This window comes from Pseudomonas sp. FP215, assembly GCF_030687795.1.
Classification (GTDB): Bacteria; Pseudomonadota; Gammaproteobacteria; order Pseudomonadales; family Pseudomonadaceae; genus Aquipseudomonas; species Aquipseudomonas salmasensis.
This window is the reverse complement of sequence record NZ_CP117447.1, coordinates 173,015-634,387: the sequence shown is the minus strand read 5'-3', so window position 1 is coordinate 634,387 and position 461,373 is coordinate 173,015. Positions and strand designations below refer to the sequence as shown.

The window sequence follows — 461,373 nt, the reverse complement described above, 5'->3', positions numbered from 1 at the left end:
AGCTTTGAGTCTTGCTGGCCAGCGCCCGCACTTCATCGGCCACCACCGCAAAGCCGCGCCCAGTCTCACCAGCCCGTGCCGCCTCGATAGCCGCGTTGAGGGCGAGCAGGTTGGTTTGCTCGGCGATACCGTGGATCACGGTCAACACCACTTCAATCTGTTCGCTTTGCTGCGCCAGCCGTTCGATCACCTGGGAGCCGGCCTGCACCTGCCCCGCCAACGCCTCGATCAAGCTGCCGACTTCGGCCGAGGTCCGTGAGTTTTCATCCGTGGCCTGGCGAATATCCACCACCTGCTGCAAGGCCGCCTGCATGGCGTGGCTTTCGGCCTGGGCCTCGTCGGCCATTTGCGACAAGGCGCGCAAACTCTCGGCCACTTCATCACGCTGCAAGCCCGCCGCCGCATCGGCGCCGGCATTGCGCAACGTCATGGCGCCGATTTCCACGCCGGTACGCTGGGCCACGTCGCCAGCCTCGCGCACGATGGGCTGCAACTTATCCACAAAGCGATTGACCGCCGAGGCCATGTCGCCGATTTCGTCCTTGCTGTTGATCTGCACGCGCTTGGTGAGGTCGCCCTCGCCGGCCGCCAGGTCATCCATCGCGGCAATCAGCAGCTTCAGGCGATTGACCACGCGCCGGCCCAGCACAATAGCGATCAGCAGCAATACGCCAAGCCCCACCAGTGCCAGGCCCATGCCGATGCGCCAGCGCAGAGTGCCCGCCGCGTCTTGCACGGCGCTGGCGGTGTTGGCCGTCATTTGCGTGGCAGTGGCTTGCGCCGATTGCAGCCGGGCGCCCATGGCGCTGGCGCTGTCAGCTGCGGCGCCCTTGAGGCTGTCGCCCACCAGTTGGTCACCGCTGGCGATCAGCGCGGCAAAGCGCTTATCCAAGGCTTGCAGGTCGGCCTCAACCGCTGCGGTCGACACACCCATGCGCACTTTGCCGATTTCCACACCGTTGGGGCTGATAGAGGCTTCGACGTAATACACGGACGGGTCTGTCTTGGCCGCGTCCAGCACCTTATCCAAGGCACGCTCCCCCGCGCCCTTTGCCAGCAGGGCCTGGTTGATCGGGTTTTCGCGGTTCAGGTATCGGGTCAGGTGCTCGCCTGCGGCGTCGTCGTACACCACGAACAGCACATTGGGGTTGCGCTGGGCCCGGCGGGCAAACTCTGAAAGGGTCGGCACGTCACTGTCCCACATGGCACGGGGCGCGACCGAGGCCAGCAGTTGCGCCATGTCATTGGCGGAGTCCTGCAGGTCTTTTTCCAGGGTCGCACGCAATTGCTTTTGCTCTTCCTGCAAGCGCGTGGAAAGCCCTGCTGTCAGTCGCTGGCGCGTGCTGGCGGACAGGCTGTCCAGGCTGGACGTAACTTCCTTGCCAGCCTGGGCCAGTTCGCCAGACAACTTCTGGCTATCAATGCCCAAGCGATTGCCCAAATCGGCCTCCAGCGCCGTCACCGTGCTCCGCGTCAGCGCGACGGCCACCAGCACTTGCACCAAAAGAGCGATACCAAGGGTAACGAACACCGGCCGCAACAGACGGCTTTGTAACAACGAGAGAACGGCAGACACTGGAAATCCCTCCACCACGGGTGCCACTAATTTGATAGCACCTCGAAAGAGGGAAACACAGCAAGGGTCGTGCCGCTTGCCGGGCAGAAACGACAAAGGGCTCCCGAAGGAGCCCTTTGCCTGTTACATCAACAGCTTATTACGCGAACGGGTGACGCAGAACGATGGTCTCGTTGCGGTCCGGGCCCGTCGAAATAATGTCGATCGGTGCGCCAATCAGCGCTTCGACGCGTTTGATGTAAGCACGAGCGTTGGCTGGCAGCTCTTCCAGGGTCTTGGCGCCCACGGTCGATTCAGTCCAGCCCGGCACTTCTTCGTACACAGGCTGCAGGCCCACGTAGCTGTCAGCGTCGGTCGGGGCAACGTCGTTACCTTCAGCATCTTTGTAGCCGGTGCAGATGTTGATGGTTTCCAGGCCGTCGAGTACGTCCAGCTTGGTCAGGCAGATGCCCGAGATGCTGTTCACATCGATAGCGCGACGCAGGATAACAGCATCGAACCAGCCGCAACGACGAGCACGGCCAGTGGTGGCGCCGAATTCGTGACCTTGCTTGGCCAGGTGCGCGCCGACGTCGTCGAACAGTTCAGTCGGGAACGGGCCCGAACCTACGCGAGTGGTATAGGCCTTGGTGATACCCAGGATGTAGTCCAGGAACATCGGGCCAACGCCAGAACCGGTCGCAACGCCGCCAGCGGTGGTGTTGGAGCTGGTCACGTACGGGTAGGTACCGTGGTCGATGTCCAGCAACGAACCCTGGGCGCCTTCGAACATGATGTCTTTGCCAGCGCGACGCAGGTCGTGCAGCTCGGCCGTCACGTCCAGCATCAGCGGCTTGAGCAGTTCAGCGTATTCCTTGCACTCGGCCAGGGTCTTTTCAAACTCGATGGCCGGCTCTTTGTAGTAACCCACCAGCATGAAGTTGTGGTAATCCACCAGTTCACGCAGCTTGTCTTCAAAGCGCGGCATGTTGAGCAGGTCGCCCACACGCAGGCCACGACGTGCAACCTTGTCTTCGTAGGCCGGGCCGATGCCGCGACCGGTGGTGCCGATCTTCAGCTCGCCACGCGCCTTTTCACGGGCCTGGTCCAGCGCAACGTGGAAGGACAGGATCAGCGGGCAGGACGGGCTGATACGCAGGCGCTCGCGCACCGGTACGCCTTTCTCTTCCAGCTTGGTGATCTCGCGCAGCAGGGCGTCAGGTGCGACCACCACGCCGTTGCCGATCAGGCACTGCACGCCTTCGCGCAGGACACCCGACGGGATCAGGTGCAAGACGGTTTTTTCGCCATCGATGACCAGGGTGTGGCCAGCGTTGTGGCCACCTTGGTAGCGCACTACGGCGGCAGCATGTTCGGTCAGCAGATCAACGATCTTGCCTTTGCCCTCATCACCCCATTGGGTGCCCAGGACTACGACATTCTTACCCATAACACTTGTCCTCATTCGCGCAAACTTGGTGCCGGCGATGGCCGGCAGGAAAACTCAAGAAGCCAGTGGCGATACTTGCCAAAGCCCGTTCTGCTGAATCAATTGCCGGTCGCAGTCCGCTTCACGGGCGGCGGCCAATGGCTGCCCAGGCAAGGCCTGGACTACACGCTGACCCTCACGGCGTAACTGGCAAACCTGCTGCCAGAGCGCTGCGTCCGTACTGTCGGGCATCCAGATGCCACCAGACGGCAGCTCGACCTCAGCACGCCCCAGGGTCACCAGGGTTTTCAAATCGGTGGAAAAACCAGTGGCCGGACGCGCACGACCGAAGTCGGCGCCGATATCGTCATAGCGACCACCTTGGGCGATGGCCTGGCCAACACCCGGAACGAACACCGCGAACACCACACCGGTGTGGTAGTGGTAGCCACGCAATTCACCCAGATCAAAATACAGCGGCAGCTCCGGGAACCGCGCCGACAAGCGCTCGGCAATCGCCAGCACGTCATCCAGTGCCGCCAATACCGGTGCCGGCGCATTGGCCAGGCGCTCACGCGCAGCCACCAGCACTTCACGACCGCCGCACAGGTCTACCAGCGCCCGCAGCATGCCAGCCAGCTCAGCAGGCACACCCTCGGTGAGGGCGATCACTTCATCGATCGCCTTGCGCTGCAGGGCATCGAACAACTGTTGCTCCACTTCACCGGACAACCCGGCGGCGCGCGCCAGGCCACGGTAGATACCGACGTGGCCCAGGTCCATGTGCACATCCGGCACATCTGCCAGTTGCAGCATGGCCAGCATCAGGCTGATCACTTCAACATCGCTGCTCGGGCTGGCATCGCCGTACAACTCGGCGCCCAACTGGATCGGGCTACGGGAAGACGACAAAGCGCGTGGCTGGGCATGCAGTACGCTGCCGGCATAGCACAGGCGGCTCGGGCCTTCGCGACGCAGGGTGTGCGCATCGATGCGCGCCACTTGCGGCGTGATGTCGGCACGGAACCCCATTTGCCGGCCCGATTGCGGGTCGATGACCTTGAAGGTGCGCAGATCCAGGTCCTGGCCCGCGCCGGTCAGCAGGGATTCCAGGTACTCGATATGGGGAGTCACGACAAACTCGTAACCCCAGCTCTGGAACAGATCCAACACCTGGCGACGCGCTACTTCAATGCGCGCAGCTTCTGGTGGCAGTACTTCTTCGATGCCATCTGGCAGCAGCCAGCGGTCTACCGTTGCCATTACGCCATTCCCCTTTGATCCGGGCGGCCAGCCCTCGGCCGAGCCTTGAGTGAAGCAGAAAATACCCGCCCCTTGCATAAACCACGCGCAAGAGCGACGTGACGAACGGCCTGCAAACGGCCTCGTCGGGCACTTTCCTCGAAAAACCTGTCACGCCTGCCGAATCAAACATGCAGACGCAAAAAAGCCGGGAATTTCCCGGCTGCCGCATCATACACCCGTTTTCTGAAAGGATCACCCCGCCAGGCATTTTAGCCGCCCGACGGAGTGCGCCTTACAGAATCACGGGCTGGTTACTTGGACTTTTCCAGGTAGCGGAAGAAGTCGCTGCTTGGGTCCAGCACCAGTACGTCGGTTTTGTTCGCGAAGCTTTCACGGTAGGCGCGCAGGCTACGGTAGAACGCGTAGAACTCCTGGTCCTGGCCGTAGGCCTTGGCGTAGATCGCCGCGGCTTGAGCATCGCCATCACCACGCGCCTCTTCAGACTCACGGTAGGCTTCTGCCAGCAGTACACGACGCTGACGGTCGGCATCGGCACGGATACCTTCAGCCAACTCGTTACCCTTGGCGCGGTGCTCACGCGCTTCACGCTCACGCTCGGTGCTCATACGCTCGAACACGCTGCGGTTCACTTCTTTGGGCAGGTCAATGGCCTTGACGCGAACGTCGACCACTTCAATACCCAGCTCTTTTTCCGCCATGGTGTTCAGCGAGCGAGTGATGTCCGCCATCAGCGCATCACGTTCACCGGATACCACCTCGTGCAGGGTGCGCTTACCAAACTGGTCACGCAGGCCCGATTCCAGACGACGGGACAAACGCTCGTCGGCAATCTGCTTGAGGCCGGAAGTCGCGGTGTAGAAGCGCTCGGCATCCTTGACGCGCCACTTGGCGTAGGCGTCAACCATCACGGCTTTCTTTTCCAGGGTCAGGAAGCGCTGTGTCGGTGCATCCAGGGTCATCAGGCGGGCGTCGAACTTGCGCACCTGGTTGACGTAGGGGACTTTCACATGCAGGCCCGGCTGGACATCCGCCTGGACCACGCGACCGAATTGCAGCAGCACCGCACGCTCGGTCTGAGCGACGATGTAGAAGCAGTTCCAGGCAGCGATGACCACGACGACGCCCACAATCAGGGCGGTCAGCGATTTATTGCTCATCAACGGCTCTCCCTGGTACGTGTTTGCTGTTGCAGCAAGTCAGCGGCCGCACGGGCGCTCGCTTCGTTGGCAGCGGCATTCGAACCGGTGGACGGTGCGCCAGTGCCGCTACGACCACCTTCGATCATCTTGTCCAGCGGCAGGTACAGCAGGTTGTTCTGCCCACCTTTGCTGCCGGTCACGAGAACCTTGCTGGTGTTGCTGAAGACTTCCTGCATGGTGTCCAGGTACAGACGCTCGCGGGTCACTTCAGGTGCCTTGCGGTACTCGGCGACCAGCTTGGTGAAACGATCTGCCTCACCCTTGGCGCGGGAGACCACTTCATCGCGGTAACCGTTGGCATCTTCAAGGATGCGCTGGGCCTGACCACGGGCTTCCGGCACAACGCCGTTGGCATAGGTTTCAGCCTGGTTGCGCGAACGCTGCTCGTCTTCACGTGCACGGATCACGTCGTCAAAGGCTTCCTGCACTTCACGCGGTGCCGCTGCGCTCTGTACGTTCACCTGGGTAACGGTGATACCGGTACGGTAAGTGTCGAGGAAGCGTTGCAGACGCTCCTTGATTTCGCTGGCCATCAACTCACGACCTTCGGTGAGCACCTGGTCCATGGCGGTGGAACCCACCACGTGGCGCAGGGCACTTTCGGTTGCGTGTTGCAGGCTGATTTCCGGCTGATCAACGTTCAGCACGAAGTCTTGCAGGTTGCTGATCTTGTACTGCACGGTCAGCGGCACTTCGACGATGTTCTCGTCTTCGGTCAGCATCTGGCCCTGCTTGGTGTACGCACGCTCACGCGTCACGTTCTCCATGTACTTCTTGTCGATCGGCGGGAAATAGATATTCAGGCCCGGGCCGACAGTCTCGTAGTACTTGCCGAAGCGCAGCACCACGGCTTGCTCCTGCTCGTCCACCACGTACACGGCGCTGTAGAGCCATACGGCCGCCAGCACGACAAGACCCAGGCCCAGCAAGCCATAGCCACCGCCCTTGCTTGTGCGACCGCCGTCGTCACCACCACGTTTTTTCCCACCACCGAACAACCCATTCAGGCTTTCCTGCAGCTTTCGGAAGGCCTCGTCGAGATCCGGTGGCCCCTTGCGGTCGCCATTATTGCGGCGCTTACCACCCCAAGGATCCTGATTATTCGAGTTGCCACCCGGCTCATTCCAAGCCATAGCGCTCTCCATCTGATAAAGCAAAGACGCACCCACGGCGCGCCGACCAATGCTACAGAATGCCTGCTACTGCGGCACAACCGCTTTCTCAGGCTTTTATTGCAAAGTGTGTTGTTCGATGAACTCTGCCGGTACAACACCCTCTCGGCTAACCAGCCGATTGAGTTCCGAGCGTGGCAATCGAACAGCCAGCAAGCTGACACCTTCTTCGTCGTGTTCTTCTTTCTGTACCGCGCCCAGCTCGAAAAACTGTGCACGCAGTCGAGCAAAACGCTGCGGCAAGCGCAAGGTGCCGACGAACAAATCGCTGCCGAGCAATTCGGCAATGGCTTGTTCCAGCAGCTCCAGGCCGCTGCCATCTCGCGCCGACAGCCAGACCCGCTGGGGCTTGCCGTTCTCGTCGCGCTGGATCTGTGGCTCAACGCCCTCAAGCAAATCGAGTTTGTTATAGACCTCGAGGATCGGCAAGTCCTGGGCACCAATCTCGCCCAGCACCACCATCACCTGTTCAATCTGCAGCATGCGATCCGGTTCGGCCGCATCGATCACGTGCAAGAGCAGGTCGGAATTGCTCGACTCTTCGAGCGTAGACCGAAATGCCTCGACCAGCTTGTGGGGCAGGTGACGAATGAAACCCACGGTATCGGCCAGCACAATCGGCCCCAGGTCGTCGATGTCCAGACGGCGCAGGGTCGGGTCGAGGGTGGCGAACAGTTGGTCGGCCGCGTACACGTCCGACTTGGTCACGTTATTGAACAATGTGGATTTGCCGGCGTTGGTGTAGCCCACCAACGACACCGTCGGGATATCCGCACGGGAACGGCCACGTCGCGACTGTTCACGCTGGCTGCGTACTTTTTCCAGGCGGCCCTTGATCTGGCGCAGGCGAACCCGCAGCAGACGCCGGTCGGTTTCCAACTGGGTTTCACCCGGGCCACGCATGCCGATACCGCCACCCTGGCGCTCAAGGTGAGTCCAGCCGCGAACCAGGCGCGTGCTCATGTGGTCAAGCTGGGCCAGTTCAACCTGGAGCTTGCCTTCATGGGTGCGGGCGCGTTGGGCGAAAATATCGAGAATCAGACCGGTACGGTCGATCACGCGACACTCGAAAACACGTTCGAGGTTACGTTCCTGACTGGGCGTGAGGGTGTGATTGAAGATCACCAGATCGGCTTCTTCGGCATGAACCAGGTCGCGCAGTTCCTCGACCTTGCCGCTGCCAATCAGGTATTTGGCGGTTGGCCGATGACGCGGTACGTTAAAAAACGCAACGGTCTCGGCGCCGGCCGAATTTGCCAACTCCTGAAACTCCTGCGGATCTTCGCGCGCCTCAGGGTCCTGTCCATCCAAGTGAACGAGGATTACTCGCTCACCACCACCGTGGCGCTCAAAGAACAAAGGAGACTCCTATCAGGCGTTACCTGGCTCAGCGTCACCCTGTTCATCACCTGCTGCGCTAGGCAGACGGATTGGACGAACTGGAACGACTGTCGAGATAGCGTGCTTGTAAACCATCTGGCTGACGGTGTTTTTCAGCAGGATAACGAATTGGTCGAACGACTCGATCGTACCTTGCAGTTTGATGCCGTTGACCAGATAGATGGAAACCCCAACTTTCTCTTTACGTAAAGTATTCAAGTAAGGGTCTTGTAGCGAATGCCCTTTTGACATGTGCCGCACTCCTTTAAGGATCAATAATAAAAATCGGAAAATAGATAGCTTATGGCCGTCACACCCCCAAGGATAGACGGCAATTGCAAGGACTCAGCTCAATATGGAGACCGTTCCCAAGTATTTCAAGGCGCGTGACAGATTGTCGCTGTCCAGGCTGTCCAACCAGTGCAACTCGCTCCAGCTGCGCAGCCAGGTGAACTGGCGCTTCGCCAATTGGCGCGTGGCAATGATGCCGCGCTCCTGCATTTCGGCTGACGTCAGCTTGCCATCCAGATGATCCCAGACTTGGCGGTAGCCTACAGCACGTATCGAAGGCAGCCCTGCATGCAGATCACCTCTTGAACGCAATGCTACGACCTCGTCCACAAACCCCTGTTCCAACATTAGTGTGAATCTTTGTGCAATTCGTTCATGCAACACCTGGCGGTTTGCCGGAGCGATGGCCAGATTCGCCACAGTATAGGGCAATTGTGACTGTCCAGATGCGCCTGCGTCAGCACTTTGCGCACTTTGTTTCAGCCGATGTTCAGTCATGGTCTGGCCGCTGACACGCCAGACTTCCAGCGCGCGGGTGAGCCGCTGGGGGTCATTGGGGTGAATACGTGCCGCAGACACCGGGTCTACCGCCGCCAACTGGTCGTGCAGGGCTTGCCAGCCAAGGCGCGCAGCCTCTTCCTCCAGCGCTGCACGCACCTGGGCATCGGCAGGCGGCATATCGGCCAGGCCTTCCTGTAGCGCCTTGTAATAAAGCATGGTGCCGCCCACCAGCAGCGGGATATTGCCCCGTGCGGTGATCTCGGCCATGGCCGCCAGGGCGTCGGTGCGAAAATCCGCCGCCGAATAGCTCTGCGCCGGGTCGATAATGTCGATCAACTGGTGCGGATATTGGGCCAATAGCGCTTTCGACGGTTTGGCGGTGCCGATATCCATGTCCCGGTAAACCAGGGCAGAGTCGACGCTGATCAGCTCGCAGGGCAGCACCTTGGTCAGCTCGATGGCCAGGTCGGTCTTGCCGGCGGCCGTAGGGCCCATCAGGAAGATGGCGGGGGGCAAGGCGCTCATCAGCGGCCGCGCAAGAACAGTTTGTCCAGATCGTCCAGGCCCATCTGGGTCCAGGTCGGTCGGCCATGGTTGCATTGACCGCTGCGCTCGGTGTTTTCCATGTCGCGCAGCAGGCCGTTCATTTCCGGCAGGGCCAGGCGGCGGTTGGCGCGGATGGCGCCGTGGCAGGCCATGGTGCCAAGCAATTCGTTGATATGCGCCTGGATACGGTCACTGGTGCCGTACTCCATCAGGTCTGCCAGCACGTCGGCCACCAGGCGGTTGGCCTCGGCCTGCTTGAGCAGCGCGGGAATCTGGCGGATCGCCAGGGTTTCCGGGCCCAGGCGTTGCAGTTCGAAGCCCAGCTTCTGGAACACACTGTGATGTTCTTCTGCGCAGTCGGCTTCACGCTGGCTCACCGCCAGGGATTCAGGCACCAGCAGCGGCTGGCCGCTGAGGCCTTCGCTGGCCATGGCGATCTTCAGGCGCTCGTACATGATCCGCTCATGGGCGGCGTGCATGTCCACCAGCACCAGGCCATGGGCGTTTTCGGCGAGGATATAAATGCCTTTGAGCTGCGCCAGGGCATAGCCCAGCGGCGGAATATCACCGCCGCCTTCGGGCAACGCCACAGCAGCACCCGGCTCGGCACCCGGCAGCGGCGCGAAAAACTCACGGTACGCCGCCTGGGCCTCGGCCACCGGCACCGTCGATTGCGGACGCGGGGTGTATTGATACTGATAACCCGCACCGGCACCCGAGTTTGGCGCGGTGTAGGCTGGCTGCGCCTGTGGCGATTGCAGCAGGTTGGCCGCCAGGCTCATCTCACCCTGGGGGCCGAACTCGCCGGCTTCCGGACCGCTCGGGCGTACCACCGCTGTGACAATCGGCGCGGACAGTTGATCATCCGGACGCACGTCGCCCAGGGCGCGGTGCAGTGTGCCATAGAGGAAGTCATGCACCATGCGCCCGTCACGGAAGCGCACTTCGTGCTTGGTCGGGTGCACATTGACGTCGACCACCGAAGGGTCAACCTCAAAGAACAGCACAAAGGTGGGGTGGCGCCCATTGAACAGCACATCGCGATAAGCCTGGCGTACCGCATGGGCCACCAGTTTGTCGCGTACCGCCCGGCCGTTCACAAAGAAATACTGCAAGTCGGCCTGGCTGCGGGAGAACGTCGGCAACCCGACCCAGCCCCACAACCTCAAGCCATTGCGCTCGATCTCAATCGGCAGCGCCTGTTCCAGGAACCCGCTGCCACACACCGCCGCCACCCGCCGAGCACGCGCGGCGTCGTCGTTGGCTTCGTGCAGGCTGAGGATGGTCTTGCCATTGTGGCGCAGGTGAAAGGCCACATCGAAACGCGCCAAGGCCAGGCGCTTGATGACTTCTTGCAGGTGATCGAATTCGGTTTTCTCGGCCTTGAGGAACTTGCGCCGCGCCGGGGTATTGAAGAACAGGTCGCGCACTTCCACCGAGGTGCCCACCGGATGCGCCGCCGGCTGGACCCGAGGCGCCATGTCGCGGCCTTCGGTTTCCACTTGCCAGGCTTGCTCGGCGCTGCGGGTGCGGGAGGTCAGGGTCAGGCGAGCCACGGAGCTGATGGAGGCCAGGGCCTCACCACGAAAGCCCAGGCTCATGACCCGCTCCAGGTCTTCCAGGTCGCGGATCTTGCTGGTGGCGTGACGCGCCAGGGCCAAGGGCAGGTCATCCGAAGAGATGCCGCTGCCATCATCACGTACCCGCAGCAGTTTGACGCCGCCCTGCTCCACGTCGACATCGATGCGTTTGGCACCCGAGTCGATGCTGTTTTCCAGCAACTCCTTGATCACCGACGCCGGGCGCTCAACCACCTCACCCGCAGCGATCTGGTTGGCAAGGCGCGGGCTGAGCAATTCAATGCGCGAGCCGCTGTTCAAGGTGGATTCGCTCATCACTGCGCCGCCAATGAAGTGCCAGGGATGGTCAACACCTGGCCGATCTTCAACTCATCGGTCTTCAGGTTATTGGCGCTGCGCAACGCTGCAGGCGTGACCTGGAAACGTACCGCCAGCATGGCAACGGTATCACCGGGTTGCACACGATGGTCACGCGGGCCCTGGGCGATTTTGCCGGAGTCGCGCAGCCAGGCGATATAGGTGCCCGGCGGCGGGTTCTGCTGGAAGAACTGGCGCACACCGGCGCTGATGGAGCGCGCCAGCGCTTGCTGGTGGCTGGCGCTGGCCAGTTTCGACGCTTCGTTGGCGTTGGAGATAAACCCGGTTTCCACCAGGATCGACGGGATATCCGGCGACTTCAACACCATGAACCCGGCTTGTTCCACGCGCTGTTTGTGCAGCGAGGTCACACGGCCGATATTGCTCAGGACTTTCTGGCCCACGTTGAGGCTGGAGGTCAGCGAGGCGGTCATCGACAGGTCGAGCAGTACGCCTGCGAGCATCTTGTCCTTGTCATCAAGGGACACGTTGCCGGCGCCACCGATCAAGTCGGAACGGTTTTCACTGTCGGCCAGCCAGCGCGCGGTCTCGGAGGTAGCGCCGCGATCCGACAAGGCAAATACCGAGGCGCCAAACGCAGCGGTTGAAGGCGCGGCGTCGGCGTGAATGGACACGAACAGGTCCGCGCCCTTCTTACGGGCAATTTCGGTACGGCCACGCAACGGAATGAAGTAGTCACCGGTGCGAGTCAGTTCGGCGCGGTAGCCTTTCATACCGTTGACCTGGCGCTGCAGTTCACGGGCAATGGCGAGCACCACGTCTTTCTCATGCTGGCCGCGGGAGCCGGAAGCCCCTGGGTCTTCGCCACCGTGGCCGGCGTCGATCACCACGATGATGTCGCGCTTGCCTGCCGGGGCGGGCGGTGGCGGTGGCAGCTTGACCTGGGGCTGCGAAGGGTTGACCGGCACCGCAGGCACCGTCGCCACGCTCGGCGTTGGCGCAGGCGGCGGTGCGGCGTCGGCGGGGTTGTCGAACAGGTCGACCACCAGGCGGTTGCCGTACTGGGCGTTGGGGGCCAGGGAGAAGCTTTTGGGGGTCACGGCCTTTTTCAGGTCGATGACCACACGCAGGTCGGTCGGCGTACGTTGGGCCGAGCGCATGGCGGTAATGGGCGTGTTGGCGGTGGAGACTTTCAGCGGCGCGGCCAGGCTGGCACCGTTGATGTCGATCACCAGGCGATCAGGCGCCGTCAAGGTAAAGACGCTGTGCTGGACCGGGCCAGACAGGTCGAACACCAGTCGCGTGTTATCCGGCGCTCGCCACAGGCGAACACTTTTCACCTGTGAAGCAGCCAGAGCATTGACAGTCATTGCCGCAAGCAACACCCCCACGACAGCAACCAACGCGCGAAAGCGCATACCTAACCCCACCAATTATTTGAATTCCAATGCCAGAGCAGCACACCACGACTCAGCGCGTGGGCTCTGGGGCAACAACTTCAGCTGACGTCCGTGCTCATGCGGCGTAATGGTAATGGTCAGGTCCGGCTTTGGCAAAAAGCCTGTGCCTTTATTTGGCCACTCGATCAGACATAACGCATCCTCGTCGAAGTAATCACGGATGCCCATGAACTCCAGCTCTTCCGGATCGACCAGGCGATAGAGGTCGAAGTGGAAGGCGCGCACATCCCCGATCTCGTAGGGCTCGACCAACGTGAAGGTCGGGCTTTTTACCGCGCCGGTATGGCCCAGGCCGCGAATAATCCCCCGGGACAGTGTGGTTTTGCCTGCGCCCAGGTCGCCTTCTAGAAAGATCAACCCGGCCCCTTGCGTGACCTGCGAAATACGCTGACCCAGCGCGACCATGGCCTCTTCATCTGCCAGGAAAAGAATTACTTCAGGCACGGCGACTGCTCCTCCAGCAATTGACGAATGGCGGGGATCAGGTCGCTGGCAGCCAAGCCGCGACCAAAACTACCCTGGCGGTCTCCGGCGGTCGCGTGCAACCACACGGCCAGGCAGCTCGCTTCGTACGCGGGCATACCCTGAGCCAATAGTGCCCCGACCAGGCCGGCCAAGACATCACCGAGCCCCGCCGCCGCCATTGCCGGGTGGCCTTGATCACAACGGGCAAGCCGTCCATCCGGGCTGGCAATCAAACTGCCAGCACCCTTGAGGATAGCCACTGCATTGAATTTCTGACTCAACGCGCGCGCCACCTTAAGGCGATCTGCCTGAACCTCGGCTGTCGATAGCCCCAACAAACGCGCAGCTTCGCCCGGATGAGGGGTAATCACACAGTTGGCCGGCAGCTCGACGCTGCCAGTGGCCAGTTGATTGAGCGCGTCGGCATCCCACACCTGCGGCACGCTGGCATTGGCCGCGACCGACAGCAGACTCTTGCCCCAGGCGTCATCGCCCAGGCCTGGGCCAATGACGATCACCGAGATTTTTTCCAGCAGGCCCATCAACTGGTTAGCCGAGCTCACGCCGACGGCCATGACCTCCGGCAGCCGAGCCAGAGCGGCCGGCACGTGTTCCGGCCGCGTCGCCAGCGAGACCATGCCGGCGCCGCTGCGCAAGGCACTTTCGCTGCTCAGCAACGCTGCGCCGCCAAAGCCACGGTCACCACCGATGACCAACAGGTGGCCGAACTGGCCCTTATGGGCGTCCGGGGAACGCGCAGCCAGTTGCGGCAAATGGCCGGGCAACAACAGCTGAACGTCGGTAATTGGGTGTTTTGTCTGAGGCATGCGTCTTCAAGCTCCGATGTCTGGCAGAATTATACGCATCTAACCTGTGGTTTCCCGTGTCTCATGCCTGCTATTACCTCCGATCTGCCCGCCCTCGCCCAATCGATCAAAGACTGGGGTCGCGAGCTGGGCTTTCAACAAGTGGGCATCAGCGGCCTCGACCTGGCTGAGCATGAACAGCACCTGCAACGCTGGCTCGACGCGGGTTACCACGGCGAGATGGAGTACATGGGCGCCCACGGCAGCAAACGCTCCCACCCCGAAGAGCTGGTGCCCGGCACCCTGCGCGTGGTTTCACTGCGCATGGACTACCTGCCCGGCGACACCCAGATGGCGCAATTGCTGGCCCAACCAGAAAAAGCCTACATCTCGCGCTACGCCCTGGGCCGCGATTACCACAAGCTGATCCGCAAGCGCGTGCAGCAACTGGCCGACCGCATCCAGGCGCAGATCGGGCCGTTCGGCTTTCGCGCCTTCGTCGACAGCGCGCCCGTCCTGGAAAAAGCCATTGCCGAGCAAGCGGGCCTGGGCTGGATCGGTAAAAACACCCTGGTTCTCAACCGCAAGGCCGGCAGTTATTTCTTCCTGAGCGAACTGTTTGTCGATTTACCGTTGCCGGTGGACCCACCCCACACCACCGAACACTGCGGCCGCTGCACGGCGTGCCTGGACATCTGCCCCACCAACGCCTTCGTCGGCCCTTACGTGCTGGACGCGCGACGCTGCATTTCGTACCTGACCATCGAACTCAAGAGTGCCATCCCCGAAGATCTGCGCCCACTGATTGGTAACCGGGTATTTGGCTGCGATGACTGTCAGATCGTTTGCCCGTGGAATCGTTTCGCTCGACCTACCGCCGAAAGCGATTTCAAGCCACGGCACAATCTGGATAACGCAGAACTGGCCGAATTGTTTATGTGGGACGAGGATAAATTCCTCAGCAGCACCGAGGGCTCGCCCCTGCGCCGCGCCGGTTACGAGCGCTGGTTACGCAACCTGGCGGTGGGCCTGGGCAATGCGCCGTCCAGCATTCCGGTGCTGGAAGCCTTGAAGGCGCGACGGGACTACCCGTCGGAGTTGGTGCGCGAACACGTGGAATGGGCGCTGGAGCAACACGCCGTGCGCTAGTGCACGTCGTCGTTGTAGACGAACTTGGGCATTTCCCAGTGAAACCGGATCGCCAGCAGGCGTAACAGGAAGCCACTGAACAGCGTCAGCAGAATCGCTTGCTCGCTGGGCAGCTCCAGGTACAGGCACAGCAGGTAGAACCACGCTGCCAGGAAAGACACGCTGGCATACAACTCGCGGCGGAAGATCAGCGGGATGTCGTTACAGAAGATATCCCGCAGGATGCCGCCGAATACCCCGGTGATGACCCCGCTGACCGACGCCACCAACATGCCGTGGCCCATTTCCAGGGCGGTCATGCAGCCGATCAGGGTGAAGGCCACCAGCCCCACCGCATCCAGCGCCAGGAACAGCGAGCGCAGGTGGCGCATCAAGGGTGCGATAAAGATCGTCACCAACGCCGCAACGGAGGTCAGCACCAGGTATTCGGGGTGTTTGACCCAGGTCAGCGGGTAGTGGCCGAGCAACACATCACGCACCGAACCGCCACCCAAGGCCGTCACGCAAGCGATCAGCACCACGCCAAACCAGTCCATGCCACGCCGACCTGCAGACAGGGCGCCAGTCATGGCTTCGGCGGTGATGGCGACGAGGTAGAGCATCAGCAACATGATGGCGATCCTGACAGAGAGGCCGGCAGTCTAATCATTTGCCGAGGGCACCAAAAGGGGGCACTTAGCGATAAACCGCGTCGCCTGCATCGCAGGCAAGCCAGCTCCCACACTTTGGATTTGCGAATGCAGTCAAATGTGGGAGCTGGCTTGCCTGCGATGGCGCCTCCAATGCCGCCGCAGAATCAAGCCTTGATGAAATGCTTGCGGTAATGCTGCAACTCGGCAATCGACTCGCGAATATCATCCAGCGCCAGGTGCGTGCTGCCTTTATGGAAGCTGTCTTTGACTTCCGGCGCCCAGCGCGCAGCCAGTTCTTTCAAGGTCGACACGTCGAGGTTGCGGTAGTGGAAGTAGCTTTCCAGCCCCTTCATGTGCGTAAAAAGGAAGCGACGGTCCTGGCAGATGCTGTTGCCGCAGATCGGCGACTTGCCCTTGGGCACCCATTTTTCCAGGAAGGCGATGGTTTCGGCCTCGGCTTCGGCCATGCTGATGCGGCTGTCGCGCACGCGCTGGGTCAGCCCGGAGTTACCGTGGGTGCGGGTGTTCCACTCGTCCATGGTGGCGAGTACGGCGTCGCTGTGGTGGATGGCGATCACCGGGCCTTCGGCCAAGGTGTTGAGGTTGCTGTCGGTGACAATGGTCGCCATCTCGATGATGACGTCGGTGTCGGGGTTCAGACCGGTCATTTCCAGATCGATCCAAATCAGGTTCTGTGGGTTTTGCATGGCTTGATTCTCTTGGCACCTTGGCGTAGCCGGGCAGTTTAGCAGGCGGGGGCGTGCTAGACTCGCGACCGTTTTACCCAACTTTTGCATTATCGACACGGAACACCAATGGCCAAACGCCAGCTCAACCGTCGCCAAAACTGGCGCATCGAAAAGATTCAAGGTGAACGCGCCGCCCGCGCCGCCAAACGTGAATCCTCCGCCGTGGAAGCGCTCGAGGGCGGCGACCTGGGCCCCGAACAAACGGGCCTGGTGATCGCGCACTTTGGTGTGCAGGTCGAAGTCGAGGCGCTCGAAGGCGAACTCGCAGGCCAGGTGTTCCGTTGCCACTTGCGCGCCAACCTGCCTGCGCTGGTCACGGGCGACAAGGTGGTGTGGCGTGCCGGCAACCAGGGCATCGGCGTCATCGTCGCCCAGTTGCCGCGCAGCACCGAACTGCGCCGCCCCGACAGCCGTGGGCAGCTCAAGCCGGTGGCGGCCAACGTCGACATGATCGTGATCGTGTTCGCGCCGCTGCCCGAGCCCCATGCCAACCTGATCGACCGTTACCTGGTCGCGGCTGAGCATGCTGGTATCCGCCCGTTGCTGCTGCTGAACAAATTCGACCTGATCGACGAGCAGAACGCCCCGGCGCTCAATGCGTTGCTGGCGGTCTACCGCACCCTGGGCTACCCGGTGCTGGAAGTGTCGGCTCACCACGGCAACGGCATGGAACAGCTGCAACAGCAGTTGGACGGGCGGATCAGCGTGTTCGTCGGCCAGTCTGGCGTGGGCAAGTCGTCGCTGGTCAACAGCCTGTTGCCGGAAGTCGAAACCCGCGTGGGCCCGCTGTCGGAGCTGTCCGGCCAGGGCACCCACACCACCACCACCGCGCGGTTGTTCCACTTCCCGGGCGGCGGCGAGTTGATCGACTCGCCGGGTATTCGTGAATTCGGCTTGGGCCACGTCAGCCGCAGCGATGTGGAAGCGGGCTTCATCGAGTTCAACGACCTGATCGGCACCTGCCGCTTCCGTGACTGCAAACACGACCGCGAGCCGGGTTGTGCGTTGCTCAAGGCACTGGAAGATGGCCGCGTGCAGCAGCAGCGGATGAACAGCTATCGGTCGATTATTGCGAGCTTGCCTGAGAGCAGCTACTAAGCGGCCCCCACCTCTGTAGGAGCGAGCTTGCTCGCGAAGGCCTCAAGCGCAACGCGGGCATCCTTGATACACGCGTTATCGTTGACGTTTTTCGCGAGCAAGCTCGCTCCTACAATGCAGCATCGGTATCTATATAACTTTCTAGCTGCCTACTGTAACCACGATGCGGAGCGAGCCGCTCTTGATCTGCTTTTGATCTGCTTGTGATCTTGATCTCAGGCGCCCCGTTAAACCACGCTGGCCGAACGCAGGCTTGAATTCGTGGGTAACCCGGCAGGACGCCGGGTTAGCCGCCCCGCGCCATGGATGGCGCGTGGCGGCGGCCCACGGATTCAAGACTGTGTTCGGGCACACCGAGCCTAAGCGAGGTGCCGAGTGGTGGGGCAAGAGCGTTTTGCTTACTTTTGCGCTTTTCAAAAGTGAGCCGCTGTCAGAGCGGAACCCTAGGTGGCCGTTACCGCAGGAATGGATATGTACATCGGCAAATCGCAATCGCAGGCACGCCAGCTCCCACATTTGGATTGAGGGCGTCAGGTAGATAGGCGCCGGCTGTCAGGCCGTCACGGGAGCAAGCTCTCTCGCCACAGGCCCAGCGTCGCCCCAAAATTGTGTAGATATCTATGACAGCGCAGATACAACAAGGCCGCGATCATCGCGGCCTTGTTGTATCTGGAGCTTACGGCTTCGGTGCAGGCGCCGTAGGATCCTTGACGCCCCCATCATCAAACAGGTTCAGCTTCTGGCGCAGCTCATGGGCTGGCAGCGGTTCCTGCTCCGGCGGCAGCGCGTTCGGGTCGGCCGGCACTTCGCCTGGCGCACCCTCGCCCTGGGTCGGTGCCGGTGGCGGTGGTTGATCGCCCTCAATCGCACGCTGGGCTTTTTTGGTCAGCACCACGATGTCGATACGGCGGTTGACCGGGTTGAACGGGTCTTTGGGATCAAACAGCTGCGAGGAGGCAAAGCCCACCACGCGCGCCACTTGCGGGTCCGGGTAGCTGCCGGCTACCAGCGCACGCCGGGCGGCGTTGGCGCGGTTGGCCGAGAGTTCCCAGTTGCCGAAATCTCCCTGGCCCGCGTAGGGCTTGGCGTCGGTATGCCCGCTGATACTGATCTTGTTCGGCACCGCCTTGATGGTGTCAGCCATGGCCAGCAGAATGTCTTCAAAGTACGGCTTCAAGCGCGCACTGCCAGAGTCGAACATCGGCCGGTTGGCCGCATCGGTAATCTGGATGCGCAGCCCCTCGGGGGTGATCTCGAAGGAAATCTGGTCCTTGAACTTCAGCAACTGTGGGTTTTCTTCCACCTTGTTCTGCAATTCCTGCAGCAACAGTTCCAGGCGCTCCTGTTCGACCTGTTCGGCCATGGACTCGACAGTGTCGCGCTCAATCGGGATTTTTTCCTGGGGCGACTCCGTTTGCACTTCGGGGTTGATGGTGCGCTCGGGCGCCAGTTCCGGCGAGCCGCCCAGGTCAATCACAAACGGCGTGCCGCTTTCCGAAAAGCCAATCGGGTCTTTGAAGTAGCCGGCGATGGCTATCTTCTGTTCTGGCGTAGCGGTGGACATCAGCCACAGCACCAGGAAGAACGCCATCATCGCCGTGGCAAAGTCGGCGAAGGCGATTTTCCAGGCACCGCCATGGTGCCCCGCAGCGAAGCGCTTGACGCGCTTGATGATGATCGGCTGGTTGTTTTCCATGGCTTAGCGACCGCGAACCGCTTGTTCCAGCTCGGAGAAACTCGGGCGATGTTTGGGGTACAGCACCTTGCGCCCGAACTCCACGGCCAGCGACGGCGGCATGCCCGAGGCCGATGCCACCAGGCACGCCTTGATCGCTTCGTAGAGGTTGATCTCTTCCTTGGCATCATGGGCCAGGGAAGTGGCGAGCGGGCCGAAGAAACCGTAGGCGGCAAGAATACCGAAGAAGGTGCCCACCAGCGCCGCACCTACGTGCATGCCGATGGCCGCCTGATCGCCCTCGCCCAGGGACGCCATGGTCACCACGATGCCCAGTACCGCCGCGACAATACCGAAACCGGGCATGCCGTCGGCGATGCCGGTCACGGCGTGGGACGGATGCTCCAGCTCTTCCTTGAGGCTGAACAATTCCATGTCGAACAGGCCTTCCAGTTCGTGGGGTGCCATGTTGCCGGAGGACATGATGCGCAGGTAATCGCAGATATACGCCGTCATGCGCTCGTCTTTGAGCACGGCCGGGTACTTGGCAAAAATCGGGCTGGCTGCGGCGTCTTCGATATCACCTTCGATCGCCATCATGCCTTCACGGCGGCTCTTGTTGAGGATCTCGTAGATCAGCCCCAGCACTTCCAGATAAAACGTGTGGGAGAAGCGCGAGCTGAACATGCCCAGGGACTTCTTGACCACGTGCATGGTCATATAGCCTGGGTTGGCCTGCAAAAATGCGCCGAACGCTGCACCGCCGATAATCAGCACTTCGAAAGGCTGGATCAGTGCGGCGATTTTACCGTGGGAGAGGACGTACCCTCCGAGCACACTTGCGATGACGACAATGATGCCGATAATTTTAGCCATAGGAGAGGGGTACTTGCGCCGTCGGGTTCATGGACATAGGGGGTGTTGCACAAAACTCTTGTTCTACTTATCGGCAAAACTGCGCCAGACTATAGCCCGTTAAGGCGAAAAGCCAATTAGGCCCGTTCCGGGCGTGTTGAACGCAAGTGATGATCGCGCCCCAATCATGGCAATTGAACCGACAGTCCCAACGAACCGCCCCACTACCCTCGCCGCTTGGATCAAGTGCCTGGACGATGTGCTGCTGCCCGTGCCCCAGGCCAGTCATGAGCGCGTGTGCAAAGCCATTCGCGATAGCCGCAGTTCATTGCGAGATATTGCTGAGCTGATGCACAACAGCCCGGCCCTGGTGTTGAGCGTGATGCGCGAAGCCAACAGCCAAGCCCACGGCAGCCTGGCCGAACCTGCGGAAAACCTTGAAGTCGCGCTTAACCGCCTGGGCCTCAAACGTGCCGAGGAGTTGTTGGCGCGCCTGCCTTCGGTACCCGCCCGCGAAATCCCCGTGGCCTTGCGTCAGCTGCTGCTGATCAGCCAGCACGCATCCCAGCAAGCCAACGGTTTGTTCGGCAGTCGCCTGGCGCGGTTATGGCAGGACATCCACTGGGGCAGCCTGCTGTTTTTGTCGCCACTGTGGCCGATGGCCGTCGCCTACCCCAAGCTTTTGGAAGAATGGGAATTGCGGGTAATCCATAAAGGCCAATCGGCGCGCCAGGTCGAGCAACAGCTGTTCGGCGTGCGCCTGCTCGACCTGTGCCTGGGCCTGACCGAAGCCTGGCACCTGCCTATCTGGGTTTCACAGGGCTACAAGTTGCTGTTGGCCGAGCAACGCCTGCTGGTCAAGGCGCTGCACATTGCCCGTCAAGACGATGCCCTGCGTCACCAGCAATTGCTCGATGCCGAGCCCAACCTGCGACGCTGGCTGAACCAGCCGGCCAACACCGTGCTGCTGGCCAATGGCCTGGCGATGTCGGCCCAGGAATCCTGGACCTGCCCGCACACCGAGCGCTGGCAATACCTGACGGCGCTGTACCTGCAAACGCCATTGAGCGATGTGCAACAGCAAGCCCACCAGCAAGCGGTGACCAGCTCTCGCACCACCTTGATGCCCGACCTCTGGCACCCGGCGCTGTCACTGATCTGGCCGTGGCATGTGCAGAAAGTCCATCGCGGTTTGCTGCCTGCACCGCCTCCGACTGCCGAAGCCTTGGCGGTGTGGCGCACGCGTTGCACCGAATTGCTGGTAGAACCGAGCCGCTTTGCCAACGCCATGCACCTGACCACTTGCGCCAAGGAAGCCCTGGTGGCCAGTGGCATGCAGCGGGTACTGATATTCATGGCCGATCGCGCCTTGAGCACCTTGCGTGTGCACCAGGCCGACGGCCTGCCCAAGGACGCGGCTCACCTGAGCCTGGATGTGGTCAACAGCACGTTGCTGCAACGCCTGCTGGAAAAGTCCGCCCAGGTACGCCTGAACCCCGACAACCATGCGCAGTTTTCCGCCTTGCTGCCACCGATCCTGCGTCGTCTGTTTATTGGCGAGCACCTGCTGCTGCGCTCACTGAGCTGCAACGGCCGCGTGGTCATGCTGATCGTGGCGGACCAGGGCGGCGGGCCGTTCTCGGAAACCACCGTGCAAGCGTTCGGCAAAACCGCCCAATGCATCGAGAAAGCCCTGCACAGCTTTACCAACCGCAGCGCCTGATGCTTGCGCTACAATCACCGGCCTTTATCGCCAACATTTGTGCCCAGGAGACCTCACATGCCTGACTTCTCTGGCTTGCCGCTGGTGATCGAATCCGCCGACCTGTCGAGTCGCCTCGATTCCAAGCACTTGATCCTGGTGGACCTCACCAGTGCTGCCCGCTACGCCGAAGGGCATATCCCCGGCGCGCATTTCGTTGACCCCAAGCGCACTCAACTGGGCCAGCCTCCGGCACCCGGCCTGCTGCCGAGCAAGGCCGACCTGGAAAAACTGTTCGGCGAACTGGGCCACACCCCGGACGCTACCTATGTGGTCTATGACGACGAAGGCGGCGGTTGGGCCGGGCGCTTTATCTGGATGCTCGACGTGATCGGCCACCAGAAATACCACTACCTCGACGGCGGCCTGCTGGCATGGCTGGAGGAAGGGCACACGACTTCCACCGATGCACCCCCAGCAGCCGGCGGCCCGGTCAGCCTCACGCTGCACGATGGCCCTACCGCCACCCGCGAATACCTGCAAAGCCGTCTCGGCGCGGCCGACCTGGGGATCTGGGACGCCCGTGGCCCGCTGGAGTATTCCGGCGAGAAAGTGCTCGCAGCCAAGGGCGGCCACATTCCCGGCGCGGTGAACTTCGAATGGACCGCCGGCATGGACAAGGCGCGCAACCTGCGTATCCGCCGTGACATGCCGCAGATCCTCGAAGACCTCGGGCTGACCAAAGACAAAGAAATCATCACCCACTGCCAGACTCACCACCGCTCTGGCTTCACCTACCTGGTGGCCAAGGCGCTCGGTTATCCGCGAGTCAAAGGTTATGCCGGTTCCTGGGGCGAATGGGGCAACCACCCCGACACCCCCGTTGAGATTTAAGGTTTAAGGACAGTTATGAAAAAGCAGTTGTTTATCCTCAGCCAGTACTTGCTGCCGCACCACTTGCTGTCGCGCCTGGCCGGCTGTATCGCCGAGTGCCGCGTGCGCTGGTTCAAGAACGCCTTCACTGCCTGGTTCGCCAAGCGCTACCAGGTGGACATGTCCCAGGCCCTGGTGGAAGACCTGAGCGCCTACGAGCACTTCAACGCCTTCTTCACCCGCGCGCTGAAAGACGGCGCCCGCCCGTTGGATCCAACCCCAGGCGCAGTACTGAGCCCCGCCGATGGCGCGGTCAGCCAACTGGGCCCGATCGAACATGGTCGTATCTTCCAGGCCAAGGGCCACAGTTTCAGCGTACTGGAACTGCTCGGTGGCGATGCGGCAATGGCTGCGCCGTTCATGGGCGGCGAGTTCGCGACTATTTACCTGTCGCCCAAGGACTACCACCGGGTGCACATGCCATTGGCCGGTACCCTGCGCGAGATGGTGTATGTGCCGGGTCGGATTTTCTCGGTCAACCAGACCACCGCCGAAAACGTGCCGGAGTTGTTCGCCCGTAACGAGCGCGCTGTCTGCCTGTTCGACACCGAACGCGGCCCGATGGCCGTGGTGTTGGTGGGTGCGATGATCGTTGCGTCGATTGAAACCGTGTGGGCCGGTTTGGTAACGCCGCCCAAGCGCGAGCTGAAAACCTTCCGCTACGACGAAGCGGCCCGCGCGCCGATTCATCTGGAAAAAGGTGCGGAACTGGGTCGTTTCAAACTGGGCTCCACCGCCATCGTGCTGTTCGGGCCAGACCAGGTGAAGTGGGCTGAAGAATTGGCAGCGGGTACACCGGTGCAGATGGGCCAGGGTATCGCCTTGCCTAAAGCCTGATATTGCAGTTGATCGTTCCCACGCTCCGCGTGGGAATGCAGCCCGAGGCGCTCTGCGCCCAAAGCGTGACGCAGAGCATCACTGGAGGCGTTCCCACGCGGAGCGTGGGAACGATCAGCTGTGGGGTTATAGCTGACCGTCGCGGTCACGTAAGCCCAGCAGATACAGCACGCCATCCAACCCCAAGGTCGAAATCGCCTGCTTGGCCGATTGCTTGACCAACGGCTTGGCACGGAACGCCACGCCCAACCCGGCAATCGCCAGCATCGGTAGGTCATTGGCGCCGTCGCCGACCGCGATGGTCTGCTCCAGGCGCAAGCCTTCCTTGTGGGCCAACTCCTTGAGCAGGTCGGCCTTGCGTTGCGCGTCGACAATCGGCTCCACCGCCACGCCGGTCACTTTGCCATCCACCACTTCCAGCTCGTTGGCGAACACATAGTCAATGCCCAGCTTGGCCTGCAACTGCTTGGCGAAGTAAGTGAAGCCACCGGACAGGATGGCGGTCTTGTAGCCCAGGCGCTTGAGTTCGGCGAACAGGGTTTCGGCGCCTTCAGTCAGGCGCAGCGACGCGCCGATCGAATCCAGCACGCCCACGTCCAGGCCCTTGAGCAACGCCAGACGTTCCTTGAAGCTGGCACGAAAATCCAGCTCGCCGGCCATCGCCCGCTCGGTAATCTCAGACACTTGCTCGCCCACACCGGCCGCCTTGGCCAGCTCGTCGATGACTTCGGCTTCGATCAAGGTGGAGTCCATGTCGAACACCGCCAAGCGGCGGTTGCGACGGAACAGGGAGTCTTCCTGGAAGGCGATATCGACATTCAGTTCCTGGGCCACGCTCAGGAAGTCGGCGCGCAGCGCTTGCGCGTCAGCCGGTTCGCCGCGCACGGAGAACTCGATGCAGCCCTTGCCCTTGTCGGCCGGAGTATCCAATGGCATGCGACCCGACAGACGGTCGATATGGTCGATATTCAATCCGTACTGCGCGGTAATGGAGCTGACGCGCTGTAACTGTTCAGCCGTTACCTTGCGGGTCAACAGGGTGACGATATGGCGCTTTTTGCCCTGGCCTTCGACCCAATGTTGGTAATCGGCTTCGGACACCGGGGTGAAACGTACCTGTTGATCGAGCTTATACGCCGTAAACAGGATGTCCTTGAGTACCGAGGAGGCCTGTTCGGTGCTGGGGATTTCCACCAGGATGCCGAACGACAAGGTGTCGTGGATCACCGCCTGGCCGATGTCGAGAATGTTCACACCACCCTGGGCCAGGACGCCGGTAATGGCTGCGGTGAGACCCGGTCGGTCTTCACCCGTGATGTTGATCAGGACAATTTCGCGCAAAGCGCACCCCCAGGCTGGAAAAAAACCGCATTCTACCCACTTTCAGTGACCATCGGGCACAGCCAGCGCTTTGCCGGCCATGGGCCTGTCGCTATACTGCGCGTCAACTTCACGGACCAAGAGCCGAGCGCAAGTGAACCGGCCCACGCCAGTAAAAACCGATAACTTCTTCCTGCTGATCTTCCGGGCACTGCGCCATCGCCGTGTACCGATTGCATTGCGCATCGCCAGCCATAACGTGATCCTGGTCGCTCTGGCCCTGGTGATCTACGCCTGCGTGATGGGTTTGCAGTTCAAGCAGGCCATGCACGAGCAAGCTGATGCCCTGGGCGCGAGCCTGACAACCCAGACTGCCACTTCGGCGACTGAGTTGCTGGTGTCCAACGACATCCTCAGCCTCAACGTGCTGCTCAACAACCTGACCAAGAACCCGCTGGTGGCCCACGCCGCTATCTATAGCGTGGACAACCGGATCATGGCCGAAGCCGGGCAACGCCCGAAAAACGGCCTGCTCGGTGAGGCCGAAGGCCTGTACCAGAGCAATATTACGTTCCAGGACGTGAAGGCCGGCCAACTGCGTATCAGCCTTGATATGCAACAGTTCCAGCAGCCGATGACCATCAGCCTGCAAAGCATGGGCATCCTGAGCGCGATCCTGCTGGCTTTGGCCCTGGCCTTGAGCCTGCGCCTGGGTCGGCATATCTCCACGCCATTAATGCAACTGCGCATTTGGCTGCGGGATATCGACGAACACACCCCGGCTACCGATCGCCAGGACGAAATCGGCGACCTCGCGCGCCAGCTCCACGCCAGCTTTGCCCCGGAGCCCAAAGCGCCTGAAGTCGAGCCCGAGCCTGAGTACGACGACACCGAGGACTACACCGACGAGCCTGAGTTTGAAGTGCGCGACCTGCGCGACCCAGGCTTCGACGACAGCGCCCCGGTGGCCGGCCTCAAGCCTGCACCGCGCCATGTGATCAAGGCCGAGGAAGACGAGCTGGACGACGAAGACCCGTTCGCCGACCTGCGCGACACCTCTGCAGCCGCCCCGGTCGCCGCACCAAAACCGGTTGCGGTCAAGAACGCCGAGCCGCAGCACAGCGCCGTACTCGCCGTGCAACTGGGCGCACAAGAGCAACTGCGCCGCCTGCCCCGTGCCCGCCTGACTGAACTGCTCGAACGCTACCGCGACTGCCTCGACCAGGCCGCCTCGCTCTACCAGAGCGAACTGCATACCCTGAACGATGGCAGCACGTTGATGCTGTTCCACAGCGAAGACAGCGGCGAAGACTACCTGACCAATGCCATCTGCTGCGGCGAGCTGTTGCGCGCCCTGGGCCACGCCCTGCAGATCGAAGTGGCCGACAGCGGCATTACCCTGCAACTGCAGCTGGGCCTAACCGTGGGTGACGACCTGTTTGGCATGAGCCAGATCGACCTGCTGCTCACTGAAACCGCCCAGGATGCCCTGGCCCTGTCCCAGCACAGCCGCAACCTGCTGCTGGTGGAGCGCAAGATCAGTGAAGACACGCTGATCCGCCAACGCGCACGTATCCGCCCGATTGCCAGCCCTGAAGGGGCCAGCTGTGTGGAGCGGTTGATGGAGCCGTATCCGTCGATGCTGGAACGGCAGTTGGCGCGGATGCATGAGACCCGCAAGCCCTAAGGCTAAGGCCTTTTGTAGGAGCGAGCTTGCTCGCGAAAAACTCACAGACGCCGCGTTCATTCAGAAAGCACGCGTTATCGTTGACGCTTTTCGCGAGCAAGCTCGCTCCTACAGAACAGCCCAATAAAAAGGCCCGCTTATTCAGCGGGCCTTTTGTTTGTGCGCTATTCAGATCAGAACCTGAACACTTCCAAGTCCGTGCGAATCGGCGTGGCCATCGGCATCTTCGGTTTTTCCGGGGCCGCAGGCTTGGCCTGGGCCGGGGCTTGCTTACGCGGCTGCGCTTCGGCAATCGGCGGCTGGTTGGCCAATGGCTTGAGCGCCACCGACAACTGCTGTGCCAAGTGCTGCAACAGCACACCCTGGGCCTGGACCTGGGATGCGGTGGTGCCGGCATGTTCTTCCTGCAGGTGCACAATGCGGTTGTCCCGCACTTGCCCGCGACGGTCGATCAGGCGCCACTGTGCGTCCAGGATCGCCGGTTGCGACTTGCCGGAGTCCAGCCGCGTAATGGTCAGCAACACCTGTACATCCGGGGTGAACCCGGAAGGTCCCGGTGCCAGGACCACACGCTGGCTGTCCAGTTGGCCGGCGACCTGACGCAACATCAACTGGTTGATATCCGACGACAGGCTACCGGCCCAACGACCATCAGTGGAACCTTGCAGGCTGCCGTCGTTCTGACGTTGAAGCAGGGTTTCGCGTTGCAGGTAATCGGCAACGACTACCGGCCCCAGCAATACTGCCATGCCAGCGGTTTGAGCTGGCTGAGCCGGACTTCCGCTGTCCAGCTGGTACAGCGACACCGGTTGGTGTGTGCTGCAACCCGCCAACCCCAAAAGGCCAGCGAGCATCAAAAATAGAGGAAGGCGTGGAGCAGTCATCATCCCATCCAAGTGGCTGCCACAAGGCGAACCACAATGTAATACTAAAAATAACCTGAACACGCTCGGCCAAGCCGGCGCTGGAAAGGCCATATCATCCGTGAATATGCGCCATGACTCCAGCGCGAAAGCATCGATCTACGCGTTAAATCGTAGATCGAGGCCTCTAGTACCGCTTAAACCGGCGTTTCGACCAGCAAGGCATCCACTCGCTGGAAGCCTCGCGGCAGTTTGTTACCCCGCCGGCCACGCTCACCCTTGTAGTGTTCAAGGTCGTCAGGGCGCAATGACAACGTGCGCTTGCCGGCCTGGAGCACCAGGGTAGAGCCTTCCGGGACCACGGCGATGTCAGTCACGTACTCCTCGCGACTGGCCACCCGGTCACCGGGAATCCCGATAATCTTGTTGCCTTTGCCCTTGCCCAACTGCGGCAAGTCGCTGATCTTGAACACCAGCAAGCGCCCTTCGGTGGTCACCGACGCCAGCCAGTTGCTTTCACGATCCTCCACCGGCCTTGGCAAAATCACCTTGGCGTTGTTCGGCAGGCTCAACAGCGCCTTGCCCGCCTTGTTCTTGGCCTGCAGGTCTTCGCCCTTGACCACGAAGCCGTAACCGGCGTCGGAGGCGATGACATACAGCGAATCATCGTCCGGCAACAGCACGCACTCGAAATTCGCCCCCGGTGGCGGCGTAAGGCGCCCGGTCAACGGCTCGCCCTGCCCCCGTGCAGACGGCAGGGTATGGGCCGGCACCGAATAACTGCGCCCGGTCGAGTCGATAAACACCGCGAACTGATTGGAACGCCCGGCGGCAGCGGTCTTGAAGCCATCACCGGCTTTGTACGAAAGGCCGGTGGCGTCAATATCATGCCCTTTGGCGGAGCGAACCCAACCCTTTTCCGACAGAACGACGGTAATTTTCTCGTTGGGCAACAGCTCGGTTTCGGTCAAAGCCTTGGCTTCAGCGCGCTCGACGATAGGCGAGCGACGGTCATCGCCATAGGTTTCGGCGTCTTTGATCAGTTCGCTGCGCACCAGCTTCTTGAGCTTGGCTTCGCTGCCCAGCAGGGCTTGCAGCTTGGCTTGTTCCTTGAGCAGCGCATCCTGCTCGTCGCGCAGCTTCATTTCTTCCAGGCGTGCCAACTGGCGCAAGCGGGTGTCGAGGATGTAGTCCGCCTGGATCTCGCTCAGCTCGAAACGCGCGATCAGTTCGGCCTTCGGATGCTCGGCGGTACGGATGATATGGATCACTTCATCCAGGTTGAGGTAGGCGATCAGCAAGCCGTCCAACAGGTGCAGGCGGCGCTCGACCTTGTCGAGGCGGAATTGCAGGCGGCGGCGCACGGTTTGTACGCGGAACTCCAGCCATTCCACCAGCAGATTGCGCAGGTTCTTCAACTGCGGCTTGCCGTCCAGGCCGATGATATTGACGTTGACCCGATAGCTGGACTCCAGGTCTGTGCTGGCAAACAAATGCTGCATCAACACTTCATGATCCACCCGGCTGTTGGTCGGGATGATCACGATACGGCACGGGTTCTCATGGTCGGACTCGTCACGCAGGTCGGCCACTTGCGGCAATTTCGACGGCTTGGCCTGCATCAACGCGGCGATCTGCTCCAGCACCTTGGCACCCGATACCTGGTGCGGCAGCGCGGTCACAATAATGTCGCCGTCCTCAATGTGGTACACGGCACGCATACGCACCGAGCCCTTGCCCGTTTCGTACATCTTCAGCAGGTCGGCGCGCGGCGTGATGATCTCTGCTTCGGTCGGGTAATCCGGGCCCTGGATATGCTCGCAGAGCTGCTCGACCGTAGCCTTGGGCTCATCGAGCAAGCGCACGCAGGCGGTGGCGACTTCGCGCAGGTTATGCGGCGGCACGTCAGTGGCCATGCCGACCGCAATACCGGTGGTGCCATTGAGCAGGATATTCGGCAAACGTGCCGGCAACACCAGGGGTTCGTCGAGGGTGCCGTCAAAGTTCGGCCCCCAGTCGGCCGTGCCCTGGCCCAGCTCGCTGAGCAGCACTTCGGAATAACGCGACAGCCGCGCCTCGGTGTAACGCATGGCGGCGAAGGATTTGGGGTCATCCGGGGCACCCCAGTTACCCTGGCCGTCCACCAGGGTGTAGCGGTAGCTGAACGGCTGGGCCATCAGCACCATGGCTTCATAGCACGCAGAATCGCCGTGGGGGTGGAATTTACCCAGCACGTCACCGACGGTACGCGCCGATTTCTTGTGCTTGGAATCGGCGTCCAGGCCCAACTCACTCATGGCGTAGATGATGCGCCGTTGCACGGGTTTCAGGCCGTCGCCGATATGCGGCAAGGCACGGTCCATGATCACGTACATGGAGTAGTTGAGGTAGGCATTTTCGGTGAATTCAGCCAGCGACCGGCGTTCTACGCCATCTAAACTGTCTGCGAGGATGTCACTCATGCGGGCCTCATCATGGGGTAAGGCGCAGCGGAACTGCCGCTGCGCTGATTCAATTCAAAAAAATCTCGATTCATGGCTGGGCACTCCAGCCGCCGTCCGGGGCGGCAAAACGATAGACCATCGGACGCTTTTCACCATCGGCACGCGGGCCGAAATTGTTGTCGATGCCGACCCAGGCACCGTCAGTATCCACCAACAGGGCTTCAGCCAGGCCATACGACTGTGGGTAACGTCGCTGCGGCGTCAGGGCTTCGTCGGCAAACGACCAGCACAGCTCAACCTTGGCCGTGAGCGGGTCGCGCCGGCAGATCTGGAACGCATTGCGCTCCAGGGTAAACAGCTTGCCGTTGAACAGCGACAAGTCGGCAAAGTCCTTGGACACGGCCTTGGCATTGGGGAACTGCGCCGGTTGCACTTCCTGGCCGGCCTCGCTCAACAATACACAACGGCCATCGCAATCCCATACGCTCTGCCCACGCTTGATCGAGACCAGGCCACGGCGTTCGCGCTCGGCAGCCAGCCAGATCTGATTGCCTTCAGGGTTTACCGCCAGGCCTTCGAACAAGGCATTAAAGTGCAGCAACATGCCACTGGCCCTGGCTTCACGCACCATGCCCGGCGCGATTTTCAACCATTCAGGCGCGCCCGCCGCCGGCACCTGCAGCACCGCGGCATGGGCTTCGCTGACAATGTAGCGGTTGCCTGCGGCATCACAGCTGATGCCTTCAAAGTCCAGGTCACCGCCGCGTATGAACGAAGCGGCCTTGGTACGCGAACGCAAGCCCCAAGGCAGGCCGGACTCGGGCACGGGCGGCACGTCGATCTTTATTGCCTCGGCGCTCCAGGTCGGCGCACGGGTATCCAGGCGGTAGATCTGGTCGTCATCGCGGTCCGAAACCGTCCACAGCTCGTTGCCACACAACGCCAGGCCCGACAGGTTCCCACCGCGCATGCCGTCCACCGGGTGTTCCGAGACCAGCTTGAGCTCTGCCACGCTGGCGGCAGCCACCTGGGTGACCGCCAGCCCGCTCAACATCAGGATCGCCAGGGCGAAGCCTGTGCGCATCAGCCCAGCACCTCGGCCAGGTTGCCTTTGGATTCAAGCCAGGTCTTGCGGTCGCCAGCGCGTTTCTTCGCCAGCAACATGTCCATCATTTCCGAGGTGGCGGCGAAGTCTTCCAGGGTCAACTGCACCAGGCGCCGGGTGTTCGGGTCCATGGTGGTTTCGCGCAGTTGCGGCGGGTTCATCTCACCCAGGCCCTTGAATCGCGTGACCTGTGGCTTGCCGCGTTTCTTCTCGGCCACCAGGCGGTCGAGGATGCCATCGCGCTCGGCTTCGTCCAGGGCATAGAAAATTTCCTTGCCCAAGTCGATGCGGTACAGCGGCGGCATGGCCACATAGACGTGGCCGGCGTCCACCAACGGGCGGAAATGCTGGACGAACAACGCGCACAGCAAGGTGGCGATGTGCAGGCCGTCGGAGTCGGCGTCGGCGAGGATGCAGATCTTGCCGTAGCGCAACTGGCTCATGTCCGCCGCGCCTGGGTCTACGCCAATGGCCACGGCGATGTTGTGCACTTCCTGGCTGGCGAGCACTTCGCTGCCATCGACTTCCCAGGTGTTGAGGATCTTGCCGCGCAACGGCAGGATCGCCTGGAATTCCTTGTCCCGCGCTTGTTTGGCGGAACCGCCGGCGGAGTCACCCTCCACCAGGAACAGCTCGGAACGCATCGGGTCTTGCCCGGCGCAATCGGCCAGTTTGCCGGGCAATGCCGGGCCCTGGGTGATGCGCTTGCGCTCGACCTTCTTGCTGGCTTTCAAGCGACGGCCGGCGTTGTTGATCGCCAGCTCCGCCAGGGCCAGGCCCAGCTCGGGGTGCTCGTTGAGCCACAGGCTGAAAGCGTCCTTGACCACGCCAGAGACAAACGCCGCCGCCTCGCGGGACGACAGGCGCTCTTTGGTCTGGCCGGAGAATTGCGGTTCCTGCATCTTCATCGACAGCACGAACGCGATGCGCTCCCACACGTCTTCCGGCGCCAGCTTCACGCCGCGCGGCAACAGGCTGCGGTATTCGCAGAATTCACGCATGGCATCCAGCAAGCCTTGGCGCAAACCGTTGACGTGGGTACCGCCCTGGGCCGTAGGAATCAGGTTGACGTAGCTTTCCTGCACACTGTCGCCACCTTCGGGCAACCACAGCAGCGCCCAGTCCACCGCTTCTTTATTACCCGACAGGCTGCCGCAGAACGGCTCGTTGGGCAGGCGTTCGAAGTCGCTGACCGAATCCTCCAAGTAAGAGCGAAGGCCGTCTTCGTAGTGCCACTCGACCTTCTCGCCGGTGCCTTTGTCTTCAAAGCTGACCAGCAGCCCCGGGCACAGCACAGCCTTGGCCTTGAGCACGTGCTTGAGGCGGCTGATGGAGAATTTGGGCGAATCGAAATACTTGGGGTCCGGCGCAAAGTACACGCTGGTGCCGGTGTTGCGCTTGCCCACGGTGCCGATCACTTCCAGGTCGGTGGCTTTGTAGCCATCGGCGAAGGTCATCTGATACTCGTTGCCGTCGCGCTTGACCTTAACCCGCACCAGGGTCGACAGCGCGTTGACCACGGAAATACCCACGCCGTGCAAACCGCCGGAGAACTGGTAGTTCTTGTTGGAGAACTTGCCGCCGGCGTGCAGCTTGGTGAGGATCAGCTCGACGCCCGGCACCCCCTCTTCGGGGTGAATGTCCACCGGCATGCCACGACCGTCGTCGGACACTTCCAGGGAATGGTCGGCGTGAAGGATGACTTGCACCGACTTGGCGTGCCCGGCCAAGGCTTCGTCGACGCTGTTGTCGATGACTTCCTGGGCAAGGTGGTTCGGCCGACTGGTGTCGGTGTACATGCCGGGGCGTTTGCGCACCGGGTCGAGGCCCGAGAGGACTTCGATGGCGTCGGCGTTATAAGAGCTAGCGCTGGGAGTGGCCATGGGGTCTCGTCGTGAGTCGTTCGATTAAAAAGTGACCTGCGATTTTCTACAGTGACGAAAAATCGAAGGATTGAAACTGATCTGCGCCAATACCGGCAAAGCACAACAGTGCCGGCAATTGCTGGGCGAACCCCTGGTAACCATGGTCGCCACCGGCCTGGATGCGCAAGGCACAGGCCCGGTAATACTGTTGGGCCAGGCGATAATCCAGGGTTTCGTCCCCGGTCTGCAACCACACCTGATAACGCCCGGCATCCTGGGGCGCCGGTACTTCCAGCTCGGCCAGCGCCGTGACGTGGTCCTGTGTCAATTCCCAGGTCTCATCGGTGTAGAGGTTCTTCTGGGTGCCCAGATAACCGTCAAACATCCGATGGGGGCTGACCGCCGGGTTGACCAGCAGCGCCTTGAGGCCATGGCGTTCGGCAAGATGGGTTGCATAGTAGCCGCCGAGTGAGCTGCCGACCAGCAGTGGCCGGCCCAGTTGCGCAATCGCTTGCTCCAATTGAAGAATCGCCTGACGAGGGTGGTGATGCAGCGCCGGCACACGCAACTGGTCGGACAGGCCAAGGGCATCCATCACAGTGCTCAACTGGCTGGCCTTGTTGGAAGCCGGCGCACTGTTGAAACCGTGGATATACAGGATCGAAGCGGACATGCCGGGCTCTCCGTGCTGGGGCCAAAGACGCGCAGTTTACAGGGAATGCAGGCAGAAGCGGACCCATTGTGGGAGCTGGCTTGCCTGCGATCACCATAGGTATCTACATAACTTTGTGGGCTGTAGCCGCAGACGGTAACCACGATGCGAAGCGAGCCGCTCTTGATCTTGCTCTTGATCTGCTTGTGATCTTGATCTCAGGCGCCCCGTTAAACCACGCTGGCCGGAATTCGACAGGGATTTGGGGGGTAAACCGGCAGGGATGCCGGTTTAGCCGCCCCGCGCCATGGATGGCGCGTGGCGGCGCCCCCCCAAATCACTGGCGGATTACGGGCACACCGAGCCTAGGCGAGGTGCCGAGTGGTGGGGCAAGAGCGCTTTGCTTACTTTCGCGCTTTTCGAAAGTGAGCCGCCGTCAGGGCGGAACCCTAAGCGGCCGTTACCGCAGCAATGGATATGTACACCATCCAACTGTGTTGCCTGCCAGGCCGCCTTCGCGAGCAAGCCCGCTCCCACATTTGAAGTGCGGGGTGTCAGGTAGATAGGCGTCGGCTGTCAGGCTGCCATCGCAGGCAAGCCAGCTCCCACATTTTGATCAGTGTTAACAGGTCCTAATAGCCGTTGCTGCCGTAATCGATGGTGAATGCAAAGCCAACCAAACGCTCCACCCCCGTCTCCAACCGTCCGTCACCATGCAAACGCAACCAGCGATACCCCGGTGCCTGCTCGCTGACCTGAAAGTCCTCACTCCCCGGCGCAAACTGGATACAGGTAGACGGCGAAGCCAGCAGCCGCACACCGTCGCGCTCGCTGTCGATCTCCTGATGCACATGCCCCCACAGCAATGCCTTGGTCTGCGGAAAGCGCTCAAGCACGGCAAACAGCGCTTCGGGGTTGCGCAGACCAATTGGCTCCATCCACGCACAGCCGATGGGCACCGGATGATGATGGAAACACACCAGGTGATGGCGGCCCGGCGCTTCGCTCAAGGCCTGCGCCAGCAGTTGCAGTTGCGCGTCTTGCAGGTAGCCCGGCACAGACCCAGGTACCGCCGAATCCAGCAGAGTAATACGCCAGTTGCCGATATCCACCACCGGTTCGAGCAAATCACTGTGCATGGCAGCCTGGGCCATGACCTGCGGCTCGTCGTGGTTGCCAGGAATCCAACGCGCCGGAGCGCCAAGGGAGGCGGTCAAATCGCGAAACTGCTGATAGGACTCAAGCGTGCCGTCCTGGGACAGGTCGCCGGTCGCCAGTATCAGGTCGATGGCCGGCTGTTGCGCACGCACCAGCTCGACTACCCGTTGCAGGCTTTCACGGGTGTTCATGCCTAGCAATGTGGCGTCAGGGTCGGCAAACAGATGGCTGTCGGACAACTGCACCAGCAACACGGCATCAGGATTCACGGCGGATACGCTCGGCAAGGCGCTCTCCCTGGCAATCACAGGAATGGATAGTTGGCGCGATTATGCTGGGGCAGGACACAAAGAGGAAACCCAAGGAAGCAGACGCAGTTCACATCTACCGCACCACTTCAAACTCATGGCCCAAGGCCAGGCAGTGGCTGAGCCATTCGCCGAGGAACACATTGAGCTGTGCTTTCTCATCGGGCTGGTGCATGAACACATTCGGGTAAGGATAGATGCTGCGAAAGCGTCGCGCATGTTCGGCGCTGATCACTTCGGCCATACGCGCGTCGTGGTACACCTGCACTTCCAATTGCGGCACCGGCAACCACGGCAGGCTGTGCTCCTGGCGTACCCGCAGGGTGGTGGTGTATGGGCAAGTGAGAATGACTTCCAGGGTCAGCACGCCGAGCATCTGGTCGCCATGGGTGACAGCAATGCGCCGCGCCTGGGGAGCGTGGCGCATGTCCGGGAGCAGGCGCATCAGCCGCGCATAGTTGGCCTCGCAGGCCGCTTGCAGCCCGATCAGGTCAACTCGGTAACGTTCCCGTGCCTTTACTGCCATAACCCCCTCACTTCCGCGCGATTAAGCGCAAGCCATTGCAGGGCGATAATGCTGGCTGCGTTGGAAATCTTGCCGTCGCGCACCGCCTGCAAGGCATCTTCGAAGGCCCAAGCGGTGACGCGGATATCTTCTGCTTCTTCTTCCAATCCATGGACCCCACCCGCCCCCGAGCTGTCGCACCGGCCCAGGTACAGGTGGACAAATTCGGTACTGCCGCCAGGTGACGGGAAATACTTGGTGATCGGCCACAGCGCGGAGAACGTCAGCCCAGCTTCCTCCTCGGCCTCGCGGTGTGCAACCTCCTCGGGTTGCTCATCCTTGTCAATCAGGCCGGCGACCATCTCCACCAGCCAGGGGTTATCGGCACGGCCCATGGCGCCGACGCGGAACTGTTCGATCAGCACCACCTCATCGCGCAGCGGGTCGTAGGGCAGCACGCACACGGCGTCATGACGCACGAACACTTCGCGGTTGATCACCCGGCTCATGCCGCCGTCGAATTTTTCGTGGCGCAGTTGCACGCGATCGAGCTTGTAGAAGCCTTTATAGGCATTGTCACGCTGAACAATCTCGATTTTGTTCGGCGTCGACTTCGCGATGTCCGTCATGGTGTCCCTCGTTAAGCTCGTGCAATGGGCGCCATCCTAACGCGCCGACGCCCGTTGATGCAGCCCCTTTGCGGTTGCCGGAAGAGACGGCGAGCGTCAAACTCACTGCAATCAGTTTAGTGGCGAACTGGCGGCCACGTTGGCAGTCCAAGCGCTACTCTTTTCGCTTTCCATCGATTTACGAAGGACACACATGTCGCTTTTAAGAATCGCCTCCGTGGCCTGTATTGCCTTGACCCTGGGTGCTTGCCAGAGCCTGTTCCAACCGGCCTATCTCAAGCCGCTGGACGTTACCACCGACAAATCGGAGCAGATCAAGCCCGGCTGTGACAGCCCGGCCTGCCCGCTGGTGAACATCGACACCGTGCATTTCCCCGCCGAGCCACAACTGGACAGCCTGGTGGAACAGCGCCTGCTGCAAATGACCCGCACCACGCCTGGCGCCAGTGTACCGGCGAGCCTGAACGCCTACCGCAACACCTTCCTGCGTGAGTCGCCGGACCGCCACGGCATGTACTTGCAAGCCAAGGTACGTGACCAGCATGACGGACTGGTGATCGTTGAAGTGTCCAGCTACCTGGACACCGGTGTCGCCCACGGCGAGCCAGGCCGCGGGTTTATCAACTATTCACGGATTCTGCATAAGGAACTGACCCTGGCCGACATGCTGCTGCCCGGCCAGGAGCAGGCCTTCTGGAATACTGCGAAAGTCGCCCACAACAGTTGGTTGATCAGCACCAAGATGGACCGCGATCCGGAGTTCGTGAAGAGCTGGCCGTTCCAGAAAACCCCGAACGTGGCCCTGACCAGCGGCGGCGTGGTGCTCAAGTACAACGTCAGCACCATCGCCCCTTACGCACAGGGGCTGATCGAAATCACCCTGCCCTATACGCGCCTCACCGGTGTGATCAAGCCTGAGCTGGTGCCCGCACGGCGCTGATCGGTTGTTATTGCAGGGGGAGATTGGGTGTTTGTCGGATCGCTATCGCGGGCAAGCCCGACTCCCACAAGGGACCGGCTGTGAACACAAAATCTGTGTCCACTTAGGCCAACTGTGGGAGCCGGGCTTGCCCGCGATGACGGCGGCGCAGACACCGCCGCCTATGGATCAGACCTTCTTGTAGAGCTGGCTACCTTCCTGCTTGAACCGCTCAGCCTGCTCGGCCAAGCCCTTTGCCACATCCACATCCACCGCATCAATGCGCTGGTTGGCTGCGTACTCACGCACCTCGTGGGTAACTTTCATCGAGCAGAATTTCGGCCCGCACATGGAGCAGAAGTGCGCGACCTTGGCCGACTCCTTGGGCAGCGTCTCATCGTGGAAGGCCCGCGCGGTATCCGGGTCCAGGCCGAGGTTGAACTGGTCTTCCCAGCGGAATTCGAAGCGTGCCTTGCTCAAGGCGTTATCGCGAATCTGCGCGCCAGGGTGGCCTTTGGCAAGGTCGGCCGCGTGGGCCGCGATCTTGTAGGTGATGATCCCGGTCTTCACGTCATCCTTGTTCGGCAGCCCCAAGTGCTCCTTGGGCGTGACGTAGCAGAGCATGGCGCAACCGAACCAGCCGATCATCGCCGCACCGATACCCGACGTGATGTGGTCGTAGCCTGGTGCAATGTCGGTGGTCAGCGGGCCGAGGGTGTAGAACGGCGCTTCGTCGCAGCACTCCAGTTGCTTGTCCATGTTCTCCTTGATCAGTTGCATCGGCACATGGCCAGGGCCTTCGATCATGGTTTGCACGTCGTGCTTCCAGGCAATCTTGGTCAGCTCACCCAGGGTTTCCAGTTCACCGAATTGCGCAGCGTCGTTGGCATCGGCCACCGACCCCGGACGCAGGCCATCTCCCAGTGAGAAGCTGACGTCATAGGCCTTCATGATTTCGCAGATTTCTTCAAAGTGCGTGTAGGCGAAGTTTTCCTTGTGGTGGGCCAGGCACCACTTGGCCATGATCGCGCCGCCACGGCTGACAATGCCGGTGACGCGATTGGCGGTCAGCGGCACGTAGCGCAGCAGTACGCCGGCGTGAATGGTGAAGTAGTCCACGCCTTGCTCGGCCTGTTCGATCAGGGTGTCGCGGAACAGCTCCCAGGTCAGGTCTTCGGCAACGCCGTCGACTTTTTCCAGGGCCTGGTAGATAGGCACGGTGCCGATCGGCACGGGCGAGTTACGGATGATCCACTCGCGGGTTTCATGGATATGCTTGCCAGTGGACAGGTCCATGATGTTGTCCGAGCCCCAGCGAATACCCCAGGTCATCTTCGCCACTTCTTCTTCAATGGACGAACCCAGGGCGCTGTTGCCGATATTGCCGTTGATCTTCACCAGGAAGTTACGGCCGATAATCATCGGTTCCAGCTCGGTGTGGTTGATGTTGGCCGGGATGATTGCGCGGCCGCGAGCGATTTCTTCGCGCACGAACTCGGGGGTGATGATTTTCGGAATACTGGCGCCGAAGCTATGCCCGGCATGTTGTTGCTTGAGCAGGCCGCTGGCGCGTGCTTCTTCAAGCTTCATGTTTTCGCGGATGGCCACGTATTCCATTTCTGGCGTGATGATGCCTTTGCGCGCGTAGTGCATCTGGCTGACGTTGGCACCGGCCTTGGCACGACGCGGGTTTTGCAGGTGGGCAAAGCGCAGGTAGGCCAGGTCGGGGTTATCCAGGCGTTCCTGGCCGTAGCGTGAACTCAAGCAGGCCAGCCGCTCGGTATCACCACGTTCTTCGATCCACGGCGAGCGCACATCGGCCAAGCCTTTGCGCACGTCGATGATGACATTGGGGTCGGTATAGGGGCCGGAGGTGTCATAGACCACTACAGGGGCGTTGATTTCGCCACCAAACTCCGTGGGGGTCACGTCCAGGCTGATCTCGCGCATCGGCACGCGAATGTCCGGGCGGGAGCCCTGCACGTAGATTTTTTGCGAGCGGGTAAACGGCTGCACGGAGCCGGAGTCGACCTTGGCCGATTCACTCAGGTGCACGGTATTTTTTAGTTTTGTAGTCATCACAGGCTCTCCAACTTATCCAGGCGGTGGATTTTTGTCGGAGCGAACCTGTGACGGACGGACGCACTGGAACCAGTGCTGTGCTTGGCGCACGAGGGCTGTTCGATTGTCGAACAACATCCCGGACGAAGCACAAGAGGACTCGCCGGGTGACGAGAAATCTTGTTCCCTACGCAGGCGCTAACCTGATCAGGTTCAACGGGATCCGGTATTTACCGATCTCAGCCTTCCAACAAGGCACCCCGACAAGAACGCGGCCAGTCTAGACCATGGCGTGGGCAAATTGCCAATAGCGGTTTATTCAGCGTGATGAATGGCGTGATCGTGGGATTGTTGTGCGCAGGCCCGGCCACTACACTCGGGCACGGCCTCAAGGCTTGACGCCAGGCATGGCCAGCCTTAGCCTTGGGCGCTGAATTATTACCGTAATATTCATACTAGGGATCGCCTCATGCTGCGCAAACTCTCACTGGCTGTTGCCGTGTCTTGTGCGACCAACGGACTGGTCTGGGCAGCTGAAGCGCCCTTGTCCGCCAACACCGACCTGGTCAGCGTGTATCAGGAAGCGGCGAACAACAACGCCGACCTGGCCGCTGCCCGTGCCCAATACGGCGCGCAAAAAGAAGTGGTACCCCAGGCTCGCGCAGGGTTGCTGCCGAACCTGTCCGCCGGCGCCGACAGCAACAACGTGCGCACCCAGATCGACCAGCCGGCCGCCACGGCCAACCGTGACGCCCACTCCTGGCGGGCCACCTTGAGCCAGCCACTGTTCCGCGCCGACCGCTGGTTCCAGCTGCAAGCCGCCCAAGCGGTCAACGAGCAAGCCTCGCTGCAACTGTCGGCCTCCGAGCAGAACCTGATTTTGCAAAGTGCCGAAAGCTACTTCGCCGTGCTGCGCGCCCAGGACAACCTGGCGTCGACCAAGGCCGAAGAAAACGCCTTCAAGCGCCAGCTCGACCAGTCCAACGAACGCTTCGATGTGGGCCTGTCAGACAAGACCGATGTGCTGCAATCCCAGGCCAGCTACGACACCGCCCGGGCCAATCGCATCCTGGCCCAGCGCCAGGTGGACGACGCATTCGAAGCACTGATCACCCTGACCAACCGCCAATACAATTCGATCCAGGGCATCGTCCACACGCTGCCGGTGCTGCCGCCGGCGCCGAACGACGCCAAGGCCTGGGTCGAAACCGCCGGGCGCCAGAACCTCAACCTGCTCGCCAGCAATTACGCGGTCACCGCCGCCGAAGAAACCCTGCGGCAGCGCAAGGCCGGTCACTTGCCAACGCTCGATGCGGTCGCGCAATACGAAAAAGGCGACAACGACGCCCTGGGTTTCAGCAACCCGAATCAGTTGCCTATCCCGTACGGCGGCGATGTGTCGCAACGCACCGTGGGCCTGCGGTTGAACATCCCGATCTACAGCGGCGGCCTCACCAGCTCGCAAGTGCGCGAATCCTATTCACGCCTCGACCAGACCGAGCAGCAGCGCGAAGGCCTGCGCCGGCAGGTGGTGGAAAACACCCGCAACCTGCACCGTGCAGTCAACACCGATGTGGAGCAGGTGCAAGCACGCCGCCAGTCGATCATCTCCAACCAGAGCGCGGTGGAAGCCACGGAAATCGGCTATCAGGTGGGCACCCGCAACATCGTCGACGTGCTGGACTCACAGCGCCAGCTGTACGCGTCGGTGCGCAACTACAACAACAGCCGCTACGATTACATCCTCGACAACCTGCGCTTGAAGCAGGCGGCGGGCACGCTCAACCCAGGGGATTTGCAGGATCTGGCGCGCTATCTCAAGGCCGACTACAACCCGGACAAAGACTTCCTGCCGCCAGACTTGGCCAAAGCCGCTGCCGAACAGCTCAAGGCCCGCCCCGGCTATTAAAATGTGGGAGCTGGCTTGCCTCTGTAGGAGCGAGCTTGCTCGCGAAAAACTTACAGGCGCCGCGTTCATTCGGCAAACACGCGTTATCGTTGACGTTTTTCGCGAGCAAGCTCGCTCCTACATTATTGGGTGGGTGTTGTCAGTGTTTGATCAGTCTGTCCAAACCATCCAACAACCGCTTTAACGCGCCCTGGTTGGCCTGCATCACCTTGAGCCCCGCCTGCGCCATCCTGCGTGCGTCCTGGGGCAACTCAAACAACTGTCGCACCGCTTCGGCCAGCCCATCGGCATCGTCCACCTCGCGTAACGCCCCGGCGTCGCGCATCATCGCGGTGATGTCGAGGAAGTTGAAGACATGCGGGCCCATGATCACCGGCTTACCCAACGCCGCCGGCTCCAGCGGGTTGTGCCCGCCGGTCGGCACCAGGCTGCCGCCGACGAATGCGCTGTCAGCCAGGGCGTAGAGAAATAGCAACTCGCCCATGGTGTCGCCAAGCAACACCGAGGTTTGCTCGGTGACCGGCTCACCACTGGAGCGACGCACCGTGGCAAAGCCTTGCTGCACGCAGCGCTCAAACGTCGGGCTAAAGCGTTCCTGATGACGGGGCACCAGAATCAACAGGGCGTTGGGGTAGTTCGCCAGCAACTGGCGATGGGCTGCCAGCACCACCTCGTCTTCACCTTCGTGGGTACTCGCGGCGATCCAGACCGGACGCTCGCTGGCGCCCCATTGTTCACGCAGGGCGGCGGCGCGAGCCGTTAGCTGGGGGTCGATGCTCAGGTCGAACTTGATCGAGCCGGTCACTTCCACGGTTTCAGGGCGTGCGCCCAGGCTGCGGAAGCGTTCGGCCTCGGTCTCGGTCTGTACGGCGAACAAGCTCATGTCTGCCAGCATCGGCGCCGTCAGCTTGGCAAATCGCGCGTACCCTTTGGCCGAGCGCGCCGACAACCTTGCATTGGCCAGCGCCACCGGAATACCGCGCTGGGCGCAGGCATGGATATGGTTGGGCCACAGCTCGGTTTCCATGATCACCGCCAGCGTGGGCTGCACGCGGTCGAGAAAACGCTTGGCGGCGCAGGGCAAGTCGTACGGCAAATAGCAGTGCTGGATGCGCGGTTCGTTGGCGAACAACGCCTGGATACGCTCGGAACCGGTGGGCGTCATGCAGGTGACGGTGATCGGCAACTGTGGATAACGCGCCATCAACCCGCGAATCATCGGGGCGGCGGCAATGCTTTCGCCCACCGACACCGCGTGCACCCAGATCCCGCCGGGGCGCATCACCGGCAAGCCATAGGAGAACCGCTCGCCCACACGCTTGGCGTAGGCTGGTGCCTTGCGCGCGCGCAACCACAAGCGTAAGGCCACCAACGGCAGCGCCAGGTAAAACAGACAGCTGTAGAGAGTTCTATTCATGGCGGCGGAGTTTATCGGCTTTTTCAGTCGATCGCCTGCAAGCACTCGGCAAAACGTTTAGCCAAAAAGCGCGCGGCGGGCCCCAGGTGCTCGTCGCGGCGCCACACCAGTTCCACCACCAGGGCGGGCGGGGTCCATTCGCTGGCCAATTCGACCATCTGTTGCTGGTAGGTCGGATATTGCACGATGTGCCGCGGTAGCCAGGCCCAGCCCAGGCCACTCATCAGCCATTCGGCCAATACGTAGAAGCTGTCGGCGCGCCACACGAGAGGGCTGGCCGCCTCGCTGCCGGGGTAGACGCTGGTCTGGGTCGACATCAGCAACTGCCGAAACTGGGCCAGGTGCTGGCACGTCACGTACTGCTCCTTGGCCAACGGGTGATTCACTCCGCACACCGTGACCATTTCCACACTGCCCACCACTCGACGCTCCAAGGCTTCGGGAATCTGGTCGTGATAGAACAACAGCCCCAGGTCCGCCTTGCGCTCCACCAACTTGCGCGCCACATCGCCCTGGGCCGCGCTGGACAACTGCACCTCCAGCAACGGGTAGTGCACAGCCAGCGCCTCCAGGCTGTCGAGTACTGGCTGGAACAGCATCGCCTCATCCTGGGCCAGGCGCAGGCAGGCTTCCTCGCCGCGGGTCAACGACAAGGCCCGCCCCGTCAGGCGTTCGCACTGGCGCAGTACCTCACGCGCTTCCTCCAGCAACACACTGCCGGCTTCGGTCAGGCGCGGTTGCCGGCCGCTGCTACGCTCGAACAGGACAACGCCCAAGTCCGCCTCCAGCAAGGCAATGCCATTGCTGACCGCCGATTGCGCCTTGCGCTGCCCACGGGCCACGGCAGAAAACGAACGCTGCTCGGCGACGCTGACAAACAGGCGCATCTGCTCCAGATCCCATTGCACGCTCATGGCTCAACCTATCTCTATTTCCGATAGGTAATGACTTTACCCCATCTGGCAGACGTCTAAAATGCCGACCACTGTAGGAGCGAGCTTGCTCGCGAAAAACTCACAGGCGCCGCGTGCATTCAGAAAGCGCGGGTTATCGTTGACGTTTTTCGCGAGCAAGCTCGCTCCTACAGTTCATGAAATCACACCGAGGATTGCCCTATGAATGCCGCCTACTACTACTTGGCCATCGCCATCTGCTCGGAAGTGATCGCCACCGTTTCCATGAAAGCCATCAAAGGCTGGAGCACCCCTATTCCGTTGTTGCTGGTGATCGTCGGTTACGGCGTGGCGTTCTGGATGCTGACCCTGGTGGTGCGTACCGTGCCGGTCGGCGTGGCGTACGCGGTATGGGCCGGGATGGGTATCGTGATGGTCAGCATCGCGGCACTGTTCATCTATGGGCAGAAGCTGGATGTGCCGGCGATGCTGGGGATGGGCCTGATTGTGCTGGGCGTGGTGGTGATTCAGTTGTTCTCGAAAACCGCCGGGCACTGACCGCCACTCAACAGCCTGTATACTGCGCCTCTTGTCTTGAACACTGAGGTCGCCGATGCCATCCGTTATTTCCACCGACGTTCTGATTGTCGGCGCCGGGGTTGCCGGCCTCTGGCTCAATGCGCGCCTGCGCGGCCAGGGGTTTTCCACGGTACTGGTGGAAAACGCCACCCTGGGCGGCGGGCAAAGCCTGAAGTCCCAGGGGATCATTCACGGCGGTGCGAAATACGCCCTGCACGGCGCCCTCACCGGCGCCTCCGAAGCCATTGCCGATATGCCGCGCCGCTGGCGTGAAGCCCTGGCCGGCAACGGCGAGCTGGACCTGTCCGGCGTGCGCGTGCTGTCCCAGGCGCACTACTTGTGGTCGCCCGGCACGATTGCCGGCAACCTCACCAGTTTTTTCGCCAGCAAGGCCGTGCGTGGCCGCGTCGATCAGGTCAAGGGCGACGAACTGCCCCTGGCGCTGCAGAACCCTCGCTTCAAAGGCAAGGTCTACCGCCTGGCCGAGCTGGTGGTAGACGTGCCCAGCCTGATCAACCGCCTGGCGCAATTGGCCGGTGACGGTCTGCTCGCAGGTGTGCACATCGAACCGCTGCTGGAAGGTCACACCCTGGTGGGCTTGAAGGTCGATGGCCGTGAGATCCGCGCCCAGCGCATCGTCCTGAGCGCTGGCGGCGGCACGGCGGACTTGCTCGCGGCCCTGGGCCTGAGCCAACCGGCCATGCAAAAACGCCCGCTGCACATGATCATCGCCAAGGGCCCCGGCCTCAAGCCGCTGTACGCCCATTGCCTGGGGGGTGGCACCAAGCCACGGATCACCGTCACCACCCACCCGGCCGCCGATGGCAACTGGGTGTGGTACATGGGCGGCGATATCGCCGAGGCTGACGGCGTGGCGCGCACGCCTGAAGAACAGATCGCCACCGCGCAGAAAGAGCTGGCGCAACTGCTGCCCTGGATCGACATGAGCCAGACCCAGTGGGCCACCCTGCGGGTGGATCGCGCCGAGCCGCTGCAATCGGGGCTGAGCCGTCCCGATAACGCGTTCCTTGCCGAAGACGGCCGCCTGCTGGTGGGCTGGCCGACCAAACTGGCCCTGGCGCCGGACTTCGCCGACCGCGTACTCCACGCCCTGGAGCGCGACGGCATCCGCCCAAGCGCCAGCGCCCCTCTGCCCGAGCTGCCAAAACCGGCAATCGGCCAACCCGCCTGGGAGCAACTGTTGCCATGAGCCTGCCAACCCTGCACGACCTGCATCGCCCGCTGGGCAGCACCGGCCTGCTGGTGTCGCCCCTGGGCCTGGGCACCGTCAAGTTGGGCCGCGACCAAGGAGTTAAATACCCCAGCGGCTTTCAGATCCCTGGCGACGACGAGGCGCGCATGCTGTTGCGCCAGGCCCGCGAGCTGGGCATCAACCTGATCGACACCGCGCCGGCCTATGGCATGAGCGAAGAGCGCCTGGGGCCACTGCTGCGTGATCAGCGCAAGGACTGGGTGATCGTCAGCAAGGTGGGCGAAGAGTTTGCCAACGGCGTGTCCCATCACGATTTCAGCGCGGCCCACACGCGGATGTCGATTGAACGCAGCCTGAAACGACTTGAAACGGATTTTATCGACCTGGTGCTGGTGCATTCCGATGGCAACGACTTGCATATCCTCAATGATTGCGAGGTTTACCAGACCCTGGAGCAGTTGAAGAAAGACGGCAAGATCCGTGGTTTCGGCTTCTCCGGCAAAACCGTCGAGGGCGGTGTGAAAGCACTGGAACAGGGCGATTGCGCGATGGTCACCTACAACCTCAACGAACAGGCCGAGAAGGCCGTGATCGACTATGCCGCCGCCCACGGCAAGGGCATCCTGGTGAAAAAGGCCCTGGCCAGCGGCCATGTGTGCCTGGAACCGGGAATGGATCCAATTCAGGCCAGTTTCACCTTGTTGTTTGCGCAAACGGGCGTCGCCAGTGCTATTGTCGGGACCATTAATCCGCTGCACCTGGCCCATAACGTAGCAACTGCTGCCCGGGTCATTCGTCAACTCTGATGCCGCCCACGCGGCCGACCCCGTCGCAAGAAGGAGCCGACATGCCGCGAACGCTCATAAGAAAGAACCCCAGCAACTTCAAGACACTGCCGCTGCACGTCGAAGCCACCCCCGAAGGCCTGAGCTACCAGAGCGTCGGCATGCCGCTCAACTTCGCCCAGACCCTGCAACGGCGCAAGCCGGTCGAGGTACCAGATGCCGAACGCTTCGCCCTGGAACTGGCGAACCTCGGCGTCTCGGTACGCTTGACCCTGCACTGGCAAAACAAGGACTACTGGGTGCTGGTGCGCCAACGCCGCCAGGACCGTGGCGACGTTGTGCTCAAGCTGATCTCCGGCTACGTCCCGGCCCATGAACTGAACCTGCCGTTGCACACCGCCATCCAGGAAATCGCCGAGGAGTGCCTGCTCGAAACCCCCGAAGGCTGGCTGGGCGGGCGCTTCAACGACACCTGGCTGCCGGCGCCCTACTCCGCTGCCCTGCATTACCGCGAGGCCCTGCCGTTTCGCCTCAGCCCTTTGTCCGGCGCCGCGCGCCCGGTGCGCTGCGCCACCATGCAACTGATCGAGCGCCCACGGGCCTACGTGCACCTGCCGACCGCCTCGCTGCAATTGATTTATGACCTGCGCCTGGAAGTGCCGAAGGAAGCCAAGTCCCTCAGCTTGTTTCATGTGGATGAGCGCTTGGAGGGTGACCAACTGGTGGCGCGCCTGGATCGTCAGCGCCCGGACCTGTACTTGATGCCGCTCAAAGACGGCGAGCCACTGGCAGAGTTGTATACCGTCAAGAAGGATCAGCTGTACCCGGCCAGCACACGCGGCTTGTACCTGGCGGAAAGCTTTGCCCAGCAAGAGGGCTGGCTGGTGCGCGATGAGCGGATTCGCTGGAAGGATTGGCTCAGGCAGCAGGGCCTGGCAGAGCCGGAAAAAGACTCCAAGCTCAAGCGCTTGACCGGCAAGGCACGGCAGATGCTGCGCAAGATCGTGCCGAAGAAGAGCTAGGGGCGAGCAGGCTCGCCCCACGGGGTATCACTCGTTGTTGCGGATCTTCTCGACAATCGCCGTGGTCGAGCTGTTTTCAACCAGCCCCAGCACTTTGACCGTGCCGCCGTAGGCGCTGACGATGTCCGCACCCACCACCTGGTCGACGCTGTAGTCACCGCCCTTGACCAGCACGTCGGGCTTGACCTGGGCCAGCAGGTTTTCCGGGGTGCCTTCAGAGAAGCTGATCACCCAGTCCACCGCGCCCAGACCTGCGAGTACCGCCATGCGCCGGTCAACACTGTTGATCGGGCGGCCCGGGCCTTTCAAGCGGCTGACCGACGCGTCATCGTTGACCGCAACGATCAGGCGGTCACCTTGGGCGCTGGCCTGTTCCAGGTACGTCACATGCCCGGCGTGCAGGATGTCAAAGCAGCCGTTGGTGAACACAATGCTTTCGTTGTGAGCCCGGGCATCGTCAATCGCCAGCAGCAATTGCTCCAGGCCCAGCACACCGCGCTCCGAGCCTTCGGAACGCTGGATGGCGCGGCGCAACTCAGGAGCGCTGATGGCAGCGGTACCCAGCTTGCCGACCACAATGCCGGCCGCCAGGTTGGCCAGGGCCACGGCGTGGGGCAGTTCTTCACCGGCGGCAATGGAGGCTGCCAGGGTGGAGATCACCGTGTCACCGGCACCGGTCACGTCGAACACTTCACGGGCACGCGCCGGCAGGTGCATGGCCGGGTGGCCCGGACGCAACAGGGTCATGCCGTGCTCGCCACGGGTCACCAGCAAGGCGCCCAGGTCGAGATCGGCCATCAATGCTGCGCCCTTGCTCACCAGCTCGTGCTCATCGGCACACCCGCCGACGATGGTCTCGAACTCACTGAGGTTTGGCGTGAGCAGGCTGGCGCCTCGGTAAACCGAGAAGTCCTTGCCCTTGGGATCGGCCAGCACCGGAATGTTGCGAGCCTTGGCGGCCTGGATCAACACCTGGTGATTCTGCAAGGCGCCTTTGCCGTAGTCGGACAACACCAGCACCTTGATACCTTCGAGCAGTGCCTCGACCTGGTCGCCGAGGGCCAGGGCGTCGGTGGCGAAGGGTTCTTCAAAATCGATACGCAGCAACTGCTGGTGACGGCTCATGACCCGCAGCTTGACGATGGTCGGCTGATGGGCAATGCGCTGGAACAACGCACGCACGCCAGCGCCCTGCAGGCTGTTGGCCAGACTTTCGGCCGCTTCGTCGTCACCGGTCACCCCCACCAGGGAAGCCGGGGCGCCGAGCGCGGCAATATTGAGCGCGACGTTGGCAGCGCCACCTGGGCGGTCTTCGATTTGCTCGACCTTAACGACCGGCACCGGAGCCTCAGGGGAAATCCGTGAGGTACCACCATGCCAGTAACGGTCGAGCATGACATCGCCGACCACCAAGACAGCGGCTTGATTGAATCGCGGCATGGACAACTTCATGGAGCAACCCACATACAAAATGAACAGGGGCGCGATATTAGCACAGGGTTTGCGATGGCTTGCGACTGGCGCGACGCGGAATCCACACAGGCCAAATATGGAAGGGGCTTGCGAAACTGATCTGTGGCGAGGGCGCTTGCTCCCGTGACGGCCTTCCAGCCGAAGCCTATCTACCTGAAGCACCGAGCTCAAAATGTGGGAGCCGGCTTGCCTGCGATAGCGGCCGATCAGCTTGCACTTCTACTGCTGATCCATCGCTATCGCAGGCAAGCCAGCTCCCACAGTTGTCCGCGCCCGGCCACACACTCCACGATGCGAAGCGAGCCGCTCTTGATCTTGATCTGCTTTTGATCTTAGGCGCCCCGTTAAACCACGCTGGCCGGAATTCGACAGGGATTTGGGGGGTAAACCGGCAGGGATGCCGGTTTAGCCGCCCCGCGCCATGGATGGCGCGTGGCGGCGGCCCCCCAAATCACTGGCGGATTACGGGCACACCGAGCCTAGGCGAGGTGCCGAGTGGTGGGGCAAGAGCCCTTTTGGTTACTTTTGGGGCTCTTTTCCAAAAGTGACCCGCTGTCAGAGCGGAACCCTAAGCGGCCGTTACCGCAGGAATGGATATGTACACCATCCAACTGTGTTGCCTGCCAGGCCGCCTTCGCGAGCAAGCCCGCTCCCACAGTTGGATCGCGGGGTGGCAGGTAGAGAAGTGTCGGCTGTCAGGCCGCTATCGCAGGCAAGCCAGCTCCCACAGTTGGATCGCGGGGTATCAGGTAGAGAAGTGTCGTCTGGGAGGCCGCCATCGCAGGCAAGCCAGCTCCCACAGTTGGATTGTGGGGTGTCAGGTAGATATGGGGCGGCTGGCAGGCCGTCATCGCAGGCAAGCCAGCTCCCACATTTGGATCGTGGGGTGTCAGGTAGAAAGCCCCCTCCCCCACAGCAGCATTGTGTACACCTGTTGGATCAGGTGATATCGGCCTGCACCGGCGCATCCAGGCCCATGGCATGCAGGCGAGCGTAGTAACCGTTCTGCGCCAACAACTCGCCATGGGTGCCACGCTCAACAATCCGCCCGTCGTCCATCACCAAGATCAGGTCCGCCTTCTCGATGGTGGACAAACGGTGCGCGATCACTAGGGTCGTGCGACCTTGCATGACCTTATCGAGTGCCGCCTGGATATGCCGCTCGGACTCGGTATCGAGAGCCGAGGTGGCCTCATCGAGGATCAGCAACGGCGCATTCTTGAGCAATGCACGGGCAATCGCCAAGCGCTGACGCTGGCCGCCGGACAACAACACACCGTTCTCGCCCACCTGAGTATCAAAGCCCTTGGGCAACTGATCGATGAAGTCCTTGGCATTGGCATCCGCCGCCGCCGCCTCAACGTCGGCACGCGGCGCACCGGCCAGGTCGCCGTAGGCGATGTTGTTGGTCACGGTATCGCTGAACAGAGTGACATGCTGGGTAACCTGAGCAATGTGCTTGCGCAGGTTGAGCAGCTTGTAGTCTTCGATCTCGATGCCATCGAGCAGGATTTCACCGCTTTCATGGTGGTAAAAGCGCGGGATCAGGCTGGCCAGGGTCGACTTGCCACTGCCCGAACGCCCCACCAGCGCAATCATCTGCCCAGGCTCGGCGGTAAAGCTGATGTCCTTGAGCACATGGCGTTCGGTGCCAGGGTAGGTGAAGTTCAGGTGACGCACTTCCAGGCGACCGCTGACCTTTTCGCGTTCGAGAGTGCCATGGTCGACCTCAACGTCTTCGTCCAGCTGTTCGAAGATGCTTTCGGCGCCCGCCACACCTTTCTGGATGGTCGAGCTGACCTCCGAGAGCTGGCGGATCGGCTTGGGCAACAAGCCCGCCAGGGTGATGTAGGCCACCATGTCACCCGCCGAGGCGTCGCCACGCAGGTACAGCACCAGGAACATCAGTACGGCCATGGCGGAGTAGATCACCAATTGCAGCGCCGGGGTGTAGATCGCCCCGGTGCGGGTCATGCGCAGTTGCTTGTTGGTGTTGCTCTGGCTGGCCTTGAAGAAGCGCTTCTGTTCATAGACTTCGCCGCCGAAGCTGCGCACCACGCGGTAGCCCTGGATGGTCTCCGAGGCCACGTGGGTCACGTCGCCCATGGCCACCTGGATCTTCTTGCTCTGCTTGCGAAATTTCTTGCTGGCGGTACTGACCATCACGGCAATCAACGGCAGGATCGCGATCATCACCAACGTGAGGCGCCAGTTCATGAACAGCAAGGAGGCGAACAGGAAAATCACCGTCATGCCTTCGCGAATCACCACCTTGATGGCATCGGTCGCGGCACCCGTGACCATGGTCACGTTGAAGGTGATGCGGGAAATCAGATGCCCGGAGTTGTGGTTATCGAAGTAGCGGTTGGGCAGCGTCAGCAGGTTGTTGAACAGCTGCACCCGCAAATCGTGGACCAGCCCCAGGGAGACCTTGGCCAACAGGTAGTTGCCCAGGAACGAGCCCAGGCCTTGCCAGGCCGCGATCAGGATGATCAGCAACGGCACCGCCTGCAGCAATTGCAGGTCGCGCAAAAAGGGCACGGTCGGGAACAGCACAGCTTCCGGATTGGAGAGACCATCGACAAAGTACTTGAGGATGTAACCCAGCATCGGTTGGGTCGACGCGAAAATCAGAAATCCAAGGATACTCAACGCGAACAAGCCCATATAGGGCTTAACGTAACTGAGCAGGCGGAAGTATATTTTCAAGCTCGAAGGGCTTGCGCTCGGACTGGAGTCGGTCATATCACGCGGCGTTTTGAAAAAGGAGGCTGACTTTAGCACAGCTTCTCTGTTGTACTTGCACCCGGCGTAAGCCGCGGCCCGGTTGGATCCTACCGGCGACATTACTTAGCCACTAGCTTAAGATGGTCGGCTTTCTCTTTCTGGAATGGCTTTACTGTATGCACTCCAAGCGCCTTACCTATGGCTCAAATCGCGTTTTCGACTTCCTGGTCCTATGGATTTTGCCTGTTGGCTTGTTGCTGCTCCTGAGTGCACTGTTCTTTGTCGGCAATCGCAATGTACTGCACCGCATTGTCTACATCCTGTTCAGCGTACCGACCTTGTTTCTGTTGTGCATGCGCCCCCGGGAGTTCAAGGACCTGCTGCGCGAGCCCCTGGCGATCGCATTTCTGGCGTTCTCCGCCTGGGCGTTGACCAGCCTGCTCTGGAGCCCTGAACCCAGTTCCGATACCGACCTGTTCAAGCGACCGCTGAATACCTTCATGCTGTTTGGTGGCTGCGGTCTGCTGCTGCATTACCGTAACGAATTGTTCAAGCCAATCTTCTTCAGCGCTGCGGTGATTGCGCTGGTGGTGAGCCTGGGTAATCTGGTGGCGTTCGCCAAGGGCTATTCGCCCGGTTTGCGCATGATCGGCGGCCTGGGCGCGCTTGATAACCCGCTGTTGAGCTCGCATCTTTTTGGGTTCTTCACCGTGTACTGGCTGTACGTCTGCATGACCACCCAACGCATGAAGGTGTTGTGGTTCAGCGTACCGGCCCTGACGATCATGACCATGGCCGTACTGGCGACCGGCTCACGCACGCCACTGGTGGCGCTGACGCTGGCCATACTTTGGATGAGCTTTGTAAGCCGAAATCGTCGTTCGGCATTGCTGATCAGTGGAATGATCCTAGGCGCAGTCGCACTACTCCTGTTTTACCCTGAGTTAATCACCGAGCGAGGCACCTCATTCCGTCTCGAGCTGTGGAGTATTTCACTGCAGCTTATCGCCGAGCATCCCTGGATCGGACATAGCTACGATTCCGAGCTTTACCTGACCCTAGCGGAAGGTTATCAACTGCGCGAGCCCCACAGCTTTGCCCTCGGCGTGCTCTATTACGTCGGCATCATTGGTTTTATCCCCTGGGCCTTCATGCTCGGCTGGGGCCTATACAAAGGTTTGAAGGAGCGCGCCCAGCCGCTGTTCATCCTGGCATCGTCCCTGCTGGCCTATGGCATCGGTGCGGGCCTGACCGAAGGCGGCGGCATCCTGTCACGGCCCAAGGAGCATTGGTTCCTGCTGTGGATCCCCCTGGCAATTATCACCGGCCTGAGCCTCGCCCAGCGCCATCGCAGCCTGCTGCGCATGCCGGTGCAGAACCTCAAGCCCGCGGCGCTTGAACAGCTGTGCAGCAACGCCCATGTGATTGAAGCCGATGGCCTGGGGCCCAAAGTCCTGCGCCTGGAGGACGGCAGCTTCCTCAAGCTGTTCCGCCCACGCCGCTGGTACACCTCCGGCAGCTTCAACCCGTACTCCGAGCGCTTTGCCAGCAACAGCGAGCAATTGCGCACCCTGGGCATTCCTACGCCGCACATCCTCGGGCTCTACCGCCTGAGCGACGCCAGCAGCGCAGTGCGCTATACGCCGTTGCCCGGCCTGACGTTGCGCCAAGCGCTGCAAAGCCTGGACAGCAGCCTGCGTGAATCACTGGTTGAGCGCTTTGGCCGGTTCATGGCGCAACTGCACGAGCGCGGCGTGTACTTCCGTTCGCTGCACCTGGGTAACGTGTTGTTGATGGACGATGGTGAATTCGCCCTGATCGACGTGGCTGACCTGCGCATCTACCCGTCTTCGCTGCGTCACGCCCTGCGCCAACGTAACCTGCGCCACATGCAGCGTTATCCCCAGGACCGCAACTGGCTGTTCGAAACGCATTTCGAACAACTGGTCAAAGGCTACGCCTCGGTGGCAAGCCCAGCCGCCACTGCGAAAATCCGCGAGCAGGTCCAGAGCCTGTAAACACCCTCTGTAGGAGCGAGCTTGCTCGCGAAAAACTCACCGGCACCGCGTTTATTCAGGAAGCACGCGTTATCGTTGAGGTTCTTCGCGAGCAAGCTCGCTCCTACAGAGGGGCGGCGTCAGTTCAGTTTTTGAGCGGTGCCAGATACAACCGCACCAGCCCACGCAAGGTCTTGCGCCCCCAGAACTTCAACGGGATCTGCTTGAGAATCTCCCGCGCCAACGGGCGGTCGCGGTCAGCGGTCTTGAGGAACATCGAGTTCAGGAAGTTGTAGCGAACCGCGTCATAGGCCGGGTGCTCGCTGAACTTGGCATAGGTCTTGAGGATGTTCTGGATCATGTAGCGGTGGTTCTTGTACGTGTTGCTGGCGTGCTGGCGATACTTGGCCATCACCACGTCAAGGGCGTCGATAGTGTAGCCCGCCGCGGTAATCTTCAGTTGGATCAGCAGGTCTTCCAGAGGAATCTGCGGATCGAAACCACCGACCTCCTCCAGCACTTCCCGACGAATCAGCATGGTCGGCGCCGGCGGGAACGGCTTGCGGTCCAGGAACAGGTCGTCGAAGTCCAGACGGCGAAACGGCACGTCGCGACGCTGTTTCTTCTCCGGGTGCAGGTTGCCGTCCCCGTCGATCAGCTCGATATTGCCGGCACACATGCCCACCTTCGGCTTGCCGTCCATATACGCTACCTGAGTGGCGAGACGGTCCGGCAACATGATGTCATCCGAGCCGAACGGTGCGATCAGGCTGCCCTTGGCGCGAGCAATCGCACCGTTCAAGGTGGCGCTGAGCCCTTGGTTCTGCTGCACCTGGAAATCAAAGCCGTGCTCGGCCTGCAAGCGCCGGATGCGTTCGACGCTGTCATCCTTGGAGCCGTCGTCGACCACCAACAGCTCGATATTGGGGTAGGTCTGCCCCAGCACGCTAAGAATGCTTTGCTCGATGTACTGGCCATGGTTGTAGGAGGCGATGATCACCGAGACCAGGGGTTGTGGCTGATTCATGCTCTACCTACTTCACGCAAACCGGTTTCAATCAGGGTCAGGTACTTGTGCTTGAACTCGTCGAGGGTGTGGTTGGCCTCCAGATAGCGGAACACCTCTTCACCCTTGGCACGTAATTGTTCATCGCTCAGCGCCAGGTAAGTGTCCAGGGCTGCAGCCAGTTGTTCGACGTTGCCCGGGTCGTGGGACAAGCCGCCCGCGCCCTGCACCAGCGGCAGCATCGCCGGGCCGTTGGAGGCAATCACCGGCAGATGGCCGCTCATGCCTTCCAGCAGGGCCAGGCCCAGGCCTTCGAACAGCGATGGCATGGTCCAGATATCGAAGCCGCGCACGTACTTCATGCCGTCTTCGCGAAAACCCAGCAAGTGCGCACGGCCGGTCAGGCCCAGGCGCTCGATGTCGGCACGCAGGTCGGCTTCGGCACGGCCGGAACCAATGATGCCCACCTGCGCCTCAGGGTATTTGTCCTTGAGCGTGGCGAAGGCTTGCAGCAGATGGGTATGGCCTTTGATCGGCACAAGGCGCCCCAGTGCGCCGATCATCCGTGCATCCATGGGCAGGCCCAGGGCCTTGCGCGCATCCTCGCGGGACAGTTGCAAAGCCTCTGCCTGGGGAATATCGATCGCGTTGGTGACGTAGGTAGTGTTCTCACGGGTGAAGCCGCAATTGAGATCTACCAGGTAGTCCTTGACCGCTTCGGACACACCGACAAAGCGCCACGCCGGGCTGACCCAGCGCTGGGTCTGACGCCGACGGTAACCACGGGCGTACTCGCCAAAGCCGTGGGAGATGCCGATGCACAGCGAGATCTTCAACCAGCGGTTGAGCGACAGCATCATGTTCACCGACTTGAAGCGGTTACAGATGACCACGTCGAACTTCTGCTCGCGGCAGTACTTGTAGATCTGCCACATGGCGCCAAAGCGAATCCCCTTGAGGGACTTCTCCGGCAGCTCGAAATAATGCGAGTGTTCGGCCACGCTCAGGGGCTGACCGGGCAGCGGGCGCCCGCTGAGAAATCCGGAGGTCACCTCAAAGCGCTCAGCCGGCAGGGATTTGACGATTTGCTCACCCAAGTCCGCGAAGTCATGGGTCTTGACGTTGTAGTCCGGCTGTAACTGCAAAACCTTGAAACGAGGCTTCATAACTCTCCATGCAGCGATCTGGCTACGGGCACGCAGCCCGGTAAAAAGGGCGACAGGCGCATACCGGCCTGCCTTCAATCGGCTCTCAGTCCTGCTTCAGGACCCACAACAGCTCGTGACGGCGCACGGCCTTGCGAAAGAATTCGTTCTCGCCATAGGGCGACGGCCTACGGCCCGCCAGCAGTTGCTGCAACCACCTACGCACTCGACGCTTGAACGGCGCTGGCGGCTGCAGGTCGTGCATCATGCCCAGGGCCATGGCCTTGTCCTGCTGCTGGCTCAAGGCGAGGGCGAAACTGCACGGCACCAGCGCCACAGCGCTATCGAAACGCGGCGGCAACGCCACGCCAGCGCCGGAATCGCCCATGGGCCAACGGTCGTTATCATGCAGGTGATTGGCGTAGCCGAGCAATGTGTCGGGCTGCCACTCCAGCCCCTGCAAGGCTTCCAGCACTGCCGCGTGGGCGCAGATATGGTCGGCGTGGGGATCCAGCAACGGCGTGGGCAACACGATCACCTGGGGCCGCGCCTTGAGCAGCAGCGCCCGCAGGTCGGCGATCAGGTTGTGCCAGGTCGGCGCGCCATCAGCATCGCCAGGCAGGGCAAAACCATTGAACTGGCGAAACAGCCGCGTATCGGCCAAATCCGCTTCGCGGGAGGCTTGCGGCTGATCCGGCGCGGCTTGCATGGCTTGCAACTGCATGCAGAAGTAGCCCAACTGCACGCATTGCGCCTCGGGTACGCCCGCCCAGCGCGGCACGGCGACGCTGTCCCAGGCGCGCAAACGGCCCTTGAGGCGTGCAGCTTCAGCCTTGGGCAGGCCCATATGCTGATAATGCTCGGCCTCGATTTCACCGGCCGTCAGCGTGACGATCCAACTTTCAGTCGCCTGGCTGTAAAGGCTGAACGCAGCCAGTTCGGCATCGTCGGCATGGGGCGCGATCACCATCACACGTTGCTGGCGATAGTCCGGCTGGCGAAAGCGCCACAGCGTCGGCTGGCCCTTGATCCGGCAAAAACGCCCGCGCAAGTTGAGGTTGCCCGCCACCAAGGCTTCGGCGGTGCCGGTCAGGTTCAGATAACGCCGCCCGGCGACGCCGCGCTCGAAGGCTTGCCGGTCCGGAGTTTCCAGGCCCAACAGATCTACTGCGGGGTCGAAGAAACGCCCCAGCCAGGTACTTTTCAACTCAACGCCGACGATCAGGGTTTCATCCGCCGCCAACGGCGCATCCAGCAGCAGCCGGCCCGCCTCCAGGCGCAAGCCGGGCTGTTCGCTGCCGGCCGGGAACGCGTACTCATAGCTGTCTTTGGGCGAGTAAAACAGGTGATCGGCAAACCAGGCCTCATGGGCGGCCCACAGCAGCACCGCAAGGATCAGCGGCAACCACCAGGTTGCCAGTACGCCGGTCGCGACCAGCACCAGCACGCCGATCAACAGCGCAATACGCTTGTTACGCCGATGACGCTTGAGCAGTTGCTGTTTACGGCTCATACACTGAACACCGGCACCGGGTTGCACCAGCGCTCTTTGTATTCGCGGTCGGAACGCCCGAAGGAGAAGCGCAGCGACTTGTTCGCCGCCCGCGCCTGTTCCCAGGCACTTTGGGTATTGAGAAAACTCAGCACGCTGCCAGGGCTGAACGCACGGGTTTCAGGGTCTACGCCGCCGTTGACATACTCGGCGCTGAACCACTCATTGGACTGCACCTGATACACCAATTGCACTGCAATCGGCGCGTCGTTCAGAAACAGCACCGAGCCGAACAAAAACTCCTTGAGCAGCTCCAGCACCTCGGCCAGGCGCGCCGCGCCCGCCGCCGGGAAGCCCCAACGGCGCTGGAACAGATCGCAATAAATCGCCGCCAGTTCTACGCTCGAGAACTCACTGACCGCCCGTACCACGCCGCCCGCCTCTTCCAACAGGCGCAGTTCACGCCGCTGGTTGTAGCGAAACTTCTTCGACAGGTCTTCGGGCGTGCGCGCCATGGCCAACTGCTCGGCCTGGGGCTTGAGGGTGCTGATGCGCCCTTCATTGAGTGCCGAGAGGTAGCGCGCACGATGCCGCAACGGCACCTGCGCATCGGCAGCAATCGGCAGGATGATCTCGGCGTTGCCCAAGTCAAACAGGCCTTTCTTGCCGCTGCGCTTGAGTACGTCCTTGGACAGCGCCAGGTCGCGCCCCCAGGTGGCTATCGCCCCCTTGAGTTCACCACCTTGCTCCCAGCCCAGGTAACGCACGGGTATCTGCGCCAGGCCGGCCAGGCGTTCGATCACCTGGGGATGGGTCGCCACGCTGCCGCCGTAACGCTGCCAGGCCTGGGCGTAAACCTCGGCCTCGACAGGCGCCCAGCCACGTTCACGCCAGCCCTGGAAGCGGTTCAGCATTTAAACCACGGCGTCATAAGGGTCTACGCCGTCCTTGACCACGAGGATGTCTTCCATGATCAGGTACTGCAGGTCCGAACCGAAGAACATGTTCAGCGCGTCGGTCGGCGAGCAGATCATCGCTTCGCCACGACGGTTGAGCGAGGTGTTCAGGGACACGCCGTTGCCGGTCAGCACTTCCAGCTCTTTCATCATGTCGTAGTAGCGCGGGTTGTATTCGCGCTTGAGCACCTGGGCCCGGGAAGTACCGTCTTCGTGCACCACTTCCGGTACGCGAGTCTTCCATTCTTCGGCGACTTCAAAGGTGAAGGTCATGAACGGCGCCGGGTGATCGACCTTGATCATCTGCGGGGCCACGGTGTCGAGCATCGACGGGCAGAAAGGCCTCCAGCGCTCGCGGAACTTGATCTGGTGGTTGATGCGATCTGCAACGCCGGTCGCACTTGGGCAACCAATGATCGAACGACCGCCCAACGCACGCGGGCCAAACTCCATGCGGCCCTGGAACCAGGCCACCGGGTTGCCGTCAACCATGATCTTGGCAATGCGCTTAGGCATGTTCTCGATCTTGCGCCAGTTCGGCTTGCTCTCGTGCTTGGCGCACGCGGCAATCACGTCTTCGTTGCTGTAGGACGGGCCGAGGTAAACGTGCTCCATCTTCTCGACCGGTACGCCACGGGCGTGGGACACATAGGCAGCCGCGCCAACAGCGGTACCGGCATCGCCGGAGGCCGGTTGCACGAACAGCTCTTTGACGTCGTCACGGGCAATGATTTTCTGGTTCAGCTTGACGTTCAACGCACAGCCGCCGGCGAAGGCCAGCTTGCCGGTGTCCTTGAGGATGTCGCCCAGGTAATGGTCGATCATCTGCAAGGCCAGTTTTTCGAACAGCGCCTGCATGCTGGCCGCGTAGTGGATGTACGGCTCGTCGGCGATGTCGCCTTCGCGTTTCGGCCCCAGCCACTCGATCAGTTTTGGCGAGAAGTAGAAACCTTTGCCCTTCTCTTTGTAGCGGCGCAGGCCGATGACGTTGGCGTAGTCGGTGTTGATCACCAACTCGCCGTTCTCAAAGGAGGCCAGGCGCGAGAAGTCATATTTGCTGGCATCGCCGTACGGCGCCATGCCCATGACCTTGAACTCACCGTCGAGCATCTCGAAACCGAGGAACTCGGTGATAGCACCGTACAGGCCGCCGAGGGAGTCCGGATCGTAGAATTCTTTGATCTTGTGGATCTTGCCGTTTTCGCCGTAGCCGAAGAAGGTGGTGGCGTACTCGCCCTTGCCGTCAATGCCCAGAATCGCGGTTTTTTCCTGGAAGCCCGAGCAGTGGTAGGCGCTGGAGGCGTGAGCCAGGTGGTGTTCAACCGGTTCGATCTTGATTTTCTTCGGATCGAAGCCCAGTTGCTCCAGGCACCAGACGATCTTGTTGCGATAGCGCTTGTAGCGACGGTTGCCCATCAGGATCGCGTCGAGGGCGCGGTCCGGGGCGTACCAGTAACGCTTGGCGTAGTGCCAGCGCGCCTCGCCGAACAGGCTGATCGGGGCAAACGGGATCGCCACCACGTCAACGTCCGAAGGCTTGATGCCGGCCTGCTCCAGGCAGAACTTCGCCGACTCGTAGGGCATGCGGTTCTTTGCATGTTTGTCGCGTACGAAGCGCTCTTCTTCGGCGGCCGCAATCAGCTTGCCGTCGATATACAGGGCTGCGGAAGGATCATGGCTAAGGGCGCCGGACAGGCCAAGAATCGTCAATGCCACTGGGGTCTAGCCTCTTTTAGTCTGCATGCAGGCGCATCGCGCCTGAAAAAAGTGTGCTTCCCGCGCGGGCGGGAAACAGCTAAAGGGCGGGATTATAGCTTAAAAGCAGTGGGAAGCTGTTAGCGGCAAGCGCCGAGAGGGGCTAGCGGAAGATCTCGATGCTGCCGTCCTTGTTCTGGCGGTAGATCGTATAAGGCAGCATCAGGGTGTCCATGACACCAGAGGCGACAAATTCAATTGCGATGATCGGGAAGGCATTGCCTTGGCGATCCAGCAGGCTTTGGTCCTTCAGGCTTTTGTCCGGTGCAGGCTCGCCATTGAGGGTACAAAAGCCGTAAATCACCCCACTGTAGATACGCGGCACGTTTTCGCAGTGGCTGCGTGACTCCTTGAGGTTCTGGCTGGCCACGGCATCCGGACGAAAGACGGTATTGATCGTTCCGCAGCCGGAGGCCAATAACAAGGTTGAAACCAGCAGGATTTTGAAACCACGACTCACGGACAACTCCTTTCGCCCAGTAGATGAGCTGGGCAGGTGCTTTTATACCCATAGGCTTATGAACGGCCCGGACGCCAATAGATGCTGATATTACCGTCGGCCGATTGTCGATAAATCGTATAGGGCAAAACCACCGTATCGGCAACCGCGGACACCGCAATATCTACGAGCACGAAGGGTATGAGGAACCCGGTGGGGTCCGGGGCCGCGTGCAGCATGCAGAAATCAAAGGCCACGCCGCTGTAAGCGCGGGGAATGGATTGGCAATAGGTTTTTGCGAGCCTGAGCTCACGCGCCGTGTCGCCCTCTTTGCGCATGACGCTATTAACAGTTCCACAGCCGCTTAATAACAGCACAGCGACACTTACACCCAGTGCAGCCATTATTTTTCTTGTCATATCCTAGCCTCGCAAACGATCAGCCACGCTAGCACCGAGAGATTGGCTCATTCACCCGAGAGACGCCGCTGCATTGCGTAGGAAAAATCCGAAATGGTAAAACCTGCCTGACTGTTTAAACTTGCGCACTTTTTGCGCGCCTTCGCTATGCGTGCCCAAGACTCTGGCTGCCTCATGAAAAAAATGCACGCTCGTTTTTCCCTCTTGCTGCCTGGCCTGCTGGCCTTGAGCAGCACCGTGCAGGGCGATGATTCGCCACTGACCCTCGCCCCCACCGTCGTCAGCGGTTCGCGCAGCGCTAGCCCAACGTTCGATTTGCCCTATTCCGTGGACGGCATCAGCCGCGAGCAGATCAGTGACGGCCAGCTGGGCATTAACGCCTCCGAAGCCCTGTCCCGCGTACCCGGCCTGGTGGTGCAGAACCGCCAGAACTATGCGCAGGACCTGCAGATTTCTTCCCGCGGCTTCGGCGCCCGCTCGGCATTTGGCGTGCGCGGCATCAAGCTGATCGCCGACGGCATCCCCGCCAGTACCCCGGATGGCCAGGGCCAGGCCGCCACCTTCAACCTCGACACCGCCGAGCGCATCGAAGTGCTACGCGGTCCGGCGGCGACGCTGTATGGCAGCAACGCCGGCGGCGTGATCCAGATGTTCTCCCGCGACGGCGAAGGCCCGCCGCGTATCGGCGCCGAAACCCTGGTGGGCAGCGACGGGCTGAACAAAAACCACCTGAGCGCCGAGGGCGCGGCGAATGGCGCCGGGTTTGTGCTCGACGCCTCGCGCATGGACACCAACGGCTACCGCGACCACAGCAGCGCGCGCCGCGACCAGACTTTCGCCAAGCTCAATTTCCAGCCGGATGACGACAGTAAGCTGGCCTTGATCTACAGCAGCCTGGAGCAGAACGGCACGCAAGATCCACTGGGGCAGACCTGGGCGGCGTACAAGGCCGACCCGCGTTCGGTAAGCGCCAATGCGCTGAACTACAACACGCGCAAAAGTATCGATCATCAGCAATTGGGGATGAATTACGAGCGGTACTTCGGTGGCGCGACCTTGCAGGTCAATGCCTATACCGGGCGCCGTAGTGTGATTCAGTACCTGTCGATCCCCAAGGGCACGCCCGCCAACGAACGCGGCGGTGGCGTGGTGCAATTTGACCGTAAGTTCTACGGCGGCAGCGTACGCTGGATGCAGCCCATCGAAAGCGCGCCTGGCGAGCTGATGATCATTACCGGCCTGGACTTCGATCAAAGCGAAGACAGCCGCCATGGTTATCAGAACTACAGCGGCAACACCCTCGGCGTGAAAGGCCAACTACGCCGCGACGAAATCGACACGGCTCGCAGCCTCGACCCGTATATCCAAGCCAACTGGGCCCTCGACCGCTGGACCCTGCAAGCCGGCGTGCGCCACAGCACGATGCAGATGGACGTTGACGATCAGTTCCTCAGCAATGGCGACGCCAGCGGCAACAAGACCTACCAGAAGAACACGCCATCGATGAGCGTGATGTATGCGTTCACCCCCGACCTGCATGGCTACATCAGCGCAGGCAAAGGCTTTGAAACCCCGACCCAGGCCGAGCTGGCCTATGCACCGGGCAACGCCGAGGGCTTCAACTTCGGCTTGAAGCCGTCTGAAAGTACGCAATATGAAATGGGTGTGAAAGCGCAACTGAACAATACACGGATCAACGCCGCCGTTTTCCAGATCACCACCGAGGACGAACTGGTGGTGCAGCAATCCATCGGTGGCCGTACCAGCTACCAGAACGCCGGTCGCACATTGCGCCGCGGCTTCGAACTAGGTGTTGAAAGCCAACTGAGCGACCACTGGAGCACCAGCCTCGCCTACACCCGCCTGCACGCCACCTACGACAGCGATTTTGCCAGCGGCGCCAACACCATCGACAAAGGCAACTACCTCCCCGGCGTGCCACAAACCACCCTGTTCGCCGAACTGAACTGGAAACCACGGGACTGGGTCAGCACGGCCATCGAAGGCCTGTACCGCAGCAAGGTCTACGTGGAAGACACCAACCAGCAACACGCCGCACCGGCCTACAGCGTCTTCAACTGGCGCGCACGGTTTGAGCAGAAGGTCGAGCACTGGACCTTTCACCAGACCTTGCGCCTGGATAACCTGCTGGACCGTCAGTACGTAGGGTCGGTAATTGTGGGCGACGGCAATGGCCGCTATTACGAAGCCGCGCCGGGGCGCTCGTGGTATGCGGGGGCTGGGGCGCAGTACCAGTTCTGAATGCAGCGCCTGGACGGGCGCCATCGCGGGCAAGCCCGCTCCCACATTTTGACTGCGTTCACAGATCAAGTGTGGGAGCGGGCTTGCCCGCGATAGGTTTAACTGCCGACATCCGCCTCTTTGGGCAAGCGCTGGTCAATCACCTGGTACAGCGCACTGCCCTGCGGCCAGTTACGCATAAATCGCGCACGGTCTTTGGCATACGCAGGGGCGAAGCTGGACAGCGAGGCGTGCTGGCACATGGCATCCAGGTCAATCATCGCCCAGCGCCCGTCGTTCCAGAACAGGTTATGGCCTTTGAAATCCCCATGGCTGATGCGCTCGCGGATCAAGTCGGCAAACAACTGGTCCAGCGCCTGCAATTCGCTCTCGGGCGCATCGCCGCTTTCCACATACGGCGCAAAGCGCTCGATGATGTCCGGCCCCGGCAGGTACTCGGTGACCAAGTAGGCACGGCTGCGCAACCACAGGAACCGTTTCTCCAGCACCGCCAACGGCTTGGGTGTGGCAAAACCCAGGAAAGCTAGGCGGTTGCCTTCGCGCCAGGAGTGCCAGGCGCGGCTTGGGCGCCAGAAGCGTTTGAGCCAGTGGGTAAAGCCCTTGATGTTGTAGCGCTTGATCACCAGCGGTCGGCCGGCCACGTCGACCTTGGCCACGCTCGCCGCGCCACCGGTCTTATACAGGTGACCCTGGTCGAGCAACGCATCGGCTTGCTCCAGCACCGGCACCATGGCGGCTTCTTCTTCGCGGCGGATCGCACGCAGGCCAAAAGCGCCGCGCACCACACTGAACAGCGTGCATTCGCGGCCGGTCTTGTCCAGGTAGTCTCTCAAGCGCCAGGCGCTGACTTTATGCACCTGCTTTTCCAGGGCTTGCATTGGCAAGGCGTGTTCGCCGTTGGCCAGCAGGTAATACACCAGCAACTCTTCGGTAAACGGCTCAAGGTTCTTCGGCAGTTGGGCGAAGAACACCCCGAGGTTCTCCAGCACGCGATTGCGCGACAGCGGCTTGCCCGCCTCTTCGACACGAATGCCGGCGCCATCGATCAAGTACAGCTTGCCGTCTTTGCGCAGCAGGTTGTCCAGGTGCAGGTCTTCTTGCCACAGGCCCTTGGCATGCATCTGGGCAATCGCGCCCAGCGCTTCGGCGAGCACGGCGGTTTGTTCGTCCGCCAATGGCGGCAGGTTTTCGACGGCGAGCCAAGCGCCGGACAGGCTTTGGGCCCCCTCGATAAATTCAAACAGCAGCCAACCGCCCTCGCCGTCCTGCAAGCCATCGGCCAACAGCAACGGCGTGGTCAGGCCTTGCTCAGCCAACAGGCGTACACCTGTGAGCTCACGCTGAAAATGCCGCGCCGCCTTGCTGCCCACCAACAACTTGGCCAACACCGGGCGACCACGCCACACGGCGGCGCCCACATAGCGCTGCCCCGGCAACACCCGCAAAAGGCTCAGCAATTGCAATTGCCCAGGGCCGGCGGCATCCGCCAGGTCGAGGGTCAGCGGCAGGCTGGGGGTACGCCCAGCCGTTTTCAGCTCGGATAAGCGCATCAGCGGTTCTCCTTGTGGCTGCGGCGTGCGGTCAGGCGCTGGTGCCAAGTGGCGACCAAGGCGCTGTCCTCGGGCTGCTCAAGGTACGCCGCCAGCAGTTGGCGCACCTGCGCGTCCGACCATTGCGGCGCGCGGCGCAGCAGCGGTTCCAGGTCCTTGACCCGGTCACGCCAGCCAAACAGCAGCGGGCGGGTTTTCTCCAGGTCGATCAACTGCGCGGCATACCCCTCACCGGCAGGCTGCAGGAAAATATGCTTGGGGTAAAAACAGCCATGCACCTGCCCGACGCTGTGCAGATGACGCGCCAGCTTGCCGCACGCCAACAGGATCGCACTGTGCTGGGCTGCGCTCAATTGCGACCACTGCTCCAGCAACGAGTCCAGGTCATTCCAGCCATCCAGCGCACGGGTGAGCAGCATCGCCCGGCGCTCGCCCTTGACCTTGCGCTCACCGAAGAACGCCGCTTGCAGGGCCGGGATGCCGAGCTTTCGATACAGGCTGATGTTGCGAAACTCGCGGGCAAAACTCGGCTCGCCAAACGGGCGGTGCAAGGTGCGCGTGAGGTAGTTGCTCTGACGCTTGAGGTAGTAACCCTGCCCCTCAAGCTCCAGGCGATACACGCTGCTCCAACCGTCGCCGCTGGTGTTCGGCTCGTCCACCGCATCCAGTTGCTTGGCCCACAGGGCGTCGAAGGTCGCCAGGCCGTTGCGCTCAAGCAGAGCGCGGTCTTCGGCCGCCAGGAAGTCACTCATTCGCGTCCCTCGAAAAACTTCACCACATGGCGAATTCGCTGTTTGTCCGACGCGGTCAGGTGCGCGCGCTGGCGATATTGCAGGTAGAAGCGCAGGCGCTGGGTGGCCGACAAGTGATACTTGGCGACTTTGTCCAGGCAGGCCAGGTCTTTGGTGATGCGGTACTTGAGCCAGAAGCCGCGCCAGAAATCACCGTTGGGGCAGTCGATCAGGTACAGGGTACGTTGGTCGTCCACCAGCAGGTTGCGCCACTTCAAGTCGTTATGGGTGAAGCGGTGATCGTGCATGGTGCGCGTGTATTCGGCGAGCTGGCGGCTGATGCCATCGACCCACCGGGGGTCTTTGAGGCGCTCATCGTGACGCTCGGCCAGCACCGACAGATCTTCGGTCTTGGGCAATTCGCGGGTGATCATCGCGCCACGGTTATAGGCCAGGCCCTTGCGGTCCAGGCCCCAGGCCACCACGTCGGCGGTGGGGATGCCCCACTTGGCGAAGCGCTTGAGGTTCTGCCATTCGGATTTCACCCGTGGCCGGCCCAGGTAACGACGCAGGCCCTTGCCGGCGCCTACGTAGCGCTTGACGTAATAATTGACCCCGCCACGTTCCACCCGGATCACTTCCGACAACGGGTCGCGGGTCAGCCGCTCGCCTTGCAGGGCGAACACCGCGTCCAGGCTTCCAAAGTCATCCGCCAGGGCGGCGTAGGCAGGTTCCAGGTTCCAACCCGCCATCAGATCGCATCCCCGTATCGTTGTTTACGCGCATACAGCTTTGCTGCCATGCGTTCCAGCGCAGACAGCAGCGCGGTTTGCTCCGCCAGGATCTGGCGCAGCGGCTGCTGGAAATACGCCTTGAGAAAACGCAGCTTGTCACGCTGGGTCAAGCCGATCTCCAACGCGGAGTAATACAGGCCGGCCAAGTCTTTGTTGCGCCAGCGCACGGGGATCGTCGCACGCACCTGGGCGCGGTGCAGGTCGATCACCGACAGCTTGAGATTGTCGACGCTGATGGGCCGGTCGGTGTGCAGCAGAAAATGGCACAGGTAGCAGTCACGGTGGTTGACGCCGCCGCGGTGCATCGCGCCCACGGTACGCGCCAGCTCAAGGGTCAAGGCATGCTTGATGGCCGGCACGGGCGGTTGCTTGACCCAGTCCAGGGTCAGGTCTTCCAGGCTGATGATGGGGGTCAGTTCCTGGGTGATGATGAACGAGTGCTGGTCGGCCGGGTTGCTGCCTTTTTCACCGAACGCCACGGCGGTCATGGTCGGTACGCCAAGCGCCTGCAAGCGCTGGATCGCCACCCACTCCTGGCCCGCGCCCAATACCGGCAATTTGGCAGTGACCAGGTTCTTGAGGATTTCGCCCCAGCCAATCCCACGGTGGATCTTCACAAAATAAGGCTGGCCCTCGACCACCGTACGCAACGTACGGCGAGCGGCCAGCTCGCGGAACACCTGGCCTTCCAGCTTCTCGACCTCGGCGAACGCATCGCGCCCGGCCCAGAGGGTCTTGAAGGGTTCGGCTAGAATCAACTTCATCGGTTTGGCTCCGCCAGAATCAGGTCCGCAGCGTACTGCGGCATGCTAAAGAGGTCGGCCGTTTCTGCGAAGGCCAGACCATTGCGACTCCAGGTCGCACGCGCTTGTGGGTCGTCGAGCATATCGACCAGATACTGGTTGAGCTGGGTTTGCTCGAACGGCTCGTCCAACACCCGGCCGCTCTGGGCCTTGTCGATGTAGAACGCATAGCCGCACACCTGGCTCACCAGTACCGGGAGGCCGGCGACCACCGCTTCGACCAGCACCATGCCGGCCGCCTCGTTGTACGCGGGGTGAATCAACAGGTCGGCCCCCAGCAGGAAGCGCGGAATATCATTGCGGCCCTTGAAGAACTGCACCTGGTCGCCCAGGCCCAGCGCCGCGCTCTGCAATTGGAATACTTTGGGGTCGTCCTGGCCGATTACAAATAGCCGGGTGCGTTTCTTCAGGCGCGAAGGCAGTGCGGCCAGCGCCTTGAGGCTGCGGTCGACGCCCTTGGTCTTGAACCCCGAACCGATCTGCACCAACAGCAGATCATCTTCGGCCAAGCGAAATTCAGCGCGGAACTCGGCGCGGATCTCGGCGGCGTTCGGCGGGGCGCGGCGGTCTCGGGCGATCCCCGGTGGCAACAGGTGAAACCGCTCGGCCTGGGTGCCGTAATACTGGGTGAACAACTGCTGCTGATGCTCGGACAACACCATGATCTGCGTCTTGGCGTTCTTATCGAACACGGCGCGCTCGTATTCGGCAAAGTGCTTGTAGCGCCCGAACCAGCGGTACATCGGGTTGCGCAGGGTCTGGGCCTTGTCCTCGAACACGCCGTCGGCGGCAAAGTACAGGTCCAGCCCCGGCATCTTGTTGAACCCCACCACACGGTCCACCGGGCGCTTGGCCAGGTCGGCCTGAATCCAGGCGTAGAGCTTTTCGTTGCGGCGGTGGTTGACCAAGGCCTTGACCGGCGCTACCAGCACCTCAAAGCCTGGCGGGATGTCGCCTTCCCAGATCAGGGTGTACACCCGAATGCTGTGGCCGCGCTGCTGGCACTCCAGGGCGATGCGCATGAAGTCGCGCTGCAGGCCACCGAAAGGGAAGTACTTGTACAGAACAAAAGCCAGTTGCATCAGTGCTGCTCCTCGGCCAGTAACAACGTGCTCAGCCGGCTTGCGACACGCTCAGGGTTCAAGCGCGTGAAGCACAGGGGCGACTCGCGCGCGATGTCGAACCGCCGCAGGTCGTCGGCAGTGGGTTGATAAGTGCACTGTTTTTGCAGGCAGGGCGCACACGGCCAGTCGCTGGCCAAATGGATCTGGCCTTTGCCGTAGGCGCCGGTGAGGCCTGGGTTGGTGGGGCCGAACAGGGAAATGGTCGGCACGTCCAATGCCGCCGCCAAGTGGCCGAGGCCAGTGTCGACGGCCACGCAGGCACGGGCGCTTGCCAATATGCGGGCCACGCCCGCCAGGTTGAGCTTGGGCAACACTTCGGCGTTGGGCAGGCCCAGGGCCAGGCGTTCGGCCCGCGCCTTTTCGGCGGCGTTGCCCCACGGCAGCTTTACATCCACGCCCAGACGGCCCATGCGTTCGGCCAGCTCGCGCCAATAGGCTTCGGGCCAGTGCTTGGTGTCCCAGGTGGTGCCGTGCAGCAGCAATACAAACGGCTTTTTTGGCGGCAGGCCGAGCAGTTTTTCAACGCTCAGGCCGTAGTCACCCAGGCGTTGGGGCAGGTCGTAGCCCAGCGCCACGGCGAACAGCTGGCGCAAGCGCTCCACCGCATGCTGCCCACGGGCCACAGCCAGGCGCCGGGAGTAAAAGCGCGCAGCCAGAGGTTCTCGCGCAGAATCTTTATCGAAGCCGGCGATGGGCGCCCGCACATAACGGGTCAGCCAGGCACTTTTAAGCAAGCCCTGGGCGTCGATCACCAGGTCATATTTGGTCGACTGCACCGCCTGCTTGAAGCGCCGCCATTCACCGCTCTTGACGGTTTGCCAGAGGTTCTTGCGCCAGCGGCGAATCGCCACCGGGATGACCTTGTCCACCGCCGGGTGCCAGGTGGGGATTTCGGCAAAGCCTTCTTCCACCACCCAATCGAACCGAATGCCGGGAATCGCCCGCGCTGCGTCGGTGAGGGCCGGCAAGGCATGGATCACGTCGCCCAGGGATGAGGTCTTGATTACCAGAACCCGCAACTCAATGAACCTCGACCACGTCGCCCTGCAAACGCTGCAAGGCATCGGTGACCGGCTGGGGCAGCAACTGGCGCAGGCAGTTGTAGTGGCCGAAACGGCAGGTACGCTCAAAGCACGGGCTGCAATCCAGACCCAGGCGCACAACTTCGACCTTGTCGGCCAACGGCGGAGTGAAGCCTGGGGAGGTCGAACCGTACACCGCCACCAGCGGACGGTTCAGCGCCGCCGCCACATGCATCAGGCCGGAGTCGTTGGACACCACCGAGTCGGCGCACGACAACAGGTCGATGGCCTCGGCCAGGGACGTGTCGCCACTGAGGTTCACCGCCTCTTCACGCAGGCCGGGAATCAGGCGCTGGCGGATGTCTTCACCCACCGAATGATCGTTCTTGGAACCGAACAACCACACCTGCCAGCCTTCGCGGATCTTCGTCTCGGCAACTTTGGCGTAATGCTCCGACGGCCAGCGCTTGGACTCGCCAAACTCGGCGCCCGGGCACAGAGCCAATACGGGCCGATCCAGGGTGAGGCCGAACTTGGCCAGCGCCGCGTCGCGGGTCACCGGGTCGATCTGCAAGCTGGGGCGCGGGTACGGCTTGGGCAGTTCAGCGCCCGGCTCGTAGGCCAACGCCATAAAGCGTTCGATCATCAACGGGTAGCGGGCTTTATCCAGGGTGCGTACGTCATTGAGCAGCACATAGCGGAACTCGCCGCGCCAGCCGGTGCGCTTGGGGATACCGGCAAAGTACGGCACCAGCGCCGACTTCAGCGAGTTAGGCAGCAGGATCGCCTGGTCGTACTGGCCGGCCATGGATTTGCCGATGCGTCGGCGGGTCGCCAGCTCCAGGGCGCCGTGGCCGAGCGGGAAGCTCAAGGCCTTGCGCACCTCTGGCATACGCTCAAGGATCGGCCGGCTCCACTCAGGGGCGAGCACGTCGATCTGGCAGTCTGGATAGCGCAGGCGCAGGCACTGAAACAGTGTCTGTGCCATCACCATGTCACCGACCCAACTGGGCCCAACGATCAGAATATTCATGTAGTTTCCACAAACGATGCGGGGAGGCTTATGCCTCCCCGCCCTAATAGTGTTTCAGCTCAAGCCCAGCGCTTGCCAGATTCGCATCACCTGTCGCCGCTCGTCGGCGAACTGGTCCCCGGCGACCGTGCCGGCCTCGTTCTGCAAAGCCTGGCGATGCGCGGCTGAGCGGTAGGCCTTGTACACCTCACGCAGCAAATGGGCATCGGCGGCGGGCATCAGCCCGACCTGCTCCAGGCCCTCCAGAATGCGGATATTGTCGGTGTAGCGCAGCAACGATGGATGTTGCGCAGACCACGCCAAAGCCGCGTATTGCACCATAAATTCAATATCGACGATACCTCCGGCGTCCTGCTTGAGGTCGAACAGCGCCGTGGCCTCGAAGGCATTGGCGCCCCTGCCGGCCGTCGTGGCCTTGGTGCCCAGGTTGTCACGCATCTTGGCACGCATCTCGCTGACCTCCTGGCGCAGCTTCTCCAAGTCCCGTTCACGCCCCAACACGTTAGCCCGTACCTGCTCGAACGCCTGGCCCACATCCTGGCTGCCCACCAGCACCCGTGCGCGGATCAGGGCCTGATGTTCCCAGGTCCAGGCTTCATTTTGTTGATAGCGGTCAAACGCCCCCAGGGAACTCACCAGCAAGCCGGAGGCGCCGGAAGGTCGCAGGCGCATGTCCACTTCATACAGCTGGCCAGAGTTGGTCTGGGTGGTCAGCAGGTGAATGATGCGCTGGCCCAGGCGTGTAAAGAATTGCGCGCCGTCGATCGGCTTGGCACCGTCCGTCTCGGCCTGGGGGTCGCCGTCATGGATAAACACCAGGTCCAGGTCCGAACCATGCCCCAGTTCGATGCCGCCGACTTTCCCATAACCGACAATGATGAAGCCAGGATCGCACAGGGTGCCGTCCAGTCGCTGCGGCGAGCCGTGACGGGCGACCGTCTGGCGCCAGGCCAGGGCCAGCACTTGTTCAAGAATGGCTTCGGCCAGCCAGGTGAGGTAGTCGCTGACCTTCATCAACGGCAGGCTGCCGGCGATTTCCGAAGCGGCCACCCGCAAGCGGTGCGCCAGTTTGAAATGACGCAAGGCTTCCATCTGTTGCTCAAGGTCATCTTCGGGAATGCGCGTGAGGCGCTCGCGCAACTCCGCGGCCAGTTCCGGCGCCAGCGGCGGCTTGAACAAGCGGCCTTCGTTGAGCAATTCATCCAGCAACAGCGGGAAACGGGTGATCTGCTCGGCGATCCACGGGCTGGCTGCGCACAGGGTCAGCAGGCGACGCAGGGCGTCGGGGTTCTCGGTCAGCAGCACCAGGTAGGCCGAACGTCGGGCCACGGCTTCCACCAGCGGCAATACGCGCTCCAGCACCAGGTCCGGGTTGGCATGTTCAACGGCCTGGGCCAAAAGGCGCGGAATAAACGCATCCAGGCGCTCGCGCCCCAGGCGCTGCATGGCGCGCAACTGCGGGCTGGCGCGCAGGCTGGCCAAGGCCTTGAGGGCCTTGGGGGCATCCGTGAAACCGCCTTCACTCAATTGGCGACACGCGGCGTCGTCATCCTGGGATTCCTCCCACAGCGGCAACCATTCACCACCGACCACCAATTCGCTTTCTTCGCCCTCTTCTTCATCAGGGTCGGCAATCACTTGGCGAAAGTGCCAGTCCACGCGGCCACGCCAGTACATCAGGCGCTCGTGGAACGCGGCCCAGTCACTGAAGCCCAGCATAAAGGCAATGCGCGCCTGGTCTTCAGGGCTGTCCGGCAGCATTTGCGTCTGGCGGTCGGCAATCGCCTGGATCGCATGTTCGGTGTAACGCAAAAACTCGTAACCGCTGCGCAGCTCGCTGATCACCGCCGCGGGCAAATAACCCTGACCTTCCAAGGTGCCCAGAACGTTCAACAGCGGGCGTTGCTGCAGACTGAGGTCGCGGCCGCCATGGATCAATTGGAAGGCCTGGGCGATAAACTCCACCTCACGAATGCCGCCCGCGCCCAGCTTGATATTGTCGGCCATGCCCTTGCGCCGCACTTCCTGCTGGATCAGTTGCTTCATGGTGCGCAGCGCTTCGATGGCCGAAAAGTCCAGATAACGGCGATAGACAAACGGGCGCAGCATGTCGAGCAGTTGCGCGCCAGCCACCTGGTCGCCGGCCACCACCCGCGCCTTGATCATGGCGTAGCGTTCCCAGTCCCGGCCCTGGTCCTGATAGTACTGCTCCAGCGCGTTGAAGCTGAGCACCAGCGCGCCGGCCGAACCGTAGGGACGCAGGCGCATGTCGACGCGGAAGACAAAACCGTCGACGGTCATCGGGTCCAGGGCCTTGATCAGTTTTTGACCCAGGCGAATAAAGAACTCCTGATTATCCAGGGCGCGCTTCACGCCTACCGTTTCGCCGCCTTCGGGATAGGCGAAGATCAGGTCGATATCCGACGACAGGTTCAGCTCCACCGCCCCGAGCTTGCCCATGCCGAGGATGACCATGTGCTGTGCCTCGCCGCTGCGTGCGCCAGTCGGCGTGCCGAACTGGGCGCAGTGGCGCTGGTACAGCCATTGATAGGCCTGGTCGATGCAGGCGTCGGCCATGTCGGACAGGTCGCGACAGGTTTGCACCAGGTCGGCCTGGCGTGTGAGGTCGCGCCAGATGATGCGCACCTGCTGGCGCGTGCGCTGGCGGCGCAGCACGCGGCCCAGCTCGTCTTCTGTTTCGGCCTGTTGCACGGCACCGGCTATCTGGCTGCACAGCTCGCCGGGCGCAAACCCGCGGTCCAGCTCGCCCCAGGCCGCCAGCTCAAGCAACATCAAAGGGTCACGAACACTCTGTTCAATGACGAAATCACTGGCGGCGCACACGCGGGCGAAGTCGGCCCACCGTTGCGGCGTCCACGCAGAAAGGCCATGATCGTCATCCAGCGCGGCCACGGCGTCACGAAATGACTGCTCGGCCCGGTTGGCGTAAGGCAACAGAATGGCCGGCAGTTCGGCCAGCGTTGGAAGGCTCATGGTCTATCCTTGATCGGCGTGTAAATGGCGTGTAGTTGTGAAGGCAAGAGCCATGCTCGGTGAAGGACTGTCGAACAAAGGTTAGAAATAGCTGAAATTAAATTAATCGTGGCAGGCAACATCAAAGTTTCACCTTTTCTTGTTCGCAATAGACCAACAATAACGATTATGCTCACCAGCAAGACCGAGCCATACGCTCAGTCTTGTGTAGTTTTACTACTCGTATATACATTCGAAAGGCTGAAATGGCCGACGATTTGTAGTAAAACTACAGGACGCCGAAGCAACCTTCGGCCATCCAAGAATTTATGTCGTCTGCCCACAAGGCCAGTCGCAAACTTCAGGCAACCGATTCTGGTAGCCTTTCCGCCCTGGAGCAAGCCATGCAAGACCTCGATCCCGTCGAAACCCAGGAATGGCTGGACGCCCTGGAATCGGTTCTCGACAAAGAAGGCGAAGACCGTGCTCACTACCTGATGACCCGTATGGGCGAACTCGCGACCCGCAGCGGCTCGCAACTGCCTTACGCCATCACTACGCCATACCGCAACACCATCCCCGTTACCCACGAAGCACGCATGCCTGGCGACCTGTTCATGGAACGCCGCATTCGCTCGCTGGTACGTTGGAACGCCATGGCGATGGTAATGCGCACGAACTTGAAAGATTCGGACCTGGGCGGTCACATCTCCAGCTTCGCTTCCAGCGCAACCCTGTATGACATCGGCTTCAACTACTTCTTCCAGGCCCCGACCGACGAACACGGCGGCGACCTGATCTACTTCCAGGGCCACACCTCGCCAGGCGTCTACGCCCGTGCGTTCATGGAAGGTCGCATCAGCGAAGAACAAATGAACAACTTCCGCCAGGAAGTCGACGGTCAGGGCCTGTCGTCCTACCCGCACCCTTGGCTGATGCCTGATTTCTGGCAGTTCCCGACCGTTTCCATGGGTCTGGGCCCGATCCAGGCGATCTACCAGGCACGCTTCATGAAGTACCTGGAAGCCCGCGGGTTCATCCCGGAAGGCAAGCAGAAAGTCTGGTGCTTCCTGGGCGACGGCGAGTGCGACGAGCCGGAATCCCTGGGCGCCATCTCCCTGGCCGGCCGCGAAAAGCTCGACAACCTGATCTTCGTCATCAACTGCAACCTGCAGCGCCTCGACGGCCCGGTTCGCGGCAACGGCAAGATCATCCAGGAACTCGAAGGCGTGTTCCGCGGTGCTCAGTGGAACGTGACCAAAGTCATCTGGGGCCGTTTCTGGGACCCACTGCTGGCCAAGGACGTCGACGGTATCCTGCAACGTCGCATGGACGAAGTCATCGACGGCGAGTACCAGAACTACAAAGCCAAAGACGGCGCGTTCGTTCGTGAACACTTCTTCAACACGCCTGAACTCAAGGCGATGGTTGCCGACCTGTCCGACGACGAAATCTGGAAGCTCAACCGTGGCGGCCACGACCCGTACAAGGTCTACGCGGCGTACCACGAAGCGGTCAACCACAAAGAACAACCGACCGTCATCCTGGCCAAGACCATCAAGGGTTATGGTACCGGTGCCGGCGAAGCGAAGAACACCGCGCACAACACCAAGAAAGTCGATGTCGACAGCCTGAAGTTGTTCCGCGACCGCTTCGACATCCCGGTCAAGGACGAAGAGCTGGAGAACCTGCCGTTCTTCAAGCCGGAGCCAAACAGCGCCGAAGCCCGCTACCTGAGCGAGCGTCGCAGCGCACTGGGCGGTTTCGTGCCACAGCGCCGTGCCAACAGCTTCAGCGTACCGACGCCAGACCTGAGCACCCTCAAGGCTATCCTTGACGGCTCGGGCGACCGTGAAATCTCCACCACCATGGCCTTCGTGCGTATTCTGGCGCAGTTGGTCAAGGACAAGGACATCGGCCCACGCATCGTTCCGATCATCCCGGACGAAGCCCGTACCTTCGGTATGGAAGGCATGTTCCGTCAGTTGGGCATCTACTCCTCCGTCGGCCAGCTCTACGAGCCAGTCGATAAAGACCAGGTGATGTTCTACAAGGAAGACAAGAAGGGCCAGATCCTCGAAGAAGGCATCAACGAAGCGGGCGCCATGAGCTCCTTCATCGCTGCCGGTACGTCGTACTCCAGCCACAACCAGCCAATGCTGCCGTTCTACATCTTCTACTCGATGTTCGGCTTCCAGCGTATCGGCGACCTGGCCTGGGCCGCTGGCGACAGCCGCACCCGTGGTTTCCTGATCGGCGGTACCGCCGGCCGTACCACGCTGAACGGCGAAGGCCTGCAACACGAAGACGGTCACAGCCACATCCTGGCTGCCACCATCCCGAACTGCCGCACCTTTGATCCAACCTACGGCTATGAGCTGGCGGTGATCATCCAGGACGGCATGAAGAAGATGACCGAAGAGCAGCAGGACGTTTTCTACTACATCACCGTGATGAACGAGTCCTACCAGCAGCCAGCCATGCCGGCCGGTGTGGAAGAAGGCATCATCAAGGGCATGTACCTGCTCGAAGAAGACACCAAGGAAGCGGCGCACCACGTACAGCTGATGGGCTCCGGCACCATCCTGCGCGAAGTGCGTGAAGCGGCGAAGATCCTGCGTGACGAGTTCAACGTCGGTGCCGACGTGTGGAGCGTGACCAGCTTCAACGAACTGCGCCGTGACGGCCTGGCCGTGGAGCGCAGCAACCGCCTGCACCCTGGCCAGAAGCCAGCCAAGAGCTACGTCGAAGAGTGCCTGGCCGGCCGTAAGGGTCCAGTCATTGCCTCTACCGACTACATGAAACTGTTTGCTGAACAAATTCGCCAGTGGGTCCCGTCCAAGGAATTCAAAGTCCTGGGCACCGATGGTTTCGGCCGCAGTGACAGCCGCAAGAAGCTGCGTCACTTCTTCGAAGTCGACCGTCACTTCGTGGTGTTGGCAGCCCTGGAAGCCTTGGCTGACCGTGGTGAGATCGAACCTAAGGTGGTGGCTGACGCTATCGTCAAGTTCGGGATCAACCCGGAAAAACGCAACCCACTGGACTGCTGAGGAGATTTTTTGTGAGCGAACTCATTCGCGTACCTGACATCGGCAGCGGTGAAGGTGAAGTAATCGAGCTGTTTGTGAAGGTCGGCGACACCGTCGAAGCCGACCAGAGCATCCTGACCCTGGAGTCGGACAAGGCGAGCATGGAAATCCCTGCTCCCAAGGCCGGCGTGGTCAAGAGCCTGAAGGTGAAGCTGGGCGACCGCCTGAAAGAAGGCGACGAGCTGCTGGAACTGGAAATCGAAGGTGCTGCCGATGCAGCCCCTGCAGCCGCGGCTCCGGCCGCCGCTGCACCTGCACCTGCTGCTGAAAAACCTGCCGCTGCCGAGGCTGCTCCAGCCCCGGCCGCTGCACCTGCCGCCGCGACCGTCCAGGACATTCACGTTCCGGACATCGGCTCGTCGGGCAAGGCCAAGATCATCGAGCTGCTGGTCAAGGTCGGCGATACCGTCGAAGCCGACCAGTCGCTGATCACCCTGGAGTCCGACAAGGCCTCCATGGAGATCCCATCGCCGGCTGCCGGCGTGGTGGAAAGCATTGCGGTCAAGCTGGAAGACGAAGTCGGCACCGGTGACTTCATCCTCAAGCTCAAAGTACAAGGTGCTGCGCCAGCCGCCGCACCCGCACCGGCTGCTGCTCCGGCTGCCAAGGCTGAAGCGGCACCTGCCGCTGCTGCCCCTGCGCCGGCCGCAAAAGCCGAAGCTGCGCCAGCCCCTGCGGCTGCTGCACCTGCGCCAAGCGGTGCCAAGGTTCACGCCGGCCCAGCCGTGCGTCAGTTGGCCCGTGAATTCGGCGTCGAGCTGAGCGCTGTTGCAGCCAGCGGCCCTCACGGCCGTGTGCTGAAGGAAGACGTGCAGGTTTACGTCAAAGCCATGATGCAAAAAGCCAAGGAAGCTCCGGCTGCCGGCGGCGCTACCGGTGGTTCGGGCATTCCGCCGATCCGTACCGTGGATTTCAGCCGTTTCGGCGAAATCGAAGAAGTGCCGATGACCCGCCTGATGCAAATCGGCGCGGCAGGCCTGCACGCCAGCTGGTTGAACATCCCGCACGTGACCCAATTCGACCAGGCCGATATCACCGACCTGGAAGCGTTCCGCGTTGCGCAGAAAGCCGTGGCCGAGAAGGCCGGCGTGAAGCTGACCGTGCTGCCACTGCTGCTCAAGGCCTGTGCACACCTGCTCAAGGAACTGCCGGACTTCAACAGCTCGCTGGCGCCAAGCGGCAAGGCGATCATTCGCAAAAAGTACGTGCACATCGGCTTTGCGGTCGACACCCCGGATGGCCTGCTGGTACCGGTCATCAAGAATGTCGATCAGAAGAGCCTGCTGCAACTGGCTGGCGAAGCGGCCGCACTGGCTGCCAAGGCCCGCGACAAGAAGCTCACCCCGGACGACATGCAGGGCGCCTGCTTCACCATCTCCAGCCTCGGCCACATTGGCGGCACTGGCTTCACGCCAATCGTCAACGCGCCGGAAGTGGCGATCCTGGGTGTGTCCAAGGCCACCATCCAGCCTGTGTGGGACGGTAAAGCGTTCCAACCCAAGCTGATGCTGCCACTGTCGCTGTCCTACGATCACCGCGTGATCAACGGCGCCGCGGCTGCGCGCTTCACCCAGCGCCTGAGCCAGTTGCTGAACGACATCCGCACCATCCTGCTGTAAGGCGCAAGGCCTTCCTGTTACCGGGAAGGCCCTTGCCACACCGATTTCCGAGCGCCACGCTCGTACCTCAACCCCGCCACTTGGCGGGGCTTTTTTTGCCTGTGTTTTCTGTAGGAGCGAGCTTGCTCGCGAAGATCGTCAACGATAACGCAGGTACTCTGGTTAAACGCGGTGTTCTGGCGTTTTTCGCGAGCAAGCTCGCTCCTACAGAGAACAGGTGTGAACCACCGATCACCCCAATTACAGAAATCACCCATGCGGCCGATAACAGGCTTATAGCACTTAGCCTTCATCCTCTCTTGTCACTGCGTGCTGCATGATGCAACCTTGCCGCAGTCGACAGTCAAGAGGGCGTGAGCCCAGCGCAGTGCGCATTTTCCCAAGCGAGTTTCCCCATGAAAAGCCAACCCGATGTCGCCCGTATGGCGGCCGAGGTAGTGACGCAATTACCGGTGCCTTCGCGCCTCGGTATGCTGCGTTTCGAGCGGCTTAATGAGGCAAGCTGGGCCCTGCTCTACCTCGACCCCAATTGCGAGCGCCAGTTCGGCCTGCCAGCGGTTGAACTCTGCGCCTTGATCGGCACGCCCTACGCCAGCCTGATGGAACCCCAGGCGCGCTACCAGTTGCACGATGCGATCCAGCAGCAACTGGCCCAGAGCCCCCATTATCTGGTGCGCTACACCCTGCACACCCATGACGGCCCGCTAAGCGTTTTGGAGATGGGCGAAGCCTACAAACAACACAACCGCCACCTGGTGCGCGGCTACCTGATGGTGGTTGAGGGGCTGTTCAGCGAGACCAGCACGCCCGCCCCGACCGTCGACCTGGAAAACCAGAACAGCCGCCTGCAAATCGCCCTGGAGCTCAACCAGCGAGCGCAGCAGGAACAGTTGCAGCACCTGGAGCGAGTACGTGCCCAGCAGGAATTGATCCTGCTGCTGGCGCGCCAACGCTACACCACGCCCAACTCCCTGCAAGAAGCCGCTGAGCTGATCACCCGCAGCGCCTGTGACATTTACCAGATCGACTGCGCCAGCATCTGGAACCTCGAAGGCCATCACCTGGTACCGATCTCCGCCTATCACCGCGCCGATCAACAACACCACCTGCCCGAAGCCATCGACGCCAGTGGCTTCCCGGATTACCTGGAAGCCCTGCATTCGAGCCGCGCCATCGATGCCACCCACGCCCTGCGCGACCCACGCACCCGGGAAATGGCCGAAAGCCTGCGCGCCAAGGACATCCACGCGATGCTCGACGCCAGCATCCGTGTCGACGGCCAGGTCGTCGGCGTGCTGTGCCTGGAACAAGGCGGCAGCCCGCGCGCCTGGCAGTCCGATGAGATCGCGTTTGCTGGCGAGCTGGCAGACCAGTTCGCCCAGGTCATCAATAACCACAACCGCCGCACCGCCACCAGCGCCCTGCACCTGTTCCAGCGCGCCGTGGAGCAAAGCGCCAACGCGTTTTTGCTGGTCAATTGCGACGGCGTGGTGGAGTACGTCAACCCCAGCTTCACCGCGATCACCCAGTACAGCGCCGAAGAAGTCCACGGCCATCGCCTGGCCCAACTGCCGGCCCTGGAAAACCTCAGCGAGTTGCTGTTCGACGCACCCTCGGCCCTGGCCAAAAGCAACAGCTGGCAAGGTGAGTTCAAGAGCCGCCGCAAGAACCTGGAACCCTACTGGGGCCAGCTGTCGATTTCCAAGGTGTATGGCGACAACCGCGAGCTGACCCACTACATCGGCATCTACGAAGACATCACCCAGACCAAGCTCGCGCAACAGCGCATCGAACGCCTGGCCTACACCGACAACCTAACCAACCTGGGCAATCGCCCGGCGTTCATTCGCAACCTCGACGAGCGCTTTGCCCGCGACAGCGACAGCCCGATCAGCCTGCTGTTGGTGGACATCGACAACTTCAAGCGCATCAACGACAGCCTCGGCCATCAGACTGGCGACAAGTTGCTGATCAGCCTCGCGCGCCGCCTGCGCAACAGCTTGAGCAGCGGCGGCAGCCTGGCGCGTTTCGCCAGTAATGAATTCGCGGTGCTGTTGGACGACGCCGACCTGGAGACCGGCCAGCAGGTGGCCAGCCAGTTGCTAACCACCCTCGACAAGCCGATGTTCGTCGACAACCAGTTGATCAGCGTCACCGGCTCCGTGGGCCTGGCCTGCGCGCCGCTGCATGGCCGCGACCCGCAAACCCTGATGCGCAACGCCGGCCTGGCCCTGCATAAGGCCAAGGCCAACGGTAAACACCAGGTGCAGGTGTTTACCGAAGCCCTGAACGCCGAGGCCAGCTACAAGCTGTTCGTGGAAAACAACCTGCGCCGTGCCCTGACCCAGAACGAGCTGGACGTGTTCTACCAGCCCAAGCTGTGCCTGCGCAGCGGTCGCCTGCTGGGCATGGAAGCGCTGTTGCGCTGGAACCATCCGGAAAAAGGCATGATCCGCCCCGACCAGTTCATCAGCGTGGCTGAAGAGACCGGGCTGATCATCCCTATCGGCAAATGGATCGCGCGCCAGGCCTGCCGTATGAGCCGGCAATTGACCGCCGCAGGCCTGGGCAACTTGCAGGTGGCCATCAACCTGTCGCCCAAGCAATTCTCCGACCCGGATCTGGTGGCGTCGATTGCCACCATCCTCAAGGAGGAAGAGCTGCCGGCCAACCTGCTGGAGCTGGAGCTGACCGAAGGCCTGCTGCTGGAAGCCACCGAAGATACGCGCTTGCAACTGGACCAGCTCAAGAGCTTCGGCCTGACCCTGGCGATGGACGACTTCGGCACCGGTTACTCGTCGCTGAGCTACTTGAAAAAATTCCCCATCGACATCATTAAGATTGATCGCAGCTTTATCCATGAAATCCCGGACAACCAGGACGACATGGAAATCACCTCGGCGGTGATCGCCATGGCCCACAACCTCAAGCTCAAGGTGGTGGCCGAAGGCATCGAGACCGCTGAGCAGCTGGCGTTCCTGCGCCGGCACCGTTGCGACGTGGGCCAGGGCTATCTGTTCGACCGCCCGATCCCGGGTGCCGAGCTGCTGCACAGGCTTAAACGCTACCCGCGCGGGCCAATCGCCTGACAGCGCTGTAACACTCGGGCACACTGGCTGTCTGACAATTTACTGTTACTCAACCTGACGAGAGGACTGATCATGGTCTTGCGCTCGGAAATTCTGGTGAACAAAAACGTGCTGCCTACTCAAGAACAAGCTCTGCCTGGCCGTGAAACCCCGATGAAGTTGCCCGAAACGCACTTCGTCAACGGCAACCCACTGCTGGGCCCGTTCCTGGATGACGTCGGCTTTGCGATCTTCGGCCTGGGCTGCTTCTGGGGCGCAGAACGCAAGTTCTGGCAGCGCGACGGCGTGGTCAGCACCGTGGTCGGCTACGCAGGCGGCTTTACGCCCAACCCGACGTATGAAGAAGTCTGCTCGGGCCTGACCGGCCATAGCGAAGTGGTGCTGGTGGTGTATGACCAGGCCAAGGTCAAGTACGAAGACCTGCTGAAGATGTTCTGGGAACTGCACAACCCGACCCAGGGCATGCGCCAGGGCAACGACATCGGCAGCCAGTACCGTTCGGTGATCTACGCCACTACGCCTGAGCAACTGGCGGCAGCCAAGGCCAGTGCCGCGGCGTATCAGCAAGAGCTGAGCAAGGCCGGCCTGGGTGAGATCACCACAGAAATCGAAGAAGCCCCGACGGTGTACTTCGCCGAGGCGTATCACCAGCAGTACCTGGCGAAGAATCCCCAGGGTTACTGCGGAATCGGCGGCACTGGCGTGACCTGCCCGATCTAAGGTCAACATAAAACCAAATGTGGGAGGGGGCTTGCCCCCGATAGCGGAGTGTCAGTTACGGATGTAATAGCTGATACTCAGCAATCGGGGGCAAGCCCCCTCCCACATTGGTTTGTGTTTGGCCGCAAAGGCGGTTATTCGGCGATAAGCCAATCCATCTGCCAGCCACCCTGGGTCTGGCCCAGTTGCTTGGACAACCACGGCAACAACTCCCGCAGCTCTTCTTCCAAGCCCCACGGCGGATTGGCAATCGCCAGGCCCGAGCCAGTGAGGGTATTGGGCGTGTCCAGCGGATGCACCAGCAACTCCACACGCAGCAGCTTCGGCGCACCGGTACCGGCCAGGTCCTGGTAGAAACGGCGCAACATGCGCTGGTCTTTCACCGGGTACCAGATCGCCGCCACCGTCTGGCGCATACGGCTGACGGCTTCCTTGAGGGATGCCGCGCAACGCTGCATTTCGTCGAGTTTTTCAAACGGCGGGTCGATCAGCATCAGCGCGCGCTTTTCCGGCACCGGCAGCAAGGCCCGTGGCACATGCCAGCCTTCGCCCAGGTGCACTTTGACGCGGCGATCACCCTTCATGTTGTCCTTGAGCAGCACGCCATCTTCCGGGTGCTTCTCATTGAGCAGCACGCGGTCCTGGGGCCGCGTGAGGCGGCGCGCCAGTTCCGGCGAGCCGGGGTAGTAGCGCAACTGGCCATCCGGGTTCATCTCGTGCAGCACGCGCATGTAGTCGGCGGTGAGCGGCGGCAGGTCGCTTGCGCCCCACAGGCGGGCGATGCCTTCCAGATACTCACCAGTGCGGTTGGCCTGGTCGCCCTGCAGGTCGTACAAGCCAATGCCTGCGTGAGTGTCGAGGTAGGCGAACGGCTGTTCCTTGCGCGACATCAGGGCGATGAGGCGGGTCAAGGTCAGGTGTTTGAAGACATCGGCATGGTTGCCGGCGTGAAAGGCGTGACGATAATTCATGGTTGCTCCTGCGCAGGGGGCGAAGTTTACCTTCTACCGACGCAAAGGTGCAGGGCCGCACGGCAGGCGGCACGGATGTCACGCTATCACCAGGGGCTCAACCGAGTTGCGAGGCAAGGTAATCAGCCAATGCGCCATGGCTGATTTGCGGACTGCGTGCGAAGTAAGCGACCTTGTGCTGCAAGGTGGCTGGCGTAAACGCGGTGTAGAGGTCAGGGCGCTGTTCCTGGAGCCATTGCAGCAGATTGTCGACCAGCACCTGCGGTGACTGCTGGGCCATGTGCGTCAGCAAGCACGCCGGTACCTGCCACCAGGGGCTGGCTGGGGCCGCAGCGACTGACCTGGGCGCCACGGACAGCGGCTGGCCGTTGACCAGGTAGCGCTGGAACACCGGCAACGCGCGCGCCGCCTCGCCGCCTAATGACTGCAACATCGGCAAAAGGTGCGCGCCGTCCCAGAAACGCAAAAACACCGTCTGGTTTTCCGGCAGGTACACATGGGTCAAGCCCTGCAAATGCGCGACCACCACGTCCAGCGGGCTGGATGAGACCGCCAGCCAGCCCCAATCCGTCGCTTGGGTGGTGGCTATCCACTCGAGAAAGGCACTGCCCGGCTCAACGATGCCCACGTAGGGCATGACCTCATCCCAGTTGGCGTAGGCCGTGCCCGCCCAGATCGGTCGCGGCATCTTTGCCGCGGCCGTGGCTTGCCAGACGGCGAGCGGCCTGGAGTCGCTGGCATTGCCCAGCACGGCGTACAGCTGTTCATCTGGCTGCAACGGGTATTGCGCCAGCCAGGCACTGGGCGTCAAGGGTGCAGGCATCAGGACGCACTCCGCACATGGGCGCCGATGTCACACTGGCCGTTCTTGCAGCGCTCGCATTCTTCACAGAACGGCGCGCTGCGTTTCAGGCTGACCACTTGTGCGCGGCTTAACGGCGCGGGCACCACCGTCAATAAAGTCTCGTTCAATCCAGGCATCAACGGCGCCGGTGTCGGGGCAGGCGCGCTGCCGAGCTGAATCGGCACGCTGCTGAATATCCCGCCCGCCGATAACGTGATCGACTGCCCGCCCGCCTGGATCGTCACGCTGGCACCCGCATCAATGATGATGCTTTGCCCGGCGCCCAGCGTAAGGGTCTGCCCGGCCCGCATATGTTGCGAACCGCCGACCACCAGATGGTCATCCTGCTTGAGTTGCGTCAAACGGTTGCCATGGGTGATGCGCAGCTCCTGGCCCTGCAACTCATGGCGCGACTCGCCGCCCACCTGCACGCGACGCTGGTTATCGACCTGTACCTGTTGGTCATGCAGCACATGCTGGGTCCAGTCCCGCTGGGCGCGCAGGTAGATCTCTTCGGCGCCCTTGCGGTCCTCGATACGCAGTTCGTTGTAGCCGCCACCGCCCGGGCTGCTCTGGCTACGCCAGAGACTGCGGGTCTTGTCCGCTGGCAGGTCGAGGGGCACTGGCGTGGCGGCGTTGGGCAGGCACCCCACCACCAGCGGCATGTCCATGTCGCCATTGACGAACCCCACCAGCACTTCCATGCCCACCCGGGGGATCAGCACCACACCATAACGGTCATGGGCCCAGCCACTGGCTACCCGCAACCAGCAACTGGAATGGTCGTTGTGCTCGCCAATGCGATCCCAGGCCAGTTGCACCTTGACCCGGCCGTATTCGTCACAGTGAACCTCACTGTCAACCGGGCCAGTGACCACCGCGCTTTGATACCCCGACACCGTCGGGCGCGGCTGCTCTGGCAAGGGCGGACGAAACACCGCATCCCATGGCGCGGCCACAAATGCGTTGCGATAGCCCTGGCGCAGTTCCCCTCCATCCTCCTCGGTGACCGCCTCCTCCAGCACCTGGGGCTGCTTGCCTTCATGGCGCACCTGCGTCACCAGCCACAAGTCATTCCAGTCCTCGCGAGGGTGCTCACGCAACTGCAAAAACCGGCCACTGGCCAACGCCGGCTCATCGCCCTGGCCATGGGCACTGCGATAGTCGCTGCGGTGCCGCTCCAGGCCACGCTGGGCTAGGCATCTGCCTTGGGCTCGGTCGGAAAAGTTGCCGGGGTAGTGCTGCGCTTCAAGCTTGGGCAATGACTCGTCGACGGCTGCGCCTTCTAGCTCGACATGGGGTTTGCGAAAGTCGTAATCGCGCAGGTTCAGCGCCGTGGTACGGGTTGCCAATTGCAAGGTGAAGCGCTTGATCGCGGGAGTATCGGCCACCATTCCCGAACCTGGCCGGTAAGGCGTAGGCTGATCCATCTGGGCAAACACCGTCTGGTCATCGCCAAACACCAGCAGGTGCCCGTCGGGGGAATGCTGGAAGTGATAGTGAATCCCCAGCTCGGCACACAGGCGCTGAATGAACGCCAGGTCGCTCTCGCCGAACTGCACGCAGTATTCACGCTCCGGGTAATCACCGCTCAACCGGAACTCGAAACGGTCACTGTGAATCCCCTGCCCGGCCAACACCTGGGCAACAATCTGCGGCACCGTCTTATGCTGAAAAATGCGCTGGTGGCTGCTGTGTGCCAGGTACGCCAGATGTGGCGCAAGACTGAGCTGGTAACGCGTCAAGCGCCGGCCCGAGTCGCCCTGGGCAACCCGATACACCAGGCCATGAACGCCATGCCCCTGCTCATCGAAGCCCAAGTACACCTGGCGATGCAGCAAGCCCTCCAGGTCGATATCCGGCTGCTCGCAGACCAGCTCAAGTTCAAACCGGTAAGGCTGGCTGATGGCCTCGGTGCCGTTGAACGCGAACACCTTGAAGTCACTGGGCGACCCGTCCAGGGCCAGGGTAAATGCAGGTTGGTTGGCAGGAGCGAACATCCGGTGTTTCTCTGCGAAGGGTGGGCGGTCGATTCTGCACCAGCTTACGGCCGGCCTGAGCTCATACCGGGTAAATCAGTAAGGTCCTACCGCCGTCTTCATTTGATGGGGGGTAGCCGCGTGCTGAAGCCCCATTGCGGTAAAAATCCACACGTCTGACAGAATATTACGGCAGCCCAGTAGCCTGTTTCCCAAACGTAAAAACACCACCCCGAAACGCCCCTCCATAACCACGACACCCTCTCATCACCTGTTTAAATTGCGCAGCCATGTTCATTCAAAAGGAATGTTTTCATGGCAGGCAATCGCCACTCTTCGAGCCGATCACTATTGCTGGGGAATCTGTAATGTCCCAGCCCTATGCGTTTATCAATGACCAGCAACAAACCTCTGTGGAACTCAAGGCCAAATTACGCTTAGGAAAGCACGCCGAAGCCAAGTTCGACGCGCTCAACGCGCACATTCGCAATGTGGTGGTGCTACCGGGGCAACTCGTCATTATCGGCGACGACACTACCGCAGCCTGTACCCTGGAAGAGTCACGCTTGATGCGAGCCGCCTGGGATATTCGCCACAGCGTGATGGCCGAAGGCGGGGATGCCTCTGCAGTGCACAACTATGATTTGCTGCAAAAGCTGCTGGGGTATACCTCACTGGGTATAGGCACGGCAGGTGATGCCTGGAGCAAGCATTTGCAAGACATTGCAAAAACCCTGGAAGAAATTGATGCCCTGCATAAACAGTCACTACGCCGGGGCGGTGGTGCCGCCAGAGAGGAGTTTCTCGCACGACGCCGAACACTGTTTGCAAGGCTGGACGCTCAACTGCGGGGTTTTGCGCGTTATGGCACGGGGCTGCGCAATGAAGGCTCGATCAAGAAAATGCTAGGTGTCTCGACCAGAAGCTATTTGCATACGGGGGAGATAAGCCGGTATCAAGAGACCATCGCACGGATTTCGAAGACGGCGAAGCTGCTTAAAAACGGGACGCCGTTGGGGATAGCATTGAGTACGACGGTGACGGCGCTGGAGATAAAAGAGGCGTGTTCGACCGGGAGAGAGGAGCAGTGCAGGAAAGCCAGATATGTAGAGCTGGGAAAACTGAGCGCAGGAGTTAGTGGAGGCTTAGCGGGCGGTTTTGGCGGGACAGCACTGTGTATTTTTTTATTAGCTCCTAGTACTGGCCCAGGGGCTCTAGCCTGTATGTTAGTTGCCGGGGGCCTCGGCGGGGCAGCAGGAGGGCATTTTGGCGGCACGGCTGGCGAAAAGGTAGGTGAGTTTTTGTATGAGTATTGAGGCGTTCATGAATTGGCCCCCAATCATATTGGTCGCCATTAGCTCAATATCTGCAGCAATCATCTCAAACATACTTATGTTCTTTTTGTGCTACCGAAAACTCGAGACCATGGAAGCGCTCCTGGACAAATGTCGCCTGGTCGCCGTCCACAGCAGTTATTTGAGAAATTCACCAAGGGAAAGGATAGCGAGGCTTTGCGCAGTATATTGCGTCATTGCGCTACCCCGATTTAATGCTTGGCGAGGCGTCGCTGACCTAGAGCAGGCGCGGGCCTTTCCACGTCAAACAAAGCTTCTGCTCCATCTAACGTTCTTTCTCTGCACGCTCGGCTTGTCAGGGATGGTCGCCATCTCCTTTATTGATCCAGTAAAGTAAAAAAGGCCCGCGATCATAATACGCGGGCCTTTTGTTCATCCTCTAAGCGCTGAGCGCCCAGCGAATTACTTGTTCAAGTTGTAATCTTTTTCCGCAGCATCAAAACGCTCGACCATACCCACCGTCGGTGCGCCCATCTTGCTCACGAAGTAGATCGCCAGGCTGGCGAAGATGAAGCCTGGGATGATTTCGTACAGGCCCAGCAATTCGAAGTGTTTCCACACGATCACTGTGATTGCGCCGACCAGGATGCCAGCCAGTGCGCCGTTGCGGGTCATGTGTTTCCAGATTACCGAGATCAGTACCACAGGGCCGAAGGCTGCACCGAAACCGGCCCAGGCGTAGCTGACCAGGCCCAGTACGCGGTTTTCCGGGTTGGCGGCCATGGCGATGGCGATCAAGGCCACGAGCAGCACCATCAGGCGACCGACCCATACCAGTTCACGCTGGGACGCGCCCTTGCGCAGGAAAGCCTTGTAGAAGTCTTCGGTCAGGGCGCTGGAGCACACCAGCAATTGGCAGCTCAGGGTGCTCATCACCGCCGCCAGAATGGCCGACAGCAACACACCGGCAACCCATGGGTTGAACAGGATCTTGGCCAGCTCGATAAACACGCGCTCTGGGTTTTCAGTCACCGGGCCTGCCACTTCCGGATGCGCCGAGAAGTAAGCGATACCGAAGAAGCCCACTGCCACGGTGCCGCCCAGGCACAGGATCATCCAGGTCATGGAAATACGACGCGCCTTGGCGATCGACTTCACCGAGTCCGCCGCCATGAAACGCGCGAGGATGTGCGGTTGGCCGAAGTAGCCCAGGCCCCAGCCCATCAGCGAAATAACGCCGATGAAGGTGGTGTTTTTCAGCATGTCGAAGCTGGTCGGGTCCTTGGCTTCAATGGCCAGGAAGGTGGTGTCTACGCCGCCGGTGGCCAGCAGCACAATGATCGGCGTGAGGATCAGCGCGAAGATCATCAACGTGGCTTGTACGGTATCGGTCCAGCTGACTGCCAGGAAACCACCGATGAAGGTGTAGGCAATGGTCGCTGCAGCACCGGCCCATAGCGCGGTCTCGTAGGACATGCCGAAGGTGCTTTCGAACAGGCGGGCGCCGGCAACGATGCCGGAGGCGCAGTAGATGGTGAAGAACACCAGAATCACCACGGCGGAGATGATCCGCAGCAGGCCGCTTTTATCTTCGAAGCGGCTGGAGAAGTAATCCGGCAGGGTCAGGGCGTCGCCGTTGTGTTCGGTCTGCACCCGCAGGCGGCCGGCCACGAACAACCAGTTGAGGTAAGCACCGACGATCAGGCCGATGGCAATCCAGCTTTCCGACAGACCGGACATGTAGATCGCGCCCGGCAAGCCCATCAACAGCCAGCCGCTCATGTCGGAAGCACCGGCGGACAGAGCTGTCACCACGCTACCGAGGCTGCGGCCGCCCAGGATGTAATCGGAAAGGTTGTTGGTGGAGCGATAGGCCATCAGGCCGATCAGCACCATTGCTGCGATGTAGATCACGAACGTGATCAGGGTTGGATTACTAACGCTCATAGGAGTGACGCCCTGGCTTTGTTTTTATGTAGCGACGGTCATAGGGACGGCCACCCGTGGATAACCGGATAGACGAACCTGCATGCCGCGCATTTATGACTGGCGTTTCCCCAGGAAAGCCGCCAGCCGATGAACCCACCCACAGGGTTGGTTGCACCTTGGTGCGCGAATGCTATTCAACAAAGCAAATAAGGTGCAACCAGTTTCTGCCGATTAAGTTGCACCCAAGTATGTTTTAGGACAAACGCGCTTTTTTTGCTCCTTTTCGGAGCAAGAACAGCCGATCTCAGAAGCAAATGCACCAGCGCGGAGCGGATTCGGTCGTGTGTTTATTTTTTTCCGATCAAGCGTCGAACATTTAACCAACAAAAGGGTTGCACCCGGTTGCACCTCGAGATGGGCAAAGCTAATCTTGCCGCCAGCAGATGCCACTCGGTAGTGGCACCCATGAGGATAAAAAAATGGCAACGACCACCCTTGGGGTCAAACTCGACGACCCGACCCGCGAACGCCTGAAGGCCGCCGCGACCTCCATTGATCGCACGCCGCACTGGCTGATCAAGCAGGCGATTTTCAATTACCTGGAGAAACTCGAGGGTGGTGCAACCCTGTCCGAGCTCAATGGCTTGAGCAGCAAGGAGGCCGATGATGCCGGCGAGGTCCAGGCCGACCACGCCCACCAGTGCTTCCTTGAGTTCGCCGAGAGCATCCTGCCGCAATCGGTATTGCGTGCCGCGATCACCGCTGCTTACCGCCGCCCCGAGCCGGAAGTGGTGCCGATGCTGATCGAACAGGCGCGCCTGCCGGCACCGATGGCCGAAGCCACCAACAAGCTGGCCGCGAGCATTGCCGAAAAACTGCGTAATCAGAAGAGTGCTGGCGGCCGTGCCGGTATTGTTCAGGGCCTGCTGCAAGAATTCTCCCTGTCGTCCCAGGAAGGCGTGGCGCTGATGTGCCTGGCCGAAGCGCTGCTGCGCATCCCGGACAAAGGCACCCGCGATGCACTGATCCGCGACAAGATCAGCACCGGCAACTGGCAGCCGCACCTGGGCAACAGCCCTTCGCTGTTCGTCAACGCCGCCACCTGGGGCCTGCTGCTGACCGGCAAGCTGGTGTCGACCCACAACGAAGCGGGCCTGACCTCGTCCCTGAGCCGCATCATCGGCAAGAGCGGCGAGCCGATGATCCGCAAGGGCGTCGACATGGCCATGCGCCTGATGGGCGAGCAGTTCGTCACCGGCGAAACCATCGCCGAAGCCCTGGCCAATGCGAGCAAATTCGAAGCCAAGGGCTTCCGCTATTCCTACGACATGCTCGGTGAAGCCGCACTCACCGAACACGACGCCCAGAAGTACCTGGCCTCGTACGAACAAGCCATTCACTCCATCGGCAAAGCTTCCCATGGCCGTGGGATCTATGAAGGCCCGGGCATCTCCATCAAGCTCTCCGCCCTGCACCCGCGCTACAGCCGTGCGCAGTACGAGCGCGTGATGGACGAGCTGTACCCGCGCCTGCTGTCGCTGACCTTGCTGGCCAAGCAGTACGACATCGGCCTGAACATCGACGCCGAAGAAGCCGACCGCCTGGAGCTGTCCCTGGACCTGCTCGAGCGCCTGTGCTTCGAGCCGCAACTGACCGGCTGGAACGGCATCGGCTTTGTGATCCAGGCGTACCAGAAGCGTTGCCCGTATGTGATCGACTACGTCATCGACCTGGCCCGCCGCAGCCGCCATCGCCTGATGATCCGCCTGGTAAAAGGCGCGTACTGGGACAGCGAAATCAAGCGCGCCCAGGTCGAAGGCCTGGAAGGCTACCCGGTCTACACCCGCAAGGTGTACACCGACGTTTCCTACATTGCCTGCGCACGCAAACTGCTGTCGGTGCCGGAAGTCATCTACCCGCAGTTCGCCACGCACAACGCCCACACCCTGTCGGCTATCTACCACATCGCAGGCCAGAACTATTACCCCGGCCAGTACGAGTTCCAGTGCCTGCACGGCATGGGTGAACCGCTGTACGAACAGGTTGTAGGCAAGGTTTCCGAAGGCAAGCTGAACCGTCCGTGCCGTGTGTACGCACCGGTCGGTACTCACGAAACACTGTTGGCTTACCTGGTTCGTCGCCTGCTGGAAAACGGCGCCAACACCTCGTTCGTCAACCGCATCGCTGACCAGTCCATCTCGATCCAGGAATTGGTAGCCGACCCGGTGGCCAGCATCGAGCAAATGGCAACCCAGGAAGGCGGTTTCGGCCTGCCGCACCCGCGCATTCCGTTGCCACGTGACCTGTACGGCAGCGACCGCGCCAACTCGGCCGGTATCGACTTGGCCAACGAACATCGTCTGGCCTCGCTGTCCTGCGCCCTGCTGGCCACCGCTCACAACAACTGGAAGGCCGCACCGATGCTCGGTTGCGCCACCAGCAATGAAGCGGCCCAACCGGTGCTGAACCCGTCCGATCTGCGTGACGTGGTCGGCCAGGTACAGGAAGCCACCGTCGAAGACGTCGACAACGCCATCCAGTGCGCCATCAGCGCCGCGCCGATCTGGCAGGCCACCCCGCCCGCCGAACGCGCTGCCATCCTGGAGCGCGCCGCCGACTTGATGGAAGGCGAGATCCAGCCGCTGATGGGCCTGCTGGCCCGTGAAGCCGGCAAGACCTTCGCCAACGCCATCGCCGAAGTGCGTGAAGCCGTGGACTTCCTGCGTTACTACGCGGTGCAGGCGCGCAACGACTTTACCAATGACGCCCACCGCCCATTGGGCCCGGTGGTGTGCATCAGCCCGTGGAACTTCCCGCTCGCCATCTTCAGCGGCCAAGTGGCTGCTGCGCTGGCTGCCGGTAACCCGGTGCTGGCCAAGCCTGCCGAGCAGACGCCGCTGGTGGCTGCCCAAGCCGTACGCATCCTGCTTGAAGCTGGCATTCCGGAAGGTGTGCTGCAGTTGCTGCCAGGCCAGGGCGAAAGCGTCGGTGCCCGCCTGGTGGGTGATGATCGCGTCAAAGGCGTGATGTTCACCGGTTCCACCGAAGTGGCGCGCCTGCTGCAACGCAATGTCGCCGGTCGCCTGGATGCCCAGGGTCGCCCGATTCCGCTGATCGCCGAAACCGGTGGCCAGAACGCGATGATCGTGGACTCCTCGGCGCTGACCGAACAAGTGGTGATCGATGTCGTGTCGTCGGCCTTCGACAGCGCCGGTCAACGTTGCTCGGCCCTGCGCGTACTGTGCCTGCAGGAAGATTCGGCAGACCGTGTGGTCGAAATGCTCAAGGGCGCCATGGCTGAATGCCGCCTGGGCAACCCGGAACGCCTGTCGGTGGACATCGGCCCGGTGATCGATGCCGAAGCCAAGGCGGGTATCGAGAAACACATCCAGGCCATGCGCGACAAAGGCCGCAACGTTTACCAGGTGGCGATTGCCGACGGTGAAGAGATCAAGCGCGGCACCTTCGTGATGCCAACCCTGATCGAGCTGGAAAGCTTCGACGAACTGCAACGCGAGATCTTCGGCCCGGTACTGCACGTGGTGCGCTACAAGCGCAAAGAGATCGACCAGCTCATCGGCCAGATCAACGCTTCCGGCTACGGCCTGACCCTGGGCGTACACACCCGCATCGACGAGACCATCGCCAAGGTGATCGACAACGTCAATGCCGGTAACGTCTACGTCAACCGCAACATTGTGGGTGCCGTGGTCGGCGTGCAACCGTTCGGCGGCGAAGGCCTGTCGGGTACTGGCCCGAAAGCCGGTGGCCCGCTGTACCTGTACCGTTTGCTGTCGACTCGTCCTACCGATGCGATCGAGCAATCCTTCGTACGCGGCGACAAGTTGGCCGCGCCGGACGTACGCCTGCGTGATGCCATGAGCCAATCGCTGACCGCCCTGAAAACCTGGGCCGACGGCAATAAGTTCAGCGAACTGAGCGCTTTGTGCACGCAGTTCGCCGCCCAATCGCAAAGCGGTATCACCCGCCAACTGGCCGGCCCGACCGGCGAGCGCAACAGCTACGCCATCCTGCCGCGCGAGCACGTACTGTGCCTGGCCGAGGTGGAAGGCGACCTGCTGACCCAACTGGCGGCGGTATTGGCCGTCGGCGGTTCGGCGGTATGGCCGGAAACCGAACTGACCAAGGCCTTGTTCCCACGCCTGCCGAAGGAGATTCAGGCGAAGATCAAGCGCGTGGCCGACTGGACCAAGGATGACGTCGTGTTTGACGCCGTGCTGCATCATGGTGATTCCGACCAACTGCGTGCGGTGTGCCAGCAAGTGGCGCAGCGCGGTGGGGCGATTGTCGGGGTGCATGGTATGTCGCAAGGCGAAACGGCGATTGCGCTGGAGCGTCTGGTGATCGAGCGTGCGTTGAGCGTAAACACCGCTGCAGCGGGTGGTAACGCCAGCCTGATGACCATCGGCTAACTGACACAACGCGGTAAAAGTGTGGGAGCTGGCTTGCCTGCGATAGCGGCCTGCCAGCCGAAGCCTATCTACCTGACACCCCAACGATCCAACTGTGGGAGCGGGCTTGCTCGCGAAGGCGGTCTGGCAATCAACGCAGTTGGATTGTGTACATATCCATTCCTGGGGTAACGGCCACTTAGGGTTCCGCCCTGACGGCGGCTCACTTTTGAACAGCGCAAAAGTAAGCAAAACGCTCTTGCCCCACCACTCGGCACCTCGCTTAGGCTCGGTGTGCCCGTAATCCGCCAGTGATTTGGGGGGCCGCCGCCACGCGCCATCCATGGCGCGGGGCGGCTAAACCGGCATCCCTGCCGGTTTACCCCCCAAATCACTGTCGAATTCCGGCCAGCGTGGTTTAACGGGGCGCCTGAGATCAAAAGCAGATCAAGATCAAGAGCGGCTCGCTTCGCATCGTGGTTACCGTCTGCTGTTACAACCCACAAAGTTGTGTAGAGACCTATACCCATCGCAGGCAAGCCAGCTCCCACACTGATCGTGCTCCACCTTGCGCCAGCGTTCTGCCCTTCTATCACTTAAATCAATCTTGCTATCCACCCTCCATTCGCGCACTTAGACTCAGGCCAATTCCTTCAAAGGTACGCCGCCATGTCCGAGACGCTGCTCAGTTCCCGCAATCTGGCTTTCGAGCTGTATGAAGTCCTCGATGCCGAGGGCCTGAGCCAGCGCGAGCGGTTTGCCGAGCACAACCGCGAAACCTTCGATGCCGCCATCAGCACGGCGCGCAATATCGCAGAAAAATACTTCGCCCCTCACAACCGCAAGAACGACGAAAACGAACCTCGCTATGAGAACGGCCAGGCGATCCTGATTCCGGAGGTCAAGCCGGCGGTGGACGCCTTCCTTGAAGCCGGCTTCCTCAACGCAGCCCGCAGCTTTGAAGCAGGTGGCATGCAACTGCCGACGCTATTGTCCCAGGCCTGCTTCGCGCATTTCCAATCGGCCAACGCCGCGTCGACGTCCTACCCGTTCCTGACCATGGGCGCCGCCAACCTCATTGAGAGCTTCGGCACCGAGGAGCAGAAACAACGCTTCCTGCAGCCAATGATCGACGGGCGCTTCTTCGGCACCATGGCCCTGACCGAGCCCCATGCCGGTTCGTCCCTGTCGGACATTCGGACCCGTGCAGAACCAGCGGCTGACGGCAGTTATCGGCTCAAGGGCAACAAAATCTTTATCTCCGGTGGCGACCATTCGCTGTCGGAAAACATCGTGCACATGGTGCTGGCCAAGTTGCCGGACGCTCCCGCAGGCGTGAAGGGCATTTCGCTGTTTATCGTGCCCAAGTTCCTGGTCAACGATGACGGCAGCCTGGGCGCTCGCAACGATGTGCTGCTGGCGGGGCTGTTCCACAAGATGGGCTGGCGCGGCACCACGTCCACGGCGCTTAACTTCGGCGATAACGGCAACTGCGTCGGCTATCTGGTGGGCAAACCGCACCAGGGCCTGAGCTGCATGTTCCAGATGATGAACGAGGCGCGCATCGGCGTGGGCATGGGCGCGGTGATGCTCGGGTACGCCGGCTACCTTCATTCCCTGGACTACGCCCGCGAACGGCCCCAGGGGCGCCTGCCCGATAGCAAAGACCCAAGCACCGCACCGGTGGCGATCATCCAGCACGCCGACATCAAGCGCATGCTGCTGACCCAGAAAGCCTATGTGGAAGGCGCCTTTGACCTCGGCCTGTACGCGGCGCGGCTGTTCGACGACACCACCACCCTGGCAACCGACACCGAGCGCAAGCACGCCCACGAACTGCTCGACCTGCTCACGCCCATCGTCAAATCCTGGCCGTCAGAGTTCTGCCTCAAGGCCAACGAGTTGGCGATCCAGATCCTTGGCGGCCACGGCTACACCCGCGAATACCCGGTGGAGCAGTACTACCGCGACAACCGCCTGAACCCCATCCATGAAGGCACCCACGGCATCCAGTCCCTGGACCTGCTCGGGCGCAAACTGGCGCAGAACGGTGGTGCCGGCTTGAAGCAGCTGATTCGCCTGATCGCCGAGACCGGCGCCCGGGCGCAAAAGCACCCTTCACTCACGGCACTGCGAGAGCCCCTGGAGCAACTGGTAAACCGGCTGCAAAGCGTGACGATTGGCCTGCTGACCGATCTCGCCCAAGGCAAGGTCAACAGCAGCCTGGCGAACTCGGCGCTGTACTTGAAAGTGTTCGGGCACACGGTGATTGGCTGGCGCTGGCTGGAACAGGCGATCCGCGCCGAAGAAGGGCTGGCCAAGGGCAACGCGGCCGATGCGGCCTTTTATAAGGGCAAGCTCCAGGCCGCCCGGTACTTCCTGACCTGGGAAGTACCGAGCTGCCATCATGAACTGGCGATTCTGGAGGCACGCGACGATACGTGCCTGGGCATGCAAGACGAGTGGTTCTAGCCCTCAGGGCTGACCGATCACCTTGGAAATCACATCGACCGTGGCGCTGACTTGCTCTTGGTAACGGTCGAGTTCCTGCTGGTGCGCCTGTTGCATTTCAATCTGCTCAGCGCACAGGTTCAGCGCAGCCAGTACCAATAGCTTGTCACCGATCAGGGTCGGGTACTTTTTCTTGGTAACGGCCAGGGAGGCCTTGAGCATGGTCACGGCATGCATCAGGGTCTGATCTTCGCCGGCCGGTGCCTTGATCGAGTAATCCTCTCCGAGAATCGAAACGACCTTTATGCCCTCACTCATGCGCTGACAGGCCCTGCACTCACACGCTCAACCAGCGCCTGGATGCGGGCGGCGGTGGCGCCGTGCTTTTCTTCCTGTTCCATCAGGTTCAGTTGCAGGCTTTCGTTTTCGTCCTTGGCGCGGGCCAGCTCGGCCGTGAGGGATTCGTTGCTGCCCAGCAGTTCTTGATTCTGCTGTACGAGGTCGCTGACCAGTTGTTCCAATTGGCTGAGGGATGCTTCTAACATTTTGATTTCTCGGGCGTTTAAAAAGGGCGGTGACGATAAAGAAAATTCACCTCGGATGCCAGGGTTATCCCTGGCCGCGCAGCCCGATGTTGCAAGGCCGGGCCGCACTTTCGAGCCTTAGTGACTGCATTTACCCGATCTGGTTCCTGAACTCACCCAACCCCTGGTCCGATGCGACAAAAGCGCGCGCCCCCTTAAGACTTTAGTCGCAGGGCCGATAAGGCGGGCACACCTCGTCTCATGGCCGCATGGATAGCGCCTCCCCCAGGACTCCAGCATGTCTCTTCGTAATATGAATATCGCCCCGAGGGCCTTCCTCGGCTTCGCGTTTATTGGCGCCTTGATGTTGTTGCTCGGTGTGTTCGCCCTGAACCAGATGAGCAAAATTCGTGCAGCCACCGAAGACATCACCTCGGCCAGCGTGCCCAGCATTCGCGCCTTGGATGAATTCACCCAACTCACCTTGCGCCTGCGCGTGCTGTCGTACCGCTTGCTGACCAACCGCGAGCCGGACGTACAGCAAAAGACCCTAGAAGCCTTTGAACTGCGCAATCAGCAGATTCGTACAGCCCAGGGCATCTATGAAAAACTGATTTCCAGCACCGAAGAGCGCAACGCCTACAACGAGTACGTGCGCTTGCTGGGCCAGTACCGCCAGATTGAAGAGCGCATGAAGAGCCTGTCTCGCGCCAATCAGGTCAACGAGCTGCGCACCCTGCTCAACACCGAGTTGCTGGACAACTCCGAGCAGGTCAACGCCGTGTTGACCCGCTTGCTGGATATCAATAACGACGACGCCAACGCCACCAACCAGCGCGCCAAAGACCAATACGACATGGCCTTTGACCTGGTGGTAGGCCTGCTGGTGGTTGCCACGGCGCTGACCTTGCTGTTCGCCTGGTTGCTGACCCGCAGCATCACCCTGCCCATCGCCCAGGCGCTGGAAGCCGCCGAAGAAGTCGCCGAAGGCAACCTGACGCGCCCGATCACCGTGGACGGCAGCGACGAAGCGGGGCGCCTGCTCGCGGCCATGGCCAAGATGCAGCACAAACTGCGCGACACCCTGCAACGTATCGCCGGCTCCGCCACCCAGCTGGCGTCTGCCGCTGAAGAGCTCAATGCGGTCACCGATGAAAGCGCCCGTGGCCTGACCCAGCAGAACAACGAAATCGAACAGGCCGCCACTGCCGTCAACGAGATGACCAGCGCGGTGGAAGAAGTCGCACGCAATGCGGTGAGCACGTCCGAAGCCTCGCGCAACGCCACTACGTCTGCCGGTGACGGCCGCGACCTGGTGCAGGAAACTGTCAGCGCCATCGAACGCATGAGTACCGACGTGCAGGCCACCGCTTCCCTGATTGGCGACCTGGCCAATGAGTCGCGGGATATTGGCAAAGTGCTGGACGTGATCCGCGGCCTGGCCGACCAGACCAACCTGCTGGCCCTGAACGCCGCAATTGAAGCAGCCCGAGCTGGGGAAGCCGGGCGTGGTTTCGCCGTGGTGGCCGATGAAGTGCGGGCGCTGGCCCATCGCACCCAGCAGTCCACCAGCGAAATCGAGCGCATGATCGGCAGCATCCAGACAGGCACCGAACACGCGGTAGATTCGATGCGCAACAGCACCGAGCGCGCCGAATCGACACTTAACATCGCCCGCGGCGCGGGCCTGTCGCTGGACACCATCAACACGGCGATTGTGGAGATCAACGAGCGCAACCTGGTGATCGCCAGCGCGGCGGAAGAACAGGCCCAAGTGGCGCGGGAAGTGGACCGCAACCTGGTAAATATCCGTGACCTGTCGGTGCAATCGGCCACCGGTGCCAGCCAGACCAGCGCGGCGAGCGGGGAGTTGTCGCGCTTGGCGGTGGACTTGAATGGGATGGTCGGCCGCTTCCGCCTCTAACCCTAAAACCCGCCCCACCCTTGTAGGAGCGAGCTTGCTCGCGAAAAACGCCAACGATAACGCGCGCTTGCTGAATGAACGTGGCGCCTGGGAGTTTTTCGCGAGCAAGCTCGCTCCTACAGAGGCAAGCCCTCTGCCACATTTGCCTGTGCGCGAATCAGAAAAAGCTTTTTGACAGCGCAGCAATTCAACAGGTTAGAATCCCTGGCACGCAGACTGCATGGTCAGTTTGCGTCCTGTCTTCCCCTGCCCTGGAGTACTGCCTTTGAATGCGACGACCATCAACAGCCTGTTCTTGATCGGCGCGTTGCTGGTGACTGCGAGCATTCTGGTGAGTTCGCTTTCGTCACGCCTGGGCATCCCCATCCTGGTGATTATCCTGGCCGTGGGCATGACCGCCGGGGTCGATGGCGGCGGCATCATTTTCGATAACTACCCCACCGCCTACCTGGTGGGCAACCTTGCCCTCGCCGTGATCCTGCTCGACGGCGGTTTGCGCACCCGGGTGGCGAGTTTCCGCGTGGCGCTGTGGCCGGCCTTGTCCCTGGCCACGGTGGGGGTGTTGATTACCACCGGCCTCACGGGCATGGCCGCGGCCTGGCTGTTTAACCTCAACATCATTCAAGGCTTGCTGATTGGCGCCATCGTCGGCTCCACGGACGCCGCGGCGGTGTTCTCGCTGCTGGGCGGCAAGGGCCTCAACGAGCGGGTCAGCGCCAGCCTGGAAATCGAATCCGGCAGCAACGACCCGATGGCGGTGTTCCTCACCGTCACCTTGATCGACATGCTCGCCAGCGGCCAGACCGGCCTGCACTGGAGCCTGCTCACCCACCTGATCCGCGAATTCGGCATCGGCGGCCTGGTAGGCCTGGGCGGCGGCTGGCTGATGCTGCAACTGGTCAACCGTATCAACCTGGCCAACGGCCTGTACCCGATCCTGGTGATCGCCGGTGGCCTGTTCGTATTCGCCCTGACCAACGCCTTGCACGGCAGCGGCTTCCTCGCCGTGTACCTGTGCGGGCTGGTGATCGGCAACCGCCCGGTGCGCAGCCGCCACGGCATTTTGCATATGCTCGACGGCATGGCCTGGCTGGCGCAGATCGGGATGTTCTTGGTGCTGGGCCTGTTGGTCACGCCTCACGATTTACTGCCCATCGCCGTGCCCGCCCTGGGCCTGGCGCTGTGGATGATCCTGTTTGCCCGGCCGCTGTCTGTGATGGTTGGCCTGCTGCCATTCAAGGCGTTCCACGGCCGCGAAAAGGCATTTATCGCCTGGGTCGGCCTGCGCGGCGCGGTACCGATCATCCTCGCGGTGTTCCCGCTGATGGCCGGCCTGCCCCATGCACAGCTGTACTTCAATCTGGCGTTCTTTATCGTGCTGGTCTCGCTGTTGGTGCAGGGCACCAGCCTGCCGTGGGTAGCCAAGTTGCTCAAAGTCACCGTACCGCCAGACCCGGCGCCGATCTCCCGCGCTGCCCTGGAAGTGCACGTCACCAGCGAGTGGGAGTTGTTCGTCTACCGCCTGGGCGCAGAAAAATGGTGCATCGGCGCGGCGCTGCGCGAGCTGAAAATGCCCGAAGGCACGCGCATCGCCGCGCTGTTTCGTGGCCAGCAACTGCTCCATCCGTCGGGTAGTACAGTGCTGGAAGTCGGCGATTTGCTCTGTGTGATCGGCCACGAACACAACCTGCCGGCCCTGGGCAAACTGTTCAGTCAGGCGCCGCAACGGGGCCTCGATTTGCGCTTCTTCGGTGACTTCGTACTCGAAGGCGACGCCCAGCTGGGCGCGGTTTCGGCCTTGTACGGGCTCAAGCTTGAAGGTATCGACCCGGACATGCCATTGAGCCGCTTCATTACCCAGAAGGTGGGCGGTGCACCGGTAGTCGGCGACCAGGTGGAATGGAACAACACCATCTGGACCGTCGCCGTCATGGACGGGAACAAGATTGGCAAAGTCGGCGTCAGATTCCCCGAAGGAAGTCGCCCGGGCCCCGGACTCTTCCTCTAAACTGCGGGACAACGACGCCCCGATTCTTCACTCTGCAAGACCGGTCTCTATGCCAACCCTGCGTACTTTTCTCGCCACTGCCCTGCTGGGCCTGACCCTTTGTGTTGGCAGCGTATACGCCGCCGACCCGCCCAGCGCCGAAGCCGTCCAGCAAAGCCTGGATAAACTGCCCGACCGCAAGCTGCCTGACGCCGACATGAAGGCGCTGCAGGCGACCCTGCAACAGACCCTGACCTACCTGGGCAATCAGCAGGACTACGAGCAGCGCCTGGCCGACCTCAAGCGCCAGCTGGAAGAGGCCCCGCGCCAGACCAACGAGAACCAGCGTGAGCTGGCGCGCCTCAAGGCCACCAAAATCATCCCGGTGGCCCAACGCTACGCCAGCCTGCCGGTGCCGCAGCTTGAGCAATTATTGGTGCAACGCAGCACCCAGCAAGGCGATCTGCAAAAAGAACTGGCCGACGCCAACAGCCTGACCATCGCCGCCCAGACCCGCCCCGAGCGCGCCCAGACCGAAATCAGCAGCAGCCAGACGCGCATCCAGCAAATCAACGCGACGCTCAAGCTCGGCAAAGACAACGGCAAGCCCCTCAGCAGCGACCAGCGCAACCAGCTCAACGCTGAACTGGCGGCCCTGAATGCCTTGATTCCCCTGCGCCGCCAGGAATTGGCCGGCAACAGCCAGCTGCAAGATTTGGGCAACAGCCAGCACGACCTGATCCAGGAAAAAACCGCACGCCTGGAGCAAGAAATCCAAGACTTGCAAACCCTGATCAACCAGAAACGCCTGGCCCAGTCCCAGCAGACGGTGACCCAACAGTCCATCGAAGCGCAGAAAGCCGGTGGCAGTAGCATCCTGGCCAAGGAAAGCGCAGACAACCTCAAGCTGTCCGACTACCTGCTCAAAAGCACCGACCGCCTCAACGACCTGACCCAGAAAAACCTGCAAACCAAGCAGCAACTGGACACCGTGACCCAAAGCGATTCGGCCCTGGACGAGCAGATCAACGTGCTCAAGGGCAGCCTGCTGCTGTCCAAGATTCTCTATAAACAAAAGCAGGCCCTGCCGCGTCTGACCGTGGACAAAGACCTGGCCGACGACATCGCCAACATTCGCCTGTACCAGTTCGAGGTCAACCAACAGCGTGAGCTGATCACCTCCCCCAGCGCCTATGTGGACAACCTGCTGGCCAACCAGCCGCCAGATGAAGTCACCCCGCAACTGCGCCGCACCCTGCTGGAAGTGGCGATCACCCGCAGCGACCTGCTGGAACGCCTGAGCCGCGAACTGAGCGCACTGCTCAACGAATCCATCACCCTGCAACTGAACCAGAAACAACTGCTCAGCACCGCCAGCACCCTGCGCGCCACGCTCGACGAGCAAATGTTCTGGATCCCCAGCAACAAGCCGCTGGACACCGAATGGCTGGAAACCGTGCCGGCGCACCTGAGCAAACAGGTCACCACCCTGCCCTGGGCGTCCAGCGTCAGCGAGTTGTATGACGGCCTGACCCAACGCCCGCTGCTGTTCCTGCCGTTGCTGTTGCTGATCGGCGCGCTGCTGTGGCGGCGCAATGCGCTGTATGTGCGCCTGAAAAAGGTTCACCAGGACATCGGCCACTTCAAGCGCGACAGCCAGTGGCACACGCCGCAGGCCATCCTGATCAACATCCTTTTGGCAATGCCCGTGGCCCTGGGCCTGGCGCTGTGCGGCTATGCCTTGCAGATCGACGCCCGCGGGCAAAACGCCAACCTGGGCGCGGCCTTGTTGCAGATCGCCCAGGCCTGGCTGGTGTTCTACACCGCCTACCGCATCCTCGCGCCGGGCGGCGTGGCGGAGCTGCACTTTCGCTGGGAAAGGCCCCAGGTCGAATTCCTCCAAGGCTGGATACGCAAACTTGGCCTAGTGGTACTGGCGTTGGTGGCCGTGGTCGCGATTGCCGAACACCAGCCGGCGGCACTGGCTGACGACGTGCTGGGCATCGCCGTGGTACTGACCTGCTACGGGCTGATGGCCTGGCTGCTGGGCCGCCTGCTGCTGAACAGCCCAACCCACGAAAAGGCCTCGCTGTTTCGCAAAGCGATCGGGGTGGTGTTCACCGCCCTGCCCATCGCGCTGTTTATTGCCGTGTGCTTTGGCTATTACTACACCGCGCTGAAGCTCAGCGACCGGCTGATCAACACCCTGTACCTGCTGATGTTCTGGCTGGTGATCGAAGCCACCTTTGTGCGCGGCCTGGGTGTTGCCGCACGGCGCCTGGCCTACGCCCGCGCCCTGGCCAAACGCCAGGCTGCCAAGGAGGCCGGTGACGGCGAAGCGGTGATCGAAGAGCCGACTCTGGACATCGAGCAGGTCAACGAACAGTCCATGCGCCTGATCCGCCTGGCCTTGCTCGGCGGCTTTATCGCGGCGCTGTACTGGGTGTGGTCGGACCTGATCTCGGTATTTTCCTACCTGGACAACGTCACCCTGTACGAATACACCAGCGGCACGGGTACGAATATCAGCATGGTGCCCATCAGCATCGGCGACCTGCTGGGCGCGTCGATCATCATCGGCATCACCTTCGCCCTGGCGCGCAACCTGCCCGGCCTGCTGGAAGTGCTGGTGCTGTCCAAGCTCGACCTGGCCCAAGGCAGCGCCTACGCCACCACCACCTTGCTGTCCTACATCATTGCCGGCGTGGGCTTTGTCACCACGCTCTCCACCCTCGGCGTGAGCTGGGACAAACTGCAATGGCTGGTCGCCGCGCTGTCGGTGGGCTTGGGTTTCGGCATGCAGGAGATCTTCGCCAACTTCATCTCCGGCATCATGATTTTGTTCGAACGCCCGGTGCGCATTGGCGACACCATCACCATCGGCAACCTGTCGGGTACGGTGAGCAAGATCCGCATTCGCGCCACCACCATCACCGACTTCGACAACAAGGACATCATCGTCCCCAACAAAACCTTCATCACCGGGCAACTGATCAACTGGTCGCTGACCGACACCATCACCCGCGTCACCCTGAAACTGGGCGTGGACTACGGCTCCGACCTGGACCTGGTGAAGGAATTGCTCCTCAAGGCGGCGCGCGAAAACCCACGGGTACTCAAAGAGCCGGAACCCCACGTGTACTTCCTCAACTTCGGCGAAAGCACCCTCGACCACGAACTGCGCATGCATGTTCGCGACCTGGGCGACCGTAACCCGGTGTTGGACGAGGTCAACCGCTACATCAACCGTGAGTTCAAGAAACAGCACATCAACATCTCGTTCCGGCAGATGGAGATCTACCTGAAGAACCTTCACGGCCAGGAATACAAATTGGTGCCGGCCGAAGACGAGCGCAAGACCATTGCCACGCCCCTCGACAAGCCCGACGCCCCCGAGCCTCCTGCAGGCAAAGTAGTGGATGCGCCGGAGCCGCCACCCAGCAAACTCGACTAAACGCCCTATCCCCAGCAGAATGCTCGGACATTCTGCTGGAGATGGCCGGTGAAAGCCCTCGACGAACTGACCTTCGACAACCGCTTCGCACGCCTGGGCGATGCATTCTCGACCCACGTACTACCAGAGCCCCTCGACGAGCCAAGCTTGGTCGTCGCGAGCAAGGCCGCCATGGCCCTGCTCGATCTCGACCCGGCCGTGGCCCAAACGCCGGTATTTGCCGAACTGTTCGGCGGCCACAAGCTGTGGGCCGAGGCAGAACCACGGGCGATGGTGTATTCCGGGCATCAATTCGGCGGCTATACCCCGCAGTTGGGCGATGGCCGCGGATTATTGCTGGGCGAGGTCTATAACGAAGCCGGCGAGCATTGGGATTTGCACCTCAAGGGCGCCGGGATGACGCCTTACTCACGCATGGGCGACGGGCGGGCGGTGTTGCGCTCTTCGATTCGTGAATTCCTCGCCTCCGAGGCTCTGCATGCGCTGGGCATCCCCACCAGCCGCGCCCTGTGCGTGATCGGCTCCAGCACGCCGGTATGGCGGGAGAAACAGGAACGCGGCGCCATGGTTTTGCGCCTGGCCCACAGCCACATCCGCTTCGGGCACTTCGAATACTTCTACTACACCAAGAAACCCGAGCAGCAGGCCGAACTGGCCGAACATGTGCTGAACCTGCACTACCCCGAGTGCCGCGAGCAGCCCGAGCCTTACCTGGCAATGTTCCGCGAAATCGTCGAGCGCAACGCCGAAATGATCGCCAAGTGGCAGGCTTATGGTTTTTGCCACGGCGTGATGAACACCGACAACATGTCGATCCTGGGCATTACCTTCGACTTCGGGCCCTTCGCGTTTCTCGATGATTTTGACGCGCACTTCATCTGCAACCACTCCGACCATGAAGGGCGCTACTCCTTCAGCAACCAGGTGCCTATCGGGCAGTGGAACCTCAGCGCGCTGGCCCAAGCGCTCACGCCGTTCATCAGTGTTGACGCACTCAAAGAAGCCCTCGGCCTGTACCTGCCGCTGTACCAGGCGCACTACTTGGACCTGATGCGCCGCCGCCTGGGCCTGACCACCGCCGAAGACGCCGACCCGCAGTTGGTGGAGCGCTTGCTCAAGCTGATGCAGAACAGCGGCGTGGACTACACACTGTTCTTCCGACGCCTGGGCGATGAATCCGCGGCACTGGCCGTGGCGCGACTGCGTGATGACTTTGTCGACATGGCCGGGTTCGACGCCTGGGCCGAGCAGTACAAAGCCCGCGTTGCGCGGGATGGGGATTACACCCAGGAACAGCGCCGCGAGCGCATGCACGCGGTCAACCCGCTCTACATCCTGCGCAACTACCTGGCCCAAAACGCCATCGCCGCCGCCGAATCCGGCGACTACAGCGAAGTGCGGCGGCTGCATGAAGTGCTGACCAGGCCGTTTGAGGAACAAGCGGGGATGGAGCAGTACGCGCAACGGCCGCCGGATTGGGGCAAGCATTTGGAGATTAGTTGTTCGTCGTAAGTCCTAAAGACGGTCGGATTATTCTGCGGTGAGTAGGCTCATCAGATCTGAGGCATACGCTGACGCTCCAGATCATAGGCCTCCACCCAGTCAGAAATGATGTCCAGTAGCCCACTCATTGGATGATCTTCATCTTCTCCTGTGATATCGAGCAGCTCATCAATCGCCTCGACCAAGGCGCCATAATCATCTTCGGTTTGGGGTTTGCGCAGCAGCGTTGCAACGTAAGGCCAATGCTCAATGGCCAGTTTCAGAGCGTCGTTCATGTTTTGTCCTTTTATCGAGTGTTGATAAACCGCGTTGCCGACACCAGATTGAAGCCAATAGCCGCCCCCAAGGAGCCCCCGATGTCCGAACCTCTTGTAATCCCCTGCCCACATTGCAACGGCCTCAACCGCATCCCCGGCGAACGCCTGGGTGACGCGCCCAAGTGCGGGCGTTGCAAGCAGCCGGTGTTGCTGAACAAACCCTTTGATTTGAAACAGGGCGACTATGCCAGCCAGATCAAGGGCGACCTGCCGCTTTTGGTCGATGTGTGGGCCGACTGGTGCGGGCCGTGCAAGTCGTTTGCGCCGGTATTCGAACAAGCCGCCGGGCAGTTGGAAGGCAAGTGCCGGCTGGCGAAGCTGGACAGTGAAGCTAACCAGCAACTATCGGCGCAGCTGGGGATTCGTTCGATTCCCAGTTTGATCCTGTTCAAGAACGGCCGCGAAGTAGCGCGCCAGAGCGGGGCATTCCCGTTGCCGCAGTTGATGAGCTGGTTGCGTAGCCAGGGGGTGTAAACAGCCCCCCTCAAACAACTCGGTCAATGTGGGAGCTGGCTTGCCTGCGATGCAGGCGACTCGGTCTGCCTGGTACACCGAGGTGATGCCATCGCAGGCAAGCCAGCTCCCACATTGAATGCATTTCAGCTTCAGGTCAGCGGGGCTTCGCGGTCCATCATCTGGCTGACCAGCATGACGCCCAATTCGCTTAACTGGTGGATGGCCAGCGCTACGTCGCGGTGTTCGCCGGTGAGGTCGTTGGACAGGTTGAGCAGCAAGGTGCGCACCGAAGAGAAGGTTTCGTAGCTGTTGAGCACGAGGGTTTCGGTGGGGAGGTTGGGTGAAACGGTATAGAGGTTAGCCATGGATCGTCTCCGGGTTGAGGAGCCGCAACCAGCCCGCTACTAAACGGAGGGTGGCAGCTGTACGCAGGTTAGTAGACCGGGGAGACGCAACCGGCGCGCTCGAAAGCGCCCTCCGTACAGCCACCATCGAATCCAGGAAGATCCTGATCGACGATTTGCCGTACGTCTCACCACGGGCTACTAAACCCGATCACTGAACATTCAGCGACCGGCAAACCTTAGAGACGCCCATCCAGACGCACAAGCCGGCGGATTCTGGCGTAGCTGTAGGCAAGGTTACAAGGCACAAGCCCAATTGCCAGACCCGTCCTACAGACCCTGTGGGACAAATCCAACTCACCCGCCGAAATGCCCCCCCACAATTAACCGCGCCCTACCACCCACTCCACGATGCGAAGCGAGCCGCTCTTGATCTTGATCTGCTTTTGATCTCAGGCGCCCCGTTAAACCACGCTGGCCGGAATTCGACAGGGATTTGGGGGGTAAACCGGCAGGGATGCCGGTTTAGCCGCCCCGCGCCATGGATGGCGCGTGGCGGCGGCCCCCCAAATCACTGGCGGATTACGGGCACACCGAGCCTAAGCGAGGTGCCGAGTGGTGGGGCAAGAGCGTTTTGCTTACTTTTGCGCTTTTCAAAAGTGAGCCGCCGTCAGGGCGGAACCCTAAGTGGCCGTTACCGCAGCAATGGATATGCACACAATCCAACCGTGTTGACCGCCAGGCCGCCTTCGCGAGCAAGCCCGCTCCCACAGTTTGACCGCGGGGTGTCAGGGAGATAGGTGTCGGCTGTTGGGCCGTCTTCGCAGGCAAGCCAGCTCCCACATTTGGATCGCGGTGCCTCAGCTAGATCAGCGTCGGCTATCACGGGCAAGCCCGGCCCCCACAGTGTTCGAGGTCAGGCGTTTTCCAGCAAGTTATGCAGCTCCACAAACTGCTGCGTCAGCTTATGCCGCGGATCCAGATGAATCAGCGGCTTACTCTCCTGGTGCGACTCACGCATACGCACCGAGCTGGCCAGGTACACCGGCAATACCGGCAACCCTTCGGCAATCAACTCATCGAGAATCTGCTGCGGCAAACTTGCACGAGCCTGGAACTGGTTGACCACAATACCTTCCACTTCCAAGCCTTCGTTATGGTCATCCTTCAACTCTTCGATCTCAGCCAGCAGGCCATACAAAGCCTGGCGCGAGAAACTGTCGCAATCGAAGGGAATCAACACCCGATCAGCCGCAATCAGCGCCGAAACCGCATAAAAATTCAGCGCTGGCGGCGTATCCAGGTAAATCCGGTCGTAATCCTCGCTCAATTCATCCAGCAGCTTTCGCAGCTTGTTGATCTTGTGCTTGGCCTCAAGCTTGGGCTGCAGGTCAGCCAGTTCCGGGGTGGCGGTGATCACATGCAGGTTGTCGAAGGGCGTTTCGTAGATATCCACCCTGTTCTTCTTCGAAAACGGCCCCGTAGACAAAGTTTGCTTGAAAAAATCCGCGATCCCCATAGGGATGTCGTCACCCGTCAGCCCGGTGAGGTACTGGGTGGAGTTGGCCTGTGCATCGAGGTCCACCAACAGGGTTCGATAACCTTCGCTGGCGCTGACCGCCGCCAGGTTGCAGGCGATGCTGGACTTGCCCACACCGCCTTTTTGATTGAACACCACGCGCCGCATGGAAAAACCTCCGTGTATCAATGAATGCCCGAGTGTAGAGCGCAAAAGCGCCCATTAGCTACCTCGTTCATCCGGGCGCCGCATCTGGCTAACAAACAAATAGGAGTGCGCCTATTCCACGGTCGATCAGCCATGACCAACAATCTGTAAGTTCTTCCAACTTATTTGTGATCAATAGTGAACAAATTTTCACCACTATTTGCTAGAACCCCACGGCACCGGGATAATGCGCGCCATTCGGCCATTGCTCCCTGTCCCGGCATCCGGGGCCACTGGCCGCACATGGAAGCCCGCAGGGGCGGGATAACTTCTCAGTGATCAACTTCAACATCGCCCAATGGCGCGCCTGGGCTCCTGGCCTTGAGAGTGCGGACGACTGGCACGCCTGGTGCCGGGACCCGGTGTTGCCGCCTGCCAGCGAAGCGTCCCCCGATGTGTCATTTTTGCCAGCGATGCAGCGCCGCCGCTTGAGCCGGCTGGCGCGCATGGCATTCAGCGTCGGCTGGCCGCTGGCCGAGGGCCTAGAAGACCTGCCGCTGGTGTTCATTTCCCGCCACGGCGAAACCCCGCGCACCCTGGACATCCTCAGCGACCTGGCCAACGAGCAGCCGCTGTCGCCCACTCAGTTCAGCCTGTCGGTGCATAACGCGGTGATCGGCCTGTGGTCGATCCTGCGCAATGAAACCAGCGAGATGACCGCCCTCGCCGCCGCCGGCGATGGCCTCGAACACGGCCTGCTCGAAGCCGCCGCGTTGCTCAACGAAGGCGCCCCCGCCGTGTTGCTGGTGATCACCGAAGAACAGCCGCCCCAAGCCTATGCCAGCTGGATCACGGATGTGCCCTTCCCCTACGCCCTCGGCCTGTTGCTCACGCCGGGCGACGAGTGGCAACTGGAACTCACCACTGGCACTGTCCAACTCACTCAAACCCAGTGGCCCCACGCCCTGAACCTGCTGCGCACCCTGCTGACCGATCAGGGCGCCTGCCAACATGCCTGGAAGAACCGAGTATGGAACTGGCAACGCAAGCCCTGACCCACAAGCCACGGCAGGCCTATTACTGGCGCCTGTTCGCCACGGCCCTCAGCTTTTGCCTGTTTGGCATCGGCGGGCTGTGCCTACGTTTGCTGGTGTTTCCGCTGCTCAGTTGCCTGCCGGGCGATGCCAGCCAGCATCAACGGCGCGCACGCCACACCATTAGTTGCCTGTTCTGGTTTTTTATTCGCTTGATGAAGGGCCTGGGCATTCTCACCTACAGCGTCGAGGGTGCCGAAAAGCTTGGCCGCCCTGGCCAGATGATCGTCGCCAACCACCCGTCGCTGATCGACGTGGTGTTCCTGATCGGCCTGATGCGCCAGACCAACTGCGTGGTCAAGCAGAGCCTGTTCCGGAACCCGTTCACCCGCAGCCCGGTGCGCGATGCCGGCTACATCAGCAACGACGGCAGCGCCGACATGCTCGATGCCGCAGCCGACGCCCTGCGCGCCGGCCAAACGCTGATCATCTTTCCCGAAGGCACCCGCACCACGCCCGGCGCGGCGCCGGCCTTTCATCGCGGCGGTGCAGCCATTGCGCTGCGCGGTGCGACAATCATCACGCCAGTGGTGATCAAGGTCAGCCCCACCACCTTGACCAAGGCCGAACCCTGGTATCGCATCCCCCACCGTCGATTTCACTTCAGTTTGCGCGTGGGCGCCGATATAGAACCACAGGCGTTCGCCGCGCTCGGCGCCGCGCCCCAGGCTTCACGCAAGCTCAACGATCACCTGCATCACTATTTCATTAAGGAGCTCGCCGAAGATGAGCGACCAACACCGCCTTGAGCACGACATAAAGCTGCTGATCATCGAGGCCCTGGGCCTGGAAGACATCAGCGCCGAGGATATTGGCAGCGACCAGACCCTGTTTGGCGAAGGCCTGGGCCTGGACTCGGTCGATGCCCTGGAATTGGGCCTGGCGATCCAGAAAACCTACGGCATCAAAATTGATGCCGACGCCAAGGACACCCGCAATCACTTCACCAACGTGGCCAGCCTTGCGGCGTTCGTCACGGCCCGACAGGCAGCTTGAGACCGTACCATGCAAACTCGTGACGATATTTTCAACACCCTGCGCGACGCCTTGGTGGAACTGTTTGAACTGCCCCCGGAACGCGTCACCTTGGACGCCAACCTGTACCAGGACCTGGAAATCGACAGCATCGACGCCGTGGACCTGATCGACCACATCAAGCGCCAGACCGGCAAGAAGATCGCCGCAGAGGAATTCAAGGCAGTGCGCACGGTGAACGACGTGGTAGAGGCGGTGTACCGTCTGGTCCAGCCCGCCGCATGAGCCGGCTGATCGGCCTTGGCCTGTTATTGGCGGGGCTGCTGTACCCCTTCGCGGTGTATTACGGCACCGAGCACTTTGCACCGTGGCAGTTTGGCTTATTGCTGGGCAGCCTGTGGCTGTTGCGCGCGCTCACCGCTGCGCAGCGCCCGGGCAGCCGTTGGATGGCGGTGGTGGTGATCGTGTTTTGCCTGGCGCTGGCCTGGTTCGATAACCCGCAGTGGCTGCGCTGGTACCCGAGCCTGGTCAGCGGGTTCATGCTGGCGTTGTTTGGCCTGAGCCTGAAATACGGCCCGCCGATGGTCGAGCGCCTGGCGCGCATGACCGACCCGCACCTGCCGCCCCACGCGGTGGTGTATACCCGCCAGGTCACCCTGGTGTGGAGTGTGTTTTTTCTCTGTAATGGCCTGCTCGCCGCCGCGCTCACTTTGTGGGCGCCGCTGAGCTGGTGGACGTTGTACAACGGCCTGATCGCCTACGGCTTGATGGGCCTGTTGTTTGCCGTGGAATGGCTGGTACGACAAAGGGTTCGAGGCCGCGTATGAAAGGGTTGAAACTTGAGCACTTGCTGCTTGAGCCACTGCAAGATCGCGGGGTGACCACCGAGCCCGCCATGAATCACGCGCAACTGTGCGAGCGCTCCTTGAGCCTCGCCGCAGGCTTGCAGGCCCGGGGCATCCGGCGCCTGGCCGTGCACCTGGAAGACGCCGGGCTGCTGGCGATTGCGCTGCTGGGCGCCTGGCGGGCCGGTGCGAGCGTGCTGCTGCCCGCCGACCTGCAACCCCAGACTCGCCAACGCTGGGCCGCTGCCGTGGATGCTTGGCTGGTGGACGCCAGCGATCTGGACGCGCTGTATCAAGCACCCTTGAGCGCCGCCGCCCTCGACCTGGACAGCTGCCAACTGAGCCTGTGCACCTCCGGTTCCAGCGGCGAGCCCAAGCGCATCGACAAAACACTGCGCCAACTGGCCAACGAAGTGCAGGCCCTGGAAGCGCTGTGGGGCGCAGACCTCAAAAGCGCCTGCATCATCGGCAGCGTCGCTACCCAGCATATCTACGGCTTGCTGTTTCGCGTGTTGTGGCCGCTGTGCGCCGGCCGCACCTTTGTGCGCAAGCAACTGGCGTTCCCTGAAGACATGCAGCGCGCCAGCCGTGAGCACCCACAGTTTGCCTGGGTGGCCAGCCCCGCACTGCTCAAGCGCATGGGCGACAACCTCGACTGGCCGGCACTGAGCCAGGTGGCACGGGTGTTTTCCTCCGGTGGCGCGTTGCCGGTTGATGCGGCCGGCAGCCTCTACGACCGCTTGCAGCAATGGCCCACAGAAATCCTCGGCAGCTCGGAAACCGGCGGTATCGCCTGGCGTCAGGGCGCGCAACCCTGGCAGCCGTTTGCCGATGTGCAACTGAGCCAGGATGCTGAAGGAGCACTGCGCATCGCCTCGCCATACCTGCCCGCAGGGCACATCGAACAAACCGCCGACGCCGCACGCATCCATGCCGATGGCCGGTTTGAACTGCTGGGCCGCCTGGACCGTATCGTCAAGCTGGAAGAAAAACGCATCTCCCTGCCGATGCTGGAACAGGCGCTGATCGCCCATGACTGGGTGGCCGACACCCGCCTGGGCGTGGTGCAGGAAAACCGCGCGTCCCTGGGCGCCGTGGTGGTGCTCAGCGACGCGGGGCTGCATGCCCTGCGCAACCAGGGGCGCCGCACCCTCACCCAAACCCTGCGCCAGCACTTGAGCCAACATTGCGAAGCCCTGGCCTTGCCGCGCCGCTGGCGTGTGCTTCGCCAATTGCCGCTGAACAGCCAGGGCAAGCTGCCCCAGGCCGATATCGAAGCCTTGTTGCTGGCACCTCGCCCCAAAAGCCCGGAGGTGTTGGCGCAAGTCGAAACCGAAGGTGAATGGACCTTGCAACTGAGCATCCCACCGGACCTGGCCTATTTCAGCGGGCACTTCCCGGTCACCCCGGTATTGCCAGGGGTGGTGCAGGTGGAATGGGCGTTCAACCTGGGCCAGCAATTGCTCGGCCTGCCAACCCGGTTCGCCGGCATGGAAGTGCTCAAGTTCCAGCAACTGGTGCGCCCTGGCGATCAGATCGAACTGCACCTGCGCTTCGATCGGGAGCGTAGCAAGCTGTACTTCGCCTATCGCAATGGGGTTGCTGCCTGCTCAAGTGGGCGGATAGTGCTGGAGGCCGCGCATGCATAAGCCGGGTGAGCACTTCGTGCTCAATCGCGGGCAAGCCCGCTCCCACACTGGTTCGGTGTCGGCCAACAATCTTGTGTGCACAGCAAGTCCAATGTGGGAGCTGGCTTGCCTGCGATGCAGGCGGCCCGGTGTATCAGGTGCCCCCCATCATGCATAACCCCTGCGCTTTAATCCCGGTGTACAACCACGAAGCCGCCGTGCCGGCCGTGGTCCACAGTGTGCTGAAAAGCGGCCTGCCCTGCCTCTTGGTCGACGATGGCAGCAGCCCCGCCTGCGCAGCAGTGCTGGCACACCTGGCGACGTTGGACAACGTCACCCTGCTGACCCTGCCCAGCAACCAGGGCAAGGGCGGTGCCGTGATGGCCGGTTTCCGCGAAGCGGCGCGCCTGGGCTATACCCACGCCCTGCAAGTGGACGCCGACGGCCAGCACGACCTGCGCGAAGTCGAGACCTTTATCCACACCTCGCGCCAGCACCCCGACGCCGTCATCTGCGGCTACCCCGAATACGACGACAGCGTGCCCAAGGGCCGCCTGTACGCACGTTACCTGACCCACGTGTGGGTGTGGATCAACACCCTGTCGCTTGAGATTCGCGACTCGATGTGCGGCTTTCGCGTATACCCGCTGGCGCCGACCCTAGCGCTGATGGACTCGGCCTACATCGGCACGCGCATGGATTTCGACTCGGACATCCTGGTGCGCCTGGCCTGGCGCAACCAGCCTATGCGCTGGCTGCCCACCCAGGTGCATTACCCCGCCGATGGCCTGTCGCACTTTCGCTTGTTGCGCGACAACCTGCGCATCAGCGCCATGCACACGCGGTTGTTCTTCGGCATGCTGGTGCGCGCGCCGATGATCCTGTGGCGACGGTGGCAAGCATGAACGACAGCACCAAGCATTGGGCCGACCGCGAGGAACGCGGCAGCTTCTGGCTGATGAAATTCACTGCGGTCGCGGTCAAAGTCCTCGGCCGTCGACTGTTGAGCCCGTTGCTCTACAGCATCGTGTTTTACTTCTTTCTGTTCGGCCGCACCGCGCGCCACAGCGCCTGGCAATACCAGCAGCTCCTGGCGCAGTGGAGCGGGCGCGATGACTTGCTGCCGAGCCACCGCACCGTCTTTGCCCAGTTCATGGCCTTCGCCGACTCGCTGCTGGACAAGCTCGACGTGTGGAACGGCAAGCTGCGCCTGGAGCAAATCGAGATCAACGACCCGGCGCAGTTGCGCAGCCAACTGCGTGGCGAGCGCGGGCAGATGCTGGTGGGCGCGCACCTGGGCAACCTGGAAGTCTGCCGCGCCCTGGCGGAGATTGGTGAACAGGTCACCATGAATGTACTGGTGCACACCAAGCACGCCGAGCGTTTCAACCGCCTGCTGGGCGAGGCCGGCGCGACCCATTTACGCTTGATCCAGGTCAGTGAACTGGACCCTGCGACCATGCTGCTGCTCAGCCAGCGCCTGGACGATGGCGAGTGGCTGGCGATTGCCGGCGACCGCATCCCGCTGCACGGCGGGCGCACGGTGCGGGTGGATTTCCTCGGACACACGGCGGCGTTCCCCCAAGGCCCATGGCTGCTGGCGGGCTTGCTCAAATGCCCGGTCAATCTGCTGATGTGCCTCAAGCACCAGGGTCGCTATCGCCTGACTATCGAGCCCTTTGCCGATTTGATCGAATGGAAACGCAGCACCCGCGAGCAGGTCATCGCTGTGTGGGCCGCCCGCTACGCCGCACGCCTGGGCCAGTTCTGCCTGCAAGCGCCCCAACAATGGTTCAACTTTTACCCTTTCTGGAAGACCGATGACGACGCCTCTTGAGCCCATCACCTTTGGTGAACGCCCCCTGCGCATCGAAGACGTGCTGGCCCTGGCCAACCGCCAGGTGCCCACTCGCCTGCAGGACGATGCCGCGTACCGCCAGCGCATCGCCAAGGGCGCGCAGTTCCTCGACTCGCTGCTGGACAAGGAAGGCGTGATCTACGGCGTGACCACCGGCTACGGCGACTCCTGCGTGGTGGCGGTGCCACTGGAACACGTCGAAGCGTTGCCGCGTCACCTGTACACCTTTCACGGTTGCGGCCTGGGCAAGTTGCTTGACGCTCAAGCCACCCGCGCCGTGTTGGCGGCTCGCTTGCAGTCGCTGTGCCATGGCGTGTCGGGCGTTCGCGTGGAGCTGCTGGAACGCCTGCACGCCTTCCTCGAAAACGATGTGCTGCCACTGATCCCGGAAGAAGGCTCGGTGGGCGCCAGCGGTGATCTGACGCCGCTGTCCTACGTGGCCGCGACCTTGTCCGGCGAACGCGAGGTGCTGTTCCGTGGCGAACGCCGCCCGGCGGCCGATGTACACCGCGAACTGGGCTGGGAGCCGCTGGTACTGCGGCCCAAGGAAGCCCTGGCACTGATGAACGGCACCGCCGTGATGACCGGCCTGGCCTGCCTGGCCTTCGCCCGCGCCGACTACCTGTTGCAACTGGCCACGCGCATCACCGCCCTCAACGTGGTGGCGCTGCAAGGCAACCCGGAACACTTCGACGAGCGCCTGTTCGCTGCCAAGCCGCACCCTGGGCAGATGCAAGTCGCCGCGTGGCTGCGCAAGGACCTGGCCATCGACGCGCCCACCGCACCGCTGCACCGCCTGCAAGACCGCTATTCGCTGCGCTGCGCGCCCCATGTGCTCGGCGTATTGGCGGACAGCCTGAACTGGCTGCGCTCGTTCATCGAGATCGAACTGAACAGCGCCAACGACAACCCGATCATCGATGCCGAAGAAGAACGTGTGCTGCACGGCGGGCATTTCTACGGCGGGCATATCGCCTTCGCCATGGACAGCCTCAAGACCCTGGTCGCCAACGTGGCCGACCTGCTCGACCGCCAGCTCGCACTGTTGGTGGACGTGCGCTACAACCATGGCCTGCCGAGCAACCTGTCGGGCGCCCCGGCTGAACGCGCGATGATCAACCACGGCTTTAAGGCCGTGCAGATCGGCACCAGCGCCTGGACCGCCGAAGCACTGAAAAACACCATGCCGGCCAGCGTGTTCTCGCGCTCCACCGAGTGCCACAACCAGGACAAAGTGAGCATGGGCACCATCGCTGCCCGCGATGCGATCCGCGTGCTGGAGCTGACCGAACAGGTCGCCGCCGCGACCCTGCTCGCCGCCAACCAGGGCGTGTGGCTGCGCGCCCAGGCCGAGGATGCCCGCCCACTGCCACCGGCGCTGGCCGCGATGCATGCAGAGCTGGCCCAGGACTTTGCGCCGGTCATCGAAGACCGCGCCCTGGAAGGCGAACTGCGCCTGTGCCTGCAACGCATCGCCGCGCAACACTGGAGGCTGCATGCGTAGCCCCGGCGTGTTGCACAGCGACACTGAAATCCTCGTGCCGTTTTTCGACATCGACACCATGAACGTGGTGTGGCACGGGCATTACGTGAAGTACCTGGAAGTGGCGCGCTGTGCGTTACTGGACAAGATCGGCCATAACTACACGGCGATGCTCGAAGCCGGCTACGCGTGGCCGGTGATCGACATGCAGCTTCGTTATGTGCGCGGCGCGACCTTCGGCCAGACGATCAACGTGCGCGCCAGCCTGGTGGAATGGGAGAACCGTTTGAAGGTGAACTACCTGATTACCGACCTGGCCAGCGGCGAGCGCTTGACCCGCGCCAGCACCGTGCAAGTGGCGGTGCAAATCGCCAGCCGCGAGATGCAACTGGCCTCGCCCAAAGTCTTCACCGACGCCGTAGAGAGAGCCCTGAAATGAGCCCCCCTGTAGGAGCGAGCTTGCTCGCGAAGATCGCCAACGATAACGCTGGGTACCTGACAGCCCGTGGGGCCCTCAGGTTTTTCGCGAGCAAGCTCGCTCCTACAGTGGCGGCGTTGTTGCTGAGCTTCAGTGCCCACGCCTTCGACCTGCAGCAGTTGAGCGATCAGCTTGGCAAACCCTCCGTCATCCACGGCCACTTCACCCAGGAAAAACACCTGCGCGCCCTGCCCCAGCCGCTAGTGAGCAAAGGCACCTTCGTGCTCGCCAAGGATCACGGCCTGCTGTGGCTGTTGAAAACTCCGCTGCAACAGGACTATCGCATCACCTCCCAAGGCATTGCCCGTCGCGATGCCAATGGCTGGCAGTTGCTGCCAAACAAGAGTGCCGGCGCCGAACAGAATCGTTTGTTCCTGGCGGTACTGCAGGGTGACAGCAGTGGCCTGCAACGCGACTTCGAGCTGCAACTGCAAGGTGAGGCCCAACAGTGGAAGCTGACGCTGACCCCACGCTCGCTGCTGCTCAAGCAAGTGTTCAGCCAGATCAATATCGACGGCGGCGCGCTGGTGCACAGCATTGAACTGCTGGAAACCCAAGGCGACAGCACGTTGTTGCGCATGCAGGACAGCACGGCCGACCAGCCCCTGAGCGATGCGGAGCAACACGACTTTGCCCAGTGAGCGCCTGCTGCCGCGCCTGTTCCTGACCCTGCTGGTGGCCGTGCTGGCCCTGGCCGGCTGGCAGTGGCGCGATGGCGCGCCATTGTCGGCCAACCTGATGGAGCTGGTGCCCGGCAGCACGCCAGACGCCCTGGAGCTGCAAGCCGAACAGCGCATGCAAGAGCCGCTCAACCGCGAAATGCTGGTGCTGGTGGGGCATGCCGACCGCCAGCAAGCGGTAGCCGTGTCGCAGCAACTGGGTGAGCGCTGGCAGGCCAGTGGCCTGTTTGAAAAGGTGCAGTGGAACCTGCAAGCCGACTTGCCAGCGTTGCGCGAACAGCTGTTGCGCGGGCGCTTGTCGATGCTCTCAGCCAAAGACCGCGAGCAACTGATCCAACAGCCGGACGCGTTCATCCATCAACGCGTGCAATCGCTGTTCGACCCCTTCACCGGCTTCAGCCTGGTGCCCAGCCAGGACGATTGGCTCGGCCTCACCGGGCGCATTCAGAACAGCCAGCCGCAACACGGTGCGGTGCAAATGGACATCGGCAGCGGTGCCTTGATCGCCGATGCCGACGGCAAGAGCTGGGTGCTGCTGCGGGCGCGCACCACCGGCAACGCCTTCGACATGAAGCTGCCGCTGCAAGTGGCGGACTTGCTAAAAGCCAGCCGCGAGCAAGCCGGCGCACACGGCGCGCAACTGCTCGCCGCCAGCGGTTTGCTGTATGCGGCCAACGGGCAACAGCAGGCCACGCGGGAAATGACCTGGGTCGGCGGCGGCGCCACCCTGGGCATCCTGTTGTTGCTGCTGCTGGCGTTCCGGCGCTGGCGGGTGTTGCTGGCGTTCGTGCCGGTGCTGGTGGGCATGCTGTTTGGCGCGGTGGCGTGTGTGGCGCTGTTTGGGCATATGCATGTGATGACCCTGGTACTGGGTTCCAGCCTGATCGGCGTGGCGGTGGATTACCCACTGCATTACCTGTCCAAAAGCTGGAGCCTGCAACCGTGGCGCAGTTGGCCGGCATTGCGCCTGACCCTGCCGGGGCTGAGCCTGAGCCTGGCCACCAGCGCTATCGGTTATCTGGCGCTGGCCTGGACGCCGTTCCCGGCGCTGACCCAAATTGCGGTGTTCTCCGCCGCCGGCCTTGTAGGTGCCTATTTGTGTGGCGTGTGCCTGTTGCCCGCGCTGCTCAAGGGCGTGGAACTGCGCCCGGCGCAATGGCCGCTGCGTGTAGCCCAAAGCTTATGGCAGCTACGCACAGCCCTGCTCAAACGCGTGCCCAGTTCGGTGCTGCTGGTGTGGGTGCTGCTGTTCTGCGCGGCGGGCCTGTGGCAACTGAACACAAAAAACGATATCCGCCAATGGATCGGTGCGCCGCCGCAGTTGCTGCACGAAGCCCAGGCCGTGGCGCGCATCACCGGGTTCCAGCCCACCAGCCAGTTTTTCCTGGTGCGGGCGAGCAATCAGCAACAGTTGCTGGAACGCCAGGCCGCCCTGGGCAAACGCTTGGATCAATTGGTGCAGATGGACAAGCTCCAGGGCTACCTGGCGCTCAATCAACTGGTCAGCCTCCCCGACGAACAACAACAGCTGCGCGAAGCGCTGAACAACCTGGCGCCACACTGGCAACCGCTACTGGACCTCGGTGTGCCCCTCACTGCCCTGCAAGCCGAAGTGGCGCAGTTGCAGGCTCTGCCCACCGCAGACATCGACGCCGCACTGCAAGGCCCACTGGCCGAGCCCTGGCGCACGCTGTGGCTAGGCCCGGTGGACGGCGGCGTGGCGGCCATGGTCAGCCTGCAAGGCTTGAACAACCCGGCGCTGCTGCGGGTGCAGGCGCTGGACTTGCCCGGTGTGCAACTGGTGGATCGCCTGGGTGACTTGAACCGGGTGTTTGCCGACACGCAGATCAGCGCTGCCGAATTGAAGTTGCTGTCGTGCGTGCTGATCGTGCTGTTGCTGATTGCGCCCTTCGGCTTTGGCGGAGCCCTGCGTATCGTCGCCCTGCCGCTGCTGGCCGCGTTGTGCAGCCTGGCCAGCCTCGGTTGGCTGGGCCAGCCGCTGACGTTGTTCAGCCTGTTTGGCCTATTGCTGGTCACGGCCATCAGCGTTGACTATGCGATTTTGATGCGCGAGCAGATCGGCGGCCCTGCCGTGAGCCTGTTGGGAACACTGCTGGCGGCGCTGACAACCTGGTTGTCGTTCGGCCTGCTGGCGGTCTCCAGTACACCGGCCGTGAGTAATTTCGGCTTGTCGGTCAGCCTGGGCCTGGCGTTCAGCTTTATGCTGGCGCCCTGGGCCGGCAGGCAGAAACACGCCTTATGAATGTGATTAGCGCCCATGCGGCAAGGAGCCCTCGTGCCCACAGTTGAAATGGAACGTCGCCAGGTGGTGGTGATCGGTGCCGGGCCTTCCGGTGCCATCGCGGCCGCGCTGTTAAAGCGCAAAGGGCATGATGTATTGATCATCGAGCGCGAGCATTTCCCGCGCTTCTCGATTGGCGAAAGCCTGCTGTCACACTGCATCGATTTTATCGAAGAAGCCGGCATGCTCGACGCGGTGCAAGCGGCAGGCTTCCAGGTAAAAACCGGCGCGGCCTTCGCCTGGGGCGAGCGCTACAGTGCTTTTGATTTCAGCGACACCTTCAGCAACGGCAAGCCCACCACCTTCCAGGTGCAGCGCGGCGAGTTCGACAAGTTGCTGGCCGACCAGGCCGCGTTGCAAGGCGTGGAAATCCGCTATGGCCAAACCATCGTCGGCGTGGATTTTTCTGCCGAGAGCCGGTACCTGCATGTGCGCCGCGAGAATGGCAGCGAGTACCACCTCAAGGCCAGGTTCGTGCTCGATGCCAGCGGCTATGGCCGTGTGTTGCCACGCCTGCTGGACCTGGAAGCACCGTCGAATTTCCCGCTGCGCCAGGCCGTGTTCACCCACGTCGAAGACCGTATCGAACACCCAGGCTTTGACCGCAGCAAAATCCTGGTGACCACTCACCCGACCAAGCGCGACATCTGGTTCTGGACCATCCCGTTCAGTAACGGCCGCTGCTCGGTGGGCGTGGTCGCGGCCAAGGAGCATTTTGAGGCCACGGGCAGCGACCTCGACGCCTGCCTGCGCGGCTTTATCGAGCAAACCCCAAGCCTGTCCGGCGTGCTGCAAAATGCCGTGTGGGACACCCCGGCGCGCACCATCGGCGGCTACTCGGCCAACGTCAAAACCCTGCACGGCCCAGGCTTTGCGCTGCTGGGCAATGCGGCAGAATTCCTCGACCCGGTGTTCTCCTCCGGCGTGACCATTGCCATGCGCTCAGCGAGCATGGCCGCAGGGGTGCTGCACCGCCAATTGAGCGGCGAAACGGTGGACTGGCAAACCGAATTTGCCGAACCGCTCAAACGCGGTGTCGATACCTTCCGTTGCTACGTCGAAGGCTGGTATGCGGGCACGTTCCAGGACGTGATTTTCCATCCTGGCAGTTCACCGGAGATTCGCCGCATGATCAGCTCGATCCTGGCCGGTTACGCCTGGGATGAACGCAACCCGTTTGTCAGCGAGCCCAAGCGGCGCTTGCGGATGCTGTCTGAAATTTGTGCGAGTGAGCCGGTATGAGCAGCCCAGGCGTTGAAAAAAACTACCTGAGTCCAAACTACGTCGAAGAAACCAAGTTCGGTTTCTGGTTCCTGCGCAGCCACACCTGGCAGCATCACGTGTTGCGCGTGGCGATCAATGACCTGCGCAGCCTGTTCAGCGAGCCGCTACCGGTGGCGCCGGTGTTGTTGGATGCCGGTTGCGGCCAGGGCAAATCCTTCCAGTTGCTGCATCAGGTGTTTGCGCCTTCGCGCCTGATCGGCCTGGATGCCGACCCCCACAGCCTGGCACTGAGCCGCGAAGAAGCTGCGCGCCTGGGGCTGGACGTCGAGCTGATCGGCAGCGACTGCGCGACCCTCAACGTGCCGGATGCCAGTGTCGATATCCTGTTCTGCCACCAGACCTTCCACCATCTGGTGGAGCAACATCGCGCACTCAAGGAGTTCTATCGGGTGCTCAAGCCGGGCGGCTATTTGCTGTTTGCCGAATCCACCGAAGCCTACATCGACACCTGGGTGATTCGCTGGTTGTTCCGCCACCCGATGCATGTGCAGAAAAGCGCCGAAGAGTACCTGGAGATGCTGCGCGAGCAGGGCTTTGAGTTCGCTGCGCAGAACGTTTCGTACCCCTACTTGTGGTGGAGCCGTTCCAGTGACTTCGGCCTGCTGGAACGCTGGGGCCTGCGCAAGGCGCCGCCAGTGGGCCAGCGCGAGGAAACCCTGGTCAACTGCGTAGCGCGTAAACCTGTGGAGAATGCGGCCCCATGATGCGCCTGCTGTTGATAAGTTGCCTGTTGCTGCTCGGCGCCTGCGCCAGCCAGGCGCCGCTACCGGAGAAAATGCCGGCGCTGACCTTGCCGATGCAATTGCATGTGCAGCGCCTGGCAGACGGCCAGAGCCAGGACTGGCTGCTGGTGATCCAGCGCGAAGGCCAAGCGCTTCGCTGGTCGATGATGGACCCGCTGGGCATTCCCCTGGCCCGGCAAAAACTGCTCGATGGGCAGTGGCAGGCAGACGGCTTGCTGCCGCCCAATCCACAAGCGCGCACGCTATTTGCCGCGCTGCTGTTTGCCCTCACCGCGCCCGGTGACGTACCGGCGTTGTATCCGACTGCCCAGGCCATGGACCTGACGCGCACGCTGCCGGGCCACTGGCAGATTGTTTATCAGTCTTCCGAGGTGTTCCGCGTGAACATGGCCGACCCGCCGTTGAGTTACCGCATCACCCCGCTGGGTGTGAGCCGATGACCGCCCACCTCAATGCCCTTGGCATAATCTGCGCCCTGGGCCGTGGCCAGGCGCAAGTCAGCCGCAACCTGTTTGCCGGCGACTGCTCAGGCATGCGCGCCGAAGGCGGCTGGGTGCCGGAGCGCGCAGTGCCGGTGGCCGCCGTACAGGGTGAACTGGCGAGCCTGCCCCCGGAACTGGCCGAGCAAAGCAGCCGCAATAACCAGTTGCTGCTGGAAGCGGCGCTGCAGATCGAGGATGAGATTCGTCAGGCCATCCAGACCTACGGCCCTGGCCGGGTCGGGGTTGTGCTCGGCACCAGCACCTCGGGCATTGACGAAGCCAGCCGTGGCATTGCCCATTACCTGCAGAACACGCAGTTCCCCGCCGACTACGACTACCAGCAACAGGAACTCAGCGCCCCGGCCAACTTCCTCGCCGACTGGTTGAAGGTGAGCGGCCCGGCTTATGTCATTTCCACCGCCTGCACCTCCAGCGCCCGTGCATTGATGAGCGCCCAGCGCCTGTTGGACCTGGGGGTGTGCGATGCAGTGATCTGCGGCGGCGTGGACAGCCTGTGCAAGCTGACGCTGAACGGGTTTACCGCGCTGGAAGCGGTGTCTGCCGAGCGCTGTAATCCGTTTTCGGTGAACCGCAACGGCATCAACATCGGTGAAGCGGCGGTGCTGTTCCTGATGAGCCGCGAGCCGGCGCCCATCGCCTTGCTGGGCAGCGGCGCCAGTTGCGACGCACACCATATCTCCGCGCCCGAACCCAGTGGCAAGGGCGCGGTGCTGGCCATGCGCAAGGCCCTGGCCAGTGCAAAACTTTCGCCCGAGCAGATCGGCTACCTGAACCTGCACGGCACCGCGACCCAACACAACGACGCCATGGAAAGCCTGGCCGTCGCCAGTCTGTTTCCCGGCGGCGTCGCTTGCTCATCGACCAAGCCCATGACCGGCCACACCCTCGGCGCGGCCGGGGCCCTGGAAGCCGCGTTCTGCTGGCTGAGCCTGACCCATCGCCTGCTGCCACCCCACGTATGGGACGGGCACCCCGACCCGGCGCTGCCCGCGCTGCAATGGGTGCGCAGCGGCGATACCCTGAAAAGGCCCTGCCTGATGAGCAACTCGTTTGCCTTCGGCGGTAACAATGTCAGCCTGATAATCGCAGAGGCCCCATGATCGATTGGCCACTTGCCGAACTGCTGCCCCATGCGGGCGACATGATCCTGATCGACCAGGTGCTGTCGTTCGATGAAGAGCAGATCCACACCCGCGTCACCGTCAAGCCCGGTGGCCTGTTCAACCGCGCTGACGGCAGCCTGCCGGCCTGGGTCGGCATCGAGCTGATGGCGCAAAGCGTCGCCGCGTATGCCGGTTGCCATGCACGCCAGCAAGGCAAGGCGGTGGAGCTGGGTTTCCTGTTGGGCACGCGTAAGTTCGAGTGCAACGTGGAGCACTTTGCGGCCGGCGCCGAACTGAACATCCACGGCCTGCGCTCCCTGGAAGACGACAACGGCATGGGTGTGTTCGAATGCCACCTCACCGGCGACGGTATCCAGGCCAGCGCGCGCTTGAACGTATTTCGACCGCCCCAGGCGGCCAACTATTTAGCTGAATCGAAGGACGAAACGCCATGACTGAATCCGTACTGGTCACCGGCTCCAGCCGTGGCATCGGCCGCGCCATTGCCCTGCGCCTGGCCCAGGCCGGCCATGACATCGTGCTGCATTGCCGCAGCGGCCGTGCCGAAGCCGACGCGGTACAGCTCGAGGTCCAAGCCCTGGGGCGCAAGGCGCGGGTGCTGCAGTTCGACGTGGCGGATCGCGCTGCGTGCAAAGAGATCCTTGAGGCCGATGTGGAGCAGCATGGCGCCTATTACGGTGTGGTGCTCAATGCCGGCCTGACCCGCGACGGCGCCTTTCCTGCCCTGTCGGAAGACGATTGGGATGTGGTGATGCGCACCAACCTGGATGGGTTCTACAACGTGCTGCACCCGGTGATGATGCCGATGATTCGGCGCCGCGCCGCCGGGCGTATCGTGTGCATCACCTCGGTGTCCGGGCTGATCGGCAACCGCGGCCAGGTCAACTACAGCGCGTCCAAAGCCGGCTTGATCGGCGCGGCCAAGGCACTGGCCATTGAATTGGGCAAGCGCAAGATCACCGTCAACTGCGTGGCGCCGGGCCTGATCGACACCGCGATGCTGGATGAAAACGTGCCGGTAGAAGAACTGATGAAAATGATCCCGGCCCAACGCATGGGCACGCCGGAAGAAGTCGCTGGCGCAGTGAATTTCCTGATGTCCGCCGAAGCCGGCTATATCACGCGCCAGGTGCTGGCCGTGAACGGGGGCCTGTGCTGATGAAGCGCGTTGTCGTTACCGGCATGGCCGGCGTGACCTCCCTGGGCAGCGACTGGGACACCATCGCCGCCAACTTTCGCGCCAACCGCAGCGGCATCCGGCGCATGGACGAGTGGGACCGTTTCACCGAATTGAATACGCGCCTGGCCGGCCCTATCGACGATTTCGTCGTGCCCGCGCACTGGACGCGCAAGCAGCTGCGCAGCATGGGCCGCGTCTCGCGCCTGGCCGTGTGGGCGGCGGAGCAGGCCTTGCAGGACGCCGGCCTGCTGGGTGACGAGTCGATCAAGGACGGGCGGATGGGCGTGGCCTGTGGCTCGTCCACCGGCAGCACCGATGAGATCAAGGCGTTCGGCAATATGCTGCTCAACTCGGTGGCCGAGGGGCTCAATGCCAACTCCTATGTGCGCATGATGCCCCACACCACGGCAGCGAATATCAGCATCTTCTTTGGCCTCACGGGCCGGCTGATTCCCACCTCCAGCGCCTGCACCAGCGGCAGCCAGGGCATTGGCTACGCCTATGAGGCGATCAAGTTCGGGCGCCTGCCGTTGATGCTCGCAGGCGGCGCGGAAGAACTGTGCCCCACCGAAGCCATGGTGTTCGATGCGTTGTACGCCACCAGCCTGAAAAACGATGCGCCGCAAACCAGCCCGCGCCCCTACGACAGCGGCCGCGATGGCCTGGTGATCGGTGAAGGTGGCGGCATGTTGGTGCTCGAAGAGTTGGAGCACGCACTCGCGCGAGGCGCGCATATTCACGCGGAGCTGGTTGGCTTCGGCAGCAACGCCGACGGCCAGCACACCACCCGCCCGGAACAGAAAACCATGCGCCGCGCCATGGAGCTGGCCCTGGAAGACGCAGGTCTTGAACCGTCCGCCATCGGCTACGTGAACGGCCACGGCACGGCTACCGATCAGGGCGACATTGCCGAAACCCTGGCCACCAGCAGCCTGTTTGGCAGCCGCATGCCGATCAGTTCGCAGAAGAGTTTCCTGGGGCACACCCTGGGTGCGTGCGGGGCGCTGGAATCGTGGTTCAGCATCGAGATGATGAACCGCGACCAGTACGTGCACACCTTCAACCTGGACGCGGTCGACCCGCAATGCGGCGAGCTGGACTACCTGCAAGGTGGCTTTCGCCAGATGCATAACGACTACGTGATGAACAACAACTTTGCCTTCGGCGGCGTCAACACCTCGTTGATCTTCCGCCGCTGGAGCTGACTTTTTAATCGACTGGAGAAAACGGAATGTCTTCCCTGCTACGCGCTACCCTGATCACCCTGGCCCTGCTGACCACGGCTGGCTGCACCAGCAAACCCGTGCTCAACACCCAGCACGAGTTGCCGGCCACAAGCCAGGTCAGCGAAGAAAAGATGAAACAGGTGATCGTCGCCGCCCTGCAAAAACGCGAGTGGACGGTGCAACGCCTGAGCCCGCAACTGGTGCAGGCCGAGATCACCGTACGCGGCCAGTTCTACGCCGCCATCGACATCCGCTACACCCGCAACAGCTACGCCATCACCTACCGCGACAGCCGCGACCTGGGCTACAAGGACGGCAAGATCCATCGCAACTACAACCGTTGGGTGAGCATGCTGGATCGGGATATTCTGGCGGGGTTGCGCTCGGCCGGAATGCAGTAAGGCCAGAAACGACAAAGGGCGCCTTTCGGCGCCCTCTTCACAAACAGGTTGGCTTGTCATCGCCGCTTCCTGCCTGGCTCTGCGATGGCTGGTTACCCAGGATCCTCAGAGTCTCACAAGCCCCTTTCGGGAACTCGGGCAGTATGCCTGAAAACGGGTTACCTGCAATCAGTGGCAAAACGCCGCCCACTCGTATCCCGCTTTATCGCAACCCAAGCGCACTGCGCACCGCCGCTTTTATCGCCGAAAACTGGTCATGGGTAAGTTCGGCGATTTTGTAAGTTCGTTTGCCATGACGATCTTTACTTTTGATTCGGTCTAATCGGCCCAAGCTGACTGTCGCGACAATATCGCATTTAGCCCAGCAGATCGGGTTCGCTCCGTGAAGGTGGCTATCAAGCTGCAAATGATGCTCCAACACCTGCTGTGGAGCAGTAGTACTCAGGGGTACCACCGTTACGAGCAGCTTATTAGTTCGGTGTTTGCGTATCACAATAACGGGTCGAATCTTGATGATTTCCGGAACCTCATAGCCACGAAAATCACAAATCAACACGCTGCCCTCCTTGGGCTGATAGAGAAGTGCCATCCATATCCACTCGCCTGAAAAAAGCGATTTTGCGCAAAATCCCGGCAAATAACTAAGCTGGTTGCGTTACCTGATATGTGACCCGGCCTACACCGATGCCCTACGCGTCAACAACTCCACAAACCCCTTCGCCATCGGTGTTTGCGCGCCCTTGCGTTGCACCAGCCACACTGCCGTCACTGCCTGCGGGTCGAGCAGGGTGCGATAGACCACACCATCGATGCGGATGCGCTGGTAGGACGCCGGCAGCACCGATACGCCCAACCCCGCCGCCACCAGCCCAATGATGGTCATTGCTTCCCCTGCCTCTTGGGCAAAGTGCGGGCTGAACCCGGCATCGCGGGCCAGGTTGAGCAATTGCGCGTACAGGCCGCTGCCGTAACTGCGCGGGAAGAACACAAAAGGCTCCTCGGCCAATTGCTCCAGGTGCAAGCCGCGCTCGCTGCCTTGGGCCAAAGGATGGCCGGCGCTCAGTACCGCGACTAATGGCTCGCGCATCAACTCGATCACGTTCAGTGAGTCGGGCAGGGGCAAGGGCCGCATCAGCCCCACCTGAATCGACTCATCCACCAGCGACTCGGCCACTTGGGTGCTGCTCATTTCTTGCAAGTTCAGATGCACCGCCGGGAATGCCTGGCGGAAGGCAAAGATCGCCTGGGGAATGCTGGCGTTGAACGGCGCAGACGAGGTGAAGCCGATCTTCAACTCACCCAGCTCGCCCAACTGCGCACGCCGCGCCACATCTGCCGCCTTGTCGACTTGGGCCAGCACCAGCCGTGCCTCTTGCAAGAACAAGCGCCCTGCCTCGCTCAGCTCGACCCGACGATTGGTGCGCTCGAACAAGCGTGCGCCCAGCTCGTGTTCCAGCGCCTGGATCTGCTGGCTCAGGGGTGGCTGCGAGATGCCCAGTACCTGCGCGGCGCGGCCGAAGTGCAGTTCTTCAGCGACGGCGATGAAGTACCGCAGGTGACGTAATTCCATGCATACCTCATTAGGTCGTAAAACCTATCAAACAGGTCGAACAATATATTGGAAAGAATCATTAGCCAGCTATATTCTTTTTTGCATTGTCAGTCCTGGCAGACTTTCCTCCCCGAGGTCCCCCGTGAATCCTGCTGTTGCTCCACTTGCCCAACACACCCCGCCCTCAGCCCTCGATGAGGTGGTGGCGCAGCTCAACGACGCGTACATCGAAAAAGGCACGCCGATGTTCATGCGCACGGTGCTGGCGCTGTTCTCCGGTGGCTTTGCTACTTTTGCCTTGTTGTATTGCGTGCAGCCGATGATGCCGGCGCTGTCCCACGAGTTCTCCATCAATGCCGCGCAAAGCAGCCTGATTCTTTCCGTTGCGACGGCAATGCTCGCCTGCGGCCTGCTGATCACCGGGCCGATCTCCGACAGGCTGGGGCGCAAGCCGGTGATGGTTGCCGCGTTGTTCTGTGCGGCGCTGGCCACCATCGCCAGCGGCTTGATGCCGAGCTGGGAAGGCATTCTGTTGATGCGCGCACTGGTGGGCCTGTCCTTGAGCGGCCTGGCCGCCGTGGCCATGACCTACCTCAGCGAAGAGATCCACCCGCAGCACATCGGCCTGGCCATGGGCCTGTACATCGGCGGCAACGCGATTGGCGGCATGAGCGGGCGCCTGATCATCGGCGTGTTGATCGATTTTGTCAGCTGGCACACCGCAATGCTGATCATCGGCGCTCTGGCGTTGATCGCAGCCACGGTGTTCTGGAAGATCCTCCCGCCATCGCGCAACTTCCGCGCCAGCAGCCTCAAGCCGCGCAGCCTGGTGGACGGCTTCGTCATGCACTTCAAGGACGCCGGCCTGCCGTGGCTGTTTCTCGAAGCCTTCCTGCTGATGGGCGCCTTCGTGACGATGTTCAACTACATCGGCTATCGCCTGCTGGCCTCACCCTATGAGCTGAGCCAGGCGGTGGTGGGCCTGCTGTCGCTGGTGTACCTCTCGGGTATCTACAGTTCGGCCAAGATCGGCTCCCTGGCAGACCGCCTCGGCCGCCGCCGCGTGCTGTGGGGCACCATCGTGCTGATGCTCGCCGGCATGGCCCTGACGCTGTTCACGCCTTTGTGGCTGGTGGTGCCGGGCATGCTGGTGTTCACCTTCGGGTTCTTCGGCGCCCACTCGGTCGCCAGCAGCTGGATCGGCCGCCGTGCGGTGAAAGCCAAGGGGCAGGCGTCGTCGCTGTACCTGTTCTGCTACTACGTTGGATCGAGCATTGCCGGGACGGCGGGTGGGTTCTTCTGGCACTTTGCCGGTTGGAACGGGATTGGCGGGTTCATCGTCGCGCTGCTGATTGGCGCGTTGCTGGTGGCATTGAAGCTGGCGAAGTTGCCGCCACTGGGAAATATGCGGACCTGACGCAATTTGCTTTATGTGGGAGCTGGCTTGCCTGCGATGGCGGTGTTGAACTCACCGCCGCCATCGCAGCGATGCGGCGACCCGACAAGCCAGCTCCCACATTTTGTTTTGCGTTTTACTCGTGGTATTGCGCCGACAGTTCGTGCACTGCGCGCAGGAACGCACCGGCATGCTCCGGGTTCACTTCCGGGGTGATGCCGTGGCCGAGGTTGAACACGTGCCCGGTGCCCTTGCCATAGCTGGCGAGGATGCGACCTACCTCGGTACGGATCGCTTCTGGCTTGGCGTACAGAACGGTCGGGTCCATGTTGCCTTGCAGCGCAACCTGGTTGCCAACGCGGCGGCGGGCTTCGCCGAGGTCGCAGGTCCAGTCCAGACCCAATGCATCGGCACCAGCATCGGCGATGCTTTCCAGCCACAGGCCGCCGCCTTTGGTGAACATGATCACCGGCACCTTGCGGCCTTCGTGTTCACGGATCAGGCCGCTGACGATCTTGCGCATGTAGGCCAGGGAGAATTCCTGGTACGCCGCCGCCGACAGGTTGCCACCCCAGGTGTCGAAAATCTGTACCGCTTGGGCGCCCGCCATGATCTGGCCGTTGAGGTAGGACGTGACCGACTGCGCCAGCTTGTCCAGCAACAGGTGCATGGCTTGCGGGTTGTCGTAGAGCATGGCCTTGGTCTTGCGGAAGTCTTTCGACGAGCCGCCTTCGACCATGTAGGTGGCCAGGGTCCATGGGCTGCCGGAGAAGCCGATCAGCGGCACGCGGCCGTTGAGCTCGCGGCGGATGGTGCTGACAGCGTCCATCACGTAGCCCAGGTCTTTGTGTGGATCAGGGATCGGCAGGGCTTCGATATCGGCCAGGGTGCTGACGACTTTCTTGAAGCGCGGGCCTTCGCCGGTTTCGAAGTACAGGCCTTGGCCCATGGCGTCGGGGATGGTGAGGATATCGGAGAAGAGAATGGCCGCGTCCAGTTGTGGGTAGCGGTCCAGCGGCTGCATCGTGACTTCGCAGGCGAACTCCGGGTTCATGCACAGGCTCATGAAATCGCCCGCATTGGCGCGACTGGCGCGGTATTCCGGCAGGTAGCGACCAGCTTGACGCATCATCCACACCGGGGTGACGTCTACGGGTTGCTTGAGCAGGGCACGAAGGAAACGGTCGTTCTTGAGGGCAGTCATGTCGGCATCCGCAAAAAAAGTGCGGGCATTTTCTCAGAGCGCGACGCAAAAGGCACGGAATGCACCGTGCCTTTTGTCTATCGGGTCAATTTGTCGCGGACATGAACACAACGCAAAACCAATGTGGGAGCGGGCTTGCTCGCGAAAGCGGTGGCCCAGTCGAAACATCTGGTGACTGATATACCGCATTCGCGAGCAAGCCCGCTCCCACATTGTTGATCCCCATTTCAACTGGGGATCGGGATCAGACTTGCAGGTAGTCCAGGATACCTTCGGCGGCGTTACGGCCTTCGAAGATCGCGGTTACTACCAGGTCAGACCCGCGCACCATGTCGCCACCGGCGAAGATTTTCGGGTTGCTGGTCTGGTGCTTGTACTGGCCTTGTTCCGGGGCTACAACGCGGCCCTGGCTGTCGGTCTGGATTTCGAACTGCTCGAACCACGGCGCCGGGCTTGGGCGGAAGCCGAAGGCGATGACCACGGCGTCGGCCGGGATGATCTCTTCGGAACCCGGAATCGGCTCGGGGCTGCGACGCCCACGGGCATCCGGTTCGCCAAGACGAGTCTCGACCACCTTCACGCCTTCCACACGGTCTTCACCGACAATGGCGATCGGCTGGCGGTTGTAGAGGAACTTCACGCCTTCTTCCTTGGCGTTCTTCACCTCTTTGCGCGAGCCGGGCATATTGGCTTCGTCACGGCGATAAGCGCAGGTCACCGACTTGGCGCCCTGGCGGATCGAGGTGCGGTTGCAGTCCATCGCAGTGTCGCCACCGCCCAGTACCACGACCTTCTTGCCCTTCATGTCGACGAAATCTTCCGGCGACTTTTCAAAGCCCAGGTTGCGGTTGACGTTGGCGATCAGGAAGTCGAGCGCGTCATACACCCCCGGCAAGTCCTCACCGGCAAAGCCGCCCTTCATGTAGGTGTAGGTGCCCATGCCCATGAACACGGCATCGTATTCAGCGAGCAGTTGCTCCATGGTGATGTCTTTGCCGATTTCGGTATTGAGGCGGAACTCGATACCCATGCCGGTGAACACTTCACGACGGTGGCTCAGTACGGTTTTTTCCAACTTGAACTCAGGAATACCGAAGGTCAGCAGGCCACCGATTTCCGGGTTCTTGTCGAACACCACCGGGGTCACGCCGCCACGCACCAACACGTCGGCACACCCCAGGCCCGCCGGGCCTGCGCCGATGATCGCGACGCGCTTGCCAGTCGGCTTGACCTTGGACATGTCCGGGCGCCAGCCCATGGCGAACGCGGTGTCGGTGATGTACTTCTCCACCGAACCGATGGTTACCGCGCCAAAACCGTCGTTGAGGGTGCACGCCCCTTCACACAAGCGGTCTTGCGGGCACACCCGGCCGCAGACTTCCGGCAGGGTGTTGGTCTGGTGCGACAGCTCGGCGGCGGCGAGGATGTTGCCCTCGGCCACCAGTTTGAGCCAGTTGGGAATGAAGTTGTGCACCGGGCACTTCCATTCGCAATACGGGTTACCGCACCCCAGGCAACGGTGGGCCTGGTCGGCCGAGTGCTGGGGTTTGAAGGGTTCGTAGATCTCCACGAACTCTTTCTTGCGTTGACGCAACAGTTTCTTCTTCGGATCTTTGCGCCCGACATCGATGAACTGGAAGTCGTTATTCAGACGTTCAGCCATGTTAAAACCTCATCAAACTGTTCAGGCGCATATCACTGCGGGTTGGCACGGATGCTGGAAAGCAACGATTTCAGGTTGGCAGCCTTGGGCTTGACCAGCCAGAAACGACGCAGGTAATCATCGAGGTTTTCGGCGAGGTTACGACCCCATTCGCTGCCGGTTTCCTCGACGTACTCGTCCAGCACGTGCTGCAAGTGGTTCCGGTAGGATTCCATGGCTTCGCCGCTGATGCGCTGGATCTCGACCAACTCGTGGTTGACCTTGTCGACGAAGGTGTTGTCCTGATCGAGCACGTAGGCGAAACCGCCGGTCATGCCCGAACCGAAGTTGTAACCGGTCTTGCCCAGTACCGCGACAAAGCCTCCGGTCATGTACTCGCAGCAGTGATCGCCAGTGCCTTCCACCACGGTGTGGGCACCGGAGTTACGCACGGCGAAACGCTCACCGGCGGTACCTGCGGCAAACAGCTTGCCACCGGTGGCGCCGTACAGGCAGGTGTTGCCGATGATGGCACTGTCCTGGGTCTTGTACACGCTACCAGCCGGCGGAACGATGACCAGCTTGCCGCCGGTCATGCCCTTGCCCACGTAGTCGTTGGCGTCGCCTTCCAGGTACATGTGCAGGCCACCGGCGTTCCACACGCCGAAGCTCTGGCCCGCAGTGCCCTTGAAGCGGAAGGTGATCGGCGCTTTCGCCATGCCCTGGTTGCCGTGCTTGCGCGCGATTTCGCCGGAGATGCGTGCGCCGATGGAGCGGTCGCAGTTGCAGATATCCAGGGCGAACTCGCCACCGCTGGCGTCGTTGATCGAGGCGCCGGCCATTTCGACCATTTTCTCGGCCAACAGGCCTTTGTCGAACGGTGGGTTGCGGTCCACCTGGCAGAATTGTGGCTTGTCTGCCGGGATGTGATCGCTGCCCAACAACGGCGTGAGGTCCAGATGTTGTTGCTTGGCAGTCTGGCCTTCGAGGATGTCCAACAGGTCGGTGCGACCAATCAGCTCTTCCAGCGAGCGCACGCCCAGCTTGGCCAGCCACTCACGGGTTTCCTCGGCGACGTAGGTGAAGAAATTCACCACCATGTCGACGGTGCCGATGTAGTGATCCTTGCGCAGTTTTTCGTTCTGAGTCGCCACGCCGGTGGCGCAGTTGTTCAGGTGGCAGATGCGCAGGTATTTGCAGCCTAGGGCGATCATGGGCGCGGTGCCGAAGCCGAAGCTTTCGGCGCCGAGGATTGCGGCCTTGATCACATCGAGGCCGGTTTTCAGGCCGCCGTCGGTCTGTACCCGCACCTTGCCGCGCAGGTCGTTGCCGCGCAGGGTCTGGTGGGTTTCGGCCAGGCCGAGCTCCCAGGGTGCGCCAGCGTACTTGATCGAGGTCAGCGGCGAAGCGCCGGTGCCGCCGTCGTAGCCGGAGATGGTGATCAGGTCGGCATAGGCCTTGGCCACACCGGCGGCGATGGTGCCGACGCCGGCTTCTGCCACTAGTTTCACCGAGACCAGAGCCTGCGGGTTGACTTGTTTGAGGTCGAAGATCAGCTGCGACAAGTCTTCAATCGAGTAGATGTCGTGGTGCGGCGGTGGCGAAATCAGGGTCACGCCCGGTACGGCGTAACGCAGCTTGGCGATCAGGCCGTTGACTTTGCCGCCTGGCAGTTGCCCACCCTCACCCGGCTTGGCGCCCTGGGCAACCTTGATCTGCAGCACTTCGGCGTTGACCAGGTACTCCGGAGTCACACCGAAACGGCCGGTGGCCACCTGCTTGATCTTCGAGCTTTTGAGCGTGCCGTAGCGCGCCGGGTCTTCGCCGCCTTCGCCGGAGTTGGAACGCGCACCCAGGCGATTCATGGCTTCGGCCAGGGCTTCGTGAGCTTCCGGCGACAAGGCGCCCAGGGAAATACCGGCGGAGTCGAAGCGCTTGAGGATCGACTCCAGCGGCTCGACCTGGCTGATGTCCATCGGCGTGTCCAGGGTTTTCACCTTGAACAGGTCACGGATCATCGACACCGGGCGGTTATCCACCAGGCTCGTGTATTCCTTGAACTTGGCGTAGTCGCCCTGCTGCACAGCGGCTTGCAGGGTGTTGACCACGTCCGGGTTGTAGGCGTGGTATTCGCCACCGTGCACGAACTTGAGCAGGCCACCTTGCTGGATCGGCTTGCGCGCGCTCCAGGCCTCCAAGGCCAGGGCTTTCTGTTCGGCTTCGATGTCGACGAAACGCGCACCCTTGATGCGGCTTGGCACGCCACGGAAACTCAGCTCGCAGACTTCTTCGGACAAGCCGATGGCTTCGAACAACTGCGCGCCACGGTACGAGGTAACCGTGGAGATACCCATCTTCGACAGGATCTTCAGCAGGCCCTTGGTGATGCCCTTGCGGTAGTTCTTGAACACCTCGTAGAGGTCGCCCAGCACTTCACCGGTACGGATCAGGTCACCCAGCACTTCGTACGCGAGGAACGGGTACACCGCCGAGGCGCCGAAACCGATCAGCACCGCAAAGTGATGCGGGTCGCGGGCGGTGGCGGTTTCCACGAGGATGTTGGAGTCGCAGCGCAGGCCTTTTTCGGTCAAGCGGTGGTGCACCGCGCCGGTCGCCAGGGATGCGTGGATCGGCAACTTGCCAGGCGCGATGTGGCGGTCGGTCAGTACGATCTGGGTACGACCGGCACGCACGGCCTCTTCAGCCTGGTCAGCAACGTTACGCACCGCGGCTTCAAGGCCCAGGCTCTCGTCGTAGTTCAGGTCGATGATCTGGCGATCGAAGCCTGGACGCTCCAGGGTCATCAGCGAACGCCATTTGGCCGGGGAAATGACCGGCGAGCTGAGGATCACGCGGGAGGCATGCTCAGGCGATTCCTGGAAGATGTTGCGCTCGGCACCGAGGCACACTTCCAGGGACATCACGATGGCTTCACGCAGCGGGTCGATCGGCGGGTTGGTCACCTGCGCGAACTGCTGGCGGAAATAGTCGTACGGCGTGCGCACGCGCTGGGACAGCACGGCCATTGGCGTGTCATCGCCCATGGAGCCGACGGCCTCGTAGCCTTGCTCACCAAGCGGGCGCAGCACCTGGTCGCGCTCTTCGAACGTGACCTGGTACATCTTCATGTATTGCTTGAGCTGGTCGACGTCGTAGAAAGCCGAACCGTGGTCGTTGTCTTCCATGGTCGCCTGGATGCGCAGGGCGTTCTTGCGCAGCCATTGCTTGTATGGGTGACGCGACTTCAAACGGTTGTCGATGGCGTCGGTGTCGAGGATCTGCCCGGTTTCGGTGTCCACAGCCAGGATCTGGCCAGGGCCGACACGGCCTTTGGCGATCACGTCTTCTGGCTTGTAGTCCCACACGCCGATTTCCGAAGCGAGGGTGATGAAACCGTTGGTGGTGGTCACCCAACGCGCCGGGCGCAGGCCGTTACGGTCGAGCAGGCACACCGCGTAGCGACCGTCGGTCATCACCACACCGGCCGGGCCGTCCCACGGCTCCATGTGCATCGAGTTGTACTCGTAGAACGCACGCAGGTCCGGGTCCATGGTCTCGACGTTCTGCCACGCTGGCGGAATGATCATGCGCACGCCACGGAACAGGTCGATGCCGCCGGTGACCATCAGTTCGAGCATGTTGTCCATGCTGGAGGAGTCGGAACCCACGCGGTTGACCAGCGGGCCGAGCTCTTCGAGGTCCATCAAATCGTTGGCGAACTTGGTGCGACGGGCCTGGGCCCAGTTGCGGTTGCCGGTGATGGTGTTGATCTCGCCGTTGTGGGCGAGGAAGCGGAATGGCTGGGCCAGCGGCCATTTCGGCAGGGTATTGGTGGAGAAGCGCTGGTGGAACACGCAGATCGCGGTTTGCAGGCGCTCATCGCTCAGGTCTGGATAGAAGGCGGTGAGGTCCGCCGGCATCATCAGGCCTTTATAAATGATGGTCTTGTGGGAAAAGCTGCAGATGTAGTGGTCGGTGTCGGCGGCGTTGAGCACCGACGAACGACGACGGGACGTGAACAGCTTGATCGCCATGTCCTGGTCGCTCAGGCCATCGCCTGCGATGAACACTTGTTCGATCTGCGGCAGGCGCTCCAGGGCCAGGCGGCCGAGCACGCTGGTGTCGATGGGCACTTTGCGCCAGCCGACGATGTGCAGGCCGGCGGCGGCGATCTCGCGGTTCATGTTCTCGCGAGCGGCTTCGGCCTTTACCGGGTCCTGGTTGAAAAACACCATGCCCACGGCGTACTGCTTGGGCAGTTCGACCGCAAATTGCTCTTGGGCGACAGCGCGCAGGAACTGGTCGGGCTTTTGAATCAGCAAGCCACAGCCGTCACCGGTCTTGCCGTCGGCGTTGATCCCACCGCGGTGGGTCATGCAGGTCAGGGCCTCGATGGCCGTTTGCAAAAGGGTATGACTGGGTTCGCCCTGCATGTGGGCTATCAGGCCGAAACCGCAGTTATCCTTGAATTCATCGGGTTGGTACAGACCTGCTTTCATAGACACTTTCTCACCAGGCTGCCTCTTTTACCGAGGCAAATTTCTTTTCAATTCAACCGGTTACCTTCCACGCCGAACGTACGCCGGCTTAGCGGGGGCAAAAGGGAGGTCATTGTACACACCGACACAGACGCTCACAAATTTAGCGACGAAATGTCGCAAATCTATGTCGCATTTATGAAAGGTTTAAAGCGATATGCTGTGCTAGTCAAAACTTTTTTAATTTTGACCGCTACGACTCAAAAGCCACTGTGACGCAGACACCACAAAGCGCGCGGTCTCGGGAGACTGCACGCACTTGCGGATTTTTTTGAGGTGCCGGGAGGGCGGCCTGGGTAAGGCCGCCGGATCTTCAGCGAGTTGCTGCCAGTTCTTGTTGAACGCTGGCAACAGTGCGAGGCCAAGGTTTACCAGCCTGAACCTTCGCTGGCAAGGCTTTGATGGCAGAATCGGCTGCGGCGCGGCTTGGGAAGCTGCCGTAGGTGATCACGTAGAGAGGCTTGCCGTTGAGCACTTTCTTGAAATAACGGTACTGGCCGCCCTGCTCTTTGACGAACGCCTGGGCGTTGGCTTCGGAGCTGGTGCCGAGAATCTGCACCACAAAGTTGCCGGTAGGCTGGCTGCTGTACCAGCTGCTGCCAGCAGCGCCGGCCTTGGCGACGGTGGCGGCTGGTTTTTCCGCAGGCTTGGCGGCCGGGGCTGGTTTGGCGGCTGGAGCCGGTGCGACAGGCTTGGCCACCGGAGCAGGCTTAGCGGTAGCAACAGTCGGCGCCGGCGTCGGAGCAGGCTTGGCGACCGGAGCAACCGGCGTCGCTGGCACACCGGCCGGTACGCCTGCAGGTGGCGCGGTGGTGGTCACGGTCGGCGGCGTAGCGCTGGAGCCTTCCACCGGCACACCGTCGTCGCCTTCGGAGATGCCACCGGCTTCTTCGGCCAGAGGGCCACGCATCACAGGTTGGCCGACCATCGGCAGGTTGGTCGGTTGGCCGGAGTTGGCAAATTCGACGTTTGGCGTGGGTTTGCCCAGTGGCAACTGCGCCTGTTCGGTTGGCGCGCCGGTGGTTGTCGGTGCTTTGTTGCGGCCCGGGATCAACCAGGCGGCGGCAACAGCGACCACGACAACGGCGGAAATAGCCAATACGTGCTTCTTAGGCATAGTGAACCCCATCTTTGGACGCTTGACCGCAGAGCGGCTGGCAATCATGGCTTCGATCATGGCATCGCGGGCAACCTGGTTGATGTTTCCAGGCCAGCCATCGGAGCTTTCGTGAATATCAGAGATCTGCGCAGCGGTGAAAAGTTCGATACCCGCCCCGGCGCCTTCAAGGCGTTGTGCCAGGTATTCGCGGGTTTCTTCCTCTTCGTACGGCTGCAACTCGATGACGTGAAACAGCTCCTGCTCACCGCTGATCTGCTCCAGATCGGCGATCAGCGAAGACTCACCGAACAGGAACACATGCGGGCGACCTTCCGGCGTACCCGCCGCCAGCGCCAGCAGCGCTTCCAGGGCGGACTCGTCGAGCTGCTCGGCGTCGTCTACCAGCAGGTAGACTTCCTGGCCGGTCAGGCCCAGTTGCACCACCTGCTTGAGAATCGCGTTCGGCTCGGCATTGGAGACGTCCAACGCCTGCGCTACCTGGCGCAGTACGCCAGCCGCATCACCGGCACCGCGGGCCGATACCACCACGCTCTGCACCGATTGTTTGTTGGTGCTGGCCACCAGCGCCTGGCGCAGCAAGGTCTTGCCGCTGCCCAGAGGACCGGTGACCACCAGCAGCAACTGGCTGTAGCGCGCGAGGTGATGCAACTGCCCAAGCACCGGTTTGCGCTGGGCGGGGAAGAATTTGAAACCCGGCACCCGTGGAGCAAAGGGGTCGTGGCTCAAGTGGTAATGGCCGAGGAACGCCTCGTCGGCATGCAAACTAGTCATCGGGTCTTATTAACCTTTGAGCTGGGCCAGGGCGCGGTAATCCGCTCCCAGCGTGGCCTGTAGAATCTCTTTTGGATAATCGTCGGTCACCACGGCTTCGCCCATGTGGCGCAGCAGTACCAGTCGAAGTCGACCGTCGATCACTTTCTTGTCTATCGCCATATGTTCAAGGAAATCCGCCTCGGTCATCTCCGCAGGCGGAACAACCGGCAAACCGGCACGTTGGAATAGGCGGATACCGCGATCACGCTCTTGGGCGCTGATCCAGCCCAGGCGCTGCGACATCTCCAATGCCATCACGGTGCCAGCCGCTACGGCTTCCCCATGCAACCACACACCATAGCCCATGTGCGTTTCGATCGCATGGCCGAAGGTGTGGCCCAGGTTCAGCGTGGCCCGCACACCGGACTCGCGCTCGTCGGCGTTGACCACCAGCGCCTTGGCCGCGCAGGAGCGGGAAATCGCTTCGGTGAGCGCTACCTGATCGAGGCCGCGCAAGGCGTCCATGTGCTCTTCCAGCCAGGTCAGGAACGGCTCATCGCAGATCAGCCCGTACTTGATGACTTCCGCCAGGCCCGCCGACAACTCGCGCGGCGGCAAGGTGTTGAGGGTGGCCGTGTCGATCAACACAGCTTGGGGCTGGTAGAACGCGCCGACCATATTCTTGCCCAGCGGGTGGTTGATACCGGTCTTGCCGCCCACCGACGAGTCGACCTGGGACAGCAAGGTGGTCGGCACCTGGATAAAATCCACGCCGCGCTGGTAGCAGGCCGCGGCAAAACCGGCCATGTCGCCAATCACACCGCCGCCCAAGGCGACCACGGTGGTTCGACGGTCATGGCGCGCAGTCAGCAGGCCATCAAAGATCAGTTGCAGGGTTTCCCAGTTTTTGTGGGCTTCGCCGTCAGGCAACACCACGGAGATCACCGAGTATGCCGCCAGGCTGCGGCTCAAACGCTCAAGATACAGCGGCGCGACCGTTTCGTTGGAGATGATCGCCACCTGCCGGCCGGCAATATGCGGCGCAAGCAGTTCGGGCTGGTCCAACAGACCTGCGCCAATATGGATCGGGTAGCTGCGCTCGCCTAGATCGACCTTAAGTGTCTGCATGTGTCCCCGCGTTGAAGATGGAGTGACGACCGGCACTGTCGATATCTCGACACCGCCTGGTGGCTCTACGCCATACCTTACAAGGTGATGGCGCGCCGCCGAGAATAGCGCATTTCGGGCCAGGCTTTAACGGGGTGGCAACCGTTGCAGGCGCTCAAGGATGTCGAGTACGACCATCCGAGGTGGCCGCTCATCGGTTTCTACCACCAGATCGGCGATTTCCCGATACAGCGGGTCGCGCAGCGCCAGCAGGTCACGAAGAGTTTTGGCCGGGTCGGCAGTGCGCAGCAACGGGCGATTGCGATCACGGGCGGTACGGCCCACCTGCTGTTCGACCGATGCGTGCAAATACACCACGCGACCACCCGCATGCAGCGCCCGACGGTTTTCATCGCGCATGACGGCGCCACCGCCGGTCGCCAATACCACGCCATCGCAGCCGCACAGCTCGGCAATCATCGCCTGCTCGCGGTCACGAAAGCCCAGTTCGCCTTCTTTATCGAAGATCCATGGGATATTGGCACCCGTGCGCAATTCAATTTCCTTGTCGGAATCTTTGAACGGCAGGCGCAGCTCTTTGGCCAGCAAACGGCCGATGGTGCTTTTTCCAGCCCCCATCGGCCCTACAAGAATCAAATTTCGCACAGAATCAACGACTCACAGCAATCGCCTGGTTATTCATGATACGCGGAGTCAGGAATACCAGCAGCTCGGATTTTTTCTCCGCCAGCACATCGCGCCGGAAAAGGCGGCCAAGATACGGCACATCGCCCAAAAATGGCACTTTATCTACCACTTTGCTTTGGGTATTGGAGAAAACCCCGCCAATGACGATGGTCTCGCCATCCCTGACCAGAACCTTGGCGTTGACCTCGTTTTTCTTGATCGGCGGCACATCCTTGAGCCGCAAGGTGATCGAGCCCTGCACCTCATCGCTGGTCACCAGGTTGAGCCCGGCGACATCGGCGATTTGCTGCAATACCGCGCGCAGGGCGATGTCCTGGAAGTTCAGAGTCAGTTTGGCGCCTGTATAGCTGACCGACGAGGCACTGTCGGGCGGCGGCAGCTGGATCAGCTCCAGGCGATTGGGCACAGCAGTAGCCATCGGTGCCGTGAACGCTATCCATAGCGCCACACCGAAGGACGAGAAGGTCCTTTTCATTGTTTGATTCCGTTATGAGTTGACGTTCAGCACAAGGGTTCGCGGGCGTTGCAACCAAGCGCCCTGTCCATCGGGAAACAGCTCCACCAGCTCGACAGCCGCGTCTTGAATGGCCGTGACCTGGCCATGATCCGGCCCCAGATAATCACCCACCGCCAGTCGATACACCCTGGCTCCAGCGCGCAGCAAGGCGAAAGCCTGCACACCCCTGGACAGCGTGCCGACCATTTCGAACTGCTCCAGCCGCATACCCTCCAACAGCCCACGTGGCCGGGTGAAATCCGGTGCAAGAGCGGGCCGGCCGGGCACATGGACTGCTTGCAAGGCAGGCGCCTTGAACGGGTCGCGCAGGGACGACGGGGCGTAGACAAATGGCGGCCCGAGATCGAGTACCTGACGGGCCTTGCCGTTTTGCAGGGTGCTGCGATAGGTCTTGGCGAGCATGTCCAGACGCAGCAAGGCGCCCTGATGCCCAAGCGTAACGTCCTGCACGGTGACTACCCGAGGCAACCCACCCAAGGCACTGACAAACGTCGCCAGGTCGTGGTAAGCCCCGGAGGCGCTTATCTGCATGGGTTGTTCGACATAGAGCTGGCGAGGCACTTCATCCAGCACATTGATGCCTTCAACCCACACCCCATGGGCAGCCGCCAGCCGGGCCAGGTCTTCCAACACGGCAGGCACCTCGGACTCGCCGGGCAATTGCCCGAGAAGGCTGGCAACGTTGTCTTCCATACTCCGCACCTGCTGGGTGCGCAGCTCAAGGCTGGCGGCCAAGCCGGTCTTTTCTGTGAGTTGCTGCTGCAGCGCCTGCTCCCGCGCCTCAAGCCCGTGCAATCGCTCCCGCTGCGGCCCGCCATGCGAAACCTCGCCTATCGCCAGCACCAGGCCGGCCAGCGCACAGCCAAGCAGCACCTTGCCCGGCAGGGACCATTTAGCAGCGTTGTCAGAGAGCGTGGAAAAATCGAGCCTGGGCAGGCTCATGGTTGCGCCTCGCTGGTTTCCCCCTGGCGAACCATCAGCTGAAATTCACTTTCACCGCGCGCACCTTCGGCCTGCACGCGCTGCAGACGGGTCGAACTGGAGCCCTGGGCTGGCTTGAGCTGCTGCATCAAACGGGCGATATCCTGGTTGCTTTCAGCTGTGCCCCGGATGCTGATGGTGTCGCCGTTCGCAACCACTTCATGCAGATGGACACCTTCAGGCACCGAGCGAGCCAATTGCTCGAACAATCGGGCCCCGGAAGAGCGGGCATCGTGCAGGTCCTGAACCACCTTCATGCGTTCGGCCAGTTGCTGGCTTCGCTCCTGAAGATCGTCGATGGTCTTGATGCGCGAGTCCTGGGTGGCGATGTGCTCTTCCAGGCGGCTGTTGCGGCTGACCTGCCGGTCTATCGCCTGGTCGATCACTTGATCAGCCAACCACAATGCCGCGAGCGCCACGCAGGCAAACGCCAGCAATAGCACCAACAGGTATTTGCGCCTGCGCTGCGCCAGGGCCTGGCGCCAAGGCAAAAGATTGATTCGTGTCATCCAGCGAAACTCCTCAGGGCCAGCCCGCAAGCTACTCCCATCCCTTGGGCATCCAAGGCCCATTGTGCACCATCGACTCTATGACCCGGCGTGAAGCTGGCAAAATCCTGAAGGCAAGCGCGCTGCAATGCAAACCCTTCTACATCGACCACTCGCGGCACCAGCCCCGCCATGGCCAAAACCGCCTCGCGCGCTTCGACCTGCTCGCGCAGGCACGCCGCCAGCATCACCTCTACCCACTGCGGGCCTTGAACCGATGGCCCTTGAACCTGAAAGTCGATGGCCACTTCATCCAATGGATAAGGGATGAACTGGTCGGCTTCCATCTGGATCTTCCAGGCCATTTCCTCGTCGCTCAGGCCGGCGTCCATGTCAATCAGCCGGGTAATCACCGACGGGCCTGCAACCGCCACGGCGGCGTATCGGGCCGAGGAACCCAGGCGCGACAGTGCCTGTTGCAGCACGAGACCCACACACTCCAGGTCCAGCAGGGTGCCATCGACCACCGCGTGGGGCGGCAGCACTTGGGTGACGTAGCCCTGGACGCTGAAACCGCCGGATGAACGGCCCAGTTCGATCAGCTTGATACCGCTGTCATTGATATCGACCCCCAACACCGTGTCGACTTTTCGCCTGAAAAATCCCTTTCCCATAAAACTCCCCAAAACTTTCCCTGTCATACCGGCTGTCATCTCGCCTGACTGCTGCCAGGCACCTTGCATTCGGTCGGCTTGTTCAAGGCTCGCGAATGACGCCCCAAGCCGAAAAATGCTTTAATGCCCAGCGTTTTTTCCCGCTTTTTATCTGCTGCCCGGGTCGATCCATCGTTTGCCATGCATGCCCCGACGCGTAACTCTTTCTTTTCTCTGGAAATCCAAAAGCCTTGATTCGTCTGCTGAAGTTTTTCGGGTACTCCATTGTCGCCATCGTCTGCGGGCTGCTGCTCGTATTCAGCGGGGCCTACCTCTACCTTAGTCCGGGTTTGCCCTCCGTAGAGGCCCTCAGAAGTATCCAGTTGCAGATTCCTTTGCGGGTCTACAGCAGCGATGAAAAACTGATCGCGGAGTTCGGCGAAATGCGCCGCACACCGATCCGTTTTGCCGACATTCCGCCCAATTTCATCAGCGCTTTGCTGTCTGCCGAAGACGATAATTTTGCCAACCACTACGGCGTAGACCCCAGCAGCCTGGTGCGTGCAGCCACGCAATTGGTAAAAAGCGGACACATTCAATCCGGCGGCAGCACCATCACCATGCAGGTGGCGAAGAACTTCTTCCTTACCAGCGAGCGCAGCTTTTCCCGCAAGGCCACCGAAATCCTGCTGGCGCTGCAGATCGAACGCCAGCTGACCAAGGATGAAATCCTCGAGCTGTACGTCAACAAGATCTACTTGGGCAACCGCGCCTACGGCATTGAGGCCGCGTCCCAGGTCTACTACGGCAAGTCGATTCGTGACGCCAGCCTGGCGCAGATGGCCATGATTGCTGGCCTGCCCAAGGCGCCGTCGCGCTTCAACCCGCTGGCCAACCCGGCGCGCAGTAAAGAACGCCGCGACTGGATCCTGGGCCGCATGTACAAGCTGGGCAAGATCGACCAGGCCGCTTATGAAAGCGCCGTGGCCGAGCCGCTGAACGCCAGCTATCACGTGCCGACGCCGGAAGTGAATGCACCCTATATCGCCGAAATGGCCCGCGCCGAGATGGTGGGCCGTTATGGCAGCGAGGCCTACACCGAAGGTTTCCGCGTTACCACGACGGTGCCGAGCAACTTGCAGGAAATCGCCAACCATTCGGTACATGAAGGCCTGATCACTTACGACCAGCGCCACGGCTACCGCGGCCCCGAGTCGCGCCTGCCAGGCAAGACCCTGAGTGCCTGGACCACCGAGTTGGGCAAACAGCGTTCGATCAGCGGCCTGGACCCGGCCATCGTTACCCAGGTATCCAAAGACGGTATCCAAGTGCTGACCCGCTCTGGCGAAGCCCATGTAGCCTGGGACAGCATGAAGTGGGCGCGTCCGTTCCTGAACACCAACAGCATGGGCCCGATGCCCAAGCAGCCCTCCGACGTGGCCCAGGTGGGTGACTTGATCCGCGTGCAACGCCAGAAGGATGACAACCTCAAATTCAGCCAGGTGCCGCTCGCCCAGGGCGCCCTGGTGTCCCTGGACCCGCAGAACGGTGCAATTCGCGCGCTGGTCGGCGGTTTTGCCTTCGAGCAGAGCAACTACAACCGCGCCACCCAAGCCAAGCGCCAGCCGGGCTCCAGCTTCAAGCCATTCGTCTACAGTGCCGCGCTGGACAACGGCTACACCGCTGCCAGCCTGGTGAACGACGCGCCCATCGTGTTTGTCGATGAATACCTGGACAAGGTCTGGCGCCCGAAGAACGACACCAACACTTTCCTTGGCCCGATCCGTATCCGCGAGGCGCTGTACAAGTCGCGTAACCTGGTGTCGATTCGCCTGTTGCAGGCGATGGGCGTAGGCAAGACCATCGACTACATGACGCGCTTTGGCTTTGCCAAGTCTGACCTGCCACCGAACCTGTCCCTGGCCCTGGGTACCGCTACCCTCACGCCGATGGAAATCGCCACCGGCTGGAGCACCTTTGCCAACGGCGGCTACAAGATCGCGCCGTACCTGATCGACAAGATCGAAAGCCGCAATGGCGACACCCTGTTCACCGCCAACCCGCCACGGGTACCTGGCGATATGGTCAATGGCGTGGCCGCCACCGACGGGCTCGCAGCACCGAGCAACGGCGGTATCACCATCGAGCCGACGCCAGGCACGCCAGCGGCCGCAAACGCCGACGCACCCGCTGAGCCGCAAGCGCCAGCAGTTGCCGAACGCATCGTGGATGGCCGTACCACCTATATCCTCAACAGCATCCTGCAAGACGTGATCAAGAAGGGCACCGGCCGCCGCGCACTGGCCCTGGGCCGTGCGGATATCGCCGGCAAGACCGGTACCACCAACGAATCCAAGGACGCCTGGTTCTCCGGCTACAACGGCGACTACGTGACCACCGTGTGGACCGGCTATGACCAGCCTGAAAGCCTGGGCCGCCGCGAGTTTGGTGGCACCGTCGCCCTACCGATCTGGATGAGCTACATGGGCGCAGCGCTCAAGGACAAGCCGCTGCACACCCAGCCGGAACCGGAAGGCATCCTTAGCCTGCGCATCGACCCCATCAGTGGCCGTGCGGCTTCGCCGAGCACGCCGAATGCGTACTTCGAGCTGTTCAAGAGCGAAGACACGCCGCCGTCGGTCAACGAACTGGGCAACGGCGTAGTGCCGGGCAGCCCGCTGCCGGCGGATGAAGGCGCACCGATCGATTTGTTCTAACGGGTTTGTCAGCCACAAAAAAGCCCCGACTCATTCGAGCCGGGGCTTTTTTGTGGGTGCGCTACAACAGCTTAGCCGTTGAACACATCATCCACGCTTTGCAGCGGGTAGTTCTTCGGATACGGCAGGGTGGCCACACCGGTCTCGATAGCGGCCTTGGCCACGGCATCGGAGATCAGGGTGATCAGGCGCTTGTCCATTGGTTTGGGAATGATGTACTCACGACCGAATTCCAGCTTGGCGCCACCGTAGGCGTCGCACACGTCCTGAGGTACCGGCAGCTTGGCCAGTTCACGCAGGGCGTTGGCAGCAGCCACTTTCATTTCTTCGTTGATGCGCTTGGCGCGAACGTCCAGGGCACCACGGAAGATGAATGGGAAGCCCAATACGTTGTTGACCTGGTTCGGGTAGTCCGAACGGCCGGTGGCCATGATCACGTCGCTGCGGGTGGCGTGGGCCAGCTCAGGCGCGATTTCCGGGTCCGGGTTGGAGCAGGCGAACACGATAGGGTTCGGCGCCATGGATTTGAGGCCTTCAGCGCTCAGCAGGTTCGGGCCGGACAGGCCAACGAACACGTCGGCACCGTCGAGGGCGTCAGCCAGGGTGCGCTTGGAGGACGGGTGGGCAAACATCGCCTTGTACTGGTTCAGGTCGGTACGCTCGGACTGGATCACGCCCTTGCTGTCGACCATGTAGATGTTTTCCAGCTTGGCGCCCATGCTGATGATCAGCTTCATGCAGGAAATGGCCGCGGCACCGGCGCCCAGGCAGACGATTTTCGCCTCGCTCAGGGTTTTGCCAGCGATTTCCAGGGCGTTGATCATGCCGGCTGCGGTAACGATCGCGGTGCCGTGCTGGTCATCGTGGAATACCGGAATGTCGCACTGCTCGATCAGGGCCTTTTCGATCTCGAAGCACTCAGGTGCCTTGATGTCTTCCAGGTTGATGCCACCGAACGTGATGGAAATGCGCTTGACGGTGTCGATGAACGCCTGCGGGCTTTCGGAGTCGACTTCGATGTCGAACACGTCGATGCCGGCAAAGCGCTTGAACAGCACGCCCTTGCCTTCCATGACTGGCTTGGAAGCCAACGGGCCGAGGTTACCCAGGCCCAGAATCGCGGTGCCATCGGAAATCACTGCAACCAGGTTGCCTTTGCCGGTGTACTTGTACGCCAGCTCTGGGTCACGGGCGATTTCACGTACGGGTTCGGCAACACCAGGGCTGTAGGCCAGCGACAGGTCGCGGGCAGTGGCAGTGGCTTTGGTGAGCTCTACACTCAGCTTTCCTGGACGAGGATTGGCATGGTATTCGAGAGCGGCAGTTTTCAAATCAGACATATCGGCATTCCGCTTTTACTGTTGGTCGACGGACCGCCGAGGATACGCGTGTCGTAAAGTCCCTACAAGACTGGGCAGTCACAGGTGTCAAGGGCCCTGGGCTACGACTTTTGGCCAAGAGCCACGGGATACAAGGGCTCAACTGTTCACAATCGAAATAAAAAATGTCTACAATTTTTTATTCAAAGCGTCGATTTCAGCATGCCGGGGTCGGTTATTGGCAACAGCCAGCGTGCCTGGCCTTTTTTCAGGCCGCCACGGCGGGAACGATCCTGCACCCAGCCACGCGCCTCCAGGGTACGGCCTTGCAGACCATTGAGCGTGGCCGTATCGAATTGGCTGATCAGCTCGGGCGCAATGCGTAATACCAGTGAACCCTGCAGTTCAATCCAGATTCCGCCACGATTTCGCTCGATCTTGCTGACCCGACCAGCCACCAGCGCAAACCCGGAGCGCTTGAGATTCGCCACGCTTTGCACTGGCGATTGGCGCCACAGGCCGAGCCGTGCCTGGCGGGCGCTGTTTTCGGCGGCCTGCTGGCAGGCAACCAGGTCCACATTCGGCGCCACACCCACTTGGTACCCCAGGCCCTCGGCCAGCAGTTGCGCCTCCAGGTTCTCGCCATTGGCGCCGTAGAGGTGAGCCAGGGTGCGCCCGTAATGGTCTTTACCTTCGCGCCCCGGCACCAGGCCGACGCGCCCATCACTGGCCTTGACCAACGCCTGCAGGCGCTGGCGCGCGGCGACGGCGAATGGCTCGTCAGGGCGGCCCTTCTTGCCGGTTTCCGGTGCATTGAGGCCGATCATGCGTACGCTGCGACCATCCTTGAGCCGCACCGTGTCGCCATCCACCACACGCTGCACCTCGACCCTGGCGATGGCCGCCGGGGCGGGGCAGAAGGCGTCGGCCTGAGCGGTCGCCAGCCAAATCCCAGGCACAAAAAAGGCGCCCACAAGGGACGCCTTTTTCAACAGCAGGTAAAAGCCCATAAGGCTCTTGAACCTTACTCTGCTGGAGTAGCAGCAGGCTTCTTGCCGAAAGCACCAAAGCGATCTGCGAAGCGCTGTACGCGGCCGCCGGTGTCCAGAGTTTTCTGCTTACCGGTGTAGAACGGGTGGCACTCGTTGCATACGTCAGTACCCAGTGGCTTGCACAGGTTCGAACGCGTTTCGAACTTGTTGCCGCAGCTGCAGGTAACTACGATGGTTTCGTACGCTGGATGGATATCGGCTTTCATGGCACTTCCTCAGGCTAGCGTGCCGCCACTCGACACTATTGTCGAATACCGCACGTAATTAGGCCGCGGATTCTACCAGACCTTTTTAATCGCGCAAGCGACGGCAATGGCCAAAAAACACCTTTCATCAGAAACTCCTGGCACTGCGCCATCAATGTGGGAGCCGGGTTTGCCCCAATGCCAGTCAGTCAAGGGCTTTTTGTAGGAGCGAGCTTGCTCGCGAGAAACTCACAGGCGCCGCGTTGATTCAGGAAGCTCGCGTTATCGTTGACGTTTTTCGCGAGCACGCGCGCTCCTACGGTAGGCGATTGGGGCAAGCCCCCTCACAAGATCCGGTTCCAGTACTGGAGACGTGACACCCCCGGTCTGCTAGGCTCGCGCCCCTGCGCCACCGCTTGCCTATATAAATGAGACTCCTCGCGTGCCCGACGCCATTTTGCGCCTAGCCCTGCCCTCGCCCCTGCGCCGCCTATTCGATTACCGGGCCCCGCCCGGCGTGTCGCGTGCACAGTTGCAGCCGGGCATGCGTGTGCGCGTGCCGTTCGGGCGCCGGGAAATGATCGGTATTCTGGTGGAAGTCGCCGACCACAGCGAAGTGCCTGCCGAAAAGCTCAAGCCGGCAATTGCCCTGCTCGACGCCACGCCGCCGCTGCCGCCCGCACTGTTCAAGCTGTGCCTGTGGACCGCGCAGTATTACCAACACAGCCTGGGCGATACCTTGAGCTGGGCGCTGCCTGTGCTGCTGCGCCAGGGCGAACTGGCCGAGGCGCGCCAGGAGCGTTTCTGGTCGATGGTGCCCGGCGCACGCCTTGACGACCCGCGCATCGCCCGCGCCCCGCGCCAACGTGAGGCTCTGGCCACCTTGGCGCAGCACCCCCACGGCGTGGCCCATCAGCTATTAAGCAAGCTGATGCTGAGCAAAGACAGCCTCGACCTGCTGCTGGCCAAGGGCCTGGTGCAGGTGGAAATCCGCAAGCACGCCCCGGACCCGCGCCACGAACACTGGCTGGCCCAACCGGAGTTGCCGCTGAACGCCGAGCAACGCGCCGCGTATGAGGCGATTCGCGCCGGTTTCGACAGTTTTCACGCGTTCCTGTTGGCCGGCGTCACTGGCAGTGGCAAGACCGAAGTGTATTTGCAACTGATCCGCGAGACCCTGCAGGCCGGCAAGCAGGCACTGGTATTGATCCCGGAGATCAACCTGGGCCCGCAGACCGTGGCGCGGTTCGAGCAACGCTTCAATGCCCGCATCGCCCTGGTGCACTCGGCGGTCAATGACCGTGAACGCCTGGAGTCGTGGCTGGCAGCGCGAGACGGCGAGGCCGACATTATTATCGGCACGCGCTCGGCGCTGTTCACGCCGATGAAAAACCCCGGGCTGATCATCGTCGACGAGGAGCACGACGGCTCCTATAAACAGCAGGAAGGTTTGCGCTACCACGCCCGCGACCTGGCGCTGGTGCGCGCCCGCCAGGAAGACATCCCGATTGTGCTGGGCTCGGCCACACCTTCCTTGGAAAGCCTGCACAACGCCTACACCGGCCGTTACGGGCTGCTGCGCTTGAACGAGCGCGCCGGTGGCGCCAAACAACCGCGCTTCCTGCGCCTGGACGTGAAAAGCCGTCCGCTGGACAGCGGCATTTCCGGCCCGATGCAACAAGCCATCGGCCAGACCCTCGCCGCCGGTCAGCAGGTATTGGTGTTTCTCAACCGCCGCGGCTTTGCCCCCACGCTGCTGTGCCATGACTGCGGCTGGATGTCCGGGTGCGAGCGCTGCGATGCGCGCATGACCGTGCACCAGCGCCACGGCGAGTTGCGCTGCCATCACTGCGGCCATGTGGAACGGGTACCGCGCCATTGCCCGCAGTGCGGCAAGGTGGACCTGCGGCCCGTGGGCGCCGGCACCGAGCGCGCCGAAGAACGCCTGGGCATTCTGTTCCCGGACTACCCGGTACTGCGGGTCGACCGCGACAGCACGTCGCGCAAAGACGCTATGAACCAACTGTTCACCACCATCCACAAAGGCCAACCGTGCATCCTGGTGGGTACGCAAATGCTTGCCAAAGGGCATCACTTCCCACGGGTGACCCTGGTGTCGATCTTGGATGCCGACGGTGGACTGTTCTCCGGCGATTTTCGCGCCAGCGAACGCATGGCGCAGTTGATCGTGCAGGTGGCGGGACGCGCCGGGCGGGCCGAAGAGCCAGGCCGGGTGATTATCCAGACGCACCTGGCCGACCACCCGCTGCTGATTCAACTGACGGAACAAGGCTACTTTGCCTTCGCCGAACAGGCCTTGAGCGAACGCCGCGCCGCCGGCCTACCGCCCTTTGCGCACTTGGCGCTGCTGCGTGCCGAAGCCCACAAGCCCGGTCAGGCCGAAGGCTTTCTTGATGAGGCGTGCAGCGCCGCCGAACGTTTACTGGGCGAACTCGCCCTCAGTGGCATCGAATTACTCGGCCCGGTGCCAGCGCCCATGGAGCGACGCGCCGGGCGTTATCGGGCTCAGCTACTCTTGCAGGCAACCTCCCGCGCACCGCTGCATCGGCTATTAAGTCGCTGGATGCTTGAGCTGGAGCAACTGCCCAGCGGCCGGCAGGTGCGATGGTCGTTGGATGTAGACCCGGTAGATTTGTATTGATCCACCCACCACTGTAGGAGCGAGCTTGCTCGCGAAAAACTCAAGAACACCGCGTTAAATCAGGAAGCCCGCGTTATCGTTGACGATTTTCGCGAGCACGCTCGCTCCTACAAAATGCTCCACAGGTCCGGAACGGTTGGCAAGCCCGCCCTCGCCACGGATAATGCCCAGTTTTTCCACCTGCGCATCGCGCGCCGCCGCTTGCGGTCGAAAGAGAACACCATGAAAGACACCATTCGCCAGCTGATCCAACAAGCCCTCACCCAACTCGTCAACGAAGGTGTGTTGCCTGAAGGCCTGTCGCCGGCGATCCAGGTGGAGAACACCCGCGACAAGACCCACGGCGACTTCGCCAGCAACATCGCGATGATGCTGTCCAAGCCGGCCGGCATGAAACCACGCGACCTGGCCGAAAAAATCATCGCAGCCCTGCCGGCGGACGCCAGTGTCACCAAGGCCGAAATTGCCGGCCCAGGCTTTATCAACTTCTTCCAGAACACCCAGGCCCTGGCGTCACGCCTGGATGCCGCCCTGGCCGATGCCCGCATCGGTGCACGCAAGGCCGGCGACAGCCAGCGCGTGGTCATTGACCTGTCGGCGCCGAACCTGGCCAAGGAAATGCACGTGGGCCATCTGCGCTCCACCATCATTGGCGACGGCGTGGCACGGGTGTTGGAATTCCTCGGCGACACCGTGATCCGCCAGAACCACGTGGGCGACTGGGGCACCCAGTTCGGCATGCTGATGGCCTACCTGCAGGAAAACCCGATCACCAGCAACGAGCTGGCCGACCTGGAAAACTTCTACCGCGCCGCCAAAAAGCGTTTCGACGAGTCTGAAGAGTTCGCCGACCGCGCCCGTGGCCTGGTGGTCAAACTGCAGGCCGGCGACGAAGAGTGCCTGGCGCTGTGGAACCGCTTCCGTGAGATTTCCCTGTCCCATTGCCAGGAAATCTACGAGCTGCTCAACGTGAAACTGACCATGGCCGACGTGATGGGCGAAAGCGCCTATAACGACGACCTGATCAACGTGGTCAACGACCTCAAGGCCAAGGGCCTGCTGGTCGAGAGCAACGGCGCCCAGTGCGTGTTCCTCGAAGAATTCAAGACCGCCGACGGCGAGCCGCTGCCGGTGATCATCGTCAAGGCCGATGGCGGCTACCTCTACGCCACCACCGACCTGGCCGCCGTGCGTTACCGCAGTGGCGTGCTCAAGGCTGACCGTGCGCTGTACTTCGTCGACCAGCGCCAGGCCCTGCACTTCCAGCAGGTGTTCGAAGTAGCGCGCCGCGCTGGTTTCGTCACCCACCCGATGCACATGGAGCACATGGGCTTTGGCACCATGAACGGCGCCGATGGCCGCCCGTTCAAGACCCGTGACGGCGGCACCGTGAAGCTGATCGACCTGCTGACCGAAGCCCAGGAACGGGCTTACAACCTGGTGAAGGAAAAGAACCCGGAGCTGGCCGAGGCCGACCTGCGCAACATCGCCCGCGTGGTGGGCATTGGCGCGGTGAAATACGCCGACCTGTCCAAGCACCGCACCAGCGACTACAGCTTCAACTTCGACCTGATGCTCAACTTCGAAGGCAACACCGCACCGTACCTGCTGTACGCCTACACCCGCGTGGCCGGGGTATTCCGCAAACTGGGCAAGGACTTCAGCGAAGTCCAAGGCCAGATCGCGCTGGACGCCGCCCATGAGCAGGAACTGGCGGCCAAGCTCGCGCAATTTGGCGAAGTGCTCAACAGCGTTGGCGAAAAAGGCACGCCGCACATCCTGTGCACCTATTTGTACGAAGTGGCCGGCCTGTTCTCCAGCTTCTACGAGAACTGCCCGATCCTGACCGCCGACGACGAAGCCCAGAAACAAAGTCGCCTGCGCCTTGCCGCATTGGCTGGACGCACCCTCAAGCAAGGCCTGGAACTCTTGGGCCTGGAAACTCTGGAGCGTATGTAAGTTGGCTGCCAAGAAAAAACCTGCACCCAAGCGCGGCGCCAGCCGCTACCAGGCCCCGGCGAAGCAACCGATTCCGGGTTGGCTGTGGATGGCCATCGGCCTTACGGTCGGCGCATTTATCGTGTTTCTGATGAAGCTGGAGCCCGGCCAGGGCGATGACGTCAAGCGCGTCAAACAGGAGCAGCAAAAAGCCACGAAAATCGCCGAAGCCAACAAGACCGCGCCGAGCCCGACTGCACCGGTAAAGCCCAAGTACGACTTCTACACGCTGCTGCCGGAATCGGAAGTGATCGTGCCGCCTGACGCCGTGCCGGAAAAAACCCTGCCGACGCCACAAGTGCCAACCACGCCGGTAACCCCAGCAGAAGCGGCGAAAATCGATACCGCCCGCGCCCAGGCCGCGCTGGCCGGCATCACGCCGCCGCCAGCACCGCCCGTGGCAGCCACCAAGGCTGCGCCGGTGACCAAGTTCTTCCTGCAAGCGGGTTCGTTCCCGAAACAGGCGGATGCGGACCGTGTACGCGCACAGATCATTCTGTTGGGCCAGTCGGTATCGGTGGAGTCTGGCACGGTGAAGGACGCGACCTGGTATCGCGTGTTGGTGGGGCCGTTCAGCAACCGTGAACAGCTGACCGTGGCGCAAAAGCAATTGGCCGGCGCAGGGTTTAGCAACCTGTTGTTACAACAACGCCAGAGCCGCTGACTTATACCCACTGATCGTTCCCACGCTCCGCGTGGGAACGTGTCCCTTGACGCTCTGCGTCACAGAGCAGGCGCAGAGCGCCCAAGGCGGCATTCCCACGCGGAGCGTGGGAACGATCTGTCAGCGCGGAGCGTGGGAACGATCACCACTCGTCCGCCCTGCCTTCCTACGGTTGAAATCCCCCTCGCCACCCCCATATGAGTTTCCATCAGGGCATTTTCGCCCCGCTGCGTGGAGACTCTCCCCTTGACCACCATCGTTTCAGTACGTCGCCACGGCAAAGTTGTCATGGGCGGCGACGGCCAGGTTTCCCTGGGCAACACCGTGATGAAAGGCAACGCCAAGAAAGTGCGCCGCCTGTACCACGGCCAGGTGCTTGCCGGCTTCGCAGGCGCTACCGCCGACGCCTTTACCCTGTTCGAGCGTTTCGAAGGCCAGCTTGAGAAACACCAGGGCCACTTGGTGCGCGCCGCTGTGGAACTCGCCAAAGAATGGCGCACCGACCGCTCCCTCAGCCGCCTGGAGGCCATGCTCGCGGTTGCGAACAAAGACGCTTCCCTGATCATCACCGGCAACGGCGACGTGGTTGAACCCGAGCATGGCCTGATCGCCATGGGTTCCGGCGGCGGCTACGCCCAGGCTGCGGCCAGCGCGCTGCTGAAGAAAACCGACCTGTCGGCCCGTGAAATCGTCGAGACCGCCTTGGGTATCGCTGGCGATATCTGCGTGTTCACCAACCACAACCAGACCATTGAGGAGCAGGACCTCGCCGAGTAAGCCCTGGGCTTATTCAGGCTTGAGGCCGCCAAACACTATGTCCATGACTCCCCGCGAAATCGTCCATGAACTCAACCGCCATATCATCGGCCAGGACGATGCCAAGCGCGCCGTTGCCATTGCGCTGCGTAACCGCTGGCGCCGGATGCAACTGCCGGAAGAACTGCGCGTTGAAGTAACGCCCAAGAACATCCTGATGATCGGCCCCACCGGCGTCGGTAAAACCGAGATCGCCCGGCGCCTGGCCAAACTGGCCAATGCCCCGTTCATCAAGGTCGAAGCGACCAAGTTCACCGAAGTCGGCTATGTGGGCCGCGATGTCGAGTCGATCATTCGTGACCTGGCTGACGCCGCCCTGAAGATGCTGCGCGAACAGGAAGTGACCAAGGTCAGCCACCGCGCCGAAGACGCCGCTGAAGAGCGCATCCTCGACGCCCTGTTGCCACCGGCACGCATGGGTTTCAACGAAGACGCCGCACCTTCGTCGGATTCCAACACCCGTCAGCTATTCCGCAAGCGCCTGCGCGAAGGCCAGCTGGATGACAAGGAAATCGAGATCGAAGTGGCTGAAGTGTCCGGCGTGGATATCTCTGCCCCGCCTGGCATGGAAGAAATGACCAGCCAGTTGCAGAACCTGTTCGCCAACATGGGCAAGGGCAAGAAGAAAAGCCGCAAGCTCAAGGTCAAAGAAGCGCTCAAGCTGGTGCGCGACGAAGAAGCCGGGCGCCTGGTCAATGAGGAAGAACTCAAGGCCAAGGCCCTGGAAGCGGTCGAGCAACATGGCATCGTGTTTATCGACGAGATCGACAAAGTGGCCAAGCGCGGCAACTCCGGCGGCGTGGATGTGTCCCGTGAAGGCGTGCAGCGCGATTTGCTACCGCTGATCGAGGGCTGCACGGTCAACACCAAGCTGGGCATGGTCAAGACTGACCACATCCTGTTTATCGCCTCCGGTGCCTTCCACCTGAGCAAGCCCAGCGACCTGGTGCCCGAGCTGCAAGGCCGTTTGCCGATTCGGGTGGAGCTCAAGGCGCTGACGCCGGGCGACTTCGAGCGCATCCTCAGCGAGCCGCATGCCTCGCTCACCGAGCAGTACCGCGAGCTGCTGAAAACCGAAGGGCTGGGTATCGAATTCCAGGCAGACGGCATCAAGCGCCTGGCGGAGATCGCCTGGCAGGTCAACGAGAAGACCGAGAACATCGGTGCCCGTCGCCTGCATACCTTGCTTGAGCGTCTTCTGGAGGAAGTGTCCTTCAGTGCCGGCGACATGGCCGGTGCGCAGAATGGCGAAGCGATCAAGATCGATGCTGATTACGTCAACAGCCACCTGGGCGAATTGGCGCAGAACGAAGATCTGTCTCGTTATATCCTGTAAGCCTCACTCAATGTGAGAGTGGCTTGTGTGGGAGCTGGCTTGCCTGCGATAGCATCACCTCAGTGTTCCTGAAACACCGAGGTGCCTGCATCGCGGGCAAGCCCGGCTCCCACATTGGTCCCTCCCACATTTTGGGCCGGTTCCTTCAGGATTATCTCCAATGGCCAAGTTTCCGACTGCTGTAAACCTGCATAAAACCTCCAACACCCTCGGTCTGACCTACGGGCCGGATGAAACCTATCAGTTGCCCGCTGAATTCCTGCGGGTGCACTCGCCTTCCGCCGAGGTCCAGGGCCACGGCAAACCCATCCTGCAATTCGGCAAGCTCAACGTCCGGTTGATCAAGCTGGAACCCGCCGGCCAGTACGCACTGAAATTGACCTTCGACGACGGTCATGACAGCGGACTGTTCACCTGGGACTACCTCTATCAGTTGGCCGTACGTCAGGACGCTTTGTGGGCCGACTACCTGGCCGAGCTCAAAGCCGCTGGAAAAACCCGCGATCCGAGTGAGTCGGTCGTGCGGCTGATGCTCTAGCCCAAGGGTCTTGCTGTTTAGAGCGCATTTTCTAATTTCATCTGCTTGAATGCCCTGTCGCGTGGCCAACGATTGGCCCGCTTGCGAAAAAAAATAAACTCGGGTAACCAATGGAGCTGGCAAGTTCCCTGCATTTGACGATGCGGTATCAACGGTCACCCGAGTCGCAGTACCAGGCTGGTGTCGTGTATCGAAATTGGGTGCGCAGCAATCGCCGGTACTCGTCTTTCGGACAATGGAGCGTCGTAGATGAGTAACAAGAATAACGATGACTTGAAACGCCAGGCCTCGGAAAACACCCTGGGGTTGAACCCGATCATCGCGTTACGCAAAAAGGATTTATTGGCCTCGGCCAAGATGGTGCTGACCCAAGCCATCAAGCAACCGTTGCACAGCGTCAAGCACGTCGCCCACTTTGGCGTTGAATTGAAGAACGTGATGTTCGGCAAATCCGCACTGGTGCCCGAGGGCGACGACCGTCGCTTCAACGACCCGGCCTGGAGCCAGAACCCGCTCTACAAACGTTATTTGCAGACTTACCTGGCGTGGCGCAAGGAACTTCACGACTGGATCGACGACAGCAACCTGTCGGCACAAGACATCAGCCGCGGCCACTTCGTGATCAACCTGATGACCGAAGCCATGGCCCCCACCAACAGCGCGGCCAACCCGGCGGCGGTCAAACGCTTCTTTGAGACCGGCGGTAAAAGCCTGCTCGACGGCCTGTCCCACCTGGCCAAGGACATGGTGCATAACGGCGGCATGCCCAGCCAGGTCAACATGGGCGCCTTCGAAGTCGGCAAAACCCTGGGCACCAGCGAAGGCGCGGTGGTGTTTCGCAACGATGTACTGGAGCTGATCCAGTACAAGCCCATCACCGAACAGGTACACGAACGCCCGCTGCTGGTGGTGCCGCCGCAGATCAACAAATTCTACGTCTTCGACCTGTGCCCGGATAAAAGCCTGGCGCGCTTCTGCCTGCGCAATGGCCAGCAGACCTTTATCGTCAGTTGGCGCAACCCCACCAAGGCCCAGCGCGAATGGGGGCTGTCCACCTATATCGAGGCGCTGAAGGAAGCCGTCGAGGTGGTCACGGCGATTACCGGCAGCAAAGACGTGAATATGCTCGGCGCCTGCTCCGGCGGCATCACCTGCACTGCGCTGTTAGGCCACTACGCGGCGCTGGGGCAGAAGAAGGTCAACGCCCTGACCCTGCTGGTGAGCGTGCTGGATACCACTCTGGACACCCAGGTGGCGCTGTTTGTGGATGAGCAGACCCTGGAAGCGGCCAAGCGCCACTCTTACCAGGCCGGCGTACTGGAAGGCCGCGACATGGCCAAGGTCTTTGCCTGGATGCGCCCCAACGACCTGATCTGGAACTATTGGGTCAACAACTACCTGCTGGGCAACGAGCCGCCGGTGTTCGACATCCTGTTCTGGAACAACGACACCACCCGCTTGCCGGCGGCGTTCCATGGCGACCTGATCGAACTGTTCAAGAACAACCCACTGGTGCGCCCCAACGCCCTGGAAGTGTGCGGCACGCCTATCGACCTCAAGCAGGTCACCGCCGATATCTACTCCTTGGCCGGCACCAACGACCACATCACGCCGTGGCAGTCCTGCTACAAGTCAGCGCAGTTGTTCGGCGGCAAAGTCGAGTTTGTGCTGTCCAGCAGTGGGCATATCCAGAGCATCCTCAACCCGCCGGGCAACCCCAAGGCGCGCTACCAGACCAGCGAGGGCCTGGCCGGCAGTGCGCTGGAGTGGCAGGAGAATGCGACCAAGCACACTGACTCGTGGTGGCTGCATTGGCAGGTGTGGCAGGCGGAACGGGCAGGGAAACTGAAAAAAGCCCCGACGACATTAGGCAATAAAACCTATGCCGCCGCCGAAGCGGCGCCGGGTACCTATGTACATGAACGCTAGGCATTTTTTGTAATTGAAATGAGATCAATGTGGGAGCTGGCTTGCCTGCGATAGCGATGGGCCTGCTAACTAATCGCTGACTGACAGAATGCAATCGCAGGCAAGCCAGCTCCCACACTGACCGAGTTCCTACAGTCCAATAGCACCATTTCACAGGGCTTGAGCATGCCGCAACCGTTCATCTTCCGTACCATCGACCTGGATGGCCAGACCATCCGCACGGCGGTGCGTCCGGGCAAGCCGCACTTGACGCCGCTGCTGATCTTCAACGGCATCGGCGCCAACCTTGAGCTGGTGTTTCCGTTCGTCCAGGCCCTGGACCCGGACCTGGAAGTGATCGCTTTCGACGTGCCCGGCGTGGGCGGTTCCTCGACGCCGAACCGGCCCTACCGCTTTCCCGGCCTGGCCAAGCTCACCGCGCGCATGCTCGATTACCTGGACTACGGCCAAGTGAACGCCGTGGGCGTGTCCTGGGGCGGAGCGCTGGCCCAGCAATTTGCCTATGACTATCCCGAGCGCTGCAAGAAATTGATCCTGGCGGCCACGGCGGCCGGGGCCTTCATGGTGCCGGGCAAACCGAAAGTCTTGTGGCTGATGGCAAGCCCCAGGCGTTATATCCAACCGTCCCACGTGGTGCGCATTGCACCGATGATTTATGGCGGCTCGTTCCGCCGTGATTCCAAACTGGCCGCCGAGCATGCGAGCAAAGTGCGCTCGGCCGGCAAGCTGGGTTACTACTGGCAGTTGTTTGCCGGGTTGGGCTGGACCAGCATTCACTGGCTGCACAAGATCCGTCAGCCCACCCTGGTGCTGGCCGGGGACGATGACCCGCTGATCCCGCTGGTCAACATGCGCATGCTCGCCTGGCGCATCCCCAATGCACAGTTGCATATCATCGATGATGGCCACCTTTTCCTGATCACCCGGGCCGAAGCCGTGGCGCCGATCATCATGAAGTTTCTGGAGGAGGAGCGCCTGCGCGCCGTGATACATCCGCGACCGGCGGTGTGAAGGAACACACCACCGCGCAACTTGCCAGGAACCGACTATGGTTCTGGATTGGCGTGCCTGCTTGATGTCTTGACGAAGGAGTGTTGACTCATGCGAGAAAGACCCGTGACGAACCCGGCGCCCACCCCCGCTACGTTCATCAACGCACAAAATGCGATCACCGGCCTGCGTGGCCGGGACTTGCTGTCGACCCTGCGTACCGTGGCCGCACATGGCCTGCGCAACCCGGTGCACACCGCCCGCCACGCCCTGGCGCTGGGCGGCCAGCTGGGCCGCGTGCTGCTGGGTGAGACCGTGCACGAACCCAACCCCAGGGACCATCGCTTCAGCGACCCCACCTGGAAGCTCAACCCGCTGTACCGGCGCAGCTTGCAAGCCTATCTGAGCTGGCAAAAACAGACACGGCAGTGGATCGATGACAGCGCCCTCAGTGACGATGATCGCGCCCGTGCGCAGTTCGCCTTCGCCCTGCTCAACGATGCCGTGTCCCCTTCCAACACCCTGCTCAACCCGCTGGCGATCAAGGAGTTGCTCAACTCCGGCGGCAACAGCGTGGTGCGTGGCGTGAGTAATTTGCTCGAAGACCTGCTGCACAACAACGGTTTGCCGCGCCAGGTCAGCAAGCACGCCTTTGAAGTGGGCAAAACCGTGGCGACCACGCCCGGTTCGGTGGTGTTTCGCAATGAGCTGCTGGAGCTGATCCAATACAAGCCCATGAGCGAAAAACAGTACGCCAAGCCACTGCTGGTGGTGCCGCCGCAAATCAACAAGTACTACATTTTCGACCTGAGCCCGGCCAACAGCTTTGTGCAATACGCGCTCAAAAACGGCCTGCAGACCTTTATGGTCAGCTGGCGTAACCCGGACGTGCGGCATCGCGAATGGGGCCTGTCCACCTACGTGGCGGCGCTGGAAGAAGCGCTCAACGTATGCCGGGCCATCACCGGCGCCCGCGAGGTCAACCTGATGGGCGCCTGCGCCGGTGGCCTGACCATCGCCGCGCTGCAAGGCCACCTGCAAGCCAAGCGCCAGCTGCGGCGCATCTCCAGTGCCAGTTACCTGGTGAGCCTGCTCGACAGCCAGATCGACAGCCCCGCAACCTTGTTCGCCGATGAACAAACCCTGGAAGCCGCCAAGCGCCGCTCCTACCAGCAAGGCGTGCTGGACGGTCGCGACATGGCCAAGGTGTTTGCCTGGATGCGCCCCAACGACCTGATCTGGAACTACTGGATCAACAACTACCTGCTGGGCAAGGAACCGCCGGCGTTCGACATCCTGTACTGGAACAACGACAACACGCGCCTGCCCGCCGCCTTGCACGGCGACCTGCTGGACTTCTTCAAGCACAACCCCCTGAGCCATCCCGGCGGGCTGGAGGTGTGCGGTACGCCCATCGACTTGCGCAAGGTTACGGTGGACAGCTTCAGCGTGGCCGGCATCAACGACCACATCACCCCGTGGGATGCGGTGTACCGCTCCACGCAACTGCTGGGTGGCGAGCGGCGCTTTGTGCTGTCCAACAGCGGGCATATCCAGAGCATCCTCAACCCACCGGGCAACCCCAAGGCCAACTACGTCGAGAACCCCAAGCTGAGCAGCGATCCACGCGCCTGGTATTACGACGCCCAGCACGTCGAAGGCAGTTGGTGGCCGCAGTGGCTGGAGTGGGTGCAAAAGCGCTCCGGTGTACAACGCGAAACCCTCACCGCCCTGGGCAACCAGAATTACCCACCGATGGAAGCGGCGCCGGGCACTTACGTGCGAGTGCGCTGAGCTCAGCGATTAATATTAAGAAGACTGGATGAAGACCCGCGACCGTATCCTTGAATGTGCCCTGCAGTTGTTCAACCACAAGGGCGAACCGAACGTGTCGACCATGGAGGTGGCCAATGAGATGGGGATCAGCCCCGGCAACCTCTACTACCACTTCCACGGCAAGGAGCCCCTGGTGCTCGGGCTGTTCGAGCGTTTCCAATCTGAGCTGGCGCCGCTGCTGGACCCTCCCGCCGATGCGCAACTGGAGGCCGAGGATTACTGGCTGTTCCTACACCTGATTGTCGAGCGCATGGCCCACTACCGGTTCCTGTTCCAGGACCTGTCGAACCTGGCCGGGCGCTTGCCAAAGCTGGCCAAGGGGATCCGTCACCTGCTCACGGCGCTCAAGCGCACCTTGGCGTCACTGCTGGCGCGGTTGAAGGCGGCAGGGCAACTGGTCAGCGATACCCAGGCGTTGGGGCAACTGGTGGAGCAGATCACCCTGACTTTGCTGTTTTCGTTGGATTACCAGCGGATTCTGGACCGTGAAGGCGAGGTGCGGGTGGTGGTGTACCAGATCATGATGCTGGTGGCGCCGCATCTGCTGCCGACGGCGCGGCAGGCGACCGAGAAGTTCGCCTTGAAGTACCTGGATGACGTTGATTAAACATGTAGGAGCGAGCTTGCTCGCGAAAAACGTCAACGATAACGGGGGCTTCCTGAATAAACACGGCGTCTTTGAGTTTTTCGCGAGCAAGCTCGCTCCTACAAAAATGGGGCATGCGGCGTTTTTCAGGCTTGCATAAAAAACGCCCGATCTTCGCAGACCGGGCGTTTTTTGTGTCCCGTAGAAATCAGGACTGACTGGATGGCGTCGGGGTGGCCGGCGCTGTAGTCGGGGTAGCTGCCGCGTGCGTCGGTGCGGACACCGAATTGGCGGTAGAAGCAGCCGGTGCTGGCGCCGTGGCTGGCTTGGCCGCCGCGGCGGGCTTGGCGGCTGCCGGTTTTTTCGCTACCGCAGGCTTTTTGGCCGCGGCAGGTTTGGCCGCTGGTTTCGCAGCGGCGGGTTTGGCAGCAGGTTTAGCAGCAGCGGTTTTAGCCGCAGGTTTGGCAGCCGGTTTAGCCGCAGGTTTCGCGGCGGCTTTAGCGGCCACTGGCTTAGCGGCAGGCTTGGTAGCCGGTTTGGCCGCAGCGGTTTTAGCCGCTGGCTTGGCCGCAGGTTTTGCAGCAGCTTTGGCTGGCGCTTTTGCAGCAGGTTTTGCAGCCGGCTTGGCGGCGGCTTTAACCAGAGGCTTGGCGGCAGTTTTGGCGGCGGGTTTTGCGGCGGCGGTTTTAGCTGCTGGTTTGGCCGCCGGTTTTGCTGCAGGCTTGGCTGCGGCGGTCTTGGCGGGAGCCGCTTTGGCGCCGGTGAGTTTTTCGATTTGCTTGGTCAAGGTATCGACCTTGCTGTGCAGCGCTTTCAACTCAGCCTTGCTCGGTACACCCAGTCGCGAAATAGCACTGTTGAGGCGTTTGTCGAAAGTCTCTTCCAACTTGCCCCAGGTATCCGAAATGCTCGACTTGGCGGAACCCGCGCTCGCCTTGGCAGCGTCGACTTTTTTACCAACCGTGCTCTTGGTCAACTTCTCGGCCTTCTCGCCGTCTTTAACCAGGGTCTCGAAGAGTTTGCTGCCGTCACTGTCGATCTTCGAGTACACGCCTAAACCAGCGAGCCAGATTTTGCGGGAGTATTCTTCAACTTTCCCGACCCACGAGCTGCCTTCTTTCTGAGTAGTCTTTTTAACAGCCATCCCGATGTCTCCTTAGTGTTTACGCGCGACACGTTCGAGCAATGCCGTCAGCTCTTCGAGCTTAGCAGAGAGTGTCTCCACGTCATGTTTAGACGCAATGCCGATCCGATTCAAGGCACTGGCGACACGAGTATCAAAAGCTTTTTCAACTTTATCCAGTTGAACTTCAACCAGGCCTTTGACGCCGGAGACGTTACTCTTTACTTGGTCAATCTGACTGTTGGCGGCATCAAGTTGTTCAACTACAACTTTTTTACCTTTACTTTCAACACGTTGACCGCTTCTAACGAGTTCCTTGAAGTACTCGCCGCCCTCGCTGCCGACCTTGGCGTAGGCACCAAGACCCGCCAACCAGATCTTGCGGGCATAGCTTTTAACCTCACTCAGAGGGGTGGTCTGAACGTCGATTTTTTTCTTCAAAATAACTTTGGCCATGGTGCACCTCACACAGAATTGGGTGGCGGACAGCCCGCATGAGTTGAGGGCTTGGGCACAAAGTAGGGTTTAAAATTAGAATCGGCACCCTAAGCACAGCCGTATCAGGCCAGGGCCTTATCCAGGGCTTTTTCGATTTCGGACTTGATCGTGCCACTCATGGCCGACATCAACAGGCCAAGTTCCACATCAATGCGCAGCGAATCATCGGCCACCCACACCGTGCCTTTAACCCCGGAGCGCTTGAGCTTCAGGGTGTCGCCAGCCCATGAAGACTCCACGCCATATTTATCCTCGAGTTTGCGCGCCAATTGCTCAGCCTTGGCCCGCGCCTGTTCTTTTCCCAGGGTATGTTCACGCTCAACGGTAATACGGGCCATTGCAATGACTCCTCTTTATAACGACTCAGAACACCCGCCATGCGGCAAAAGGTCTCGATGAGCGCCTATCTTACCTGCAGCCTTGCCAAGACAAAGCAGGCCTTGGGGATTATCATGTCCCGCATTCTCTTTTGGTGACAGCGATATGACTGATCAGCGCAAAGGCAGCGATGCCGAACCCACCACTCACTTCGGCTTCAAGAACGTCCCGGAAAGCCAAAAGGCGGAAAAAGTCGCTGAGGTGTTCCACTCCGTGGCAGCCAAGTACGACCTGATGAACGATGTGCTCTCCGGCGGCATGCACCGCCTGTGGAAGCGCTTCACCATCGAGTTGTCGGGCGTACGCACCGGCAACCGGGTGCTGGACATCGCCGGTGGCACCGGCGATCTGGCGGCCAAGTTCTCCAAGCTGGTTGGCCCGACCGGCCAGGTGGTATTGGCCGATATCAACGGCTCGATGCTCAAGGTTGGCCGCGACCGCCTGCTCGACAAAGGCGTGGCCGGCAATATCGAATTCGTCCAGGCCGACGCTGAAAAGCTGCCGTTCCCCGACAACCATTTCGACTGCGTGACCATCGCCTTCGGCCTGCGTAACGTGACCCACAAGGAAGACGCGATCCGCTCGATGCTGCGCGTGCTCAAGCCGGGTGGCCGCCTGTTGGTGCTGGAGTTCTCCAAGCCGACCAACGCGCTGATGTCCAAGGTCTACGACACGTACTCCTTCGCCTTCATGCCGTTGATGGGCAAGTTGATCACCAACGATGCCGAGAGCTACCGCTACCTGGCCGAGTCGATCCGCATGCACCCGGATCAGGAAACCCTGAAGTCGATGATGGTGGAGGCCGGTTTCGACCGCGTGACCTACCACAACATGACGTCCGGCATCGTCGCCCTGCACCGCGGCATCAAGCCCTGATGCTGCTGCAAGGTCTTCTCGCCAGCGTCGAGCACGGCCTCAACCGTGTACTGCGCCTGGACAGCACCGCCCTGGCGCGGCTCGCGCACCTGACCGGCAAAGTCATCGCCGTCGACTGCCGCAGCCCCGCCTTGCAGCTGTTTATCCTGCCCAGCGATGAAGGCCTGCTGCTCGCCACCCAATGGGCCGCTGAGGCTGATTGCACCCTGCGTGCGCCGGCCTCCAGCCTGTTGCACCTGGCGCTGAGCCGCAACAAGACTGCCATCCTCCACAGCCCCGAGGTGGAACTGGAAGGCGACAGCGCGGTGCTGATGGACCTGGCCGCCGTGCTGCAAGACCTGGAGCTGGACTGGGAGTACGAACTGTCGCGCTGGATCGGCCCCGTCGCCACCCAGTTGATCAGCGGGCACCTGCGCAGCCGCTCGCGCTGGTACCAGCAAGGGTTCGCCAGCCTCAACCAGAACCTTGCCGAATACCTGAGCGAAGAATCGCGCACCCTGGTCGGGCAACGGGAAGCGCAAGCGCGCTTTCGCGAGCTCGACAAGGCCAAAATCGACCTGGAACGCCTCGAGGCCCGCTTCGAGCGCTTGAGCCGTTCCCTTGATCCAAGCGATAACGCATGAAGCTGCTCGCCGTCCGCCGTTTGTTTCGTATCCAGCGCGTCGTAATCCGCTACCGTCTCGATGACCTGCTGTTTGCCCTGCCCTTGCCGTGGTTTTTGCTGGCGGTGCGTTATGTGCTGCCGTGGCGCTGGTTGCCGCGCAAGCCGTCGCCGTTGAGCCGTGGCGCCAGCCTGCGCCTGGCGTTGCAGGACTTGGGGCCTATCTTCATCAAGTTCGGGCAGATCCTCTCCACCCGCCGCGACCTGTTGCCCGAAGACATCGCCGACGAGCTGATGCTGCTGCAAGACCGCGTGCCGCCGTTCGATTCGCAGCAGTCGATGGCGCTGATCGAAGAACAGCTGGGCCAGAAGATCAGCGAGGTGTTCAGCCGCTTCGACGTCGAGCCCCTGGCCTCGGCGTCGGTGGCGCAAGTGCACGCCGCGCAACTCAAGACCGGCGAAGAAGTGGTGGTGAAAGTCATTCGCCCGGGCCTCAAGCCGATCATCGGCCAGGACCTGGCGTGGCTGTTTGTCCTCGCCCGCGCGGCCGAACGCTTCTCCGCCGATGCGCGCCTGCTGCACCCGGTGGACGTGGTCGCCGACTACGAAAAAACCATCTACGACGAACTCGACCTGTTGCGCGAAGCGGCCAACGCCAGCCAATTGCGACGCAACTTCGAAGGTTCGCAACTGCTGTACGTGCCGCAAGTGTATTGGGACTGGTGCCGGCCAAAAGTGCTGGTGATGGAGCGCATCTACGGCGTGCAGGTCACCGACCTTGCGACCCTGGCCGACCAGCGCACCGACATGAAGATGCTGGCCGAGCGCGGTGTGGAGATTTTCTTCACCCAGGTGTTCCGCGACAGTTTCTTCCACGCCGACATGCACCCGGGCAATATCTTCGTCAGCACCGTTAACCCGTGGAGCCCGCAATACATCGCCATCGACTGCGGCATCGTCGGCAGCCTCACCCCCGAAGACCAGGATTACCTGGCGCGCAACCTGTTTGCCTTCTTCAAGCGCGACTACCGTCGCGTGGCGCAGTTGCACATTGATTCGGGCTGGGTGCCGGCGGAAACCAAGCTCAATGAATTCGAAGCGGCGATCCGCACGGTGTGTGAGCCGATCTTTGAAAAACCGTTAAAAGATATTTCCTTCGGCCAGGTGCTGATGCGCCTGTTCCAGACCGCGCGGCGCTTCAATATGGAAGTGCAGCCGCAACTGGTGCTGTTGCAAAAAACCCTGCTGAACATCGAAGGCCTGGGCCGCCAGCTGTACCCGGACCTCGATTTGTGGAACACCGCGCAACCCTTCCTGGAACGCTGGATGCGCGAGCGCATGAGCCCCAAAACCATGCTGGGCAACCTGCACAGCCAGTTCGAACAGCTGCCGCACCTGGCCAACATGACCCGCGACCTGCTGGAGCGCATGTCCCAGCCCCACGCCAAGGACCCTGAGCCACCGTGGCGCAAGCGCAAGGACGATTGGTTCCTGCGCCTGCTCGGCGCCGCGCACCTGGTGGGCGGCGTGATGCTGGCGATTGGTGGGCCATTGAACCAACTGGGCCACTGGCCAGCCGGCATTATGGTCGCCGTGGGTGTTTATCTGATCGTGCGTCGATAGCCAATCCGGTTATACACTGTCGCAAATTGCCGGAGCCGAACATGAAAGACTGGCTGGATGAGATCAAATGGGACAGTGACGGCCTGGTGCCGGCCATTGCCCAGGACTACAAGACCGGGCGCGTGCTGATGATGGCCTGGATGAACCGCGAGGCCCTGAGCCTTACCGCCGCCGAGCAGCGCGCCATCTACTGGTCACGTTCGCGTGGCAAACTGTGGCGCAAGGGCGAAGAGTCCGGGCACGTGCAAACCCTGCATGAGCTGCGCCTGGACTGCGATGCCGACGTGGTGATCCTCAAGGTCGAACAGATCGGCGGCATCGCCTGCCACACTGGCCGCCACAGTTGCTTCTATCGCGTGTTCGAGAATGGCGAATGGAAGATTGTGGAGCCGGTGCTCAAAGACCCGCACGCTATCTACCCAGCAGGACACTGAACATGAGCGATACCCTGAACCGTGTGGCCCAGGTGCTGGAAGACCGCAAAGGCGCGGATGCCGACAGCTCCTACGTCGCCAGCCTGTACCACAAGGGTCTGAACAAGATTCTGGAAAAACTCGGCGAAGAATCCGTCGAGACCATCATTGCGGCCAAGGACGCGCAAATCAGCGGTGATTACAGCGATGTAATCTATGAGACCGCAGACTTGTGGTTCCATAGCCTGGTGATGCTCGCCCAACTGGGGCAGCACCCACAGGCCGTGCTGGATGAACTGGACCGTCGCTTCGGCTTGTCCGGGCACGCCGAGAAGGCTTCGCGCCCGTCCGCCTGAATAACTAAGACTTGAGGATTTGAAGCATGGGCATTTTTGACTGGAAACACTGGATCGTCATTCTGGTGGTGGTGGTATTGGTGTTCGGTACCAAGAAACTCAAGAACCTGGGCACCGATGTGGGCGAGTCGATCAAGGGCTTTCGCAAAGCCATGAACGATGATGAAAAGCCAGCCGAGCCAAGCGCCAACCCGGTGCCACCGGCCCAGCCTGTTCACCCGCAGGCCACCCAGCCGATCACCGAGCGCCGTACCTTCGACGTGCAGGCTGAAAAGGTCCAAGAGCCGACCCGCAAAGACTCGTGAGCACTGACTAATGTTTGGTATCAGCTTCTCTGAACTGCTGCTCGTCGGCCTGGTGGCCTTGCTGGTACTGGGGCCGGAACGCCTGCCCGGTGCCGCACGCACCGCCGGCTTGTGGATCGGGCGCCTCAAGCGCAGTTTCAACGCGATCAAACAGGAAGTTGAACGGGAAATCGGTGCCGACGAAATCCGTCGGCAATTGCACAACGAACATATCCTTTCGTTGGAGCAGGAAGCCCGCAAGATTCTTTCCCCGGTGCAAGAGCCGGCCAAGCCGGTAACGCCGGTGGCCGAGCACAGCATCGCGCCAGCCCCTGTGGCCGACGCCGCACCGGCTGCGCCCGCCCCTACAACGCCTGCGCCGACGCCCGTTGCGTCGCCCGCGCCCCATGACCCTACATTGCCGCCGCGAGCCCCATGAGCGCTGATAAACCGGAAAACGACCAGCACATGCCGCTGGTCTCGCACCTCACCGAGCTGCGTACCCGCCTGCTGCGTTGCGTGGCGGCGATCTTCATCATCTTTGCCGGGCTGTTCGCCTTTACCCAGCAGATCTACACCTTCGTCTCGACGCCCCTGCGCCAGTACCTGCCGGCCGGCGCGACGATGATTGCCACCGATGTGTCGTCGCCGTTCCTGACGCCGCTGAAGCTGACCATGATGGTCTCGCTGTTCCTGGCGATCCCGGTGATCCTGCATCAGATCTGGGGCTTTATCGCGCCGGGCCTGTACAAGCACGAGAAGCGCATCGCCGTGCCATTGCTGGTGTCGAGCATCCTGCTGTTCTACACCGGCATGGCCTTCGCCTACTTCCTGGTGTTCCCGCTGATCTTCAAGTTCTTCGCCGCTGCCACCCCGGCTGGCGTGGAAATGATGACCGATATCACCAGCTACCTCGATTTCGTCATGACGCTGTTCTTCGCCTTTGGCGTGGCATTCGAAATCCCTGTGGCGGTGGTGTTGCTGGTGTGGATCGGCGTGGTCGACGTCAAGTACCTGAAGAAGATCCGCCCGTACGTGATCATCGGCTGCTTCGTGGTCGGCATGATCCTCACACCGCCGGACATCTTCTCCCAGACCTTGTTGGCGGTGCCGATGTGGATGCTGTTCGAAGTGGGCATCCTGTTCAGCGGCTTGATCAGCAAGCGTGGCGAACACCCGGATGACGCGCCTGTCGACGACGACCAGCCACCAGCGACCCAGCCGTGAACCTGCTGCTGCTCGAAGAGGCCGACTTTATCGCGGCCGACCGCGTGGTGCTGCGTGACCGGCGCCTGGTGCATATGCAGGAGGTTCACCGCGCCGCCGTCGGTGACACCCTGCGCGTGGGCCGCATTGGCGGGCTGATGGGCAATGCCCAACTGCTGCGCCTGGAAGCCGCCGAAGCCGAACTGCAAGTGAGCTTCGACCAACCGCCGCCGAGCAAACTGCCCGTGACCTTGCTGCTGGCCCTGCCCCGCCCGAAGATGCTGCGCCGGGTGCTGCAAACAGTGGCGGCCATGGGCGTGCCCAAGGTGGTGCTGGTCAACAGCTACCGGGTGGAAAAAAGCTTCTGGCAAACCCCGTTCCTGGAGCCTGAAGCGGTGCGCGAGCAACTGATCCTCGGCCTGGAACAAGCGCGGGACACGGTGCTGCCCGAGATCATTATCGAGAAACGCTTCAAGCCGTTTGTCGAAGATCGGCTGCCGGCCATGGCGGCTGGCACCCTGGGCCTGATCGGCCATCCGGGCGATTACCCGGCTTGCCCCCGAGCCCTGAAAGAACCGGTGACCCTGGCGATCGGCCCGGAAGGCGGCTGGATTCCCTATGAAGTGGACCTGCTGGCCAAGGCCGGTTTGCAGCCGGTGCAGTTGGGTGCACGTATTTTGCGCGTCGAAACCGCCGTAACCGCCCTGCTCGCCCGCCTGTTCTAACCCCCCGACTGATCGTTCCCACGCTCTGCGTGGGAATGAATGGCGTGACGCTCTGCGTCACAAGGGCGGACGCAGAGCGTCCTGAGCGGCATTCCCACGCAGAGCGTGGGAACGATCAAGTATCCCCGTGCGTTGCCGATAGCCTGTGAATAAGTCCAAGCCTTGTTCCAGGGGAGTTCGCAGCATGTATCGTTGGTTAGCCGAGAAACTGGGGAATGTAAGCGTCAACCGCAAGCTGAGCGTGGGCTTTGGCCTGGTGTTGCTCCTGACGCTGTTGATCACCTTTACCGGCTGGACCGGCCTGGGGGATGTGATCAGTCGCGGTGACAAGCTGGGCTTTATTTCCAGCCTCAATGGCCTGACCAAAGACCTGCGCCTGGCACGCCTGGACTTCGACATGCGCCGTGGCGAGCAAGGCACGGACAAGGTCGACGGCCTGCTCGCCCACCTCGACAGTGGCCTGAAGACCGCTGCCGAGCTGATCGAACAACCTGACGATAAAGCCCTGGTCGAGCAACAGCAGGAAGCCCTGAACCAATACAAAAAGGCCTTCGCCGCCATGGTCCAGGCGGGCCTCAAGCGTGAGGGCGCGCGCAGCAAACTCGGCGACACTGCCGACAATGCCGTCGCCAAGATCAACGAAATCGAAAAAGCCCTGCTGCAAGGTGACAGCGTTGCCCAGTTCAACAGCGTGGTCGAGCAGAGCAAGCTGATCCAGCAGTCGCGCTTCCAGGTACGCGGCTACACCTACAGCGGCAAGGTCGAAGCCGAGCAACCGGCCCTGGATGCCATCGACAACGCCCTGAAGAAAATCACTGAGCTGCAAGGCCAGTTGCCTGCGCAATACCAGGCCAACCTGCAAGAAGCCGGGGCATCACTGCAAGCCTACCGTGCCGCCGTCAGCCAGTATCGCGATTCCCAGGTCGCCAGCGCCGCAGCGCTGAAAACCATGATCGCCCAAGGCGACATCCTGCTGGGCCACAGTGAAAAACTCACCGTCTCCCAGACCGCCGTGCGTGACGCAGATGCCGCGCAGGCCAAATACCTGTTGCTGCTTGCCACCGTGCTGGCGCTGATCGTCGGCGTCTTCGCGGCCTGGGCCATTACCCGCCAGATCGTCATCCCGCTGAACCAGACCCTCAAAGTCGCCGAGCGCGTGGCCTCCGGCGACCTGAGCCACAACCTGGAATCGGGCCGCCAGGACGAACTGGGCCAATTGCAGCGCGCCATGCAAAGCATGACCGTGGGCCTGCGCGAGTTGATCGGCGGGATCAGCGACGGTGTCACCCAGATCGCCAGTGCCGCCGAACAGTTGTCGGCCGTGACCGAACAAACCAGCGCCGGGGTCAACAGCCAGAAGGTCGAGACCGACCAGGTGGCCACCGCCATGAACGAGATGGCCGCCACCGTGCAGGAAGTGGCGCGCAACGCCGAAGAGGCCTCGGAAGCCGCCGTGGCCGCCGACCAGCAAGCCCGTGAAGGCGACCAGGTGGTGGGTGAAGCCATCGCTCAGATCGAGCGCCTGGCCACCGAAGTGGGTAATTCCACAGTGGCCATGGGTGAGCTCAAGCGTGAAAGCGACAAGATCGGCAGCGTGCTCGACGTGATCAAATCCGTGGCCCAGCAAACCAACCTGCTGGCCCTTAACGCCGCCATCGAGGCCGCGCGTGCCGGTGAAGCCGGGCGAGGCTTCGCCGTGGTGGCCGACGAGGTGCGCAGCCTGGCCCAGCGCACGCAGAAGTCTACTGAAGAGATCGAAGAGCTGATCGTCGGCCTGCAAAGTGGTACCCAGCAGGTGGCAACCATCATGGACAACAGCCGCGGGCTGACCGAGAGCAGTGTTGAGCTGACGCGCCGCGCCGGTCACGCGCTGGGCAATATCACCCGCACAGTCTCGACCATCCAGGCGATGAACTCGCAGATCGCCACCGCCGCCGAGCAGCAAAGCGCCGTGGCTGAAGAGATCAACCGCAGCGTGTTGAATGTGCGCGATATCTCCGAGCAAACTTCGTCGGCCAGTGAAGAAACCGCGTCCTCCAGTGCCGAACTGGCGCGCCTGGGGATCTACCTGCAGACCTTGGTCGGGCGCTTCCGAGTCTGAATTACCCTACGCGGCGGCTTACCAAAGCCGCCGCATCTTGTGAAATTTCCTACGCAGTTATCAGCCCTCCACGGGCCCGAATCGAATTAGCGTTTCAGGTGTCGCCAAACGCTTTTTCTGATTCGGAGGTTCACCATGTTTCCTCGGCTGACCCGCGTGCTGGTCAATGCCAGCGTCCGCCTCAAGCTCGCCCTGGGTTTTGGCCAAGTGCTGATCCTCAGTTTCCTGATCGCCGCCACCGGCTGGCAAGCCTTGAACGCCGTGCTTTACCGATCCAACAGCCTGACGACCCTGGGGCAACTGGCGGTCGACGCCGAGGCCATGCGCGCCGACCGCATCGTGTACCGCACGCTGACAGACAGCGATAGCCTGGGCAAAATGGCCGCGAAAATCGAGCGGATCGACCAGCACCTGGCCGACCTTTCAAACCGCCTGAAAGAGCCAGCTGACCTGCAGCGACTTGAAGAAGCCAAGCGCCTTGCAAGCAACTTCAAGGCGGCACTGGCGCAACTGCCGCCCTTGATCGAACAGCGCGAGCGCATCCGCCCGGCGCTGAAAAAAATCGCTCTGCAAGCCAGCGATACCCTCGCCCAATTTGCCAGTGACCTGCCTGACCAGAACGACGAAAAGGCCCTCGATGCCATCGAGCAACTGCGCCAGGCCATGGAGCTGGCCGAAGATCGCGCCCAGAGCCCCGCCTGGGCCGCGCAATCGCTGGCTATGTATGCAGAGGCCATCGGCAAGGCGCTGGACGCTCTGGAGATCGCGCAGCTGGCCGTCACAGCACTGCCGGTGGACTCAGCACTGCTCAAGACCGACCTGGCTAACTATCGCGAGCAGTTGGTCAAGCTCAAGGAGGCCCAGATCAATGTGGAGACCGTGCAAAACCGCTTCGAACAGCAACTCAATGACCTGCGCGAAAACAGCAACCAGTTGAGCCAAAGCCAAAACACCAAGCGAAACGACGAGGCAGACCACACCCGTACATTGCTGATCAGCGTGACAGTGGCCGCCCTGGCACTCGGCGCGCTGGCCGCCTGGTGGATCGCCCGGCAGATTGCGGCGCCATTGCGGGAGATCCTTAGCGCCGCGCACCGCGTTGCCGAGGGCGACCTCAGCCATGACATGGCGGTCGACCGTCGTGACGAACTTGGCCAGTTGCAGCAAAGCATCGGGCAAATGACCCGCAGCCTGCGTAGCCTGATCAGCAGTATCGGCGACAGCGCCCGGCAGATCGCCGGGGCGGCCACGCAGTTATCCACCGTCACCGAGCAGACCCGCAGCGGTCTCAACGAGCAGAAAGACGAAACCGACCAGGTGGCGACGGCAATGAATGAAATGCTCGCCACTGCCCAGGAAGTGGCGCGCCATGCCGAACGCGCCTCGGTGGCAGCCAATGAAGCCGACCAGCAGGCCGGCGCCGGAGAACAAGTGGTCACCCAGGCCGTGGAGCAGATTGGCAACCTGGCCAGTGAAATGGCGCTGTCGGGACGCGCGATGCTCGCGTTGCAACAGGAGAGCCAGAAGATCGCCAGTGTGCTGGACGTGATCAAGTCCGTGTCTCAGCAGACCAACTTGCTGGCCCTGAACGCCGCCATTGAAGCGGCGCGTGCGGGCACTGCCGGCCAAGGCTTTGCGGTGGTCGCCGACGAAGTGCGCAGCCTCGCCCAACGCACTCAGGAATCGGCCGAGGAGATCGAAGGGCTGATCCTCGGCCTGCATAACGGCACCCAACAGGTGGCGGACATCATGGACAGCAGCCGCAGCCTGACCGACAACAGCGTCGCCCTGACCCGCGACGCCGGTGATGCCCTGATTGCCATTGCCCGCACGGTGACGATTATCCAGGAAATGAACCCGCAGATCGCCGCCGCAGCCGAACAGCAAAGCGCCGTGGCCGAGGAGATCAACCGCAGTGTGTTGAAGGTACGGGACGTGTCGGAACAGACCGCCGCCGCCAGCGAGGAAACCGCGGCGGCGAGTGTTCAGTTGACCAGGTTGAGCCTGGATTTGCAGACGCTGGTCGACAAATTCAAGCTCTGAAACACCACCCCTGTAGGAGCGAGCTTGCTCGCGAAAAACCCAAGGCCGCTGCGTTCATTCAGGGTGCGTGGCGTTATCGTTGACGTTTTTCGCGAGCAAGCTCGCTCCTACAGTCATAGGACCTGGCGCAGGAAGGCTTGGGCGCGGGGGTCTTTTGGCGCATTGAAGAACTCGGCCGGGGCGGCGTCTTCCAGCAATTTGCCGTGGTCGAAAAACAACACCCGGTCTGCCACTTCCCGGGCAAAGCCCATCTCGTGGGTGACACACACCATGGTCATGCCTTCCAGGGCCAGGGTCTTCATCACGTCCAGCACTTCACCGACCATTTCCGGGTCGAGGGCCGAGGTGGGCTCGTCAAACAGCATCACCTTGGGCTCCATCGCCAGGGCCCGGGCAATGGCGACACGCTGCTGCTGGCCGCCAGACAGGCGCGATGGAAACTCGTGGGCTTTTTGCGCGATACCGACCTTTTCCAGCAGCGCCAGGGCCTTGGCCTCGCGCTCTGGCTTGCCGCGCTTGCGCACGACCTTTTGCGCCAGGCACAGGTTTTCCAGCACGGTCATGTGGGGGAAGAGGTTGAAGTGCTGGAACACCATGCCGACTTCACGGCGGTAGGCATTCACATCGGTCTTGGGGTCGGCCAGTTGCAGGCCGTCGATGCTCACCGAACCCGAGTCGAACTCCTCCAAGCCGTTCAGGCAGCGCAGGAAAGTGGACTTGCCGGAGCCCGAAGGGCCGATAACCACCAGCACCTCGCCCTTGGCCACTTGAGTGGTGACGTGATCCACCGCGCGCACCACCTGCCCACGGGTATCGAAGACTTTTACCAGATCGCGCACTTCAATCACTTTGGGCGAGCCTCCGCTCAAGCCGGCTGGCCATCTTCGACAGCGGCAGGTTGATCAGCAGGTACAAGCCCGCCACACAGAACAGGATCTCAAACGGCGAGAACGAGGTGGTGATCACCTCGCGGCCGCTCTTGAGCAACTCGGTAATCGCGATCACCGACACCAGGGAGGTGTCCTTGACCAGGCTGATAAATTGCCCGGCCAGGGGCGGCAGCACGCGCTTGAACGCCTGCGGCAGTACCACGTGGCGCATCGACTGGCTGGCGCTCAAGCCCAGGGAGCGCGCCGCTTCGTCCTGGCCACGGGTGATGGACTGCACGCCAGCGCGCACGATTTCTGCCACGTAGGCACCGGTGAACAACGACAGCGCGGCGATCCCGGCGAACTCCCGGGACAGGTTGAGCACCGTGCCGATAAAGAAATAGAAAATGAAGATCTGCACCAGCAGCGGCGTACCGCGCACCAGCTCGACGTAGATCGTCGACAGGTCGCGCAATGTAGGGTTCTTCGACAGCCGGCACAGCCCGGTCGCCAAGCCAATCGCCAAGCCCAGGATGCCGGACACTACCGACAGCCACAATGTGGTCCACAAGCCCCACATCAACGGCCCCAGTGCCCATTGCCGGGTCACGCCGACCACGTCGCCTTCAGCCACATCGTCGCCGCGCGCCACTTGCAGGCTGTTATCGGCGACTGTGAGCTTTTGCTCGACTCCGGCGTCGTTGCGCAGGGTGACTTCGGCCGTATCGCCTTTGCGCACCAACTCGACCACGGTGGAAATATCCGCGGCGCGCTGGGAGGTCTCGGCTTGATAGGCGAAGTATTGGGGGACGCGGTTCCAGCGCCATTCGTAAGACATCAACGACGTGGCGTAGTACAAGGCACCCGCCAGGCCGACCAGCACGACCACCGTCAGCAGGTGCCAGGGCCATTGGGCTTTTTTCTGTTTCATTTCACTTTCCAGTTTTTTGTCGCCTGTCATGCCGCCTTCGCGAGCAAGCCCGCTCCCACATTTTGACCGCATTCTCATGTTGCAACTCGGTCAAACGTGGGAGCGGGCTTGCTCGCGAAGGGCGCGACGCGGTGTTCAGTCAGGCCTTATTCCATGTCCTTGAGCCACTCGGAGCTCTTGAACCACTTGTCATGGATGCGATCGTAGGTGCCGTCGTTACGGATCTGGTGCAGGAAGTTGTTGATGAAGTTGATGCTGTCGTAATCGCCTTTCTTCAAACCGAACGCCAGGGGTTCAAAGGTGAAGGGTTCGTCCAGGAACACCAGCTTGCCGTTACCGACTTTCTTCTCGGCCACCACGTTGTACGGTGCGTCGTAGACGAACGCGTCAGCCTTGCCGTTGACCACGTCGAGCACGCCTTCCTGCTCGTTGTCGTAGCCGTGGTACTTGGCTTTGGAGATCAACTTCTTGGCCACCATCTCACCAGTGGTGCCGAGCTTGGAGGTCAGGCGGTATTTCTCGTCGTTCAGGTCTTTGTAGGACTTGATGGTGCCTTCCAGTTCCTTGCGGATCAGCAGCGTCTGGCCGACCACGATGAAGGGTTCGCTGAAGTTCAGACGCAGGTTGCGTTCCTGGGTCAGGGTCATGCCGCTGCCAATCATGTCGAACTTGCCGGTCAGGAAGGCCGGGATGATGCCGTCGTAGCCGGTGGACACCAGCTCCAGCTTGACGCCCATGGACTTGGCCATGGCCTTGAGGATGTCGACTTCAAAACCGATGATTTCACCGCGTTTGTCGGTCATTTCGAACGGCATGTAAGTGGGGTCCATGCCGACTTTCAACGTGCCACGCTTGACCGCCTCATCAATGGCGCCGGCCTGTGCCACGGTGGCAGCGACCAGCGCGGTGACGCCAAGCATCAGCATCGAAAGATACTTTTTCATCATCAAGACCCCTGAACGATTCTTATAAGGTGGGCGCACGAGAGGGCTGCGCCATTTCGGGGAGCGATCCTAACCCACTCGTTGTCCGCCACAAAGGTTTCACCGGTAAATGTTATCGGTGTGTGTCGGAAAACACTGACAGCGGCGCGCAGAAGCGCAGGCGCAGACGCTTCAGCGCGGCCTCTCGATCAGGGGTTGATGTGTAAGCAGTTATGACGATCAGTCGATCTCGGCGATCCAGGCCGTGTCCCTTAACCACTTGTCATGCAGGCGATCGTAGGTGCCGTCCTGGGCGATCTGATTGAGAAAGTGGTTGATCCAATTGAGGCTGTCGTAATCACCTTTTTTCAGGCCAAACGCCAAGGGCTCAAAGGTGAAGGGTTGCTCCAGTGCCAACAAGGCACTGTTCTGTGGCCGACTCATCGCGATCAGGTTGTAGGGCGCATCATGGATAAAAGCGTCGGCCTTGCCTTCCACCACCTGCCGCACGCCCTCTTCCGGGTCAGCCACACTGCTGAGCCGAGCGGATACGAGAAAGCGCTGCGCAGCGGCTTCACCGGTGGTGCCTTGGGTGGTAACGACGCGGTAACTGGCGTCGTCCAGCTCTTCAATACTGGACACCTTCGCGCCCAGGCGCGGATGCAGCAGCACCGTCTGGCCCACCACGATAAACGAGTCACTGAAGTTGAGCTTGAGGTTGCGCTCTTGGGTGACCGTCATGCCGCTGCCAATCAGATCAAATTTGTTTGCCGTCAGCCCTGGCAGCAACTCCGTGTAGGGCACCGCCACCAACTCCAGCTCTACACCCAGCGCGCGACTCATGGCGTGGAGCAAGTCAATTTCAAAGCCGACGATGCGTCCCTGCCTATCGAGCATTTCGAACGGCACGTTGTTGGGGGTGGTGCCGACTTTAAGTACGCCACGGCGCACAGCGTTGTCCAGCGCGCCCGCGTAAAGCAGGCCTGCGTGTCCCCCCAGCAAAAAGCCCATCAGCAATGCCAAACAATACCTTTTGATCATGAATGCCCCCGTGGCGAGTCCAATGTGGGGGGCGATCCTAACCCAGCCGCAGGCACGGCAATACGCTTCGAACAAAGGTCTTTTGTTTCGAAATAACAAGGAGTTAGGAATAAAAAGGAAGGGGCTAAAAACGCTGTAGGACCAACGTTTGAAACACCCCCGAAGTGAGCCTTCGGGGGTGCCTGAATCAGGCCGGTTGGGCCTGGGGCGACTGTGGTTGCAGGGGCAGCAATGGCGCGTGCGGATCGGCCTTGATCGAGGCACGCCAAGCGCCGAGCCACTCGGCATGACCTTCGCTCCACACCTGCTCATGCAGGCGAGCCAAAGCCACCGGGTCGCTGAGCAGCGCCAAACGTTCGCTGTTGTTGAGGCCGGCCGGGCCGACTTTCAACGCGTGGCGAACACGCTCCATGCGCAGGTACTCGATGGGCTCTGCCTCACGGTGCCGCGAGGTCGCCAAGGCGCAGGCCAGGGCGTTCTGCTGCGGGTCGACCACCGAACGCACAAAGCCGTCATTGAGGGCGTGCCAACGGTTTTCGTGGGTGTACTGCTCGGTCGACAGCAGGGCTTGCGGCGGATTGTATTCCTCAGGGATCAGGAACAGGCTCTCGTCGCGGGACTTGAGGCCCAGCTTGACCCGGCTGGAAATCACCGACACCGGGATCGACAGCATCAGCGAACCGACGATCGGCACCAGCCACCACAGGAAGCTTGGGTTCAACCACACCACCAGCAGCGCCCATAAAAAGCCCAGCACGGTTTGCGGACCGTGGCGCTTGACCGCCTCGCTCCATGGCGTGGAGTCGTCGTCACGTTGTGGCGAGTTCCAAGTAGCGGCCCAGCCGAGGAACGCAGCGAGGACGAAACGGGTGTGGAAAATCATCCGCACCGGCGCCAGCAGCATGGAGAACAGCATCTCCAGCAGCATCGACAGGGTCACCTTGAACTTGCCACCGAACTCTTTGGCGCCTTTGGCCCAGATCAGGATGATGCTCAGCAGTTTAGGCAGGAACAACAGCACGATGGTGGTGGAGAACAGCGCCACCGCCTTGTCCGGGTGCCATTGTGGCCACAGCGGGTACAACTGGCGCGGAGCCATGAAGTACTGCGGCTCCATCAGCGTGTTCACCGCCAGCAACGCCGTGGACAGCACCAAAAAGAAGAACCACAACGGCGCCGACAGGTAGGACATCACGCCGGTGAGGAACACCGCACGGTGTACCGGGTGCATGCCTTTGACCAGGAACAGGCGGAAGTTCATCAGGTTACCGTGGCACCAGCGGCGGTCACGCTTGAGTTCATCCAGCAGGTTCGGCGGCAGTTCTTCGTAGCTGCCCGGCAGGTCGTAGGCAATCCACACGCCCCAGCCGGCACGGCGCATCAGCGCGGCTTCAACGAAGTCGTGGGAAAGGATCGCACCGGCAAACGCGCCCTTACCTGGCAACGGCGCCAGGGCGCAGTGCTCGATAAACGGCTTCATACGGATAATGGCGTTGTGGCCCCAGTAGTGGGACTCACCCAACTGCCAGAAGTGCAGGCCGGCAGTAAACAGCGGGCCGTACACGCGAGTGGCGAACTGCTGCATGCGCGCATACAGGGTGTCCATGCCCGACGCACGCGGCGCGGTCTGGATAATCCCGGCATCCGGCGTGGCTTCCATCAGGCGCACCAGGCTGGTCAGGCACTCGCCGCTCATCACGCTGTCGGCGTCGAGAACGACCATGTACTTGTAGTCACCGCCCCAACGACGGCAGAAGTCGTCGAGGTTGCCGCTCTTGCGCTTAACGCGGCGGCGACGACGACGATAGAAGATCTTGCCGAAACCACCCGCTTCGCGGCAGACGTCGAGCCAGGCTTGCTGTTCGGCGATGCAGATGTCGGCGTCGTTACTGTCGCTGAGCACGAAGAAGTCGAAGCGATCCAGGTCACCGGTCGCGGCCACCGATTCGAACGTTGCACGCAAGCCGGCGAATACACGCGGCACGTCTTCGTTGCAGATCGGCATCACCAGGGCGGTGCGCGCATCCTTGGGAATCGGCTCGTCGCCGGCACTTTTACCGGAGATACGGTACTTATCGTGACCAGTCAGCAGTTCCAAGAAGCCCATGAGCGCGGTCCAGAAACCGGCCGACACCCAGCAGAACAGAATCCCGAACATGATCAGGATGCTGGTTTGCAGCGCGTAAGGCAGTACCTGGGTAGCGGTTTGCAGCAGGGTCTGGTTGCGAATTTCGTCGAAGTCCACCAGCGACCAGCCCTGGTACGGCATGATGCCTTTCATGTACCAGCCGGCCACGATGGTCTGGCCTAGCATCAGCACCAACAGGATGTAACGACGGATCGAGCCCACGGTACGCCAGCGCGCAGCCGGCAGTACCCGCTCGTCTTTCGGTGGCTTGGGCGGGTTGGTGCGACCGGTCATCCGGCGCCAACCGCGCACCAGGATGTTGGTGCGCCAAGGCTCGGGCACCACTTTGGTCCGACGGATCGGCGGCGTGGCCTTCAGACACACGCGACCGCTGGCATCGAGCGCCAGCATTTCGGCGTCTTCCAGTTCTTCGGCGCTGTTGAGGGTCAAGCGGCGGCCAACCGACGCTTGGGCAGCGTCGGTGGGGGCGTCGAAGGTCTTGGACGACAAGCGCTCGTGCAACTCGCTGAAGGACGTGCAGCCCGCCAGCTCGGCGCGCTGCTCAGCCGTCATGGGTAGATGCGCCAGGTACTCGGACAGAGTCTCTGGCTTGACTTGAGAATTACTCATCGGCAGGCAACTGATAGCTCCAGGTTTCGGTCAGGACTTGCTCGGTCTTGATCGGCTCCGGTGTGGCTGGGGCAGCCTCAGGCTGTTTGGCTTCCTTGTCCTTGGCGTCTTTCTTGGCCTGTTTCTCATGCTGCTTGGCCACGACTTTGTCGGCCTTGAGCACATGGTTGGAAACCGACTCAGGCTCAGGCTGCACGATATCCTGCACTAGCGCCGCACGCATTTCGGTCGGCTTGCTTGCGTCCTTGATCTTCATACGCAGGGTCAGGCGCCAGCCTTTGGTGTGTTCGTTGTAACGCACGCTGTTTTCAACCAGTTCGGCGTTATCGCCCACGCTCACCTGGCTACGTACCGGCGCGTCCGGCAGCAGTTTCTTCAGGGACGGGCCCTCGAAGTCCACCAGGTAGGCCACGCTGCCGTCGGGCTGACGGATCAGGTTCGATTGCTTCACGTCACCGGTAGAACGCAGGGTCTGCTTGACCCAGGCACTGTCCGGCGAATGGAAAGCTGCGTCGTCCAATGTCCAGTGCAGGCGGTAGGCTACGTCCAGCGGCTTGCCGACTTCCGGCAGTTCGGCCGGGCTCCAGAAGGCCACGATGTTGTCGTTGGTTTCATCGGCGGTCGGGATCTCGACCAGGTCGACAGAGCCTTTGCCCCAGTCGCCTTCAGGTTCGATCCAGGCGCTTGGGCGCTTGTCGTAGTTGTCGTCCAGGTCTTCGTAGTGGCTGAAGTTGCGACCACGCTGCAACAGGCCGAACCCACGCGGGTTCTCGACGCTGAAGTTGCTGACAGACAGGTGTTTAGGGTTGTTCAGCGGGCGCCAGATCCACTCGCCATTGCCGGCGTGGATCGACAGGCCGCTGGAATCGTGGAGCTCGCGACGATAGTTGAGGACCTTGGACGGCTGGTTGGCGCCGAACAGGAACATCGAGGTCAACGGCGCAACGCCCAGCTTGCTGACCTTGTCACGCAGGAACATCTGGGATTTGACGTCCACCACGGTGTCGGTGCCAGGGCGCAGGATCAGGCGGTAGGCGCCAGTGGCGCGTGGCGAATCCAGCAGCGCAAAGATCACCAGGTGCTTGTCACCCGGCTTTGGACGCTCGATCCAGAACTCGGTGAAACGCGGGAATTCTTCGCCAGACGGCAATGCGGTGTCGATCGCCATGCCACGGGCAGACAGGCCATACACCTGGTCCTTGCCCACGACGCGGAAATAGCTGGCGCCGAGCATGGTCATGATTTCGTCTTGCTTGTCGGCCTTGTTGATCGGGAAAAGCACACGGAAACCGGCGTAACCCAGCTGTTCGGTGGCTTTAGGATCAAATTTCACATCGCCGAAATCGAAACGCGTCGGGTCGTACTTGATTTCATGCACGCTGTCGGCGGTGACTTCGTTGATTTTCACCGGGGTGTCGAAATGCATCCCCTGGTGATAGAAGGACAGCTTGAAGGGGGTGTTCTGATCGGCCCACTCGGCTTTTTCATTGCGGAAACGAATTTTCTGGTAGTCAGCGAATTTCATTTCGCGGAATTCGTTCGGCAAATTGCTGCGCGGAGCTTCGTATTTCTGCCCAGCCAGCTCTTTTGCCTTGGCCGACACATCATCCAGACTGAACGCCCACAGTTGACCCGCGCCGAACAGGCAAAACAGGGCGGAGCCCGTCACCAGTGCGTTTCGTAACCGTTTGGCAGACAATTTTGGTGCATTACAGGGACTAACAATCACGAGCAACCCTCGCCGAAAACAGATCAAAAAACCAACTGCCAGCTATCTATATGCCAGGTTGGCGAGCAATGTTCCGACTCCTCTGGGGCAAAATGATTCCCCACGCGGTTGTCGGACAAGGCTCTACCTAAGTCAAAAATGGACCAAACAACGCTGATCCCCGTAGCGCGCGATTATCTAGTAGCCCGCGAGACAACGCATCAGGGGCAGCGAAGTATTTGTAGCGAAACCCTGCGTTTTTAGGCATTAACGTCGTTTTTCATACATTCATGTCTGTAAGAGGAAGGTCACAGGGCCATCATTGACCAAGTGCACCTGCATATCCGCGCCAAAACGCCCTGACGCCACCTTGCCATGCAATTGTTGCGCTTGTAACAACAAGTGATCAAAAAGCGCCGCTCCCAGGGCCGGTGGAGCCGCTGTGGAGAAGCTGGGCCGCAGCCCGCTTTTGGTATCCGCCGCCAAGGTGAACTGCGACACCAGCAACAAACCGCCGCCGATGTCCTTGAGGGACAGGTTCATCTTGCCCTCCTCGTCACTGAACACCCGATAGTTAAGCAGCTTGTGCAGCAGTTTGTCGGCGCTTTCGGGCGTATCTGAAGGCTCGACGGCCACCAGCACCAGCAAACCCTGGTCGATCGCGCCTACCACCTCACCCGCGACCTCGACCCGGGCGCCACGCACCCGCTGCAACAGGCCCTTCATGCTTCTTCAGGCGGCAGGTCGAGCAGGCGTCGGGCCATTTCGCCGGTCGCGCGTACCAGCGCGTCAGTGATACCCGGTTCGGATGCCGCATGCCCGGCCTCGCGGATCACCTGCAACTCACTGTTGGGCCAGGCCTGATGCAGTTCCCAGGCGTTATCCAGCGTGCAGATCATATCGTAGCGGCCATGGATGATGACGCCAGGCAGATGGGCGATCTTGTGCATATCGCGAATCAGCTGGTTGGGTTCCAGGAAGGAGTTGTTGGTGAAGTAATGGCATTCGATACGTGCGATGGACAAGGCGCGCTGCGGCTCGGAAAAACGCTCCACATGCTGTGGGCTCGGGCACAGGCCCAACATGCGGCCTTCCCAGCCCGACCAGGCTTTGGCCGCGTGCATCTGGGCGATCTGGTCATTGCCGGTCAGGCGCTTGTGGTAAGCGGCGATCATATCGTGGCGCTCCTCCACCGGGATCGGGGCCACGTAGTCCTGCCAGTAATCCGGGAACAGGCGGCTCGCGCCCTCCTGGTAGAACCAGCGAATATCCTGGGGGCGGGCGAGGAAGATGCCGCGCACGATCAGGCCGAGCACACGCTCGGGATGGGTTTGCGCGTAGGCCAGGGCCAGGGTCGAGCCCCAGGAGCCGCCGAACAGCACCCACTTGTCGATGCCCAGATGCTCGCGGATGCGTTCAAGGTCGGCGACCAGATCCCAAGTGGTGTTGTTCTCCAGGCTCGCCCTTGGCGTGGAGCGGCCGCAGCCACGCTGGTCGAAGGTGACAATATGGTAGAGGTTCGGGTCGAAATAGCAGCGGCTCTGGGCGTCGCAACCGGAGCCGGGGCCGCCATGGATGAACACGACAGGCAAGCCTTCGGGGGAGCCACTTTCATCGACATACAGGGTGTGGGTGTCATCGACAGCCAGATCGTGCCGGGCGTAGGGTTTGATCTGCGGGTACCAAGTCTGCATTGCGTGCTCCGTAGGGTGTCGGGTTCATCCCTGGGGGGACGTCTATTATTTTGCCGTTTGGCATCATAAACCCGAATTGTGCAATGAGCATGTCCTTGAGCACTTAGACCTGTGTCAGCAGTTGGCGCCTCAGGTAACCAAGCAGATAGTCATACAGCCGATCCACCTCCGGCACCTAGCCGCGTGCCCGCAAACAACCGTGGGCCAGCCCTTTGCCGCCATGGCGGTGTGTCAGTTGATAAAAGTGTTGCTGAACCACCGTTATCGCAGGCAAGCCAGCTCCCACATTTGGAGCGCATTCTCATGATAGAGCGCGGTCAAGCGTGGGAGCGGGCTTGCTCGCGAAAGCTATTGCAGCAGCACCAACAATTACCCGTAGTGCTTCTGCCCCCAAGCCAACAGCCCTTCCAGCAACTGCCTCAACACCACCTGCGTCGGCTCGGCCAAATCATGGCGATAACGGAACGGCTCGAACTCCTCCATATAGGTGCTCTGGCACAACTCCAGCTGCACGGCGTGGATATCCTGCGCCGGGTTGCCGTAGTGACGGGTGATATGGCCGCCCTTGAAGCGCCCGTTCAGCACATGGGTGTATTGCGGATGCTGGGCGCAGATGGCTTCCAGCTGGCTGGCCAGCTGCGGGTCGCACGCAGCGCCGTTGAAGGTACCCAAATTGAAGTCCGGCAATTTGCCGTCAAACAGGTGCGGGATCACCGAGCGGATCGAGTGCGCGTCGAACAGCAGCGCGTAGCCGAACTCGGCCTTGAGGCGTGCCAGTTCTTCTTGCAGTTGACGGTGGTACGGCCCCCAGATTTTTTGCAGGTAGCTGGCCCGCTCTTCGTCGGAGGGCGTTTGCCCTTCACGGAACAACGGCACGCCGTCGAACAGCGTCTCGGGGTACAGGCCGGTCGTAGCGCCGGCATACAGCGGCGTGTTGTCGGAAGGCCGGTTGAGGTCGATGACAAACCGCGAGTACTGCGCAGCCAGGGTGCTGGCGCCCAGTTCTTCGGCAAACTCATACAACAGGGGAATATGCCAGTCGGTGTCCGGCAGGCTTTGCGCCTCGGGGATCAACCCGGCCTCGACCGCAGGGGTGAGGCGCAGGCCGGCGTGGGGCATGCTGATCAGCAGCGGTACGCGGCCTTGTTTGAATGTCAGAACCTTATCCACAACAGCATCCTCTCAAACAGTGACGTCGACGCCGTGGCGCACGACGCGTTTATCCAGTTCGCCACCCAGCCAGTAGGCCAGGTCGGCGGGGCGGTCGATCTGCCAGGCGACAAAGTCAGCGACCTTGCCCACTTCCAGGGAACCATGGGTATCACCCAGGCCCAACGCGGTGGCCGCGTGTTGCGTGGCGCCGGCCAGGGCTTCTTCCGGGGTCATGCGGAACAGGGTGCAGGCCATGTTCAGCATCAGCCGCACCGACAGCGCCGGCGAGGTGCCGGGGTTGAGGTCGCTGGCGATGGCGATCTTCACGCCGTGTTTGCGCAGGGCCTCCATGGGCGGCAGTTGGGTTTCACGCAGGAAGTAAAAAGCCCCCGGCAGCAACACGGCGACGGTGCCGGCAGCGGCCATGGCGATGGCGTCTTCTTCGGTCATGAATTCCAGGTGGTCGGCCGACAGCGCCTGGTAGCGCGCCGCCAGGCTTGAGCCGTGCAACGACGAGAGTTGCTCGGCGTGCAGCTTCACCGGCAGGCCAAGTTGCTGAGCAACCTTGAACACCCGCTCGACCTGTTCAGTGGAAAACGCCAGGTACTCACAGAAGGCATCGACCGCATCCACCAACCCCTCGGCGGCCAGGGCCGGCAGCATCTGGCTGCAGATGTGCTCGATGTAGTCGTCGGCGCGGTCCTTGTACTCCGGCGGCAACGCATGGGCGGCCAGGCAGGTGGCGCGCACGCTGACCGGCAGTGCTTCACCCAGGCGCCGGGCCACGCGCAGCATCTTGCGTTCGTTGGCCAGGTCCAGGCCGTAGCCGGACTTGATTTCCACGGTGGTCACGCCGTCACGCAAAAGGCTGCGCAGACGCTTTTCAGCGCTCAGGAACAATTCATCTTCCGTCGCTGCACGCGTGGCACGCACAGTGCTGGCAATGCCGCCGCCCTTGGCCGCGATCTCGGCGTAGCTGACACCTTCGAGGCGCTGCTCGAATTCGCCGCTGCGATTACCACCAAACACCGCATGGGTGTGGCAGTCGATCAGCCCGGGGGTGACCCACGCGCCTTGCAAGTCGTGCACCTGGGCGTAATCCGCCGTCGGCGCCTGGCTGCGGGGGCCGACCCACTCGATGAGCGAGCCAGCAGTCACCATGGCGGCATCCTCGATGATCGAGTATTTGCCATTGGCCATGGTTGCGACGTGGCAGTGTTGCCAAAGCGTTTTCATCAACGCCTCCCTAAGTTATCGATGAGACAAAACCGGGTCGTAATCGACCTTGGCCGTTTGCCCGGCGGCAGGCTTTACCCACAGCCAGTAGGCGATGATCAGCAGCACGATCCACACGGCGCCCACCATCAACGCCGCCTGGGTGTCCGGGAAGTAACCGAGTACACCAAACACAAACAGCATGAACACAATGGCCGCTGCCGGCGCATAGGGCCAGAACGGCACCGGGAATTTCAGTTCGGCGACCTGCGCCTTGGTCATGGAGCGGCGCATGGCGACCTGGGTAAACAGGATCATCAGCCAGACCCACACGGTGGCGAAGGTGGCAATCGAGGCGATCAGCAGGAACACGTTTTCCGGGATCAGGTAGTTGAGCACCACACCGCCGAGCAAGGCGGCGCCCATGACCACCACGGTCATCCATGGCACGCCTTGTTTGGACAATTGCGCGAAGCCCTTGGGCGCCTGCCCTTGTTGAGCCAGGCCGTACATCATGCGGCCGGCGCCAAAGATGTCGCTGTTGATCGCCGACACTGCCGCCGAGATCACCACGATATTAAGGATAGTCGCCGCCGAGCCAATCCCCAGGTTGCTGAAGATCTGCACGAACGGGCTGCCCTGGCTGCCGATCTGCGGCCACGGGTAGATCGCCATCAACACGAACAGGGTCAGCACGTAGAACAGCAGGATACGCAGCGGCACCGCGTTGATTGCCTTGGGGATCACGCGCTGCGGGTCCTTGGCTTCACCGGCGGTGATGCCAATGATTTCGATGCCGCCAAAGGCGAACATCACCACCGCAAACGAGGCAATCAACCCGCCGATGCCGTTAGGCATGAAGCCACCGTGGGCCCACAGGTTGCTCAGGCCGCTGGCCTGGGTTTCGCCTGCCGAGTGAATGCCGAACAACATGATGCCGAAGCCGCCGAGGATCATCGCCACAATGGCGCCGACCTTGAGCAGTGACAGCCAGAACTCCATCTCGCCAAAGACTTTGACGTTGCACAGGTTCAGGCCGCCGATCAAAAACACGATGCCCAGCACCCAGACCCAACGGGCCACTTCGGGAAACCAGAAGCCCATGTAGATGCCGAACGCGGTAACGTCGGCAAGGCAGACGATGATCATTTCAAAGGCGTAGGTCCAGCCGAGGATAAACCCGGCCATCGGCCCCAGGTAGGTGCTGGCGTAGTGGCCGAAGGAGCCGGACACCGGGTTGTGCACGGCCATCTCACCGAGGGCGCGCATCACCATGAAGACGGCGGCGCCGCCGATCAGGTAGGCCAGCAGCACGGCCGGGCCGGCCATCTGGATGGCGGAGGCCGAGCCATAGAACAGCCCGGTGCCGATCGCGGAACCCAGGGCCATGAAGCGAATATGTCGGGCGTTGAGCCCGCGTTTCAAACCTTTTTCTGGCTGGTGCATTTCTCTTCCCTAATTATTCTTATCCGAGAAAAACGCGCCCTCACCTGTAGGAGCGAGCTTGCTCGCGAAAAACCTGAGAGCGCTGATGTGTGTCAGGTTTAACGCGTAATCGTTGGCGATTTTCGCGAGCAAGCTCGCTCCTACAGTGGGGGCGGCGGCGTGTTAGAGGCTTGGCAGCAACTTGGCCGGCACCAGCTCATTCAGGCAGCGGCTGGCGAGCAGTTCGCTGGCGGCGTTGATGTCGGGGGCGAAGAAACGGTCCTTGTCATAGAACGCCACTTTGCCGCGCAGGATGCCACGGGCTTTTTCCAGCTTGGGCGAGGTCTTCAGGCCGTCGCGCAGGTCCAGGCCCTGGCACGCCGCGAGCCATTCCACCGCGAGGATGCCCCGGGTGTTCTCGGCCATTTCCCACAAACGCTTGCCCGCAGCCGGGGCCATGGACACGTGGTCTTCCTGGTTGGCCGAGGTCGGCAAGCTGTCGACGCTATGGGGATGGGCCAGCGCCTTGTTCTCGCTGGCGAGCGCGGCGGCAGTCACCTGGGCGATCATGAAACCGGAGTTCACCCCGCCATTGCCCACCAGAAACGGCGGCAGTTGCGACATGTGCTTGTCCATCATCAACGAAATCCGGCGCTCGCTCAGGGAGCCGATTTCGGCAATGGCCAGCGCCATATTGTCGGCAGCCATGGCCACCGGTTCGGCGTGGAAGTTGCCACCGGAAATCACGTCGCCCTCGGCGGCAAAGACCAGCGGGTTATCCGACACTGCGTTGGCTTCTACCGCCAGCACCTCGGCGGCCTGGCGCAATTGAGTCAGGCAGGCGCCCATGACCTGCGGCTGGCAACGCAGGGAATACGGGTCTTGCACCTTGTCGCAGTTCTGGTGCGATTGGGACACCTGGCTGCTTTCACCGAGCAGGTCGCGATAAGCCGCTGCCGAGTCGATTTGGCCGCGCTGGCCACGCGCCGCATGAATACGCACATCGAACGGCGAGCGCGAACCCAGTACCGCTTCCACGGTGAGGCCGCCGCACGCGAGGGCACCGGCGAACAAGTCTTCGCCTTCGAACAGGCCACGCAGGGCATAGGCCGTGGACACCTGGGTGCCGTTGAGCAGGGCCAGGCCTTCTTTGGCGGCCAGGGTCAGCGGCGTGAGGCCGGCGATTTTCAGCGCTTCGGTAGCCTCCAGCCATTCGCCCTTGTGGCGCGCTTTGCCTTCGCCAAGCAGTACCAAGGACATGTGTGCCAACGGCGCCAGGTCACCGGAGGCGCCGACCGAACCCTTGAGCGGAATGTGCGGGTACACCTCGGCGTTGATCAGCGCGATCAGCGCGTCGATCACCTGGCGACGAATCCCGGAGAAGCCACGGCTCAGGCTGTTGACCTTGAGCACCATGACCAGTCGCACCAGCGCATCGCTGATCGGCTCACCGACGCCGGCAGCATGGGACAGCACCAGGGAGCGCTGGAGATTTTCCAGGTCTTCGCTGGCGATGCGGGTCGAGGCCAACAAGCCAAAACCGGTGTTGATGCCATAGGCGGTGCGGTTCTCGGCGAGAATCTGCTCCACACAGGCAACGCTGGCTTCGATCTGGGCCGAGGCGCTGTCATCCAGGCTGAGGGTTACTGGCTGCTGGTAGATGGCACGCAGTTGGGCGAGGCTCAGTTGGCCTGGAATCAGGTTTAGCGCAGTCACATTCATACTCCTTGTGAATTGTTCTTAGGTGTTCAGTGCAAATTCGGTAATGCAGTGTCTTTAAGCAGCTGGGCAGCGGCGGCAATATCCGGCGCCAGCCAGCGGTCCTGCTCATAGGCGGGGACCACTTCGCGCAGCAGACGCCAGGCGCGGTCGGTACCGGCGCCGAAGCGTTGCTCCTTGAGAAACTCGAAAGCCTGGGCCGCCAGCAGGTACTCGATGGCAAGAATCTGGGTGACGTTGGCCAGCACCTGGTGCAGCTTGAGCGCGGCGTTGGTGCCCATGCTCAAGTGGTCTTCCTGCAGGCCCGAGGTGACGAAATTGTCCAGCACCGCCGGTTGCGCCAACTGGCGGTTCTGCCCGCACAAGGACGCGGCGACGTACTGCACGATCATCATCCCGGAGTTGACGCCCGGGTTGCTCACCAGAAAGGCTGGCAGGCCGCTGACATGCGGGTTGACCAGGCGGTCCAGGCGGCGCTCGGCCACCGAGCCGATCTCGGCCATGGCGATGGCGAGCATATCGGCCGCCATCGCGACGGACTGCCCGTGGGGGTTGGCCTGGGACACCACGCGGTAATTGTCCGGCGTGCCCAGCACCAGCGGGTTGTCGGTGGCGCTGTTGAGTTCGGTCTCGATCTGGCGCGTGGCGTGTTCCACCTGGTCGCGGGCCGCGCCGTGAATCTGCGGGATCGAGCGAATGCTCAAGGCGTCCTGGGTGCGAATACCTTTACTGATGGCAATCACCTCACTGCCGTCGAGCAGGGCACGCAGGTTGATACCTACATGCTGCATGCCCGGGTGCGGCTTGAGGGCGATGATGGCCTCGTCGAAGGCGTCGATCTGGCCGCGCTGGGCTTCGAAACTCATGGCACCGATCACGTCGGCCCATTGCAGCAAGTGATGCGCATCGGCCAGGGCCAGGCAGCTCAGGCCGGTCATGCACGGCGTGCCGTTGACCAGGCATAGGCCGTCCTTGGCACCGAGTACCACCGGCTGCAAACCTTCAGCGTGCAACGCGTGTTGCGCCGTGACGATCTGGCCGCGGTAGCTCACATTGCCAACCCCCAACAGGGCCACGCCGATATGGGCCATGTGGGTCAGGTACCCCACCGAGCCTTGGGACGGCACTTGCGGGGTGATGCCGTGGTTGAGCAGCGCCAGCAGCGCGTGCACCACCTGCGGATGCAGGCCGGACTTGCCGTGGCTGTAGTTGATGATCGCCGCGCAGATGATCGCGCGGGTTTGCTCATCGCTGAGCACCGGGCCGACGCCACAGGCATGGCTCAGCAGCGTATTGCGCGACAGTTGGCTCAGTTGCTCGGTCTTGAGCGAGACGTTGCACAGCGCGCCCAGGCCGGTGTTGACGCCATAGGCGCGCTCGCCGCTGGTGACGATGCGTTGCACGATGGCTTGGGCATTGTCGATGCGCGCCCAGGCGTGGCCGGAGAGTTCGAGCACGGCGCCGTGACGGGCAACGGCGGTGACGTCCTGCCAGCGCATTGGGGTGTCGGCGATGATGATTGTTGTTGCCTGGGACATCTTTATACCTTCTTCAACTCTTAGGCAGCATTGCCGGCCTCTTCGCGAGCAAGCCCGCCTCCCACAGGGGGAATGCATTCCAAATGTGGGAGCGGGCTTGCTCGCGAAAGCGCCAGCAGGCTCACCACACAGCCCGGATCAGACCACCGCCGCCCGCCGCTGAACAAAGCGGTCCACATACTCATCCGCCGGCGAATGCAGAATCTCTCGCGGGGTGCCGACCTGGATCAGCTTGCCGTCCTTGAGGATCGCAATGCGGTTGCCGATGCGCACGGCCTCGTCGAGGTCGTGGGTGATGAACACGATGGTCTTGTGCAGGGTCTTTTGCAGTTCGAGCAACTGGTCTTGCATCTCGGCGCGGATCAACGGGTCGAGGGCGCTGAAGGCTTCGTCCATCAGGATGATGTCGGTGTCAGCCGCCAAGGCGCGAGCCAGGCCCACGCGCTGGCGCATGCCGCCGGACAGCTGGTGCGGATATTTGTTTTCGTAGCCCTTGAGGCCCACGGTTTCGATCCAGTGCAACGCACGTTCGGCGCAGACCTGCTTGGTCTCGCCACGCACTTTGAGGCCGTAGGCAACGTTGTCGAGCACGCTCTTGTGCGGCAGCAGGCCGAAGCTCTGGAACACCATGCTGATCTTGTGCCGACGGAATTGGCGCAGGGCTTCCATGTCCAGTTGCAGGATGTCTTCGCCGTCCACGAGGATCGCGCCGCTGGTGGGGTCGATCAGGCGGTTGAAATGGCGCACCAGGGTGGATTTGCCCGAACCCGACAAGCCCATGATCACAAAGATCTCACCGGTGCCGATGCTCAGGGACAGGTCATTCACACCGACCACGCAACCGGTCTCGGCCAGTACCTGGTCTTTGGTCTTGCCCTGGCCGACCATGGCCAGCGCATCCTGGGCGCGCGCGCCGAAAATCTTGAAGACGTTTTTAACTTCGATTTTGCTGACAGTCGTCATTTGCTCGCCTCATGCCGTGGGCGGCCATAAGCCTGGGTAATGCGGTCGATGACCACTGCAAGAATCACGATCGCCAGCCCGGCTTCAAGGCCACGGCCAACGTTGAGGGTCTGGATGCCGACGAGCACGTCTTCACCCAAGCCACGGGCACCGATCATCGAGGCGATCACCACCATCGACAGCGCCATCATGGTGGTCTGGTTGATACCGGCCATGATGCTTGGCAGCGCCAGCGGCAATTGCACGCCGAACAGTTGCTGCCAGCGGTTGGCACCGAAGGCGTTGATAGCTTCCATGACTTCGCCATCGACCTGGCGTATGCCCAGGTCTGTGAGGCGAATCAGCGGCGGCGCGGCGTAGATCACCGTGGCGAAAATCGCCGGGACCTTGCCCAGGCCGAACAGCATCAGCACCGGGATCAGGTACACGAAGCTGGGCATGGTTTGCATGATGTCCAGCAGCGGCATCAGCACCGAGCGCAGGCGATTACTGCGCGCCGACAGGATGCCCAGGGGTATGCCGATCAACACCGAGATCACCGTGGCCACCATCATCAATGCCAGGGTTTGCATCAGCTTGTCCCACAGGCCAACCGCGCCCACCAGGAACAGCAAGCCGACAATCACCGCCGTGGTCACCACTTTACGAGTGGCGTGCCAGGCAATACCGCCGACGATGGCCAGCATCAGCCACCAGGGCGCCGCGCGCAGCAGGCCTTCCAGGTTGACGATGGCCCACAGCAGCGTGTCGGAGATGTGCCGGAACACATCGCCGTAGTTGGTGACCAGTGCGTCCACCCAACCGTTGACCCAGTCGGCGATGGAAAAGGTAAAACTCTCAGGAAACATATCGTGCTCTCGATCCAGTGGGTTGTGGCCAGCCGCCCGGCCACCCTTGAGGGTAGCCGTGCACCCTTGACCTACAAGGCCGCGTCGATTTTCTTGGCTGCGTCTTCGCTCACCCAGGCGTGCCAGACTTCAGGATGTTCCTTGAGAAATATTTTCGCCAGTTTCGGCGACTCGATCCGCTCCTTGGCCATGCGGCCCAGGTTCTGGTTCAGCAGGTCGATGGGCAGGTTGACCTTTTCCAGCACGGCCACCAGTTCCGGGGCTTGCTCGTGGAAAGTCTTGGATAGGCCGACCTTGATGCTCACGGTTTTATCCACGCCGGGCTTTTCTTCCAGCTTGACCAGGTCGACCTGGCCCATCAGCGGCGTCGGTGACCAGTAGTAGAACAGGATCGGCTCGCCGCGTTTGTAGCTCGACAGCACCGCCGCATCCAGCGCCGGGCCGGTGCCCGGGCGGAAGTTGGTGTAGGTGCTTTCCAGGCCGTAGCTCTTGAGCATTTCGCTGTTATCCAGCTCGCAGGTCCAGCCGGCCGGGCAGTTGTAGAAGCGGCCTTTGGACGGCTCTTCCTGATCCTTGAACACCGAGGCGTATTTGGCCAGGTCGGCAATGCTTTTTAGGTCCGGCGCCTTGGCTTCCAGCTTGCGCTTGGCGTCGCCTTCGATCACATAGCGCGGCACGTACCAGCCTTCGACCGCACCGACCACCGGAGCCCCGACGCCGACGACTTTGCCGGCCTTCTCGGCTTTGTTCCAGACCTCGCTGCGGCCTACCCACTCCTCGGCGAACACTTGGATGTCGTTACTGCCCAGGGCGTTTTCCATGGTGATGGAGTTACCCGGCAAGCTGTCGGTTTTGCAGTCGTAGCCTTTTTCCAGCACGGTTTGCAGGATGTCGGTGAGCAACATGCCGCTTTCCCAATTCAGGCCGGCGAATTTCACCGGCTTGCCGGATTCACACCAGCCGGCCGCCTGGGCGCCGGCACTTGCCAGCACGCCAGCGGCGAACAACGTAGCCAGCAAGGTCTTATTCATAGTCATTGTTGTGACGCTCCCAATCATGAAATGGATTACGGCAGTCAGTAGGCGTCCTGCCCTGTCCACGTCCCATCAGGCTTGTGCAGCCAGCTCGTTTGTTATGGGTGAAGCGCCCTGCTCTTTTGGCAGGATCAGGTGATCGGGTACCGTGCCGTGCCATTTTTTCGCACACACGTAATACAGGGCCGCCGGCAGTACCAGGCCGATGATCCAGGAGATATCCACATCCCCCAGCGCGGCCACCAAGGGGCCGGTGTAGAACTTGGTGGAGATGAACGGCAACTGCACCAGCACGCCGAATACGTAGACGCTGATGCCCAGCAGGTTCCAGCGGCCGTAGCGACCGTTCGGGTCGGCCAGCGCCGGCACGTCATAACGCTCGCGGGTGATGCAGTAGTAATCCACCAGGTTGATCGCACTCCAGGGCGTAAAGAACGCCAGCAGGAACAAAATGAACGACTTGAATGCACCGAGGAATGAATGCTGGCCGAGCAACGCGATCAGCGTGGCCGTGCCGACAATCAACAGCACGAACACCAGACGCTGCAGACGCGTGACTTCCAGGCGCCCACGAAAGCCGCTGATGATAGTGGCGATGCACATGAAGCTGCCGTAGGAATTGAGCGTCGAGATGGTGACCTTGCCGAACGCGATGCTGAAGTACAGCAACGCAGCGGTGGCCCCCGTGCCGCTCAAGCCCACGATGTACGCCACCTCGTGGCCGGCAAACTGACCATTGGACATCGCCGCAGCAAACACGCCGAGGACCATCGCCACTTGGGCACCGATGACCGAACCTGCGCCAGCAGCCAGAAAGGTTTTCACCGATGACGTGCGGCTCGGCAGATAACGCGAGTAGTCCGCCACGTAAGGGCCGAAGGCGATCTGCCAGGAGGCCGCAAGTGACACGGCCAAAAGGAAGCTGCTCCAGCTGAAGTGGCGGATTTGCAGGAGCGCGCCAACGTCGGTCTGGCTCATCAGGCGGCTGAACAGGTACACAAAAGCAACCACGCCAATCAGGCTGGCGACCCGGCCGATGAAGTGAATCACGCGGTAACCCAGCACCGTAACCAGCACGATGACACTGGCGAAGATCAGGATGCCGACGCTGTCGCTGACCCCGAACAACTGGCCCAGCGCCTGGCCCGACAGCACGGTACCAGTGGCGGTGAAGCCCAGGTACATCAAGCACACCAGCACGATCGGAATGGCCGCGCCGTACACGCCGAACTGCACCCGACTGGAAATCATCTGCGGCAGGCCAAGCTTGGGCCCTTGCGCCGCATGCAGCGCCATGACGCCACCGCCGATCAGTTGACCGATGAGCAAGCCGATCAACGACCAGAACACATCACCACCCAGCACCACGGCCAACGCCCCGGTGACAATCGCAGTGATCTGCAGGTTGGCACCCATCCACAGGGTGAATTGACTGAATAGACGACCATGTCTTTCCGCTTCCGGGATGTAGTCGATCGAACGTCTCTCGATCAACGGGGTGGTGTCGTTTGCAGCCATGTTGTTCAACCTCTGATGGATTGTTTTGTATGCATCTTGCTCTTCTGTGGGAGCTGGCTTGCCTGCGATAGCATCGCCTCGGTCTTACTGTCAGACCGCGTCGTCTGCATCGCAGGCAAGCCAGCTCCCACAGGTTCTACGCCAGCCGTTACTTGATCATCGGCAGGTTCAGGCCCTGCTCTTTAGCGCAGTCGATAGCAATCTGATAACCCGCATCGGCATGGCGCATCACCCCGGTGGCCGGGTCGTTGTGCAAGACGCGGGCAATCCGCTCGGCCGCTTCGTCAGTACCGTCGCAGACGATCACCATCCCCGAGTGCTGGGAGAAGCCCATGCCCACACCACCACCGTGGTGCAGCGAGACCCAGGTGGCGCCGCTCGCGGTGTTGAGCAAGGCGTTGAGCAATGGCCAGTCGGACACAGCGTCGGAGCCGTCCTGCATGGCTTCGGTTTCGCGGTTCGGGCTGGCGACCGAGCCGGAGTCCAGGTGGTCACGGCCGATCACGACCGGCGCGGACAGCTCGCCGCTGCGCACCATTTCGTTGAACGCCAGGCCCAACTTGGCACGCTGGCCCAGGCCGACCCAGCAGATACGTGCCGGCAGGCCCTGGAAGCTGATGCGCTCGCGAGCCATGTCCAGCCAGTTGTGCAGGTGGGCGTCGTCGGGGATCAGTTCTTTGACTTTGGCGTCGGTCTTGTAGATGTCCTGCGGGTCACCAGACAGCGCCGCCCAACGGAACGGGCCGATGCCACGGCAGAACAGTGGGCGGATGTAGGCCGGTACGAAACCTGGGAAGTCGAACGCGTTTTCCACGCCCTCTTCCTGGGCCATCTGGCGGATGTTGTTGCCGTAGTCGAAGGTCGGGATGCCTTGCTTCTGGAATTCGAGCATGGCTTTGACGTGTACGGCCATCGACTGCTTGGCGGCCTTGATCACGGCGGCTGGCTCGGTCTTGGCGCGAGCGCGGTATTCGTCCCAGGTCCAGCCGGCCGGCAGGTAACCGTTGAGTGGATCGTGGGCGCTGGTCTGGTCGGTGACCATGTCCGGACGCACGCCACGCTTGACCAGTTCTGGCAGGATCTCTGCGGCGTTGCCCAGCAGCGCAATGGAGATGGCCTTGCCTTCCTTGGTGTACTTGGCGATGCGCGCCAGGGCGTCGTCGAGGTCGGTGGCCTGCTCGTCGACGTAACGGCTGTTGAGGCGGAAGTCGATGCTGACTTGTTGGCACTCGATGTTCAGCGAGCAGGCGCCGGCCAGGGTCGCGGCCAATGGCTGCGCGCCGCCCATGCCGCCGAGGCCGGCGGTGAGCACCCAACGGCCGGTCAGGTCGCTGTTGTAATGCTGGCGGCCGGCTTCCACGAAGGTTTCGTAGGTGCCTTGGACAATGCCCTGGCTACCGATGTAGATCCAGCTGCCGGCGGTCATCTGGCCGTACATGGCCAGGCCCTTGGCATCCAGTTCGTTGAAATGCTCCCAGCTGGCCCAGTGCGGCACCAGGTTGGAGTTGGCGATCAGCACGCGGGGGGCGTTGCTGTGGGTCTTGAACACGCCGACCGGCTTACCGGATTGCACCAGCAAGGTTTCGTCATCGTTCAGATTGGTGAGGCTCTCGACGATCTGGTCGTAGCACTCCCAGTTGCGCGCCGCGCGGCCGATACCGCCGTACACCACCAGCTCCTTGGGGTTCTCGGCCACTTGCGGGTCGAGGTTGTTCATCAGCATGCGCAGCGGCGCTTCGGTCAGCCAGCTTTTGGCGGTGAGCTTGTTACCGCGGGCGGCGCGGATTTCGACGTCACGGTATTTTGTAGGCTTGGTCACAGCTAGGACTCCTCGGCGATCGATGCGCGGACATGGATGGTGCGAGGTCTTACGCACACATCTTTACTTGTATGTACAAGCATATGCAATCAAGCGGCCAACTTTTGAAATGGGCTCTGCCGAATTTTTCCGAAGGTGCGCGCAAGCCTTGATAATCAAGGCCTGGAGAGTTGATGAAATTTCTTACGGAAATATTTTATGGCAAAGAGAATTTGTCACGACAGCGCGGCGTTGCGTCACGCTGGGGCATTCGGTAACAAATTGGTGCGCGGAGTGGAAACAGATTGTGTGAGTAATACAAAAACAATGTGGGAGCTGGCTTGCCTGCGATAGCGGTGTGTCAGCCAGCACATCCTAGGCTGATACACCGCTATCGCAGCATAGGTATCTACACAACTTTGTGGGCTGTAGCAGCAGACGGTAACCACGATGCGAAGCGAGTCGCTCTTGATCTTGCTCTTGATCTGCTTTTGATCTCTGGCGCCCCGTTAAACCACGCTGGCCGGAATTCGACAGGGATTTGGGGGGTAAACCGGCAGGGATGCCGGTTTAGCCGCCCCGCGCCATGGATGGCGCGTGGCGGCGGCCCCCCCAAATCACTGGCGGATTACGGGCACACCGAGCCTAAGCGAGGTGCCGAGTGGTGGGGCAAGAGCGTTTTGCTTACTTTTGCGCTGTTCAAAAGTGAGCCGCCGTCAGGGCGGAACCCTAAGTAGCCGTTACCGCAGCAATGGATATGTACACAATCCAACTGTGTTGACTGCCAGGCCGCCTTCGCGAGCAAGCCCGCTCCCACATTTGGATCGCCGGGCGTCAGGTAAATATGCGCTGGCCGCCGGGGCCGTCACGGGAGCAAGCTTCCTCTCCACAGGTCATGCGTCGCATTAAAGTTGTGTAGATACCTATGGCTATCGCAGGCAAGCCAGCTCCCACAGTTTTTAACCGCGCGCGGTCAGTTCGATGATGCAGCAGCGGCCAGTGACGCAGATATCCAGCAGGCCCGTGTTACCGTCCACTTGCAGGCAATCATGGTGGCCGAGCTTCTCGCCCAGCACCTTCACTTCATCCGCCACGCTGAACACCAGCACCGTCTGCGCGGTGCTGAAAAACTGCTGCACACCATCCACCCACTGCAAGCGTGCATGGTAACGCTGTGGCGAGTAGATCAGGTTGAAGTCGCGAATCGGCCCGGTGATCAAACGGCATGACACCTGGCTTTCGCCCTCGAACGCAAACGGCTGCAACGGTAACAAGCCGCGTTGCTCCTCACCGTCTACGGTCAGCACCATGCCAGCGCCTTTGATCACCGTGATCACGCGCTGATAGCCGGCGAAAGTGGAAAAGCCACCCGACTCGGCGATGTCGGCGATCGACAGGCGCCAGCCAAATCCATCCAGGCCGGTGCCCGCATCACGGGCGATTTCTTCAGTGCTGCCGCCACCGTTTTTCCACGGCATGCGCACGTAGTCGGCGGCGCGCCAGACTTTCACAGTACTCATTTGCTGAAACGTCCTTCCAGGCTATGACGGGAACCGGGGTGGATCAACCGCGCCGCCGTCACCGGCTGGCGACCCGACCAGGTACGCCGGCGAATCAACAGGCACGGCTCGCTCGGCTCGATCTGCAACAACTTGCACTCGGCGGCATCGGCGAGGATCGCCTCAACCACATGCTCACCCTCAGTCAACGGCGCGACCTGGTTCAAATAGGCGTAGGGGGTTTGCTGGGTGAAGTCTTGCTGCAGGTATTCCGGCGCAACCAGGGCGTTGACGAAACGGTCTTCGATTTGCACGGGAATGTCGTTCTCGTAATGCACGATCAACGAGTGGAACACGCGCCCGCCTTCGCGCATTTCCAAGGCGACGGCGCGCTCGGAACCGGCGGCCTCTTCGCCCAGGGTGATCACTTGGCAGGTGTGCCGATGCCCGCGGGAGGCGATTTCATCGGCGATGTTGTGCACTTCAAACAGGGCCGATTGGCTTTTAGGCTCAGCCACGAACGTACCAACGCCTTGCATGCGCACCAGCAAGCCTTCGGCGGTCAGCTCGCGCAGGGCGCGGTTGATGGTCATGCGGCTGAAGCCCAACTGGCTGACCAACTCGCTTTCCGACGGCACGCGGTAATGGGGCGGCCAGTTGCCGTTGAGGATCTGCTGGCTGATCATCTGTTTGACGCGGGCATACAAGGGCGCCGGACTTTCGTCCATGTGGGCAGCCAGCGAAGAGTTGGCGGGCGGAGTCGGCACAGGGAATCCTTGCGGGGGAAAAAGATGCATAGATTGCCGGAGTTTACCGAGCAGGCAAACGTCTGTATATGTATATACAAATAAACACACGACCGGGGTGCCTTGATCATGTCCGCTTTCTTTGCCGAACGCGCACTGCTGCCTAATGGATGGGCCAACGATGTACGTCTTGAAGTCAGCGCCGATGGCCTGCTGACAAAGGTTGAGCCCAATGCCAGTGCAGAAGGCGCCGAACGGCTCAAGGGCCCGGTGTTGGCGGGCATGCCGAACCTGCATTCCCATGCCTTCCAACGTGCCATGGCAGGCTTGGCCGAAGTGGCCGGCAACCCCAATGACAGTTTCTGGACCTGGCGCGATTTGATGTACCGCATGGTCGGCAAGATCAACCCCGAGCAGTTACAGGTCATCGCGCGCCAGCTGTATATCGAAATGCTCAAGGCCGGCTACACCTCGGTGGCCGAGTTTCATTATGTGCATCACGATCTCAGCGGCCAGCCCTACGCCGACCGTACGGAACTGTCCCGCCAGATAAGCCAGGCGGCCGCCAGCAGCGGGATCGGCCTGACCTTGCTGCCGGTGCTCTACACCCACGCAGGCTTTGGTGGCCAGGCGCCAAATGAAGGCCAGCGACGGTTTATCAACAGCACTGAACACTACCTGGACCTGCAAGCCCGCTTGCAGCCCATTCTGGCGGCACAACCAGCGCAGCAACTGGGCCTGTGCTTCCATTCCCTGCGCGCCGTAACCCCCGAACAAATCCACACCGTGCTGGCCGCCAGTGACAAGGCCTGCCCGGTGCATATCCACATCGCTGAACAGCAAAAAGAAGTCGACGACTGCATGGCCTGGAGCGGCAAGCGCCCGTTGCAATGGCTGTATGACAATGTCGAGGTGGATGAGCGCTGGTGCCTGGTGCACGCCACCCATGCTGATGCCGATGAAGTCACCCGCATGGCCAACAGCCGAGCGATTGCCGGTTTGTGCCTGACCACCGAAGCCAATCTGGGCGATGGGATATTCCCGGCGGTGGACTTCCTCGCCCAAGGTGGGCGCATGGGTATCGGCTCCGACAGCCATGTATCACTGAGTGTGGTGGAAGAATTGCGTTGGCTGGAATACGGCCAGCGCCTGCGTGATCAGCGGCGTAATCGGCTGTACCGCAGTGACCAACCGATGGTGGGTCGCACGCTGTTCGATGCTGCGCTGGACGGTGGCGCACAAGCGCTGGGCCAGCCGATTGGTCGGCTGCAAGTGGGCAAGCGTGCGGATTGGATTGTGCTGGACGGTAGCGACCCGTACCTGGCGACGGCCAGTGAGGATGGGATTCTCAACCGCTGGCTATTTGCCGGTGGTGATCGGCAAGTGCGCGATGTACTGGTCAATGGCAAGTGGGTGGTGCGAGACGGGCATCATGCTGGCGAAGAAGACAGCCGCCAGGCATTCACCCAGGTCCTTAAGGACTTGCTGCACTAACGGCCAATCCATAACAACTGTGGGAGCTGGCTTACCTGCGATACAGACAACCCGGTGCATCAGTTACACCGGGTTGATGCTATCGCAGGCAAGCCAGCTCCCACATTGGATTGAGGGTACTCAGGATTACTGAGAGGACTTTGCCATCTGCTTGTCCGACGTACGCCAGATCAGCCGCGTGGTGTCATACCCTTGCTGTCGCGCCCTGCTCAGCAGGTCTTCGCGGGTATCGGCACTCACCGTCGGCGTGCGCGACAGGATCCACATATAGCGCCGGCTCGGGCTGCCGACGATGGCGGTCTTGTAGTCATCGCTGACGTACAACACCCAGTAGTCGCCCTTGGCAACGCCCGGCAACAGTGACGTAAACCAGTTATTGAATTCCACCCACAGCTTGTCGGTCTTGCCTGGCACCTGCGGCGTTGCCGTGCCTTTGGCCTCTTGCCATTTCCACTCAGGCGTCAGGCAGCGGTTGAACACCGACATGTCACCATCAGGCAGCAAGGTATAGCGGGCTTCGGATTGCGCACAGTTGCGCTGGAAGTACATCGGCAACCGGGCCAACTCATACCAGGTGCCCTGGTAACGCTTGAGGTTGACGTTGCTCGCCGTCTTGGGTTGCAGATCATCGCCAGAATGGCTGGCACAGCCCGCCAAAAACAGGCTGGCGCAAAGGAACAAAACAAAACGCATCATTCTTCTTCTCCCGCAGGCTCGCGCCCCGGTTTACTTCAGGCCTTGCCCGGAAAACATCAGAACTTTGTCACCGGCGTACTGCACGCTGATAAAGCTGTTTTTATCGCCCCAGGTGCAGCTGGACATGCCCAGTGCGCCGGAACAATCGGTTGGCTTGCCCAGCAACGACTCCACCTCGGCCTTGGCCATTCCGGCTGAGAGCTTTTGGTAGTTTTCTTGGGTGACCTTGCTGCAAGCGGCTAAGAGCACGCAAAAAGCCAGCAGGGCGAGACGGCGTATAGACATGGAAAAGCTCCTGGAGAGACAAAGCAGCTGGGGTATCTGCCAGAAGCTTAGAAGGGAAAAGAGGTGTCTGGTTCCCGATGGGGGGTGCTATTTATTTTTTATGTGAACTGGCCCCTTGAACAGTGTTTTCGAGTGAAAAATCACCGCCTTTCATCAGTTGCTGCCTGGCAAAGTCCAAATTAAGACTAAAATCAGTCCCATCTCGAGCCAGGGCCAAACCATGAAATTCTCTTCCCAAATAAAGCCAATCAGCTACCTGAAAAGTCATACCGCCGAGATCGTCAAAACACTCACTGAAAGCCGCGAACCCCTGGTCATCACCCAAAATGGCGAAGCGAAGCTGGTGGTGATGGATGTGAAGAGTTTTGAGGAGCAGGCAGAAACCATGGCCTTGTTAAAGCTATTGGCCCTGGGCAACCGGCAGATTGAATTGGGGCAGTTTCAGAACATGGAGGACGTGTTCGCCGAGCTGGACAAGGACGACGCTCAACGACATTCAAGGTTGTGATTCTTCACTCGGCAAAACGCGACCTTAAAGACATCAAGTCATACCTCATCCGGCAGTTCTCGACATCGACCTGGCAGCAGTCCTACGACGCGATGAAACAGGCCATACGGCTGCTTGAGTCTCAACCCTATGCTGGCTCGATACCGCAAGAGATCGAGAAGTTGAATCTCAGCCAATATCGCCAGGTTGTCTGTGGCATGAATCGGATCATCTACGAAATTCGAGACCCGATCATTTACGTCCACATCATCGCCGACACTCGGAAAAACCTGCAGGCGTTGCTGCTGAAAAACCTTATTCAATAAAAACAAAAGCCCCGAAGCGCTGAGCGCATTTCGGGGCTTTTTTGTTACCGCAAGATTTTACTTCTTGTGATAAGCCGTCACGCGCTCAACTTCTTCTTTCGAACCCAGGAACACCGCCACACGCTGGTGCAGGCCTTCCGGCTGGATGTCGAGGATACGCTGGTGGCCGTCGGTGGAAGCACCGCCTGCCTGTTCAACCAGGAACGACATCGGGTTGGCTTCGTACATCAGGCGCAGCTTGCCTGGCTTGGAGGGCTCGCGGCTGTCGCGTGGGTACATGAACAGGCCACCACGGGTCAGGATGCGGTGCACGTCGGCAACCATCGCGGCCACCCAGCGCATGTTGAAGTTCTTCTTCAACGGGCCTTCTTCGCCTTCCATCAGCTCGTTGACGTAGCGCTTCACCGGTTCTTCCCAGTGGCGCTGGTTGGACATGTTGATGGCAAATTCCTGGGTAGAAGCAGGAATCGAAATGTCTTCGTGGGTGAGTACGAAGCTGCCCATTTCACGGTCCAGGGTAAAGCCTTTGACGCCATCGCCCAGGGTCAGCACCAGCATGGTCTGTGGGCCGTAGATTGCGTAGCCGGCAGCGACTTGCTCAGTGCCTGGCTGCAGGAAGGCCTTTTCGTTCAGGGCTTCGTTCTGGCTCAGGTATTCGTTGGGGCACCGCAGTACCGAGAAGATGGTGCCAACCGGTGCGTTGATGTCGATGTTGGACGAACCGTCCAGGGGGTCGAATACCAAGAGGTATGCGCCCTTCGGGTATTTGCCTGGGATCTGGTAGGCATTGTCCATTTCTTCGGACGCCATGCCGGCCAGGTGGCCGCCCCATTCGTTGGCTTCGAGCAGGATTTCGTTGGACAGCACGTCCAGCTTCTTCTGCACTTCGCCCTGCACGTTTTCAGTGCCCATGCTGCCCAGGACACCGCCCAGTGCGCCTTTGGAAACGGCGTGGCTGATTTCCTTGCAAGCACGCGCCACCACTTCGATAAGGAAGCGCAGATCGGCAGGCGTGTTGTTGCTGCGGGTCTGCTCGATCAAATAGCGACTCAAGGTAACGCGGGACATGGACGGCTCCGGAGAATGGGGGGGCTAAAAACCCGCGCAGTTTAGCGCGAGTCGGGGCTGATTTCCTCTAATCAGAGGATTTAACGCCAATAGAGTTCACGACCCGGCGCCACAACCCTCTGTAGGAGCGAGCTTGCTCGCGAAAAACTCACACGCGCCGCGTTCATTCAGCAAGCAAGCGTTATCGTTGAGGTTCTTCGCGAGCAAGCTCGCTCCTACAGGGGTATCAGTTAGTCGAGGGCTTTCCAGATCTCGGTGGCGTACTCGCGGATGGTGCGGTCCGAGCTGAACCAGCCCATGCGCGCCGTGTTGAGCACCGCCGAGCGCCACCAGGCCTTGGAGTCGTGCCAATGCGCTTCGACCCGCGCCTGGGCGTCCCAGTAGGCGTCAAAGTCGGCACACACCAGGAAGCGGTCGTAGTCGATCAGCCCATCGATCAGGCCCACATAGCGCCCCGGGTCATCCGGCGAAAACACCCCGCCACGGATGGCTTGCAGCACGTCATTCAAACGGTGGGACGCGGCGATGTCCGGCCCGGCGCTGAACTCGCCGGCATGCTTGCGAGCTTCCACCTGCTGGGCACTGAGGCCAAAGATAAACATGTGCTCGGCGCCGACACGCTCGTGCATTTCCACGTTCGCGCCGTCCATGGTGCCGATGGTCAGTGCACCGTTGAGGCCGAACTTCATATTGCTGGTGCCCGACGCTTCGAAGCCGGCGGTGGAAATCTGCTCCGACAAATCCGCTGCCGGAATGATGCTTTCCGCCAGGCTGACGTTGTAGTTGGGCAGGAACACCACCTTGAGCAGACCGCGCACGGTCGGGTCGTTGTTGACGGTGCGGGCGATGTCGTTGGTCAGCTTGATGATCAGCTTGGCCTGGTGGTAGCTGGCCGCCGCCTTACCGGCAAAGATCTTCACCCGAGGCACCCAGTCGATGCCCGGCTCGGCACGGATCGCCTGGTACAGCGCCACGGTGTGCAGCAGGTTAAGCAGTTGGCGCTTGTACTCGTGAATACGCTTGACCTGCACGTCGAACATCGCCGCCGGGTTGATCGCAATGCCCAGGCGCTCATGGATGATCTGCGCCAGGGCGCGTTTGCTGTGCAGGCGCTGCTCAGCAAATGCTTTGCGAAAGGCCGGCTTCTCGGCAAAGGGTTCCAACTCGATCAGGCGCTGTTCGGGCTGGTCGAGAATGTCCGGGCCCAGCGCCTCCACCAGCATATCGGTCAGCTTGGGGTTGGCCTGGTACAGCCAGCGGCGGAAGGTAATGCCGTTTGTTTTGTTGTTGATGCGTTCGGGGTAGAGCTTGTGCAGTTCGGAGAACACCGTGCTGCGCATCAACTGGGTATGCAAACCGGACACGCCGTTGACGCTATGGGAGCCCAGGAACGCCAGGTTGCCCATGCGCACGCGGCGGCCGTTGTCCTCTTCGATCAGCGACACAGCGCGCAAAACATCAAAGTCGTGGATGCCTTTGGCACGCAGCGAGTCGATGTGCTGGGCGTTGATCAGGTAGATGATCTGCATGTGCCGCGGCAGCATGCGTTCCATCAAACCGACAGGCCAGGTTTCCAGCGCTTCGGGCAACAAGGTGTGGTTGGTGTACGAAAGGGTCTCGACAGTGACATCCCACGCGGCTTCCCAGGGAATGTCATGCAAGTCGACCAACTGGCGCATCAACTCGGCCACGGCGATGGACGGGTGGGTGTCGTTGAGCTGGATGGCGGCGTGTTCGCCCAGGCTCAATACCGACCCGTGCATGTTCTTGTGGCGGCGCAGCAAATCTTGCAGGGACGCAGAGACGAAGAAATATTCCTGGCGCAGGCGCAGTTCCTGCCCTGCTTCGGTGCTGTCGGCCGGGTAAAGCACGCGGGAGATGCTTTCGGCGCGGGCCACTTCGGCGACGGCGCCCAAATGGTCACCGGCGTTGAAGCGCTCCAGGTGCAGGTCTTCTACGGCGCGCGCACGCCAAAGGCGCAGGGTGTTGACGCTGGCGCCGCGCCAGCCGACGACCGGCGTGTCATAGGCAACGGCACGTACGGTTTCGTTGGGCGACCACACCTGGATCATCTTGCCGGACGCGTCCGCCACGGTTTCGACACTGCCGCCAAAGCCAATCGGGTAAATCACTTCGGCGCGTTCGAATTCCCAAGGGTTACCAAAATCCAGCCAGCGCTCGGTCTGTTCCTGCTGCCAACCGTCGACAATCGCCTGGCGGAACAGGCCGTGTTCATAACGGATGCCATAGCCGTGGCCAGCAATGCCGAGGGTCGACATGCTTTCCATAAAGCACGCCGCCAGACGGCCCAGGCCACCATTGCCGAGCGCCGCGTCGGGCTCCAGCAGGCGGATGCGTTCCAGATCCACGCCCAGCTCCGACAGCGCTTCGCGAGCGATCTCCAGCACCCCCAGGTTGCTCAGGCTGTCGTAGAGCAGACGGCCGATGAGAAATTCCAGGGACAGGTAATAAACACGCTTCTGGCCTTTGCGATAAATACGCCGCGTGTGGTCCATCCAGTGATCGACCATCTGGTCGCGGGCGGCCAGGGCAATGGCTTCGAACCAGTCATGGTCGAAGGCGTGATCCGGGTCCTTGCCCACCGCGTAGGTGAGTTTGGTCAAGACAGCATCGCGGAATGCGGCTACCTCTGCTTCTCGTGCAAGCGGTTCCTGAGACATCGGTGCGACCTCGGGCGAGATTGAAGGAGTTGCTAGAGCCTAGTCGGTCTGACAGACGGTAGACGCGCTGGTTCGGCAGTTTTTTAACTCATTGGCCTGTGGCTGAATTTGATGCAGGGGTCGTGCCCGATCAGGCCCTGGCCAAACCTTTGAGCTGAAACCTGCAAAATATTGTTCAAAAAACCACCAATCCCGGTATGATCGCGCGCCCGGATAACGCCCCACCTTGGAACCTTGATGAAGCCTCAACTGATCGCCGCCGCGGAACTCGACCGTCTAGAGACCTGGCAGAAATACTCCGCCCACATGTGCGGTGGTTGCGTGTCCAGCTGCTGCACGCTGCCGGTGGAGGTGAAGATCAAGGACCTGATCCGCATTGGCATCGTCGATGAGTTCGAGCGCGGCGATCCGCCCAAGAACATCGCCAAGCGTTTGCAGAAAGAAGGCATCGTCGAGCGGTACAACAACAAGTCCGAAATTTTCACCCTGCAGCGCATGAGCAACAACGACTGCCTGTACCTGGATCGTAAGACGCGCTTTTGCACTATTTATGACAAGCGCCCGGATACCTGCCGCAACCACCCGAAAATCGGGCCGCGGCCAGGGTATTGCGCGTACAAGCCCAAAGAAGTGGTGCGCGAGACCAACTTCAAGACCCTCGACAAGTTCTAAGTTTTTGATCGTTCCCACGCTCTGCGTGGGAATGCAGCTGTGGACGCTCTGCGTCCGCTCTTGAAAGCAGGACGCGGAGCGTCCCAAGCGGCGTTCCCACGCAGAGCGTGGGAACGATCAGGCATAAAAAAACGCCCCCGGCCTTTCGACCGGGGGCGTTTTTCATTCAGCCTGAGTTAACTCAGTTCTTGGCTTTCTTGGCAGCGCGGGTACGCTCGCCTTCGTCCAGGATCTTCTTACGCAGGCGGATCGACTTAGGCGTGACTTCGCACAGCTCGTCGTCCTGGATGAATTCCAGGGCCTGTTCCAGGGTGAAGCGAACAGGTGGAACCAGAGCGATGGTTTCGTCTTTGCCCGAAGCACGCATGTTGTCGAGCTTCTTGCCTTTGGTTGGGTTGACGCCCATGTCGTTGTCACGGCTGTTCAGACCAACGATCTGGCCGTTGTAGATCTCTTGACCGTGTTCAACGAACAGCTTGCCACGCGCCTGGAGAGTTTCCAGGGAGTAGGTCAGCGCCTTGCCGGTTTCTACCGATACCAGAACACCGTTCTGACGGCCGGACATGTCGCCGGACTTCATGGTGTCGTAGCGATCGAAGATCGAGGTCAGGATGCCAGCACCGTTGGTCAGGGTCAGGAACTGGTTACGGAAACCGATCAGACCACGAGCAGGGATGTTGTATTCCAGACGCACACGGCCTTTGCCATCCGGCACCATGTTGGTCAGGTCGCCCTTACGCAGGCCCATCTCTTCCATGACCTTGCCCTGGGATTCTTCAGGGGTGTCGATGGTGACGTTTTCGAACGGTTCCTGCTTCACGCCGTCAACCTGACGGATGATCACTTCCGGACGACCAACACCCATTTCGAAGCCTTCGCGACGCATGGTTTCGATCAGTACCGAGAGGTGCAGCTCACCACGGCCGGAGACCTTGAACTTGTCAGCCGAGTCGCCTTCTTCAACGCGCAGAGCAACGTTGTACAGCAGCTCTTTGTCCAGACGCTCCTTGATGTTACGGGAGGTCACGAACTTGCCTTCTTTACCGCAGAAAGGCGAGTCGTTTACTTGGAAGGTCATGGAAACGGTTGGCTCGTCAACGGTCAGAGGCTTCATCGCCTCGACGTTGTCCGGCTGGCACAGGGTGTCGGAGATGAACAGCGAGTCCATACCGCTCACGCAGACGATGTCGCCAGCGAAAGCTTCTTCAACGTCTACACGGTGCAGACCGTGGTGACCCATCAGCTTCAGGATACGACCGTTACGCTTCTTGCCGTCAGCGCCGATAGCGACAACCGGGGTGTTCGGCTTGACGCTACCACGAGCGATACGGCCAACGCCGATAACACCCAGGAAGCTGTTGTAGTCCAGTGCCGAGATTTGCATCTGGAACGGGCCTTCACGGTCAACTTTCGGTGCTGGTACGTTGTCGACGATCGACTGGTACAGCGGAGTCATGTCTTCAGCCATGTCGGTGTGGTCAAGACCAGCAATACCGTTCAGGGCCGAGGCGTAGATGACTTGGAAGTCCAGCTGTTCTTCGGTAGCACCCAGGTTGTCGAACAGGTCGAAGATCTGGTCCAGAACCCAGTCCGGACGCGCGCCTGGACGGTCAACCTTGTTGATGCACACGATCGGACGCAGGCCGGCTTCGAAAGCCTTCTTGGTCACGAAACGGGTTTGCGGCATAGGGCCGTCTTGAGCGTCAACCAGCAGCAGAACGGAGTCAACCATCGACATTACGCGTTCTACTTCGCCGCCGAAGTCGGCGTGGCCCGGGGTATCCACGATGTTGATGTGGTAGCCGTTCCAGTTGATAGCGGTGTTTTTTGCCAGGATGGTAATACCGCGCTCTTTTTCCTGGTCGTTGGAGTCCATCACGCGCTCGTCGTTGAGCTCGTTGCGCTCCAGGGTGCCGGATTGACGCAGGAGTTTGTCTACCAGGGTGGTTTTACCATGGTCAACGTGAGCAATGATGGCGATGTTACGTAGATTTTCGATCACTTGTGTATCTCGATCAGAGGATTCGGTGTGCTGACAGGTCGTGGCAGCGATTAACAGTAGAGTCAGGCCTTGCCGTTACAGCTTGACGGCAGAGTCGGGGGGCCGGTGACGCAGGCCACAGGCAAACAGCCCCGGGCTCTTAGCTCGGTCGATAAACGCGCACATTGGCATGCCCCTCACTGAGCAAATGGTGGGCATGCAGGCGACTCATCACGCCTTTGTCGCAATACAACAGGTACTGACGGCTGTTATCCAGTTCCTTGAAACGCGCGTTCAGTGCGTAGAACGGCAGCGTTTGCACGTCGATGCCAGCGATTTCCAGCGGCTCATCCTCAGCGGCATCCGGGTGACGGATGTCGATGACGATCTGGCCGGCCAGGGCTTCGCTGACTTCTTCGATTTTTACATCCTGGCCCAACTCGTCGATCACCCGATCGATTGGGACCAGCTTGGCGTTCTCGAGCGCACGCTCCAGAATCGCCATGTCGAATTCTTTCTCTTCATGCTCCACGCGGTGACGCTTGGCGTGAGTCTTGGGGTTCACCGAAATGACCCCGCAGTATTCAGGCATATGCTTGGCAAAGTCGGCGGTGCCGATTTGCTCTGCCAGGTCGATGATGTCCTGCTTGTGGCTGGCGATCAGCGGGCGTAGCACCAGCTTCTCGGTCACGCAGTCAATGATCGACAAGTTAGGCAGCGTCTGGCTGGAAACCTGGGAAATCGCTTCGCCGGTCACCAGGGCGTCGATCTGCAATTGATCGGCGATTCTGGACGCAGCGCGCAACATCATACGCTTCAATACTACGCCCATATGACTGTTATCGACTTTGCCGAGAATTTCGCCCAGCACTTCCTCGAACGGTACGCTTACAAATAGCACGCGTTGGGAGCTGCCGTATTTCTTCCAGATAAAGTGAGCGACTTCCATCACGCCCAATTCATGTGCACGCCCGCCCAGGTTGAAGAAGCAGAAGTGGCTCATCAGGCCGCGACGCATGATCTGGTAGGCCGCCACCGTGGAATCGAAACCGCCGGACATCAATACCAGGGTCTGTTCCAGGGCGCCCAGCGGGTAGCCGCCGATGCTGTTGTGCTGGCTGTGGATCACAAACAACCGTTGGTCGCGAATTTCCATGCGCACTTCAATTTGTGGCGCTTTCAGGGAAATTCCAGCGGCACCGCACTCGCGACGCAGCTTGCTGCCGACGTATTTCTCGACGTCCATGGAGCTGAACGGATGCTTGCCGGCACGCTTGCAACGCACCGAAAAAATCTTGCCTTCAAGCGCACTGCCGTAGTGCTGCTTGCACTTTTCGGTGATGTCGTCGAAGTCGCCCAGCGGGTACTCATCCACCTGCAGGAAATGCGCGATGCCCGGCATGCAGCTCAGGCGCTCGGTCATGTCCTTCAAGGCTTTGGCGTCGGTAATGCGGGTTTCCAGCTCGAGGTTGTCCCACACGCCGTTCACCACCACAGCCGGGTCCAGGTCACGGAGCACGGCACGGATGTTCTTGGCCAACTGACGGATGAAACGCGTCCGTACCGGTCGGCTCTTGATGGTGATCTCGGGGAAGACTTTAACGATTAATTTCATGGAAACAGCGCGCGCCGGGCCTGCTGAAAAAGGGGGGCGCGGATTATAGCGGAAATCGCTCAAGGTTTAACCAGTTAATATGCATTGCACATGCAACGCACCAAAACGGGTCATTTACCCAAATAAACGCTACATTGCAGTGCGCGACTTATGCCGTTTTTGCCGATTGCACCGTTATAGGGGCCATTTTGAGGCAAAACGGCCATGTTGGCGCACTGGCATGCAATTTGCTCTCTTGTGAGGCAGGTTGCCTTGGCGGAGTATCCGCGCCGGCATCACCCAAATTCTAAGGGCTAACTCCACTACCCAAGCCCGAAGCCACCCGGAGGACACCATGTCGAAGTCGGTTCAACTCATCAAAGATCATGACGTTAAATGGATTGATCTGCGCTTCACGGACACAAAAGGCACTCAGCACCACGTGACCATGCCGGCTCGCGATGCGCTGGAAGATGACTTCTTCGAAGTCGGCAAGATGTTCGACGGTTCCTCCATCGCCGGCTGGAAAGGCATCGAAGCCTCCGACATGATCCTGCTGCCAGACGACAGCACCGCCGTACTCGACCCGTTCACCGAAGAGCCAACCCTGATCCTGGTGTGCGACATCATCGAGCCTTCGACCATGCAAGGCTATGACCGCGACCCACGCGCCATCGCCCACCGTGCCGAGGAATACCTGAAGTCCACCGGTATCGGCGACACCGCATTCTTCGGCCCTGAGCCAGAGTTCTTCATCTTCGACTCGGTGAAGTTCAAATCCGACATCTCCGGCTCCATGTTCAAGATTTTCTCCGAGCAAGGCTCGTGGATGTCCGACCAGGACGTGGAAGGCGGCAACAAAGGCCACCGTCCAGGCGTGAAAGGCGGCTACTTCCCAGTACCACCGTTCGACTTCGACCACGAAATCCGTACCTCCATGTGCAACGCACTGGAAGAAATGGGCCAGACCGTTGAAGTTCACCACCACGAAGTGGCGACTGCCGGCCAGAACGAAATCGGTGTGAAATTCAACACGCTGGTGAAGAAGGCTGACGAAGTTCAAACCCTGAAATACTGCGTGCACAACGTTGCCGATGCCTATGGCCGCACCGCTACCTTCATGCCTAAGCCGCTGTACGGCGATAACGGCTCGGGCATGCACGTTCACGTATCGATTTCCAAAGACGGCAAGAACACCTTCGCTGGCGAAGGCTATGCCGGCCTGTCCGATACCGCCCTGTACTTCATCGGCGGCATCATCAAGCACGGTAAGGCCCTGAACGGCTTCACCAACCCGTCGACCAACTCCTACAAGCGTCTGGTCCCAGGTTTTGAAGCGCCGGTGATGCTGGCCTACTCGGCACGCAACCGCTCTGCCTCGATCCGTATTCCTTACGTCAACAGCCCTAAAGGCCGTCGTATCGAAGCACGCTTCCCGGACCCGGCTGCCAACCCTTACCTGGCCTTCGCCGCCCTGATGATGGCCGGCCTGGACGGTATCCAGAACAAGATCCACCCTGGCGACGCCGCCGACAAAAACTTGTACGACCTGCCGCCTGAAGAGGCCAAAGAGATCCCACAAGTGTGCGGCAGCCTGAAAGAAGCCCTGGAAGAGCTGGACAAGGGCCGTGCGTTCCTGACCAAAGGCGGCGTTTTCAGCGACGACTTCATCGACGCTTACATCGCCCTGAAAAGCGAAGAAGAAATCAAAGTACGCACCTTCGTACACCCACTGGAATACGAGCTGTACTACAGCTGCTGATCCGGTAGCGCTGCTTAAGGTAGCGTGATGAAAAAGGCCTCCTTCGGGAGGTCTTTTTTTTGCCTGAGATTATTCACCGCACTTCCTGTAGGAGCGAGCTTGCTCGCGAAAAACGCCAAGACACCGCATTTTTTTCAACATTGACGCGTTATCGTTAGCGACCTTCGCGAGCAAGCTCGCTCCTACAGAGGATCGCCCTTGAAACATCGACTCGTCTTTGCCCTGCTATTGGCCAGTGCCACAGCAAACGCCGCGCCGCCTACGCTCGACCCCTTGCTCAACAGCATCGCCGAACGCCTGGAAATTGCCGACCAGGTAGCGCTGAGCAAATGGGACAGCCACAAGCCCGTGGAGGACAAGAAGCGCGAACAAGAGGTGATCGCCAGCGTTACTGCCCAGGCTGCCAGCTACAAGCTGGACCCGACCGCTGCCGAGCAGTTCTTCGCCGCCCAGATCGAAGCCAACAAACTGGTGCAATACACCCACCTGTCGGATTGGCAGTTCCAGGGCAAGGCGCCCGACGACCCGCGCCCGGACTTGGTCCAGCAGATCCGCCCGCGATTGGACGAGCTACAAAAAAGGCTGCTGCAGCAGTTGGCCGACTTCACTCCACAGCGCACCGACCCGCAGTGCCCGCAATGGCTGGCCGAGGCCGTGCACGAACCGCTGAATGATCCGCTGCGCCAACTGGCGATGATCCGCGCCACCGCCGAGCTGTGCATTTACAAAAACTAGTGCCTGCAAACCCAATTAAAAATGTGGGAGCTGGCTTGCCTGCGATAGCGGTGTTGAATCCGCCACCGCTATCGCAGGCAAGCCAGCTCCCACACTGACTGCGATTTGCCTTAAATCTTCAGTTGCTGAACAACCTTCATAAAACCGCACTATATTGGTGCGATAGCCTGCACCCTTCTCAATTGCCCAGCCCATTTTGGTTCGAAACTTCCCGTTCAAGCTGGCAGAACGCCACAGTTTCGCGCCTGAACCCCTTATTTCAGGGCATTAGCGCTTCTTTTCGGAGCCTTGGTTTGGTTTTTGCATTTTCCTTGTATCAGCGTGTGCCTCAAGCCCGCGCCTTGCTCCAAAAGAGGTCCCGATGACCATCAGCGATGCACTGCACCGTTTGTTACTCGACAACCTGACCACCGCGACCATCCTGCTCAATGCCGACCTGCGCCTTGAGTACATGAACCCGGCGGCGGAGATGCTCCTGGCCATCAGCGGCCAGCGCAGCCATGGGCAGTTCATCAGCGAATTGTTCACCGAGTCGGCCGAAGCCTTGAGTTCTTTGCGCCAGGCCGTGGAGCAGGCACACCCGTTCACCAAGCGCGAAGCGATGCTCACCGCGCTGACCGGGCAGACGCTGACCGTCGATTACGCCGTGACGCCGATCCTGAGCAATGGCGCGACCCTGCTGCTGCTCGAAGTCCACCCCCGCGACCGCCTGCTGCGCATCACCAAGGAGGAAGCGCAGCTGTCCAAGCAGGAAACCAGCAAAATGCTGGTGCGCGGCCTCGCCCATGAGATCAAGAACCCGCTGGGCGGTATTCGCGGCGCGGCACAGTTGTTGTCCCGCGAGCTGCCGGACGAGCACCTCAAGGACTACACCAACGTCATCATCGAGGAAGCCGACCGCCTGCGTAACCTGGTCGACCGCATGCTGGGCTCCAACAAGCTGCCGTCCCTGGCGATGACCAACGTGCATGAGGTGCTCGAGCGCGTGTGCCAACTGGTCGAGGCCGAAAGCCAGGGCTGCATCACCCTGGTGCGCGACTACGACCCAAGCATTCCCGACGTGTTGATCGACCGCGAGCAGATGATCCAGGCGGTACTCAATATCGTGCGCAACGCCATGCAGGCCATCAGCAGCCAGAACGAGCTGCGCCTGGGCCGCATCAGCCTGCGTACCCGCGCTCTGCGCCAGTTCACCATCGGCCATGTGCGCCATCGCCTGGTGACCAAGGTCGAGATCATCGACAACGGCCCCGGCATTCCTGCGGAGCTGCAGGAAACCATCTTCTTTCCCATGGTCAGCGGCCGCCCGGACGGTACCGGGCTGGGCCTGGCCATTACCCAGAACATCATCAGCCAGCACCAGGGCCTGATCGAATGTGAGAGCCACCCTGGCCACACCACGTTCTCGATCTTCCTGCCATTGGAACAAGGAGCCCCCACGACATGAGCCGTAGTGAAACTGTCTGGATCGTCGACGACGACCGTTCTATCCGCTGGGTCCTCGAAAAAGCCTTGCAACAAGAAGGCATGACCACCCAGAGCTTCGACAGCGCCGATGGGGTGATGAGCCGCCTGGCACGCCAGCAGCCGGACGTGATCATTTCCGACATCCGCATGCCTGGGGCCAGTGGCCTGGACTTGCTGGCGCGCATTCGCGAGCAGCACCCGCGCTTGCCGGTGATCATCATGACCGCCCACTCGGACCTGGACAGCGCTGTCGCGTCCTACCAGGGCGGCGCCTTTGAATACCTGCCCAAGCCATTCGACGTGGATGAGGCGGTGGCGCTGGTCAAGCGCGCCAACCAGCACGCCCAGGAACAACAGAACCAGGAAGCCCCGCCGACCCTGACCCGCACCCCAGAAATCATCGGCGAAGCGCCGGCGATGCAGGAAGTGTTTCGCGCCATCGGGCGCTTGAGCCACTCCAACATCACCGTGCTGATCAACGGCGAATCCGGGACCGGTAAAGAGCTGGTGGCCCATGCCCTGCACCGCCACAGCCCACGGGCGGCCTCGCCGTTCATTGCGCTGAACATGGCGGCGATCCCCAAGGATTTGATGGAGTCCGAGCTGTTCGGCCATGAAAAAGGCGCGTTCACCGGCGCGGCCAACCTGCGTCGCGGACGCTTTGAACAAGCGGACGGCGGCACGCTGTTCCTCGACGAAATCGGCGACATGCCGGCCGATACCCAGACTCGCTTGCTGCGCGTGCTGGCTGACGGCGAGTTCTACCGTGTGGGCGGGCATACACCGGTCAAGGTCGATGTGCGCATCATCGCGGCCACCCACCAGAATCTGGAAACCCTGGTGCATGCGGGTAAATTCCGTGAGGACTTGTTTCACCGCCTCAACGTGATCCGCATCCATATCCCGCGCATGTCGGACCGTCGTGAAGACATCCCCACCCTCGCCCGCCACTTCCTCAGCCGCGCCGCCCTGGAGCTGGCCGTCGAGCCCAAGCTGCTCAAAAGCGAGACCGAGGAATACCTCAAGAACCTGCCGTGGCCCGGCAACGTGCGCCAGTTGGAGAACACCTGCCGCTGGATCACCGTGATGGCGTCCGGGCGCGAAGTGCACATCAGCGACCTGCCGCCGGAGCTGCTGAGCCTGCCGCAGGACTCGGCCCCCGTGACCAACTGGGAACAGGCGCTGCGCCAATGGGCTGACCAGGCCCTGGCACGCGGCCAGTCGAACCTGCTGGACAGCGCCGTGCCGGCGTTCGAGCGGATCATGATCGAGACAGCGTTGAAGCACACTGCCGGCCGTCGTCGCGATGCCGCCGTGCTGCTGGGTTGGGGGCGTAATACCCTGACGCGCAAGATCAAGGAATTGGGGATGAAGGTGGATGGTGGGGATGATGATGAGGGTGATGAGGCCTGATCACATTTTCCCAAACCCACTGAAGATCCAATGTGGGAGCGGGCTTGCTCGCGAATGCAGTGTGTCAGTCGCCGGATGTATTGGCTGGCCCACCGCCTTCGCGAGCAAGCCCGCTCCCACATTTGGATTTTCATAAAGCTCGGGCTTGTGCACCGCTTCAATGCACGATGAACCGGCATTGAGCACAGACCAGAAAACTCGCATATCGCTTTCGCTACAAAGTTCTTAACCGTAGAAACAACCAAAGCCCCGTATTCCGGGGCTTTGCGCTTTTTGGCATTTTTTTCCAACGGTAAATGCAAGTTTTGGCACGCCCCCTGCAATAGCCCCAGTACTACCCAGTTTCGGGGACCTTGGTACAGGCAGGCCGAGAATCCCCTCTTTAACACCGAAGCCTCAGGCTTCACCCCGTTTTGGGAGCCCTGGTACAGGCAGGCCGGGAACTCCCTCTTTTATTGCTCGTGGAGATGGATCTCCAGCCGCCAGCGGCCATCGACCTCTGCACCGCTCCACTCCCCACGCAACGGCCGGGCCGCTACCAGGTTCAGCAGTAAGCCAGCATCGGTCTTGCGTATGCGCCAATTCACGTCCTTGTCATTGACCTTGAGCTGCCCGCTGGCTGCCTTGCCCTGGGCGTCAAACAGCAACGCCACGGTGCCGTCGATATGCTCGCCGTGCAGCTTGGGTTCCTTGTTGAACCACACCACCAAACCATCCGCCGCAGGTTCTACCTGTTGCAGCTCAAGCGGCTCGGGGGTGGTCAAGCGGCCGATCATCAAGCCAATCATCAAGCCGACAATCGCCAATGAGCCCAACACCCTCGGCAATAGCTTCGGTCTCGGGTCGTCTTCGGGGGTAGAATGCAGCGCATCTTTGCCTTCGGAGCCGTGCATGTTTCACGTCATCCTTTTTCAACCAGAAATTCCGCCGAATACCGGCAACGTTATCAGGCTGTGCGCCAACAGTGGCTGCCACCTGCATTTGATCGAGCCTCTAGGCTTTGACATGGACGACAAGCGCCTGCGGCGAGCCGGGCTGGACTACCACGAGTACGCCACCCTCAAGCGCCATGCCGACCTCGCCAGCTGCCTGGAGAGCCTGGGCCACCCACGGCTGTTCGCGTTCACCACCAAGGGCTCGCGGCCGTTTCATGATGCCAGCTTTGCCGAGGGCGACGCGTTCCTGTTCGGCCCCGAGAGCCGAGGCCTGCCGGCCGAGGTGCTTGACGCATTGCCCGAGGGCCATCGCCTGCGCTTGCCGATGCGTGAAGGCTGCCGCAGCCTGAACCTGTCCAACACCGTGGCCGTCGCCGTCTATGAAGGCTGGCGCCAACTGGGCTTCAAGTAACCCCCATTCTCCCTGTAGGAGCGAGCTTGCTCGCGAAAAACCAACAGGCAATGTGGGCTACCTGATAGCGCTGCGTCATCGTTGACGCTCTTCGCGAGCAAGCTCGCTCCTACAGGCGTGAGCAGTACATAAAAAAAGCGCCTGTGATGGCGCTTTTTTTATACATCGAAGGCTTACTGAACCGTTGGCGCGCCTTCTTGTTGCATGCGCTGCAGCTCTTGGGCGTACAGGGCATCGAAGTTCACCGGCGCCAGCATCAGTGCCGGGAACGAGCCACGGGTGACCAGGCTGTCCAGGGTCTCACGGGCATACGGGAACAGGATGTTCGGGCAGAACGCGCCCAGGGTGTGGCTCATGGACGCTTCGTCCAGGCCCTGGATCAGGAAGATACCGGCCTGTTGCACTTCAGCGATGAAAGCAACTTCTTCACCATTCTTGACGGTGACCGACAGGGTCAGCACCACTTCGTGGAAGTCACCTTCCAGGGATTTCTGACGAGTGTTCAGGTCCAGCGCAACGCTTGGGGTCCATTCCTGACGGAAGATGGCCGGGCTTTTTGGCGCTTCGAACGACAGGTCACGCACATAGATCCGCTGCAGCGAGAACTGTGGGCCTTGAGCTTCTGCTGCTTCGGTGTTCTGTTGATCAGTCATCGCAGATCCTTCTTTATCTTGGGTTCTTAAGGGTTTAGGAGTCAGACGGACAGCAGCGCATCAAGTTTACCGGCGCGCTCCAGGGCAAACAGGTCGTCGCAACCACCGATGTGCCGGGTGCCGATCCAGATCTGCGGGACCGACGTGCGGCCAGCCTTCTGGGCCATTTCGGCGCGCACCTGGGGCTTGCCATCGACCTTGATCTCTTCGAAGGCAACGCCCTTTTTCTCAAGCAAGGCCTTGGCCCGCATGCAGTAAGGGCACCAATCGCTGGAATACACGACAACCTGGCTCATATCACTTCACCAACGGCAGGTTATCGCCACGCCAGCTGCTGATACCACCGGACAGCTTGGCGGCGGTGAAGCCGGTCTTGAGCATCTCACGGGCGTGGGTGCCGGAGTGCTGGCCCTGGGCATCGACCAGGATGATGGTCTTGGCCTTGTGCTTTTCCAGTTCGCCCAGGCGCGCCATCAGCTTGTCCTGGGGAATGTTCAGGGCGCCCACGATATGGCCGGCGGCATAATCCTTGGCCGGGCGAATATCGACGACGACGGCCTCATCCTTGTTGACCAGCGCGGTCAGCTCCGACGTGCTCATGCTGCGACCACCGCGGCTCAGTTCATGAGCGATCAGCAGCGCCAGCAGGATGACGAAGGCGCCCACAAGCAGGTAGTGGGCAGTGGCAAATGCAATCAGGTGATCAACCATCAAGGAGGTTCCAGGGCGTTAAAATGGCGGTAAGTATACACAGCCGCCAGGGGGGGCCAACCCCCGTAAAGCGGTGACGTGGTTGGAACTTCGCTTTAAACTGCCACTCCCTTTTCAATTGTCTTCCTTTATTAACGCCGCGAGAGGATCTATGACTACCACGCCTAAACCTTTGGTCCTGATAATTCTCGATGGCTTCGGACACAGTGAAAGCCACCACGACAACGCGGTTTACTCGGCCAATAAGCCGGTACTGGACCGTCTAACCGCCACCGTGCCCAACGGCTTGATCTCAGGTTCCGGCATGGACGTGGGCCTGCCGGACGGCCAGATGGGCAACTCGGAAGTCGGCCACATGAACCTCGGCGCCGGACGAGTGGTGTACCAGGACTTCACCCGTGTCACCAAAGCGATCCGCGATGGCGAGTTCTTCGAGAACCCGACCATCTGCGCGGCGGTCGATAAAGCCGTTGCCGCCGGCAAGGCCGTGCACTTCATGGGCCTGTTGTCGGACGGCGGCGTACACAGCCATCAGGATCACCTGGTCGCTATGGCTGAACTGGCATTCAAGCGCGGCGCTGACAAAATCTACCTGCACGCCTTCCTCGACGGCCGCGACACGCCGCCCAAAAGCGCGCAATCCTCCATCGAACTGCTGGACACCACCTTCGCTGCCCTGGGCAAAGGCCGCATCGCCAGCCTGGTGGGCCGCTACTTCGCCATGGACCGTGACAACCGTTGGGACCGGGTCTCCCAGGCCTACAACCTGATCGTCGACGGCCAGGCCGAATTCAACGCAGCCACCGCCCAGGAAGGCCTGGAAGCGGCCTATGCCCGTGGCGAGAGCGATGAATTCGTCAAGGCCACCACCATCGGCGAGCCGGTGAAGGTCGAAGATGGCGACGCCGTGGTGTTCATGAACTTCCGCGCCGACCGTGCCCGCGAGCTGAGCCATGTGTTCGTCGATGAAGGCTTCAAGGACTTCGAACGCGCTCGCCAGCCAAAGGTCGAGTTCGTCATGCTCACCCAATACGCCGCCAACATCCCGGCCCCGTCGGCTTTCGCCCCGGGCAGCCTGGAGAACGTGCTGGGAGACTACCTGGCCAAGAACGGCAAGACCCAGCTGCGCATCGCCGAAACCGAGAAATACGCCCACGTGACGTTCTTCTTCTCCGGTGGCCGCGAAGAGCCGTTCCCTGGCGAAGAGCGCATCCTGATCCCGTCGCCAAAAGTCGCGACCTACGACCTGCAGCCGGAAATGAGCGCACCGGAAGTCACCGACAAGATCGTCGACGCCATTGAAAACCAGCGTTATGACGTAATCGTGGTCAACTACGCCAACGGCGACATGGTTGGCCACAGCGGCAACCTGGAAGCGGCGGTCAAGGCGGTTGAATGCCTGGACCTGTGCGTTGGCCGCATTGTTGACGCCCTGGAAAAAGTCGGCGGCGAAGCGCTGATCACCGCCGACCACGGCAACTGCGAGCAGATGTCCGACGAATCCACCGGCCAGGCGCACACCGCGCACACCACCGAGCCGGTGCCGTTCATCTATGTCGGCAAACGTGACCTGAAAGTGCGTGAAGGTGGCGTGCTGGCGGATGTGGCGCCGACCATGCTGAAACTGATGGGGCTGGAGCAGCCGAAGGAGATGACCGGGACCTCGATCCTGATCTGATCCAAAGTACGCCACAAAACAGTGTGGGAGCGGGCTTGCCCGCGATAGCGGCTAATCAGTCGACATCTATGTCGCTGACCCACCGCAATCGCGGGCAAGCCCGCTCCCACATTGGTTTTGTGGTGTTTGGTAGATGTCTTTTCGCCATACCATCGCCACTCGGCGCCTATCTTGCCCGCCAGCCCCAATTGGGCGTTTTTTTTGCAGCGCTTGGCGGGCATACTAGGCCGTCCTTTTCCCCTGGTGTCGCCCGCCTCTATGCTTCGCGCCTTGATAACCCTTGCTCTTGTCTGCCTGCTCCAACCGGCGTTTGCCGATGAGCGTGCACAAACCCAACAACAGTTGGACGCTACGCGTCAGGACATTACCGAGCTGAAAAAGCTGCTCGGCAAGCTCCAGGAAGAAAAATCCGGGGTGCAGAAAGACCTGCGCGGCACGGAAACCGAGATGGGCAAGCTGGAGAAGCAGGTCCAGGAGCTGCAAAAAGAACTAAAGAAGAGCGAGTCGGAACTGGAGCGACTCGACGCTGAGAAAAAAAAACTCCAGAGCGCACGCGTTGAACAGCAACGCCTGATCGCGATCCAGGCCCGTGCCGCGTACCAGAGCGGCCGCCAGGAGTACCTCAAGCTGCTGCTCAACCAGCAGAACCCGGAAAAATTCGCCCGCACCCTCACCTATTACGATTACCTGAGCCAGGCCCGCCTGGCGCAATTGAAGGGGTTTAACGAAACCCTGCGCCAATTGGCCAATGTCGAACAGGAAATCGCCGACCAGCAATCCCAGCTGCTCGATCAGAAAACCGCCCTGGACACCCAGCGCGACCAGCTCGATAAAGTACGCAAGGAGCGCCAGCAGGCCCTGGCCAAGCTCAACAGCGACGTAAAAGCCCGCGACGCCAAGTTGCAGGCCCGCGAGCAAGACCAGGCCGACCTGGCCAAAGTGCTCAAGACCATCGAAGAAACCCTGGCCCGCCAGGCACGCGAGGCCGAAGAAGCGCGGCAAAAAGCGCTGATCGCCCAGGAGGAAGCCGAAAAAAAGCGTCAGCGTGAGGCCGAACTGGCTGCCACCACCGACGCTCCAGCCCCGCGCAAACCGGCGCGTGCAGCGCCTGGCCCGCTGGTTTCCAGCAGTGGCGAGTCGTTCGGCGGCCCTTTTGCCTCAGCGCGCGGCAAACTTCCATGGCCGGTTGATGGTCGATTACTGGCACGCTTTGGGGAAACCCGTGGCGATGACACCCGTGCCAAGTGGGATGGCGTGATGATCAGCGCCTCTGCCGGCAGCCAGGTCCACGCCGTGCATGGTGGGCGCGTGGTGTTTGCCGATTGGTTGCGGGGCGCCGGCTTGCTGGTGATTCTTGACCACGGTAATGGCTATTTGAGCCTTTACGGCCACAATCAGACATTACTCAAGTCGGCAGGTGATGTTGTAAAAGCCGGTGAATCCATTTCCACTGTCGGTAACAGTGGTGGCCAGGACACCCCGGCGCTGTACTTCGCTATTCGTCAGCAGGGCCGCCCGAGCGACCCTGCACAATGGTGCCGGTCCCAAGGATAGGGTCGCATCTACATTAGGAGTTCGTTCGACATGCTGCATTTGTCCCGCCTCACTTCGCTGGCCCTGACGATCGCCCTGGTGATCGGCGCGCCTCTGGCTTTTGCCGACCAGGCCGCACCGGCTGCACCCGCCATGGCTGCGACGACCAAGGCGCCGTTGCCGCTGGACGAGCTGCGCACCTTTGCCGAGGTCATGGACCGGATCAAGGCAGCGTATGTCGAACCCGTAGACGACAAGGCCCTGCTGGAAAATGCCATCAAGGGCATGCTCAGCAACCTCGACCCGCACTCTGCCTACCTGGGCCCGGAAGATTTCGCCGAGCTGCAGGAAAGCACCAGCGGTGAGTTCGGCGGCCTGGGCATCGAAGTGGGCTCCGAAGACGGCCAGATCAAAGTGGTCTCGCCTATCGACGACACCCCGGCGTCCAAGGCCGGTATCCAGGCCGGCGACCTGATCGTGAAGATCAACGGCCAGCCGACCCGCGGCCAGACCATGACCGAAGCCGTCGACAAGATGCGCGGCAAGCTCGGCCAGAAAATCACCCTGACCCTTGTGCGCGACGGCGGTAACCCGTTTGACGTGACCCTGGCCCGCGCGACCATCACGGTCAAGAGCGTGAAGAGCCAACTGCTGGAGTCGGGCTACGGTTATATCCGTATCACCCAGTTCCAGGTCAAGACCGGCGACGAAGTGGCCAAGGCCCTGGCCAAGCTGCGCAAAGACAACGGCAAGAAGCTCAACGGCATCGTGCTTGACCTGCGCAACAACCCAGGCGGCGTATTGCAGTCGGCGGTCGAGGTGGTCGACCACTTCGTCACCAAGGGCCTGATCGTTTACACCAAGGGCCGTATCGCCAACTCCGAGCTACGCTTCTCGGCCACCGGCAACGACCTCAGCGAGAACGTGCCACTGGCGGTCTTGATCAACGGCGGCAGCGCCTCGGCCTCGGAAATCGTCGCCGGCGCCCTGCAAGACCTCAAGCGCGGTGTGCTGATGGGCACCACCAGCTTCGGTAAAGGCTCGGTGCAGACCGTATTGCCGCTGAACAACGAGCGTGCGCTGAAGATCACCACCGCGCTGTATTACACGCCCAACGGCCGCTCGATCCAGGCCCAGGGCATCGTGCCGGACATCGAAGTACGCCGCGCCAAGATCACCAACGAGATCGATGGCGAATACTACAAAGAGGCCGACCTGCAAGGTCACTTGGGCAATGGCAACGGCGGCGCCGACCAGCCAACCGGCAGCCGCGCCAAGGCCAAGCCGATGCCGCAGGACGATGACTACCAACTGGCCCAGGCACTCAGCCTGCTCAAGGGCTTGAGCATCACCCGCAGCCGTTGATCATGCGCCTTGCCCTGATCTTCGCTGTGCTGTGCAGCCTGGCAGGGGTCGCTCAAGCGGCCCCTGCCAGCGAACCGCACAAAGCCTACCTGACACTGATCATCGATGACCTGGGGCAAAACCTGCTTCGGGATCGCCGCGTGCTCGCGCTACCCGGACCGGTGACCGCCGCCATCATGCCGGACACGCCCCACGCCGCCGAATTCGCCCGTGAGGCCCACAAGGCTGGCAAGATCGTGATCCTGCACATGCCCATGGACCCGGCCACCGGCCCCTTCGCCTGGCACCCGGAGCTGTCCATCGAAGAACTGGGCAAGCGCCTGGATGCCGCGTTCGATGCCGTGCCCTACACGGCAGGCATCAACAACCACATGGGCAGCCGCATGACCGCGCAGCCGGCGGCGATGGCCTGGCTGATGGGTGAGTTGCAAAGGCGCCACAAGTTCTTCGTCGACAGCCGCACCAGCGCGCAGACCGTCGCCGCCGCCGAAGCGCAGAAGATCGGTTTGGCCCATGTGTCGCGGGATGTTTTTCTCGATGACGAACGCACCGAAGCGGCGATTACCACGCAGCTGCAAACCGCAATCAAGCTGGCGCACAAGCAGGGCTCGGCGGTGATGATCGGGCATCCTTACCCACAGACGCTGGCGGTGCTGGAGCGCGAATTGCCCAAGCTCAAGGCACAGGGCGTGGAGTGGATCGATATCAAGTTGATGATCAGCGTGCGCAGCAACCGGGCGATGGCCGGGCATGGCAAAAACGGCATCTATCGCTGACGCCCCCCTGTAGGAGCGAGCTCGCTCGCGAAAAACTTGAGACCGCCGCGTACCCCCTGGATACCCGCGTCATCGTTGACGTCCTTCGCGAGCAAGCTCGCTCCTACAGGTAGTTGGCCATGATCTGGTCGATACGGCCTTCTTCACGCAACTGGTCCAGCGCGGACTGAAGCTTGGCCACCAGCTCATCCGGCACGTCCTTGTTCAACGCCAGGTAAAGCTGCGCACTGTTGAAGCGCAATACCGTCTTGAGCCCGTTCACCCCCACCTGCCGCGCCAGGTAACGCCCGGCAGGGTCGCCTGTGGCCCACAGGTCGATCTGGCCTTCCATGAGCTTTTGCGCATTGTCCTGGTCACGCAGGGCGACAATCGGCTTTAGCCCCTGCTTGTCCAGGCTTTCGGCAATGGCGTCGCCTTTGTAGGCGCCGATCTTGTATCGGCGCGCCTGCTCAAGGTTTTCCAGCTGGATCTTGCTGTCGGCCTTGGCCAATAGCACCCAATCGTCCGGGCCGATGGGGCCGACCCATTTGAACAAGGCTTCACGGTCTGGCAACCGCGCCATCACAAACACGCCGTAACCGGGTTTTTCCAGGGCGAGCTTGTAGATTCGCTCCCAAGGGAAACGCAGGGTCAGGTTGTAGGAAATGCCGGCGCGCTTGAAGGTTTCGCGCATGATGTCTACGGCGATGCCTTCGATGTTCTCGTCCTTGGCGAAGTTCTTGCCGTTTTTCGCCATGTTGTAGGGCGGGAAATTTTCCGTCAGCAGCACCAGGGAGGCGTCAGACGGTTGTTCGGCGTGTGCCGTAGCCACCATGAGCATGGAGGAACTGGCGAGGGCGAGCAGCAGGTGTTTGAACATGAAGGCTACCGGAATCCATGGCAAGCGCAGAGAGTGCCGCGCGCCTGCCATGGTGTCCAGCAGCGTTTAGCGCACGACGATACCGCGTGCGGCCATGTAGGCCTTGGCCTCGGGTACTGTGTATTCGCCAAAGTGGAAAATACTCGCCGCCAGCACCGCGCTGGCGTGGCCTTCAAGCACGCCATCGGCCAAGTGCTGCAGGTTGCCCACCCCACCCGATGCGATCACCGGAATGCCGAGGGCATCGCTGATGGCGCGGGTGACGCCCAGGTCGAAGCCGTTTTTCATGCCGTCCTGGTCCATGCTGGTCAGCAGGATCTCACCGGCGCCAAGGCCTTCCATCTTCATCGCCCACTCCACCGCGTCCAGCCCGGTAGGCTTGCGCCCGCCGTGGGTGAAGATCTCCCAGCGCGGGGTTTCGCCCGGGCCGGACACCTTCTTGGCGTCGATAGCCACCACGATGCATTGCGAGCCGAAGTGCTGCGCGGCTTCGCCGACAAACTCGGGGTTGAACACCGCGGCGGTGTTGATCGAGACCTTGTCGGCACCGGCGTTGAGCAGGTTGCGGATGTCTTGCACGGTGCGCACGCCGCCGCCCACGGTCAGCGGGATAAACACCTGGCTGGCCATGCGCTCGACGGTATGCAGCGTGGTGTCGCGGCCATCGACGCTGGCGGTGATGTCGAGAAAGGTAATCTCGTCGGCACCTTGCTCATCGTAGCGACGGGCAATTTCCACCGGGTCGCCGGCGTCACGGATGTTCTCGAACTTGACGCCCTTGACCACGCGACCGTTGTCGACGTCCAGGCAAGGGATGATGCGTTTGGCCAGCGCCATGGTCAGTCCTCAGCCGTTGTAGGCATCGCAGTAAGCCTGGGCTTCGGCGACGTCCAAGGTACCTTCGTAAATCGCACGGCCAGTGATGGCACCAATAATGCCGGGGGCCTTGGCGTCCAGCAGCGACTTGATGTCACCCAGGTTGTGAATGCCGCCGGAAGCGATCACCGGAATCTTCGTGGCCGCTGCCAGGGCTGCGGTGAAGGGTACGTTGCAGCCCTGCATCATGCCGTCTTTGGCGATGTCGGTATAAACGATGGCAGACACGCCGTCGGCTTCGAACTGCTTGGCCAGGTCGATCACCTGCACGGTGCTGATTTCAGCCCAGCCGTCGGTAGCGACGAAACCATCTTTGGCATCCAGGCCTACGATCACTTTGCCCGGGAAAGCGCGGCAGGCTTCGGCGACGAAGGCTGGGTCTTTCACGGCCTTGGTGCCGATGATCACGTAGCTCACGCCCGCCTTGACGTAGTGCTCGATGGTTTCCAGGGAACGGATACCGCCGCCGATCTGGATCGGCAGGGTGGGGTAGCGCTTGGCGATGGCGGTGACCACCTCGCCATTGACCGGCTGGCCTTCGAAGGCGCCGTTCAAGTCCACCAGATGCAAACGACGGCAGCCCCCTTCTACCCATTTGGCAGCCATGCTCACCGGGTCATCGGAGAACACGGTGGAATCTTCCATGCGGCCTTGGCGCAGGCGGACACAAGCGCCGTCCTTGAGATCGATAGCGGGGATAATCAGCATCTGGCAAACCTTATTCGATATTCAGCAATGCTTGGGAAATCAAGGTTTCTCAAGCGACCACAAGTCGCTTTCGATGCTTTCGAACCTTTCCTTAAGGAGCGTCTGCGTGTCGAAAACCGCCCTGTTGTAATAATGCGGCGCCACTTCGGTGGTGAACAGCTCAAGAATCTCGGCGACCTCGAACGAGCCCAACTTGAGCTCGAAGCGGTCCTCCATGAAACGTTTGATCTTGTCGGTGGCCGCACGCTCCTGCTCGGGCGTGAGGTTCAAGATCGGCGGCTTTGGTTTCTTGGCCATTTACCAGCGACCATCCCACGCGGCGAAGTTCTGCAGCAATTGCAGGCCATGGGTATGGCTCTTCTCCGGGTGAAACTGCACGGCAAAACGCGAACCATCGGCCAGCGCGGCGGCAAAATCGACGCCGTAATGCCCGCCACCCACCACCTGGCGCGGGTTACCGGCGGCGATGTAGTAGCTGTGCACGAAGTAGAAACGCGCCATGTCCGGGATGTCGTGCCACAGCGGGTGGTCGACGGTGCGGCGCACTTCGTTCCAGCCCATGTGCGGAACTTTGAGGTGCTCGCCTTCTTCATGCAGGTCTTTGCCGAAGAACTTCACCTGGCCCGGAAACAGGCCGATGCAGTCGACACCGCCGTTCTCTTCACTGCTGTCGAGCAAGGCTTGCATGCCCACGCAGATGCCGAGGAACGGGCGGTCCTGGCTGACCTCGCGCACCAGGCTGTCAAAGCCCAGGCGGCGGATCTCGGCCATGCAATCGCGAATCGCGCCAACCCCGGGGAACACCACGCGGTCGGCTTCGCGAATCACGTTGGCATCGCTGGTGATCAGCACCTTGCCGGCGCCTACATGCTCAAGGGCCTTGGCCACCGAGTGCAGGTTACCCATGCCGTAATCGATAACCGCGACCGTCTGCATTACAGGACGCCCTTGGTCGACGGCATTTGCCCGCCCATGCGCTCATCGACTTCCACAGCCATGCGCAGTGCGCGGCCGAAAGCCTTGAACACGGTTTCGATCTGGTGGTGGGTGTTGGTGCCGCGCAGGTTGTCGATGTGCAGGCTGACCAGTGCGTGGTTGACAAAGCCCTGGAAGAATTCCTGGAACAGGTCGACGTCAAAGCCACGGCCCACGTTAGCGCGGGTGTACGGCACGTGCATCTGCAAACCCGGGCGACCGGAGAAGTCGATGACCACACGGGACAGCGCTTCGTCCAGCGGGACATAGGCATGGCCGTAGCGACGGATGCCTTTTTTGTCGCCGATGGCCTTGGCAAACGCCTGGCCGAGGGTGATGCCCACGTCTTCCACCATGTGGTGGTCGTCGATGTGCAGGTCGCCTTTGCCGACGATATCCAGGTCGATCAGCCCGTGACGGGCGATCTGGTCCAGCATGTGCTCAAGAAAAGGTACACCGATATCGAATCGGGCCTTTCCGGTGCCATCCAGGTTGATCGAGGCTTTGATCTGGGTTTCCAGAGTGTCGCGCTCGACAGATGCCTTACGTTCGGCCATCACCAGCTCCGCAAAATCATTGGGCGAAAAAGGCAGCCATTATAGGGGCGCGGGCGCTAAACAGAAACAACGAAGGGGATAAGACTGATGGAGTGTCGGGGATAGACATGTGCATACATGTGAAGCACAGCCCCTGAAAACCTGGGAAACCAATATGGGAGGGGGCTTGCCCCAATGCCAGTCACCTAAGACTCTGTAGGAGCGAGCTTGCTCGCGAAAAACTCACAGGCGCCGCGTTCATTCAGAAACCGCGCTTTGTCGTTGACGTTTTTCGCGAGCAAGCTCGCTCCTACAGAGGGTAATGCATTGGGGCAAGCCCCCTCCCACAAGGGTTTGCAGTGTTAGTGGAACAGTACTGCGGTCTTCTGCAGGGTCACCCACACACCCCAAGCCAACGGAATACCCACTACCAGCCACGCGGCAATCGCCAGCGGCTTGCTGGCGGCGGAGGCCTTCCACTCCAGCACGGTGCTCGCATCGGCACCTTTGTCATGGCCCAGCGCCTGTTCGGCGGCAAGTTCGGCATCGGTCATGAAGTACTTGTCGGCCACCGGGCGCACCAGCAGGTTGCAGATGAAGCCCAGCACCAGCAAGCCGGCGAGGATGTACAAGGTGATGTCGTAGGCCGCGGCGCGTTCAACGCCTATGCTCAACTGGTATTCACGCAGGTAGTTCACCAGCACCGGGCCCAACACGCCCGCAGCGGCCCAGGCGGTCAACAGGCGACCGTGGATCGCGCCAACCATCTGGGTACCGAACAGGTCGGCCAGGTAGGCCGGAACTGTGGCAAAACCACCGCCGTACATCGACAGGATGATGCAGAACGCCGCCACGAACAGCGCCACGTTACCCAGGTGCCCCAGGTTCGGGATCAGCGCATACAGGGCAAAGCCCAGGGCAAAGAACACGAAGTAGGTGTTTTTACGCCCCAGGTAGTCAGAGAACGACGCCCAGAAGAACCGGCCACCGATGTTGAACAAGCTCAACAGTCCGGTAAAGCCAGCGGCGATGGCCGCAATGGATGCCAACTGGCCCGCATCCAATTGACCAAATGGCACATCGACACCCAGCAGCTTGCCGCCGAACACTTCCTGCAGCAGTGGCGAAGCCATGCCGAGGATGCCGATACCGGCCGACACGTTCAGGCACAGCACCAGCCATACCAGGCGGAACTGCGGGGTTTTCCACGCAACATTCACATGCACATGGCGGTGAGTGATCATCGCATTGCTGGCTTTCTTCGCTGGCGCGGTCCAGCCCTCAGGCTTCCAGCCGGTTGGCGGAACGCGATACAGCAGTGCACCACCGATCATGAACACGAAGTAAATCGCCGCCATCACCACAAAGCTCTGCCATACACCGACGCTGGTCGGCGAAGAGAAATGGCCCATCAGTGCTGCGGCCAAAGGTGCACCCACCATCGCGCCGCCGCCAAAGCCCATGATCGCCATGCCGGTGGCCATGCCACGCTTGTCCGGGAACCACTTGATCAAGGTCGAAACGGGCGAGATATAGCCCAGGCCCAGGCCAATACCGCCAATGACCCCGGAGCCGATCCACATCAGCCAGATCTGGTGGGTATAGATACCCAAAGCCGAGATCAGCAGGCCACCACACCAGCACAGCGCGGAGACTACACCGGCCTTACGCGGCCCGGCGTGTTCCAGCCAGCCACCCCAGATCGCTGCGGAGCAGCCCAGGAAGATGAAGAACAGGGTGTAGATCCAGCCCAGCATGGAGATGGGCCAGTCGCATTGGGACGAGAAGACTTGAGCGATAAAGCCCATGTCCGGTGCGCAAGCCACTGGCGCGGTGATGCCCAGCGCCTTGGACAACGGCAGCCAGAACACCGAGAAACCATAGGCCATGCCGATGCACAGGTGGATGGCCAGGGCGGCCGGTGGAACCAGCCAGCGGTTGAAGCCCGGCTTGGCGATGATGCGCTCCTTGGACAGGAACGCAGGCTGTGCGGCGTCAGTGCCGGCCACAGTGCTAGTGCTCATTTGGTGTTTCCCCCAGTTATTGGTATGCGTCCGTCAGGCGCTCTCTCCCTCGGCCTTGCACGCAAAGCGTGGCCGTTTTGTTGAGTGGAACTTCCCTTTAGGCGCGACCTTAAGTCGCAGAAGGCGGACGAACGTGCAGAGATTAGCACCAGTGGATGTGAGAAAAATCAGATTGCCACTACCTTTTTGGATTATCTGTATTTTTCTGACGTCAAAATCCTATTTCCGCGCCCATGGATACAATGTAACGATCCGTGAACTGACGCGGGCCGTCGAGCGTTATACTCTGCGGCTAAATTTTGAAATCGACATACAAGGACTCGCCCATGAAAGCGTTCGGCAAAATCCTGGGTCTGGTACTTCTCGGGCTGTTGCTGATCATTGTGGCGCTCGGCTTTGCCCTGACCCACCTTTTCGATCCCAACGACTACAAAGAAGAAATTCGCCAGATAGCCCGCGACAAGGCCCACATCGAGCTGACGCTCAATGGCGATATCGGCTGGAGCCTGTTCCCCTGGCTGGGCCTGGAACTGCACGAGGCCAGCGTCGCGACCCTGACCGCACCCACCCAACCTTTCGCCGACTTGCAGATGCTCGGCCTGTCGGTACGCGTACTGCCACTGCTGCGCCGCGAAGTGCAGATGAGCGATGTGCGTGTCGAAGGCCTGAACCTGCGCCTGAACCGCGACAAGCAAGGCCACGGTAACTGGGAAGACATCGGCAAGAACCTGCCCGACGAAACCACAGGTACCCCCGCTCCCGCGCCGGTCGAGGCCGTGGCGGAAACCAAGCCGGAAAAGCCACCGCAGCCGATCCGCCTGGACATCGACAGCCTGACCATCAACAACGCCCGCGTCGAATACACCGATGAACAGACCGGCAAGCAGCTAAGTGCCGAAAGCATCCAGTTGAGTGCCGGTGCCATCCACGAAGGCGCCAGCATCCCGCTGAAACTCACGGCGTTCCTGGGCAGCAACCAGCCGCTGATGCGGGTCAAGACTGAGCTGAACGGCAACTTGCGCATCCAGCGCGCGCTCAAGCGTTACCAGTTCGAAGACATGCGCTTTAGCGGCGAGGCCACTGGTGAGCCGTTGCAAGGCAAGACGGTGAGCTTCTCCACCCAGGGCCAACTGCTGGTGGACCTGGCGGCCAACGTCGCCGAATGGACCAACCTGAAACTGGCGGCCAACCAACTGCGCGCCTTGGGCGAACTGAAGGCCAATGACCTGGACAAGACCCCGCAGATCAGCGGCGCCCTGTCGGTCGCCCAGTTTGACCTGGCCAAGTTTCTGGAGAGCGTCGGTCATCCGCTGCCGGCCATGGCCCCCGGTAGCCTGAGCAAGGTCGAGCTGGTGAGCCGCCTCAAGGGCACGCCCACCAGCGTCGCCCTGGAAGACCTGAACCTGAAGCTCGATGGCAGCACCTTCACCGGCCGCATCGCCGTGGACGATTTCGCCAAGCAGTCCCTGCGTGTGCAGCTCAAGGGCGATACCTTCAATGCCGACAATTACCTGCCGGCCAAATCCGAAGCTGCCAAAGGTGCAACCGCCGCACGCCAGGCCGAAGTACAGAGCAGCGAAGCCGGCGCCATGGCCGCAGGCGGCAACACGCCATTGCCGGAGGCGCCGACCAAAGGCGCCTGGAGCAACGACAAACTGCTGCCGCTGACGCGCCTGCGCAGCCTGGACGTGAATGCAGACCTGGCCTTTGGCGAGCTGACCCTGAGCCAACTGCCCATTCAGAACGCGGTGCTCAAAGCTTCCGGCATCGACGGGCAACTCAAGCTCGACACGCTCAGCGGCGGTCTCTACAACGGCACGTTCCAGGCCAACGGCACACTTGACGTACGCCAGGACACACCCGTGCTGGCCCTGCAAAGCCACATCAAGCAGGTGCCTGTTGAGCGCATCCTGCAGGCCCAAGGGAAAACCCCGCCGGTCAAAGGCCAGCTCACCCTCGACAGCAACCTCAGCGGCCGCGGCAACAGCCAGAAAGCCCTGATCGAGAGCCTCAACGGTACCGCCAGCCTCGTGATCAACAACGGCGTGTTGCTCAATGCCAACATCGAGCAACAACTGTGTACCGGCATCGCCCTGCTCAACCGCAAAACCCTGAGCACCACGCCAGGCGGCAAGGACACGCCCTTCCAGGAGCTGCGCGGCAACCTCACGTTCCGTAACGGCGTGGCCAGCAACCCCGACCTGAAAGTGCGTATCCCGGGCCTCACGCTCAACGGCAACGGTGATGTGGATTTGCGCGTGCTGGGCATGGACTACCGCGTGGGCATCATCGTCGAAGGCGACAAGCGCGACGTGCCGGACCCGGCCTGCCAGGTCGGCGCCAACTTCCAGGGCATTGAGGTGCCGCTGCGCTGCCGTGGCCCGCTTGAGCTGGGCGCCAAGGCCTGCCGCCTGGACAAGGACGGCCTGGGCCAGGTCGCTCTCAAGGCGGCCGGCAATCGCCTCAACGAGAAGCTGGAAGAAAAACTCGACAAGGTTAACCCCAAGCTCAAAGACGCATTGAAAGGCCTGTTCAACCGATGAGAAACGAGCAGTTTTCACAAGCGGTACTGGACTGGTACGACCGCCATGGCCGCCACGACCTGCCTTGGCAACAGGGCATCACCCCTTACCGGGTGTGGGTGTCGGAGATCATGCTGCAACAGACCCAGGTCAGCACCGTGCTCAACTACTTCGACCGCTTCATGGCGTCCTTGCCGACGGTCGAAGCCCTGGCCGCCGCACCGGAAGATGAAGTGCTGCACCTGTGGACGGGCCTGGGCTACTACACCCGGGCGCGCAACCTGCAAAAGACCGCGAAGATCGTGGTGGCCGAATACGGCGGCGAATTCCCCCGCGACGTGGAAAAGCTCACCGAGCTGCCGGGCATCGGCCTGTCCACCGCTGGCGCGATTGCCAGCCTGAGCATGGGCCTGCGCGCACCGATCCTCGACGGCAACGTCAAACGCGTGCTGGCGCGCTTTACCGCACAAGAGGGCTACCCGGGCGAGCCCAAGGTGGCCAAGCAGCTGTGGGCCACCGCAGAGCGCTTTACGCCCCATACCCGCGTCAACGCCTACACCCAGGCCATGATGGACATGGGCGCCACGCTCTGCACCCGCAGCAAACCCAGTTGCCTGCTTTGCCCGCTGGAAAAAGCCTGCGAAGCCCACATGCTCGGCCTGGAAACCCGCTACCCGATCCCCAAGCCGCGCAAGACCATCCCACAAAAGCGCACGCTGATGCCGATGCTGGCCAACGCCGAGGGCGCCATCCTGCTTTACCGTCGCCCGTCCACGGGCCTGTGGGGCGGCTTGTGGAGCTTGCCGGAGCTGGACGACCTGCAAGACCTGGATCACCTCGCCAACCAGCACGCGCTGGCGCTGGGCAAGCATCAGGAACTGCCCGGGCTGGTCCACACCTTCAGCCATTTTCAGTTGGCCATCGAACCCTGGCTGGTCCAGGTCGAGGAAACCGCCCATCACGTGGCCGAGGCCGACTGGCTCTGGTATAACCTCGCCACCCCGCCGCGCCTGGGCCTTGCCGCCCCGGTGAAAAAACTGCTGAAGCGCGCGGCCGACGTATTGAACGCAGGAGTTTCGTCATGACCCGCACCGTTATGTGCCGCAAGTACAAAGAAGAACTGCCAGCCCTGGAACGCCCTCCTTACCCAGGTGCCAAGGGCCAGGACATCTACGACCACGTCTCAGCCAAAGCCTGGGGCGACTGGCAAAAACACCAGACCCTGCTCATCAACGAAAAACGCCTGAACATGATGAACGCCGAAGACCGCAAATACCTGCAGGGCGAAATGGACAAGTTCTTTTCCGGCGAGGAATACGCCCAGGCCGAAGGCTACGTCCCACCTGCTCAATAATTGATCAAAAACCGGGGTCTGCACGTAAGCGACGGTAATAATTAAATATTTATTGAAAACTTGCTTGACGACCCCCTGAAAAACCCGTTTAATGCGCCCCGTTGCCCAGATAGCTCAGTCGGTAGAGCAGGGGATTGAAAATCCCCGTGTCGGCGGTTCGATTCCGTCTCTGGGCACCAAAATACCGAGAAACCCCAAGGAACAATGTTCCTTGGGGTTTTTTATTCCCTGCGATTTAACCGGCTTCAGGCCCCGCAGCCCAAATGATCTGCGCGGGCTTGATTTAAATGGCCAGGCTCAAAGCGCCCTCAGACCAACTGCGTCGTCGGCGACGCCAGTTCCCCTCGCACGGGTGCCCCAAGCACGTTTGCGTTCCCCTGAGCAGCCTTCAGGCCGTAGCGTCTATTCTGCCGGGTGCTCGCCGAAGCAGAAGCCGTACGACCTCTTCGAGTGACAGAGCGACGACGAGGCGCTCGCGCCGAAGGCAACGCCGCGTGAGAGATGCTGCCTGACAATACGCTGAGCGCATCTTCAACCTGACGCCGCGCCAACCTGACGTTGACGTCCATCGCATTCGTCCAGAAATACGTGCCAGCGGCCAGGCTGCCAAGTACCGAGACATGAGGCCAGGCCTCACCAGCTGCACCCACCAACCTTCCTGTCTCGAAGTCCAACTCAAAGCCGCCGAACTCATTGGGCCTGGCCAACTTGCGCCGGAGCAGATTCACCACGAGCGGCACGTCAGACTGTTCCACCTGAACGGAGTAACCGGTGGCGTTGATAACATACTCACTCTCGACGACGGTACGAAATGCACTGCGACGGTCGTCAATGCGCGTCTCAAAGACCTTTGAAGCCTGGTTGTAAGTGACTTGCCTGACGCCGCCGAGCACCAGTATTCGGTCAGCCTTCAGCAACGCCTGCAACTTATGGGCATTTTTGACCGGCACCGAGACGCGGTAAGAAGACCAGAGACTGCCGAATGTCGTCTGGAATACCTGCTTGTCGTCGCGAGACAGGCGATGCCAGACATAATCGATAATGGAGTTGGTCGAGTAAATGACCGACTGCCACAGACGCTCGGCATTGTCTGCCTGCATGATCTCGGACGTTATGTAGTCCAGCACACCAGCGCCCGAATTCATGATGTGCTTCAAGTCCAGGGCGTCACCGGTAACCTCCTCGATCTCACGTAGCAACATCGTAAAGACGTCATGCAGCTTGAGCTGGCCCCCATTTGCATCACAGAAGTTATCGATGTGGGCCCGGGTCAGATGAGTCAGTGTATGAGGCCGATTAAAGGTACCGCGCACACTGGGCAGACGGCCGGTGCGCGATGCCATGACAATTTTCCCCTGGTGCCCGGCTTCTGTCAGTGAGAGCACAGTGTCAATGGCCGACAGCCCGGTCCCTAGCACACACACCGAAGCGTTGGCCGGTATGTTGCGCACCATGTCCCGGGTTGGGTATGGCGTGCGCACGAAGCCAGCCACGTCATTGAGCTGAGTAAACCGCGTCGATGGCAGGTTTCCCATGCTGAGGACAACCCGATCCGCCACGTAGGCCACGCCGCTCTCGGTATCAATGCAAGGGCGCTGGTCAGACAGTGAGATCAAGTCTGTGACGGTTGAGGTCACTGCAGTGACCTTAATGCCATGGGCGCGGGCCACGGCCATCGTCTGCTCATACAGATGTGCCAGGTATCTGCCGAACAGGCTGCGCGGCAGGAAGGCGTGATCGTCGATGACTGTTTGTGGAAAATCTACCGCCTGATCTGCGCCATGCTGTTCCAGCCAGCGAATGAAATGTCGCTTGTCGCCTGCTACCGCAGACATGGCGTCGGCTCGCGTGTTGAGCAAGTTGCACTCGAAGTCGGCCTGGTACGCATAACCCGGCCCAGGTGTTTTCTGTGACTCAAAGATCAGCACATCCAAATGATGACTCAGCCCCTGACGAACAGCTTCATCAATGAGTTGCGTAAAATATGCAACGCCGACAGAACCACCGCCCACTATGGCAATTGTTATTTTTTTCATGGTGTTTTCCAAAACGCGTAGTGCGAAGAATGAAGAGCCATCAATGAAATGATGAGTTAGTCACGCGAACGCCAGTACTTGTCCGTGACAGAGAGCGGCTGATGGAGAAAAATCGACGCGGGCATCAACTCCACGTGGTCAGCCACGATGATATCGGCCGTACTGCGAGCGAGAATATCGCGCTCGATGTCGATACCCGGCGCAACTTCCTTGAGTATCAAGCGGCCGTCTTTCAATACGAGCACAGCCCGTTCAGTGATGAACAGAATCGGGCAGTTGCGTGATTGCGCATGGGCGGCATTGAAGCTCATGTGCTCAACGGCTTGAATAAACTTGGTGATATCCCCTTCACGCTCAATGATTAATTGTCCGGCTTCAAACCCCAGTTCCAAACCACCGGCCGTGAAGGTTCCGCAAAACACCACGCGCTTGGCGCTCTGCGAAATGTTGATAAAGCCACCGACACCGTTGAGCCGCCCGCCGAATCGACTGATGTTGACGTTGCCACCGCTGTCGGCCTGACCAAACCCGAGGAAGGCCAGATCGATTCCGCCGCCATCATAGAAGTCGAACTGGCTGGCTTGATCGAGAATCGCTTGAGGGTTGCTCGAAGCGCCGAATGACAGCCCCCGCGCAGGCGTCCCGCCGATAACCCCTGACTCGACAGTAAGCACATGGGCGGAGCAGCGCTCCTCGCTCGCGACCCTTGCAATGTACTCCGGGGTGCCAATACCCAGGTTAACGATCGGCGCGTTGTACCGGGCTATTTCATACAAGGCTCGGCGCGCGACGATTTTTTTGGCGCACAGCGGTAACGGCGTGACGGCGGTATCAGAGCGTGAACGCCCGGTATAGGTGTTGTTTCTGACCTCACCGTAGGTTTGCCAATGCGTGTCTGGCGTGGATAAAACCAGATAATCCACAAAGATCCCCGGAATACGGATGGTCTGAGGATCAAGCGAGTTACGGTCGACCAATTCCATCACTTGCACGATGACGATACCGCCGCAATTGTGAACGGCCTGCGCCTGGGCGAGGCTGTCCTGAAAGTTGGCTTCGTCCTCCATGCTGATATTGCCGTCGACATCTGCTCGGCTTCCGCGCAAAAAGGCGACATTGATGGGCATCGACGGATAGAAAAGTTCTTCACGCCCCCCAACGTTTACTACTGAGATCAGCTCTTCAGTCGTAGCCGGGCCGACTTTGCCCCCCTCCTGCCTGGGGTCGATGAAGGTGTGCAAACCGATCCCTGAGAGCACCCCACTTTTGCCCCCGGCGATTGAGCGGAACAAGTGGCTTATGACGCCCTGAGGCCAGTTGTGCGCTTGGATTTCACCACGCAGTGCCATCTGGCCTATCGACGGGGCAAGGGCCCAGTAGCCTCCGATCACCTTTTTCAGCAGGCCTTTGACAGCCAGTTGATTAAGCCCACGGCTGGCCTTGTCACCCTGACCGGCCGCAAAAACCAGGGTCAGGTCTGATGGCTGTGCGGTAGCGGCAAAGCGCGCCGCCAGCGCTTCGGTGAGCAAGTCAGGGTGCCCGCAACTGCCGAACCCCCCAGTGGTAATCGTGCAGTTATCGGGTACCAGGGCGGCCGCCTGGCTGGCGGTGATGACGCGCTTTGGCTCCATTACGTAATCACTGCCGAACGAGGCCGCTGCGAGCGCAGCTCCCGGGGCCGCCTGGACGTTGAAGCCGCTATTGAGGGCGCCCATCATGCCTGCGCCTGCGCCAGGGAAACGGTCTGCACGGGCTTTTCCCACACCACCAGGAAGGTGCAGCCCTCATCGCTCCACAGCGCATGCTCACTGTCAGGCGGGCAGACTTCAAGCGTGCCTGCTGGGTGTGCACCGGCATCGTTATGCAGCACGCCATCGAGCACGAAAATCAGTTCGTAGCCAGGATGAAGGTGGCGTTGGGTACGGGCACCCGGCTGATAACGTACTAGGGCCGCTGATGGGCCATCCACTTCCGGGCCTTGGTACAAATGCACGATGTCGGTCTTGGTTCGGCCATTGGCGGTATAAGGCACCCACGGCAAGGCTTCTTTGCTGCGTACTGCGTTGAGTACATCTTTAAGGATTTGTCCGGTATGCATGATACTTCCTTGTTCGCTGGATAAAGAGGCGTTAGATAGGGGTGGTTAAACGTTGAGCTCACTTCTTGACATGGGTGCACGCATAAACAGCCAGTGCGGTAATCGCAAAACCCACTGCGTTAATTGCACTGAATGATTCACCGAGGAATACAAAGCCCATTAAGGCTGTGACTGCGGGAATAAGATGGAACAGGCCTGCTACTTTGCTCGCCTCACCTTTGCGCATGAGAATGTAGAGGATGCTGATAGCGCCAATAGAGTTGACCAGTGACAACCAGCCGGACGCGAAGATCATCGTTGGGGTCCACTGAACCGCGAGGTTTTCAAAGTGGTCGGCGAGAAAGAACATCACGAAAGAGGCCGTGGCCAACTGAATAAAACCGCCGGTGCGCAAGTCCATGCCGGTGCAGTATTTCTTCTGATACAGGCTGCCGGCCGTGATGCCAACCAGTGCCAGCACTACGCACAAGTAACCTGTCAGGCTCGCTGTTGCACTTACACCCAGCTGTTCATAGACCACCAGGGCCACACCGAACAATCCGCCCACCAAGCCGAGCCACTCAACACGACTGACTTTTTCGTTAAGAAACCGGGTGGCGCCCAACGCGGTAAACACCGGCATCGTGCCGACAATCAGCGCGGCCACAGCGGCCGACACGCCCAGATCCAGCCCCATGTACAGGCCAGCAAACTGAAGCGCCTGGATCAAGATGCCCACCACCACCAGATGGCCGAACTGAGCGCGGGTTTTCGGCCACGGTGCTTTCGTCGCAAGCGCCACGCCCAGCAGGATCAGCGCCGCACTGGCAAAGCGAATGAAGATCAGGGTGTAGGGCCCCACAAAGGGGAGTGCCACTTTGCCCACGACATAACCGGAACTCCACATGACGATGAAGAGCAAAGGCAGTAGAGTGGCGGGCAGGGCAATATTGAAACTTCTGGTCAGGGCTTTCATGAATCCTCCAAGGTTTAACCGCTAGAGAATTCAAAGTATTTAACCCACCCGCTGCGCACAATACGGCCAAAAAGAACAAGCCTGTGTCCTCTGGAGAAACAATGGAATCTTTCTCAGATAATATTTCGGATGTCTTTGTTTTCGTTAAAGTTGTCGAACTGAAAAGTTTCTCCAAAGCGGCCCGTTTCTTCGGTTCGACCACCTCAACCGTCAGCAAACAAATGCGCAGGCTTGAGGAAACGCTCGGGGCCAAGTTGTTAAACCGCACCACGCGAAGCCTGGCGCTCACAGAAGCGGGAGAACTTGCCTATCAGCACGGTGTTCGGATTACCGAGGAAACCGGCGCATTACTCAACTCAGTCGAAAGCTTGCAATCGGCGCCCCGGGGCCACTTGCGGGTCACCACATCGGTTGCCTTTGGCAATCTCCACTTGAGCAACCTGGTTGGGCAATTCCTCAACGCCTACCCCGACATCAGCGTCACGCTCTCTTTGAGCGACCGCTATGTGGATATTGTCGAAGAAGGGTTCGATATTGCGATACGTCTGACCAGTACGCCCGTTGACAGTTTTATAGCGCGACGCTTAGCCAAACTCGATTACGTACTATGCGCAACACCCGGTTATTTAAGCAGCCACTCCCCCATCGCCACGCTCGGTGATTTGGCCGCACATAACTGCTTGATCAATGGCCTGGCGCGGGAAGCATCCTGGCGTTTTATTCGCGATGGCGAAGTGACCGAAGTGCGCGTATCAGGGCGTTTCAGCGTCAACAGCAGTGAGTCGGTGAGGCAGGCCGTGATGGAAGGTGTGGGCATAGGCTTGCTGCCCACGTTCTCCATCGCCGAGGATCTGCGCAAGGGCAGCCTCAGCGTGATTTTGCCCAAGTACATTGCAGAGGGCACTTTCGGCGACAGCATTCATGCGATTTTCTTGCCGAGCAAGTTTGCCGTGCCCAAGTTGCGGGTCTTTGTGGACTTCCTGATTGAGAAATTCGAAGACGGTGGTGGATGGTTGCCAGCCCCGCAGAAGGCTGAATAACCACGGGTGCCATGACGACCAAGACCGCGGCCCTGTATCCTTAGTGGCTTAGTGCCTGCGATTGGCAGAGGAAAGCCATGAGGTTTTTATCCTCCGTGCTGGTTATTTTTCTCTGGGTTCAATCGTTCAGCCTTTACCCAATTCTCAGTTGTAAGGTTTTTTCATGACCCGCTTCTTGCTTTGCACCCTATTAATACTGACCGCCCTGCTCAGTGGGTGTGCCACGCAGTTGGACGTAGCAATCAACGCGACGCCTGATCCCGATTATCAATTTGACCGACAGGCAACCGTGCTGGTGACCTCCACGGGCGGCAGCGATGAAAACTCGCTCAATGCCCGCTACTACCTGCGCGATATGGTCCGCGCCATGCAGGACCAGGGCTTTCGCAATGTCTTTACCGATACCACGCTGCCCAAGAACCACGCGCCGATCAAAATGACCGTCACCCTGGATGTCGACAGCAAGCAGGTGACGTATCGCTACACCGCTACCGAATACGGGCAAGTGGCAAAAAGCACCACCACCCAATGCAAGAAGAACAAGAAAAAGACCGACCAGCTGACCTGCACCAGCACCCCAAACACCTCCTACGGCCCGGTAGGGACCTCGGAGCGCACCGGCTACACCACGCTCACTACCTTCCGGGTCACGGCTCGCGATGAAGCGAGCAGGCGTGCGGTCTACCTGCTACGGGCGTCGTCCTATAACGACGATTGCCAAGCCGCCAAAGTCGAAGCCTTTCTGGTACAGCAGGGTTTGCAGAACCTGAATTTCCAGGACCGTGTGCAGCGCAACTATACGGTCACGATGCCTGAAAGCTTCCGCTGCAAATAATCATCTGCTCGACAGGCCCTTCGCTAAAGGGCCTCCTTACTTGAGCAAAAACACCATCAACGGGTTGTCATTCAAGCGCCCCTGATAGCTCGGCGCCAAGTGCTCCACCGGCGAGCCCTTCAACAGCGCAGTCTCCTTGCGCGACACAATCACCCAGGAGGGCCGGGGCAGCGCCGCCAGTTTCTCAAGCTCGTGACGCCCGACAAACAGCGGCTGTTCATCGTGATCCAGGTTCATCATGTAGCGCACCGCCCAGGTATCTCGCGCCAGGTCGACAAACACCAAAGGGCCCGGTTGCGCCTGGCGCAACGCCTCCACCTGGCTGACAAACCGCCGGGTATCGAATTGCAGGTCCTTGGCCGGCTCTATCACCGTCACCAGCAACAGCCATTGTGCTGCCAGGGCGATCAGGCTGAGCCACACCAACCGCCATGCTCGCCGCCAGGCCAGCAACGCCGCAACTTGCAGCACCACCAACGCGCCGATCATCAACGGCAAGGAAATCTGCGGCCAGTAGCCCTGCTTGTGCCAGGCGTGTCGACACACAAACACCACCACCACGCACAACGTCGGCAGCGCCGCGACCAGCCATTCGTAGCCACGGCGCACGCCTACCAGCCAGCCTTGCGCATGCAGTAGCCCATAGGCGGCGACCGCCGCGAACATCGGCACCATGGGCAGAATGTAATAAGCACGCTTGAAATGCGGTACCGACAGGCCGAACAGAATGATCAAGCCGCAGCCCCCAAGGCGCACCAGCAATTGCAGGTGCTCATTGGCCCAGCGCTCGGGCCAGCGATGGCGCAACGCAAACAGGGTCGCAAACGCCAGCGGTACCACCGGAAAGTAACGGTACAAGCTCAGTTGAAAATAGAAGTAGAACGGCTCACCCGACTCATCCAGACGCCCACCGACTTGCATCTTGAACACTTCACCGGCAAACGCATCGCCACCACTGAACCGCGCAAGCTTCATCAGTAGCCACCAGCACGCAGCAAGCAACACCAAGCCGACAACGCCGTGGATCAGCACCTGCCGAACACGCTCCCCCGGCTTGCCCAACGCCCAATACACACATACCACCGCGCAGACCTCAATCAACCCCAGCGGCCCACGTATCGCAAACCCCAGGACGAACAACGGGAACACCGCCAGTGGCCTCAGCCGTGACCCGAGGCGCTCGCCGGTGTGCAGCAGGTAGAAACTGCCCACGCATAACAACGCGACCATTTGGTCCAGGCACACCGAGCGCGACTTTTCGAGCAACTGAGCGGTGAGCAGTGTGAGCAGCACCGTCAGCAGCGCCCAGGCACGGCTGTAGGGTGCCAGCAGGCGGTACATCAGCGCGATCACCCCCGCCGAGGCGAGCGCCGTGGGCAGCACATTCGCCAAGTGGTTCGGCGCGTCAAACAAACGGGCGAATAGATAACTGAAGAAGGTCGCGGTGCCGGGGTAATCCGCATAGGGCTGGCCGTAGGTGGTGGGGAAAAGGCTCGCACCATGGCGATACATTTCCTGCATGAACAGCGCCCAACGCCCGTCAAAACCCTGGGGCTGCTGATCCCAGATGCCCACTGTGAATAACAAGAGAGCGACCAGGAAAATACCCAGTGACTCCAGGCGAAAACGGTTGCGGTGATCCATCGGGTGACCTGTCAGGTGGGAAGCGCTGGCGTATGGTGCCGAACGCGCCCCTGAATGGCGCCTGAACAGATCTGAACATTCACGCGGTTACCGACTGGTGGGCCACACCACTGCCGGAATCAGGCGAACGTAGAGCAATTCGGCAACCAACTCGATCAGGGTTTGCAGGATCACCACCGTTGCGGCCAAGCCGCGCACATCCTCCGGCAGGGCCAGCGCCAATGGCAAAACCACCAGCGAGTTACGGGTCGACGCACTGAAGGTCACCGCCCGCGCCGTCAACGCTGGCAGTGCGAACAGCCGCGCAGCCACAATGCCCATCAGCGGCGCCAGCAACACAAAGGCCACGTAGACCGGAATGACAGGTAGCAACACATTGATATCCCGTACCACCGCCGTGATGTGCGAAGCCAGCACTACAAACAACACCAACGCCATTGCCGGCACCGGCATCCACGCCCAGGCACTGTTCCAACGTCCAATAGCGCTCGAACGCCGCGCGAGAGCGCTGGTCAGGACCGCCAGAAGCATCGGCACCACAATCAACCCCACGAACGCCTCGACAAAAGGCCCTGCAGCCACCACCACGGAGGATTGCTCGCCCAACATCAGCCCCAGGTAGACCGGCAACAACAGCAGTTGCAGCAACAGCAGCAGCGGTGTTGCCGCCAGCATCGACCGCGAATCGCCCTTGCCGATATGGGTAAACACCACCACATAGTCGATACAGGGCGTCAGCAACACCAGCAGAGCGCCCACCAGCAACGCCGGGCGTTCCACCAGGCCGCGGGTCACCCCCCACACCAGCAAGGGCACCAGGATGAAATTGGCTAACAGCAAGGCCGCCAGGAAACGCTTGTTGCCCACGCCTTGGCGCAGTTCCAGGAAGGGGATTTGCAGAAACATCGCGTACATCAGCACGGCGATGGCAGGTGTCACCCAAAGGCTGAGGCCATGCGCTGATAAGGGCCAGAGCAGGCCGAACGTGACGGCCACAAAGACGGCAACGAAGTAGATAGGGACCTGATGGTGTTCCAGGGTGTCACGGGTCATGGGCGAGCTCGGGTGGGTCAATAGACTGTCAGCCTAAGTACCCGCGCAGAGAAGGTCGAGCATTACAGCAATCACTGCCGCCCCAGAAACCCTTGGGATTTCCCCCAACCTGCGCTTCAATACACCCTCTAGACCCAGACCCCAAGGACGTCGAGCCCATGGCCTCGCCAAACAAGCAGCAAAAACGCGCCCACCGGGCAAAAGCCAAGGCCAAGCAAAACCGCACCCAGCGCGCCGTGGCACACAAGCCGGATGCCTTTGCGGGCGACGACAGCCGCATCGACCTTGAGTCGGTGGATTTGACTGAACTGTTCGTCGCGATGCGTGCCGCCGGCGAGATCAGCCAGCAGGCGCTGTGTGCGGTGTTCCTGGCGCACCCGTTGCTGGCGTTGGTGCTGGAGCAGGAAGGCGAAGAGGAAGCGACCGACTTTATCCTGGCGGCGCTGATCGAGTATCGGCAGTGGGCGACAGACAGCGATGACGAAGCCGCGGCGTTAGCGTGGATCGAATCGCCGCAGTTCCAGGCAGACTATGTGGCTGCCTCCCAGGCGCTGACAAACTCAGCTGACTGACACACAACAACATCTGGCGCCATTGCCCCCTGTAGGAGCGAGCTTGCTCGCGAAAAACGCCAACGATAACGCGTGGTTCCTGAGTAAACGCGGCGCCTATTGGTTTTTCGCGAGCAAGCTCGCTCCTACAGGCATTAGGGTAAGCCCCCCTTCCACATTTACTCAGTATTGCGTCAGTTAAGGGCCGCAGCGCCCAATCGTTGAGCCTTGCGCCGGCTGGCCACAACCAACCCCGCCAATACCACCAGCAAGCTCAACACCCCCGTCGCGATGATCTCGACCCGATGCGCTTCCTGGAACAGCATGATGGTCAAGGTACCGACGATAAACACCATCACCGCGTACGTCAGGCCAGGAAACAACCACATCTTGAAGACGATCTTCTCGCCCGCCGCCGCACGCTTCTGGCGCATGCGCAGTTGCGACACGGCAATCACCAGGTACACCAGCAACGCGATGGCGCCGGAACTGGCCAGCAGGAATTCGAACACCGCCGCCGGGGCGACGTAGTTGGCAAATACCGCCAGGAACGCAGCGCCGGTAGAAAGCAACACCGCCCAGTAAGGCGTGCCGCTCTTGTTGGTACGCTTGGCCACGGCCGGTGCGTCACCGCGACGGCCCAGGGAGAACAGCATGCGCGACGCGGTGTACAGCGCCGAGTTGAGGCAGCTGGTTACGGCAACCAGCACCACCAGGTCGACAATCAGCTTGGCGTTCGGAATGCCCATGCGTTCCAGCACAGTCTGGTAGGAACCTACGGCAGCCAGGGTCGGATCATTCCAAGGCACCAGGGAGACCACGATGAAGATCGACAACAGGTAGAACAAACCAATCCGCCAGATCACCGAATTGGTGGCCTTGGTGATTTGCTGGCCAGGGTTCTTCGATTCGGCGGCGGCGATGGTGACAATCTCGGTGCCCATGAACGAGAACATGGTGGTCAGGATCGCTGCCAATACCGCGCCCATACCGTTGGGCATGAACCCTTGGGTATCGAACAGGTGCGAAACACCGCTGACCTGGCTGGTGGGCAAGAAGCCGAAGATCGCGGCCAGGCCGAGGATCACAAAGCCCACGATCGCCACGACCTTGATCAGCGCAAACCAGAACTCGAATTCACCGTAGTTTTTCACGCTGAACAGGTTGGTTGCGGTGAGCAGCAAGGTAATCACCAGGGTGAACACCCAGATCGCCACGTCGGGGAACCAGGCGTGCAGGATGGTCGCCGCCGCGTTGGCTTCCAGCGGAATCACCAGAACCCAGAACCACCAGTACAGCCAGCCGATGGTGAAACCGGCCCAGTGGCCGATTGCCCGGTCGGCATAGGTAGAGAACGAACCGGTATCCGGTGACGCAACGGCCATCTCGGCCAGCATGCGCATCACCAAGACCACCAGCGTACCGGCGGCTGCATAGGCCAACAACACAGCCGGGCCGGCAGCAGCGATCGCATGGCCGGAGCCGACAAACAAACCGGCGCCGATGACACCGGCAATCGACAGCATGGTGACGTGACGCGGTTTGAGCCCCTGTTCGAGGTCATTGGAGCTTTGCGTACTACTCATTGACACACCTTTGCGAGGAATTGCGAAAACGGTTCGCCCGGCTTGCAGCCTTTCTCGTGAAAAGAATCCAACAGGGCGTTCTTTATTTTTTACGCAAGATTTGCGCCAAAATATTTCAGAGCCACAGTTGACGGGGGCTGTAGGACAATTCGCCACCCATCGCAAGTCATTGAGAACAATGGCATTCCGCTATAGCGTTACCGTGCGACTCACATTCACGGCGCACCGACGCACCAAAAACACACACAAAAAGTACGTGACGCCCCATAAGCGGGCTGATATGGACCGTTTGCCCGGTTAACCCTTCCAACACCCGGCCAAAGCTGGCACCATCGCGCCCTTTTTTACGCGAAGCCTGTGGATTTTTCCGGGTCAAACGTCTGTAGGTTGTTGATGGCGCGACACGCTGCTGCGCCGATGCGACACCCTGCCGCAGACCATCGGTTAACCGTCCGCAGCGCTGTTGGCTGTCGTCCAAACGCTATGCTAGCTTGGCGCCTCGCCAGGAAGGCGGCCCAACAGCGAAGATCGCAACGAACACAATGAGGACCGCACATGGCCCAGGCCACGCCCGCGCTTGAAATCCGCAACTTGCATAAACGCTATGGTGAGCTTGAGGTACTTAAAGGTATCTCGCTGACCGCTCGCGACGGCGATGTGATCTCGATCCTGGGCTCCTCCGGTTCCGGCAAGTCCACTTTCCTGCGCTGCATCAACCTGCTGGAAAACCCGCACCAGGGCCAGATCCTGGTGGCCGGCGAAGAACTCAAGCTCAAGGCCGCGAAAAACGGCGAACTGATGGCCGCCGACGGCAAGCAGATCAACCGCCTGCGCAGCGAAATCGGGTTTGTGTTTCAAAACTTTAACCTGTGGCCGCACATGAGCATCCTCGACAACATCATCGAGGCTCCTCGGCGCGTGCTCGGCCAGAGCAAGGCCGAAGCCATAGAAGTGGCCGAGGCCCTGCTGGCCAAGGTCGGTATCGCCGACAAGCGCCACGCCTACCCTGCCCAGCTCTCTGGCGGCCAACAACAACGTGCGGCGATTGCGCGTACCTTGGCGATGCAGCCTAAAGTCATTCTGTTCGACGAGCCGACATCGGCGCTTGACCCGGAAATGGTCCAGGAAGTACTTAATGTGATCCGCGCACTGGCCGAAGAAGGCCGCACCATGCTGCTGGTCACCCACGAAATGGGCTTCGCCCGTCAGGTATCCAGCGAAGTGGTGTTTTTGCACCAGGGCCTGGTCGAGGAGCAAGGATCGCCACAGCAGGTGTTTGAAAACCCGCTTTCGGCGCGCTGCAAACAATTCATGTCCAGCAACCGCTAACGGAGCAACATGCATGCAGAACTATAAAAAATTCCTTCTGGCCGCGGCCGTCTCGATGGCGTTCAGCGCCACGGCCATGGCAGAAACCCTGAAGATGGGGATCGAAGCGGCCTACCCGCCATTCAACAATAAAGACGCCAGCGGCAACGTTGTCGGCTTCGACAAAGACATCGGCGACGCCCTGTGCGCCAAGATGAAAGTCGAGAAGTGCGAAGTGTATGTGTCCGACTGGGACGGCATTATCCCGGCCCTGAACGCCAAGAAGTTCGACTTCCTGGTGTCTTCGCTCTCGATCACCGACGAGCGCAAGCAGGCGGTGGATTTCACCGACCCGTACTACTCCAACAAGCTGCAGTTCATTGCGCCCAAAGCCACTGCGGATTTCAAGACCGACGCCACTTACCTCAAAGGCAAGGTGATCGGTGCACAGCGCGCAACGCTGGCCGGTACCTACCTGGAAGACAAGCTGCCGGACACCGAAGCCAAGCTCTACGACACTCAGGAAAACGCCTACCTCGACCTGACCTCCGGTCGCCTCGACGGCATCCTGGCTGACAAGTACGTGCAGTACGAATGGCTCAAGAGCAAAGACGGTTCGGCCTATGAATTCAAAGGCGAGCCGGTGGTAGATAGCGACAAGATCGGTATCGCCGTACGCAAAGGCGACCCACTGCGCGAGCGCCTGAACAAAGCCCTGGCAGAGATCAAGGAAGACGGCACCTACAAGAAGATCAACGACAAGTACTTCCCGTTCAGCATCGAATGATCTGAACGGCCTGCCCGGCGCGCTCCTGGTGAGCGCGCTGGCTTTTAGCAATGCCTGCCGCGATATGAAAACACCATGAATTTCGATCTCTACGGATTCGGCCCGGCCCTCGCCGCCGGCGCGCTGATGACCGTCAAACTGGCGCTCACGGCCCTGTGCCTGGGGCTGGTGCTGGGCCTTGCCGGCGCCTTGGCCAAAACTTCGCCGTACAAGCCGCTGCAATGGCTGGGCGGCGCTTATTCGACCATCGTGCGCGGTATTCCCGAGCTGCTGTGGGTGCTGCTGATTTACTTCGGCACCGTCAACCTGATGCGCGCCCTCGGTGAGGTCTTCGGCAACCCCGACCTGTCGCTGAGTGCCTTTGCCGCTGGCGTCATCGCCCTGGGCCTGTGCTTCGGCGCCTACGCCACCGAAGTGTTCCGCGGCGCGATCCTCGCCATCCCCAAGGGCCACCGCGAAGCGGGTGTGGCGTTGGGGCTGTCGAAGTTTCGGATTTTCACCCGGCTGATCATGCCGCAGATGTGGCGCATCGCCCTGCCGGGCCTGGGTAACCTGTTCATGATCCTGATGAAGGACACCGCGCTGGTGTCGGTGATCGGCCTGGAAGAAATCATGCGCCACGCGCAGATAGGCGTGACCGTGACCAAGCAACCGTTCACCTTCTTCATGGTCGCCGCATTCATGTACCTGGGCCTGACCGTACTGGCGATGACCAGCATGCACTTCCTGGAAAAACGCGCCGCCCGCGGCTTTGCAAGGAGCACCCAATGAGCGGCGACTACAGCTGGCTATCGCACTTTGACCTGGGCCTGAACTGGGCCGTGATCATCAAGTGGCTGCCGAAGTTGGCCCAGGGCGCCACACTGACCCTGGAGCTGGTGGCAATCGCCGTGATCGCCGGCCTGCTGCTGGCGATCCCGCTGGGCATCGCCCGCTCTTCGCGCCGCTGGTACGTGAGCGCCCTGCCCTATGCCTACATTTTTTTCTTCCGTGGCACACCGCTGCTGGTGCAGTTGTTCTTGGTGTATTACGGCCTCGCGCAGTTCGATGCCGTGCGCAACAGCTTCATGTGGCCATACCTGCGCGACCCGTTCTGGTGCGCCACCGCCACCATGACCCTGCACACCGCCGCCTATATTGCCGAGATCCTGCGCGGTGCGATCCAGGCCATTCCGCCGGGCGAGATCGAAGCGGCGCGGGCATTGGGCATGTCCAAGCCGAAAACGCTGTTCTACATCATCCTGCCACGCGCCTCGCGCATTGGCCTGCCGGCCTACAGCAACGAAGTGATCCTGATGCTCAAGGCCAGCGCCCTGGCCAGCACCGTAACCCTGCTTGAACTGACCGGCATGGCGCGCACCATCATTGCCCGCACCTACCTGCCGGTCGAGATCTTCTTCGCCGCCGGGCTGTTCTACCTGCTGATGGCCTACGTACTGGTACGCGGCTTCAAATTGCTGGAAAAATGGCTGCGCGTCGATGCGTGCCAAGGACGTTGAGGCACGCTTCCAGGAGCTGGATGCATTCCTGACTGAACACCAAGGGCTGTGGCGACCACGGCCCTTTACCCAGTTACAGTTGCCCTGGGAAACCGAGCACCCTGCGTTATCCCAATGGCTGCGCCAGCGTTCACTGGCCGAGGCCGAAGCCAGTCACAACCAACCCCACCACCTGCCCGCGCCCGCACCTTTTCCACAACTGGCCGCTCATGCGCTGCGCCTCGGCACTGTGGATAAATTACCCACACACACCCTTGAACCCGCTCGCCATCGCCTGAATGTCGACGTGCCCGGGCGCAAATGGCAACAGATCGAAGCCTTCGGCGCCGCGCTGAGCTTTACCCAAACGCCCGCCCACTGGCTGGACTGGTGCGCCGGCAAAGGCCACCTCGGCCGCCGCCTGCTGCAACTCGGCCAACATCTGACCTGCTTGGAATACGACCCCGCCCTGATCGCCTCCGGCAAAGCCTTGAGTGATCGCCACGGCCTGCCCGCAACCCATCACCTCCAAGATGTCATGGCGGATGTGGCGATCCAGCCCGAACATACACCCGTCGCCCTGCACGCCTGCGGCGACCTGCATGTGCGCCTGCTGCAACTGGCCAGCGCCGCCGGCTGCAAACAACTGGCATTGGCGCCCTGCTGCTACAACCGCATCACCGCCGACCGCTATCAAGCCCTCTCCGCCGCCGGACGCGCCTCCCTGCTGCAACTGTCGATTGACGACCTCGGCCTGCCCCTGAGCGAAACCGTCACCGCCGGCAACCGCGTACGCCAACAACGAGACACCTCCATGGCCCGCCGCCTGGGCTTTGACCAACTGCAACGGCAACTGCGTGGCTGCGACGACTACCTGCCAACACCCTCCCTGCGCGCCAGTTGGCTGGATAAACCCTTTGCCGACTATTGCCAGGAATTGGCAAGCCTCAAAGGCTTATCCACAAGCGAACAGGATTGGCCGGCCCTGGAAGCCCATGGCTGGCAACGCCTGGCAGAGGTGCGCAACCTTGAGTTAGTGAGAGGCTTGTTTCGACGCCCATTGGAACTGTGGCTGGTATTGGACCGGGCACTGTTCATGGTGGAACAGGGCTACAACGTCGAGGTCGGCAGCTTCTGCGAACCATCGTTGACCCCGCGCAACCTGATGGTGCTGGCCGAGCGCGAATAAAGGGCAAAAAATCCTACACGCGCCCTGTGGATAACTCTGTTGATGAATAGTTTACAGAGGCCGTAGATATAGGCACTTCACGCCAAAAGCCAACCTGGTCATTTTTTGTTCACAAAATAAAGTGCACACAAAACAGGCAGTTGCAGCGTGTTGAGAACTGCTGCACAAAATGGCTGTTTCGTGACAGCTGTCACCAACCGATTGTGCATAAGCATCTGGCGCTAGGCGCATAACGGGCGCCTTATGCGGGTTGTTTTGGCGTGTTCGGCAGCGGGTATCAGGTTACGGGGGAGGTCTGCCCAAGCGATGCTTGAACCTATCGGCGTTCGTCTGCTGCCTGGAGCTGGGCCCGAACTATGCAAGTCCTTTTCAACCTGTGAAGACACGGGGAAAACGCCCTAATCGCGAGAAACTTCCGATTTTGCAAAAATAGTCAGAATTCAGGGGTTTACAGAACCTTTCCAATCGCTATAATCGTCGCCCTAACACGCCGGTATAGCTCAGTTGGTAGAGCAACTGACTTGTAATCAGTAGGTCCCGGGTTCGACTCCTGGTGCCGGCACCATACAAGGTTCCAGAGAAGGCTTTCAAAATCTCTAGAACCCCCGAAAAACCCGCCTTCTGGCGGGTTTTTTCGTTTTGGCGTTCCATCGGTTTCCGTCAGAAACTGGTGGATTCCAACCGTTTTAAGGGTAGAGTTTGGGATACAGGTCACTTCGATAAAAGGGAGTACCCTTATGTCGCGCACCACTGCTCCACTCTCTGATTCGGCTTGCCGCTCAGCCAAGCCCACCGACCGCGCCTACAAGCTTTTCGACGGCGACGGCCTCTACCTCCTAGTCCAACCCAATGGCCGCAAAGGCTGGCGGCTCCGTTACGTCAAACCTGACGGACGGGAAGGACTGACCTCGTTCGGCAACTACCCCGTCATTGGCCTCGCCGATGCGCGCCGCAAGCGCTTGGAGATCAAGCGAATGCTGGCGGATGGCATTGATCCCATAGAGACCAAGCACCAAGCCAAGGCGGAAGCCGTGATCAAAGGCAGAACCTTTGAAAGCGTTGCGCTGGACTGGCACACAGAAATGTCGGCCAAGTGGGCACCAGGCCATTCCAAGACAGTGATGAGCCGCCTAAAAACCCACGTATTCCCGCTGATCGGCGCACGCGCCATTGTTGATCTCGACACCCATGACCTTATGCAGCCCTTGGAAGCGATCAAGAAGCGCGGAACGATAGACGTTGCTTTAAGGGTACAAAACTACCTGCAGAGCATCATGCGCGAGGCAAAGCGACTCCGGCTTATCACCGCAAACCCTGCTTACGACCTCGAAGGCTTGATCAAAGCCCCGCGGGTGATCCATCGCCCCGCTCTACCCTTATCGCGACTGCCGGAACTGCAAGAGCGGATCGACACCTATAAAGGCCGGGCACTTACCCGTCTGACGGTGATGCTGTCGCTCCATGTGTTTGTACGGTCCAGCGAGCTGCGCTTCGCCCGATGGAGCGAGTTCGACCTTAAGCGCGGCGTCTGGGAAATCCCGGACACTCGACCCGCGTTGGAGGGAGTAGCCTTTTCCACAAGGGGTACGAAGATGGCAGGGGATATCCATTTAGTACCCTTATCGCCGCAAGCAGTGGCCTTGCTTGAACAGATCCACGCACTCACCGGTAAATTCGACCTGGTGTTTGCAGGCGATGCCAAGCCCTGGAAACCCATGTCTGAAAACACCGTGAACAACGCGCTACGGACGATGGGATACGACACCAAAACCGATATCTGCGGACATGGGTTTCGTTCGATGGCCTGCAGCGCACTGATCGAGTCAGGATTGTGGTCCGAGACAGCCATTGAACGGCAGATGAGCCACAAGGAACGCAACAATGTCCGCGCCGCTTACATCCACAAGGCCGAATTCATTGAGGAACGCAGGCTGATCATGAACTGGTGGAGTCGGTACCTGGAGGCCAACCGACAGGAGCATGTCACTCCACACGAATTCGCCAACCAGATTGGAGATAACGTTACTCGCATAAAGGCGAAGCCTGGCATTGGCGCAGAGAGGAGGAGTTGATATGGATATCTCAACCGCACAAAGCATCAAGCTCGCCATTGTGTCGGCAACCGGACTGTCAAAAGACGCGCTGCATATCTATTTGGGCATGGCGGTCTATTTGACGTTGATCGTTGGCACCCGACGATTCAGGCCATACCTTGGCTGGCTGGTTGTTTTCATCATTGCGTGTGCAGGCGAGTGGGTAGATCGGCGAGACGATATTGGAAGCTTCGGGTACTGGCGCTGGCAGGCAAGCGCTCACGACGTTCTCAACACGTTATTTTGGCCGACGGTGCTAACACTACTTTGGCTTTTAAAGTGCCGCAGTAAAGTAAGCGTACATCCGTAAGGCTCTCGCAATCTGCTCTGCCACGCGGGTCCATCCAAACAGGGCTGCAAAGCCGCCCTGTTTGGATGGACCTCACTTAAAAAATCTAAAGCCCACGCAACTGTCTGTGGAAAACCACGGATTTCCACCGGTGGATAATTTCATCCACAGCCGCAGAACTCCCGAAAATTGGGGCCTTGACCCAAATTATCCACAGGCGTAGAAAAGATCGAGCAAAGCGCTGTCGTCGACAGCAACCCAGGTAGCCAGAACCTTCAAGGCTACGCCACACGGTGGTGGTTCTCCCAAAGTGCGATTAGCGTCCGGTGGCTCGCACAGTCACAGCGATGTGATGGATGCCTACTTCTATCAGAGTGCCCACTGCGGCAACTCACCCCTTTCATAGCTGCCCTGCAGCAACCTATCCGCTTGGCCATTTCCTTGCGCCAACCTGCGCCCGTCTCTTTCTCCCGGAAAGAGACGGGCGCTCCTACCGCTGCTGCAGCCCAACTCGTACAAGGCTTTGCGGCATTCCCCCTCGTGACAATCGGCGTGACAAACACCGAAGTCACCAGCAACAGCGATGCAGATGATGGTGTCGCAGCCCAGGGAATGGACTGAACCTGACTGACAGTCAGGCATGCCCCGGTCATCACATCACTGCCTTCACTCGACTCAGGATCTCGCGGCGTTGGTTTCGTCAGCCAGCACAGCCTCCACCCGCCCACTTCTTCGGAAGTGTTCAGGAGGCCAGATCATGAGATGCCCACGCTCCCGGTCGTAAGGAGCCGCCAGTCCCGCGTTAATGGACAACCCTCACAGGTCGCAGGGGCCTTGATCCCTGATAACACTCAACATTCTTGGCGGGATGACGTGGGGAAAGTTTTAAAAGTTTTGGCTTCGAGAGGAGTTTGATCATGGCGCTGGTGGGCAGACGAGATGGGCGCAATTTTGGCTATGGCCGGCAACTGAGCTATGCCGGGCCGCAAGCGCTGAGAGACATGTTCGGTGGCGGGCACTACGGGACCGTTAAAGCGCACTGTGATCGTTGGCAGGCATTCGTGCGCTGGTGCCGCTCAGACGATGGACCAGGACTCAACGATGCACGACAGGTAGATCGTCAGATCTTGGCGGATTACGTGGCGCATCTGCGTCACTTGGTCGATCGCGGCGACCTCTCCATCGCCACCGCACAAAATCGATTGTCCAGCGTCAACCGAACCATGGCGGCGCTTCGCGGTGATCAGTACGTGAAAGTGCCGAGTCCGAGCAAAGCGCTGGGAATGCAGCGCACCACCATCCGCACGACAGCTCCACAAGGCCAGGATCGCGAACACCTGATGCGAATCGTCGAGACGCTCAGCGAACAGCACTCTCGTGCCGCGGCCATCGCTCAGTTAGCGCGGGCCACCGGAATGCGCCTGCGCGAGGCCATTTTGGCCGACTTACCGCGCTTAAAACGTGAGGCCGAACACTACGGCAAGATCAACATCCAGGATGGCACCAAAGGGGGGCGCTCAGGTGCCTCGGCACCTCGCTGGATCAGAGTGGATGATCATATTCACGAAGCTTTGAGATTCGCCGAACAGGTCTCACCCCGCGGCAGCCACAACCTGCTTGCGCCGAATGAAAGATACCTCGATTTCCAACGGGAAATCGTCCGTCCCGCGCGGGACCTTCTCCATAAGCACAACCTCAAAGGCTTTCACGAGCTACGGGCGGCGTTTGCTTGTGAGCGCTATGAGCAAATTACCCAGCACCAAGCGCCGGTTAATGGTGGTCAGTGCTATGCCGTGGATCGGCGTCTTGACTGTGAGGCTCGCATGCAGATCAGCAAAGAACTGGGGCACAGTCGGATCGACGTTGCCGCTGCCTATATTGGAGGACGGACATGAGTAAGGCGTTTGATATGGAGATGTTCCTAGGTGGCGTGCTGACTGGATCGCATGCAACGCAGCAGCGGCATTTGCGGCAAGCCAGGATTATTAGCGCCGAGATCGCAGCGCGATGGCGGCGAGAGACGCCATGGAGCTGGCAGAGAAAACACCTAATTTGGTTTATGGACCATCGGCTAGCTGGGCGTAGTGAAGCGACTCGTTACTATTACCTGCTTACCGTCCGACTGCTCGCTCAGCGCCTACAGACGTCATGGACTTTCAATCTCTAAGTGGCACCTGATACCGATAGCAATCAACCCAAAAGCAACTGACCTTGACTAGTGGCTTTTTGCGTAGGCATCAGTCAGCTCCCCTTGATGAGCGCTGATGTCGAGCTCTAGACACAGCGGACACTCATCCGCTTGCTAGAGTGTAAACCTAGCTGTAAACTGTCAATCAAAGTGTCAAGCTGAGTAATCGAAATGGGAAAGAAATACGCAAACGCCCCAGTCTACTTCACCATCGGCCAGGTGCGTCACAACACACTGCTGTCACTGAAGGCTTACCTTCCGGCTATTCAGGAGCGGATGCGCAAGGCTGGTTACCCTGATTTCAAAAGCGCTCAGCAGATGCAATTCTCTTTTGGTGCTATTACAGGCGGGGATGACACGCAGCCTTTCCAGCCGGGCGTACAGCAGATCGAAAGCTATACGTTCTCCAACCTCGAAGGTACTCAAGGCTTTCTGATGGAGCCGAGTGCGCTTTCGTTTCGCTGCACTGAATACGAGACCTTTCCGAAGTTCTATGCTGAATTGGAACGGGGTTTGAGCATTCTGGAGGAAGCGGTCGACGGTCTCGCTTATTTTGAGCGCTTAGGCCTGAGGTACCTCGATGCTGTAGTACCTGCTGAAGGGGAAACCTTACAGCAGTACCTTGCTCGAGAGGTGTGGGGAACACCAGCCTCGCTCGATCTCAACCAGATGTACCAGTTCGAAGGGCAACCACTGACTTACAATCATTCTTTTGCCGAGTCGTCGGCCACCATCCCAAGCATAGGGCAGGTGGTCTCGCGGGTGGTTGCCCAGAACAGCGAACTGCGCTTTCCACCAGACCTGCTGCCAGATCCGCTCAAAGTTGGCGAGCGCTTCAGAGGACTCAATGGTCAGCACGCAACCGTTGACGTCGACGCCAGTTTTTCCGAGCGCCGAAAGTACGACTCGACCGAAATCAAAGATAGGTTTCAACACCTTCACGACCTCGTTGAGCTGTTCTTCAACGCGACTGTGACGGACTACGCACGGAAAGCATGGAGTTAACCTATGAGCACAATGTACGCGCCATCTCCAAACCCGGGAATGGCAAACCGATCATTTAATGCAGCAAGCCGGCATCTCGAATCCGAACGAGAGAAGGTCAAGCGCACGGCAGGCAGCGCAGCACTGGCTTGGGGCTACGGCCTGACTGTTGCCTTTGCACTATGCCTTGGAACCTTGTCACCACAACCCCAACCTCGCGAGAACCGGGCTAGCAAGGAATACAAAGAATCGGCTCAAGGCATCGCCAAGCATGAGCAAACAACTGCCCCACGGACAACCGCAGAAGCTATGTCTTACGTACGCAACACCTTGAAACCAGCGGTGACCGAATTGGCATTGATCTTCGGAGTTTCGAGGCAGGCGATTTATAACTGGCAAGCCGGTGAGCACATCTCAGAGGGCAACCAAGCCCTGCTCTACGAACTGGCCGCAGCGGCCGATCGTATCGTGGCCCATCCGCTAGCAGGACAAGTGAACGCCAAGCGGAAGCTCCCAGGCGGCAAATCTCTATTTGAAGCTGTTGCCGGAGGCATGTCGGGTGTAGAGGCAGCTGGGAAACTCATCGCTATGGCTCAAAAGGAAGGCGCACAACGTGCAGCAATGGACTCGAGACTGAAAACTCGAAATCGGGCCGCCGTAGATCTCGCGTCGATCGGCTCACCCCATTTGCAAGACAGAGCATGAGGTAGCAGTTGATGGTGAGCTGGAGTCGATCAACACCGTGGCGACAAGGTTATATTGTCGATAGCGAAACACTCGCCCAGCTCGGCATCACCATCGACGGCGATGACCAGGAAAAAATCATCGCAGCCGTCGCCACGCATGATTGCGACCTTGCGCAGCTAGCATACGGCGAACCGGAGGTGGAGCTCATTTTAGGGAAGGTCCTGACGGACAAACTTGATGGGAACTATACGCACTGCAAAACCGCGAGGCGCCTACATATCGAACTGACTGGCACGGACGAGCACTTACTTTGCGAATTCGATGCAAGCAAGCGGGTTAGGGTTCAGAAGGAGCATAAGGATCCGTCCAAGGCATTTGTGTCCTACGAGCCGACTCGGGCCGCCTTGATGAACGGCCAGGAACGAAGCATCTTCCAGCGCTGGCTAGCAGCAAGATATCGCCGATCATCGTTCCCGGACGAGTTTGACCGCAGGCTGCGAGATACAAAGGTTGCCGATCGACTTGCCAGGCTTTTTAAAGAGTCCGGGAACCACATTCCAGCAGTGTTCTTTGACGTTGATCAGGGGACGGAGAGAACCCGAGAAGGATCGGACGATCTTTACGAGCTCGCGATCTTGGTTCTCTACAAAACCGACGAAGATCCTGAGACTGCGGAAGAAGCAGCCTTGGCTGCAGCAAAGGCCATCGACGAACTTTTTCTGAGCCGCTGCAGAACAGGCGCGAATCAGGCTTGGGAATGGATCGAGCTGACAGAAATCAACGTGATATCCGATGAGGCGCTGACCTATGGTCAGTCGCTAAACCTGATCAGATGGCAGGCTGACTATGTGAGCTTGCGAAGCGACCCAGCGCAGCCAATTTTTGACGTCTGAGTGAAAAAATCTCAACTTCTGAGCCAACGGCCTGAAAACGAAGGGAAAATTAGAGGAGAAGGGTTGACGGCAAGATGATATGACAGGATAATTATAATTGCCGATAGCTTTTTTATCGACAAAAAAGCCCACCAATGTTTGCAGCATTGGCAGGCGATTTGAACCGTGCAATGGATGTTTTTGCAGAACTCCAAAGCACAATTAGAAAACAAACCCGGAGGTCAGGTTTCCATACTCGGGAAGAGATTCTACGTACATATCGATCTCTTTACAACACCTGCTTGACTAGCGGCATTTGCAGTGTCGCAAGTACTTCCGGGTTCTCTTGGAGAATCCGTATGACTTTGATTTGCAGACCCTTCATTACCCTCCGCAACGGCAAACGCCTTTTCGCACACGAGGTTGGTAAAACCGCGTTCTGCTTTGAGGTAGATGAAGTTCGGAAGGCGAAGCAACCAGAAGGAGCCGGTGAGCAAGGTACGCTCGACCTGACGGACGACAGCGCACCATCCAAGCCTCACTGATGTAGATAGAAAGCCCGGTAAGCTCAATCGCTTGCCGGGCTTTTTTGCTAAAATTTCTTTAGCACTGTTTTCAGCTTCCGGCCATTTTCCGCCATGGCCGCTTCCCACGCATTTATAGCAGTCAGCTCAAATTGAAAGAGTATCGAGCTTTGCCTTTTACACGAGGTCATGTGCTGTCGCTTACCCTAAGCGGTAGGGTCGTGCCCTCCATCATCCGACTATGAGGGTCTGCGATATCGAAACCTCGAGGCAGTGTAATTCCCTAAGTTCTTGTTTTAGCTTTCCTTGACTCGTTAATCATCAGAGGGGGCGCCTGAGGATAGTTTTAGAGATAGAAGTACGCGCCTATAGAAGTAAAATACTTAAAAATCAATTAGTTGTGAGAATTTTCGACTCCTGGTGCCGGCACCATATCTCGAAGCCCCGCAATGCGGGGCTTTGTGGTTTCTGCGGTTTGGAAATTAAGCACTACACTTCAGCGCACCCCGATGACGCGGTAACCTCCTATCACCGCTCCACAGCTGCCAATTGCATCGCCCCTCCCTACCAAAAAAACACAACGCGAGTCACCAAAATATCGGACAGTTTTGTCCTTTGTGATCTGACATTTGCGACGCACATAGACCCTGCGCAAACACATAACATCGACGCGATTCAGTTTCCACATTGGATCCAAATAGGACTTATCCAGCATTGAACCTGACTGGATAATTACTACGCCGTCGGTTGTGCCCGACATTTTTTTACCGTTGCTATTGATATAAGGAAATATTAAATGAATATAGCATCCAGGAATAGAATCGCGTCGAATACAGAGCCAGCTATATCCTGTCAAACAGCACATTTAAACTGGGAAGACCTTCGTTACTTTGTGGCGTTCTCCCAAGTGAACTCCTTGAGTGGAGCGGCGCGTGTCTTGGGCGTCGAGCATGCTACCGTGTCTCGACGTATCGCGGCGCTAGAAAAATCACTCAGCGTAAAATTAGTTGATCGTAGAAAGCGCCTGTACGAACTTACAACAGTCGGGCGCAAACTCGCAGACCTGGGAAAACAGATCGAGACTCAAACGGAGGCGATTGAACGCCTGGCTGTCGCGGCCGCGCAAACCCAGCAAGTTGTCGAGGTGACGGTCAGCGCCCCGCCTTCCGTTACCTCCGAGAAACTGATACCCAGCCTGGGACGTTTCCGGTCAACGCATCCGAACATAGTTTTGCGTCTTCTAGGCGATAGCCAATATTCGTCTCTGTCCAAGTGCCAGACACATCTGTGCATTCGCTTCGCCAAGCCTCGCCAAATTGGAATTGTCGCGCGCCGGATAGGTTCGGCCTCCTTTTCATTCTATGGCGCCAAGACCTATCTCCAAGACCGTTCTCCCGAGCAATATGAGTTCATCGGCTACGAAGCCGAAGCCATGACACTTCCTCAAAATGACTGGCTAAAAAAAATTGTCGGGGATCGTCCATGCGTCCTCAAAGCGAAAACGGTCGAGCTGCAGGTCCGAGCAGCCGAGGCCGGCGTGGGCATTGCGCTGCTGCCCAGCTTCGCAGTGCAACATAGCTCACAACTTTGCCGGCTTGAGCTTGCAGACCCGTTGATGGTGGACGTCTGGCTAGGGGTGCACGAAGACTTCCGTGCGATCCCCTCAATCCAGGCCGCCATGAATTACGTTGAGGCCTGCTTCTACGACAATGATTAAAGGCAACAAGCTGATCAAGCGCCCGGTGTCAGTCGGCATTGATCCAGTATGGGAAAAAATTCACAGGCACCGGTGATTAACGCACGTTTACAAAACTACACGTATTGACGAGGATCAATACCGAACACCTCAACAGGTGTTTTCAAGACCGAACTGCAATGAGTTTCGGCTGGCTCTATATACCCAACGAAGGTCACCCCTACAAAAAAAATAAAGGGGGATTAACTACCTTCGGTCAAATGTGTGCCCACCTCTTAACTGCCATCAACCGCAGGAGAAATTATCATGGGGAAAGTAAAAGTTGTGGACGTCACCCTGCGTGACGGAGGATATCGCAATAATTTCAACTTCACGGACGAACAGGCCCTGGTAATAACATCAAGCTTGGCAGAGGCCGGGATTAATGTATGTGAAGTTGGTTATTGCAGGGGGTCGTTCGCGCCCAAAGTTGAGCATGGACTGACAAGCAATATAAATGCTGAATTTATCGAGCGCGTTCGCCGGGCTGGCGGTGGCCGAATCGAGCTTGCGGTGATGGTCCACCCTAAAAACGTGGGTAACGAGGATTTCGCCATGCTCAAGGAGCAGGGCGTCTCGATGATCCGAGTCTGCTTACGCCGAGAGCAGTTGACCGAAGGGCTTGCCACGCTTTCACTCGCTCGCGATTACGGTTTCAGCGTTAGTGCAAATGTCACCCATGTGACGGCACAAACGCTCAGTGCCGTCATTGACACCTCGGTGCGCGCTGAGGGCGCTGGTGCAGACATCATCTGTTTCGCAGACTCTAATGGGCACATGCTCCCAAGCGATGTCGATCGACTGATCAGTCGCCTCTCCAACCGACTGGCAGTGCCATTGGGTTTCCACGCCCATAACAATCTTTCAATGGCTCTGGCTAACGCAGCCGCTGCCATCGAATCGGGCGCCGAGTACATCGACACGTCCATCTGTGGGATGGGGAAAGGGGCCGGCAACTTGCACTTGAGCATGCTCGTCGCCTATCTCGAGCGCATTGGCACTAATCATGGATTTGACCTCGTCAAGGTTCTTGAACTTTCGAACCTGACTGCGGCGTCTATCCCATTCAACAACATCCCAAGCCCTCTGCTGGACATCATTATGGGGGCGTACAACTTCCCGTTCGACAGTACAAAACGCATGCGAGAAACCGTCGAGCGATTTCAACTGACGTCCGAGTATCGTGCTCTTGAAATCATGCATCAACAGGATCAGGTCGCACGCCTTGCACCCAGAGCCATCGCGAATGTTTACGGTCGCGACACCATGACCGCACAGGAGATAGCTGGATGAGCGACTACCTCACACGCAAGCGTATTTGTGTGCTTCCCGGTGACGGTATTGGCATCGAAGTCATGGAGGCCGCACTGCCAGTCCTTAAGGCCTTGAACCTGCCGTTCGATCTCGAGTTCGGGGACATCGGTTGGGAATGCTGGAAGCGGGAGGGCAATACCGTTCCGGATGAAACCTGGGAAAAGATCAATCAGTGCGACGCCACCTTGTTAGGCGCCATCACTAGCAAACCCCTTGCCGAAACAGAAGCAGAGCTGCCCCCTCATCTTCAGGGGCAGAACCGCCGCTATGTAAGCCCGGTGATCCAGCTAAGGCAAAACCTGGATCTTTACGCAAACGTGCGGCCGGTCACTGACATCACGGGCGAAAATCGATTCCGTTTTGTCGTCATCCGGGAAAACACTGAAGGGCTGTACGCCGGTCTGGATTATGGACGGATACCTGATCAATTCCTGCCCTTGCTGCAAGAGCGGGAAGCATTGGGCGCGCCATGGCGTCGTGAAGGGCAGGAGGACGCGACCATTTCCGTGCGCCTACAAACGCGCAGCGGGCTTGAGCGCATCTTCGAATACGCATTTGACTATGCGTCCCGGCATGGATTCGACCGGGTCACCTTCGTAGACAAACCCATGGTACTTCGTCACAGCAGCGCTTTCACTCGAGGTGTATTTGAAAGTGTCGCCCAGGGATACCCCGGCATTGAGGGCGTAATCGAGAACGTGGACGCCGTAGCGCTTTGGATGGTGCAACGCCCGGAGCGTTTCTCCGTTGTAGTGGCTGAGAATATGTTCGGCGATATCCTTTCTGATCTCGGCGCAGGCGTCATGGGTGGCCTGGGTTTCGCCCCGAGTGGGAACTTCGGAAAGCTGGGCGCATATTTCGAGCCGGTTCACGGCAGCGCTCCGGCCCATGCAGGACTCAACAAAGCCAATCCCAGCGCGATGTTCATGACCATCGCTCTGATGCTCGAGCATCTGGGTTATCCGCAGGAAGCACACTACGTGACGACGGCGGTCAGCCGGGTGGCGCGTTCAAGCGTGCGCACCTATGACATGGGCGGTTCGCACTCCACCGCGCAGGTTGGCGAAGCCATTATTAGAGAATGCGTTTCCATGGCCGCGCTGAACTGGGCGCAACCTTGCGTTTCAACCTCACCCCAGGGAGCAACACATGCCCAAGCTCTTTGAATCGGTCCAACTCTCTCAAGCATTGCTGGACGAATGCGAACAATTGGATACCGCGTCACTGTCCGATGCCCTGGACAGCCTTGGCGTTTCTGGCGGCCTTCTGGGCATCACCACCCAAGTTCCTGGTAGTCGCTGCGTGGGCATTGCTTTTACCGTGCAGTATGAGCCGGTCGGAGATTCTCATGGGTTCAAAAATGCGGCCAATTATATTGATCAGGTCCCGCCTGGAGCCGTGATCGTCAGCTCCAATGCGGGGCGCCAAGACTGCACGGTCTGGGGCGATATCATGACGCACTTCGCCGTGGCCAGAGGCATAAAAGGCACTGTAATTGATGGAGTGGCCAGGGATATCGATACCGTCGTTAAGCTAGGGTATCCCCTGTTCAGCCGCGGACGGTTCATGCAGTCCGCAAAAAACCGAACTCAGCTCAAAGCGGTGCAGGTCTCGCTTGAGATCGGTGGCGTCACCGTCAATCCTGGAGACCTGCTGGTCTGCGATGGCAGCGGCTGCCTTGTCATTGCGCAGCATATAGCGGCCGAAGTTATTCGCCGTGCGCGTGCCGTAGAACACACCGAACGCCAGATTATCGGAGCGATAACCGCGGGGGCCTCATTAGAGGAGGCTCGCAAGACCTACCGCTACGACCAGCCTTGGCTGGGTGCTGCTCAGAAGGTAGAAGCGGAGTTCCCCCAATGAGCCTTTCGCATGAGCTATCCGCCAGCGCCAGGGTCTTGAGCGCGCCGTTGAAACCGCACTGCTTCACAGACAAGGGTTCAGTCACTCAAGAGTTCAAGAAAGCGATGCGTCGCCTGACCTCCACGGTCACTCTTATTGCGACTGAACATGAGGGCGCACCTTTTGGGATGGCTGCAACCGCCGTAACGTCGGTGTGTACAGACCCTTCCTCCATCCTTGTCTGCATTAATCACGGGGCAAGCATGTACAGGCCTCTGATTGGTCATGGAAGGTTTTCGGTGAACTTGCTTCGGGTTGGCCAAGAGGACTTGGTGAAGGTTTTTGGTGGCGCAGTCACCGGCCCTGCCCGGTTCGAGACAGCCGACTGGCAACACGCCAACGGCCTACCGTATCTGCCCAGTGCCCAGGCTTCTCTTTTCTGCACCGTTGCCCAACGCATGAGCCATGGAACCCACGAAATAATCATCGGTCACGTCGACGACCTTGTCGTGGCGCAAGACATCACTCCACTGCTCTGGCAGGACGGGAAACCCACAGGGTCCATACCCGTAATGCCTTGAACACTCGTTTTTCACTACTGGAAGATAATCATGAAAATGGAATTGTTTGATCCTCAATCTGTTTCGGATGACACCGCGATTTATCTCGTGAATGTGGTGCATGTTGAAGAAGGCGCGCAGGACCTCGCAGTGGAAATACTGGAGGACACGGTCAACTATGTTGCGCGAACGTACAGCGCCTTTCAGTGGAGCCGTTTGATGAAGAGCACAGACGGCAAGACGGTCATCAACCAGGCTCAGTGGAGCGATCGTGGGCAGTTCGAATCGCTTTTCATCGACGAAGAGTTTTTATCACGGTATTCGCGCTTGAAAGAAACCGGTACCTGGGAATATCACTTGTACACCGTCGCCACCTACATCACCCCTGCCACCGCCCGCGAAACTGTCGGCTAACTGCAATCGCATGCGCAGCGCTTGGCGCTGCGCAATACCCAAGCCTATTCAATATTCGATCAAGGAAGAAGTTATGGCCGCAATCCGTTCAGCATTGACAACCTTCTTGGGCATCCAGCACCCACTGGTCCTCGCACCGATGGGAGGTGCATCAGGAGGACACCTGGCAGCCGCCGTTTCAAACGCAGGGGGGCTAGGCCTGGTGGGAGCAAGCTACGGAGATCCTGACTGGATGGTTCAACAGTTGTCGCTCATGCAGGATTTGAACAAGCCCTGGGGCGTCGGGCTGGTCATGTTCACGGTGGCGAAACGTTTCGAGCTACTGCATTTGGCACTGGAGTTCGGCCCGCAGGTTGTAGCGCTGTCCTTTGGTGACGCTCGTCCATTTATCGAGCCCATTCATCAAGCGAACGCCAAAGTCATCGTGCAAGTACATGACGTTGACCAGGCGTTATACGCTCTCGACGCCGGCGCCGATGCATTGATCGTGCAGGGTGCAGAAGCTGGGGGGCACAGCTTGCGCAGATCCTCCATGCCTTTGTTCCCGGCAGTTCGCGATGCCGTGGGCGAGAGCGTAATCCTGATCGGAACAGGTGGGATAGCTGATGGCCGAGGAATGGCCGCCGCCATGGCACTCGGAATGGACGGGGTAATGATGGGAACGCGATTCCTGGCCTGCGACGAAGCGCTTCCCTCTGAGCGTGTGAAAAACAGGCTGCTCCACGCCGTCGCAAGCGACACCGTCAGAACTCGCATCTTTGATGATGTGCGCGGAATATCTTGGCCCGCAGAGTACAGCGGTCGGGCGATCGCGAACCAGTTTTCCGAGTCGTGGGTTGGTAACGAGCAGGCGTTCTCGCTGGCCCTTGATGAGTTGCGGCCCCAGTACGAACGGGCACTGGCAACAGACGACGTAGGGACTAAAGCGATCTGGGCAGGCGAGGTGGCCGATCTGATCAAGGACGTACAGCCGGCACGCTCGATAGTCGAGGCCACCCTCAAAGGCTATGCCGATACTGTCGCCAAGCTTGGACGCACCCTCTAAACGGACTCACGGGGCACAACCGGCCTGCTTGTAAAAGTAGGCTTTGTTATTTCTGCAGGAGCGAAACAATGAACCAGGACGTGCAATTCAAAGTGTATGGGCAAGGAAAACAGTGCGTTTTTGTACTTTCACCCGTCATGCCCACATGGGACGAGGGCGCCTTTATCGCGCCGCTGACAGGCCATTTTCTCAGCGCAGGCTATCGGGTAGTGGTGTTTGATTCGCTCTCGATACCCGTTGCCTGCGGTGAGACGCTGAACACTTTCAGTGAGCGCTGGGCTGAGTTGCTGCGACCCTGGGGCATACCCGACGTGCTTGTCGGTGTCGCCTTGGGCGGCGCGCTGGCGCTGGAACTGGTCCGTACCTCCTCGCTTGCGTCAACGGCGGCTCTGTTGCTGCTCTCTTCCCCAGCCAAAGCCGACGCTATATTGGATGCCAGGCTTGGAAGAATGGCGGAACTTGCCCGGCTTGGCCAGGTTGAAGAGGCCAAGCGTCTGCTGGATGCACTCGTCCTACCCGAAGGCAAACACCCCCAGCAAAATCCAGAAACCCAAAACAGTGTTCATCTTGAAATACAGGGGCAGCGCCTCTCAGGTGGTTTTGGGTTGTTAGCCGGTATCGATCTCAGTCACAGTCTGCTGGCATACCAAGGAAGGGTTCTGAGCGTTTTTGGCGAGCGCTCCCAACTTGTCAACCAACCGCACGTGGTACGCACCTCTGGAACCCACCAACACACACTGTGCATAAGAGCGGGAGGCATGCGGCCGTTGGCTGACGATCTCGATTCGGTTGTGAACGCTATCGACACTTTTCTTATACCTCGCTCGGAACACGCGGCATGAACGCGCTCACAGACACCAGCCATTCCCCGAACTTTATCGACCTGCACTACCACGCGAACCCGGACGCGTTCGTTCGCCGCCACGGCGCAATAGATGCCGGAAAACTGTACGCAGCGGCCAACGGCCGGGTGGTATTGAAAAACCACTTGGGCTGCACTGCCGCACAGGCCTGGGAAGCGCGCTCACAGGGTTTCCCTGTCAGTGGTTCCTTGGTTTTGAATGAGATTGCAGGCGGTGTGGACTTCAGGGTAGTGGAGCGAAGCCTGTGTATGCGCGGCGACGAACCGGGACGCTTCATTGTGCACTTCCCGACGGTGACAGGACGAAAGCACACCAGTACCCTCGCGCGAAATGTCAGCCATCCATTGTTGGTAAGTAAACCCATCAAGCCTCTGCGCGTCACAACAGACGCCGGGCGCTTGACGCCCCAGGCCCTGGACATACTCAAGATGGCGTGTGATTACCCCCTGGTCATTTCTACCGGCCACGCTGACGCTCGCGAGGTACGTGCTCTGGTAGATGAATCGGTTCGATTGGGCGTGCCGCGCCTGATGCTCAACCAGCCGGCCAATCCATTGACTGATTTGAAGGCTGCCGAGCTTTTGGAGATCGCCACGGCTCCTAACGTATTCATTGAGCAGACCGCACTCACCTATCTTTTAGGCTATCAACAAGAAGACGACTTTCGCGAGGTGCTATCGACCGTCCCCAATGTTGTCTACAGCTCGGATTTGGGCCAAACGAGCCAGATGGACGTCAACGACTGGCTCGAACAAAGCCAGCGGTGGTTTGATACGTTTGAGCTGGATAACGCTCGCCGCGTGCAAGTGACTCTTGCCAATCCGCAGAAAATGTTGGAGCTCTGAATGGGAGTTGGGCCCCCAGGTGCATTCGCCTGGGGGCCAGCGATCACACCATTTCCACAGCTTCGCGCGCCTCGTTGAGCGCGGGCGATGCATCACTGAGGAACGGCTCGCGCAAACCTGCCGCTTCCATGAGCGGTTGAACGCCCGCTACGAAGTCCTTGATGCCTTGGTGGTAGTCCAGCCAGGTGAGCGCAATGCCATCAATGCCCCAGTCTGAATATTTCTTGAAGAGCTCTACAATCTGTTCAGGCGTGCCCACTAACGGTACGCCGGCAAAACCGGCCTTGAAGTGGAAACGGAACCGAACTGCATCCTCGGGAGTGAAAATCCCGGTCTGAATGCCCAACTCGGTCGTGATGATGTCGCACCCTTCATCGTCGCCCATTTGGTTGGCGTAATAATCCAGGTACGCCTCGGCTTCTTCCTGAGTGTCTTTTTGAACAACGTAGCCATAGCACCAGATCTTGAGGTCTCTGCCGAACTCATTTTTGGCCAGATCCTTGTAGGACGCGATCTGTTCACGCACCGCCGCTTCGCCATCCAAGTGCTTGATGATCAAGAACGCCGCATCACAATGTTCTGCACAAAACCTTTTTCCACGTGGGGAGCCGCCAGCGTTGATAAGGTAGGGCTTGTTGAGTGGCTGTGGCTGGGAGATCGCGTCGCAGATCGTGAAGTACTCACCTTTGAAATCAAAAGGCGTCTGCTGCTGCCAGGCGTTCTGCGCGATGTGCAACCACTCCTCAGCGTAGTCATATCGCTTGTCGTGTTCCATCATGTGACCGCTGAACATCCTCATCTCAGCGCCGTACCAGCCACACAAAATATTCAGGCCAAATCGTCCGCCGCTGATGTGGTCAATCGTAACCGCCTGTTTGGCGGCAAACAGAGGGTGCACAGTGGGTAAGTGCGAGGTGGTGAACACTGCGATCTGATCGGTCAATGCGGCGATGCCCGCCGCCCAAGTGTAAGTCTCGTAACACACGCCACCGGTGTTGTTGGCACCACCAAAGCCTTTCCAACGGCCTACCGGAATGAACGCTTCAAACCCTGCCCGGTCCGCGTCTTTTGCAATTTCCAGATTGCCCGCCCAGTCATCCCCGCGAATCCGCTCGGGCGCATTAGTCACCGTACAGCCGCCCTCGGTGTTCGTAGAAAATACCCCTAGTTGCATCTTGTTACGACTGACACGCATTGGATTAGGTTTTACAGGGGTGGACTTTGTCGTGCGCATGATGACCTCCCAGGTCGTCAGTAGTGGTGAACTTCTTGCTTATTTCTCGCAACAAACCAGGCGGCGAGCAGGGCACAGCTAGCGAGCAGACCCGCCAGCGTATAAGCGCCGAAGGCCAAGTCAGTTCGATCGATCAGGAAACCTGTTGCTACAGGCAGCAGACCTGCAGGGACATAGCCCCCCATATTGAGCAATGCGTTAGCCTGCGCTCGCTTGTTGTCCGATATCCTTAACGCGATTAACGTCAATCCTCCCAACTGCCCCAGCCCCTGACCCGCACCCGCTAGCAAGGCGGCGATAATCAGGACGACGGGAGAGGAAATCGCTATCGCAGTGCAGATACCCAGCATCGAGAAGAAGGTCGCAGTGGCGCTGAAATAGAAGATATGTTCCACAGTGCGTCGGCGCAGCGCCATCTGGACGACGAAAGCCGAGATGAACATTAGAAACGCAGTGGCTCCTGCCATCAGCGGCGTCTTGATGTTAAGCAGACTTGCCAATAGCGATGGCCCTAACGACAAGACAAATGAGGTCGCTGTAATACCAGGACCGAACAGCGCGATCCCTAACAGTATGTGAAGGCGATGATGTCGCTCGACCGAAGGGAACCTCCATTTTGCATGGCCTCTTGGCCGGGCCTTATTGGCTTCGTCTGGCATCGTCCAGGCGATCAGGAAAGCGAGTGCAAGTATCCCAAGCTCCAAGGTAAACACCTTTTCGATCGGCTGACTTGCAAACGTGGCAAAGCTGCCAGCCAGCAAGGGCCCGAGACCTGCTCCCAGCACCATTGACATCGAGGCCACTAACGAAGCTAACCTTCGCCGCGGTAGACCTCCTTGATCCACCACACTTGCCATCCCCGCCGAGACAATGATCCCTACGGCAATACCTGTAAGCAGCCTTGCGAACAGCAAACTCTCCACCGATTCGGCGGACTTGAATAACCATGCAGCCGACATCGCGCAGACCAGGCCTGGCAGGAGTACCACCCTGCGACCGTAGCGGTCAGAGACTTGCCCGGCAACCAGCAAACTGAGCAATAGCCCCAGGATATAGGCCGCGAATATTAACGTGAGGGTCGAAGATGCAAACCCGAGTTGCCCCTGCCACACGACATAGAGCGGGGTCGCGGTATTGGACAGAATAAACACCGACACCACCATCCAACCCGCCAGCCACATACGTAGCGGACTGCGTGGGACAACCATGCCTTGATTCAACAAGTCCTGAGCTGACGGCGCGTTTTGTTCAGACAAGGTTTGCTCCCTGGGCTGGAAAATGCGGCAGCACATATTCTGCTAGCTCCTGTAAGACATCTTTGGCAGGGCGACGTAACGGCTTCAGGTTCAAGGCGACATGTGAAACACCTTGCGCTTGTTGTCGCTCCCACAAATCAATAAGCGCATTGCGTCCGGTGCTTATGCCTCGCCCCACCTTCAACGGAGCGTCGGGATTTTCTTCCAGATTGAAGAATGTCGCATAACCATATGGCTTGAACGTTCCTGGCGCAGAACAAGACCGCCACTGCTCAATCAAATTGGGCAGGCTGCCAAAGTCACTCTGGTGCCAGAGCCATCCATCCATATTCGACGCCAACCACTTCATGTCTTGACCACAACGGCCAACGGCAAGCATCGGCATTGCCGTAGACCAGGGTTTTGGAAGCAAATCCAGGGTGCCGTCGAGCCTGCCATAGTGGCAAAACTCGTACGTGGGAAACGCCTGTTGGGTCGCTATACGCAGGACTTCGCAACCCTCCCTGAAACGCTCCGCACGATTGTCGAACGCCCGGCTGAACGCTGGGTATTCGCTGGGCCGATCACCCGTTGAGAGCCCAAGGAGAAAGCGTCCCTGCAGTAACACATCAAGGGTCGCGGCTTGCTTGGCAACCATCAAGGGATCGCGCAACGTCAACACCACGCCGGCAGTGCCGATGCAGATACGTTGAGTAACCACGCCTAAGTGAGCGGCGTACACCAGCGGATCGAACATCTGCCCCGCGTCCCCGAACTCAGGGTCCAGCAAGGGCACGTCGCGCAGCCATATCGCGGAGAAACCCGCGATGTCGGCTTGGCGCGCCAGATCGACATGATCTTGCATGGTCGGTGCCATGCGATCGGGATACCCTTCCAGCGGCGCGATCAGCCCAAACGTAAGATGGCCAGGCGCAAACACACGTGAAAATGCAGGGTGAGTTCGATTGGAATCGTCGCTCGTTTGCATCTGGCCAATCATTCGCCGTCACCCACGATCACCGGGCGGACTGCTTCGGCCGGTTGATGATCATGCGCGCTGACTCGACCCAGTGTTGCGTACACCGCAATGGCCGTCAGTACGCTACCAGCTCCAAGGATGAACAGCAGGTGCCGAAACCCTTTCGCATACTCGAAGCGCAACAGCTCCGACTGCCCTGGCAGCTGATTACCTGCGCTGTGCAGATCGCCGAGCGCTGCCCGGCTGGAGGCCCCCATAATCTGATCCACAGCAAAATGGGTAGCGGCGTCGAACAGCCCCCATTGAATGAACGTCGCCAGCAACGCACCGGCGATGGCGATCGCTATTCCGTCGGCGGACACACGAACAGCGTTGAAAATGCCAGTCGCCATTCCCGCACGTTCTTTCTCCACCACGCTGACGGCCATCCCATCCATCAACCCCCAAGGCAGGCCAATGCCGATACCGATCAGCGCCATGGGCATCACTGCATTGCTGGCACCACTATCGAGCACAACACCCAGCCAGAACAGCCCGGCAGCCACCAACACCAGCCCGACTGCCGAGAGCATCCCTGAGGTGTAGTGACGCGCGAGCTGGGCCGCTAGAAACGGTACAAACAACAACGGTGCAGCCAACGCAATCATCATTTTTCCGGTTTGCAGGGCACTGAGTCCATCGACCCCGATAAATCGCGCCGGCAGCATGATAATGAGCACGACAAAAAAGAACGCCGGGCTGGCTGCAAGAATCTGCACGCCTACGAATTTGGCTTGTTTGAACAATGAAAGGTCGAGCATCGGGCTACTGACACGACGCTCAATGGCCACGAAGATCATGAACAGAACGATCGCGCCAGCGACACAGCCCAACACGATGGGACTGGCCCAACCATCCTCTGGCGCGAGAAGGACGCCATAGGTAAACAACGTCAATGCGGCCGTAAAGCTCAGAGCTCCCGGCCAATCCATACCGTTGTTAGCCGGATCTTTAGAGTCCGTCGCACTCACGCACACGAGCACGAAGCCCGCGATGCCTATCAATGCAGTAGCATGGAACGTCCACTTCCAACCAGCCGAGTCGACTAATACTCCCGCGGCCAGCGGGCCGAAGGCTAGCCCAATGCCGAACGTCGTACCGAGCAGACTGAATACTTTGGTGCGCTCCGCGCCGTGGAACACCTGGGCCAATGACGACATGGCGCCAGCGAACGCCGCTGCTCCGCCCAACCCCTGCACAAGGCGCAGGATGTCGATCTGCAAAACAGTCGAAGAAAAGGGAATAGCGACGGTAGACAACACGAAGATGACCAGGCCAATCAGCCATACCCGCTTGCGTCCATAGATATCCGTCAGGCTCCCCGCCGCCATCATGGCGCTGCCATAAGTAAGGATATAAGCGTTGACCACCCAACTGAGCTCTACAGCAGATCCACCCATGGCAGCACTGATGGAAGAGAGCACTACGGCTGGCCCGGTAAAGCAAAGCGGAATGAGTACGCCTGTGAGGCAAGCTGCGAAAAGCTGCAGCCACTTCAATAACGGGGGAGCCGTCTGAGCGCTGTGTGTTGAGTTCATCTGAATGGTTCCTTCATTGATATGCGCAGGTGTCGGTCCTTCGCGCACAGTTGTCTGCGGTGATCGGCCCATCCAAAGGTTAGGGCTTGCGTCTCCAAACAAAAACAGGCCTATAATCCGAACATATCGGACTCTGGTGTCCGCAGTGAGGGCCATCCGTTGGAGTCGCTTGGCAGCATTTCATTATTTGTATTGGTGGCTGAGACTCGAAGCTTTACCCAGGCAGGGAAACGATTGGGCATCTCTTCGTCGGGCGTCGGTAAAAGTATTGGTCGGCTGGAGGACAGGCTCGGGGTACGTCTTTTCCAGCGCAACACGCGAAGCATCGCCCTGACGCTGGAAGGCTCACTGTTTCTTGAACGCTGTCGACGAATACTTTCAGAGCTTGAAGCTGCAGAAATGGAGCTGAGCAACGCACGTGAAAAACCGAGGGGCAAATTGCGAATCAGCCTGCCGCTCGTCAGCGGCCTCGTCATGCCGGCAATCATTCAGTTCATGCGCACCTACCCGGAAATAGAACTCGACATCGACTTTTCTGATCGCATGGTCGACGTTATCGAGGAAGGTTTTGACGCCGTGTTACGCACAGGCGAGCCCACTGACTCGCGGCTGATCTCTAAACGGCTGGGAGGCTTCCAGTTGCAGATTGTGGCGTCTGCTGCCTATCTCGCAGCGTATGGAGTACCCAAACGCCCAGCGGATCTGGCCATGCATTCATGTCTGCTGCACAAGTTTCCTTCGACGGGAAAGGTGGAACCTTGGCCTTTACGCGTTGCGGCTGGAGAGCCGGATTTCGAGCTGCCTCAAACAATGGTGTGCAACACGACTGAAGTGATTGTCGATGTGGCTCGTTCAGGTTTGGGCGTTGCCTGCCTGCCTGATTTCATGACGACCCAATCCATCAAGAACGGCGAATTGGTGCAAGTGCTGACGGACTATACGGTTCATACCGGAGTCTTTCGGCTTGTATGGCCTTCCAGCAAACACCTTTCACTGAGGCTGCGAGTCTTCATAGACTTTATGCACAGTCAGCTATTTAACAGCGCCTTGAACGAATAATAAGCGGGTGGCGTATGTGCACCTCCAAGTCACCCGCTTAGCCGGCGCGCAATAAAAAACCCCGAACCAGTCGGGGTTTTTTATGGCCTGGCATCAGGCACGACATTCGATCAATTAGAAAACGTTGATCGGGTAGTCGGCGAACAGACGGATTTCGTTACCGCCTACGTTGTACTCGCTGGCGTTGTTGGAAACGCGCAACCACGAGGCACGGGCACGCAGGCTCAGGTCTTTGGCTGGGCCGCTCTGTACCACGTACTTGAACTGGTTCCAGATTTCACGCTCGGTACCATCGCCACGGTTGGTACCGTCGTCGATGTTGGTGCCGCGCACGTAGGCAATGTTGTAGGTCAGGCCCGGTACGCCGAAGGTGGCGAAGTCGATGCCATAACCTGCTTGCCAGGAGCGCTCGTCCTTGCCGTTGAAGTCGGACCAGTAGGAGTTGGCCAGCAAGATGGTATTGCCGCCGTCGCCGATACCGCCTGCGTTGCGGTAGCCGCCGTACAGGTAGCCAGTGTCACCGGTGCTGCGCTGGTGAGCGATGGTGAAGCTGTGCGGGCCAACGGCCCACGTGGCGCCCAGGCTCCAGATTTTGTTGTCGCGCGCGTCAGCGTCTTTTTGGTTTTCCAAGGCGAAGCTGCGATCCAGCTTGGTCTTGTAGCCATTGAAGTCAAATGTCAGCGACTGCTGCTGCGGCAAGGCCAGCACGTAGTTGACGTTGACGTATTGCTTCTTCAACACGTCCTGCATGTCGGAGGCGTACAGGGCAGCCGACAGGCTTTCGGTGAATTTGTAGCTACCACCGATATAGTCGATGCTTTTCAGGCGGCCGCTGTCGGTACCTTCCATGCTCTTGCGCGCTTCTTTGGTGAAATGACCCGCGTCCAGTTGCAGACCGGCGATCTCTTTAGAAACGATCGAAGTACCGGTGTAGGTTTCCGACAACAGGCGAGAGTTGTCGTACTGCAGCACAGGCACAGCCGGGAACTGATCACCGTACTTGAGTACAGTGTTGGAAACGCGGAACTTCACGGCAGCGCCGCCTTTGGCCAGGTCGTGTGGTGCCGAGCCTGGGTTTGGCTTGCCGTTGTCATCAAGAGTGCCGTTGCCCTGCTTGAAGAAGTCGATACCGCCGGCGCCAGCGCGACCTTTACCACCGTCCAGGCGGATAGCGTATTGGCCAATCACATCCACACCCACACCTACAGTGCCTTGGGTGAAGCCGGACTCGAACTTGCCGATGAAGCCTTGGCCCCATTCAGCTTTGTCCTGCTTGCCGTTTTTGTAGTCACGGCTGATGTAGGCGTTACGTGCTGCGATGTTCAGGTGGCTGTCTTCAACGAAACCCTTGGATTGCTCCTGGTCGTTTGCCATTGCTGTCGATGCGCTCAAAATCCCCAGAGCGATCAGACTCATCCGTTGCTTCAACATTTTCTTATATTCCTTATTACGGGTTGAGTACGCGCTGTGACACCAGGCTCCTATTGCTTTTTCTGGTGTCGACTTTGCCGGCAAAAAAGAAGGCCCGCGGACGACTGAATTGCCGCGGGCCTTTTTTTATTGGATTAGTCATGGTGGTTAGCCACAGGCGTTGGGCGCAATCCTATGCGGGCGTTGAACTATGTGTCAATTTCGTGAATCGTCTGTATTTAGGCGATATTCGTCTAAGCGGCTAGGTGAAGCGCGGGAATGAAAGCCTGAAAAGCGCCTTGAATCCCCCTCGAAACACATTAAGTAACAAATCCGACAGGGCGTGCGTTAGGGAATAGATAACACGCGCAAATGCAAAGCATTACCATTCGCGCACAATTTTCCTGCCACATCATTTGGATACACTCCCATGCCTGCCCCTCGCCTGACGCCCCTCTCCCTTGGGCTCTCTGTTCTGCTGTCTGCCGGTTTTGCCAGTGCGGCCACGGTCTTGCCCGAAACCTCGATCAGTGTGGAAGCAGACGAAGACGACCCACGGGTCAAGGAGACCAGCACCGCCACACGCACCGCGACGGCTGTTCGCTATGTGCCCCAGGCGATCGACTCAGTCAAAACCGAAAGCCTGCGTTCCTATGGCACCAACGACCTGGGCCAGGCCTTGAGCGGTATCCCCAACGTCAGCAGCGGCGCGGATACACGCTTTGACAGCCTGCGCATACGCGGCTTCGACGCCAGCAATGACTTCTATCTGGATGGCATTCGCGACGACAGCCAGTACGTGCGCGACCTGCATAACATCGAGCGTATCGAAGTGCTCAAGGGGCCGGCCGCCGTGCTTTACGGGCGAGGCGGCCAGGGCGGGATCGTCAACCGGGTGAGCAAAATGCCCACCCCAGGGCAAAAGTCCAGTATCGAAGCCCAAGGCGGCAGCAACGATTTGCGCAGCCTGTATGCCGACCTGAGCACCGACCCCACCGACAACATCAGCCTGCGCCTGAACATGGGCAACCAGGACAACAACAGCTTTCGCGATGGCGTCAGCGGCAACCGCCAGTTGTTCGCGCCATCGATGAGCTGGCAGCTCACTCCAGAGCTGAACTGGCTGGTGCAATACGAATACAGCCGCTACAACCGCACCCCAGACCGTGGCATTCCGGGCGTCAACGGGCGCCCGGCGGATGTGAGCCGCAGCACCACTTACTTTGACCACGGCGATTACATCGACGATAAATCCCAGTCCCTGCGTTCCAAACTCGCCTACGAGCTCAACGCCGACTGGCAACTGCGCCACACCCTCGGCGTGTTCAAGCTCGACAGTGATTTCGACAATACCTACCAGACCGGCTATGACCCGAAAACCAACACCGTCACCCGCCAACACTGGCAGCAGGACCTGACCACCCGCAACGTGTTCAACAACCTCGAGCTGGAAGGCGGTTTCGACACCTTTGGCCTGGAACATCGCCTGCTCACCGGCATTGAGCTGGGCAGCCAGCGCCGCGATCCGAAGCTGTACTCCGCTCGGGATGGCAGGACAGTGCCGAGCCTGGACCTCAACCAGCCCAATCGCCGCCTGAGCCACACCGGGAGCATGCGACTGTCGAGTAACAACCACACCGAAGTCGAAAGCCGCGCCCTGTACGTGCAGGACCAACTGCGCCTGAACGACCAGTGGCAACTGCTGGGCGGGCTGCGCTACGACCGTTTCGAAGTGGACACCACCAACAAGCTGCTCGACATCCAACAGAACGTGAAAAGCCACAGCACCAGCCCACGCGTCGGCCTGGTGTGGACGCCCTTGGAGCACCACTCGTTCTATGCCTCGTGGAGCAAGACCTTCTCGCCAGCCGGCGGCGGCCTGATCGGCATCACGCCGAACGCCACCGGCAACGCCAACGACCTGAGCCCGGAGCTGACCAAGCAAAAGGAAATCGGCGTGAAGAGTGACTGGTTCGACGAGCGCCTGAGCACCACCCTGGCCGTGTACGAGCTGGAACTCTACAACCGCCGCACCAGCGACCCGCTGGACCGCACCATTACCTTGCTCACCGGCGAACAACGCTCACGCGGCGTGGAGCTGACCGCCACCGGCAAGATCGTCGATAACTGGTATGTGCGCGGCGGCGTGGGCGTGCAGGACGCCAAGGTCGAGAAAGACAACAATGGCTTTGAAGGCAAACGAATCAGCGACGTGGCCAAGCGCAACGCCAGCCTGTTCATCACCTGGAAACCAGAGATGGGCTGGTACGCGGAAACCGGTTTGACCCTGGTGGGTGATCGTTATGCCGACAACCTCAACACCGTGGTGCTGCCGGGTTATGGCCGCTGGGACGCGCTGGCCGGGTTCCGTCAGAAAGAATGGGACGTGCGGGCAGCACTGAACAATATCGCCGACAAAAACTACTACGCCTCAGCGACCAGTGCGGCGCAGATTCAACCGGGTGAGCCGCGAAGTCTGGTGGTCACCGGTACCTACAGCTTCTGACATAGCTCATGTGAAATACGGTTTGTGTGGGAGCTGGCTTGCCTGCGATTGCGGTGGGCCAGCATCCCCTCTGTCGGCTGATACGCCGCTATCGTAGGCAAGCCTGCCACCTTTAGATTTCGGCGTTCTGTCAGTTGCTCATCAACTCGCACAACGCCTGCACCTCATCCTCCGTGAACAACCCCACCGGGTAGCGCTCACTCATCACGCTACGCAAGTCAGGCGCTTGCCTGACCTGTCGCGAGCCGTTTGCCTTCAACCAGAGGGCCAACGCATGGATCGCATCACCGTCGACCCGCAAAGGGTGGAACGTACGCGTGTTCATCAGGTGGACATCGGCATTCATTTCAGCGCTCTCTCCTACTGCGTGAGCGGCTAACTTACTCAAGGTTTGTGACAGAACTGCGCGGTCATCCCCCTTGGGCCACTGTAACCACAGCGATACAAGAGCTATGCCAATGTGCCGTGTTCATTGGCATACAGGCATGAAAAAGCCCGCGACCGGGCTGGGTCGCGGGCTTGCGGGGAGCACTGCAATGGCGCAGTGCTCGTACGCCATCAAGGCGCTGTTACAACTGCACTCACTTTCGCTGCGGGGCTGGCTGCTGTTGGGTCAGGCAATGGATATTGCCCCCACCCAGTAACAGTTCGCGTCCCGGCACCATCACCACTTCATGTTGTGGGAAGAGGTTCTGCAGGATTTGCTTGGCCTGGTCGTCCAACGGGTCATCGAAGCTCGGCGCGATGATGCCGCCGTTGACGATCAGGAAGTTGACGTAGGAACCGGCCAACCGCACGGTCGGATTACGCTCCTGGCTGCCGTCAACCAGGTCTACGCCGGCGCATTCCTCTTCGGAGGCATACAGCGGACCCGGGATCGGCATTTTATGCACGATGAACGAGCGGCCCTGGGCATCGGTGCTGCTTTGCAGCACGTCCAAGGCTGCGTGGCAGCGTGGGTAGTTCGGGTCTTGCGGGTCATCGGTCCAGGCCAACAGCACTTCGCCCGGGCGCACGTAGCAGCAGAAGTTATCCACATGGCCGTCGGTTTCGTCGTTGAACAGGCCGTCCGGCAACCAGATGATCTTATCCACAGCCAGGTTATCGCTGAGCACCGCCTCAATGGCCGCACGATCAAGGTGCGGGTTACGGTTGCGGTTCAACAGGCACTCTTCGGTGGTGATCAGGGTGCCTTCGCCGTCGACATGAATCGAACCGCCTTCAAGCACAAAGCCTTCAGTGCGGTAACGCGGTGCGCGCTCCATCTCGAGGATCTTGCCTCCCACCTGGGAATCGCGGTTCCACGGCGAATACAAGCCGCCGTCAAAACCACCCCAGGCGTTGAAGTCCCAGTTCACACCCCGTACTTCACCACTGCCGTTGATCACGAAAGTGGGGCCGGTGTCGCGAACCCAGGCGTCGTCATTGGACATTTCCACCAGGCGGATATTGGGTACATCCAGGCGGGCACGGGCGTTTTCATACTGGCCGGCGGAAACCGCGACAGTCACCGGCTCAAAACGCGCGATGGCCTTGGCCACCGCCACATGGGCCGCCTGCGCAGGCTTGCCGCCCAGACGCCAGTTGTCTGGGCGCTCGGGCCAGATCATCCAGGTCTGGGTCTGGGCCGCCCATTCGGCAGGCATGTGAAAGCCATCGGCGCGAGGTGTACTGTGCAGGGTGGTCATGGCGATCAGGGCTCCGAATGGGGTGAAGGGCAACTTTATAATGGATAAAAATCGGCTTTAATAGCCTAAAAAAATGATAGGTACTCGGATTTGCGAAAAATAGCCGATAACCATCGATAAATCACAGTTGCTCATCCAGCACTTTCGACAGCATGTCCACAAAGAAATCCACGCTGCGCCGGGAAGTGACCATCGGCGGCTTGATCTTGAGGATATTCAGGTAATCCCCGGTAGGCTGCATGAAAATCCCCAACTCACGCAGGCGATCACACAACAAGGCGGTTTCCGCCGTCGCAGGTTCGAGGGTATGGCGATCACGCACCAGTTCAAGGCCCAGATAGAATCCCGAACCGTGTACAGCACCGACGAGTGGATGGCGGTCGATCAATTCCTCCAGTCGTGCCTTGAAATGCCCGCCTACCACTTGGGCGTTTTCCCAGAGCTTTTCCTCCGCCATCACGTCCAGCACTGCCATCCCGATCCGGCAGCTGACCGGGCTGCCTCCCGATGACGAGAAGAAGTAACCCTCGGCCTCCAGCGCCTCGGCAATTTCTCGGCGGGTGATCACTGCGCCCAACGGCTGGCCGTTGCCCATGCCTTTGGCCATCGTGATGATGTCGGGCACCACTCCCTGCTGTTCAAACCCCCAGAAGAAATGCCCCATGCGGCCGTAACCCACCTGCACCTCGTCGGCGATGCACACGCCACCCTGGGCACGGACCAAGCCATACACCTGTTTTAGGTAACCCGCTGGCAGGGAGATGCCGCCGGCATTGCCGTACACCGGCTCACAGATGAACCCGGCCAATTGACGCCGGCTCGCGGCGATTTTCGCCAGGTTATGCTCCACGCTTCGTACATAGTCCGGCGCGCTGTCCGGCCCACGGAACTCACCACGGTAAGTATTGGGCGCGGTCACCGGGTGCACCCAATCCGGGCGGCTGCTCAAGGCCTGGGGGTTATCGGCAATCGACGTGGACACGGCATCCGCCGCCACCGACCAGCCGTGATAGGCCTCCAGCACGCTGAGCATGTCGCGCCCGCCGCTGTAGGCCCAGGCCAGGCGAATCGCCAGGTCATTGGCCTCGGTGCCGCTGTTGACCAGGAACACCCGGTCCATGCCCTCCGGCGCCAACGCCAGCAAGCGCTCGGAGAACTCGGCAATTGCCGCATAGTGAAACCGCGAGTTGGTGTTGAGCAACGACCACTGCCGCGCTGCCACTTCAGCCATGCGCGGGTGGCCATGGCCCAGCACGGCCACGTTGTTGAGCATGTCCAGGTAGGATCGGCCCTGCATATCGATCAGGTGGTTACGCCAGCCACGCTCGATACGCGGTGGGTCGGCGTAGTAGTGCTTCTGGGAGCGGGCAAAGCTGGCATCCCGCCGGGCCAGCAGGGCCTCTGGGTCCAGTTCCGGCTCCGCATCACAGGCCAGGCCCAACAGCGCCGCGGGCGACGGGCACAACGCCTGCCACGCCAACGCCCGGGAAGGTGTGCAGAACAGCGGTGGCTCAAGGTCGGCGCGGCATAACTGCACGGTCAACGGCGCCTGAACCTCGCCCAGCACCTGCCCTTTGACCAGCGTTGCGCCGGGCTTGAGTGATGTGCGTACGCCCCACAGGCGCAGGCTCAGCCCACTGCTATGCAAACACAGTAAGCCGTCGGTGCCTTCGCGCAGCGTTCCCGCAAAGGGCGCCTCCAAAACCGTGCCGTGGGGCAGATGCAGTTCGACATGCAGGGGGAAGGTCTCGGGCTCTAGCGCACTGTCGGGACGGGTGCGCGACAAGCGGTATTGTCCATAACGACTGGCCGCCAGCCCATGCACCGTCGCTGCTTCATCCAGCAAGCGCCGATCTATGCCGGGAGTCTCCCAATTGCCAGCCTCGAAATGCGGGCTGAGTACGCCCAGGTCGATCAGGGCGAACTCGCGCCCCACCAAGCCTGGCAATAAAGGCGCGAAGTCTTGGGTGGCGACGGGCGGTAGTGTCTCGCCGACGCTGCTGAGAATCGCCGCTTGCATGAGTTCAAAGGACACCGACGTGGCGATATCGAAAATTTCCCACTCGTGTTCGGCGTTTTTCTTCAGATAAGCGTTATCCGGGTCCAGGCGTTGCTGCTGCTCACTGCTGAGCACCAACACCGCCGCGCGGCCGACGATCAACGGCCACAGCACTTCTAACTCTTCGCGCTGCAACGGCGTGACCGCGTGACAGGCCTGGATCGCCGGCAACAGGGCAAACGGATCACCGTCGGCATGGTGCAACAGCGACGCGCAGGTCACAGACAGGTCGGTAATTCGCCAGGTGCGCGCCAGATCACCAAAATCGATCACGCCTTGAATACGCCAGTGCCGCTGGGTATCACGCTGCCACACCACGTTGTCATCGGTGATGTCCATGTGCACCGCTTGCCACGGCAGGCGTGCCGCCAACGGCTGGACATGCGCCTCGACCTGCCTGGCCACCTGCTCCAATGCGGCACGGTGCGGCAGATCGGGCAAGGTCGCCAGCAGGTGGATGATCAATGCCTGGGCGTGGCGCGGGTCCCATTGCAGGGTGCGCTCCAGGCCAGGGTGTTCGAAACCTGCCAGCGCGTGGCTCATTTGCCCGCACAACTCACCAAAGCCTTCGATCACGGCACGGCTCAGGTGGGGCAAATGCGTCAGGGGCTGGCCGTCGATGTAGTCCAACAGCCGCAGGTGCAGGGTTTGGCCATCGACGTTGACCGTCAGCAACTCCTCGCCTTTCACGGTCTGGATGACCTTGGGCACGCGCAAGCCGGCATGCGTACCCAGGTTGTTGAGGGCCGTATGCTGGGCCTGGAGTTCAACCGCGGCGTAGTCACCCCGGCAGATCTTCAGAACGAAACGGCCCCGCGTGCTGTCAATTCTGTAGTTGAGGTCTTGTTGACTGCCCAATGAGCGTAATTTGCCCGCCAATCCATAGTGTCGATCGAGCAGGTGTGCTGCCTGCTCGGGGGTGACTTGTGGGCAAGGCAAGCTGGCACGGTGGGTCAACGTGGCTAACGACATTGTGACGACCTTTGATTTTTCAGGCGTCTATATCGCCATTGTTCTGTGGCGTTAATCAACCCCTTCTGCTCACGGCACTTGCGCCGGCCCGATTCACAACTCAAGCTATGCTACTTTCGCCCAGTGTCCGTCTAAGGAAAAGGCCCTCGACATGCGTATTCTCATCACCGGCGGTGCCGGATTTATTGGCTCGGCCCTGATCCGGCACTTGATTCAACACACTGAGCATGAAGTGCTCAACCTGGACAAGCTGACTTACGCCGGCAACCTCGAGTCGCTGGCCAGCATCGCGTCCAACAGCCGCTATGAGTTTGTCCAGGCCGATATCATCGACCAGGCCACCGTCAGCGCCGTGCTCGCACGCTTCGAACCCGATGCGATCATGCATTTGGCGGCCGAGTCCCATGTGGACCGTTCTATTGACGGTCCGTCGGATTTTATCCAGACCAACATCGTGGGCACCTACAGCCTGCTGGAAGCCACGCGCGCCTATTGGCAGAAGCTGGCAGAGCCGGCAAAAAGCGCATTCCGTTTCCACCACATCTCCACTGACGAGGTGTATGGCGACCTGCACGGCGTGGACGACCTCTTCACCGAGACCACGCCTTACGCACCGAGCTCGCCGTATTCCGCGAGCAAGGCCGCGTCCGACCATCTGGTACGCGCCTGGCAGCGCACCTATGGCCTGCCTGTGCTGCTGACCAACTGCTCGAACAACTACGGGCCGTTCCACTTCCCCGAAAAATTGATCCCGCTGGTGATTCTCAACGCCCTGGCGGGCAAGCCACTGCCGGTATATGGCGATGGTCTGCAGGTGCGTGACTGGCTGTTCGTTGAGGATCACGCCCGTGCGCTGCTCACAGTGGTCACGACTGGGGTTGTGGGCGAAACCTACAACATCGGCGGCCACAACGAGCAGAAGAACATCGACGTGGTACGTGGCATCTGCGCCCTGTTGGAAGAATTGGCGCCACAACGCCCAGCCGGCGTGGAGAAATTCACTGACCTGATCACCTTCGTCAAGGATCGCCCAGGCCATGACCAACGCTACGCCATCGACGCCAGCAAAATCGAACGCGAACTGGGCTGGGTCCCGGAAGAAACCTTCGAGACCGGCCTGCGCAAAACCGTGCAGTGGTACCTCGATAACCTGGAATGGTGCCGCAGGGTCCAGGACGGCAGTTATCAAGGTGAACGACTGGGCAATACTGACGTGAAGGATTTGATCGCATGATGAAGGGAATTGTATTGGCCGGCGGTTCCGGCACGCGTTTGCACCCCATTACCCTGGGCGTGTCCAAACAGTTGTTGCCGGTGTATGACAAGCCGATGATCTACTACCCGATCTCGGTACTGATGCTGGCGGGGATCAAGGACATTCTGGTGATCTCCACGCCAGTGGACTTGCCGCAATACCAGAACCTGCTGGGCGATGGCAGCCAGTTCGGCGTGCGCTTCACCTACGCGGAGCAGCCTTCGCCGGACGGCCTGGCCCAGGCATTTATCATCGGCGAAGAGTTCATTGGCGATGACCCTGTGTGCTTGATCCTGGGGGACAACATCTTCCACGGCCAGCATTTTGGCGATCAACTGCGCACCGCCGCCGAACGTCCTTCGGGCGCCACGGTGTTCGGCTACTGGGTCAAAGACCCTGAGCGTTTCGGTGTGATTGACTTCGATAGCGAAGGCCGCGCCCTGTCCATCGAAGAAAAACCGGCTAAACCCAAGTCCCACTACGCGGTGACCGGCCTGTACTTCTACGACAACGACGTGATCAAGATCGCCAAAGCGGTCAAGCCTTCGCCACGCGGCGAGCTGGAGATCACCGACATCAACAATGCCTACCTTCAGCGTGGCGATCTTCACGTTGAACGCTTCGGCCGTGGTTTCGCCTGGCTCGACACTGGCACCCACGACAGCCTGTTGGAAGCCTCGACTTACGTTCAGACCATCGAGCACCGCCAGGGCTTGAAAGTGGCCTGCCTGGAAGAGATAGCCTACGAAAATGGCTGGATCAATCGTGATTATCTGCTGGAGCGTGCCAAGTACTTTGGCAAGACCGGCTATGGTCAGTACCTGTATATGCTCGCTGGAAACACTAAATGAACGTGATTGCCACTGAGCTGCCCGGTGTATTGATCATCGAGCCGAAGGTTTTTGGCGATGAGCGCGGTTTTTTTTATGAGAGCTTCAATGCCCGCGCGTTTGAAAAAGCCAGCGGGTTACAACTGCAGTTTGTGCAGGATAATCACTCGCGCTCGCAAAAAGGCGTGCTGAGAGGTCTTCACTACCAGGTAGAACACGCTCAGGGAAAACTCGTGCGTGTGACTGCCGGCGAAGTATTGGACGTGGCGGTGGATATCCGCCGCAGCTCGCCGCATTTTGGCAAGTGGGCCAGCGTACGCCTATCGGCAGAAAATAACCGCCAGTTATGGATTCCACCAGGCTTTGCCCATGGATTCGTCGTGCTGAGCGACTACGCCGAATTCCTTTACAAGACCACGGATTACTACACGCCGTCTGCGGAGCGTTGTATCCGTTGGGATGACCCGGATCTCAACATCGACTGGCAGCTCAATGGCACCCCGACGCTGTCCGCCAAGGACCAGAGCGGTAAAACCCTGAAAGACGCGGATCTATTCCTGTGATGGCGCCTCTGAAAATCCTCATCACCGGCCAACACGGCCAAGTCTCCCAGGAGCTGCAGCAGCGGCTCCAGGGCCTGGGCGAACTTATCGTCCTGGGCAGCAAGCAACTTGACCTGGCAGACGCAGACCTCATCCGCCAGCAAGTGCGCGCCCATCGCCCTGGCCTGATCATCAACGCGGCGGCCCACACCGCCGTCGATATGGCCGAGAGCGAACCGGACGCTGCGTTTGCCATCAATGCCATCGCTCCCGGCATCCTCGCCGAGGAAGCCAAGGCGCTGGGTATCCCGCTGATCCATTACTCGACCGACTACGTGTTCGACGGCAGCAAACCTGCTGCCTACACCGAAGACGACACGCCCAACCCATTGGGAGTCTACGGTCAGAGCAAGCTGGCGGGTGAGCAGGCGATTGCGGCTGTAGGTGGCCAGTACCTGATCTTGCGCACCAGCTGGGTCTATTCGAGCCATGGCAAGAATTTCCTGCTGACCATGCAACGCCTGCTGCAGGAAAAACCACAGATGCGCATCGTGGCCGACCAGATCGGTGCGCCGACCTGGGCCGGTACCATCGCCAACAGCACTCGCGTGCTGATCGAGCAGTGGCAGGCCGGTAAGGCTGGGGATTGGGGTGTTTACCACCTCACTGCCCAGGGTGAAACCTCCTGGTTCGGTTTTGCCGAAGCCATTGGCGAGCAACTGCGCGCCGAGGGCAAGGCCTGTGCCGAGCTGGAGCCGATCCCTTCCAGCGCTTACCCGACCCCCGCCAAGCGCCCGCTGAACTCGCGCCTGGACTGCACGCGCCTGCAACAACAATGGCACGTCAGCCAGCCACAGTGGCAAGACGCATTGCACGAGTGTCTTGCACAGCAGCACTAGGCATAATGCGCCTGTACCCACAGGCGCGACGTCCATGACCCCACCCCTTCCGCGAAGACCCCGCTGGCGCAGCCTCGCCCTGCTGGCTTTGTGCCTGGCGCCGCTGTTGTGGCCGCTGGAGCATTTGGCCGAGCGCTATTACCGCAGCGAGCTGGCCGGGCAAAACCGCCAGACCCTCGACCTCTACGTCGCCAACTTGTTGGGCACCCTGCATCGCTACGAAATACTGCCGCAAATCCTCGGTGACTTGCCGGCCCTGCGCACCGCATTGGACGCGCCCCACGTCAGCACCCACCTGGTCAGTGCCAACCAGTTGCTCAAGGACGTCGCCGCCCAGGCCGGGGTAGAGGTGATGTATTTGATGGACACCACCGGCAAGACCCTCGCCGCGTCCAACTGGGACAAACAAGACAGCTTTGTCGGGCGCAACTTCTCCTTCCGTCCGTATTTCAGCGAGGCCATGGCCGGGCGCCTAGGGCGTTTCTTCGGCCTGGGTACCACCTCGGCCAAGCGCGGCTACTTCTTCGCTGCCGCGGTACGTGACGGCGACACCATCATCGGCGTGCTGGTGGTGAAGGTCGATCTGGACCACACCGAAAGCCTGTGGGGCAATACCCCGGAACAACTGTTGGTCACCGACCATAACGGCGTGGTGATCCTCACCTCACGCCCGCAATGGCGATTCCGCGCCACTCGGCCACTAACCGCCGAAGAGCGCGAGGCCATCGTTGCCATCCAGCCCTACCCCACCCGCGACCCGCAGCCGCTGAGCCTCAGTAGCAGCGCCTGGCTGCGCCAATCCACGGCCATCGCCGAGACCGGCTGGAACGTGGAAATCCTCGCGCCGCGCTCGCTGATCAACCGTCCGGTGCGCACGGTCGTCGCGGTAGGCGGCGCCACATTGTTGGTGCTGATGCTGTTGCTGGGGTTGCTGATGCAGCGCCGCCGGCATTACCTGGAACGCATCGCCTTCGAAGCCAAGGCCCGCCGCGAGTTGGAGATGCGCGTGGCCGAGCGTACCAGCGACCTGGAGGGCCTGAACCGGCGCCTGAAACAGGAAGTACTGGAGCGCGAGCACGCCCAGCAAGAACTGGTGCGCGCCCAGGACGACTTGGTCCAGGCCGGTAAACTCTCGGCGCTGGGCACCATGTCGGCGAGTATCAGCCATGAACTCAATCAGCCACTGGCGGCGATTCGCAGCTATGCCGAAAACGCCGAGATTTTGCTCGACCATGAGCGCACCAATGATGCCCGTGGCAACCTCAAGCTGATCAGCGAATTGACCGGGCGTATGGCCTCGATCATCGCCCACTTGCGCGCCTTCGCCCGCCGTGACCGGCACGCGCCGGAGAGCGTGGCCCTGCAACCGGCACTGGATGACGCCCTGGCATTACTGGCCAAGCGTCGGCGTTCGATGGAGGTGGAGTTGATCCGCGACCTGCCCGAGGCGACCCTGTGGGTGCAGGCCGGTGAAACCCGCCTGCGCCAAGTGCTGGGTAACTTGCTGGCCAATGCCCTGGATGCTCTCACCGAAAAAGGCCCGCCACGTAAACTCTGGCTGAGTGCCGAAACCACGCCCCAAGGCGTCAACTTGTATATTCGCGACAACGGCCCGGGCTTTTGCATGGAAGCCCTGGGCCGCGCCAGTGAGCCGTTCTACACCACCAAGACGCGCACCCAAGGCCTGGGGCTAGGGCTGGCGATCTGCGACACCCTGATGCGCGCCTTTGGCGGCGAACTGTTGTTCGCCAACCACAAGGAGGGCGGCGCGCTGTTAACCTTGAAATTGCGTGCCGGCTCGCCGGGCGTCAGTCTGCAACCGTCCGAGGACCGCAGTGTATGAGTATCGACAACTCGATTCAGGTGGTATTGATCGACGACGATCCACACCTGCGTCAGGCCCTGTGCCAGACCCTGGACCTGGCCGGCCTGAAAGTCCTGCCCCTGGGCGAAGCCACCGGGCTCACCGCACGCCTGTCCCGCGACTGGCCAGGCGTGGTGGTCAGCGACATCCGCATGCCCGGCATGGACGGCCTGGAACTGTTGGCCGAATTGCACGGCCAGGACCCCGACCTGCCGGTGCTGCTGATCACCGGCCACGGCGATGTACCGCTGGCGGTGCAGGCCATGCGTGCCGGCGCCTATGACTTTCTGGAAAAACCCTTTGCCAGTGACGCGCTGCTCGACAGCGTGCGCCGTGCCCTGGCCCTGCGCCGGCTGGTGCTGGACAACCGCAGCCTGCGCCTGGCCCTCAGCGATCGCCAGCAACTGAGCACGCGCCTGGTAGGGCACTCGCCACAGATGTTGCGCCTGCGCGAGCAAATTGGTGCACTGGCCGCGACCAAGGCCGATGTGCTGATCCTCGGCGAAACCGGGGCAGGCAAGGAGGTCGTCGCCCGCGCCCTGCACGACCTCTCAAGCCGACGCAGCGGCCCGTTTGTCGCGATCAACGCCGGGGCCCTGGCGGAATCGGTGGTGGAAAGCGAACTGTTCGGCCATGAACCCGGCGCGTTTACCGGCGCGCAAAAGCGCCGCATCGGCAAGTTCGAGTTTGCCAATGGCGGCACGCTGTTTTTGGATGAAATTGAAAGCATGAGCCTGGATGTACAGGTCAAGTTGCTGCGCCTTTTACAGGAGCGCGTAGTGGAACGCCTGGGTGGCAATCAGCTGATCCCGCTGGATATCCGCATTATCGCCGCCACCAAGGAAGACCTGCGCCAGGCCGCCGACCAGGGCCGCTTCCGTGCCGACTTGTATTACCGCCTCAATGTGGCGCCGCTGCGCATCCCGCCGCTACGTGAACGGGGTGAAGATGCGCTGATGCTGTTCCAGCATTTCGCCGACGAGGCCAGCAGCCGTCACGGCCTGCCCTTGCACGAACTGCAACCGGGCCAGCGCGCGCTATTGCTGCGCCACAGCTGGCCGGGCAATGTGCGGGAACTGCAAAACGCCGCGGAGCGTTTCGCCCTCGGCCTGGAGCTGGCCCTGGACAACACCCAGGACCATCCCGCCGCCGGCGTGCTGACCTCCACGCCAGGAGGCCTGAGCGAGCAAGTCGAACAGTTCGAAAAAAGCCTGATCGCCGCCGAACTGACCCGCCCCCACAGCTCCGTGCGCAGCCTCGCCGAAGCCTTGGGCGTGCCGCGCAAAACCTTGCATGACAAACTGCGAAAACACGGCCTGAACTTCGCCGACAGTGCCAGCCAGAGCTCAGACGACGAATGACATCGTCAACCCACAAAGAGGCCGCCATGAGCCGCGACAGCCGTTACCTGGAATCCATCCTTCACCATGACATCCCCCTCACCCGGGAAATGGGCCTCAAGGTGCTCGACTGGCAACACGACCAACTGCAACTGCACCTGCCCTTGCAGGCCAATATCAACCACAAGAGCACCATGTTCGGCGGCAGCCTCTACTGCGGCGCGGTGCTGGCGGGTTGGGGTTGGCTGCACCTAAAGCTGCGTGAAGCCGGGATTGAAGACGGGCATATCGTGATTCAGGAAGGGCAGATCAGCTACCCACTGCCGGTGACGCAAGACGCGACAGCCATTTGCGCGGCGCCGCAGGAGAAGGTTTGGAAACGCTTTGTGGCGACCTACCAGCGCTATGGGCGGGCGCGATTGGCGCTGGAGACGTGGATAGTAAATGAGGGCAGCGAAGAGCATGCCGTCGTCTTTACCGGTCAGTACGTGCTGCACCGCTAGCAGCCACTCCATAAAACTAATGTGGGAGCTGGCTTGCCTGCGATAGCGGTGGATCAGCCAATACCTGTATGACTGACACTCCGCCATCGCGGGCAAGCCCGCTCCCACATTTTGCTCTGCAGTGATCTTAAGATCTGGCCAGGGTCAAAAGCCGTTCACGCCACGCAGCCTTGGCCGGCAACGCCAGAAAGAACGGGTTCAGCAACGATTCCCGCGCCGGGTAGCTGAACGGCTTACCATTCAACTCCAGCACTTCACCCCCCGCCCCTTCCAATACACCCTGGGCCGCTGCGGTATCCCACTGCGAGGTCGGCGCCAGGCGCGGATAACAATCGGCACTGCCCTCGGCTAATAAGCAAAACTTCAACGAGCTGCCGATATTCGCCAGTTTCAACTCGCCCAAGCCTTCACTGAGGCCATTGAGCAGGCGCTCCTGCTCAGGGCTGGTATGACGACGGCTGGCCACCACCGTAAAGGCCTCACCCGAGGCCGGGGCCTGGCGTACTTGAATCTGCTTGGGCGCTGCATTGACGTCCGAACGCCAAGCCCCCAGGCCCGCGCCGCCGAAGTAGCAGCGGCCAGTGGTCGGTATCGATACCACGCCGAACACCACGCGGCCCTGTTCGATCAAGGCAATATTGACGGTGAATTCTTCACTGCCAGAAATGAATTCCTTGGTGCCATCCAAAGGGTCCACCAACCACCAGCGCTGCCAACCGGCACGCACACTCTGATCGATATCGGCATCCTCTTCAGACAGCACTGGAATGCTTGGGTCCAGCGCGGTGAGGCCTGCGAGAATCAGATGGTGGGCAGCCAGGTCGGCAGCCGTCACGGGTGAATCGTCCGCCTTGGAGGTCACGGCTACGTCGGCACGCCAGTACGGCAGGATAGCCTCACCGGCCTGGCGCGCCAGCTCAATGACCGGGGCGATAAACGGGTGGCCTAAAAACAGTTCGCTCATGCGTTGAACGCTCCACGCTGGGTCAACAGGTCTCTGACCAGATACAACGCCGCCAGGGCGCGACCTTCGCTGAATTGCTCGTTTTGCGCCAACGCCGACAGCTCACGCAGGTTGACCCGGTCTACCCGCATCGGCTCGGGCTCATCACCCTCAAGGCGCTCTTCATAGAGATCGGTAGCCAGCACCACCTGAATTTTCTGGCTCATATAACCAGGCGACAATGACAGCTCGGTGATGTGCTCCAACTGCCGTGCGCCATAGCCGGCCTCTTCCTTGAGTTCGCGGTCTGCCGCCGCCAGCACGTCTTCGCCGGGCTCGATCAGGCCTTTGGGTAATGACAATTCATATTCGTCAGTGCCGCCGCAGTATTCTTCCACCAGCAATGCATGATCTTCATCGATCATCGCTACAATCATCACGGCGCCGTAGCCCGTGCCACGCCCGACAAGACGCTCGTAGGTGCGCTCAACGCCATTGGAAAAGCGCAATTGCACTTCCTCCACGCGGAACAAACGGCTACTGGCGACTATTTCGCGGGCGAGGACAGTGGGTTTCTGGCGCATAAACGGCTCCTTGGCGTGATCGGGTTACTATACCGTGGCTTTTCCGATTGTCTGTGTCGGATATCTTTACTTACATGAGACCCCACCATGCCCTCTCTGCCCTGGCACGCCATCGACACCGTCCTGCTGGACATGGACGGCACCCTGCTCGACCTGCATTACGACAACCACTTCTGGATGGAGCACCTGCCCCAGCGCTACGCCGAACTGCACGGTGTGAGCCAGGCCATGGCCGAAATGGAGCTGCAACCGCTGTTTGAGCGTAACGCGGGACAGTTGCAATGGTATTGCCTGGATTTCTGGAGCACTGAACTCAAGATCCCGGTGCGCGAACTCAAGCTGGAAACCGCCCACCTGATTGCCCTGCGCCCGGATGCCGATACGTTCCTGGCGGCGATCAAACAGGCCGGCAAGCGCGTGATCATGATCACCAACGCTCATCGTGATTCGCTGTCATTGAAGTTGGAACGCATTGAACTGGCGCCGTATTTCGAGCGCTTGATCAGCTCTCACGACTACGGTTTTCCCAAGGAAAACCCGCAATTCTGGCAAGCCTTGCAAGCGGATATCCAGTTTGACCCGGCCCGTAGCCTGTTTATAGATGACACCTTGCCGATCCTGCGCAGCGCCCGGGATTTCGGTGTAGGGCATTTACTGGCCGTGAAAGAGCCTGATAGCAAGAAAGGACCAAAGGACACTGCAGAATTTGCAGCCGTCGGGGATTATCGAGAACTCATTGCCGGGCTTATGTAGAAGCGAGCTTGCTCGCGAAAAACGTCAACGATAACGCGTGCTTCCTGGATAAACGCGGTGCCTGTGAGTTTTTCGCGAGCAAGCTCGCTCCTACAAAAGGGCGAGCTTGCTCATTTTATCCTGCGTATTACTCAGGAATGCGCAGTGTCTGGCCTGGGTAGATCTTGTCCGGGTGCGACAACAGTGGCTTGTTAGCCTCGAAGATCTTGTTGTACTTATTCGCGTCGCCATAAACCGTTTTAGAGATTGCGCTCAGGGTGTCGCCGCTTTTCACTACAACAAAACGCGAAGCCACAACCACTGGACCGGATACTGTGATCTGGTCATCCACACTGGCCACGCCAGCAATGTTGCCCAGCGCCAAAAGGATCTTTTCTTTCTCTTCCTGCGTGGCCACTTCACCGGTCACTGTGACCTTGTCGCCATCCACCGTGGTTTGCACGTTTGGATTACCCAGGCCCACCTTGCTCACATGCTCCTTCAACTGCTCACTGGCGTTCGCATTACCCGGCGTCAACAGGTCGACAATCTTTTCGCCGGCTTCTTTGATAAAGCTAAAAATACTCATGGTGCGCTCTCCTTGGGATTTAATTTCCAGATGCCCAAGACTAGACCAGTCCTGCCGACTTGGGTTCCAGACTGGCTAAAGACTCAAAAGTATCTCAATCGCCCCTGCCTGGAATAAGCCCGACGAAAACGCCGGTGAACCTTGATCGACGCCCTCTATCAATAGATCAATACTGGCGATTAGACGCGACCCTTTGTCGCGCCTAGTCTAAACACTGATCAATCCGCCGGTGGTACTGCCCCATGAACGCCAAGCGCCCTCACTGCGCGGCGCCCGCTCTCGAAACGACTGCGCCCGTCGCCAGCCAGAGCTATCACTATTGCAATCTTGAACACACAGAAGTGGCCAGCACTGCGCTGGCCGAAGAAGTGGCGTTGGCGATTGCCTATAACGATATCAGCCAGGCGGTAATGCTGGTGACGCCTACGGACCTGGAAGACTTCATTGTAGGTTTCAGCCTCGGTAGCGGCATTATCACCGACGTTAACGACATTTATGACCTGAAAATCAGCGGTTCAGGCGCAGCCCAGTACGCTCAGGTACAGGTTTCCAGCCGCGCGTTCTGGAACCTCAAGCAGCAACGCCGCCAATTGGCGGGCACCAGCGGCTGTGGCCTGTGTGGCGTGGAAGCGGTAGAGCAAGCATTGCCCGACCTACAGGTGCTGCCCGGCGCGCCCTTGCCGCCGGCGCAGTGGCTCGATGGCTTGCGCCAACGTATCAGCGCATTCCAACCCCTGGGCCAGCACAGCGGCGCCGTGCATGCGGCGGTGTTTATGAACAGCCAGGGCGAATTGCTGATGGGTCGCGAAGACATCGGTCGGCATAACGCTCTGGATAAATTGATTGGCGCGTTGATCCGCCAAAAGATTCCGACCGACGGCGGCCTGGCGATTGTTACCAGCCGCTGCAGCCTCGAATTGATTCAGAAAGTTTTGCGCGCCGGCATCCAGACCCTGGTCAGCCTGTCGTCGCCCACCGGCCTGGCCCTGCAATGGGCGCGCCGGCACAACCTCAACCTCATCCACCTGCCGCAAAAAAGCGCGCCACGGGTCTATAGCCCTGCGATGGAGCACCAGCCATGAGCCTTCACCACCAAGCCGACCAGACCCCAACCCCACGCTATAAGCCCTACAAAGGCCCAGCCGGTGGCTGGGGCGCCCTGATCAGCGTGGCGCAAGCCTGGCTGACCAGCGACAACGCCCTGAAAAACCTGCGCATGATGCTCAAGACCAACCAGAACGGCGGCTTCGACTGCCCGGGCTGCGCCTGGGGCGACTCGCCGGAAAGCGGCATGGTCAAGTTCTGCGAAAACGGCGCCAAGGCAGTCAACTGGGAAGCCACCAAGCGCCGCGTCGATGCGGCCTTCTTCGCCAAACACAGCGTCACGGCGTTACTGGAACAAAGCGACTATTGGCTGGAGTATCAGGGCCGCCTGACCGAGCCGATGCGCTATGACGCCCAGACCGATCGCTACGCGCCCATCAGTTGGGAAGCCGCCTTCGACCTGGTCGGCAAGCACCTCAACGCATTGCCCAGCCCGAACATGGCCGAGTTCTACACCTCGGGCCGTGCCAGCAACGAAGCCGCCTACCTGTACCAGCTGTTTGTACGCGCCTATGGCACCAACAACTTCCCGGACTGCTCGAACATGTGCCACGAAGCCAGCGGCGTAGCCCTGGCGCAGAGCGTGGGCGTGGGCAAAGGCACCGTGACCTTCGATGACTTCGAACATGCCGATGCCATTTTCGTCTGGGGCCAGAACCCCGGTACCAACCACCCACGCATGCTCGAGCCGCTGCGCGAAGCGGTGAAGCGCGGCGCACAGGTGGTGTGTATCAACCCACTCAAAGAGCGTGGCCTGGAGCGCTTCCAGCACCCGCAGCATCCGCTGGAAATGCTCACCAACGGTGACAAGCCTACCAACACCGCCTACTTCCGCCCTGCGCTGGGTGGCGATATGGCTATCTTGCGCGGCATGGCCAAATTCCTGCTGCTGTGGGAACGCCAAGCCCTGGCCGAAGGCAAGGAAGCGGTGTTCGACCACGACTTCCTCAACGAACACACCACCAACGTCCTGGAATACCTGGGTCAGATCGACGACACCTCGTGGGAGGAGATCGTCGAGCAGTCCGGCCTGACCCTGGTAGAGATCGAGCAAGCGGCGCGCATGTACGCCAAAGGCAAGAATGTGATCATGTGCTGGGCGATGGGGATTACCCAGCACCGCCACTCGGTGCCGACCATCCAGGAAATCGCCAACCTGATGCTGCTGCGCGGCAATATCGGCCGCCCAGGCGCCGGGCTGTGCCCGGTGCGCGGCCACAGTAACGTGCAGGGCGACCGCACCATGGGCATCAACGAACGCCCACCGGTGGCGTTTCTGGACGCACTGGAGCGTCGTTTCCAGTTCCAGGTGCCGCGAGACAATGGCCATAACGTGGTGGAAGCGATTCACGCCATGCTTGAAGGCCGCTCCAAAGTCTTTATCGGCCTGGGCGGCAACTTTGCCCAAGCCACGCCAGACAGCACGCGCACCTTTGAAGCACTGCGCAATTGCGACCTGACCGTGCAGATCAGCACCAAGCTCAACCGCAGCCACCTGATGCACGGTAAAGATGCGTTGATCCTGCCGTGCCTGGGCCGCACCGACATCGACATCCAGGCCGACGGCCCGCAAGCGGTGACGGTGGAAGACTCGTTCAGCATGGTCCACGGCTCCAATGGCCAACTGCAACCGTTGTCGAAACTGATGAAGTCCGAGCCGGCGATCCTGGCGGGCATTGCTGCCGCCACCCTGGGCAGCAAGCCCGTGGATTGGAACTGGCTGGTGGCTGACTACGGGCGCATCCGCGACCTGATCGCCGACACCATTCCAGGCTTCAAGGACTTCAACGAGAAGATCAAACACCCAGGTGGCTTCTACCTGGGTAACTCCGCCGGCGCACGCCGCTGGAACACACCGTCGGGCCGCGCCAACTTCCGCCCGAACATCTTGCCCAAAGACCTGATCCATGAGCGCACCCACGCCACGGGCCGCGTGCCGGACCTGATCATGCAGTCGATGCGCTCCCATGATCAGTACAACACCACCATCTATGGCCTGGACGACCGTTATCGCGGGGTCAAAGGCCAGCGTGACGTGCTGTTCGTCAACGAAGCCGACATCATCCGCCTGGGCTTCAAGCCGGGGCAGAAGGCAGACATCGTGTCGCTGTGGGAGGACGGTCGTGAGCGCCGCGTGAAGGGCTTTACGCTGCTGGCATTTGATATTCCGGCGGGGCAGGCGGCGGCTTACTATCCGGAAGTGAACCCACTGGTGCCGCTGGAAAGCACTGGCGACGGGAGCCATACGCCAACGTCTAAGTTTGTTGCGATTCGCTTGGAGGCGGCGAGTGACAATGGGTTGATCATGGCGCGCTCGGCCTGACTTGATCCGAGATATGTGTTGCTTGTACTACCGCTTTCGCGAGCAAGCCCGCTCCCACATTTGAAATGCATTCCAAGTGTGGGAGCGGGCTTGCCCGCGAAGAGGCCAGCACAAGCACCGCACATTCTGCAGGCACAAAAAAAGGCCGCTTTTGCATAAAAGCGGCCCTTCCGAAGTAACTAAAGACCTGCAAAAACGACTTAAGTTCCCTATACAAAACAGTAACTTAGCAAATTGTATACAACCTCTGCCGCCGGTCGGATTTCGATTGTCAGCGGCTCGATACGACCTCAGGATCGCGCCGTCATCCCTTGAGGTTTCCCTGAATGAAGTTCTCCTCGATTCTCTTGTTGTCCCTTGGCCTGGTCAGTGGCGCAGCCATGGCAGGCGGCACCACCGAAGCCGGTGTAGGCGGCGCATTGGGTGGGGTTCTAGGTTCCGTTGTCGGCCAGCAGCTGGGCGGCAACACCGGTTCGACCATCGGCGCGGCCCTGGGCGGCGCTGGCGGTAGCGCGGTCGGCGCAGACAAGCGTAGCCGTGGCGAAGCAGCCATTGGTGGCGCACTGGGCGCAGCCGGCGGCAACGTCTTGGGTCGCAGCGTCGGCGGCAGTACCGGTGCATTGGTCGGCTCAGCAGCCGGCGGTGGCGCGGGCGGCGCGCTGGGCAACTACATGGGTAACGAAAGTGATCGCGACAGCCGCCATTACCGCGATCGCGACCGTGACGATCGTCGCTACTACCGCGATGGCCACCCAGGCCGCGGCCATGCCTATGGGCATCGCAAGAACAAGCATCGTTATCGCGACTGATAAATACGTGCTCTGACGAACACATCCAGTGTGGGAGCCGGGCTTGCCCGCGATCGCAGTGAATCAGGTTTAGAGGTATTGCCTGATACTGCGCCATCGCGGGCAAGCCCGGCTCCCACATTTGGTATGGGTTGCTTGCAGGTGCCCTCAAACCACCAAGCGCTGCATCGCCTCGCGCAACATCCCCGGAATCGGCACTGGCTGGTTCGACGCTCGGTCCACAAACACATGGACAAAGCGCCCCGCCGCACACGCCTCCTGCTCGCCCGCCTTGAATACCGCCAGCTCATACTGCACCGAGCTATTGCCCAGCTTGCCTACCCGCAGGCCGATTTCAATGCGCTCAGGGAAAGCAATCGAGGCGAAGTAATCGCAGGCCGAACTCACCACAAACCCCACCACCTCTCCGTCATGAATATCCAACCCGCCCTGTTCGATCAGGTAGGTATTAACGGCGGTGTCGAAGAAGCTGTAGTAAGTGACGTTATTCACATGGCCGTAGGCATCGTTGTCGTGCCAACGCGTGGTGATCGGTTGGAAGTGGCGGTAATCGTCGCGCACAGGCGTTGAGTCAGGCATCGGCAAGTCTCGTCAAAGTTGATCCAATTGAGCATGGGCCCAGTCGCGCACCTCGGCGTAGGGGTAATCTTCCAGCGCAGCAAAACCCGGAATGCCTCGCGCCTTCAATTTGGTAAACAACGGCACGCTGATACCGCCAAGAAAACGCGTCAAACGCTCCGCATTCGGTAAGTCCCCCGTGTGCTCATGATGCCTGTGGATGAAATCACCGCACAGCCCCATGAAGTTTTTATCCACAAGCGACGGCAGGCTCGGCGGTGCCGGCAGATGGGCAACCTGGCCGTGGCACACCGAACAATGCCCGCAACGCTGGGGCGCATTTTCATCACCAAAGTAGCGCGCCAGGCGTTGCCCCAGGCAGTGCTCGGTGGCGAACAGGTCGAGCATGGCGTGAATTCGCGCGACTTCTGTCACCTCATGCTGCTTGAAGCCTGTGTATAACTCGGCGCTTAGCGCCTGCGGGTCGAAATCGGTGTCGAGCAAACTGTAGACCTCAGTCATCTGCTTGCTTTCGAGCTCGATCAGGCCCTGCTCCTGAAAATAATCCAGCGCCTTCACCACCCGGCTACGTTCGGCATTGTGCTGTTGATAAAGCGCATCGAAATCCACCGTTGCCCAGGTTTTAGCGCGCTTGCATACCTGGATGATCGCCGCGACAAACTGCTGCCGCTCGCCGGAAAAACGCGCCAACAAGGCCTCGGGTTCGATCAGGTATTTGAAACGGTATTCCGCATAAAACGCATAGCGCGGTGCGATCACGCCCTTGAGCTCCAACTGCACCAAGAGCGTCTTGAGCGGCAGCTCGCGAATATTGCTGTGGTCCGACAGCGACCTGAGCAGGAACTCCCACTGGCCTTCGCTACGCGCCGCCTGCAACTCCTCGAGTACACGACGAATGCCTTCCTGCTCCGGCGTGTCACCGTACACGAAGTTTTCCAGCACATTGAGGCTGTCGCGATTGGCCAACACCAGGCAATCCGATGGCTGCCCGTCACGCCCTGCGCGGCCGATCTCCTGGCTGTAGTTCTCGATGGACTTGGGCAGGTCGAAGTGCACGACATTGCGGATATCACTCTTGTCGATGCCCATGCCAAACGCGATGGTTGCGACAATACAATTGGAGCGCCCCCCATGAAACGCTGCTGGATACCCTCGCGTTTTTCGTGGGGCAGCCCCGCGTGATAAGCCTCGGCCTGAATACCGTGGCGGTTCAGATGCTCGGCAATCTGCTCGGCGGTTTTCTGCAAGGTGACGTAGACGATACTCGGCTGGTTGGCCCGCGCTTTCATCCATTCCACCAGCCTGCGGCGTTTGTCGTGGCCGCTGACCGGTTCCACCAGTAGGTTGAGGTTGGAGCGATAGAAGCCCGTGGTCACCACATCCTCGGCAGCAATGGCGAACTTGGCCTGCATGTCGGCGATCACCTTGGGTGTGGCCGTGGCCGTCAGCAATAGCGCCTGCGGGATGTTGAACTGGCGCTGGTAGTCCGGCAGCTTCAAATAATCCGGACGGAAGTTGTGGCCCCATTCGGAAATACAGTGCGCCTCGTCCACCACCAGCAACGAGATCTGCACGCTGTTAAGGAAATTACGGAAACGCTCGTTCTTCAAACGCTCCACGGAAATCATCAGGATCTTGAGCTCGCCCGATCGCGCACGGCCCATGACATCATTGGCTTCATCACGGCTCTGGGCCGAATCGATACTGCCCGCCGAAATGCCATGGCGCTGCAGGAAACCCAACTGGTCCTGCATCAACGCCAGCAACGGCGACACCACCAGCGTCAGGTGCGGCAGCAACACGGCCGACAGCTGGTAACACAAGGATTTGCCCGACCCCGTAGGGAAAATGGCGGCGGCAGAACGCCCAGCCAGCACGGCGCTGACCGTCTCTTCCTGGCCCAAGCGAAAGTGTGGGTAACCAAAGACCTGCTGGAGGGTGTCGTGCATAAGGCTGTCACTCCATTGACCGCTGAACGTGGCTTAAAAACGTAGCCCAGTAAGTTCGGCGAATCGAGAAAGGTCGCAAGGAAAAAAGAGACAGGATGATACACAGGCAAAGGATGGCACTGGGCCGGAGAGGAGGATTCCGAAAATTTACACTGAATTAAGATCGTCAACGGGATTCTATACAGGTTACGACGTGGTTTTTATCCTGCCTTCGCCCTGACGCATTGCGCTACAATCAAACCTTGCTTTCCAAGAGGACGCAGCGATGAGCGAACTGACGTTTGAGCAAAAACAGGATCACTATCACAAGATCCGCCGTTCCAATTACCTGGCCAGCCTGCGCCTGGAAGGGTTCGATACCCAACCGACCGACGTCGACAAACCCCTGCCGACACGCGAAGCCGTTCTTGCCAAGTACCGCAACACCTCACGCTGATGCTCGACAAATACGGGGTGGGCCAGGACCCGTACTGCTATCCCGGTAGCAGCATCCTGCGCAACCGCCTCGATTTGCTCGATGAAGCACGCCTGCACCAGGCCGAGCGGGAATTATCCGAAATCGCCGTAGGCAACCTTCCACTCTTTCCGCCGCCCTACGACCTTGATCGTCTGCAACACATTCACCGCATCCTGTTCGGTGACATTTATGACTGGGCCGGCGAACTGCGCAGCGTCAACATCCAGAAAGGCGACACGCTGTTTTGCACCCCAGAGCGTATTCCACCAGAGGCGGCGAAAATCGTCCGGCATATGCAAGACGCCAATTGGTATGTTGGTGCGACTCAGGCTGACCTTGTGCGTCAAATCGCTGAAGCTTATGGCGACCTGAATGTCATTCATCCCTTCCGCGAGGGAAATGGCCGGGCGCAGCGGATCCTGTTTGAACAGATCATCGTGAATGCGGGGTTTTCGGTGAATTGGTGGCTGGTAAAACATGCGGCCTGGATACCCGCGAATATTGATGCAGTGGCGTGTGACTATCGGGGATTGGAAGCGATTTTTGAGCGTTGTATCAGCAAGCCTCTCAGTGTCTGATCGAACCGCGAACGATTAAACCATCTGTTTATTGCCCGAGAACAAACTCACTTCTAAGGTTGGGCTCGTCGCTGCCAATTCAGCGACCGGGCTTGGTCACCCGAAAAATAGCAGAGACAACGTGCCAGCTCTTCTGGCGTATTTCTTTGAATCTGTATTGGAACACTGTGATGACAAAGCCGAACCTTCCCACCAATCGCTATCGTCAGTTACGCACTAACTTCACCGACACCCACCCTCTTCTCATAGACACCGAAGCCAAAGCCGAAGACATCCAATCCGCCGCCCACCAGCGTATCCGCGCCGCCAGCGACTTATTGGAAACCTTCTCTTGCCTGACCTTCGAACACGCCGACCTCAAAGACATATCCCACATCATCAATGCGCTGTACCTGCTCGTTCAGGACGGCTGTGATTTGCTGGAAGCTACGCAACACGTACAACTGCAACCAGCGACCGACCAGCCACCACGCAGCAATCCGCTACACAGCTAAACCTGTGGGAGCTGGCTTGCCTGCGATGGCGGCGTATCAGGCTATACCGCCATCGCGGGCAAACCCTAATACCCGTAGGAGCGAGCTTGCTCGCGAAAAACTACCAAGCACCGCGTTTATCCAGGAAGCACGCGTTACCGTTGACGTTTTTCGCGAGCAAGCTCGCTCCTACAAAAAGCCGGTTTCCACATTTGCTCGGTTCAGCCGGCAGAATCGGTATCAAGTCATAAAATGCAGGAAGGCATTGTAAGAAACCAAAAAACGGCGCGTCGTCCGTTTCCCAAACTGCTTCAAACAGTGTCTCGCCCCTCTACAGAAAAGCCCTTTGCCTGGACGACACTAGCCCCTTCTCCCAACGCGCTCGGCATAATTTTGTGACCATCGAAAGGACTCAACATATCAGCCACTATGGCATCACCTTCACGATGATTCGCCTTGGTACTGGCAAACCGGGATTGCCAGGGTGGCTGGTGCTATGAATGAATACATTCAGTGGATCAATTTGCTGCTCTTCTTAATACTGGCCGCTGTCATTGATAGAACGATAAGGTTGCCCCTACTCAGAAAATGGCTCGGGCTCTGCCTATTGATAACCGGTCCAACACTTCTGTTGTATGCCACGTCCTGGATCATAGGGGCACAGCTTGAAAGTCTGCCGATAGTCGCCTTTGTGACAGGCATCGGGTTGCTGAGCACCTCGAATATCTATCGCAGGGTAAAAAACACTCACCCTTTGATGATTGCAACCACCATGAACCTTTCTCCCAACTTCCCCGAAGACCCTGTCATGCAGCAACTTATGCAATTGCTACATGAAGAAATCGACTTGCCAAAACACAAGACCATTGGCCTGCATACCTCACTGAACTTCGACCTCGGGTGCGATGGCGTTGAGGCCAAGCAATTTATGGAGGCGCTGGAACAGGATTTCGGGGTCGACCTGGGTGACTACGATGCCTATCGTTACTTCCAGCCGCCGGTGTTCGATGTGTTCCTGAAACGTCGCGCCAAGGGCCGTGGCGACAAGATTCCGTTGACCATCGGCATGCTCTACCTGGCGATCAAGAACCATAGCTGGGACACGCAAACGCTGGAAAACCTGAGCTGACTCCAATGAAGATTTTTTTGTAGGAGCGAGCTTGCTCGCGAAAAACTCACAGGCGCCGCGTTTATTCAGGAAGCACGCGTTATCGTTGACGTTTTTCGCGAGCAAGCTCGCTCCTACAGTATTAGGGCAAGCCCCTCCCACATTGGATCTGCGCTAATCTGGCGAGCCGTGTAAATAACAAGGACTGTCAATGGACGTAACAATGGGCCTGCTGGCCGCCCTGCTATGGGGTGGCACGGACTTTCTGGTGGGCCTCAACGCCCGCGCCGTTGGCGTTAAACGCGCGGTGTATTTCGGCCAAGCCCTCGGCTTTTTGATCATGACCCTCCTGCTGGTCATTTTCCCGGCCTTCCTTTTCAAATCCCTTGATGCGCCTTTCAGCGTCTGGCTTTTGGGTATCGCCGCCGCCCTGCTGACGGTGTCCGGCGCCCTTGCGCTGTCCAAAGCCTTTGCCTTGGGCAAAGCGGCCATCGTCGCGCCGCTGGTGACGTCCTATGGAGTGGTGACCACCCTGCTCTCCTGGGCCAGCGGTGAGCACATCAGCCTGGTACAACTGGGTTGCATCGCTTTGTGCGTGATCGGCGTTGTGCTGTCCAGCATTCACAAGGACAACGGTACGCCCCACAACAACCCGCGCCTGTCGATTGCCTACGCCATGTTCGCCGCAGCCTTGTATGGCACCAGTTTCTGGCTGCAAGGCCGCTACACACTGCCGGCGTTGGGGCCGATCAGCATGTTGTGGCTCGGCTACCTGGTGGGCCTGTGCGTGCTGGTGGTGATGGTGCTGAAGATCAAGGATGGCCTGAAGATCCCGCCGCTGAAAAACTGCGCGACGTTGACCGGGGCGAGCTTGATGAACCTCGGCGGGTTCTCGGCATTTTCGTGGGGCGCGATGGCCGGCTCGGTGTCGGTGGTGACCGTGATCAGTACGCTGTCGGGAGGCATTGCGGCGATTCTGGGGTTCGTGTTTTTCAAGGAACGATTGTCAGCGGTGCAGGTGGCAGGCGTCGTGCTGGTGCTGGTCGGTGCAGTGGTACTGCACATCGCCGACTAATCGTTCGCGCATAAAAAAGCCGCCTACTTAAGAGGCGGCTTTTTTACAACCAGCGAATCTTACAACTTAGGACCCGCCGCCTTGATCGCATCGCTGACTTCAAACTTCTTGAAGTTTTCGATGAACAGGCCAGCCAGCGCCTTCGCCGCTTCGTCGTAGGCAGCCTTGTCAGCCCAGGTGTTGCGTGGGTTCAACAGGCCGGTTTCAACGCCCGGTACGGCCAATGGCACGTCGAGGTTGATAGTATCCAGGTGTTCGGTTTGCGCACCGATCAACGCGCCGCTCTGGATGGCTGCAATCACGCCGCGAGTGGTCGGGATGTTGAAGCGTTTACCAACGCCGTAGCCGCCGCCGGTCCAGCCAGTGTTGACCAGGTAGACCTTGGAGCCGAAACCACGGATGCGCTTGATCAGAAGCTCTGCGTACTCACCGGCCGGGCGTGGGAAGAACGGCGCGCCGAAGCAGGTGGAGAACGTCGACTTGATGCCGCTGCCCGAACCCATTTCGGTCGAACCCACCAGAGCGGTGTAGCCGGACAGGAAGTGGTAGGCCGCTTGTTCTTCGCTGAGGATCGACACAGGCGGCAGTACGCCGGTCAGGTCGCAGGTCAGGAAGATCACCGCGTTTGGCTCGCCGCCCAGGTTTTTTTCGGAACGCTTGGCAACGTGCTCCAGCGGGTAGGCGGCACGGCTGTTCTGGGTCAGGCTGACGTCGGCGTAGTCGGCGTGCTTGGCCTCGTCGATCACGACGTTTTCCAGCACTGCGCCATGCTTGATGGCTTTCCAGATAACCGGCTCGTTCTTCTCGGACAGGTCGATGCACTTGGCGTAGCAACCGCCTTCGATGTTGAACACCACGCCTTCGCCCCAGCCGTGCTCGTCGTCACCGATCAGGTAACGGCTTTCGTCGGCCGACAGGGTGGTCTTGCCAGTGCCGGACAGGCCGAAGAACAGGGTCACGTCGCCTGCTTCGCCGATGTTGGCGGCGCAGTGCATTGGCAGCACGTCGGCAGCCGGCAGCAGGAAGTTCTGCACCGAGAACATGGCTTTTTTCATTTCACCGGCGTAACGCATGCCGGCAATCAGTACTTTTTTCTGGGCGAAGTTGAGGATCACGCAACCGTCGGAGTTGGTGCCGTCACGCTCTGGCACGCACTCGAAGTTGGCCACGTTGAGCACTTGCCACTCTTCACGACCGGCCGGGTTGTACTGGGCCGGGTTGATGAACAGGCAACGACCGAACAGGTTCTGCCAGGCAGTCTGGGTGGTCATTTTCACGGCCAGGTAGTGGTCTTCTGCAGCCCCTACGTGAACATGGGAAACGAAATGCTCTTGCGCGTTGTTGAACGCCTCGACGCGAGCCCACAGAGCATCGAACTTGTCGGCCGGGAACTTGCGGTTGATCGGGCCCCAGGCAATGGCGTCCTGGGTGGAAGGCTCTTCAACGATGAAACGGTCAACCGGCGAACGACCGGTGCGGTGACCGGTTTCTACGACCAGCGCGCCAGTATCGGCAAGCACGCCTTCACCGCGCTGCAGGGCTTCTTTGACCAGATCGTCAACACTCAGATCGGTGTATACGGCGTTATTGGCTTGCGTCATGAGGTTCCCCGTCGGCCTATGGCCGAGTGCTCCAAACGTTTTGTAGTAGAAAGTTGCGCACTACTACCGCGAAAAAAGTGGGCCGGATTATGCCAGAAAAGCCCAAAAAGAGTAGGGCCCTCCCGTCAGAACACCTCTAATCCGGCGTTTGTCAGGTGATTTACCTGTGCTTAAACGTTTTAGTGGCGGGTGTCGGAAGGGGTGTCGCTGCCTGCGCCAGCGAACAATTGCGCTACATCAGCCGCATCGAACAGGTAGCGCTGGTTGCAGAACTGGCAGTCGATCTCGATATGGCCGCCATGTTCCACCACCAGATTTTGCGCATCTTCCAGGCCCAGACTGACCAGCGCGTTGCCGGAACGCTCGCGCGAGCAGCTGCAATTGAAGCGCAGGCCTTGTGCGTCGAACAGGCGCACGGCTTCTTCGTGGTAGAGGCGGTGCAGGATGGTTTCGTTGTCCAGGCCCAGCAGTTCTTCGGCCTTCAAGGTGTCGGCCAGGGCGATGATATGCCGCCAGCTTTCGGCACGGTCATCCTCATCCTTGATGCGATCGGCCGGCAGTTGTTGCACCAGCAAACCGCGAGCGCGCTTGCCGTCGGCGTTAAGCCAGAACTTGGTGCCCACTTGCTGGGACATGACGAAGTAGTTGGTGAAGCATTCCGACAGGGTCTGGCCGTCGAGGTCGACAATACCCTGGTAGCGCTGGCCTTCGGTCGGGTCGACAGTCAGTGCCAGGACGCCGTTGGGCATCAGGTCGGCCAGGGTAGCGTCTGCAGCAATCTGGTCAGCGTCATAGCGAGCCAGGCCACGGATCTCGCGCTCGCTGGAGCACTCGATCATCAACATGGGCACCGGCCCTTCGGAACGAGCCTGCAAGATCAGCAAACCGTCGAACTTCATGGTGCCCACCAGCAGCGCCGCGGCGGCCATCAACTCGCCGAGCAATTGCGCGACCGGCTCCGGATAGGCGTGTTTAGCAAGGACTTCGGCATAGCTGAGCTCCAACGAAACCATCTCGCCGCGGGCATCGCTCTCATCGAAGATGAAGCGTTGGGTGAAGTCGGTATCCGGTAGATCAGTCATAGGTCTGGGTATCTGAAGTGATGACAAAATGATTACAAGGTTTATAAAATTAAACGCTTTAGCACCATCTTGGTGCGCCTGCTCCTGAATTCAAGGAGCGCAATAGAGCGATGAGGGACAGTTTATGAACAATCCGGGTTTGTTCCAAGCCAACTGGAACCTCCGGCGATGGGCTCTTTGCAATCTACTCGCTATCGGGCTGCTGTGTTTTTGGCTGTGGCCCACGGGCCAGATGCTCTGTGTGATTTTCGACGAGTGGCTGTTTCACCTGCTCAATGGCCCATTGGCCACGAACTCGACCTGGTTGCATGTATGGGCCGTGGCGAGCCTGCGACCGTTTGATGCAGTGGTCGGCGTGATTTTGCTGGCGCTGCTGATTCGCGGCGACTGGGTGTTCAAGGCCGTACAGGTGCGCCAGGCGTTTTTTGGCTTCCTCGGCATCCTGCTGCTGTTGCTGTTTATCCGCATGCTGTTCTCCAAACTCGCGGCGCACATGGGCTGGCAGCACAGTAGCCCGTCGATGGTCATCAGCGGCGCGATTCAAATGAGCGACTTTTTCCCAGGGCTGGAGAAAACCTGGGAGCTGAAGGACCGCTCGAGCCAGAGCTTCCCCGGCGACCATGCTTCGGTGCTGTTGATCTGGGCGATGTTCATGAGCGTGTTCGCCCGGCGCATCGGCCAGGTGCTGGTGATCTGGGGCCTGGCGCTGCTGTTCATGATGCCGCGGCTGGTCGCCGGCGCGCACTGGGGCCAGGACGATTACATCGGTGGCGTACTGCTGGCGCTGTTGGCGTTGGGGTGGGGGTATTACACGCCGTTTGCGGCGAAGGTATCGGGCGCTTTATTGCGCATGACGGCGCCGCTTTTCGGGCTACTGAGCAAGTTGCCGGTTATTGGGCGGTTGAATGTCATACGCAAAACTGCGTAACCCCCCGGGGCTAAAAGTGGGAGCGGGCTTGCTCGCTCCCACATTTGATCGAGTTTGCATGGGCGACTCGTGTAATCAGTCGTCATTGCCGCTGCCGCGAAACTTGAACAGATCGCGGCGCTGCTTCTTGCTTGGCTTGCCATCGGTGGTCAAGCCTGAAGCGCCCGCCTTGCGCATGGCCGCAGCGTTCTCACGCTTGGCAATGCTGGCTTCGGTTTCCGCATACAGCGCCTGCGCTTCGGGCGCGCCGCGGCGCACAATGGAAAGCGCCTGTACCACGATGGTTTTTTCATCAAACCCTGTACGAATCTGAAACTCGTCGCCGACGCGCGGCTCCTTGCCCGGCTTGCAGCGCTCGCCGCGATGATGCACCTTGCCGCTCTCTATAGCCGCCTTGGCCAGGGCGCGGGTCTTGTAGAACCGGGCTGCCCACAACCACTTGTCCAACCGGACCTTCTCTTGCTCTTCCTGCTTTTGAGCCACTTGAATTCCTCGCTCTGAAAAATGTCGCAACTTTACCGTTGAAACCCTTCGACGCATAAACCCCCAGGCTCACCTAAGATACGCCAGGTAGCACCCTGTTTTCGCGAGGATACGCCGTGACCGACTTTCCCGTTTCACTCACCTCGCCCAACCAGCGGTGCGTGGGCTGCCAGCAAAGCGAGCCGCTGGGGTTCGATTTTGCGTTTGCCTACCAGCCTATCGTAGACCTGCGTGACCATTCGATATTCGCCCACGAAGCCTTGGTGCGCGGTGTCCAGGGAGAGGGCGCGCTGTCAGTGCTGGCTCAGGTCAACGAAACCAATCGCTACCGCTTCGACCAGCGCTGCCGGACCAAAGCCATCGCCGGTGCCGCGGCCTTGGGCATGCAGACTCACCTTTCCATCAACTTCATGCCCAATGCCGTATATCGCCCGGAGCTGTGTATCCGCAGCACGCTGGAGGCCGCCCGGGCGCACAATTTCCCGCTGGACCGGCTGATTTTCGAGACCCTGGAAAGCGAGCACGTAGATAACTATCGCCATTTGACGAATATTCTGCGTGAATACCGCGAATTCGGCTTCAAGACCGCCATCGACGACTTCGGTGCGGGCTATTCGGGGCTGAACCTGCTGGCCGATTTCCAACCTGACTTGATCAAGCTCGACATGGCGCTGATTCGCGATGTCGACCAGGATCGTGTCCGTCAGGTGATCGTCCGGGGGATTGTCACAATCTGTGAGCAGTTGGGGGTTACTGTCATCGCCGAAGGCATCGAAAGTGCCGGCGAGCGCGACTTCCTATCCGACTGCGGAATATTTCTGATGCAGGGTTTCTGGTTCGCCAAGCCTGCATTCAAAGCGTTGGCTGAGGTATCTCCTCAAGCCTGGGCAAATTGACCGGTTAACCCTATTGAAGACATTTGACCATTTGACCGTTGTAGGTCTGCGTGAGTGGGTGGCACTTCCCGACTTGGGAGTGGCGGGCCTGCGCGCGAAGATCGACACCGGCGCCAGCACCTCAAGCCTGCACGCCACCGATATCGAGCCCTTTGAGCGCGACGGTGAAAAGTGGGTGCGATTTACCGCGCACCTGGGCAGCGTGGTGCAATTGCGTCACCGGCGCTGTGAAGCGCCCCTGGTGACGATGAAAACCATCAAGAGCTCCAACGGCCATGCACAGGTGCGCTACGTGATCAGCACCACCCTGGCCCTGGGTGATCGGGTATGGCGGGTAGAGTTCACCCTCGCCTGTCGCAAAGCCATGCGTTACCGCCTGCTGCTGGGCTCCAAGGCACTGATTGACGGCCAGTTGGTGGTCAATCCAGGCCTCAAGTACGTTCAAGACAAGCCGGTGTTCCCGGTCTCCACTATTTCTGCCCCAGGTGCTGCATGAAGATCGCTGTGCTGTCGCGAAACCCGCGTCTGTATTCCACCCGCCGCCTGGTCGAGGCCGGCACTGAACGTGGCCATGAAATGGTGGTGATCGACACGTTGCGTGCCTACATGAACATTGCCAGCCACAAGCCGCAGATCCACTACCGGGGCAAGCCCCTGGAAGGCTTTGATGCGGTGATCCCGCGTATCGGCGCTTCGGTGACGTTCTATGGCTGCGCGGTATTGCGCCAGTTTGAAATGATGGGCGTGTTTCCGCTGAATGAATCCGTGGCCATTGCGCGCTCGCGGGACAAGCTGCGCTCCCTGCAATTGCTGTCGCGCCGGGGCATCGGCCTGCCGGTCACCGGTTTTGCCCATTCCCCGGATGACATTCCCGACCTGATCGAGATGGTCAACGGCGCACCGCTGGTGATCAAGGTGCTCGAAGGCACCCAGGGCATCGGCGTGGTGCTGTGTGAAACAGCAACGGCAGCGGAGTCGGTGATTGAGGCGTTCATGGGCCTCAAGCAGAACATCATGGTGCAGGAATACATCAAGGAAGCGGGCGGCGCGGACATTCGCTGCTTCGTGGTGGGTGACAAGGTGATTGCGGCCATGAAGCGCCAGGCCAAGCCCGGTGAGTTCCGCTCCAACCTGCACCGTGGCGGCAGCGCCAGCCTGATCAAGATCACCCCGGAAGAACGCATGACCGCGCTGCGTGCGGCCAAGGTGATGGGGCTGAGCGTGGCGGGCGTGGACATCCTGCGCTCCAACCATGGCCCGTTGGTGATGGAAGTAAACTCATCGCCAGGCCTGGAAGGGATCGAAACCACCACCGGTAAGGATGTGGCGGGGATCATCATTCAGCATCTGGAGAAGAACGGCGGGCCGAATATGACTCGGACCAAGGGCAAGGGCTGAATACCCACATCTACCACCCATCACAAAACACCTGTGGGAGCTGGCTTGCCTGCGATAGCGGCCTGCCAGCCGGCGGCTATCTACCTGGCGCCCCTCGGTCCCAATGTGGGAGCGGGCTTGCTCGCGAAGGCGGCCTGACAATCGACACAGTTATACCGAGTACATATCCATTCCTGCGGTAACGGCCACTTAGGGTTCCGCTCTGACAGCGGCTCACTTTTGAAAAGCGCAAAAGTAAGCAAAACGCTCTTGCCCCACCACTCGGCACCTCGCCTAGGCTCGGTGTGCCCGTAATCCGCCAGTGATTTGGGGGGCCGCCGCCACGCGCCATCCATGGCGCGGGGCGGCTAAACCGGCATCCCTGCCGGTTTACCCCCCAAATCCCTGTCGAATTCCGGCCAGCGTGGTTTAACGGGGCGCCTAAGATCAAAAGCAGATCAAGATCAAGAGCGACTCGCTTCGCATCGTAGTTACCGTCGGCTGCTACAACGTACAAAATTGTGTAGATACCTATGCTGCGATAGCGGTAGCTCAGTCAACAACGACGTTGAATGTGCCGCCCTCTTCGCAGGCAAGCTAGCTCCCACATTTGCATTCATATTGCTTGTTAGACAGCGTCTCTAGGCAACATCAACCCCAGCGGCAGCCGCACTCGTGCTTCCAACCCGCCGCCTTCGCGGTTGCGCAACTCAACATTGCCGCCATGCATCGACGCAATCCGCCGCACAATCGCCAACCCCAACCCGGTGCCCTTGCCACCTCGGGCTCGGTCGCCACGGGTGAAGGGGTTGAAGATACCTTCCAGTTCCGCCGGATCAATTCCTGTGCCACGGTCCATCACGCTCAGCACCACGTAAGGTGCGGCACTGTCGCCGGAGACGTACGCGGCCACTTCCACATCGGAACCGGCATGGTGCAAGGCGTTGCCAATCAAGTTGTTCAGCAGGCGCTTCATCGACACCCGGCGTGAGGCGAACGGCTGGATCGGCTCCAGGCGCGTGCGCACCTGTTCACCGTTCTGGTTATAGGGCGCAACCACTTCACGCACGAGGTCGGTGAGGTCGACCTCCTCGACCACCTCATCCCGCCCGTCACGGATGAACGCCAGGAACTGGTCCAGGATGGCGTCCATGTCTTCGATGTCTCGCACCATGTCATCGGTGAGGTCGGTATGGTCCCCCATCAACTCCAGGGACAAGCGTAATCGCGTCAAGGGTGTGCGCAAGTCATGAGACACCCCCGCCAGCATCAACTCGCGCTCGCGCCCAGCTTGTTCGACGTCTTCCGCCATTTGGTTGAACGCGCCGTACACCTCGGTCATCTCACTAGGGGTGTCGCTGACCGGCAGGCGCACACTGCGCCCCTGGCCCAGTTGGCGAGCGGCAAACACCAGGCGTTTGAGGGGTTGGTTGAGCTGGCGGACGAAAATCCACGCAGACGCCGTTGAGAGCAAGCCAATGGCCAGGAACCAACCCAACACGTTCCAGATTTTTTGCCCGCGCAGCGGGTGCGGATAAAGCGGAACCTTGATCCACGCATCCCCCAGGCTGGGCGCTCGCACCCACAGCGCAGGCGAAACATGCATACGCAGGCGCACCTCGGTGTCGGCACCCAATTCGGCCTGCATCTGGCGCTGGTAAATCTCGCTGTAAGGCCAATGTTGCTCGCCTTCAGGCACACCGGCGCCGTCAACCCGGGTCAGGGTCGATGCCTTGGCTACTTTTTCGCGATTCTCAGGGTCTACCGCCCAATAACCACGCAACGTCAGGGCGACGCCATGGCTGTACTGCCGGTCTACCAGCACGTCTTCGTTCATCAGCAGATAAACCAGCGTGAGTGCCTTGGAAAACAGAACGACAATAAGCACCAGCCAGAGGGTGCGGGAGAAGAAACTTTGTGGGAACCACAGCGGGGTTTTCATAGATGAAAGCTGCACACCTTGCAGGAACGAGCGGTGCTCGCAGAATTGCAGACGCCGGGCATCCCGTCGACCTTCATGGGGTCAAACGCCAGGATACCCGCCCCTGCAAATCATCGGTCACTTGGTTGCGGTGCCATCCGGCACAAACACATAACCCACACCCCACACGGTCTGGATATACCGCGGCTTGGACGGGTCTGGCTCGATCATCCGGCGCAGTCGGGAAATCTGCACATCAATGGAGCGCTCCAGGGCGTCCCATTCCCGGCCACGGGCCAGGTTCATCAGCTTGTCACGGGTCAGCGGCTGGCGAGCGTTCATCACCAAGGCCTTGAGCACTGCGAATTCACCAGTGGTGAGCATGTGCACTTCCTCACCGCGCTTGAGCTCACGGGTGGCCAGCGACAGTTCGTAGTCGCCAAAGGTGACGCTTTCGTCTTCGCTACCCGGTGCGCCCGGTACCGCCGGCGCCTGGCGACGCAACACGGCCTTGACCCGCGCCATCAGCTCATCGGGGTTGAACGGTTTGGCCAGGTAGTCATCAGCACCCAGTTCCAGGCCTTTGATACGGCTCAGCTCATCGCCCTTGGCGGTGAGCATGATGATCGGGATCTGGTTGTTCGCACCGCGCAGGCGCTTGCACGCGGTGAGGCCGTCTTCGCCGGGCAGCATCAGGTCGAGTACGACCAGGTTGAAGACTTCACGCCCTAACAGGCGATCCATCTGCTCGGTGTTCGGCACCGCGCGGGCACGATAGCCCTTGGAGTTGAAAAAACGCTCCAGCAGGCTGCTCAGCCCCGGATCGTCATCAACGATGAGAATTTTTTCGCCTTCAGCAGTTTGTGCGGTGCTGCTCATTGGATGCTCCTCTTATCTCGGCGCGCATTATGGCGTAGCTGCCGTTATACGCACCGTGTGCATTGTTAGCAGATTTTTCATCTACTGCCAGCGAACCCGCGCCCTACAACCTGCGGCGCAGTAGCCCCCAAGGGCAGAACGCTGGTTATAATGCGGCGCCTGCGTGCGGGGCAACGTCAGATCGTTACCGTTTGCTGCCGGGCTTTTTTTACCCGCTTGTCGTGAATTTTTCGATTTCGAGGGTCAATAGCCAGCCTCTTGACCCAGGCAGCGGCGCCAGTCGGGCCGCTCAACCAGCCTCGCCGTGCCTTGTTTAACGGGCCGGCGCGCTGATTTTAAGAATTTCAGGTGGTTTTATGGACAGCATCAACAGCCGCATCGCCGAGGAACTCGGCGTACGCCCACAACAGGTCGAAGCGGCCGTCGCTCTACTGGATGAGGGCTCCACGGTGCCTTTCATCGCCCGTTACCGAAAAGAAGTGACCGGCAGCCTCGACGATACCCAACTGCGTCACCTGGAAGAGCGCCTGCGCTACCTGCGAGAACTCGACGAGCGGCGTATCAGCATCCTCGCCAGCATCGAGGAACAGGGCAAGTTGACCCCGCAACTGGAACGCGACATCAAGCTCGCCGACACCAAGACCCGCCTCGAAGACCTTTACCTGCCGTACAAACAGAAACGTCGCACAAAGGGCCAGATCGCCCTGGAAGCCGGCCTGGGTGACTTGGCCGATGGCCTGTTCAACGACCCGTCGCTGACGCCAGAAGCCGAAGCCGCACGCTTTATCGATGCTGAAAAAGGCGTCGCCGACGTCAAGGCTGCCCTCGAAGGCGCCAAGTACATCCTGATGGAGCGCTTCGCCGAAAACGCCAGCCTCTTGGAAAAACTGCGTACCTACCTCAAGCAAGAAGCCATCCTCAGCGCCCGCGTCATCGCCGGTAAAGAGGAAGAAGGCGCCAAGTTCCGCGACTATTTCGAACACGACGAGCCGCTCAAAAGCATGCCGTCCCACCGCGCCCTGGCGATTTTCCGCGGCCGCAACGAAGGCATTCTCAGCTCCGCGTTGAAAGTCGGTGACGAGCTGCCGGGCACCATGCACCCGTGCGAAGGCATGATCGGTCAACAATTCGGTATCCAGAACCAGAACCGCCCGGCAGACAAGTGGCTTGGCGAAGTGGTGCGCTGGACCTGGAAGGTCAAGCTCTACACCCACCTGGAAACCGACCTGCTCGGCGAGTTGCGCGACGGCGCCGAAACCGAGGCGATCAACGTGTTCGCCCACAACCTGCACGACCTGCTGTTGGCCGCACCGGCCGGCCCACGTGCCACCCTGGGCCTCGACCCGGGCCTGCGCACCGGTTGCAAGGTCGCGGTGGTCGATGCCACCGGCAAACTGCTGGACCACGCCACCGTGTACCCGCACGTTCCGCACAACAAGTGGGACCAGACCCTGGCGATCCTGGCCGCCCTGTGCGCCAAGCACGCGGTGGACCTGATCGCCATCGGCAACGGCACTGCCAGCCGCGAAACCGACAAGCTGGCCGCCGAACTGATCAAAAAATACCCAGCCATGAAAATGACCAAGGTCATGGTCTCCGAAGCAGGCGCTTCGGTGTACTCGGCGTCGGAGTTGGCCTCCAAGGAATTCCCAGACCTCGACGTGTCGATCCGTGGCGCGGTGTCCATCGCCCGTCGCCTGCAAGACCCGCTGGCCGAACTGGTGAAGATCGACCCTAAATCCATCGGCGTCGGCCAGTACCAGCACGACGTGTCGCAGCTGAAACTGGCACGCGGCCTGGATGCGGTGGTGGAAGACTGCGTAAACGCCGTGGGCGTGGATGTGAATACCGCCTCCGTGGCCCTGCTGGCGCGGATCTCCGGCCTCAACGCCACCCTGGCGCAGAACATCGTCAGCCATCGCGACGAAAACGGCGCGTTCAAAACCCGCGCCGCGCTGAAAAAAGTCGCACGCCTGGGTGAAAAAACCTTTGAACAGGCTGCTGGTTTCCTACGCGTAATGAACGGCGACAACCCGCTGGACGCCTCTGCGGTTCACCCGGAAGCCTACCCGTTGGTGCAACGCATTGCCGCCGAGACCGACCGCGATATCCGTTCGTTGATTGGCGATGCCGCGTTCCTCAAGCGTCTGGATCCGAAGAAGTACACCGACGAAACCTTCGGTGTGCCGACCATCACCGACATCCTGCAAGAGCTGGAGAAACCAGGTCGCGACCCGCGCCCCGAGTTCAAGACCGCCGAGTTCCAGGACGGCGTCGAAGACCTCAAGGACCTGCAACCGGGCATGATCCTCGAAGGCGTGGTAACCAACGTGACCAACTTCGGCGCATTCGTGGACATCGGTGTGCATCAGGACGGTTTGGTGCATATCTCGGCGCTTTCGGAGAAGTTCATCAAAGACCCTCGCGAGGCGGTGAAAGCCGGTGACGTGGTCAAGGTCAAGGTCATGGAAGTCGACATCCCGCGTAAACGCGTGGGCCTGTCGATGCGCATGAGCGACACCCCCGGCGAGAAAATCGACGGTGCCCGTGGCGCTCGCCCAGGTTCGGCGCCGCGCCAGTCGCAGAACAACGCGCCGCGCAAGGAAACCGCGACTGCCGCGCCGAGCAACAACGCCATGGCGTCGCTGTTTGCCAACGCTAAACAGCTGAAGAAGCGCTGATGGAGATTCCGGCCGGTTTGACCCAGAGCGCCTTCAGCGAACTGATCGGCTGCCGCCTGCAACGCCTGGAAGAGGGCGTTGCCGAGGTGGCCCTGACCCTGGAGCCGCACCTGCGCAACCGCGCGGGCAAGCTCCATGGCGGGGCGATTTTCAGCCTGGTGGACATCACCATGGGCCTGGCCTGTTCCAGCGCCCACGGTTTTGACCAGCAGAGCGCTACCATCGAATGCAAGATCAACTATATCCGCGCTGTGGAAGACGGTGATGTGCTGTGCACCAGCCGGGTGATCCACGCCGGTCGCCGCACCTTGGTGGTCGACGCCGACGTGTACCAAGGCGAAAGACTTGTCGCAAAAGCACAGGGCACGTTCGCTGTCCTATAGCTCCCCACCCCCGATTTGAGTTAATTTCGGCGCTGCGATAACAGCGTCGGAATTTTCTCGCTGCGCTGTAGCCCAATTCATGGAGTGAAGTCGGCAAATTCAGAGCGGGTCAAATCGACTCAAAACCAGGCGATCACGCCAGTTTCAACTTCACCCTTGTAGACCGTCCTGCCCACCCCCATATTGGGGCGACTGACGCGTGAAGGAATCCAACTTGAGCGAACTTCTCAACCGCCGCCTGGCCCTGCTCGGCAAGCGCGAACACCTCTCCCTGCTAGAGCAATGCTTGCACGGCATCGAGCGCGAATGCCTGCGTGTCACCAACGAAGGTCGCCTGGCGCAAACGCCGCACCCCGAAGCCTTGGGCGCCGCGCTGACCAATGAACAGATCACCACCGACTACTCGGAATCGCTGCTGGAGTTCATCACCCCAGCCCTGCCGAACCCGGCCGATACCCTGAGCAGCCTGGACAAGATCCATCGCTTTGCCTACTCCAAGCTGGGCAGCGAATACCTGTGGAGCCCCTCGATGCCGTGCCCGCTGCCGGCCGAGGAAGATATTCCGATTGCCTACTACGGCACCTCCAATATCGGTCAGCTCAAGTACGTGTACCGCAAGGGCCTGGCCCTGCGTTACGGCAAGACCATGCAGTGCATTGCAGGCATCCACTACAACTTTTCCCTGCCGGAACAGTTGTGGCCGTTGCTCAAGGAAACAGAAGGATTTGTCGGCACCGACCGCGACTATCAGTCCACGGCCTACATCGCGCTGATCCGTAATTTCCGGCGCTACAGCTGGCTGTTGATGTACCTGTTCGGCGCCTCGCCCGCCCTGGACGCCGGCTTTCTGCGCGGGCGCTCGCACCAGCTTGAAGTCCTCGACGCCGACACCCTGTACCTGCCCTACGCCACCAGCCTGCGCATGAGCGACCTGGGTTACCAGAGCAACGCCCAGGCCGGCCTGACGCCGTGCTACAACGACTTGGCCAGCTACACCGACAGCCTGCGCGAAGCGGTGGCAACGCCCTACGCGCCGTACGTTGAAGTCGGCACGCACAAGGATGGCGAGTGGGTGCAACTGAACACCAACATCCTGCAGATCGAAAACGAGTACTACTCCAACATCCGCCCCAAGCGCGTGACCTACACCGGCGAGCGGCCGATCCAGGCGCTGATGGCCCGTGGTATTCAGTACATCGAAGTGCGCTGCCTGGACATCAACCCGTTCCTGCCGATGGGTATCGACCTGCCGGAATCACGTTTCCTCGACGCGTTCCTGCTGTACTGCGCACTGAACGACAGCCCGCTGTTCGCCAACAACGAGTGCGGCAACGCCACCTCCAACTTCCTCAGCGTGGTCAAGGAAGGCCGCCGTCCGGGCCTGCAATTGCAGCGTAACGGCCAACCGGTGGACATGAAGGAATGGGCCGCCGAGTTGCTGGAGAAGATTGCCCCGCTGGCCGCCCTGCTCGATCAGAGCCACGGCATCACCGAACACAGTGAGGCACTGGACGCCCAGTTGGCCAAGGTCAAGGACCCGTCCCTGACCCCGTCGGCTCAGGTGTTGGCGGCGATGGCGGAGCGTAAGGAAAGTTTTGCGCAGTTCTCCCTGCATCAAAGCGAAGTGCATGCTGAATACTTTCGCAAGGAGCCTTTGGCGGCTGACGAACAAGCGCGCTTTGAAGAACTGGCCCGTGCGTCGCTGGCGCAACAGGCGGAGCTGGAGCAGAACGAAGTGGGCGATTTCGACGTGTTTGTCGGCTCGTACCAGGCAAGTATCCTCGCCATCAGCAACTAACCTCAGGCTTGCTCCCCTGGGGAGCTGGCTTGTGTGGGAGCTGGCTTGCCTGCGATAGCCATAGGGATCTACACAACTTTGGTGCGACGCTGGACTGGTGGCGAGGGAGCTTGCTCCCGTGGCGGACTGACAGCTGACGCTGATCTAGCTGACGCACTGCGATCCAAATGTGGGAGCTGGCTTGCCTGCGATGGCGGCCTGACAGCCGACCGGGATGTGAGATCAGACAAAGTACATATCCGTTATTTAGGTAACGGCCACTTAGGGTTCCGCCCTGACGGCGGCTCACTTTTGAGAAGCGCAAAAGTAAGCAAAACGCTCTTGCCCCACCACTCGGCACCTCGCTTAGGCTCGGTGTGCCCGAACGCAGACTTGAATCCGTGGGCCGCCGCCACGCGCCATCCATGGCGCGGGGCGGCTAACCCGGCGTCCTGCCGGGTTACCCACGAATTCAAGCCTGCGTTCGGCCAGCGTGGTTTAACGGGGCGCCTGAGATCAAGAGCAAGATCAAGAGCGGCTCGCTTCGCATCGTGGTTACCGTCTGCAGCTACAACCCAGAAAGTTGTGTAGATACCTATGCTGCGATAGCGGTGGGTCAGCAATCTATCTGTTGACTGATACACCGCTATCGCAGGCAAGCCAGCTCCCACATTATTCTGCCAGCCTGAAAACAGGCGTCGCCATTTCCCCTCATAAGCTAATTCGAAAAAGTTATTTATTTTCGAATTCTTAGATCATTTAGTCTCCTCTCACGCCGACCCTCGGCCGCCTGATTGAGGAGCTTCCCCTTGAAACTGCTGACCCCTCTGCGCCTGTTGGCCGCATTGTCCCTGGCCGGTGCCAGCCTGTTTGCCCAGGCGGCGGATGTGACCATTGCGTACCAGACCACCGTAGACCCGGCCAAAGTCGCCCAAGCCGATGGCGCCTATGAAAAAGCCACCAACGCCAAGATCGACTGGCGCAAATTCGACAATGGCGCCGACATCATCGCCGCCATCGCGTCCGGCGACGTACAGATCGGCTACCTCGGTTCCAGCCCGCTGACTGCCGCAATCACCCGCAAAGTCCCGGTGCAAACCTTCCTCGTCGCCACCCAGATCGGCGGCGCCGAAGCCCTGGTGGCGCGTAACGGTTCGGGGATCAACAGCCCTCAGGACCTGATCGGCAAAAAAATCGCCGTGCCCTTCGTTTCCACCGGCCACTACAGCCTGCTCGCCGCGCTGAAACACTGGAACATCGACCCGGCCAAAGTCACCATCCTAAACCTCGCCCCGCCGGCCATCATCGCCGCCTGGAAGCGCGGTGATATCGACGCCACCTACGTCTGGGACCCGGCTCTGGGCGTGGCTAAGGAAACCGGCAAGGTGCTGATCACCTCCGGGGAGCTGGCCAAGTTCGGCGCGCCGACGTTCGATGCCTGGATCGTGCGCAAGGATTTTGCCGAGAAGCACCCAGAGATCGTTACCGCTTTCGCCAAGGTCACTCTGGATGCCTACGCGGCCTATCGCAAAGACCCACAAGCCTGGCTCGCCGATGCCGGCAACGTCGACAAACTGGTGAAACTCTCCGGCGCCAAGGCCAGCGATATCCCGTTGCTGCTGCAAGGCAACGTCTACCCGCTCGCCGCTGACCAGGTGACTCTGCTGGGCGCACCGACCACCAAGGCCGTCACCGACACCGCTGCGTTCCTCAAGGAGCAGGGCAAGGTCGATGCCGTGCTGCCGGACTACGCCCCTTACGTCAGCGCCCAGTTCATTACCCACTGACCCAGGAGTTCACAGCGATGGCCTTGCTACAACTGGAGCGCATCAGCGCACAGTACCCAGGCGCCCCGGAACCGGTACTGTCCGATATTTCACTGGAACTTGGGCCCCAGCAATTGCTGGTTGCCCTGGGCCCGTCCGGCAGTGGCAAGACTTCGCTGTTGAACCTGATTGCCGGTTTCGTCGAACCCTCTGCCGGGCGCATCACCCTCGATGGTGTGCCGGTCAAAGGCCCCAGCGCCGAACGCGGCGTGGTGTTCCAGGACGATGCCCTACTGCCCTGGCAGGACGTGTTGGCCAATGTGGCGTTCGGCCTGGAACTGGCCGGTGTGCCCAAAGCGCAGCGTGAAACACGTGCGCGTGAAATGCTCGCACTGGTGGACCTGGCCGGTTTCGACAGCCGCCGCATCTGGCAACTCTCCGGCGGCCAGAAGCAACGCGTCGGCCTGGCGCGTGCGTTGGCGGCCGACCCGCGCGTATTGCTGATGGACGAACCCTTCGGCGCCCTGGATGCCTTCACCCGTGAACAGATGCAAGAGTTGCTGCTGCAAGTGTGGCGGCGCACGGCCAAGCCGGTGTTCCTGATTACCCACGACATCGAAGAGGCGGTGTTTCTCGCCACCGACCTGATCTTGCTCGCGCCCAACCCCGGCCAGATTGTTGAACGGTTGCCGCTGGACTTCGGCCAACGCTATGCCGCCGGTGAATCGGCCCGCGCCATCAAGTCCGACCCACGCTTTATCGAAACCCGCGAACACGTGCTGGGCAAAGTGTTCTCCCAACGGCAGGTGTACGCATGAGCAGCTACGAACTTCCCGCCACGGCCACCGAGCCTGCCACACATGCCGTGATCCCGCTGCGCCGGCGCCTGAGCACGCGCTGGATCAGCCTGCTGACCCTGGTGGCCTTGCTCGCCCTCTGGTGGGCCGTCACCGCCACCGGATTGATCGAGCCCCTGTTCCTGCCGCCACCGTCGGCCGTGCTGCAAAAAGGCTGGCTGTTGGCGACCACCGGCTATATGGATTCCACCTTGTGGCAGCACCTGGGCGCGAGCCTCAGCCGCATCGGCCTGGGCCTGGGCTTTGCGGTACTGACCGCCGTACCGGTGGGGATCGCTATCGGTGCCAACCGTATCGCCCGCGGCATTCTCGATCCGCTGATCGAGTTCTACCGGCCGATTCCACCCCTGGCCTACCTGCCGTTGATCGTGATCTGGTGCGGCATTGGCGAGTTGTCCAAGGTGCTGCTGATCTACATGGCGATCTTCGCCCCGATTGCCATCGCCACCGCCACTGGGGTGCGCACCGTCGACCCGGCCAAATTGCGCGCGGCGCAGTCGTTGGGCGCCACCCGCGCGCAACTGATTCGCCATGTGATCCTGCCCAGCGCCCTGCCCGATATTCTCACCGGTGTGCGCATCGGCCTGGGTGTGGGCTGGTCGACCCTGGTGGCGGCCGAGTTGATTGCCGCCACCAGCGGCCTGGGCTTCATGGTGCAGTCGGCGGCGCAGTTTCTGGTCACTGATGTGGTGGTGCTGGGGATCCTGGTCATCGCCCTGATCGCCTTCGCCATGGAAATGGGCCTGCGCGCCCTGCAGCGTAAATTAGTGCCCTGGCATGGCCAGGCACACTGAGTGAAGAACCCACAATGAGCAGCCTGACCGTTACCCCATTAAGCACCGCCCTGGGCGCCCAGATCAGTGGCGTCGATATCAGCCAGCCGCTGAAGCCTGAACAGCGCAACGCCATTGAACAGGCGTTGCTCGACTATTCGGTGTTGTTCTTCCGTGACCAGCCGATCACCCCTCAGCAACAGGCACGGTTCGCGGCAAACTTCGGCGACCTGCACATCCACCCGATCTACCCCAACGTGCCGGAACAGCCCGAAGTGCTGATCCTCGACACCGCCGTCACCGATGTGCGGGATAACGCGGTGTGGCATACCGACGTGACCTTCCTGCCCACGCCTGCCCTGGGCGCGGTGCTCAGCGCCAAACTGTTGCCGGCGTTCGGCGGCGATACCTTGTGGGCCAGTGGGATTGCGGCGTATGCGGCATTGTCCGAGCCGTTGAAGGGCTTGCTCGATGGGCTCACCGCCACACACGATTTCACCAAGTCCTTCCCGCTGGAGCGCTTTGGCAACAGCGCCGAGGACCTCGTGCGCTGGGAGGCAACCCGCAAGAAAAACCCGCCGCTATCGCACCCAGTGGTGCGCACGCATCCGGTAAGTGGGCGTAAATCGCTGTTCGTCAGCGACGGCTTCACCACCCGGATCAATGAGCTGGAACCGGCCGAAAGCGAGGCGATTCTCAAGCTGCTGTTCGCCCACGCCACCCGCCCGGAATTCACCATTCGCTGGCGCTGGCAGGAAAACGACGTGGCGTTCTGGGATAACCGCGTCACCCAGCATTACGCCGTGGATGACTACCGGCCGCAGCGGCGGGTGATGCACCGGGCGACGATTCTTGGGGATGTGCCGTTTTAGAATCCAGCGAAGATCAACTGTGGGCAAGCCCTAATGCCAGTCAGTTAAGGCTTTTTTGTAGGAGCGAGCTTGCTCGCGAAAAACTCAAAGGCGCCGCGTTCATTCAGCAAGCACGCGTTATCGTTGACGTTTTTCGCGAGCAAGCTCGCTCCTACACTTATCGAGTTCGTCAGATTATTCGGCGGTGGAAGGTTTTTCCCACAGGTTAATCCCACCTTCCTGCGCAAACCGATCAATCTCCGCCAACTCTTCGGCACTGAAGCTCAAATTCTTCAACGCCCCGACGTTCTCGATAATTTGCTCCGGCCGGCTCGCACCGATCAGCGCACTGGTCACCCGTGGGTCGCGCAATGTCCACGCCAGCGCCAACTGGGCCAGGCTCTGGCCACGGCGCTTGGCGATTTCATTGAGGCCGCGTACATGGGCGATGTTGGCTTCGGACAGGTGCTGGGCCTGCAACGAGCCACCACCCGGGCGGTTCACCCGCGCATCGGCCGGTACGCCGTTGAGGTATTTATCGGTCAACAAACCCTGGGCCAACGGCGTAAAAGCAATGACCCCGGCGCCGAGTTCTTCAGTGGTGTCCAGCAGGTCTTTTTCCACCCAACGGTTGAGCAGGTTATAGGCCGGCTGGTGGATCAACAGCGGCACTTTCCATTCGCTGAGCAAGGCTGCGATTTCGCGGGTTTTTACCCCGGAGTAAGACGAGATACCGATGTAAAGCGCCTTGCCTTGTTGCACGGCGGTGGCGAGGGCGCTGGCGGTCTCTTCCAGAGGCGTGTCGGGGTCGAAGCGGTGGGAATAAAAGATATCCACATAGTCGACGCCCAAGCGTTGCAGGCTCTGGTCCAGGCTAGCCAATACGTATTTACGCGAACCGCCACCCTGGCCGTAAGGGCCGGGCCACATGTCCCAGCCGGCTTTGCTGGAGATGATCAATTCGTCGCGATAGTGCTTGAAGTCTTCGCGCAGCAACCGACCGAAATTGATCTCGGCGCTGCCGTAGGGCGGGCCGTAGTTGTTAGCCAGGTCGAAGTGGTTGATACCCAGGTCGAACGCGGTGCGCAGCAAGGCGCGCTGGGTGTCGATGGGGGTGCTGTCGCCAAAGTTGTGCCACAACCCCAGGGACAGTGCTGGCAGCACCAATCCACTGCGGCCTACGCGGCGATAAGGAATAGATTCATAGCGGTTTTCGGCAGCAATGTACGTCATCGAATCCTCTCTTGATCTAGGGCAAATAAGGCCCGGGAATAGGCATATTCCCGGGCCTTTTAAGCAGCTGAATCGCTTAAGTCTGCCTCTTCCTTTTACAGCAAAGACCTACTTGAGAGGAACGCTATCAGCGCACCAAATGCAGGAATTGCAGATGGCGCTCGTACTGGTCGAGGATGTCATTGATGATCTGCTCCTTGGTGTAGCCCACCAAGTCATAGTCCTGGCTGCCCTCACTCAGGTGCACTTCGGCCCGATAGTAGCGGCGGTTGTTGATCTCTTTCTTGCCGATGCCGCCCAGGGCGAACGACGGTGTGAAGTAGCCACGCATCTGCACCTGGTAGATGAACGGACGCTCTTCCCCATGACCGATCTCGAGGCTGACGCTGTCGTTGGAAGGGTCCGGCTGGGTCACCACCGTAAGGCCCTTCTCGACAAACACTGCGGTCACTTCTTCAATTGCCGGGCGCACCGTGGTGTCGAGGAAACGGTACACCTCATCGCGGGATGGGAAATGCACCGCCTGGCTCAAACGCTGGCGCCAGCCGCCTCGGCCTTTGCGTGAAGCGGAAATCGGCGCCAGGGAATGCAACTGCGCGATCTGCTTTTGCGACTCCAGGTAGAACGCCTTATGCAGCCCCCACATCATCAGCAGCAGGATCAGCGAGAACGGCAGCGAGGTCAGTACCACCGCAGACTTGAGCGAGTCGATACTGCCGGCGAACAGCAACGCACTGGTGACCAGGGCGGTCATCGCGCCCCAGAACACACGCAGCCACTTCGGCCCGTCTTCATCAGCGTTGCCGCCTTTGGACGACAGGGTGGAGAGCACCACAGTGCCGGAGTCCGCCGAGGTCACGAAGAACACAAAGCTGATGAACACCGTGACCGCGATCACGGTCTTGCTCCACGGGTAGGTTTCCAGCAGCAGGTAGAGGCTCATCGATGGCTCATCGATCGCCGACTGGCCCAGTGCAGCCATGCCATGGTTGAGCACCTGGTCGATGGCGCTGTTACCGAAAATCGACATCCACGCCAGGGTGAAGCCCAGCGGAATCAGCAGCACGCCAAACACGAATTCACGGATGGTGCGGCCACGGGAAATACGCGCGATAAACAGGCCCACGAACGGCGACCATGCGATCCACCAGGCCCAGTAGAACACCGTCCAGCCGCCCAGCCAGTCGCTCGGCTCGTTGTAGGCGTACACATCAAAACTCTTGGTGGGCAGCGCCCCCAAATAGTCGCCGATGTTCTGGATCAAGGTGTTGAGCAGGTGCTGGGTAGGCCCGGCGAACAACACGAACAGCAGCAGCGCACAGGCCAGCAGCATGTTGATGTCGGACATCACCCGCACACCCTTGTCGACGCCGGCCACGGCCACGATGATCGCCGCGCCCATCATCAGGGTGATCAGGCCCACCTGGATCCACTGGGTATGGGCAATGCCAAACAGGTAGTCCAGGCCGGAGTTGAGGTGCAGCACGCCAAAGCCCATGTCGGCGCCCAGGCCGAACACCGTGGCAATGATGCCGAAGCCATCCACGGCGTAACCGATAGGGCCATTGATGCGCTTGCCGATCAGCGGGTACAGCGCCGAGCGCAACGCCAGCGGCAGGTTATGCCGATAGGCGAAATACGCCAGAGCCATGCCGACAAACGCGAACACGCCCCAGCCATGCAGGCCCCAGTGCAGGAACAGCACCTGCATGGCCTGGCGCGCCGCATCGGCGTTCATTGCTTCGCCCTGGGGCGGCTGTACCAAGTGCGTCAGCGGCTCCGAGACGCAAAAGAAAAACAACGTGATGCTGATCCCGGCGGCGAACAACATGCCGGCCCAGGACAGGTAACTGAATTCGGGCTCGTCGTGGTCGGCACCGAGTTTTATCTTGCCGTAGCCCGATAGCGCGGTGACCACCACGAAGACCAGATACAGGGTCATCGCCAGCATGTAGTACCAGCCGACCGTGTTGGCCGCCCAATTTTGCGCCGCCAGCAGCCAGGCACCGGCCTGTTGCGGGATAGCGATGACCGTGATGCCAAACAGCAGGATGACGGTGGCGGCAAAGTAGAAAACGGGCGCATTCATGCGCACCAGGCCGCTGGATGAGGTAGACGATGCACTCATGAACGATGCACCTCAAGGTTGCGGGATATGGCTGTAAAAAACGGACTCAGCAAAGGTAAGCCTCCTGTTGTGAGCGGGCAGCGAACCACCGGTTTAACTTGAACGAACGTTCAAGTTAAACATGAATAGGCGGTCTGGGACTAATCGCAGGGCTGAGTGGTAGGTGTTTCCTACACTAGCTCAGGGATTGGTATGACGGATGAAGGAGGCAAATCGTTCAGCAATATAACTTTGAAATGGGGATAAAAATGTGGGAGCGGGCTTGCTCGCGAAGGCGGTGTGTCAGCCAACACATGCTTGAACTGACACGCAGCCTTCGCGAGCAAGCCCGCTCCCACAGGGGGGTGTGCAACCTTCAGCTACTTCTGCGCCCCATCATCATGCTGCAAGTTCGCCTGGGTGATATTCGCCCCGGCCGGCACGCTGCGGGTCAGCCACACGTTGCCGCCGATGGTCGAACCCTGGCCAATGGTGATCCGTCCCAGGATCGTCGCCCCGGCGTAAATCACCACATCATCTTCAACAATAGGGTGACGCGGGTGGCCTTTCTGCAATTGCCCATCTTCATCCGCCGGAAAGCGTTTGGCCCCCAGTGTCACAGCCTGATAGATGCGTACCCGCTCGCCGATGATCGCCGTCTCGCCAATCACCACGCCCGTGCCGTGGTCGATAAAGAAACTCGGGCCGATCTGCGCGCCAGGGTGGATATCAATGCCGGTGGCCGAGTGGGCGATTTCTGCACTGATCCGCGCCAGCAGCGGCAGGCCGGCGCGGTACAGGTGGTGGGCCAGGCGATGGTGGATCACCGCCAGGATGCCGGGGTAACACAGCAGCACCTCATCCACACTGCGGGCGGCCGGGTCGCCGTGGTAGGCGGCCAGTACGTCGGTGTCCAACAGGCTGCGCAAGGATGGCAACGCCAGAGCGAAATCCTGGATCAGACGAATGGCGTGGGCGTTGACCTCACTGTCATCCTCACCGCTCTGGCGTGCGGCATAGCGCAGCTCCAGGCGCGCCTGGGCGAGTAAGGCGTTGAGCGCGACGTCGAGGGTATGGCCTACGTAGAAGTCTTCGCTTTCTTCGCGCAGGTCCGCCGGGCCCAGGCGCATCGGAAACAGTGCACCGCACAACGCCTCAAGAATCTGCGCCACCGCCTCGCGGGACGGCAATTCGCGGCCACCATGCTCGCCACTCAAGCGCCCATTGCGCGTTCGCCACTGGTCGCGGGCGCCGCGCAGCTGGCTGACGATGGTCTGCAATTGCCAATGACTGGAACGCTCACTCACGGTATTCACTCCTGACGAAATGGCCATCACTTTACGGTATGCACCCAGGCAGCTCTTAAGAACCAATGGTGTGAGCCTAAGAACCTTTCGTCATAAGCGATTGACGGTTGCCCGATGAAAAGTGCCTGCCTATAGTCCCCCCATCACTCAGCCACCGTGCGTAACCATGATCAAACAACAGCTCGCCCGTTTTGACCGCCTGGAACTACTGGGCAATGCCACCGCCCTGGAAAAACTCGAGCGGCTGTCGGCCTGGCTGGGCAGGGACGTCTACGTCAAACGCGATGACACCACGCCGCTGGCCATGGGCGGCAACAAGCTGCGCAAACTTGAATACCTGGCTGCCGACGCCATCGCCCAGGGCGCCGACACCTTGGTCACCGCCGGCGCGATCCAGTCCAACCATGTTCGCCAGACCGCCGCGCTGGCCGCCAAGCTCGGCCTGGGCTGTGTGGCCCTGCTGGAAAATCCCACCGGTACTGAAGACCCCAACTACCTCGGCAACGGCAATCGCCTGCTGCTGGAGCTGTTCGACGCCAAAGTGGAGTTGGTGGAAAACCTCGACAACGTCGACGACCAACTCAACGCCCTCGCCGACCGCCTGCGCAGTAACGGCAAGAAGCCTTACCTGGTGCCTATCGGCGGCTCCAACGCCCTCGGCGCATTGGGTTACGTGCGCGCCGGGCTGGAGTTGGCCGCGCAGATTGAAGACAGCGGCATTGAATTCGCCGCCGTGGTGCTCGCCTCCGGCAGTGCCGGTACCCACAGCGGCCTGGCCCTGGCCTTGAGCGAAGCATTGCCGCAGTTGCCGGTGATCGGCATCACGGTGTCGCGCACCGAGCAAGCGCAATTCCCGAAAGTGCAGGGCCTGGCCGAGCGCACTGCCGAGTTGCTCGGTGTGGCTATTCCCGAAGCCTTTAAGGTGACCCTGTGGGACGAGTATTTCGGGCCGCGTTATGGCGAGCCAAACGCTGGCACCCTCTCGGCGATCAAACTTTTGGCCAGCCAGGAAGGTCTGTTGCTGGACCCGGTGTATACCGGCAAGGCCATGGCCGGTTTGCTCGACGGCATCGGGCGCCAGCGGTTTGAAGAGGGGCCGATCATTTTCCTGCATACCGGTGGCGCGCCGGCGTTGTTTGCCTATGACTCAGTATTCAACTGATTGAATACGGTCATATTCAAAAATAGAATATGAAATTGTATTTTTATTATTTTCAAGACTTAAAAACCCACCTTATCATCGCGCCGAAGGCGAAGACGCGCTTCGCACTTTAGGGCAGGATACGACTACCGCGTCACCTGCTTCGCTCACCATAAAAACACAGGGGCTCTCCATGACTATTTCTGCATTTCGTCGCACGCTGCTGGTTGGCACTTTGGGCCTGGCGCTTGGCGCTGGCTGGCTGGGCCAGGCGGTTGCCGGCGAGCAGTTGAACACCATCAAGAAGGCCGGCGAGATCAAGATCGGCCTGGAAGGCACCTACCCGCCGTTCAGCTTTGTCGATGAGAGCGGCAAGCTCAGCGGTTTCGAAGTGGAACTGTCCGAGGCGCTGGCCAAGGAGCTGGGCGTCAAGGTCAAGCTGCAAGCCACGCCATGGGACGGCATCCTCGCCGCGCTGGAATCCAAGCGCCTGGACGCCGTGGTCAACCAAGTGACCATCTCCGAAGAGCGCAAGAAAAAGTACGATTTCTCCAAGCCTTACACCGTGTCCGGCATCCAGGCGCTGGTGCTGAAAAAGAACGTCGACTCGATCAAGAAAGCCGACGACCTGGCCGGCAAGAAAGTCGGTGTAGGCCTGGGCACCAACTACGAACAATGGCTCAAGGACAACCAACCTAAAGCCATTATCAAGACCTACAACGACGACCCGACCAAGTTCCAGGACCTGCGCATCGGCCGTATCGATGCCATCCTGATCGACCGTCTGGCCGCCTTGGAATACGCCAAGAAAGCCCCCGACACCGCCGCTGCCGGCGACGCCTTCTCCCGTCAGGAATCCGGTGTCGCCCTGCGCAAAGGCGAGCCCGAGCTGCTCGACGCGGTGAACAAGGCTCTGGACAAACTGCGCGCCGACGGCACCTTGAAAAAGCTGTCCGAGAAGTACTTCAACGCTGACGTCACGCAATAATGGAAGCAGGTTTCCAACTCGCGCTGGACTCCGCGCCCTTTCTGCTCAAGGGCGCGTACTACACGGTAATCCTCAGCCTGGGCGGGATGTTTTTCGGCCTGCTGCTGGGCTTCGGCCTGGCCTTGATGCGCCTGTCGCGCTTCAAGCTCCTGAGCTGGACCGCCCGGGTCTACGTATCATTTTTTCGCGGCACGCCGTTGCTGGTGCAGCTGTTTTTGATCTACTACGGCTTGCCGCAAGTGGGCATCGAGCTGGACCCTATCCCGGCCGCCATGATCGGCTTTTCGCTGAACATGGCCGCCTATGCCTGTGAAATCCTGCGGGCCGCCATCGCCTCCATCGAGCGTGGCCAGTGGGAAGCCGCTGCCAGTATCGGTATGACCCGTGCGCAGACGTTGCGCCGGGCCATCCTGCCCCAGGCGATGCGCACGGCGTTGCCACCTTTGGGCAACAGCTTTATTTCTCTGGTCAAGGACACGGCGCTGGCCGCCACCATCCAGGTGCCCGAGCTGTTTCGCCAGGCCCAACTGGTGTCGGCACGTACCTTCGAAATCTTCACCATGTATCTGTCCGCAGCCCTGATCTACTGGATCCTGGCGAGCATCCTGGCGCATCTGCAAAATCGTCTGGAAGACCGGGTCAACCGGCATGACCTGGAGTCTTGAAGCATGATCGTGGTTGAAAAACTGACCAAACAATTCAACGGTCAGGTGGTGCTCAACGGCATCGACCTAGAGGTCAAGGAAGGCGAAGTGGTCGCCATCATCGGCCCCAGCGGTTCGGGCAAGACCACCTTCCTGCGCTGCCTGAACTTCCTCGAAGAACCCACCAGCGGCCGTATCAAGGTGGGTGACATCGAGATCGACAGCAGCAGGCCGCTCAACCAGCAACAGGGCCTGGTGCGGCGCCTGCGCCAGCATGTGGGCTTTGTGTTCCAGAACTTCAACCTGTTCCCCCACCGCACCGCGCTGGAAAACGTCATCGAAGGCCCGATCGTGGTCAAGAAGATGCCGCGGGAAGCGGCCGCAGAACTGGGGCGCAAGCTGTTGGCCAGGGTGGGCCTGGCGGGCAAGGAAGCGTCCTACCCAAGGCGGTTGTCCGGCGGCCAGCAACAGCGTGTGGCGATTGCCCGCGCCTTGGCCATGGAGCCGGAGGTGATTCTGTTTGACGAACCCACCTCGGCCCTCGACCCGGAACTGGTGGGCGAAGTATTGGCCACCATTCGCAGCCTGGCCGAAGAAAACCGCACCATGGTCATCGTCACCCACGAGATGAGCTTTGCCCGTGACGTGGCCAATCGGGTGATTTTTTTCGACAAGGGTGTGATCGTCGAACAGGGCGAAGCCAAGGCGCTGTTTGCCAACCCCAGGGAAGAACGCACCAAGCAGTTCCTGAGCAAATTCCTCGCCCACTGACACCTCCCACTGTAGGAGCGAGCTTGCTCGCGAAGAACGTAAACGATAACGCGGTGAATCAGGTTGACCGAGTTGCCTGGGCGTTCTTCGCGAGCAAGCTCGCTCCTACAACGGGTTGCAGGTTGAGCGTGTAAAAGCCCCCCTCGCCAGCGCCTTATAATCCCCCCCCCCGTCAGACCCTTCTGAATCTCTCCAAACCCGCCGTTTAGCCCTTTGCCTCCATTGACGCTCCTTGGCCAACCCTCTTATCTAGCGCCTTGAGGATTGGATCCTATCCCGGCTACTGACTGAATCGTGTCTTTCGACCCCCTTGCGCCTGTGCGTCGAGGTTTCGGAACGATTGCTGCTGGCTGCATCAAGGAGATTACTTATGACACACACTCAAACCCCGGCCACGCTCCGTGCCCCAAGGCTGCCCCAGGCTATTGGAAACGGCATCAGCGCTCTGGCCTCCGCCCACTTGCAGGTCGATATTTCACCCTACCCGAGCATGGAAGAGGGCGACCTGATTGAACTGTTCTGGAACAACTGCTTTGCTGCCTCGCGCAAGGTGACGGCATGCAAGATCGGCACGTATACCCACCTGTGCGTACCGGAGAGCTTTGTGCAGGATGGCCCGGCACGCGTCCATTACCAGGTCTTGCAGATCGGCCATGGCCCGATGCGCTCGGCGGTGACCCTGGTGCGGGTCAAGACCAACTACCCCGGCGGTCAGCCTTTGCCGCGCCTGAACCCTGAAAGCGGCGACGAAAACCAGAACCTGGCGCCCGTGAACCTGCCCGAGACGATCCGCCGCCATGGCGTCAACAGCAGCCAGGTAAGGCGCGGCATTCCACTGACCATCGAGCCTTACCTGAACATGAGCACGGGCGATGCCATCACCTTGCGCTGGGGCGATGTACGCCTGGACCTGCCCCGCATCCAGGCCCAGGGCGTCGGCCGGGCGGTGCAGGTGTGGGTGCCGCCCCACGTGATTATCGAAGCCGGCGACGACTGCCGGCTGGAGGTCACCTACTGCATTCTCGACCGCGTGGGTAACAACTCCCGCTGGGCGCCCGCCCGTACACTGCGCATCGCCGCCTGCACACCGCCCTGCCCAGCCTCGTCCGCGCCGGGCTATCAACCGCGTCGCTTCGGCTCACCCTGTGAACCGGGGTGACAGCCCTTCTATGCATATTCCTAAAAGTTAGTTTATTTAAATAATTAACACGCTTAGGGTATATGCACCGGACCACCGGACATTCCTGATTTTTCTGTTTATTTCATTGAATGCGAGGTCGGTATGGTCAGAATTACCCCGGTGCACAACGCCAGGGCATTGCGTGCAGCCAAGGAGCGGCGCTGATGTCTAACTTGGCTCTAACATCCCCCCAGAGTGATCTGGACGTAGCCCCCCTGCTGTTGCCCGCCACGGTGCTGCGCAACGACGCCCAGGCGCTGAGCGCCGCCCACGAACTGGCCCAGGCTGCGCGCGCGCAGGCCGCCCAGCGCGACCAGCAACGCAAACTGCCCTGGGCGCAGCTCGAACAGTTCACCCGCAGCGGCTTGGGCAGTATTTCCATTCCCCGCGAATACGGCGGGCCCCAGGTGTCGTTTGTGACCCTGGCCGAAGTCTTCGCGATCATCAGCGCGGCCGACCCAGCCCTCGGGCAGATCCCGCAAAACCATTTCGGCATCCTGCATGTGTTGCAGGGCACCGCCACCGAGCGCCAGAAAAAGCAGCTGTTCCAGAGCGTGCTCGACGGCTGGCGCATCGGCAACGGCGGCCCCGAACGCGGCACCAAAAACACCCTGGAGCTCAAGGCGCGCCTCACGGCCGAAGGCGACGGGTTCGTGGTCAGCGGGCAAAAGTTCTACTCCACTGGAGCCTTGTTTGCCCACTGGGTGGCAATCAAGGCCCTGAACGATGACGGCAAGCAGGTCATGGCCTTTGTGCGTCGCGGCAGCGAAGGACTGCGCATCGTTGATGACTGGTCCGGCTTTGGCCAACGCACCACCGCCAGCGGCACCGTCTTGCTTGACCGCGTGGCCGTGGAGCCGGAACTGGTCATCGACAACTGGCGCCTGGGCGAAACCCCGAATATCCAGGGGGCGGTGTCGCAGTTGATTCAGGCCGCCATCGACGCCGGCATCGCCCGCGGCGCCCTCGACGATGCCATTGCTTTCGTGCGTGAACGTTCACGCCCGTGGATCGACGCCAAGGTCGAGCGAGCCAGCGACGACCTGTATGTGATCGCCGATATCGGCAAGTTGAAGATCGAACTGCACGCCGCCGAAGCCCTGCTGCGCAAGGCGGGCCAGGTGCTGGACCAGGTCAGCGCCGCGCCGATTACCGCGCAGTCCGCCGCCTACGCCTCGATTGCCGTGGCCGAGGCCAAGGTGCTGACCACCGAAGTGGCGCTGCAGGTCACCGAGAAGCTCTTCGAACTGGCCGGCAGCCGCGCCACCCTGGCCGAATTCAACCTTGACCGTCACTGGCGCAACGCCCGGGTGCACACCCTGCACGACCCGGTGCGCTGGAAGTACCACGCCATCGGCGCCTATCGACTCAACGGCACCTTGCCGGCTCGTCATTCCTGGATTTAACCAACCAGAACACTTTTCCACGAGCTTCTGGAGAAACTCATGACCCTTTCTCACCCCGTCGCGGTCATCACCAGCGACGAACAAGCGCTTATTGTCGCCAGCGACCTCGCTGAAGACCTGCGCCGCGACAGCGCCCTACGCGACCGCGAACGCCGCCTGCCATTGCCCGAGCTGGACGTGTTTTCCCGCTCTGGCCTGTGGGGCATCAGCGTGCCCAAGGCCTACGGCGGCGCGGGCGTGTCCAACGTCACCCTGGCCAAGGTCATCGCACTGATCGCCCAGGCTGATGGCTCGTTGGGCCAGATTCCGCAAAACCATTTTTACGCCCTCGAAGTACTGCGGGTGAACGGCAGCCCCGAACAGCAGCAACGCCTGTACGCCGAGGTATTGGCCGGCCAACGCTTTGGCAACGCCTTGGCGGAACTGGGCACCAAGACCGCCCACGACCGCATCACCAGCCTCACCCGCGACGGCGATGGTTTTCGCATCAGCGGGCGCAAGTTCTACGCCACCGGGGCGATCTACGCCCAGCGCATCCCCACCTCGGTGGTGGATGCAAACGGCGTGCAGCAACTGGCCTTCGTGCCGCGTGACAGCGCGGGCCTGACGGTGATCGACGACTGGAGCGGCTTCGGCCAGCGCACCACCGGCAGCGGCTCGGTGGTGTTCGATAACGTGTGGGTCGCAGCGCAAGACGTGGTGCCGTTCCAGAGCGCCTTCGAACGCCCGACCACCGTTGGCCCGCTGGCGCAGATCCTCCATGCGGCCATCGACACCGGCATCGCCCGTGCGGCCTTTGAGGACGCCTTGCATTTTGTGCGCACCAAGACCCGCCCGTGGATCGACGCCGGCAACGACAAGGCCACCGAAGACCCGCTGACACTCAAGAGCTTCGGCCACTTGAGCAGCCGCCTGCACGCCGCCGAGGCCTTGCTGGAGCGCGCGGGTGAATTCCTCGACCGCGCCCAGGCCGACAGCAATGCCCACACGGTTGCAGCAGCCTCCATCGCCGACGCCGAAGTGCGCGCCCTGAGCACCGAGATCTCCCTGGCGGCCGGCAGCACCCTGTTCGAACTGGCCGGCAGCCAGGCGACCCTGGCCGAACACGGCCTGGACCGCCACTGGCGCAACGCCCGGGTGCACACCCTGCACGACCCGGTCCGCTGGAAATACCATGCGGTCGGCAACTACTACCTCAACGATGAAAACCCGCCGCTGCGGGGGACCATCTGATGAGCAAAAAAAAGATCCTGCTCAATGCCTTCAACATGAACTGCATCGGGCACATCAACCACGGTTTGTGGACCCACCCACGGGACACGTCCACCCACTACAACACCCTCGAATACTGGACTGAACTGGCGCAAATCCTGGAGCGCGGGCTGTTCGACGGTTTGTTTATCGCCGATATCGTCGGTGTGTATGACGTGTACCAGGACGCCATCGACGTGCCGCTCAAGGAGTCGATCCAGTTACCGGTCAACGACCCTCTGCTGCTGGTGTCGGCCATGGCCGCTGTCACCCAGCACCTGGGCTTCGGCCTTACCGCCAACCTCACCTATGAGGCGCCGTACCTGTTCGCCCGGCGCATGTCGACGCTGGATCATCTGAGCCGTGGCCGAGTGGGTTGGAACATTGTCACCGGCTACCTCGACAGCGCCGCCAAGGCCATGGGCCTCACCGAACAGGTCGAGCATGACCGGCGCTACGACCAGGCCGATGAATACCTGCAGGTGTTGTACAAGCTCTGGGAAGGCAGTTGGGAAGACGACGCAGTGCGCAACGATCGCCAGGCGCGGGTGTATGCGCAACCGGGCAAGGTGCACAAGGTTGCGCACCACGGCGAGTTTTATCAGGTGGAGGGTTACCACCTGTGCGAGCCCTCACCTCAGCGTACGCCAGTGCTGTTTCAGGCCGGCAGTTCCGAGCGTGGCTTGCTGTTCGCCGGGCGGCATGCCGAGTGCGTGTTTATCAGCGGGCAGAACAAACCCGCGACCAAGCGCCAGGTGGACAAGGTGCGCGCCAGCGCGGTGGAGGCTGGGCGCAACCCGGATGACATCAAGGTGTTCATGGGCCTTAACGTGATCGTGGGCGCCACCGAAGAGCTGGCGTGGGCCAAGCACGCCGAGTACCTCAGCTACGCCAGCGCGGAAGCCGGCGTGGCGCATTTCTCGGCCTCGACCGGGATTGATTTTGCCCAATACGGGCTGGACGAACCCATCCAGTACGTCAAGAGCAACGCGATCCAGTCCGCCACCCAGAACCTGCAGAACAACGACTGGACCCGGCGCAAATTGCTCGACCAGCACGCCTTGGGCGGGCGCTATATCACCTTGGTGGGCTCGCCTGAACAGGTGGCCGATGAGCTGGAATCCTGGATCAGCGAAACCGGGCTGGATGGTTTCAACCTGACGCGCATTGTGACGCCGGAGAGCTATGTGGATTTCATTGAGCTGGTGATACCGGAGTTACAACGACGGGGCTCGTACAAGACCGAATATGCGCCGGGAACGCTGCGGGAAAAAGTCTTCCACGACACGGCCCGCTTACCCAAGCAACACACCGGCTCTACCTACCGCCACATTGTTTGATCGTTCCCACGCTCCGCGTGGGGAATGCCTCTTGGACGCTCTGCGTTCGCTTTTGGGACGCGGAGCGTCCCTGACTGCATTACCACGCGGAGCGTGGGAACGATCTCGCTACCTAAGACCTTATGACTGGAAAACCACTATGAAAAAGACATTGCTCAACAACCCAGTCAAAGCACTGGCCCTGGCCCTTGGCTTATTCAGCTCGGCGGTATTTGCCGCCGACGCCCCGCTGAAAATCGGCACCACCGCCGCCTTCGCCATTCCGCTGGAAGCCGCCGTAGAAGAAGCCGGCAAGCAGGGCCTGAAGGTCGAACTGGTGGAGTTCACCGACTGGATCGCGCCCAACGTCAGCCTCGCCGCTGGCGATATCGACGTGAACTACTTCCAGCACATCCCCTTCCTGGAAAACGCCAAGGCCGCCGCCGGGTTTGACCTGGTGCCGTACGCGCCGGGCATCATCAACAACGTCGGGCTGTATTCGAAAAAGTACAAAAACTTCAACGAGCTGCCCGCAGGCGCCAGCGTGGCGATTGCCAACGACCCGATCAACAGCGGTCGCGGCCTGCAACTGCTGGCCAAGGCCGGGCTGATCACCCTCAAGCCGGGCGTGGGCTACAAGGCCACCGAAGAAGACATCATCGCCAACCCGAAAAACATCAAGATCCTGCAAGTGGAAGCCGTGCAACTGGTGCGCGCCTATGACGACGCCGATCTGGTGCAGGGCTACCCGGCGTATATCCGCCTGTCCAAGACCTTCGATGCCGAGTCGGCGCTGTTGTTCGACGGCCTCGACCACCCGGAATACGTAATTCAGTTCGTGATCCAGCCCAAGAGCAAAACCGACCCACGGGTGATCAAGTTCGTCGATATCTACCAGCACTCGCCGGTGGTGCGCGCTGCCCTGGACAAGTCCCTGGGTAAGCTCTACCAGGTCGGCTGGGAAGCTAAACCATGAGTGCCGCCAACGCCCGCTTGCGCGACCTGGAGCACGCGCCCAGCCACGCCGAACACACTGAACTGCACCCGGACTTGAACCGCGCCCATGTGCGGTTCATCAACCTGGGCAAAACCTATGACGGCACGGTGCATGCGCTGCAAGGCATTGACCTGGCGATCCAGCGTGGCGAAGTGTTCGGCATCATCGGCCGCAGCGGCGCCGGCAAGTCGTCGCTGATCCGCACCATCAATCGCCTGGAGCAACCCAGCAGCGGACGGGTGCTGATCGACCAGGTAGACATCGGCGGCTTCGATGAAGACCACCTGGTGGCGCTGCGCCGACGCATCGGCATGATCTTCCAGCACTTCAACCTGATGTCGGCCAAGACCGTGTGGCAGAACGTCGAGTTGCCGCTCAAGGTCGCCGGTGTGCCCCAGGCGCAACGCGCGCGAAAGGTGCATGAACTACTGGAGCTGGTAGGCCTGCAAGACAAACACAAGGCGTACCCGGCGCAGTTGTCCGGCGGGCAGAAACAACGCGTCGGCATCGCCCGCGCATTGGTGCACGACCCCGAGATTCTGCTGTGCGACGAAGCCACCTCGGCCCTCGACCCGGAAACCACCCAGTCGATCCTCGGCCTGCTGCGCGAGATCAACCAGCGCCTGGGCCTGACTATCGTGCTGATTACCCATGAAATGGCGGTGATCCGCGACATCTGCGACCGCGTGGTGGTGCTGGAACACGGGCGTATCGTCGAGCAAGGCCCGGTGTGGCAGGTGTTTGGCGATCCGCAACATGAGGTCAGCAAGACCCTGCTCGCCCCCCTGCAACACGGCTTGCCGCCAGAGTTGCAAAGCCGCCTGCAACCCTCGCCCGCCTCAGCCGACGCCGCACTGGTGCTGCGCTTGCAGTTCACCGGCAGCGACAGCCTGGAGCCAGACCTCGCGGCGCTGTTCAGCGCCCTCGGTGGCCGCGTGCGCTTGCTACAGGGCGGCGTAGAACGCATCCAGGGGCATGCCTTGGGGCAATTGCTGCTGGCGGTGAATGGGTCGCCACACAACGGCGAAGAACTGCGCAAACGCGCGGCCAATTGGGCACAACAGGTGGAGGTGCTGGGTTATGTGGTTTGATCGGTTAGTGCAGGGCGCCATCGACACCTTGTTGATGGTGGGAGTGTCGTCGCTGATCGCGCTGCTGGTGGGCATCCCACTGGCGGTGTTCCTGGTCACCAGTGACAAGGGCGGCATCTACCAGGCACCGGCCCTTAACCGCGTGCTGGGCGCGTTCGTGAACCTGTTCCGCTCCATTCCGTTCCTGATCCTGATGGTGGCGCTGATCCCGTTCACGCGCCTGATCGTCGGCACCACCTATGGCGTCTGGGCGGCAGTGGTACCGCTGACCATCGCCGCCACGCCGTTCTTTGCACGCATCGCTGAAGTGAGCCTGCGCGAGGTCGACCATGGCCTGATCGAAGCCGCGCAGGCCATGGGTTGCCGTCGCTGGCACATCATCTGGCATGTACTGTTGCCAGAGGCGCTGCCCGGCATCGTCGGCGGCTTCACCATCACCCTGGTGACCATGATCAACTCATCGGCCATGGCCGGGGCGATTGGAGCCGGTGGCCTGGGCGATATTGCCTACCGCTACGGCTACCAGCGCTTCGATACACAGATCATGCTCACGGTGATCGTGCTGCTGGTGGCGCTGGTGGCGGTGATCCAACTAAGCGGGGACCGCTTGGCGCGGGTATTGAACAAGCGCTGACGTCACGGGCACTCGTCCAGTTGGGCAACGCTGGCGCGGGGCACGAAGGTGATGGTTTTTTCCTTGGCTTGCCAGGGCCGCACGATGTAGCTGCCGTCCGAGTCGGCCATCACCCGCAGTTTCACGCTGCGCTTGGGGTTGTCGGCGTCTACCAGCACGCCGGGGACCTTGGCCTCTGCCGCCCAGGTCATCAACGTACAAACACGCCCTCCCGAGGCGGAGCCTTGCAACGGCAGGCCGCCCAACTTGGCCCCGCTCGCCGGGATCAGCCCGAGTAAAACGATGAGGGCAAAGGCCACCAGTGAGGCGAACGCCACCGGGTTTTTCTGAACGCGCATGCGCACCACCAGGCACGCGGCGCTCCCCTGAATCAGGAACAGCACAGCCATTTCGGCGGCCATGAACGGCGCAAAGAACACGGCGCTGTCGGAGTACTCGCTGAAAGCGCGGGAGACCGGCACCGTCACCATCAGAATGACCACCATTTGAACCACCCCGGCGCCGGCGCTGGCCAGCCAGAACTCGCCGGACAACTCACGCAGGGCAACATCGGCGGGCCGGGCGCGAATGATGATGCCGACATAGGCCACTACCGCCGCCATGATCGCCACGATCCAACTGAGCGTCAGCAACAGCCCACTTTCGGCGTTCACGGACAGGTACACGGCGGACATCCAGAACACAAACATCACCAACAGGCTGGCCGCCCAATGCCCCAGTAACCGCCGGTGCTGGGCCGTCTCTTGCGGCGACTGCGGGCTGAGATTGAGTTGATCACTCAGGCGCACACCCGTGCCGTTCAGACGCGTGAACAAGATGAACGTGGGCACCAGGATCGACGCGCCCATCATGCCGATCACAAACACCAACATGGCGAACATCGCCGGCAATGCGGTGAACGCCGATGCCGACAAGATGCTCAGCGGCACCTTTTCCATCTGGATGTACTGGTACAGGTACAGGCCTGCCACCGAGAGAATCCCCACCGTCAGCGGCCAGGCACGCTCATTGAGCCAGAGCAAGCCATTGCTCAATCTCGTGGCGTATTGGTCGACCTTGTTCGGCGCGGTGTCGTTGCCAACGGGTGAACGTTTTTCCTCTTCCATGGATGTATAACCCTCTGCAAATGAGGGCCGAATCTTACCCACAATTTCCCGTGGCGGTCTGTCGGATGCGCACACTGCGAACGCCGTGAAGCGCCCTACAGCGGATACACGGTTTTCAACTCAAGAGTGGGCCGGGGTATAGTCCCGCTACCTCAGCCGCAGCCGTGCGCCATGCCATGAAACTTGCTCCCGACGACCTCAATCAGATCACCGCCACCACCCTGGGCCATTACAACAAGGTGGCCGAAGACTTCCGTGAAGGTACCCGCGATCACGATGTGAGCCAGAACATCGACGCGCTGCTGCGGCATATCCAGGGCACGCCGCCGTTTACCGTGCTGGATTTCGGCTGTGGGCCGGGGCGGGATTTGCAGACGTTTACGCGCATGGGGCATATCGCCGTGGGCCTGGATGGCTCCGAGCGTTTTGCGCAGATGGCCCGCGAAGACAGCGGCTGTGAAGTGTTGCAGCAGGACTTTCTCAAGCTGGACCTGCCCGCCGAACGCTTCGATGGAGTGTTTGCCAATGCGGTGCTGTTTCATATTCCCAAGCAGGAACTGCCGCGCGTGCTCAAAGAGCTGCACGGCGCGTTGAAACCTGGAGGCGTGCTGTTCAGCTCCAACCCTCGAGGCGAGAACCAAGAGGGCTGGAATGGGCCGCGGTATGGGTCTTATCACGACCTGCAGGCGTGGCAGGCCTTGCTGACTGCGGCTGGGTTTGAAGAGCTGGAGCATTACTACCGGCCGGCCGGGTTGCCGCGGGAACAGCAGCCTTGGTTGGCGAGTGTGTGGCGTAAAGTTTAGTGCTGTGTTGTTCGGGCTGACGCCTTCGCGAGCAAGCCCGCTCCCACATTTTGGAATGCGATCCCCTGTGGGAGCGGGCTTGCTCGCGAAGACCGCACAGACGCTACCGATTCACCTGATACACCACCGGCTCCTCCCCCTCCACAAGCACAGTCACACTGCGCCCGGCATACCCCTGTTTTTCCACCGCCGAGAAATTCGCCACCAGCCGCGTCCCATCGGCGAAGGTGGTTTGCTGCAGCTGTTTGTCCACCGTCAGCCAACGGAAACCAGTCATTTCCTGGGTCGCCAAGCGCTGGTGCAACGGCCGGAAAAAACGGTCCTGGCGCTGAATAATCGGCAACCGCGCCTTGAGCGTCGCCGCACTGAGGTGGTACAGCGGCGGCACGTTGTACAGCAGTTGGGTCAGTTCATTGTCGCCCTGCACATTGCTCAGCTTGAGGCTGTCGAACAGCCAATGATGGGTCGTGATCACCGAGCCATGGAACACCGCCTGGTATAACGGCAGGCGCATCGTCGGCTCGAAATACACCGTGCGAAACGGCTCCTTCAACGGCACTGATTTGAAGAACACCGCCGGTTGCTCGGTTGGGTACCAGTTGCCGACGAAGTACGGCGACTGCGGGTCCTGGGTCATCTCGCGGTCGCCCCAACCGATCACCGGGGTCTGCATGCCGTGGGCGAACAGGATGCCCTGGGCGGTGATGGCGTTGCCGTCTTCGGAGCCTGTGACCAGCTTAGGCACGGTGTTGATCCAGCGAGAGGCGTCGATATTGCCTTCGGCGTTCTGCGCCTGGGTCATGCTGGCGTCGCTGCGGTAGCTGTCGAACAGCATGCTGGTGGCGTAGGCATCGAGAAACCAGGCATTGAAGCCAGCCTTGGCGTGTACCGCATTCACCCGCGCCTCCAGCAGCGGCCGCACACAACGCGGGTCGGTGTAATGGCCGGACTTCTGGAAGCCGGTTTTCAGCTTGCCGTCTTTCAGCACGATCGCGCAGTCACGATAGGCCCTGGCGCCCAGGTGGGCGGTGGTCCAATCGGGGTTTTCGGTGGCGGACAGGGCCGTTTCATAGGAGTCGTAAGGCGCCATCAGAAAGCCGGCTTCCACCCCGGCGCGAATCGCCTCGGGATGCCACAGGCCCCCCTCCCAACCTTCGCCCAAGGTCAGCAGCAGACGCTGCAGCCCAGCGTCGCGCAGGGTTTGAATGGCGCTACTGCCCCAGGTTTGCGGGCTGTCACTCAAGGCCCCCGCAAAGTCGACGGCCAGTTCACTGCGCAGCTCGCCATAACGAGCGGCAAGGCGGGTCATGTCCGGATCTTCGACTTGCCAGGCCTGCCGGGCCTTGGTGTTGATCGCCGCGTTGAGGCCGCGCAGCAGCACGGTTTGCTCATAGAGATTCAATGCAGTGGGCTTCGCCAGCAGCTGTGCGCTCTCTTTGTCCATCAGCGTCTTGAGTTCATGGCTGCGCAGCCGTTTGATCAATGTTGGCCAATCACGCACATCGCTCAAAGCCAGCAGGCCGTTGTCCCAGAGGTACACATGGCTGGCGCCCAGCAGCTTCTGGGCTTCGGGTGTTTGCCGCAGTTTGTCCGCCAACGGCTCATAGCGACCCTGCTCCACCAGCCACTGCCGGTAGCGCTTGGCGCCGGCCAACGGGTCGGCATCGCCCAGGTACAGGCGCAGCGTCATCGGCGCGTCAGGCGCCAGCGAGGTGAATTCATGGGACGCAGAGAGGGCCAGGCCGTTGCCGTCGACTTGCCATTGCAGGCGGTTGTTGTAGGGGTTGGTCAATAACCAGTTCAAGGTGAAGCCAGCGTGATCCACGCCCCACAGCGGCAGGCTCAGGTCCTGGGTGGTATTGAGCTCATCGCGCTCCAGCAGAAACGCCTTCCAGAGGGCATTGCCGGCAGGCACGTAATGCCCCTCGGCCAAGGGCCAGATCAACCCTCGCCCCATGGCCTCGGCGGGCTGGCGCAGCAGGGCCAACTCACCGGGCTCGCGGGCGTTGATGGTCAGGGCCAGGTCGCGCTGGGCCAGGCGGGCGCTCAGGCGATAGGCGCCGTTGTCCCATTGCCAAGTGGCCTGGTCGGGGGTGTTCTGCAATTGGCTGACGGCATGCGCCGCCACACCGCTGGAGGCCTGCACCGAGGCCTGGCCTGCGGGTGTCACGCGCAGCGCCAGGGTGGCGGGGTCGAGCTCGACGCGCCATAAGGCGTTTTCCAGTACGGTGGCGGCGAAGGCAGGCGGTGCAAGGAGCAACGCGCAAAACAGCAAGGTGAAACGCAGGCACTGCATGAGGATCGACCTGGGTTTGGAATGAACACCAGAGGGTACAACATGCAAGGGTCAGCCAGGGCGACGTCGGGATTTTTCAGAAGCTTCACACAGCCTCAGTCAGTTAAGGCTCTTTTGTAGGAGCGAGCTTGCTCGCGAAAAACTCACAGGCGCCGCGTTTACTCAGGAAGCACGCGTTATCGTTGACGTTTTTCGCGAGCAAGCTCGCTCCTACAGAATTAATCCTGTTGTGGCTGATGCTCCTGTTTCGGCTCGCGGATCTTGTACCAGGCCACATACAGCGCCGGCAGAAACAGCAACGTCAGCAACGTCGCAATGATGATCCCGCCAATCATCGCGTAGGCCATCGGCCCCCAGAACACTTCCCGCGCAATCGGGATCATGCCCAGGCTCGCAGCGGCGGCGGTCAGCAGGATCGGCCGGCGCCGGTGCTCGGTGGCTTCCACCACCGCATCCCACGGCGTGTAGCCGGCCTCTTCGTACTCGTGGATCTGTGTGACCAGAATCACCGAGTTGCGGATGATGATGCCGATCAACGCCAGGATCCCCAGGATCGCCACAAAGCCCATGGGTGTGCCCGTGGGGATCAACGCCAGTACCACGCCGATCAGCCCCAGCGGTGCGACGCTGGCCACCAAGAACATCTTCTGCACGCTGTGCAACTGGATCATCAGGAAGGTGGCCATCAGGAACAGCATCAACGGCACCACCTTGGCTATAGGCCCCTGGGCCTTGCCGCTTTCTTCGACGGTACCGCCGGTGGCGACTTTGTAGCCCACCGGCAAGCCTTCGCTGAATTTCTCGATGGTCGGTGCCAACTGCTTGACCAGGTCGGTCGGTTGCATCTCATCGCGCACGGCGGCCTTGATGGTGATGGTCGGCTTGCGGTCGCGGCGCCACACCAGCGGCTGCTCCAGCTCGTAACGCACGGTGGCGAACGCCAGCAGTGGAATCGAGGTGCCGTTGGGCGTGACGATCTGCAGGTTCTGCAAGGTTTCCGGGGTGCCCCGCTCGGCATCTTCGGCGCGGCCGACCACATTGATCAGGTAGATATCGTCGTGCACCTGGGTCACCGCCGCGCCGCTGACCACGCTGTTCATCAACTGCGCCACGTCTTCCGACGACAGCCCCAGTTGCCGCGCCTTGTCCTGGGCGATGTCCACCCGCAGCACTTTGCCCGGCTCGTTCCAGTCGTAGATGATCTCGCCCAGGTGGGTGTTCTGATCCAGCAAGGTCGCCAGCTCGATGGCGTGCTTGCGCACCTGGTCGATGTCTTTGCCAGACACACGGTACTGGATTGGCCGCCCTACCGGCGGGCCCATTTCCAGCGGCTGCACGTAGCTGCCGATACCGACAAAATCGTCACGCAGGCGCTGTTGCAGGCGCGCGATCAGGGCGCCACGCTCTTCCAGGCCCTTGCTCACAATCACCAATTGCGCGTAGTAAGGGTTTTCCAACTGCTGGTCCAGCGGCAGGTAGAAACGAATGGCGCCCTGGCCGATGTAGGTGCTCCAACGGGCGATGTCCGGGTCGTCCTTGATGATCGCTTCGAGGCGGTCGACGGCCTTGCGCGTCTCGTTGATCGAGGCGTTTTGCGGCAGGTTCAGGTCGACGAGAATTTCCGGGCGGTCCGACGATGGGAAGAACTGGTTCTGCACAAATTGCATGGAGAACACCGAAGCCACGAACAGCGCCACAGTGATGCCAATCGCCCACCAGCGGTTGCGCATGGCCCACAGCATGCCGCCATTGAAGGCACGGCCAATGCGCCCCGGCTCGGCGTTGTGCGGTTTCACATTGGCGCTGAGGATATGCACGCCGATCACCGGCGCAAACAGCACCGCCACCACCCACGACACCAGCATCGCCACGGCAATCACCGCGAACAGGGTAAAGGTGTACTCGCCCGCCGAACTGGCGTTGAGACCAATCGGCACGAAGCCGGCCACGGTCACCAGCGTGCCGGTGAGCATCGGAAACGCCGTGGAGGTATAGGCGTAAGTCGCCGCCTGCTCCTTGGTTTCGCCTTTTTCCAGGCGCGTGATCATCATCTCCACCGTGATCATCGCGTCATCCACCAGCAGGCCGAGGGCGATGATCAACGCGCCCAGCGACACACGTTGCATGGTGATGCCGCTGTATTCCATGAACACGAATACCAGCGCCAGCACCAACGGGATCGAGCACGCCACCACCAACCCGGCGCGCATGCCGAGGCTGATAAAGCTCACCACCAGCACGATGATCACCGCCTCGAACAATGCGCTGGTGAAGCCGCCGACGGCCTCCTCCACCACTTCGGCCTGGTCGGACACCTTGTGCACGCCGACGCCCACCGGCAGGTCGGCGGTCAGCTCGTCCATGCGCCCGTGCAGGGCCTTGCCGAACGACTGGATATTGCCGCCTTTCTGCATGGCGATGGCCAAGCCAATCGCCGGTTTGCCGTTGAAGCGGAACATCGGCCGCGCCGGGTCCACATAGCCACGGCTGATGTCGGCGATGTCCGCCAGCCGATAGAAACGGTCATTGAAGCGCAGGTTGACGTTGGCCAGGTCTTTCTCCGAGGCGAACTGCCCGGAGGTGCGCACGGAGATGCGTTCGGGTCCTGCCTCGATCACCCCGGCGGGGGTCACGGCGTTTTGCGATTGCAGGCTTTGCACGACCTGGCGCTGATCAATGCCCAGGGCCGCGAGTTTGCGCGTGGAGAAATTCAGGTAAATCACTTCGTCTTGCTGGCCGATCATCTCGACCTTGCCCAACCCCGGTACCGAACGGATCTCGGCGCGCACCTGCTCCACGTAGTCACGCAGTTGGCGCATCGACAGGCCATCGCCGGTAAAGGCGTACACCGAGCCGAACACGTCACCGAATTCATCGTTGAACGACGGCCCCTGCAAGCCCTGGGGGAAGGTGCCGCGAATGTCATCGATCTTCTTGCGGACCTGGTACCAGATCTCCGGAATGGCCTTGGCACTGGTGGTGTCCTTGAGGAACACGAACACCGTGGACTCGCCAGGCCGGGTGTAGCTTTTCACGTAGTCGAGGGAGTCGAGCTCTTCGAGTTTCTTCTCGATGCGGTCGGTGACCTGCTTGAGGGTTTCTTCCTGGGTCGCGCCCGGCCAGCGGGTCTGGATCACCATGGTCTTGATGGTGAACGAGGGGTCCTCTTCACGGCCCAGGTTCATGTACGAGAACACGCCCATCAGCAGCGCGACGAACATCAGGTACCAGACGAAGGACTGATGCTTGAGGGCCCAGTCGGATAAGTTGAAGCTCCCTTTCATCGCGGGCTGTCCTCGTCGATTTTGACTTTTTGACCGGGTTTCAGGCTGTTCACGCCAGCAGTGACAATGCGCTCGCCGGGTTTGACGCTGCCATTGAGCAAGGCGCTTTGAGCATCACGGCTGATGACCGTGACCTCACGCGGTTGCACGGTCTGGCTCTGGGTGTCGAGCAGCCAGATGCGGGTCTTGCCGTCGACTTCCTGCAAGGCGCTCAGGGGCAGTTCGATACGCGGGGCGATGGCGGTGCTCAAAGTCACGCTGATTGCCGTGCCCAGGCGGAACGCCGGCGGGGTTTCGGCCAGGCTCAGGCGTGCGCGACGGGTGCGCGTGGCGCTTTGGGCCTGAGGCTCGATCTCACGCACCACGGCAGTGGTGTGCACGCTGGGGTCCAGTTGACCAGCGACCAGGAACACCACATCGGCAGGCAAGCGTTCAGCCAGGCCGGCGGGCAGGTCGATCACCGCTTCCTTGATGTCCGGACGGGCCAGGGTCACTACCTGCTGGCCGGCGCTGACCACCTGGCCGGCTTCGGCATTCCAGGCGGTGACGATACCGGCATGGTCGGTACGCAGTTCGGCGTAGTTGAGCTGATCCTTGGCCTGGTTGACCGAAGCACGGGCCTGGTCGAGGGTCGCCTGGGTGGTTTTCAGGTCGGTCTGGGCCACATCCAATTGAGCCTGGGCACCCACACCACGGTTGAACAGTTCCTGTTGCCGCCGAGCGTTGGCCTGGGCGTTGATGAACTGCGCCTGTACGCGCGCCAGGTCGCCCTGGGCAGCGCGCAATTGGTTCTGCTGGTCGGTGGGGTCAAGCACGGCGAGCAAGGCACCCTTCTCCACTTCGGCACCGACATCCACGGCGCGACGGGCGATGCGGCCCGGCACACGGAAACCCAGGTTGCTTTCATAGCGGGCCTGGATGGTGCCGGCGAAACGACCGAGGTTTTCCTGGTCTTCGGCCTTCACTTCCATGGACAGCACCGGGCGTATGGGTTCGGGCGGCGCCTCTTCCTTGGAGCAGGCCATTAGCAACAGGCTGGCGGCGACAATGAGCGTCAATTGCTTCATGGCTGCGCTCCGGGTTGGGCGATCTCGACGACCATGCCGGGGTGCAGCAATTGCCCACCGGCTATCACGATTTTTTCACCGCCTTTGAGGCCCTCGCCGATGATCACTTTGCCGGTGAGGTAGCGTGCCACGGTGACCTTGTGCAACTGCGCCTTGCCTTCGCCGTCCACCAGCCACACGGCTGGCTCGTTGAGGTCTTTGGTCAGCGCTGACCAAGGCAGCTCGATGCTCGACTTGGCCGGGCCATTGGCGGTGGCGCTGACCACCGACCCCAGTTCCATGCCCTTGGGCAGGCTTTGCAGGGCGATCTTCACTTGGACGGTGCCGGTATTGGCGGCCACGGCGGGCGTGACTTCGCGGACTTTGCCCACGGCCTTGATGCTCGGGTTGTCCAGCAGGCTCACCGTAATCGGCGCGTCGGGCGGCGGCTCCACCAGCAGGGACTCATACACATTGAACACGGCGTCACGCTCGCCATCGCGGGCCAGGCTGAAGATTGGCACGGTGGCCTGTACCACTTGGCCGACTTCGGCCTGGCGCGCGGTGATGATGCCCGGGGCATCGGCAATCAGCGAGGTGTAGCCCAATTGTTCGCGGGCATTGGCCAACTGCGCCTGGGCAGCGGCCAGGGCACTTTGGCTGCTGCGCAGTGCAGCCTGGGCGGCGTCATATTCGCTGCGGCTGGTATAGCCTTTGGGCAAGAGTTTTTCCTGGCGCACAAAGGCGGCGGCGGTCTGCTTGACGCGCGCCTGTTCGGCCACGACCTGGGCCTGGGCCGAATCGACGTTGGTCTGCAAATCCTTGGGGTCAAGCTTGGCCAGGACTTGCCTGGCCGTGACGCGGTCGCCTACGTCGACCATGCGCTGGATGATCTTGCCGCCCACGCGAAAGGACAGATCGGTTTGCACCCGCGCCTGGATATCACCGGTCAGCGTCACCGCCGCGGCGAAATCCGCCGACTGCACGGTTTGCACGAACACCCGTGAATGCTGCTTGGGCTCGGCCTTGTCTTGGCCACAGCCACTGAGCAGCGCCAGGAGGCCAAGGCTGAAAATAAATGTCGAAGTGCGACCGCCCATGCAGGCTCCTTTTGCGTGATGCCGACGTGCAAGTGTGTATGCGACTGTGAGCTTAGATCAGGGTTCCTTATCTGCATGGAGGATCCCATACTCCAATGGTTCCCATGCTGACTAAATACATATGCTTAAAACCCTCGCGGTGGCCAATTACCGCTCGATCAACAAATTGGTGGTGCCCCTGGACCGGCTGAACCTGGTGACCGGGCCCAATGGCAGCGGCAAGTCCAACCTGTATCGCGCCCTGCGCTTGCTGGCCGAAACCGCCCAGGGCGGGGTGATCAATGCGTTGGCCCGTGAAGGCGGGCTGGATTCGACCTTCTGGGCCGGGCCGGAGAACATCAGCCGGCGCATGCGCAATGGCGAAGTACCGGTGGAGGCCGTGGTCGCCCAAGGCGTCAAACGCTTGCGCCTGGGCTTTGCCGGGGAGGACTTCAGCTACGCCATCTCCCTGGGCATGCCCATCCCGGTTCCCGGCAGCGAGTTCAAACTGGACCCGGAAATTAAAAAGGAATGTATCTGGGCCGGCCCCCTCTACCGCCCGGCCAGCCTGTTGGTGCAGCGTTCGGGCCCGATGGTACGCGCCCGTGATGGCCGCGCCTGGGACGTACTGGCCCAGCACACGCCCAACTATCACAGCCTGTTCGATCAGGTCGGCAGCCTGCGCGGTTCGCCGGAAGTATTGCTGCTGCGCGAAAGCATCCGTGGCTGGCGCTTTTATGATCACTTTCGCAGCGATGTGGATGCGCCGGTACGCCAGCCGCAATTAGGCACGCGCACGCCGGTGCTGCATCACGACGGTCGGGATTTGGCGGCCGCGTTACAGACGATTCGCGAAGTGGGCGACGTCGAGGCGTTGCAGCACGCGGTCAGTGATGCCTTCCCCGGCGCACGGTTGCATATCGAACCGTTGCAGGGCGGACGCTTTGCCATCGAGTTCTATCAGGAAGGCTTGCTGCGCCCGTTGTCGGCGGCGGAACTGTCGGACGGCACCCTGCGCTACCTGCTGCTGATCGCCGCGCTGCTGACGCCCCGGCCGCCGACCATGATGGTGCTGAACGAGCCTGAGACCAGCCTGCACCCGGACTTGTTGCCGGCACTGGCGCGCTTGATTATCCAGGCCTCGAAGCAGTGCCAGGTGTGGGTGGTGAGCCATGCCAGCCGGTTGATTGCGGCGTTGCAGCAGGATGAGGGGTGTAATTCGATTGTGTTGGAGAAGGTGATGGGGGAAACGCGGATTGTGGGGCAAGGGATGCTGGATGCGCCGGCCTGGCATTGGCCGGAGTAGGAGCGAGCTTGCTCGCGAAAAACGTCAACGATAACGCAGCGCTATCTGGTAGCCCGCGTTGCCTGTGCGTTCTTCGCGAGCAAGCTCGCTCCTACAAGGACGGGGTGATCAATCAGCCCTGCCACTTACCGCCTTCAACAATCACACTCTCGGGCTTGGTGTCGTCGCTCAGCTCTTTACGCACATATTGGTCATAAAGCTTGAGCAGAAACTTCTCCTCCCCCAACTTCGCCAACTCCGCATTCACCCAGTCACGCAGCTCGGTATTGCCCTTCTTCACCGCCGGGGCAATCGGCGCTTCATCCCCCAGCTTCTCTTCCAGCACGCGGTAGCCAGGGTTCTGCTTGGCCCAGCTGAACAACACCAAATTATCCTGCGCATACGCATCCCCACGGCCAGCCGACAGCGCCTGCAGCGACTCGGAGTTCTTCTCGAACTTGAGCAGCTTCCAGTCCGGGTGGTTCTTGGTCAGCCAGATATCCGCCGTGGTGCCGGTGGTGACGATGGTCGTGCGGGTTGCCAGGTCGTCCAGGCTTTTCACCGCACTGTCATTCGACACCAGGGCCTGCACCGCGACTTTCAGGTTGGGGTTGGTGAAGTCCACCGCTTCCTTGCGTTCAGGCGTCACGGTCATGTTGGCGAGGATCAGGTCCACCTTGTCGCTTTGCAGGAAGGGGATGCGGCTGGCCGGTTCCACGGCGACAAATTCCACCTTGTTTTCGTCGCCCAGCAGGTCCTTGGCGAATTGCCGGCCAATGTCGGTATCGAAGCCGACATAACGACCGGCTTCGTCCACAAAACCGAACGGCGGCTTGTCGGTAAACACGCCGACGATCAGCTTGTCCCGCGCTTTGATTTTGTCGATGTAGCTCACAGCCGCAGGTTTTACCGGCTCTTCGGCCTTTTTATCGCAGCCGGCCAGCAAGGCGACGGCAAACAGTGGCAGCAGTAACTTTTTCATATCAGCTCCAGTTCCTTGATCTTTTTGGGCAGTGTTGAAACAAAGGAGAACTTCTCCAGGAACTGCTGCGCGCGTGCGGTTTGCGGGTTCGTAAAGAATGCCTCGGGGGTGTTGTGTTCGAGGATGCGACCGGCCTCCATGAACACCACGCGGTCGGCGACGGCGCGGGCGAAGGCCATTTCGTGGGTAACGATCAGCAGGGTCATGCCATCGCGGGCCAGGCCCTGGATCACTTCCAGCACTTCCTTGACCATCTCCGGGTCGAGGGCCGCGGTGACTTCGTCAAACAGCATGACCTGGGGGTTCATGCACAACGAACGGACGATGGCGATGCGTTGTTGCTGGCCGCCGGAAAGCTGGCGTGGGAAAGCGTCGCGCTTGTCGGCCAGGCCCACACGCTCCAGAAGTTTTTGCGCTTGCTCACGGGCCTCACGGGGGTCGCGCTTTTGCACTTTCAGCGGGCCGAGCAGGATGTTGTCGAGCACGCTCATGTGCGGGAACAGATGGTAGCTCTGGAACACCATGCCGATGTCCTGGCGTACCTGGCGCCAGTCGGTGGTTTTATCCAACAGCTCAAGGCCTGCAAACCGCAGACTGCCGCTGTGTGCCACTTCCAACCCGTTTAAACAACGCAGCAAGGTGCTTTTGCCACAACCGCTGGGGCCGAGGATCACCACTACCTCGCCGCTTTGCACGATCAGGTCGATGCCCTTGAGCACCTGCGTCTCGCCGAAGAATTTGTTGAAACCCTGAAACTCGATCAATGCGCTCATGCTTGGGCCCAGCGCCGTTCCAGCACCTTGGAGGCGGCTGACAACGGGTAGCAGATAAAGAAGAAAAACAGGAACAGCGCGCCATAGATCAATACCGACTCGTAGGTGCGCTCGATGATTTGCTGGCCGACCTTGATCACATCCACCACGCCGATCAGCACCGCCAGGGAGCTGGTCTTGATGATGCGCGTGTACACGTTGATGGTCGGCGGCGTCATGCGCTTGAGGGCCTGGGGCAGCAGTACATAGCCGTACAACTGCGGGCCGGACAGGCCAATCGACAAGCCTGCTTCGCGCTGCCCACGGGGCAGCGAATGCAGCGCGCCACGCACCACTTCGCCCACCTCGCTGGCGCCCCATAACGACAGCACCAGCACCGCGCACCAGAAACTCGGGATGCTCAGGCCGAAGAAAATCGGCAGGCCAAAAAACAACAGGTACAACCACACCAGCACCGGAATGGCGCGGAACAGTTCCAGGTAAACCCGCAGCACGCCGTTGAGCGCCTTGTTATTCAAGGTGCGCAGCACGCCGTACTGAAGGCGATGCTCAAAAACGAAATCGACAGGGTTTGCGCAGCGCCCTTGCCCAGTTGCGGCAACGACACCCAGAGCAACTCAAGACCCGAACTGGCCATGCTGGAGCCTCCTTTCCAGGCGGCTGAGCAACAGCGACAACGGCAGGAACAACAGCACGCAAATCAGCGTCAGCACGGCGAGCATTTCGTAGGTCTTGTAGTAGAGAGCGATGTAGCTCTTGGTGGTGTAGAGAATCTCCGGCACCGCCACCGCCGACACCACGGTGGTTTCCTTGAGCAGGAAAATGAAATTGGCGAACAACGCCGGCAGGCTGAGGATGCCGGCCTGAGGCAGAATCACATGGCGCAGCAGTTGCCAATCGGACAGGCCAATGGACTTGCCCGACTCGATCTGCGCCAGCGGCACCGCTTCCACACCGGCGCGCAGCACCTCGGTGAGGTAGGCGCCGCCCAGAAAGGTCATGGTGATAATCGCCGCCCAGAACCCGGAAATATTGAAACCCAGGGCCGGCAGCGCGAAGTAGACGAAGAACAGTTGGATCAACAGCGGCGTGTTACGCGCCAGTTCCACATACAGCGACACCAGGCGCGACAGGTACGGCGTGCGAAACACCAGCAGCGCAGCGTTGATCAGCGCCACCAGCAAGGACGTGGCAATGGCGATCAGGCCGACTTGCAGCGTCACACCCACAGCCTTGAGAAACGCCGGCAGGGTGCTGAGGATAAAAGCGAAATCGAAGGTCATGTGCAGTCCATATCGCCGCATGGGTAATGCCGCGAGCGCAGTCCGTGCCGACGTGGATAACGTCAGCTAGCGCGAACTTTAAAGGTATAAAAATCAAATTTTAAATACCAAAATAGCATATTGATATCACTCAAAAACCTAACCTCTGTGGAAGCTGGCTTGCCTTCGATCGTTCCCACGCTCTGCGTGGGAATGCAGCCCAGGACGCTCTGCGTCTGCTCTAAAGTCGTGACGCAGAGCGTCACAGGAGACGTTCCCACGCGGAGCGTGGGAACGAGCAAAAAAACGCCGACGCTGTAGTAGCCGTCGGCGTTGAAACCTTGAAGAGGGTTTTGGCTTACATCAGAACGCTGGCACCACCGCGCCGTTGTACTTCTTATCGATGAAAGCTTTGACTTCCGGGCTGGTCAGGGCCTTGGCCAACTTCTGGATAGCATCGCTGTCCTTGTTGTCCGGGCGGGCTACCAGGAAGTTTACGTACGGCGACTTGGCGTCTTCGATGATCAACGCGTCCTTGGCCGGGTTCAGGCCAGCTTCCAGGGCGTAGTTGGTGTTGATCAGGTCGAGGTCAACCTGGTCCAGCACCCGTGGCAACAGGGCCGACTCCAGCTCTTTGAACTTCAGGTTCTTCGGGTTGCTGGCGATGTCTTTCGGCGTAGCCAAGGCGTTGGTCGGGTCTTTAAGGGTGATCACACCGGCCTTTTGCAGCAGCAACAAGGCGCGGCCACTGTTGGAGCCTTCGTTCGGAATCGCCACGGTGGCGCCGTCTTTCAGATCTTCGATTTTCTTGATCTTTTTCGAGTAGCCGCCGAAGGGCTCAACGTGCACGCCCACCACGGTGATCAGGTTGGTGCCCTTGCCCTTGTTGAAGTTTTCCAGGTACGGCAGGGTCTGGAAATAGTTGGCGTCCAGACGTTTCTCAGCGACTTGCACGTTCGGCTGTACGTAGTCAGTAAAGACTTTGATCTGCAGGTCCACACCTTCCTTGGCCAGCGTCGGCTTGATCAGCTCGAGAATTTCGGCGTGCGGGATCGGCGTAGCGGCCACCACCAGTTTCTCATTGGCCTGGGCGAAGCCGGCAGTCAGGGCAGCCGCCAGAGCGGTAAACAACAGAACCTTTTTCATGCAATGTCCTTCTAACGACCGTTTTTATGTGAGGTGCCAGCGAAGTGCTATCGCGGCGTGGGAAGGACAATACCTAGATTTTTTATTCCCGAACAATATCTTTTATTCACGTTGATATTCCATTTTGCTCATACAGGAATTTACGCACCGATTCCTGCTCGGCTGGGCTGGCGCTGGCAAAAATTCGTCGTACTTGCTCCAGCGGTGAACCCGCCACCGGCAAGTTCAAATGCTCGGGCAAGATTTCATCGCCGCTGCTCACCAGCAAGGCAAAGTGAATGACGTTTTCCAATTCGCGGGTATTGCCCGGCCAGGTGTGTTGTTCCAGCACCTGCTGGGCGGCGTCGCTGATCAGTGGCACCGGGAGGTCCAGGCGCTGGCTGTAGATGCCGAGGAAATATTCCGCCAGGGACAAGATATCCCCCACCCGCTCGCGCAACGCCGGCAGGTCCAGCCGGCCTTCGCTCAAGTAATGAAACAGACGCTCGTGAAACTTACCGACGGCCACGGCTTGGGCCAGGTCGATGCTGGTGGCGGCCACCAGGCGCACATCCACCGGGCTCGGCTGATGGGCACCGACACGGGTGACTTCATGGTTTTCCAGGGCCGCGAGCAATTTCACCTGGATCGGCAGCGGCAAGTCGCCAATCTCATCCAGGTACAAGGTGCCGCCATTGGCCGAGCCGAACCAGCCCGCCCGGCTGCTCGCCGCGCCACTGTGGCTACCCGCGGCATAGCCGAACAACTCGGCATCGGCATAGGTGGGGCTGATGGCGCCACAGTTGACCGAGACAAACAGGCCAGTGCGGTCACTGCCACGATGGATGTGCCGCGCCAGCAATTCTTTACCGCTGCCGGTTTCACCGCGAATCAAGACGGGTAAAGCGCGCGGCGCCAGGCTTTCCAACTCTTCACGCAGTTGGCGTGAGCGTGGGTCGACGAACACCAGCGCCTTGGCGCGGATGCTCAACGGGCTTTTTTCGGCATCGGGAAAGGTCAGCAGCGGCTGGCCGAAGGTTTCATGCAGACTCATGGCAGGCTCCCGCCCCAATCCACTCAGGGACGGGGCGTTGAAAAAATATTAGGCGCTGCGCCGGGCGTGATGCTCGAGGCGATGTTGCAGGCGGTAGAGGTAAGCGAAACCTTGCTCCCACCGCCGGTGGCCGGACTTCACATTGATATGCCCGGCACCCGAGAGGATGCCGGCTTCGGCACCCCACTGGCGCGCCAGTTCCAGAGCCCTGTGGGCGCTCACGGCACTGTCGTTGTCGGAGCTGACCACCTGGCTGGGGAATGGCAACAAATCGATGGGAATCGGTGCGAAGTTACGCAGGGCGGGCGCACATGCAGGGCGCGCGACATCCGCAGGGGCTACCAGCAATGCGCCGCGCACCTGCCGCAAGACCTGCACGGGAGCGGTAGCGGCCCAGTGGGCCACGGTGATGCAACCCAGGCTGTGGGCGATCAGGATGACCGGCGTACTATCGGCAGCGATGGCCTCAGCCAGCGCGGCGACCCAGTCCTCACGACGGGGCGTCAGCCAATCGGCTTGCTCCACCCGCGCGCTGTTGGGCAAGCTGTTCTGCCAATGGGTTTGCCAATGATCTTCTGGCGATCCTTGCCAGCCCGGCACGATCAGATAACGAATCGACTCGCTGTGCATGGGTGTGCCCTCCTGCAGCGTTTAACGTTGCTGACCAGTATAGGGGCCGCTCAACAACCAAATAAGGAATAAAAAGGAATTTATTAATAACCATATGGAATTTATATTTTCCGAAATCTGTCAATGCTCAACCATCGCCCCCTCTTCGACACCAAGGTGCCAGGGGCGATAGCGGCAGCGCAGAACTGTCAGCAGGTGGATTCACGCAAGCCACTGCTAGTGGCTCGCCACGCTTTGCCGACTCAACGCGAATGATGCATGGAGTGCTCTGCGCCGATGGTGACGCCAAATTTATTACTCATTGGCATATAAAAATCGTGAACTTTCATATAGTTTTTTGCATAATCCTCAGGTAATAAAAGACGCGCATTCATGAGTTCTGTAAGCTCATTAATGATCGGAAAAATCCCATATTCTTCTTGCTCCAATACATCACCAAACATTCTCGGCCCGGCGACCTCGAATATCTTCGTTTCATACGCCTTATAAGCCTGCTGTTCTGCGGCGGTCGCCCCCTCCTTAAGGAAAGGTCGATGATTGGCAAACCAAGATTCGTTGGCTTTATACCGCTGATATGACTCTTCTAAAATCTTATCAAATAACGGATTGCCCGGATGACTTGCGAAGTTGCTGGTATTAAACCCTTCAAAGTCTGTGGCTGCATAAGTCACTGGCGAGTTCAACAGAATATCATTGGGCGTGGCTTTCAGCGTGACCTCTCCCACGTTAAATTCCAATGTATCGTCCGTATCCAGGTAAATGCCACCGTATTTCTTCATCAAGGCCACGCGCATCACGTCCGATGACGCAGATAAATTCTGCCCTTGCCCTGAACGAAAATACTGATACATCTCCCCATACTTTCCAGCATTCAATTCCTGAAAGGCTTCATCCTCCTTCAAGTTATGCACTTCAAGCCCACCGACTTTATGATCCAGCGCCGCCTTTATGCTCTGGAACGCCTCTGCATCATTGGCATCCACATGAACGATTGACTTGTAGCCAGGACTTTTTCTGGAGTTCTCGATAATATTTTCGAGCAAGTGCTCTGGCATTTCATTACCGGCCCAGAAGTAGTGGATCACCTTGGGCACTTCTGTCGCGCCGGACGGTAGCGAAGGCGGCCGCGGTATCTTGAAGGTCTTGTTTATCATTGAGGCCGGGGAGTTTTTGCTGCCTGCCAGCGCTTTGGCCTTTGAACCAACTTGCCAGTTTCCTCGACCGTCACGCCAATAAAACAGGTCATTGACTTGACCATTTTCTCTAAGCCCGCGCCAAAGGCCTGCCTGTATGTCATACGTGACTTTCGTGCCGTATTGGCCCACAAAAACCATGTAGTCTTTAGAGAACATTTGATGGACACCGTCCATGGGAAGCGTGAGTTCATCAAGGATCGCCGGTGTCGAAACGGGACTCAGCGGGTACCCAATATGCCCGTTCACATGTCGTGGCGGGTTGAAGAACGGGCGGCCTTGTTCATTCACTTGAGCGGGCGCCTGGGCGGCGGCATCTACCTCTGTTGCCAGGCCACCGCCGGCCATCCGCCCGGTCACTTTCGCAAGCGGCGCCGCTGCGTGTGTGGCCAACGGCGGTACCGCGTTCAACACCCCAAAAACGATACGGTCAGAGGCTGTCGCTTTACCTTTGACGGCATCGTCAATGCCGATACCTGCCTGGGTGGCGCCGACAGCCAGGAAGAAAACATCCAGCGCTATCGCTACCTCCGGCATCACCAATGCCAGCGGCGTCATGAACATGGCGACCTTCGTGGCTTCTTCAACAAGCTGCAGGGCTTTGTTCTTGTTGTAGTCACCGTCACTGACAATCGCATTTTGCGCATCCGAATACGACCGCGCCTTTTGTCGAACCTTGATGGCCTCAAAAGGATCGTTGCTTATCGGCTCAACCGAAACGTAGCGCTCCGGCACCCAGCCATTGAGCGTGCCAAGGATAGACCTCCCGGCCGCCTGATGATCAGACCAGGTGCCCATCCCTACCAAGGTTTGACGTACACCGTCTGAAAAAATCCTTTCGGCCTGGTCCTCCAGCGAAAAGTGCGACAACAAGGATTCGCGCTTTGCCGGATCACTGGCTTGCTTAGCCAGCCAATTGCTTATTTGTTGCGGGTTATCAAAACGATGTATTGGCGAGGAGTTGCCTGGGATGTAAAGCAATGTCAGCTGGGTTTTCCGGTCGGTCACGCACATCAGGTCGGTCGACTCAAACCCATTGATGCTCAGCAAGCCGATGTCCAGGTCCGGGTCCTTCACGGCAGCCTCTTTAAAGTCCTGGACCGTCAGCTCGGACCAATCCTTTTGCGCCACAGGCCCCAACGCACGGTGGGCGAGTGCGGTCTCGGCAGGGCCAAGGGTCCCTTCCAGGCGTTGCAGATTGATGGCTTTGACAAAGGAGATTTTACTCAATGCCGCATAAGAGTCGGTGTGCTTGTCCCAAAACCCATCAAGGGTTTTCTTATACATGTTGGTCCGGTCTGTATCCCAGACTAATGACTTGAAGCCATCTACCGGTATGGACACGCGAGTGTCGGCATTATACGGCGCATCGCCCGGCGCACTCGGTTCCCGATAAATACCTTGGCGACTATTTGCTTCCTGCACCCAGCCGTCGATCTTGTTGTACACATACACCACTGGCGAAAAGTATTTGCCAATTTTTACAAACCAGTTTTCATTATCTTCAATCGTTACATCTTGCCTGTTTTTCAATGCCGCTTGTGTCAGGGTGATTTTTTCCACTACTTCCTTTTCATCTTCACTGTCACTTTTAAATGTCACCAAATAGGTCTTATCAGGGTCAACATCCACGCCCCATTGCTGCTTTATCTTTTCAGTTAAAATGCTGGAAATTTCTTTTTCTGGCGTTACAAAGTCGGAGGAATGCTTGCTGATATAAGTTTCCAAATCCGCATTTTTCTTCAATACCGAACTGACGCCGCCTGGCACAGGCATTGCTTGAGCACCCTGCAATACACTATTCTTCCTCTGATAATCAGCTAGCGAGGGCAAGATACAGGCCGATGGATGTTTGAGACCCGGCGCTCGATAGTTTGAAGATGCCATTACGGGAGGCTTTTCTTCAGGTTTTTCAACCTCTACAGGCGGATTAACGAACGTGCTCACCACTTGAACAGGAAACCGTATAGACATGTATTACTCCATTAATTAAATCACTCCATGCGCCGACCAGCATAAGCATGCTCCCGAAAATTGCACGCTCGCAAACATGTAAATTCTTTACCTATGCAACATCTGTAAATACGTAGCCCTTAAATAAAAAAAGGCCGCACCCTGCCAAGGAAAGCGGCCCAAAAACTGTCGAATTCTTTTGAAACTAACGCGCGGTGATCACCGACAACTTGGTAATCCCTGCGCGCTCGATCGAGGCCATGGCGCGCGCCACTTCGCCATAATTCACCCCGTCGTCAGCCTGCAGTTGCACCCGCACATCGGGGTCCTTGGCCTTGGCCGCCTGCAGGTTGAATTCCAGCAGGTCCGGCTCGATGGCGTCCTTGTTGATAAACACTTTGCCTGCGCCGTCGATGCTCACCACCAGCGGGTCTTTCTGCTCAACCGGCGCCACGGCCTGGGTCTTGGGCAGGTTGATCGGGATGGAGTTGGTCAACAGTGGCGCGGTGACGATAAACACCACCAGCAACACCAGCATCACGTCCACCAGCGGCGTGACGTTGATCTCGCTCAGCACCTCATCATTGTCTTGCGTGGAGAAGGCCATTCAGGACGCCTCCTTTACTTTCTGCGGGCTGCCGGCGCTGGCCTTGGCCAACGTCGGGTGCAGCAGCACGCGGAACGCGTTTTTCTGCGCCAGGCTGTAGAAGTCGTGGGCAAAGTCATCCAGGTCTGCCGCCGTCAGCTTCAGGCGACGCAGGAAGTAGTTGTAGACCAGCACCGCAGGCACCGCGACGGCGATCCCCACGCCGGTCGCGACCAACGCCGCCCCGATCGGGCCTGCCACGGTTTCCAGGCTGGCGGACCCGGCGGCGCTGATCCCCTTCAGCGCCTCCATAATGCCCCACACGGTGCCGAACAGGCCGATAAACGGCGAGGTGCTGCCGATGCTGGCGACTACGGCCAGGCCGGTTTCCAGAGAGCGACGCTCACGCACGATCTGCTGGCGCAGGGCGCGTTCGAGGCGGTCTTGATGGTTGATTGCCTGGCTCAAGTCCGCAACATGGGTGGCGTCTCCCACCTGGATCGCCGCGTAACCGGCCTGGGCCACACGCGCAGCGGCGCCGGGCTGGGTTTCGGCAAGTTCTGCGGCGGCATCGAGGCTCGATGCCGCCCAGAACTGTTTGTGAAACTTGCGATCCTGAGCCTTGAGGCGACCAAACTGCACGCCCTTGAGCAAGGCCAGGCCCCAGGTCGCGACTGAAAAGGCCACCAGCAGCCAGATCACCGCGCTTTCGATGGATTCAAGTGGAGATGCCAATGCCATGATGTTTTCCCTCTGCGCCGCTGAATAATTAATGAATCTTGAAATCGATGGGCACGCTCACCCAGCCGTTCTGGGCCACATCGCCCTGCTTGGCCGGCACGAAACTCCAGCGTTTCACCGCCGCCAATGCCGCGTCATCCAACTGCTGGCGACCGCTGCTTTTTTGCACCTGGATCTCCCCCGGCTTACCGCTGGCCAGCACCTGCACCCGCAGCAACACCGTGCCTTCCCAACCGCGACGCTGAGCCAGTGACGGGTACTCCGGCGCCGGGTTCTTCAGGTACGCGGCGTTGGCCGACGCGGGTGTCACCGGCGCGGGCGCCACGGGAACTGGCGCAGCGGCGGGTGCTGGCGTCGGTGGTGTTGGCACTGGCGGCGGCTCGACCGCTTTGGCTACAGGCTTGGGCGCAGGTTTAGGCGCGGGCTTGGGTTTTGGCACCGGTTTGGGTGGCGCCGGCTTGGCGGCCAACTCATCCACCACCGGCGGTGGTGGTGGCTCGACCACGGGCGGCGGTGCTGGCGGTGGCGGCTCAACCACCGGCGGCGCCGGCTGGGAAAACTCGATGGTCATCGGCGGAATTTCCGGTGGCACAATCGGCAGCACTGGGGTGGGCTTCTGGCTCACCCAATAGATCACCGCGCCATGCAAGGCCAACACCAGCAGCCCCAGCAGGATGCCTTCACGGCGGCTGGAGAAACGCTTCGGAGTCTTTTGCAGACGCAATTGCCCCAACGGCGCGCGATGCGGTCGGCCAAGGTCGACCAACTCACCACTCGGTGCCTGGCGCCACTGCGCCTCGGGTGCACTGGCGGCGGTCTGGACATTGCCCATTGATTCACTCCCTGCGGTTCTGAAAACCGACGGGCCCGTATGCGGGGCCGTCTAGGGCTGAATCATCGGGGCCAGACACTTATCTCTTAAAGTAATCTTTAAAGTTATACATAGATCAAAATTGAATAATGAGAACGACCACCCGGCGCCAGCCCGCGTCCGTCGTGGCCTGGCGCCCAGCGGCTATTTTTCGATGCTTTCAAGGCATGCAAAATATTCGGCAAAGGTATCGGTCAGTGCGGGTTTCCCGCGCATAACGCGAGCAATTCACTCAGCAATGTCTGCCCTGCGGCACCGAGGCCACTGCGGCCGTACAAGGCCAGTCGCACGCCGTGTACCGGCGGCAAGCCACTTTCCGGGCCGAGTATGCGATGGCCCGGTTGCAACACCCGCTCAGGCAATAAACTGATGCCCAAGCCTGCCGCCACCGCCGAACACACACTGGCCAGGCTGGCGCTGCAATAGCCAATGCGCCAACGCCAACCGGCTCGTTCCAGATGGTGGAGCATGTCGTTGCGATACAGGCCGCCTACCGGAAAGGCCACCAGCGGCAGCGGGTCACGACCCAGCGCCGGCGTGCTGAGGCTGTCGACCCAATACAAGGGCTCGGGCCACGACGCTACGCAGTCGTCGCTGTCGCCCATCTGCTTGACCAGCAACACGTCAAACTCACCGCCCCGATACTGACGCTGCAATTCGGGGCCCAGCCCGCTGGTGACTTCCAGTCGAACCCGTGGATAAGCCACGACGAACGCCGAGAGCAAAGGCATCAGGCGCTCGGCAGCAAAGTCCTCCGGCACGCCAAGGCGCAATACGCCGTCGCTTTGCTGGTTGATCAGCACATCGGCGGCTTCTTCATGCAGGGCCAGAATGCGCCGCGCATAGGCGAGCAGACGTTCACCCTCAGTGGTGGGCACCACACGGCGCTGGTCGCGATCGAGTAACTGGCACGTCACGGCGTCTTCCAGGCGGCGGATCTGCTGGCTGACGGTAGACTGGGTCAAATGCAGGCGCTCGGCGGCGCGGGTGAAATTGCCGCAGTCCACCACGGCGACAAAGCTGCGCAACAACACAGGATCGAACATACTCATCACCATTGCGTTTGCCACTGGTTGGCATGGTTATATTTAATTTCAGCATACCTTGGCGCCTCGCCATACTCATCCCTCCTTTGCCCACGCGGACCCTGCCTACCATGACGCTGAACACGACACTCGCCGGACGACTTGCCGGTTGGGGCCTGCTGGTGGTGCTTGGCCTGAACCTGCGCCCCATCCTCAGCTCCATCAGCCCCTTGCTCGGTGAGATTCGCCAGGCCACCGGCTTGAGCTTCCAAAGCAGTGCCTTGCTCACCAGCCTGCCGGTGATCTGCATGGGGTTGGTGGCACTGGTGGGCGTGCGCGTGGAGGCTCGCTTGGGCGAACGGCGTGGCATCGCCCTGGGCTTGTTGATGATTCTGCTGGCGTGCCTGGCGCGCTGGTTGATGGGCCAGGCCTCGGCGCTGCTGGTCACTGCGCTGCTCGGCGGTGCAGGCGTGGCGCTGATCCAGGCGTTGGTGCCGGCGATGATCAAGCGCGAATTCCATCACCGTGTGCCGGTGGCGATGGGGGTGTACTCGGCCTCACTGATGGCCGGCGGTGGGCTGGCGGCGCTGCTCAGCCCGGTGGTGGCCACGCACTTTCAGCAATGGCAGGCGGGATTGGGTGTATGGCTCCTGCCGGCGCTGGGGGCACTGCTGCTGTGGGCCTGGCTGCCGCTGGGCGCAGCGCGAAACCCACAGCAGGCGCCTGCGTTCAAGGGCTTGCGCAACCGCCGCGCCTGGCTACTGGCGCTGTATTTCGGCCTGGTCAATTGCGGCTATATGAGCATGGTCGCGTGGCTGCCCGCCTACTATCAGCAACTGGGCTGGGGCGTGCTGCCCAGCGGTTCATTGCTGGCGTTCATGACGATTTTTCAGGTGACTGCGGCCCTGCTGATGCCGGTGCTGGCGCAACGCGGTATCGACCGTCGCCCATTGCTCAGCATCAGCCTGTTGGCGCAAACCATTGGCTACCTGGGCCTGATCATTGCGCCGCAGGAATATCCTCACCTGTGGGTGGCCTTGTGCGGCTTCGGCCTGGGCGCCTGTTTCGCCCTGAGCTTGCTGCTGACCCTCGACCACCATCGCGATCCACGCCAAGCCGGGCAACTGGCTGCGTTCGTGCAAGGCGTGGGCTTTTTGATCAATGCGATTTCGCCATGGCTGACCGGCTGGCTGCGCGAGCTTACCGGCCACTTTGTCAGCGCCTGGGTGGTGCTGACGGTGACGGCGGTGGCGATGCTGCTGGTGACGCGGGTATTCAGCCCGGCCACCTATCGCACCGACCTAGAAGTCGTAGCGCCCAGTCACGCCTAGGGTGCGCGGCGTGCCCAGCAGGCCCTCGTAACCGCCGTTACCACCGGTCCACAGGGTGGTGTAGTAGGTTTTGTCGAAGGCGTTTTTCAGCCATAGCGACACATCCCACTGCCCCTGGTCATAGTCGCCGCGCAAACCGGTGGACAGGTTGACCACCGCATACGCCGGGATCTGCCCGTAGTCGGAATCTTCCACCGTGCCCACCGCCTTGGAACGGAACGCGTAGCTGGCGGTGACGTAGGGTTCGAAGCCGTTCGCCAGGTTCCACTTGTACTCGCCGTTGGCATTGGCGATCCACTTGGAGGCGCCCACCACCTGATGGCCGCTCAAGTCGCAGGACGCCGGCGCCCCAGGGCGCAGGCTGGTTTCCGGCGGGCACGGCGCGTCCTTGTAAGACAGGTAAGTCACGTCATTGAAGGAGCCGTTGATGTTCAGGGTCAGGCCCTTGATCGGCACCAGGGTGCTTTCCACTTCCACACCCCGCGAGCGCACCGAGCCGGCGTTGGTCAGGTACTGCACGCGGTTGTCCTGGTCGTAGGCGTTGGTCTGGTAGCCGTTGACCTGGGTCCAGAACAGGTTGGCATTGAGCTGCAGGCGGCGGTCCCACAAGGTGCTCTTGAAGCCCAGCTCGGCGTTGTTGGCGCGCTCGGTGCCGATCAGCAGCGAGTCGGCCCCGGCTGTCGGCGCAGACCCCACCGCCAGGTTCACACCGCCGGATTTCTCGCCATGGGACAGCGTCGCGTAGCCCAGCAGGTTCTCGTTGAAGTGATAACTGAGGTTGAGCAGCCCCGACGGCGTGGCGCTGTATTGCGACAGGTCGCCCGAGTCATAGGCGCCAGTACGCCCACGCCGCGCCGTGGCGGCAGCCCCGCTGACCGCCGCGCCACCAACTGGCGCATTGCGCGTGACCCAGGCGCTTTTCTCTTCATAGGTGCCGCGCACACCGGCGGTGAAATCCAGGCGCTCGGTCAAATGCCAGGTGCCCTGGGCGAACAGCGCGAAGCTATCGGTGCGGATATGCCCGTTGCCCACACTGCTCACATTGCTCAACGCACCGGCAGGCGTACCGTTCCAGATATCGGCCTTGGGCCCGTAGTAGGCAAAGGATTTGTTATCCAGGTCGGAGCCGAAGTAGTAAGCGCCGAGTACGTAATCGAAGAAACCACCGCTGGGCGACGCTAGGCGGAATTCCTGGGACCACTGCTTATCTTCCACCGAAACCCCGGCGTTATACGACGCCGGTACGTTGAGGCCGTCATCGTTGCGCGGGGTGAAATTCCACCAGCGGTAAGAGCTCACCGAGGTCAGGGTGAAGTCGCTGGGCAGCGTCCAGTTGGCTTCCAGCGAGGTACCGCCCTGGAACACCGTGACGTGCTGGTCGTTGTCCAGGTTGACCTTGCGATGGGCGCCGTCCACCAAAGTTGCGCCCGCCGCGTTGGCCCGGGATTGATACAGGTTGGTGCCATTGATGGTCGGCCCGGTGCTGTACAGCACGCGGGTGCCGGCGCTGGAGTCTTCTTCGTTGTAGTCGCCGATCCAGCGCAGGTTGAAGGCTTCGTTGGGCTTGTACAGCAGTTGCCCACGAAAGCCCTGGCGGGAGCCGCCGTTCAAATCATGGCCGTCGTGTTCATTCTTGATGTCGCCGTCGCTGCGCGTGCGATAGGCCGAGAAGCGCCCCGCCAGGTCATCGGTCAGGGGGCCGGAAATCGTGCCCTTGGTCTGGAAATAACCGTCCTCGCCCAGGGAGGTTTCGATACTGCGCTCCGGGGTAAAACTCGGCGCACGGGTGCTGATATTGATCACGCCGGCAGTGGTGTTCTTGCCGAACAACGTGCCCTGGGGACCGCGCAAAACCTCAAGCTGCTCGATGTCCATCAGATCGAACACCGCCATGCCCGGACGCCCGAGGTAGACGTTGTCGATATACAGCCCCACGCTGCCTTCCAGGCCATCGCTGGCCGGGTTGTTGCCCAGGCCACGGATCGACACGCTGGACTGGCGCGCATGCATATAGGCGACGTTGACGCTGGGCACCAGTTGCTGCAAATCCTGGATGCGGTACACCCGCTGGGTTTCCAGGGCCTGGCCGCCGACCACGCTCATGGGCGTCGGCACGGCCTGGGCACTTTCGGTCCGCCGCCGGGCAGTCACCGTGACAGTTTCCAGTTGACCACTGGCACGCTCGCCCTCGCCGGCAGATGCGGATGTTTCAGCGGCCTGGGCCGGCGACCAACTGGTACTGCCGGCCACCAACATCGCCAGGGGCAAGGACTTGAACAGACTCATAAGCGGCTCCAAAACCCCGGAATACTCGTCGCCTCATATTCCCAAAGGTTATTTATTTATGTTTTTACGAACATTTACTGCATAAGAGATAGCCTTTATAAGGAGTCGACGTAATGCATAGCCAATGCATTTCCCGGATATTTTTGATGTGAAAAATGCATATCGACTTGCGCCAGCTTCGCCACTTCATCGCCCTCGCCGAACAGCGCAGTTTCGTCGCGGCAGCCGCAGCGGTGAACCTGTCGCAGTCGGCGTTCAGCCGTAGCATCCAGGCCCTGGAACACAGTGCCGGCTGCCAACTGGTGGACCGTGGCCGCAAAGACCTGGCGCCCACCAAGCAAGGCCAGGTGCTGCTCGAACATGCACGCCGCCTGGTCAGCGGCGCACAACAACTGGCCAACGAAATCAACCAGTTCAATGGCCTGGAAGCCGGTGAACTGCGCTTCGGTTGCGGCCCCGCGCCGGCAGCTGGGTTAGTCCCACGTGCCATTGGCAGTTTTATCGGGCGCTACCCCAAGGCCCGCGTGCAGTTCCAGGTGGACGACTGGCAAAGCCTGAGCAAGCGCCTGCTCAGCGAAGAGTTCGAATTCTTCGTCGCCGACACCCGCCACTTCGAAGCCAACCCCGACTACCACACCCACCGCCTGCGCCCGCGCCGTTGGCACTTCTGCTGCCGCGCCGGCCACCCCTTGGCCGCGCGCAACAGCGTCAGCGCCGCCGAGCTGATGAGCTACCCGCTGGCGGTAACCATCCGCCCGCCGAACCTGCGCAAAGTCATCGTCGACCTCAGCGGCCGGCCGGATTACCAGCCCAATGTGGAATGCGAAAACGGCTACAGCCTCATGGGCGTGGTACTGCGCTCGGACGCCATCGGCATCGTCAGCGCCAACAGCGACGTGCTGCACATGGCTCGGGGGGAATTGGTGTGTTTGCAGATTGAGGGATTGGACGAAAACCTGGAGGAGCGCTACACCCGCTACGGGATCGTCAGCCGCGCGGGGTATCGGTTGTCGCCGTTGGCGCAGGCGATGATTGAGCAGATCAAGGAGATTGATGCGAGGGACGAGGATGCTTATGCGCTGGAAAATATTGCGGTCTGACTATGCGGCGAACAGAGGCCCACTACCTCAGTGAAGTCATCATTAGATAACAAAGATCACCTACAAGAGGGTCTATAACCTTTTGACCCGCACGAGGAAGCGCGTTTGATGGACTGTATCTTTTGCAGCATTGCCCGCGGTACTGCTCCCGCCCATCTCCTATGGGAAGACCAGACCCACATGGCCTTTCTCTCCATATTTCCCAACACGCCGGGGTTCAGTGTCGTTATCCCCAAAGCCCATCGCGGCAGTTATGCGTTTGCCGAACCGGACACCGTGCTGTGTGACTTGGTCATCGCGGCCAAGAAGACGGCGACGCTTTTGGACAAAGCGCTAAAGGGTGTCGCCAGAACGGGCATGATTCTGGAGGGTTATGGCGTCGACCATCTGCACGCCAAATTATTCCCGATGCACGGGACCGGGGAAGATAGCGCCTTCAAGAAAATCAGCTCGACCCAGGACAAATATTTTGAGCGCTATGAAGGCTATGTCTCCTCCCATGACGCTGCCAGGGCAGACGATACAGCGCTGGCAGAACTGGCCGCTCACATCAGGTCCTTCGCCGAGTAAGCCAAAGGTAACCACGATGCGAAGCGAGCCGCTCTTGATCTTGCTCTTGATCTGCTTTTGATCTTAGGCGCCCCGTTAAACCACGCTGGCCGGAATTCGACAGGGATTTGGGGGGTAAACCGGCAGGGATGCCGGTTTAGCCGCCCCGCGCCAAGGATGGCGCGTGGCGGCGCCCCCCCAAATCACTGGCGGATTACGGGCACACCGAGCCCAAGCGAGGTGCCGAGTGGTGGGGCAAGAGCCCTTTGGTTACTTTGGGGCTTTTCCAAAGTGACCCGCCGTCGGGCGGAACCCTAAGTGGCCGTTACCGCAGGAATGGATATGTACTCGGTATGACTGTGTCGGCTGTCAGGCCGCCTTCGCGAGCAAGCCCGCTCCCACAGTTGGATCGTGGGGCGTCAGGTAGATGAGTGTCGGCTGGCTGGTCGTCATCGCAGGCAAGCCAGCTCCCACAATTTGATCGTGGGGCTTCAGGTAGATGGGCGTCGGCAGGCGGGCCGGCTTCCCCATTTGAAATGCATTCCCCTGTGGGAGCTGGCTTGCCTGCGATAGCGCCAGCAGCCACACCCATGCATTCCCTGCATAAAATCCAGACCTCAAATGCACTTGCCAGCCCCCCCTGCGAACGGCGAAAAAACGCTTCTGTCCTCCGTCCGGTAAACCCCCATGTCTGAACCAAAACCCGTGCGCAACGTGCTCTACATCATGTGCGACCAACTGCGCCGCGACTACCTGTCGTGCTACGGCCACGCCCATCTGCACACGCCGAATATCGACCGCCTGGCCGCCGCCGGCGTGCGTTTCAGTCGAGCCTACACCCAGGGCACGATTTGCGGCCCGTCGCGCATGTCGGCCTACACCGGGCGCTATGTCAGCAGCCATCAAGTGGCATGGAACGCGGTACCGCTGCCGCTCGAAGAACTGACGATCGGCGACTACCTGCGCCCCCACGGCATCCGCACCGCCCTGGTGGGCAAGACCCACGCCACGCCCAACCTTGAGGCCTTGCAGCGCCTGCAGATCGACCCCGACAGTGCCCAGGCCGAGCCGCTCAATGAGGTCGGCTTCGACGCGTATCTGCGTCACGACGGCATCTACCCCGACAGCCCGCTGTTCGACGATAAGCGCGAGTCCGCACCCTACACCCAGTACTTGCGCGATCACGGCTACAGCGGCCGCAACCCCTGGCATGAATGGGCCAACTCCGCCGAAGGTGAGAACGGCGAAGTGCTCAGCGGCTGGCACATGCGCAACGCCGGCAAACCCGCACGGGTGGCCGAAGAGCATTCGGAGACGGTCTACACCACCGACCGCGCCATCGACTTTATCGACGAGCAAGGTGAACAGCCGTGGTGCCTGCACCTGTCGTATATCAAGCCGCACTGGCCCTACATCGCCCCGGCGCCGTATCACGCGCTGTACGGCGCCGAGCATGTGCAGGCGCCGATTCAACCGGAACACACCAGCGACCATCCGGTGTACCAGGCATTCCGCCAACACCAGGAGAGTCAGAACTTTTCCCGTGACGAGGTGCGCCTCACGGTGATTCCCACCTACATGGGGCTGATCAAACAGATCGATGATCAACTCGGACGGCTGTTCGACTTTCTGCAAGGCACCGGCCGCTGGGACGACACGCTGATCGTGTTTACCAGCGACCACGGCGACTTCCTCGGCGATCATTTCCTCGGTGAAAAAGAATTCTTGCTGGAGCCTGCGGTGGGTATTCCGTTGATCGTGCGCGACCCGCGTGCCAGCGCCGATATCAGCCGCGGCACCGTAGACGAGCGCTTGGTGGAAACCATCGACGCCCTGCCCACCTTCCTCGACGCCTTGGGCTTGCCCGCCGCCGACCATCGCCTGGAAGGCCGCTCATTGGTTCCATTGCTGCACGGCGCGCAACCCGCCTGGCGCCGCTATGCCATTGCCGAATACGACTACGCCTTCCAGGCCCCCGCTCGCGAGCGCCTGGAGCAACCCATCGACCGTTGCCGCATGACCATGGTGCGCAGCGAGCGCTGGAAGTACCTGGCGTACGACGGCTTTCGCCCGCAACTGTTCGACCTGGAAAACGACCCGCAGGAACTGCACGACCTGGGCAGCGATCCTGCCTATGCCGAGGTGCGCGAGATGCACCTGGGTTATCTGTTCCACTGGCTGCGCGGTTTGAAGCGGCGCACCACCATCAGCCACACGGAGGTTGAACTGCGTGGGCAGTGGTTTCGTTATGGTGAGCCAGAGGCAGAGAAAGTGGTGAAAATCGGAGTCTGGTAAACACCACAAACCAAATGTGGGAGCGGGCTTGCTCGCGAATGCGCAGTGTCAGTCGACGAATTCATCAACTGACCCACTGCATTCGCGAGCAAGCCCGCTCCCACATTTTTAATCTCCACCCGGCTTAGAGACCTTTAGTGGTTTTGCTTGATTGCCCCTGCACCCCCACCGGCACATCGCCCTTGAGCGTGACCCGGCGCACGATGCGTTCCTGGGTGCCGTAGTCGTCCACCGCGTAATGCTGGGTGGCGCGGTTATCCCAGATCGCCACGTCACCGGTGTTCCAGCGCCAGCGCACGGTGTTTTCCAGGCGTGTGACGTGGCCTTGCAGCAGGTTGAACAACTGCGCCGACTCTGCCTGGGAGTAGCCTTTCAGGCGTTTGACGAAGTGCCCCAGCAGCAGGGTTTTCTCACCGCTGACCGGGTGCACGCGCACCACCGGGTGTTCGGTTTCGTACACTGTGGAGGTGAACACTTTGCGGTATTCCTCCAGCTTCTCCACCGCCACATCCGGCTTGCGGGCGGCATAGTCGTATTCGTTGCTGTGCACAGCCCACAGGTGGTCAGCCAGTGCGCGCAGCTCCACGCTGAGGTCGTTGTAGGCAGCGGCGGTGTTGGCCCATACAGTGTCGCCGCCGGACGCTGGCGCCAGCACCGAACGCAGGATCGAGGCTTTCGGGTAGGCATCGACGAAAGTCACGTCGGTGTGCCAGGAGTTGGCGCGCTGGCCACGGGTGCCATCCAACTCCATCAGGAACCGCGTGCCGTCCCGCACCGGCACCGTCGGGTGGGCAATCGGCTCGCCGAGCAGGTGAGCAAAGGCTTCCTGGCTCTGGTCATCGAGATGGGTTTGTTCGCGAAAGAAAATCACCTTGTACTGTACCAGCGCCTGCTGAATGGCCTCGACGGTGGCGGCATCCAGCTCACCGGACAGTTTGATGCCACGGATCTCGGCACCGATCCGTCCGGCTACCGGGTGAATATCGAGTGCGTGGGCGATGGGTTGAACGGCTAATGCGGCGTTGCTCATTGTGATGACCCTCATGTGCCTGCGAAGCGGTGGGGGAACGCTTCCAGCAACGCTCTATTCATATGCAATTTAGGTCTAGCAAATGAACGAATGCTTCGTTGACGGAATAAGAGCTTGCATTTAAAACCTCAGCTTGCCGGGTCGCAAATGCCTTCGACCTATTTTTAAAATGCCGGGAAAGCATATGGATCTTCGCCAACTGCGCTACTTCATCGCCCTCAACGAACACCGCAGTTTCGTGCGTGCCGCGGACGCCATGGGCATCACCCAACCGGCGTTCAGCCGCAGCATCCAGGGGCTGGAACAGGAGTTCGGTTGCGTGCTCGTAGACCGTGGCCACAAGGACTTGCGCCCCACGCCGGAAGGCCAGGTGGTGTTGCAGCACGCCCTGAGCCTGGTGCATGGCGCGGCGCTACTGAGCAGTGAAGTGACGCGCATGACCAAGTTGGACGCCGGCGACCTGCGCTTTGGCTGCGGCCCGGCGCCAGCGGTGAAACTGGTGCCGGATGCGGTGGCGCGGTTTATCAACGCGCACCCGAAAATCCGCACCACGTTTCAAGTGGATAACTGGGAAACCCTCAGCCGCCGCCTGAGCCGTGAAGAGATCGAATTCTTTATCGCTGACATCCGCCAGTTCGAGGCCGACCCGAATTTCCAGACCCGCGCACTCACCCCCAAACGCGGGGTGTTTTTCTGCCGCCCCGGCCACCCCTTGCTGGCCAAGGACAGCCTGTCGACCAACGACATGTTCGACTACCCGCTGGCGGCGCCGCTGATCTCCCAAGGCATTCGCAAACTGTTGGCGAACCTGAGTGGGCGCATGGATTTTTCACCGAGTATCCAGACCGAGCACTTCCCGGCACTGGTGAGCATCGTGCTGCAAACCAATGCCATCGGTGTCGGCACGGAGGAAGCCTTTGCCGAGGACATTGCCAAGGGAGCGCTGGTGCTGCTGCACTGGCGCAACTTGCCGCAGCACATGGAGACAATGAGTGCGCGCTGCGGGATTGTCAGCCGCACGGGGTCGCGGTTGTCGCCGGCGGCGAAGGCGATGATTGAGATGTTGGTGGAGGTGGATAGTCAGCAGGTGAGTGTGGCGGTTTGACGGGCCTCATCGCAGGCAAGCCAGCTCCCACATTTGAACGGTGAACACATTCTAGTGTGGGAGCTGGCTTGCCTGCGATAGCGATAGCCAGGCATCGACAAGCTCAGAGCCCCGCCGCCACCAACCCCGGCGCCACCCAATCACTCACCTGAAACGACTTGCGAATCAACTTCTCCCTGGACGCCAAGTCCACCGCATCCTGCAATTTGCCAAGGAACACCGGGTCCAGTGTGGAGGGGAAAACTTCGCTGAGTTTCTGGTCTTTCAAATCATTGGTGAGGATCACCGGCGGGTAACTGGCCAGCCCGGACACCAGCGCGATGTACGCCTGTTTGTTGTTGTCATCGGTCAACCACTGCACCGCTTGCTGTTGGGCCTTGAGCAAGGTGGCCACGGCGTCTGGGTGGTCATCGACAAATTTGGCGCTGCCCACCAGCACGGCCTGGATGCTGCCGGCATCGCCCAGGTCCTTGGTGGTCAGCGGTATCTCTGCCAAGCCTTTGGCCTGCAACGCCGTCAGCGTGGAACCGCCCCAGGTGGCGTCAATCTGCTTGGCGGCTAGGGCGGCAGCGGCCGCATTGAAGTCCAGGTTGATCACCTTCAGGTCCTTCTCGCTCAAGCCCTGGCTGGCCAATGCGCTGTCGAACGACAACTGGCTGGCCGTGCCCCGGAACACCGCCACGCGCTTGCCCTTGAGGTCTTGCAGGGTCTTGATGCCGGAGCCCGGCACCACGCCGAGGTAGTGTTTCACTCCCCGTGCGGAGGCGCTGAGCAGCCGCGTATCCAGGCCATTGGAGCGGCCGATGATCGCCGCCAGGTCGCCCAGATAAGCCAGGTCCACCTGGCCGTTGGCGAAGGCCTCGTTGATCACAGGGCCGGCGCCCTTGAAGTAATTCCACTGGATCTTGATGCCTTGGTCGGCAAAGGCTTTTTCGAAGATCTGCTGTTCACGCAACACGTCGGTAATGCCACCGCCACTGTGCTGGCTGCCGGCACTGAGGTCGGGCACCGCGATGCGGATTTCCTTGAGGTCGGTGGCATGCACCAACCCGGCCAGGGCAGTGCCGGCGAACAGGCTGATCAGACGTTTAAAGGGCAGTTTCATAAGCGCAGCTCCTGGTGGGCGACGGACGCCTGGGGAGCAAAAAGTAGGCACACGCTGAACAAAACTTTAAATACTATAAATTCACAATTTAATAGCTTTTAGAACTATGCAAGCTAACACGCAGGCTCCAGAGGGATATGCACAAACAGCATCGAAAATATTCTTCGAATGCATTGGATGCGTAGCGGCGTGAGGCTTTAAATGACTTTTCTTATCTCGCAATCATCTTGATCACGCTTTTGTAAGATCGAAATCACATAACGCATTCGGAGGTCTTCCATGGCCCGGATTTCACTTCTGAGCCTGCCGCTGGCGGCCCCGTCCAAAGGCATCGCGCCGCGCTGGCCGCAACTGGGCCAGCGGGTGTTGCCGTGGCTGCTGCCGCTCACGCTGTTTGCCTTATGGTGGCTGGCCAGCCGCAATCATTGGATGAGCGAGCAGATTCTGCCCACTCCCGCCCTGGTGTGGAGCAGCGCGGTGGAGTTGGCCGGCGGCGAGTTATGGAGCCATCTGGCGATCAGCTTGCAGCGCTTGTTCTGGGGCCTGCTGGCCGGTATCAGTGCCGGCGCGATACTGGGCGCGTTCCTGGGTTTCAGTGCGCGCGCCGAGCGCTTGGTATTCCCGACGTTCAGCGCACTGGCGCAAGTGCCGACCCTGGCCTGGATCCCGCTGTTCATGGTGTTTTTCGGCATTGGCGAAACCCTCAAGCTGGTGGTGCTGGTCAAGGCCATCGTGGTGCCCGTGACCCTGCATACCCTGGTGGGCGTGCGCGATGCCCAGCCCAACCTGCGCGAAGCTGCCCGGGTGCTGCGCCTGCCTGGCCACTTGTTGGTCCGCCGTCTGATCCTGCCCGCCGCATTGCCGGCGTTCATGGCCGGCGTGCGCCTGGCCCTGGCGGCCGGCTGGACTTCCTTGCTGGCCGTGGAGCTGCTGGCTTCCAGCGAAGGCATCGGCTACCTGATGGTGTGGGCGCGCCAGTTGTTCATGCTCGATATCGTCTTCGTGTGCATCGTGGTCATTGGCGTGCTGGGGGTGGTGATGGACCGCGGCATCGGCTGGCTGGATCGCAAGTGGGTGCACTGGCCGCACCCTGCCACCGCGCAGATCCGCCGCGGGCCACGCTATGAAGGCTGGCAACGCCTGCAGCCCTGGTTGTTACCCTTGCTGTTGTTGGCGCTGTGGCAGGCAGCGACGCAACAGGGCTGGGTAGACCCGAACATTCTGGTCAGCCCGTGGGCCGTGCTGCAGACCACCCTGGCCGGCGCGCTGGATGGCAGCCTGACCACCGCCCTGGGCAAAAGCCTGGGGCGGGCCGTGGGCGGCTTGCTGCTCGGCGGCAGCATGGGCTTTGCCTTGGGGTTGTGGCTGGGGTTGTCGCGGCGCAGTGAGCGACTGTTCGGCCCAACCTTGTCCGCGCTGCGTCAGATTGCGATTTTTGCCTGGGTGCCGCTGCTGACCGCCTGGTTCGGCCTGGGTGAATTGGCCAAGTGGGTGTTTATCGCCCTCGCCGCCTTCTTCCCGTTGTTTATCGCCACCCAGCGCAGCGTGCTCAACCTGTCCCCCCAGCTGCGCGAAGCCGCTCAGGTGCTGCGCCTGAACCTCTGGCAACGCCTGCGCCGCCTGGTGCTGCCGGGCGCCGCGCCGGGGATTTTCGCCGGCCTGCGCCTGAGCCTGATCTACGCGTGGATGGGCACCCTCGGCGCCGAATATTTCATGCCCTCCAATGGCGGCATCGGCAGCCTGATGATCGGTGCCCAACAGCTGCTGCGCATGGACCTGATCATGAGCGGCATGCTGCTGGTCGGCCTCACCGGCGCCACCCTCAACCTGCTCGGCCAACGCCTCGAAACCCGCGCCACTCGCTGGAGACACGCATGAACGCACCGATTGTCAGCTTCAACCATGTGGGCAAGTCCTTCGACGTCGATGGCTTCGAACTGGAAGCCATCCGCGAATTCAACCTGGAGGTAGCCGAAGGGGAATTCGTCGCGATTGTCGGCGCCAGCGGTTGCGGCAAGTCGACCCTGCTGCGCCTGCTGGTGGGGCTCGATACGCAGTTTCGCGGCGAGATCCGGGTGGATGGCAATGCCGTCAGCGGCATCGGCGGCGAACGCGGCATTGTGTTCCAGGAGCACCGCCTGTTCCCGTGGCTGACCGTGGCGCAAAACATCGGCCTGGGCCTGGTCAACGAGCCGCTGAACGAGGCCGAACGCACGCGGCGCATCAATGATTTTATCGAGTTGGTGGGCCTTACCGACTTCACCCGCGCCTACCCGCACCAACTCTCCGGCGGCATGGCGCAACGGGTGGCGATTGCCCGCGGCCTGGTGGCCAGCCCGCGCATCCTGTTGCTGGACGAACCCTTCGGCGCCCTCGACGCGCTGACCCGCCAGCAGATGCAGGATGAACTGCTGGCCATTCGTGCCCGCGCCAGGATCACCACGGTGCTGGTGACCCATGATGTGGAAGAGGCGATTTTCCTCGCCGACCGCGTGGTGGTGATGGAGCCCAGGCCCGGGCGCATCAAGCAAATAGTCGACATCGCCCTGCCCCATCCGCGCCAGCGCAGCAGCTTTGAATTCCACCAACTGCGCGAAGAACTGCTGCACGAACTGATCAGCGATGACCACTACCAACCGCCCGTGCGTGAACAGATTCGCGATTTGCCCCTGGCGTTTATTGCCTGCTAGGAAAACGATCACCTCAGGCCCAAGCGACATCCCCACTTACAACCCCAGCGTTGCGATAACCGAGGCAGACGTCTTAGATGCGGGCTCGCTGTATCTACCCAAAATCTTTTAATTGCCTTTTACTCAGGAAGAGTACGCATGACTGTAGCCTCCCATTTAATGGCCTGTATGGCCCTATCCCTGCTGCCGATGGCTGCGCAGGCCGCGGCCGACATCGCCCCGGTTGAACATCCGCTGATCGAAGTGGTGAACAAGACCAAGACCCCACTGGATATTATTCAGGGGAAATGGATAACCGTCGTCCTGCCGGGAGAAAGCCAGCAGGTCGAGGACTCCAAGACCCGCCCGCTGACGATCGCCACTAAAACACGCGAAGCGGCCATCAGATTTGTAACGCTTTCGTACGCCAAAGGATGCAAGGCTCAGACCTGCCTGCTGATTACCGGAGAGTAAACCTCACACCGGCGCAGCCTGATTGACTTGCGACTGCGCCTGTTCTTCTCGCTCATATCGATTGGCCCGCGTAAACGTACCCAAATCATTGAAGCGCACACCCATCTCGGCCATCACCTTATGCGCCACCTTGGTGGTCATCTGGCGGATGTAGAACGGCTCTTTCACCACAAAGTGATGGATGCCATGGGTGCTGCCGAAATTGAAGCAGAACGCCTGCAACGGCCACAGCCACCAAGGGTTCAGCACTTGGGTTTGCTGGATCACATTGCCCAGCTCCACATCGCCGTAGTAGTGCATGTTGGAGCTGACAAAGTGCAGGCAGAAGGTGCGCAACACATTCGGGCCGATGATCACCACCGCAGCGATATCGATCACCTGCATCACCTGCAACGTACCGGCTGACCACTGGATGGGCGCACCCATCAAACTGGCAATGCCATTGGCGGCATGAAAGCCCAGGAAGACGTACCACGCGCCCCAATGCAGCAAGGCCAGCGGTGCGTACACCAGCAGCACGCGCTTGAGGATGCTGAACCTGTGCGGCCAGGTCTTGGCGCGCAACAGGCGGATCAAGGCCGACATCATGTTGTCCCCCACCATCAACAACCGCGCGATACCCCAGGGTTCGCCATTGGTGATCGCACGCTCTTCCATGTCGGCTTCAGTGCCGGAGACCTTGTGATGGTTGAGGTGCAGATGCCGGCGTATCCACGGGTTGATGGTGCTCGGGCGCGCCAGCCACACCAGGCCCATCATCAAATTGTGTGGCACGCGCTGTTTGCGAAAGTACATGCTGTGGATCAGGTCGTGTTCCAGCTCGTGGGTGAGCGAGGCGAAGAAGGCATTGAGCAGCAGACACACCCACCAGGCCATATGACCGCTGATATAGAGCGCTGCCGAGCCGAACATGCCCAGCAGTGCAAAGGCCAGGATGCCCGCGCCCAGGGCGTCCTGATGCAACAACCAGGGGTGCCGCTGGCGCAGGCGCACGCCCTCGGCCATCACCACCTCGCGGATATGTGCCGAACGCTGTTGTGCGTTCAACGGCTGGGGGCTTGCAGAAGTACCGTCCATGCTTCCATTCTCTTGTGAAGTGATGCCTGAATCCTGCACCTAACCCTAGCGCAGGACGCTAGCCGCGCACGCCAATCTGTTGACCAAAAGCGCCAATTGCTATGACCGAACCCACGTCCCTCGCCAGCTGGACCCGCGCCCTGCGCAAGCAACTCGACGCCCTGGGCCTCGACAGCGCTGCGCTGTGCGCCGAGGCTGGGCTGGACCCGCAGCAGATGGACGACCCCAATGCCCGCTACCGGTTGTCGGCCACCACGCGCTTATGGGCGCTGGCGGTACAGGCCAGTGGCGACCCGGCGATTGGGCTTCGGGTGTCGCGGTTTGTCAGCCCCACCACCTTTCATGCACTGGGTTACGCATTGGTGGCCAGCGGCAGCTTGCGCGAGGTATTCGAGCGCATCGTGCGCTATCACCAGGTGGTCAGTGATGCCCTGGACCTGGAGCTGAGCCGCCACGGCGACATCTACCGTTTTCGCCTGCTCCAACCCCCAGGTAGCCCCGCGCCCGCGCCGGAAGCGATCGATGCCTTTGCGGCGATCTACGTACGCACCTGCCGCAACCGCCTGGGTCGCGACTATGCGCCGTTGGCCGTTTACCTGCGGCGCCCGGAACCTGCCGACCCCAAGCCGTGGCACACGGTATTTCGCTCGCCAGTATTCTTTGCCGCCGACGAAGACCGCCTGGAATTCGCCGCCAGCGACTTCGACAGCCACCTGGACGACGCCAACCCGGAGCTGGCCGAACACAACGAAACCGTGCTCAAGCGCACCCTCGCCCAACTGCAACCGCTGACCTGGGAACGCAAGGTGCGCGCCGCCATCGAGGCGCAATTGCCGGACGGCGAGCCAAGCGCCGAACGCATCGCCCAAGCGCTGCACTTGAGCCTGCGCAGCCTGCAAAGGCACCTGGCCGATGAAGGGTGTCGGTTTGACGCCTTGCTTAACGAGTGCAGGCAAAACCTGGCGTTATTGCACCTGCGCGACCCACAGTGCTCATTGGCCGAGATCAGCCATTTGCTGGGGTTTGCCGACACCAGCAGTTTCAACCGTGCGTTCAAGCGCTGGACAGGGATGACGCCGGGGCAGTTTCGCGACGGGTTGCAGTAGCAAGGGCCTCATCGCAGCATAGGTATCTACGCAACTCTGTAGCCCTCAACGGTAACCACGATGCGAAGCGAGCCGCTCTTGATCTTGATCTCAGGCGCCCCGTTAAACCACGCTGGCCGAACGCAGGCTTGAATTCGTGGGTAACCCGGCAGGACGCCGGGTTAGCCGCCCCGCGCCATGGATGGCGCGTGGCGGCGGCCCACGGATTCAAGCCTGTGTTCGGGCACACCGAGCCCAAGCGAGGTGCCGAGTGGTGGGGCAAGAGCGTTTTGCTTACTTTTGCGCTTTTCAAAAGTGAGCCGCCGTCAGGGCGGAACCCTAAGTGGCCGTTACCGCAGGAATGGATATGTACACGGTCCAACTGTGTTGACTGTTAGGCCGTCTTCGCGAGCAAGCCCGCAGTTGGATTGTGGGGTGTCAGGTAGATTGGTGTCGGCTTGCCCGCGATAAGGCCGGTACAAACACCACATATCCCTGAGTTTGATTACAAACCTGTCATCCAATTGTGCGGCTTTTGTCCGCATCCACTGGTTACCGTGACGGCCTGCTTTCTGGAGCCCTCACTATGTACCGCACTGCCTTGTTCCTGAGCCTCGCCGCGGCCACCGCCGCCCAGGCGGCGCCACAATTGCCACGCCACGCCGAGCTGGATCTGCACACCGCTCGCCAACTGGCCGACGCCAGCCTGGCCCATTGCAGCGCGGCGCTGACCGTCCTCGACCGCGGTGGCAACCTGTTGCTGGGCCTGCGCGCTGACGGTGTCGGCCCGCACAACAGCCTCGCCAGCCAACGCAAGGCGTACACGGCGCTGTCGACAAAAACCCCGACCCGGCTGTTTGCCGAACGGGCGCGTAATAACCCCGAGGCCGCCAACCTCAACAGCTTGCCCGAGCTGCTGTTGCTCGGCGGTGGCGTGCCGCTGTTTGCCGACGCCGAGCTGGTCGGTGCCCTAGGCATCGCCGGTGCCGGTGGCGCCGCGCAGGATGAAGCCTGCGCCGTGCAGGCCGCCGAGCAACTGGGCTTGAAAATCACCCCTTGATTCCACTTCCCTCAAAAGGACTTCGCCATGAAAACCTTGAGCATGACCCTTGCCGCACTGAGCCTGAGCGGCCTGTGCAACCTGGCCCTGGCCGACGGCAACCCCCTGAGCGTGCACGTACTCAACCTGGAAAATGGCCTGCCAAGCGCCGGGGTCAATGTCACCCTGGAACAGCACGTGGGCGATAAATGGCAGCCGCTGTCTGAAGGCGTGACCAACCAGCAAGGCCGCATCGCCGAGCTGTTCCCGGCCAACCGCAGCCTGCAGCCGGGCGAGTACCGCGTGGTATTCAAGACAGGCGATTACTACAAGAAGGCTAACCGCGAAACGTTTTTCCCCGAGGTGCCGGTGATCTTTCAGGTCAAGCAGGCCGACCAGCACTATCACATCCCGCTGCTGCTCAGCCCTTACGGCTTCTCCACCTATCGCGGTTCATAGGCCCGCGGCCAGCTGCAGCCCATTGAGGTCGCGTATCTCGATGGCGCCGTAACTCAAGCCGATAACGCCCTGTTGCTCCAGCGCCTTGAGCAGACTGTTGATGGTCTGGCGCGACAGGCCCAGCATTGCCGCCAGATCCTCCTGGGGCAGCTGCAGCACGCGGCGCGCCTGCTCCACTTCGCCATAGCCTTGGGCAATCATCAGCAACCGATGGGCCAGGCGCTTTGAGGCGGGCATCAGGCTTATCTGTTCGATAGTGATCAACGACAGTCGCAGTTTATGGCTCATCAATAAAGCCATCTCCCGCCAGAACAGCGGATGCTGTTCGAGGATGCCGAGCATCGCCGCCTGCGGCACCTGCAACAGCCTACAAGCGCCCGTGGCCAGGGCATCGTGGGTACGCGGCAGGTTGTCGAACAGGCAGATCTCGCCGAACCAGTAGGGCGTTTCCACCAGGCTCAACACCGCTTCCTTGCCTTGGGCACTGACCGCGCTGATGCGCACCGTGCCTTCCAGCACCGCATACACGCCGCACGGCGGGTCACCGCGCTTGAACAGGTACTGCCCCGCCGTCAGCACACGCAACCGCGCCGCCGCCAGCAGGCTACGCTGCAAGTCAGGCGGCAAATGGTTGAACCACTGACCGCGAGCCAATTGTGCGTGCCATGTCCCTGTGTCCATGCGAACTCCGAAGATTGTCGCCCAGTTGACAGTTAGGCACCGGCTGACAGGGCATGATCAAACATCCTACAGGAGGAACAACAATGAAAAGCCTCGTCGACCACCTCAGTCAATACGCCGCGTACCACCGCGACCCACGCAACATCGCCAGCCACTTCATCGGTATCCCGTTGATTGTGGTGGCGGTGGCCGTGCTGCTGTCGCGCCCCGAATGGTCGGTGGGCGGGCTGTGGCTGTCACCTGCGGTGCTGCTGGCGCTGTTTTCGGCGTGGTTTTACTTGCGCCTGGAACTGGCCCTGGGCGTGTTGATGACGGTGCTGATGGGCTTGTCGGTGTGGGCCGGGCATGTGCTGGCGGCGCAAAGCACGGCGGTATGGCTAAGCAGCGGCGTGGGCATGTTTGTGGTGGGCTGGGTGATTCAGTTCGTCGGGCACTACTACGAAGGCAGGAAGCCTGCGTTTGTGGACGATGTGTCGGGGCTGATCGTGGGGCCGTTGTTTGTGGTGGCGGAGTTGGCGTTTTTGCTGGGGTTGCGGCATGAGCTCAAGCGGCAGATTGAACAGCGTTCGGGGCCGGTGGCGGTACGCGGGAAAAACGCCACGGTCTAACAGGTACTGAAGATCCAATGTGGGAGCCGGGCTTGCCCGCGATGGCGGTGGATCAGTTGGCATAACTGTCGACTGACACACCGCCATCGCGGGCAAGCCCGGCTCCCACAAGGGTTTTGCAGTGTTATTAGGCTTTTTGCCAGACCTTGGGTTTGAAGAACAGGGTCTCGCCCCGCGCCAGGCCGGTGAGGCTGTCATGGTCTTTCACCACTTCGGCCTCGATCAGTTCGCTTTGGCCCTCAACCTTGAGCGTAACCCGTGTGGTCGCACCCAACGGCCGAATATCCCGCACTTGCGCCGCATGGTGATCCTCCAGCTCATGGCGCGACAGCGACACTTCGTGGGGGCGGAACAGCAGGTGCTTGTCTTCGCCCAAATGCAGGCGGTTGGAGTCACCCAAAAAGTGGTACACAAAGTCGCTGGCCGGGTTTTCGTAGACGTCGCCCGGTGAACCGATCTGCTCGATCACGCCCTTGTTCATCACCACAATACGGTCGGCGACTTCCATGGCCTCTTCCTGGTCGTGGGTCACGAAGACCGAGGTCAGGTTGATATCCTCGTGCAGGCGCGCCAGCCAGCGGCGCAGTTCTTTACGCACCTTGGCATCAAGGGCGCCGAAGGGTTCGTCGAGCAGCAACACCTTGGGCTCCACCGCCAGGGCGCGGGCCAGGGCGATACGCTGGCGCTGGCCGCCGGAGAGTTGTTCCGGGTAACGGTCGGACAACCAATCCAGCTGCACCATGTTCAGCAGCTCATGAACCTTGCTCGCGATCTGGCTTTCGCTGGGGCGTTGGTTTTTCGGCTTCATGCGCAGGCCGAAGGCGACGTTGTCGAACACGGTCATGTGGCGAAACAACGCGTAGTGCTGGAACACAAAGCCCACGTTGCGATCACGCACATCGTGGCCGGAGACGTCTTCGCCATGGAACACGATGCTGCCGGCATCCGGAGTTTCCAGACCGGCGATGATGCGCAGCAGCGTAGTCTTGCCGCAGCCGGACGGGCCCAGCAACGCCACCAGCTCGCCACTCTGGATATCCAGGTTGATGCTGTCCAGGGCCTTGAAGGCGTTGAAGTTCTTGCTGACATTACGGACTTCGATCGACATGACTTATTCCTCACCCGCGCTGTTGCGCAGGCGGTTGATTCGGTTCTCGCTCCACTGCTTGAGCAGCAGGATGAAGAGCGCCAGGATCAGCAACAGGCTGGCCACCGCAAATGCGGCAACGTGGTTGTATTCGTTGTAGAGAATCTCGACATGCAGCGGCAGCGTGTTGGTGACGCCGCGAATGTGGCCGGACACCACCGACACCGCGCCGAACTCCCCCATGGCCCGCGCCGTACACAGCACCACGCCGTAGATCAGGCCCCACTTGATGTTCGGCACGGTGACATGCCAGAACATCTGCCAGCCATTGGCGCCCAGCAGGCGCGCGGCCTCTTCTTCCTGGGTGCCCTGCTCCTGCATCAGCGGGATCAGCTCACGGGCCACGAACGGCACGGTGACGAAGATGGTCGCCAGCACGATGCCCGGCAGGGCGAACACGATCTGGATGTCATGGTCTTGCAACCACGGCCCGAAGAAGCCTTGGGCGCCGAACATCAACACGTACACCAGGCCTGCGATCACCGGCGAGACCGAGAACGGCAGGTCGATCAGCGTGACCAAAATGCTCTTGCCACGGAACGAGTACTTGCTCACGCACCAGGCGGCGCTGACACCGAACACCAGGTTGAGCGGCACCGAAATCAGCACGGCGATTACCGTGAGTTTCAGCGCCGACAGCGCGTCCGGTTCAAGGATTGCGGTGAAGAACGTGCCGAGGCCGTTCTTCAAACCCTGGGACACCACCACCAGCAACGGCAGCAGCAGGAACAGCACGAACACCAGCCAGCCAAGGCCGATCAGGATGCGTCGCGAGGTCGCGCTGCCACGGCGGGCGGCGTTGGCCGAGGACGCGGCGGAAATAGACGATTGGGACATGTTCCGCGCCTCCTTATGGACGTTCGATGCGCCGCTGCAACAAGTTGATCAGCAGCAGCAAGACAAAGGACACCACCAGCATCAGCACACCAATGGAGGTGGCGCCGCGGTAGTCGTATTGGTCGAGCTTGACCATAATCAGCAAGGGCAGGATTTCGGTTTTCATCGGCATGTTGCCGGCGATGAAGATCACCGAACCGTACTCACCCACGCCTCGGGCAAACGCCAGGGCGAAGCCGGTCAGCCAGGCGGGCAACAATGCCGGCACGAGGATGTAGCGGAACACCTGCAACGGCTTGGCGCCGAGGCAAGCGGCGGCCTCTTCGATTTCCCGGGGGATATCGGCCAGTACCGGCTGCACGGTGCGCACCACAAAGGGCAACGTGACGAAGGTCAGCGCCAGGGTGATACCCAGGGGGGTGTAGGCGATCTTGAAACCCAGGTCGGTGGCAAACTGGCCGACCAGGCCATTGGGCGCGTACAACGCCGTGAGCGCGATACCAGCGACAGCTGTGGGCAGAGCGAACGGCAGGTCGATCATCGCATCAATGACCTTGCGCCCGGGGAAGGTGTAGCGCACCAGCACCCAGGCGAGCAGCGTGCCGATCACACCGTTGATCAGCGCGGCGTACAGCGCGGTGCTGAAGCTCAGTTTCAAGGCCGCCAATACGCGAGGCGCGGAAATGATGTTCCAGAACTGATCCCAGGTGAGTTGAGCGGCGTGTACAAACATCGCCGCCAGGGGGATGAGTACGATCAGGCTGAGGTACACCACGGTGTAGCCCAGCGTCAGCCCGAAGCCGGGTATGACGGGGGAGATACGACGCGACATAAGAGTCCTTGGTTAGCGGAACGGATATGCAAAACCCGCAAATGAATGCGGGCTCTCCTGACCCCTGTAGGAGCGAGCTTGCTCGCGAAGATCGTCAACGATAACGCGGGCAGTCTGTTTGCACGCGGTGCCTTGAAGTTTTTCGCGAGCAAGCTCGCTCCTACAGTGATCCGTGTAGTTATTGCGCCGTGTAGATCTGGTCGAACACACCACCATCATTGAAGAATTTCGGTTGGGCAGTTTTCCAGCCGCCGAAGTCTTTGTCGATAGTTACCAGGTCCAGTTTCGGGAACTGCTGGGCGTATTTGGCGGCGACTTTTTCATCCCGTGGGCGGTAGAAGTTCTTCGCCGCAATCTCCTGGCCCGCCGGGCTGTACAGGTGGTTGAGGTACGCGGTGGCGATCTCGGTGTTGCCCTTTTTCTCGGCGTTCTTGTCCACCACCGCCACAGGCGGCTCCGCCAGGATCGACAGGGACGGCACGACGATGTCGAATTTGTCGGCGCCGCCGTCTTCCTTCAAGGCCAGGAACGCCTCGTTTTCCCATGCCAGCAGCACGTCACCCTGGCCGTTGTTGACGAAGGTAATGGTAGAACCGCGCGCGCCGGTGTCCAGTATCGGCACGTGCTTGAACAGCTCTTTGACGTATTCCTGGGCCTTGGCTTCACTGCCGCCGGCCTTGAGGCCGTAGGCCCAGGCGGCGAGGAAGTTCCAGCGCGCACCGCCGGAGGTTTTCGGGTTGGGCGTGATCACCGACACGTCTTTCTTGATCAGGTCGCCCCAGTCCTTGATGCCCTTGGGGTTGCCCTTGCGCACCAGGAACACAATGGTGGAGGTGTACGGCGTGCTGGCGTCCGGCAGGCGGGTCTGCCAGTTCTCCGGCAGGGTCTTGCCCAGCTTGGCGATTTCGTCGATGTCGCCGGCCAGGGCCAGGGTGACAACGTCGGCGCGCAGGCCATCGATCACCGCCCGGCCTTGCTTGCCCGAGCCACCGTGGGACTGCTGGATCTTGACGTTGTCGCCGGGGTGGGAATGTTTCCAGAAGCTGGTGAACTCAGCGTTGTAGTCCTGGTAGAGCTCACGAGTGGGGTCGTACGAAACGTTGAGCAACTCGTAGTCCTTGGCAACGGCGGAACCGGCAAACACGGCACTGGCCAATGCGGCCAAGGCATAACGGCGAATCGACGACATAGAAGCTCCTGAAATTCTTGTATGTTGGCGCAACCCTGTAGGAGCGAGCTTGCTCGCGAAAAACCCAGGAGCACCGCGTTAAACCTGATGCGCTGCGTTATCGTTGGCGTTTTTCGCGAGCAAGCTCGCTCCTACTGGTGACGTGTTCTTAGGCGGGTTTGTTGCCCGGGTTCTGCAGACGGAATTTTTCCTTGCGTTCGATCTGTACCACTTGGGCGTTGTGCACGGTGATTTCCACCGCGCCAAACCGCAGGTCGCGCAGGGCGCTCTGGATTTCACGCAAAATGGCTGCTTCGTCCTGGCCGTCAACGCTACGTAGAGATGCGCTCATGGTCTCGCTCCTGAAATGAGTAGTGCCTGGCAGTGGCGGCACTGCTTGCGGCGTGAGGGCGATAGTAGATAAGCGCGGATATTCTTAAAAATACTATTTAAGAATGTTTATATAACCAGAAAGAATTTTCTGATAGGGCATGGGGTTGCAAGGGTTTCGGCAGAAAAAACGCACACACACCGGCGCCGCAGAACCTCTGTGGGAGCTGGCTTGCCTGCGAAAGCGGTGGTGCAGTTACAGATGCAGTGACTGACACGCCGCCTTCGCGGGCAAGCCCGGCTCCCACATTGACCGAGTCAGTCCTGGCGGATCAGAGGTGCTCGGGCCCAGTCGATTTCATCAGCCGGCATGGGCCGCCCAAACCAATACCCCTGGCCCATGTCGCATTCCTGATCCAGCAGGAACCGCGCCTGTTCCACCTGCTCGATCCCTTCGGCGTGCACCTGCATGCCCATGCTTTTGGCCAGGGCGATCACCACGCGCACAATCGCCGCATCGTCTTCGTCCCACGGCAAGCCCGCCACAAAGCCCTGGTCGATCTTGAGCTTCTGCACCGGCAGGCGTTTGAGGCGCAGCAATGAGGAATAACCGGTGCCAAAGTCGTCGATGGCCAGGCGCAGGCCCAGTTCGCGCAGGCGGTGCAGTTGCTCCAGGGCGACTTCCGGGTCGTCCATCACGGCGCTCTCGGTGACTTCCAGCTCCAGGAAGGCCGGATCCAGCCCAGTGGTGTGCAGCACTTGGGCCACTTGCTCATACAGCTCGCGCCGGGCAAACAGGCGGCTGGAGACATTGATTGCGATAAAGCTCAGCGGCGCGCCGTCGGCCAGCCATTGGCACATCTGACGGCAGGCCTGGTCCATCACCCATGCATCGATGTCGGCAATCAGCCCGGTGCGCTCGGCGATGGGGATGAACTCGCCCGGCGGGACCAGGCCGCGTTCCGGGTGCTGCCAGCGCACCAGTGCTTCAACGCCGACCAAACGGCTGTCGTGCAGGTCGTGCACCGGCTGGTAATACACGCGCAGCTCATGTTGATCGAGGGCGCGGCGCAGCTCACCGGCGATTTCCACTCGGTGTTGGGCATGGGCGGTCAGCTCTTCGGTATACAACGCGTAACCTTCGCGCCCGGCGCTCTTGGCTTTGAACAAGGCGGAATCGGCGTTGCGCAGCAGTTGCTCGGCGCTCAAGGCGTCACTGGGGAACAGGCTGATACCGATACTGGCGCTGATAAACAGCTGGTTGCCGTCAAAAATGAACGGATCCTTCATGGCGTTGAGCATGCGCTGCGCCAAGGCCGCCGCTTGCACCACCTGTGGGCAACTTTCGGCCAGCACGGCAAATTCGTCGCCCCCCAGGCGCGCCAGGGTCACCCCCGGCCCAAACAGGCCGCTGAGGCGTTCGGCCACCAGCTTGAGCAATTGATCGCCGACGTTATGGCCCAGGCTGTCGTTGATGATCTTGAAGTGGTCCAGGTCCATCAACAGCAGGGCGCAGCCACGCTTATGCACCTGCGCTGAGGCCAGGGCCTGCTCGGCGCGATCGGTAAACAACAGGCGGTTGGGCAGGTCGGTGAGCGGGTCGTGATGGGCCAGGTGCGCCAATTCGTGCTCGGAGTTCTTCATGGCGCTGATGTCCGAGAACACCGCAACGTAGTGGCTGACCTTGCCCTGGTCATCGTGAATCACGCGGATGGTTTGCCACTGGGGGTAAACCTCGCCGCTTTTACGTCGGTTCCAGATTTCGCCGCTCCACTCGCCGGTGCTTTCCAGGGCCTGGAACATTTGCTGGTAGAAATGCGCCGAGTGGCGCCCGGACTTGAACAGGCTTGGGCGTTGGCCCATCACGTCTTCGCATTGGTAGCCGGTGATCTCCATGAACGCGCGGTTGACGTGCACGATCAGCCCCTGGGTATCGGTGACCAGCACCCCTTCACGGGTGCAATCGAACACCGCAGCGGCTTGGCGCAGGCGCTCGCGGTTCTCTTTCAGGGGTTGTTGCAACGCGTGGGCACGGGCAAAACGCCGGCCTATCCAGTAAATGAGCAACGCGCTGAGGCTGACCCACACATAACCGCGCGCCTGCAGCCAGCGCCCCAGCTCCAAGGGTTCATCGATAAAGTTGATTAATAGGTAATGGCTGAGCTGGAGCCAAAGGATGGAAACCAGCAGGTACACCAACCCCGCACGTAGGGCACCTCGGTATGAAAACAGCATATGCTTAGTAATCCTTACTAAATAACCAGAATCGCCCTACAAAGACTCCGGATTATAGAGTAGGAAACACTTTGTAAGTCTTATATGAAACGGTGACTGGTTTTATCTGCAAAGGAAGTGATAATGCGGGTGCTGTTTTTCACTTTATCTGAGGGCCATACAGCCTATGTGGTACAACGGTTTTCTTGATCTGTCCGCCTGGCAACTGGTGGCAGTCACGCTGTTGATGACCCACGTGACCATCATTGGGGTCACTGTCTATCTGCACCGTTATTCGGCCCATCGCTCGCTTGAGCTCAATGCCGGCCTTAAACACTTCTTCCGCTTCTGGCTGTGGCTGACCACGGCGCAGAACACCCGCGAGTGGACCGCCATCCACCGCAAACATCACGCTAAATGCGAAACCGTCGATGACCCGCACAGCCCGGTGATCAAGGGCTTGTCCACCGTGCTGCGCAAAGGTGCCGAGTTGTACCGCGCCGAGGCGGAAAACCCCGAGACCCTGCGCATCTACGGCAAGAACTGCCCGGACGACTGGATCGAACGCAAGCTTTACACGCGCTACCCGCTGCTGGGCGTGGCGCTGATGGGCGTGATCGACCTGCTGCTGTTCGGCACCATCGGTATCACCATCTGGGCGATCCAGATGATGTGGATCCCGTTCTGGGCCGCCGGCGTGATCAATGGCCTGGGGCATGCCGTGGGCTATCGCAACTTCGAATGCCGTGACGCCGCCACCAACCTGGTGCCGTGGGGCATCATCGTCGGCGGCGAAGAGCTGCACAATAACCACCACACCTACCCCAACTCGGCGAAGCTGTCGGTGAAGAAGTGGGAGTTCGACCTGGGTTGGGCCTGGATCAAAGTGTTTAGCTTCCTGCGCCTGGCCAAGGTGCAGCGGGTGGCGCCCATCGCCCACCGCGTCGAAGGCAAGGGCAGCCTGGACATGGACACCGCCATGGCGATCCTCAACAACCGCTTCCAGATCATGGCCCAATACCGCAAGTTGGTGATTGGCCCGCTGGTCAAGCAGGAGCTGGAGAAGGTCGATCATTCGGTACGCCACCAGTTCCACCGCGCCAAGCGCCTGCTGTCGCGGGAAACCAGCTTGCTGGAAGACCGCCACCACCTGCGCATCCAGAGCATGCTGGAACATAGCCATGCCCTGACCGTGATCTACGAAAAGCGCCTGGCGTTGCAGCAGATCTGGCTCAAGACCAGTTCCAACGGCCACGATATGCTGGCCGCGATCAAGGAATGGGTGCATGAAGCCGAGGCCAGCGGCATCCAATCCCTGCGCGATTTTGCCCACCAGTTGAAGACTTACTCGCTGCGTCCTACAGCGGCGTAAGGGCGCCGTGGGAGGGCTCGCCCTCCCACGCACTGGCTTTTTGGCGTCATTTTCCGGGCACCGTCAATCCACGCCGTTCACGGAACTTCACCGCAATTCCCCTCTCTCAAAGAACACTTCGCCATCATGGTGACCCCTTGTAGTGACCGCTTTTGCACCCTGCGGCGCGCCCAGAGAGAGTTGTACCGATGGTTCACGAAAAGCCCAGCCTGCCCGATGTGCCCACCGCAGAGCCGCCGCGCCCGGCCGCGGCGGCGACCCTGTTGGCGCTTATGCATGCTCAAGGTGAAGTCGAGCGGCTGAGTGAGCGTGAGCAACTGCTCAGCTCCCTGCTGGTCAGCGTGAACGCCGTGCTCTGGGCCATCGATTGGGAAACACGCCGCGTGTTGTATGTGAGCCCGGCCTACGAGCGCCTGTTTGGCCGCTCCGCCGGCCTGCTGCTGGCGGACCACCGTGAATGGCGCAACAGCGTCCACCCCGAAGACCTCGACTACGCCGAACACAGCCTGGCCCGCGTGCTGGAACAAGGTGCCGTGGAGGACCGCGAGTACCGCATCATCACCGCTGACGGGCAGATCCGCTGGTTGAGCGACAAGTGCTACATCAACCAGCAGGTGGTGCCCGGTGAAGCGCTGATCGTGGTGGGCATCGCCGAAGACATCACCGAAAAGAAGCAACTTGAGCTGGAACTGCATCGCCTCGCCACCACCGACGTACTGACCCAAAGCAGCAACCGCCGACACTTCTTCGAACTCGCCAACCAGGCGTTCGACAACGCCTGCGCGCAAGGCACCCCGCTGGCGTTCCTGTTGCTGGACATCGATGATTTCAAAGACATCAACGACACCTACGGCCACCTGGAGGGCGACCAGGTGCTGCGGCGCATCGCCGAGAGCGGTCGCGGGGTATTGCGCCGTGGCGACCTGTTCGGGCGCGTTGGCGGCGAAGAATTTGCTGCTGTGCTGCCGGGTTGCCCACCGGAGATGGCCCTGCAGGTGGCCGAACGGTTGGGCAAGGAGATTCAGGCGTTGGTGTTCAGTTGCGAGGGGCATGAATTCAATGTGACCGTCAGCCAGGGCCTGGCCGGCCTGCGCGAAGATGACTCCACCCTCGATAGCCTGTTTGCCCGGGCGGATGCGGCGATGTACGAGGCCAAGCGCCAGGGCAAGAACCGCGTTATCGCCGGTTAACACACCCTTTTGTAGGAGCGAGCTTGCTCGCGAAAAACTCACAGGCGCCGCGTTTATTCAGGAAGCCTGCGTTATCGTTGACGTTTTTCGCGAGCAAGCTCGCTCCTACAGTTGTTCGGTGGGTGTTTCAGGTTTTGCGTACTCGGGTGAGTTCCGGCAAGCCTACCTTGAGCAGCCGCGCGGTCTTGCTGCCGGCCAGTTCTTCGAGCCCTTCGTGCTCGGTCAGCCGCGCCATTTGCACCGCCAAGTTCACCACCAGGGCTTCGCGCGAATACACCCCGCCTTCCAGTGAATAGATCCCCGCGATCAACTGCCGCAACTCCAGCGGCAAGCGCCAACGTGTGCGCAATGCCGAACCGTAGGCGGCGCCAAAGGCGTCGAGGGATTCGCCGATGGTTTGGTCATCCAGGGCGCCGCCGCCCTGGCGCCAGTCTTCCAGGCAGCGCAACAAGGCCAGGTCGCCCAGGCGGTGCAGGATGCAGGCGCTGTAGCAGCGCTGGTGATCAAGCTCCAGCATGCGCGCCAGGCGCCGGGCGTAGTCGGCGCTGTCTTGGGACAATTGCCAGTGACGCTCGGCGTAGGCCACCAGCCCAGGGTCGCCCAACACCACGTTGTGCTTGAGCGCCAGGCCGAGGATGAGGTTCATGCTCTGGCCGGGCACCAATTTATGCAGGGCCTCTGGCAGGGTCTGCACCGGCGTGCCGTGGTAGCCGGCGCTGTTGGCGGCGGCGATCAGTACGGCGGTGATTTGCGGGTCGCTGTGCACCTGGTCTTCCAACTGCTTGAGGTCCAGGCCTTCGGGGCCGAGGCTGCGTTGCACGGCGGCTTTCACATCCACGCGCAGCGGCGCCCCATCGCAGACCTCGCGGCGTCGCTTCAGAAAGGCGGGCAAGGTCATGCCCGGCGCCAGCGGTGGGATTTCGCAGTACACGCTTTCGCCTTCGTTGAGCAGCAGGTCTTGCAGGCGCTGGGTCAGGCTTTCCATGTTCAGCGGGCGGGTGAGGTAGGCGGTGGGTGCCAGGGGCAAGGCTTCGCGCACGCTGGCGCTGTCGTTGCGACTGCTCAGCAAGATAAACGGCAGCGAGCGACGCTTCTGGCGCACGCTGCGCAACAGGCTCAGGCCATCCACGCCCGGCAGCTCCCAATCGGCCAGGATCAGGTCATAGGTTTTTTCGCTCAACAGCGTGGCGGCGTGTTGCCCATCGGCGCACACATCCAGCCGTGCGTCACAGCGCACATTCAACAGCACTTGCTTGAGCAGGTCCCGCGACCAAGGGTCTGCTTCAGCGATTAACACTCGGGGTACAGCGGGTAAATCAACAGCAGTCATCCAGCACGCTCCATCGGCAATGCTTGCACCTTAGACAATGCAGGCGCGTGCGTACAATGAAGCAGGCACAAAAAAACCGCCGAAGCGGTTTTTTTGTGTTTCGTAGGAACGGGCGTGTCAGAGTTCGGAGAAGCACTCTTCGATAATCGCCAGGCCTTTGTCCAACTGCTCGTCCGGCGAGGTCAGGGGCACCAGTACGCGCAATACGTTGCCGTAGGTACCGCAGGACAGCAGGATCAGGCCCTTGTCACGTGCCTTGGCCACCACGGAAGCAACAGCGGCAGCGTTTGGCTTATGGGTGTCGCCGTCTTCGAACAGCTCGACCGCGATCATCGCGCCCAGGGCACGCACTTCGCCGATCACCGGGTACTTGGCCTGGATGGCCTTGAGGCCGGTCACCAGGCGCTCGCCCACGGCCTTGCAGCGGTCCAGCAGGTGCTCTTCTTCGAACACTTCCATCACCGCCAGGGCCGCGGCGCAGGCGATCGGGCTACCGGCATAGGTGCCGCCCAGGCCGCCTGGGGCGATGGCGTCCATGTATTCGGCCTTGCCGCACACACCGGCCAGCGGGAAGCCGCCCGCGATGGATTTGGCAAAGGTGGTCAGGTCGGCGGCAACGCCCATCTGTTCCATGGCGAAGAAGGTACCGGTACGGCCAGCACCGGTTTGCACTTCGTCGGCGATCAGCAGGATACCGTGCTTGTCGCACAGTTCGCGCAGGCGCTTCATGAAGGCTTTTGGCGCGACGTAGAAACCGCCCTCGCCCTGCACCGGCTCGATGATGATGGCGGCGATATCACGCGGCTCGGCATCGTTTTTGAAGATACGCTCGATGCTGGCGATGGAGTCGTCGACGCTCACACCGTGCAGTTCGTTGGGGTACAGCGCACGGAACACGCCGCCTGGCATCAGGCCCATGCCGGCCGAGTAAGGCACCACCTTACCGGTGAGGCCCAGGGTCATCATGGTACGGCCGTGGTAAGCACCGGTGAAGGCGATTACACCGGCACGGCCCGTGGCGGCGCGGGCGATTTTCACGGCGTTTTCTACCGCTTCGGAACCGGTAGTGACCAGCAGGGTTTTCTTGGCGAAATCACCCGGCACTTTGGCGGCGACTTTTTCGCACACTTCTACGTAGGGCTCGTAGGCCAGCACCTGGAAGCAGGTGTGGGTCAGCTTGTTCAACTGCTCGGTCACGGCCGCGATGATTTTGGGGTGCACGTGGCCGGTGTTCAGCACGGCGATACCGCCGGCGAAGTCGATGAACTCGCGACCTTCAACGTCGGTCACGGTGGCGTTCTTCGCGGAGTCGGCGAAGATCGGGTGAATCTGGCCAACACCGCGCGGTACAGCGGCTTCGCGGCGTTTCATCAGGGATGCGTTGGTCTTGCTCATAAAGTCCTCATTCGCCGCTCATCGGGCGGCGTGGCTCAAGGATAGGTGGCGGGGAGGCAACTACGGCAGCATGCGATGATCGACTGCCACAGCTTTCCCGGCCACTGCGAATAACCATGTGAAACACGCAAGGGGGCAGCGCTCTCGTGCCCTCTGCGTTTGCTGCAATCCCGTGCCTTAGATGCCCAGGCAGAGGTATTTGATTTCCAGGTAGTCCTCGATCCCGTACTTGGAGCCTTCACGGCCCAGGCCCGAGGCCTTGATGCCGCCGAACGGCGCCACTTCGTTGGAGATCAACCCGGTGTTGACGCCGACCATGCCGTATTCCAGGGCCTCGGCCACGCGGAACACACGGCCCAGGTCGCGGGCGTAGAAGTAGGAGGCCAGGCCGAACTCGGTGTCGTTGGACATGGCGATCACTTCGGCTTCGTCTTTGAAGCGGAACAGTGGCGCCAGCGGGCCGAAGGTTTCTTCCTTGGCGACGGCGGCGTTTTTCGGCACGTCGACCAGGATGGTCGGTTCGAAGAAGTTGCCTTCCATCACCTTGCCACCGGCCAACAGCTTGGCGCCTTTGCTCAGGGCATCAGCGATATGTTCCTGCACCTTGGCCACGGCTTTTTCGTCGATCAGCGGGCCGGTGGTGGTGCCGTCTTCCAGGCCGTTGCCGATCTTCAGTTTGGTCACCGCCACCTTGAGCTTTTCAGCGAAGGCGTCGTACACCGAATCCTGGATGTACAGGCGGTTAGCGCAGACGCAGGTCTGGCCGTTGTTGCGGTACTTGGAGATGATCGCGCCTTCGACGGCCTTATCCAGGTCGGCGTCGTCGAACACGATGAACGGTGCGTTACCGCCCAGCTCCAGGGAAACTTTCTTGATGTCCTTGGCGCATTCGGCCATCAGCTGGCGACCAATTTCGGTCGAGCCGGTGAAGGACAATTTACGCACGATCGGGTTGCTGGTCAGCTCGCCGCCGATGTCGCCAGCGCTGCCGGTGACTACGCTGAGCACGCCTTTAGGGATACCGGCGCGGTGCGCCAGCTCAACCAGGGCCAGGGCCGAGAACGGAGTTTGCGAGGCGGGCTTGATCACCATGGTGCAACCGGCGGCCAGGGCCGGGCCGGCTTTGCGGGTGATCATCGCCGCAGGGAAGTTCCACGGGGTGATGGCTGCGGTCACGCCGATAGGCTGCTTGATCACGATCAGGCGCTTGTCGGGCTGGTGGCCGGGGATCACGTCGCCGTAGATGCGCTTGGCTTCTTCGGCAAACCACTCGATAAAGGACGCGGCGTAGACGATTTCGCCCTTGGCTTCGGCCAGCGGCTTGCCTTGTTCGAGGGTCATCAGGCGGCCGAGGTCGTCCTGGTTTTCGATCAGCAGCTCATACCAACGGCGCAGCTTGTTGGCGCGCTCCTTGGCGGTGAGTGCGCGCCAGGCTGGCAGAGCCTTGTCGGCGGCTTCGATGGCGCGGCGGGTTTCCGCGGCGCCCATCTTCGGCACGGTGCCGAGAATCTCGCCCGTGGCCGGGTTGTTGACCTTGATGGTTTGACCATTGTCCGCATCGACCCAAGCGCCATCGATAAAGGCTTGCTGGCGGAACAACTGGGTGTCTTTAAGCTGCATGTCGGCTTTCCTTAACAGCACCGCGCGCACGCGGAGCGAATTAGAGTTGTTGAAAGGCGCCTTGTGGGCGATGTCTTTGTAGGAGCGAGCTTGCTGGCGAAAAATTCAAAGGCGTCGCGTAAAACCAGAAGCGCGACGTCATCGTTAACGATTTTCGCAAGCAAGCTCGCTCCTACATGGCATCAGCCTGGGCTGTCGTCAGGGAAATCAGTCCAGCACGCCAGGATAGGTGAAAAGCGCACGGGAGACAGAGCGTTTGAAATCTCAAACGAATCCTAGGATCAATGGGGGTACAGGGCAATAGTCTGTTCGAAAAAAAGAACGATTATGGCGCATCGGGCTCATCTTTCGGATCAAACGCATACACGGCAACAGCCCCGGGGCCTTGTGGGCGCCGGGGCTGTTGGGGGCTTTGCAGCTTAAGGTTGGAACGACTTGAGCACGGCCAGCAGGCTGGTCAAGTTGTCGGCCACGCCGCCCTGGGCGACTTTTTCGGTGGCGGCGGCGCCAGCGGTGGTGTCGACGCTGTAGATCTGCATCACGCCCTGGTTGGTGGCCGCCTGGGCCAGGGTGTTTTGCTGCTGCTGGGCCGAGACCGAGTTCTGGAACAGAATCGCCGTGGCCTGGCCCATGGATTGGTAGATGGTGCTCATGGCCATTGCGGGTGATTCGGCAACCACCTTGACGTTGGTCTGGGTGACGGCATCGGTGATTTGCGGGCTGACTGTACTCATGGTTGAAACTCCTGGGTTGAGAAAGAACAACATCCGTTATTGCTCAGTGCTTAAGGCTGGAACGACTTGAGCACGGTCAACAGGCTGGTGAGGTTATCCGACACGCCGCCCTGGGCGACTTTCTCGGTGGCCGCCGCACCTGCGGTGGTATCGACGCTGTAGATCTGCATCACGCCCTGGTTGGTGGCCGCCTGGGCCAGGGTGTTTTGCTGCTGCTGGGCCGACACCGCGTTCTGGAACAGAATCGCCGTGGCCTGCGCCATGGATTGATAGATAGTGCTCATCGCCATCGCAGGCGATTCGGCCACCACTTTGACGTTGGTCTGGGTGACCGCGTCGGTAATTTGCTCGTTGACTAATGGCATGATCAATTTCCTTATTTAGTACACGGTGCATTCCGTGTTCATCAATGAACGTTGCGAAACAGGCGCTGTGAAACCTGGTTTAGGGTTTCGCCGCCGGATCCAATGCCGCTTCAATCTGGGCGATCAACCCTTGGATCAGTGCCTGCACTTCCTTGCGTTGCGCGTCCTGGTCGGGAGCTGCGCCGTCCAACACCTGGCGCAGGGCCGCTTCACGTTGCTGGGCAGCGGTCTTGAGTGCTTGTTCGTTGGCCTTCGATTGCGCAAGCACTTCGGTAGCGCGCTTGAGGGTTTCGTCGACGATGGCCTGGGGCGTTCCGGCGAAAATCTGCGGGTTGCGCAGCATCGCTTCGAGCCGTTGGCGGTCGTCGGTGGACAGGACCGAAGGTGTGGAGGGAGGAGCCATGGGGATCTCCTGGGGCATGACGTTGCCGGTTGAAGGGCCGCTAAAGCCGCACCTCGACGTTGTCCTGCCAGAAACCGGAGAAGTGGAAGTCTGTGGCGTTGTCGCAACTCGCGGCCAGTTCCCAGGGGGTCATCACCGTAGAGCGCGTCGTGAAGATCGGCGGCGGAACCTCACTGCCGCTGATGTAAAGGTTGCCAACCTCGTAGGCGTTTGCGACGAACTGCGAACAAAACGAGGCATTGCCGATAGACACCGATTCGTTGATCCGCGGCATAAGACCGGGCTCGTAACCTGACGATTTGAGAATCGACAACAGCGCATTCCATTTACTGTATCGACCCGTAATATCCTTGCTGGCGACGTCGCCATAAAATTGATCCGCGGCATACGCAGCCGCCCACCCCAACTTTGTGTTTTCACAAGAGAAAACCATGGCTCCACGAGGTACGGCCTCAGTTGTCAGGTCGGTTACCTGAATGCCACTCCCTACACTCTCCACAACATGTGTGGCGTCGATCGCAATAGCCGCATGCACCACGGGTACATTCGGATCGCCCGTTCCGAAGATTTTCGCTTTGATCCACTGCCCCGCCACAATGAATGCGCGAGGAATGCTGGTGGACAATTTGTCGTCCACTTGCGCCACAGAAAAAACAATATCTCCAAGCTTCATGATGTCGCTCCTCACTCAAGAAAAGTTGCTTTCAAGTTGCTGTTGCACCGCTCCAGCAGAACGCCGAAGCGCTGTGCTCGGTTCAGGCCGCTGGCGCGGCCCGGTTGGCCAGGGTGCTCGCGTACTTGGCGATGCTCTGGTCGATCTTGTCGATGGCCACACTGGCGGCCTCGGCTTCCATCGCCCCGGCAGCGGCAGCCACGGCGGCAGCGGCGCCTACCAGCAGGTCGGTGGCCAAAGCGCCTAGGGCGTCTTCGGCAGCGGCTGGCAGGTTGTCCTTGACGATGTTCTCGGTCATTTGCTGGAGCAGCACGGCCTGGGCCGCCAGCGCGATCTTGCTGACCCCGTCGAAGTACCCCGCCGCCGCTTGCGCCACCAGCCCGGCCGCCTGGCTAATCATCATGTCGGCCGGCACCGCGATCTGCGCCGGCGCATAGGCAAAGTTCTGCGAATTGGTGAACTGCACCGCCTGCACAATCTGGCTATTGAGCGCCGCCGTGCTGTCGGATGACGGTGCGCTCACCTGGTTGAGCAGGTGCTCGTTCATGCGCGCCATGATCGAGCGCGAGGCCGGTGCAGCGGGCGCCGGTGCCGGTGGATCGGCGGCGGGCGTTGCTTGGGCGGCGGCGGGTTTCTTTTTGCTGAACCACGACATAATCCAACTCCCGAGGGCTCAGCCCTTCTCGCCAATCTGCATGATCAGCGCCACGGCCTTGGAGATCACCGCGTTGGAAATCTGGTTCATCGCCTGCTGGCTGTTGACCGCGTTCTGCAACGACAGGCCCGCCGCGCTGCTGGCCACCTGGTACAGCGACGCGATGGCCTGGGCCGGCGCCTCGGCCACCACCTTGACGTTGGTTTGAGTGACCGCGTCGGTGATCTGGCTGTTGACCTCTGTCATACATCTCTCCTTGATGGCATTCACCCAGGTTTGGGTGTGGATAGCGGCGGCGTGCTGCGCTCATACCACTAGAACGCCCCACGCCAACATGTGTGAATCACCTTCAGCGCAACGCATCGCGCAGCAGTTGCACACGCTTGCGCACCAGCGGCAGCTTCACGTGCAGCTCGGCGGCAATTTGCGGGTAAGGCAGGTCATCGACAAAACGCATCTCGAACAAACGCTGCTGCAACAGCGGTAACCGCGCGACATGCGCCTCCAACTGCTCCAGACGTTCATAACATTCCACCCGCTCCAGCACCGAAGCGCAGGGCGCGGCGAGCGCGGCCAGGTGATCGTGTTCAAGGTCTACCGAATCATCGAACAGCCGCCCCTCACGCTTGCTGCGCCGCAGGCTGTCGAGAAACACATGCTCGAGCACCAGAAACAGAAACCCCTCAGGGTCACGAATGCGCTCCGGCGAGCGCCGAAAAAACAACAGGGCCTTGATCGCCGTGGCCGCCAACCATTCCTGGCCCTGATCCAGATTGCCCTTGGCCCGCCGCAACGCCCGGCGCCTGAGCTCGCCGTGCACAGCGCGCCAACTCGCTTCGAACAAACGGTCATCGGCGGCCCATTGATCCTTGAACTGAACAGTCATCCCCATCGCCAGCACTCCTGTGCATCCTTGATGAAGGGCCAGTCTGCGAGGGCTCGACGGGGGTACGCTGTTACCTGGGGAACACCGCCACAACTAATTCAGCGCAAAAGCCTTGCGCCGTAAATGCTCAACATCATTGATCACCATGCGCTCCAGATCGCCGCTGATCACCCCACTGCGCCGCCACACCTGCAGCTGCACATTCAGCTTGGGCCGGCTGGTGTTCAGCATCGACGCCAACACCCCCTGGCTTGCGGGCAACGACACACTGGGCAAAGCCAACGCCAGGTCGATCTCACCCAGGTTCGCCAACAAAAACCGCGCCAACCGCGACTCCAGCCGATGCAGACATACCAACTCCAACAACTCGATGGCGTGCAGCAACCGCAGCATCATCAGCATCAACAAACGCCGCAGAAACACCGGTTCCTCAAACAACACAGCAAAATGCCGGCTACCCAACTGCAACAAACGCGTAGGCCCGCTGGCAAAAGTGGAAGACACGCGCCCATGATCCTTGATCAACGCCGTCTCCCCCACCACCTGCCCAGCCCCAGTACTACCGATAATCTGCTCGCGCCCATCCGGCCCATGCACCACCGAATAAATCCGGCCCTCCACCACCAATGCAATGAATTCGAGGGTGTCATCCTTGAAATACAACAGCTCACGATCATCCAGCGTGCGCTCCACCATATGGGTTGCAACGTAGCGAAGGAGGTGCTCCGGCATACCTCGAAACAAATCGGAGCGAGCCAGCAGGGTTTGTCTGAGCGGGAGATCGAGCATCACGGTTCCTTTGGAATGCATGCGTTCACCTGAGGAATTGCGGCGTGGAAGCGGTGTAAAGCCACAAGAGCAAAGCAAACAAAGGGACGTGCGGCGCGGGGAGTTGTGAATGAGGGTGGCGATTAGCCATTTTTTGTCGGAAATGGACGACAGGGGTCGGGGCAAATGCCGGAATGGACGCATCAGGTCGACATGGGTATGATGTCGCCCGCACAAGCATCCGTAGCTCAGCTGGATAGAGTACTGCCCTCCGAAGGCAGGGGTCGTGGGTTCGAATCCCGCCGGGTGCACCAGATGTGAAAAGGAAAAGCCTCAGGTCGGGAGATCTGGGGCTTTTTTGTTTTTTGGGTTGAGGGGTGGTGTTGGGAGGGAGTTGAGCGGGGTTTCGATTTGGGCTGTCTGGGATTGCCGCCCCCATTTTCGTCGTGAAAATAAATCTGTCCCCTTTTTCGTAACTCAACAACTCAAAGTCCAATCTTCGATGCGTTTTGAAGCGCTCCAGCATCTACAAGCTCATGCAGCGCACCGATAGCGGCTTTCTCCAGCCCATCAAATTGAGCAGCAGCAACGCGAGCGGTGCACACGTCGCGTGTATGTTATCTGAAGTACAAATATGGGCACGCAGCCGCATAGAAGCTCGCGACCGGGTGGCAGCATGAGAAATCGCGTCGCCAACAAGGCCATTCTGGGGCCCTTCTCCGTGCTCAGAAAAGTCGGGGTTACGCCTCGGCAGATGCAAACTAGCAACTTAATAACTCTTCAAAGATAAAACACAGCCTATTTATGCAGGCTGCTCGTCATAATCCAGAGCAAAGCCAATGCAATAAATACAACGCAGCAAGACTATCATCGCATAACAAGCAAACAACCAGACAAACAAACAGAACACACGCAAAAACAATTAACAAACAAGTTACCGATATGGGTTTTAGAGCCATAACTCGATCAGAGTAACTTTTGAAAACCAATAACAAGAAATGTGGCTATTTAGAAACCAATATAAATAAGGGCTCGAATAGAGCCCTAAATAATATTTTCTACAGGTATTTAACTCCTCATACTGACTGCAATTGGAGCACGAGGAGCGTACATCAACAATTCCAAGACACATGACACCGGAGAGATCAGTGTCTTATTAGTTGATGAAATCGATAGAACCTCAAAGTACCTTTCAATCAGCCCACCCAAAAACTCACGATATTGTTGACAGGTAACGGCCTCGGCAAATGCAGTACTATGAGAACTTTCTTTGCGCACTTCGTATTTCGATAGCACGTTACTCAATTCATCCGCTCCTGAGATTAAACAATTGGGAACGCTACCCATCTCGCCGTACAGAGCTATTAAATGCGCTAAATCAGAGTACCCTAGCAGCCCTGGCCTGATCGAGTAAGGCTTCTTAGCAAACTCCACTAACTTTTTATCCATATCACCTGAGAGACCAGGAAACTTCCAAAAGCAAATATTCAACTCAAAAAAAGCGTAAACCTGCAATAAACTTTCTGGAGCTGTCATCACAGACTGAAGCGCATGAAATGTGTCGTGACTTTCGGCAGCATCGAGTCTCAAAGATAGCAGCTGGAGAAAGGGAAGTATATTTTCACGCTTACCCGACTCGCACACGAAATTTTCGATACGTAATTCTGGTTGAATTTTTTTGCACGAGAGAAAATCCGACAAGAGCTCTGATATTGGCTTCCAACATTCCAAGCTAGTAAAGCACTTAGATACTTGCTGGGGCAGAGCATTAGAACTCAAAAGTTTATTTAGCTTTCTTCTGGCTGCAGCCCATTGATCAGAGTTAGAAAAAACGTCATTCGTAAATTTACAGAAAAGAGTCAGATCCCTGAGCGCAATCCAATACGATCCATTTATTTTATCAGCACCGTACAACACTTCAATCATATTAACCGCGGCATCAAAGTTTTCATCTTGATACAGCATCATCAAAGTTTTTGACCACGTCGGATCAGCGGATTTTGCAATTAAAGATGCCGCCGCCCATGCGAGCATTTCAAAACCGAGTGATCCTTCTTTATTTAATAGAATTGGCTTCCAATCGTGATCCATAACGAAAGCTAGCGCAGTCGGGTAAAAACTGGAGTTGAGCAAGCTAACAAGAGACTTTTTATATGTATTTGATGTATTTATCGGATCAAGCCAGTCTAATAGACGCTTGCAAATCTCAGGCGATCTTTGCTGTAAATACAGAGTTAACCCTCGCCCCCGTTTCCCCGAAACCTCATCCACAAGAAGGTCTACAACCCCCACTACACCACCCGACGATTTAAATAAAACCTCACAGCCGACGACATCAATGTTTTTGGATATTCCTATAGCAACTATTTCTGCAAAACTATAGCCTTTCAACACCTTATTTCTATGACCTTGCCCCCAGTCGGAAGCCAGAAAAGGAGCCTTATTAGACTCCATAGCTTCCCACCTTTCACGCAACACGGTAAGCGAAACAGGCATAGTTACAACAGTTTTAAGATAATGCGAGTGCTCTAAATCTCTAAGAGCAGAACCTATATCCTCTCCAAGCTTGTCAAGTGCTTCATGAAAACGGTGCACTATTAATATAGGTACCCTACCCTGTTTAGTAACCGCAGCACAAGCTAGCTCCAATACGGAACGAGGATCCTGCTCATCAGCAATCTCATCCTCGACTGCCCAGCTCCTGGCCACGCTTTTAGCGAATACCATTTCTGTTTTGAAGTCGGCTGTGTCTAAGCTCGCTATTGCTAATTTGTGAAAATGATCGCCTATGACTTCGTAGATTGCCCGCTCCGAGGTAAGAAACTCAATAACTTGACGCTCACCATTCATAGGCGGGCATACCAACACATAATTACTTCGCTGCAAGATCCAGGTCTTAATAACCTCAATCAAAATAACCTTTTGGGCCGATGGCAACATTTAGCTCGCTCCTTGGGCCAGTTTAGCCAGTTCATGATCAATATTGGCCCACAACCTGCCAGACGATTTACGTAGAGACTCACCTAAAATTGGAATTACAAAATCGATTTCCGGAACGGACTCCGTTTCAATCAATCGAATCAACCCCAGGCTTATACAGATATCCAATCCTCTATCAATTTTTGCTTTAGATATATTGTAGTGAGACACCAAACGACTCTCAGCGGAGCTTATTTTACCCCGGTAGGTTCTATGCCCACTTATAGGACTGTGAAGGTCGGCAAAAGAATAGAGTACCGCTTTAGCTAGAATGGCCTCTTCGCTCTTTTCAATAGATATAGTTGTTCTCAAATCATCTGATCCGGGATCGCCTCCCATATCATCCAACTTAGAGATTCCTGTATCCCTTGCTAAAAGTGCGCGTAGCCCTTCATTTACATCTGCCCGTAGAATATGTGTTTGCTTAGCCCGCGCGAACGTCGCTCCTGCTACGAGCTTCATATAGTAAGGAATACCTGCGCATACCCATATCAGGTGTTCCAAGGTATCTCTCGGAAACTCATATTTAGCTCGAACCTTACGTGGCTCTACTATTTGCCGCGCAGCGTCCTCCAGGACCTTATTTTTGCAAGAAAAAGGGGTCAACTCTAAATGGTCAATACTATTGTAAAATGGCGATTCAGCATCGGTAATAAATATTTGTTTAGCTGCGGAAGAACCGGCGAAAACCAATCCTATATCGCGCCTATCGGTTACTGTATGCCTAATTTGCCAAAGAATATCAATAGCAGTATTTTTTTTAACTCCACCTTCAAAATACATGGCGGCAAAGCGATCAATTTCATCTATCAAAAATATTATACGAGTGCCCGGCTCTCTAAAACTTAGCAATCGATCTGACAGCTCTCCAATAAACGTTCCAGCATCAGAGTCAAACGGGAGATCACGCCCAATAGCCTCGAAATCCTCGTAAAGCTCACGCAACTCCTTATTAGGATTAAATGTGCGCAGACGCCTCCAAATCCACCGATTGAATGACGTACTATCAGCAAACGCTTCGTCAAGAGTCAAATACACAACTAAATTATCTCGATTAACCTTATGCGAAAAGGCGTCCAGGATTCTATAGAGCATTGTAGTTTTCCCAGATCTCCTCGGGCTGGAAATCCAGACGCTACGAACAGTTTTACTTCTAAATAGCGCTTTCTCAATTTTTTGCTCATCGATAACACGCGAAACATAATTATCACCGCGCATATGTACATCAGGAAAATTATCAAACGCATCATCTATTTCATCAGCAGAAAGTGGCTCAAATTCATCATCCCCAAAAATTGAGAACTCAACTGTTTGGCTAAAACTTGAAGACACGCCAGTTAAAGACACAACGGAGCATTCAAGTTCAACACTAAACTTAGATGCAAACTCATCCATCAACTTAAATGATACTGGTAGAGACGAGTCTACAAAGAAGGGACCGCTCAACTTTTCCGTAGAGGTTCCATTTGAAAAGCGTACAGGGCAATTATTTGGCAATTTTAAAGTGATGCTATCAGGGCTATCAACCCGCCTAGGTTCTATTCGTAGCACACTCCGTAAAGTGCCATCGCCATGGCGTTCCAATCCACCTAGTAGAGTCAGTTTGGCAGCGTTTTCACTGTGTGATATTGAATTGCTTAGGACGAGATCGGCAAATATCTGAAAAGGCTTAGCCTGAATACTTTTCTTCAGGTCAAAAAAACCTTGAAGCAAGTCACCATTCCCACTTACGAGTGCATCTTCTGCAACGCTTGCTAATGCCTCAGCTTTTCTTTTCTCTAACTCTATCGGCGGCATAGTTAAGCAATAAGCAAGTGCGCGAGGAGAGTGAAATCTCCAAGCGAGATACATTAAAATTGCACGAGCCTCTGCTTGTTTTTGATCGCCGGCAAATCTCTCCCAAAAAGCCTTGAGACCTATTGTCTCAAAAACATCCACTTCAAAACAAAGCCTGAAGTTATTTTGGTGCATCACCGAAGAGCTCATGTTGGCCTGCAATGACTGCAACGCTTCAAGTGAAGAGTTACCATTATTCTTTTCAAAACTTAGATCATTTATGTAGGCCATATCACGAATTAAGCGAGCAACAAGATCCCCCACGTGTGCTCGCATTGATTTTTCTTGATGCAAATACCTTACTACTGAAGATTTGACCTTCCCGTTTATCATTCTTAGCGTGTAAGAGAGCTCGGTTGTGCTAAGTATATCCACCGCAGATAAAGCCGAACTGACAGCCCAGTTAGCTAGATCCTCGGAAGATGTAAACTTACTCTCTGATAGCTTCGCCAGTGAGCACGTAGCAACTGCATCCCAAGACTTATGATTTATGAGACTTGCGATATCTAACTTTAGAGTCGGACCACTCGTATCTAGAGCATCAGCGACTTGTTTAGCCTTAACCAAGAGAACTTCAAAATTCTCATCCTCAACTTTAATTGATTTTTTTTGAGTAGGTGCTAGCTCTGCGATTTCGGTATGATCAGTTTCCATCGCCTCTGTTTCAACGAAACCTCTCTCTACAAAAACTTGTAGAATCTTATCGACCCCCGCCTTTCCTTCAGAAGATATTCGCTGCCATTGTTCAGCAGTATCAACTAGTATAGATATTAAATTCGAATGCTCCTCAAAAATTTTATCATCATTTCTAATATTCAATAGCAATATCTTTCCGAGCTTTCTGAGCTGAGACACGTACGTGGCTAGTAACGTACGACTCCTACTCAATTCACTGCAAATAGGATCAATTGCCTGCTCAAGATAATACGCAACTAAACCAGAAGATACAGCGCTGGGATAGCGCTCTACGCAATCAAGATGATTAATACAGTCTTGTAGCTGGGCATCAAACTCAGAACCACTTAGGCTTAGAAGCCTTTCTAAAACTTGCACATGCATTCGCTGTTCTTTATAGCGATCTTGGAGTTGTTTCAGAAGCTTGTTTAAACCCATATTATCTGCATCGGCCAACGCTGGACTATGTCCACCGAGCTTGGCAATTTTGTGCAGCAGAAACGTACGCTCCTCCAGCGCCTTACTGCTCTCGTTTATTTCTAGCGCGATAAGTTCAGCATTTGAAAGCGCTTTTTCCGCGAGGCGCCATTGCTGGTTGTCTAAATAAAGTTGAGCGGCTGATAGTGCTTTTGCTAAAGCAGCGTTTTCACTCATCCCCTCAAGCGCTGCTATTCGTTGAGTCAATTCCAGCGTGAGTTCTTCAATGAGCCTTTCAACTTCACGATCCAACGAAGGCGAAACCTCCTCGCTGGTGTCGTTTGCAACTGCGGCGTAACCTTCGAACAGACTATTAGTTGCATAGATATCTAAAAGATACTCAGTCGTACCAAATCCAAATCCTGCAACCAGATCATCAGTATAAATTTCTTCATAGGTTACAGCCACATCCGCAACCTTAGAAAATGCTCTGGGGTGTAGTGCATCAACCTCTTTGAAGTCTGCAATACATGCAAGGTCCGCACTCCAGTTTCGGTTTTGGCATACATAACTATTAGACCTAAATTTTTGCTCTGTCGTCTTGGATTCAAGCCATCCTCGAACGATCGCACAGTCATGCTCAGAGGACTTAAAAACAACTCCAATATTTGACTTTAGTACAACAAGAGGATCAGCTTTACGAAGCTGCGCTTTTTGGGTAACCGATCTATAAATATTAACCCAACCCTGTATTTCTGATAGCTTTAAAGATACTTGATTTCTAATAAATTTATCATATTCAGAATTCTTTTTCAGATGATCTGGAATTTCTGCCTTCCAGCCATCAATATAGTACTCCACTTCAAAATCAGCGATTAAGCCTTCATACCGCGCAAGAAAACCTTTTACTCCATTTGAAGTTAAATCCTCAAGGAGCGGCGCAAATATCTCATCATATGCTGCCTGCCAAATATGGGCATACGTGGTTCTACCCCCTTTCGTTCTAAAATCTAGAATTCCTCTTAATTCCTCTATGAAAGAGTCTAAAGATGTTTTCTCGTCTTGTATTCTTGCATTTCCAATTTGAACACCAGAAACACACAGGGCCAGGGTCTGTGAATTTAATGGCTCTACTGAAGGAGTAGAGACAATATCATAAATAGATTTGAAAAAATTCCTAACAGCCAAACTCGAATGATTATTAGAAATATCTCCAAGAGGGCTGGTACTCCAGTATATGTAAGAATCCATCCCCTGGCTTAGGGACTTCAAATACGCATCCATCTGAGTGAGCGCAACCAAAGTTTTCAGGGAGGGGTGCATCCGTGCTAGTTGCTCTTGCTGCCCAAGTGTAAGCCAGGATAAAGTGCATACGCATTCGGTTATAGTGGATGCATCAGATAAATGTAACTTCCTGCTAATGAGATTGCCAAGCTTTAGAGAAACCGCCTCAAATGTGCGCTGCGCAAGTATGCCCAGCTTTACCCCTAACTCACCAGTAAATAGATAGTACTCCGCCAAAAACAACCAAGCTTCGTTACTTAAGGTAGAATCTTGATAGACGTTCCAACAAAGATTAGAATAATTATATCTTATAGCTTCAATAAATTCTTTTTCAGCTGCAAATCCAGATACAATTTGCTCATACGTTTCAACCAAGTACTCAGCCGAACCCTTGAGATCTTCGTATTTATAAACCGTGTTTGAGGATATGTTTTCCATGGAAACTCTAGAAAGTACCTCTACGTTATCCATCCCCCTTAACATTAGAAACACTTCAGAGTTGAACTCTATTTTATATGAAACATTCTCAAACCACTGAACACTTGAAACGAATGAAAACCTTTCCCTCTGTTTATACTCAACGCTCGCTCCTAACTTTTTTATTTCCAGGTTTAAGCTAGCATCGATTTTATCAAGTAAATCAACCGCGTCTGATTTAACTTCAGAGCAAAGATCCTCTAGAGCTATGGAGCTATCTCTTATCTGTCTCAGGGTCAAAGATGGATCATCTTCGCTTGCCAGGGACTTGATTTTTGATATTAAAATGGTAGAGCTTGCACTATATTTATCAACTTTTTGCTCTAGCTCTTTTAAAGACGCTAAGAACCGTTCTCCAATTTCGCAGCGTTGAGTGATTTGAGCTATAGGTTCTTCTTGATAGGCTAGAGAGGCACCACCTACTTCTGTCAACACATCAAAAAAGCTTTGCTCCAAACGAACAGACTCACTATGCGTCCATTTCGCCTCATACGCCCCAACTAGTAGATGGCTAAAGCCATTCTCTTCTAGGGCCAAAACAAATTTTTTGTAAAATTCCTGGATTGCAAACTCTCCCGGATGAGTTTGTTGTCCGATTATTGAGTCTGTCAACATCTTCCATATAAACAACGACTTGTAACGATTTTCAAGTTTAGAGTTTTCTATAAGCCGAATCAGATCCGGAACCTTGCTAAGTTCGGGTAAATATTTATTTTTTATAGATTTATAAGGAACAAAAAAACCTATCTTTTTTAAATTTTCAAAACCTAAACTGGGGTCGTTTCCTTCAAAATATGCCCATATGATAGCGAGCAATGAAGGATAAGGCTTTTTATCTTGAGTTAGCCAACGACTAAAGAACGATGGATCAACGACCAACTCTGCAAGCTTGTCAATTGCCGAATCTTTAGGGCTCAATGTTACAGCAGACAGGTCCTTAATCAGCGATCTTATTTTTGCACTACTTTTTGGATATCGCTGCCATAAGGTATGTAGAAATTCGCTATCAACTTTGCCTTGCTCCCCCTCGAGAGCTTTTGGGAGCCAAAAATTCAATTGCCCTTTTGATATATTCAAATTCATTATTACATTCCATAGCGTGCATCGCACGACCAGTGCCCATCGTTCCTTCACATCTCTACAAATTCACACTGTAGACCGTTGTATTTTCACCGTGGCGTAACTATAAAAACCTACAAGCACTAATAGGTAATGATTATCATCATCGCCAGTTCTGGCGTGAACGTTTAATCACGGCGATTTGACATCATCGCGGACCTTTAGCCTGCGGTAAAGGCCCTGTCTACCAGGCCCCACAGAGATAAGTGAATCTTCCCAAGATTCGTAACCCAGTCGAATGACCTGATTTGGCCGCTTACTGCCCTTCATTACTGACTACTTTTTTGGGTGAGCTCAGTCGATTTGGTTCGTGGAGAGGCTTAGCGACTGATCTGGATGCCACAAATTTGCCACTCTCGCCCCGCTAACAGGGACGAAAACCAGCTAACCACAGCTGCCACAACCCTTTGATTTTCCTGCTAATCCGCGCTAACGTGCTGATTCTAAACGTCGACTTTTAGGACTCCGAAGGCAGGGGTCGTGGGTTCGAATCCCGCCGGGTGCACCAGATATGAAATGAAAAAGCCTCAGGTCGGGAGATCTGGGGCTTTTTTGTTTTTGGTTTGGTGGGTGGTGAGAGAGTGTTGAGTCGCGTCGGGATAGTAGAGGTGAAAATAAATCCCCTTTTCTCCCCCCTTTTTCCCAAGCAGTTTTCCAGCTCTACGATCATTACGATTTCACCGCCTTGAGCGCCGGTCTCAAGCAAAGAAGAAACGCCTACACAGGAACCTCTGCCCTGATGAGCGTACCGCCTTCGACCAGATTGCGGGCAGTAATGGTACCGCCATGGGCCTGGCAGATCGCACGGGCGATGGACAAGCCTAGCCCGCTCCCCCCCGAGTAACGTGCCCTGGAGCGCTCTGCACGCCAGAAGCGGTCGAACACGCTGTCCAGATGCTGGGCTTCGATACCTGGCCCTCGGTCACCGACTTCAATCACCACCGAACCGTGAACCCGGCGCGCCGTTATATTCAACTCGCCTCCCCCGGCCGCATAACGCAGCAAGTTATCGACCAGAATGTTGATCACCTGGCCCAGGCGATCACGATCGGCGTGCATACGAAGCCCATCAGCAATACTGACCTGCGTCAGCACGCAAGCCTCATCCAACTGCGGCTGGAACCACGCCAACCGCTCCGCCACCAGAGCCGCCAGAGAAAACTCGCTGCACTCCAGCACCAGCCGACCAGCACGAGCCATCGACAACAGGTGCAAGTCATCCACCAGTTTTCTGAGTTGATCGAGCTGACGCTTGACCATGCCCAACTGCATGGCATCGCTGGGGAATACCTCATCGAGCATACCCTGCACGCGCCCCATGGCGGCGTTCAAGGGTGTGCGCAGTTCGTGGGCAATGACCGCGCTGGATTCACGCACATCGCGCTCATAGCGCTCCAGTTGCGTGGTCATGCTGTTGAAGTCGCTGACCAGCCGTTGCAGCTCGTCGGGCGCGTCGCGGTGCACCGGCAGGCGCGTCAGGAAATCACCGCCGGCGACTCGCCGGGCGCCCTGGGCAATCGCCGAGAACTGGCTGGACAAGGGCCGCGAAAACCACAGGCCGAAGCCAATGATGATAGGGATCGCGGCCAGCACCAGGCCGATCAGTATCAGCCAGTCGCGATTGGCGATAGCCGGCTGGAAATAGTCCAGCGGATAGTACTGGGCAACCACTTGACGCAAGCGTGCCTCATTGAGCTCTGGCTCCGCGCGCAACGCCAGCAGCTCCTCACGCGGCCCCGGCGGCAGATGCTGCACAAAATACCAGTCCGACAGTGTGACGTTGATCCACATGCACACCGAGATCACCACCACCGCGCCGATCGCCAGCAAGCTCATGCGCAGGCCGATCCAGCGCCACATGGGTTTGTCGTTGACCCGCGGTTGCTCAAGCATGTGCGTTACCTGAATCGATAGCCAATGGAGCGCACCGTGACCAGAACACCGGTGATGCCGTGGTTTTCCAGCTTGCGGCGCAGGTTGTGCACGTGGGTGTCGACGACGCGGGCCAGGGCTTCGCTTTCCGGCAGGCAGATTTCCAGCAACTCATCACGGGTGAAGGCCTTGGACGGCGTCTTGAGCAACGTCACCAGCAGCTTGAATTCCGTTGGGGTCAGGTCCAGCCATTGCGGTGGTGCTTCGCCCTGCTCAATGGCTGCGGTAAACGCAACAAGATCCACCCGCAGGTTTTCATGGCGCAGCAGGTGTTCCACCGGTTGGTTGCCGGTGGTGCGCCGCAACACCGCGTGCACCCGCGCCACCACTTCGCGCGGGCTGTAAGGCTTGACCACATAGTCGTCCGCGCCATAACGCAAGGCACCGAGCTTTTCCGGTTCGTCGCCCATGGCCGTGACCATGATGACCGGCGTGTCACTGCTACGGCGAACGGCGGATAACACCTCGGTGCCGCTCAAGCGCGGCAGCATCACGTCGAGCAGGATCAGGTCGGGCTGCCAGCTTTTGTACAGGTCCAGACCGCGCTGGCCGTCTTCGGCCAGGGCCACCTCATAGCCATCCCGGAGCAAGTAGGCTTCGAGAATGTTGGCGCTGTCGGCGTCGTCTTCGACGATGAGGATACGTTTTCCTGACACAAAGAAGCCTCTTGATGAAACCTTGATAATTTACGCACCGTTTATTGAAAGTGCGCTGCCAGTATTGCCCTACGCCCGCTTTCGCGAGCCGATCCTATGTCGATCACCGCCTCGCTGTCCAAGCCTATCAACGTGCCTGAACAGCTCGATCCGAGGGCGGCACGGTATCGCGCGTTGGCAGGCGCACTGCTGTCTTCTTTACGCTCAAAGGGCTTGACCATGAACTTCACCACTCCCCCTACCCGCAACATCCTGTTGGGCGCCGCCACGCTGCTGTGCTGCACACTCGTGCCCCAGGCTCAGGCGGCCGACGCTAGCCCGGCAGCCGATGAAACCACTGTTACCCTGGGCCTTGGCATGGGTGTCACACCTCGCTACATGGGTGCTAACCGCTACCGTCCGCTCGTACTGCCGATGCTCAGCATCCAGCACGGAGCGTTGTTCGCCGACACCACTCGCGGCGTGGGCCTGCAATTTCAATCCGACAGTGGCTTCGGCGCCAGCGCGGCGATCAATTACGACATGGGCCGCAAGGAGAAGGACAGCACTACCGGCGCGGGCGGCGACGAGCTCAGAGGTATGGGCGATATCAACGGCGCAACCGTCGCCGACTTTACCCTCAGCCAACAACTGCTTGACTGGCTGTCGGTCAACGGCGAAGCCGAACTGCGCATGGCCGGCGAGCACCGAGGCAACCGTTACCGCTTTGGCCTGGAAGGCATACTGTTGCACACAAGCCGCGACACCCTGAGCCTGGCCATCGACGCCCATGCCGGCGATAGCCGCTACAACCAGACGTTCTTCGGCGTCACCCAGGCTCAGAGCCAACGCTCGATCTACAGCAAGTACACCGCCGACGCCGGGATCTATGCCTACTCCGCTGCCTTGAACTGGCAGCACACCTTCGACGCGCACTGGTCAACGCTGGCCAGCCTGACGCTGACTCAATACGCTGACCAGGCCAGCGACAGCCCGCTGGTAAGGCGCGAAACCGCTGGCTTGGGCCTGTTTGCAATCAACTACACGTTTTGACAACAAGCCCCGGGTATGCAGGCTTCATCTGGACTATCCCTGGGGCAGATTCCGGTCCTGTGCGAATGGCTTTTCAGACCGCGCAAGGTTCTACCCATCAGGGCGTACACACGATGATCCGTTTGAAGTACCTGTCCAAAAGAGCCGTGCTGCTCTATGCGCTATTGATGAGTATCGGCAGTCAAGCCTCCCCCACCCTGCATACCGAAGCGTTCGTGCATCCTGGCCTGCTCCAGACCCGGGAGGACTTCACGCGGATACGCGAGAAGCTGGCCAACTATAACCAGCCGTGGCTGGCCGGCTGGCAGAAGCTGATCGCCAATCCCCATGCCTCATTAGCCTGGCAGCCCAACCCGATGCCGGTGGTGTACCCCACTTCAGGCGGCCCGAATAACGACAGTGTTCTGTTCAACGACGCAGCCGCCGCGTATGCACTGGCCCTGCGCTGGCAGATCTCCAACAACCCGGCGTATGCCGACAAGGCCGTGAGTATTTTGAACCAGTGGGCCTTGACCCTCACCGCGATCAAAGACAAGCCCGGCAGAGCTTTGGTGGCAGGCTTGTACGGCTACCAACTGGCCAACGCGGCCGAACTGCTGCGCAGCTACCCAAAGTGGCGGGCGGAAGATTTCCAGCGTTTTCAAGGCATGATGCTCACTGTGTTCTACCCCATCAATCATGACTTCCTGGTGAACCACGACGGCGCCCGGCCTGATCATCATGGGGCCAGCTGGGACCTAGCCAACATGAACTCGATGCTGGCCATCGGCGTACTGACCGACCGCCGCGATCTCTACAACGAGGCCGTCGACTACTTCAAGCACGGCACCGGTAACGGCGCCATCGCCCACGCGGTGTGGAAGCTCTACGGCGATGGCCTCGGTCAAGTCCAGGAAAGCGGACGTGATCAGTCACACGCCATGCTCGACATAGCCCTGCTCGGCAGTTTCTGCCAAATGGCCTGGAACCAGGGCAACGACCTGTTCGGCTACCAGAACAATCGCGTGCTGCAGGGCGCCGAGTATGTGGCCAAGTACAACCTTGGCCAGGAGGTGCCGTTTACCCCCATCCCCAACAGCAGCTTCAAACAGACCGTCATCTCGGCCGATCATCGCGGCGAAACCCGTCCGATATGGGAACTGCTCTACAACCACTACGCCGTGCGAAAGGGCCTCAGCGCACCGAATGTGCAGGCCATGGCAAATAACGTCCAAGTGGAAGGTGGTGGCGGGGATTATGGTGCTGACAGGGTTGGCTACGTCCAGCTGGGGTATGGGACGTTGCTGTATTCGTTGGGGGAATACGGTTTGTCGCAGATGCAGCTGATGCCGTAGAGGTATATCACCGAAGCTGCGCTGCGCATTACAAATGCGTCCTTTCTACCTGTCAAATTCGGGGAATGGCAAGAACGCATTGGTGTGTTGGAAATGTCAAAGGACGCCAGCACCATCGCCGCAGAAGTGTAGAGCCAGACATGAATGAAACACCCGAGGTCTTAAGACCCGGGGCTTTTTTGTGAGCCACTTGCACGCGCAACTCGATGTTGCTACGAGTGGCTAAGCGCCTACATCCCGATGGGTTGAGGATTACGAAGGCCTTGATGAATTCCCGGAATGCTGCTTTTCCAGGCTTGAGATTTCACCGCGCAACACCCCCTCCAACACCCCAAAAAACCCCTGAATATGCCCCTGCTTCAACGCCTGCGGCCGCGTAACCAAATAAACCTCCATCGCCGGCAGTTCTATCTCCTGAAAAACCTCACTCAACCCCGTAGCCAAAATACGCGGCAGCACCGCCACACCCATCCCTCGCTTCACCGACTCAAGCTGCACCGCAAACGAACTCACCCTGATCGGCGCATGATCCAGCCCCGCAGCTTTCGCCGCGCGCATTTGCGGTAACAGGTCCAGCGGCGGCAGCAAGGCAATACTGGCGGCAGTGGCGGGAGTTAGCGCAGGAAAACGTTGCAGGTATTCGGCGGTAGCAAAGACCCCGTAGTCCAGTTTGCCGAGCCCTCGGTAGATCAAAGAGGGTTCGCCCAGGTGTGCGGTACGTATGGCGATGTCGGCTACGCCTCGTACGATTTTGTGGAAGTCGGGGGTGACCTGCAGTTCTACGGAGCAGCCTGGGTGCTGCGCTGTGAAGCGGCTGGCGGCTTCGAGCACGCTGGCAGAGAAGCCTTCGCCGGCGCTCAACAGCACGGTGCCGCTGAGGGTTGCGGGCGTGCCGTCGGCGGGGGCCTGGCGGCGCAGGCCGGATTCGGCTGCCAGGGCGACGTCTACCAGGGCCTGGCCTCGGGAGGTGAGCCGGCAGCCTTCCACGCCGCGTTCCACCAGTGGTTCGCCCAGGGCGGTTTCCAGTTGGGTGAGGCGGCGGGAGACGGTAGACGCCGCGATACCGAGTAACTGGCCTGCCTGTAAAAAACTGCCGCGCCGTGAGACTGCCAGCAGCAGTCGAAGATCGTCCCAATTTGCCTGCAATGCCATATCTCCGCGCTTCCCTGGTGTGCAGATGTGCAAAGCCATTATGCCGCAGGCGCTGTTTTTACGGCGTGGGCTCGCGGGTATATCTACTGGCCTTCTCAACAAATGGAATGGCCTGTATGAACACGAACCCCAATCGCTTGCGCAGCACCTTTGTGACCGGTGCCACCGGTTTGCTGGGCAACAACCTGGTACGGGAGCTGGTCGCACGGGGTTATGCGGTGAAGGCGCTGGTGCGCTCGGCGGCCAAGGGCGCTCAGCAGTTCGGCGATGTGCCGGGTGTGGAACAGGTGGTGGGGGACATGGCGGATGTGGATGCCTTCGCGGCAGCGTTGCAAGGCTGCGATACGGTGTTTCACTGCGCGGCGTTTTTTCGGGATAACTACAAGGGCGGCAGCCATTGGGAGGAGCTGGAAAAGATCAATGTCGTCGGTACGCGAGCCCTGCTGCAACAGGCGTATGACGCCGGTGTGCGAAGGTTTGTGCATACTTCGTCGATTGCCGTGCTCGACGGTGCCCCCGGTACGCCGATCGACGAGACGTGCCTGCGGGCCGAAGCCGATGCGGATGACTACTACCGCAGCAAGATCCTGGCTGAGCGGGAGGTGTTGAGGTTTCTTGAAAGCCATCCGCAGATGCACGCTTGCATGGTGTTGCCCGGTTGGATGTGGGGGCCGGGTGACCGTGGGCCGACGTCTTCGGGGCAGTTGGTTCGGGACGTTATCAACGGCAAGTTGCCGGGGCTGATTCCTGGCACCTTTTCGCTGGTCGATGCCCGCGATGTGGCCTGGGCGCACATTGCTGCCGCCCAAAGCGGGCGACGGGGCGAGCGTTATCTCGCGGCCGGTCGCAACTTGACCATGCGCCAGCTGATGCCGGTGCTGGGGCGTATTGCTGGGGTCAAGGTTCCCTCGCGCCAACTGCCGCTGCCCGCGCTGTACCTGTTGGCAGCGGTGCAAGAGGCCTACGCGTACCTGACCGGCAAGCCTATCTTGCTGAGCATGGCAACGTTACGGCTGTTGATACGCGAGGAGCACCGTACCCGCTTTGACCACCGCAAAAGTGAAGAGGAACTGGGGCTGAGTTTTCGCGGGTTGGAGCAGACCCTCACGGACACGGTGGCCTGGTACCGGGCTCACGGCAGGTTATAAGAAAGCCCCAGGCCAACGACCGGGGGCTATTTATATGGGTCTTCAGCACGCCCATTTGAAATCTTGAAAAGCCACCTCCCTGGCTAACGCGACCGGCACGGAGTAAGCCCTGCGCCGAACAGCCTGCAGTGATGCTGCGTAATTGATACCCGGCCCAAAGCTGTCGATCACTTGGAAAATGCCCTCAAGGCAGCAGTCCAAAATCAACGTCACCCCCGGATAATCCCTCGTCAGTTCCCCCGTTGAATCGCTTAGCACCAACGCCTCCGGCTTCAGGTCAATCAACAACCAACTACGATGCTTGAAGCGCACCCCCACATCCTTGAGCAACGCGTTCCATTCCATGACCCAACCTCATCGACTGGCGATCAGCACAGGAATGGCGTTGTTCAGTGAGAACGCCACCAGAAATACGGCCAGCCCGACGTCGATCTGCCGGGTGTACTTGAGGAACAGCGCCTTGATCGGACCTTGGCCGAACAGCAGCGCCACCACTGAATACCAGATGACTTCCAGGGTCGAGCACAGCATCACCACCAGCACTTTGTCGATCTCCGAGCGCGGCACCGAGAGAAAGCCGGCATAGATACTGATCATGAAAGCGATGGTTTTCATGTTGCTGATATTGGTGATCACCCCCACGCGGTAGGCCTTGGCGAAGCTGGTCGCGCCCGGTGCGGTGCTTTCGGCCGTGCCGGTGTTCTTGGCCAGCACGCTTTTGATGATGCTGTACGCGATGTACAGCAGGTACGCCGAACCGCATAACGTGGCGACTTTGGAAAACGCCGGGTACTGGTGCAACAAAGCCGCCAGGCCCAGCAACGAAATCGTCGAGAAAAACACCCCGACCGTGCAGATGCCCAGGGTCGCGCCGATGCCGGTCGACACCGAGCCCAGCGAGGCGAAGCGGCTGACAATGATGAAGTTGGGGCCCGGGCTTATCACCGCCAGGATGTAGATCAATGCTGCTGTAAACATGGGAACTCCTTGTATGAGGCAGCGGACCGCGCAGGCCGCTGCCGAGAGCCGATCAGGCCAGTGCGTGCAACGGAGCCTCGGCCTGCGCGAGCTTTGCCTCCAGGGACGCGAGGATATGTTCGACCCGCAGTGAAATCAGGCTGAATGAGCCGGCGTCACCCAGGCCATGGGAGCTTTCGCATAAGCCGTTAAGGAACACGGCAGGCAATTCATCCAGCGCCGTCAGGCTGTAATCGCGGTTCACCACCAGCGCGCCATGAGTGTCCGCTCGGAACCGGGCGTGATAAGGCGCCAACAGCGGTGGATAGAGTTCACCATTTTCCTTGGCGGCAATGTCCTTGAAACCGGTAGCCAGCACCAGCGCATCCAACGCGAGGGTCGAGTGGGTCAGTTGGTTGACCTCTTTGAGCGCCAGCTCCACCTGCCCTGATGCGTTGATCTGCGCCTGCTCGATGGCGATGTTGTTGAGAATGTGGATACGCTGTTTGCCCTGCAGTTTTTCCTCATGGATGCGCACGTATAGCGCGTTGATCACGTCTTCATCGGCCGAGCTGTAGTTGGTGCCGCGCAGTTGCTTGTCCACCCGCGCCTTGGCCTCGGGCGGCAGGTTGAAGTAGTAGTCGATAAATTCCGGAAAATACACCTTGTCGCTGAATGGGCTGGTGTCTTTGAGGCGGAAGCTGAAGCTGCGGTGCAGCGAGTAAATCTCTTTGTCCGGGAACCTGGCGGTCAGGTCGAACACAATCTCCACGGCGCTCTGGCTGGACCCCACCACCCCGATGCGCTGCACGCTCTGGGGCAGCTGGTTGAGACGCTCCAAGTAGTGATTGAGATGGAACACCCGAGGGCCGGTCAGGCCCTCGAACACCGCTGGTATATTCGCCGTGCGCCCGGTGCCCAGCACCAGACTGCGCCCGTAGATGACCCTTTGGTCGTTATAGGTCACCTTCCACACCTGCTCGCCTTTGAATAGCAACGGCTCGACCCGGTGGGCGAACGCTGAGGATTCAACACTGGCGAGAAAATGCCCGGCCACCCATTTGATGTACTCGGCATATTCACGCCGCAACGGGTATGTCAGCGGCAGATTGAGGTAATCGAACAGGCGCCCGGTTTCTTTCAGGTAATTGACGAACCCATAGTGGCTGCGCGGGTTGCGCGGCGTGACCAGGTCGCGCAAGGGGTTGTTCTGGATGTCCGAGCCGCTGAGCAGCATTTCATCCTGCCAGTCGGGGGTGGGCTTGGCGTCGAGGAACCGATAGGTCAGCGCTGAAGCCGACTCCTGCAGCCCGATAGCCAACGCCAGGTTGGAGGGACCAAAACCAATACCTACGATATCGAAAACAGTGTCTGACATGGAAAAGCTCCTATCCCTGGATTGGCTTCAGTGGAAGATGGTAATAGTGATACGCCGTGTTTTCGATAAACCCGAAGCGCGTGTATAAGTTTCGAGCCTTTGGGTTATCGTCCGCGCCCTCAATGAACAACTGTTTGGCGCCGGTTGTTTCCGCGAACGTCTTGGCCGCATTCAATAAGGCCAGGCCAACCCCCAATGTCATCAACTTAAGGAATTTTTCCTATAAATATCATATAATTAGCGCTAAATTCAGCGCATAGGAGAAACCCTTTTGGCCCCTCATTCCACACCGTTTGACACCGCCCAGCAAACCCTGGCTTGAAAATTGTACAAAAAATAACCAGTCAGCTCGATTGTCCCGACTTCATCGATACCCACCGCCAGCGCCCTCACGACTTTACCCGCCGACGCCAACTGACCTTCAAGAACCTCGTCCTGTTTTTGCTCAATCAGCCACGCACCGCCCTGCAAACCGAGCTCGATCAGTTCTATCGCGTGCTCAACCAGGCCTCGGCCGAGACCCAGGTGGTCACCGCGCAGGCCTTCAGCAAGGCGCGCGGCAAGCTCAAGCCCGAGGTCTTCGAGAGCCTCAACCAAACCCTTCAGCAACAGCTCGACAGCCTCGGGCTGCGCCAGACGTGGCGCGGGTTACGGGTACTCGCCGTGGACGGCTCGACCGTCCATTTACCGCTGGAGTCGGTCATGACGCGCTTTTTCGGCTGCCATAGCGAGTTTCCCGTTGCCCGTCTGTCCATGCTCTACGACGTCGCCGACGGCCAGACGCTACACAGCCTGATCGTGCCATCCGCAGTCGGCGAGCGCGATTGCGCCCATCTGCACCTCGAGCATCTGCCCGCTGACAGCCTGACGTTGTTTGATCGCGGCTACCCCGGACACTGGCTGTTTGCGCTGTTCGAGCAGCACCGGCGACATTTCCTGATGCGCCTGCCGTGTGGCTACAACGCGCAGGTCAAACAGTTTCTCCGCTCGGGGCAGACAGAAGACACGCAGTTCTTCTCTGCCAGTCATCCCGAGGCGCGCCTGTTCTGTACCGAGGCCGGCGTCGATCCCGCGGGCCGGGTCGAATTGCGCCTGATCCGGGTCGAGCTAGCCAGCGGTGAAAGCGAAGTGCTGCTGACCTCCCTGCTGGATCGACAGGCCTTCCCGGCCGAGGTGTTCGCGGATCTTTACCACCGCCGCTGGGGCATCGAAACGGACTACCGCCGCCTCAAGCAGACCCTCTGCCTCGACAACTTTAGCGGCCGTAGCGTGACGGCCGTGAAGCAGGACTTTCATGCCGGGCAACTGCTGAAAAACCTAGCGCTGCTGATGCAACATCTGCTGCAACCGGTCATCGAGCAGCGCCACAAAGGCCGCAAGCTGCGCTGGAAGGTCAACTTCACCCAAGGGGTGTCACGCCTCAAGAACACCCTGGTCGACCTGCTGGTACGCCCCGGTGTGCAGGGGCTGGCCAACGTGATGGAGTTGATGGCCAACAGCCTCAGCGCTGTGCGCCCGGGCCGCAGCTTCCCGCGCCAGCGTATGCGCCTGGCCAGTCGCGGCTGCGAGGGCTACAAACCGACGCGCTAAGAACAAGCAGCACCCGAACTGCACCGCAAAAAAGCTGGCCAGACAGCGGCCGGCACGCGCTCGCCCGGAAAACGAGAAATCCCGCCCGCCGAGGCGAACCGGCATCCATTAAGCTGGCGTCTGGGTCGCACATGCGCTGAACTGGGGAGCAAAACCAGTGAAGGCACTGCTGCAACCGCGCGTCCAAGCCCCGGGATTTCTTGCCCCGGCCAGGGCTGGGGGCTTAAGTTGATGACATTGGGCCAACCCCCGCCCTGCGTTTGGACGCCTCAACATATAAATCATTAAGTATCCACAGGCGCTCTAACGTGACACTGGAAAAACTCGGGAACAGTTGTGTAAACCCAATGATTTCATTGTTTACCAGCGCGACGATAATAATTGACTCGCCTAAATAGAAGCGTTGTTGAATAAAGGCCGTCGAGCGGGTCAGGTCGGATGCCTCACCATAAAACTCGCGGTATTTGTCCAACAACGGCGCGATGGCGGCGGCGTCATCGAGGGACGCATGTCGAGTAAAAACTGCATCGCTCATGGTGTGGTCACCTCGGCAAACGCCTGCTCCAGAATCTGCACGCCTTGGGAGATCTGCGCAGCCGTGATGGTCAGGGCCGGAAGAAACTTCAGCACTTGGTTATCAATGCCGGAGGTTTCAATGATCAGCCCGTGGGCATAGGCACGCGCAGCGACTTTCTGCGCAAGGCTTACATCCTCGAACTCGATACCCCTGAAAAATCCGCGCCCCTTCAGGCGGTTGGGCGCCTTGGCGGCGAAGCCTGTGGACAAGCCCTGCAAGGCCTCATGCAGCACGCCCGCCTTGGCCTTGAGCGCCCGGGTAAAGCCTGCGTCGCTCCAATAGTGGTCGATTACCGCCTTGCCGGTAACGAACGCCAGGTTGTTACCGCGAAATGTGCCGTTGTGCTCTCCCGGCTCCCACACGTCCAGGTGAGGCGCCAGCAATACCAGCGACATGGGCAAGCCATAACCACTGATGGACTTAGACAAGGTCACGATGTCCGGGGTGACGCCCAGGGCTTCGAAGCTGAAGAAGTCACCCGTGCGCCCGCAGCCCGCCTGGATGTCATCGATGATCAGCAGAATGTCATGGGCCTGGGCGATGCGCTGCACGGCTTGCACCCAGGCAGCCGAGGCGCTGTTGACGCCGCCCTCGCCTTGCACGGTTTCCAGCACGATGGCCGCTGGTTTGTCGATGCCACTGCCGCTGCGCAACATAGTGGCCAAGTACAGCGAGGTGTCCACCTCGTCGCCGAAGTAGCCATCGTAGGGCATGAAGGTGACGTTGCTGAGGGTAACGCCCGCCCCGGCCCGCTTACGCGGGTTGCTGGTCAGGGCCAGGCTGCCCAGGGACATTCCATGGAAGGCATTGGTGAAGGCTACGATGTTCTGGCGCCCGGTGTACTTGCGCGCCAGCTTGATCGCGGCCTCTACCGCATTGGTGCCGGTGGGCCCAGGAAACTGCACTTTGTAACGCAGGTTGCGCGGCGCGAGCACCTGCGCTTCGAATGCAGTGAGAAAGGCTTTCTTTGCGGTGGTCTTGAAGTCCAGGCCATGAGTGATGCCATTGTGCGCAATGTAGTCGAGCAGCGCGGCCTTTAATACCGGGTTGTTATGCCCGTAGTTCAAGGCACCGGCACCGCTGAAAAAGTCGATGAAAAGCTGACCTTGTTCACTGGTCAGCGTTGATCCCTCGGCGGTTTTGAACGTATCGGTAAAGTCCCGGCAATAAGAGCGTACATTGGACTCTTTCAGCTCGAAGATATCCAAGGGTTGTTGCAGTTCAGGTATTGCCTGTGCAAGTGAGTAATTCAGCGTCGCCGTCATATCAGGTACCGTTCATTAATCCAATTGAATGGACTTCCAACAGGTAGAGCTATTTCCCAGTGGCCATGTAGCGAATGCTGAGAAGACTTTAATCCTTGAAGTCCGCTTGCAACTTTTCATCCAATGAAAACATGACCCGCTCTGTTGGCCAGCAGGAACAATGACGTCTTTCGCTGATTAAACTAGCAGCAATTACTCCCCCTGCAACTGAATATAAATTCATATGCTTATGACCCGTTGCCGCCAAGCCGGCGATGGTATCGCGCGATACCATCGCCACGGGGTCAGTGCGGCGGCAAGGTTTTGAGGCGTTCTTCCAGGTTTTGCCCAGGGAAGCGCTTTTGCAACTCGGCAAGTTTGGTCGTCGCTGCGGCCTCATCCCCTGCCGCGCGCAGGCGCGCTACTTCCTGCAAGCCAAGCTCAAGAGGTTGCGGCGCAGCGCGCTTGGCCAGCTTGCCTTGGGGCAAGGCATCGCTGCTCATTTCGGCACTGTAGGACTCGGCACGGGGCGGCGCGCTCATCGGCGCAGGCGCGGAGAACGCGGCCGGGGCAGCGAGACGTGTGTTGTGTACCGGGTCCAACTCGGGGGTGCGCGTGATCACGCCCACCAGCAACGCCACACCGGCCAGGCTGGCAAATGCCATTTGCCAGCGCGGTTGCTGGCATGCACGCAGCCAGCGCTGCCACAGGTTGGGCGCGGGCTTGGGCGCTTCGCGGCGGGCAGCGTTGAGGATGAATGCGTCGAGGGACGCGGGCGGTTCGCCCGTGCTGTGTTGACGAAAGTGCTGGAGCATCTCGTCGTCTGGGGTGTGTCGGGAGTCGTTCATGCGAGTATCTCCTCGGCCAGCAGGCGGCGCAGTTTCTGCTGGGCGTAACGCAGGCGGCTTTTTACGGTTTCCAGCGGGGCGCCGGTGAGGGTGGCGATTTGCGGTACTTCGAGCTCGCCGTGCAGGCGTAGCAGGAAGACTTCGCGCTGGTCTTCGGGCAGGTCTTGCAGGGCGGCGTCGAGGCGGGCCTGGTCGCGGCTCAGGCTCAGCTGTTGTTCGGGGCCGGCGCTGTGGTCGGGCTGGGCGTGCAGCTGTTCATCGTAGCTGTCGTGCAACGGGTTGTGGATGCCGTGCTTGCGCCAGTGGTCGATCAGGCGGTTGCGGGCGATCTGGAACAACCAGGTACGAAAACTCGCCCGGCCTTGTGGCTGGGTGGTGCTGCGGATGAGGCTGAGCCAGGTGTCCTGGTAGATTTCTTCGGCCAGTTCGGCTTTGTTGCACAGGGACACGAGGAAGCGGTACAGGCCCTGGCGATGGCGCGTGTACAAGGCTTCGAAGGCGGCAGCGTCACCGGTTCGGTAGCGGGCCAGCAGCGATTCGTCGCTGGGTGAGTCGTCTGGAACGGCCATATAGTGGGCGAACTCCTTTTGGTCAGCCGAAACAGGATTACTGTAGGAGCGAGCTTGCTCGCGAAGAACGTCAACGATAACGCGTGCTTGCTGGATAAACGCGGTGCCTGTGAGTTTTTCGCGAGCAAGCTCGCTCCTACAAAAAGCTTTAGCAGCAAGCCCCCTCCCACATTTGATCTCGGTTGTGAGCGAGATCAGGGTTTGAGGCTTTGGGCCAACTCCACCAGTTGCACGAATTCGTTGCGCAGTCCGAAGGGGTCATCGCCGCGGGCCGAGCGCGCCAGTTTGGCGGTGTCTTGCAAGCTCATGGTGCCAGTGTAGCGGCCATCGCCCTTGAGCTGTTGGGCGAAGGCGGCCACGGCAGACGAGAAGCGCAGGTCGTCGCTGGCTGGGGTGGCCTGATTGGCGATGGGGCGTTCGATCAACTGGCTGTTACCGCCCGCAGCGGGCTTGTAGCGCACCCGCAGCATCGCCAGCTCATCGGACTTGCCTTCGGTCGCAGGCGCGGCGGCGTATCGCAAAGGCTCCAACCAGCCCTTCTCGCCCTTGGGCACGATTTCATAAAGCGCCGTCACCGTGTGCCCTGCGCCAATCTCGCCGGCGTCGACCTTGTCGTTGTTGAAATCCTCACGCTTCAAGGCGCGGTTTTCATAGCCCAGCAGGCGGTACTCGCTGACCTGGGCCGGGTTGAATTCCACCTGCAGTTTCACATCCCGCGCCACCACGGCCAGGGTGGAACTGAGTTGCTCCACCAGCACTTTGCGCGCTTCGCGCAGGTTGTCGATGTAGGCGTAGTTACCGTCGCCCGCGTCGGCGAGCTGCTCCATCAGGTGTTCGTTGTAGTTGTCCACGCCAAAGCCGAGGGTGGTCAGGGATACGCCGCTTTTGCGCTGGGCCACGGCCATTTGCTTGAGGCTGTCAAAATCGCGGATGCCCACGTTGAAGTCGCCGTCGGTGGCCAGCAGGATGCGGTTGATGCCGTTGGCAATAAAGCCTTCGCGGGCCAGCTGGTAGGCCAGTTCGATGCCGGACGCGCCTGCGGTGGAGCCGCCGGCGGTGAGTTGGTCGATGGCGTTGCGGATCTTGGCTTTGTCATGCCCGGAGGTGGGCTTGAGCACCACGCGGGATTCACCGGCGTAGACCACCAGTGACACGCGGTCCTGATCACGCAGTTGATCTACCAGCAATTTCAGCGTGCTTTTGACCATAGGCAACCCTTCGCGGCGGTCCATGGAGCCGGACACGTCCACCAGGAACACCAGGTTGGCGGGCGCCAGTTCGGCCACGGTTTTATCGGAGGCCTTGATGCCGATGCGCAGCAGTTTGGTGCGCGGGTTCCACGGTGTGGCGGCCACTTCGGTAGTGACGCCAAAGGGTAAGCCGTCGGTGGGCAGGGCGTAGTGGTAGGGGAAGTAGTTGACCATTTCTTCCAATCGCACCGCGCCTTCGGGCGGCAGGCGGCCTTGGTTGAGGAAGCGCCGTACGTTGGCGTAGCTGCCCGTGTCGACATCCACGCTGAAGGTGGAGACCGGGGTTTCGGCGACACGATGCACGGGGTTGTCAGGCAGGTTGGCGTATTGCTCGCGGGGTTCGCTGCGCTCAGCCAGGGTTGCCATCTCCCGCACCATCATCGGTGCAGGCATCGCACTACGTTTGACCAGAGCGCCCTGGGCCGGCGCACTTTGTAACTCAGCGACGGGCTTGCCGACCTCGGGGGAGGACGGCAATCCACAACCGCCGAGCGCCACCAGCAGCGTTATGGCAAAAGATTGGGCAGCAGGACGCAGCAAGAGCAGCGGGCGGGACATGGGCTGAACCTCGGGAATGAATGATCCGTTCAACAGCTCAGACGTAACGCCACACCCGTACGGGTTAAACACGGTTACTTCTGCCTCCGGTCGCTGCGTCACACTTAGAGACACAACCGGCTGAACCCGTTTTCACCACTAACCACATATCGAGGGTTCGCCTCCCTATCAGGACAATCTGTTTCTTGAGTGCTTTGGAGGCTTTTAAATCAGGGAAAACGCGATGAACTCTGTAAGGCACAACCCCACAAACCGCTATGAGCCTCTCGTCGAACGGCCCAGCTATGCAGGGGCCGCCTCAGACAAGCCGTCCTACACCACTGAGCAAGCGGCAGAGCAAATCACCCGAACCGGCTATCGTTGGAAAGAGCGAAACCAGGACAGCACCACACCTATCGGCTATCGCTTTTTCACACCCGCCCAAGGCACTTACAACACACCCAGCGGCGCTAGTGAGTTCTCCCACTCTCAAAAAGAACAGGCCTGGCGCGCCATGCAGTCTTGGGCAGATGTCGCCAATGTGTCCTTCACCGAAAATGCGCCCGATCTCAAAGGGCAAATTTTACTGGGCAATGACCCGCAGACTGGCCTGGCAGGGTATGCGTCTTATCCAGGCATTTATAGCGACGGCACACAAGCCTGGTTCGCCTCAGGCGGCAACAATCGCCCCTTCACTCACGGTAGTTTCAGCCGGTATCTGCTAGTCCATGAGATCGGCCATACCCTGGGGCTCATGCATCCTGGCAAATACAACAACGGCGGCAGCTACGCTGAAAATGCCAGCTACGCCGAGGACAATCGCGCCTACAGCCTAATGAGTTACTGGTGGGCCGGCCACCTGGGCCATGACCACAACAAGAGCGGCCAAACCCACTATGCCAGCGCGCCGCTGATGGACGACATTACGGCCATCCAAAAGCTCTACGGTGCCAATTACAAAAACCGCGACACCGACACGGTCTACGGCTTCAACTCCAATACCGGGCGTGACTTCCTCAGCCTCAACTCAGCGGACGACGCGCCCGTGTTCAGCGTGTGGGATGGGGGCGGCAACGACACCCTGGATTTCTCGCAGTTTCATCAGGACCAGACCATCAACTTGAAGGCTGAACACTTCTCCGATGTCGGTGGCATGAAAGGCAACGTCTCCATTGCCAAAGGCGTGACCCTGGAAAATGCCATCGGCGGCACGGGCGCAGATCGACTTATCGGTAACCACGCTGATAACCGCCTGACCGGTGGCCTGGGCCAGGACACCCTTACCGGTGGGCTGGGCAAGGATACGTTTGTGTATAACAACGCCAGCGAGTCGACCCAACAGCACCCCGACCTGATCACCGATTTCACCAGTGGGCAGGACAAGATCGATGTGTCCAACGCGCTGCAGGCCGCCGGTATCAAGGACCTGCAGTTTGTGCGCCGTTTCAGCGGCCGGCCGGGCGAGGCGTTGCTCGGTTATGACCCGAACACGCGCCAGCACAGCCTGGCCATTGACCTGAACGGCTCGGGCCAAGCCGACCTGTATATCAAGAGCCAAGGGCCAATCAAGCCAGACGACGTGATCAGCCGAGCCTCCCAACCGAACCGTATGCCAACCCCACCCGCCCGGGTTACGCCTGAAGCGCCAACCCCGCGGCCGCCGTCGCCAGCGGATGTGGCACCGTACAAGCCCCACACCACGCCAACATCCGCGCCGCAACAGGCACCGTTCTCCTTGCAGAACTACGCCAACGCATCCCTTAAGGGCACGCCGATGCATACCGCCGCCAGGGCCGTGGGCACGATTCGCGAAGTGAGCATTACACGTGACTCATGGGGCTACGAACGCGTGCATACCCGTTCGTTGGGCACCGGCTCGCTGATCAACGATGGCAACAGCGTGCTGACCAACCAACATGTGCGCGATGCGCTGGCCAAAGGCAGCAAGCTCGAGCTTTGGCTGGGGTATGAGCAAGACAGTACTGGCCGGATGAAGGTAGAGCGCAAAGTGCCGCTGGACCCCAACCCGCTCAGTGGCGACGCACGGTTGGACTACGCCGAGCTGCGTGTCGACTTGCCCGCCGGCGAGAAAAAAGCCTTGGCCGAGCAGTTCCGGCCACTCAAGTTGGCCTCCGGCCCCCAAGCATCGCCTGGGCAGAAAGTCTTTATGCCCAACCATGGGCAAGAGGCCCTCGGCATTTCATTTCTGAATGCCGAGGGCCAACCCACCACTCTCAAGGGATACGACCAGGACAGCCGTTATCAGGGCACGGTCTACCACGATGCCTTCAAGAAACCCGGCACTTCCGGTTCACCGCTGATCAGCGTCGACACCGGCGAAATCGTTGCCTTGCACAACGGCTCCATCGGCACCCACGTGAACGGGCAACGCGACTCCATGGGCACGGCCACCCGCATCGACTTGATCCAACAGCACCGTCGTCAGAGGTGACGCGGTTTACCGGTTGCCGCTGATCAGTCCGTGCCGTATTTCGGGTTGCGCGGGCCGTACAAGATGCCGGTGCGTTGCCCTGCCGACAGCAAGCGCGCACTGGTGATACCGGCAATCGGGTGCGCCGCATCGGTGGAGCTGTTGATCACCTGCTTGACCGCCGCCGTGATCAGCATGCCCACCAGGCCGCCGCCGTTGTTGTTGCCCTCCTCGCTCGACGCCCGCGCCGAACCGGTCCACAGGGTGGTGCCAGTGCGCAGGTCCACCAGTTTGGCCGAGGCCGTCACCGAGGTGTCGCTGGAGATCAGCATGTACTGGGTGCCGTACTCGCTGATGGTGATGTACAGCGCCGCGTCCGCGCCAAAGATGTCATGCAGCTTGGCCGGCTGTACGGCCTGGATATCGTTGGCGGTGGTGAGGCCGTTCTGGCGGAAGGTTTCGTCCACCAGGGCAATCGGCAACACGTAGTAGCCGGCTTCGGCCAGCGGGTAGGTGACTTGCGACACCAGGCTGTAGGACGCCTGCACTTCCGGCGATTCATTGATCGGCGGCAGTACCAGGATCGACTTGGGCCGCGCCTGTTTGTACGCCGAATAATCAACCGTCTTGGGGGCGGCGCAACCGCCGAGCAACGCCAGGGCCAGCAAGGCGCCGGTGAGTTTTAACAGGCTCATTTGGTGGCGACTCCGGCTTTGGCGTTTTTCAACAGAAAGTCCATGTACGCAGCAGACTCAGGGAACAGCGCCTTCTCGGTGCGAAACTCCTGCACCATCTGGTCATCCTTGCCCATGTTCATGTACAGCATGCCCAGGTGCGCGTGGTAACCCGGCGGCGCCTTGCGGCCACTGGCGTTGATCTTCTGCAGATCGCGCTCCAGTGCTTCCACCTGTGCTTCCTTGGGCTCGCCCTTGAAGTACTCGTAAACCTGCGGCTGGTAGCTCTCCCATTGATACAGGGGCTGGGGCGCCGTCTGGCACCCGGCTACCGTTGCGACTGCTGCCAGCGTCAGCGCCAATTTCACTGCGTTGCTCATCCGTGTACTGCTCCTTGTGGTGTGGCTGATCAGTTACGCGGGTTCCAGGCGCCGGCGTTGATGCCGTCGACCAAGCGGTTGATCGCTTCGCGCATGGCCAGGTCCAGCACCTTGCCATTGAGGGTAGAGTCGTAGCTGGCGGTGCCGCCGAAGCCGATCACTTCACGGTTGGACAGCGCGTACTCACCGGCGCCCTGGGTGGAATACACCACTTCGGAGGTGTTGATGTTGACGATATTCAACGCGACTTTGGCGTAGGCCACTTGGGTCTTGCCACGGCCGAGAATGCCGAACAACTGGCGGTCGCCGGTTTCTTTGCGGCCGAACTCGGTCACATCGCCAGTCACCACATAGTCAGCGCCCTTGAGCTTCTGCACGGTGCCTTTGATTTTGGCTTCCTGAGAGATTTCGCCCATGTTGTCGCGGTCCAGCACGCTGAAGCGGTTGGTCTGCTGCAAGTGGGTGATAAGGATGGTCTTGGCCTGGCCGCCGAGACGGTCAACGCCATCGGAGAAGATGCCGCGCATGTAGCTGGAGCGGTTATCGAACTTGCCCACGGCAATCGGCACACGCACGCCGGAATAGGCCACGTGGGCGCTGGCGACTTGCTCCACCGGCATCGCGCGGTTGCTCTCGGTGGCACAACCGGCCACGGTCAACAGCGCCGCGGCGGTAAGGCCCGACAGCAGGATTTTGGACAGTGTTTTCACAGGGTGCTCCTTGGGTGAGGAAATCAGCGTTGCTGGGTATTCCAAGGAGAAAGGCAGCCTGAAAACGTGCTGGCCTGAATTCTTCCCTGAAAGACTGTGATACAACGGCTGCGGCATTTTACGGGGTTGAGAGCGGTTCTCAAGGTGTTTCGGCCATAGGTGGGGAGGCTTACCCTCCTGCCGATCGCAATACTCGAAGCAACAAAGCTCAAGTGTGGGAGCTGGCTTGCCTGCGAAAGCGCCAGTACAGCAACCGACACACGGCCTTCATAAGCACACGCCTACTGTAGGAGCGAGCTTGCTCGCGAAAAACGTCAACGATAACGCGTGCTTTCTGAATGAACGCGGCGCCTGTAGGTTTTTCGCGAGCAAGCTCGCTCCTACAAAAAAATCCTTAACTCACTGGCATTACACCAACAACAGCCAGCCTTCGCACATCCCTACTTGAGCTCCTTCACCAGGTACTGCGCAGAAATCTGCGTAATCCCGGTCAACGCCCGGCGCAAGGCTTCAGGGTCCGTGCGGTAGGTTAACGGTGTATAGCCATAAACGTTCTGACCATTGAACGGCGTAACCGCTTCAAAGGTGCGCCAGATCATTTCATCGCCGCGATCCATCTGCGCTAACACGTTAAGGGTCGGATAAATCACACTGCTGAAACCTTGGGTCAGGCGAAAGCCCCACTCGGACACGGTCAGCTGAATCTGCGCATCAGCGGGCTCATCGTCGCCGACCACCTTGAGCGTCGAAGTCTTGCCCAACTCATCGACAAAGCCCTGCTTGAGCAACACGCCTACATCGAGTTTTTCCGCCTCCATCACCGTCAGAATAGCCACCGGCGTCGGCATCTCGGCCAATTGCCCAAGCTTCATGCCGCCGGCAAACCCGGCGCCACTCAACGCCGCAGTACCCAGCTTGGACGCCCCGCTGGCCATGCCAACACCCGCACCAACCCCGGCACCCAGGGCGGCGCCCCACGCTTGTTCACGGCCGAAGTACACCATGTTCTTTTCCCACTTCACGGGCAGGACTTTGACGGTCTTGATCTGCGCGCGGTTTTCGGGAGTGAGGGGGTGGCTGACGCAGCCGCCGAGGATGAGGGTGGTGAGGAGAATGAGGAGGAGGTTTTTCACATCAGTCCTTTAATGTTTGCAGTGAATACGAGAAGCCGGCAGGGCCTGGACCCTGCCGACACACTGGCTCAACTCATTTGCTTTCTTTGGCAATGGTGCCCAAGGACGCATCCTTGACCAGATAACGGCCTTCGACTTCGCTCAGCGCTTTGAGGCTGTTACGCGCCACGGCGAAGCCCATTTCGACTTCCTGCTTGAGGTAAACCACCTCGCCCGCCTTTACATCAATCGGCATATCCGCCCAGTTTTCAGCCTTGGAGCTGATCACGTGCTTGCCCGGCGTCACGAAAAAATAGATGTACTGGTTACCACGGTTGTAACCCATCTCCGAGTCGGCTTCCTTGTCATCCAGGAACACGTTGAACCGCACCAACATCCCTACGTTGCTCGGGCGCACGACGTACACCAGGCCTTTATCAGCCACGGCAGCCTTGGGCAGCGAATAGTTCGCCACGTCAGCCTGCATCTTCTCCACCGACGGCGTAGAGGAACAGCCAAACAGCGTGGCAAGGGACAGAACAACAGCGGCTTTGCAGAACAACTTGATCATGTATTTCTTCCTTGTGGGTAACGGTGGAGCGGTTTTGAGAGTGCCGATGATGGCGCGATCTCATTTTTTGATGCGTTGGTCATCGCCGTTGTGTCGGCAATGAGTGGCATGGCGCGAGGCATTGTGCCATTGCTGTGATGCCTTGCGCGGGTTTGGGTCAGGGGCTTATAGTCCGGCCGTCGCCCAACAGGGCGATCGGATTTGGCGATCCGTTGACCGTATGCGAAAGCTTTCTGCTTGCTTGCAGGGGCTTCCGTACCCGCATTGCTGCTTTATGGCAGCTGTGCGCGGGAGACCTTCGGGTCTGCCGGAACTCGGTCCCGGTTCGCCAACCTGCGTACAGCTGTCACCCATTCGTTTGGCGACGACAAGTGACAGCCTCACTTACTGACCGAGGTTGTACCATGAATAGATACATGCCCCTAACCGGCCACGACTGCACCGTCCCAGCCCTGATCATCGACACCCAGGCACCTCTCGACGTCCTTCACGACGCCGCCGTGCACCGCATTCGGGCCGTCACCCAACTGCTGGAAAACCTGGCCTTCCGCGAACAACTCAGCAGCGATGCCGTAGTACTTTCAGACTTCGCCCACTTGCTGGCCATTCCGCTGCGTGATGGGTGTGATTTGCTGGATGTCATCAGTCGCAGGCTTAATGCCGATCCGTCCTGAGTGAAAACCGGGCGGCCTTTGTGTCGCCCGCTTTGGCCTCGTGCGGGGAGGGTAAAGGCTAAATAAACCTGCCCTTTCGCACTGCTCCGCCTTGATGACCAAGCGTTTACAAAGAACCTTCACAATTCTTTTTGTTAAATTCAAATCGGCCAATTTCTTTTACATTTTTGCTACCAAAAACATAAACGTAAGTACCGCCCAGCGAAAAAATGGATTGTTTTTCAAAATTTTTGGGATCACAAAAAATATTTACAACTGCTGATTTGGTAGCTTCCAAGTTAAAACTAGAAACATCAGAATCATAATTCAATAAAGAATAATAAACCGTTATAGTATGACTATTAGTCGCCTCCATACGAACAAGCTCTGTATTTTTGTCAACCTTCCAATTACGCGCGTGCGTCCTCGCGGTGACGATTATCAAGTCACTAAGGAAGGTTGGTTTGCTAGGCTCAGGCGTTTCTTCTGTTGCTTGTTTTATCAAGACCGCCGCTATACCAACAAACAACAATGCAAAACCCCAACGCCAAAATCCCTTTTTTGTTTCATCAGTCATTATGTATGGCTCCCTTCAACCATTGATTGGTTTTTATGCGATCTCGAATCAAAATAAATCTATGCCCTTTTCTTATCTTTGCACCAGCTCAACTTTTCCCTTTGATATGATTTCGCCACGGGACGAGCAGTCCTTCCAGCAAGATTCGATCAATAACACCATCATCAATGGCGCCAACATAAGTTGTATCCAGTTGAAATTCAAAAGAAATATTTTGTTTTTCAGATAACTTTTTTACAGTGCAGATTATTTCTTCTACTTCATCTAGATTTTTCGAATCCATATCAACGGAGAGTATGCTTGGTTGCAGCGCTGAATAAATCTCCAACATTCCACCCACTACTTCCGCGCCCCCTTCGTCTATCGCGTCAATAAAGGTTGGCGGGGCAATGCTCCATTTTCTTGACGCGGCGAACTCATTCACAAGCTGCTGCACATGAGATCTAATAGACTGATCTAAGTCCTGAGCCACGTAGAAAATCAATTTTTGCTTCTCATGTTCTAGCGGTACGGAATGCACTATTCAGCTCCTTTTTTGAACAAAAGGGGGACAGATTTATTTAATAAGCTTTATTACCGCTATCTCGAATTAAAATAAATCCGCCCCCATTTCTCCGAAATTTTATTTCGCAGGAACCGCATCGATATCAAACTCACCTTGCTCGTCAATTTCGGCGTCAGCTCTCAACACCTCAAAATCGCAGCCCCCTAAATTCAAATGGACATTTATTTCATACACTCCACTTGAGGAGGGTCTTATAAATGCGACCTGAAGAGAATAATCTCCTTCAGGCAGTTCTAGAGGAACCGTACTCGAAATACTACCAACCTCAATATTTCTATCTATCACCGAGAAGGGAACTTTAAAGGCCCGAACCACGTCTGCGCTTATAGCGGGCACTTGTTCGTTAATGAAAAGGCTAATTATATGGTACCCTTCGTCAACCAAAGCTCTAAAAGAGACACTCCCTAACCTCCACGCAAATCTTTGCGCATAACCACGAACACTCCAATCATTGTACGGCTGATCAAGCGAACTCAAAAACACGCAAAATTGCGAATAAGACAAATATATAATTTCTCTAAACCTAGCCATTAGTTCACCACCTTAATTCCGACCTTCTCACCATCGCGAATGAAAAGGGGACAGTTCTATTTAATAACTGGCATTTAGGGAGAAGATCAGCAATTGTGCGATTATGTTGCATGTTCTTGCGCTATTTCTGGCTATCCCGCTGAGGGACGGGTGTGATCTGCTGGATATTACTGGACGAAAATTAAACGCGAAGATCTAAAGCAGAATCTGGGCAGTTAACTCATAACTGCCCGACCGACTTACAAGAAACCATTTTGTTAAAGAACCACCAAAACAGAACCTTTACACCAACTCAACCAAGCCTAATCAAAACTGTAATATATCAACCAATTTGACCAGACAAAAAAATCAAACCACTAAGCTCTTTAGTCGATCACCCGCACTGAGTAGTTCGTCGGCAGAAAGCGGAGTATAACTAATTACAATCAAAACCCCCTCTTCAAACTCACACACTTCTTCTACATAACCATTCAACAAACCGACAAGTTCACGCGACCCTTTTCCAAAGGCGCGAAAACACAATTCCTTATCGAAATAATTCGCCGCATTTATACGAAAAACGCCATCCCTACCGTTAACGTCTTTTTTCGTAGCATCACAAGCTTCCAACACTAAAGGCCAATCGCTCCTCGTAACATTCCAATCATGTAAAGCTGAGCGATAGGAGCCAAACGCCTTTATATAAACAGGAAAAACAATCTTCAACAAATATAAATAGTCGACTTTGGAGTCTTTAAATTCAATAAATAGCGTATCATCAAACTGCGCATCATCTTGGAGATACTTCTGATCTCGCAGAGCATATGAAATTCGACCTTTAACGCCGACTGGAAGTAGCTTATCCAATGACACCGAGGTCACCAACTCGCTTCCAATAGGGGGGACGTCAAAGGCATCGTTCAAATTCCACGGAACGCCCAAATCGCCTATAGCTCTCAAAAAATCTTTATGCCTCTCTTCGATAGACTCTGAAACACTAGGTCTATGTCGAAATTCGAGTTTATATGTGGTCATCACCGTGCCACCCTTACAGAAATATTTCTGATATTTGGCTCATTAAGTATATCTATTGAACAAAAGGGGACAGATTTATTTAATAGGGCTTTACCGCCATCTCGAATTAAAATAAATTTGCCCCCCTTTACTCTTTTATTACATTCTTATTATTTCTATGCACTCAAGACGAACGAACTCACATCACCAAAATTCAAAAACTCTTGAAAACAAGAAGTAACGACACCTATATCTCTAGTTATGAAACTCGCCGGGTAATAGTCGCCCAAAATCTCAACTGAACTTGTCCCCATCGACGTATTATTAAGAGTACGCACGACGTGCTCACCATCTTTAAGGTATTGATTTAGCATCAAAAGATAATTTCCAGAATCAGCGTAAAGATTGATTTCATACGGTCCATATTCAGGCGTCGGTGAAATAGACAACGAAGCGACACCGTCAAATTTTCTATACTTGCTTATAATGGACTTCACATCTTCCAGGGACGGTTGGCGAACAAGAGGGATTTGCAATCTACCGTGTTCAGGATTAAGTGTATACCCTCCAATTATCATCTATTTTCTCCTTAATGGACTTCATGCCTGTCTCCCAGTAATAGTTTCTCGGAAGTCCCGTTTTATCATCTATAGCTTTCACGGTGAGCGATTTCAACTCAGCTTTTTCTGCGGCAGCAGCAATGTCACCTTTGCAGAAACCGCATACATCTTTTCCTGCGACCGTCATGGACATGTCCGCCCCCGCAGTTTTACCAGAGCTATAACAAAAGGAGACAGATTTATTTAATAGGCCTTCCAACTCCAGCCTAAATAAATTCGCCCTTTTTCTTTATATATATCACCCTAAAACAAATAGCAACTTTCTAAGTTATTAGTTTCATACTTCCATGACACTATCCTACTTTCCGGAGACACAAGCACCGAATAGCGACAATTCCTAATCCAGGTTATGTAGTAGCGCGTCCCGCTGCTTTCTTTTACTACCCTATCGAACGTTTTTTCTTTGTTAGCGGGGGACCAAAATGGCTCAGTACATGTATGGGGCGTGCGCGAGCAAATGCTGTATACGTGAGATTCAAACGTGGTACCTACCCATCCATCTTTACTGGATACCCACGCAGACCGTGACGGCGCGCAACCCGCAATCAGAAATACAACTACCATTATTACGCTAATTTTGCTCACGCTTTCTCTCCGATTCTATTTGTGGCCGATACTTGTCATATAAAGCACCGTAATTAGTCATTAGAGCTGGAGGCATACTGCCCAAATTTTCAAACAATGACATTGGCGCGGCTTTATAAGCTTCAAGGTCAATCATCCATCCATCATGCAGCGTGGCAAACGCATTAAACCCAGGTATTTGATTGAGCATATTGCTGATGGGGGTCCCATGGCATACCGCATAGAAGCTTTCACACTCAATGGCTTTATTTAAACCAATATTCTTCCCTTCTCGCATCACATCGTCTGTGTACTGCCTCGGAACGAAACCGTCGGCTCCAGCCTCATATGCTGGCCCTGTGTCCCTATCGACTCCTGGCCGGACATCAGGCCCGCGACCAGCAGAGAACTCATAGACCTCCGTCATCGCTCCGGTACCCGCAATCGTCAGCCACGACTTTTTATCTGAACCGCTCAGCACACCTTTCAACGTAGTATTCGCTGTATAGGCCTTGACTCGCTCAGCGTAGCTCACCGTTTTGTAGTTACCGTCGGAAGTCAACTCACGTCCCCAGCCATTGGTAAATGCCGCACCAAAACCTGCAATTGCCGCTCCCGTTGCATAGCCTTTCAATGCATCAGCACTGGTTACATCTTCCAATACCTTCCCAAGGTTGCCCTTGTTATTGATTGTGCTGGCAGCTGCAGTGCCGGCCATTGAAGAAAGCGCGGTTGTGACCATGACGTTGCCCCAACCTGCTGCGGCCACGCCCGTCGCTGTGCCCGCCGTCACCATCGCCGAACTACCAGCCGCCGCCATGGCTGTACCGGAGCCCGCACTGGCGCCCGCCGCTGCGCCTAGTGGACCGCTTGCTGCGCCTGCCGTCAGTGCCGTCACGACGATAATGATAGCCAGCATCGCGCCCTGCCCGAGGCCCGAGTGGCTGTACTTGAAGGAATCGTGGACCTCCTGAACCTGACGCCAATCAACATCACCACGCTTCTCGGCGTCCTTCAACCAAGCCAACTGCGGGTCCGCTTGGACCATTACATCAATGGTTTGAGCAACAGTTTTTTGATCGATATGGTTGAGGTCCACCTTCAGGCCATTGACAGCTTGGATCGCGAACTTGCCCTGTGCAACAACCTGAGTCTGGCGGAGAGTTTCATCAGTGCTTCCTCGCCCGGAAGAACTCGTCCAGGCCAAATCGTTCTTGCTTTTGGTGTGACTTTCTTGGTGCAGGTCTTTTACCGCCTCGAATGTCACCGATCCACCACTCAGGATGTTGACATCCTTGCCGCTGCTTATATTGGCGCGCTGGTATAACTGGTCGCTGCCGCTTATCAAGCCTATGTCGCCACCGGCTGTGATTTGAGTACCAACGTGCGTAACCTGCGTCACCTCATCACGACGGGTCTGTTTATTGCCCCAACCACTGTTCTTTTTCATGTCATAGAGGGTGTAGGCGCTATTTTGCCCAGCCAACAGACCCAGCCGACGGTCGCTGTACAGGTACGCCTCATTTCCGGCGCTGATTTTGCTCGCCACCAGTGTCGTGTCACGCCCGGCCTGACTGGTGAAGTCCCTGCCTGCCGTCAATACACTAGCCTCCTGCGTTACCTGCTCGTCCGACGTTTTGATGCGTTTCTTCCCGTCCTTTTCTCTGCCCTCAACCTTATGCGTCTCCCCAACGGACGCAACGTTGAAATCGCGAGCAGTCTGGATGTTGATGTCCTTACCCGCCGTGGCATTGCTGCCAATGATGTTGACGTCTTGCCCGGCCTGCATGTTGAGGTTGCCGCCCGCCGTGACGCTGGCGGCGAGGTTTTTGACGTCGGTGGTGATGGTGGATTTCTCGCCGCCGTCGCGGCTCTCGTGTTTGACGCTGGTGTCGCTGGCGGCGATGAGGTTCAGGTCGCGGCCGGCGGTGAGATTGGCGTCGTTACCAGCGGTAAGGGCGCCGCGGTTGTTGAGGTCGCGGCCAGCGTCGATGGCGAGGTTTTCGCGGGCGACGATGGTGCCGGCGCTGGTGTCGGTGAGGGTGCGCATGCCGGCGCCGTCACGTACCTGGATGGCGGTGGTTTCGTTGGTGATGTCGCCTTTGAGCGCCGTGAGGCTGACTTGTTTGCCGCGGATTTCGCCGGCCATGGCGTTGCGGATGCTGTCCTGGGCCAGCAGGTTGAGGTTGTTGCCGGCTTCGACCAGGCCGCCGGTGTAGATACTGCCGCTGCTGATGGCGGAGAGGTTGTTGCTGGCGCGCAGGGTGCCGACGTTGATCAGGTCGCCGCCGGTGACCAGGTTGAGGTCGCGGCCTTGGATGAGGCTGTTGCCGCGCACGTTGCGCGAGTCGGCCTGGGCCAGGTATAGCACCGGTACGAGGACGGTCTGGCCGTCGATGACGCGGTTTTCCATCCACACGATGTCGTGGGTCAGGGCGCCGACTTGCTGGTCGGTGAGGGCCACGCCCAGGCTCAGGCGCAGGGCGTCTTTGCTGGCGAGGCCGTTGTCCATCAGGTAGCGGAACTGGTCGGCATCGCTGTACAGGCCGCCGGCGAGGAAGCGTTGGCCGGTTTGCGCGAGGACGGCGTCGCGGATCAAGCGGGTTTCGTACTGGCCGTCACCGAGGCGGCGCCAGGCGTTGTCGGCGGTGAAACCGAGTTTGCCGAGCATGTAGTCGGAGCTGAAGAAGCCCGACACCGAGGTGAACTCGGGGTTGGTCTCGATCAGGTAGTGGCTGGTAGGGTCGGCGTTTTTGACGAACAGGCCGTACTCGCCCTTGGGCAGTTGGAAGGTCGGCGAGGTGGTGGGGTCGACCGGGGCAAACGCGGTGCCGGTGTAGTCCACGGGCACGAAGCCGCCACCTGGGGCCACGCCTACCACGGGCAATACGCTGCCGGGCGCCTGGGCGCTCGGGTCGTTGGCGTGTTTGCTCAGGTTGATGTTGATGCCGCCAACGGGGATGCCGGTCTGGTCGTCGCCGAGGGTGCCGGTCAACTGCGCCAGGGTGTTGTTGTGCAGCGTGCCGTTTTGCAGGGTGCGGGCGACGTTGAGGTTGACCGTGCCGCCCGCTTGCAGGGTGGCGTCGTAGCCGGGCCCGCTGTTGTTGGTCCAGGTGGTCACGTCACTTGCGTAGGCGAACGGCAGGCTATTGGGTGAGCGGCTTTTGAGTTCTTCGAAGCGCGCCTTGTCGAAATTCCCAGCCGCCGTGGCCGCATTGAACGCGGGCACGTCGACATATTGCATGCGTTCAAACAAATCGTCGGAGACGTGACCTGGCGTGCCGATGACAAGCTTGCGCTGGCCCGTGCGGGTGGCGGCGCCCTGGTTGAGCAGGTCACCGGCGGTGATGCTCAGGTCGCCATTGGCGGCCATCAGGCTGTAGCGGTTCTGCACCGTGTCGCCTTGCAGCAGCATGTTTTTGCCTGCCACCAGGCGTGCCGCTGCCGAGTCCTTGGTCGCTGCCTCAAGGTACGTTTCGTAGATGGTGATCTCGCCGCGTTCCCAGTTGTCGCTCTCGCCGCAGTGCTGGCCACAGATCCAACTCAAGCTGCCGGTGGTCAGCGTTTGCCCAAGTTCGAATGCGTCTTTGGCGTTTTCGATAAAGCCTGCATTGATGCCGATCGAGCCTTCACTTTCCACGGTGCCGGAGCGGTTGCTGAACAGCACGGCACGCCCGCCATCGCGAGCGGCGAAGCTCAGGTTGCCTTTGCTGTAGACATCGCCATAGCTGTTGCTGAAACCATTGCTGCGCAAGGTCATGTCGCCGCCGCTGAACAGCAGCGTGTCGGCGGCATTGGTGATGCCGTTGACTGCGGTGAGGTTCACTGCACCCTGGGCACCGAGGGTGCCACGGTTGTTGATTTGTGCGGCGGCGATGTCCAGTTGCTGGCGGGCGGTGAGGAAACCGAGGTTGTCCAGGGTGCCGCCCAGGGTCAGGCGCGCATTGGTTGCGGCCAGGCGGCCGCCGTTCTGGCTGAGGTTGTTGGCGGCGACGGTGAGTGTTTGCAGGGCCGAGACGCGGCCGCTGTTGGTGATATCGCCGGTGGTGATGCTGATGTCACCGTCGCTGAGCAGTTCGCCGCCGTTGTCCAGGCTGGCCACGTTGAGGACCAAGCCCTTGGCGCTGGCCATGCGGTCGCCGGCCTTGAGGGCCAGCCCTTGGTCGCTCTTGTAGGTGAGTACGTCGTTGAGTTGCACGCGGCCCAGGCCGTCGACTTTACCGAATGCCCAGTCGGCGCTGCCCATGCCCTGGATATTGCCCTGGCTGCCCGCGAGGCTGGCGGTGTTGAGGTGGAACAGGCCGGTGCCGGCGTGTTGCAGCATGCCGTTCTGGTTGTTGAGGCTGGCGGCGTCAAGGCTGAAGGCCTGGCTGCCGAATTCGAGGGTGCCGTTCTGGTTGTTCAACGCGCCGCTGAGGTTGAGCTTGCTGCTGGCGCCGCCCAATGCACGCAGTTGGCCGTTGGCGCTGTTATCCAGGTTGCCGCCGGTGAGGGTCAGGCCCTGGTTGGCTTCGATCAGGCCGCCCTGGTTGGTGAGCGTGTCGCGTGAGGTCAGGTTGAGCTGGTTGCCGCTGATCTGGCCGCCCGCGCTGTTGTCGAGGGTGGCGCCGCTGACGGTCACTTGTTCTTTGCCGAACAGCTTGCCGCCACGGTTGGCCAGGGCTTCTACGGTGAGTTTCAGGTTGCCGACCAAGCTGGCCATCAGGCCGCCGCTGGCGTTGTCGACGCTGTTGGCGGTGACGCTCAGGCTGTCGCCCTGCACGGTGCCGCCCTGGTTATCCAGGCGGATGGTGTTCAGTTCGGTGAGCGCGCCGCCGCTAAGGATCAGGCCTTTGCGGTTGCTCACATCCTGGCCGCTGTAGCTCAGGCCTTCGGCGCCGGCCAGCAGTTGGCCGTTGTCGTTGTTCAGGTGCTGGGCGGCGATGTCCAGGCGCTTGCCGCGCAGGGTGCCTCCGTCGTTGTTGAGGGTGGTGAGCTGCTTGACCAGCACGCTGCGTTCGCCCGCGTCGATCTGGCCGCCGACGTTGGTGAGCAGGTCGCTGACCTTGAGCACCACGTCGCCGCCATCGCTGACCAACGCGCCTTTGTTGCTGTTGGTGAAGGTCTGCGCGGTGACGTCGACGGTCTGGCCCAGCAGGATGCCGGCGCTGTTGTCCAAGCGCTCGCCTTGCAGTTGCAGCAGGCCCTCGCTTTGGATGCGGCCCTGGGCGTTGAGCAACTGGCCCGGGCCTTTGAGCAGCAGGCTTACGCCCTGGGCACCACCGGCCAGCAGGCCGGCGTTGCGGTTGTCGAGGCCCGAGGCGCGCACGTCGAGGTGGTCGCCCAACACGCGCCCGGCGCGGTTGTCGATATCGCCGCCAGCCACGTCGAGCAGCAGTTGCTTGCCGACGATGGTGCCGCCCTGGTTATCCAGGTTGGCGGTGTGCAGTTCGATATCGCCCTGCCCGGCCTGCACGCGGCCCTGGGCGTTGTTGAGCTGTTGCGCGGCGGTGAGGGTGAGCTTGCCGGTGTCGGCGCTCAGTACGCCGGCTGCGTTGCTGCTGAGGGTGCCGGCAGTGACGTTCAGATCGGTGCTGGCCTGGGCGAAACCCTGATTGTTATTGAAGGTGTTGGACACGGCGAGGTTGAGCGCGCCACCGTCGGCCTGGATCAGGCCCTTGAGGCTGTTGTCGAGGTTGCTGGCAGTGACGGTCGCGGTCTTGGCCACCAGTACGCCGTTCTGGTTGTTCAGGTTACCGGCGTTTACGGTCAGGTCGTTGGCAATGACTTGCCCGCCGCTGTTGTTCAGGTCGGCGCTGGTGAGCACCAGGCTGCCACCGGCCATTTCGATACGGCCCTGGCGGTTGTCCAGGGACGCGCTGTTGAGCGTGGCGGCTTGGCCTTCGCCAAAGCGGATCAGGCCGCTGAGGTTGACGATGGCCGGCGAGTTGATCGCCAGGCTCTGCTCACCGAACAGGCGAGCGCTGGCGCCCTGGTTAGTGAGTTTGGCGCTGCTGACCTCGACGGTCTTGGCCTGAATAATCGCGCCCTGGTTGGTCAGCGCTTGCGCGGCGGTAATCGCCAGGGCGCGGCTGGCCAACAGGTTGCCGCTGGTGGTGACGGTCTGCGCGTTTACCACCAGATCGCCGGTGGTGTTGCGGCTGTTATCGGCGGCGACGCCGGCTTCGATGATGCCGGGGTTGTTCACGCTGGCCGCGTTGATCTCGATACGCTGGCCGGCGGCGATGCTCTTTCGGTTGACCAGGGCCTGGGCGCTGGTGACCTGCACGTTGCCGTTGGCGTAGACCTTGTCGGTGAGGTCGACGTTTTGCGCGGTGACTTTGACGTTACCGGTGGCCGCCGTTTGCGCCATGCTCAGGCGCCCGTTGGCGTCGAGCTGAATATCGCCGCCACTGGCGGCCAGGGTGCCGTCGAGCTTCACGCCCACACCGGCTTCGGTGCCCACCAGCTTGATTGCGCCGGCATACATGCCGCCCAGGGCCGAGGAGTCAATTGCCAGCTCGGGCTTGGCGCTGCCGTCATCGGCGCGGGCGGTGGTTTTCAGGCTTTGCGCATCGACGTCGTTGCGCCCGGCGATCACGTTGAGTTCGCGGGCGTTGATTTGTGCGTTGATCTTGGCCGAGCGGGTGATGATGTCAAAGCGTTCGACATTGCTGGCGTTCAAGCCTTCGCCGTCGATGGTCACGGCGCCGCCATCCACTTCATAGCGCTGCAACTGGCCGCTTGCGTCGAGTACCGGTTTGCCGGTGGTGAGGGTGACGTTGGGGGTGTTGATAAAGCCGCAACCGCTGCACGTCACGCCGTACGGGTTGGCGACGATGACCTTGGCCGACTGCCCCGCCACTTCGGTATAGCCACGCAACTGGCTGGGGCTGCCGCCGTTGACTTCGTTGAGGATGACGTTCGCCGCGCCGCCCTTGAGGTTGGGGTTGCCGACAATGATCCCGCCCAGCTGGGTGTTGACCATGGCGCCGTTGCCATTGTTGAGGATCACACCGTTGGGGCCGACGTTGTAGTCCTTGAACTGGTTATGGGACAGGCCCGCGCCATTGGGGGTGGCGATGTTGACCACCGGCACGCCATTGCCCGCCGCGCCCACGGTGGTGCCAGGCGCACTGACCACAATGCCCTCGGCCTGGGCCAGCAGCGGCTGCCAGAACAATGCGTTGGCGAGGATCAACGCCAGCCCGCGCTTGGGCAGGCCGAAGAACGCGTCCCGGCGCTTCAGGGCGGCAGAAGGTTGGCGGGCCAGGAAGGCGAATTGGCGAACATCCATTGTCAGGCTCTCATGCAGCGGGGCGTTGAATTACAGGAAAAAATCCATGCGGAAGTAGATCGGCGCTTCGCGCTCGGTCACCACACCGGGTCTTTCTAACGAATGGGCAAAGGTCACGCTGGTGCTGACGTGTTTGCCACGGGCGAACAGCTCCAGGGAGTTGCTGGACACCCGGCCATGCACGTTGCCGTTGTAGCGGTCGTTGCGGATCACGCCCTGGTCGTAGCCGACACTGGCGCCGTACTCGGCGAAGGCCGGGCGCATCCAGTCGAGGGTCACCGGGCGCGCCCAGCGCACTTCGTTGCGCCAGTAGCCGCCGCTGTCGCCGGTCAGCAATTGGTCCTTGAAACCGCGCACCGAGGCCGAGCCGCCAAGGCTCATGCGCTGCGGCGAAAACAGCGGGTCTTCGCTGCGTTGGCCGGTGGCCAAACTGCTGAAGCTGAACGACTCGCCCCACAGGCTGAAGGGTTGCAGGTAGCTGACGGTGGCGGTGTATTTGCGGTAGCGCGAGTTCGGCTGGCGACGGCCTGCTGGGTCACGCTCGTCTTGGGCCTGGGCGTCGAGCAGGCCGATGCCGCTTTGCATGCCCAGGTCCAGGTTGACGAAGGCACTGCCGATGCGCCGACCGTGGTTGACGCCCAGTTGCAGTTCGCTGAGGCGGTTGCTGCTGGGCGCGGTGCGCACGTCGAGGATGTAGTTGTTGGTGCGCAGGTGCGCCAGGCCGACGTTGACCGAGGTTTTGCTGACGTCATCGCGGTGGATCACCCGCTCGGCGCGCAGTTGGTGGTTCTGGTTGTCGCCGTCCTGCTTGTATTTGAAGCCGTCGGTCACGCCGTAGGTGCGGTAGTCGCTCTCGCTGTAGGTGTAGCTGAAGTTCCACCAGCCCCAGGGCAGGTTGTAGTAGAGCATGGTGTTTTTCGAGGTTTTCTGGTGGTCGCTGATGGCGTCGTGGCCGCCGCGCAGCATCAGTTGGTCGCCCAGGCCGAGTGGGCTGTCCCACTCCAGGCCCGCGCCCCATTGCTGTTCGCCGGTGCTTTTCTGCCCGTCGTTATTGCGCGAGAGGCTGGCGCGCCAGGGCTTTTGCGCGGTGTTCTTGACCACCACGTCGCTGCCGCCCACTTGCTGGCCGGGGGTGAGTTCCATCTGCGCCTGTTTGGATGGCAGGCGGTTGAGCTGGTCCACCAGTTGCTCGATTTCACGCAGGTTCAGCGCTTCACCGACCTTGCCAGGAAAGGCCATGGCCAGCTCGCGATCGGTCACCGTGCTGCCTTCGGCGCTGCGCAGGGCTTCGAGCTTGCCTTCCACCACCAACACTTGCAGATGACCGGTGGAGAGGTCTTGCTGTGGCAGGTAGGCACGGCTGGTAACGCGGCCTTTGCCCAAGTAGTAGTCGGTGATGACCTTGAGCAGCTCGTTGAGCTGGGACACCCCCAGGCATTGGCCGATATAGGGCTTGAGCAGGCGCTCGCGGTCGGGCGCCGGCAGGCTGTCAGCGCCTTTGAGTTCGATGGTTTTGATGGGGAAGCAACGGGTGTCAGCCGGGGTTGCCGGGGCTTGAGGCTTGTCCGCTTTGCCGGGCAGGTCCTGAAGCTCCTGGAGGCGCCGCTGCTGCTCTTCGAGCAGGCGGTTCTGCCGGTCGCGGATCAAGTCCTGATCGCCAGGCGTGGGGGCGGCGGATGCACTGTTCAGGCCCATGCAAGTGAGCAGGAAAGTGCAGAGCAGTAACCGGGTCCATGGCAATAACGAAGACATGTTCGATCCATCGAAAATCAAGGGCCGCGAAACTAACATCGAACTTCCAGCTCGCCTAGAAACGGGCGACGTGGGGCCGCTCGACTGATTAGTTTTCTAACCTGTTGATTATTAATAATAATTTTTCATCAAAAGAGTTTAAGTCGGGCACTTACGGTGATTATTCCGACAAGCGGCAACTGTTTTGATGGCGATTCGACGAATGACTTTCCGACTGCCATTACTTAGCCATCAGGTGTTCGTCGAGTTAGGTTAGTACCAGAGAAGGGGGAAAAGTTCGCGGGGGTTTTGTGAATTGGATCCCATTTATCGGAATTGCAACGCGTGCGTTGAACCCAGTGGGGAGCACCCGCGCCATTTTGTAGGAGCGAGCTCGCTCGCGAAAAACTCACAGGCGCCGTGTTTAATCAGGATGCCCGCGTTATCGTTGGCGTTTTTCGCGAGCAAGCTCGCTCCTACATAATGCCCTTGTCTTTGTCGGGCACCAGGGTCAGGCCGGGGCGTTCGACGTCGCGGGAGACGTGGGATTTCACTTCTTCGACGCCGCCCTCTTCATCGTTGTGGATGACCAGCACGCCAGGGCGGCGCAGTTGTTCGAGGTCGCCATCGCCCAGGTTGAAACTTTCACTCAGGTGCTGGTCGCTCAGTGCATTGGCTTCGGCGCGGCGCTGGGCGAATTTGCGCCCGCGATGCTGCTGATAGCGCGCCCAACTGATCAGGATCACCGCATTGAACAGCGCGATCCACAGGTAAACCTGCAAGGTGTTGAGCGCAGCAAAGATCGGCGCCTCGATGCGTGGGCCGCCGTGGGTTTCAAGCATGGCGCTGATGCCTCGCGCCAGCAACCAAATCAACCCACCCCAGGCCAGCAGGGTCAGCAGCACATCGACGATCCACATCAGTGTGTTTTGGCGAGTTCTGACCAGTTTCATGCTCACGCCTCCTCTTGTGCAGGTTTGATACCGCGGTCCGGGCTGACCCAGCGTGCGCGTTTCTGATGCTGGTTGAACAACACCTTGGGAAAGCTGACCAGAGTAGTGAGCAGGCTCACCAACCAGAACACCATCGGGTACCACACGGTCCAGAACAGGGTTTTCCACAGGTCTTTTTCGTAGCGCCGGTCGATCAGAATGCTCACCGCAAACTGCAGCAGGCACACCATCGCCAGCACCAGGCCGGTGAACGCGGGCGGCACCAACGAGCTCACGGTGATCGCCGCCGGCAGCGTGACGAATTTACCCACGGCCCAGAAGATCACCGACAGCAGAAAGGTGAAGGCCCAACCGGTGGACAGGCAGTATTCGAACAACAGCGGCCACAGGTAGCGGTGGCGCCATTGCCAAATGCCACGGATGTTCTTGAACAGCACTTCGGCGCCGCCCTGGGCCCAACGCAGGCGTTGCTTCCACAGGCCGCCGACGGTTTCGGGCATGAGGATCCAGCACAGCGCGCGCGGCTCATAGAAGATCGCCCAGTGATCGAGTTGCAGCTTCCAACTGACATCGATGTCCTCGGTGATCATGTCGGTGCTCCAGTAGTCGATGCGGTCCAGGGCTTTCTTGCGGAACGCCACCACCACACCGGAGACCGTGAAGATCCGGCCGAACACCCGCTGGGTACGCTTGATCAAACCGATGATCGAGGAGAACTCGCCCACCTGCACCCGGCCGATCAGGGTCGAGCGGGTACGAATGCGCGGGTTGCCGGTGACGGCCCCCAGGCGCGGGTTGTCGAGCATCGGCGCGACCATGTAGGCCGCCGCGTTTTTATCCAGCAAAGCATCGCCGTCGATGCACACCAGGTATTCGCTGCGGGCAGCCACGGCGCCCATGCGCAGGGCCACGGCCTTGCCCTGGTTCTGCGCCAGGTGCAGCACGCGCAAGCGCGGGTGTTGCAACGCCAGGGCATCGAGTACTGCGGCGGTGTTGTCGCTGGAGCCATCGTTGACGGCGATCACTTCGATGTTCGGGTACACCTGGCCGAGGGCCGCATCAATGGTGTCGGCGACGTTATCGCCCTCGTTGTAGCAAGGGATGATGATCGAGATCAGCGGCTCGCCGACCAGGGTCGGCGCCGGCGTGTCTTCTTCCCAGGGCCAGTGGCGTTCCCAGTGCAGCCAGAAATACAGGCCACCGGCGATCCACAGCGCCGACATGAACAACGGGTAGAAGAACACGAAGTCCATCAAAAACTGCCCGGTCACCAGGAAGATCAGGCCCAGGGGCAAGCCCAGTACCAGTGCCAACACGAATAGAGCCAGGATTCTGTCAACCATGATCAAGGGTTCCATTGGTTGGAGAGGGCCGGACGGATAGTCTTCAAGTCCGGGGAGTTTTCCAGGAAGTTGTCCGGGTAGTAGCCGAAACTGGTGACGCCCTGGCGTTTGAGTACACCCATCCACTCTGCCAATTGCTCAGCGCTGATATCCGGTGCGGCCTGGGTGCGCCAATCTTTGGCTTGCAATTCGAAGATGGTTTTTTGCATCGCGCCGGGGCGCGCCTTAACCGTGGCGATGAGTTTTTCCAGCCAGGCGTTGGAGGTTTTCACTTCCTGGCCTTCCATCAACGGCATCGCCATCGGCGCGGTCCAGTCGTAGGCCTGGAGGAAGTCATCGAGGTTCTGCGCGAACCAGGTTTCGCTGCCTGGGTTGAGCATGGGCTCGGCGAAAATATTGCGCGCGGTCAGCACCTGCGGGCCACGGATGGCGCGGACCTTGGCGGTGAGCTCATGGGTAAAGTCGATCAGGTAGCGGCTTTTGAAACGGGCCCAGCGCTGCATCACGGCAGGGTCGGCCCGCAGGGCGGCGATGCTGTCCGGCAAGCCTTGGGCGGCGTAGGCCTTGAGCGCGGCGGGGCTGGCGTCTTCAAAGTCGTTGAACACCGCATCATCGTGGTAAAGGATGCCGTCAATCGGCCCTACACGCGCCAGGTCTTGGTAGATCTCACCGATGATCTGCCGCACCTTGGGATCAAACGGCGACAGGCGCTTGTATTGATCCGGGTCGGGGCCGATCTGGCCGGTTTTCGGGTCCCAGCGGGTGACACGCGGCAGCTTGGGGTCCAGGGCGAAACTCAGCACCGGCATCCAGGCGTACACACTGGCATGGGCGCGGGTGTGCAACTGCCAGGCGACCCGGTTGAACAGGTCGGCCCGCATCGGCAGGTGGCGGTTGGGGAAGTACAGCGAATGCACCAGGCCGTCGCCCTTGGGGTCGGCGAAGGCTTGCAGGAACACGGTACCGGCGCCCATGTCCACCACGCGCTGAACCAACACGTCGAGGTTGCGCGCCTGTTGGGCCGGGTCGGGGTCGTATACGTTGTCCAGGTCTACGTGCAGCACGCGCATCGGCGCCTTGGCCTGCACAGCCACCATGCTGTTGGCAAAATGCTCGCCGTCCGGGTCGGAGGCCACCAAAAAGCGTGGGCTGTTCATCAGGTTGCCGAGGTCGTCGAGCCCATCCTCCAGGGTCAATGCCATTTCATAGCCGTGCTCGCCCACCACCGCCAACGAGGTGCCATCGGCCGCCCCGTACGGCCACACCCATACTCGCGGCGCCTTGCCGGTGACGGTACGAATTTTGTTGGAAATCGCCGCGACGTCAGCCCGCATACGTGCCTGGAACTGCGCTTCGCTTTCGTAGCCGTTGGTCTTGGGGTCAAAGCTTCGCGTGGTGGCGGCCGGTTCCAGGTTGCCCTGGGGGTTGGCGAGGATGCCCTTGTGGTTGGCATCGGTGTGGGCGGCAATCTCCACCAGGCCCGACTGGGACACTTCGCGAATCTGCTGCCACGTCAGGAATTCTCCGCGTGGTCGTGGCGTACCGGCAAAATCCACTGGTTGGTTCAGCGGCGTGTCGATCCAGGAGCCCACCGGAGCCAACAGAGCCGGCCAGTGATAAGCACGCAGAATCGGCATCACGCGGGTGTAGAAGCTGGAGTAACCGTCATCGAAGCTGAGCATCACCGCCTTGGGTGGCAATGCCGGGCCGCCGCGCCGGGCCGCCAGAATCTGATCGACGCTGACCGCCTGGTAGCCATTCTCCCGCAGCCACGCCAGCTGCTCGATCAAACGCTCGGTGCGCACCGCCACCACGGCTTGATCGGGGTCCCGATCTTCCACGTCGTGATAGGCAATGCCCAAAAAGTGGTTCTTCGGCCACGGCGCTTCGTTGGGCGCTATCGGCCGTTCGGCGGGTGGGGTGTAGGGCGCGGGTTGTTGGGCGCAGGCGGCGGCCAGCATTACACCCAGGACCAACAAGCAACGGCTGAGGACGGTCATGGTCAGGCTCTTTTAGAAACGGTAAGTGAGGTCGACGAGCAGGCGCAGATCGCGTTCGCGATCACCGTCATAAGGTCGGCTGATCAGGCTGAGGTTGGCGCCCATTTCCAGTACGTCGTTCCAGCGATAGCGTTGGCCGTAGCCAATCAGGCCGATACCGCCGGTGGAATAGTCACGCTGACTGTAGGTACCCGCGCCGATTTGGAACTGCTGACTCCACTGGGTTTCGTAGCGGTGATAGAGCACGTGATTGACGTTGATCATGGGCAACACCGTGAAGTCCGACTTCGGGTTGAAGTACACGGTGTCTTCCTTGCTGTTGCGGCTGGCACCCACTTCCAGGCCCAGGTCCACTTGCACATGGGGCGAGCTGTAGAGGCCTTCGCGGCCGGTGAGCAAGGCTTCGAAGCGGTCGTTGCCATCGCTGAAATGGGACGGGCTGAGGGTCAGCTTCCACTCGCGGCTTTCGTTGGCACGCCAGCGGATAAAACCGCTGCCGCCGTTGGCTGTGACGCCGTCATTCAAGGCTCGCAACGGGGTGGTGCTGAGCAAATAGCCGAGGCTGCCGCCGTATTGCCAGTGGTCATTGATGTCGCGGGCAATCGACACGCTGGCGCCTTGCTTGGAACCGTCGCCATAGGAGTGGTTGGACACTTCGGCTTCGATGGTCATGTCACGGGTGCGACGCTCCACGCCCACACGCTGCCAGCGATGTTGGCCGGTGCCTTCCTGGAAGTCGGCGGTGGCATAGCCGGCGCCAGCGAACAGGCGCCAGTCTTCGTCGATGGGTGGCGTGTAGATCACGCTTTCGATGCCCCAGTCTCGGCTGCCGGAGACGGCGCCGGCGTCGTTGTTATTGCCGCCACCGTAGCTTTTGCCGGTGTAGGCCTCGACACGCAACTCGGCCATGTCGTGCACATCGCGCAGGCGGCTCAAGCGTTGCACCTGACGGTTGTCGGGGTTGCGGGCGAGCACGTCGTCGGTGAGCGTGTCCATCTGCCGCCATTCTTGCAAGTCCATGGCGGTATAGGCTTGGGAGACTTCCAGGCCGATGTCGCGGGGGGCCTGGGTTTCGGTTTCCTTGAGCGTGCCTTCGGCGCGGCGCGGCCAGTCGCGGGCGCGGTACATGTCGGCCTGGGCCAGGCGCAGGCCCACGTTGCCCGGCGCCTTGGCCACCAGCGCTTCCAGGCTGGCTTCGCTGCCGGGCAGGTCACCGCCATAGGTACCGGCCTGGGCAGATAATTGTTGGGCGTCCATCCAGTTGTCATTGGGGTTGCCAATGGGCAAGCCCTTGAGTTCGACGCGGGGGTTTTGCTCCTTGGCCAGGTTGTTGGCGACCTGGCGAGCCTCGTCGACCTTGTCGCTTTCCAACAAGGCGTAGAACAGCGCCGTGCTGTCATCGACCCGATAGCTGGCGTCGGTGTCGGGGGCGGTGAGTACCTGGCGGTACAGCGGCTCGGCTTTTTCCGGCTGGCGCTGTTCCAGGTAAGAGCCTGCGACCCAACGCAAGGCGTAGGTGGGCAGTTGCACACCTTCGCTGGTGAGGGTTTGGTAATCGCGGATCACCTCGGCATGCCGTGCTCGCGCCTTGAGCGCGCCCAGGCGGTCGATGCGCCAGCGAACGACATCGTCCTTGGCTGTGGCGTCCGGTGCCCAGCGGCTGATCAGTTTGTCGTAGTCCTGCAGAGCACGGTCAGCGATGACGTAGCGTTCCTTTTCACTGCGCGTGGCGAACTCGGCCATGCGCACACGCTCGGCGGCAAGGTCACCTTCGAGGCGGCGCTGGGTAACGGCGTCCACCAACCCCGGGCGCTTGGCTGAGAGGCGCAGTGCCGGCTCCGGCAGGCGGGCCTTTTGCAGGGCGACGATGTATTCGCGGGCCACTTCGGGTTTATCACCGGCGCGGATAAAGGCTTGGTCGAACTCGAACAGCGCGTCGTAGTTCAGGCCAGCGCGTGTCAGCGCATACCCCAGGGCCATGCGGCGGTTGGGGTCATTGGGTTGGGCCGCCACTAGCGTGCGCAGGCGTTGCACCGCCTCGTTGGCTTTGCCGCCATCGGCCTGGGTGAGGGCCTGGCCCAGTTGCAGGTCGACGTTATTGGGTTCACGCAGCAACGCCTGGCGATAGACCGCTTCGGCCTGAGCCCACTGCTTTTGATTGCGATAAGTGCGCGCCACCGTGGCGAGTGCCTGGGTGGTGAGGTTGCGATGCTTGCCTTGCGCTTCGTACACCTTGAGCACTTCTGCGTCTTGCCCGGCCCAGCCGGCGATCACCAGGTGGTCACTGACCTGGCCTGGGGTCTGGCGTTCGGCGGAGAGTTGGCGCAGTTGGGTCAGCGCTGGCGTGAAGTGGCCGTTGCGGGCCTGGATGATCAGGGCGTCGTAGGCTGGGTCGGCAAACGCAAGGCCTGGGACCAGCAATTGGCTGCACAGGGCGGCCCCGATAAGCAGACGCAACCGGCCGGAGGCACTGTAGGGGTGGTTTCGCAGCATATCGTGAGCTTCCTTACACACGGAAAGCCTTAACGATAGGTGATCCTGAGCGAAACGCATCAGGGTGTCGGCGTCTCGTGACCCGACCTAGCTTTCCTGGATGCACTATCACCGAGCGCGGTTCAGAAAAGCTCAAATCAGAACAATTGTTCAGAATTGTGCGAGCGCGGTGTTTTGCCCCTCACAAAAAACAAATGTGGCAGCAAGATTTGGGTGGGAGCCGGGCTTGCCCGCGATGCAGGCACCTCGGTTATTCAGCCAGACCGAGGCGATGCTATCGCAGGCAAGCCAGCTCCCACACAAGCCCGCTCCCACATTTTTTACTGCATTTCAGGTTTATTGGGCGCCGCTGACCGCACCGGCTTTGGACATCACGAAGCTGAGGAACTGCTCAACGGTCATCTTCTGGCCGTTGAAGGTCACTTCGTTGTTGGCGTAGTGCAGCTTGGAAACCACGTCGGTACCCACCAGGGTCGCCATTTGGGTGCCAACCGCCATGCTGCTGACCATCTCGGCCGCCATCTGCGATTGCTGTTCGATGGCTTGCGGGTCGGTCACGCCGCCCACCTGGGCTTGCAGGGCCGCCACGTCGCTGATCATCGGCTTGGACAGGGTGAGGTTGGCATCCAGCAGCGAGACCATTTGCTTGCCCAGTTCAACCGGCGGCAGTTCCATGGACGTTGGCTTGGTCAGGTCCACCACCAGGTTGAACTTGCTTTCGCCACGGGTGGTTTTGAGCGACAGGTTTTCGACCGCCAGTTGCGGCTTGGCGGCCAGCACTTGGTTGACGTTGGCTTCGGCCAGGGCTTGCTCGGCTTCGGTCATTTGCAGCTCCGGCACCGGTTGACCGGCAGCGGCGGCGGCTTGCACCGGTTGCATTTTGTCCTGGTAGAGCTTGGTCAGCACCAGCATCGCCGGGATGTCGACGTTCTTCATGCTCACGGCCATGGCGGCCGAACCGACTGCTTTGCCCTGGTAGCCGATCTCGTCAATCTTGTAGTCGACGCGGCCAGCCAGGTTGTTGTCCTTGGTCTCGCTGGAGTCTTTCTGCTCGAAACCCTTGAGGGTCAGCACGGCTTTCTGCGGGCCGAAGGTGACCTTGGTGTCGGTCAGTTCCACGGTGTTCTGGCCGGTGTAGAAACCGAAGGTGGTTTTTTCCAGGTTGCTGGCCACGGTCAAGCCGGCCAGTTCCGCTTCGAACGGTGCGCCTTCGGCGTCCACTGCGGCGACCTTGAGGCTGTTCATGAAGCCTTCGGCCTTGACCTTCTGGCCTTCGGCGCTGCTGTCGAAGTTGAGGTTGGCGCCGGAGAAGCTCACAGAGGAGGTGGCCTCTTTGAATTCCAGGGGCAGCAATTCGATGTTGCCGCTGACCGAACGGCTATAGCCGATATTCGCCACGCCTTTGAGGGGCGATACGTCTTTGCTGGCGGCAAACCATTTTTCGGTGGTGGGGTTCTTTTCCAGTTCGTAGTGACTGGTGGCCATGACCGGCAACCACTTGAGGGTCACCAGGCGCGAGAACGGCAGCGGGCCGTGTTCGATATGGTCGACGAACAGCAATTCAGGGTTCGGGTTATCTTCGCCGAACACGCTGCCTTGGCCTTTGAGGCGATAGTGCGCGGTGCTGCTGAACACGCCACGATCCAGGGACACCAGCTCCAGGGTCACGCTGCCATCGACGCCGGCCATGGAGGTCTGCAGTTCTTTATTGGCGCTCTGGATAGCGGTTTGCAGGACCGGCTCCAGTTGTTTACCGGTGTACCAGGCACCGCCCGCACTGACGGCGCCGACGGCGACAACAAAACCCAAGAAAACAACGGCTGGCTTATTCATGAAGTGACCTGATCAAATCCTGTGAGAAGTGGGCTGTCTTCCTTGAACCCTATAGGGGTTCCTGTAGGAGCGAGCGTGCTCGCGAAGACCGCAGGGGCACCGCGTTCATCCAGGATGCACGCGTTATCGTTGGCGTCTTTCGCGAGCAAGCTCGCTCCTACAGTCGTGGCCCGAGAGGCCAAAGGCTGGGGAAGATTAGCACTGGCGGGCGTAAACGGCCCAGCCTTTCAGAGGGATCAGTTCAGCAGGAGTTCAGGAGTACTCTTGTTCGACTTCATCCAATTGGTGATCAAAACTCTTCAAGCGCGCGGTCCAGGTGTACACCAACACCTCGAACTCGCGGTGTATCACGGCATTGCCCGGCGTGTCGGCCTTGGGGTCGCAAAAATCCAGCTGGTAGCGCTCGCGGGCCATTTGCGTGGCCACGTCGGACAATTCCCGCGCGTTATCCAGCCAATGCCTACCGTCGGCAACCTGCCGATCCAGCAGCACGCATTGTTTTTTCAGGACTTCGAGGCTTTTTTCCAGCGGCGTGCCGGTGAGGTCGCCCATGACTTCCTGGAACGTGCGCCCCGGCTGCCAGTAACTGCCCCAGAAATAGCGGTCGAACACGGTTTCGACGCGGCGCAGGGCGACCTTGGTGTCCCAGATCGCCACGCGGGTCTTGCCCTGTTCGAGGAGTTTTTTCTTCACCCGCTGGTTTTGATACGACGCCCAGGCCACCACGCCGATGGATAAGGTGCCGATCACCAGGCAGGCGCTGTCGAGGAACACCATGGCCTTGTCGAGTTGATGGGCGAGCATGACGCCATAAAAATACGCGGCCGATAACAACACCAGTGCAAAGAGCACGCACCAGAAAGCGGGAGCATAAGGGTTTTTCATTCTTGGAATCCCCATGAGCAAACGCGAGCTTTGTCGGGCGAGGCGTCAGCGGGCCTCACCCAAGAAAGCATAGCAATCACCTCACGGTTTGCCGGGTTTTTCCCCTTGCGTTCGTCCGCTTTCCCAACCGCCGCCCAGGGCCAGGAACAGGTCGATCTGGCTCATGGCAACCTGGGTGTTGGCGGCCGCCAATTGCGCACGCATGTCGGTGTAGGTGCGGGTGGCCTGCAGGTCGGCCAGGAACGATTCGCGGCCGGCCTGGAAGAAGCGGTGGGTCTGGCCTGCCGCTTCTCGGGCTGACTGTTCGGCGTCGGCCAGGGCGTCGCGGCGTTGCAACACGGCGGTGTATTGGGCCAGGCCGGTCTGGGTTTCGCGGATGGCGTTGAGCACCACGCCGTCGAAGTGCGCCAGGGCGCCCTGAGTTGCCGCTTCGGCTTCATGCACCCGGGCGCGGGCGCCGTTGGTTGGCACGGTCCAGCTGATCATTGGGCCAAAGCCCCAGCGGTTGGTGGCAGGCGTGCCGAGGTTTTCCAATAAGCCGACGGTGCCGACCGTGGCGCCGATGCTGATATCCGGGTACAACGCGCCGGTCGCTACGCCGATACGCGCCGTGGCGGCGGCCAGTTGGCGTTCGGCCTGGCGTACATCCGGGCGGCGCTTGAGCAGCGTGGCGCCGTCGCCCACCGGCAGCAGTTGGGCGATATGCGGCAGCTCGGCGCAGGTGCCGGTGCCGGCGGGCAGTTGGTCGACCGGTTTGGCCAGCAACATCGACAGCCGGAACAGCGCCGCCTGACGCGAAGCTTCATAGCGCGGTATGTCGGCGCGCAGGGATTTGTATTGGGTTTGCGAGCGAGTCACCTGGGTCTCATCGCCACGCCCGGCATCGCGCAGGCGCTGGGTCAGTTTGGTGCTCTGGGCTTGCAGGTCGAGGGATTCGTTGGCAATCGCCAGTTCTTCGTTGGCCGCGCACACCTGGGTGTAGGAACGCACCACATCGGCCACCAGCGTAATGCGGGCGATATCCGCCGCGGCCTGGGTGGCGTCGGCGCTGGCCTGGGCGCTTTCGATGCCGCGCTGCAGGGTGCCGAACAGGTCGAATTGATAAGACGTGGTAATCCCGACGCTACCGATATTGCCCACCGGGACTTTGTCCGGCAGCAGGAAGGCCTCGCCAGACTCTTGCAAACGCTGGGCCTCGGCCTTGACGCCGGCACTCCAGCCGCCAGCGGATTCGGCCTGCTGCACCTGATAACGCGAGCGCTGCAGGTTGGCGGCGGCCACGCGCAGGTCGGTGTTGGAAGCCATGGCCTGGCGCACCAGTTCGTCCAGGCGCGGGTCTTTGTACAGCTTCCACCAATCGGCCGGCACCGGTGCCGAGACGACGTTGCTGCCCTCGCCCATGATCGGCCCTTGCAGGTCGCCACGGTTGACGGCGGCCTGTTCCGGCAGTTTGTAATCGGGCCCCACCACTTGGCAGGCCGACAGCAACAACCCCAGGGAAGCGGTTGCCAGAAGCCGCTTCATGGTTTGTCCCCGTCTTTAACCTTGTCGTCGATGATCGACACTGTCGCCGTACGCCCGGCGATCATGCGAAAGTCCGCCGGCACGTCATCAAAGGCAATCCGCACCGGGATTCGCTGGGCCAGGCGCACCCAGCTGAACGCCGGGTTGACGTTGGGCAACAGGTTGGAGCCGCTGCTGCGGTCGCGGTCTTCAATACCGGCAACGATGCTCTGCACGTGACCATGCAGGCGCGCGTTGTCGCCGATCACCCGGATGTCCACGCCCATGCCGACGTGGATGCCGTCGAGCTTGGTCTCTTCGAAGTAACCGTCGATATGGAACGAGTTGCTGTCCACCACCGACAGCACCGGGCGCCCGGCGGTGACGAATTCCTGGGTACGCGGTGCGCGGTCGTTGACGTAGCCGTCCACAGGGCTGCGGATCACCGAGCGGTCGAGGTTGAGTTGGGCGGAGTCCACCGTCACCTGCGCTTCGGCCAGGGCCGATTGGGCGCGGGCGACGCGGGACTGGCTTTCTTCCAATTGCTCGCTGGGTACCAGGTTGCCCAGGCCACGGTTACGCTTGTACTCGCGCTGGGCCTGGGCCAGGGTTTCCTGGCGGTCGGCCACGGCGGCCTGGGCTTGGCGCAGGGCCAGCTTGAAGCGGTCCTGGTCAACGGCGAAGAGCACCTGGCCCTTGGTCACCAACTGGTTGTCGCGCACGTCCACGCGCTGGATCAGCCCGGACACGTCCGGGGCGATCTGCACGATGTCGGCACGGATGTGGCCGTCACGGGTCCAGGGCGCAAACATGTAATACATGACCATGCGCCACACAACGACGACCGCGAAACTCACGACCAACAACGTCAGGACGACACGGCCGATAGTCAAAAAAGGTTTTTTCATGTCATCAAATATCGACTGAGTGAGTCCACAGCGCCCAGCAACAGCGCGTAGAGCCCCACATTGAACAATGCCCGGTGCCAGACCAGGCGATAGAAGTGCATGCGCGTCAACAACCCGTGCACCACCAGAAACAACACATAAGTAATGCCCATCAGCACCAGCAGCGTGGGCAGGAACACCCCGCTGATATCCAGGTCACCGATCATAAAGGCGCTCCATCAGGTAACGGCGCTTGCATCTCTGTACCGCCAATGAACTCCACACCGGGCAACAGCGCCAGGCGCAGGCCGGCCAAGGCGTGCAGCAGATGCAGGCGCGTGTCGTCTTCGTCTTGCAGCCCCTGGCCGTTGAGGGCACGGCGCGTGCGGTCCAGGGTCATCAGCAGACCGCTGGGCGCGGGCAAGCGTTCACCCGCCTTGAGGCACGCCTTGAAGTAACCGCCCACGCCTTCCACCACCTGGTTGAGCAACACCCGTGGCACACCGAGGATGCGTGGCGAGTAGGCCAGCAGGTCGAGCAGGTTCAGCGCCACGCGCAGGTCGCGCAGGGCGATGCCGGTGTCCTGGCCGGTGAGGGCCAGGCGCGGCAGGTGTTGCATCAGGCGGTCGAGCATTTGGGCAGCCATGTGCCGGTGCTCGGCCAGGGTGGCGGGCTCGGTGAGGCTGACGATGTCGCGCCAGCTGAAACGGGTGAGGCGCTTGGCTGCCAGCTCTGCCCCGAAGGGCCGGGCGATCAACGTCCACACAAAGGCGAACAGCAGGCCCACGGGCCCGGCCAGGTTGACGTTGGCGAAGTTGAGAAAGTCGGCGTCATAGGCGCCCTGGATGCTGATGAAGGATGACGTGTTCACCAACGTCAGCAACATGCCCAGGTAAAAGCGTGGCTGCACGGTAAGGGTGCCGATGCAGATAAACGGCACGGCGAAGGCCAGCACCAGCATGGGGAAGTCATGCAGGTTGGGCAGCACCAGAAACAGATACAGGCTGGCGAACAGCACCGACATGGCGGTCCAGAAAAAGAACCGGTAGATCTGCGGCGCCGGGTCGTCCATCGAGGCGAAGAAGCTGCACGCCACGGCGGCGAGGATGACGGCGCTGCCGCCGTCGGTCCAGCCCAGCAGAATCCACAGCACCGAGGCGACGATGATTGCGCTCACGGTGGAAAACGCCGAGTAGAACATCAGCCCACGGTCGAGGAACGGCGTGAGTCGGCCCAGGCGCCAGTGGCGGTAGACAGCGCGCCAGGTGTCCTGGCTTTCGCATTGGATGGCGGCTTGCAGGCTGCGGCAGTCTTGCCACAGGTCGACCCATTCGCCCAGGCGGTACAGGGCGTTGGAGAACAGCAAGGTGTGGCGGTCATCCAGCGCTTCGCCTTGGGGTTGGGCGGCGTCGATCTTGTCGCGCAGCACGCGCCAGCGATCCAAGGGCGCGGCTTCGGTGGTGTTTTGCAGCCAGGCATTGGCCTCTTCCAACAGCGGCGTGAGCTGATCAAGAAACTCTGGCGCACGGTGCTCAATGGCGTACACCGCATCATCCAATGCGTCGATCACCGGCAGCAGGTGAATCATGCGCCCGCGCAGTTCCTTGGTGTTGCGTACCGTCTGCGGGCGCGCGCCTTCGTGGGGCAGTTGGCCGATCATCAATTCGAGGGTGTTGAAAGTGGCGACCATGCCGCCGCGCAGGTTGCTGACTTCTTCCGGGTCGACCTTGCGGCTGAGAAAGCGCTGGCTGTAGACCTGCGCGTCGCTGAACCACTTGGCCACCGAGCCATCGAACACCGGCATCAGGCGCCGAGGCCAGAACATCGCGCCCACCACCGCCGCGACCGCGATGCCGAGGAAGATTTCTTCGGTACGCGCCTCCGCCACATCCCAGACCGCCAAGGGGTTATCCACCACCGGCAGGGCAATCAGCGGCAAGGTGTAGCCGGCCAGCATCAGGGCGTAGTTATTCGCGGTGCGCAGGTGCATGGACAAGAACAGCAAAGTGCCGGTCCACAGCGCAATCACCACCACCAGAATGTAGGGTGACTGCACGAACATCGGCACAAACAGCACCGCCGCCGCCGCGCCCATCAAGGTGCCGATGGCGCGGTACAGGGCTTTGGAACTGGTAGGGCCGACAAACGGGCTGGAGACGATATACACCGTGGCCATCGCCCAGTACGGACGCGGCATTTGCATGAGCATGGCGATGTACAGCGCGATCATCGACGCAGCGAAGGTACGCACCCCATAGAACCAGTCGCGGGCAGGCGGGAAGCCGGTAAAAAATCCGTTCAAGGCAACACAGCCTCGGCCGCTTCGAAGGCGCGCAATACACGCAGTGCCGCTTGCAGATCGTCGGGGGCGATATCCGCCAATACGTCCTTGCGCAGGCGCACCAGTTGCGCCTCCACCGCCTGCACCAGCTCACGGCCACGCTCGGTAAGGCTCAGGGCCTTGGCGCGGCGGTCGTGGATGTCTTCGGTGCGGCAGACGTAACCGTCACCGCACAGCCGGTCGAGCAGGCGCACCAGTGATGGGCTTTCCATACCGGAAGCCTGGGCTACTTTGACTTGGTGTACCCCGTCGCCCAAGCGGCCGATCATCAACAACGGCACGGCGCAGGCTTCGGAGATGCCATAGCTGACCAGCGTGGTCTGGCAGATTTTGCGCCAATTACGGGCGCCCACCACCATGCTGCTGCTGAGGCTCATCTGGAGTTGTTCGAGGGATTGAGGCACTGGATAGTTCGCATACAGTTAGTTTGCTAACTATCAATATGGTGGAGGAAGGGTTTGCCGTCAAGTTTTGAAACAATTTCGCAGATGAGTGGTGGGATGTGGCTTGAGTAAAGCGGGTTTTAGGGTCAGCCCTTTCAAGGTCTTTTCGTTTTGGCAGCCTTGATTACCCTGTCCGTTGAAACATGCGCATTCACCGCCTTGCCTTGCACCCATGTCTTGGGTTTAGGCACCTTGGGGCCGCGGGGACTTTTCGCAACTTGTTTGGGTTGGATGTTTCTGGCCAGCTCCAACAAACGCTGGGCCAACTTTTCCACAGGGATGGCGGGAAGATATTCCGAGGGCAGTGCAATCTGCATTCCCTCATAACCACTCCTGACCTGGACCGCCAAGTGATAGATCGAGGCTTCCCAGCCATCAGGCTGGGTCTCCCGATGGGCTTGCTCCACGCTTCGCTTGAGTACGGCCATGACGTTGTAGGCCAACACTGCCGTAGTGAACCCGAGCAAGGCGGCCTTTGGGCTGCCGAGAGTTTCGATTTCACTTTCCAGGATCGCTTCCAGTCGCTGGAACATACCTTCAATGCTCCAGCGGCGGCGATAGAGTTGCGCGATCTGCTCAGCGCTGACGCTTTCAGGCAGGTTGCTCCAGAACATCAAGCTGCTGTCACCCGAGTCTGTTGGCGAATGAAGCGTCAGTTCGACGCGCCGACATTGGTAACCGCCTCTGATCTGGATGATCTGCTCACGCACAGAGCCTGTTTCCACAGGCACGGGTTCTTGCCACTCACCCTCTTGAATCAGGCGTGGATGTTTGGCTTGCTGGCGAATGACAAAGGACGTCTGGACCTGCTCACAAGCTTCCATTACCGGAAGCGTGCAGTAGAGTCGGTCAGCCAGCCACACCTGGCCCGGTTCAGCATTAGCCAACAGAGGCAACACGCAAACACGCTCGCTGGCGTAGGCATCCTCACATGCCTGAAGGTCGATGACCTGATCGAGATCAGGATCGTAGACCACTACCGAAAAACCGGGACGAGCCGCACCTCGCTCCTGGCGTAAAGCCCCCAGACGCTTCTCAGTGGATGCCAGGTGATTGCCGTCTACCACGCGAACCTGCCAGTCCGGCAGCATCGTCGTGCAGCCCAGTTCTTTGATGGTTGGAGTCAGTCGTTGCGCACTACCGGTGACCAGAGCGCGCAATAGCGCGGGTTCTGTACGACTGATTTTGTCGTAAAGCGCCGCCAAGCTGACAGGGAGATCTTCCAGTTGCCGCGCAGCGGCGTGCAGGGATGGCTTCAAGCCCAATGAAACAAGGGACATCAGCTTGATTATGGTCGAGAACAGTAGTTCACGAGAATACTGCCGTTGCCGATGTTCTTCGAAGACCTGATCGACCCACTCAGGTGCAATAGCTTGTTCCAGCGCCAATTTGGCCATGACGCTGGCGGGTGCTTTTTTCTCGAAACGCGCTAGAACATCGGCCCACATCGTTTGGGATCCCTGAATGAAATTTCAGGGGATTTTACCGAAGACCTTGAAAGGGATGGGTTTTAGGGTAGGCATCAGCAAAGCGCTGATATTCGCCATACGACAAACAAAATGTGGGAGCTGGCTTGCCTGCGAAAGCGGTGGTTCAGTTGAATATTCAGTGACTGACACGCCGCCTTCGCGGGCAAGCCCGCACATTAGGTCAGCGTCAGCATTTTTTGCTCCATCGCCAAACGCTCCAGACTTTTAAAATCTCCGACGCACCGATCAATCCAGCCATTGCCAGGACGTTGTACTGCGGCAAAACTCGAGCGCCAATCAACAGGAGCGAAACGGAGGGGATAACGAGCACAAGTCGTAAGGGGGTTTGAAAAAAGACAAGCCACACGACTGATTTTTTCTGAAGAAAAAACATGGCGCAGGATGCAAAAATTGAGGCCTGTAAAACCAACGCCCCCACAAACATAACTATTTGCACATCACCGTGCGCTCGCAAAACATTTGAAGCGCTTATCACATCACTTAGATACGGAATTCTATTGTTTAAAAAACTATTGGACGCATACCAAATGAGATAAATCGCATCCATCGCTCCCCAAAACAGCCAAATTCTGCGACGGCTCATTTTGCACCCTCTTTTTTTTCATACGCCTCATCTGGTGTGACTGGATGACCTCTTACTCGCCCATCAACCTCAGGCTTTCGTCCTCAATAAACCCAAACACCTCCTCCGCCACGCTGTACTGAAACTGCTTACGCCGATGCTTGGAAAGCTTCCCACCGTTATCCAGGCACATCATCACCAGCTTCGACAGATCGCTGCCGCGCACGTCGTAGCGTTGGTTCACCGCTTTGATCACACGGTCGTAGCGGTCGAGGAATTGGGTTTCTTCGCGCAGTTCCACTTCCAGTGCGCGGCGGGCCATTTGCAGGGTGAATTCGATGCAACGGGTCGCATCCCAGTAGCGATAGATCGAAGGGTGGCCGATGAAGTCGAACGCCATGTGGTCGGCGTCCAGCCAGGTGACGTTCCAGAATTCCCGAGTCGGCTGGGAGAAGGTCTTGAGTGCCTCCAGATAGGCTTGTTCCTCGTGCTTCATGGCGACGGAGACCGGTAGCAGCAAACCATTTTCCAGTGCGCCGTAGTGGCAGAGCGTCTGGTGAATCAGGAAGCGAGACAGGCGCCCATTACCGTCCATGAACGGGTGCAGAAATACGAAACCGAAAGCGGTGACCGCGGCCGCCACCAAAGGATCGACGTCTCGCACGGGCTGGTTGGCGAAGGCCATCAGCTCTTCCATCAATTCCTGGCAAAGCGCGGGGGCTGGCGGTACGTAGCTCACACCGGCTGCGCCACGCAGCCCGTTGTGCAGATGGTTCTGTTCGTGGCGAAAGGCAACGGCTTTGTCGAAGGGGTTGGAGACGGTGCTGTTTTGCAGCTCGACCAAGTAGTCCTCGGTGAGCAAACGGCCTTCGTGGGCCTGGCGCAGGAGTTGAACGAAGCGGCGGGATTTTTCTTCGCTGGGTTGTTCTTTTTCGATGGCAAATGAATCACGGGTTTCGTGCAGGTACGCCCATTGGATGGCGCGATCCATCATTTCGGGTGGGAGGGTGGCCATGAAGGATTTGGCGCGAGCCAATACATCAAGCGCCAACAACGCTTCCAGCTCAGGCGTTCGCTCAACGGTGGCGCAATAATGCAAAGAGCCCAAACCGTTGAAATCCACTCGCCAACGACTGTTGCGAATGCTCGGGCCGGTGACATAGCGCTGGGGATCGAACAAGGGAACCACGCGACCACGAACAGGAAGGGTGTGATCCAGCATTTTCCCGGTAAAGCCTTCCCACAGAAAACAGGCTTTTCGGATAAATGCACCGTTGGGCGAGTCGGCCAGCGCCTCCAAAAACGGTTCTGGGCCAAGCTGTTCAAACACCTGGGCAAGTATCGCCAGGTTCACGCCTTCATGCTTAAGCGCAAACAGCACATGCTCAAACAGTGCATGTTGGGCAGGCGCCACCGAATGGGGCACCGCCAGACAGTCACCAATGAGGGTAATCCTGGTCACCGGCTTGATCATCGCGGCCCGCGACGGTGCGATAAGCTTTAGATCCAGCGCCTCACACAGATGAGCGTATCCGACTGTTGGCATGGCGAGCTTTTCCAGAAAAAATTCACTTAAGCGATTAAAGCCCAGTTTTTTTTACCGCTCACCATTTTTTTTTACATACTCGCATTTCTTTGCATATTTTTTTACACCCCTCGCCCACCCCGCAACATCAGATTCAACTCATCCACCACCACCGCCCAATCCGCATCCTCCAGAATCTCTTCACGCAAAAATGCCTTCTGGGCGTCGCTCCAAAAAAACGCATCCGCCAGTTTCAACTCCGGCTTGAGCGGCGAATGAGAGGCGACAAATTGCTCAATACTGACCGGGTCATCCGCTAGGCCAAGCTGTTTGAACAAAGCCGGCAAGCTGTGCAGTGGCGATTCCATGAAAGGCTCCTCATCAGTAGGTTCAAGTGAGTCTAGCGGCAGCCTTCGGGTTGCGGCGCCGGTGCGTTGCATAGCACGAACAGCCGCGCCCTGGCGCCACCGCCGTCCTGGCGACTGAGTTCGCGCCAGCCGTTGGGCAGTGGCGCGAATTCATCCGGGGCTTCGTTGCTGCTGATCAACCATACCCGCCGCGTTTGAGCTGGCAGTGCTGAGAGGCGGTCCAGATAGATGCGGCCACCGTCCTGGTCCACCAGTGTGCCGAAGCCATAAGCATTCGGGCGGGTCGCGGTGCCGTCGGGTTTGGGCGGCGTGAAGAGCTGCAGTTGGGCGTCGGTCTGGTCGTAATACACGTAGCTGAGGTACCACAGCATGTCGCTGAGGATGATGCGGTCGCCTTCCTGGTAGTTGCGATTGACGAACTCCACGGGCACGTTGAACTGGTCGTGTTCATCCACCTCGAAATTGTTCTTCAACCCCAGCAGTTCTACGCCAACAAACAGCGCGAACAGCGCCACGCCCAGCCAGGACAAACGGGACGGCAAACGGTCGATCGCAAGCGCCAGGACAATCGGCAGGCCCAACGCATACACCGTGAGGTAGCGCTCGATAAACACCGGTGAGATAAAGGAAACGCCATAGACCAACAGCAGCGGCAGCAAGCAAAACAGTGCCGGCAGGCGCGCCGCGTGGTTGCGCCAGGCCGTGAGCACAACCACCACGGTCAGCAGCAGAGGGAAGAGCCAGAACAGCGGCGGCCACAGGCCGAGACCGTCATCCTGCAGCAGGAACTGCCAGACCATCGACGGCAGGGACAGCAGGTTGACCGGCTCTTCCCAACCAATGTCGCCGCCGACTTTGAGCTGTTCGACGTGCTGCACCAAATCCAGCAGGCTGGGCAGCCAGGGCAGATACAACAACACTATCGCCACGTTGGCCGCCCACCAGGCAGGCCGCGTAATCAAACGGTGGCCGGGCCTCTGCATTGCCAGATAAGCCCAATGCACCAGCACGCACAGCGCCGTGAAGTAATGCGTGTAAAAACCGGCACTCATCAACAGCACATAGACGGCCAGGTAACGTGTGCGCTCGGGTTGGCGCACCCAGTACACCAGCGCCAGCGTGGCGCCCAGCAGCCAAACGCCCAGCAGCGAATACATGCGCACTTCCTGGCTGTAGCGCACCGCCGTAGGCAGTAGAGCCAGCAGGATCCCCGCCAGCACGGCTGCGCGTCGGGTGGACAGTTGCCGTGTCAGCCAGATGCCCAGGCCCACGACGGCCACGCCGGGGATCGCACTCAGGCTGCGTATCGAGCCGATGCTGTCGCCGAACACCTCGATCCAACCGCGCAGCAGCAAGAAATACAGCGGCGGGTGTACATCATGGGCTGCGTGGAACCACAGGTCGGCCAGGGCGTATTCGCTGAGCAACAGGCTTGAGCCTTCGTCGCCCCAGATCGCCGCCGCGGTGAGGTGGTAAAACCGCAGGGCCATGGCCAGCGCCAGGATCGGCACCCACCACAGGCGGCTGAGCCAGCCGGCACCTTCCCAGCTCAAGCGATGAATGGCAGGCAATGCCCCGACTTTTTCGTGTTGCTCTACCACAGACCGACGCATATCGACTCCGCTACTACTGCCCTCTTGCAGGACAAACACTGCGCATGCGCAAACACCGCCACTCTAGGCCAAAAGGCCTGGCCTCGCCGCTGGAATCGGACAAATCAGCAATTTGTGTAGGCCTTCACCGAAGCGCTCGTCGGATCAGGCTATTATTGCCCCTTCTCCAAGGACTCAGGATCAAGGAAACGTTATGCGTATCGGTTTGCTGTCACCTCTGGCCCTGGCCCTGCTGGCCGGTTTTTCCCTACCGGCCCAGGCCAGTTCTGACGACTCGTGCTACCCCGACTGGAGGGTATCGCGTGACGGCTACGAGCCGTGCAGCAACCAACCGTTTCTCAGCCCTGGCAACGACAGCCGGGTGAACCTGCGCCTGTTGCTGGCCGACAAAAAAGCCGCGCCCCTGGCCCCCAATGCCTTGGGCGAAGACGACTTGGCCCAAGGCTTCGGCCCGGTGCCGTTTCCGGTGTATCGCCTGGTGCCGGTTCCGGCCACGGCTGAGGAGCCGGATAACAAGGCTGACGATTCACGCACAGCCGAACTCGACACTTTGCTCCAGCCCCTGGGTATCAAGCGCGAGGAGTACAAGACCGCAGGCCAGGCCTTCCTGAATGGCGAAGGCAGCCGTTGCCGCAGCAATGACGATGACAGCGCCACAGCGTTTATCAGCCAGGTGATCAAAGCCCAGATGCCGCCCGCCGAGCGCGACGTGTTGGTCAAAGCACGCCTGCAATTACTGACCACCTGTGACTGGAGCCGCCAGGTGGTGGACGCGCAGCTGACCCCGTCGGCCAATGCTCAGTTGTTTCGTACCTATTTGCAGGCCGCCGGCGACTTCTACAGCGGGCGCTTCGATTACGCCGAGCGCGGGTTCGCCGCGGCTTCCACCAGCGATGTGCCATGGCTGAAGGAAACGGCGCTGTACATGACTGCGCGTACGTCGCTGAATCAGGCCCAGGCCGAAGCCTTCGACGAATACGGCATGCCGCAACGCGAGCATGTGGATAAGTCGGCCTTGAGCGATGCCGAAGAAGGTTTTCTCAGTTACCTGAAAACTTACCCACAGGGCGATTACGTGGCGTCCGCCCGTGGCCTGTTGCGCCGCGTGCATTGGCTGGCGAACGACGACGCCAAGCTTGCCGAAGACTTCACCTGGCAATTTACCGAGGCCACCGACGCCCAGCGCAATGTGAGCGTGGACGAACTGGTGGAAGAGGCCGACCTCAAGTTGCTGATGGTCGGCAACAAAGCCGCGAACAGCCCGATGCTGCAAGTGGTCAGCGACCTGATGGCGATGCGCGCCCACACCCCGCCGCTGTTGAGCCGCGAAGACCTGGATAAGCAAAAGGGTACCTTCGCCAATGAGCCAGCGCTGTTTGACTTCCTGCAAGCCAGCTATGCCCTGTACGTCGAACACCAACCCGACGCGGCCTTGAAGCACCTGCCGGCGGATGTGCCGTCGAGCCTGGATTACTTCGCCTTCAGCCAACAGACCCTGCGCGCCCTGGCCCTGGAAGCCAAGCAAGACTGGAAGGCCGCCGAAGCCCTGTGGCTGCAACTGCTGCCATTGGCCAAGCAACCGCTGCAACGCGACCAACTGGAACTGGCACTGGCCATGAATTACGAGCGCAGCGGCCAACTGGCCAAGGTGTTCGCCGCCGACTCGCCGATCAGCGCCAAGCAAGTGCGCTACATCCTGCTGCGCAACGTCGCCGGCCCCGACCTGCTGCGCCAGCAGATCGCCAACGCCAGCGACCCGATTGAGCGCCAGAGTGCGCAATTCGTGCTGCTCTACAAAGACCTGCTGCGCGGCCAGTACGCCACCTTCGCCGATGACCTCAAGCAGGCCTCGCTCTCTGACGACAAACTCGGCACCAGCCTGGGCTACACCTATACCAGCGGCCAGACCTTGAAGCTGTTCCAGTGGAACGGCGACAAGGCCGAATCCGGCTACGCCTGCCCAAGCATCGCGCA

General features: G+C 60.2%; 388 protein-coding genes, 3 tRNA genes, 6 pseudogenes and 1 riboswitch (2 of these 398 only partly in view). Of the genes and pseudogenes, 177 read left to right on the top strand and 220 right to left on the bottom strand.

Annotated elements, in window-relative coordinates:
- The 12 genes from PSH76_RS02705 to PSH76_RS02650 form a co-directional block, all read right to left on the bottom strand.
- Window positions 1–1,576 carry the 5' portion of a methyl-accepting chemotaxis protein gene (locus PSH76_RS02705; protein WP_032893836.1) on the bottom strand. Its footprint begins 359 nt before the window's first position, so only the first 1,576 of its 1,935 coding nucleotides appear in the window; its start codon is at window positions 1,574–1,576; its stop codon lies off the left edge, out of view.
- A 139-nt stretch (window positions 1,577–1,715) separates the two neighbouring features.
- Window positions 1,716–3,005, bottom strand: coding sequence for an adenylosuccinate synthase (locus tag PSH76_RS02700; protein ID WP_003188067.1), 1,290 nt, complete (start codon window positions 3,003–3,005; stop codon window positions 1,716–1,718).
- A 54-nt stretch (window positions 3,006–3,059) separates the two neighbouring features.
- On the bottom strand, window positions 3,060–4,247 hold the full coding sequence (locus tag PSH76_RS02695) for an ATP phosphoribosyltransferase regulatory subunit (RefSeq protein WP_003188066.1): 1,188 nt from the start codon (window positions 4,245–4,247) through the stop codon (window positions 3,060–3,062).
- A gap of 293 nt (window positions 4,248–4,540) precedes the next feature.
- Window positions 4,541–5,407: a protease modulator HflC gene (gene hflC, locus PSH76_RS02690; RefSeq protein ID WP_003188064.1), complete on the bottom strand. Its 867-nt coding sequence runs from the start codon at window positions 5,405–5,407 to the stop codon at window positions 4,541–4,543.
- Window positions 5,407–6,582 carry an FtsH protease activity modulator HflK gene (gene hflK, locus PSH76_RS02685; RefSeq protein ID WP_032893838.1) on the bottom strand — a complete coding sequence of 392 codons (1,176 nt, stop codon included), beginning with the start codon at window positions 6,580–6,582 and terminating at the stop codon, window positions 5,407–5,409. Before hflK ends, hflC begins: the two co-directional genes overlap by 1 nt.
- 96 nt (window positions 6,583–6,678) lie before the next feature.
- Window positions 6,679–7,980: a ribosome rescue GTPase HflX gene (hflX, locus tag PSH76_RS02680; protein ID WP_003188061.1), complete on the bottom strand. Its 1,302-nt coding sequence runs from the start codon at window positions 7,978–7,980 to the stop codon at window positions 6,679–6,681.
- Window positions 7,981–7,992: 12 nt separating this feature from the next.
- Window positions 7,993–8,253, bottom strand: a complete 261-nt coding sequence (gene hfq, locus PSH76_RS02675; protein WP_003188059.1) for an RNA chaperone Hfq — start codon at window positions 8,251–8,253, stop codon at window positions 7,993–7,995.
- Between the two features lie 93 nt (window positions 8,254–8,346).
- Window positions 8,347–9,318 (bottom strand): tRNA (adenosine(37)-N6)-dimethylallyltransferase MiaA, encoded by a 972-nt coding sequence (gene miaA, locus PSH76_RS02670; RefSeq protein WP_138763124.1) that lies wholly within the window; start codon window positions 9,316–9,318, stop codon window positions 8,347–8,349.
- Window positions 9,318–11,234 carry a DNA mismatch repair endonuclease MutL gene (mutL, locus tag PSH76_RS02665; RefSeq protein ID WP_032893843.1) on the bottom strand — a complete coding sequence of 639 codons (1,917 nt, stop codon included), beginning with the start codon at window positions 11,232–11,234 and terminating at the stop codon, window positions 9,318–9,320. Before mutL ends, miaA begins: the two co-directional genes overlap by 1 nt.
- Complete coding sequence (locus PSH76_RS02660; protein WP_003188054.1) at window positions 11,234–12,655, bottom strand: N-acetylmuramoyl-L-alanine amidase; 1,422 nt, start codon at window positions 12,653–12,655, stop codon at window positions 11,234–11,236. Before PSH76_RS02660 ends, mutL begins: the two co-directional genes overlap by 1 nt.
- A 15-nt stretch (window positions 12,656–12,670) precedes the next feature.
- A complete protein-coding gene (gene tsaE / locus PSH76_RS02655) occupies window positions 12,671–13,141 on the bottom strand; it encodes a tRNA (adenosine(37)-N6)-threonylcarbamoyltransferase complex ATPase subunit type 1 TsaE (RefSeq protein WP_032893846.1) in 471 nt (156 codons plus the stop codon).
- On the bottom strand, window positions 13,129–13,989 hold the full coding sequence (locus PSH76_RS02650) for an NAD(P)H-hydrate dehydratase (protein ID WP_305493557.1): 861 nt from the start codon (window positions 13,987–13,989) through the stop codon (window positions 13,129–13,131). The genes tsaE and PSH76_RS02650 overlap by 13 nt, the downstream gene beginning before the upstream one ends.
- 63 nt (window positions 13,990–14,052) lie before the next feature.
- Here PSH76_RS02650 and queG point away from each other — a divergent pair, with 63 nt between their 5' ends.
- Window positions 14,053–15,117: a tRNA epoxyqueuosine(34) reductase QueG gene (queG, locus tag PSH76_RS02645; protein ID WP_305493556.1), complete on the top strand. Its 1,065-nt coding sequence runs from the start codon at window positions 14,053–14,055 to the stop codon at window positions 15,115–15,117.
- Here the strand turns inward: queG and PSH76_RS02640 are convergent.
- Both PSH76_RS02640 and orn read right to left on the bottom strand, forming a co-directional pair.
- On the bottom strand, window positions 15,114–15,731 hold the full coding sequence (locus PSH76_RS02640; RefSeq protein ID WP_169913170.1) for a trimeric intracellular cation channel family protein: 618 nt from the start codon (window positions 15,729–15,731) through the stop codon (window positions 15,114–15,116). The two genes, queG and PSH76_RS02640, sit on opposite strands and share 4 nt — an antisense overlap.
- 182 nt (window positions 15,732–15,913) lie before the next feature.
- Entirely contained in the window at window positions 15,914–16,456 is a 543-nt protein-coding gene (gene orn / locus PSH76_RS02635) for an oligoribonuclease (protein ID WP_032893852.1), read from the bottom strand.
- A gap of 108 nt (window positions 16,457–16,564) precedes the next feature.
- Between orn and rsgA the strand changes: the two genes are divergently transcribed.
- A complete protein-coding gene (gene rsgA, locus PSH76_RS02630; RefSeq protein WP_003188044.1) occupies window positions 16,565–17,596 on the top strand; it encodes a small ribosomal subunit biogenesis GTPase RsgA in 1,032 nt (343 codons plus the stop codon).
- A 676-nt stretch (window positions 17,597–18,272) separates the two neighbouring features.
- Here rsgA and motB read toward each other — a convergent pair.
- Both motB and motA read right to left on the bottom strand, forming a co-directional pair.
- On the bottom strand, window positions 18,273–19,292 hold the full coding sequence (motB, locus tag PSH76_RS02625; protein ID WP_098949730.1) for a flagellar motor protein MotB: 1,020 nt from the start codon (window positions 19,290–19,292) through the stop codon (window positions 18,273–18,275).
- A gap of 3 nt (window positions 19,293–19,295) precedes the next feature.
- Entirely contained in the window at window positions 19,296–20,147 is an 852-nt protein-coding gene (gene motA / locus PSH76_RS02620; protein ID WP_003188041.1) for a flagellar motor stator protein MotA, read from the bottom strand.
- A gap of 166 nt (window positions 20,148–20,313) precedes the next feature.
- Here motA and PSH76_RS02615 point away from each other — a divergent pair, with 166 nt between their 5' ends.
- The 3 genes from PSH76_RS02615 to asd are packed head-to-tail and all read left to right on the top strand — an operon-like array spanning window position 20,314 to window position 23,598.
- Window positions 20,314–21,849 carry an HDOD domain-containing protein gene (locus PSH76_RS02615; RefSeq protein WP_305493555.1) on the top strand — a complete coding sequence of 512 codons (1,536 nt, stop codon included), beginning with the start codon at window positions 20,314–20,316 and terminating at the stop codon, window positions 21,847–21,849.
- Window positions 21,850–21,906: 57 nt separating this feature from the next.
- On the top strand, window positions 21,907–22,722 hold the full coding sequence (locus PSH76_RS02610; protein WP_305493554.1) for a rhodanese-like domain-containing protein: 816 nt from the start codon (window positions 21,907–21,909) through the stop codon (window positions 22,720–22,722).
- 15 nt (window positions 22,723–22,737) lie between these two features.
- The gene (gene asd, locus PSH76_RS02605) at window positions 22,738–23,598 is read left to right on the top strand and encodes an archaetidylserine decarboxylase (RefSeq protein WP_003188035.1); all 861 of its coding nucleotides are present in this window, start codon (window positions 22,738–22,740) and stop codon (window positions 23,596–23,598) included.
- A gap of 126 nt (window positions 23,599–23,724) precedes the next feature.
- Here asd and serB read toward each other — a convergent pair whose 3' ends face one another.
- Window positions 23,725–24,939: a phosphoserine phosphatase SerB gene (serB, locus tag PSH76_RS02600; protein WP_003188034.1), complete on the bottom strand. Its 1,215-nt coding sequence runs from the start codon at window positions 24,937–24,939 to the stop codon at window positions 23,725–23,727.
- Between the two features lie 133 nt (window positions 24,940–25,072).
- Here serB and PSH76_RS02595 point away from each other — a divergent pair, with 133 nt between their 5' ends.
- Window positions 25,073–26,605 (top strand): histidine kinase, encoded by a 1,533-nt coding sequence (locus PSH76_RS02595; RefSeq protein ID WP_278918486.1) that lies wholly within the window; start codon window positions 25,073–25,075, stop codon window positions 26,603–26,605.
- A gap of 173 nt (window positions 26,606–26,778) precedes the next feature.
- Here the strand turns inward: PSH76_RS02595 and PSH76_RS02590 are convergent, their stop codons facing one another.
- The 8 genes from PSH76_RS02590 to PSH76_RS02555 form a co-directional block, all read right to left on the bottom strand.
- On the bottom strand, window positions 26,779–27,492 hold the full coding sequence (locus PSH76_RS02590; RefSeq protein ID WP_032873461.1) for a membrane integrity-associated transporter subunit PqiC: 714 nt from the start codon (window positions 27,490–27,492) through the stop codon (window positions 26,779–26,781).
- A gap of 173 nt (window positions 27,493–27,665) precedes the next feature.
- Complete coding sequence (gene parC, locus PSH76_RS02585; protein WP_020301636.1) at window positions 27,666–29,930, bottom strand: DNA topoisomerase IV subunit A; 2,265 nt, start codon at window positions 29,928–29,930, stop codon at window positions 27,666–27,668.
- 70 nt (window positions 29,931–30,000) lie between these two features.
- The gene (locus PSH76_RS02580) at window positions 30,001–30,996 is read right to left on the bottom strand and encodes an esterase-like activity of phytase family protein (RefSeq protein ID WP_305493553.1); all 996 of its coding nucleotides are present in this window, start codon (window positions 30,994–30,996) and stop codon (window positions 30,001–30,003) included.
- Window positions 30,996–32,900, bottom strand: a complete 1,905-nt coding sequence (gene parE / locus PSH76_RS02575; protein ID WP_003188026.1) for a DNA topoisomerase IV subunit B — start codon at window positions 32,898–32,900, stop codon at window positions 30,996–30,998. The genes PSH76_RS02580 and parE overlap by 1 nt, the downstream gene beginning before the upstream one ends.
- A gap of 46 nt (window positions 32,901–32,946) precedes the next feature.
- Window positions 32,947–33,555, bottom strand: a complete 609-nt coding sequence (locus PSH76_RS02570) for a YqiA/YcfP family alpha/beta fold hydrolase (protein ID WP_305493552.1) — start codon at window positions 33,553–33,555, stop codon at window positions 32,947–32,949.
- A gap of 611 nt (window positions 33,556–34,166) precedes the next feature.
- On the bottom strand, window positions 34,167–34,979 hold the full coding sequence (gene cpdA / locus PSH76_RS02565; protein WP_305493551.1) for a 3',5'-cyclic-AMP phosphodiesterase: 813 nt from the start codon (window positions 34,977–34,979) through the stop codon (window positions 34,167–34,169).
- Window positions 34,980–35,076: 97 nt separating this feature from the next.
- A complete protein-coding gene (locus tag PSH76_RS02560; protein WP_003188022.1) occupies window positions 35,077–35,526 on the bottom strand; it encodes a DUF1249 domain-containing protein in 450 nt (149 codons plus the stop codon).
- Window positions 35,517–36,134, bottom strand: coding sequence for an NUDIX domain-containing protein (locus PSH76_RS02555; protein ID WP_032893869.1), 618 nt, complete (start codon window positions 36,132–36,134; stop codon window positions 35,517–35,519). The genes PSH76_RS02560 and PSH76_RS02555 overlap by 10 nt, the downstream gene beginning before the upstream one ends.
- Window positions 36,135–36,327: 193 nt before the next feature.
- Here PSH76_RS02555 and PSH76_RS02550 point away from each other — a divergent pair, with 193 nt between their 5' ends.
- Window positions 36,328–37,074 carry an RsiV family protein gene (locus PSH76_RS02550; RefSeq protein ID WP_003188019.1) on the top strand — a complete coding sequence of 249 codons (747 nt, stop codon included), beginning with the start codon at window positions 36,328–36,330 and terminating at the stop codon, window positions 37,072–37,074.
- Window positions 37,075–37,242: 168 nt separating this feature from the next.
- Here PSH76_RS02550 and thiC read toward each other — a convergent pair whose 3' ends face one another.
- Window positions 37,243–39,132 carry a phosphomethylpyrimidine synthase ThiC gene (gene thiC, locus PSH76_RS02545; RefSeq protein WP_056782739.1) on the bottom strand — a complete coding sequence of 630 codons (1,890 nt, stop codon included), beginning with the start codon at window positions 39,130–39,132 and terminating at the stop codon, window positions 37,243–37,245.
- A 149-nt stretch (window positions 39,133–39,281) separates the two neighbouring features.
- A riboswitch (TPP riboswitch) is annotated at window positions 39,282–39,387 on the bottom strand.
- Window positions 39,388–39,583: 196 nt separating this feature from the next.
- Between thiC and PSH76_RS02540 the strand changes: the two genes are divergently transcribed.
- On the top strand, window positions 39,584–41,023 hold the full coding sequence (locus PSH76_RS02540) for a TolC family outer membrane protein (protein ID WP_032893875.1): 1,440 nt from the start codon (window positions 39,584–39,586) through the stop codon (window positions 41,021–41,023).
- 139 nt (window positions 41,024–41,162) lie between these two features.
- Here PSH76_RS02540 and waaA read toward each other — a convergent pair whose 3' ends face one another.
- Window positions 41,163–42,440, bottom strand: a complete 1,278-nt coding sequence (gene waaA, locus PSH76_RS02535; protein ID WP_305493550.1) for a lipid IV(A) 3-deoxy-D-manno-octulosonic acid transferase — start codon at window positions 42,438–42,440, stop codon at window positions 41,163–41,165.
- Between the two features lie 23 nt (window positions 42,441–42,463).
- A complete protein-coding gene (locus PSH76_RS02530; RefSeq protein ID WP_032893879.1) occupies window positions 42,464–43,354 on the bottom strand; it encodes a LysR family transcriptional regulator in 891 nt (296 codons plus the stop codon).
- Between the two features lie 201 nt (window positions 43,355–43,555).
- Between PSH76_RS02530 and PSH76_RS02525 the strand changes: the two genes are divergently transcribed.
- From PSH76_RS02525 to PSH76_RS02510, 4 genes are read left to right on the top strand one after another with little or no spacing between them, the layout of a single operon-like run.
- Window positions 43,556–43,891 carry a multidrug efflux SMR transporter gene (locus PSH76_RS02525; RefSeq protein ID WP_003188013.1) on the top strand — a complete coding sequence of 112 codons (336 nt, stop codon included), beginning with the start codon at window positions 43,556–43,558 and terminating at the stop codon, window positions 43,889–43,891.
- Between the two features lie 55 nt (window positions 43,892–43,946).
- Complete coding sequence (locus PSH76_RS02520) at window positions 43,947–45,122, top strand: FAD-binding oxidoreductase (protein ID WP_305493549.1); 1,176 nt, start codon at window positions 43,947–43,949, stop codon at window positions 45,120–45,122.
- Window positions 45,119–45,931 carry an aldo/keto reductase gene (locus tag PSH76_RS02515; RefSeq protein ID WP_032893881.1) on the top strand — a complete coding sequence of 271 codons (813 nt, stop codon included), beginning with the start codon at window positions 45,119–45,121 and terminating at the stop codon, window positions 45,929–45,931. Before PSH76_RS02520 ends, PSH76_RS02515 begins: the two co-directional genes overlap by 4 nt.
- A gap of 41 nt (window positions 45,932–45,972) precedes the next feature.
- Complete coding sequence (locus PSH76_RS02510; protein WP_003188010.1) at window positions 45,973–46,932, top strand: hypothetical protein; 960 nt, start codon at window positions 45,973–45,975, stop codon at window positions 46,930–46,932.
- 27 nt (window positions 46,933–46,959) lie between these two features.
- Here the strand turns inward: PSH76_RS02510 and hldE are convergent, their stop codons facing one another.
- Together hldE and msbA are read right to left on the bottom strand one after the other, a co-directional pair.
- Window positions 46,960–48,384 carry a bifunctional D-glycero-beta-D-manno-heptose-7-phosphate kinase/D-glycero-beta-D-manno-heptose 1-phosphate adenylyltransferase HldE gene (hldE, locus tag PSH76_RS02505; protein ID WP_038448616.1) on the bottom strand — a complete coding sequence of 475 codons (1,425 nt, stop codon included), beginning with the start codon at window positions 48,382–48,384 and terminating at the stop codon, window positions 46,960–46,962.
- 960 nt (window positions 48,385–49,344) lie between these two features.
- Window positions 49,345–51,150 carry a lipid A export permease/ATP-binding protein MsbA gene (msbA, locus tag PSH76_RS02500; protein WP_098949742.1) on the bottom strand — a complete coding sequence of 602 codons (1,806 nt, stop codon included), beginning with the start codon at window positions 51,148–51,150 and terminating at the stop codon, window positions 49,345–49,347.
- A gap of 158 nt (window positions 51,151–51,308) precedes the next feature.
- On the opposite strand from msbA, the gene PSH76_RS02495 reads away from it, so the two are divergent.
- Entirely contained in the window at window positions 51,309–53,150 is a 1,842-nt protein-coding gene (locus PSH76_RS02495) for an O-antigen ligase family protein (protein ID WP_305493548.1), read from the top strand.
- Window positions 53,151–53,274: 124 nt separating this feature from the next.
- Here the strand turns inward: PSH76_RS02495 and PSH76_RS02490 are convergent, their stop codons facing one another.
- The 7 genes from PSH76_RS02490 to PSH76_RS02460 all read right to left on the bottom strand — a co-directional run bounded on the left by PSH76_RS02490 (window position 53,275) and on the right by PSH76_RS02460 (window position 60,326).
- Complete coding sequence (locus tag PSH76_RS02490) at window positions 53,275–54,156, bottom strand: glycosyltransferase (RefSeq protein WP_305493547.1); 882 nt, start codon at window positions 54,154–54,156, stop codon at window positions 53,275–53,277.
- On the bottom strand, window positions 54,153–55,301 hold the full coding sequence (locus tag PSH76_RS02485; RefSeq protein WP_305493546.1) for a glycosyltransferase family 4 protein: 1,149 nt from the start codon (window positions 55,299–55,301) through the stop codon (window positions 54,153–54,155). Before PSH76_RS02485 ends, PSH76_RS02490 begins: the two co-directional genes overlap by 4 nt.
- 85 nt (window positions 55,302–55,386) lie before the next feature.
- Window positions 55,387–56,793 (bottom strand): PIG-L family deacetylase, encoded by a 1,407-nt coding sequence (locus PSH76_RS02480; protein ID WP_305493545.1) that lies wholly within the window; start codon window positions 56,791–56,793, stop codon window positions 55,387–55,389.
- A complete protein-coding gene (locus tag PSH76_RS02475; protein ID WP_305493544.1) occupies window positions 56,790–57,686 on the bottom strand; it encodes a GNAT family N-acetyltransferase in 897 nt (298 codons plus the stop codon). Before PSH76_RS02475 ends, PSH76_RS02480 begins: the two co-directional genes overlap by 4 nt.
- A complete protein-coding gene (locus PSH76_RS02470) occupies window positions 57,687–59,444 on the bottom strand; it encodes a carbamoyltransferase (RefSeq protein ID WP_014716634.1) in 1,758 nt (585 codons plus the stop codon).
- A 142-nt stretch (window positions 59,445–59,586) separates the two neighbouring features.
- Window positions 59,587–59,943 (bottom strand): YceK/YidQ family lipoprotein, encoded by a 357-nt coding sequence (locus PSH76_RS02465; RefSeq protein ID WP_032893888.1) that lies wholly within the window; start codon window positions 59,941–59,943, stop codon window positions 59,587–59,589.
- A 56-nt stretch (window positions 59,944–59,999) separates the two neighbouring features.
- The gene (locus tag PSH76_RS02460; RefSeq protein ID WP_084570981.1) at window positions 60,000–60,326 is read right to left on the bottom strand and encodes a YceK/YidQ family lipoprotein; all 327 of its coding nucleotides are present in this window, start codon (window positions 60,324–60,326) and stop codon (window positions 60,000–60,002) included.
- 189 nt (window positions 60,327–60,515) lie between these two features.
- Between PSH76_RS02460 and PSH76_RS02455 the strand changes: the two genes are divergently transcribed.
- On the top strand, window positions 60,516–62,603 hold the full coding sequence (locus tag PSH76_RS02455) for a TonB-dependent receptor (protein ID WP_032893890.1): 2,088 nt from the start codon (window positions 60,516–60,518) through the stop codon (window positions 62,601–62,603).
- A gap of 98 nt (window positions 62,604–62,701) precedes the next feature.
- On the opposite strand, the gene PSH76_RS02450 is transcribed toward PSH76_RS02455, so the two are convergent.
- Genes PSH76_RS02450 through glnE form a run of 8 tightly spaced genes read right to left on the bottom strand, consistent with a single transcriptional unit; the run spans window position 62,702 to window position 72,654 of the window.
- The gene (locus PSH76_RS02450) at window positions 62,702–64,153 is read right to left on the bottom strand and encodes a lipopolysaccharide kinase InaA family protein (RefSeq protein WP_098949748.1); all 1,452 of its coding nucleotides are present in this window, start codon (window positions 64,151–64,153) and stop codon (window positions 62,702–62,704) included.
- Window positions 64,153–64,905, bottom strand: a complete 753-nt coding sequence (locus PSH76_RS02445; protein ID WP_032893894.1) for a lipopolysaccharide kinase InaA family protein — start codon at window positions 64,903–64,905, stop codon at window positions 64,153–64,155. The genes PSH76_RS02450 and PSH76_RS02445 overlap by 1 nt, the downstream gene beginning before the upstream one ends.
- On the bottom strand, window positions 64,902–65,636 hold the full coding sequence (locus PSH76_RS02440) for a lipopolysaccharide kinase InaA family protein (RefSeq protein ID WP_003187993.1): 735 nt from the start codon (window positions 65,634–65,636) through the stop codon (window positions 64,902–64,904). Before PSH76_RS02440 ends, PSH76_RS02445 begins: the two co-directional genes overlap by 4 nt.
- Window positions 65,636–66,442: a lipopolysaccharide core heptose(I) kinase RfaP gene (rfaP, locus tag PSH76_RS02435; protein ID WP_014716628.1), complete on the bottom strand. Its 807-nt coding sequence runs from the start codon at window positions 66,440–66,442 to the stop codon at window positions 65,636–65,638. The genes PSH76_RS02440 and rfaP overlap by 1 nt, the downstream gene beginning before the upstream one ends.
- Complete coding sequence (locus PSH76_RS02430; RefSeq protein ID WP_003187990.1) at window positions 66,439–67,563, bottom strand: glycosyltransferase family 4 protein; 1,125 nt, start codon at window positions 67,561–67,563, stop codon at window positions 66,439–66,441. Before PSH76_RS02430 ends, rfaP begins: the two co-directional genes overlap by 4 nt.
- Window positions 67,563–68,624, bottom strand: coding sequence for a lipopolysaccharide heptosyltransferase I (gene waaC / locus PSH76_RS02425; RefSeq protein WP_032893895.1), 1,062 nt, complete (start codon window positions 68,622–68,624; stop codon window positions 67,563–67,565). The genes PSH76_RS02430 and waaC overlap by 1 nt, the downstream gene beginning before the upstream one ends.
- Before the next feature lies 1 nt (window position 68,625).
- Window positions 68,626–69,660: a lipopolysaccharide heptosyltransferase II gene (gene waaF / locus PSH76_RS02420; protein WP_032893896.1), complete on the bottom strand. Its 1,035-nt coding sequence runs from the start codon at window positions 69,658–69,660 to the stop codon at window positions 68,626–68,628.
- 54 nt (window positions 69,661–69,714) lie between these two features.
- A complete protein-coding gene (gene glnE, locus PSH76_RS02415) occupies window positions 69,715–72,654 on the bottom strand; it encodes a bifunctional [glutamate--ammonia ligase]-adenylyl-L-tyrosine phosphorylase/[glutamate--ammonia-ligase] adenylyltransferase (RefSeq protein ID WP_305493543.1) in 2,940 nt (979 codons plus the stop codon).
- A gap of 383 nt (window positions 72,655–73,037) precedes the next feature.
- On the opposite strand from glnE, the gene aceE reads away from it, so the two are divergent.
- The 4 genes from aceE (at window position 73,038) to msrA (ending at window position 81,150) form a co-directional block, all read left to right on the top strand.
- On the top strand, window positions 73,038–75,683 hold the full coding sequence (aceE, locus tag PSH76_RS02410) for a pyruvate dehydrogenase (acetyl-transferring), homodimeric type (RefSeq protein WP_003187985.1): 2,646 nt from the start codon (window positions 73,038–73,040) through the stop codon (window positions 75,681–75,683).
- Window positions 75,684–75,694: 11 nt separating this feature from the next.
- Window positions 75,695–77,341 (top strand): dihydrolipoyllysine-residue acetyltransferase, encoded by a 1,647-nt coding sequence (aceF, locus tag PSH76_RS02405; RefSeq protein ID WP_054918893.1) that lies wholly within the window; start codon window positions 75,695–75,697, stop codon window positions 77,339–77,341.
- A 395-nt stretch (window positions 77,342–77,736) separates the two neighbouring features.
- Complete coding sequence (locus PSH76_RS02395; RefSeq protein WP_305493542.1) at window positions 77,737–80,430, top strand: bifunctional diguanylate cyclase/phosphodiesterase; 2,694 nt, start codon at window positions 77,737–77,739, stop codon at window positions 80,428–80,430.
- A gap of 72 nt (window positions 80,431–80,502) precedes the next feature.
- Window positions 80,503–81,150 (top strand): peptide-methionine (S)-S-oxide reductase MsrA, encoded by a 648-nt coding sequence (msrA, locus tag PSH76_RS02390; protein ID WP_032893900.1) that lies wholly within the window; start codon window positions 80,503–80,505, stop codon window positions 81,148–81,150.
- A gap of 134 nt (window positions 81,151–81,284) precedes the next feature.
- Here msrA and PSH76_RS02385 read toward each other — a convergent pair whose 3' ends face one another.
- The 3 genes from PSH76_RS02385 to PSH76_RS02375 form a co-directional block, all read right to left on the bottom strand.
- Window positions 81,285–82,121, bottom strand: a complete 837-nt coding sequence (locus PSH76_RS02385) for a 23S rRNA (adenine(2030)-N(6))-methyltransferase RlmJ (protein WP_032893901.1) — start codon at window positions 82,119–82,121, stop codon at window positions 81,285–81,287.
- A 97-nt stretch (window positions 82,122–82,218) separates the two neighbouring features.
- Window positions 82,219–82,944, bottom strand: a complete 726-nt coding sequence (locus PSH76_RS02380) for a DUF4123 domain-containing protein (RefSeq protein WP_305493541.1) — start codon at window positions 82,942–82,944, stop codon at window positions 82,219–82,221.
- Window positions 82,944–84,965, bottom strand: a complete 2,022-nt coding sequence (locus PSH76_RS02375) for a type VI secretion system tip protein VgrG (protein WP_305493540.1) — start codon at window positions 84,963–84,965, stop codon at window positions 82,944–82,946. Before PSH76_RS02375 ends, PSH76_RS02380 begins: the two co-directional genes overlap by 1 nt.
- 347 nt (window positions 84,966–85,312) lie before the next feature.
- On the opposite strand from PSH76_RS02375, the gene PSH76_RS02370 reads away from it, so the two are divergent.
- Window positions 85,313–86,260: a hypothetical protein gene (locus PSH76_RS02370; protein WP_305494432.1), complete on the top strand. Its 948-nt coding sequence runs from the start codon at window positions 85,313–85,315 to the stop codon at window positions 86,258–86,260.
- Between the two features lie 441 nt (window positions 86,261–86,701).
- On the opposite strand, the gene putP is transcribed toward PSH76_RS02370, so the two are convergent.
- Window positions 86,702–88,186, bottom strand: a complete 1,485-nt coding sequence (gene putP, locus PSH76_RS02365; RefSeq protein ID WP_032893906.1) for a sodium/proline symporter PutP — start codon at window positions 88,184–88,186, stop codon at window positions 86,702–86,704.
- Between the two features lie 461 nt (window positions 88,187–88,647).
- Here putP and putA point away from each other — a divergent pair, with 461 nt between their 5' ends.
- The gene (gene putA / locus PSH76_RS02360) at window positions 88,648–92,601 is read left to right on the top strand and encodes a trifunctional transcriptional regulator/proline dehydrogenase/L-glutamate gamma-semialdehyde dehydrogenase (RefSeq protein WP_305493539.1); all 3,954 of its coding nucleotides are present in this window, start codon (window positions 88,648–88,650) and stop codon (window positions 92,599–92,601) included.
- Window positions 92,602–93,249: 648 nt separating this feature from the next.
- Window positions 93,250–95,052, top strand: a complete 1,803-nt coding sequence (locus PSH76_RS02355; protein ID WP_305493538.1) for an acyl-CoA dehydrogenase — start codon at window positions 93,250–93,252, stop codon at window positions 95,050–95,052.
- 3 nt (window positions 95,053–95,055) lie between these two features.
- Here the strand turns inward: PSH76_RS02355 and PSH76_RS02350 are convergent, their stop codons facing one another.
- Entirely contained in the window at window positions 95,056–95,349 is a 294-nt protein-coding gene (locus PSH76_RS02350; RefSeq protein ID WP_003187971.1) for a cell division protein ZapA, read from the bottom strand.
- Entirely contained in the window at window positions 95,346–95,576 is a 231-nt protein-coding gene (locus PSH76_RS02345; protein WP_032893909.1) for a hypothetical protein, read from the bottom strand. Before PSH76_RS02345 ends, PSH76_RS02350 begins: the two co-directional genes overlap by 4 nt.
- Before the next feature lie 277 nt (window positions 95,577–95,853).
- Between PSH76_RS02345 and PSH76_RS30665 the strand changes: the two are divergent.
- From PSH76_RS30665 to selO, 5 genes and pseudogenes are all read left to right on the top strand, one after another.
- Window positions 95,854–96,576 (top strand): annotated as a pseudogene (locus PSH76_RS30665) (MCP four helix bundle domain-containing protein); the annotation flags it as partial.
- Between the two features lie 30 nt (window positions 96,577–96,606).
- Window positions 96,607–97,479 carry a methyl-accepting chemotaxis protein gene (locus PSH76_RS30660; protein ID WP_370694794.1) on the top strand — a complete coding sequence of 291 codons (873 nt, stop codon included), beginning with the start codon at window positions 96,607–96,609 and terminating at the stop codon, window positions 97,477–97,479.
- Between the two features lie 265 nt (window positions 97,480–97,744).
- Complete coding sequence (locus PSH76_RS02335; RefSeq protein ID WP_003187967.1) at window positions 97,745–99,487, top strand: potassium/proton antiporter; 1,743 nt, start codon at window positions 97,745–97,747, stop codon at window positions 99,485–99,487.
- A gap of 49 nt (window positions 99,488–99,536) precedes the next feature.
- On the top strand, window positions 99,537–102,920 hold the full coding sequence (gene mscK / locus PSH76_RS02330; RefSeq protein WP_032893912.1) for a mechanosensitive channel MscK: 3,384 nt from the start codon (window positions 99,537–99,539) through the stop codon (window positions 102,918–102,920).
- A gap of 48 nt (window positions 102,921–102,968) precedes the next feature.
- Complete coding sequence (selO, locus tag PSH76_RS02325) at window positions 102,969–104,432, top strand: protein adenylyltransferase SelO (RefSeq protein WP_305493537.1); 1,464 nt, start codon at window positions 102,969–102,971, stop codon at window positions 104,430–104,432.
- 41 nt (window positions 104,433–104,473) lie between these two features.
- On the opposite strand, the gene PSH76_RS02320 is transcribed toward selO, so the two are convergent.
- Window positions 104,474–104,698 carry a hypothetical protein gene (locus tag PSH76_RS02320; RefSeq protein ID WP_032893914.1) on the bottom strand — a complete coding sequence of 75 codons (225 nt, stop codon included), beginning with the start codon at window positions 104,696–104,698 and terminating at the stop codon, window positions 104,474–104,476.
- An 81-nt stretch (window positions 104,699–104,779) separates the two neighbouring features.
- Here PSH76_RS02320 and trxC point away from each other — a divergent pair, with 81 nt between their 5' ends.
- The gene (trxC, locus tag PSH76_RS02315) at window positions 104,780–105,214 is read left to right on the top strand and encodes a thioredoxin TrxC (RefSeq protein WP_032893915.1); all 435 of its coding nucleotides are present in this window, start codon (window positions 104,780–104,782) and stop codon (window positions 105,212–105,214) included.
- A 131-nt stretch (window positions 105,215–105,345) separates the two neighbouring features.
- On the opposite strand, the gene PSH76_RS02310 is transcribed toward trxC, so the two are convergent.
- Entirely contained in the window at window positions 105,346–105,561 is a 216-nt protein-coding gene (locus PSH76_RS02310) for a DUF6124 family protein (RefSeq protein ID WP_047712416.1), read from the bottom strand.
- An 895-nt stretch (window positions 105,562–106,456) separates the two neighbouring features.
- Complete coding sequence (locus tag PSH76_RS02305; protein ID WP_003187956.1) at window positions 106,457–107,227, bottom strand: ParA family protein; 771 nt, start codon at window positions 107,225–107,227, stop codon at window positions 106,457–106,459.
- Between the two features lie 314 nt (window positions 107,228–107,541).
- Here PSH76_RS02305 and PSH76_RS02300 point away from each other — a divergent pair, with 314 nt between their 5' ends.
- The 20 genes from PSH76_RS02300 to PSH76_RS02205 all read left to right on the top strand — a co-directional run bounded on the left by PSH76_RS02300 (window position 107,542) and on the right by PSH76_RS02205 (window position 125,010).
- The gene (locus PSH76_RS02300) at window positions 107,542–108,261 is read left to right on the top strand and encodes a beta-ketoacyl synthase chain length factor (RefSeq protein ID WP_032893917.1); all 720 of its coding nucleotides are present in this window, start codon (window positions 107,542–107,544) and stop codon (window positions 108,259–108,261) included.
- On the top strand, window positions 108,237–109,049 hold the full coding sequence (locus PSH76_RS02295) for a 1-acyl-sn-glycerol-3-phosphate acyltransferase (RefSeq protein ID WP_032893918.1): 813 nt from the start codon (window positions 108,237–108,239) through the stop codon (window positions 109,047–109,049). The genes PSH76_RS02300 and PSH76_RS02295 overlap by 25 nt, the downstream gene beginning before the upstream one ends.
- Window positions 109,027–109,296: a phosphopantetheine-binding protein gene (locus PSH76_RS02290; RefSeq protein WP_032893919.1), complete on the top strand. Its 270-nt coding sequence runs from the start codon at window positions 109,027–109,029 to the stop codon at window positions 109,294–109,296. The genes PSH76_RS02295 and PSH76_RS02290 overlap by 23 nt, the downstream gene beginning before the upstream one ends.
- A gap of 9 nt (window positions 109,297–109,305) precedes the next feature.
- A complete protein-coding gene (locus PSH76_RS02285; RefSeq protein ID WP_003187949.1) occupies window positions 109,306–109,560 on the top strand; it encodes an acyl carrier protein in 255 nt (84 codons plus the stop codon).
- Window positions 109,557–110,102 (top strand): membrane protein, encoded by a 546-nt coding sequence (locus PSH76_RS02280; protein WP_032893920.1) that lies wholly within the window; start codon window positions 109,557–109,559, stop codon window positions 110,100–110,102. The genes PSH76_RS02285 and PSH76_RS02280 overlap by 4 nt, the downstream gene beginning before the upstream one ends.
- A complete protein-coding gene (locus tag PSH76_RS02275; RefSeq protein ID WP_305493536.1) occupies window positions 110,099–111,769 on the top strand; it encodes an acyl-CoA synthetase family protein in 1,671 nt (556 codons plus the stop codon). Before PSH76_RS02280 ends, PSH76_RS02275 begins: the two co-directional genes overlap by 4 nt.
- A gap of 149 nt (window positions 111,770–111,918) precedes the next feature.
- Window positions 111,919–112,653 (top strand): glycosyltransferase family 2 protein, encoded by a 735-nt coding sequence (locus PSH76_RS02270; RefSeq protein ID WP_138761709.1) that lies wholly within the window; start codon window positions 111,919–111,921, stop codon window positions 112,651–112,653.
- Window positions 112,650–113,585 carry a glycosyl transferase gene (locus PSH76_RS02265; protein ID WP_305493535.1) on the top strand — a complete coding sequence of 312 codons (936 nt, stop codon included), beginning with the start codon at window positions 112,650–112,652 and terminating at the stop codon, window positions 113,583–113,585. Before PSH76_RS02270 ends, PSH76_RS02265 begins: the two co-directional genes overlap by 4 nt.
- On the top strand, window positions 113,569–115,110 hold the full coding sequence (gene hutH, locus PSH76_RS02260) for a histidine ammonia-lyase (RefSeq protein WP_278916497.1): 1,542 nt from the start codon (window positions 113,569–113,571) through the stop codon (window positions 115,108–115,110). The genes PSH76_RS02265 and hutH (PSH76_RS02260) overlap by 17 nt, the downstream gene beginning before the upstream one ends.
- The gene (locus PSH76_RS02255; protein ID WP_054896218.1) at window positions 115,103–115,528 is read left to right on the top strand and encodes a thioesterase family protein; all 426 of its coding nucleotides are present in this window, start codon (window positions 115,103–115,105) and stop codon (window positions 115,526–115,528) included. Before hutH (PSH76_RS02260) ends, PSH76_RS02255 begins: the two co-directional genes overlap by 8 nt.
- On the top strand, window positions 115,525–116,208 hold the full coding sequence (locus PSH76_RS02250) for an outer membrane lipoprotein carrier protein LolA (RefSeq protein ID WP_050499451.1): 684 nt from the start codon (window positions 115,525–115,527) through the stop codon (window positions 116,206–116,208). The genes PSH76_RS02255 and PSH76_RS02250 overlap by 4 nt, the downstream gene beginning before the upstream one ends.
- Window positions 116,180–118,510, top strand: a complete 2,331-nt coding sequence (locus PSH76_RS02245) for an MMPL family transporter (protein WP_305493534.1) — start codon at window positions 116,180–116,182, stop codon at window positions 118,508–118,510. Before PSH76_RS02250 ends, PSH76_RS02245 begins: the two co-directional genes overlap by 29 nt.
- A gap of 33 nt (window positions 118,511–118,543) precedes the next feature.
- Complete coding sequence (locus PSH76_RS02240; protein WP_098949767.1) at window positions 118,544–119,791, top strand: NAD(P)/FAD-dependent oxidoreductase; 1,248 nt, start codon at window positions 118,544–118,546, stop codon at window positions 119,789–119,791.
- Entirely contained in the window at window positions 119,788–120,537 is a 750-nt protein-coding gene (locus PSH76_RS02235; protein ID WP_098949768.1) for a class I SAM-dependent methyltransferase, read from the top strand. The genes PSH76_RS02240 and PSH76_RS02235 overlap by 4 nt, the downstream gene beginning before the upstream one ends.
- Complete coding sequence (locus PSH76_RS02230; protein WP_278918186.1) at window positions 120,534–121,016, top strand: hypothetical protein; 483 nt, start codon at window positions 120,534–120,536, stop codon at window positions 121,014–121,016. Before PSH76_RS02235 ends, PSH76_RS02230 begins: the two co-directional genes overlap by 4 nt.
- Complete coding sequence (locus PSH76_RS02225; RefSeq protein WP_305493533.1) at window positions 121,013–122,179, top strand: beta-ketoacyl-[acyl-carrier-protein] synthase family protein; 1,167 nt, start codon at window positions 121,013–121,015, stop codon at window positions 122,177–122,179. Before PSH76_RS02230 ends, PSH76_RS02225 begins: the two co-directional genes overlap by 4 nt.
- Window positions 122,176–122,637: a hotdog family protein gene (locus PSH76_RS02220; protein ID WP_003187930.1), complete on the top strand. Its 462-nt coding sequence runs from the start codon at window positions 122,176–122,178 to the stop codon at window positions 122,635–122,637. Before PSH76_RS02225 ends, PSH76_RS02220 begins: the two co-directional genes overlap by 4 nt.
- Window positions 122,634–123,362 carry a 3-oxoacyl-ACP reductase FabG gene (gene fabG, locus PSH76_RS02215; RefSeq protein ID WP_032893932.1) on the top strand — a complete coding sequence of 243 codons (729 nt, stop codon included), beginning with the start codon at window positions 122,634–122,636 and terminating at the stop codon, window positions 123,360–123,362. Before PSH76_RS02220 ends, fabG begins: the two co-directional genes overlap by 4 nt.
- The gene (locus PSH76_RS02210; RefSeq protein ID WP_032893933.1) at window positions 123,362–124,588 is read left to right on the top strand and encodes a beta-ketoacyl-ACP synthase; all 1,227 of its coding nucleotides are present in this window, start codon (window positions 123,362–123,364) and stop codon (window positions 124,586–124,588) included. The genes fabG and PSH76_RS02210 overlap by 1 nt, the downstream gene beginning before the upstream one ends.
- Window positions 124,589–124,614: 26 nt before the next feature.
- Window positions 124,615–125,010, top strand: a complete 396-nt coding sequence (locus tag PSH76_RS02205) for a hypothetical protein (protein WP_032893934.1) — start codon at window positions 124,615–124,617, stop codon at window positions 125,008–125,010.
- Between the two features lie 202 nt (window positions 125,011–125,212).
- On the opposite strand, the gene PSH76_RS02200 is transcribed toward PSH76_RS02205, so the two are convergent.
- Both PSH76_RS02200 and PSH76_RS02195 read right to left on the bottom strand, forming a co-directional pair.
- Window positions 125,213–125,599: a type II toxin-antitoxin system PemK/MazF family toxin gene (locus PSH76_RS02200; protein ID WP_032893936.1), complete on the bottom strand. Its 387-nt coding sequence runs from the start codon at window positions 125,597–125,599 to the stop codon at window positions 125,213–125,215.
- 87 nt (window positions 125,600–125,686) lie between these two features.
- Window positions 125,687–126,580, bottom strand: coding sequence for a LysR family transcriptional regulator (locus PSH76_RS02195; protein WP_032893938.1), 894 nt, complete (start codon window positions 126,578–126,580; stop codon window positions 125,687–125,689).
- Window positions 126,581–126,761: 181 nt separating this feature from the next.
- Between PSH76_RS02195 and PSH76_RS02190 the strand changes: the two genes are divergently transcribed.
- Entirely contained in the window at window positions 126,762–127,979 is a 1,218-nt protein-coding gene (locus tag PSH76_RS02190; RefSeq protein WP_370874658.1) for an MFS transporter, read from the top strand.
- 115 nt (window positions 127,980–128,094) lie between these two features.
- Here the strand turns inward: PSH76_RS02190 and hemE are convergent, their stop codons facing one another.
- The 10 genes and pseudogenes from hemE to pilM all read right to left on the bottom strand — a co-directional run bounded on the left by hemE (window position 128,095) and on the right by pilM (window position 141,690).
- Window positions 128,095–129,162, bottom strand: coding sequence for a uroporphyrinogen decarboxylase (gene hemE / locus PSH76_RS02185; RefSeq protein ID WP_032893941.1), 1,068 nt, complete (start codon window positions 129,160–129,162; stop codon window positions 128,095–128,097).
- 244 nt (window positions 129,163–129,406) lie between these two features.
- A complete protein-coding gene (locus PSH76_RS02180) occupies window positions 129,407–130,825 on the bottom strand; it encodes an FAD-dependent oxidoreductase (RefSeq protein WP_003187920.1) in 1,419 nt (472 codons plus the stop codon).
- Window positions 130,826–130,857: 32 nt separating this feature from the next.
- Window positions 130,858–135,303 (bottom strand): glutamate synthase large subunit, encoded by a 4,446-nt coding sequence (gene gltB / locus PSH76_RS02175; RefSeq protein ID WP_032893942.1) that lies wholly within the window; start codon window positions 135,301–135,303, stop codon window positions 130,858–130,860.
- 352 nt (window positions 135,304–135,655) lie between these two features.
- Window positions 135,656–137,233, bottom strand: coding sequence for an SPOR domain-containing protein (locus tag PSH76_RS02170; protein ID WP_044270731.1), 1,578 nt, complete (start codon window positions 137,231–137,233; stop codon window positions 135,656–135,658).
- 9 nt (window positions 137,234–137,242) lie between these two features.
- Entirely contained in the window at window positions 137,243–138,343 is a 1,101-nt protein-coding gene (aroB, locus tag PSH76_RS02165) for a 3-dehydroquinate synthase (RefSeq protein WP_032893944.1), read from the bottom strand.
- Between the two features lie 126 nt (window positions 138,344–138,469).
- A complete protein-coding gene (gene aroK / locus PSH76_RS02160) occupies window positions 138,470–138,988 on the bottom strand; it encodes a shikimate kinase AroK (protein WP_003187914.1) in 519 nt (172 codons plus the stop codon).
- A 4-nt stretch (window positions 138,989–138,992) separates the two neighbouring features.
- Window positions 138,993–139,247: pseudogene (locus PSH76_RS02155) on the bottom strand (type IV pilus secretin PilQ); the annotation flags it as partial.
- Between the two features lie 270 nt (window positions 139,248–139,517).
- Window positions 139,518–140,489: a pilus assembly protein PilP gene (locus PSH76_RS02150; protein ID WP_305493531.1), complete on the bottom strand. Its 972-nt coding sequence runs from the start codon at window positions 140,487–140,489 to the stop codon at window positions 139,518–139,520.
- Window positions 140,486–141,037, bottom strand: coding sequence for a PilN domain-containing protein (locus tag PSH76_RS02145; RefSeq protein ID WP_186606464.1), 552 nt, complete (start codon window positions 141,035–141,037; stop codon window positions 140,486–140,488). Before PSH76_RS02145 ends, PSH76_RS02150 begins: the two co-directional genes overlap by 4 nt.
- On the bottom strand, window positions 141,034–141,690 hold the full coding sequence (gene pilM, locus PSH76_RS02140; protein WP_032893951.1) for a type IV pilus assembly protein PilM: 657 nt from the start codon (window positions 141,688–141,690) through the stop codon (window positions 141,034–141,036). Before pilM ends, PSH76_RS02145 begins: the two co-directional genes overlap by 4 nt.
- A gap of 233 nt (window positions 141,691–141,923) precedes the next feature.
- On the opposite strand from pilM, the gene PSH76_RS02135 reads away from it, so the two are divergent.
- Window positions 141,924–144,386: a penicillin-binding protein 1A gene (locus PSH76_RS02135; protein WP_370874657.1), complete on the top strand. Its 2,463-nt coding sequence runs from the start codon at window positions 141,924–141,926 to the stop codon at window positions 144,384–144,386.
- A 71-nt stretch (window positions 144,387–144,457) separates the two neighbouring features.
- Here the strand turns inward: PSH76_RS02135 and PSH76_RS02130 are convergent, their stop codons facing one another.
- The 3 genes from PSH76_RS02130 to rpmE all read right to left on the bottom strand — a co-directional run bounded on the left by PSH76_RS02130 (window position 144,458) and on the right by rpmE (window position 146,963).
- A complete protein-coding gene (locus PSH76_RS02130; protein ID WP_098949779.1) occupies window positions 144,458–145,726 on the bottom strand; it encodes a malic enzyme-like NAD(P)-binding protein in 1,269 nt (422 codons plus the stop codon).
- A gap of 182 nt (window positions 145,727–145,908) precedes the next feature.
- A complete protein-coding gene (locus PSH76_RS02125; RefSeq protein ID WP_305493529.1) occupies window positions 145,909–146,715 on the bottom strand; it encodes a thermonuclease family protein in 807 nt (268 codons plus the stop codon).
- Window positions 146,716–146,729: 14 nt separating this feature from the next.
- The gene (gene rpmE, locus PSH76_RS02120) at window positions 146,730–146,963 is read right to left on the bottom strand and encodes a 50S ribosomal protein L31 (RefSeq protein ID WP_138761719.1); all 234 of its coding nucleotides are present in this window, start codon (window positions 146,961–146,963) and stop codon (window positions 146,730–146,732) included.
- A 421-nt stretch (window positions 146,964–147,384) separates the two neighbouring features.
- Here rpmE and PSH76_RS02115 point away from each other — a divergent pair, with 421 nt between their 5' ends.
- Window positions 147,385–149,604, top strand: a complete 2,220-nt coding sequence (locus PSH76_RS02115) for a primosomal protein N' (protein ID WP_032893961.1) — start codon at window positions 147,385–147,387, stop codon at window positions 149,602–149,604.
- Between the two features lie 54 nt (window positions 149,605–149,658).
- Here the strand turns inward: PSH76_RS02115 and PSH76_RS02110 are convergent, their stop codons facing one another.
- A complete protein-coding gene (locus PSH76_RS02110) occupies window positions 149,659–149,856 on the bottom strand; it encodes a hypothetical protein (RefSeq protein WP_138761720.1) in 198 nt (65 codons plus the stop codon).
- On the opposite strand from PSH76_RS02110, the gene argS reads away from it, so the two are divergent.
- The 9 genes from argS (at window position 149,827) to PSH76_RS02065 (ending at window position 160,318) form a co-directional block, all read left to right on the top strand.
- Entirely contained in the window at window positions 149,827–151,563 is a 1,737-nt protein-coding gene (argS, locus tag PSH76_RS02105) for an arginine--tRNA ligase (protein ID WP_186606458.1), read from the top strand. The two genes, PSH76_RS02110 and argS, sit on opposite strands and share 30 nt — an antisense overlap.
- A 1-nt stretch (window position 151,564) precedes the next feature.
- Window positions 151,565–152,266 carry an SPOR domain-containing protein gene (locus PSH76_RS02100; RefSeq protein WP_003187899.1) on the top strand — a complete coding sequence of 234 codons (702 nt, stop codon included), beginning with the start codon at window positions 151,565–151,567 and terminating at the stop codon, window positions 152,264–152,266.
- A gap of 246 nt (window positions 152,267–152,512) precedes the next feature.
- Entirely contained in the window at window positions 152,513–153,043 is a 531-nt protein-coding gene (gene hslV, locus PSH76_RS02095; RefSeq protein ID WP_003171209.1) for an ATP-dependent protease subunit HslV, read from the top strand.
- 37 nt (window positions 153,044–153,080) lie between these two features.
- Entirely contained in the window at window positions 153,081–154,418 is a 1,338-nt protein-coding gene (gene hslU / locus PSH76_RS02090; protein WP_003171208.1) for an ATP-dependent protease ATPase subunit HslU, read from the top strand.
- Window positions 154,419–154,578: 160 nt separating this feature from the next.
- The gene (locus PSH76_RS02085; RefSeq protein WP_032893968.1) at window positions 154,579–154,956 is read left to right on the top strand and encodes a gamma-butyrobetaine hydroxylase-like domain-containing protein; all 378 of its coding nucleotides are present in this window, start codon (window positions 154,579–154,581) and stop codon (window positions 154,954–154,956) included.
- Window positions 154,957–155,205: 249 nt separating this feature from the next.
- A complete protein-coding gene (phaC, locus tag PSH76_RS02080) occupies window positions 155,206–156,885 on the top strand; it encodes a class II poly(R)-hydroxyalkanoic acid synthase (protein ID WP_047712392.1) in 1,680 nt (559 codons plus the stop codon).
- Window positions 156,886–157,050: 165 nt separating this feature from the next.
- Complete coding sequence (gene phaZ / locus PSH76_RS02075) at window positions 157,051–157,896, top strand: poly(3-hydroxyalkanoate) depolymerase (protein WP_003171205.1); 846 nt, start codon at window positions 157,051–157,053, stop codon at window positions 157,894–157,896.
- 90 nt (window positions 157,897–157,986) lie between these two features.
- Window positions 157,987–159,669, top strand: a complete 1,683-nt coding sequence (phaC, locus tag PSH76_RS02070) for a class II poly(R)-hydroxyalkanoic acid synthase (RefSeq protein WP_305493528.1) — start codon at window positions 157,987–157,989, stop codon at window positions 159,667–159,669.
- 28 nt (window positions 159,670–159,697) lie between these two features.
- Window positions 159,698–160,318, top strand: a complete 621-nt coding sequence (locus tag PSH76_RS02065) for a TetR/AcrR family transcriptional regulator (protein ID WP_003187893.1) — start codon at window positions 159,698–159,700, stop codon at window positions 160,316–160,318.
- Between the two features lie 187 nt (window positions 160,319–160,505).
- Here PSH76_RS02065 and PSH76_RS02060 read toward each other — a convergent pair whose 3' ends face one another.
- The 3 genes from PSH76_RS02060 to PSH76_RS02050 all read right to left on the bottom strand — a co-directional run bounded on the left by PSH76_RS02060 (window position 160,506) and on the right by PSH76_RS02050 (window position 162,256).
- On the bottom strand, window positions 160,506–161,441 hold the full coding sequence (locus tag PSH76_RS02060; protein WP_098949784.1) for a phasin family protein: 936 nt from the start codon (window positions 161,439–161,441) through the stop codon (window positions 160,506–160,508).
- Between the two features lie 12 nt (window positions 161,442–161,453).
- On the bottom strand, window positions 161,454–161,876 hold the full coding sequence (locus PSH76_RS02055; RefSeq protein ID WP_032893974.1) for a phasin family protein: 423 nt from the start codon (window positions 161,874–161,876) through the stop codon (window positions 161,454–161,456).
- 104 nt (window positions 161,877–161,980) lie between these two features.
- Window positions 161,981–162,256: a polyhydroxyalkanoic acid system family protein gene (locus PSH76_RS02050; protein ID WP_032893975.1), complete on the bottom strand. Its 276-nt coding sequence runs from the start codon at window positions 162,254–162,256 to the stop codon at window positions 161,981–161,983.
- Between the two features lie 145 nt (window positions 162,257–162,401).
- On the opposite strand from PSH76_RS02050, the gene ubiE reads away from it, so the two are divergent.
- The 12 genes and pseudogenes from ubiE (at window position 162,402) to PSH76_RS01995 (ending at window position 172,524) form a co-directional block, all read left to right on the top strand.
- Entirely contained in the window at window positions 162,402–163,172 is a 771-nt protein-coding gene (gene ubiE, locus PSH76_RS02045) for a bifunctional demethylmenaquinone methyltransferase/2-methoxy-6-polyprenyl-1,4-benzoquinol methylase UbiE (protein WP_003171186.1), read from the top strand.
- Window positions 163,172–163,795 (top strand): SCP2 domain-containing protein, encoded by a 624-nt coding sequence (locus tag PSH76_RS02040; RefSeq protein ID WP_019820017.1) that lies wholly within the window; start codon window positions 163,172–163,174, stop codon window positions 163,793–163,795. The genes ubiE and PSH76_RS02040 overlap by 1 nt, the downstream gene beginning before the upstream one ends.
- Entirely contained in the window at window positions 163,792–165,396 is a 1,605-nt protein-coding gene (ubiB, locus tag PSH76_RS02035) for a ubiquinone biosynthesis regulatory protein kinase UbiB (RefSeq protein ID WP_032893976.1), read from the top strand. Before PSH76_RS02040 ends, ubiB begins: the two co-directional genes overlap by 4 nt.
- A 41-nt stretch (window positions 165,397–165,437) precedes the next feature.
- Complete coding sequence (hisI, locus tag PSH76_RS02030; RefSeq protein WP_032893977.1) at window positions 165,438–165,830, top strand: phosphoribosyl-AMP cyclohydrolase; 393 nt, start codon at window positions 165,438–165,440, stop codon at window positions 165,828–165,830.
- Between the two features lie 2 nt (window positions 165,831–165,832).
- Complete coding sequence (locus PSH76_RS02025; RefSeq protein ID WP_003187881.1) at window positions 165,833–166,165, top strand: phosphoribosyl-ATP diphosphatase; 333 nt, start codon at window positions 165,833–165,835, stop codon at window positions 166,163–166,165.
- Window positions 166,166–166,191: 26 nt separating this feature from the next.
- A complete protein-coding gene (locus PSH76_RS02020) occupies window positions 166,192–166,470 on the top strand; it encodes a twin-arginine translocase TatA/TatE family subunit (RefSeq protein ID WP_003187877.1) in 279 nt (92 codons plus the stop codon).
- Window positions 166,471–166,480: 10 nt separating this feature from the next.
- Window positions 166,481–166,888, top strand: a complete 408-nt coding sequence (gene tatB, locus PSH76_RS02015; protein WP_003187876.1) for a Sec-independent protein translocase protein TatB — start codon at window positions 166,481–166,483, stop codon at window positions 166,886–166,888.
- Window positions 166,885–167,676 (top strand): twin-arginine translocase subunit TatC, encoded by a 792-nt coding sequence (gene tatC / locus PSH76_RS02010; protein WP_003187874.1) that lies wholly within the window; start codon window positions 166,885–166,887, stop codon window positions 167,674–167,676. Before tatB ends, tatC begins: the two co-directional genes overlap by 4 nt.
- Complete coding sequence (locus PSH76_RS02005; RefSeq protein WP_305493527.1) at window positions 167,673–168,380, top strand: 16S rRNA (uracil(1498)-N(3))-methyltransferase; 708 nt, start codon at window positions 167,673–167,675, stop codon at window positions 168,378–168,380. Before tatC ends, PSH76_RS02005 begins: the two co-directional genes overlap by 4 nt.
- 184 nt (window positions 168,381–168,564) lie before the next feature.
- A pseudogene (locus PSH76_RS30655) lies at window positions 168,565–169,575 on the top strand (methyl-accepting chemotaxis protein); the annotation flags it as partial.
- Between the two features lie 33 nt (window positions 169,576–169,608).
- Entirely contained in the window at window positions 169,609–170,481 is an 873-nt protein-coding gene (locus tag PSH76_RS30650; RefSeq protein WP_370694792.1) for a methyl-accepting chemotaxis protein, read from the top strand.
- A gap of 135 nt (window positions 170,482–170,616) precedes the next feature.
- Window positions 170,617–172,524 carry a methyl-accepting chemotaxis protein gene (locus tag PSH76_RS01995; RefSeq protein WP_032893982.1) on the top strand — a complete coding sequence of 636 codons (1,908 nt, stop codon included), beginning with the start codon at window positions 170,617–170,619 and terminating at the stop codon, window positions 172,522–172,524.
- A 113-nt stretch (window positions 172,525–172,637) separates the two neighbouring features.
- On the opposite strand, the gene PSH76_RS01990 is transcribed toward PSH76_RS01995, so the two are convergent.
- From PSH76_RS01990 to hutC, 20 genes and pseudogenes are all read right to left on the bottom strand, one after another.
- A complete protein-coding gene (locus PSH76_RS01990) occupies window positions 172,638–173,372 on the bottom strand; it encodes an amino acid ABC transporter ATP-binding protein (protein ID WP_032893983.1) in 735 nt (244 codons plus the stop codon).
- Window positions 173,365–174,324: an amino acid ABC transporter permease gene (locus tag PSH76_RS01985; protein ID WP_032893984.1), complete on the bottom strand. Its 960-nt coding sequence runs from the start codon at window positions 174,322–174,324 to the stop codon at window positions 173,365–173,367. Before PSH76_RS01985 ends, PSH76_RS01990 begins: the two co-directional genes overlap by 8 nt.
- A 146-nt stretch (window positions 174,325–174,470) precedes the next feature.
- Window positions 174,471–175,268, bottom strand: coding sequence for a transporter substrate-binding domain-containing protein (locus PSH76_RS01980; RefSeq protein WP_032893985.1), 798 nt, complete (start codon window positions 175,266–175,268; stop codon window positions 174,471–174,473).
- Window positions 175,269–175,487: 219 nt separating this feature from the next.
- The gene (locus tag PSH76_RS01975) at window positions 175,488–176,288 is read right to left on the bottom strand and encodes a transporter substrate-binding domain-containing protein (protein WP_032893987.1); all 801 of its coding nucleotides are present in this window, start codon (window positions 176,286–176,288) and stop codon (window positions 175,488–175,490) included.
- Between the two features lie 179 nt (window positions 176,289–176,467).
- A pseudogene (gene mdoH / locus PSH76_RS01970) lies at window positions 176,468–179,046 on the bottom strand (glucans biosynthesis glucosyltransferase MdoH); the annotation flags it as partial.
- Window positions 179,039–180,775, bottom strand: coding sequence for a glucan biosynthesis protein G (locus tag PSH76_RS01965; RefSeq protein WP_032897635.1), 1,737 nt, complete (start codon window positions 180,773–180,775; stop codon window positions 179,039–179,041). The pseudogene mdoH and the gene PSH76_RS01965, both read right to left, overlap by 8 nt.
- A 267-nt stretch (window positions 180,776–181,042) precedes the next feature.
- Window positions 181,043–181,480, bottom strand: coding sequence for a D-aminoacyl-tRNA deacylase (gene dtd / locus PSH76_RS01960; RefSeq protein ID WP_305493526.1), 438 nt, complete (start codon window positions 181,478–181,480; stop codon window positions 181,043–181,045).
- Entirely contained in the window at window positions 181,477–182,448 is a 972-nt protein-coding gene (pip, locus tag PSH76_RS01955; protein ID WP_014716544.1) for a prolyl aminopeptidase, read from the bottom strand. Before pip ends, dtd begins: the two co-directional genes overlap by 4 nt.
- Window positions 182,449–182,817: 369 nt before the next feature.
- A complete protein-coding gene (gene hutG, locus PSH76_RS01950; RefSeq protein ID WP_305493525.1) occupies window positions 182,818–183,618 on the bottom strand; it encodes an N-formylglutamate deformylase in 801 nt (266 codons plus the stop codon).
- A 12-nt stretch (window positions 183,619–183,630) separates the two neighbouring features.
- A complete protein-coding gene (hutI, locus tag PSH76_RS01945; RefSeq protein WP_278918136.1) occupies window positions 183,631–184,836 on the bottom strand; it encodes an imidazolonepropionase in 1,206 nt (401 codons plus the stop codon).
- A gap of 15 nt (window positions 184,837–184,851) precedes the next feature.
- Window positions 184,852–186,261 (bottom strand): amino acid permease, encoded by a 1,410-nt coding sequence (locus PSH76_RS01940; protein ID WP_014716540.1) that lies wholly within the window; start codon window positions 186,259–186,261, stop codon window positions 184,852–184,854.
- 162 nt (window positions 186,262–186,423) lie between these two features.
- A complete protein-coding gene (gene hutH / locus PSH76_RS01930) occupies window positions 186,424–187,962 on the bottom strand; it encodes a histidine ammonia-lyase (RefSeq protein ID WP_305493524.1) in 1,539 nt (512 codons plus the stop codon).
- A 26-nt stretch (window positions 187,963–187,988) separates the two neighbouring features.
- Window positions 187,989–189,497 (bottom strand): histidine ammonia-lyase, encoded by a 1,509-nt coding sequence (gene hutH, locus PSH76_RS01925; RefSeq protein WP_305493523.1) that lies wholly within the window; start codon window positions 189,495–189,497, stop codon window positions 187,989–187,991.
- A 138-nt stretch (window positions 189,498–189,635) separates the two neighbouring features.
- A complete protein-coding gene (locus PSH76_RS01920; RefSeq protein WP_003187840.1) occupies window positions 189,636–190,460 on the bottom strand; it encodes a glycine betaine/L-proline ABC transporter ATP-binding protein in 825 nt (274 codons plus the stop codon).
- On the bottom strand, window positions 190,457–191,308 hold the full coding sequence (locus PSH76_RS01915) for a proline/glycine betaine ABC transporter permease (RefSeq protein ID WP_003187838.1): 852 nt from the start codon (window positions 191,306–191,308) through the stop codon (window positions 190,457–190,459). Before PSH76_RS01915 ends, PSH76_RS01920 begins: the two co-directional genes overlap by 4 nt.
- Before the next feature lie 71 nt (window positions 191,309–191,379).
- Window positions 191,380–192,345, bottom strand: a complete 966-nt coding sequence (locus tag PSH76_RS01910; protein WP_032893997.1) for an ABC transporter substrate-binding protein — start codon at window positions 192,343–192,345, stop codon at window positions 191,380–191,382.
- 69 nt (window positions 192,346–192,414) lie between these two features.
- On the bottom strand, window positions 192,415–193,860 hold the full coding sequence (locus PSH76_RS01905) for a cytosine permease (RefSeq protein WP_138761733.1): 1,446 nt from the start codon (window positions 193,858–193,860) through the stop codon (window positions 192,415–192,417).
- A gap of 148 nt (window positions 193,861–194,008) precedes the next feature.
- A complete protein-coding gene (hutU, locus tag PSH76_RS01900; RefSeq protein WP_014716533.1) occupies window positions 194,009–195,679 on the bottom strand; it encodes a urocanate hydratase in 1,671 nt (556 codons plus the stop codon).
- Window positions 195,680–196,617: 938 nt separating this feature from the next.
- Window positions 196,618–197,178 (bottom strand): HutD family protein, encoded by a 561-nt coding sequence (locus PSH76_RS01895; protein ID WP_032894002.1) that lies wholly within the window; start codon window positions 197,176–197,178, stop codon window positions 196,618–196,620.
- Entirely contained in the window at window positions 197,175–197,885 is a 711-nt protein-coding gene (hutC, locus tag PSH76_RS01890; protein WP_224796965.1) for a histidine utilization repressor, read from the bottom strand. Before hutC ends, PSH76_RS01895 begins: the two co-directional genes overlap by 4 nt.
- A 147-nt stretch (window positions 197,886–198,032) precedes the next feature.
- On the opposite strand from hutC, the gene PSH76_RS01885 reads away from it, so the two are divergent.
- Entirely contained in the window at window positions 198,033–199,397 is a 1,365-nt protein-coding gene (locus PSH76_RS01885; protein WP_305493522.1) for a formimidoylglutamate deiminase, read from the top strand.
- 126 nt (window positions 199,398–199,523) lie between these two features.
- Here PSH76_RS01885 and PSH76_RS01880 read toward each other — a convergent pair whose 3' ends face one another.
- Both PSH76_RS01880 and PSH76_RS01875 read right to left on the bottom strand, forming a co-directional pair.
- Window positions 199,524–200,093, bottom strand: a complete 570-nt coding sequence (locus tag PSH76_RS01880; RefSeq protein ID WP_014716529.1) for a lipocalin family protein — start codon at window positions 200,091–200,093, stop codon at window positions 199,524–199,526.
- 30 nt (window positions 200,094–200,123) lie between these two features.
- Entirely contained in the window at window positions 200,124–200,378 is a 255-nt protein-coding gene (locus PSH76_RS01875) for a hypothetical protein (protein WP_003187823.1), read from the bottom strand.
- A gap of 220 nt (window positions 200,379–200,598) precedes the next feature.
- Between PSH76_RS01875 and PSH76_RS01870 the strand changes: the two genes are divergently transcribed.
- On the top strand, window positions 200,599–200,886 hold the full coding sequence (locus PSH76_RS01870; protein WP_305493521.1) for a type II toxin-antitoxin system Phd/YefM family antitoxin: 288 nt from the start codon (window positions 200,599–200,601) through the stop codon (window positions 200,884–200,886).
- Window positions 200,883–201,191: a type II toxin-antitoxin system RelE/ParE family toxin gene (locus tag PSH76_RS01865; protein WP_305493520.1), complete on the top strand. Its 309-nt coding sequence runs from the start codon at window positions 200,883–200,885 to the stop codon at window positions 201,189–201,191. Before PSH76_RS01870 ends, PSH76_RS01865 begins: the two co-directional genes overlap by 4 nt.
- A gap of 57 nt (window positions 201,192–201,248) precedes the next feature.
- Here the strand turns inward: PSH76_RS01865 and PSH76_RS01860 are convergent, their stop codons facing one another.
- Together PSH76_RS01860 and PSH76_RS01855 are read right to left on the bottom strand one after the other, a co-directional pair.
- On the bottom strand, window positions 201,249–202,259 hold the full coding sequence (locus tag PSH76_RS01860; protein WP_003187818.1) for a class 1 fructose-bisphosphatase: 1,011 nt from the start codon (window positions 202,257–202,259) through the stop codon (window positions 201,249–201,251).
- Between the two features lie 230 nt (window positions 202,260–202,489).
- On the bottom strand, window positions 202,490–204,940 hold the full coding sequence (locus PSH76_RS01855) for a glycogen/starch/alpha-glucan phosphorylase (RefSeq protein WP_032894008.1): 2,451 nt from the start codon (window positions 204,938–204,940) through the stop codon (window positions 202,490–202,492).
- A gap of 237 nt (window positions 204,941–205,177) precedes the next feature.
- Here PSH76_RS01855 and PSH76_RS01850 point away from each other — a divergent pair, with 237 nt between their 5' ends.
- Window positions 205,178–205,612, top strand: a complete 435-nt coding sequence (locus PSH76_RS01850) for a YkgJ family cysteine cluster protein (protein WP_003187815.1) — start codon at window positions 205,178–205,180, stop codon at window positions 205,610–205,612.
- Between the two features lie 181 nt (window positions 205,613–205,793).
- Here the strand turns inward: PSH76_RS01850 and typA are convergent, their stop codons facing one another.
- Window positions 205,794–207,614 (bottom strand): translational GTPase TypA, encoded by a 1,821-nt coding sequence (typA, locus tag PSH76_RS01845; RefSeq protein WP_003187814.1) that lies wholly within the window; start codon window positions 207,612–207,614, stop codon window positions 205,794–205,796.
- 139 nt (window positions 207,615–207,753) lie between these two features.
- A complete protein-coding gene (gene thiI / locus PSH76_RS01840; protein ID WP_032894010.1) occupies window positions 207,754–209,208 on the bottom strand; it encodes a tRNA uracil 4-sulfurtransferase ThiI in 1,455 nt (484 codons plus the stop codon).
- A gap of 334 nt (window positions 209,209–209,542) precedes the next feature.
- Here thiI and glnA point away from each other — a divergent pair, with 334 nt between their 5' ends.
- The 4 genes from glnA to ntrC all read left to right on the top strand — a co-directional run bounded on the left by glnA (window position 209,543) and on the right by ntrC (window position 214,564).
- Window positions 209,543–210,949: a type I glutamate--ammonia ligase gene (gene glnA, locus PSH76_RS01835; protein ID WP_003187811.1), complete on the top strand. Its 1,407-nt coding sequence runs from the start codon at window positions 209,543–209,545 to the stop codon at window positions 210,947–210,949.
- Window positions 210,950–211,147: 198 nt separating this feature from the next.
- Complete coding sequence (locus PSH76_RS01830) at window positions 211,148–211,684, top strand: chorismate mutase (RefSeq protein WP_305493519.1); 537 nt, start codon at window positions 211,148–211,150, stop codon at window positions 211,682–211,684.
- Between the two features lie 361 nt (window positions 211,685–212,045).
- The gene (glnL, locus tag PSH76_RS01825; protein ID WP_014716523.1) at window positions 212,046–213,131 is read left to right on the top strand and encodes a nitrogen regulation protein NR(II); all 1,086 of its coding nucleotides are present in this window, start codon (window positions 212,046–212,048) and stop codon (window positions 213,129–213,131) included.
- On the top strand, window positions 213,128–214,564 hold the full coding sequence (gene ntrC / locus PSH76_RS01820) for a nitrogen regulation protein NR(I) (protein WP_003187806.1): 1,437 nt from the start codon (window positions 213,128–213,130) through the stop codon (window positions 214,562–214,564). The genes glnL and ntrC overlap by 4 nt, the downstream gene beginning before the upstream one ends.
- A 452-nt stretch (window positions 214,565–215,016) precedes the next feature.
- Here the strand turns inward: ntrC and PSH76_RS01815 are convergent, their stop codons facing one another.
- Window positions 215,017–215,457 (bottom strand): hypothetical protein, encoded by a 441-nt coding sequence (locus PSH76_RS01815; RefSeq protein ID WP_305493518.1) that lies wholly within the window; start codon window positions 215,455–215,457, stop codon window positions 215,017–215,019.
- On the opposite strand from PSH76_RS01815, the gene PSH76_RS01810 reads away from it, so the two are divergent.
- Complete coding sequence (locus tag PSH76_RS01810) at window positions 215,456–215,911, top strand: tRNA (cytidine(34)-2'-O)-methyltransferase (protein WP_065930799.1); 456 nt, start codon at window positions 215,456–215,458, stop codon at window positions 215,909–215,911. The genes PSH76_RS01815 and PSH76_RS01810 overlap by 2 nt on opposite strands.
- 173 nt (window positions 215,912–216,084) lie before the next feature.
- On the opposite strand, the gene secB is transcribed toward PSH76_RS01810, so the two are convergent.
- From secB to PSH76_RS01795, 3 genes are read right to left on the bottom strand one after another with little or no spacing between them, the layout of a single operon-like run.
- Window positions 216,085–216,564, bottom strand: a complete 480-nt coding sequence (secB, locus tag PSH76_RS01805; RefSeq protein ID WP_032894017.1) for a protein-export chaperone SecB — start codon at window positions 216,562–216,564, stop codon at window positions 216,085–216,087.
- A gap of 41 nt (window positions 216,565–216,605) precedes the next feature.
- The gene (grxC, locus tag PSH76_RS01800; protein ID WP_003187797.1) at window positions 216,606–216,860 is read right to left on the bottom strand and encodes a glutaredoxin 3; all 255 of its coding nucleotides are present in this window, start codon (window positions 216,858–216,860) and stop codon (window positions 216,606–216,608) included.
- A gap of 1 nt (window position 216,861) precedes the next feature.
- The gene (locus PSH76_RS01795) at window positions 216,862–217,275 is read right to left on the bottom strand and encodes a rhodanese-like domain-containing protein (RefSeq protein ID WP_305493517.1); all 414 of its coding nucleotides are present in this window, start codon (window positions 217,273–217,275) and stop codon (window positions 216,862–216,864) included.
- A gap of 151 nt (window positions 217,276–217,426) precedes the next feature.
- Between PSH76_RS01795 and gpmI the strand changes: the two genes are divergently transcribed.
- The 4 genes from gpmI (at window position 217,427) to PSH76_RS01775 (ending at window position 222,627) form a co-directional block, all read left to right on the top strand.
- Window positions 217,427–218,953 carry a 2,3-bisphosphoglycerate-independent phosphoglycerate mutase gene (gpmI, locus tag PSH76_RS01790; RefSeq protein WP_305493516.1) on the top strand — a complete coding sequence of 509 codons (1,527 nt, stop codon included), beginning with the start codon at window positions 217,427–217,429 and terminating at the stop codon, window positions 218,951–218,953.
- Window positions 218,954–219,211: 258 nt separating this feature from the next.
- Window positions 219,212–220,507 (top strand): murein hydrolase activator EnvC, encoded by a 1,296-nt coding sequence (locus tag PSH76_RS01785; RefSeq protein ID WP_305493515.1) that lies wholly within the window; start codon window positions 219,212–219,214, stop codon window positions 220,505–220,507.
- Between the two features lie 30 nt (window positions 220,508–220,537).
- Window positions 220,538–221,851, top strand: coding sequence for a S41 family peptidase (locus PSH76_RS01780; protein WP_020302395.1), 1,314 nt, complete (start codon window positions 220,538–220,540; stop codon window positions 221,849–221,851).
- Between the two features lie 2 nt (window positions 221,852–221,853).
- The gene (locus PSH76_RS01775) at window positions 221,854–222,627 is read left to right on the top strand and encodes a divergent polysaccharide deacetylase family protein (RefSeq protein ID WP_305493514.1); all 774 of its coding nucleotides are present in this window, start codon (window positions 221,854–221,856) and stop codon (window positions 222,625–222,627) included.
- A 103-nt stretch (window positions 222,628–222,730) separates the two neighbouring features.
- On the opposite strand, the gene PSH76_RS01770 is transcribed toward PSH76_RS01775, so the two are convergent.
- From PSH76_RS01770 to PSH76_RS01740, 7 genes are all read right to left on the bottom strand, one after another.
- Window positions 222,731–223,486, bottom strand: coding sequence for an ABC transporter substrate-binding protein (locus tag PSH76_RS01770; protein ID WP_032894028.1), 756 nt, complete (start codon window positions 223,484–223,486; stop codon window positions 222,731–222,733).
- 66 nt (window positions 223,487–223,552) lie between these two features.
- Entirely contained in the window at window positions 223,553–224,323 is a 771-nt protein-coding gene (gene hisF, locus PSH76_RS01765) for an imidazole glycerol phosphate synthase subunit HisF (RefSeq protein WP_003187786.1), read from the bottom strand.
- Between the two features lie 9 nt (window positions 224,324–224,332).
- Complete coding sequence (hisA, locus tag PSH76_RS01760; RefSeq protein ID WP_032894030.1) at window positions 224,333–225,070, bottom strand: 1-(5-phosphoribosyl)-5-[(5-phosphoribosylamino)methylideneamino]imidazole-4-carboxamide isomerase; 738 nt, start codon at window positions 225,068–225,070, stop codon at window positions 224,333–224,335.
- Window positions 225,071–225,109: 39 nt separating this feature from the next.
- Entirely contained in the window at window positions 225,110–225,367 is a 258-nt protein-coding gene (locus tag PSH76_RS01755; protein WP_014716514.1) for a DUF2164 domain-containing protein, read from the bottom strand.
- Window positions 225,368–226,006 carry an imidazole glycerol phosphate synthase subunit HisH gene (gene hisH, locus PSH76_RS01750; protein ID WP_003187782.1) on the bottom strand — a complete coding sequence of 213 codons (639 nt, stop codon included), beginning with the start codon at window positions 226,004–226,006 and terminating at the stop codon, window positions 225,368–225,370.
- Entirely contained in the window at window positions 226,006–226,602 is a 597-nt protein-coding gene (hisB, locus tag PSH76_RS01745; RefSeq protein ID WP_003187781.1) for an imidazoleglycerol-phosphate dehydratase HisB, read from the bottom strand. The genes hisH and hisB overlap by 1 nt, the downstream gene beginning before the upstream one ends.
- A 341-nt stretch (window positions 226,603–226,943) precedes the next feature.
- Window positions 226,944–228,605: an OFA family MFS transporter gene (locus tag PSH76_RS01740; RefSeq protein ID WP_003187780.1), complete on the bottom strand. Its 1,662-nt coding sequence runs from the start codon at window positions 228,603–228,605 to the stop codon at window positions 226,944–226,946.
- A 326-nt stretch (window positions 228,606–228,931) separates the two neighbouring features.
- On the opposite strand from PSH76_RS01740, the gene PSH76_RS01735 reads away from it, so the two are divergent.
- The 4 genes from PSH76_RS01735 (at window position 228,932) to PSH76_RS01720 (ending at window position 232,660) form a co-directional block, all read left to right on the top strand.
- On the top strand, window positions 228,932–231,148 hold the full coding sequence (locus PSH76_RS01735; RefSeq protein ID WP_305493513.1) for an AsmA family protein: 2,217 nt from the start codon (window positions 228,932–228,934) through the stop codon (window positions 231,146–231,148).
- Entirely contained in the window at window positions 231,145–232,212 is a 1,068-nt protein-coding gene (gene mutY / locus PSH76_RS01730) for an A/G-specific adenine glycosylase (protein ID WP_032894035.1), read from the top strand. The genes PSH76_RS01735 and mutY overlap by 4 nt, the downstream gene beginning before the upstream one ends.
- Window positions 232,209–232,481 (top strand): oxidative damage protection protein, encoded by a 273-nt coding sequence (locus PSH76_RS01725; protein WP_032894036.1) that lies wholly within the window; start codon window positions 232,209–232,211, stop codon window positions 232,479–232,481. Before mutY ends, PSH76_RS01725 begins: the two co-directional genes overlap by 4 nt.
- A 103-nt stretch (window positions 232,482–232,584) precedes the next feature.
- Window positions 232,585–232,660, top strand: a tRNA-Phe gene (locus PSH76_RS01720).
- Between the two features lie 129 nt (window positions 232,661–232,789).
- Here PSH76_RS01720 and PSH76_RS01715 read toward each other — a convergent pair.
- Genes PSH76_RS01715 through PSH76_RS01700 form a run of 4 tightly spaced genes read right to left on the bottom strand, consistent with a single transcriptional unit; the run spans window position 232,790 to window position 237,570 of the window.
- Complete coding sequence (locus tag PSH76_RS01715) at window positions 232,790–234,517, bottom strand: FAD/NAD(P)-binding protein (RefSeq protein WP_305493512.1); 1,728 nt, start codon at window positions 234,515–234,517, stop codon at window positions 232,790–232,792.
- Window positions 234,518–234,573: 56 nt separating this feature from the next.
- The gene (locus PSH76_RS01710; protein WP_262381691.1) at window positions 234,574–236,232 is read right to left on the bottom strand and encodes an acyl CoA:acetate/3-ketoacid CoA transferase; all 1,659 of its coding nucleotides are present in this window, start codon (window positions 236,230–236,232) and stop codon (window positions 234,574–234,576) included.
- Entirely contained in the window at window positions 236,232–236,615 is a 384-nt protein-coding gene (locus tag PSH76_RS01705) for a cupin domain-containing protein (RefSeq protein WP_032894038.1), read from the bottom strand. Before PSH76_RS01705 ends, PSH76_RS01710 begins: the two co-directional genes overlap by 1 nt.
- Before the next feature lie 58 nt (window positions 236,616–236,673).
- On the bottom strand, window positions 236,674–237,570 hold the full coding sequence (locus tag PSH76_RS01700) for a DMT family transporter (protein WP_044270608.1): 897 nt from the start codon (window positions 237,568–237,570) through the stop codon (window positions 236,674–236,676).
- Between the two features lie 101 nt (window positions 237,571–237,671).
- On the opposite strand from PSH76_RS01700, the gene PSH76_RS01695 reads away from it, so the two are divergent.
- Together PSH76_RS01695 and PSH76_RS01690 are read left to right on the top strand one after the other, a co-directional pair.
- Complete coding sequence (locus PSH76_RS01695) at window positions 237,672–238,610, top strand: LysR family transcriptional regulator (RefSeq protein WP_050499452.1); 939 nt, start codon at window positions 237,672–237,674, stop codon at window positions 238,608–238,610.
- Window positions 238,611–238,773: 163 nt separating this feature from the next.
- A complete protein-coding gene (locus PSH76_RS01690) occupies window positions 238,774–239,445 on the top strand; it encodes a hypothetical protein (protein WP_032894041.1) in 672 nt (223 codons plus the stop codon).
- A 36-nt stretch (window positions 239,446–239,481) separates the two neighbouring features.
- On the opposite strand, the gene PSH76_RS01685 is transcribed toward PSH76_RS01690, so the two are convergent.
- Complete coding sequence (locus tag PSH76_RS01685) at window positions 239,482–241,089, bottom strand: glycosyltransferase family 39 protein (protein WP_278918299.1); 1,608 nt, start codon at window positions 241,087–241,089, stop codon at window positions 239,482–239,484.
- Between the two features lie 87 nt (window positions 241,090–241,176).
- Entirely contained in the window at window positions 241,177–242,142 is a 966-nt protein-coding gene (locus tag PSH76_RS01680; protein WP_305493511.1) for an arsenic resistance protein, read from the bottom strand.
- A 158-nt stretch (window positions 242,143–242,300) separates the two neighbouring features.
- Between PSH76_RS01680 and PSH76_RS01675 the strand changes: the two genes are divergently transcribed.
- Window positions 242,301–242,714 carry a hypothetical protein gene (locus PSH76_RS01675; RefSeq protein ID WP_032894044.1) on the top strand — a complete coding sequence of 138 codons (414 nt, stop codon included), beginning with the start codon at window positions 242,301–242,303 and terminating at the stop codon, window positions 242,712–242,714.
- Window positions 242,715–242,887: 173 nt separating this feature from the next.
- Here the strand turns inward: PSH76_RS01675 and gabP are convergent, their stop codons facing one another.
- Window positions 242,888–244,279, bottom strand: coding sequence for a GABA permease (gene gabP / locus PSH76_RS01670; RefSeq protein ID WP_032894045.1), 1,392 nt, complete (start codon window positions 244,277–244,279; stop codon window positions 242,888–242,890).
- Between the two features lie 555 nt (window positions 244,280–244,834).
- On the opposite strand from gabP, the gene PSH76_RS01665 reads away from it, so the two are divergent.
- The 22 genes from PSH76_RS01665 (at window position 244,835) to PSH76_RS01560 (ending at window position 265,296) form a co-directional block, all read left to right on the top strand.
- Complete coding sequence (locus PSH76_RS01665) at window positions 244,835–245,608, top strand: ABC transporter ATP-binding protein (protein ID WP_003187760.1); 774 nt, start codon at window positions 244,835–244,837, stop codon at window positions 245,606–245,608.
- 13 nt (window positions 245,609–245,621) lie between these two features.
- Complete coding sequence (locus tag PSH76_RS01660) at window positions 245,622–246,374, top strand: ABC transporter substrate-binding protein (RefSeq protein WP_305493510.1); 753 nt, start codon at window positions 245,622–245,624, stop codon at window positions 246,372–246,374.
- 75 nt (window positions 246,375–246,449) lie between these two features.
- Window positions 246,450–247,145 (top strand): ABC transporter permease, encoded by a 696-nt coding sequence (locus PSH76_RS01655; protein ID WP_032894047.1) that lies wholly within the window; start codon window positions 246,450–246,452, stop codon window positions 247,143–247,145.
- A 38-nt stretch (window positions 247,146–247,183) separates the two neighbouring features.
- Window positions 247,184–247,873, top strand: coding sequence for an ABC transporter permease (locus PSH76_RS01650; RefSeq protein ID WP_032897644.1), 690 nt, complete (start codon window positions 247,184–247,186; stop codon window positions 247,871–247,873).
- Window positions 247,854–249,041, top strand: a complete 1,188-nt coding sequence (locus PSH76_RS01645; RefSeq protein ID WP_305493509.1) for a methyltransferase — start codon at window positions 247,854–247,856, stop codon at window positions 249,039–249,041. Before PSH76_RS01650 ends, PSH76_RS01645 begins: the two co-directional genes overlap by 20 nt.
- 489 nt (window positions 249,042–249,530) lie before the next feature.
- Window positions 249,531–249,606, top strand: a tRNA-Thr gene (locus tag PSH76_RS01640).
- Window positions 249,607–249,778: 172 nt separating this feature from the next.
- Entirely contained in the window at window positions 249,779–251,113 is a 1,335-nt protein-coding gene (locus PSH76_RS01635; RefSeq protein ID WP_038445261.1) for an integrase arm-type DNA-binding domain-containing protein, read from the top strand.
- A gap of 1 nt (window position 251,114) precedes the next feature.
- The gene (locus tag PSH76_RS01630; RefSeq protein ID WP_038445259.1) at window positions 251,115–251,444 is read left to right on the top strand and encodes a hypothetical protein; all 330 of its coding nucleotides are present in this window, start codon (window positions 251,115–251,117) and stop codon (window positions 251,442–251,444) included.
- Window positions 251,445–252,340: 896 nt separating this feature from the next.
- Complete coding sequence (locus PSH76_RS01625) at window positions 252,341–253,318, top strand: integrase domain-containing protein (protein ID WP_038445257.1); 978 nt, start codon at window positions 252,341–252,343, stop codon at window positions 253,316–253,318.
- Window positions 253,315–253,590: a hypothetical protein gene (locus PSH76_RS01620; protein ID WP_038445255.1), complete on the top strand. Its 276-nt coding sequence runs from the start codon at window positions 253,315–253,317 to the stop codon at window positions 253,588–253,590. The genes PSH76_RS01625 and PSH76_RS01620 overlap by 4 nt, the downstream gene beginning before the upstream one ends.
- A 192-nt stretch (window positions 253,591–253,782) precedes the next feature.
- Window positions 253,783–254,616, top strand: coding sequence for a TIGR04255 family protein (locus PSH76_RS01615; RefSeq protein WP_014336078.1), 834 nt, complete (start codon window positions 253,783–253,785; stop codon window positions 254,614–254,616).
- 3 nt (window positions 254,617–254,619) lie between these two features.
- The gene (locus PSH76_RS01610; RefSeq protein ID WP_038445253.1) at window positions 254,620–255,300 is read left to right on the top strand and encodes a hypothetical protein; all 681 of its coding nucleotides are present in this window, start codon (window positions 254,620–254,622) and stop codon (window positions 255,298–255,300) included.
- 11 nt (window positions 255,301–255,311) lie between these two features.
- A complete protein-coding gene (locus PSH76_RS01605; protein ID WP_014336076.1) occupies window positions 255,312–256,175 on the top strand; it encodes a hypothetical protein in 864 nt (287 codons plus the stop codon).
- A gap of 1,299 nt (window positions 256,176–257,474) precedes the next feature.
- The gene (locus PSH76_RS01600) at window positions 257,475–258,395 is read left to right on the top strand and encodes a LysR family transcriptional regulator (protein WP_098949809.1); all 921 of its coding nucleotides are present in this window, start codon (window positions 257,475–257,477) and stop codon (window positions 258,393–258,395) included.
- 285 nt (window positions 258,396–258,680) lie between these two features.
- Complete coding sequence (locus PSH76_RS01595) at window positions 258,681–259,706, top strand: nucleoid-structuring protein H-NS (RefSeq protein ID WP_032894057.1); 1,026 nt, start codon at window positions 258,681–258,683, stop codon at window positions 259,704–259,706.
- Complete coding sequence (locus tag PSH76_RS01590) at window positions 259,703–260,893, top strand: isocitrate/isopropylmalate dehydrogenase family protein (RefSeq protein ID WP_305493508.1); 1,191 nt, start codon at window positions 259,703–259,705, stop codon at window positions 260,891–260,893. Before PSH76_RS01595 ends, PSH76_RS01590 begins: the two co-directional genes overlap by 4 nt.
- Window positions 260,877–261,590, top strand: a complete 714-nt coding sequence (locus PSH76_RS01585) for an RraA family protein (RefSeq protein WP_305493507.1) — start codon at window positions 260,877–260,879, stop codon at window positions 261,588–261,590. Before PSH76_RS01590 ends, PSH76_RS01585 begins: the two co-directional genes overlap by 17 nt.
- On the top strand, window positions 261,587–262,150 hold the full coding sequence (locus tag PSH76_RS01580; RefSeq protein ID WP_032894061.1) for a flavin reductase family protein: 564 nt from the start codon (window positions 261,587–261,589) through the stop codon (window positions 262,148–262,150). The genes PSH76_RS01585 and PSH76_RS01580 overlap by 4 nt, the downstream gene beginning before the upstream one ends.
- A 30-nt stretch (window positions 262,151–262,180) precedes the next feature.
- A complete protein-coding gene (locus PSH76_RS01575; RefSeq protein ID WP_003187739.1) occupies window positions 262,181–262,543 on the top strand; it encodes a hypothetical protein in 363 nt (120 codons plus the stop codon).
- 73 nt (window positions 262,544–262,616) lie between these two features.
- On the top strand, window positions 262,617–263,588 hold the full coding sequence (locus tag PSH76_RS01570; RefSeq protein ID WP_003187738.1) for a nitronate monooxygenase family protein: 972 nt from the start codon (window positions 262,617–262,619) through the stop codon (window positions 263,586–263,588).
- A 68-nt stretch (window positions 263,589–263,656) separates the two neighbouring features.
- Entirely contained in the window at window positions 263,657–264,430 is a 774-nt protein-coding gene (locus tag PSH76_RS01565) for a hypothetical protein (protein WP_305493506.1), read from the top strand.
- Window positions 264,427–265,296 (top strand): DUF6282 family protein, encoded by an 870-nt coding sequence (locus tag PSH76_RS01560; protein WP_032894069.1) that lies wholly within the window; start codon window positions 264,427–264,429, stop codon window positions 265,294–265,296. Before PSH76_RS01565 ends, PSH76_RS01560 begins: the two co-directional genes overlap by 4 nt.
- A gap of 43 nt (window positions 265,297–265,339) precedes the next feature.
- Here the strand turns inward: PSH76_RS01560 and PSH76_RS01555 are convergent, their stop codons facing one another.
- Genes PSH76_RS01555 through PSH76_RS01540 form a run of 4 tightly spaced genes read right to left on the bottom strand, consistent with a single transcriptional unit; the run spans window position 265,340 to window position 270,321 of the window.
- Window positions 265,340–266,530, bottom strand: coding sequence for an LLM class flavin-dependent oxidoreductase (locus PSH76_RS01555; RefSeq protein ID WP_098949812.1), 1,191 nt, complete (start codon window positions 266,528–266,530; stop codon window positions 265,340–265,342).
- A 17-nt stretch (window positions 266,531–266,547) separates the two neighbouring features.
- Entirely contained in the window at window positions 266,548–267,786 is a 1,239-nt protein-coding gene (locus tag PSH76_RS01550) for an MFS transporter (protein ID WP_305493505.1), read from the bottom strand.
- Window positions 267,779–268,765 (bottom strand): LLM class oxidoreductase, encoded by a 987-nt coding sequence (locus tag PSH76_RS01545; protein ID WP_056782642.1) that lies wholly within the window; start codon window positions 268,763–268,765, stop codon window positions 267,779–267,781. The genes PSH76_RS01550 and PSH76_RS01545 overlap by 8 nt, the downstream gene beginning before the upstream one ends.
- Complete coding sequence (locus PSH76_RS01540) at window positions 268,762–270,321, bottom strand: MFS transporter (protein ID WP_032894073.1); 1,560 nt, start codon at window positions 270,319–270,321, stop codon at window positions 268,762–268,764. The genes PSH76_RS01545 and PSH76_RS01540 overlap by 4 nt, the downstream gene beginning before the upstream one ends.
- A gap of 159 nt (window positions 270,322–270,480) precedes the next feature.
- On the opposite strand from PSH76_RS01540, the gene PSH76_RS01535 reads away from it, so the two are divergent.
- Window positions 270,481–271,380: a LysR substrate-binding domain-containing protein gene (locus PSH76_RS01535; RefSeq protein ID WP_003187729.1), complete on the top strand. Its 900-nt coding sequence runs from the start codon at window positions 270,481–270,483 to the stop codon at window positions 271,378–271,380.
- 114 nt (window positions 271,381–271,494) lie between these two features.
- Here the strand turns inward: PSH76_RS01535 and PSH76_RS01530 are convergent, their stop codons facing one another.
- The gene (locus tag PSH76_RS01530; RefSeq protein ID WP_014716498.1) at window positions 271,495–272,811 is read right to left on the bottom strand and encodes an OprD family porin; all 1,317 of its coding nucleotides are present in this window, start codon (window positions 272,809–272,811) and stop codon (window positions 271,495–271,497) included.
- 409 nt (window positions 272,812–273,220) lie between these two features.
- On the opposite strand from PSH76_RS01530, the gene PSH76_RS01525 reads away from it, so the two are divergent.
- Window positions 273,221–275,296 (top strand): TonB-dependent siderophore receptor, encoded by a 2,076-nt coding sequence (locus tag PSH76_RS01525; protein ID WP_305493504.1) that lies wholly within the window; start codon window positions 273,221–273,223, stop codon window positions 275,294–275,296.
- 130 nt (window positions 275,297–275,426) lie between these two features.
- Here the strand turns inward: PSH76_RS01525 and PSH76_RS01520 are convergent, their stop codons facing one another.
- The 3 genes from PSH76_RS01520 to PSH76_RS01510 form a co-directional block, all read right to left on the bottom strand.
- Window positions 275,427–275,642: a hypothetical protein gene (locus tag PSH76_RS01520; protein WP_044270565.1), complete on the bottom strand. Its 216-nt coding sequence runs from the start codon at window positions 275,640–275,642 to the stop codon at window positions 275,427–275,429.
- A gap of 235 nt (window positions 275,643–275,877) precedes the next feature.
- Window positions 275,878–276,984, bottom strand: a complete 1,107-nt coding sequence (gene aguA, locus PSH76_RS01515; RefSeq protein ID WP_305493503.1) for an agmatine deiminase — start codon at window positions 276,982–276,984, stop codon at window positions 275,878–275,880.
- A gap of 121 nt (window positions 276,985–277,105) precedes the next feature.
- Entirely contained in the window at window positions 277,106–280,015 is a 2,910-nt protein-coding gene (locus tag PSH76_RS01510; protein ID WP_138761751.1) for an aminotransferase, read from the bottom strand.
- A 151-nt stretch (window positions 280,016–280,166) separates the two neighbouring features.
- On the opposite strand from PSH76_RS01510, the gene rfbB reads away from it, so the two are divergent.
- From rfbB to PSH76_RS01475, 7 genes are read left to right on the top strand one after another with little or no spacing between them, the layout of a single operon-like run.
- Window positions 280,167–281,249, top strand: coding sequence for a dTDP-glucose 4,6-dehydratase (gene rfbB / locus PSH76_RS01505; RefSeq protein ID WP_069556673.1), 1,083 nt, complete (start codon window positions 280,167–280,169; stop codon window positions 281,247–281,249).
- Window positions 281,246–282,121, top strand: a complete 876-nt coding sequence (gene rfbA, locus PSH76_RS01500) for a glucose-1-phosphate thymidylyltransferase RfbA (RefSeq protein ID WP_098949819.1) — start codon at window positions 281,246–281,248, stop codon at window positions 282,119–282,121. Before rfbB ends, rfbA begins: the two co-directional genes overlap by 4 nt.
- Window positions 282,118–282,663 (top strand): dTDP-4-dehydrorhamnose 3,5-epimerase, encoded by a 546-nt coding sequence (rfbC, locus tag PSH76_RS01495; protein WP_044270559.1) that lies wholly within the window; start codon window positions 282,118–282,120, stop codon window positions 282,661–282,663. The genes rfbA and rfbC overlap by 4 nt, the downstream gene beginning before the upstream one ends.
- Before the next feature lie 8 nt (window positions 282,664–282,671).
- Window positions 282,672–283,541 (top strand): dTDP-4-dehydrorhamnose reductase, encoded by an 870-nt coding sequence (gene rfbD, locus PSH76_RS01490; RefSeq protein WP_169918275.1) that lies wholly within the window; start codon window positions 282,672–282,674, stop codon window positions 283,539–283,541.
- A 34-nt stretch (window positions 283,542–283,575) separates the two neighbouring features.
- Window positions 283,576–285,384, top strand: coding sequence for an ATP-binding protein (locus PSH76_RS01485; RefSeq protein WP_138761752.1), 1,809 nt, complete (start codon window positions 283,576–283,578; stop codon window positions 285,382–285,384).
- Window positions 285,381–286,766, top strand: a complete 1,386-nt coding sequence (locus PSH76_RS01480) for a sigma-54 dependent transcriptional regulator (protein ID WP_032894092.1) — start codon at window positions 285,381–285,383, stop codon at window positions 286,764–286,766. Before PSH76_RS01485 ends, PSH76_RS01480 begins: the two co-directional genes overlap by 4 nt.
- Window positions 286,767–286,792: 26 nt before the next feature.
- Entirely contained in the window at window positions 286,793–287,248 is a 456-nt protein-coding gene (locus tag PSH76_RS01475) for a thioesterase domain-containing protein (protein ID WP_138761753.1), read from the top strand.
- Window positions 287,249–287,375: 127 nt separating this feature from the next.
- Here PSH76_RS01475 and cysQ read toward each other — a convergent pair whose 3' ends face one another.
- A complete protein-coding gene (cysQ, locus tag PSH76_RS01470; RefSeq protein ID WP_138761754.1) occupies window positions 287,376–288,212 on the bottom strand; it encodes a 3'(2'),5'-bisphosphate nucleotidase CysQ in 837 nt (278 codons plus the stop codon).
- Window positions 288,209–288,775: an ADP compounds hydrolase NudE gene (gene nudE, locus PSH76_RS01465; protein ID WP_032894100.1), complete on the bottom strand. Its 567-nt coding sequence runs from the start codon at window positions 288,773–288,775 to the stop codon at window positions 288,209–288,211. The genes cysQ and nudE overlap by 4 nt, the downstream gene beginning before the upstream one ends.
- 87 nt (window positions 288,776–288,862) lie before the next feature.
- Here nudE and yrfG point away from each other — a divergent pair, with 87 nt between their 5' ends.
- A complete protein-coding gene (gene yrfG, locus PSH76_RS01460) occupies window positions 288,863–289,528 on the top strand; it encodes a GMP/IMP nucleotidase (RefSeq protein ID WP_032894102.1) in 666 nt (221 codons plus the stop codon).
- Window positions 289,529–289,655: 127 nt separating this feature from the next.
- Here yrfG and lysM read toward each other — a convergent pair whose 3' ends face one another.
- Window positions 289,656–290,096, bottom strand: coding sequence for a peptidoglycan-binding protein LysM (gene lysM, locus PSH76_RS01455; protein ID WP_032894105.1), 441 nt, complete (start codon window positions 290,094–290,096; stop codon window positions 289,656–289,658).
- A 242-nt stretch (window positions 290,097–290,338) separates the two neighbouring features.
- On the opposite strand from lysM, the gene fdhD reads away from it, so the two are divergent.
- The 3 genes from fdhD (at window position 290,339) to PSH76_RS01440 (ending at window position 294,332) form a co-directional block, all read left to right on the top strand.
- The gene (gene fdhD / locus PSH76_RS01450; protein WP_032894106.1) at window positions 290,339–291,178 is read left to right on the top strand and encodes a formate dehydrogenase accessory sulfurtransferase FdhD; all 840 of its coding nucleotides are present in this window, start codon (window positions 290,339–290,341) and stop codon (window positions 291,176–291,178) included.
- Window positions 291,175–293,523 (top strand): FdhF/YdeP family oxidoreductase, encoded by a 2,349-nt coding sequence (locus PSH76_RS01445; protein WP_305493502.1) that lies wholly within the window; start codon window positions 291,175–291,177, stop codon window positions 293,521–293,523. The genes fdhD and PSH76_RS01445 overlap by 4 nt, the downstream gene beginning before the upstream one ends.
- A gap of 326 nt (window positions 293,524–293,849) precedes the next feature.
- Window positions 293,850–294,332 (top strand): glycine zipper domain-containing protein, encoded by a 483-nt coding sequence (locus PSH76_RS01440; RefSeq protein WP_003187699.1) that lies wholly within the window; start codon window positions 293,850–293,852, stop codon window positions 294,330–294,332.
- A 147-nt stretch (window positions 294,333–294,479) separates the two neighbouring features.
- Here the strand turns inward: PSH76_RS01440 and PSH76_RS01435 are convergent, their stop codons facing one another.
- The gene (locus tag PSH76_RS01435; RefSeq protein WP_032894109.1) at window positions 294,480–294,911 is read right to left on the bottom strand and encodes a thioesterase family protein; all 432 of its coding nucleotides are present in this window, start codon (window positions 294,909–294,911) and stop codon (window positions 294,480–294,482) included.
- 12 nt (window positions 294,912–294,923) lie between these two features.
- Window positions 294,924–296,860, bottom strand: a pseudogene (locus PSH76_RS01430) (ATP-dependent DNA helicase RecQ).
- Between the two features lie 265 nt (window positions 296,861–297,125).
- On the opposite strand from PSH76_RS01430, the gene PSH76_RS01425 reads away from it, so the two are divergent.
- The 5 genes from PSH76_RS01425 (at window position 297,126) to PSH76_RS01405 (ending at window position 300,551) form a co-directional block, all read left to right on the top strand.
- Entirely contained in the window at window positions 297,126–297,296 is a 171-nt protein-coding gene (locus PSH76_RS01425) for a YhfG family protein (RefSeq protein ID WP_003187692.1), read from the top strand.
- Window positions 297,296–297,895: a putative adenosine monophosphate-protein transferase Fic gene (locus tag PSH76_RS01420; protein ID WP_098949826.1), complete on the top strand. Its 600-nt coding sequence runs from the start codon at window positions 297,296–297,298 to the stop codon at window positions 297,893–297,895. The genes PSH76_RS01425 and PSH76_RS01420 overlap by 1 nt, the downstream gene beginning before the upstream one ends.
- 170 nt (window positions 297,896–298,065) lie before the next feature.
- Entirely contained in the window at window positions 298,066–298,389 is a 324-nt protein-coding gene (locus tag PSH76_RS01415; RefSeq protein WP_305493501.1) for a hypothetical protein, read from the top strand.
- A gap of 751 nt (window positions 298,390–299,140) precedes the next feature.
- On the top strand, window positions 299,141–299,497 hold the full coding sequence (locus PSH76_RS30645) for a DUF1493 family protein (RefSeq protein ID WP_098949828.1): 357 nt from the start codon (window positions 299,141–299,143) through the stop codon (window positions 299,495–299,497).
- Window positions 299,498–299,687: 190 nt separating this feature from the next.
- Window positions 299,688–300,551: a DMT family transporter gene (locus tag PSH76_RS01405; RefSeq protein ID WP_256588713.1), complete on the top strand. Its 864-nt coding sequence runs from the start codon at window positions 299,688–299,690 to the stop codon at window positions 300,549–300,551.
- A gap of 59 nt (window positions 300,552–300,610) precedes the next feature.
- Here the strand turns inward: PSH76_RS01405 and PSH76_RS01400 are convergent, their stop codons facing one another.
- Together PSH76_RS01400 and hslO are read right to left on the bottom strand one after the other, a co-directional pair.
- Window positions 300,611–302,152 (bottom strand): phosphoenolpyruvate carboxykinase, encoded by a 1,542-nt coding sequence (locus PSH76_RS01400; RefSeq protein ID WP_005783824.1) that lies wholly within the window; start codon window positions 302,150–302,152, stop codon window positions 300,611–300,613.
- Window positions 302,153–302,331: 179 nt separating this feature from the next.
- Window positions 302,332–303,234: an Hsp33 family molecular chaperone HslO gene (hslO, locus tag PSH76_RS01395; RefSeq protein WP_032894116.1), complete on the bottom strand. Its 903-nt coding sequence runs from the start codon at window positions 303,232–303,234 to the stop codon at window positions 302,332–302,334.
- A 124-nt stretch (window positions 303,235–303,358) separates the two neighbouring features.
- Here hslO and PSH76_RS01390 point away from each other — a divergent pair, with 124 nt between their 5' ends.
- The gene (locus tag PSH76_RS01390) at window positions 303,359–304,162 is read left to right on the top strand and encodes a phosphatase PAP2 family protein (RefSeq protein ID WP_032894117.1); all 804 of its coding nucleotides are present in this window, start codon (window positions 303,359–303,361) and stop codon (window positions 304,160–304,162) included.
- 75 nt (window positions 304,163–304,237) lie between these two features.
- On the opposite strand, the gene PSH76_RS01385 is transcribed toward PSH76_RS01390, so the two are convergent.
- A complete protein-coding gene (locus PSH76_RS01385) occupies window positions 304,238–304,645 on the bottom strand; it encodes an RNA-binding S4 domain-containing protein (RefSeq protein WP_056782615.1) in 408 nt (135 codons plus the stop codon).
- A gap of 116 nt (window positions 304,646–304,761) precedes the next feature.
- Between PSH76_RS01385 and PSH76_RS01380 the strand changes: the two genes are divergently transcribed.
- The 3 genes from PSH76_RS01380 (at window position 304,762) to rimK (ending at window position 306,939) form a co-directional block, all read left to right on the top strand.
- The gene (locus PSH76_RS01380; protein WP_032894119.1) at window positions 304,762–305,541 is read left to right on the top strand and encodes an EAL domain-containing protein; all 780 of its coding nucleotides are present in this window, start codon (window positions 304,762–304,764) and stop codon (window positions 305,539–305,541) included.
- Between the two features lie 79 nt (window positions 305,542–305,620).
- Window positions 305,621–306,037: an ATP-dependent zinc protease gene (locus PSH76_RS01375; protein ID WP_229999889.1), complete on the top strand. Its 417-nt coding sequence runs from the start codon at window positions 305,621–305,623 to the stop codon at window positions 306,035–306,037.
- Window positions 306,034–306,939 (top strand): 30S ribosomal protein S6--L-glutamate ligase, encoded by a 906-nt coding sequence (gene rimK / locus PSH76_RS01370; protein ID WP_003187674.1) that lies wholly within the window; start codon window positions 306,034–306,036, stop codon window positions 306,937–306,939. The genes PSH76_RS01375 and rimK overlap by 4 nt, the downstream gene beginning before the upstream one ends.
- A 607-nt stretch (window positions 306,940–307,546) precedes the next feature.
- Here the strand turns inward: rimK and PSH76_RS01365 are convergent.
- Together PSH76_RS01365 and ompR are read right to left on the bottom strand one after the other, a co-directional pair.
- Entirely contained in the window at window positions 307,547–308,860 is a 1,314-nt protein-coding gene (locus PSH76_RS01365; protein WP_305493500.1) for an ATP-binding protein, read from the bottom strand.
- 117 nt (window positions 308,861–308,977) lie between these two features.
- Window positions 308,978–309,718 (bottom strand): two-component system response regulator OmpR, encoded by a 741-nt coding sequence (gene ompR / locus PSH76_RS01360; RefSeq protein ID WP_003187669.1) that lies wholly within the window; start codon window positions 309,716–309,718, stop codon window positions 308,978–308,980.
- 356 nt (window positions 309,719–310,074) lie between these two features.
- On the opposite strand from ompR, the gene PSH76_RS01355 reads away from it, so the two are divergent.
- The 7 genes from PSH76_RS01355 to tauD all read left to right on the top strand — a co-directional run bounded on the left by PSH76_RS01355 (window position 310,075) and on the right by tauD (window position 318,827).
- Window positions 310,075–312,399 (top strand): Tex family protein, encoded by a 2,325-nt coding sequence (locus PSH76_RS01355; RefSeq protein ID WP_032894121.1) that lies wholly within the window; start codon window positions 310,075–310,077, stop codon window positions 312,397–312,399.
- On the top strand, window positions 312,399–312,782 hold the full coding sequence (locus PSH76_RS01350) for a PaaI family thioesterase (protein ID WP_050499455.1): 384 nt from the start codon (window positions 312,399–312,401) through the stop codon (window positions 312,780–312,782). Before PSH76_RS01355 ends, PSH76_RS01350 begins: the two co-directional genes overlap by 1 nt.
- A gap of 214 nt (window positions 312,783–312,996) precedes the next feature.
- Window positions 312,997–314,580, top strand: coding sequence for a glutamate--cysteine ligase (gshA, locus tag PSH76_RS01345; protein ID WP_278917988.1), 1,584 nt, complete (start codon window positions 312,997–312,999; stop codon window positions 314,578–314,580).
- 788 nt (window positions 314,581–315,368) lie between these two features.
- Window positions 315,369–316,346 carry a taurine ABC transporter substrate-binding protein gene (gene tauA, locus PSH76_RS01340; protein WP_305493499.1) on the top strand — a complete coding sequence of 326 codons (978 nt, stop codon included), beginning with the start codon at window positions 315,369–315,371 and terminating at the stop codon, window positions 316,344–316,346.
- Window positions 316,347–316,363: 17 nt separating this feature from the next.
- Window positions 316,364–317,143, top strand: coding sequence for a taurine ABC transporter ATP-binding subunit (gene tauB / locus PSH76_RS01335; protein WP_098949834.1), 780 nt, complete (start codon window positions 316,364–316,366; stop codon window positions 317,141–317,143).
- Window positions 317,140–317,976, top strand: a complete 837-nt coding sequence (gene tauC, locus PSH76_RS01330) for a taurine ABC transporter permease TauC (protein ID WP_305493498.1) — start codon at window positions 317,140–317,142, stop codon at window positions 317,974–317,976. The genes tauB and tauC overlap by 4 nt, the downstream gene beginning before the upstream one ends.
- A 14-nt stretch (window positions 317,977–317,990) precedes the next feature.
- Window positions 317,991–318,827 carry a taurine dioxygenase gene (gene tauD / locus PSH76_RS01325; RefSeq protein WP_305493497.1) on the top strand — a complete coding sequence of 279 codons (837 nt, stop codon included), beginning with the start codon at window positions 317,991–317,993 and terminating at the stop codon, window positions 318,825–318,827.
- Between the two features lie 174 nt (window positions 318,828–319,001).
- Here the strand turns inward: tauD and mgrA are convergent, their stop codons facing one another.
- The 3 genes from mgrA to epsC all read right to left on the bottom strand — a co-directional run bounded on the left by mgrA (window position 319,002) and on the right by epsC (window position 323,453).
- Window positions 319,002–320,039 (bottom strand): L-glyceraldehyde 3-phosphate reductase, encoded by a 1,038-nt coding sequence (mgrA, locus tag PSH76_RS01320; protein WP_032894128.1) that lies wholly within the window; start codon window positions 320,037–320,039, stop codon window positions 319,002–319,004.
- 127 nt (window positions 320,040–320,166) lie between these two features.
- Window positions 320,167–322,128, bottom strand: coding sequence for a choline transporter BetT (gene betT, locus PSH76_RS01315; RefSeq protein WP_305494431.1), 1,962 nt, complete (start codon window positions 322,126–322,128; stop codon window positions 320,167–320,169).
- A gap of 398 nt (window positions 322,129–322,526) precedes the next feature.
- Entirely contained in the window at window positions 322,527–323,453 is a 927-nt protein-coding gene (gene epsC / locus PSH76_RS01310; RefSeq protein ID WP_014716464.1) for a serine O-acetyltransferase EpsC, read from the bottom strand.
- Between the two features lie 166 nt (window positions 323,454–323,619).
- Here epsC and PSH76_RS01305 point away from each other — a divergent pair, with 166 nt between their 5' ends.
- The 11 genes from PSH76_RS01305 to PSH76_RS01255 all read left to right on the top strand — a co-directional run bounded on the left by PSH76_RS01305 (window position 323,620) and on the right by PSH76_RS01255 (window position 334,875).
- Window positions 323,620–324,615, top strand: coding sequence for a D-cysteine desulfhydrase (locus PSH76_RS01305; protein WP_305493496.1), 996 nt, complete (start codon window positions 323,620–323,622; stop codon window positions 324,613–324,615).
- 172 nt (window positions 324,616–324,787) lie between these two features.
- Complete coding sequence (tcyJ, locus tag PSH76_RS01300; RefSeq protein ID WP_305493495.1) at window positions 324,788–325,582, top strand: cystine ABC transporter substrate-binding protein; 795 nt, start codon at window positions 324,788–324,790, stop codon at window positions 325,580–325,582.
- Window positions 325,582–326,247: a cystine ABC transporter permease gene (gene tcyL, locus PSH76_RS01295; protein WP_003187646.1), complete on the top strand. Its 666-nt coding sequence runs from the start codon at window positions 325,582–325,584 to the stop codon at window positions 326,245–326,247. Before tcyJ ends, tcyL begins: the two co-directional genes overlap by 1 nt.
- A gap of 3 nt (window positions 326,248–326,250) precedes the next feature.
- Window positions 326,251–326,997, top strand: coding sequence for an L-cystine ABC transporter ATP-binding protein TcyN (gene tcyN, locus PSH76_RS01290; RefSeq protein WP_014716461.1), 747 nt, complete (start codon window positions 326,251–326,253; stop codon window positions 326,995–326,997).
- A gap of 370 nt (window positions 326,998–327,367) precedes the next feature.
- Window positions 327,368–328,156: a hypothetical protein gene (locus tag PSH76_RS01285; protein ID WP_305493494.1), complete on the top strand. Its 789-nt coding sequence runs from the start codon at window positions 327,368–327,370 to the stop codon at window positions 328,154–328,156.
- 185 nt (window positions 328,157–328,341) lie between these two features.
- Entirely contained in the window at window positions 328,342–329,583 is a 1,242-nt protein-coding gene (locus tag PSH76_RS01280) for an SfnB family sulfur acquisition oxidoreductase (RefSeq protein ID WP_305493493.1), read from the top strand.
- A gap of 39 nt (window positions 329,584–329,622) precedes the next feature.
- On the top strand, window positions 329,623–330,816 hold the full coding sequence (locus PSH76_RS01275) for an SfnB family sulfur acquisition oxidoreductase (RefSeq protein WP_305493492.1): 1,194 nt from the start codon (window positions 329,623–329,625) through the stop codon (window positions 330,814–330,816).
- On the top strand, window positions 330,816–332,174 hold the full coding sequence (locus tag PSH76_RS01270) for an LLM class flavin-dependent oxidoreductase (RefSeq protein ID WP_098949842.1): 1,359 nt from the start codon (window positions 330,816–330,818) through the stop codon (window positions 332,172–332,174). Before PSH76_RS01275 ends, PSH76_RS01270 begins: the two co-directional genes overlap by 1 nt.
- Window positions 332,175–332,313: 139 nt before the next feature.
- The gene (locus PSH76_RS01265; protein WP_305493491.1) at window positions 332,314–333,129 is read left to right on the top strand and encodes a MetQ/NlpA family ABC transporter substrate-binding protein; all 816 of its coding nucleotides are present in this window, start codon (window positions 332,314–332,316) and stop codon (window positions 333,127–333,129) included.
- Window positions 333,126–334,241, top strand: coding sequence for a methionine ABC transporter ATP-binding protein (locus tag PSH76_RS01260; protein WP_305493490.1), 1,116 nt, complete (start codon window positions 333,126–333,128; stop codon window positions 334,239–334,241). Before PSH76_RS01265 ends, PSH76_RS01260 begins: the two co-directional genes overlap by 4 nt.
- Window positions 334,231–334,875: a methionine ABC transporter permease gene (locus tag PSH76_RS01255; protein WP_044270445.1), complete on the top strand. Its 645-nt coding sequence runs from the start codon at window positions 334,231–334,233 to the stop codon at window positions 334,873–334,875. The genes PSH76_RS01260 and PSH76_RS01255 overlap by 11 nt, the downstream gene beginning before the upstream one ends.
- 2 nt (window positions 334,876–334,877) lie before the next feature.
- Here the strand turns inward: PSH76_RS01255 and PSH76_RS01250 are convergent, their stop codons facing one another.
- The gene (locus PSH76_RS01250) at window positions 334,878–335,981 is read right to left on the bottom strand and encodes a hypothetical protein (RefSeq protein ID WP_305493489.1); all 1,104 of its coding nucleotides are present in this window, start codon (window positions 335,979–335,981) and stop codon (window positions 334,878–334,880) included.
- Between the two features lie 176 nt (window positions 335,982–336,157).
- On the opposite strand from PSH76_RS01250, the gene PSH76_RS01245 reads away from it, so the two are divergent.
- Window positions 336,158–336,784, top strand: coding sequence for a bifunctional 2-polyprenyl-6-hydroxyphenol methylase/3-demethylubiquinol 3-O-methyltransferase UbiG (locus tag PSH76_RS01245; RefSeq protein WP_138761773.1), 627 nt, complete (start codon window positions 336,158–336,160; stop codon window positions 336,782–336,784).
- Between the two features lie 103 nt (window positions 336,785–336,887).
- Here the strand turns inward: PSH76_RS01245 and PSH76_RS01240 are convergent, their stop codons facing one another.
- The 4 genes from PSH76_RS01240 to PSH76_RS01225 form a co-directional block, all read right to left on the bottom strand.
- On the bottom strand, window positions 336,888–339,080 hold the full coding sequence (locus tag PSH76_RS01240) for a glycoside hydrolase (protein WP_305493488.1): 2,193 nt from the start codon (window positions 339,078–339,080) through the stop codon (window positions 336,888–336,890).
- Window positions 339,081–339,298: 218 nt separating this feature from the next.
- Window positions 339,299–342,364: an efflux RND transporter permease subunit gene (locus tag PSH76_RS01235; protein WP_305493487.1), complete on the bottom strand. Its 3,066-nt coding sequence runs from the start codon at window positions 342,362–342,364 to the stop codon at window positions 339,299–339,301.
- Complete coding sequence (locus PSH76_RS01230) at window positions 342,361–343,431, bottom strand: efflux RND transporter periplasmic adaptor subunit (protein WP_305493486.1); 1,071 nt, start codon at window positions 343,429–343,431, stop codon at window positions 342,361–342,363. Before PSH76_RS01230 ends, PSH76_RS01235 begins: the two co-directional genes overlap by 4 nt.
- Window positions 343,428–344,510, bottom strand: coding sequence for an efflux RND transporter periplasmic adaptor subunit (locus PSH76_RS01225; RefSeq protein ID WP_305493485.1), 1,083 nt, complete (start codon window positions 344,508–344,510; stop codon window positions 343,428–343,430). The genes PSH76_RS01230 and PSH76_RS01225 overlap by 4 nt, the downstream gene beginning before the upstream one ends.
- 121 nt (window positions 344,511–344,631) lie before the next feature.
- Here PSH76_RS01225 and PSH76_RS01220 point away from each other — a divergent pair, with 121 nt between their 5' ends.
- Window positions 344,632–345,795 (top strand): AAA family ATPase, encoded by a 1,164-nt coding sequence (locus tag PSH76_RS01220; RefSeq protein WP_056782593.1) that lies wholly within the window; start codon window positions 344,632–344,634, stop codon window positions 345,793–345,795.
- A gap of 112 nt (window positions 345,796–345,907) precedes the next feature.
- On the opposite strand, the gene PSH76_RS01215 is transcribed toward PSH76_RS01220, so the two are convergent.
- The 12 genes and pseudogenes from PSH76_RS01215 to PSH76_RS01160 all read right to left on the bottom strand — a co-directional run bounded on the left by PSH76_RS01215 (window position 345,908) and on the right by PSH76_RS01160 (window position 357,990).
- Window positions 345,908–346,756: a transporter substrate-binding domain-containing protein gene (locus PSH76_RS01215; protein ID WP_032894154.1), complete on the bottom strand. Its 849-nt coding sequence runs from the start codon at window positions 346,754–346,756 to the stop codon at window positions 345,908–345,910.
- Complete coding sequence (locus PSH76_RS01210) at window positions 346,753–347,529, bottom strand: amino acid ABC transporter ATP-binding protein (RefSeq protein WP_305493484.1); 777 nt, start codon at window positions 347,527–347,529, stop codon at window positions 346,753–346,755. Before PSH76_RS01210 ends, PSH76_RS01215 begins: the two co-directional genes overlap by 4 nt.
- A pseudogene (locus PSH76_RS01205) lies at window positions 347,526–348,166 on the bottom strand (amino acid ABC transporter permease). Before PSH76_RS01205 ends, PSH76_RS01210 begins: the two are co-directional and overlap by 4 nt.
- On the bottom strand, window positions 348,147–348,812 hold the full coding sequence (locus PSH76_RS01200) for an amino acid ABC transporter permease (protein ID WP_032894158.1): 666 nt from the start codon (window positions 348,810–348,812) through the stop codon (window positions 348,147–348,149). The pseudogene PSH76_RS01205 and the gene PSH76_RS01200 overlap by 20 nt, the downstream one beginning before the upstream one ends.
- A gap of 342 nt (window positions 348,813–349,154) precedes the next feature.
- On the bottom strand, window positions 349,155–349,937 hold the full coding sequence (locus PSH76_RS01195; RefSeq protein WP_047712318.1) for a MetQ/NlpA family ABC transporter substrate-binding protein: 783 nt from the start codon (window positions 349,935–349,937) through the stop codon (window positions 349,155–349,157).
- Window positions 349,938–350,043: 106 nt separating this feature from the next.
- Entirely contained in the window at window positions 350,044–350,970 is a 927-nt protein-coding gene (locus PSH76_RS01190) for a sigma 54-interacting transcriptional regulator (protein ID WP_305493483.1), read from the bottom strand.
- 48 nt (window positions 350,971–351,018) lie between these two features.
- Entirely contained in the window at window positions 351,019–351,600 is a 582-nt protein-coding gene (locus tag PSH76_RS01185) for an alpha/beta hydrolase (protein WP_305493482.1), read from the bottom strand.
- A gap of 242 nt (window positions 351,601–351,842) precedes the next feature.
- The gene (locus tag PSH76_RS01180) at window positions 351,843–354,767 is read right to left on the bottom strand and encodes a dermonecrotic toxin domain-containing protein (protein ID WP_305493481.1); all 2,925 of its coding nucleotides are present in this window, start codon (window positions 354,765–354,767) and stop codon (window positions 351,843–351,845) included.
- Window positions 354,768–354,951: 184 nt separating this feature from the next.
- Window positions 354,952–355,353, bottom strand: a complete 402-nt coding sequence (locus PSH76_RS01175) for a biopolymer transporter ExbD (protein ID WP_305493480.1) — start codon at window positions 355,351–355,353, stop codon at window positions 354,952–354,954.
- Complete coding sequence (locus tag PSH76_RS01170) at window positions 355,354–356,076, bottom strand: MotA/TolQ/ExbB proton channel family protein (RefSeq protein ID WP_098952578.1); 723 nt, start codon at window positions 356,074–356,076, stop codon at window positions 355,354–355,356. It abuts the gene before it with no gap.
- A 25-nt stretch (window positions 356,077–356,101) separates the two neighbouring features.
- Window positions 356,102–356,905 (bottom strand): energy transducer TonB, encoded by an 804-nt coding sequence (locus tag PSH76_RS01165; RefSeq protein ID WP_305493479.1) that lies wholly within the window; start codon window positions 356,903–356,905, stop codon window positions 356,102–356,104.
- Between the two features lie 233 nt (window positions 356,906–357,138).
- A complete protein-coding gene (locus tag PSH76_RS01160) occupies window positions 357,139–357,990 on the bottom strand; it encodes a LysR family transcriptional regulator (RefSeq protein WP_032897659.1) in 852 nt (283 codons plus the stop codon).
- A gap of 110 nt (window positions 357,991–358,100) precedes the next feature.
- Between PSH76_RS01160 and PSH76_RS01155 the strand changes: the two genes are divergently transcribed.
- The gene (locus tag PSH76_RS01155; RefSeq protein ID WP_044274948.1) at window positions 358,101–359,300 is read left to right on the top strand and encodes a CynX/NimT family MFS transporter; all 1,200 of its coding nucleotides are present in this window, start codon (window positions 358,101–358,103) and stop codon (window positions 359,298–359,300) included.
- Here PSH76_RS01155 and PSH76_RS01150 read toward each other — a convergent pair.
- Window positions 359,271–361,586: a TonB-dependent receptor gene (locus PSH76_RS01150; protein WP_305493478.1), complete on the bottom strand. Its 2,316-nt coding sequence runs from the start codon at window positions 361,584–361,586 to the stop codon at window positions 359,271–359,273. The two genes, PSH76_RS01155 and PSH76_RS01150, sit on opposite strands and share 30 nt — an antisense overlap.
- A 155-nt stretch (window positions 361,587–361,741) precedes the next feature.
- Here PSH76_RS01150 and PSH76_RS01145 point away from each other — a divergent pair, with 155 nt between their 5' ends.
- From PSH76_RS01145 to PSH76_RS01135, 3 genes are all read left to right on the top strand, one after another.
- On the top strand, window positions 361,742–362,686 hold the full coding sequence (locus PSH76_RS01145; protein WP_305493477.1) for a LysR family transcriptional regulator: 945 nt from the start codon (window positions 361,742–361,744) through the stop codon (window positions 362,684–362,686).
- 108 nt (window positions 362,687–362,794) lie between these two features.
- Complete coding sequence (locus PSH76_RS01140) at window positions 362,795–363,256, top strand: HIT family protein (protein WP_305493476.1); 462 nt, start codon at window positions 362,795–362,797, stop codon at window positions 363,254–363,256.
- A gap of 666 nt (window positions 363,257–363,922) precedes the next feature.
- Window positions 363,923–365,530: an alkaline phosphatase family protein gene (locus tag PSH76_RS01135; protein WP_305493475.1), complete on the top strand. Its 1,608-nt coding sequence runs from the start codon at window positions 363,923–363,925 to the stop codon at window positions 365,528–365,530.
- Between the two features lie 124 nt (window positions 365,531–365,654).
- Here PSH76_RS01135 and PSH76_RS01130 read toward each other — a convergent pair whose 3' ends face one another.
- Window positions 365,655–366,560, bottom strand: coding sequence for a TauD/TfdA family dioxygenase (locus PSH76_RS01130; RefSeq protein WP_003187589.1), 906 nt, complete (start codon window positions 366,558–366,560; stop codon window positions 365,655–365,657).
- A gap of 184 nt (window positions 366,561–366,744) precedes the next feature.
- On the opposite strand from PSH76_RS01130, the gene PSH76_RS01125 reads away from it, so the two are divergent.
- Window positions 366,745–367,665: a LysR family transcriptional regulator gene (locus tag PSH76_RS01125; RefSeq protein WP_032894183.1), complete on the top strand. Its 921-nt coding sequence runs from the start codon at window positions 366,745–366,747 to the stop codon at window positions 367,663–367,665.
- Between the two features lie 103 nt (window positions 367,666–367,768).
- Here the strand turns inward: PSH76_RS01125 and PSH76_RS01120 are convergent, their stop codons facing one another.
- Window positions 367,769–368,770, bottom strand: coding sequence for an ABC transporter substrate-binding protein (locus PSH76_RS01120; protein ID WP_032894184.1), 1,002 nt, complete (start codon window positions 368,768–368,770; stop codon window positions 367,769–367,771).
- Between the two features lie 279 nt (window positions 368,771–369,049).
- Here PSH76_RS01120 and PSH76_RS01115 point away from each other — a divergent pair, with 279 nt between their 5' ends.
- The 3 genes from PSH76_RS01115 (at window position 369,050) to PSH76_RS01105 (ending at window position 371,913) form a co-directional block, all read left to right on the top strand.
- Window positions 369,050–370,648: an ABC transporter permease gene (locus PSH76_RS01115; RefSeq protein ID WP_305493474.1), complete on the top strand. Its 1,599-nt coding sequence runs from the start codon at window positions 369,050–369,052 to the stop codon at window positions 370,646–370,648.
- Window positions 370,645–371,460, top strand: coding sequence for an ABC transporter ATP-binding protein (locus tag PSH76_RS01110; protein WP_032894186.1), 816 nt, complete (start codon window positions 370,645–370,647; stop codon window positions 371,458–371,460). The genes PSH76_RS01115 and PSH76_RS01110 overlap by 4 nt, the downstream gene beginning before the upstream one ends.
- Window positions 371,461–371,598: 138 nt before the next feature.
- A complete protein-coding gene (locus PSH76_RS01105; protein ID WP_032894187.1) occupies window positions 371,599–371,913 on the top strand; it encodes a hypothetical protein in 315 nt (104 codons plus the stop codon).
- A gap of 3 nt (window positions 371,914–371,916) precedes the next feature.
- On the opposite strand, the gene PSH76_RS01100 is transcribed toward PSH76_RS01105, so the two are convergent.
- Complete coding sequence (locus PSH76_RS01100; protein WP_305493473.1) at window positions 371,917–372,990, bottom strand: fatty acid desaturase; 1,074 nt, start codon at window positions 372,988–372,990, stop codon at window positions 371,917–371,919.
- Between the two features lie 101 nt (window positions 372,991–373,091).
- On the opposite strand from PSH76_RS01100, the gene PSH76_RS01095 reads away from it, so the two are divergent.
- The 3 genes from PSH76_RS01095 (at window position 373,092) to uraH (ending at window position 375,573) form a co-directional block, all read left to right on the top strand.
- Window positions 373,092–374,096 (top strand): AraC family transcriptional regulator, encoded by a 1,005-nt coding sequence (locus PSH76_RS01095; protein ID WP_305493472.1) that lies wholly within the window; start codon window positions 373,092–373,094, stop codon window positions 374,094–374,096.
- Between the two features lie 565 nt (window positions 374,097–374,661).
- A complete protein-coding gene (locus PSH76_RS01090; RefSeq protein ID WP_138761787.1) occupies window positions 374,662–375,135 on the top strand; it encodes a heme-binding protein in 474 nt (157 codons plus the stop codon).
- Window positions 375,136–375,162: 27 nt separating this feature from the next.
- Window positions 375,163–375,573, top strand: a complete 411-nt coding sequence (gene uraH, locus PSH76_RS01085) for a hydroxyisourate hydrolase (protein ID WP_305493471.1) — start codon at window positions 375,163–375,165, stop codon at window positions 375,571–375,573.
- On the opposite strand, the gene PSH76_RS01080 is transcribed toward uraH, so the two are convergent.
- The gene (locus PSH76_RS01080; protein ID WP_305493470.1) at window positions 375,568–376,254 is read right to left on the bottom strand and encodes a Crp/Fnr family transcriptional regulator; all 687 of its coding nucleotides are present in this window, start codon (window positions 376,252–376,254) and stop codon (window positions 375,568–375,570) included. The genes uraH and PSH76_RS01080 overlap by 6 nt on opposite strands.
- An 83-nt stretch (window positions 376,255–376,337) precedes the next feature.
- On the opposite strand from PSH76_RS01080, the gene PSH76_RS01075 reads away from it, so the two are divergent.
- Window positions 376,338–376,862: a DUF962 domain-containing protein gene (locus PSH76_RS01075; protein WP_305493469.1), complete on the top strand. Its 525-nt coding sequence runs from the start codon at window positions 376,338–376,340 to the stop codon at window positions 376,860–376,862.
- Window positions 376,863–376,989: 127 nt separating this feature from the next.
- On the opposite strand, the gene PSH76_RS01070 is transcribed toward PSH76_RS01075, so the two are convergent.
- The 6 genes from PSH76_RS01070 to dibA form a co-directional block, all read right to left on the bottom strand.
- On the bottom strand, window positions 376,990–377,970 hold the full coding sequence (locus tag PSH76_RS01070; protein WP_056782568.1) for a sulfate/molybdate ABC transporter ATP-binding protein: 981 nt from the start codon (window positions 377,968–377,970) through the stop codon (window positions 376,990–376,992).
- A 3-nt stretch (window positions 377,971–377,973) separates the two neighbouring features.
- The gene (gene cysW, locus PSH76_RS01065) at window positions 377,974–378,846 is read right to left on the bottom strand and encodes a sulfate ABC transporter permease subunit CysW (protein WP_003187565.1); all 873 of its coding nucleotides are present in this window, start codon (window positions 378,844–378,846) and stop codon (window positions 377,974–377,976) included.
- A 13-nt stretch (window positions 378,847–378,859) separates the two neighbouring features.
- Complete coding sequence (gene cysT, locus PSH76_RS01060) at window positions 378,860–379,678, bottom strand: sulfate ABC transporter permease subunit CysT (protein WP_032894195.1); 819 nt, start codon at window positions 379,676–379,678, stop codon at window positions 378,860–378,862.
- Between the two features lie 178 nt (window positions 379,679–379,856).
- Window positions 379,857–380,867, bottom strand: a complete 1,011-nt coding sequence (locus PSH76_RS01055; protein ID WP_305493468.1) for a sulfate ABC transporter substrate-binding protein — start codon at window positions 380,865–380,867, stop codon at window positions 379,857–379,859.
- Window positions 380,868–381,015: 148 nt separating this feature from the next.
- Window positions 381,016–381,198 carry a sulfur starvation response protein OscA gene (oscA, locus tag PSH76_RS01050; RefSeq protein ID WP_010565387.1) on the bottom strand — a complete coding sequence of 61 codons (183 nt, stop codon included), beginning with the start codon at window positions 381,196–381,198 and terminating at the stop codon, window positions 381,016–381,018.
- A 296-nt stretch (window positions 381,199–381,494) separates the two neighbouring features.
- Complete coding sequence (gene dibA / locus PSH76_RS01045) at window positions 381,495–383,411, bottom strand: phosphodiesterase DibA (protein ID WP_305493467.1); 1,917 nt, start codon at window positions 383,409–383,411, stop codon at window positions 381,495–381,497.
- A 166-nt stretch (window positions 383,412–383,577) separates the two neighbouring features.
- On the opposite strand from dibA, the gene desA reads away from it, so the two are divergent.
- Both desA and PSH76_RS01035 read left to right on the top strand, forming a co-directional pair.
- Window positions 383,578–384,762: a delta-9 fatty acid desaturase DesA gene (gene desA / locus PSH76_RS01040; RefSeq protein WP_032894197.1), complete on the top strand. Its 1,185-nt coding sequence runs from the start codon at window positions 383,578–383,580 to the stop codon at window positions 384,760–384,762.
- A 188-nt stretch (window positions 384,763–384,950) separates the two neighbouring features.
- Window positions 384,951–385,952, top strand: a complete 1,002-nt coding sequence (locus tag PSH76_RS01035) for a sensor domain-containing diguanylate cyclase (RefSeq protein ID WP_305493466.1) — start codon at window positions 384,951–384,953, stop codon at window positions 385,950–385,952.
- 127 nt (window positions 385,953–386,079) lie between these two features.
- Here the strand turns inward: PSH76_RS01035 and PSH76_RS01025 are convergent, their stop codons facing one another.
- The 11 genes from PSH76_RS01025 to PSH76_RS00975 all read right to left on the bottom strand — a co-directional run bounded on the left by PSH76_RS01025 (window position 386,080) and on the right by PSH76_RS00975 (window position 394,823).
- The gene (locus PSH76_RS01025; RefSeq protein WP_305493465.1) at window positions 386,080–387,282 is read right to left on the bottom strand and encodes an HDOD domain-containing protein; all 1,203 of its coding nucleotides are present in this window, start codon (window positions 387,280–387,282) and stop codon (window positions 386,080–386,082) included.
- A gap of 117 nt (window positions 387,283–387,399) precedes the next feature.
- Complete coding sequence (gene gabT / locus PSH76_RS01020) at window positions 387,400–388,677, bottom strand: 4-aminobutyrate--2-oxoglutarate transaminase (protein ID WP_014716416.1); 1,278 nt, start codon at window positions 388,675–388,677, stop codon at window positions 387,400–387,402.
- Between the two features lie 177 nt (window positions 388,678–388,854).
- Window positions 388,855–390,297, bottom strand: a complete 1,443-nt coding sequence (gene gabD, locus PSH76_RS01015) for an NADP-dependent succinate-semialdehyde dehydrogenase (protein ID WP_032894202.1) — start codon at window positions 390,295–390,297, stop codon at window positions 388,855–388,857.
- A 419-nt stretch (window positions 390,298–390,716) separates the two neighbouring features.
- Window positions 390,717–391,031, bottom strand: a complete 315-nt coding sequence (locus PSH76_RS01010; RefSeq protein ID WP_003187551.1) for a RebB family R body protein — start codon at window positions 391,029–391,031, stop codon at window positions 390,717–390,719.
- A 50-nt stretch (window positions 391,032–391,081) separates the two neighbouring features.
- On the bottom strand, window positions 391,082–391,396 hold the full coding sequence (locus PSH76_RS01005; RefSeq protein ID WP_003187550.1) for a RebB family R body protein: 315 nt from the start codon (window positions 391,394–391,396) through the stop codon (window positions 391,082–391,084).
- Window positions 391,397–391,475: 79 nt separating this feature from the next.
- A complete protein-coding gene (locus tag PSH76_RS01000; RefSeq protein WP_305493464.1) occupies window positions 391,476–391,799 on the bottom strand; it encodes a hypothetical protein in 324 nt (107 codons plus the stop codon).
- Window positions 391,800–391,839: 40 nt separating this feature from the next.
- Window positions 391,840–392,472 (bottom strand): hypothetical protein, encoded by a 633-nt coding sequence (locus PSH76_RS00995; RefSeq protein WP_186607966.1) that lies wholly within the window; start codon window positions 392,470–392,472, stop codon window positions 391,840–391,842.
- An 82-nt stretch (window positions 392,473–392,554) separates the two neighbouring features.
- Entirely contained in the window at window positions 392,555–393,127 is a 573-nt protein-coding gene (locus PSH76_RS00990) for a hypothetical protein (protein ID WP_305493463.1), read from the bottom strand.
- Between the two features lie 18 nt (window positions 393,128–393,145).
- A complete protein-coding gene (locus tag PSH76_RS00985; RefSeq protein ID WP_003187543.1) occupies window positions 393,146–393,373 on the bottom strand; it encodes a RebB family R body protein in 228 nt (75 codons plus the stop codon).
- A 103-nt stretch (window positions 393,374–393,476) separates the two neighbouring features.
- The gene (locus PSH76_RS00980) at window positions 393,477–394,019 is read right to left on the bottom strand and encodes an RNA polymerase sigma factor (protein ID WP_305493462.1); all 543 of its coding nucleotides are present in this window, start codon (window positions 394,017–394,019) and stop codon (window positions 393,477–393,479) included.
- Between the two features lie 87 nt (window positions 394,020–394,106).
- Window positions 394,107–394,823, bottom strand: a complete 717-nt coding sequence (locus PSH76_RS00975) for a Crp/Fnr family transcriptional regulator (protein WP_305493461.1) — start codon at window positions 394,821–394,823, stop codon at window positions 394,107–394,109.
- Between the two features lie 195 nt (window positions 394,824–395,018).
- Here PSH76_RS00975 and PSH76_RS00970 point away from each other — a divergent pair.
- Window positions 395,019–395,095 (top strand) — tRNA-Arg (locus tag PSH76_RS00970).
- A gap of 754 nt (window positions 395,096–395,849) precedes the next feature.
- Here PSH76_RS00970 and PSH76_RS00960 read toward each other — a convergent pair.
- From PSH76_RS00960 to PSH76_RS00945, 4 genes are all read right to left on the bottom strand, one after another.
- Entirely contained in the window at window positions 395,850–397,721 is a 1,872-nt protein-coding gene (locus PSH76_RS00960; protein ID WP_305493460.1) for a hypothetical protein, read from the bottom strand.
- On the bottom strand, window positions 397,722–403,532 hold the full coding sequence (locus PSH76_RS00955) for a hypothetical protein (RefSeq protein WP_305493459.1): 5,811 nt from the start codon (window positions 403,530–403,532) through the stop codon (window positions 397,722–397,724).
- A 753-nt stretch (window positions 403,533–404,285) separates the two neighbouring features.
- Window positions 404,286–405,461, bottom strand: a complete 1,176-nt coding sequence (locus PSH76_RS00950; protein WP_032894203.1) for a cell wall metabolism sensor histidine kinase WalK — start codon at window positions 405,459–405,461, stop codon at window positions 404,286–404,288.
- 5 nt (window positions 405,462–405,466) lie between these two features.
- The gene (locus PSH76_RS00945) at window positions 405,467–406,156 is read right to left on the bottom strand and encodes a response regulator (protein ID WP_003187519.1); all 690 of its coding nucleotides are present in this window, start codon (window positions 406,154–406,156) and stop codon (window positions 405,467–405,469) included.
- Between the two features lie 219 nt (window positions 406,157–406,375).
- On the opposite strand from PSH76_RS00945, the gene PSH76_RS00940 reads away from it, so the two are divergent.
- Both PSH76_RS00940 and PSH76_RS00935 read left to right on the top strand, forming a co-directional pair.
- Window positions 406,376–407,188 carry a MipA/OmpV family protein gene (locus tag PSH76_RS00940; protein WP_098952580.1) on the top strand — a complete coding sequence of 271 codons (813 nt, stop codon included), beginning with the start codon at window positions 406,376–406,378 and terminating at the stop codon, window positions 407,186–407,188.
- 113 nt (window positions 407,189–407,301) lie between these two features.
- On the top strand, window positions 407,302–408,522 hold the full coding sequence (locus tag PSH76_RS00935) for an alginate lyase family protein (RefSeq protein ID WP_032894204.1): 1,221 nt from the start codon (window positions 407,302–407,304) through the stop codon (window positions 408,520–408,522).
- 252 nt (window positions 408,523–408,774) lie between these two features.
- Here the strand turns inward: PSH76_RS00935 and PSH76_RS00930 are convergent, their stop codons facing one another.
- A complete protein-coding gene (locus PSH76_RS00930; protein ID WP_305493458.1) occupies window positions 408,775–409,674 on the bottom strand; it encodes a LysR family transcriptional regulator in 900 nt (299 codons plus the stop codon).
- A gap of 116 nt (window positions 409,675–409,790) precedes the next feature.
- Here PSH76_RS00930 and PSH76_RS00925 point away from each other — a divergent pair, with 116 nt between their 5' ends.
- Window positions 409,791–410,822, top strand: a complete 1,032-nt coding sequence (locus tag PSH76_RS00925) for an SDR family oxidoreductase (RefSeq protein WP_305493457.1) — start codon at window positions 409,791–409,793, stop codon at window positions 410,820–410,822.
- Window positions 410,823–410,864: 42 nt separating this feature from the next.
- On the opposite strand, the gene PSH76_RS00920 is transcribed toward PSH76_RS00925, so the two are convergent.
- From PSH76_RS00920 to PSH76_RS30640, 4 genes are read right to left on the bottom strand one after another with little or no spacing between them, the layout of a single operon-like run.
- Window positions 410,865–411,167: a hypothetical protein gene (locus PSH76_RS00920; protein ID WP_034134591.1), complete on the bottom strand. Its 303-nt coding sequence runs from the start codon at window positions 411,165–411,167 to the stop codon at window positions 410,865–410,867.
- Between the two features lie 9 nt (window positions 411,168–411,176).
- Window positions 411,177–411,800, bottom strand: coding sequence for a LysE family translocator (locus tag PSH76_RS00915; protein WP_034134590.1), 624 nt, complete (start codon window positions 411,798–411,800; stop codon window positions 411,177–411,179).
- Window positions 411,801–411,852: 52 nt separating this feature from the next.
- Window positions 411,853–413,157: a SidA/IucD/PvdA family monooxygenase gene (locus PSH76_RS00910; RefSeq protein ID WP_305493456.1), complete on the bottom strand. Its 1,305-nt coding sequence runs from the start codon at window positions 413,155–413,157 to the stop codon at window positions 411,853–411,855.
- 10 nt (window positions 413,158–413,167) lie between these two features.
- Window positions 413,168–413,359 carry a GNAT family N-acetyltransferase gene (locus PSH76_RS30640; protein ID WP_370874656.1) on the bottom strand — a complete coding sequence of 64 codons (192 nt, stop codon included), beginning with the start codon at window positions 413,357–413,359 and terminating at the stop codon, window positions 413,168–413,170.
- Window positions 413,360–413,475: 116 nt separating this feature from the next.
- On the opposite strand from PSH76_RS30640, the gene PSH76_RS00905 reads away from it, so the two are divergent.
- Window positions 413,476–414,747, top strand: a complete 1,272-nt coding sequence (locus PSH76_RS00905) for an IS4-like element ISPa45 family transposase (RefSeq protein WP_020924943.1) — start codon at window positions 413,476–413,478, stop codon at window positions 414,745–414,747.
- 223 nt (window positions 414,748–414,970) lie between these two features.
- On the opposite strand, the gene PSH76_RS00900 is transcribed toward PSH76_RS00905, so the two are convergent.
- From PSH76_RS00900 to PSH76_RS00880, 5 genes are all read right to left on the bottom strand, one after another.
- Window positions 414,971–415,282 carry a GNAT family N-acetyltransferase gene (locus PSH76_RS00900; protein WP_305493455.1) on the bottom strand — a complete coding sequence of 104 codons (312 nt, stop codon included), beginning with the start codon at window positions 415,280–415,282 and terminating at the stop codon, window positions 414,971–414,973.
- Window positions 415,279–416,532, bottom strand: a complete 1,254-nt coding sequence (gene ectB / locus PSH76_RS00895) for a diaminobutyrate--2-oxoglutarate transaminase (protein WP_305494430.1) — start codon at window positions 416,530–416,532, stop codon at window positions 415,279–415,281. Before ectB ends, PSH76_RS00900 begins: the two co-directional genes overlap by 4 nt.
- Before the next feature lie 341 nt (window positions 416,533–416,873).
- Window positions 416,874–417,416: a hypothetical protein gene (locus tag PSH76_RS00890; protein WP_032894208.1), complete on the bottom strand. Its 543-nt coding sequence runs from the start codon at window positions 417,414–417,416 to the stop codon at window positions 416,874–416,876.
- Window positions 417,413–417,985: an RNA polymerase sigma factor gene (locus tag PSH76_RS00885; RefSeq protein ID WP_138761795.1), complete on the bottom strand. Its 573-nt coding sequence runs from the start codon at window positions 417,983–417,985 to the stop codon at window positions 417,413–417,415. Before PSH76_RS00885 ends, PSH76_RS00890 begins: the two co-directional genes overlap by 4 nt.
- Window positions 417,986–418,179: 194 nt before the next feature.
- Window positions 418,180–419,793 (bottom strand): VWA domain-containing protein, encoded by a 1,614-nt coding sequence (locus PSH76_RS00880; RefSeq protein WP_305493454.1) that lies wholly within the window; start codon window positions 419,791–419,793, stop codon window positions 418,180–418,182.
- Between the two features lie 223 nt (window positions 419,794–420,016).
- Here PSH76_RS00880 and PSH76_RS00875 point away from each other — a divergent pair, with 223 nt between their 5' ends.
- Window positions 420,017–422,224: a M10 family metallopeptidase C-terminal domain-containing protein gene (locus tag PSH76_RS00875; protein ID WP_305493453.1), complete on the top strand. Its 2,208-nt coding sequence runs from the start codon at window positions 420,017–420,019 to the stop codon at window positions 422,222–422,224.
- A gap of 23 nt (window positions 422,225–422,247) precedes the next feature.
- Here PSH76_RS00875 and PSH76_RS00870 read toward each other — a convergent pair whose 3' ends face one another.
- The 5 genes from PSH76_RS00870 to PSH76_RS00850 form a co-directional block, all read right to left on the bottom strand.
- Window positions 422,248–422,898, bottom strand: coding sequence for a DUF799 domain-containing protein (locus tag PSH76_RS00870; protein ID WP_005783625.1), 651 nt, complete (start codon window positions 422,896–422,898; stop codon window positions 422,248–422,250).
- Window positions 422,895–423,257 (bottom strand): DUF4810 domain-containing protein, encoded by a 363-nt coding sequence (locus PSH76_RS00865; RefSeq protein WP_305493452.1) that lies wholly within the window; start codon window positions 423,255–423,257, stop codon window positions 422,895–422,897. The genes PSH76_RS00870 and PSH76_RS00865 overlap by 4 nt, the downstream gene beginning before the upstream one ends.
- A gap of 29 nt (window positions 423,258–423,286) precedes the next feature.
- Window positions 423,287–423,967: a CsgG/HfaB family protein gene (locus tag PSH76_RS00860; protein ID WP_005783620.1), complete on the bottom strand. Its 681-nt coding sequence runs from the start codon at window positions 423,965–423,967 to the stop codon at window positions 423,287–423,289.
- Between the two features lie 440 nt (window positions 423,968–424,407).
- Window positions 424,408–425,100 carry a hypothetical protein gene (locus PSH76_RS00855; RefSeq protein WP_003187502.1) on the bottom strand — a complete coding sequence of 231 codons (693 nt, stop codon included), beginning with the start codon at window positions 425,098–425,100 and terminating at the stop codon, window positions 424,408–424,410.
- A 73-nt stretch (window positions 425,101–425,173) separates the two neighbouring features.
- Complete coding sequence (locus PSH76_RS00850; protein WP_169913177.1) at window positions 425,174–425,566, bottom strand: DUF2846 domain-containing protein; 393 nt, start codon at window positions 425,564–425,566, stop codon at window positions 425,174–425,176.
- Between the two features lie 500 nt (window positions 425,567–426,066).
- Here PSH76_RS00850 and PSH76_RS00845 point away from each other — a divergent pair, with 500 nt between their 5' ends.
- Complete coding sequence (locus PSH76_RS00845; RefSeq protein WP_005783616.1) at window positions 426,067–426,324, top strand: hypothetical protein; 258 nt, start codon at window positions 426,067–426,069, stop codon at window positions 426,322–426,324.
- A gap of 106 nt (window positions 426,325–426,430) precedes the next feature.
- Here PSH76_RS00845 and PSH76_RS00840 read toward each other — a convergent pair whose 3' ends face one another.
- From PSH76_RS00840 to PSH76_RS00725, 24 genes are all read right to left on the bottom strand, one after another.
- On the bottom strand, window positions 426,431–426,880 hold the full coding sequence (locus tag PSH76_RS00840; protein ID WP_169918256.1) for a hypothetical protein: 450 nt from the start codon (window positions 426,878–426,880) through the stop codon (window positions 426,431–426,433).
- Between the two features lie 88 nt (window positions 426,881–426,968).
- On the bottom strand, window positions 426,969–427,400 hold the full coding sequence (locus tag PSH76_RS00835) for a hypothetical protein (RefSeq protein WP_098949884.1): 432 nt from the start codon (window positions 427,398–427,400) through the stop codon (window positions 426,969–426,971).
- Window positions 427,401–427,502: 102 nt separating this feature from the next.
- Entirely contained in the window at window positions 427,503–427,976 is a 474-nt protein-coding gene (gene comJ, locus PSH76_RS00830; RefSeq protein ID WP_305493451.1) for a competence protein ComJ, read from the bottom strand.
- A 348-nt stretch (window positions 427,977–428,324) separates the two neighbouring features.
- Window positions 428,325–428,990, bottom strand: coding sequence for a hypothetical protein (locus PSH76_RS00825; RefSeq protein ID WP_305493450.1), 666 nt, complete (start codon window positions 428,988–428,990; stop codon window positions 428,325–428,327).
- A gap of 155 nt (window positions 428,991–429,145) precedes the next feature.
- On the bottom strand, window positions 429,146–429,547 hold the full coding sequence (locus tag PSH76_RS00820; protein WP_156995558.1) for a hypothetical protein: 402 nt from the start codon (window positions 429,545–429,547) through the stop codon (window positions 429,146–429,148).
- On the bottom strand, window positions 429,522–429,722 hold the full coding sequence (locus tag PSH76_RS00815; RefSeq protein WP_084570995.1) for a hypothetical protein: 201 nt from the start codon (window positions 429,720–429,722) through the stop codon (window positions 429,522–429,524). The genes PSH76_RS00820 and PSH76_RS00815 overlap by 26 nt, the downstream gene beginning before the upstream one ends.
- Before the next feature lie 438 nt (window positions 429,723–430,160).
- Window positions 430,161–437,429, bottom strand: a complete 7,269-nt coding sequence (locus PSH76_RS00810) for a filamentous hemagglutinin N-terminal domain-containing protein (RefSeq protein WP_305493449.1) — start codon at window positions 437,427–437,429, stop codon at window positions 430,161–430,163.
- Window positions 437,430–437,459: 30 nt separating this feature from the next.
- Window positions 437,460–439,181, bottom strand: a complete 1,722-nt coding sequence (locus tag PSH76_RS00805) for a ShlB/FhaC/HecB family hemolysin secretion/activation protein (protein ID WP_305493448.1) — start codon at window positions 439,179–439,181, stop codon at window positions 437,460–437,462.
- A 455-nt stretch (window positions 439,182–439,636) separates the two neighbouring features.
- A complete protein-coding gene (pgaD, locus tag PSH76_RS00800; protein WP_034125431.1) occupies window positions 439,637–440,113 on the bottom strand; it encodes a poly-beta-1,6-N-acetyl-D-glucosamine biosynthesis protein PgaD in 477 nt (158 codons plus the stop codon).
- A gap of 2 nt (window positions 440,114–440,115) precedes the next feature.
- Complete coding sequence (gene pgaC, locus PSH76_RS00795; RefSeq protein WP_305493447.1) at window positions 440,116–441,456, bottom strand: poly-beta-1,6-N-acetyl-D-glucosamine synthase; 1,341 nt, start codon at window positions 441,454–441,456, stop codon at window positions 440,116–440,118.
- 2 nt (window positions 441,457–441,458) lie between these two features.
- Window positions 441,459–443,456 (bottom strand): poly-beta-1,6-N-acetyl-D-glucosamine N-deacetylase PgaB, encoded by a 1,998-nt coding sequence (pgaB, locus tag PSH76_RS00790; protein ID WP_305493446.1) that lies wholly within the window; start codon window positions 443,454–443,456, stop codon window positions 441,459–441,461.
- Between the two features lie 12 nt (window positions 443,457–443,468).
- Window positions 443,469–445,949 carry a poly-beta-1,6 N-acetyl-D-glucosamine export porin PgaA gene (gene pgaA / locus PSH76_RS00785; RefSeq protein ID WP_032894222.1) on the bottom strand — a complete coding sequence of 827 codons (2,481 nt, stop codon included), beginning with the start codon at window positions 445,947–445,949 and terminating at the stop codon, window positions 443,469–443,471.
- 336 nt (window positions 445,950–446,285) lie between these two features.
- Complete coding sequence (locus tag PSH76_RS00780) at window positions 446,286–447,782, bottom strand: YdgA family protein (protein WP_047712291.1); 1,497 nt, start codon at window positions 447,780–447,782, stop codon at window positions 446,286–446,288.
- Window positions 447,783–448,034: 252 nt separating this feature from the next.
- Window positions 448,035–448,667 (bottom strand): hypothetical protein, encoded by a 633-nt coding sequence (locus PSH76_RS00775; protein ID WP_019819550.1) that lies wholly within the window; start codon window positions 448,665–448,667, stop codon window positions 448,035–448,037.
- 81 nt (window positions 448,668–448,748) lie between these two features.
- A complete protein-coding gene (locus PSH76_RS00770) occupies window positions 448,749–450,191 on the bottom strand; it encodes an efflux transporter outer membrane subunit (protein ID WP_032894227.1) in 1,443 nt (480 codons plus the stop codon).
- A complete protein-coding gene (locus PSH76_RS00765) occupies window positions 450,188–451,078 on the bottom strand; it encodes an HlyD family secretion protein (RefSeq protein ID WP_032894228.1) in 891 nt (296 codons plus the stop codon). Before PSH76_RS00765 ends, PSH76_RS00770 begins: the two co-directional genes overlap by 4 nt.
- Complete coding sequence (locus PSH76_RS00760) at window positions 451,075–451,284, bottom strand: DUF1656 domain-containing protein (RefSeq protein WP_003187469.1); 210 nt, start codon at window positions 451,282–451,284, stop codon at window positions 451,075–451,077. Before PSH76_RS00760 ends, PSH76_RS00765 begins: the two co-directional genes overlap by 4 nt.
- On the bottom strand, window positions 451,281–453,359 hold the full coding sequence (locus PSH76_RS00755) for an FUSC family protein (RefSeq protein WP_032894229.1): 2,079 nt from the start codon (window positions 453,357–453,359) through the stop codon (window positions 451,281–451,283). Before PSH76_RS00755 ends, PSH76_RS00760 begins: the two co-directional genes overlap by 4 nt.
- Entirely contained in the window at window positions 453,356–453,775 is a 420-nt protein-coding gene (locus PSH76_RS00750) for a MarR family winged helix-turn-helix transcriptional regulator (RefSeq protein ID WP_305493445.1), read from the bottom strand. The genes PSH76_RS00755 and PSH76_RS00750 overlap by 4 nt, the downstream gene beginning before the upstream one ends.
- Window positions 453,776–453,936: 161 nt before the next feature.
- A complete protein-coding gene (locus PSH76_RS00745) occupies window positions 453,937–455,238 on the bottom strand; it encodes an IS4 family transposase (protein WP_305494429.1) in 1,302 nt (433 codons plus the stop codon).
- A gap of 259 nt (window positions 455,239–455,497) precedes the next feature.
- On the bottom strand, window positions 455,498–455,914 hold the full coding sequence (locus PSH76_RS00740) for a hypothetical protein (protein ID WP_138761807.1): 417 nt from the start codon (window positions 455,912–455,914) through the stop codon (window positions 455,498–455,500).
- Window positions 455,915–455,966: 52 nt separating this feature from the next.
- On the bottom strand, window positions 455,967–457,439 hold the full coding sequence (locus PSH76_RS00735; protein WP_305493444.1) for a Fic family protein: 1,473 nt from the start codon (window positions 457,437–457,439) through the stop codon (window positions 455,967–455,969).
- A gap of 101 nt (window positions 457,440–457,540) precedes the next feature.
- The gene (locus tag PSH76_RS00730; protein ID WP_032894235.1) at window positions 457,541–457,786 is read right to left on the bottom strand and encodes a DUF2789 domain-containing protein; all 246 of its coding nucleotides are present in this window, start codon (window positions 457,784–457,786) and stop codon (window positions 457,541–457,543) included.
- Between the two features lie 32 nt (window positions 457,787–457,818).
- Complete coding sequence (locus tag PSH76_RS00725) at window positions 457,819–459,399, bottom strand: glycosyltransferase family 39 protein (protein ID WP_305493443.1); 1,581 nt, start codon at window positions 459,397–459,399, stop codon at window positions 457,819–457,821.
- A 193-nt stretch (window positions 459,400–459,592) separates the two neighbouring features.
- Here PSH76_RS00725 and PSH76_RS00720 point away from each other — a divergent pair, with 193 nt between their 5' ends.
- Window positions 459,593–461,373 carry the 5' portion of an outer membrane assembly lipoprotein YfiO gene (locus PSH76_RS00720; protein ID WP_305493442.1) on the top strand. 382 nt of this gene lie beyond the right edge of the window, so the window shows 1,781 of its 2,163 coding nt (coding positions 1–1,781); the start codon lies at window positions 459,593–459,595; the stop codon falls past the right edge of the window.

Excerpts from the sequence above, each read along its gene's own strand:
- PSH76_RS02700 (WP_003188067.1), bottom strand. The coding sequence starts at position 3,005 with ATGGGTAAGAATGTCGTAGTCCTGGGCACCCAATGGGGTGATGAGGGC.
- PSH76_RS02695 (WP_003188066.1), bottom strand. The coding sequence starts at position 4,247 with ATGGCAACGGTAGACCGCTGGCTGCTGCCAGATGGCATCGAAGAAGTA.
- hflC (WP_003188064.1), bottom strand. The coding sequence starts at position 5,407 with ATGAGCAATAAATCGCTGACCGCCCTGATTGTGGGCGTCGTCGTGGTC.
- hflK (WP_032893838.1), bottom strand. The coding sequence starts at position 6,582 with ATGGCTTGGAATGAGCCGGGTGGCAACTCGAATAATCAGGATCCTTGG.
- hfq (WP_003188059.1), bottom strand. The coding sequence starts at position 8,253 with ATGTCAAAAGGGCATTCGCTACAAGACCCTTACTTGAATACTTTACGT.
- miaA (WP_138763124.1), bottom strand. The coding sequence starts at position 9,318 with ATGAGCGCCTTGCCCCCCGCCATCTTCCTGATGGGCCCTACGGCCGCC.
- mutL (WP_032893843.1), bottom strand. The coding sequence starts at position 11,234 with ATGAGCGAATCCACCTTGAACAGCGGCTCGCGCATTGAATTGCTCAGC.
- PSH76_RS02660 (WP_003188054.1), bottom strand. The coding sequence starts at position 12,655 with ATGCGCTTTCGCGCGTTGGTTGCTGTCGTGGGGGTGTTGCTTGCGGCA.
- PSH76_RS02650 (WP_305493557.1), bottom strand. The coding sequence starts at position 13,989 with ATGCCTCAGACAAAACACCCAATTACCGACGTTCAGCTGTTGTTGCCC.
- queG (WP_305493556.1), top strand. The coding sequence starts at position 14,053 with ATGCCTGCTATTACCTCCGATCTGCCCGCCCTCGCCCAATCGATCAAA.
- orn (WP_032893852.1), bottom strand. The coding sequence starts at position 16,456 with ATGCAAAACCCACAGAACCTGATTTGGATCGATCTGGAAATGACCGGT.
- rsgA (WP_003188044.1), top strand. The coding sequence starts at position 16,565 with ATGGCCAAACGCCAGCTCAACCGTCGCCAAAACTGGCGCATCGAAAAG.
- motB (WP_098949730.1), bottom strand. The coding sequence starts at position 19,292 with ATGGAAAACAACCAGCCGATCATCATCAAGCGCGTCAAGCGCTTCGCT.
- motA (WP_003188041.1), bottom strand. The coding sequence starts at position 20,147 with ATGGCTAAAATTATCGGCATCATTGTCGTCATCGCAAGTGTGCTCGGA.
- PSH76_RS02615 (WP_305493555.1), top strand. The coding sequence starts at position 20,314 with ATGGCAATTGAACCGACAGTCCCAACGAACCGCCCCACTACCCTCGCC.
- PSH76_RS02610 (WP_305493554.1), top strand. The coding sequence starts at position 21,907 with ATGCCTGACTTCTCTGGCTTGCCGCTGGTGATCGAATCCGCCGACCTG.
- asd (WP_003188035.1), top strand. The coding sequence starts at position 22,738 with ATGAAAAAGCAGTTGTTTATCCTCAGCCAGTACTTGCTGCCGCACCAC.
- PSH76_RS02590 (WP_032873461.1), bottom strand. The coding sequence starts at position 27,492 with ATGATGACTGCTCCACGCCTTCCTCTATTTTTGATGCTCGCTGGCCTT.
- parC (WP_020301636.1), bottom strand. The coding sequence starts at position 29,930 with ATGAGTGACATCCTCGCAGACAGTTTAGATGGCGTAGAACGCCGGTCG.
- PSH76_RS02580 (WP_305493553.1), bottom strand. The coding sequence starts at position 30,996 with ATGCGCACAGGCTTCGCCCTGGCGATCCTGATGTTGAGCGGGCTGGCG.
- parE (WP_003188026.1), bottom strand. The coding sequence starts at position 32,900 with ATGGCCACTCCCAGCGCTAGCTCTTATAACGCCGACGCCATCGAAGTC.
- PSH76_RS02570 (WP_305493552.1), bottom strand. The coding sequence starts at position 33,555 with ATGTCCGCTTCGATCCTGTATATCCACGGTTTCAACAGTGCGCCGGCT.
- PSH76_RS02560 (WP_003188022.1), bottom strand. The coding sequence starts at position 35,526 with ATGGCAGTAAAGGCACGGGAACGTTACCGAGTTGACCTGATCGGGCTG.
- PSH76_RS02555 (WP_032893869.1), bottom strand. The coding sequence starts at position 36,134 with ATGACGGACATCGCGAAGTCGACGCCGAACAAAATCGAGATTGTTCAG.
- PSH76_RS02550 (WP_003188019.1), top strand. The coding sequence starts at position 36,328 with ATGTCGCTTTTAAGAATCGCCTCCGTGGCCTGTATTGCCTTGACCCTG.
- thiC (WP_056782739.1), bottom strand. The coding sequence starts at position 39,132 with ATGACTACAAAACTAAAAAATACCGTGCACCTGAGTGAATCGGCCAAG.
- PSH76_RS02540 (WP_032893875.1), top strand. The coding sequence starts at position 39,584 with ATGCTGCGCAAACTCTCACTGGCTGTTGCCGTGTCTTGTGCGACCAAC.
- waaA (WP_305493550.1), bottom strand. The coding sequence starts at position 42,440 with ATGAATAGAACTCTCTACAGCTGTCTGTTTTACCTGGCGCTGCCGTTG.
- PSH76_RS02530 (WP_032893879.1), bottom strand. The coding sequence starts at position 43,354 with ATGAGCGTGCAATGGGATCTGGAGCAGATGCGCCTGTTTGTCAGCGTC.
- PSH76_RS02525 (WP_003188013.1), top strand. The coding sequence starts at position 43,556 with ATGAATGCCGCCTACTACTACTTGGCCATCGCCATCTGCTCGGAAGTG.
- PSH76_RS02520 (WP_305493549.1), top strand. The coding sequence starts at position 43,947 with ATGCCATCCGTTATTTCCACCGACGTTCTGATTGTCGGCGCCGGGGTT.
- PSH76_RS02515 (WP_032893881.1), top strand. The coding sequence starts at position 45,119 with ATGAGCCTGCCAACCCTGCACGACCTGCATCGCCCGCTGGGCAGCACC.
- PSH76_RS02510 (WP_003188010.1), top strand. The coding sequence starts at position 45,973 with ATGCCGCGAACGCTCATAAGAAAGAACCCCAGCAACTTCAAGACACTG.
- hldE (WP_038448616.1), bottom strand. The coding sequence starts at position 48,384 with ATGAAGTTGTCCATGCCGCGATTCAATCAAGCCGCTGTCTTGGTGGTC.
- msbA (WP_098949742.1), bottom strand. The coding sequence starts at position 51,150 with ATGACCGACTCCAGTCCGAGCGCAAGCCCTTCGAGCTTGAAAATATAC.
- PSH76_RS02495 (WP_305493548.1), top strand. The coding sequence starts at position 51,309 with ATGCACTCCAAGCGCCTTACCTATGGCTCAAATCGCGTTTTCGACTTC.
- PSH76_RS02490 (WP_305493547.1), bottom strand. The coding sequence starts at position 54,156 with ATGAATCAGCCACAACCCCTGGTCTCGGTGATCATCGCCTCCTACAAC.
- PSH76_RS02485 (WP_305493546.1), bottom strand. The coding sequence starts at position 55,301 with ATGAAGCCTCGTTTCAAGGTTTTGCAGTTACAGCCGGACTACAACGTC.
- PSH76_RS02480 (WP_305493545.1), bottom strand. The coding sequence starts at position 56,793 with ATGAGCCGTAAACAGCAACTGCTCAAGCGTCATCGGCGTAACAAGCGT.
- PSH76_RS02475 (WP_305493544.1), bottom strand. The coding sequence starts at position 57,686 with ATGCTGAACCGCTTCCAGGGCTGGCGTGAACGTGGCTGGGCGCCTGTC.
- PSH76_RS02460 (WP_084570981.1), bottom strand. The coding sequence starts at position 60,326 with ATGGCTGCACTGGGTGTAAGTGTCGCTGTGCTGTTATTAAGCGGCTGT.
- PSH76_RS02455 (WP_032893890.1), top strand. The coding sequence starts at position 60,516 with ATGAAAAAAATGCACGCTCGTTTTTCCCTCTTGCTGCCTGGCCTGCTG.
- PSH76_RS02450 (WP_098949748.1), bottom strand. The coding sequence starts at position 64,153 with ATGCGCTTATCCGAGCTGAAAACGGCTGGGCGTACCCCCAGCCTGCCG.
- PSH76_RS02445 (WP_032893894.1), bottom strand. The coding sequence starts at position 64,905 with ATGAGTGACTTCCTGGCGGCCGAAGACCGCGCTCTGCTTGAGCGCAAC.
- PSH76_RS02440 (WP_003187993.1), bottom strand. The coding sequence starts at position 65,636 with ATGGCGGGTTGGAACCTGGAACCTGCCTACGCCGCCCTGGCGGATGAC.
- rfaP (WP_014716628.1), bottom strand. The coding sequence starts at position 66,442 with ATGAAGTTGATTCTAGCCGAACCCTTCAAGACCCTCTGGGCCGGGCGC.
- PSH76_RS02430 (WP_003187990.1), bottom strand. The coding sequence starts at position 67,563 with ATGCAACTGGCTTTTGTTCTGTACAAGTACTTCCCTTTCGGTGGCCTG.
- waaF (WP_032893896.1), bottom strand. The coding sequence starts at position 69,660 with ATGAATATTCTGATCGTTGGGCCCAGTTGGGTCGGTGACATGGTGATG.
- glnE (WP_305493543.1), bottom strand. The coding sequence starts at position 72,654 with ATGAGCCTTCCAACGCTGGCCGAACTGCCGGCCATTCTGTTGCCTTAC.
- aceE (WP_003187985.1), top strand. The coding sequence starts at position 73,038 with ATGCAAGACCTCGATCCCGTCGAAACCCAGGAATGGCTGGACGCCCTG.
- PSH76_RS02395 (WP_305493542.1), top strand. The coding sequence starts at position 77,737 with ATGAAAAGCCAACCCGATGTCGCCCGTATGGCGGCCGAGGTAGTGACG.
- msrA (WP_032893900.1), top strand. The coding sequence starts at position 80,503 with ATGGTCTTGCGCTCGGAAATTCTGGTGAACAAAAACGTGCTGCCTACT.
- PSH76_RS02385 (WP_032893901.1), bottom strand. The coding sequence starts at position 82,121 with ATGAATTATCGTCACGCCTTTCACGCCGGCAACCATGCCGATGTCTTC.
- PSH76_RS02380 (WP_305493541.1), bottom strand. The coding sequence starts at position 82,944 with ATGCCTGCACCCTTGACGCCCAGTGCCTGGCTGGCGCAATACCCGTTG.
- PSH76_RS02375 (WP_305493540.1), bottom strand. The coding sequence starts at position 84,965 with ATGTTCGCTCCTGCCAACCAACCTGCATTTACCCTGGCCCTGGACGGG.
- PSH76_RS02370 (WP_305494432.1), top strand. The coding sequence starts at position 85,313 with ATGTCCCAGCCCTATGCGTTTATCAATGACCAGCAACAAACCTCTGTG.
- putP (WP_032893906.1), bottom strand. The coding sequence starts at position 88,186 with ATGAGCGTTAGTAATCCAACCCTGATCACGTTCGTGATCTACATCGCA.
- putA (WP_305493539.1), top strand. The coding sequence starts at position 88,648 with ATGGCAACGACCACCCTTGGGGTCAAACTCGACGACCCGACCCGCGAA.
- PSH76_RS02355 (WP_305493538.1), top strand. The coding sequence starts at position 93,250 with ATGTCCGAGACGCTGCTCAGTTCCCGCAATCTGGCTTTCGAGCTGTAT.
- PSH76_RS02350 (WP_003187971.1), bottom strand. The coding sequence starts at position 95,349 with ATGAGTGAGGGCATAAAGGTCGTTTCGATTCTCGGAGAGGATTACTCG.
- PSH76_RS02345 (WP_032893909.1), bottom strand. The coding sequence starts at position 95,576 with ATGTTAGAAGCATCCCTCAGCCAATTGGAACAACTGGTCAGCGACCTC.
- PSH76_RS30660 (WP_370694794.1), top strand. The coding sequence starts at position 96,607 with ATGGCCAAGATGCAGCACAAACTGCGCGACACCCTGCAACGTATCGCC.
- mscK (WP_032893912.1), top strand. The coding sequence starts at position 99,537 with ATGCCAACCCTGCGTACTTTTCTCGCCACTGCCCTGCTGGGCCTGACC.
- PSH76_RS02320 (WP_032893914.1), bottom strand. The coding sequence starts at position 104,698 with ATGAACGACGCTCTGAAACTGGCCATTGAGCATTGGCCTTACGTTGCA.
- trxC (WP_032893915.1), top strand. The coding sequence starts at position 104,780 with ATGTCCGAACCTCTTGTAATCCCCTGCCCACATTGCAACGGCCTCAAC.
- PSH76_RS02310 (WP_047712416.1), bottom strand. The coding sequence starts at position 105,561 with ATGGCTAACCTCTATACCGTTTCACCCAACCTCCCCACCGAAACCCTC.
- PSH76_RS02305 (WP_003187956.1), bottom strand. The coding sequence starts at position 107,227 with ATGCGGCGCGTGGTGTTCAATCAAAAAGGCGGTGTGGGCAAGTCCAGC.
- PSH76_RS02295 (WP_032893918.1), top strand. The coding sequence starts at position 108,237 with ATGGAACTGGCAACGCAAGCCCTGACCCACAAGCCACGGCAGGCCTAT.
- PSH76_RS02290 (WP_032893919.1), top strand. The coding sequence starts at position 109,027 with ATGAGCGACCAACACCGCCTTGAGCACGACATAAAGCTGCTGATCATC.
- PSH76_RS02285 (WP_003187949.1), top strand. The coding sequence starts at position 109,306 with ATGCAAACTCGTGACGATATTTTCAACACCCTGCGCGACGCCTTGGTG.
- PSH76_RS02280 (WP_032893920.1), top strand. The coding sequence starts at position 109,557 with ATGAGCCGGCTGATCGGCCTTGGCCTGTTATTGGCGGGGCTGCTGTAC.
- PSH76_RS02275 (WP_305493536.1), top strand. The coding sequence starts at position 110,099 with ATGAAAGGGTTGAAACTTGAGCACTTGCTGCTTGAGCCACTGCAAGAT.
- PSH76_RS02270 (WP_138761709.1), top strand. The coding sequence starts at position 111,919 with ATGCATAACCCCTGCGCTTTAATCCCGGTGTACAACCACGAAGCCGCC.
- PSH76_RS02265 (WP_305493535.1), top strand. The coding sequence starts at position 112,650 with ATGAACGACAGCACCAAGCATTGGGCCGACCGCGAGGAACGCGGCAGC.
- hutH (WP_278916497.1), top strand. The coding sequence starts at position 113,569 with ATGACGACGCCTCTTGAGCCCATCACCTTTGGTGAACGCCCCCTGCGC.
- PSH76_RS02255 (WP_054896218.1), top strand. The coding sequence starts at position 115,103 with ATGCGTAGCCCCGGCGTGTTGCACAGCGACACTGAAATCCTCGTGCCG.
- PSH76_RS02250 (WP_050499451.1), top strand. The coding sequence starts at position 115,525 with ATGAGCCCCCCTGTAGGAGCGAGCTTGCTCGCGAAGATCGCCAACGAT.
- PSH76_RS02245 (WP_305493534.1), top strand. The coding sequence starts at position 116,180 with ATGCGGAGCAACACGACTTTGCCCAGTGAGCGCCTGCTGCCGCGCCTG.
- PSH76_RS02235 (WP_098949768.1), top strand. The coding sequence starts at position 119,788 with ATGAGCAGCCCAGGCGTTGAAAAAAACTACCTGAGTCCAAACTACGTC.
- PSH76_RS02230 (WP_278918186.1), top strand. The coding sequence starts at position 120,534 with ATGATGCGCCTGCTGTTGATAAGTTGCCTGTTGCTGCTCGGCGCCTGC.
- PSH76_RS02225 (WP_305493533.1), top strand. The coding sequence starts at position 121,013 with ATGACCGCCCACCTCAATGCCCTTGGCATAATCTGCGCCCTGGGCCGT.
- PSH76_RS02220 (WP_003187930.1), top strand. The coding sequence starts at position 122,176 with ATGATCGATTGGCCACTTGCCGAACTGCTGCCCCATGCGGGCGACATG.
- fabG (WP_032893932.1), top strand. The coding sequence starts at position 122,634 with ATGACTGAATCCGTACTGGTCACCGGCTCCAGCCGTGGCATCGGCCGC.
- PSH76_RS02210 (WP_032893933.1), top strand. The coding sequence starts at position 123,362 with ATGAAGCGCGTTGTCGTTACCGGCATGGCCGGCGTGACCTCCCTGGGC.
- PSH76_RS02205 (WP_032893934.1), top strand. The coding sequence starts at position 124,615 with ATGTCTTCCCTGCTACGCGCTACCCTGATCACCCTGGCCCTGCTGACC.
- PSH76_RS02200 (WP_032893936.1), bottom strand. The coding sequence starts at position 125,599 with ATGGCACTTCTCTATCAGCCCAAGGAGGGCAGCGTGTTGATTTGTGAT.
- PSH76_RS02195 (WP_032893938.1), bottom strand. The coding sequence starts at position 126,580 with ATGGAATTACGTCACCTGCGGTACTTCATCGCCGTCGCTGAAGAACTG.
- hemE (WP_032893941.1), bottom strand. The coding sequence starts at position 129,162 with ATGACTGCCCTCAAGAACGACCGTTTCCTTCGTGCCCTGCTCAAGCAA.
- PSH76_RS02180 (WP_003187920.1), bottom strand. The coding sequence starts at position 130,825 with ATGGCTGAACGTCTGAATAACGACTTCCAGTTCATCGATGTCGGGCGC.
- gltB (WP_032893942.1), bottom strand. The coding sequence starts at position 135,303 with ATGAAAGCAGGTCTGTACCAACCCGATGAATTCAAGGATAACTGCGGT.
- PSH76_RS02170 (WP_044270731.1), bottom strand. The coding sequence starts at position 137,233 with ATGACTAGTTTGCATGCCGACGAGGCGTTCCTCGGCCATTACCACTTG.
- aroB (WP_032893944.1), bottom strand. The coding sequence starts at position 138,343 with ATGCAGACACTTAAGGTCGATCTAGGCGAGCGCAGCTACCCGATCCAT.
- PSH76_RS02150 (WP_305493531.1), bottom strand. The coding sequence starts at position 140,489 with ATGAGCCTGCCCAGGCTCGATTTTTCCACGCTCTCTGACAACGCTGCT.
- PSH76_RS02145 (WP_186606464.1), bottom strand. The coding sequence starts at position 141,037 with ATGACACGAATCAATCTTTTGCCTTGGCGCCAGGCCCTGGCGCAGCGC.
- pilM (WP_032893951.1), bottom strand. The coding sequence starts at position 141,690 with ATGGGAAAGGGATTTTTCAGGCGAAAAGTCGACACGGTGTTGGGGGTC.
- PSH76_RS02130 (WP_098949779.1), bottom strand. The coding sequence starts at position 145,726 with ATGTCTGATTTGAAAACTGCCGCTCTCGAATACCATGCCAATCCTCGT.
- PSH76_RS02125 (WP_305493529.1), bottom strand. The coding sequence starts at position 146,715 with ATGGGCTTTTACCTGCTGTTGAAAAAGGCGTCCCTTGTGGGCGCCTTT.
- rpmE (WP_138761719.1), bottom strand. The coding sequence starts at position 146,963 with ATGAAAGCCGATATCCATCCAGCGTACGAAACCATCGTAGTTACCTGC.
- argS (WP_186606458.1), top strand. The coding sequence starts at position 149,827 with ATGAAAGACACCATTCGCCAGCTGATCCAACAAGCCCTCACCCAACTC.
- hslU (WP_003171208.1), top strand. The coding sequence starts at position 153,081 with ATGTCCATGACTCCCCGCGAAATCGTCCATGAACTCAACCGCCATATC.
- PSH76_RS02085 (WP_032893968.1), top strand. The coding sequence starts at position 154,579 with ATGGCCAAGTTTCCGACTGCTGTAAACCTGCATAAAACCTCCAACACC.
- phaC (WP_047712392.1), top strand. The coding sequence starts at position 155,206 with ATGAGTAACAAGAATAACGATGACTTGAAACGCCAGGCCTCGGAAAAC.
- phaZ (WP_003171205.1), top strand. The coding sequence starts at position 157,051 with ATGCCGCAACCGTTCATCTTCCGTACCATCGACCTGGATGGCCAGACC.
- phaC (WP_305493528.1), top strand. The coding sequence starts at position 157,987 with ATGCGAGAAAGACCCGTGACGAACCCGGCGCCCACCCCCGCTACGTTC.
- PSH76_RS02065 (WP_003187893.1), top strand. The coding sequence starts at position 159,698 with ATGAAGACCCGCGACCGTATCCTTGAATGTGCCCTGCAGTTGTTCAAC.
- PSH76_RS02060 (WP_098949784.1), bottom strand. The coding sequence starts at position 161,441 with ATGGCTGTTAAAAAGACTACTCAGAAAGAAGGCAGCTCGTGGGTCGGG.
- PSH76_RS02055 (WP_032893974.1), bottom strand. The coding sequence starts at position 161,876 with ATGGCCAAAGTTATTTTGAAGAAAAAAATCGACGTTCAGACCACCCCT.
- PSH76_RS02050 (WP_032893975.1), bottom strand. The coding sequence starts at position 162,256 with ATGGCCCGTATTACCGTTGAGCGTGAACATACCCTGGGAAAAGAACAG.
- ubiE (WP_003171186.1), top strand. The coding sequence starts at position 162,402 with ATGACTGATCAGCGCAAAGGCAGCGATGCCGAACCCACCACTCACTTC.
- PSH76_RS02040 (WP_019820017.1), top strand. The coding sequence starts at position 163,172 with ATGCTGCTGCAAGGTCTTCTCGCCAGCGTCGAGCACGGCCTCAACCGT.
- ubiB (WP_032893976.1), top strand. The coding sequence starts at position 163,792 with ATGAAGCTGCTCGCCGTCCGCCGTTTGTTTCGTATCCAGCGCGTCGTA.
- hisI (WP_032893977.1), top strand. The coding sequence starts at position 165,438 with ATGAAAGACTGGCTGGATGAGATCAAATGGGACAGTGACGGCCTGGTG.
- PSH76_RS02025 (WP_003187881.1), top strand. The coding sequence starts at position 165,833 with ATGAGCGATACCCTGAACCGTGTGGCCCAGGTGCTGGAAGACCGCAAA.
- PSH76_RS02020 (WP_003187877.1), top strand. The coding sequence starts at position 166,192 with ATGGGCATTTTTGACTGGAAACACTGGATCGTCATTCTGGTGGTGGTG.
- tatB (WP_003187876.1), top strand. The coding sequence starts at position 166,481 with ATGTTTGGTATCAGCTTCTCTGAACTGCTGCTCGTCGGCCTGGTGGCC.
- tatC (WP_003187874.1), top strand. The coding sequence starts at position 166,885 with ATGAGCGCTGATAAACCGGAAAACGACCAGCACATGCCGCTGGTCTCG.
- PSH76_RS30650 (WP_370694792.1), top strand. The coding sequence starts at position 169,609 with ATGCAAAGCATGACCGTGGGCCTGCGCGAGTTGATCGGCGGGATCAGC.
- PSH76_RS01995 (WP_032893982.1), top strand. The coding sequence starts at position 170,617 with ATGTTTCCTCGGCTGACCCGCGTGCTGGTCAATGCCAGCGTCCGCCTC.
- PSH76_RS01985 (WP_032893984.1), bottom strand. The coding sequence starts at position 174,324 with ATGAAACAGAAAAAAGCCCAATGGCCCTGGCACCTGCTGACGGTGGTC.
- PSH76_RS01980 (WP_032893985.1), bottom strand. The coding sequence starts at position 175,268 with ATGAAAAAGTATCTTTCGATGCTGATGCTTGGCGTCACCGCGCTGGTC.
- PSH76_RS01975 (WP_032893987.1), bottom strand. The coding sequence starts at position 176,288 with ATGATCAAAAGGTATTGTTTGGCATTGCTGATGGGCTTTTTGCTGGGG.
- dtd (WP_305493526.1), bottom strand. The coding sequence starts at position 181,480 with ATGAAGGGCCTGTTGCAGCGGGTGCGTGGCGCCCGGGTCGAGGTCGCG.
- pip (WP_014716544.1), bottom strand. The coding sequence starts at position 182,448 with ATGCAGACTTGGTACCCGCAGATCAAACCCTACGCCCGGCACGATCTG.
- hutI (WP_278918136.1), bottom strand. The coding sequence starts at position 184,836 with ATGAAAACGCTTTGGCAACACTGCCACGTCGCAACCATGGCCAATGGC.
- PSH76_RS01940 (WP_014716540.1), bottom strand. The coding sequence starts at position 186,261 with ATGCACCAGCCAGAAAAAGGTTTGAAACGCGGGCTCAACGCCCGACAT.
- hutH (WP_305493524.1), bottom strand. The coding sequence starts at position 187,962 with ATGAATGTGACTGCGCTAAACCTGATTCCAGGCCAACTGAGCCTCGCC.
- hutH (WP_305493523.1), bottom strand. The coding sequence starts at position 189,497 with ATGTCCCAGGCAACAACAATCATCATCGCCGACACCCCAATGCGCTGG.
- PSH76_RS01920 (WP_003187840.1), bottom strand. The coding sequence starts at position 190,460 with ATGACGACTGTCAGCAAAATCGAAGTTAAAAACGTCTTCAAGATTTTC.
- PSH76_RS01915 (WP_003187838.1), bottom strand. The coding sequence starts at position 191,308 with ATGTTTCCTGAGAGTTTTACCTTTTCCATCGCCGACTGGGTCAACGGT.
- PSH76_RS01910 (WP_032893997.1), bottom strand. The coding sequence starts at position 192,345 with ATGACTATGAATAAGACCTTGCTGGCTACGTTGTTCGCCGCTGGCGTG.
- PSH76_RS01905 (WP_138761733.1), bottom strand. The coding sequence starts at position 193,860 with ATGGCTGCAAACGACACCACCCCGTTGATCGAGAGACGTTCGATCGAC.
- PSH76_RS01895 (WP_032894002.1), bottom strand. The coding sequence starts at position 197,178 with ATGAGTACTGTGAAAGTCTGGCGCGCCGCCGACTACGTGCGCATGCCG.
- hutC (WP_224796965.1), bottom strand. The coding sequence starts at position 197,885 with ATGGACGAAAGTCCGGCGCCCTTGTATGCCCGCGTCAAACAGATGATC.
- PSH76_RS01885 (WP_305493522.1), top strand. The coding sequence starts at position 198,033 with ATGTCCGCTTTCTTTGCCGAACGCGCACTGCTGCCTAATGGATGGGCC.
- PSH76_RS01880 (WP_014716529.1), bottom strand. The coding sequence starts at position 200,093 with ATGATGCGTTTTGTTTTGTTCCTTTGCGCCAGCCTGTTTTTGGCGGGC.
- PSH76_RS01875 (WP_003187823.1), bottom strand. The coding sequence starts at position 200,378 with ATGTCTATACGCCGTCTCGCCCTGCTGGCTTTTTGCGTGCTCTTAGCC.
- PSH76_RS01870 (WP_305493521.1), top strand. The coding sequence starts at position 200,599 with ATGAAATTCTCTTCCCAAATAAAGCCAATCAGCTACCTGAAAAGTCAT.
- PSH76_RS01860 (WP_003187818.1), bottom strand. The coding sequence starts at position 202,259 with ATGTCCCGCGTTACCTTGAGTCGCTATTTGATCGAGCAGACCCGCAGC.
- PSH76_RS01855 (WP_032894008.1), bottom strand. The coding sequence starts at position 204,940 with ATGTCTCAGGAACCGCTTGCACGAGAAGCAGAGGTAGCCGCATTCCGC.
- PSH76_RS01850 (WP_003187815.1), top strand. The coding sequence starts at position 205,178 with ATGAAGCCTCAACTGATCGCCGCCGCGGAACTCGACCGTCTAGAGACC.
- thiI (WP_032894010.1), bottom strand. The coding sequence starts at position 209,208 with ATGAAATTAATCGTTAAAGTCTTCCCCGAGATCACCATCAAGAGCCGA.
- glnA (WP_003187811.1), top strand. The coding sequence starts at position 209,543 with ATGTCGAAGTCGGTTCAACTCATCAAAGATCATGACGTTAAATGGATT.
- glnL (WP_014716523.1), top strand. The coding sequence starts at position 212,046 with ATGACCATCAGCGATGCACTGCACCGTTTGTTACTCGACAACCTGACC.
- ntrC (WP_003187806.1), top strand. The coding sequence starts at position 213,128 with ATGAGCCGTAGTGAAACTGTCTGGATCGTCGACGACGACCGTTCTATC.
- PSH76_RS01810 (WP_065930799.1), top strand. The coding sequence starts at position 215,456 with ATGTTTCACGTCATCCTTTTTCAACCAGAAATTCCGCCGAATACCGGC.
- PSH76_RS01815 (WP_305493518.1), bottom strand. The coding sequence starts at position 215,457 with ATGCACGGCTCCGAAGGCAAAGATGCGCTGCATTCTACCCCCGAAGAC.
- secB (WP_032894017.1), bottom strand. The coding sequence starts at position 216,564 with ATGACTGATCAACAGAACACCGAAGCAGCAGAAGCTCAAGGCCCACAG.
- grxC (WP_003187797.1), bottom strand. The coding sequence starts at position 216,860 with ATGAGCCAGGTTGTCGTGTATTCCAGCGATTGGTGCCCTTACTGCATG.
- PSH76_RS01795 (WP_305493517.1), bottom strand. The coding sequence starts at position 217,275 with ATGGTTGATCACCTGATTGCATTTGCCACTGCCCACTACCTGCTTGTG.
- gpmI (WP_305493516.1), top strand. The coding sequence starts at position 217,427 with ATGACTACCACGCCTAAACCTTTGGTCCTGATAATTCTCGATGGCTTC.
- PSH76_RS01785 (WP_305493515.1), top strand. The coding sequence starts at position 219,212 with ATGCTTCGCGCCTTGATAACCCTTGCTCTTGTCTGCCTGCTCCAACCG.
- PSH76_RS01780 (WP_020302395.1), top strand. The coding sequence starts at position 220,538 with ATGCTGCATTTGTCCCGCCTCACTTCGCTGGCCCTGACGATCGCCCTG.
- PSH76_RS01775 (WP_305493514.1), top strand. The coding sequence starts at position 221,854 with ATGCGCCTTGCCCTGATCTTCGCTGTGCTGTGCAGCCTGGCAGGGGTC.
- PSH76_RS01770 (WP_032894028.1), bottom strand. The coding sequence starts at position 223,486 with ATGTTCAAACACCTGCTGCTCGCCCTCGCCAGTTCCTCCATGCTCATG.
- hisF (WP_003187786.1), bottom strand. The coding sequence starts at position 224,323 with ATGGCGCTGGCCAAACGCATCATCCCTTGCCTGGACGTCGACAACGGT.
- hisA (WP_032894030.1), bottom strand. The coding sequence starts at position 225,070 with ATGCTGATTATCCCCGCTATCGATCTCAAGGACGGCGCTTGTGTCCGC.
- PSH76_RS01755 (WP_014716514.1), bottom strand. The coding sequence starts at position 225,367 with ATGGCCAAGAAACCAAAGCCGCCGATCTTGAACCTCACGCCCGAGCAG.
- hisH (WP_003187782.1), bottom strand. The coding sequence starts at position 226,006 with ATGCAGACGGTCGCGGTTATCGATTACGGCATGGGTAACCTGCACTCG.
- hisB (WP_003187781.1), bottom strand. The coding sequence starts at position 226,602 with ATGGCCGAACGTAAGGCATCTGTCGAGCGCGACACTCTGGAAACCCAG.
- PSH76_RS01740 (WP_003187780.1), bottom strand. The coding sequence starts at position 228,605 with ATGAGCACTAGCACTGTGGCCGGCACTGACGCCGCACAGCCTGCGTTC.
- PSH76_RS01735 (WP_305493513.1), top strand. The coding sequence starts at position 228,932 with ATGAAAGCGTTCGGCAAAATCCTGGGTCTGGTACTTCTCGGGCTGTTG.
- mutY (WP_032894035.1), top strand. The coding sequence starts at position 231,145 with ATGAGAAACGAGCAGTTTTCACAAGCGGTACTGGACTGGTACGACCGC.
- PSH76_RS01725 (WP_032894036.1), top strand. The coding sequence starts at position 232,209 with ATGACCCGCACCGTTATGTGCCGCAAGTACAAAGAAGAACTGCCAGCC.
- PSH76_RS01715 (WP_305493512.1), bottom strand. The coding sequence starts at position 234,517 with ATGAAAAAAATAACAATTGCCATAGTGGGCGGTGGTTCTGTCGGCGTT.
- PSH76_RS01710 (WP_262381691.1), bottom strand. The coding sequence starts at position 236,232 with ATGGGCGCCCTCAATAGCGGCTTCAACGTCCAGGCGGCCCCGGGAGCT.
- PSH76_RS01705 (WP_032894038.1), bottom strand. The coding sequence starts at position 236,615 with ATGCATACCGGACAAATCCTTAAAGATGTACTCAACGCAGTACGCAGC.
- PSH76_RS01700 (WP_044270608.1), bottom strand. The coding sequence starts at position 237,570 with ATGAAAGCCCTGACCAGAAGTTTCAATATTGCCCTGCCCGCCACTCTA.
- PSH76_RS01695 (WP_050499452.1), top strand. The coding sequence starts at position 237,672 with ATGGAATCTTTCTCAGATAATATTTCGGATGTCTTTGTTTTCGTTAAA.
- PSH76_RS01690 (WP_032894041.1), top strand. The coding sequence starts at position 238,774 with ATGACCCGCTTCTTGCTTTGCACCCTATTAATACTGACCGCCCTGCTC.
- PSH76_RS01685 (WP_278918299.1), bottom strand. The coding sequence starts at position 241,089 with ATGGATCACCGCAACCGTTTTCGCCTGGAGTCACTGGGTATTTTCCTG.
- PSH76_RS01680 (WP_305493511.1), bottom strand. The coding sequence starts at position 242,142 with ATGACCCGTGACACCCTGGAACACCATCAGGTCCCTATCTACTTCGTT.
- PSH76_RS01675 (WP_032894044.1), top strand. The coding sequence starts at position 242,301 with ATGGCCTCGCCAAACAAGCAGCAAAAACGCGCCCACCGGGCAAAAGCC.
- gabP (WP_032894045.1), bottom strand. The coding sequence starts at position 244,279 with ATGAGTAGTACGCAAAGCTCCAATGACCTCGAACAGGGGCTCAAACCG.
- PSH76_RS01665 (WP_003187760.1), top strand. The coding sequence starts at position 244,835 with ATGGCCCAGGCCACGCCCGCGCTTGAAATCCGCAACTTGCATAAACGC.
- PSH76_RS01660 (WP_305493510.1), top strand. The coding sequence starts at position 245,622 with ATGCAGAACTATAAAAAATTCCTTCTGGCCGCGGCCGTCTCGATGGCG.
- PSH76_RS01655 (WP_032894047.1), top strand. The coding sequence starts at position 246,450 with ATGAATTTCGATCTCTACGGATTCGGCCCGGCCCTCGCCGCCGGCGCG.
- PSH76_RS01645 (WP_305493509.1), top strand. The coding sequence starts at position 247,854 with ATGCGTGCCAAGGACGTTGAGGCACGCTTCCAGGAGCTGGATGCATTC.
- PSH76_RS01635 (WP_038445261.1), top strand. The coding sequence starts at position 249,779 with ATGTCGCGCACCACTGCTCCACTCTCTGATTCGGCTTGCCGCTCAGCC.
- PSH76_RS01630 (WP_038445259.1), top strand. The coding sequence starts at position 251,115 with ATGGATATCTCAACCGCACAAAGCATCAAGCTCGCCATTGTGTCGGCA.
- PSH76_RS01625 (WP_038445257.1), top strand. The coding sequence starts at position 252,341 with ATGGCGCTGGTGGGCAGACGAGATGGGCGCAATTTTGGCTATGGCCGG.
- PSH76_RS01620 (WP_038445255.1), top strand. The coding sequence starts at position 253,315 with ATGAGTAAGGCGTTTGATATGGAGATGTTCCTAGGTGGCGTGCTGACT.
- PSH76_RS01615 (WP_014336078.1), top strand. The coding sequence starts at position 253,783 with ATGGGAAAGAAATACGCAAACGCCCCAGTCTACTTCACCATCGGCCAG.
- PSH76_RS01610 (WP_038445253.1), top strand. The coding sequence starts at position 254,620 with ATGAGCACAATGTACGCGCCATCTCCAAACCCGGGAATGGCAAACCGA.
- PSH76_RS01605 (WP_014336076.1), top strand. The coding sequence starts at position 255,312 with ATGGTGAGCTGGAGTCGATCAACACCGTGGCGACAAGGTTATATTGTC.
- PSH76_RS01600 (WP_098949809.1), top strand. The coding sequence starts at position 257,475 with ATGAATATAGCATCCAGGAATAGAATCGCGTCGAATACAGAGCCAGCT.
- PSH76_RS01595 (WP_032894057.1), top strand. The coding sequence starts at position 258,681 with ATGGGGAAAGTAAAAGTTGTGGACGTCACCCTGCGTGACGGAGGATAT.
- PSH76_RS01590 (WP_305493508.1), top strand. The coding sequence starts at position 259,703 with ATGAGCGACTACCTCACACGCAAGCGTATTTGTGTGCTTCCCGGTGAC.
- PSH76_RS01585 (WP_305493507.1), top strand. The coding sequence starts at position 260,877 with ATGCCCAAGCTCTTTGAATCGGTCCAACTCTCTCAAGCATTGCTGGAC.
- PSH76_RS01580 (WP_032894061.1), top strand. The coding sequence starts at position 261,587 with ATGAGCCTTTCGCATGAGCTATCCGCCAGCGCCAGGGTCTTGAGCGCG.
- PSH76_RS01575 (WP_003187739.1), top strand. The coding sequence starts at position 262,181 with ATGAAAATGGAATTGTTTGATCCTCAATCTGTTTCGGATGACACCGCG.
- PSH76_RS01570 (WP_003187738.1), top strand. The coding sequence starts at position 262,617 with ATGGCCGCAATCCGTTCAGCATTGACAACCTTCTTGGGCATCCAGCAC.
- PSH76_RS01565 (WP_305493506.1), top strand. The coding sequence starts at position 263,657 with ATGAACCAGGACGTGCAATTCAAAGTGTATGGGCAAGGAAAACAGTGC.
- PSH76_RS01560 (WP_032894069.1), top strand. The coding sequence starts at position 264,427 with ATGAACGCGCTCACAGACACCAGCCATTCCCCGAACTTTATCGACCTG.
- PSH76_RS01555 (WP_098949812.1), bottom strand. The coding sequence starts at position 266,530 with ATGCGCACGACAAAGTCCACCCCTGTAAAACCTAATCCAATGCGTGTC.
- PSH76_RS01545 (WP_056782642.1), bottom strand. The coding sequence starts at position 268,765 with ATGATTGGCCAGATGCAAACGAGCGACGATTCCAATCGAACTCACCCT.
- PSH76_RS01540 (WP_032894073.1), bottom strand. The coding sequence starts at position 270,321 with ATGAACTCAACACACAGCGCTCAGACGGCTCCCCCGTTATTGAAGTGG.
- PSH76_RS01530 (WP_014716498.1), bottom strand. The coding sequence starts at position 272,811 with ATGTTGAAGCAACGGATGAGTCTGATCGCTCTGGGGATTTTGAGCGCA.
- PSH76_RS01525 (WP_305493504.1), top strand. The coding sequence starts at position 273,221 with ATGCCTGCCCCTCGCCTGACGCCCCTCTCCCTTGGGCTCTCTGTTCTG.
- PSH76_RS01520 (WP_044270565.1), bottom strand. The coding sequence starts at position 275,642 with ATGAATGCCGATGTCCACCTGATGAACACGCGTACGTTCCACCCTTTG.
- aguA (WP_305493503.1), bottom strand. The coding sequence starts at position 276,984 with ATGACCACCCTGCACAGTACACCTCGCGCCGATGGCTTTCACATGCCT.
- PSH76_RS01510 (WP_138761751.1), bottom strand. The coding sequence starts at position 280,015 with ATGTCGTTAGCCACGTTGACCCACCGTGCCAGCTTGCCTTGCCCACAA.
- rfbB (WP_069556673.1), top strand. The coding sequence starts at position 280,167 with ATGCGTATTCTCATCACCGGCGGTGCCGGATTTATTGGCTCGGCCCTG.
- rfbA (WP_098949819.1), top strand. The coding sequence starts at position 281,246 with ATGATGAAGGGAATTGTATTGGCCGGCGGTTCCGGCACGCGTTTGCAC.
- rfbC (WP_044270559.1), top strand. The coding sequence starts at position 282,118 with ATGAACGTGATTGCCACTGAGCTGCCCGGTGTATTGATCATCGAGCCG.
- PSH76_RS01485 (WP_138761752.1), top strand. The coding sequence starts at position 283,576 with ATGACCCCACCCCTTCCGCGAAGACCCCGCTGGCGCAGCCTCGCCCTG.
- PSH76_RS01480 (WP_032894092.1), top strand. The coding sequence starts at position 285,381 with ATGAGTATCGACAACTCGATTCAGGTGGTATTGATCGACGACGATCCA.
- PSH76_RS01475 (WP_138761753.1), top strand. The coding sequence starts at position 286,793 with ATGAGCCGCGACAGCCGTTACCTGGAATCCATCCTTCACCATGACATC.
- cysQ (WP_138761754.1), bottom strand. The coding sequence starts at position 288,212 with ATGAGCGAACTGTTTTTAGGCCACCCGTTTATCGCCCCGGTCATTGAG.
- nudE (WP_032894100.1), bottom strand. The coding sequence starts at position 288,775 with ATGCGCCAGAAACCCACTGTCCTCGCCCGCGAAATAGTCGCCAGTAGC.
- yrfG (WP_032894102.1), top strand. The coding sequence starts at position 288,863 with ATGCCCTCTCTGCCCTGGCACGCCATCGACACCGTCCTGCTGGACATG.
- lysM (WP_032894105.1), bottom strand. The coding sequence starts at position 290,096 with ATGAGTATTTTTAGCTTTATCAAAGAAGCCGGCGAAAAGATTGTCGAC.
- fdhD (WP_032894106.1), top strand. The coding sequence starts at position 290,339 with ATGAACGCCAAGCGCCCTCACTGCGCGGCGCCCGCTCTCGAAACGACT.
- PSH76_RS01445 (WP_305493502.1), top strand. The coding sequence starts at position 291,175 with ATGAGCCTTCACCACCAAGCCGACCAGACCCCAACCCCACGCTATAAG.
- PSH76_RS01440 (WP_003187699.1), top strand. The coding sequence starts at position 293,850 with ATGAAGTTCTCCTCGATTCTCTTGTTGTCCCTTGGCCTGGTCAGTGGC.
- PSH76_RS01435 (WP_032894109.1), bottom strand. The coding sequence starts at position 294,911 with ATGCCTGACTCAACGCCTGTGCGCGACGATTACCGCCACTTCCAACCG.
- PSH76_RS01425 (WP_003187692.1), top strand. The coding sequence starts at position 297,126 with ATGAGCGAACTGACGTTTGAGCAAAAACAGGATCACTATCACAAGATC.
- PSH76_RS01420 (WP_098949826.1), top strand. The coding sequence starts at position 297,296 with ATGCTCGACAAATACGGGGTGGGCCAGGACCCGTACTGCTATCCCGGT.
- PSH76_RS01415 (WP_305493501.1), top strand. The coding sequence starts at position 298,066 with ATGACAAAGCCGAACCTTCCCACCAATCGCTATCGTCAGTTACGCACT.
- PSH76_RS30645 (WP_098949828.1), top strand. The coding sequence starts at position 299,141 with ATGAACCTTTCTCCCAACTTCCCCGAAGACCCTGTCATGCAGCAACTT.
- PSH76_RS01405 (WP_256588713.1), top strand. The coding sequence starts at position 299,688 with ATGGACGTAACAATGGGCCTGCTGGCCGCCCTGCTATGGGGTGGCACG.
- PSH76_RS01400 (WP_005783824.1), bottom strand. The coding sequence starts at position 302,152 with ATGACGCAAGCCAATAACGCCGTATACACCGATCTGAGTGTTGACGAT.
- hslO (WP_032894116.1), bottom strand. The coding sequence starts at position 303,234 with ATGACTGATCTACCGGATACCGACTTCACCCAACGCTTCATCTTCGAT.
- PSH76_RS01390 (WP_032894117.1), top strand. The coding sequence starts at position 303,359 with ATGAACAATCCGGGTTTGTTCCAAGCCAACTGGAACCTCCGGCGATGG.
- rimK (WP_003187674.1), top strand. The coding sequence starts at position 306,034 with ATGAAGATCGCTGTGCTGTCGCGAAACCCGCGTCTGTATTCCACCCGC.
- PSH76_RS01365 (WP_305493500.1), bottom strand. The coding sequence starts at position 308,860 with ATGAAAACCCCGCTGTGGTTCCCACAAAGTTTCTTCTCCCGCACCCTC.
- ompR (WP_003187669.1), bottom strand. The coding sequence starts at position 309,718 with ATGAGCAGCACCGCACAAACTGCTGAAGGCGAAAAAATTCTCATCGTT.
- PSH76_RS01355 (WP_032894121.1), top strand. The coding sequence starts at position 310,075 with ATGGACAGCATCAACAGCCGCATCGCCGAGGAACTCGGCGTACGCCCA.
- PSH76_RS01350 (WP_050499455.1), top strand. The coding sequence starts at position 312,399 with ATGGAGATTCCGGCCGGTTTGACCCAGAGCGCCTTCAGCGAACTGATC.
- tauB (WP_098949834.1), top strand. The coding sequence starts at position 316,364 with ATGGCCTTGCTACAACTGGAGCGCATCAGCGCACAGTACCCAGGCGCC.
- tauC (WP_305493498.1), top strand. The coding sequence starts at position 317,140 with ATGAGCAGCTACGAACTTCCCGCCACGGCCACCGAGCCTGCCACACAT.
- tauD (WP_305493497.1), top strand. The coding sequence starts at position 317,991 with ATGAGCAGCCTGACCGTTACCCCATTAAGCACCGCCCTGGGCGCCCAG.
- mgrA (WP_032894128.1), bottom strand. The coding sequence starts at position 320,039 with ATGACGTACATTGCTGCCGAAAACCGCTATGAATCTATTCCTTATCGC.
- betT (WP_305494431.1), bottom strand. The coding sequence starts at position 322,128 with ATGAATGCGCCCGTTTTCTACTTTGCCGCCACCGTCATCCTGCTGTTT.
- PSH76_RS01305 (WP_305493496.1), top strand. The coding sequence starts at position 323,620 with ATGATCAAACAACAGCTCGCCCGTTTTGACCGCCTGGAACTACTGGGC.
- tcyJ (WP_305493495.1), top strand. The coding sequence starts at position 324,788 with ATGACTATTTCTGCATTTCGTCGCACGCTGCTGGTTGGCACTTTGGGC.
- tcyL (WP_003187646.1), top strand. The coding sequence starts at position 325,582 with ATGGAAGCAGGTTTCCAACTCGCGCTGGACTCCGCGCCCTTTCTGCTC.
- tcyN (WP_014716461.1), top strand. The coding sequence starts at position 326,251 with ATGATCGTGGTTGAAAAACTGACCAAACAATTCAACGGTCAGGTGGTG.
- PSH76_RS01285 (WP_305493494.1), top strand. The coding sequence starts at position 327,368 with ATGACACACACTCAAACCCCGGCCACGCTCCGTGCCCCAAGGCTGCCC.
- PSH76_RS01280 (WP_305493493.1), top strand. The coding sequence starts at position 328,342 with ATGTCTAACTTGGCTCTAACATCCCCCCAGAGTGATCTGGACGTAGCC.
- PSH76_RS01275 (WP_305493492.1), top strand. The coding sequence starts at position 329,623 with ATGACCCTTTCTCACCCCGTCGCGGTCATCACCAGCGACGAACAAGCG.
- PSH76_RS01270 (WP_098949842.1), top strand. The coding sequence starts at position 330,816 with ATGAGCAAAAAAAAGATCCTGCTCAATGCCTTCAACATGAACTGCATC.
- PSH76_RS01265 (WP_305493491.1), top strand. The coding sequence starts at position 332,314 with ATGAAAAAGACATTGCTCAACAACCCAGTCAAAGCACTGGCCCTGGCC.
- PSH76_RS01260 (WP_305493490.1), top strand. The coding sequence starts at position 333,126 with ATGAGTGCCGCCAACGCCCGCTTGCGCGACCTGGAGCACGCGCCCAGC.
- PSH76_RS01255 (WP_044270445.1), top strand. The coding sequence starts at position 334,231 with ATGTGGTTTGATCGGTTAGTGCAGGGCGCCATCGACACCTTGTTGATG.
- PSH76_RS01250 (WP_305493489.1), bottom strand. The coding sequence starts at position 335,981 with ATGGAAGAGGAAAAACGTTCACCCGTTGGCAACGACACCGCGCCGAAC.
- PSH76_RS01245 (WP_138761773.1), top strand. The coding sequence starts at position 336,158 with ATGAAACTTGCTCCCGACGACCTCAATCAGATCACCGCCACCACCCTG.
- PSH76_RS01240 (WP_305493488.1), bottom strand. The coding sequence starts at position 339,080 with ATGCAGTGCCTGCGTTTCACCTTGCTGTTTTGCGCGTTGCTCCTTGCA.
- PSH76_RS01235 (WP_305493487.1), bottom strand. The coding sequence starts at position 342,364 with ATGAAAGGGAGCTTCAACTTATCCGACTGGGCCCTCAAGCATCAGTCC.
- PSH76_RS01230 (WP_305493486.1), bottom strand. The coding sequence starts at position 343,431 with ATGAAGCAATTGACGCTCATTGTCGCCGCCAGCCTGTTGCTAATGGCC.
- PSH76_RS01225 (WP_305493485.1), bottom strand. The coding sequence starts at position 344,510 with ATGGGCGGTCGCACTTCGACATTTATTTTCAGCCTTGGCCTCCTGGCG.
- PSH76_RS01220 (WP_056782593.1), top strand. The coding sequence starts at position 344,632 with ATGCTTAAAACCCTCGCGGTGGCCAATTACCGCTCGATCAACAAATTG.
- PSH76_RS01215 (WP_032894154.1), bottom strand. The coding sequence starts at position 346,756 with ATGAAAAAGTTACTGCTGCCACTGTTTGCCGTCGCCTTGCTGGCCGGC.
- PSH76_RS01210 (WP_305493484.1), bottom strand. The coding sequence starts at position 347,529 with ATGAGCGCATTGATCGAGTTTCAGGGTTTCAACAAATTCTTCGGCGAG.
- PSH76_RS01200 (WP_032894158.1), bottom strand. The coding sequence starts at position 348,812 with ATGACCTTCGATTTCGCTTTTATCCTCAGCACCCTGCCGGCGTTTCTC.
- PSH76_RS01195 (WP_047712318.1), bottom strand. The coding sequence starts at position 349,937 with ATGAAAAAGGTTCTGTTGTTTACCGCTCTGGCGGCTGCCCTGACTGCC.
- PSH76_RS01190 (WP_305493483.1), bottom strand. The coding sequence starts at position 350,970 with ATGAGTCTGCATGAAACCTTCGGCCAGCCGCTGCTGACCTTTCCCGAT.
- PSH76_RS01185 (WP_305493482.1), bottom strand. The coding sequence starts at position 351,600 with ATGCACAGCGAGTCGATTCGTTATCTGATCGTGCCGGGCTGGCAAGGA.
- PSH76_RS01180 (WP_305493481.1), bottom strand. The coding sequence starts at position 354,767 with ATGTCTATACGGTTTCCTGTTCAAGTGGTGAGCACGTTCGTTAATCCG.
- PSH76_RS01175 (WP_305493480.1), bottom strand. The coding sequence starts at position 355,353 with ATGGCCTTCTCCACGCAAGACAATGATGAGGTGCTGAGCGAGATCAAC.
- PSH76_RS01165 (WP_305493479.1), bottom strand. The coding sequence starts at position 356,905 with ATGGGCAATGTCCAGACCGCCGCCAGTGCACCCGAGGCGCAGTGGCGC.
- PSH76_RS01160 (WP_032897659.1), bottom strand. The coding sequence starts at position 357,990 with ATGTTCGATCCTGTGTTGTTGCGCAGCTTTGTCGCCGTGGTGGACTGC.
- PSH76_RS01155 (WP_044274948.1), top strand. The coding sequence starts at position 358,101 with ATGACGCTGAACACGACACTCGCCGGACGACTTGCCGGTTGGGGCCTG.
- PSH76_RS01150 (WP_305493478.1), bottom strand. The coding sequence starts at position 361,586 with ATGAGTCTGTTCAAGTCCTTGCCCCTGGCGATGTTGGTGGCCGGCAGT.
- PSH76_RS01145 (WP_305493477.1), top strand. The coding sequence starts at position 361,742 with ATGCATATCGACTTGCGCCAGCTTCGCCACTTCATCGCCCTCGCCGAA.
- PSH76_RS01140 (WP_305493476.1), top strand. The coding sequence starts at position 362,795 with ATGGACTGTATCTTTTGCAGCATTGCCCGCGGTACTGCTCCCGCCCAT.
- PSH76_RS01135 (WP_305493475.1), top strand. The coding sequence starts at position 363,923 with ATGTCTGAACCAAAACCCGTGCGCAACGTGCTCTACATCATGTGCGAC.
- PSH76_RS01130 (WP_003187589.1), bottom strand. The coding sequence starts at position 366,560 with ATGAGCAACGCCGCATTAGCCGTTCAACCCATCGCCCACGCACTCGAT.
- PSH76_RS01125 (WP_032894183.1), top strand. The coding sequence starts at position 366,745 with ATGGATCTTCGCCAACTGCGCTACTTCATCGCCCTCAACGAACACCGC.
- PSH76_RS01120 (WP_032894184.1), bottom strand. The coding sequence starts at position 368,770 with ATGAAACTGCCCTTTAAACGTCTGATCAGCCTGTTCGCCGGCACTGCC.
- PSH76_RS01115 (WP_305493474.1), top strand. The coding sequence starts at position 369,050 with ATGGCCCGGATTTCACTTCTGAGCCTGCCGCTGGCGGCCCCGTCCAAA.
- PSH76_RS01110 (WP_032894186.1), top strand. The coding sequence starts at position 370,645 with ATGAACGCACCGATTGTCAGCTTCAACCATGTGGGCAAGTCCTTCGAC.
- PSH76_RS01105 (WP_032894187.1), top strand. The coding sequence starts at position 371,599 with ATGACTGTAGCCTCCCATTTAATGGCCTGTATGGCCCTATCCCTGCTG.
- PSH76_RS01100 (WP_305493473.1), bottom strand. The coding sequence starts at position 372,990 with ATGGACGGTACTTCTGCAAGCCCCCAGCCGTTGAACGCACAACAGCGT.
- PSH76_RS01095 (WP_305493472.1), top strand. The coding sequence starts at position 373,092 with ATGACCGAACCCACGTCCCTCGCCAGCTGGACCCGCGCCCTGCGCAAG.
- PSH76_RS01090 (WP_138761787.1), top strand. The coding sequence starts at position 374,662 with ATGTACCGCACTGCCTTGTTCCTGAGCCTCGCCGCGGCCACCGCCGCC.
- uraH (WP_305493471.1), top strand. The coding sequence starts at position 375,163 with ATGAAAACCTTGAGCATGACCCTTGCCGCACTGAGCCTGAGCGGCCTG.
- PSH76_RS01080 (WP_305493470.1), bottom strand. The coding sequence starts at position 376,254 with ATGGACACAGGGACATGGCACGCACAATTGGCTCGCGGTCAGTGGTTC.
- PSH76_RS01075 (WP_305493469.1), top strand. The coding sequence starts at position 376,338 with ATGAAAAGCCTCGTCGACCACCTCAGTCAATACGCCGCGTACCACCGC.
- PSH76_RS01070 (WP_056782568.1), bottom strand. The coding sequence starts at position 377,970 with ATGTCGATCGAAGTCCGTAATGTCAGCAAGAACTTCAACGCCTTCAAG.
- cysW (WP_003187565.1), bottom strand. The coding sequence starts at position 378,846 with ATGTCCCAATCGTCTATTTCCGCCGCGTCCTCGGCCAACGCCGCCCGC.
- cysT (WP_032894195.1), bottom strand. The coding sequence starts at position 379,678 with ATGTCGCGTCGTATCTCCCCCGTCATACCCGGCTTCGGGCTGACGCTG.
- PSH76_RS01055 (WP_305493468.1), bottom strand. The coding sequence starts at position 380,867 with ATGTCGTCGATTCGCCGTTATGCCTTGGCCGCATTGGCCAGTGCCGTG.
- oscA (WP_010565387.1), bottom strand. The coding sequence starts at position 381,198 with ATGAGCGCATCTCTACGTAGCGTTGACGGCCAGGACGAAGCAGCCATT.
- dibA (WP_305493467.1), bottom strand. The coding sequence starts at position 383,411 with ATGCTGTTTTCATACCGAGGTGCCCTACGTGCGGGGTTGGTGTACCTG.
- desA (WP_032894197.1), top strand. The coding sequence starts at position 383,578 with ATGTGGTACAACGGTTTTCTTGATCTGTCCGCCTGGCAACTGGTGGCA.
- PSH76_RS01035 (WP_305493466.1), top strand. The coding sequence starts at position 384,951 with ATGGTTCACGAAAAGCCCAGCCTGCCCGATGTGCCCACCGCAGAGCCG.
- PSH76_RS01025 (WP_305493465.1), bottom strand. The coding sequence starts at position 387,282 with ATGACTGCTGTTGATTTACCCGCTGTACCCCGAGTGTTAATCGCTGAA.
- gabT (WP_014716416.1), bottom strand. The coding sequence starts at position 388,677 with ATGAGCAAGACCAACGCATCCCTGATGAAACGCCGCGAAGCCGCTGTA.
- gabD (WP_032894202.1), bottom strand. The coding sequence starts at position 390,297 with ATGCAGCTTAAAGACACCCAGTTGTTCCGCCAGCAAGCCTTTATCGAT.
- PSH76_RS01010 (WP_003187551.1), bottom strand. The coding sequence starts at position 391,031 with ATGAGTACAGTCAGCCCGCAAATCACCGATGCCGTCACCCAGACCAAC.
- PSH76_RS01005 (WP_003187550.1), bottom strand. The coding sequence starts at position 391,396 with ATGCCATTAGTCAACGAGCAAATTACCGACGCGGTCACCCAGACCAAC.
- PSH76_RS01000 (WP_305493464.1), bottom strand. The coding sequence starts at position 391,799 with ATGGCTCCTCCCTCCACACCTTCGGTCCTGTCCACCGACGACCGCCAA.
- PSH76_RS00995 (WP_186607966.1), bottom strand. The coding sequence starts at position 392,472 with ATGAAGCTTGGAGATATTGTTTTTTCTGTGGCGCAAGTGGACGACAAA.
- PSH76_RS00990 (WP_305493463.1), bottom strand. The coding sequence starts at position 393,127 with ATGTCGTGGTTCAGCAAAAAGAAACCCGCCGCCGCCCAAGCAACGCCC.
- PSH76_RS00985 (WP_003187543.1), bottom strand. The coding sequence starts at position 393,373 with ATGACAGAGGTCAACAGCCAGATCACCGACGCGGTCACTCAAACCAAC.
- PSH76_RS00980 (WP_305493462.1), bottom strand. The coding sequence starts at position 394,019 with ATGGGGATGACTGTTCAGTTCAAGGATCAATGGGCCGCCGATGACCGT.
- PSH76_RS00975 (WP_305493461.1), bottom strand. The coding sequence starts at position 394,823 with ATGCATTCCAAAGGAACCGTGATGCTCGATCTCCCGCTCAGACAAACC.
- PSH76_RS00960 (WP_305493460.1), bottom strand. The coding sequence starts at position 397,721 with ATGTTGCCATCGGCCCAAAAGGTTATTTTGATTGAGGTTATTAAGACC.
- PSH76_RS00955 (WP_305493459.1), bottom strand. The coding sequence starts at position 403,532 with ATGAATTTGAATATATCAAAAGGGCAATTGAATTTTTGGCTCCCAAAA.
- PSH76_RS00950 (WP_032894203.1), bottom strand. The coding sequence starts at position 405,461 with ATGCTTGAGCAACCGCGGGTCAACGACAAACCCATGTGGCGCTGGATC.
- PSH76_RS00940 (WP_098952580.1), top strand. The coding sequence starts at position 406,376 with ATGAACTTCACCACTCCCCCTACCCGCAACATCCTGTTGGGCGCCGCC.
- PSH76_RS00935 (WP_032894204.1), top strand. The coding sequence starts at position 407,302 with ATGATCCGTTTGAAGTACCTGTCCAAAAGAGCCGTGCTGCTCTATGCG.
- PSH76_RS00930 (WP_305493458.1), bottom strand. The coding sequence starts at position 409,674 with ATGGCATTGCAGGCAAATTGGGACGATCTTCGACTGCTGCTGGCAGTC.
- PSH76_RS00925 (WP_305493457.1), top strand. The coding sequence starts at position 409,791 with ATGAACACGAACCCCAATCGCTTGCGCAGCACCTTTGTGACCGGTGCC.
- PSH76_RS00920 (WP_034134591.1), bottom strand. The coding sequence starts at position 411,167 with ATGGAATGGAACGCGTTGCTCAAGGATGTGGGGGTGCGCTTCAAGCAT.
- PSH76_RS00915 (WP_034134590.1), bottom strand. The coding sequence starts at position 411,800 with ATGTTTACAGCAGCATTGATCTACATCCTGGCGGTGATAAGCCCGGGC.
- PSH76_RS00910 (WP_305493456.1), bottom strand. The coding sequence starts at position 413,157 with ATGTCAGACACTGTTTTCGATATCGTAGGTATTGGTTTTGGTCCCTCC.
- PSH76_RS30640 (WP_370874656.1), bottom strand. The coding sequence starts at position 413,359 with ATGACATTGGGGGTTGGCCTGGCCTTATTGAATGCGGCCAAGACGTTC.
- PSH76_RS00900 (WP_305493455.1), bottom strand. The coding sequence starts at position 415,282 with ATGAGCGATGCAGTTTTTACTCGACATGCGTCCCTCGATGACGCCGCC.
- PSH76_RS00890 (WP_032894208.1), bottom strand. The coding sequence starts at position 417,416 with ATGAACGACTCCCGACACACCCCAGACGACGAGATGCTCCAGCACTTT.
- PSH76_RS00885 (WP_138761795.1), bottom strand. The coding sequence starts at position 417,985 with ATGGCCGTTCCAGACGACTCACCCAGCGACGAATCGCTGCTGGCCCGC.
- PSH76_RS00880 (WP_305493454.1), bottom strand. The coding sequence starts at position 419,793 with ATGTCCCGCCCGCTGCTCTTGCTGCGTCCTGCTGCCCAATCTTTTGCC.
- PSH76_RS00875 (WP_305493453.1), top strand. The coding sequence starts at position 420,017 with ATGAACTCTGTAAGGCACAACCCCACAAACCGCTATGAGCCTCTCGTC.
- PSH76_RS00870 (WP_005783625.1), bottom strand. The coding sequence starts at position 422,898 with ATGAGCCTGTTAAAACTCACCGGCGCCTTGCTGGCCCTGGCGTTGCTC.
- PSH76_RS00865 (WP_305493452.1), bottom strand. The coding sequence starts at position 423,257 with ATGAGCAACGCAGTGAAATTGGCGCTGACGCTGGCAGCAGTCGCAACG.
- PSH76_RS00850 (WP_169913177.1), bottom strand. The coding sequence starts at position 425,566 with ATGCAGGCTGACGTGGCGAACTATTCGCTGCCCAAGGCTGCCGTGGCT.
- PSH76_RS00845 (WP_005783616.1), top strand. The coding sequence starts at position 426,067 with ATGCCCCTAACCGGCCACGACTGCACCGTCCCAGCCCTGATCATCGAC.
- PSH76_RS00840 (WP_169918256.1), bottom strand. The coding sequence starts at position 426,880 with ATGACTGATGAAACAAAAAAGGGATTTTGGCGTTGGGGTTTTGCATTG.
- comJ (WP_305493451.1), bottom strand. The coding sequence starts at position 427,976 with ATGGCTAGGTTTAGAGAAATTATATATTTGTCTTATTCGCAATTTTGC.
- PSH76_RS00825 (WP_305493450.1), bottom strand. The coding sequence starts at position 428,990 with ATGACCACATATAAACTCGAATTTCGACATAGACCTAGTGTTTCAGAG.
- PSH76_RS00820 (WP_156995558.1), bottom strand. The coding sequence starts at position 429,547 with ATGATAATTGGAGGGTATACACTTAATCCTGAACACGGTAGATTGCAA.
- PSH76_RS00815 (WP_084570995.1), bottom strand. The coding sequence starts at position 429,722 with ATGTCCATGACGGTCGCAGGAAAAGATGTATGCGGTTTCTGCAAAGGT.
- PSH76_RS00810 (WP_305493449.1), bottom strand. The coding sequence starts at position 437,429 with ATGGATGTTCGCCAATTCGCCTTCCTGGCCCGCCAACCTTCTGCCGCC.
- PSH76_RS00805 (WP_305493448.1), bottom strand. The coding sequence starts at position 439,181 with ATGTCTTCGTTATTGCCATGGACCCGGTTACTGCTCTGCACTTTCCTG.
- pgaD (WP_034125431.1), bottom strand. The coding sequence starts at position 440,113 with ATGAAACTGGTCAGAACTCGCCAAAACACACTGATGTGGATCGTCGAT.
- pgaC (WP_305493447.1), bottom strand. The coding sequence starts at position 441,456 with ATGGTTGACAGAATCCTGGCTCTATTCGTGTTGGCACTGGTACTGGGC.
- pgaB (WP_305493446.1), bottom strand. The coding sequence starts at position 443,456 with ATGACCGTCCTCAGCCGTTGCTTGTTGGTCCTGGGTGTAATGCTGGCC.
- pgaA (WP_032894222.1), bottom strand. The coding sequence starts at position 445,949 with ATGCTGCGAAACCACCCCTACAGTGCCTCCGGCCGGTTGCGTCTGCTT.
- PSH76_RS00780 (WP_047712291.1), bottom strand. The coding sequence starts at position 447,782 with ATGAATAAGCCAGCCGTTGTTTTCTTGGGTTTTGTTGTCGCCGTCGGC.
- PSH76_RS00775 (WP_019819550.1), bottom strand. The coding sequence starts at position 448,667 with ATGAAAAACCCTTATGCTCCCGCTTTCTGGTGCGTGCTCTTTGCACTG.
- PSH76_RS00770 (WP_032894227.1), bottom strand. The coding sequence starts at position 450,191 with ATGAAGCGGCTTCTGGCAACCGCTTCCCTGGGGTTGTTGCTGTCGGCC.
- PSH76_RS00765 (WP_032894228.1), bottom strand. The coding sequence starts at position 451,078 with ATGAAAAAACCTTTTTTGACTATCGGCCGTGTCGTCCTGACGTTGTTG.
- PSH76_RS00760 (WP_003187469.1), bottom strand. The coding sequence starts at position 451,284 with ATGATCGGTGACCTGGATATCAGCGGGGTGTTCCTGCCCACGCTGCTG.
- PSH76_RS00750 (WP_305493445.1), bottom strand. The coding sequence starts at position 453,775 with ATGAGCCTCAGCAGCAGCATGGTGGTGGGCGCCCGTAATTGGCGCAAA.
- PSH76_RS00745 (WP_305494429.1), bottom strand. The coding sequence starts at position 455,238 with ATGGCCAAATTGGCGCTGGAACAAGCTATTGCACCTGAGTGGGTCGAT.
- PSH76_RS00740 (WP_138761807.1), bottom strand. The coding sequence starts at position 455,914 with ATGAGCCGTCGCAGAATTTGGCTGTTTTGGGGAGCGATGGATGCGATT.
- PSH76_RS00735 (WP_305493444.1), bottom strand. The coding sequence starts at position 457,439 with ATGCCAACAGTCGGATACGCTCATCTGTGTGAGGCGCTGGATCTAAAG.
- PSH76_RS00730 (WP_032894235.1), bottom strand. The coding sequence starts at position 457,786 with ATGGAATCGCCACTGCACAGCTTGCCGGCTTTGTTCAAACAGCTTGGC.
- PSH76_RS00725 (WP_305493443.1), bottom strand. The coding sequence starts at position 459,399 with ATGCGTCGGTCTGTGGTAGAGCAACACGAAAAAGTCGGGGCATTGCCT.